Below are 461,373 nucleotides of genomic sequence, written 5' to 3' on the forward strand. Positions count from 1 at the left end.
GGTTGATTCTAGATAATCATTTGCCATGATCCGAAACGTTATATTTGCAGTGCTTGGGTCAAACAGTTCACTTGGTTGCGTGATTTCTTCGGCCATTTTTAGCAGTGCTTCAATTTCAGGCTTGAGACTCAGCGCTTTGGCTGTGGGTGTCATTGTGCCAGCGGCTCGAACGAGCAAGGGATCGTCAAATAAATCACGTAACCGTTTTAATGCATTGCTCATCGCAGGCTGCGTTAAGGCAAGTTTATTGGCTGCTTTTGATACATTTTGCTCATCTATCAGTACATTTAAATACACCAATAGATTTAGGTCGACATGCCTAATATTCATCTGATCAATCTTATTTATTATCTTTATTAATTACCTAAATTAAAGCGTGCTTGCTATTGTGTGTAAACACGGCAACTAAAATAATCAGCATAAGTGATATCAATAATGCCTCAACACGATGCAATTTTTCGTAAAAAAACAGAGTCGGAACAACTAAAGAATATTATTGCCACGAAACTAGCCCGCGCTGTGTATGCAGGGTTTGAGGCCATGTTTGCAGAGTTTTTGAATATCACTTTAGGGGCACAAAGTCGGTTTGAACAACGTCAATGGCATCAAGTGCAAACAGCAATGAAGTTACGGTTACAGGTTTACGAAGGCCAAGTAAAAAAAGTAAGTGAAGCTGTAAAGATCATAGCTTACAGCGAAGTTAACGATCCTGCTCTGTGGTTATTAGCAAAACAAATTTATGCAGAAATGGTGAAAAATCACGAAAACCAGCCCATTGCACATACGTTTTTCAACTCGACATTTGGGGCTATTTGGGACTCACGTAAAATCCGTAATGTTCATTTGTTTGTTTTAAAGGCACGGTATCGCTTAGGGCCTCGTCCGTTTGATTCTCTGGTAAGTCGGATCTCGTTACAAAGTGGTTTTGAAAATGCGATAAAAACCCTTGTGAGTCGTCATGTTTTTCGCTCTGATTATGCACATTTCACTGATGATATTGCCATGTTGCAGCGTACTTTAATCGCAGGAGCAAAAAAACAGTGCCCACAGGTTTATGAGCTGCTAGCACTGAATGATGGGTATATCGAATACGCTAATTCATTATTTTTCAGAAATAAAGCGTGTTACATCATTGGGCGATGCATTGCTAAAAACGGTGATAATATGCCGTTTGCCATAGCCTTACTAAATAGTGAAAAAGGGCTGCACATTGATGCCGTCATGATGGGCGCCGATCAACTTAGTCTGCTATTTGGGTTTGCGCGAACCTACTTTATGGTCGACACCGACCAACCTGCGCGTTACGTTGATTACCTCAGCGTGCTGATGCCCCATAAGCAACGTTTTGAGTTATTTAACGCGATAGGATTTATCAAGCATGCCAAAACCGAGTTTTATCGCTATAAAGTTGATACCACTAAAAATAGTCCTCCTGATGATAAATACATTATTGCCCCAGGTACGCCTGGCATGGTGATGTTGGTATTTACGACACCTGGCTCTGATTATGTGTATAAAGTGATTAAAGATAAATTTAGCGCACCAAAAACCGCCACTAAACAACATGTCATGGCGAAATACGACTTTGTAAAGCAAGCCGATCGCGTGGGGCGCTTGGTTGATACCCATGAATTTCGTTATTTAGCGTTTGATTTAAGTCGATTTAGTGAAGAATTACTCACTACGATGCAGCGCCAAATTGGCGACAGTTTAATTATATCGGGTAATGCGCTTATTTTGCGTCATGTGTATGTTGAACGGAAAATGACACCGCTTAATTTATATATTAATCAGTGTGATGAACGAAAACTTGAACTTGTTATGATTGATTATGGTAAAGCAATCAAAGAGCTGGCAGGTGCAAATATCTTTCCAGGCGATATGTTGATGAAGAACTTTGGTGTGACCCGCTGGGGAAGAGTGGTGTTTTATGATTACGATGAAATTTGCCCGATGACGGCGTGTCAATTTCGAGAGTTACCAAAAAGTGCTGACTCGTTAGAAGAGTTAAGCAGCGAGAGTTACTTTGATATTGCTGAAAACGATGTGTTTCCGAGCCAATTCAAGGTATTTTTCAGTGCAAATAAAACGGCTTTTTCATTTTTTAATGCTGTGCATCACGACATTTTCAGTGTTGCTATGTGGCAGCGACTGCAAGCGGCTATTAATGAGGGACAATTATTGGATGTGTATCCGTATAAACAATCGTGGCGGTTTAGTGAAATGAGAGCAAAACAGGGGTGAAAAAATCTCAACCACGTAGTCCTTCATCGGGATCCGGTATTGGCGTATGCTAATACGAACAATCAAGGGAGTACACTATGCTAAAAATATTCGGCATTTCAAGTTTGTTGCTAGCCTCATTCGCGAATGCGAACCCGCTGGTGGGGAGTTGGCAGTTTGTTGAAGGAAAGTATGCGACAAAGGAAGGGTATGTTACGGCAAAAGCACCCGAATTAACCTCGGTAAAGCTAATTACCGATACTCATTTTAGTTATATTACGCAGAAAAATGGCAATTTTCATTATGCGGGTGGCGGCAAATATGTTTTGCAAGACCAGCAATTTATCGAGACTTTTTCTTATGGTAATGTGCCTTCATTACAAGGTAAAACCATGGCATTTGATTACAAAGTAGACGGTGATTTATGGCATCATACTTTATATGAAAATGGTAAATTGGTGGAAGCTGAAATCTGGCAGCGAATTAAATAGAAGGTGTTATGCGTTATATTAAGCATGAAAATTCACAGTTAACGTTTGCAGAAATTGAAAAGCCGAATATTAAACACGATGAGGTACTGATTAAGGTCGCCGCAATAGGCGTTAATCGTGCTGACTGTTTACAAAGGCAAGATAAATACCCACCTCCTAAAGGCGACAGTGAGATTTTAGGTCTAGAGTGTGCTGGCACAGTCGTCGCACAAGGGGAAAACGTTGAGGTTGATTGGCTTAATAAACCCGTTTTTACTTTGTGTGCCGGAGGCGCATACAGTGAGTATGTTGCGGTAGATGCAGCACAGGTGATGCCGCTTGCTGACTCAATGAGTATGGCTGAAGGGGCTGCGGTGAGTGAAGTTTATCTCACTGCATTTTCGGCGTTATTTCAATTTGGCAAGCTTGAAGCTGGGCAAACTGCACTTATACACGCTGGTGCAAGTGGTGTGGGTGGTGCCGCTATTCAAATGGCAAAAGCTATTGGGGCTCAGGTAGTCATTACTGCGGGGAGCGATGAAAAATGCGCGCATGCAAAAAAGTTGGGTGCCGATCACTGTATAAATTATAAAACCACCGACTTTGTGGAGTATATGAAGACACATCAGTTACAAGCAAATACAATTGTCGACCCCGTTGCAGGGCATTATTTAAATAAAAATGCTGCTGTTGCTGCAATGGATTGCCAAATTGTGATGTTGGCATTTTTAGATGCGCGCTTTGCTGAGGTTGATTTCGCACGTTTGCTGAGTAAACGTATTTCATTTCATGCTTCTACACTTAGAAACCGCTCTATTGCTTTTAAACGTGAACTAAAAGCACAGTTTATAGCTCGCTTTTATGGCGAACTCGCTGCGGGTAAATTTGACTTTAATATATATAAAACCCTGCATTGGCAGGATGCAACTGAGGCTCACCGCATTTTAGATAATAATGAAAATTCGGGTAAAGTGGTGCTACTGGTTGAATAACGAAAAACTGCCCACATTATTGAGCTTATTAGCAGTAAATTAATCAAGGTTAGTATGAACCCAATTATCGCAATGCTGAAAGAGCATAACGTGAGTGACGAAAAAGTACGTGAGCTTTTTCAAGCATTTATGGAAAACCCAATGATGGCTATGGGCTTAGTTCAGCAACTCGGGATCCCGCCCGAAAAACTTCAACAACTGATGGCGTTGGTTATGACACAACCGCATTTAATAAAAGAAGCGGCTGAGTCAGTAGGTATCAGTAATGACGAAGTTGAACAAGCGAAAGCACAGTTTAAAAATCAACAGTCTTAAATAGAATAAAAAAGGTTAGCTGCATGCTAACCTTTTTTATTGCAAGCGTGCTATTGATAAGAAAAAACGTCATCGAGTTTCTTATCAAACAATTGAGCAATCTTAAAAGCCACTTCAAGTGAAGGGGAATATTTGCCTTTTTCAATGGCGACAATTGTTTGCCTTGAAACACCGACGGCTTCGGCCAGAGCTTGCTGCGTCATTTCATTGTGATGAAATCGTAATTCTCGAATAGTATTACTGAGCTGTTTTTTCATTAGCTGTCTCTTCGATAGTAATACACCTTACTGGCTGTCGTGATAATTTCACTGATCAAAAAGCCTATAATGAGGTAGTGCATTATATTATATAAATCTGAAACTTCAGGTAATAACATGCGACCAGATACACGCTCTATCTGAGTGGCTAAAAATACACACATTAAAATAATTGCTGAAGTTAACCAATGGCCAAGCTTAGCGCTTTTAAGTTCAATGAGTTTATCGCGCTCATCATCACCTAAATCTGCTTCTTTGTGCTTAATGCCTGCAAGCACTGATTGCATAATAATTTCGAGTATCACCGCAGTAATTACGACCTTATATAAGTAAGAAACCATTGTATCTTGGCTTAGGTTTCCATTTGTTTGTAATGAGTTAATACCAGTAAGGTAATAAATTAACAAACCAATAGTCACTCCCAACGTGCCCCAAATTGTCAGTTCTTTGTAGCTCATCTTTTATCATCCAGTGTAAAAAATATTTGACTTGGTGTTAAGTAAACTACTCATTGCTGGTTGTGTCAAATATTTTTAACACCATGTATGATATTTTTATCTTTGAAGTATTTCGTTACATTTAGCTAAGAACTAATTTGAACGGCAAAGACTCTTAATGAAACTAACAACACAAGGAACGAATATGAATTGGCTTGCTAACGTATGGAAAAATAACCGTTCATTGATTGTATTTATCTGCTTAATGAGTGTATTTAGGAGTGCTGTTGCCGATTGGTATGAAGTACCCACAGGGTCTATGAAACCGACAATTGTTGAGGGAGACCGTATTTTAACCAATAAAATGGCCTATGATTTACGGTTACCATTTAGTCATATATCACTGGCGCGCCTTGATGAGCCAAAAGCGGGCGATATCATTGTATTTGATTCAACTGCTGCTAATAACCGCTTAGTCAAACGTGTGATTGCAGTGCCGGGTGATACGGTTACTTTAGTTGATAATAAATTGATTATTAATGGTCAAGTACTTGATTACTCGCTAGTGGATGATGAAGCAGGACAGCAAACGTATTTAGAAAATCTTGCGGGTATTAAACATGCAATTCAGGTGTCGAAGACCCCCTCTGTGATGCAGCATTTTGCGCCAGTGGTTATCCCTGCAGATATGTATTTAGCGATGGGAGATAACCGTGATAACAGTGCAGACTCGCGTGTAATCGGTTTAGTGCCGCGTAGTGAGCTGTTAGGAAAAGCAGAAAGGGTGCTGGTGTCGCTTGATTATGATCATCATTACTTACCCCGCAAAGAGCGGTTTCTTAAAGATTTATATTTAGCACCCTGAAGATGAAATAGTTAAGTGTGAGTAAGCGTCAGATAATAATTGGCTATTTATCGTTTTGTGTCTCAATATTGACTACATGAAAAATAATACGTCTAAATAAGGAATAATCAGTGACGGACAGCAAACGATTTAAGCCTTTTATTGTTTACTTTTTATTGATGAGTTTTGTTGGGTTAGTTGCATGTGGTTCGAGTTCAAAGACTGAAAACCCAATCGCAACCGAGCCTGACAGCTCACTTCCTAATAATAGCACCGGCATTGTTGATAATAGCGCAAGTGCTGATTATAACATTATCATTTATGGCAATAGTCATAGCGCAAAACTTGCGACCTTGCTTGAGCAGTTAATTTCGAGTGAGTTAAGTAATAGTCAGGTTGCGACCCTCACGGTGAGTGGCCGTTTTTTGGATGAAATAGTTAACTCCCCCGGGAATATCGAAAAGCTAAAACAAAACAAGTGGAGTCATGCGATTTTTCAAGGGCAAAAGTATTCTCAATCGGGATCTGTAAATTATTCTACGGCAGAAACCGAGCGTCTAATTGCGAATGCAAAAGTGCTGGGAATAACGCCAATTCTATTCCCTGAACACCCACAAAGGGGGGATAGTAAAGAAGGTGAAGCGGTTTATAAGTTACATTTATCCATTAGTGATAAAGAAACGAGCTGTGTTGCGCCCATCGGTTTAGTGTGGGACAAAGCGATAGCAAGATTACCAGAAGTGAATTTATACCATAGTGACGGTAATCATGCCTCGGATGCTGGGCATTTGCTAACTGCGATGACCTTTTATGAAATTATTACCGGAGAACTTGCCGATACGCTTTCTTACAGCGCCTCTTTCCCTATTACTGAGCAACAGCACCAAGTATTTGGCCAAATTATTACCCAAGTATTAACCGAACACCCCGCGTGCCCAACAACATAAATGCCGAATATAAAAAAACCGTTGTGTTTGCACACAACGGTTTTTTTACAATAAGGTTTTACCTTACATGACACGCATGCCTGGCTCTGAACCCTCATCAGGGTTAAGAATATAGATTTCTTTGCCGCCAGGGCCTGCTGCTAACACCATGCCTTCAGACATACCAAAACGCATCTTACGTGGTTTAAGGTTCGCTACCATAACGGTCAGCTTGCCTTCGATGTCTTCAGGCGCATACGCAGATTTAATACCGGCGAATACCTGGCGAGTTTCGCCACCTAAATCTAACGTCAATTTTAATAATTTATCAGCACCTTCAACGTGTTCTGCTTTTGCAATTTTCGCTACACGTAAATCAACTTTAGCAAAATCATCAAATTCGATTTCAGGGCTGATTGGCTCTTTCGCTAATGGGCTATTAGGATCAATCTTGTCTTTTTCAGCGACGAGGCTTTCTTTTGATTCTTCAATCATTTTATTTACTTTATCCATTTCAACGCGTTGCATTAACGGTTTAAATTTATTAATAGCATGACCCACAAGTGCTGTTTGCACACCTTGCCATGTTAATGCGTCATTTAAAAAGGCTTCAACATTGGCAGCCATTCCTGGTAAAACAGGCTTTAAGTAGGTGATAAGCACACGGAACATATTGAGACCAAGTGAGCACACGTCATGCGCTTCTTGTTGTTTTGCTTCGTCTTTAATTAACACCCAAGGAGCTTTAGCATCAATAAATTGGTTGGCTTTGTCTGCAAGCGCCATAATTTCACGAATAGCACGGCTATAGTCACGATTCTCGTAATGATTAGCAATGCTGTCTGATGCCGCTTGGAATTCACTTAGTAACGCTTCATCCATCACTGTGTCGCTTAGTTTTCCGTCAAATTTCTTGGTGATGAAACTAGCACAACGGCTTGCAATATTGACCACTTTACCAACCAAATCTGAATTTACACGCAGGGCAAAATCTTCAAGGTTTAAATCTAAATCAGTAATACCGTTGTTAAGTTTTGCCGCGTAATAGTAGCGTAGATATTCAGGGTCTAAATTATCTAGATAAGTACGTGCCTTTACAAAAGTGCCTTTAGATTTAGACATTTTTGCGCCATTTACGGTGACAAAGCCGTGAGCGAATACATTCGTTGGTTTTCTGAAGTTTGCCCCTTCTAACATGGCAGGCCAGAATAAACTGTGGAAGTAAATGATGTCTTTACCGATAAAGTGGTAAAGTTCGGCTTCTGAGTCTTCACGCCAGAACGCATCAAAGTCGATGCCTTTCTTGTCACATAGGTTCTTAAAGCTGGCCATGTAACCGATGGGTGCATCTAGCCATACGTAGAAGTATTTACCTGGAGCACCTGGGATTTCAAAGCCAAAGTAAGGTGCATCACGACTGATATCCCACTGCTGCAGGCCATCTGCAAACCATTCGTCTAACTTGTTAGCCATTTCTTGTTGGATAGTGCCAGAGTGTAACCACTCTTTTAGCATGTCTTCAAAGGCTGGCAAGTCAAAGAAGTAGTGCTCAGAGTCTTTTAACACAGGCTCCGCACCCGACATGACAGAACGTGGATTGATAAGTTCAGTTGGGCTGTATGTTGCACCGCATGCGTCACAGCTATCACCGTTTTGATCTTCAGACTTACACGTTGGGCAAGTACCTGTTACAAAACGGTCAGGTAAGAAAATGCCTTTTTCTGGATCAAAAAGCTGAGAAATAGTGTGCTTCTTAATGTGGCCCGCATCATTTAAGCGGTTATAAATAAGCTCGCTTAACTGCTTGTTTTCTTCGCTGTGAGTGCTGTGATAGTTATCAAATTCTATGTTGAAATCAGCAAAGTCGCGTTGGCGTTCTACACTGACATTTTTAACCATTTCCTCTGGCGTGATCCCTTGTTTCTGCGCATTAAGCATAATGGGGGTGCCGTGAGCATCATCTGCGCACACGTAATAGGTCTCATGACCTTGTTGCTTTTGAAAACGCGCCCAAATATCAGTTTGGATGTATTCTAATAAATGACCTAAGTGAGTCGGGCCATTGGCATAAGGTAATGCGCTAGTAATCAGGATCTTTCGCTGTGCCATAATCATTCCGAATTGAGGATAGTTCGTTGCAAAAATGCATGAATATCATTATTTAATTCATTGCGAGTTGCCTATATACAAAACAACGCAATGATATTATCTAATTGTCTGGTTTTAATGCCTTGAATGTTACATAATTCCGAAGCACTTTTCATCAAAGAAACGCTATTTTATTGCTATGTTTGGACTGTCAAAATTATTCTCTGGTAAATCGGCTGAAAAAGAACCGCTACTTGATGCGTTAGCTGCTTATAGAAGCAGCGCATTTGCGATTGGGATTGAAGCCCAATGGGTAAAAGAAATAACAATAAATACCGACAAAAGCTTTAAGGTTAAGCTGGAATTACCCTTTGCTGGCAAGGGAGAATTAGCACAAATCGGAGAGTTTGTTAGCAATAAGCTCTCAGTATCGGTGAGCATCGACGCCGAGGTGTCATTACCCAACCAATGCTGCTTTAAGCAGATTAAGCAGATTGTACTTGTTGCATCTGGCAAAGGGGGAGTGGGTAAGTCGACAACGGCTGTGAATCTTGCCTCAGCACTTGAGCAAGAGGGAGCTAAAGTGGGGATTTTAGATGCTGACATTTATGGCCCATCGATCCCTTTACTTTTAGGTCTGCAGGGTGCTGAGCCTAAAACACTGGATAATAAAACCTTATTACCATTTGAAGCACATAATTTGAAAGCGCAATCAATTGGTTTCTTAGTGCCGAGTGATGATGCAACAGTGTGGCGAGGCCCCATGGCATCGGGGGCGCTTAATCAACTTATGAATGAGACCGATTGGGGTGAACTTGATTACCTCATCGTTGATATGCCGCCCGGCACCGGTGATATTCAACTAACCATGAGTCAAAAAGTACCTGCTAGTGGCGCTGTAATTATTACAACACCGCAAGATTTAGCCCTAGCTGATGCACAAAAGGGGATTGCTATGTTTAATAAAGTCAATATTCCAGTATTGGGTCTTATTGAGAACATGAGTTACTTTTTATGTGGTCATTGCGGCGAACCCAATCATGTATTTGGCAAAGATGGCGCTGTAAAATTAGCTCACCGCCATGGTGTGCCTGTATTAGCCAACATCCCTCTTGCGATTGAAATACGTGAAAGCTCGGAGCAAGGGCAGGTAATTTCTCGAGATAATGCAGCATCAATCAGCGCTACCTACAAAAATGCTGCACGTGTCCTAGCCAGCAGCTTGCATTACCAGCAAACACAAAATAGTTCGGTAGAAATACTGATAACAGAAGATTAAACACAGAAAAAATGTTAATTTTTTGTTGTTTATTACTCATTGTGACAATGAGGTATTTGTGTTTTTGTGCTTAATGAGTGCATTTACTGCCCTTTAGAGTGTTTTCTGTCTACTTAAAAGACACATAAAACAACTTGCGATGGCGCTTTCTGTAGCGACATTAGCTGGCTGCGGTGGCTCTGCCACAGAAACAAAAATTGACACTATCGACCCAAGTGAACCCACTTCTGATTGGGGGATGGTATGGGAGGATGACTTTAATGGCGATTCAATTGACAAAAACTAACATCGCGAGAGTACGAACTCGTTAACGTATTTGAAGGTTCATATTTTCTCAGCTTATGTCGCGTCTTGTTATACATTCATTGTATTAAAAAAATCATTTCACCCCATACTAAACGTAAAAGTTATTCTTAACGGTTTAAATGAGTATAAAAAATTAATTCATGAAGAAATGTCTGTAAGACTAACTTGATAAGTGAGTTTTGTGTCACAATAATCCCAGCATACTGTGAGCTTTAACGCTTATTGATTGCATTAAATGCATGAACTAACGTGAAGCAAGATAATTTTTACAGCGCAACATGTTGATAATAACTGTTTGGCTGTTTTAGGTAGAATAATAAATGAGATTATCAGATACCCATATTCAGCAATATATTAACGAGGGTCGTATCGTTATAGAACCTTCACCGAGCAAAGACATGATTTCTGGGGTGACGGTAGACTTACGTTTAGGCAATAAGTTTCGAGTGTTTCAAGATCATACCGCAGCTTACGTTGATTTAAGCGGTCCGAAAGATCAACTTAATAAAGCGATGGAATCAATTATGAGCGACGAAATCGTGTTAGCGGAAGAAGAAGCCTTTTTTCTTCACCCAGGCGAATTAGCCTTGGCGATTACGCATGAAAAAGTTACGTTACCCGCTGATATTGTGGGTTGGTTAGATGGCCGCTCCTCACTCGCTCGCCTTGGTTTAATGGTGCACGTAACGGCACACCGAATTGACCCAGGTTGGTCAGGTAATATTGTGCTTGAGTTTTATAACTCGGGTAAATTGCCTTTGGCATTAAGACCGATGATGAAAATAGGGGCGATGAGTTTTGAGACCATGACCAGCCCAGCCGAAAATCCTTACAACACCCGTAAAGATGCGAAATATAAAGATCAAAACTCGGCGGTAGCGAGTCGTATTAGCGACGATAATAAGTAAGCTTTTCTTATGTGGCCTACGGGCCACAGTACTTTAATTGCAAATCGTTCCCAAAAGTTGGCAATTTACGCTGTTCCCCCCCATACTTTTAGCTGGTGTTTAATGGCACGGAGCTAAAATGCTTTCAATCAGCAGGTGCATCCTTACGTTTTATAAACAGCTGGTAACTGCTACTTGTTGTCTTTTTTTGTATACCTTTACAGCGACTTTAAATGCGGCTGAACTCCCTGTTTGGCTGATAAACACTGATGACCCAGTTTTTATTGTTAGCCAATCACTGCAGCAGAAATTAGACGATAAGCATAAAGTAAATATGCTTGAACCCAAAACACTTCGCTTAAAAGCACACAGTTCGTATTGGCTTGTCATCGACTTAAATAAGTTACCAAGTAATCAAGACTACGTTGTGTATATTGCTGAACCCAACTTAACGTGGAAAAAGTTTTATCTTCTTGATGATTTATTACAAATTCAAAATAAAGATAGATTGGCATCATTAGTCAGCTTATCGAGTGTGAGACCACACTGGTTAGTCGATCACAATCGTCAAAATCGCTGGGCACTTCTTAATTTCCAACATGAGCATGCGATATCAATTGAAGTCGGGGTTGTTTCAGCTAAAACGTTTGAAGTTAATTTACACCAAACAATTTTGGGGTATGGCGCTATCCTGGGTGTCTTGGTTTTATGCATGTTTGTATGTGGGGTGTATTACTTCATATCGAAACGCTTTAAGTATCTGACATTAAATGCTTACTTCGTTTTAGTGACCATTGGATTTATGATAGATAATGGTTTAACGAGCTTTTTTGTTAGCGGGTTAGAGTGGAGCGCTAAGTGGCTTATAAACCAGTATGCATTGTGTTTTGGTGCTTATTTTTTGTATCACTTTGCTGCAATAAACAGACTTAAAAGTCACTATAAATCGGTGTGGATCGCTTTATTAGGTGTGTCAATAATTACTGCAATAATGGCTTCGTTATTGCCGCAACTCAATCTGCAATCGTCGTACATTTTTAGTTGTATTGTCTTTTTAATGCTCGCAGGTATTGCGATTACTATTTTGTACAAAGGAAAAGGTGAGCGTACGCGTTTAAGATTATTAATGGTGCTTACATTGTCTGTTCAAGCGTTTAGTTGGTTGGTGTGGAATGGCTTTGGTGTTGGTAATCACACCATGCAAAATGTCATTCTATTATTCACATCGTTAGCTATTAGTTCATTGTTGTTACTTAAAGATAGACACAGAATTTCATCATTTAATTATTCAATGACACATGATGCGGATACAAAATTACCCAATAAACAATTGCTACTGAGTGAAATAATGAAAAAAGTAGCGCACAAACAACATTTTTCTGTGATGTTGTTCAGGCCCCATGTCTTGGTAAATGCCAGAGCAACATTTGGCTATGAGCATGCTAATAACTGCATTGTGACTACGCTGGATTTACTTACCCAACAGCTTGAATCGATTAATGCTTTAAGGCTGGAAACCCATGTTGATCAAGGTGTCTGGATAGCACGCGTTGATGACAGTATTTTTGCTTGTGTTGTAATGGGGGAGTTGGAACTGAGTCATATAGAGCAATTTGCTTGTTTGATTCATGGAGTGTTTGAAGAGGGCATCACGCATAACAATGTAAAATTAGTTGATAGTGTTGATATTGGTGTTGCCCATTATCCTTTACATGGTAATACCGCCAGACAAATTCTACAGTGCGCGATTCAAGCTATGAGTGAAAAGCGCCTGCAAGGTGAGCGCTGGCGTATGTTTGATTTAGAAAGTGCGAGACTCTCAGAGCAAAGGCTGCTCATTGCCGCATCATTAAAATTAGCGATTGAAGAAGACCAATTAAACTTACATTTTCAGCCACAGATATGTTTAGAAACGGGTGATATTGTGGGTTGCGAAGCGCTACTTCGTTGGCATCACCCTGCACTTGGAGCAATCGGCCCTGATACCTTTATTCCGATTGCTGAGTCCTCAGGGGTCATTAATCAACTTACCGAGTGGGTCGTTGCGAAAGGCATAGAATGGCAAGCAAGGTTTTGTGAGTTAATACCTGAGCATGTCATTTCTATTAATATCTCGGCAAAAGATTTGCTCAATAAAGATTTACCTGTGCTGTTTATTACTAAGTTAAATGAGCTAGGTGTAAGTGCTGATTCTGTGATGCTTGAGTTAACAGAATCAGCGACCCTGGAAGAAAGTAAAAATATAAAAATAACACTGGACGATTATCGCTTAATTGGTGTGAAACTCGCCATTGATGATTTTGGTACAGGTTACTCTTCACTCGCTTATTTAAGTCAACTGGGCTTTGATGAGGTGAAAATTGATAAGCAGTTTGTTCTTAATCTCGCTTTTTCGTTAAATGATCAAAGTATCTGTAAAGCAACCTGTGATATTGCTAAAACGCTCGGTGCCAAAGTGGTGGCCGAGGGCATTGAAGACCCGCAGAGCTTGGCCATTTTACAACGTTATGGCTGCCAAATAGGGCAGGGATATTACTTTTCCAAACCGCTTGAGGCTGACGATTATTTACTGTGGATCAAGAACTTTAAGTCGGTTGATGTTAGCCACGATGTAAAAGCACACCTAGTTGATTAAAATACCGTAATAATGCGTCTGAGCAGCGTGATGTATGCTCTATGCTTGGGTAAATTAAACCACCGTCATTTAAGCCACTCACTAAAAAACTATTTTTAATCGCAGGATGGACAGCAATGCATTGCTCAAAACACCGTGCCGCAAGTTCTTCTGGCATGCTCATATAAATATGCTGTCGTTGTTTATCAAAGGCTATCGATTGTGTGACGAACTCGTTTGGGTTATTACCTTGAGTATCTAAAAAAACCTGATGAAAAAACTGATTGAGGAAATGATTTAACGGGTGTGTTAAATCAGGTGTTTGGGTTAACCACAATGATGAGCAAAACTGCATGGGTTGTCTGTGTGGGAACATATGCTGGCAAATATGGTGATCAAAGGCATGAAACCACTCATGTGCGAGGGCTCCTCCTCCGGCATTTTTTGCCAGAGCAAGTGTTTGGCTTTGCGCATTATAATGTGCTTGCACTCCTTTTTGACCGCCATGACCGAAAGCAAAATTCAGTTTGCCACGAAGGCCCATTGCCACAGGTGGTAATGACAGTATTTGTGCGAGATCTGCCAGCGCGTCATAAATTAAATTTGCAGCTAATAATCGTTCTTGCTTGGTAACCCAATGACCCACAACGAGGGTACGAAATCCGAACGTGTCGCGAATATCGTCAAAATCAACTTGGTCATCAAAACGGTAATCGGGACCTTGGCGGCTAAACCCCGCACTTAAACGTTTAGACACTCGCATTATAAGTAACGTGCCTTGACTGCTTGAGGCATGTGCTGAGTTTGTTTTTCAACAAGCGCCGTGAGTAAGTGATAAAGCGGGTCAACATTACACTGTTCGATTAAATTAAGGCTCTGTGCAACGGCTTCTAATGTCGACAAGCTATCGGCGCGAGGTGCTTTTCTGATCACGTATTTGTTTTTTGGTAAAGTGGCGAAGCTGACAGCCTTGAAGTGCTGCAAACTTGGGGTCAGCATCAGCATTTTGTAGGCTTTTTTCCATGTGCCATCAAGCACCACTAAATGAGTAAGCTGTTGTTTAAAGTCTAATGTTGCATCAGTGCACTTATCAAGCATGATTGCATTATCGGCGGGATACAACAGTGCCGTGCTCTGTGTTGGCAGTGAGGCAAGCTCAGGAAAGTCTTGTTCAGACTCGCCACTCAAAATAATACAGTTCGCTAAACCTAATTTAAGCAGGTGCGCTGTGTTTTTAGTTACTTTTTCTTCGCTAGGATGACGTAATATAATGATTTTTAGTTTATTATTAATTATGCTTATCGCATTACATAAGCAGGTTCTGACTGAAAAGCCACAACCCGAACACAGTTCTCTAGCCATATTAAACTTCTAGCATACAATTAAAGTATGGCTATTATACATGAGCTCTGGTCATAGGGTTGCTTTTTTACAATGAACAGCTAGAGTTGCGATTTAAATGATGACGTTTTTGATCAAGGGATAAACATGACGACGATCACAATAGATGAAGGTGCACTTGAAGGTATGGAATCGCTTTTGGGTGATCAATTTGCCGACACCTTAACCTTTTGCTGCAGTGAGTTTCAACGCTTGAGTGGTGAAGTTTTAGCGAATTTGGATTCAGAAAATGAAGTTGCTGCGCGTCATGCACATAGCTTAAAGTCAAATGCTGCGCAATTCGGTGCATCGAGCTTATCTGATGTTGCTCGCGAAATTGAACAGGCGTTAAACGAGGGGCATGTGGATACAGCAATAGAAAAGTCACAAAACCTTGACGCGCAAGTTGCAGGTTCAGTTGAAAAACTACAGGCCTGGTTTGCTGGTCGCTAATAACTTGAATTTATTTCAGTTATAACCTCAAAAATCCACTAGCGTGGTTAGCCTCTGCTAGGTTAGTCTTAGGGTCTAATAGTAGAGGTAACCATGTCACAAATAAAAAAGAGTCACAAACTTAACGGTGTCTGTTATGACATTCGTGGGCCTGTGCTTGCACAAGCTCGAAAAATGGAAGATGAAGGTCAAAAAGTTCTCAAGCTTAATATTGGCAACCCTGCGGCCTTTGGTTTTGATATGCCTGAAGATATGCACCGCGATATCATCCGTAACTTGTATTCAGCCCAAGGCTACTGTGACTCTAAAGGCCTTTACTCTGCCCGTGTGGCTGTTTATCAACACTATCAGCAACGTGGATTATTCAACCTAGATGTCGACCATATTTATATCGGTAATGGGGTGAGCGAGCTTATTCAAATGACGACTCAAGCATTGCTTGATAACGATGATGAAGTACTGATCCCAGCACCCGATTACCCACTATGGACCGCGTCTGTTAAATTAGCGGGTGGTAACCCTGTTCATTATTTATGTGATGAAGAACAAGATTGGTTTCCAGATATTGCTGATATAAAAAGTAAAATTACCTCAAAGACAAAAGCGCTGGTACTGATTAACCCGAACAATCCAACGGGGGCTGTCTACAGTGATGACTTATTAATGGAGCTTATTAATATTGCGCGAGAGCATAAGCTGCTGTTATTAAGTGATGAGATATACGAGAAAATTTTATATGACGGCGCCACACATACCTCAATAGGGGCGTTGTGTGATGATGTGCCTATTATTACCTTTAACGGCCTTGCAAAAACATACCGAGCAGCGGGCTTGCGTATGGGCTGGATGGTATTAAGTGGCCGTACAAGTGTAATGGAAGACTTAGTGCGTGGTTTAGATATGTTGGCATCTATGCGCCTGTGTGCCAATGTACCTGCACAATATGCGATTCAGCAAGCATTGGGTGGTGTACAGTCAATCGATAATCTAATTAACCCCGGTGGGCGCTTGTGTGTGCAACGTGATATTGCATGGCAAGGACTAAATGCGATAGACGGCATTAGTTGTAAAAAACCAAAAGGCGCACTGTATGCCTTTGCAAAAGTTGACACCGACAAGTTTAAGATTAAAAACGATGAACGCATGATCTTAGATTTGCTAAAAGCCGAAAAAATACTGCTCGTGCACGGCAGGGCATTCAACTGGCCTGAGCCTGACCACTTTAGATTGGTGTTTTTACCGAACAAAGATGATTTAACTGAAGCAATGGGTAAGATGCAACGATTCTTTGCAGATTACAAACAGAGCTAAAATCATCGCTCATAATAGCGAGATAAGGCTCTAATGCCGTTCACTTTAGGTGAGCGGCATTTCTTTTTATGAAGTAACGATTGCTCGCTGTTACTTTTACCAGTTTGTAATAATACTTAATAATACTTAATAATACTTATTCCAATGTGCAATAAGACTTAATCATTTTGAGGAATTGAACCTGTCGCTACCCGCGTTAAAAATCTCTGACTTACGACGGCATAGATGCAGAGCAATTACCGAGAACACCTAAATAACGACATTTTTGTCTTATTATCAACGCGGTTTTATTGCCTCAAAATAGATTACTTAAATAAGCAAATTGGTATTACCATTAAAAAGCCTTATCTACGCGAACGGTGTTATCACTTAAATAAACAAGACGAACTTTGTCACCTTGATTAAATATCATCCGACTATCCTTGTCTTGAACGACCATGTATTGCTCGCCACTTTCTACTTGAATCATTAACTCAACAAGTTGATATTCAATATAACGGCTTGATTGCTGACGGTTGTGTGCAATCGACCCGCCAATCATTGAACCAAGAATAGTTGCCACAGTTCGACCACTTCCGCCGCCAAATTGATTCCCTACAACACCGCCTAATAGTGCGCCGCCAAAGGTTTTCCAGCCATTTGTTTGGTCTTTAACCAGTTCTTGCTCGGTAATATTACGAACTGACTGCACTGAACCAAACAAAACTTGCTGCACGGGAACCGCTTTATTACGCTGATAATCAGCGTAACTGGGCGCACTGAGCAGTAAACATAGGCTAAATAAACTAATAAGGTACTTCATATAACCTCCTGGCTACCAGCCAAAAGTAGATTTTTCGCGTGTTTTACGGATTTCAGTTTCATCAGCCCACTCAATCAGGCCACTTTTTAAATCCATTAAACGCATTGTGAATTTATAATAGACATCGGCTTTATCTGCATTAGATTTTACAATGCTCGACAGGTTACCGTATAACATATATTGCGCTCCCACTTGCTGACCAAATGCGATTGCAGTATTGGGATTGACGAGTGGGTCGACATTTTGGAAATTAAGCTGTTCGCGCACCGCTTCGACACGCGTCATATCAACAAAACGGAATTTACCGCTGCGTAATAATTGTGTCGAAATTGAGTCAGTGATTGATTCTGTATCAATATGCTCGCTGGTTTTATTTTTTATCCGCTCAACAAACACGATAGGACGCGAATTTGCTGTTAATGTCCCCACAACAGGCGATGCCAATAACGAATCTGTCATTTGGCTTGCGACCTTTTGCAAATCAGTTGAACCAAAGTTGATATCGGTTGTTTCAACAGCCTGAGCATCACCATAACTGACAACTGCTTTGTTGGCACAGCCAGATAACAGTAACGACGTTGCAATTGCGATAGCGGTGGCTGATTTCACTGAATATAATTTCATTGTGGCTTCCTTAATCTTCGAATTCTTGTGCTTCTGTTGAGACTTCACGAACAGCAAGCGAAAAGGTGACTGCATCAGATGTTGGGGCTAAGCCCGGTAGTTGTGTTTTTGCAAAACCAAACAAGGTAATTGCTTGCCATGGTGAGTGATTGCCTTTTATGACAAACCCATCGGCGTCATACCAAGTAAATTGATATTGTAAATATTGAGACTTTTTATACTGACTTGCTAATGTCACAACCACATCGGTTAAGCCATTGGTTTGGCGAGTTTTTACATCAGAAATCGCAAGCTTGTTACCAAGTTCAGGGTTATTAACAATAAGTTGTTGATTATATTGTTGTGATGCTTGCTCGACACCGATACCAGAGGTGGTTGGGCGAGAGGAGCAAGCCGCAACGAGTAATAGGGTTAGTAATGGCACTAAATATTTCATTATTGCTCCTAGAGTTGGACTACATGTGAGTCAAAGTAGTTATTAATAAAGGTTAGGTAGACAAAGGTTAACCCCTGCTTACTAACCGCAAAGTCAATTTTTCCGTGCCCTGACACCCACAGAGAGTGATTACCAGGGGTCATTGCTGTTTGTGCGATACTTAACTGATTTGGTAAAGTTAACCAACTGCGAGTATCTGCTTGCTCAGAGGCAAGGTTATATATATTCGCTAAAATATTGCCGACATCACCACCACTTCTGGCAAGTTCTGCACGCATTTTTTCTTTTGCCACTAGCCTCAAAACTTGTCGTGAAACTCTGCCCGCGCTTTGATCTTTCAATGTTTTCGCTGCAAGTGACTCAAGCCGAACTATCGGCGTGAGTGTTAAACTTTCACCCGAGACCGTGATATTTTTTTGTGAGCTCACATAAGGCACGTCGCTGTATACGGGCATGGCGATACTGTAAAAACGCGCATCGCCACGCGAAGTATAAATGGGTAACCGTAAATTATATTCTTGCTTAGCAGGGATCAGGCCTTGCTCGGCAATAATAATAACCTGACCTTGATTGGCGTTGACCTCATTGAGCTTACCAAAACGCTGACTAAAAGTTTCAAAGTCTTGATCAAAACCTTGTTTTTTAGCGAGTCGTAATACATTTTGTTGTAAATATGTATTATCGGTGTTTATCTCTAGGGCTTTTTTATAATCGATATAGGCATCATCAAATTGTTTATTCGCCTCATAAAGCATACCCGATAAATAAAACGTAAAAGCATTTTGAAAACCGTTCTTCACATCACCAATTAGCGTGGTCATGTCGGGGTAGCCAGCGGCGGCTTCTTCAGTGCGTTTATCGAGCTCAGCTTGATTATCTTTCAGTGCATCTTCTTGTACTTTGTTTGCACGCCTTATTTCTACTAAAGCCGATTCTAATTGGTTTTCAAATACATAACTAAGCGCTTTATAGCTATGCAACATAGTCATTTCGTACGCGGGTGGTTCATAACTAATGACTGAGTCATTGGTTAATAATGCGTTACTTTGCTCAATACCTGCGCTTATTTGTAGTTTTGCAGCTTGGCGCTTTTTTTCCATGTTCATATAAACAGCTTCAAATGTGCTGTTAGCCTCAGAGTGCTGATCTGATAAAAACGCTAACCGCGCAGTTTCCAGCTGATTTAACAAATAGTTACTGTGCATTGAACTGTTACTAGGTAATAGTTGGTTGGCTGTGTCGATATCATTTTGGCTGACAGCTTGGCGCACTGGCCTTAGCTGTGTTGCATAATCTTGGAATAGATCAGTAATACCTATGGTACTGCAACCAGATAACAGTAAAACAGCTCCAATAAATAAATGTCGATGCACTGAATACTCCTATAAGACAATGTAATCAGAGTAGCATACGCGACTTAACCGTCTATGATAAATTATGTAAAAAATCGTAAGTGATTTACGTTTAGAACGGTCTTGTATTTTATTATCAAAAGGATATCTGTATTTTGCTAACCACTGTGTTCTATACCTTGATGGCTTTGTGCGCTTTTGCCGCCAATTCTTTATTGTGCAGAATGGCTTTACAAAGTGGTGATATTGACCCTTTGAGCTTCACTGCCATTCGTTTAGTCAGTGGTGCATTAACCTTATTTTTGTTAATGCAATGGCAGGTTAAATCAGTTAAATCGATGACCGTTGTGGACAGAGGTAATAACTTAAGTGCATTGAGTTTGTTTGTATATGCGCTGTGCTTTTCAATTGCTTACGTTAATTTAAACACGGGAACGGGGGCGCTGATATTATTCTCAGCAGTGCAATTGACGATGATAGGGCACAGTATTATCAACAAAGAGCCATTGCGTAAATTACAGTGGGGCGCACTCATCGTTGCTTTTGCCGGCTTTGTGTATCTAATGTTACCCTCTGCAACGGTTCCATCCTTATTACCCGCGGTGTTAATGGCTGTCAGTGGTGTTGCTTGGGGAATATACAGTATTCGAGGAAAAACATGCGAAGCGCCTCTTCAAGCAACCGCGTATAACTTTCTTAGGAGCTTAATGCTCGTACCCATACTCATTTTGTTAGTGACGATGCAATGGCACGCTGTATCACCTACCGGCATTTGGCTTGCTATAGCCTCGGGTTCACTGGCATCAGGGGTTGGGTATAGTATTTGGTACTTAGTGTTACCTAAACTCAAAAGCAGTCAAGCAGGCGTTGTTCAACTTATTGTGCCTGTACTAGCAACGTTTGCTGGTGTGGTATTTTTAAATGAGCTATTAACCATGAGGTTAGTGATAGCCAGCGCCTTAATTCTTGGCGCTGTTATGGTGTTTCTATTAGCAAAAAGGCCAGTGAGAACGTAACTTATTGTGGGCTATTTACATTTAATACGTAGCGTTCATATAAACTGTTTAACTCGGATAAAATGGCTTTTTTGCCACATAAGTCGCTCTCAGTTATGCGCTGTTGTAATGTGTCGATAGAAAGGTACTGCATCATGTTTGCTGACTGCGCTATATGGCTGATATGCCATGGTTCAGGTGCAACGCCACCCATGTACTCTCGGTATGGACGAAAAAAGCCATATTTCTCGAGATTATCATCAAGCCACGCTGTTAATCTAGCAAATGGCCCAGAAGTTGAATACTCTTCGGGGCTTAATTGCAGTTGATAACTATCACTGATGGCTGCAGTGTCGTAAATATCTAAATCGGTACCAAAATGATGTCGACTCGCGCCGGGTAAGGCTGAATAAAGCATAATTGCGTGGCATTTTTCAGCATCGCTCAATGCCGATAGGTCAACGGTTTCTTGTTCAAGGGTATAAACAGGGCGAAGGCCTTTAAATTTAGCATTCCAAATTACACTTTGGCGCGTAAAATCACGAAAACTTGAGGCAATTCTAAGCTCAATTCCAGCCCTTTTAGCGCCTTGTTGTAATGCTAAAAAGTCGGTAACAATATCTGCATGTAAACGGTGGTTCTGCAGCTCAACTAAATGTGAGCTACTTGACCCTGTAACGCATTGCAGTAAATCGGGCTGACTCATGTTAACAATTGCTCGAGAATGGTTTCGTATATTTTTGCAAGTTGAATGAGGTCGTCACAGCTCACGCATTCATTCACTTTATGAATTGTGTCGTTGCGAGGACCAAGTTCAATGACTTTAGCACCTGTCTGTGCGATAAAACGTCCATCAGACGTACCGCCTGTGGTTTCAAGTGCAGTATCGCGACCCGTAACGTGTTTAATGGCGTTTACCGTTGCGTCGACGAGCGGACCGTGGTCGGTTAAGAAAGGTAAGCCATTAACAATCCAGCTTAATTCGTAGTTTAAGCCATGCTTTTCAACAATTTTAACAACGCGTTGTTGTAGTTCCTCATAGGTTACTTCGGTGCTAAATCTAAAATTAAATTGAATGTCTAACTCACCAGGGATGACATTGCCTGCACCGGTGCCACCATTAATGTTTGATACTTGGAAACTGGTCGCTGGAAAAAACGCATTACCTTCATCCCACTGAGTTTGGCTCAGTTCTGCAAGAACTGGGGCAGCTAAATGGATGGGGTTTTCAGCAAGGTGAGGGTAGGCAACGTGTCCTTGCACTCCTTTGACAGTTAAAAACCCTGTGAGAGAGCCTCGGCGGCCATTTTTTACAACATCTGCGAGCACATCACGCGAAGACGGTTCGCCGACCAAGCACATATCAATCTTTTCACCACGTGCTTCGAGTGTATCAATCACTCGGGTTGTACCATTGATAAATGGGCCTTCCTCGTCAGAGGTGATTAAAAATGATATGGAGCCTTTATGGTCAGGGTGTTTAGCAACAAAGCGCTCAGTTGCGATAACCATTGCTGCTAAAGAGCCTTTCATATCTGCAGCACCACGGCCATGAAGCATACCGTCTTTAATAAGGGCTGAAAAAGGTGGGAATTGCCAATTTTTTTCTGGGCCTGTCGGGACAACATCGGTATGTCCGGCAAAACAAAAGTGGGGAGATTCAGTCCCTTTTCTTGCCCACGTATTAAGCGTGTCGGTAAAAAATAGCGACTCAATATTAAACCCTAGCTTTTCTAAGCGTTCGTTCATAAGCGCTTGGCAGCCTGCATCGTCAGGGGTGACCGATTCTCGTTGGATGAGTGCTTGGGCTAATTCAATAACGGGATCAGTCATTAGGCAAAAATCTCGTCGTATTGAGCAGCTTTAAATCCTAAATGATACTGACCGTTATGAATCAGTACTGGACGTTTTATCATTGCTGGTTGCGCGACAAGGAGTGCTAAAGCGCTTTCTTTATCTAAATTTTGTTTTTGCTCATCAGTGAGTTGACGGTAGGTTGTTCCACGCTTATTGACGAGTTCTTGCCAGTCTATATGTTGTGCAAATTCGGTGATAAGGTCGATACTAATGCCGTCTTTTCGATAGTCATGAAAAGTAAAGTCATAATTTTTATCAGATAAATATTTCTTGGCTTTTTTAATTGTATCGCAATTGCTGATACCATACATGATCGTCATAAATTCTACTTTTTAGTTACTGTTAGTAATGTATCTACCCCAGCGGTGACCTGAGATAACGAAAAATAAAGCGGTCCAAGGTTTGCAGCATTCAACACACACAGTGTGCCTATCATTGGGCGCGTTAATTCACGTAAATCGAAATACGCTAAGCGTTCGCCTTGGGAAATTTTATTGCCGTTTAATTTAGCAATGTTGGTGTGATTAATGTGATCATCTTCAGATGAAAAATATAAATTTATTAAAATTTTCAGGCCATTGTTTGCTTGTAATAGGTATTCTTTACCCGCATTTTTAACTTGTAATAAGGTGCCATCGAACGGTGCAATAATGTTATGGCTTGTGAGCTCAACAGAAATCCCCGGACCCAATGTCGAAAACCGAAAAAAGGGCTCAGGGTGTTCTGTTATTGGTTTTACCCGACCGCTAAAAGGGCTTTTAATGGCCATTATTTGGCTTTTTCTTAGCGTACGCTCTGGCAAGTATTTTACGTCGTTACTCATGGGGTTACTTTTGCTCACCGAGTACATGGTAGCCGTCTTTTTTTAGCGCAGTTATGGCTTTTGGCATACTTTGTTTTTTTACCAATACATAATCAGTGTCATACGTTGATAACGCAAAAATTGAAATAGAGGCTTTTGCTAATACCCCAGAAATATTTGCCATTATCCCCGTTAGTGAAAAGCCCAATGGACCAATCACTTCAAGTGCTAGCCAATCAGTCTCTTGATCAAGGCTTTGAAGTTCAAAACTACTCGGACAAACAATCGATAATTCGTCAGCAGTTTTAGCAATAAAAAAAATGGCTTGTTGAAGTAAGGCAGGATCAATTGTGTCATTGACATCAAGGCTATGAATCGTAAGTTCTGTGCTATGAAGCTGTAGCGTTTGTTTTGACATCTGTAATCCTATCTAGGTCGCCTTTAAATTTATAGTATATATAAATACGAGTAAGTTAAAGCGCAATAAATTTAGTTGCCGTGTTTTTAGTCAAAGAGGGGCTGGAAGGTTGTCCACAGAATCTGTGGATAAATATGGGAATAGCTCAGTATAAAGAAGGTAACAGGCTAATTTATAAGTGAATTATAAACTAGCCTAATTTTTGAGGGGTTATTTTAGTAAGCTTTCTGCCTGTTTTGCTTGAATCGCCGTAAGGGCAATTGTGTAGACAATATCGTCAACTAATGCACCGCGACTTAAGTCATTCACAGGTTTACGCATACCTTGCAACATAGGCCCAATACTGATGAGTTCTGCACTTCGTTGTACGGCTTTGTAGGTTGTATTACCGGTATTAAGATCTGGGAACACAAAGACAGTTGCTTTACCCGCAACAGGGCTGTCAGGCGCTTTCTTAATTGCGACATTTTCCATAATTGCGGCATCGTATTGAAGAGGACCGTCAATGATGAGATCAGGGCGTTTTTGCTGCGCTAACTTGGTGGCTTCACGCACTTTTTCAACATCAGCTCCTGAACCTGATGTGCCAGTACTGTAACTGATCATCGCAACACGGGGTTCAATGCCAAATGCAGCGGCAGAGTCAGCTGATTGAATCGCAATATCGGCGAGTTGTTCAGCCGTTGGGTCAGGGTTAATAGCACAGTCACCATAGACTAGCACTTGATCAGGTAACAACATGAAAAACACGGATGATACTAATGACGAGCCTGGTGCTGTTTTAATAAGTTGTAATGGCGGGCGAATCGTATTAGCAGTGGTATTAACGGCCCCTGATACTAATCCATCTACTTTGCCTTGTTCGAGCATCATCGTACCAAGTACAACGTTATCAAGCAGTTGTTCTTGTGCAACGACTTCTGTTAGGCCCTTGCTTTTACGAATTTCTACCATTGGTGCAACATACTCGTTGATCACATCTTTAGGTTCAACAATGGTTACATGGTCGTTAAGCTCAACACCTTGCTGTTGTGCAATACGTAAAATCTCTTCTTTATCACCAAGGAGAATGGTTTTGGCAATCCCGCGTTGGCCACAAATTGCGGCAGCTTTAATTGTACGTGGCTCATTACCTTCGGGTAACACAACCGTTTTGTTCGCTTGGCGTGCTTTGTCTGTTAATAAGAAACGGAACGCTGGCGGTGACATTTTTCGGGTGCGACCGACGCTTTTCGCAAGACTGTCTAGCCAGTCAGAGTCGATGTGGCTGGCGTTATGGTGCTTCACTTTATCGATACGTTGGTCATCATCACACGGCACTTCCATATTAAAGTTGTGCAGCAGCAATGAAGTGCGCCAAGTGTCTTCTTTTGTGGCAATAATAGGCAAACCAGTGTCCATTGCTTGCTCACATAACTGCATAATACGGTCTTCAGGTTTAAAACCACCGGTGAGTAATATAGCGCCAATTTTTGTACCATTCATTGCTGATAAGCACGCAGCAACGAGTACGTCGGAGCGGTCACCGGGCGTAACCAAAAGGACGCCTGGGGTAAAATGGTTTAAAATATTTGAGACCGTGCGAGCACAAAAAGTAACGTGACGTAAACGTCGGTGTGCCATATCACCTTCATTAATGACTTCCGCTTTTAAGTATTCACATAAATCTTTAACGCGAGGTGCAACAAGATCAAAATCCCACGGAATTGAACCAAGTAATTTAAATGGGTGTTTTCTAAAGATAGGCAATGAAGCTAAACGGTTTAATTCGTTTTCAAGTTGCTCAGGTTCATGCGCTTCAACAAGGTCAGCACGTGCGCGGCCTTCTTCATCAAGTGGGGCATTCACTTTATTAAAAATACAGCCTAATACGCGAGGGTGATTGACGCCGCCGTAGTTACCAGAAGCAATTTCTAAGCGGTCTTCAATTTGGTCATTACTGTCGTTGCTTGGGGTTAGCACAAAGACAATATCAGCCCCAAGAGTTTGCGCTATCTCACGGTTTACTCGCCCAGCATAAGGCTGGCGTCGCGTTGGCACCATGCCTTCGATGATGGCAATTTCGTCTTCTTTTATGGTGTTTTCAAAGCGTTCAACAATTTCTTCAAGTAGATCATCTCCCTTACCATCCCCAATCATTTGCTCAGCATAGGCTAAATCAAAAGGCTTAGGTGGAGTGATGGGGGAGCCATGAGTCACAATTTGTGTTGACTTCTCGGGGCCTGTATCACCTGAACGAGGCTGTGCAATCGGTTTAAAAAAGTTTACTTTTAACGCTTTTTGTTCAAGTGCGCGTACTAAACCAACCGAAACGGATGTTAAACCAACCCCTGTTGAAATAGGGATCAACATTATTCTGCGAGCCATAATTAACACTCCTTCGCAATGCGTGCTGCGTCGTTTGCTATTACCCATTCTTCATTGGTTGGAATAACAAAGGCTTTTGTAAAGGCATCACCTTGTGTGATTAAGCCTGCGTGACCAAAGCGTGCGGCTAAATTTGCTTGATCATCACAAACAAGGCCTAAAAAGCCTAATTGTGTGATCACTTTTTTGCGAATGATGTCTGAGTTTTCACCAATACCCCCGGTAAAAATCAGCGCGTCTAGGCGCTGCAAAGGCACCATAAATGCGGCTATTTGTTTTGCTAATCGGTAGCAGAAAATATCAAGCGCAAGATTAGCCTGCTGATGACCAGCAACAGCCGCTTCTTCAATTGTGCGACAATCGTTAGATAACTCACTGATACCTAATAGACCACTTTGTTTGTTTAGTAGATCATCAATTTCTTGTACAGAATAGTTAAGTTGCTGGGTTAAAAACGTAAATAAACCCGGGTCAATGCTACCGCTTCGCGTGCCCATCACAAGGCCTTCAAGGGGGGTTAGGCCCATACTGGTATCAACACTGTTGCCATCTTTAATGGCGCACACAGAACAGCCATTACCCAAATGAGCACTGATCACATTGGTTTGTTCGCGTTCTTTGCCAAGTAATTTTGCCGCTTCACCCGCTACATAGAAATGGCTGGTACCATGAAAGCCGTATCGTCTCACGCCATGCTCTTTGTATAACGAGTAAGGTAGGGCATACAAGTAAGCAATATTTGGCATTGTTTGATGGAAAGCGGTATCAAATACTGCAATTTGTGGCAGCGTTGAAAATGCCTGCTGCGCAGTGCGAATACCAAGTAAATTTGCAGGGTTATGCAAGGGGGCTAAGGCTGCCGTTTTTTCAATCGCAGATAATACATCGTTGTCGATTAGCACTGACTCGGTGAAATGTTCTCCACCGTGAACAACACGATGCCCGACAGCTATTAGGTTGTCTGCTAAACCTAAACTATTCACCAGATTAACTAACTCAGCGATTGCCGCGTCATGTGCTTGACCATTTGCTAGTTCAATAACTTGCTTGTTGCCCTTGTATTTGTACTTAATTGAAGGTGTTTCTGAGCCTAATCGTTCAGCAAGACCAGAAATTATTTCGTCGGAGGTGGTGGCGTCTAAAATGGCGAACTTTAGACTTGAACTACCACAGTTTAATACTAAAACATGGCGTGGTGAGCAAGGTTGCAAAGGCATAGCTGAGTCCTAAAAATACAATATCAGAGTGAGTACGGCTTGATAATTAGTGTTCTGTGCCAGTATAGTAAAAACATATTTTGTTGCTACACTTAACAGAGTTAGGTCGTAATTATACTAAAGTCTTGTTGACTTGTGCCGATAATATTTTATCTCATTTAGTTGTTAAACGTTAGCCTGATTAACAAAAAACTAGGACAGGTTTTGCAGGGATTGTGTCCGGGAGTGTGTTACACTCACATGTGAAACAGTATGAAAACCTAGGAGTGATGATGCAAAAAAGTGTCATGTCACAAGTGCAAACAGGTCGCCAATACGCCAAAAAGTGGCCTATGCGACAAGAGCTTGCTCCCTTGTTTGCTGAATTTAAAGTGATAAAAGCCACTGAGCTTGCCATTACAGTAATGCCTATACTGGCAATGCTGACTGTGTTTATGCAAGTAAACTACTTAGGCAGTGAATTTTTCCCACAAGCAATTACAATTGCATTATTTTTTCTGTCATTACCATTGCAAGGTTTGTTGTGGTTAGGTAAACGCGCAGAAACTCGGTTAGAGCCTGCAATGTTTAACTGGTACACAGAGCTTCATAGTAAAATGAAAGCGCATGGTTACCAGTCGCAATTAACGACTGAAAAACCACGCTATTCTGATTTGGCTCAACTGCTAAAAGATATGTTCGAAAAAATGGACAAAGCCTTCACAAAAGAACACTTTTAGTCACGAATAAACTGGCTCACATAAAATGATAATGTCACTGTTTGCGGGCCTTTTTGTTCTATTTCTTGCCAATGTTCAGGGCGAAATTTCCACGCAAATGGCGTCATCATTATCAAATGCTTAATGTCTTCAACACTTAATACGGTTTGTTGCTCAAGTAGCTCTGTCGATTTTGTGCTAAAACCATTGGGCGCTTCTATCTGGGTATGTGGTTTAACATCTGCGTAAATAAACGACTTTAACTCTTTAAGGTGCCATGGGCCGGGGCTTGCCACAATCAATGTGCTTTGGGGTTTTGCTAGGCGCGCGAGTTCGTCTGCAAAAAGCGGGGCAAAGACACTTACCAGTACATCAGCTTCACTATCTGCAAAGGGCGATTGGCTAATTGATGCGACACTAAAATGGGCATTTTCATAGCGTTTTGCGGCATATTTCACTGCCGGTTTCGAAATATCGACCCCATACACTGTTGCATTCGATGAGTTCGCTATCGCTTGGGTGTAAAACCCTTCGCCACAGCCAAGATCTATTACTGACACAGGTTTTAATTTAGAGACTAAGCGAGCAATAGCGTGCTGTAAAAAGCCATAATGGCCAGCAGATAAAAAGGCGCGGCGCGCTTGTACCATGTCGAGGTTATCACCCGGTTGCTTCGACTTTTTATTTTGTACGGGTAATAAATTTACGTAGCCTTCTTTGGCAATATCAAAGCTGTGATTATTCACGCAGCGATATGTTTTATCAGTTAAAGTCAGTGCGTGTTTGCAAAGCGGGCAGTGGTAGTGAAGACTCATGAGTCTAAGTAGTCCTTATCATAAAAGGTTTTAACCCAATGTGGGCGATAGGTGATCAATAAGGTAATAGCCATGCCATTGAGCATCGCTTCAGGAAACCAAATTATGGCACATAAAATTAGGTAGTTTTGCGAAATTTCAATCAAGCTATATTCACCCATAACGTAATAGAGCATGCCACTGGTGAGTATTTTAATACAGGCGATGAGTGCAGCAGTTAAAAAGGCACAGAAAAAGATATAGATAAAAAAGTGTTTTGGTAAGTAGGTATAGCAAAGCACAAAACACAGGTAGCTGAGCGAAATGGGTATAAAGGCAGTGAAAAGTAAGTGAATCGGCAGAAGGCTTATGGGCAACTGAGCCACTAAAATCAACAAGGCACTTGCCAGTACACTTGCAAAAATTGCCAACCGCCAGCCTAAAATAAGGGTAACGGCACTGACCCCTAGTATATGCAATTCGAGGCCAGGTAAAATACCGGCTTTTATACGCCACAGCACAGCAAGCACAAGTGCACAGGCAAGCACACCTACTTGTCTGATTGGCGTTGCCAATAGCTGTGCAAAGCTGTTTTTATCAAAGCTAAGCCAAAGTATGAAAGCCACACAGCTCCACAAAGGGAGCTGCCATTGCAATTGCTCTATCATGCGTCAAAAGAAGACCAGATTGGGGCGTGATCTGATGGCTTTTCGATTCCACGTAATTCGTAATCGATACCAGATTCGACACAACGCTCAGCAAGAGTTGGAGTTGCTAAAATAACGTCGATACGCAGTCCTCGGTTGTCATCAAACCCTTTCGAGCGGTAATCAAACCACGAATACTGCTCTGTTTTTTCAGGGTAAAGTTCGCGGAACGTGTCTTTAAAACCCCAATTTAATAATGTGGCTAGCCATTCACGCTCTTCAGGTTGAAATGAGCATTTACCGGTTTTTAACCAACGTTTACGATTTGGCTCACCGATACCAATATCGAGGTCAGTCGGTGAAATATTAATATCTCCCATCACGATTACATCTTGATCTGGCGTGTGGTTATCATTTAAATGCGTCATTAAATCTTTATAGAACTGACGTTTATAAGGAAATTTTGTTTCATGAGCAATGTTGTCTCCTTGCGGAAAGTAACCATTCATTACCGTTAAGTCACGGCCATTTTCTTGCGCCACAGTTACGCTGATCATACGGCGCTGTGATTCGTCTGTATCTGTTGCAAAACCTTTAACAATAGACTTTGGCTCTTGCTTACACAGCATAGCTACACCGTAATGCGCTTTTTGACCATGAAAATAAACGTGATAACCCATTTTTTGCACGTCTTCGAGAGGGAAGGCTTCATCGTGAACTTTAATTTCTTGTAAGCCAATGATATCAGGCTGATGTTTATCGATAACGGCTTGCAATTGATGTAGACGAGCACGCAGCCCGTTAATGTTGAATGAAATTACCTTCATCGTGCACCTATAAGTTATTTTTGTTTAGAACGAGTAGGTTAATTCTACCATCAAACTAACGGCTATTCATGAGCAAATTTTGAAAAACACTATGAATAAATGTTGCACAATTGATTGACTTCTTAAAGGTATTGTTAACTCATTATTAATTATTAAATTAAATAAATAATTCAGTTGATCTGCTTATCTTTGTTTATATAATGCGCGAACACACCCGTTCAAATTATGTACTACTTAAAGGTAAACCATGAAAAAACAATTAGTGATGCTTTCAATTGCGTCTATCTCATTTGGCACATTAGCAAGCAACCCGAGCTACTTTTCTGCAGACAACAGTATCGAATCTAAGTTATGTAGTTTAAGTGCAAATGAAGGGTTTACCGCTGCTCGTAAAGAAGCAGCAAAACATGGCATCGCAATGTCACGTTTTTCACCAAGTATTTTATGCAATGGAACTGATATTCGTGAGCTCGCTAAAAAAGCACCCTCACAGCATGTTCCAAAAAAAGCGCAGGTTGAAGTTTTTGCAAAAAACCAGCAAAAAGAAACTCAGCTGTGTATTACAGCACTTAAGCAAGGCTTAACTCCTGTGCGTGAGAAAATAGGTAACTTAAATTCATTAAAATGTAATGGCGAAGCGGTGACAGACTTTGTAAAACGCTACCAAAACGCAGCAATTTAATGAAAATAACTGTTTATAAAACAGGTGAGTGTTGCTGAATGACGCAATAACTTACTCTGAATGATAAAAGCGCTCTTTGTAGCGCTTTTTTAATGACTAAAACTGTCAAAAAAGTCTCTGTTTTATCCACGCTGCAAAAGCATGGCGTAAATTACGCTGGTTTTTAGTAATAAATTTTCCAACCTTCAGTGACTTCTGTCATAATAGAGCGTTAGTGAAATAAAATGACCTTTAGGTGCAATGGCTACAAAACGTATCAGTGATGAACAGCTTGTCGAAATCATAGAAGCCGCGATTTTTGTTGCTGGAAAACCGCTGTCTAAACGTCATTTAAAAGAAACGGTTTTGGCTGAGTTAAGCGTATCAATGCCCAGAATTAATAATGCAATTGAACAGATTCAAACGCATTATCAAACTCGCGGCATAAAACTTGTTGCTGTTGGCAGTGGGTATCGCTTTCAGGCCTGTGCAAGCCTTGCGCCTTGGCTTGCGAATTTATGGCAAGAACGTGCGCCTAAATATTCAAGAGCGCTGTTAGAAACATTATCTCTGATTGCCTATCGACAACCAATCACCCGTGGCGAAATTGAACAAGTACGAGGTGTAACGGTGGGCTCAGGAATTATTAAAACGTTATTAGAAAGAGAGTGGATAAGAGTTGTTGGGCACAAAGAAGTGCCAGGGCGCCCGGCGCTTTATGCAACGACGGCCACTTTCTTAGACTATTTTTCATTAGCTGGTTTAGATGAGTTACCGCCTTTGCCTGACACTCAGGAAAGTAAAATCAACCAGCTATTGAGTGATCCTTCTGTGAGAGAACTATCTGAATGAGTACAGTAGAAACTGAAAAGTTACAAAAAGTGTTGGCGAGAGCGGGTGTGGGTTCGCGCCGCGAAATGGAAAAATACATTGATGCAAATCGCGTGAGTGTAAATGGTAAGGTTGCCCGTTTAGGTGATCGTGTTGAACCAACTGATGTAATTCGTGTCGACGGTCATGTAGTAAAAATTGAAGATAAGGCAGAGCGTATTTGTCGTGTATTAATGTATAACAAGCCAGAAGGTGAGTTATGTACACGTAAAGACCCAGAAGGCCGACGCACAGTATTCGATCGTCTCCCTCGTGTTGATGGTGATCGCTGGATTGCGGTCGGGCGCCTTGATATTAATACGGCTGGCTTAATGTTGTTTACCAATGACGGTGAACTGGCTAATCGCTTGATGCACCCAAGTTATGAAGTAGAGCGTGAGTACTCGGCGCGTGTATTTGGTGAAGTTACTAACGAAACGTTACGAAATTTGACCAAAGGGGTTGAGCTTGAAGATGGCCCTGCGAAATTTTTAAATATAAAGCCGATGGGTGGAGAAGGCATTAACCGTTGGTTTAATGTGACATTAACTGAAGGTCGTAACCGCGAAGTGCGTCGTTTGTGGCAGTCACAAGATGTTGAAGTGTCTCGTTTGATCCGTATTCGCTATGGTAAGTTAGAACTTGATAAACGTTTACCGCAAGGTGGATGGGCAGAGCTTGACCTAGACACAGTGAATTATTTACGTAAAACAGTACAGCTAGGTCGTGAGACACAAACTAAGCTATCTGCAATCCCAGATAAGCGTAAAGAGAAGCGCGCTAAGATTAATCAAATTCGTAAAGCGGTTAAAAAGCATAATCACCGTGTTAAACAAACTAAGCGCCGTTAATGAACAGTAAAGCGCGGGTTTAATACCCGCGTTTTTTATTTTTGCTGTGCATCAAGTGATTGACCATTCACTTCTTTAGAATCATCACTCATCAGATATAAATAGGTTGGCATTAAATCTTCTGCAGTAGCCAATTTATCTCTGTCTTCACCTGGGTAGGCAGACGCGCGCATGGCTGTCCGTGTTGCACCAGGGTTAATACAGTTAATACGGATATTAGTTTTACCTACTTCAGATGCCCATGTTTGCATCATCCCTTCAACTGCAAATTTTGAAATAGCGTATGCTCCCCAAAACTCACGCCCTTTACGGCCAACGCCTGACGATGTGAATATCACAGAAGCACTCGGCGATTTACGAAGTACTGGGAACATATATTTAGTGATCATAGCCTGCGCTGTCACATTAACTTTCATGATATTTTCGAAAGTTGAAACGCAAAAGTGCTCAAGCGGGCCGAGCGACCCTAAAATTCCAGCGTTATTGAGGAGTCCGTCTAATTTACCAAATTGTTGTTCTATAGTAGCAGCTAGATCACGGTAGTTTTGCTTAGTTGCGCCTTTTAAGTCCATTGGCACAATAGCAGGTTGTGGACCACCCGCATTGATAATTTCATCGTAAACAGCTTCAAGTTTACTGGTTGTTTTTCCAAGTAAAATAACAGTGGCACCCTGCTTTGCATAGGTTAATGCGGCAACGCGACCAATACCATCACCGGCACCTGTTATTAGAATTACTTTGTCTTTTAGCGCATTCTCAGCAGCTTTATATGTGTGCATAAAAGTACCATTGATTACATTTTTTTCTATTTTACCATAGCAAAAAGCCAAGTTATCGAATTTATTGCAAATTAAGGTGGCGAAAATTGAAACTTTACGTTAACTTTAACTGGTCTAATGTCTTATTAATAACCTAATTACATTAAATTAACTTAACTAAAGGCAGTCTAGCGACTACTTTTATACTTGAACACACAATAACAATAAGATTTGCGCGGAGCGAAATTATGAAAAAATTGCTACTTTCACTAGCCATTGCATCAGTCATTACCGGCTGTGGTGGAGGAGAAACATTAGAAGATGTAAAAAATGACAGCCCTCCTATCATCCCTAGCGCGACAGTTAAGTTTGACCCTGCCAACGGTGTTATCTCTGTGCCAAATGACTTATTAATGAGTGGCACACTAGACGGTACACTGAATATCCCTGGCGAATTAGATGACAACAATGTCAGTGTTCCTCGTGCCGCGTATGCTAATCCTCAACTTGCATTGGGTGCACTCGATGGTTGGTCAACACAGACTCCGTTTAAAATCGACCTCGCATTCCCTCCAGGTGTTTCGCTTGATGCCGCTTCGGCGGGGGGGCCTGGTGCTGTACGTATTTTTGAAGTTGTGATGGGTGCAAGTCAAACTGATGAGACCTGTTCACAAGTACCTGCAGGTATTGCATGTAAGCTGGTATCAGAACTCACTTTTGGTGTTGATTTTATTACGCAAGGTTCGAGTGATTCTGTCGCTGTTATTCCGCTAAAACCATTTAAAGCGGGTAGTACATATATAAATGTATTAACGACGTCGTTGTTGGACTCTGAAGGTCGTTCAATTGAGCCTTCGTCTACGTATGCGCTTGTTAGTGAAGAAGCACCGCTTATTACTGATTCTCAAAAGTCACTTCAAGCAGTTATTAACAGCTATGAAAATGCTGTCACTTCAGGTGGCCAAATCAGTAAAGATGACATTATTTACTCTGCGGCAATGACAATGCAATCAGCAGGTCAAGTATTAGGCACTGTTAAACAACTGCTAGCTGCCAGCCTAACCCAAGACGCTTTACCGCGTCCTACAGTGCAAATCCCAGAGCGACCTGTTATGACAGTTGAGCAAGTATTTGCATCACGGGGTATTACTGGTTTATCGCCAGCTTTTGCAGGGGTGCAATATCAAAAAGGCAGCGTGATGCTACCCATGTACCTAGGTACACCGACGGGGACTGATGTCAGTGATTTGTCGGCAACCTATTGGCAAGGGTTGTGTGACAGTGGTGTGGCAGTACTTGGTTATGCGTCTTCTGCGGGAGCATCATTTCCAACGGATCCAATTAGCGAGAATGATGGTCTTTGTATGGCGCTAAGTGGTGGTAAATTGCGTGATTTAGGGCTTGACCAAACGAAACATCTAACTAAGTACAATACCATCCCAAAAACACAGAGCATGGCTAATGTACCGGTGCAAATTACGAAGCCAATTTTGCCTGTAATTAATGCTGTCCGAGTGCAATTAGGAGAAGATGAGCTTGTAATGCCAGAGGGTGGTTGGCCAATTGTTATTTTACAACATGGTATTACGTCTAAAAAAGAAGACATGTTAGCCATTACGGCTCAGTTATCAGTTCAAGGTTTTGCGACTGTAGCAATTGATCACCCAAGACATGGTGAGCGCGGTGTTGATGTTAATGGCGATGGCACCGATGATTTTAATGCATCGACTGGGTCGGTGTTAAGCTACATGAACTTGCAGTCATTATTAGTTGCACGTGATAGCTTACGTCAATCGGTAGCTGATTTATTAGGTTTACGTATGGGCTTGAACTTCACAGGCCAAGCTGATCTTAATGCACAAGATGTCTCTTTCCTTGGCCATTCACTGGGCTCTGTAGTGGCGCCTGCATTTATCGCGGTTGCTAATTCACCGTTGGATGAACAAGTTGATCCACTGTTTAATGTAAAAAGCGTTGCACTGGCCAGTGGTGGCGGTGGTCTTGCTAGTTTCTTAATCGAATCAGCTAGGTTTGGCCCATTTGTACAAGGTTCTGTGTTACTTGCTGCTGGTATTGAAGAGTCGGCTGAGTTTAGTGCGTATTCACAAAATGAAGCACTTTCAAATTGTGGTTCTTTAGCCGCTGATCAAACGGCTTTTGTAGCATGTGCATATAAAGAGTATGTAGGTTCATTAACTATGGCTGGTGAAACCGAAAAACTTGCTAATATTCAAGGCGTAGTAACGCAATTTGCGTTTGCAGCACAAACCGCACTAGACAGTGGCGATCCCTCTAACTATGCATCTGCAGTTGCAGCGCTTGGTACACCAGTATACATGAGTGTTGTTGTGGGTGATGGTGCAGATAATAAAGCAGACCAAGTTATTCCACCGATGGTTGCAAGCAACCCAATTGCAGGGAGTCTGCCTCTTGCAAAGCTTATGGGGTTAACGACAGTGGCTGAAACACAAGCGCCTACCGCAGATCCTATGAGTTATGTTGTTAAGTTTACTAAAGGACATCACAGCTCTGTGCTAACACCTGTGCCTACTGAAGACTCAGGTGCAACAGCGCAAGAGAGTGCAGCAGCGACCACTGAAATGCAGCTGCAAATTGGGACTTTCTTAGCAGCTCGCGGTCAATTTCTACAGGTTACGAATACGGATGTTGTCACAGAATAAGTGAAATCCGCCAATTAAGTAAAAAGCCACATAATGTGGCTTTTTTTTGCCTTAAAGCATGATAAATTGTGGCGAATTAACAATTAATGGAGAGAGTGTTTGGAATTTTTATATGAATATGGCTTGTTTTTTGCCAAAACCCTTACTTTTGTGGTTGCTGTTGCTGCCATCGTTGCGATTATTGTGGGTGCTGCTGTTAAGCCAAAGGCTAAGAAAGGCGAGATAAGCATTGATGATTTAAGTGAGCAATTGGCTGATCTTAAGCAAAACTTTATTGAAAATACGCTCTCTAAAAAAGAGCTTAAGGCCTACTTTAAACAACAAAAAGCTGAGGCCAAAGAGCAGCAAGATAAAGACCCTAAGCCAAGATTATATGTGATTGATTTTAATGGAAGTATAGATGCCCATGAAGTTGAAAGTTTACGTGAAGAAATCACTGCAATTCTTACCATTGCTGACAAAGAAAAAGACAAAGTATTGGTACGCTTAGAAAGCGGTGGTGGAGTGGTTCATGGCTATGGGCTTGCTGCATCTCAACTGCAACGCTTACGCAATGCTGGTATTCATTTAACCGTTGCAATTGATAAGGTTGCAGCCAGTGGTGGCTATATGATGGCGTGCGTTGCCAACGAAATTGTTGCTGCGCCATTTGCAATTGTCGGTTCTATAGGGGTTATTGCACAAATACCCAACTTCAATAAAATTTTGAAGAAGAATGATGTGGATTTTGAGCAAATCACTGCTGGTGAATACAAACGCACCTTGACACTCTTTGGTGAAAATACAGAGAAGGGCCGTGAGAAGTTTAAAGAGGAAATAGAACAAACACATGGTTTATTTAAAACCTTCGTGAGTGAACAACGTCCTTCACTTGATATCGATTCGGTTGCCACAGGTGAACATTGGTTTGCAACTCAGGCCTTTGATAGAGGCTTAGTGGACAAAATTGAAACCAGTGATGATATCTTGCTAAACCAAGCGGATGAACGCCAAATCTATAAAGTAAAGTACAAAGTTAAAAAGAACTTAACGGATAAACTCGCGGTGGGTCTGAGTTCAAGTATCAGCCAAGCAGGGGTAAATTTAATGTCACGTTTTAAAGGAATGAATCCTTAAATTTATTCGCTTTCATGCAAATAAAAAACCCGCTTCAGGAGCGGGTTTTTTATTGACCAAATTTATTTAATTGATTTGTGATAATCTTCTAGGTCTTTGGCTGCGTCAGGGTCGTTAAAGACTTTCTCATCGAACTGTCCTTCCGATTTTGCTACCACACATGTCACCATACAGTCACCAGTTACATTGACAGCTGTTCGCGTCATATCAAGTAAACGGTCAACACCGATAATGATAGCGATACCTTCTACAGGCAAGCCTACTTGATTTAACACCATCGCTAGCATAATCAGACCAACACCGGGTACACCTGCAGTACCAACTGAGGCTAAAGTCGCAGTTAAAATAACCATTAAGTAATCTGATATAGTTAAATCAACAGAAAATACTTGCGCAATAAATACGGTCGCAACACCTTGCATGATAGCAGTGCCATCCATATTAATAGTCGCGCCTAATGGGACCGTGAATGAAGCTACTGAGTTCTGAGCTCCTAATTTTTTAGTGGCAGTTTCCAGAGTGATTGGCATCGTTGCACTTGAACTTGATGTACTAAATGCAAACAGACACGCATTTTTCATTTTCTTTAGGAACGTTATTGGGTTTAGTCCTGTTAACACTTTTAAAAGAATACTGTAGTTCACTAAACCGTGGATAAATAATGCTAGCATCACAATACTAAAATACAGTGCCAAGCTTTTAATCAGTTTAAAGTCGATGGTTGTAAATAGTTTCGCCATTAAAAAGAACACGCCATAAGGTGCAATGTTCATTAGCAGTGTTACAAGCTTTAAAATAACAGTGTTAAGGTCTTCAAATACACTAGCAACTCGCTTACCTGCTTTACCACTTAAAGCCATTGCCACACCAAAAAGAAGGGCAAAAACAATAACTTGTAGCATATTGCCATTTGCCATTGCATCAATTGGATTGGTTGGGAACATCCCAATAATAACTTGCGCAAGAGTCGGGGCTTCTTTCGCACTGTAGGTTGCATCTGACGGTAAATTTATACCCTCGCCAGGATTAAATAACAGTGCAAGTGTGATCGCAACAGTAATCGCGATCGCTGTTGTAACCAAGTAAAGTAGAATTGATTTACCCCCTAAACGGCCCAGTGTTTTTGGATCGCTTAAACTACACGTACCGCACACCAAGGAAACGAATACGAGGGGCACGACGAGCATTTTTAAACTGGCAATGAATATTTGACCACCAATGTGGAAAATACCATCAACGAAAAATGCTTTAATTGGCAAAGAGAATAACCCTAGTGGAATAAGGAAATCGTCTTCACCCGCTAAAATTGCTTGGAAGATAAAACCAACGATCACACCCAAGACCATACCAATCATGATACGAGATGTGAGACTCAATGAACGGACTTTTGACATACACCTAATCTATATTTTTATAAATTTTGCCATAGCCTACCAGCATGAAGATTTTTATACAGAAAAATTCGATAAATATTAGAATTAATTCGATGCAATTCAGATAAAATAATTATGATATTCGTCCAGATTTTAGGTTAATATCAGGTAAACAATAATGTAAATATGAAAATAGCTAACTAGGGAGAGGTCAATGCCTTTATTGCGATGGCTAAGTGTTATAGTTTTCAGCTCACTTTTAGTCGCCTGTGGCGGTGGTGGATCACTTGAGAAAGAAGGGGGTTCATTAGACGGTGGGAATACTACTGATAACCCAACTTATACAATAACAGTGCAAGGGTATAGCGCTGATGGTACTGAATCGAATAATGTAACAGCCGATCAGCCCTTAATGATTCGCGCCTCTTTAACGAGTAGCAATTCAGATGTAACAGGTAAAAAAATAACATTTTCATTAGCGGATAACTTGGGGACTTTAGATCAACCCTCAGCGCTGACTAACAGTGAAGGTAATGCTGAAGTTAAATTAAACGCAGGCACCCAAGCTGGCGCAGATGAAATTATTGCCAGTTTTACCTCAAGCTCAGGTACTGTTTTCTCTGGTAGTTTTAGCTTTTCAACAGCGGGCGACAATGCGCAAACTGGCGATCAAACTTTCACGGTTACATTAAATGGTTTTGTTAAAGGAACTCAAACTAGCAATAATGAAGTAACCGCTGGTGCACCATTAGACCTAGTTGCTACTTTAAAACGTGATGATGAAGTTATCTCGGGTCAAAGAGTTACATTCTCACTTGCCGATGATATTGGATCGCTAACCCCTTCATCAGGTACAGCATTAACAAATAACGATGGTAACGCACTCATGACGCTTACAGCGGGTGATGTTGCCGGTGCGGGTATTGTGACAGCCTCTTATACTGTCAGTGGCGAAACCTATTTTGATACATTTGCATTTACATCAGACGGTTCTGAGTCAGATGATTCAAGTGTGAGTGGCACAGTGACATTGGGCGTCTCTATTGTTGATGCCTCAGGCCTCCCATTCAGTGTAGAAAACCCAGTAAGTAAAGATAATAAAGGAACAGTAACAGCCACTCTATTAGACGATGAGACGCCTTTAGCAGGTCAACTGATTTCTTTTTCTACCAACTATACAGGTAAAATTACGCCTGTTTTAGGGACGGCACTTACAGACGCCAACGGCGAAGCATTTGTTACTTTAAGTAGCGGTAATTCAAAAGGGGCGGGTCAAGTTGTAGCTACATACACTGATGAAAGTGGTAACACAATTACTAAAATCGCCGGTTTTATTTCGAGTGGTGATGATGCCCCAATCGAAAATGCAGAAGCCGCACTTGATATTAAGCTTTTAAAAGGTTGTGCGGCAGACTGGGATGCTAATCGCTATACGACTTCATTAGAAACAACGTATTTATCATCGGGCTGTGTTGTTGTTAATCAGTTTTCATCTGATCAACTCATTGACGTTCTGGTTAAAGTTACCGATACCAGCTCAGGTGATGGAATCGAAGGAATTATCGCAGAGTTATCTACTGACCTAGGTCGTTTATTACCTGAGTCTGGCAAAGCATTAACGGATCCTTTTGGTTTCGCGGTTTTAAAACTACAACCAGGTGCAAACAGTGGTGCAGGTGAAGTGTCGGTGACAGCCAAGTCAGTGACTCTTTCAAAAGCATTTGAAATTGCCACCGCAGAGCTTAATGTTGAAATCACCAATGGCCTATACAACAAACTTGATGCGTCAGGTAACCCAATCGACGGTGAATATGTTCCATTGGCTGCTGGTGCAACTACGGTGATCACCGTTTCGATTTTTGATAGCAACGGAAACCCAATTGTTACACCGCTCGATGTTGAGTTTACGTCTGGTTGCGTAGAGTCGGGATTGGCTGTAATGGACTCAAAAGCAACCAGTATTAGCGGGGTTGCAACGGCTACATACAGAACCAATGGATGTAATACTTCGCAAGGTGATACTGTGACAGCCACAGTGCTCACCGGTGGCACGCCCAAAGTAGTTAATGTAAACGTTCCTGTTTCTGCTGCAGAAGTCAGTTCAATAGAATTCATTGAAGCCACTGAAAATGTTTTAGCGTTAAAAGGAACTGGTGGCGTATCTCGTAAGGAAATCAGTCAATTAACATTTAAGCTAACGGATGAAATCGGTAATGCTGCAAAACAAAAACGAATGGATTTTCGTTTAAGCTCAACCAACGGTGGCATTTCACTATCTGAGGTAACAGATGCAGGTGGCTATTCACATGCAAGTGTTTCTACCGATTCTGAAGGGCTTGCTCGCATTCAAGTAAATGCTGGCTTTGTGCCACAAGCGGTACGTGTACAGGCGTGTTATATACCTGAAGAGCTCATACCTGCTGATCAGAATAATAATGTCACGTGTTGGCAGGAGTTGTATTTAGAATGCCAAAAAGCAGAAGCGGAACGTAATGGTAATGTATCGTGTCCTGTAGGTGAATTATCATTAGTGTCACTTGATGAGCAAGTGGTGAGTGTATCAGATTTAGTCTCTATTAGTTCAGGCTTACCCGATGGTAATAGTTTCACAGCCGGCCCTACTATAATTAACATAGAAGCACTTAATTATATTGGTGATACCACGGATATCTCTGTTTATTTAGCTGATCACTTTAATAACCCTGTACCAGATGGTACGGCTGTGTATTTAACAACAGAAGGTGGGGCGGTTGGCACTCTTGATGGTGCTGAATTTAACCCTCAACTTGAGTGTAATACAGTTGATGGTCAATGTGTTGCGCAGTGGCGTTCACAGAATCCAAAGCCATTTACCGAGGATAAGTGGGGCAATAAAATCAACAGTATCAACCCGAAAACAGGTGTTATCAATTGTGACCTTTATTTTGGTTCCGCAGCCCCTTGTATGGCTGGAATTAGAAACGCTGCGTTTTTTGACGATGGTGTACCATTAGGCGCACGTTCGACGGTGTTGGTGACAGCAAAGGGTCAAGAATCATATATTGATATTAATGGGAATGGCCGCTTTGATACTAATGAATATTACAGTGGCTATGACTTACCAGAAGCTTTTATCGACCATAATGAAAATGGTTTCTATGACGGTTTAGCAGCTATTTACGACCCAGTGAGTGGCACTGTGACGAAGTCAACTGAATTTTGCCAAGAAGGTGATGCAACTGATCCCTGTAGCCCAACAAATACCAATGCAGGACAATTTGAGGAAAATTGGGATATTGACTTAAATGGAATGCATACACTTGCTGATGGTAAATACAATGGTTTAGTGTGTACTGAAAGCGCGACTACCCCAACCGTGGGAGCAACGTTTGAAAGTTTATGTACCAAAGAAGTCATTGATATTCGGGATACTTTTGAAATTGTTATGTCAGGCAGTGAAGCATACACTCGTTTTGTCGTTACAAAAGCTGAGTTACGTAATCGATTTGCTTCGGCTCTCAATGAAAAAACTGCAGCAGACCCAACAGTTTTTACTGACAATGCAATGCAATTAGGGGTTGATATAGCGCAGTGTAATACGATTTATCGTCAAGCTGGTGACTCATCAACTGCCGTTATTTTGGACTTAGAACCTACAGATAACACTGATTACTGTGATTTAGGTTCAATAAATATAACCACAGCGATGGTTGGCAACCAATTGGCTGCTTTAAGTTTCGAGCTTTATTTTTCAGATGTTTACAATAACCCATTACCAGCGAGTACGGCGGTTTCAGTGAGCACTGATAATGGTGATTACAGTGGAACATCTGGCTTTGAGCTGCCTAATACTAGTCAAACGTCAGCCATGTCTTTTGGTTTAACAATTAGTAGAGAGGCTGAAGCAAATAAAAAAGCAGAGGGGAACCTAGTTGTTCAATTTACCACAGGTAAAGGCTTAGTTACCTCAGCTCCAATCGCAATCAGTGATGATGGTTAACAAGTATTTAATTGTTTAAATTTAAAAAAATGCCAACCAGAAGGTTGGCATTTTTGTTGCTGTTCTATATATTCCCCATAAAAATACAGCAAATTATCATTTTGGCTAATTTAGCAGCAAAAATTGTTCAATTATTCAGTCAATGGTTAAAAGTTTCGATTAAAAGCTTGTAACAATTGGTGTTTGTAGATATACCTATAAATATTCGTGCTCCGATGTTAATAAATCATACTAATTTGTTTGATGTGATAGATATACATTTATAAGGGCAAAAAACTTTTAAAATTCTTGGTCAGAAATAGGCAGCTATGGGCAAATCACTTGTAATTGTAGAGTCTCCAGCAAAGGCTAAAACAATTAATAAATACTTAGGTAACGATTTTATCGTCAAGTCCAGTGTTGGGCATGTACGTGATCTACCGACTTCAGGTTCAGGCAAAACGAAAACAGCAGCAACGAAAACCCCTGCTGAGGTTCGAAAAATGTCACCAGAAGAAAAAGCTGCGTATAAAAAACAACGAGATTACAAAAATCTTGTTGCACGTATGGGAATTGACCCTGAGAAAGGCTGGGAACCCCATTATGAAGTTTTGCCTGGCAAAGAGAAAGTCGTTCAAGAATTAAAGAAGCTTGCAGAAAATGCCGATAAAATCTATCTCGCAACCGATTTGGATAGAGAAGGGGAAGCGATTGCATGGCACCTCGAACAGATTATCGGTGGTGAGCCAGAGAAATATAAGCGTGTTGTTTTTAACGAGATTACCAAAAATGCGATTCAGCAAGCTTTTGAAACACCCGGTGAATTAAACACCGATATGGTGTATGCGCAGCAAGCACGCCGTTTCCTTGACCGAGTAGTGGGTTTTATGGTCTCGCCGTTGTTGTGGGCCAAAGTTGCACGCGGTCTCTCTGCAGGCCGTGTTCAGTCTGTTGCTGTTCGTTTGCTTGTAGAACGTGAACGTGAAATAAAAGCATTTATTCCTGAAGAGTTTTGGGATGTGCATGCCGATGTTAAAAATAGTGAGTCTGCCTTACGCCTTGAAGTTACAAAACACGCTGATAAGGCATTTAAGCCTGTTAACGAGCAGCAAGCAATGTCTGCGGTTCGTGACCTTGAGAAAGCTCAGTATGAAGTTGTAAGCGTTGAAGAAAAGCCAAGTAAAAGCAAACCGAGTGCTCCTTTCATTACATCGACTATGCAACAGGCCGCGAGCACTCGCTTAGGCTATGGTGTTAAAAAGACCATGATGCTTGCTCAGCGTTTGTATGAAGCAGGTCATATTACCTATATGCGTACTGATTCAACCAACTTGTCAAAAGATGCGGTTGAAATGTGCCGTGACTATGTTGCTGAGCAGTTCGGTGATAAGTACCTACCAAAAGCACCTATTAGCTACAGCTCTAAAGGCAATGCACAAGAAGCGCACGAAGCGATTCGTCCTTCAAGTGTTTCTATATTGTCGGGTCATTTAGACGGTGTTGAAGCCGATGCGAAAAAATTATATGAGTTAATTTGGCGTCAATTCGTCGCGTGTCAAATGGTGCCAGCAGAATATGATTTAACAACCTTAACGGTTGGCGCGGGTGATTACCAATTAAAAGCAAAAGGCCGTGTCCTTCGTTTTGATGGTTGGACAAGAGTACAGCCTGCTGTGCGTAAGAAAAATGAAGAAGATCAGTCACTCCCCGCTGTAAAGCAAGGTGAAATTCTGAGCTTAGTTGAGCTTGACCCGAAACAACATTTTACAAAACCACCTGCTCGTTTTAGTGAAGCAAGCTTGGTTAAAGAGCTTGAGAAACGAGGTATTGGGCGTCCATCAACGTATGCCTCAATTATTTCAACCATTCAGGACCGTGGTTATGTGCGAGTTGAAAACCGTCGTTTCTTTGCTGAGAAAATGGGAGAGATCGTTACTGACCGCTTAGTTGAAAACTTTGAAGATTTAATGAACTTCGATTTCACAGCAAAAATGGAAGGTCGCCTAGATGATATCGCTGAAGGCGAGCGCATCTGGACGCAAGTACTCGATAAGTTTTATGCAGACTTTTCAAAACAGCTTGAAATCGCTTCAGGAGATGAAGAACAAGGTGGTATGCGTCAGAACCAAATGGTTGAAACAGATATAGATTGTCCAACCTGTGGCCGTAAAATGGGGATTCGTACTGCATCGACTGGTGTTTTCTTAGGGTGTACAGGATACAACTTACCGCCCAAAGAGCGCTGTACTACGACAATGAATCTTGTATCTGGTGATGAAGCCATTGCTGCCGATGTTGAAGACGTCGAGACAGAAACGTTGATGCAAATGAAGCGTTGCCCTATCTGTGAAACAGCTATGGATTCATACCTAATTGATGAAACCCGTAAGCTGCATGTCTGCGGTAATAACCCAGCCTGTAAAGGCTATGTGGTTGAGCAAGGCACGTTTAAAATTAAAGGGTATGACGGCCCAATAATCGAATGCGATAAATGCGGTGCTGATATGCAACTAAAATCTGGCCGATTCGGTAAATATTTTGGTTGTAGTAACGATGATTGTAAAAATACCCGTAAACTACTTAAAAATGGTGAAGCTGCGCCACCAAAAGAAGATCCTGTTCATTTACCAGAATTAGAGTGTGAAAAGTCAGAAGCGTATTTTGTGCTGCGTGACGGCGCGTCGGGTATTTTCTTAGCGGCGAATACATTCCCGAAATCACGGGAAACGCGAGCTCCTAAAGTTGAAGAATTAAAACGTTTTAGAGACCGTATTTCTGAGAAGTTTTATTACCTAGCAGATGCTCCTACGCATGATCCAGATGGTAACCCATCAATTGTTCGTTATAGCCGTAAAAATAAAGAACAGTATGTGATGACAGAGGTAGACGGCAAAGCAACAGGCTGGACAGCTCATTATCAAGGTGGAAAATGGGTAGAAGAAAGTAAGAAGAAGGCCCCCGCTAAAAAGAAAGCTGCAACAAAGGCTAAAAAGTAGCCTGTCTGTTAAAGCGATAGAATAGCTGAACATAAAAAACCGGAGCGCACATCATTGTGTCAACTCCGGTTTTTTATTAGCTATCAACGATAAATTAGATTTGTACGTCTTTTACTTTCTTAAAGCCTTCAGCTTCAAGTTCATCGTTAACACATTTTAATACGTATGGTTTTAATTCTTCATTGCTGATATCGTCGTCCTTTGCCCAGTTTAAACACATTTCAGTGAATTCTTTGATCATTTCTGGTGACGCTTCAGGTGCTTCGTTAGCGATTGCGTATGACGCTGACACGCTTAATACAGGTGCCAAAATTAGTGCTAGCAATGCTTTGTTCATTTAATTATTCCTAATCAACATAATTAATAGTTACTGCCATCGAAAAGCGCAGTAATGGAACGCAAACTGTTATCCACTTTGCTTGAGTGAATTTATAAACTAAATATCTAAAAAAGATAACGAAATATTTTTATCGTTAAGATAAGCAAAAAATAATCATTTTTTTGTCTGTAGAAACTAGTCATTGGCATTGTAAACCACGTATTATCCACATAATTTTAAAAATAAAATGAGCGTGTAGTTATGTCAGAGTCAGTGTCGCAAACAAAACCTAAAAAAGTTCCATCAACACTAGAGCGAGTCGTAGAAACTTTTATTTTCCGCTCTCGTTGGTTGCTAGCCCCGTTTTTTATCGGTTTGTTAGTTGCGGTTGTGATTCTACTATTAAAGTTTTTTAAATACTTATACAGCATGGCCTTAAATACATTCACAGCGAGCAATCAGGAACTCTTGGTTGGTATTTTGACACTGGTTGATACCGCTTTATTAGCGGGATTATTATTAATCATTATTTTTAGTGGCTATGAAAATTTTGTTTCTAAACTCAATATAGATAACCATGAAGACAGACCCGTTTGGATGGGTAAAGTGGGCTTCTCTGGCCTAAAAATGAAATTAATAAGCGCTATTGTGGCTATATCGGCAGTAGAGCTTTTAAAGGTGTTTATAAGTTCGGCAAATCATTCAACGGATGAATTACTGTGGAAGGTTTTAATACATGTTACTTTTGTTGTTTCGGGCGTGCTATTCGCGCTGACAGATTATATTAATAGTAAAACAACAAATCATTAAGAAAAAAGGCCCTGCATAATGCAGGGCCTTCTCACAATACAACTGATGATTAACTCAGAGTTGCATAAAAACAACCAAACCCGGGCAGAGTAACTGTATTATCTGTTAATTCAGCAGTGTGATGTGATAGTTCATTGTGCTGCTGCGTTATTACATCAGTAGTTGTAAATTCAGCGCGTTGTGCACTTAGATTGAACACACATAGCATCTTAGTGCTGTTGAGGCTGCGATAAAATGCAAGTACTGGCTCATCAGTATTAATGAACTCGATGCTTCCTTCTAGCAGTACATCTTTCGCTTTACGCCAAGCCATAAACTCACGGTATGCATTTAGAATGGAGTTGTTGTCATCATCTTGTGCGCTTACAGCAACTGCTTTGTGCTGCTCACCCACAGGTAACCACGGCTTTGTTGTAGAAAACCCAGCTTGCTCTATATCACTTGCATCCCATGGCATAGGGGTGCGGCAACCATCTCGACCTTTAAAATTAGGCCAAAAAGTTATCCCGTATGGGTCTTGTAGGTCTTCAAATGCAACGTCTGCTTCGCCTAATCCAAGCTCTTCGCCTTGATACATGCATACACTACCGCGAAGCGATGCAAGAAGTGCTGTTAACATTTTGCATTGGTCAGGGTTGATGTTATCCCCTTTGCTCCAGCGACTCGCAACACGCTCAACATCGTGGTTGCTAAACGCCCAACATGGCCAGCCTTCTGTCATTCGTTCTTCAAGTGTACTTACTGTGTTACGAATATACTCAGCGCTGTAATCGTTTGTTAGTAATTCAAAGCTATATCCCATATGAAGCTTATCGCCACCCGATGTATATTCAGCCATTGTTGCTAGTGAGTCTTCAGATGAAATTTCACCAAGGGCTACTGTGCCAGGGTATTTATTTAATAACGCACGGATATCCTGCATAAAGCTTAAGTTTTCAGGTTGTGTATTATTGTAATAGTGGTACTGGAATGCATATGGATTGTCTTCGCTAAAACCTCGACCTTGACGTTTCTCAGGGGGTTTTGCGGGGTTGTCGCGTAATAATGCATCATGGTAGCAGAAGTTAATGGCATCTAAACGAAAGCCATCTACGCCTTTTTTCAGCCAAAACTCAACGTTATCAAGGACGGCTTTACGCACTTCAGGGTTATGGAAGTTTAGATCAGGCTGTTCAGCAAAAAAGTTATGTAAATAATATTGCCCTCTACGTGGCTCCCATTGCCATGCAGGACCACCAAAAATAGACAGCCAGTTATTTGGTTGAGTGCCGTCAGGTTTTGCGTCAGCCCACACGTACCAATCTGCTTTATCATTATTTTTATCTTCACGGCTATCGAGAAACCACTGGTGTTGATCTGAAGTGTGGCTCAATACCTGATCGATGATGATTTTAATATTGCGCTCATGCGCTTGGGCAATTAATTCGTCAAAATCGTCTAGGTTACCGAAAATAGGATCGATATCGCGGTAATCACTAATGTCGTATCCGAAGTCCTTCATGGGTGATTTAAAAAAAGGTGAAACCCAAATAGCATCCACACCCAAGCTTTTAATGTAATCAATGCGATCAATGATACCTTTGATATCACCAATGCCGTCGCCATTGGTGTCTTGGAAACTGCGCGGATAAACCTGATAAATAACCGCACCTTTATACCACTGCTTTTGAGCCATGTTTTTCTCCATCGTGACACTCAGTGTATGTAAACCCTAGGGCAACGCGTATTAATATGTTGCCAGAATGTCAAAAGCATACGTGAAGGGTGGGATGCTGTAAAAACTCTGCATACGTATGCACGGTAATTTCATCTGCCATCGTTGTAAAACTAAGGGATTGAGTCCACTTTTACAGCGATTATTTTTAAGAGTAAATTATTTACCAATTTTTGCCGTTGAGAGTGATACCAAACAACGCGCCTACGTGGTGCATAATTTAATTGGCTTTCACCATAAAGGTGCAAAATATTTTTGGTAAGACCAATTAACACTTTGCGTTCGTTTACCTTTTTTAAATGACATTCAACTTTTATATAAACTAGGTAGAGGCGTGCTCCATACGTATTTGTGCCAAATACAATACGACGTTGGATAAAAAATGTTTCATTCACATTTGACGTCTCTGTTTTATAAATAAACGATTAATAAACAATGCATTACAACATCCGCGTGTAAATTTGTTGTTAATTTTTGTTTGCATCGTCTAGTCTGAATACGTATGCATAAATTTGTTAAGAAAATAATCTGAGCGTTAATATTCGTGTTGACAACAAAATCAGTCAGCGATTAACAGCTATTGCTATCATGAATAACTGCAAGGCGTTGACATTACAATTTGGGTAATGGGAAAACATCATGTCTATGTTCAAACCAAGTATATTAACTCTGGCTTTAACAGCCGCAGGTTTAAATAGCTTTGTAGCGTATGCTGCAGAAGAAGACCAAAAAACAAAAAACGATAACGTTGAAGTTATCGAAGTAAAAGGTTTTCGTGGCAGTGTTGTAGAATCTATTAACACGAAACGCTTCACTCCTGAAGTTGTTGAGTCAATCTCAGCAGAAGATATCGGTAAATTACCTGATTCATCAATTGCAGAATCAATCGCACGCCTTCCTGGCCTTACAGCACAACGTCTAGATGGTCGTGCTAGTCGCGTAAGTGTGCGTGGTTTCAGTGAAAACGAAAGTGCAACAACATTTAACGGTCGTGAGCAAGTATCAATTGGCGATAACCGCGGTGTTGAGTTTGACCTTTACCCATCAGAAATAATGAGCGGCGTAACGGTATACAAAACACCAAGCGCAGGTATCGAAGCGGAAGGTATTGCTGGTGTAATCGACATGCAAACTGTTAAGCCTTTAAGTAAAGGCGAGCAAGTTATCATGTTTAATGGCCAATATGAGCAAACAGGTTTTGATAAATTAAACCCAGACGGTGACGATAAAGGTTTCCGTGGTACGGTTTCATACATTGATCAGTTTGCTGATGACACCATCGGTGTTGCATTTGCTTACAACACAATGAGCTCACCTAACCAAGAGAAACGCTGGAATTCATGGGGTTATCCAGAATTTACGGGTGAAGATGGTAACACTTATTCTATTTTAGGTGGGGCAAAGCCTTTCGTACGTTCATCAACGCTTGAGCGTGATTCAGCAATGCTCGTTATTGAAGCAGCACCGAATGACCGCCTTAATATGACATTTGATGCTCTTTACGTAGATTTTTCTGACGAGAAAATCCTTCGTGGTATTGAAGTACCATTCGCTTGGGGTCAAGGAACAATCGATCCTAGCTCTGCAGTTGTAGATGCAGATTCTGGTTTTATCACAAGTGCAGTAACAGAAGGCCAGCGTGTTGTTGTTCGTAACGACTATGAAGAGCGTAATGCAGAACTAACCCAGTTTGGTTTCAATACTAAATACGATATTAATGACGAATGGTCAGTTGAGTTTGATGCGAGTCGTTCAGAAGTTGAGCGTCAAATTTGGAGTATCGAGAGTTATTCAGGTACAGGCCGCGGTGATGCAAATGGTGTTGCTGATACGATTGGTTATGTTTTTGACGGTGGCAATACCGGAGCGCAGTTCTCACATAATCTTGATTACAGTGATTATGATCTAATTCAATTAGGTGGTCCTTTATCATGGGGTGCAAGCGCTGCATTGAATGACAAGTATGGTTTGACAGATACGCCATATCAGAATACAGCCCAAGATGGTTTTATCAATGCACCAGAAATCAACGATGAATTAAGCACACTAAAACTTGCTGCAAGCAAGGTGTTAGATAACGCGTATATCAGCCGTGTTTCATTTGGTATGTCTTACCGTGACCGTGAGAAGAGTAAAGTGTCTGAAGGTTACTTCATGACATTAAAAGACTTCTCTTTAGACAATCCAGGTATGTTATCAATTCCTGAACAGTATCGTTTAGGAAGTGCAAGCCTTGATTTTATCGGTATGGGTAACATGGTTGCTTACGATACGAACGGCTTAGTAAATGATGGTTATTATAACCTTTTACAAGAAAGTTTAACGGATCAAAAACACAAAACACAATCGTGGACAGTGCAAGAAGAAGTAACCGCCATTTTTGCGCAAGCTGACATTAATGCTGAACTTGGCTCTATTCCTGTAACAGGTAATATTGGTGCTCGTTATGTAAGAACCGAGCAATCTTCGCAAGGTTTTGCTGCAAACACGGTGGATGGACTCGTTGTTGTTACGCCAACAGACATCAGTCATGACTACAGTCATTTCTTACCAAGCTTAAACTTATCGTTTGCAATTGATGAAGAGCAAACAATACGCTTTGGTGCTGCGAAAACGATTTCTCGTGCGCGTTTAGATGAAATGAATGCATCAGTGAACGCATCTTACAGTCAACAGCCAGATGAAAATGGCAACTTTTGGAATGTGTCAGGTGGTAATCCTAAACTTGAGCCAAAAGAGGCAACAGGTTTTGATTTAAGTTACGAAAACTACTTCCATGAAGAAGGGTACTTTGCAGCAGCATTTTTCTACAAAGATATCACTCAGTGGATTTTTGATGGTACATATGAAATCGACATGAGTGGTGTGGCGGACCCATCTACAGGTGAAATCCCAGCTTCATCTACAGGTACAGGTTCTGGTAAAGTTAATGGTGGGTCAGGTGATCTTTGGGGTTATGAGCTTTCATTAACACTACCGTTCACTATGTTTAGTGATTCACTGGATGGTTTTGGTTTAATCGCAAGCCATACTGGTGTTGAGCAGGATATTACAGACCAAAATGGTAATGATTATGAGTTACCTGGATTATCGGACCAAATCGATAGCTTGACCGTGTACTTTGAACGTAATGGTTTCCAAGCGCGTACTAGCATGCGTAAACGTAGCGACTTTAAGGGCGATGTTTATGGTTTAGGCTTTGCAACAACGCAAGTTGATATCAAAGGCGAAACAATTTGGGATGCGCAAATCGGCTATGATTTTGCAGAAGCTGGTATCCAAGGTCTCGAAAACTTGAGTGTTACTTTCCAAGTGCAAAACATCACAGAAGAGCCGTTCACGTCTCTACAAGGTGATAACGCACTGCAAGTACGTGATTACCAAGACTACGGTCGTACATTCCTGTTAGGTTTCAGCTACAAGCTGTAATTAGCTTAAACAGCGATAGAAAATTGCCCTTGTGATTTGTTTTACAAGGGCTTTTTTATATCAGTGGGCTACACTCAATGAATTGAAATTGGTGTTAGGTGTACTATGGAAGCAAAAAAAATAACAAAAGTTGTGATTGCCGGTGGTGGAACTGCTGGGTGGATCACCGCCGCACTACTCAACAAAGTGCTTGGAAAATCACTTGATATTACTCTCGTTGAATCTGCCGAAATTGGCACTGTTGGCGTTGGTGAGGCAAGTATTCCTCCTATTTTGCATTTAAATGGGGCTCTTGGTATTTCAGAGAAAGAATTTATCAAGGCGACTGGTGCAACCATTAAACTGGGGATAGAGTTTGAAAACTGGCGTAGCCAAGGGCACAGTTATATGCACGCTTTTGGCGAAATAGGTAAGGACTTCCCGTTTTGCGCATTTTATCACTTTTGGTTGAAAGCAAACCAAACACAAAACGCCCCTGATTTTTGGGATTTCTCTCTCAACTACCAAGCTGCAAAAGCGCATAAATTTGCCCATCTCAAAAACATTCCTAATACTCAATTAGCGGGCTTACATTACGCGTATCATTTTGATGCGACACGCTATGGTGAATTTTTAAAAGAATTAGCCCAATCGCGGGGAGTTAATCGCATTGAAGGAAAAATAGAAACGATAAGTCAATGCGATCAAACAGGGTCTATCAATGCGTTAAAGCTAGAAGATGGTAGCCTGATTGAAGGGGACTTATTTATTGATTGCACCGGCCTGCGAGCATTACTTATAGAGCAAACGCTGAATACGGGGTTTGAAGATTGGTCGCACTGGTTACCGTGTGATAGCGCTGTAGCTGTCCAAAGTGAGTCTGCAAGCAACGCCATTCCCTATACCCGCTCTATCGCTAGAGAGTCAGGTTGGCAATGGCAAATTCCACTCCAACATCGTGTTGGTAATGGCTTGGTGTATTCAAGTCGATATCTATCAGATGAAAATGCAAAACAGCAGCTGCTAAACAACTTGCCAGCTAAGCCCTTAACTGAGCCACGAATTATTAAATTTAAAACGGGTCGACGCTTAAAGCAGTGGCATAAAAATGTAGTATCGATTGGCTTATCGAGTGGTTTTTTAGAGCCCTTAGAGTCAACCAGTATTCATTTAATTCAAAGTGCAGCTATCCGGTTGATTAAGTTTTTTCCACATCAAGGTATTACGCAAAACTTAGTGGATGAATTTAACAAACAAAGTAAAACAGAATTTGAGCGAATTCGTGACTTTATTATTCTCCACTACAAACTTACAGAGCGAGACGACAGTCCATTTTGGCGTCTTTGTAAGGGCATGGATATTCCAAGCAGCCTTGCTAAGAAAATAGCGCTATTTAAAACCAGCGGTAAGCTAGTGCGTGAAGACGATGAGTTATTTGCCGAAGTCGCGTGGCAACAAGTGTTGATAGGGCAAGGCCTGATTGCTGAAGATTATCATCCTTTAACAAATGCCTTAACAGATAATCAGCTTAATGAGCTATTTAGCAATTTAAAAACCTTGATTAATAGCACGGTTGAGCAGCTGCCCAGCCACAGTGAATTTTTAGAAAAAATACAAAATTAATTATGAAAAAGACACATACAATTTTTGCAGTAAGCACCGTATTAACGTTTTTAAATTCGACAGCGAGTTATGCAATCACTGCCTCACCAGAAAGCTGGTGGGTGGGCATGCAGAACGAATCGTTACAAGTTATGCTTCACGAGGGCAACATTGCGAAACAAACTTGGCAGATGTTGCCTTACAAAGGCGTTGAGTTTAAAGGGGTTACAACAACGAATAATGCTAACTACGCATTTCTGAATTTAAGCATCAGCGATAATGCAAAAGCAGGTGAACTTAGCTTTAAAGCGTCGGATGGAACGGTCTTTAAATATCGGTTAAATACCCGTAATAAAAACAGTGCAAAGCGCCCAGGATTTACAAATAAAGACACACTGTACTTAATAAATCCTGACCGATTTGTTAACGGTGATCCAACGAACGATAGTATTGCTTCAATGCAAGAGGCAGCAAACCCTGAGTTTAAGGGCGGGCGCCATGGCGGTGATATTCAAGGTGTGATTAATAGTCTTGAATACCTAGAAAATTTAGGCGTCACTCAACTTTGGCTAACACCTGTACTTGAAAATAATATGCCAAGTTACTCTTATCATGGGTATGCAATCACAGATTTTTACAAGGTCGACCCGCGTATGGGCAGTAATGAGCTCTATAAAACGCTATCAGTGAAAGCAAAAGAGCATGGTATCGGTTTAGTGATGGACATGGTTCTTAATCACTTTGGTTCATCGCACCAGTGGATGTCTGATATGCCAACAGCTGATTGGGTTAACTTTGATGGTCAGTTTGAAAAAGGTAAAAATGCCACAACGCATGCCCGTCAAACAATTCAAGACCCACATGCGAGCCAATACGATAAGCGCCAATTTAATGATGGTTGGTTTGTTGAGTCGATGCCTGATTTAAATCAGCGTCAACCGTTATTGTCGACTTACCTTATTCAAAATGCCATTTGGTGGATTGAATACGCTAACTTGAGCGGCATTCGCGTCGACACGTATTCATACTCAGATAAAGCGTTCTTAGCAGATTGGACTAAAGCGATTATGACCGAATACCCCAATTTTAATATTGTGGGTGAAGAGTGGACAAGTAATCCTGCAATTGCATCGTACTGGCAACGCGGAAAAATAAATCAAGATGGTTATACCTCAGACTTACCCAGTGTCATGGATTTTTCATTGCAAGAGGCGCTAATTAAAGCACTGAATGAACAAGAAAGCTGGAACACGGGCTGGGTCAGGGTATACCAATCACTTGCGAATGATTTTTTATATGCAGATACCGATAATATTTTAGTGTTTGCCGACAATCACGATATGAGCCGTGTCTATACAGAGCTGGGTCAAAATCTAGCTAAAACAAAATTGGCAATGACATTACTGTTGACTACACGCGGAATTCCACAAATTTATTACGGCACAGAGGTGCTATTAGATAATACCCCAAGTAACGACCATGGCGATATTCGAATTGATTTCCCAGGTGGTTTTAGAGCACATACAGTCAATGCCTTTACCGGTGAAGGACTCTCTAAAGACCAAAAAGACATGTTAAGCACAATGCAAACATTACTGAAGCTGCGCAAAGAAAAGCCCGCGCTTAGTGAAGGGAGTTTAATGCATTTTTCACCTAAGCAAGGTGTTTACAGCTATGTGCGCGAGCACAATGGTGAAAAAGTTGTGGTGTTATTGAATAAAAACCAACATGACCTTGAGTGGGATGTCAGTTATATGCAAGAAGTACTTAAAAACACTCAAACGGGGGTCGACTTAATGAGCAACGAATCTGTTACTTTAACTGTGCCTATTCGCTTAAAAGCCATGCAAGCACGCTTAATTGAACTTGAATAATTGTGAGTTTTAGGGTGAATACGTATGCATTTACTGTCCGTGAGTAGCCCTTAACATTAGTATTAACTGATATTTACAGAATAATGAAGTAGTGATGACAACATATAAATTAACTGCATTAGTCGTGGCTTCTATTTTAGGTTTAGCAGCCTGTGGTAATGAAGCAACAACACAACAGCACACACAAAAACAGCAAACACATGCAACAGTGTCGAAGCCCGTCGTATATCAGGTGTTTACCCGCTTATTTGGTAATACCAACACCACAAATAAACCATGGGGGACGCTTGAAGAAAATGGAGTGGGTAAATTTGCTGATTTTGATGACGCAGCATTAAAGGGAATAAAAGAGCTTGGTACTACCCACATTTGGTACACTGGCGTACCACGTCATGCGTTAGTGACTGACTATACACACTATGGCTTATCGCAAGATGATCCTGACGTTGTAAAAGGCCGAGCAGGTTCACCTTATGCTGTTAAAGACTATTATGATGTAAACCCTGACTTAGCGATAAACCCTGAACGTCGGCTAGAAGAGTTTGTAGAGCTTATCGAACGTACGCATCAACATGGCATGAAAGTCATCATCGATATTGTGCCTAATCATGTGGCGCGTAATTATGACTCAGTAGCAAAACCAAAAGGAATTAAAGACTTTGGTGCTGAAGACGATACAACACAAGCTTACGTACGTGATAACAACTTTTACTATGTCACAGGTCAATCATTCCAAGTACCTACAAGTGAAGATTACCAAGTTTTAGGTGGGCAGCCACACCCACTTGCTGATAATCACTTTGATGAAACGCCCGCTAAATGGACAGGTAATGGAGCTCGCGAAGCAAAACCAGATATTAATGATTGGTACGAAACAGTAAAAATTAACTACGGTGTTAAGCCTGACGGCAGTTATGATTTTCCAACGTTGCCAGCTGATTATGCGAGTAAAGACTACCGCGCTCACTATGCATTCTGGCAAGACAAAGACTTACCAAACAGCTGGTATAAATTCCGTGATATCGCGCTTTACTGGTTAGATAAAGGCGTGGATGGTTTTCGCTATGATATGGCCGAAATGGTGCCAGTGGAGTTTTGGAGTTTTTTAAATTCATCTATCAAAATGCAAAAAGCGGATGCGTTTATTTTAGCTGAAGTATACAACCCAAGCCTTTATCGTCCTTATATTCAGCAAGGCAAGATGGACTACCTTTACGACAAAGTTGGTTTTTACGATACCGTTAAAGCTGTTATGCAAGGTAAGCAACCTGCCACTAGTATTTTTGATATCCAAAGCGAAGTGGCCGATATTGAAGAGCACATGCTGCACTTTTTAGAAAACCATGATGAGCAACGTATTGCTAGTCCTGATTTTGCGGGTAGCAGCGAAAAAGGGAAGCCAGCTATGGTGGTATCAACACTGATGACTCGCTCGCCGACATTACTGTATTTTGGCCAAGCAGTGGGTGAAGATGGCTCTGAAGACGCTGGATTTGGCGACCCAACCCGTACCAGTATTTTTGATTACGTGGGTGTGCCAGCGCATCAAGCATGGATGAATGATGGAAAGTTTGATGGTGGGGCATTAACGAAAGAACAAGCAGAACTGCGGGCCTATTACACAAAACTAATGTCACTTAATACGTTACCTGCCATTGTGGGCGGTGACATGCAAGCAGTTGAGCTAACTGGTTCAGAGCAAGTAATAGCCTTTACCCGCAAGCTAGGTCAGCAATTGGTGTTGGTAGTGAGTAACTTCTCACAAGCGTCTCAAACTGTGTCATTTACACTTAATGCAACGCAACTCCCCACGCTTAATCACACGTCACTTACCCTTACCGATAACTTAGAAAGTCATGCCGACATTGTTATTTCTGACCTAACAAAACAGGCGCCCATTCAATTAAAACTGAACGGCTTAAGCAGCGCAGTATATACCCTAAAGGCTGATTATGAATAATAACAAACCAACGCTAAGCTTCTGGCAAATATGGAACATGTGTTTTGGGTTCCTCGGTATCCAATTTGGTTTTGCATTACAAAATGGTAATGTGAGCCGCATTTTTCAAACCCTTGGCGCGAATGTTGATGACATCCCTATTTTGTGGGTTGCCGCACCGCTAACAGGCTTAATTGTTCAACCTATTATTGGCTACTGGAGCGACAAAACATGGAATAAACTAGGCCGTCGTCGTCCATTCTTTTTCTACGGTGCAATTTTAACAACGTTATCGTTATTTATTATGCCAAATTCGCCCAGCCTGTGGATTGCTGCGGGGATGCTATGGATTATGGATGCCTCTATTAATGTCACTATGGAGCCTTTCCGTGCGCTGGTAAGCGACAACCTACCTAAGAAGCAACGTGCAACTGGTTATGCCATGCAAAGCTTTTTTATAGGGATTGGTGCGGTTGTTGCCTCTGCTTTACCGTGGATGATGACAAACTGGTTTGATATTGCTAACACTGCACCTGCGGGTCAAATTCCTGATTCGGTAAAGTTTTCATTTTACTTTGGTGCAGTTGTACTTCTTGTTGCCGTTTTTTGGACCATATTTACCACCAAAGAATATTCACCAGAACAGCTTGAAAGCTTTAATGAACATGAACACAGCGACGCACAGAACGCCACTCACAGTAATGTAAACTTTAATAAAGGTGCGGTTATTTTTACTGTGCTTGGTATCGTGGTGCTGGGCATTGTTACGGGGTTATCACTTGAAAAAGAGCTTTATTTATTAGCGGGTGGTTTAATTAGTTTTGGTGTTATTCAATTCATTGCGGGAGCGTTAAAAGCTAAAAATGCAACCTCGGGTGGCTTTTATCAAGTAGTAAATGATGTATTCACAATGCCTGAGGCAATGAAGCAACTGGCTTTAGTGCAATTTTTTAGCTGGTTTTCACTGTTTGCTATGTGGATTTATACAACCTCAGCGGTAACCAGTTTTCATTACGGCAGTAGTGACACAGGCTCACTGGCTTATAACAACGGAGCCGATTGGGTTGGGGTTTTGTTTGCAGCGTACAACGGGTTTGCAGCCATTGCAGCATTATGTATCCCGGTCATCGTTAAGAAGTGTGGTTTAAAACTGGCGCATGCAATCAATCTAGTGCTGGGTGCCTTGGGACTTGCCAGCTTTATCTTTATTAAAGACCCCAGTCTACTTATTTGGCCCATGATAGGAGTAGGCTTTGCATGGGCATCTATTTTATCACTGCCGTATGCCATGTTAAGCACCTCTGTACCCACTAAAAAAATGGGGGTATACATGGGGATTTTCAACTTTTTTATCGTTATCCCACAGTTACTTGCGGCGAGTGTTTTAGGCTTGATTTTACGCCACTTCTTCGATAACCAACCCATTTATGCGTTAGTGCTAGGTGCTGTGTCGCTCGTACTGGCAGCGTTCGCTGTACTTCGCGTTAAGCAACAATAATAAGGACACACAATGAAAAAAATTAATCTTATTACGGCAAGTTTTATTGCTTTAGGTTTAACGGCTTGTAGCTCTGAGCAATCTGTATCAACAACAGCGTTAACGCAGATTTCAGCCCCAGGCGCGCCCGGTGTTGAGCCATTTTGGGCTTATTCAGGTAAAACAGGTATTGGCACATCCTATGAGCAATATAAAGCGGGTCATTATGATGATTCAGCTGCGACTGGTAAAGTGTCAAAAGTGTGGTTTTCAATTGCCAAAGGCATGATCACTGAAACCATGTTTGGTCTTATTCACCAAGCACAAATTAAAGATATGCAATTTGTTGTAGTAGGCAAAGATTTTACTGTGACAGAAAATGACGATCTTGATGTCAGCATTGATTATCTATACAAAGATGAAGCAGGTCGGCCACTTTCACTTGCCTATAAAGTGGTAAGCAAAGATAAGCAAGGTCGTTTCTCTTTAGAAAAGCATATTTTCACTGATCCAAACGGTCAAACTCTGTTTGTACGCAGCGTATTTAATACCGATTTAGAAGGCGTTAAAGCCTATGTGAATGTGAACCCTTATATTGATAATAACGGCCTAGACGATTTTGCTAAAGTAACTGATAAAGGCTTAGTTGCATGGCAAGACGATAATTTCTTATCACTGCAAGCTAGTCAGCCATTCAAGCAGGCAACGGTTGGTTTTACGGGGATAAGCGATGGTTTAAAAGAACTTAAAAAGTCGCAATCACTTGGCACAACGTACCAAAATACCGGTGAGCAATCGGGTAACGTTAGTTTACTTGCTGAACTGGGTGATATTTCAACTAATACAACATTCGATTTAGCACTAAGTTTTGGTCAATCAGAAGCTGCGAGCTTAAAAGAAGGTCAAGCAAGCTTAAGTCAAGGTTATCAAAAGTTACTAGATGCCTATAACGGTAAAGGTGATGCAATTGGTTGGCAAGACTACTTAGCAAGCCTTGAGCCCCTTAGCACATTAACTAGCAGTACCGCTGATAATGGCAAACTACTTTATACCAGTGCCATGGTATTAAAGGCGCAAGAAGATAAAACGCATGCGGGGGCACTAATTGCGTCGTTATCAAACCCATGGGGTGAAACGGTCTCAGCTAAAACAGGTTCTACAGGCTATAAAGCAGTCTGGGTACGTGACTTTTATCAGGTGGCTATGGCATTTATGGCCATGGGCGATACTAAAACAGCTAAGACAGCCTTTGAATATTTAGAAAAAGTACAAGTTACCGCTCGTACTCCTGGTAACGGGGGAGACACTGGTTGGTTTTTACAAAAAACACACGTTGATGGTGAACTTGAATGGGTTGGTGTGCAACTTGACCAAACGGCTATGCCAATTATGCTTGCATGGAAACTTCATCAAGCCGACGTACTTAGCGACCAAGAGTTAACACAGTGGTATGGCAAAATGCTCAAACCAGCGGCTGACTTTTTGGTAGATGGTGGCCTTGCAAAGATTCTGTGGAATGATACACAAATCACCCCACCCGCAACGCAGCAAGAGCGCTGGGAAGAACAAAACGGTTACTCTCCTTCTACGACTGCTGCTGTTGTAGCGGGCCTAGTTACTGCTGCTGATATTGCCAGAAAAGCAGGTGATACTAAAAACGCAGTGCGTTACTTAGAAACCGCTAAGCAATACAATAGTGAAATCGAAAGCACCATGTTTACCACGCAAGGTAACCTAAAATCAGACAATGCCGATGGAGAATATTTCATTCGCATTGGCCAAGATAAAGATCCAAACTCATCGACCACGCTTAATGCGAATAATGGTCGTGATGGCTTCGACAAAAAGCAAATTCTGGACGGAGGATTTTTAGAGCTGGTTCGCTACGGTGTTCGTGATGCGCTTGCACCAAGCATTGTAAAAACGCTTCCAGAATATGATGACGAAAGCTTAATTGATAACCTACAAGTGCGCTATACCTTTAACTTTGCTGATGGCTCAGGGTCATTCCCAGGCTACCGTCGTTATGGTAATGATGGTTACGGCGAAGACGAAGTTACGGGCAATAACTACGCAGAAGGGGGGAATAATACCCCAGGTCAGCGTGGGCGAGTATGGCCGTTTTTCACGGGTGAACGCGGTCACTATGAAATTGCCGCAGCAAATGCCAGCAATAGCTTAAATGCGATGAAACAAAACACGATCAAAAACACGTATGTAAAAGGCATGGAAGCATTTGCTAATGAAGGCATGATGCTACCTGAGCAAGTGTGGGATGGTGTTGGTAACAATAAAGCTGGCTATGTGTTAGGCGAGGGGACGAACTCAGCGACACCACTTGCGTGGACGCATGCAGAGTACATTAAATTACTTCGCTCTTTAAGCGATAAACATGTGTGGGATCATTACCCTGTTGTCGAAGATGCTTTGAAGTAAATTGAGCATTTAAATATTAAAATTAAACCGCTGAGCTTTAACCCTCAGCGGTTTTTTTATTTATCAGTTCAGCAAAATGATTGTGTCTGATTGTGTCTGATTGTGCCTTATAAACCTGCTTTTTTTGCTCGCGCTGCGTGCAACTTTTTGTAGCTGTCGATTAAACGCTGATGTCTGTCTAAGCCTTCAAGTTTCATACTTGTTTCGGTTAAACCATAAAACATAACATCCCCATTAATCGAGCCAACCACGGCGTCCATGGTTTCTTGACCAAACATACGCGTAAAGTTGTGAATGTAATCTTCAATTTCTAGGTCATCGCTAAGCGCAACTTCCAGTGTTGCATGCATCGCTTGATAAAATAGACCTCGTTCAACAAGGGTATTGTCGTTGTATTGTAAAAAGGCTTCAACTAGCTCCATAGCGGCTTCTAAATCACCCAATGCTAGGTAAATTAATAACTTAAGCTCAAGAATTGTTAATTGACCCCATACCGTATTTTCGTCAAATTCGATACCGATTAGCGTAATGATATCGATATAGTTATCTAACTCACTTTCTTCTAATCGCTCAACTAAATCAGCCAGTTGATCTTCAGTTAGACGGTGCAGATTTAAAATATCTTCACGGAAATTTAGGGCTTTATTAGTGTTATCCCAAATCAAATCTTCGACTGGGTAAACTTCAGAATAATCAGGGACTAATATACGACACGCAGTACCAAGATCTGAGAACTCTGCAATGTAGGCTTCTTTACCTAAGCGTTCTAAAATACCGAATAAGCTTGCGGTTTCTTCTTCGTTTGTGCCTGAGAAATCCCACTCCACAAACTCAAAATCATGCTTCGCACTAAAGAAGCGCCATGAAATAACCCCTGTTGAGTCAATAAAGTGCTCAACAAAATTTTCTGGCTCCGACACGGCCATGCTATTAAAGGTCGGTTTAGGAACATCGTTTAAGCCCTCAAAGCTTCTACCTTGTAACAGCTCTGTAAGGCTGCGCTCTAATGCGACTTCAAAACTTGGGTGCGCGCCAAACGAGGCAAATACACCGCCTGTTTTTGGGTTCATTAGCGTGACACACATAACCGGAAATTGACCACCCAGTGATGCGTCTTTAACAACAACAGGAAAGCCTTGTTCTTCAAGGCCTTTAATGCCAGCAACAATGCTTGGGTATTTATTTAAGACTGCGTCAGGTACATCTGGAAGAGCAATTTCTTGCTCAATTATTTGGCGTTTAACGGCCCGTTCAAAAATCTCTGACAAACACTGTACTTTTGCTTCTGCAAAGTTATTACCCGCGCTCATACCATTGCTTAAGAATAAATTTTCAATCAAGTTTGATGGAAAATAAACGGTTTCACCATCTGAATGGCGCACATAAGGAATAGAGCAAATTCCGCGCGCTGTGTTACCTGAATTAGTATCAATTAGGTGAGAGCCACATAATTCGCCATCGGGGTTATAAATGTCGCGCGTGTAGTCGTCTAATATACCTTCAGGCAGGGAGTCATCGTCGGTTAGGCTGAACCATTTTTCATTTGGGTAATGAACAAATGCACTGTTTGCTATTTCTTCACCTAAAAATTGATCATTATAGAAGAAGTTACAATTTAAACGTTCTATAAACTCACCAAGCGCAGAGCACAGTGCGCTTTCTTTGGTTGCGCCTTTACCATTGGTAAAACACATAGGCGATGCGGCGTCACGAATATGCAACGACCATACATTTGGCACAATATTGCGCCAAGATGAAATTTCTATTTTCATCCCTAAGTCTTCGAGTATCGCGGTCATATTCGCGATGGTTTCTTCAAGCGGTAAGTCTTTGCCTAAAATAAAGGTATTATGATCTTCATCAGGTTTTGCCATTAACATTGCTTGCGCATCGGCTTCAATGTTTTCTACGGTATCAATTTTAAATTCAGGGCCTGTCTGAATAACACGTTTTACTGTACAACGCTCTACTGAGCGCAAAATACCCGTGCGATCTTTTTCGGATAGGTGCTCTGGTAATTCGACTTGAATTTGAAATATTTGATTGTAACGATCCTCAGGATCAACAATATTATTTTGTGCAACACGAATACCATCCGTCGAGATATCACGAGAGTTACAATACACTTTAATAAAATAAGCGGCGCACAGTGCAGAAGACGCTAAGAAATAGTCAAAAGGACTTGGTGCTGAACCATCGCCTTTATAGCGTATAGGTTGATCTGCGATGACAGAGAAGTCATCAAACTTGGCTTCAAGTCTGAGGTTGTCGAGAAAATTAACTTTAATTTCCATTAAAAAATTCCACCTTAGTGCGCTTAGCTACTACAAACTTTAAAAGCTTGCTAATAGCGTTTTCATCATAATAGGTGTAATTATCTGCTTTTTCGCGGTAATAGTCTTGGGTAAATCGAAAAAAAAGCCATTTTAATGGTGGTTGAATTGTCAGTGAATGAAAATGGCTAGAGATTGACTCGCTTAAGAGCCCTTATCTAGCGATTTAAATACTTGAACCTCGAATGATTAAACGCGGCGGGAGTAGGGTGTTCTCAACCGGTTCACCTCGAATTAGTTTTAAAAGGTTATCAACTAACATTTGCCCTGCGAGTGTGGTGTCTTGCTGTACTGTTGTTAGCGGTGGATTAACAAAACTCGCAACAGCAATATTATCAAACCCTACAACATGAACATCGTCGGGCACGTTGATTTTTGCTTCTTTTAAAGCCCGAATAGCACCAATAGCAATTAAGTCACTCGCAGCAAACAGCGAGTTAAAGCGAATATTATTAGCAATCAGTGAACGAGTGGCATGGTAACCTGACTCTTCTGTAGAAATTGCATTGGCCATTTTTCGTTCGCTAAGAGTAATCCCTTTTGCCAAAAAGGCATCTTTAAAACCGTGGTAGCGAGCAAAAAATTCAGGGCTATGGTCTGATGCATCACCTATAAAAGCACAATCGGTGCGACCGGTTGCCAGTAAATGCTGCGCCGCCATTTTTCCGCCACCATAATTATCACAGCTAACCGTTAAGTCAGGGCGGTTATCTACACTGGCTCCCCAACAAACAAACTTGGTGTTTTGCTCAATTAAGGTTCTAAACTTGGGTTGATAGTCTAAGTAGTCGCCATAGCCAAGTAATATAAGGCCATCAGCGCGGTGACTATCTTCATAGTCGGCTTGCCAATCAGAGCTACTTGACTGAAAGGAAACCAATAAATCGTAGCCTTCTTTTGCGCAAGCACGCGTAATACTGCCAAGCATGGCCAAAAAGAAAGGATTTATTTGTGACTCATCCGATGTAGGATCTTCAAAGAGTAACAGCGCGAGGGTACTGCTTTGTTGCGTGCGCAAGTTACTGGCATTTTTATCTACTTTATAATTAAGCTGTTTTGCGACCTCGTGAACTCGTCGACGTGTTTCTTCGTTGACCAGCGGACTATTTCTGAGTGCGCGAGACACGGTTGACTGAGACACACCTGCATAGTGTGCAATGTCAAATGATGTAGCCTTACCTTTCATATGGTTACCAAGTTACAGTGTCAGTGAGTGCCATTTTCGGCTATTTATTATTTTTTTCAAGCAATTTGTGATGAGTCACACAGCAAAGCGAAATACGTTAATAAGCAAGCATTTATTTTACTTTTTATCCATACCTACACTGTCATTTTAGTGAATAAATACGTATGCATGGGTAAATAATGAAAATTTTTATTGATTCAAAGCTGACACCGGTGTCATAATGTCACTGTTTTATCATTTTGTTGTCAAAACGTATTTGGCTGCCCATTTATTTGGGCAGCATTTTTTTAATACTAAAGATAGCTGCTTTGAGAGGATAGCTCAAAGTATTATCAAATACAGTGGCTAGGCCATTGAAAAATATAAGAATAAGCGGCAAAAAGCTTAGACAAATAGAGAAAACAACATGAACACACAGCCTAACACAGAATTTGATCCCATTCTCGTTGCCGATATTGGTGGCACTAATGCGCGTTTTGCCTTAATCACAGACTTTAACGAACAAACAAATCAATTCGTTATCGAGCAAAATCTTAAATTTCCAAGCGCAGATTTTGGTTCACTTGAAAGCGCCATATCACATTATTTTAATCATATTTCGTATGCAAAACCGTCGCGAGCATGTTTAGCCGTTGCGGGTCCAATTAAAGCTGGACAAGTACACCTTACTAACTTAGGTTGGCACTTTAGTGTTGCCGACCTTAAAAATGAATTTGCTTTTACGCAATTAGAAGTCATTAATGACTTTGCTGCTTTTGCGTATGCTGCACCTTATTTAGATGATTCAAAAAATGTCGCAGTGAAAGCTGGGCAAGCTGATGACAATGCAAATATTGCTGTCATGGGACCTGGTACGGGTTTTGGTGCTGCTTGTTTAGTGAGAACGTCGCAGGGCAGTGCTGTATTAAGCTGTGAAGCAGGACACATTACGCTTGCGGCAGTGACCGAACTTGACCGTGAGTTAATTAAAGAGCTTAAAAAGCAATTAAACCATGTATCTGTAGAAACTGTTTTCTCAGGTCCAGGCATTGCCCATTTATATCGCGCAATGGCCGCTGTTAAAGGTGTTGAAGCTAAAAACCTTGATGCAGCGCAAATAAGCGAGCTGGCAAGCACAGGCCAGTGCGAAGTATGCGAAGCCACACTTAACCAGTTCTGTGATTGGATTGGCAGTGTTGCGGGTGATCTTTCACTTACATTTGGCGCCTTAGGGGGTGTATTTATTGGTGGTGGGATTTTACCTCGTATGCAACAACGGTTATTATCTAGTCGATTTGTTGAGCGTTTTGCTGATAAAGGTATTATGTCGCAATATACGTCGCAAATCCCTGTTACGCTTGTAACACAAGACAACATTCCACTGGTTGGTGCTGCTGCGTGTTTACATGTAAATAGTAACGCGTAACCAAGGAGTGTCGTTGGATGAGTATCGGATGAAAAAAGTAACCATTAATAGTGTCGCCAGCTACGCCGGTGTTTCTAAAAAAACAGTGTCTCGTGTGCTCAATAATGAGCCAAACGTGAGTGATGCTACACGCGAAAAAGTACTAAAAGTATTTAAAGAGCTTGATTACACACCAAACCCTATCGCACGAGGGTTAGCGCAGAACCGTAGTTTTATTATTGGTTGCTTATACGATAATCCAAGTAAGAGTTATATCACGCGGGTACAAACAGGTGCGTTAGCTGCGTGTCATGAACACAATTATAATTTGTTGATTCACCCGTGTGAATTACGTGGTGAAGAGCTGATCAGTAATATAGAACAGTTACTTCAAACATCACGACTCGACGGGATTGTTCTAACGCCTCCATTTTCAGATTTTGCTGAACTTGTTACATTTTTAAAATCGAAAAAAATTCCGTATGCCCGTGTTGCATCAGCCGTGCTAGAGGATGATTCTATTTCTGTACGCAGTAATGATGAGCAAGGCGCTTTTGAAATAACAGAACATTTAATTAAGCTCGGCCACAAAGAAATTGCGTTTATTAAAGGTCACCCGGATCACAGTGCGACAGAGCAGCGCTTTAAAGGTTATCGTCGCGCACTTGCTACTAATGGCATTGAGTTTAACGAGCGTTTAGTCGAAGAGGGTAACTTTAGTTACCATTCAGGTGTTGATAGTGCGCGCACTATTTTAGATTTAAGCCCACGTCCGACTGCTGTTTTTGCATCAAATGATTACATGGCTGCTGCGGTCCTTAAATTAGCAACACAAATGCAGCTAAAAGTACCCGATGATATCTCGATAGCAGGGTTTGATAATGCCCCCATTGCGCGTCATATTTGGCCTGGTTTAACCACCATTGCTCAACCAGTCGAAGAAATGACACACCAAGCAGTAACACAATTAATTAGCCATATTAGTGAGCCACAGGAGTCACCATATCAAGTGACTTTGGAAGCAAAATTGATTACTCGTGAGTCAACGGCAGCAATTAAATAAATTTCATCTTGTTTTTCACAGTAGCCCGAAATTGAGTGACGCTTTTTCGGGCTTTTTTATTTGATCTATAAACCGTTCATATAAAACATCTAATATATTGTTTATTAATAAGTTAACTCTTATTAGTGTCATCATTCAATAAATCTCTTTCTCATGATTTTGCATGAATTCTATTCATACTAAGCTAAAATAGTACTGTTCATTATTTGGTCATTTTAAAAAATTAAACTAAATTTAACAGATAGGGTTGACACCGGTGTCACAGTCATGAGTTAATACAGTGACACCGGTGTCAGGTTGGTTGTGAGAGACAGCCTGCCAGCGTACCTTTGAACGGGTAAATCAAAGATGCTCAGTGCAATTATTTTCGTGGAGTCTTTAATTGTCACTGAGCCTTTATCCTCTAACTATAGAGATGAGTCGAATTTATATGTTGCATCCTCGTATTCAAGAAGTCACCGAACGCGTTATCGAACGCAGTAAAGAGACCCGCCAAGCTTATTTAGAGCGAATCGCGCACGCAAAAAAACAAACAAGAGTCCGTGCCGGTTTAGGTTGTGGTAATATCGCCCATGTTATGGCTGCCTGTAGCAGTGATGACAAAGCTCGTTTAAAAGCAGATGAGCAACCTAATTTAGCGATTATCAATTCTTATAACGACATGCTTTCAGCGCATGTGCCTTACAAAGATTATCCTGAAATCATCAAAAACCTTGCTACCAAGTATGATGCAACCGCTCAAGTTGCTGGTGGCGTACCAGCCATGTGTGACGGTGTTACGCAAGGTCGTGATGGTATGGAATTGTCATTGTTTTCACGCGATGTGATTGCAATGTCTACTGCGGTTTCTTTATCACATGATGTGTTCGACGGTGTTTTCTGTTTAGGTGTGTGTGACAAGATTGTCCCAGGGCTATTAATTGGTGCGTTATCTTTTGGTCACTTACCTACGTATTTCTTGCCAGCAGGGCCAATGCAGTCTGGCATCCCTAACAAAGAAAAAGCCCGTGTTCGTCAAAAGTTTGCTCAAGGTTTGGTTAGTCGTGAAGAGCTTTTAGAAGCTGAAAGCGCGTCATACCACAGTGCAGGTACTTGCACATTCTACGGCACGGCAAACTCTAACCAAATGTTAATGGAAATTATGGGTCTTCACCTTCCAGGTAGCTCATTCATTAACCCTTACACAGAGCTTCGTGATGGTTTAACAGGCCATGCTGTTGAAACAATGTTGAAACAGTTAATTGAAACGAAAGATGCAAACTGTCTAGCCGACGTCGTCAGTGAAAAAACGATCATTAATGGTCTTGTAGGCTTGCTTTCTACAGGTGGCTCTACAAACCACGCGATTCACTTAGTGGCTATTGCTAAAGCGGCAGGTGTGATCCTGACGTGGAAAGACATGTCTGACTTGTCAGAGGTTGTGCCTCTGCTTACACGTATCTACCCGAACGGTTCAGCCGATGTGAACCATTTCCAAGCCGCTGGCGGCATGGGCTTCTTAATGAAGCAGCTATTAAGCAAAGGCTACTTACATAACGATGTAAAAACCATAGTAGGTGATGGCTTAGAGGCCTATACAACTGAGCCAATGCTAGATAAAGATACTTCAGTGATCATGACGGATAGCTCAGGGCCAAGCAAAGTGAAATGGGTTGCATGTCCAGAAAAATCACACGACGAAGAAGTATTACGCCCAATTGATAATCCATTTAGCAAACAAGGTGGCTTACAACTATTAACGGGTAATCTGGGTAAAGCGGTTATTAAAGTATCAGCGGTTGCAGAGTCGCACCAAGTTGTATCTGCACCAGCTAAAGTATTCAGCTCGCAAGGTGAGCTACAAGAAGCGTACAGCCGTGGTGAACTTAACACCGACTTTATTGCTGTTTTAAAAGAGCAAGGGCCAAAAGCAAAAGGGATGCCTGAGCTTCATAAGCTCACACCTGTGATGGCAACGCTACAAGACCAAGGTTACAAAGTGGCTATCGTAACAGACGGCCGTATGTCGGGTGCGTCAGGTAAAGTGCCTGCAGCCATTCACTTAGCACCAGAAGCGGTTGAAGGTGGTGTGATTGCTAAAATTCACGAAGGTGATTTGATAACGCTTGATGCACCAGCGGGTGTATTAAAGGTGCATGTAAGTGATGAAGAATTAGCAAAACGTGAATTACAACTTAGCCAACCGAGCCAAACATACGGTACAGGCCGAGAGTTATTCGCAGGTTTCAGAAATATAGTAAGTAGTGCAGACCTTGGCGCAAGCGCCTTCGGTTTAGAATAATAATACGCCGTTACTGGGCTATGAGGAACATACAATGAGCATTGAGAAAATTTTATCATCGGCACCTGTGGTACCGGTTGTTGTAATCGAAAAACTTGAAGATGCAGCACCGCTAGCACGCGCGCTTTATAACGGCGGCTTAAAAGCATTAGAAATCACCTTGCGCACACCGATTGCGGCAGAGGCAGTAAAGCTAATGAAAGAAGCCGTACCAGAAGCATACGTAGGCACAGGTACTGTGGTTGATAAAGCGACATTTAATGCATCTGTTGAAGCCGGTGCTGACTTTATGGTGAGCCCAGGTGTAAACGACGAATTATTAGCACTGGCTAAAGAGTCTGACATTCCATTTTTACCCGGTGCCGCAACCCCCAGTGAAGTAATGAAGTTAGTAAGCCATGGCTTTAAGTTCTTAAAGTTTTTCCCTGCAGAAGCAGCGGGCGGCACCGCGATGCTCAAATCAATTGGCGGTCCTTTACCGCAAGTGACTTTTTGCCCTACAGGTGGCATTAGCCTTGAAACCGCACCTAACTACCTTGCATTAAGCAATGTTATTTGTGTGGGTGGTACGTGGATGTTAGATAAACAACTTATTGAAAACAAAGACTGGCAAGCCATTGAAGCGCTTGCTCGCCAAGCAAGTGAAGTAAAATAATTAACGGGAGATATTAGAATGATTAATGTTGCAATTAATGGCTATGGACGTATCGGTCGTAACGTATTACGTGCCCTTTATGAGTCAGCTCAAAACAACGAAATCAAAATCGTTGCCATCAACGATTTAGCACCAGCAAATGTTAACGCGCATTTAACGCAATTTGACTCAGTACATGGTCAATTTTCTCAAAAAGTAACACTTGCTGAAAACACCATGTTAATTGGTAACGACGAAATTACCCTAACACAAGAGCGTGATCCTGCCAACTTACCGTGGAAAGCACTAAATGTAGATATCGTTTTAGAATGTACTGGCTTATTCACATCGCGCGAAGCTGCTGCAAAGCACATTGAAGCGGGCGCTAAAAAAGTGATCGTATCTGCACCCGGTACTGATATGGATGCGACGGTTGTTCATGGTGTGAACAGCGACGTATTAAACGCTGACAGCAACATCATTTCAAACGCATCGTGTACAACAAACTGTCTAGCGCCAATTGCAAAAGCAATCAACGACACAGTGGGTATTGAGCAAGGTAGCATGACAACCATTCATGCTTATACAAATGATCAAAATCTATCTGACGTTTATCACCCAGACTTATACCGTGCGCGTAGTGCGACACAGTCAATGATCCCAACGAAAACAGGGGCTGCTAAAGCCGTTGGTTTAGTACTTCCTGAACTTGCGGGTAAACTTGACGGTATGGCAGTGCGTGTACCGACAATTAACGTGTCTTTAGTAGACTTAACATTTGTTGCTAAGCGTGAAACAACAGCCGCTGAAATCAACGAAGTAGTTAAAGCCGCATCAGAAGGTGCAATGCAAGGTATTCTTGAGTACAACGAATTACCGCTTGTTTCTATCGACTTTAACCACAATCCAGCGTCTTCAATATTCGATTCTACGCAAACTAAAGTAGATGGTAAGCTTGTTAAAGTGATGGCTTGGTACGACAATGAGTGGGGTTTCTCAAACCGCATGCTAGACCAAGTTAAAGCGCTAGGTAAGTTCTTATAATAGAACCGTAAAAGTTTAAGCTTTATCCAACAAAGTCACGTTTATCGTGGCTTTTTTGGTTTTTGCTAGAAAAAACATTTTATTCGCAGTATCGTGTTGTTTACCAATATTTCAGGGAAAAATAATGAATAAAGTATTGCCAATACTATGTTTACTCATAGCATCCTGTGGCTCAACCACAACTAATAACTATCCTGACTTTACTCTCCCCAAAGACGTTTTGTTACAAGCAAAAGACGACTTTAGACGTTCTGATGATAAAATTTTATTTTTGTTGATGGTCAATCAAACGGGTGATTTAGTTAAGGTAAGGGTATTGGATAATAAATTACAAAATAAGCAATTTTTGAATATGTTCAAGAAGAATATGTACAACCTTAAATACCCAAAAGCAGATAAAAGTGATCCTGAATTCAGGGAGTTTGTTTTACCATTCGGTGTAAAAACTGAAGTCGAATTCTATGGTTAAATACATCGAGGGACGAACAATGAAAAATATCCTGCTACCGCTTCTACTTAGTGCACTTGCAATGCTTCCTAGTTATACATTCGCTTCTCAAGAGGCGCAGCAACTCGCTGTTTGCCTAACTGATTCACTCAACGGTAAGGAACGTAAGAACCTTGCCAAGTGGATTTATCTGGGTATGTCGACTCACAGTATTATCAAACCTTTCTCAAACGTGACAGAACAAGATATCGATGATACCAATCGCTATGTTGGCGCATTAGTTACGCGCTTATTAACCGAAGACTGCCCAAAGCAAGCAAAAGCCGCTATTGATGTCGGTGGGCAAGGGGCAATGGAAAATGCATTTCGTCTTGTTGGTGAAGTTGCAATGCAAGAATTAATGACAGAGCCCAGTGTTGGTAATGCTTTGGGCGCATTTGATAAATACCTTGATCAAGAAAAGTTTGATAAAGCATTTCAATAGATTTCTATCGGGAAGTCGATACCTAAATAGGGAAGTTAATGTATCAAAAATTTAAATCGTTATTAGGCAACAGCGTTTATAAATCAATCGCGCTTGTTCTCGTTATACTTCTGGCTGGCCCAGAGTTAATGATAGGTTACGAGTTAATGGCGTTAGTTGAAATTTTAGGCCCAACCACATTTGTGCTTATACATTTAGTTGGTATCAAGCTTTATTTTTATAAATTTAAACAGCTTTTTTTACGCTTTGAGTCGCATAGTGCCTTGTTTTTGCCAACATTTAAGCAGCTTAAAACAATGCCAACTTTGCTGTATCACATACTACCAGAGCGCACTTTCATCGCGAGTTTTTTACTTAGTGTTGCAGTAGGCTGCGCTCAAATAACATATTCCGCTTTCGTGTTTTAATGTCGCGTTGGCTAATTCAATTACCCATTTTTACGCATAATTGTCTGTGCTATGCTGCGACAAATTATTAAATGGATTTTAGATGATGTCTCGTATTTGTAAGCGACTCTTCCGTGCTGAGCAGTTTCACATCGGCGAGGGTAATATTAGTGGCTATATTGCCTGTTTTTTAGCGATGTTATCGTGTTTAGGTGTATTGGCTTTTCACTTCCCTGAATACCTTACAACCCCAGAATTACGACAAAGTTACAGTGTCGAATTTTTACGTCAGTTAATGTTTGTGGCACTGATTATTTCAGGCAGTTTAGGACTGTTGAACTTTGTCCGTAATACCAATAAACGACTGGGGGCAACTGCTTGGGTATTGATAACGGTGGCGATTGCGTTTGGTGGTCCTAACGTTGAAGTGGGCGACTTTAGGGATAACACGCCGTATTTAGGGCTTGATTGGTTTATTCTTGATTTACTCGGCTCTACGCTTATTTTTATCCTTATTGAAAAATTATTACCGCATCGCAAAGAGCAAAAGATTTTACGTTCTGAGTGGCAAGGGGATTTAAATCATTTCTTTATTAATCATTTAATTATTGGCTTTGTACTGCTTGCAACGAACCAGTTTGTTCACCATGCGTTTGGGTGGGCAGTGTCTGAGACTGTACAAGGCTTTATTGTGCAAATGCCGTTTGTTCTACAACTGTTTTTGATTATTTTAGTGGCTGATTTAATGCAGTATTTTGTTCATAAAGCTTATCATGAAGTGCCATTGCTTTGGCGTTTTCATGCTGTGCATCACAGTGCAAAAGAAATGGATTGGTTAGCGGGATCTCGTCAGCATATTTTAGAAATTTTAGTGACTCGCAGCTTAGTGCTTACGCCTATTTTCGTGCTTGGTTTTCCTTCTGATGTCATTAGTCTTTACGTGATCATTGTTGGTTTTCAGGCGGTATTTAACCACGCCAATGTGAGGGTTAAATTTGGGTGGTTGAAATATATCATTGTGACACCACAATTTCACCATTGGCATCATTCATCAGATAAAGCCGCAATTGATAGAAACTATGCCGCGCACTTCTCGTTTTTAGATTACGTACTTGGCACGGCGGTAAAAGGGCAAGCCGAGTGGCCTGATAAATACGGTGTGGTGGGTGATTACATGCCAGAAGGTATGCTCAAACAGCAGTTGTTTCCGTTTAAAAAGCAAAAATAAAGCCTCAACGAGGCCTTATTTTTATAACCGGTTTAATACTTCGCTAAAGCTGGGTCGCTGTATAGCTGCTACGCGTAAGCAATCTGTAGCGATGGCGGCAAGTTGTTCGGTAATGGCGTTCTCGTTGCTGACGACTGTGAGTAAGTCTTCAATAAAATAACCAAGCGCACGTATTTCTATGCCGTGTATGCATTGCTGCTGATACGGCACTAACTGTGACAAGTCGGTTGCTGCGCCAAAGTCGCCAAAAAGTAAGTCAGCGTTGTCGTTTATCATGCTGTTATGCGCATAGATGTCACCATGGCTGACATGGTTTTTGTGCAAATGCGCCAGTGTGCTGCTCATTTGTTTCACAACCTTTAGCACAAACTCAGGGCTATATTGGCAGCCATTTTCAAAGGTATCGCGAGTACAAGTGTCAAACGACGGTGGTAAACCGAGATTCCTGAAACCTTCACCAATCAGCTCCATGACTAAACCTAATTGTGATGGCTCATTTATATAGCCAAGTGCTTTGATTAGGTTCGGGTGCTCGTTTGCTTGTAAGCAACAATTTAACTCATCTAGTGGGTAGCCATCGCTGGTTATATTGCCTTTAAATAACTTAAGGGCAATAGGGCGCTGCTGCCATTGTGCTAAATGAATAAACCCCGAGGCACCTTGGCCAATTTGCTGTTTTACATCTAGTTCATCTAAGCCAATTTCAGAAAATTGCTCAGACTTTAGAGAATCTGAACGATTAAAATCATTGCCCGAAAATGCAAGCCACGCAAGTTTGGGCAGTTCAAGCAACCAGTTATCAATGTTAGAAAGCCTATTGGCACTTAAGCGAACCAATTCAAGCTCGTGGCAAGCACTCATTGACTCTGGTAGGGCCGTTAACTGATTACCGGCTAACGCTAATTTTTTTAGTTTACGGTACTCACCAAATGATTCAGGCAACGCTTTGATTTGGTTATCGGTTAAAATTAGCCATTCGATATTGCGTGGTAAGCTGTGCTCGGCAAACTCGCAAATTTGATTCCCTTTAAACGCCACCATGATTAAATTTGGGCATTGCTTTAGTACTTTCGGAATGTGCTTAAACTGATTAAATGATAAAAACAAACGCTTTAAGTTTTTTAGCGTGTGGAAATCATCAGGTAGGTCGCTTAATTGATTATTCGATAAATCGAGAATTTCTAATGTGTTGGCGAGGGTGTAAATTTCTTTTGGAAAATCAGTCAGTGCTTCTACGAGTTGCAGGCGAGTACAGCCTTGTAAAGCGCCTGATTTTAACTCTTCGAGGGTATTCAAAATTAAGTCCATGTGTTCAGGCCAACATAGTTGGCCTTGTTAATTAAAACTGTGCGTTGTGGTAAACGTTTTGTACGTCGTCGCACTCTTCTAGCATTGATAAAAAACGTTCCATTACTTCAACGTCTTCGCCTTCAATTGGTGCTTCAACTTGTGGTACGAAAGCAATGAGATCTTCATCGAAGTCGCTAATGCCCATTTCTTCAAGTGCAGTGCGCGTATTGTTGTATTCTGTGTGCGGTGCAAATACAGTGATTTTACCGTTTTCAAGTTCAACATCCGTCACATCGACATCGGCCATCATCAATGCTTCTAATACGGCTTCATCATCGTCGCCATCGAATACAAAAATAGCGAGGTGGTCAAACATATGCGATACCGAGTTTTGTGCGCCAATTTTGGCGTTTGCTTTGGTAAAGCACACACGTACGTCGGCAAAAGTACGTTTGTTATTGTCTGTTAAACAGTCAACTATGATCATGCAGTTGCCTGGGCCATACCCTTCATAGCGGGTCGCAACATAATCTTCGCCGCCACCCCCTTTGGCTTTATCGATTGCACGCTCGATTACATGCGTAGGAACTTGGTCTTTCTTTGCGCGCTCGATTAAACGGCGCAGCGCTAAGTTGCCATCAGGGTCTACACCGCCATTCTTAGCGCAGATATAAATTTCTTTACCGTACTTAGAATAAACTTTGGTTTTAGCACCCGCAGTTTTAGCCATTGAATCTTTTTTATTTTGGTAAGCTCTTCCCATCTGCGTGTTGCCTTTTTGTTTTAGTGAAAATTAAAGCGGCTATTCTAATCATTTAGCGCGCTAGTTAACAGTTTTTATTCTTCACTCTGTTGTAATTGCCACATTCGGGCATACTCGCCATTCGCTGCGAGGAGCTGCTGATGTTGACCCTGCTCAACCACTTTACCATTTTGCATTACAATGATTTTATCGGCATCTGTAATGGTTGATAAGCGGTGCGCAATAACAAGACTGGTGTGTTTTTTAGCCACTTCACGCATGGCGCTCAGAATAGCTTGTTCTGAATGTGAATCGAGAGCCGAGGTTGCTTCATCAAACACTAAAATCGGTGAGCCTTTCAAAATTGCGCGAGCAATAGCTATGCGTTGTTTTTCGCCCCCCGATACTTTTAAACCACGATCACCAACGAGTGTTTGATCGCCCTTATCAAGACTTGCAATAAAACTATCAAGGTGCGCAAGTGAGATCGCGTGATCAATCTCAGCCTCGCTTGCTTGGGGGTTACCGTAAGCTATGTTATCGCGAATTGTGGTGTTAAATAACACGGTGTCTTGCGGCACAATAGCAATTGCTTGTCGTAAACTTTCTAGAGTAACCGTATTAATTGCTTGGTCATCAATATAAATGTTTCCTGCATCGACATCATAAAACCGATAAAGCAGGCGGCTTAAGGTACTTTTACCAGCTCCACTGGCACCCACAATGGCGACTTTACTGCCAGCTGCTACCTCAAAGCTTAATTGCTTTAAGATAGGGCGTTGCTTGTCGTAACTAAATGACACATTGTCGAAGCGAATAGCTGCGTTGTGTAATTTCAGCGGTGTGGCATGTGTATCATCGCTTATTGCTGCTTTTCTATTTAAAAGCCCGAGCATGTTTTCGAGGTCGGTGAGTGCACGGCGGATTTCTCGGTACACAAAGCCTAAAAAGTTGAGCGGTAAAAATAACTGAATCATGTAGGCATTAATCATGACCAGCTCACCAATACTCAACTTTTTATTGACAACATCGCTGGCGCCCAGCCACATTAGTGCCGTTATGGCCGCAGCAATAATAAGTGCTTGTCCTGAATTAAGCGCAAGCAACGACATGCGGTTTTTAAGTCGCGCTTGTTCCCATTTAGCGAGAAAACTGTCGTAGGTGTTTGCTTCAAACTGTTCATTATTAAAATATTTTACTGTTTCGTAATTAAGTAAACTGTCGATTGCACGGGTATTCGAATTATTATCAGCAGCATTTGCTTCACGAATAAATCGGTTGCGCCACTGAGTGACAACAACAGTAAAGACAATATAAGTTGCAACGGCCACGAGGGTCACTAAAGCAAACCACGCAGAGAATAGGGTGGCAAAAATAATCGCCACAGTCATAATTTCAAATAAAGTGGGCACAATATTAAACATTAAAAAGCGCATTAAAAAGCTAAGTCCATTGGTGCCTCGCTCAATGTCGCGACTAATACCGCCGGTTTGTCTGTCTAAATGAAAAGCCAATTCGAGGTTATGTAAATGTTTAAACACTTTTAGACCGATATGACGCATTGCGTGTTCTGTTACGCGTCCAAAAAGGGCATCACGTATTTCGCCAAAAAACACACTCGCAAAACGAAGTAAACCATAGGCCACTAATAGGGCAACAGGCACACTTAAAATAGGGTGAATATTGGCATCAACGGCGTCGATAATTTCTTTTAGAGCCCAAGGCATCAATAATGTCGCGCCTTTAGCAGCAATCAGTGCTAATACTGCTAAAGTAACTCTTCCTTTAAACGTCATTAAATAGGGCCACAGTGTTTTAATGCTTTGTGACAAATTCATAGCATCAGGGGATTTTGTAACCTGTTCTCGACGGCTCATTCCACGCATGGGGGTCTCTTAGAATTAATTTAATAAAAATAGGCAAACATATCGGTATTTTAGGAAAGTGAAAATGCAGCTTTACCTCTATACTGGTGACAGTATACATGAGAGCATTAACATGTAGTTAAATACAAACGTAAACACGAAGAAAGTAAAGGAGTAATCATGAAAACCATTGGTTATGCAGCACATGCCTCAGAAAAACCTTTAGAGCCGTATCATTTTGAACGTCGTGCACTTCGTGACGAAGATGTCTCGATTGAAATCCTTTATTGTGGTGTGTGTCATTCAGATTTACACACTGCAGAAAATGATTGGGGATGGACTCAGTACCCCGTTGTGCCAGGTCATGAAATTGTAGGCCGTGTTCTTGAAGTAGGCAGCGGCGTTACTAAGTACAAAGTAGGCGATCATGTTGCGGTAGGTTGCATGGTTGATAGTTGCCTGAGTTGTGACCAATGTCATCAGGGTGAAGAGCAGTTTTGCCGTGAAGGCATGGTTGGCACTTATTCTGGTCAAGACCGAATTAGCGGTGAATTAACCCAAGGCGGCTATTCAAAACACATCGTGGTGCGTGAAGAGTTTGTATTACGTGTACCAAAAGGTTTAGATTTAGCTAAATGCGCACCTATTTTATGTGCAGGTATCACAACCTATTCACCACTTCGTACTTGGAATGTGGGTCCGGGCAGTCGTGTGGCTGTAATCGGCTTAGGTGGTTTAGGCCACATGGCAATTAAAATTGCAGCGGCAATGGGCGCACATGTGACGGCTATTAGCCGTAGCGATAAGAAAAAACAGCAGGTGCTATCGTATGGCGCAAAAGAGTTATTAGTCTCAAGCGACGAAGCGGCGATGCAAGCACATGCTAATCAATTTGATCTCATTATAAATACCATACCTGTAAAGCATGACTTTACACCTTACATGCCATTACTTGATATTGATGGTACGCAAGTCTTGGTTGGTCAAGTGGGTGAGCTTGCTGAGTCAAACTCAGTTCCAATGTTATTGGGGCGCCGTCGTGTTGCCGGTTCATTGATTGGAGGGATAGCGCAAACACAAGAGATCTTAGATTTCTGTGCCTTACATAATATTCTTCCGGAAGTTGAAATGATCAAAATGGACGAAATTAATGATGCCTTCGATAAATTAAAACAAGGTGATATGGCCTCACGTTTTGTCATTGATATGTCATCATTAGACGTGTGATAACAACGCAGTAAGTTGACACTAAAACGCGAGCCTCTTTAGGCTCGCTTTTATGTGTTTAATGACTTGTTTTTTATTTTTTAACCCTCATTATAGAGGGGTTATCCGCTTAATTTATTGGTTTCTCTTTGTTACGGTTTTTTTCAGTCATTATATTGCTATTTACTGTGCTTTTTAGTGCACAGAGCTTAGCTGCGCCTTCGACTGATTCGCCACTGGTTGCCACTAAATTTTATCAGCTTGAGTTAACTAAACCCCCTATCATTGCCCATAAACAGGTTATTGTTCATCCAAAGCCTTTAGAAAAGTCGGGTTTTGATACTTTATTACCCCGACTTACAGCCAGTAATTCATCCTTATTTCTTTACCATAGTCAGGTAGATCCTGATTATGAGTTATTGATTGAGTTTTTCGCTGAAAACTGGGGTAAAGCACATTTCTTAGCACCTCCTAAAAGAGCACAGACTGTTCCTTGGTTTGCTATTACGAGTGCGCGAAAATCACGTATTAGTGGCTGGAAAGACGCTAATCTTATTTATAAAGCCCGCGCTACATACCACAGCTAAACGACTTCCTTCGTCATTTTTTTATTTTAGGAATTAATTTTACCGGCTTAATAGAGTCGGAAGGAAGTCTTGTATGTCAAAGAAACAAAAGCCGACGTTTTGGCGTCGACTAAAAATGAGCTATGCCGCTATGATAGCTGCCTGTATTTTATTAGCTATCAGTGCGTTACCTAATTTATACCCAAATAAATCGTGGTTACACATCGAGCAACCTGAACAGGTTGTATCACTGCAAATGGTGACTAATTCGCTAAATCAACAGGGTTTTAAGGTAGACAAAGCGAATGATTCAGCTAATCAGTTGGCTATTTTATTAAATGAGCCAACACAAAGTGCCAATGCGCTGAGCTTTATTAAAACAGCGTACCCCACCTTAAATAGCAAAATTGTTGAGCATGCCACAAGCCCTCAATGGTTACAGCAGTTAGGCTTATCGCCAATAAAGCTCGGGCTAGATTTAAACGGTGGCGTGCTATTCGTGCTTGATGTTGATTTAGATAAAGCGATGCAAGAGCACCTAAGTAGTGTCTATCAACAAACTAAGTTAGTACTTCGCAAAGAGAAAGTACGCGGCATTCGTGCCAGTGAAGTGAAAGGCGGCATTGAACTGCACGTTTTACCCAGTGCTGAAAATAACCTGGCTGGCTTAGTCGCCACGTTACAAGCGCAATTTAAAGGCCTCGTGCAAACTAAATCAACCAGTAATAATTTAACCACGGCGTTTTTGCATTTTGATGAGCAAAGCCGCAGTGAGTTTGATAAACAAGTGATGGCGCAGAGCTTAACAACATTACGAGGACGTATTGAAGAGCTCGGTATTACTGAAGCGGTAACACAGAGACAAGGCAAGCAGCGTATCCGCATAGAGTTACCCGGTGTGCAAGACCCCGCAGAGGCAAAGCGGATCATTGGTGCGACAGCAACCCTTGATTTTTATCAGGTTGTTGAAGTAGGTGGCAAAGCCTTTAATGTACAAGGTGGCGGAGTTGTTAACCTTAACCCTGTCGCTATTTTTTCGGGGGACCATATTAATAACGCTAATGTGGGCAAAGATGAGTGGGGGAAACCGCTTGTTCAGTTGAGTTTAGATTCGCAAGGTGGCGATGCAATGTCTGCTTTTTCAAAACGCAACATTGGTAAACCCATGGCCACTGTTTACTCAGAGTATTCGCGAAACGCCAACGGCGAAGTGATTAAAAAAAGTGAAGTGATTAATATCGCCAATATTGCTCAACATTTAAGTTCACGTTTTAGTATCACCAATATGAAAAGCCCACAAGCGGCCTACGATTTAGCATTGTTATTGCGTGCAGGTTCGCTCACAGCACCCGTTACAATAGTTCAAGAGCAAACGATAGGGCCAAGCTTAGGTGCTGAGAATATTGAGCATGGCCTTGCTGCATTAATGCTGGGTATAGGCATTACTCTTGCTTTTATGGCGCTGTGGTATCGCCGCTTAGGGCTTATTGCCAATATTGCTTTATTACTTAATTTAACGGCACTAGTGGGGTTAATGTCATTATTACCGGGCGTTGTACTCACGCTACCTGGCATTGCGGGCTTAGTGTTGACCATAGGTATGGCCGTTGATACTAATGTGATTATTTTCGAGCGTATTAAAGAAGAAAAACGCAAAGGTAGACCCACCTATCAAGCCATTGAGCAGGGTTATAATCAAGCATTTTCCACCATTTTTGACGCAAACGTAACAACCATGATTACGGCGATTATTTTGTATGCAGTCGGGTATGGCCCCGTCAAAGGATTTGCCATTACGTTAGCACTTGGCTTACTCACCAGTGTGTTCACCGGTGTGTATATTTCAAAAGCACTTAGCCAAACACTGTATATTAAATTAACGAATTTAGCGGGGGCAAAAGCATGAGCTGGTCTACATTAACAGCAGCAAGTAAAGCGCGCGTTTTAGGATTACTTCTAAGCTGTGCGCTAGTGATAAGTAGCCTTGGGGTGTTATCGGCTAAAGGGTTAAACTTTGGACTTGATTTTACAGGGGGCTATATCACAGATATTAGCACCGAATCGGTTACCTCGATTGCAGACTTAACAGCAAAGTTAAGCCCTGAGGTCGTCGATAAACTAATAATAAGCAAAGCAGGCGATCATCACTTTGTTTTAAGACAAGCCCCAGACCTTAATACAACGGCTAATTGGCAGGCAGAGCTTAGCCAGCAAGGCATTGACTTTAAAGTGCTTTCAACTTCATTTTTAGGGTCTCAAGTGGGTGATGAGTTATTTGAGCAAGGTTGTTTAGCACTTTTTGCCGCACTTATCGCAATTATGGTGTATTTAGCCGTGCGTTTTGAATGGCGACTGGCTGTGGGCTCAGTGGTCGCACTATTACATGACTTAATTTTGGTGCTAGGTTTGTTTTCGTTATTAGGGCTTGAGTTTAATTTAACCGTGCTGGCGAGTTTATTAGCAATTATTGGTTACTCATTAAATGACTCAATCATTGTTGGCGACAGAGTCAGGGAGCTTTTACGTATTCAATCAGGTAGTCAGCGCATTGATACTCATGTGGTGATCAACGATGCAATACGCTCTACACTCACTCGCACATTAATTACCTCAGGTACAACACTTGCGACCATCGCATGTATATGGCTGTTAGCCGGTGCTGCATTAACCGGGTTCGCGATTGCCTTATTTGTCGGCATTGTGGTGGGAACATTTTCATCAATTTGTATTGCTGCCACGTTACCGCAGTTATTGGGTCTGAGTAGCGATAATTACACGCAAACTTTAGATGATAAAACCCAAGCTTACATTGATATGCCTTAACCACACTTGCGCAGGGTTAATCATGATTAACCCTGCGCTTTTTTAAACTTAGCACGCGCAATATAAAGCACCAATCAGATAAGCTAATGAGCTATTGCTAACATATTCAAACCATATCAGTTCAGTTACAAAAATCGTAAAACAGGGTAGAATGCGCATTTTACGTTTTAGCTGCTTTGATATGAATAAAACACACGTTATAGAACACCTTCGTTTCGCCTTAGAATCGCAATTACACCGTGCTAAAGAAGCGGCAAAAGCGGCTCATGATGCTGCCACCCATGAAGAAAGTGTGGCCGAAACTCAATACGACACCCTAGGATTAGAGGCGGCCTATTTAGCTCAAGGTCAAGCTGAACGAGTGAATGAATGTTACCGTGATATTCAAGCGTTTAATACGGTATTCAAAGAAACAGAATTTCCGAAAGTTCGCGAAGGGGCATTGGTCTCTCTTATTGATGATCAAGACCAGCAAAAATGGTTCTTTATTGGTCCAAGTTCTGGTGGCTTATCAGTGACAGTTAAAGAGCACACGATTTATGTTGTGACTCGCGAAGCACCTTTAGGTAAAAAATTGCTTGGTAAAAAAGTGGATGACGAAGTCGAACTTGTCATAGGCGACAAAAAGCAGTTTTATACCATTGATAAGTTAATTTAAACACACTGATTTTTAATTAGTAAATTTCATCTTTAAGTGAAAAATATCTCGTTGGTAACTCCTCGCAAAACACTCTATAAATCACATCAAGCTTAGCGCTTATACCCACACGCTTAATCAATCTAAATGATTTTGCATTATTGCGGGTTGGTATCATAAGCACCCATCTAGTTGAGTGAATTTTAGCCTCATGCATTCACTTAATTGGTTGGGTGTTTTTTCATTATTAAAGACTTATTATAGGAAAAGTCGTGTTTAAAACCTTGATTGTGGTTGATAACAACGAGCAGCGTATTGCTCAAAACTTTGAAAATGTGATCACTTTTGATACTTACCTACGTGATTACCCAAAACATAACGAACCCAAAACACGTATTTTAAATCTGTGCGATACAGGACAGTATTTAAGTAAGGGTTACTATTGTTCTTTACTTGCAGAAGCAAGACAGCACCAAGTATTACCCAGCGTAAAAACCATTAATGCATTACGTTCAGATGAGCACAGCTCTCGCCACATGCAATTACAAGGTCGCACCGTATTTTTTGGGCAAACACATTGCGAAGACGATATTAAAGCAACTAAAGCATTGTTTTCACAATACCCTGCGCCAATACTGGTGTGTGACGAGCAAGGTGTAGTGAAACAAGGTGCTATTGCGGCGCTTGATGACGACGCGTTTGCCGAATTTGTAAAACAGTTAAGCAGCTTCACAGAATCTGTCTGGCGTATTCACGATAAAAAACGCCGTTACCGCTGGGATATGGCGATTTTGGTTGATCACCAAGAAAAAGTACCACCCAGTGATAAAGACGCCATTGCAAAATTTATTAAAGCGGCAGCTAAGCATGGCATTTATGCACAAGCACTGACTTTTGATGAAATTACCAGTATTGCGCAATACGACGCACTATTTATTCGTCAAACAACGGCGATTGACCACCCAACTTATCGATTAGCAAGTAAAGCACAAAGCTTAGGGCTTGTGGTAATTGATGACGCAGAGTCAATTTTACGCTGCTGTAATAAAGTGTACTTACACGATGCCTTTAATTATCAAAAAGTGCCAAGCTTAAAAACACATGTGGTAGCTGATACATCAACAGACACCATTGAAAACTTAGAAACAAACTTTACGTACCCATTAGTACTAAAGATGCCAGAGGGGTCATTCTCTAAAGGGGTGTTTAAAGTTCAGAACCGTGAAGAGCTGATTGCAAAACTCACGGAGCTTTTTGAGTTCAGTGCGCTAGTGCTAGCACAAGAGTATATGTACACAGAGTATGACTGGCGTGTAGGGGTGTTAAATGGTCGCGCGATTTATGCATGTCGTTATTTAATGGCGCGTAATCATTGGCAAATTTACAACCATGATGCAAAACGCTTTTTTTCAGGTGGATTTGAAACTCTCCCGACTTTTGAGTTACCGAAAGTGGTATTAGATGCGGCATTAAAAGCCTGTAAAACAGTGGGTAAAGGTTTGTATGGCGTTGATGTAAAAGAACATCAAGGGCGCGCGTACGTACTTGAAGTAAACGATAACCCGAGCATTGATCACAAAGTAGAAGATGCCTACCTTGGCGATGAGCTTTATATGATCATTATGGACGAATTTAAGCAACGCCTTGAAGCACGAGGCCGAGGTTAAATGAAGACACCACATTGCCAAATCCGGTTTGCGGAAGTATCGGATTTGGCGGCACTTGTTGCCATTGAAGAGCAAAGCTTTAGTCAAGATAGATTAAGCAGTCGCAGCTTAAAACGCTGGCTTTCAGCAAGCCATGGTTTGTTAATGGTTGCTGAAGTTAACAGTGAATTGGTCGGTTATGGCCTTGTGTGGTGTCATAAAGGCACGCGGTTAGCGCGGTTGTACTCATTGGCCGTCCTTGCGAGCCAACAAGGTAAAGGGGTGGCTTCGCAGCTGCTAATTGCTCTTGAAAACGAGACTGTAAAACGGGGTCGTAGTTTTATGCGACTAGAGGTTGCAGTCAATAATCAGGCCGCAATTCGTTTATACGAAAAGCATGGTTATCATGTATTTGGTCATTACAGTGATTATTATGATGATCACAGTGATGCGCTACGAATGCAAAAAACGATTCGTCGTAATACCGCTTTTAATGCTGATAAACACACACCGTGGTATCAACAAACCACTGAATTTACCTGTGGTCCCGCGGCATTACTAATGGCTATGTCGTCGCTTAATAATACGCCAATGAGCCAATTAAAAGAACTTGATATTTGGCGTGAGGCAACCACCATTTTTATGACCTCGGGTCACGGTGGCTGCCATCCGCTGGGTTTAGCACTTGCAGCGATGAAACGTGGATTTAAGGCTGATGTTGTTTTAAATACCCGTGAATCATTGTTTATCGATGGTGTAAGAAGTGAAAAGAAAAAAGCAATTTTACACACAGTGCATAACCAATTTGTTGCTGAAGCTATCGTTGCGAAAATGCCTGTACGCTATCAAGAACTAACCCTTAACGATATTGAAACATGGCTAGCGGCGGGTAAAGCGGTAGTTTTACTCATTAGTACATATCGCTTTGATGGTAAAAAATCACCACATTGGGTGTGCGTAACGCATGTGGATGAGCATTGCTTATATGTTCATGACCCATTTTGTGAAGACAAAAAGCAACTCGCCATTGATTGCCAACATGTGCCAATAGCAAAAGCCGATTTTAGTAAAATGGCCAGCTTTGGATCATTGCGGTTAAGCACCGCGATGGCGTTTTCTTTATAATTATTAATTCAAATATTTGGAAGTACAGTGACACTGAATAGTCTATTTGATATTGCCCCTTACTCTTGGTCTGCAATTGGTAGTGCTGCATTTTGTGGTGCGATCATTGGTATGGAGCGCCAATTGCGCGGAAAGCCAGTGGGTATTCGCACCTCGGCGCTTATTGTTCTAGGGACCTATTTATTCTTAGCCACCGCATTTATGTTACATGGTGATGTAATTGACCACTCTCGTGTAGTTGGGCAAATAATCACAGGTATTGGCTTTTTAGGTGCCGGTGTCATGCTGGCAAAAGATGGCGCAGTGGTGGGTGTTACTTCAGCTGCAACCATTTGGGTATTAGCGTCTATCGGTGTCGTAATTGCCACTGATAACCTTATGGCCGCTATCAAGCTTTCGGTATTGGTTGTGGTTATTTTATACGGTGTTGATGTACTGGAAGCGAAGTTTAAAAGTTTAGGCCGGGGTGTTCACGCACAAGTAAAACGCTATTCAAAATTGTATTATCGGAAAGAAAAATAGTTTTAGAAATTAGAAATCAAACATTAGATATTTGATCTGACCCCGATAAAGTAGGATCCTTTTTGGAGTCAGATCAATTTGAATTTAGATTTTGAGTAGGAAAAATGTAATGACAACTTGTTACTCAATAAAATCAGCTAATTTACAAGATTTATTACTTGTAGATAGCCAAATTCCTGAGTTTGATGGCAGAAATACGCTAAGTAAATTACACGCAAAGTTGGCTGGTCGTGAGCATCTTGTTTTAGTCGCGTATATTGATAATGAGCCTGTCGCGTATAAGCTCGGTTATGGGTTAGATAATAATACCTTTTATAGTTGGCTTGGTGCCGTGTTGCCAAAGTGCCGAGGGATGGGAATTGCTCAAGCTTTATTAGCAGCACAAGAAATGTGGGTGAAAGAGCATAATTACGATGCAATTAATGTGAAATCAATGAATCGTTTTCCTGCGATGCTAAGTCTGTTGATAAAAAATGGCTATACCATAGCGGGTTATGAAGACAGGGGTAACCCGCACAAGAGCAAAATTATATTCAGCAAAGAGCTTGCTTCCAATTAAGTTAGTTTGTCTCAATAATTAAAAATGCGTCGCCTACACTACCTATTCCCATTTTCATTAATATTAAATCCTTTCGAGTGATTAAACTGGTCGTTACCTACGTTAAAAATGTCTGATTTACGACTGCGTGGATGCAGGTGGTAGAGCAATGCAGGAGCAATTGCCGAGAATAACTAAATAACTAAATTTTTGCCTTGTTATCAAACGAAGTTTTATTCGCTCAAAAATTATTCACTTAATTAAGCAAAATGGTATGAGTTGGCTTTTGAAGCGTTGTTTTATGGTATCGAATAGCGTTAACCAAATAGCTTACGTCTTACCACTGTTCTATATTCACTGGGTGTTTGCGACAGTACTTTCTTAAATACACGGGTTAAATGTCCTTGGTCATTATAGCCAACTTCAAGTGCCACCTCTTGGATTGATAAATTAGAAGAGGCGAGTAATTCTTTCGCGCTTTGTACACGTAACTGCTGCCAATATTCAATCGGAGTTTGGCTGGTGGCTTGGCGAAAACGTCGGGTAAACGTTCGATAGCTTAAACTAAATTGGGCTGCAATTTCCTGTAAGGTGAGCTCAGATGTTAGATTGTTTTTAAGCCAAAACTGGATCTGTGCAATTAATTCGTCTGGGTGTTTATCAACAGCACCTTCTAAATAACGCTGATCTTCGTAAGGTTTTCGAATTTCATGGGAGAAGTTACGCTCTACATGTTGTGCGGCTTCTCGGCCATAATACTGGCTAATTATATGCACAATGACATCGGCTAAGGCATTCAAACTGGCAACGGTATACATACGCTCAGACTGGGTAATAAAGAAGTCAGGCTTTAACTGTACATTAGGGTAATCTCGTTTAAATTGTTCAGCATAATGCCAATGCGTTGTGGCTGGGTGACCGTTTAATAAACCTGCTTCTGCTACTAAGCAATTACCTGTGCCTACGCCCACTATATGGCTCCCTTGCAGCCACGAATCAGCGAGCCAATTAACAAGGCGAGGATGTTTACTCACCACAGGTCGAGGGTTACGCCAAATACCTGGAACAATAATTAAATCGCTATATGGCGCTGTGTCGGGGTCGCTGTCGGGCATAATGGCAAGCCCCGTTCTGTTTGCAATCGGTTTTACTGTGCTGGCAACTAAATTGATATTAAGCGGGGTAAATTCATCGTACCGGTGATGACTTTTCGCAAAAGCTTCACCCGCCCTAAGCATTTCTATAGGTAGAGTAAGACTTGTAATGAGTAGGTGAGGGTACACTAAAATACTAATTTCGATGGCGTTTGCATGTTTACCGTGTGTCACTTTTATTGCTCCGACCAGTTGGTTTTGGCCTATTATGCATGTTATTTGGCTATTAAAGCACAAGGCTACCTAGTTAATCCATTTAAACTTAAGTAATTCTCGTAACACGTTTCTCAAGGTTATTTATGACAGCATTACCCGTTATTGTTGGTATGGGTGGTATTAATGCCGCTGGCCGCACTTCTTTTCATCAAGGTTATCGTCGTATCGTGTTAGACAGCTTAGATGCAACAGCCCGTCAGGAGACATTTTTAGGCTTAGCGACGTTAATGAATTTAGTAACACTGACCGACGGCGTTTTAAAAGATGCTGAAGGCAACGTTATTAACGAAGCTGATATTGAAGCACAATTCGGCGAACAAGTATTAGCAGGTACGCTAATCCGTAAAATTGAAAAAAATCACTTTGACGTTGATGCAACTCCGTGGCAACAAAAAATGACGCTGACAGCGTCTGACGAGCAGCAAATTGTGTTTGAAACTCGTCGTCGTGATTTACCAACGCCAGTACCTGCAAGTTGGCAGGTTGAAGATCTCAGCGATAAAAAAGTAAAAGTAACCATTAGTGCCGACCTTGCTATTAAGCACGACAGCACCCGTGACAACCCGATTAAAGCCGCGGGTCAATTACCTACAGGTTTTGATCCAGCGACCATGTATAACAGTCGTTACCAACCACGAGGCCTACAAGCGACCATTTTTGCGGCAACCGATGCCATTCGCTCTACAGGGCTTGCATGGCAGCATGTTATGAATAGTGTTGAGCCTGATCAAATTGGTACATATTCGGCCTCGGTAGCAGGGCAAGTGGATGACGAAGGGTTTGGTGGCTTAATTCGTGCGAGACAACAGGGCGACCGCGTAAGCACCAAACAATTAGCACTTGGCTTAAATACCATGTCGACTGATTTCATTAATGCGTATGTGACCGGTAATGTTGGAACAACGTTCACCACATCGGGCGCATGTGCCACCTTTTTATACAACCTACGCGCTGCTGTTAACGATATTCAAGCTGGTCGCACCCGCGTTGCGATTGTTGCATCTGTTGAATGCGCCATTACGCCTGAAATTGTCGAAGGCTTTGGTAATATGAGCGCACTTGCTAACGAAGAAGGCCTAAAACGTCTTGATAATACCGATGTGGTAGATCATCGACGTACCAGTCGTCCATTTGGTGAAAACTGCGGTTTTACTATTGGTGAAGGCGCACAGGTGGCAATTTTAATGGATGATGCGCTTGCACTCGAACTCGGTGCTGATATTCAAGGCTCTGTTGCCGATGTATTTGTAAATGCCGACGGTATTAAAAAGTCAATTACAGCACCGGGCCCAGGTAACTATATTACAATGGCTAAATCGGTCGCGCTTGCCAGCAGTATTGTTGGTCAAGAAGCCGTACAAAAACGCAGCTTTATTTTAGCGCATGGTTCTAGCACACCTCAAAATCGTGTAACAGAGTCTCTTATTTATCATAAAGTAGCTGAAACATTTGCGATTGATAGTTGGAAAGTGGCTGCGCCAAAAGCGTATGTTGGCCACACAATTGCACCGGCAAGTGGTGATCAACTTGCCATGGCGTTAGGCGTGTTTAGTCATAATATTATGCCGGGTATTACCACTATTGATAAAGTGGCCGATGATGTTTACAGCCAGCATTTAGATATTCGCACAGCGCACTATCAATGTGATGCAATGGATATCGCTTTTATAAACTCAAAAGGGTTTGGTGGTAATAATGCAACCGCCACAGTGCTGTCGCCAAACGTGACAATGCAAATGCTGACAAAGCGTCATGGCGATGCAAAAATGGCTCAGTACCAAGACCGCAATACCCATGTTGCACAAGCACAAAATGAATATAAGCAACAAGCTGATTTAGGCCATTATGAGCTTATTTATCGTTTTGGTGATGGTTTAATTGATGAAAACGACATTGTTATTAATGAAGAATCGATGACTATCCCAGGTTTTGACAAAGCGATAGCGTTCAACAAATCGAATCCTTATAAGGATATGTATTAAGATCAAGACATGTTTAAGCACATTCTTGACAGCAAGGCGCTTTTAAAGCGCCTTTTTTCGTTTTCCCCAAAAAATACACCTTATTTTTAGCTCCTAAATCGTGTAAGAAAATTTAGTTTAAAAGAGCGTATATAACTCTATAACTCTATAACTCTACTTATAAATACATTTTTAAGGGACATGTAGCCGCGTTGTAGTGATTCAGTATTGGTATAATTTACGCGTTAAAGGTAATAATTCACACTTTTGCCTGTTTGTATCAACGCCGTGCTGACAGTATTCTTAATGCGCTCACTCTATAGGCTTAATCTTGAAACACTCTACCTCTTCACTTGAAAAAACGGCACTGGCTATTTGCTTGACTGTTGCACTGATCGCTGTTGTTTTACCTAATTTAATGACAGAACAAGTTCAGCCGATGATTTCTACAGCATTGGCACACATAGGCAGCGGCTTCTTTTTGTTAATTAACTTTTTATTATTTGCAGTAATAATACTTGCGTTTAGTCCATTGGGAACTCGTAAAATAGGAGGTGAGAATGCACGCATTGAATATTCAAACTTTGGTTGGTTTGCCATGCTTTTTGCTGCGGGAATGGGTTCTGGATTGGTTTTTTGGGGAGTCGCTGAGCCTGCGCTGCATTCATTGAACCCACCCTTAAAGCAAAGTTTATACCCCGATAGATTAGCAAGTAGTCTTGCATTAACGCTGGTTAATTGGGGCGCACATGCGTGGGCATTATATGCTGTGTTTGCCATCGTGTTAGGTGGTTTAACTCAATACAGCGGTAAATCCGGTGACATGTGCGCGCCTGTAATGAGTGCAATAGGCAATAAGGTAGATAAACAGGGGCAACTTACTCTCTGTTTTGTGGTTAAGTTGATTGCCGTATTTGCTATTTTTTTTGGTGTGGTTGGTACCATTGCTAATTCTACATTACTGATCAGCAAAGGAGTTGAGCTTGAGTTAAACATAACTTCGCCAGCTTTAATTGGCTCTCTAATAGTGGGGGTGCTCTTCATTATTTATACCGTATCGGCAAAGTTTGGTATTAGGCGCGGTGTGCAATCGTTAAGTATATTTAATGTAATTTTGGCGTTTACTCTATTAATTTGGCTTTTGTGTGTCGTTCCTATAGCGCCAATTATACAGATAGCCTTAGATGGTACAGGTTATTACATACAACTACTTGTAACGGGTACTTGGCAGTTTGATAGCCAGTTAAATAACTCAGATTGGGCGAATCGATGGACTTATAATTACTACTTTTGGTGGTTAGCATGGGGGCCATTCGTGGGTGTTTTTTTAGCGAAAATTAGCCAAGGACGAGCTGTTTGGCAGTTTGTTTTAGCTGTTGTCTGCATTCCCACGGTTGTAACAATTATTTGGTTTTCTGCATTTTCTGGTGCAGCAATTGAATGGGATAAACTGAATCAATCGGGTATTTTATTGGCTATAAAAGATGATTATAGCCAAGGGCTGTTTGTTTTTTTTCATCAATTAGGTTGGCAAGGTACGGTATTTATTTGGGCTAGTTTGCTGCTGTTACTTGTGTTTGTTGCGACATCAGCAGACTCTGCAATTTTAGTCATTAAGCAGCTAGTGGGGCGTGAAAACTCGCAGGGGATTACTTTATATGCTTGGTGCTTAGCTTTGTTTTTATGTAGTTATGTATTGTTGCTTCAACACGATGAGCTACTAAATAGAAGTGTAGCGATTCTTGGGGCACTGCCTTTTTTGATAATTTTTATTTTACAACTTGTTGGGTTTTTAAAAGAATTTGTTCGTGACTTATGTAAGTAAGCTATTCAACATTTTTTACAGTCGTCATTGATTGTTAGTTATTTGTAAGAGGTGGTTAAAGAAGAGTCGCAGTGAGTGCCGGCTTTCTAATAGGCTAACTATCTGCGCTGCAACCGCATTGATTCTTACACTCTGCATCCATGCCCTGTGCTGCGAAGGTAAAGTTACAGCACGCTTGTAATTTAGTTTTAAGTTGTTCGCGACCGCGTTTGATGCGTGATTTAACCGCTGGCAGGCTCAATTTATATTTGTCGGCAATTTGTTGTTGTTTGAGTTGCTGCAACTCGCTGTCGATAAGTATGTTGCTAACATGGGCGGGTAAATCTTGAATTAACGTGTTAATACAGCGGTTGAGTTGCTGCTCACTGTAAGCCGCTGCCCAGTCTACCTCAGGCGCATGCAGTTGCTCTAGTTCGTCGCTACTACTATTGGGACGTTTACTGCGGTAGTAATCAATTATGGCGTGACGGCAGATTTGATAAAGCCAGGGCTGTAGCTTGTCGGCGGCACTAAGGCTGTCGATATTGTTAAGCACTTTAATAAAGACATCTTGCAGTATGTCTTCAGCCATCGCTTGGTCGTTCACTTTGCTGGCGATAAATCCCAGCAGTTGCTGGTGGAATTGCTTCCAGATATTTTCAATCATAATTAGGCTTCGTCCATACTAAGGCATCAGCACCTAAGTGCTGTTGCCTTGATATTTATGACAGCTTAACAGCAGCTGTTTTTTGTATTTGGGTTACAGCTCTTACAATGGCAGGGCTGTAAGGTTTGGCACTCATTGTTAGCACAGTTGCAGTTACAATTACAGCTACTGTCACAGTCATTGTTACAGTTACTTTCATTGTTACAGACACAGGGCTCGTCGCAGTTACTGCTAGTATCGGGGTTACTGGTGTTGTTAGTTGTACTCATTATCTTGCTTCCTTATTTTGTGATTAAACATTCACTTCACTACTAGAGACGCAAGCGAGAGAAAAAGGATGCACGTATTTATCGCAGGGCGCTCACATTAGAGTTTGCTTGCGCTTTAAATTAGGTAATTTCGTGAGGGAATAAGGTGAAAATAGCTTTATTTACAGTGGTTTGTTGTTGAATAAGTCTTAAAAATATAACTGCCATGTTGCAATTAAATCGACTTATAATTTTTGAGGATATACTTTAATAGTTGTGGGTGAGTATTTTCAGCTACTTTATTCTCAGGTAAGTAAGATAGTAACAAAAAGCAAGGCTCCAACCGTTAGCGCCTATCTGTTTGCTTTGTTGAAAGCGTGTGAGGAAGTTATATCCTCACACTAAGTACACTACAGGTGACGGTGATGAAACTCTAAATGTTCATCAATAAAGCTACTAATAAAATAGTAACTGTGATCATAGCCAGCATGCATATTTATTTCAGCGGGGTAATCTTTTTCATTGACGACCAAAAACAAGTTTTCTGTTTTTAGTTGTTCAACTAAAAAGTTGTCAGCTTCGCCTTGATCAATACGCAGCGGTAAATAATCTTCTGGGCTTGCTTGTTTCATGAGCTCGCAGCTATCGTAATTGCGCCACGCCGCTTTGTCAGTCCCTAAGTAATGACTAAATGCTTTTTCACCCCATGGGCAATTAATAGGGTTGACGATAGGGCTAAATGCGCTTGCGCTGACAAACTGTTTTGGATTTTTAAGCGCAATCATCAGGGCGCCGTGCCCTCCCATTGAGTGACCTGCAATCGCTTTTTTATCAGTAACAGGGAAGTGCGCTTCAATTAACGCTGGCAACTCAGTCACAACATAATCATACATATTGTAATGTACATTGTAGGGGGCTTGTGTTGCGTTAACATAAAAGCCTGCACCTTGACCAAAATCGTAGCTTTCGTCGTCAGGTACGGTGTCGCCACGCGGGCTTGTATCAGGTGCGACAATAGCAATGCCCAGTTCGGCGGCTTTTTTAAAGGCACCGGCTTTTTGCATAAAGTTTTCATCAGTACAAGTAAGGCCTGACAACCAATACATCACAGGTACTTTATTGGTTTCACTTGCACCCGGTGGTAAAAATATAGCAAAACGCATTGCGCAGTGTGTACTGCTCGCTTGATGCGTGTATTGCTTATGCCAACCACCGCTGACTTTTGTTGAGCTTATATTTTCGAGCATATCAGCATCCTTGAAAATGAAAGCGCCTTTTTAAATCAAGGCGCTTATTAATGATTAGTAATGAATAACAGAGCGGATACTCTTACCTTCGTGCATTAAGTCAAAGGCTTCATTAATATCTTCAAGTTTCATGGTGTGTGTGATGAAGTCATTAAGTGCAAATTCACCCTTCATATATCGTTCTACTATTTCAGGTAATTCAGAACGGCCTTTTACTCCACCAAATGCGCTTCCACGCCATACGCGGCCTGTTACAAGTTGGAAAGGGCGTGTTGAAATTTCTTGGCCTGCGCCTGCAACACCAATAATAACTGATTCACCCCAGCCTTTATGACAACACTCAAGTGCAGAGCGCATTACGTTTACGTTACCGATACACTCAAATGAGAAATCGACACCGCCGTCGGTCATTTCAACAATCACTTCTTGAATTGGTTTATCGAAATCATTTGGATTGATCAAATCTGTGGCGCCAAGCTTAGTAGCCAGTTCAAATTTGCTGGTATTAATATCAATACCGATAATACGACTAGCGCCTGCCATTTTTGCACCGATAATAGCAGATAAACCAATGCCGCCAAGACCAAATATAGCAACCGTGTCACCTTGTTGTACTTTAGCAGTTTTAGTAACCGCCCCCATACCTGTTGTTACGCCACAGCCAAGTAGGCAAATTTCTTCAAGCGGGGCTTCTTTACTCACTTTTGCGAGTGAAATTTCAGGAAGTACAGTGTATTCAGAAAACGTTGAGCAACCCATATAATGATAAATTGGTTGACCGTCTTTATAAAAACGAGTGGTGCCATCTGGCATTAAACCTTTACCTTGTGTTTCACGAACAGCTGAACACAGGTTTGTTTTACCCGATTTACACATCTTACACTCGCCACATTCAGCGGTGTAAAGAGGAATGACGTGGTCGCCGACTTCAACGTGAGTTACACCTTCACCTACAGCCTCTACAATACCGCCGCCTTCATGGCCGAGAATAGCAGGGAAAATACCTTCAGGATCTTCACCAGATAAAGTGAATGCGTCTGTGTGACAAACACCGGTTGCTACAATTTTTACAAGCACTTCGCCTTTTTTAGGCATCATCACATCGACTTCTTCAATCGATAGAGGTTGGTTTGGTCCCCAAGCAATTGCTGCTTTTGATTTAATAAAATCAGTCATAACGTTCCCTTATTTGTAGGTAGTAGATAATTAACATAGACTATTTTATTTATTTCTCAATGGATGATAATCTTCGATTTATTAAAACACTTTTACAGTATGGTAATAATGAATCGTTGGCATGGAATTGATGAGTTTTTAGCCGTCGCTGAAACAGGCAGCTTTACTAAAGCAAGTCGATTATTAGGGATGTCAGTGGCGCATGTCAGTCGCTATGTGAGCCAATTAGAAGAGCGTTTAAATACGCAATTGCTTACTCGGACAACGCGCAAGGTGGTACTTACCCAAGAAGGTGAAGTGTTTGCTCATCAAACTAAACAATTGCAAAATGCGATGGACGACGCCACGGCACTTTTGGCTGAACAGCAACTGACGCCAAAAGGGACAATTAAATTAACTGCACCAGTGATGTATGGCGAAAGCTACATTATGCCTGCTGTCCATACATTTATGCAGAAACATCCTGATATTGAAGTCATTAGCCATTTGAGCAATGAACAAGTCAATTTATTAGATGAGGGATTTGATCTGGCAATTCGGTTAGGGCATTTAAAGGATTCATCATTAAAAGCCAGACGGATAAGTCAGCGACGTTTAGTGATTTGTTGTAGCCCAGACTATATCAATAACTATGGTCAGCCTCATAGTGTGAGTGAACTTCATCAGCACCACTGTTTAATTGGAAATAACAGTTACTGGCGTGTGAAAGATCAACTTCAAGATAAACATATTAAAGTGGCGGGTCGATTACAGTGTAATAGTGGCTGGGCTTTGGTTGATGCTGCTATTAAAGGTTTAGGCATTGTGCAGCTACCAGATTATTACGTGGATAAATATTTGCAGTCAGGTCAATTAGTCGCGGTGCTTTCCAATGTTGCCCCCGCACCTGAAGGCGTTTGGGGGGTATATCCGCCAAGGCAATTTATTGCAACGAATGTAAAAGCATTATTAGACCACTTAATAGAAACTGTTCAAGTATCAGATTTATAATTATTTTTTACAAATTCGATAATCCCATCATGGCTAAATATATGCTAACATGAGCGCATATTTAGCCCTTGTAAAACCTATAATTACTTATGTTTCAACCTGTTAGCCTTTTTATAGGGCTGAGATATAGCCGCTCCTCAAAGGGCAACGCCTTTATCTCTTTTATTTCGTTTTTTTCTATTGCGGGCATTGCTATCGGTTTAATGGCTCTATTTACCGTAAGCTCTGTGATGAATGGTTTTGAAAATAACCTCAAGACTAATATGTTAGGTTTGATCCCGCATATTGAAGTGGACGCTAAGTCACAGTCTAAAGAAGCCATGTCGCGTATTAAGTCACAGCTGTCGGAGTCTCCTGCTGTAAAACAAGTCAATTTGTATCGTCATGGAGAGGCTATTTTACAAACTAATCAAGACCTTCATGGTGTGCTCTTACAAGGCTTATATGATGATGGGAGCTCGTTATATAACATTAAAGAAAAAATAGTGGCAGGTAATTGGTCACTAGTCATGGATGAAAATTATCACATAGCAATAAGCCGTTATTTAAGTCGTAAACTGGGTATTTCGTTGGGTGACAAAGTACGGGTGATCATGCCAAATGCAAGCACCTATACTCCGCTTGGTCGAGTACCTAGCCAGCGTTTATTTACGGTTGCAGCGCTGTACGAAACACAATCTGAAATCGATATGTCACTTGCATTTACTAGCGGCTATTCATTGCAGCGTGTTTTAAAGCTCTCACAATCAGTTGCCCCTAATTTGAGTGTTTCTTTGCATGAACCATTTGCCGTTGAGCAGGTGCTTAAAAGTCATGCGTCTATATTTAAAGACGTTGAACACACAGACTGGCGCGATAGCCAAGGCACCTTATTCGCAGCAGTGGCCATGGAAAAGCGCATCATGTCTATGTTACTGGGATTAATAGTATTAGTTGCGGTGTTTAATATCGTCTCGGCTTTAACCATGATGGTGAGTGAAAAGCAAAGTGAAGTCGCTATTTTGCAAACCTTAGGGCTAACACCAGCACAAGTACAAAATGTATTTATGATCCAAGGTCTGTATAACGGTTTAATTGGCACCAGCATTGGTGCATTACTGGGTGTGTTGTTTAGTCAGTACATTAATGAATTATTGAATATGTTTGGCATCAATTTACTCGCAGGCATGCGTTTACCTGTTAAATTTGATGTAGTCAGTTTAAGCCTAATTGCCGCCGGTAGTATTGCAATGAGCTTTTTAGCAACGTTGTATCCTGCCCGTAAAGCTGCAAAAGTGAACCCAGCAGAGGTATTACGTTATGAGTGAGTTAGTAATCAAGTGTCAGCAGCTTAATAAAGTGTATCAAGATGGCGAAAACCAAGTTGCAGTATTAAAAGGGGTTAACTTGAGCTTAGAGCAAGGTGAAATGCTCGCTGTTGTTGGCAGCTCGGGTTCAGGAAAAAGCACGTTACTACATATTTTAGGTACGCTTGATGGTGCCACAGACGGTAAAGTTGAAATTAAAGGTAAACAAGTCGGTAAACTAAATCGTAAGCAACAAGCTAATTTCCGTAATGAGAATTTAGGGTTTATTTATCAATTTCATCATTTATTAATGGAGTTTACGGCAGTTGAAAACGTTGCAATGCCGTTACTCATAAAGGGATTAAGTGCCAAGGACGCGACTGAAAAAGCACGGGTTATGCTTGATAAAGTAGGGTTGTCTCATCGTAGTGAACATAAACCATCGGCTTTGTCTGGTGGTGAGCGTCAGCGTGTCGCAATTGCGCGTGCATTGGTGACAGAGCCCGCTTTAGTGCTTGCCGATGAGCCTACCGGCAACTTAGATAAGCAAAATGCGATTAAAATATACGACCTCATTAAAGAGTTAAACAGCAGCTTAAAAACCAGCTTTGTGGTGGTAACACACGATTTAGAACTTGCTGATAAGCTTGGCAAGATTGCTTATCTTGACGATGGAAAATTAGCGATTAAAGAGTCTCAGCATGTTGCTTAGTGCGTTTATTTCGAAGCGTTTTAGAGCGCACTCAGGACACAAAGATGGGCAAAACGGTTTTGTTAGCTTTATAGCTAAAGCATCGACAATTGGTATTTTATTGGGCGTGGCGGTTTTAATCGTTGCCCTTTCGGTTATTAATGGTTTTGAGCAACAGCTTGTTCATCGTTTACTGTCTGTCGTGCCTCAGGTTGAATATGTTGCGCCGAATAAACCGATTAATAATTGGCAGTCAAAAGTAAGCCTACTTAACTCGCAATCTGGTGTAGTGGGAGCGGCGCCTTTTATTAGCGTGAATGGCATGGCGCAATTTAAAAGTGATTTAAAAGCTGTTGAGGTACGTGGAGTTGCTAGCGAATTTGAAAACCAAGTATCAGCGATTAATCAATTTACTCAAGGCCGACTGGTTAGCCAGCTGCAACAAGAAGATATTCTCTTAGGTCAGCAAGTTGTTAATAAACTAGGGCTGAAAATAGGGGATCCTGTTACTTTGTTAATCCCGCAAATTAACCAGCAAAGTAACACCTTGCTTGCGCCAAAACGGGTTAGTTTAAACTTGGCTGGCATTATTAACATGGGTGGACCTATTGATGAAACGGCTGCTTTTATTCGTTTAGATAAAGCACAATCAGTATTGGGTTTTAGTGAAGATCAGGTTACAGGTTTACGTTTAAAAGTGGATGATGTTTTTAATGCTCATCAAATCGCGATGCGTGTTGGCCAAGTTATCCCTGATTATGTGTATGTCTCGAGTTGGTTTAGAACGCAGGGCAGCTTGTATCAAGACATTCAAATGGTGCGCACCATTGTTTATATTGTGGTGTTTTTAATCATTGCTGTGGCGAGCTTTAATATCGTGTCATCTTTGGTGATGGAGGTACGCGAAAAACAAGCAAATATTGCCATTCTAAAAACCATGGGCGCACAAGACAGTACTATTTTAGCAACGTTTGTGATGCAGGGATTTACACAGGCGCTAATAGGGGTTGTACTTGGCACTATTATCGGTGTGATGGTGGCGTTAAATATCAGCGAATTATTTACTTGGCTGAGTAACCTTTTGGGCGACAACCCTTTACAAGGTGTTTATTTTATTGAGTTTTTACCCAGTAAATTAGTCTGGCAAGATATTGTGATCACCGTTATTGTGACCTTTGTGTTAGCGATACTGGCCACTTTATATCCTGCATGGCAAGCCACCCGTGTAGACCCAGCAAAAGTGCTAGGCAATTAAATGTAGGAGACGAGTGCATGGATAAGCAATCAGTTATTGATTTTTGGTTTAATGATTTAGGGCCTTCGGCTTGGTATCAGCAGTCCGATGAATTAGATAGGTTAATTACTGATAAATACGCACCGTTACTTTTGCAGGTAATAGCAGGAGAGTGCGCTAATTGGCGAGTCGATGCGATAGGCTCTTTAGCAGAAATCATTGTTTTAGATCAGTTCTCTCGTAATATTTATCGCAATTCACCGCGTGCTTTTAGCCAAGATGCCCAAGCGCTAACTCTTGCTCAGCGTGCAATCGAATTAGGCTTTGACAAGGCACTACCGACTGAACAAGCAGCCTTTATTTATATGCCTTTTATGCACAGTGAATCAAAAGCGATTCATCAGCAGGCCTTACAATTATTTAGGGGCCTGCCTAATTATGAATTTGAACTAAAACACAAGTTGATCATTGATAGATTTGGTCGTTATCCCCACCGAAATGCCATTTTAGGGCGAGAATCAACGCAAGAAGAGCTGCAATTTTTAACGGAACCGGGCTCTTCCTTTTAACTTGGGTGAATAATATCCAAATGCACTTCGTTTACCCCTAAACACTTGCACAGCTCAATATTAAGCCTTAAAGTGTCTGAAATGTTGTAAAAGAGTAACCATCATGGAACAAAAACAAGCGAGACCATTAACACCTGAAGAACAAGCAGAAGCACAAAAGCAAAGTGTTATTTGGCAAAGAGAATGTTTCCAAAATGCACAAAAGCACTTAGCTGAAAAAGGTGTTATACCGCAAACTGTTGTTGAAAAAGAAAGCCGTTTTATTGCACCGCTAGTCGCAATTTGGAAGTTCAAAGCGCAAAATGGTAAAAGTTATTGGGTGATTACGGGTCGATTGCCTACCGATCATGCTGAAGCGGGCGCGGCTGCAAACCCACGCGAAGTCTTACGTTATTTCTCAATGCAGTGGCAATTAAAAGCAGATCAGTTGATGGAATCTGGTGCAACAGATAAAACGAAAGTTGATTTTGCTAACCTACTGATTAATCGCGCTCATGGTTTGTATGAGTTATTCGAAAAAGATGAAATGTGGCAGAATGAGCCCGCGTAATCGCATTTTAATTATAAAAAAAAGCTGAATAATTTTATTCAGCTTTTTTATGAAAATGACAAAAGTCACTAATGAACCATCGTGAATGGTCGCGTATCAAACTGTTTTATAGGGCAAAGCATTCGCTGTCTAGGAATACCCGCTTCCATAAATACTAAGCCATCAGCAGCAAAACCATTTCGTTTAAATCGTTCAACTTCATTTAAAATACAATTAATACTGACGCAATCACAGCCTTGCTTTTCAGCCATATTAACTAAGTAGGTTAGCAGTGATTTATAGACCGAACGGTTGCGATGCTCTGGTAAGACGGCAATGCGCCCAATCAAGCCATCATTACACAAACGCCCAGTGGCAACTGGGCATTTTCCATCGTCTGTAACGAGCACGTGATGGGCTGTTTTATCTAAATGATCAAATTCAACGTGTTTTGGTATATGAAGCTCATATACAAATACACGTTCTCTGATCCGTTGTAAGAGTTCCTTGTCGATACTCCATTCAACTTCGTCAATATGATACCCCATAAGCACACGCTCCTAACAAAACCAAATACCCTCATTTAAAAGTGTAGTAAATGTTTTTAAAAAGTCGTGGTTATTTTTTGAACTATTTATATCGTCTGCTGTCAGCCAGCTTTGGTCTGTAAGCCTTTTGATATCGGCAAGTGCACTCATTTCATGCAGGTAGTTTATACCGTTAACACTTAAAAGAACTTTATCATCAATAATTTGATAAATAGCGCGTGTACCACCTAAACGTTCAAAAACCAGCGTTTCATCAGTGAGCAGCTCACGTACTTGATCAACCGTGTAGGGCTCTTCTAAAGGCGCTAAGTCCATATCGTGTTTTGGTTGACTTAAACTGTTACCAAGCCAGGTTTTAAACACTGTATTATCATCGATGGCTGCGATCATGAGCTGTTTAATTTGCTCGGCTTCTAGGTTGTTTAGCTCACCTTTAGAATCGCGCAGTGTCAGCTTGCTATCGCCATAGCGTGTATTGCCAAGTTCAGTATCAATTAGGTGATCGGCAAATTGTGAGAGTAAGTCTCGTTGATTAGGTGCTCTAAAACCCACTGAGTAGTTAAGAGCATTTTCAACTGCATAGCCTTCATGTGGGCAACCTGGAGGAATATACAAAATATCGCCAGGCTCTAATACACAATCAATTACAGCAGGGAATTGTTCTACTTGAAGTAGACTTTTATTTTGAGCGAATTGTTTTAAGTTTGCATCAGGTAAACCAACACGCCAATGACGTTTGCCAAGACCTTGAATGATAAATACATCATATTGGTCTAGATGCGGACCCACGCCACCCCCTGGTGTTGAGTAACTTATCATCAGATCATCAATTCGCCAGTTTGGAATAAAACGAAATGGTTCAAGTAATTGAGCTGCATCTGCATGCCAATGATCAACGGCTTGTACTAGCAATGTGGCATTCTTTTCTGTTAGTAAGCTAAAGTCTTCGAATGGGCCGTGGTATGCCTGCCAGTCATCAGCATGATTGGTGATGATACGTGACTCAATGCTGTCTTCCATTGCAAGTCCAGCTAACTCCTCTGGCTCAATTGGATCTTGAAAATCACTAAAACCTTGTTTAATAAGTAGCGGTTTTTTCTGCCAATACTCGCTTAGGAATTGCTGCGGAGTAAGCGAATTAATAGTTAGTTGATACATATAGGTACCTAATACCAAGCTGTTGAGTTATACCAATGTGCAAAAATACTTAATCATCTTGAGTGATTAAACCAGTCGCTACCAGCGTTAAAATTTCTGATTTAGAACAACTAAATAACTAAATTTTTGCCTGTTATCAACGCGGTTTTATTGCCTCAAAATAAACCACTTAAGTAAGCAAGATGGTATTAATTGAGCAAGTTGGCATGATTAAAAGTAATAAAAAAGCGAAAGGAAGGCCTTTCGCTTTTTAAAGTCACATACGCAATTTATGCTAAGTTATCAATGAACTCAACAGCACGGCCAATATAGTTTGCCGGTGTCAATTTTTTCATTTCAACTTTTGCTTCTTCTGGTAAATCAAGACCATCAATGAAATCAGCCATGATTTCTTTGTTAACACGTTTACCACGTGTTAAGTCTTTAAGCTTTTCGTACGGCTTTTCGATACCGTATTTACGCATGACTGTTTGAATAGGCTCAGCAAGTAATTCCCAGTTTTGATCAAGTTCTTCTAAAAGGCGCGGTTCGTTAACTTCAAGTTTGCTAACACCTTTTAACGTTGCTTGATAAGCAATTAGGGTATAGCCCATGCCCACACCCAGGTTACGTAAAACGGTTGAATCAGTTAGGTCACGTTGCCAGCGAGATACAGGCAGTTTTTGCGCAAGGTGAGCAAAGATTGCATTTGCAATACCTAAGTTACCTTCAGAATTTTCAAAATCGATCGGGTTTACTTTATGTGGCATTGTTGATGAACCAATTTCACCCGCAATCGTTTTTTGTTTAAAGTGATTAAGAGCAATGTAACCCCAAACGTCACGGTCAAAATCAAGTAGCACAGTATTGAAACGTGCAATTGCATCAAAAAGCTCTGCAATATAATCGTGTGGCTCGATTTGTGTTGTGAATGGGTTAAATGTTAAACCAAGACTCGTAACGAATTGTTCAGCATGGTTGTGCCAATCGTAATCTGGGTATGCACTTAGGTGGGCATTGTAGTTACCTACTGCACCGTTGATTTTACCTAGCATTTCAACTTGAGCAATTTGGTCACGTTGACGCTTTAAGCGCATGTAGACGTTTGCAAACTCTTTACCCATTGTTGAAGGTGTTGCAGGCTGACCGTGTGTACGAGTCATCATAGCAACAGATTTATATTCAACTGCTTTTTCTTTTAAAGCATTTAGGAGTTGATCACAGTAAGGAAGTAACACTTTGTCACGCGCTTCAGTTAACATTAAGCCGTGAGATAGGTTGTTAATGTCTTCTGATGTACATGCGAAATGAATAAACTCATTCACTGCGTTAAGCTCTGCGTTGTCAGCTACTTTTTCTTTCAGTAGATATTCAACGGCTTTAACGTCGTGGTTAGTTGTGCGCTCGATTTCTTTAACGCGTGCTGCGTCAGCTTCGCTAAAGTTATCAACAATGGCATTAAGTAAAGCATTAGCCTCGTCGCTAAATGCCGGTACTTCTGTGATTGCGCTTGCTGCAGACAAGGCTTGTAACCAACGAACCTCAACAGTTACACGGTATTTGATTAAACCAAATTCGCTGAAAATGCTGCGTAGTTCCGTGGTCTTGCTGCCATAGCGACCATCTACCGGAGAGATAGCGGTTAACGCTGAAAGCTCCATAATGACTCCTAAATTGTCTAGTTTGAACGATAATTAAATATACTGTTTAGCAATAGCGAGAATTTTTCTTTTCGCAAAGAAAAAGTGACGGCGTTTACCGCCCATTTGTCGCCATAACACGGCACTACGAATTCCGGCTAAAAGGAGAGCGCGGATTTTGTTTTGCGTGAGTTGCTGCTTTAATAACTCTGGCTTGCCGTACACTTGAATACGATGCCCAAGGGGGCTTAGCACCGATGAGTAAATATCGGCAAGCGCTGCGACCACGGTATCATCTGTGATTGCAAAATGGTCGAGGCGTCGTTTTACATCATCGATACGTCGACCTAATTCATTTAAACTGTTTTGTTTTGCACTTAATGCACGTTCTAACTGCATTAAGCCACCTACATACTTTACGATTTCAACGTCTTTGTCGGCGCCTGCTGAAAGCTGGGCAGTCAACACGCGATAACCCTCACGTAAATTATGTTTTCCCTGGTATACATCTTCAGGGGTATTCGGTGACGTTTCTACAATACAGTTGAGTAATTTTTCTAATTCGTGATCGCTACCACTGCCATATTGCGCTACTTTTTGAACCTGTTTAGCAACTTGACACATGGCGGCTAATGCCATGACTTGGTGCTCTGTCATTATTTGATCACCGAATCGATAATACCGCCACCGAGGCATACTTCGTCAGCATAAAAAACGGCTGATTGGCCTGGTGTCACTGCTTTTTGTGGCTCATCGAATAATACGCGTGCCATACCATCTTTACCAACCAGCAATGTACAGCTGATGTCTTCTTGGCGATAGCGTGTTTTCACTGTACAACGCGTCGTGCCTTTTGGCCCAACACGGTCAACCCAGTGAAGTTGGTTAGCATTTAAGCCATTACTGTATAAGCGAGGGTGATCTTTACCTTGACCAACCACTAAAACATTGCGTGTAATGTCTTTGTCTACAACATACCAAGGCTCGCCTGAACCTTCTTTCATACCGCCAATTAACAGGCCTTTTCGTTGGCCAAGGGTATGGTACATAAGACCTTCGTGCTCACCGACTTCGTTACCATCAGTGTCTTCAATTTTGCCCGGTTGTGCCGGTAAGAATTTTTGTAAAAAGTCTTTAAATTTACGCTCACCAATAAAGCAAATACCGGTGCTATCTTTTTTATCGTGCGTTATTAAATCTTGTTCTTCGGCAATGCGACGAACGTCTGGCTTGGCAATATCACCAACAGGGAAAAGTGTTTGTGCAATATGCTCATGACTTAGTGTGTATAAAAAGTAGCTTTGATCTTTGTTGTCATCAAGGCCACGGCACATAACATATTTGTCGTCTCGCTTTTCACGGCGCACATAATGACCCGTGGCGATATAATCGGCACCTAGCGCTTCAGCTGCAAATTCTAGAAAGGCTTTGAATTTAATTTCTTTGTTACACATGATGTCTGGATTAGGTGTGCGACCTGCTTTGTACTCTGCTAAAAAGTACTCAAACACGTTATCCCAGTATTCTGCTGCAAAGTTAACAGTATGTAGTTCAATACCTAGTTTATCGCACACGGCTTGTGCGTCTTTAAGATCTTCTGCAGCAGCGCAATATTCATCATTATCGTCTTCTTCCCAGTTTTTCATGAACAGGCCTTCTACTTGATAGCCTTGTTGCTTTAATAAATACGCTGATACAGAAGAATCAACACCGCCGGACATACCAACGATGACTTTAATGTGACTATTTTCGCTCATAATATTCGCTGTCATTTTTTAACTGCTGTGGAAAGGCCGATATTATATACCCAAACCACTTCAAGATGCGAGTTTCAGTTAGGATTAAACGTAATTTAGGAGCGCTATTGATTGCAAATAGTGGTTATTTGCTTGTTACTGTAATAAATCGCTTTTATTTAACAGTGTTAATCAAAACAATCGTCATTATTGGTAAATAACACGCGTCGTTATTGGTAAATCAGGCTCAGTGGATAGGCATGTCCTGCGAGATGATCTTCAATACACTTTAAAACCAGAGGGCTTCTGAGTGGCAGCTCTTTTATGGCGTCTAAGCTGAACCAGTGAGCGCTTATAATATCGCTATCAATAGGTGAAGGGGGGAGCTGCTCAGCGCAACTAAACGCAAAACTAAATCGCATGTAGTGTACACCATTTGTGGCATGCAGATTATAAATACCCACAAGATGTGAAGGGGAGAGCGTTAAACCCGTTTCTTCGTATAGTTCACGACTTGCTGCTTCGCTCACGGTCTCGTGTGCTTCTAAATGCCCTGCAGGTTGATTGTAACAAATTTCGCCTGTGTGTTTATCACGCTCTTTTACCAGTAAAAACTTGTTTTGACAGGTAACGATAGCGGCAACAGTGACATGAGGTTTATGCATCTGGGTTATCCACTACTTTATATTCGCCACTTGCTAATCCTGCAAGGGTATATTTGCCAATGCTGTAACGGATAAGTCTTAAGGTCGGGAAACCAACATGGGCTGTCATGCGCCTTACTTGACGATTTCGTCCTTCAGTTATTGAGATTTCAAGCCAACTAGTCGGAATGTTTTTACGCTCTCTTACCGGTGGTGTTCGAGGCCACAAGGTCGGTTCATCAATGCGTTTAACTTTGGCTGGTTTGGTCATGCCATCTTTAAGCTCTATACCTTTATTGAGCGCATAAATGGCTTCGTCGGTAACATCGCCTTCGACTTGCACCCAGTAAGTTTTAGCGGTCTTTTTATGTGGCTCAGTCAATGTGTGCTGTAATTTTCCACAATTGGTGAGTAGCAATAGGCCCTCGCTGTCTCTGTCGAGGCGACCTGCAGCATAAACGTCTTTGATGTTTATAAAATCAGCCAGAGTTTTACGATTTTGATCATCCGTAAACTGGCACAATACATCAAATGGCTTATTGAACAGCACAACTTTGCGTTGCTCTGGGCTTAAGGGTTCTTTTACTTCACGTTTTACTGTGGGTCTTGAATAACGTCGTCCATTACTGCGACGCGGTTTACTCGTAGGTTTGTGTGCCATTAAATACACCTTGCTGGCTTTGGTAAACCTGCAATTTTTGTAGCTTGCTTCGCAGGGCCTTTTGGAAACAGCTTATATAGATACATGCTGTTGCCTTTTTCTTCGCCGAGTTTTTGTGCCATTGCTTTTACTAGCATACGAATAGCTGGACTGGTGTTGTATTCTAAATAAAAGTCACGAACAAAATGCACGACTTCCCAATGCTGTGCAGTCAGGGTTATGTTTTCTTGCTCAGCAATTATAGGAGCCAGTGCTTCACTCCAATCTGCGCTGTTGAGTAAATAACCTTGTTTATCAGTGTCTATTTGTTTGTTATTAAATTCGAGCATGGTTTACCACGTGATAGTGTTTTGGCTAGTTAAAGTCAGTTCAACAAACTGGTTGTAGTCAATATCGACATCATATTCGCTAAGCGTAATGGCACGCGCAGTGGCATCTTCTTTTAATAAATGCAAAGCAGCAGAAAATTGTCTGTACTGTTTAATGTTGTAGCAAGCATCACCGACAAGCAGCACAGTGTCATCACTGCTGATTAAATTTTCAAGTGCATTGGTGCAGTAGTGCGACAAAGGTTTTGAAAAGATATGCAAGGTACTCATAGAGTCACCACCTGGTGCTGCTGACTTATTAAGAGGCGCTGCTGCTCAAAATTAGCGACTTTTACATCAATAATTAAATTATCTTTGGTTAAATTAAAATCCATCAGTGATTTTTCGCAAACGTAAATGTTTTCAACATCATATAACTCAAGCGTTTTAATGGTTTTAAAATAGTTTTTAATTCCCAATACTTCAGGTTTTTGGTGTTTTTTGAGTGCCAGTACAGCATCGCCACTGAGTAACCAACTAATATTTTGCTCAATGGCAGCAAATATCAGTGTGGTGTCGAGTGATTCACGCATATGCTGATCGTCAAACGGGCCATGTTGGCTAATTACTAAAATGTTCTTCATTTAAATTGCACCCATTTATCAGCATCCGCAGCGAGCATAGCAAACTCGGCCAGACCTGCGACGGTGAATACCCCTGTATTTTCGATGTCTAAACCACGCTTTTCTGCCGCGGTAACACACAGTAAAAGTGGGATACTTTTAGCGTTGAGTTCTTGCCATAAACGACTAACAGGTAACTCGTCACTGGCGAGTTCTAAATGTTGACTGGCGTGATACACACCTGCTTGATACAAAAAAACAGCTGAAATTGTGTGCCCTGCATCAAGGCAAGCCTGTGTAAATTTAATCAGCCGTTGCGTACAGTCATGATCGGTCGGTGCGGTGTGAAGTGAAAGTACAAATTGTGCCAAAACGCATCCAATAAAAAAGCCCCTAGAAAGGGGCTATTTTAACAGAACTATTTAATTAGTCATCACTTGCGCCAAGTAGATGTAGAAGCGAAGTGAATAGGTTATACACGTTTAAGTACAGTGCAACGGTGGCACGAATGTAGTTTGTTTCACCGCCGTTAATAATGCGGCTTGTGTCGAACAAGATTAAACCCGACATAATTAACACAACTGCTGCATTTATCACCATAAACGTGATTGAGCTGCCGATGAATAAATTGACTAAGCTTGCAATGATAACAACGATTAAGCCTACGGTTAAAAAGCCGCCCATAAATGAGAAATCTTTTTTGGTCGTTAGCGCATACGCCGATAAACCAAAGAAAATAAGTGCGGTTGAACCCAGTGCTTGCATAATAAGCATTGGACCATTTGGCATTGCTGCGTAGTAGTTAAGGATCGGACCTAAGCCTGCTCCCATCAACCCTGTAAAAACAAATACCCATGCAACACCCGATGCGCTGTCTGCCTTTTTATGCACCACAAAAAGCACACCAAACGCAACTAAGCTAAATACTATACCCATAAAGTAAGGTAGGTTCATTGCCATTGAAATACCTGCAGTAATGGCACTGAAAGCCAGCGTCATAGCAAGTAAAAAATACGTGTTTTTTAGTACTTTATTTGTTTCAATGGTCGACATAACCGGTCTAGCGGTATTGTACGATTGATTAAACGCCATTGTTAGAGCTCCTTAAATGAACTGATATGTTCGTTAGTTCCAATAGTTAAACTGAACTAAGCCTATCAAGAGTTATATATTTGGGCAAACCTTTGTAGATCAATAGACACGATAAATAATAAAAAAGTTCAGATTGTTCACAATTTGGCTCGCATTGTGTTTTTGCTGAACGATTTAGTTGTTTTTTAATCACTTAAACAGTTTTTTGAAAAAAAAGCTTCACAAACTAAGCTGCCTTATCTATTATGCACGCCGTCGGAGAGATGGCAGAGTGGTCGAATGCACCGGTCTTGAAAACCGGCAGGGGTTTGTAGCCCCTCTAGGGTTCAAATCCCTATCTCTCCACCATTATTTTTACTACTGGCGAAAGCGAGTAGTTTTTCCGCACTCGGAGAGATGGCAGAGTGGTCGAATGCACCGGTCTTGAAAACCGGCAGGGGTTTGTAGCCCCTCTAGGGTTCAAATCCCTATCTCTCCACCATTATAAAAGCCGCTGAATCTAATTCAGCGGCTTTTTTGTTTCTGCTGTTTTTAAATTACGACTATGGTCGATATTTCGTATTCTACCGAGTTAGTCCATGCTTAATACTTCTCGTATTATCTTTGTGAAATTAGGGAATTTATGAAACATCGTTTAGCAAAGAGTGTAGGACTTTCATTATTATCACCCGTCATTATTGGCTGTGTACTCGGTGTGTATTACGCATTGACGCTAGAAGGAAATGGCTGGCGTATCTTTTTCAATTTATTTATGAACGCGATTGCAAATGCACATATTGTTGGCCTTACAATGGCAGCATTTGTTGTGCCTGGTTATCTGCTTATGTACAAGTACGCAAAAGTAAACTATTCAGGCGTTCTTACTTTGGGTTTACTCGGGGGTGCTATTTTTAGTTACTTGCTAAGTGCGACATCAGGTATGGCGTTTATTGTAAATGCAATTATGTCTGCATTGGCCGCAGGATTATTTTTATTTGGCTTGCGACAGGGTCTACCATCTCAAACATCTCATCAATAGCAGAATATTTAATCAAGCTGACTGAAATTAAGGGCAAAATGTTTTTTTTTGCCCTTAAAAGGTTTCATTTATCGCCTACAAAGAGTACCTTTAGCTACTGTATGTTTAATAAGAAGTAGTTTGGTATGCAAAAGCAAGATTTTTACCAGTCATTAGTTAAACAAACTGAATCGCTGATCGCTGGTGAACCCAATGTCATAGCTAATATGGCGAATATTAGTGCGTTGTTATTTACCTCATTAGAGGATATAAATTGGGCGGGCTTTTATTTACTGGATTCGCCAGAAGAATTAGTGCTAGGGCCGTTTCAAGGTAATCCTGCGTGTATCCGTATTCCAGTTGGAAAAGGGGTATGTGGGACTGCGGCACAAACACAAGAAACACAATTAGTTGAAGATGTTCACGCTTTTGCAGGTCATATTGCTTGTGATGCAGCATCAAACTCTGAAATTGTTGTACCAATCTTCAAAGATGGTCACGTGTTTGCCGTGCTTGATATCGATAGTCCGAGCATCGGTCGATTCGATACTGATGATCAAGCTGGTTTAGAAGCATTGGTAAAATGCTTTGAGGCAAATCTGAAATGAAAGATCTGCTAAATGTGCAAGATTACCTTTTTGCCATTCACGATGTTGGTGATTGGGAAGGGGAAGAAGAAGTTGCAGCTGAAAGGCTCAACGACTTGATTCATATGGCTTGGGATCGTCTTCCAGATGACTTAGACTGTGAATCAATTGATGAAATTATAAATGGTATTTGGGAACACCTTCGCGGTGATTTAGCGCTTATTGAAGCGGACTTCGAAGAGTTAACCGACTGGGTAACACACTATGTCGATTCATCGCTCGATGAAAAGATGTAATAAAAGGTTCTAACATGGAAACCACAAACAAGCTAAAAGATATTAATGAAGTATTGGATTTCTTATACCAAGAATTTCCACAATGTTTTAAACAAAAAGACGGCATTCAGCCGCTTAAAGTGGGTATCTTTAAAGATATCGCTGAGCGCATTGAAGGCTCTGAGAAAGTAAGTAAAACTCAGGTTCGTCAAGCGTTAAGAAAGTACACCTCAAACTGGCGCTATTTAGAAGCCGTGACAAAGTCTGAGTTCCGTATTGACCTTGATGGTAATCAAGATGAAAAAGTGGAACAAGAGCACATTGAGCACGCTCAAAAAGCGTTAGAAGAAAGCCGCGCAAAAATGGCTAAACGCAAAAAAGCCCAGCGTCCACCACGTAAAGATGCAGACACAAAATCTTACAAAAAGAATGCGGGTTCGCATGCCAAAACAGGCGATAAAGGCGCTAGAGTTAACACTAAACCAGCTAAAGCTGCTCCTGCAAAACGTTCAGGAAAAGTTGAACCATTACCTGCCTCAGAGGTCAAGGTTAATAGCAAGGTTAAAGTTAAACTTGGCCAAGCACTTGTAAACGCAGTTATTACTGAAGTGAATAAAGATGAAGTTCACGTTGAGTTAGTAACAGGAATGCAAGTTAAGACCAAAGCAGACAGCCTGTATATCATTTAATAGCTGTAAAAAATAAAGGAGTTGTGTATGAGTAAAAAGTTTACGCTCATTCCGTTAGTCGCTGCCCTGTTTTCAGGTTCATTATTGGCTTCTACAGATAATTTAACTGCAGAAGATTTACCAGTACTCAAGCAAGAAAGCCAACATAGTACAGCAAGCAAACGGGTGACAAACTTATTTACTCGTGCACACTACAAACCCATTCGCTTTAACGATGAATTATCTGAACAGATATTTGATCGTTATATCGAATCCCTCGATTTTAATAAAAGTGTGTTTTTAGCGTCTGATATTGCTTCTTTCGAACAATATAAAGACCAGTTCGATAATGCGCTCTCTTCAGGGAAACTTGGGTTTGCCTTTGATATTTTTAATCTGAGCTTAAAGCGTCGTTTTGAGCGTTATGATTATTCTTTATCGTTACTTGAAAATGAAATGAAGTTCGATAAAGCAGATGAATATATGTTTGACCGCGAAGACGCTAAGTGGGCAACGACTCAAGCTGAGCTTGATGAATTGTGGCGTCAGCGCGTTAAATACGATGCGTTGCGTTTAAAAATGACCGGTAAAGATTGGCAAGGCATAAAAGAGGTCTTAACCAAGCGTTACCACAATGCGCAAAAACGCTTAGTGCAGACAAACAGTGAAGATGCATTTCAAATTGTAATGAATTCGTTTGCACGTAGTATTGAAGCACACACATCTTACTTATCACCCCGTCGTGCTGAACAGTTCAAAATGGACATGGACCTTGAACTTGAAGGTATTGGCGCAGTATTAAGTTATGATGAAGATTATACCGTGATCCGAAGCCTAGTTCCGGGTGGTCCCGCTGACAAATCTGAACAAATTAAAGCCGATGACCGCATTATAGGTGTTGCTCAAGAGGGCGAAGACTTTGTTGATGTTATTGGCTGGCGTCTTGATGACGTGGTTGACTTAATCAAAGGCCCTAAAGGTACTAAAGTTCGCTTACAGTATCTAAAAGGGGCGGATGCTCATGGTACTCCGAAAGTTGTTGAGATAACCCGTGATAAAATTCGTTTAGAAGACCGTGCTGCTAAATCAGAAGTATTTGAAGCGAAATACTCAGATTTAACAAGTAAAATCGGTGTGATAGAAATCCCAGGTTTCTACAATAATTTATCGCAAGACGTAAAAGTTGAAATTGCGAAATTAAAAGAAGCGAAAGTAGATGGCATCATAATCGATTTACGCCAAAACGGCGGCGGTTCATTGTATGAAGCGACGCAATTGTCAGGCCTGTTTATTGATCAAGGTCCAGTCGTACAAATTCATACGTTAAACAACCGTATCGAAGAGCAAAAAGACCGCGATGGTGTCACTTTTTATGATGGCCCATTAACCGTTTTAGTTGACCGTTACAGTGCATCAGCCTCTGAAATATTTGCAGCAGCGATGCAAGACTATGGCCGTGCTATTGTGATTGGTGAGCAAACGTTTGGTAAAGGTACAGTACAACAGCACAAACCGCTGGGCCGTGCGTATGATTTATATGATCACCCACTTGGCAGCGTACAATACACAATTGCAAAATTTTATCGTATTAATGGCGGAAGCACGCAGCATAAAGGGGTGATTCCCGATGTGTCATTCCCCTCAGCGATTGACCCAGCAGACTGGGGCGAAAGTCAGCAAGACAATGCATTACCTTGGGACAGCATCATTCGCGCTAAATATAATTCAGTTGACGATTTGAAGCCTGCGATTGCTTATGTCAATAAATTACATGATGCGCGCATTGCCAATGAGCCTGAATTTGGTTATGTGTTCGATGATATTAAACGTTATCAAGAAGAGAAAGATCGAAAAACAATTTCACTTGTTGAAGCAACACGTATCAAAGAGAAAGACGAAGGCGAAGAGCGTGCGCTTGAGCGTGCTAATGAACGATTAGTTCGATTAGGTCACAAACCAGTGGAAAGCCTAGATGATTTACCTGATACGCTTGATGATCTCGACCCTTTCTTAGAAGAAGCCGCGTTAATTACGCAAGACTATATTAAGTATGGTCGGCTCGCGAAAAAATAAATACCTATAATTGGTTAATTAAAAGGCGCTTAGGCGCCTTTTTTACTGCCCAAAACGGGGCATCTTGTTATAATTGATCAATCTGGCTGTCTAAAATGTTCGTGGTCTAATTAATAAACATTAATCCAAGGCGTTCTTTAGACAATCAAACAATAATAATTAAACACGCCACATAAGACGTGTAGGAGACTATCTTTTGAATTCAATTGAAGAGAAGCCGATCAAACAGGCCAGTTTTTTAGATGCCTTGATCCCCATTACTGTTCTCGTGTGCCTATTGGGTGCAGCTGTTTATTTATTCGGTGATAACTCATCATCGGGGCCAAATCAAATAGCCTTACTCTTTGCTACTTTTACTGCTGCCTTAATCGGTCTAAAAAACGGCTATACCTGGAAAAAGCTCGAACAAGCGATGATTGAAGGGATCACCTTATCATTAGGTGCCATTATTATACTGTTAATGGTAGGCGCATTGATTGGCACATGGCTGCTATCTGGAACAGTACCCACCTTAATTTACTATGGTTTACAAATTATCAATCCAAGTTGGTTCTATGCGGCTAGTTGTTTAATTTGTGGCATTGTTGCGATGAGTATTGGTAGCTCATGGACGACAGCTGCTACCATCGGTGTGGCATTATTAGGTGTTGCAACGGGGTTAGGACTTGAGCAGGTAGTGACTGCCGGTGCTGTTATTTCAGGCGCGTACTTTGGTGATAAGTTAAGCCCACTGTCGGAAACAACAAACTTAGCCCCTGCGGTTGCCGGAGCCGATCTGTTTGAGCATATTCATCATATGCTTTGGACCACGGTGCCTAGCTTTATTATTGCCTTAATTATTTTTATTTTTATGGGCTTTAATGCAGGTGGTTCAGCAGAAGCAGGCCGAATTGATGAAATCATTAACCTGTTAGAAAGCAACTTTAATATCGGGCTTGAAATGCTCGTGCCATTAGTCGTGTTGCTTATTCTTGCAATAAGAAAAATGCCGGCATTTCCAGCTATTTCAATTGGTGCAGTACTGGGTGCTATTTGGGCTATGTTGTTTCAATCAGATTTAATTAATAGTCAAATCGATACGTCACAAGGGCAGTTAATTGGCTATTTCAAGCTAGTATGGACAACATTTTTTGATGGCTTTAGCATCGATACGGGCGACGAAAAAATGGATTCATTGCTCAGTGGCGGCGGTATGGCCGGAATGTTAAACACAACTTGGCTAATTATGACCGCATTGATGTTTGGCGCCATTATGGAGAAAACTGGCTTGCTAGATATGTTTGTAAAAAGCATATTGAAAATAGCGAAAAGCACCGGCTCACTTATAACAGCGACAATTGCGACTTGTATCGGTACCAATGCAGTGGCGGCAGATCAATACATTGCTATTGTTGTACCAGGACGTATGTTTAAAGATGAATATGAAAAACGCGGTTTAAAACCGGTGAATTTATCACGTACTTTAGAAGACGGTGGCACCATTACAAGCCCGCTGATCCCATGGAATACGTGTGGTGCATACATGCAAAGCGTTTTATTAATTAACCCATTTGATTATGCACTTTACGCTTTCTTTAATTTAATTAATCCAGTACTCGCTGTTGTTTACGCATATTTAGGTATTAAAATTTTACGTATCGAACCAAAGCACGTTAAACAAACCAGCGCTGAATAATTCATGTTAGGCCCTGTTAAACAGGGCCATTTGGAGTCAATGATGTCTGCAACGAGTAAACCTCAAGCTCAATATTTAAAAGATTACCAAGCCCCTCATTTTTCAATACAACATATCGATTTACGCTTTGAATTAGCGCCCTTAAAAACCGTCGTACACTCAACAATGACGATTAACCGTGTGGACGAAACGGGGGCTGATTTAGTGCTTGATGGTGTTGATTTAACACTTATCTCACTGCATGTAGATGAGCAAGAGTACAGTGACTATACGCTTGAGGATGAGGCACTCATCATCCACAATTTACCTGCTAATTTTATTTTAAAAATTGTCAACCATATCGATCCTCAAACAAACACTTCCCTCGAAGGCCTGTATTTATCAGGGGGCGCGTATTGCACGCAATGTGAAGCTGAAGGTTTTAGAAAAATCACTTATTACTTGGACCGCCCAGATGTATTGGCAAGTTTTGATGTTACGATCATTGCTGAGCAAAAATACACGCATTTATTGTCTAACGGTAATCAGATTGATGCAGGCACACTCGATGATGGTCGCCACTTTGTCAAATGGCAGGATCCATTTAAAAAACCAAGTTACTTGTTTGCATTAGTTGCAGGTGATTTTGATGTGTTACGTGACCAGTACACAACGAAATCAGGCCGTAATGTTGAGTTGGCCTTATTTGTTGATAAAGGTAATTTACCAAAAACCCCGCATGCAATGACATCGTTAAAAAAATCAATGCAGTGGGATGAAGAACGTTTCAATCTTGAATACGACTTAGATATATACATGATTGTTGCCGTCGATTTCTTCAATATGGGGGCGATGGAAAATAAAGGATTAAACATCTTCAACTCTAAATGTGTGTTAGCGAATCAAGAAACCGCCACCGATAAAGATTACCACACGATTGAGTCTATTGTTGGGCATGAATATTTTCATAACTGGACGGGCAATCGCGTTACTTGTCGAGACTGGTTTCAGTTGTCTTTGAAAGAAGGTTTAACCGTATTTAGAGACCAAGAGTTTAGTAGTGATTTGGGATCTCGTGCCCTAAACCGTATTGATGCTGTAAAAGTAATGCGAACTCATCAGTTTAGCGAAGATGCAGGGCCTATGGCGCACCCAATTCGCCCAGAAAAAGTTATTGAAATGAATAACTTTTACACTGTGACAGTGTATGACAAGGGCGCAGAAGTTATTCGTATGATGCACACGATATTAGGCGAAGAAAAGTTTCAGCAAGGTATGGCGCTTTACTTCCAACGGCACGATGGTCAAGCCGTTACCTGTGATGACTTTGTTGCAGCCATGAGTGATGCTTCTGAAATTGACTTGCAGCAGTTTAAGCGTTGGTACAATCAAGCGGGTACTCCAAGATTAAAAGTAGATCAATATTTTGATCATGCTAATCAAACCTTTACACTGACCATTGAGCAATTTGCGCCAGATAATCAACCTAATAATGCGTTGTTACATATTCCGTTTGCGATTGAACTACTTGACCCTGCTGGTCAATCAGTGCCGTTAACGATTAATAATCAGATGCAAGATTCTGTGCTTAATATAACTGAAAAACAACACACCTTTGTGTTTGAAAATGTTATAGAGCCGCCTGTTGCAGTGCTTCTGGAAGATTTTTCTGCTCCTTGTATTGTTGACCAAACTAGCAGCACCGCTGATTTGCTCCATATTATGCGTTTTGCACGAAGTGATTTTTCGCGATGGGATGCACAGCAACGATTATTTACCAACGAAATTAAAGCCGCACTATCATCGGGTAATGCATGTTTATCACCCGACATCATTTCTGCTCTTAACGTATTAATTACAGAACGAGCAGGGGATTTGGCACTGATTGCAGAGCTATTAAAATTACCAAGCTATGACACGATTGCGGCTGAATATGCAGTGATCCCCGTTGATGACATTGTTTCAGTAATGAATGCATTTGAACTACACATTGCGACTGACTTATCGGACTCATTGATTGCGTGTTATAAGGCATTACACGATGATGGCACAACATCTGCCGAGGCTGTTGCCGTTAGGGCACTTAAACAGGTCTGTTTGCACTATTTAGCAAAAACTGAACAGCAAGACGTGAATGACTTTATTGACGAAGCCGTGGCCAGCTCTAACATGACAAATGTGTTAGCTGCGCTAAGTGCGGTTGTAAAAGCGAATCACCCTCGCTGTGATGATTTGCTCAATGAATTTGATGCTAAATGGCGACATGATGTACTTGTAATGGACAAATGGTTTGCATTGCAGGCAATGAAAGAGTCAGCAACCTGCATTGAAGACATTAAGCAGTTGTATGATCACCCAAGTTTTGATTTTGGTAATCCAAACCGTGTCAGAGCATTGGTCGGCAGCTTTAGTCATTTTAATACTACACAATTTCATCGTGCAGACGGCAAAGGGTATCAATTATTGGGTGATTTGCTTATTAAGCTCAATGATATTAACCCGCAAAATGCATCACGTATGTTAACACCATTTATGGCATGGAAACGTTATGATCACGACCGTTCGCAGGCAATCAAAGCACAATTGCAACGTTTGGCATCATTAGAGAGCCTAAGTGATGATTTATTTGAAAAAGTTGAGAAAGCGTTAGTAGGTTAATGACTGAATACTTTTTTTCTTTGTATTTAAGTTATGCAGAATGCCTTGATTACTATCATGGTAAATATACTTCAATACAGGTAACAGAAGATGGTGGCAAAACAATTCGTTTTGCTGCCAAGCATTTACGTCCTTTTATTTCATCATTAGGGATAAGAGGGCGTTTTAGACTCACGCTGGGCGCTGATAATCAGTTTTTAAAGCTTGAAAAAGTGAATTAAAACGCCAAATAGCCTTAAAGCTGTCATACGACAAAGTGTGCTAATTTACCCAAAAATTAGCCACATTTTTCTCCCTCCTATAAAATAATCTTATTATATTTTTGTTAATTCAATTTGTTCTATTGTTAATTTACGTGTATAAATTATCTGGTATGACGTCTTACCAATACGTAAACGTCACATTTTTAAATAAATATTAACCGATTGAACGCGTTCTATATTGTATTTTTACTATTTCGCTTCTATCGTTAGAAAGATTCTAAAAACAACAATTTGATCACAAAACAACCCGTTACAGGGGGATGAACACAATGATAAAAAGATCGCTTTTTGTTAAAAACAAAATAGCTTTGGGATTCGCGGCGGCGACTCTGGGACTCTCAAGCACAGCTTTGCACGCGGCCACTTTTCAATTAGGTGATTTTGACGTACGTTTTGACTCTAGCTTTTCATATGGGCAGAGTATTCGAGTCGAAGACCGTGACTTTGCAATTATAGGTAAAAGTAATAACCCATCATTTGATTGGTCGGGCTATCATCCTGCTTTAAATCCTATTTACTCTTCTTCTGATGTATGGAAGCAGCCAGGCGCTTATTCAAATAATGGCGATGCTGGTAACCTTAACTTCGACAGTGGTGATTCTTTTTCAAAGCTGTTAAAAGGCAACCACGAGTTATCGATTAGTAAAGATAATTACGGTCTTTTTACCCGTTTCATGTACTTTTATGATTTCGCGTTGATGGATGGTGACTTTGCGTATAGTAACCCAACATCAGGTAAGAAAGTTGACCCCTGTGATGATGACGACACCAAAGAGCAAGTATGTGCCGATTTACGCTTACTTGACGCGTACGTCTGGGCGAACTTTGACCTTAACGAAGGTCGAAACCCGCTGTCTATTCGCTTAGGTCAGCAGGTCGTTAACTGGGGTGAAAGTACCTTAATTTCTCACGGTATCAACGTAAACCCGGTTGATATTGACCGTTTGAAAGCGCCAGGTGCGGAGTTAAAAGAAGCATTCATACCCGTTGGTATGCTATGGGCTTCATTAGGTATTACCGATAATATTACCCTTGAAGGTTTTTATCAGTATGAATGGCACGAAACGCGCCTTCCTGCTGCAGGTACTTATTTTTCAACGAATGATTTCGCGTCTGAAAATGGCTACCAACAAAATATCCAGCTTGGTTTTACATCAAACCCTGATATCGATTTAGCTTTCTTAACAGACAGCTTAAATAGTTTAGATGATATTGTGCGCTCGCAAGGTATCGATCCTACATCGCCGCAAGGGCGAGCAATGATGGCACAAATGTACCTGGCATTCCCGACCAAAGTTGCTTTAAAAGGCAAGGGGGATGCGGGTAAAAATGAGCCTGATGATGGTGGACAATACGGTTTACGTTTAGGTATGTACTTACCTGAACTAAACGATACAGAAGTCGCCCTTTACCACATTAACTATCACAGCCGCCGACCTGTTATTTCTGGTCAAGTATCTAACTTTACATCGCCAGCATTGACTGCTGATATTGGTATGTTATTAACTTCTGAAATAACAGAAGATAATGTTACAAGTCTTCAAGCATTCACTAAAGGGCAATTAGAGTACCCTGAAGATATTAAGCTATACGGTTTAAGCTTTAATACAACCGTGGGTGAGACCGCGCTTGCAGGCGAATTTGCCTTCCGTCAAGATGAGCCACTGCAAATAGATGATGTTGAATTATTATACGCTGGTATGCCTGAGCAATTAGCTGTTGCGGGTATTCGTCCTGATTTTGCAGGTATTTCGCAAATGAGCTTAGGCGATGCGACCAGTGTCGTTGGTCCTGGTGAAGTTGCACAAGGCTATATTCTTCGTAATACAGCTCAGCTTCAGTTTACTGCTACCCATTTATTTGGCCCGTCTCTTGGTGCTGATAGTTGGGCTGTTGTGGGTGAAATTGGCGGTGTTCGTATTAATGATATGCCGGAATACGATGAGTTACGCTTGAATGTTGCGGGTACGGGTCGAAGCGGTATCATGCAAGGCCCATTAGGTGATGATTATTCGACACTCCACCTCGGTATTTCAAACGGCCCTGAGACAAACCCATTCCCAACTGCGTCTGCATGGGGTTATCGCTTAATCGCAAAAGGTGATTACTTTAATGTCTTTAACGGGGTGAATTTCTCACCACGTTTCGTGTTTTCACACGACGTGAATGGTATTACACCTGATCCGATGTTCCTGTTTGTTGAAGATCGTAAGTCACTGGGCGTGACGATGAACTTTAACTATCAAAATGCGTGGTCATTCGACTTTAGCTACAACTCATTCTGGGGTGGTGGTGCGACGAATACTTTCTCTGACCGCGATTATGTTTCTTTCAATATTAAATATTCAATTTAAGGGTAAATTATGATTATTAGAAAACCTACCCTCATTGCTGCAGCGTTTTGTAGCGTTTTTGCAAGCAGCAGTGTGCTTGCAAAAATTACCGCTGATGAAGCGGCACGTTTAGGTACAGATTTAACACCCATTGGTGCAGAAAAATCGGCAAACAAAGATGGATCTATCCCTGAATGGACAGGCGGTATTACAACGCCTCCTGCAGATTACAAACCGGGTATGCATCACCCTGATCCGTTTGCAGATGACAAGGTATTATTCACCATCGATAAGTCGAACGTCGATAAATACAAAGATCTCTTGAGTCCTGGTCAAATTGAGTTATTCAATACATACCCTGACACATTTAAAATGAACATTTATCCAACCCGTCGCAGTGCTTCGTATCCTCAGTTTGTATACGATGCTACTAAAAAATACGCGACTACGGCTGAGTTAGTTGAAGGCGGTAATGGTATTAAGAACACGGCAGTAGGCGTGCCATTCCCAATTCCTAAAGACGGCTTAGAAGCAATTTGGAATCACCTATTACGTTTTCGTGGTTTAGCCGTAGAGCGTTATGCTGGACAAGCAGCACCGACGGCATCAGGCTCGTATAATTATGTAGGTTTTGATGAACAGTTGTTAGTTGAATACTCAAATCCAAAATCGACACCTGAACAACTTCAAGAATCAAATATTCTGTTTAAGTTTAAGCAAAAGGTAACAGAACCTGCTCGTCTTGCTGGTACCGCATTGCTTGTTCATGAAACAATGGACCAAATCTTAACGCCACGTCAAGCATGGACCTACAACTCAGGTCAACGTCGTGTTCGTCGTGCGCCAAACGTAGCCTATGATGCACCGGGTACTGCAGCAGATAGCTTACGTACAACCGATGATTTTGATATGTTTAATGGTTCACCAAATCGCTATAACTGGACATTAAAAGGGAAGCAAGAGCTTTATATTCCGTACAATAGTTATAAGCTTCATAGCGACAAGTTAACCTACGATGATATTTTACAAGCGGGTCATATTAACCCTGAGCATGTGCGCTATGAAAAGCACAGAGTATGGGTTGTAGAAGCGAACCTTAAAGAAGGCACGCGTCATATTTATAAAAAGCGTGTGTTTTATATTGACGAGGATAGCTGGCAAGTTCATGTAGCCGATATTTATGATAATCGCGATCAAATGTATCGTGTTGCAATGTCGCATGGCTTGAACTACTACGAAGTACCTACGCATTGGAGTACGCTAGATGTATACCACGACTTAAATTCACGTCGTTATTTAGCGATTGGTTTAGATAACCAAGAAAAAATGTATGACTTCTCAAAAACATTAAACGACAATGAGTTTACCTCTAGCGCATTACGCCGCGAAGGTCGTTAATCTACACACTAGGCACCTGAAAACAGGTGCCTCTTGCAATGTAGGCAAGCCAAAGTATGAAAGGTGTAATCACGATTATGTTGTTGGCTTGCTTTTTTATTCTATCGAAGGCGATTTATCTTTATGAAGTATTTGCTTTATGCTTGTCTTGCTTATAGTGCTTCATGTTTTGCTCAAGACATGCCACAGCCTCAGCAGGCAATTTCTGCTGTTAACGCAGACAAAACCCTTCTCACTGATATTGAGATATCAGGCAATCAACTGATCGCAGTTGGTAAACATGGTGTTGTCATTACCAGCTCAGATGCACAGCAATGGCAACAGGCGAGTGTACCTACACAAGTGTTATTAACGGCAGTTAACTTTTATGACACGGATTTAGGATGGGCCTGTGGCCATGATGCAACCATTATTAATACGACGGATGCTGGTAAAACATGGCAATTGCAACAGGCATTGCCCCATATGGATAAGCCGTGCTTAGACATTTTATTTACCTCAGCGCAGCATGGCTACGCAGTGGGTGCTTATGGGATGTTTTTTGAAACGAATGATGGCGGAAAAAACTGGAATAAACGGTTTTTAGACAGCTTATTATTTGAGGATGACCGTGATTATTTAAACGATCTTAAAAACAATGATCCTGAAGGATACGAAGCTGAAACAGCATCAATCCTGCCACATTTTAACCGTATTGTTAACGTTGCAGACCGTTTAATGCTCGTGGGTGAAATGGGTTTAATGGCGCAAAGCCTAGACAATGGTCAAACATGGCAGCGTTTAGAAGAAATATATATGGGTTCTTTCTTTACGTTTGCGTCAACTGCACACAGCGGTGGCGAAGATCTTGTTGCAGGTCTACGGGGAAATATTTTTACACGCCAAGCGCAATCTCAAGAGTGGCTACAAGTTGACTCTGATAATCACGCTACCGTTAATAGCGCAATTAATTACAAAAATGAATGGCTATTATTCGCAAACAGTGGGGTTATTTTTCATATCAAAGATGGTGAGCTAACAGAAGAGCAGATGGCTGATGGTAAATCATTACTCGATGGCGTTGTATTTCAGAATAAACTGGTTATGGCTTCTGAAGATGGCATTAAAGTGAAGGAGTTGAATCAGTAATGCGTGGCTTTTTAGATTTTTTAGAAAAGGCGGTGTTTCGTCATCGTCTATTTGCGATTATTTCGTTTGCAGTAATCACTTGTTTTTTATTGTTTAAAGCAACACAAATTCAACTCGATGCGTCGTTTAATAAGAATATTCCACTAAACCACGAATACATGAAAGTGTACACCAAACATGAAAAGCAGTTTGGTGGTGCAAACAGCATTTTAATTTCAGTGTGCGATGCTGAGGGCGATATATTTAATGAGGAGTTTTTTACGCAGTTAAAAGCTGTTCATGACCAACTTTACTTTATTCCAGGGGTAAATCGTCCGCTAGTAAACTCAATTTTTGCTCCCAGTGCACGTTTTGTAGAAGTGGTTGAAGACGGCTTTGCCGGCGGCCCAATTATTCCAGCCAACTTTACTGCTGATAAACAAGGTTTAGCAGTTGTAAAAGAGAATATTGAAAAAGCAAAAGTTGTGGGGCGCATGATTGCGAGTGATTATTCATGTGCGATGGTGACAGCACAGCTACTTGAATTTGATCCCCAAACGCAAGAAAAACTCGATACCCTCGCATTTGCTGAAAAATTAGAAACACAAGTACGCGAACCGCTCAGTACAGACAAAGTCAGTATTCATATTATTGGCTTTGCGAAAATGGCGGGTGATGTTGCAGAAGGTGCGAAAGGGGTGGTGCTGTTTTTCGCTATTGCTATCGCATTTACATTTATCATGGTGTGGTTATTCTGCCACAGTTTAAAACTAACAATTTTGCCGATTGCTTGTTCAATTATAGCGGTCATCTGGCAGCTTGGTTTACTGTCAAGTCTTGGCTTTGGACTTGATCCAATGTCAATCTTAGTGCCGTTTTTAGTGTTTGCTATTGGTGTGAGCCATGGCGTGCAAATGATCAACGACATTGGTAAAAAAGTGTGCACCGGCAGCAATACACGCGTGTGTTGTCAGGCAAGTTTTAGAGCCTTGTTAATTCCCGGTGGTATAGCGCTGTTATCTGATACGATTGGTTTCCTAACATTATTAACCATTGATATCGGTATTATCCGAGAGTTAGCGATTACAGCGAGTTTGGGTGTGGCGGTGATTATATTCACTAACTTGATCCTTCTGCCTGTTTGGGCGTCTTACATGAACTTTGAAGGCTCGGTGCGTATCCAATCTGGTAACCACACAGACAAACCAAACATGCTGGATACCTTGCGTGAAATTTTGGTTAAGACAACTGAACGTAAGACCGCAGCAGTCATCATTGTTTTAACGGCACTCCTCTTTGCAGTCGGTTACTGGCAGGCAGATAAAATGCGTATAGGTGACTTGCACGCCGGTGCACCTTCACTGCATCAAGATGCGCGATATAATCAAGACACCTTCTTGATTTCAGATAAGTACACGATTTCATCAGACATTTTAAAAGTGATTGTTGAAGCATATCCTGCAGCGTGTACAGAGCATGATGTAATGGAGCGAATCGGTCGTTTCCAATGGCAAATGGAAAATGTAGCTGGCGTACAATCAGCAGTGAGTTTAAGTAGCGTTGCTCAGTCTGTTAATGCTGGTTTTAATGAAGGTAATTTAAAATGGCAAAGTTTACCGCGTAATACCGCAAGCTTAGTGCAATCGACATCGCGTGTTGAGACCAGCTCTGGTTTGTTAGATGGTAACTGTTCAGTGATGCCTGTAATCATTTTCTTAAATGACCACAAAGCAGAGACAATTGATCATGTTGTCGCAAAGGTAAAAGAGTTTGCAGCTCAAGAGCAAACCGATAAAGTGCAATTTAAGCTAGCTTCAGGCCCTGTTGGGGTAATGGCTGCAACAAATGAATCTGTGTCGGCTGCACAATTACCGATGATGCTCTATGTTTATGGCGCAGTTATTTTACTTTGCTTAGTGAGTTTTAGGAGCGTAAAAGCCACAGTAGCCGTGGTACTGCCGTTGTATATCGTATCAACACTTGCGCAAGCATTAATGGTGCAATTAGAAATAGGCTTAACGGTATCAACCTTACCTGTTATCGCATTAGGGGTGGGGATTGGCGTTGATTACGGAATTTACATTCTGTCATCGATGATGTCACAGTTAAAACGTGGCGTCGCATTAGAAGTCGCTTACCGTAACGCCCTTGTTGAACGAGGCAGTGCAGTACTCTTCACAGGTATCACCTTAGCGATAGGGGTGAGCACGTGGATTTTCTCTGATCTGAAGTTCCAGGTGGATATGGGTATTCTGCTTACCTTTATGTTCTTAGTGAATATGTTAGGTGCAGTGCTGCTTTTACCCGCGATTGGTAGCTTCCTCTGGACTGACCAGAAAAAATAATGTAAATAATTGTGCTCCGATATGGCCAGGAATGGCCATATATATCTATATTTTGTGAATAGATGACCAAATAGCTGAAAAGCTTAAAATGATTTCATCGAAAAGGCTGTTTATTAGCTGTAAAAGAGTTAGAATTTACCTGACTCCACGCTAATAAATGGCTGTACAAATATTCTACTAATCAATAAGTAGTATAGATTAAGGAACATACAATGACACGAAATGAAGGGCAAGCCTCGGTTATCTTAGATAATGTCTGTAAGCTGATCCAGAAAAAAGTTCACGCTGATAATGTGTTACTCGTTGAGAAATTCGCCAAAGCCTTGTACAGCAATATGTCTAAAGAGGATTTGGCACATCGCAACGATAGTGACTTATATGGCGCTGCACTAAGCCTATGGAACTCGCTAGAAAAAAATAATTCTGATGACGCGGTTGTCCGTGTCTTCAATCCTGAAGTAGCAAAAGATGGCTGGCAGTCATCGCACACAATTGTAGAAATTATCGCTAAAGATATGCCTTTCTTAGTTGATTCTGTGCGCATGGCCATGACCCGCGAAAACATCGCTTCTCACTTGCTACTTCACTCTCCGCTTAAAATTCAACGTGATAAAAACGCAAAAATCACGGGTATTTCTAGCTTAAAAGCAGAGCAAGAATCAACGTCTACAAAAACGGTATTCTTTATCGAAATTGATCGTCAAACAGACGCAAAAGTGATTGAATCGTTTAAGAAAGAGCTTGAATCTGTGCTTGTTGATGTTTCTGTTGCTGTAGAAGATTGGCAGCCAATTCGTGAAAAACTAATTGCTGTAACGAAAGACTTACCGAAGCGTCACCATAATAATAAAGAAAGTGAAGTTTCTGAAACGGTTGAGTTTTTAGACTGGTTAGCGAAAGATAATTTCACTCTAATGGGATACCGTGAATACGAGCTTTCGCCAGTTCAAGGCGACTATCAGTTAAAAGGTAAAAAAGGCACTAGCTTAGGTTTGATGAAAAACTCAGACGAAGAGCACAGCCGTCTTTTATCTGAGTTACCTGAAGTGGCGCGTCAAGAAGCGCGTAGCAATAACTTACTCATCTTAACAAAGACGAACTCAGTGTCTCGCGTTCATCGTCCTGCGTACATCGATTATGTAGGCATTAAACGTTTCGATGACAAAGGTAACGTGGTTGGTGAAGACCGTTTTATCGGTTTATTCTCATCAAGTTTTTATAACAACAGCGCCGCTGATGTGCCAGTACTAAAAAGTAAAATCAACCGCATTATGGAAATGTGTGATTTTGCGAAAGGTACGCATGCATACAAAGCCGTGTTAAATATTTTAGAAACGTACCCGCGTGATGAGCTTGTACAAGCACGTGAAACCGAGCTGCTAGAAGTTGCCATGGGCGTGTTACAAGTACAAGAGCGTGATATGTGTCGCATTTTTGTTCGTAAAGACGCATACGGTCGTTTCTTCTCGTGTATGGTTTATGTACCACGCGAGCGTTACAACACCGCACTTCGCCGTGAAACACAAAGTATTTTAGCGAATGCATTTAATTCTGACGAAAAAGTCGAATTTACTACTTTCTTCTCTGAGTCGACATTAGCCCGTACACACTACACGGTGCGTGTGACTGACAATAATATTGAATATAACGTGAAAGACATCGAAAATAACCTAATTGAAGCGGCCCGTACTTGGGAAGATAGATTACAATCTGCATTACTTGAAAGTGCAGGTGAAGCACGCGGTAAAGAATTAAACCGTAAATATGCGCAAGCTTTTGCAAGTGCGTATAAAGATCAAGTTCTTCCAAGCGCTGCAGTTGTTGATATTGAAAAGCTTGAGCTTCTTAGCGACGAAAACAAATTAGAAATGTTGTTCTACCGTCCGCAAGAAGAAGCGAATACCAATGTTGTACGCTTAAGCTTGTTCCATAAGGATGAGCCTATTCATTTATCTGACGTCATGCCAATGTTAGAAAACTTTGGACTTCGCGTTGTAGGTGAAACGCCTTACTCAGTAAAAACAACTGATGGTAACGTTAATTGGATCATGGACTTCACCATGCTAATTGACAACAAGGGTATCGCTGACTTTGATAAAGTGTCAGCTCGATTCCGTGCTGCATTAACAAATGTTTGGAACAATCGTTTAGAAAACGACGGCTTCAACCGTTTAGTATTAATGGGTGGCTTAACAGGCCGTGAAGCATCAATTTTACGTGCTTACGCGAAATATATGCGTCAAATTGGTGTAACGTTCTCGCAAACTTACATTGAAAGTACTTTTGCTAATTACCCGCATATTGCATCGCAAATCGTTAATTTATTTACTAAGAAGTTCTCTGTTAAGAACCCTGGTAGCGAAAAGACGCTAGAGAAACTAATTAGTCAAATTTACCTTGAGCTTGAAAACGTTGCTAACCTAGATGATGACCGTATCATTCGTTTATACGTTGATATGATTAACGCGACACTGAGAACTAACTTCTTCCAAAAAGAAGCTGATGGCCAATTTAAGTCATATGTATCGTTCAAAGTACAGCCTTCTATGATCCCTGAAATGCCACTACCGCTTCCAGCGTTCGAGATTTTCGTTTACTCGCCGCGTGTTGAAGGTGTGCATTTACGCGGTGGCAAAGTTGCGCGTGGTGGTCTGCGCTGGTCAGACCGTCGTGAAGATTTCCGTACTGAAGTATTGGGTCTTGTTAAAGCACAACAAGTTAAGAATACAGTTATTGTGCCAGTAGGCTCGAAAGGTGGTTTCGTTTGTAAGCAACTTCCAACAGACCGTGAAGCATTCTTTAAAGAAGGCCAAGAGTGCTACAAAATCTTTATCCGTGGTTTATTAGACATTACAGATAACATTGAGCGTGGCGAAATTGTTCCGCCTGTTGATGTTGTCCGTCATGATGAAGACGACCCATATCTTGTTGTTGCTGCCGATAAAGGTACTGCTACATTCTCTGATATTGCAAATGGCATTGCTAACGAGTATAACTTCTGGCTAGGTGATGCTTTCGCATCAGGTGGTTCAGTGGGTTATGACCATAAGAAAATGGGTATCACTGCAAAAGGTGCGTGGGAATCTGTTAAACGTCATTTCCGCGAAATGGATATCGACTGTCAAACAACAGATTTCACTGTGGTGGCCATAGGTGACATGGCGGGTGACGTATTTGGTAATGGTATGTTGCTTTCTAAGCACATTCGACTGCAAGTGGCGTTTAACCACATGCACATCTTTGTTGATCCTAACCCTGATGCAGCGGCGTCATATCCAGAACGTGAGCGTTTATTCAATCTACCACGTTCTTCGTGGGAAGATTACAATAAAGATCTTATTTCACAAGGGGGTGGCGTTTTCTCTCGTGCCGCTAAATCAATTAGCTTAAGCCCTGAAATGAAGAAAATGCTTGGCACCAAGAAAGCGAGCATGACACCTAATGAGTTAATCAAAGCTGCCTTAATGATGGAGTTTGATTTACTGTGGAATGGTGGTATCGGTACTTACATTAAGAACTCTAAAGAAACAGATGCAGATGTGGGCGACCGCGCGAATGATGCATTACGTATTAATGGTGCTGAACTTGGTGCGAAAATCTTAGGTGAGGGTGGTAACTTAGGTGCGACGCAACTGGGTCGTATCGAATTTGCTGCCAAAGGTGGCCGTGTAAATACTGACTTTATTGATAACGTGGGCGGTGTTGCCTGTTCGGATAACGAAGTTAACATCAAAATCTTATTAAATGGTTTAGTGGCTGAAGGTGACTTAACACGTAAACAACGTGATGAGTTACTGTATTCAATGACCGATGAAGTGTCACAACTAGTCATTAAAGATTGTTACCGTCAAACGCATACACTGTCTATTACTCAGTCTAAAGGTACGTCAACACTTAAAGAAAAAGTACGCTTTATTCATGCACTTGAAAAAGATGGCAAGTTAAATCGTGCGATTGAGTTCATCCCAACAGATGAAGAATTAGCTGAGCGCGCAGCCGCAGGTAAAGACTTAACTCGTCCTGAACTGTCTGTGCTTGTTTCATACGCGAAAATGGTTCTTAAAGAGTCTCTTGTTGTTGAAGAGATCACAGAAAACCCTTATTACCGTCAGTTGTTAGTTAATTCATTCCCAGTGCCACTTCGCGAGAAGTTTAACGACGCAATGGATAACCACCCACTTCGTAAAGAGATTATTGCAACTAAACTTGCCAATAATATCGTAAACGATATGGGCCTTAACTTCATGGTTCGTATGAATGAAGAAACCGGTGCAAACGAAGCTGAAATAGCACTGTGTTATTCAATCGCTAAAGAAGTGTTCCAGATGACAGATACGTGGTCATCAATTGTGGCGCTTGATAATAAGATACCAGCGGCAGTTCAGACAGAAATGCTGTATCAATTACGCCGTACTGTACGTCGTGCAACACGTTGGTTCTTACGTCACCGTAATAAAGCACAAACGATTGAACAAGCAATTGAGTTCTTCTCACCCACATTCGCCGATTTAAGCGAAAACTTAAACAGCTACATGGTTGAGAAAGAAAGCGAACGCTTAGTTAAAGCAGCAGATAAATTGATTGATAACAATGTGCCAAAAGCACTGGCTACGCGCATTGTCTCACTTTCAAGCTTATTCTCTGTAATGGACTTAGCTGAAATTGCTAATAACTCAAATTGCAGTATCGACATGGTGTCTAACACTTACTTCAAGCTGGGTGCGCGTATGGGATTACATTGGTTCTTAGACCAAATTACGAATCAACCTGTTGCAAACCATTGGCAAGCACTTGCTCGTGCATCATACCGAGAAGAGCTTGACTGGCAACAACGCACATTGTCAGCGGTTGTGTTAAATAGCTTTGTTGGTGACAACAAAGATGTAGACGCACAAATTGACGAGTGGATGGATAATCAAGAGTTGTTATTACAACGTTGGAAACAGATGTTATCTGAGTTTAAGACATCGCAAAGCCATGATTTTGCGAAGTTCTCAGTGGCACTTCGTGAACTAATGTTGCTAAGCCACAACTGTGACACTTCCAAATAAATGAAAAGTCGTTAAAATACATACCCCAGCTCGCTGGGGTATTTTTTTGCCCTTAATTTGCAATGTACCGTTTTAATAAAGCTACACTGTTTATTTTACCTAAGGAACAAACCATGTTTTATGATCTAGCTCGCCGTTTTATGTTTACCCGTGATGCGGAGTGGGCTCATGAATTTGCACTTAATAATTTACGTCGATTTGCGCATACTCCATTGAGTGCAGCATGGTCACAAACAGTCCCTAATAAACCTGTTAATTTTCTTGGCTTAGAATTCAAAAATCCGGTGGGTCTTGCAGCTGGGCTAGATAAAAATGCCGAGTGTATTGATGCTTTTTCACAAATGGGATTTGGTTTTGTTGAAGTCGGTACAGTGACACCTCGTCCACAAGCCGGTAATGACAAACCACGTATTTTCCGCTTACCTCAATCAAATGCGATCATTAATCGTATGGGCTTTAATAATAAAGGAGTCGATAACCTTGTTAATAATGTTAAAGCTGCAAAGTATGATGGCATTCTAGGTATCAATATTGGCAAAAATAAAGACACACCTAACGAGCAGGGTAAAGACGACTATATCCACTGTATGCGCAAAGTATTCGAACATGCATCGTACATTACGGTCAATATCTCTTCGCCAAATACGCCAGGATTGCGTGATTTACAGTACGGTGAAGCGCTAGATGATTTATTACAAAGCCTGAAAAATGAACAGTTGGATTTGGCTGCAAAACATAATAAGCACGTGCCAATGCTTGTCAAAATAGCGCCTGATCTTGATGCAGTACAGATTTCACAAGTCAGTGACTCATTGATCAATAATAAGATCGATGGTGTTATTGCGACAAACACCACACTTGAACGTGCAGCAGTTCAAGGACAACAGTATGCAGATGAAGCTGGGGGCTTATCGGGGCAACCTGTACGTGCTCGCTCAACCCACGTCGTTAGTGAGATAAAGCGTCTAACTGAGGGTAAGTTACCTATTATTGGTGTTGGTGGAATTGATGATGCAGAATCAGCAAAAGAGAAGTTTGCTGCCGGTGCAGACCTCGTTCAAGTTTATACGGGTTTCATTTATAAAGGCCCAGAATTGGTAAAAACGATCCTAAAAGGCTTATAAGGATCAGTTATCTAAGCAATTGATCATTAATAAAATGTTCTAAAAAATCATTTTATTAATGGTCTGCTTTAGTTATACTTATGTGCTAAGTATGCAGGAATTTTTATTTTTAGTAGAGGGAGGAGTCATGTTACAAGCATCAAAGCAATGGAAATGGCTTGCTTGTTCTAAAAATAATCGTCTTTTGGTTGACCTTGACCAAAATATGCAGCTGTGCACGCCTTACAAACTTCGTCAGCTCACTGATGCTGTCTTGTGTGAACCAAATTTTAGCCTCGAAGACGCTGATTTTTACCAACAAGTCTATCAATATCTTGAGACATTCTCGCTCTGGAGCCCTGCGCAACTTTGCCAAATTGCTTTGAACGCGACTGCGGTTAAATTTCATTTAAAACCAGTGCTTGCTAAAAGTTGGTTTTTTCATGAGTACCATGGCAGTGAACCAAGTGTTGAAGCGGTTGTTAAACTTTGCTCACACGCCCAAGAAGGTGAGTTTTTAATTGTTGATCATTGCAGCGATGCGTCTGTGTGTATTAACTTAAGTGAGCACTTTCAGTTAGATGAAAATCTATCGTTGCAGCAATTTGAAGCTATCAAAGTGCTAAACAATCGTATCTTTCCTGTTTATATCCAACAAAAACAGTTTAAATCTGCTTAATATCCCTTTAAATGATGGCGTTTTTGTTCGCTAAGCTATGCTATAATCCTGCGCAATTAGCATTTAAGGGTTTTTACTTTGCAATTTATCGCACTTACTTCTATCGGAATCGAAAATTTACTTGTTGAAGAGTTAACAGAGCTTGGCGCAGAAGTCTCAAAGCAAACTGTTGGTTCTGTCCGTTTTGAAGCTGACAGCTTATTAGCACAAAAAATTTGTTTATCGAGTCGGTTTGCGACGCGAATTCTAATGTTGATAGAAGAGAAAGAAGGCGTTAAAGACAAAGACAGCCTGTATAATTTTGCACGATTGCAGCCATGGCAAGAATGGTTTGGGCCAAAACAGACATTCGCTGTTGATTTTACGGGTACGAATGATTACTTAAAAAACACGCAGTTTTCTGGTTTAGTAATAAAAGATGCAATTGTTGATTACTTTGCTGACTTGTTCGAACAGCGTCCAAATGTTGATAAATACAATGCTAATGTGCGTGTTGTTGCACGATTAAACCGTCATGGTGTGGCGTTGTATATTGATTATTCTGGTCCTCGTTTGTCTGAACGTGGATATCGTCAAGATCAAGGCAAAGCCCCCATAAAAGAACACTTAGCAGCTGCACTTGTAAAACGCAGTGGCTGGCTTGAAAATGTTCAACAACCATTATTCGATCCATGTTGTGGCTCTGGTACTATTTTGATTGAAGCGGCTAGTATGGCACGAAACGAAGCACCTGGTTTATTCCGCGAAGGCTTTGCATTTGAGCGCTTACCTAGTTTTCGAATTCAAAAGTATAAAGAATTAAAAGCAGAGTTAATGGCACAAATTACAGAACCTAAATTGTGGTTAATTGGTCATGATATTGATGCCTCTGTTATTGCAAAAGCACAAGAAAATGCTGAGCGAGCAGACCTTGCAAGCGTGATTAAGTTCAAGCAAAGTGATGCTACAAAATTGACTAGTGTTGCTAAGTTACCCGGTGTTGTGATTTCGAACTTACCTTATGGCGAGCGACTCGGCTCAATGGCTGAGCTGGTTAACTTGCATCGTAGTTTAGGTGTGGGCTTTAAAAAGCACTTTAATCATTGGAAGTTAGCTTTATTAGGCACAGATGAAAGCTTATTTAAATTATTGAAGTTAGTAAAACTCAAACGCTATAAGTTTAAAAATGGCCCATTAGATGTCGTGCTTAATCTCTATCAACTGGACGATAAACAAGTTGAATTAAGTAAAGAAGATAAACCTGCACTGAACTATGAAGGTTCAACAGCATTTGCTAACCGTTTAAAGAAAAACAAGCAGAACCTAAAAAATTGGTTAAAACAAAACGAAGTAAGTTGCTATCGTGTTTACGATGCAGATATTCCTGAATACAACGTCGCTGTTGATGTATATGATAACGCCGCGGTTATTTTCGAATACGCCGCCCCGAAAGAAATTGATGACAGTACAGCGCAAAAACGTTTGCAAGATGTCATAAGTTTAACCGCTGAGCAATTAGATATAGCCGCTGAAAATATTGCAGTAAAAGTTCGCAAAAAACAAAAAGGCGAAGAGCAATACACCAAAGTTTCAAAACAAAATCGCACCCAAGTGGTTGAAGAATTTGGCGCTAAGTTTAAAGTGAATTTGTTTGATTATTTAGATACGGGTTTATTCCTTGACCACCGCTTGGCTCGTCGCTACATTCAGCAAAATGCGAAAGATAAACGCTTTTTAAATTTATTCGCTTATACCGGTAGTGCATCTGTTCATGCTGCATTGGGTGGCGCAAAAGCGATTACCACGATTGATATGTCGAAAACCTATTTAAAATGGGCACAAGAAAACTTTGACCTGAATGGTATTAGTAATACTCGTTATCGTTTTGAACAAGCCGATTGTTTAAAGTGGTTAGAGTATGCGCAGGGCCAATATGATCTTATCTTTTTAGATCCGCCAACGTTTTCAAATTCAAAACGCATGAAAGATGCTTTTGATGTTCAACGCGACCATATTAAATTATTGACTTGGGTAAAGAAAATTCTAAGTCCAAATGGCACATTAATTTTCTCTAATAACAAACGCGGTTTCACAATTGATGAAGTGGGTCTGATGGGCTTAGGATTAAAAGCAGAAAATATTTCAGCGAATACCTTATCTCCAGACTTTAAGCGTAATAAGCAAATTCATAATAGCTGGCTAATTACTCATGGCTAAGTTTACTTTGTATCACACAGATGGTTGTCATTTGTGTGAATTGGCCGATGAATTATTAGTGGCTGCCAAGGTAAATTTTGTAGCGCACGATATTATGGACGATGAACAGTTAATCAGTGCGTATCAAACGAGTATTCCAGTTGTTAAAAAAGAAAATGGTGAAACACTATATTGGCCATTTGATGAATTACAGTTAGCAAAATTTATTGCTGATAATTAAGAATAAGAGTAGTAGTCACGATGGATTTAATCAGAATTGCCAAAGCACAGCTTGCTTACGGTACACATCCTTTACTTGATGATGCTGATGCGGTTATTGAGTCAGGTGAACGAGTGTGTATTGTAGGGCGCAATGGTGCCGGTAAATCAACGTTATTAAAAGTGTTAGATGGGCAAGTTACCCTAGATGATGGTGAGATAAACCAGTTAGGTGGTATCCGCATTTCTCGTTTAGAGCAAGATCCACCAAAAGGTGCTCAAGGTACTGTATTTGACTACGTAGCGCAGGGCATGCCAGATATAGCTCAGCTATTAATTGATTATCATCAGGTCAGTAATCAAATGCAAACGGACTGCAATGACAAGTTGCTGAATAAACTTGAACGTTTATCAAATCAACTTGAAACAGTGGATGGATGGCGGTTTGATACGCGTATTCAACTGGTTTTGTCACGTTTAGAGCTCGAACCTGAAGCTAAATTAGAGTCATTATCTGGCGGGTGGCTTCGTAAAGTTGCCTTAGCACGAGCCTTAGTAAGCGAACCCGATTTGTTATTGCTTGACGAGCCAACCAACCACTTGGATATGAACAGTGTTATTTGGCTTGAGCAATTTTTAAAAGAGTTTAAAGGTGGCATTGTTTTCATTTCTCATGACCGTGCCTTTATACGTGCTGTTGCAACGCGGATTCTTGATTTAGACCGCGGTAAACTTGTCTCTTATCCTGGGGATTATGCCACCTACTTAGAGCAAAAAGCACATGATTTAAAAGTAGAAGAAGCACAGAATGCCCTTTTTGATAAACGTTTAGCAGAAGAAGAAACGTGGATCCGTCAAGGGATCAAAGCCCGAAGAACACGTAATGAAGGACGTGTGCGTGCGTTAAAAGCGCTTCGTAAAGAACGTCAACAACGTGTTGAGCAAGTGGGTAAAACAGACTTCAATATCGAAACGTCAGAGCGCTCTGGTAAGTTAGTCTTTGAAGCGAAGCATATTGCCCACGCTTTTAAAGATAAAGTGATTGCTAAAGACTTCTCTACACTGGTCATGCGTGGTGATCGTATTGGTCTTGTCGGTCCTAACGGTATCGGTAAAACAACATTATTAAAAATTCTTTTTGGTGATTTACAACCGGATGCAGGTACCGTTAAGCAAGGTGTAAACCTTGAATTTGCTTATTTTGACCAATATCGCGAGAAATTGGATGAAGAAGCCACAGTGCAAGATAACGTAGCAGAAGGTAAACAAGAAGTGATGATGGGCGGTCGTTCACGTCATGTGTTGGGTTATTTGCAAGATTTCTTATTTCCGCCAGCTCGTGCACGCACGCCTGTTAAAGCACTGTCAGGTGGGGAGAAAAACCGTTTATTACTCGCGAAATTATTTTTAAAGCCTTCGAATATTTTGGTTCTGGATGAACCGACCAATGATTTAGATATTGAAACACTTGAGCTATTGGAAGATATTATTAACCAATACCAAGGAACTGTTTTGATTGTAAGTCACGACCGTGAGTTCATTGATAATACATGTAACTCCGTGTGGGCCTTCGAGGGTGATGGTAAAATAAGTGATATTGTGGGTGGTTACAGCGATTATGAAGCCTACACCGCATATTTAGCCGAACAGCAAAAACAACAGCAGCAACAAGTGAAACCAGAAAAGTCTGCTGGTGTGAGCAATGATAAAACGCAAAAGAAGAGCAATAAACTCTCTTACAAATTAAAACTTGAATTAGAAGAATTACCCAGTAAAGTGGAACAACTTGAAAAAGCGCTCGATGCTCAGCAACTTGTGGTTAGTGATCCGGACTTTTTTAAGCAAGATGCAGCAATTACAACAGAAGCATTGAACCATTTAGCCCAGTTAGAGTCTGAGCTTGAAGCCGCATTTGAGCGCTGGGAAGAACTCGAAGATTTAAAGAATCAGTAGTAAGGATTAAAATGAAATATAAACTACTCGCTGCCAGTATTTTAGCCACCTTAAGTACCTCAGCGATGAGCGCGACCTATAAGCTAACAGAGCTTGGTGGTTTAGATGGCGCAAAACTGAATTATGTAACAGACGTTAGCGAAAATGGTCATGTTATTGGTTTAAGTAATGGTGTTTACAGATTACCAATTGATATTTCTTATATTGATTTTGATGACAATGCTATTAAGTCTGCTTACGAAAGCGAAAAAGACAGATTTGAACTAATTGATAAAGAAATTACGTTTACACTTGATGACATTGAAAATAACGATGCCGTAAATACCAATGCCGATGCGCATACGTTTATGATTCGTTTCTTATCGAGTGATAGCCGTTCTGTGGATTCCGAGTATCAGAAATTAGCGAGTGCAATTGCCACTATTTATAAAACTGAGGGTGCAACAGAGCAAGTTATTTTTGATGAACAGTCATTGGATTATGATGGCTTAACACGTTCAACATCTAATTTTTTAAGCGCAGTTGCTGAAGACGGTGTTATGACAGGTTGGGGCAGTGCCCCATACGAAAAAACATCTTTTACACAAGCTGATGAGGACGAAGCTGAGACACATTTCTTACGTGATTTTATTAGACGGGGAGTGGTGATTTCAGCTGATGGGGTAAAAGTGCCTCTTACCCCTGAGTTTGATGAATTTGGCGGCTTTAGTGCTGCTTATGATATTGTTAAAACTGAACTTGGTTACGAAGTTGTTGGTACGGTGTCGACAGACATTCCAGAAGATCGCCAAGAAAATATCGACGACAGGTGTGATGGTGAAGATGAGCCTGTTTCAGATTGTATTGAGAATATTGAATTAGGTAGTTCTAGTAACAGATTATTTAATAGCAATAATGGAATATACAATAAACGTGCCGTTAAATGGACATTAGACAATAGTTTCAACATCACGAGTACTGAAATCTTGGGTTTAGGTCTAACCCCCAAAGACGATGAAAAGTTCGCTTTTAAAAGTGGTGCTTATGCGATTAACAAAAATGGGTTAATTGCGGGTATGTCTGATGTGCGATACAAAGACACTGACACACGTATTACTATGCCGGTTGTATTCGAAAATGATGAAGTAAAAGAGTTCATCAATCAGGAAGATGATTGGGAATCGGGCCAAGTGCTGTCGATGAATGACAATGACATTATTGTTGGCTACGCCACAAAACGCATTGATGGTAGAACAACAACTAAGTTTTATTATTATGACAAGCAAAATGACACTGTTGTATTCCCAAGCGACTATTTTGCAAGCTCAAACTCAATCGCTAATGATATAAACAATAATGGTATTGTTGTAGGTGAAGGCGAAACCGATATTTTTAACTCGTCTGCACGTCGCCGTGAAGGTTTTATGTACACCATTGGTGAAGATAAAATTGTTAACTTAAATGACTTATTACCGTGCTATGAAGCGGATGGTGAAACACGTTTTGGTTATAAAATAGCTGAAGCGAAAGCAATCAACAACAATAACGAAATTTTCGGTGTTGCGACTAAAACGGTTGAGAAAACAGATTCGTTTGGTAATGTAGTGCGTGATGTCGATGGCAACATCGAACACGAGAGTGTTACGGTAGCTGTAAAACTAACACCTATTAGTGGCAGCGTAGAGGAATGCCCGGCTGAAGAAGTTGAGCAATATGAACGCCAATCTGCAAGCTTTCCGTGGTTTGCGTTTTTACTGTTGCCATTTGCTGCAGTGCGCCGCGTGTTCAGTAAGAAATAATTAACTACGCGATAATTAACAGAAAAAACCCAGCTTAAAGCTGGGTTTTTTGTCTATACTGAAAGGTGTGTTTTTTAGTATTTTGTTGTTGCTTTATTTATGACGGTGTAGCCACGCTTTTCGCACTGAGCGCTTCCAAAGCATATCAATCGCAAAATAGCCTACAAGTGATGCCGCTGAAGCACAAATTAATGAGCCGACTAAAAAAGCGGGTCCAATCGTAGTGAGGCTATCTATAAACCATTGCCAACTTGGCTCAAAATGGAAATGTTGAGTTGGTTGAGCAAGGGCTATAGTCCCAACGATGTATGAACAATAAAAGATAGGAGGCATTGTCAACGGGTTAGTGATCCACACTGTTGCAACAGAAATAGGCAAGTTAACACGTAATGGAATTGCCAAGGCGGCAGCTAAAACCATTTGAAAAGGAACAGGGATGAAAGCAAAAAACAAACCTACCGCAAAAGCACCCCGAGCGGAGCGTCTATTTAAGTGCCATAAGTTGGCGTCATGTAATAAACGACCAAAAATTCTTAAATATTTATGATCTCTTACCTTGTTATGATCGGGTAAAAACCGTTGGATCGTTTTTTTAGCCATCTAAAGCAACCATTTACATCTATTTGGTTATGCAGTGGCTTTGTGTTGGGGTGTTTTATAACCGTTTACACACTGAACACTGCGGCGTTCTATATAATGAGTTTTGCTGTCATTTTAGCGAGTCTCTATTTTAAGCCTTTTTTGTCGGTATTGTCAGGGTTTATTTGTGGTATTTTTATCGTAATTTTTCATTATCTTATTTTTTACTCAGCCAGTTTATGTCAAATAGTAATAGACAAACCCATTGACGCTCATTTACAGATTATTTCAATTCACTCTGTTGCATCGCCTTATTATGCCAAAGTACGCTTGATTAATGTTCAAGGCTGCTCGCTGCCTCGGTTTATAGCCCCTTTAGCGATGCTAAGTATTACGACTGAAAAGCAACTAGATGTGGGAAGCTTGTTAACAAGCCAAGTTAAATTAAAAGCATTTCGAACTGTTAAAAACTTTGACAGCTTTAATCGTGAGCGCTTTGCGTTCACAGAGCGAATTATTTATAAGGGCAGAACAGTTGGCAAAACACATCACTTAAGCAGTACAAGTAGCGCTGCGATCAGGTCACACTACCAATCTTATATCAGTGATATTACCGCGGGTACGAAACTACAATGGATGTACTATGCCTTATTAACAGGGGACAGAAGTAAAATTTCGTCAGTTGATAAAACTCATTTGCGCGAACTGGGGCTCAGTCATTTACTTGCGATATCGGGACTACATATTGGCCTGATATTTACGCTCGGTTTTTATACCAGCAAATGGGTGTTTATGTGTACTCAGGTTGCTATTAAACAAAGCATGCAACTTAGTAAACTTTTTGTGGTGTTTGGGTTCTGTTGTGCATTTTTGTATGTTTACTTAAGCGATTTTGTTGTATCTGCAACCCGAGCGTTGGTGATGTTGGGTTGTTACTTAATAATTTACCTTTTAGCTAAAAATCCTCTGCAGTGGCGAAGTATCTTATTTGCTTTATCAGTGGTGTTGGTCATGAATCCATTTTCACTACTCAATCCTGGTTTTTATTTTAGTTTTACTGCTGTTGCCATTATTTTTTTAGTGATTAACCAGCCTCTAACTATAAAAAACGGTTTAATAAAGCACAGTGTTCAGCTGTTTATGATCCAAGGAGCGCTTTTTGTGGGGCTTTTACCTTTGTCGTTATATTTTTTCGACGGAGTCAGTGTCATTGGCCTTTTAGTTAATTTGATAGCTGTGCCATTGATTAGTTTAGTGGTTATGCCGCTCTTAGTAATGTATTCGCTGTTGTCTATGATTGTTGATACAAGTTACGTTTTTAAGCTGTTCGATGCTGTATTTTACAGCTCCTTTGAGTTTATTATTTCAACGCCGCATGATTGGCGTTGGGTTGATGTGAGGATTAATGGTTTTAAATCATTGTTGTACTTGTATTGTACCCTGTTAATTGGGCTGTTTAGCCCATTTAAACGCTTTAGTATAATCCCGAGCTTTATTTTTATTATTGACTGGTTGCTGACACCAAAACCTTTATTTCAATTAGATTTATTTGACGTAGGACATGGTCTAATGGCGATGGTAAGCACCAATAATAAAGCCATTGTGTATGATTTAGGTCCGCAATACTTTGCGCGTTATGATTATGTAAATTCAGTACTCGTTGCAAATATTCGACAACAAAACTTAGAAGTTGTGGCGACTATTATAAGTCATCAAGATAATGATCACGCGGGAGGACTGACGAGTTGGAAACAAGCAGGTTACACTGCTACGTTTGAAAAGTTTCATCCCAGTGGAATCAAACTGCCATGTTTGTCTCAGCATTTTAAATTTGAAAACCTCAATATCACTTCGCTTACAGCCGACTCGAATCATGATAATAATAATGATCGCTCCTGTATTTTAAAAATAAGCAATCCCCAGCATAGCGTGTTATTGACTGGCGATATTTCTAAATTCATTGAACAGCAGTTAGTGAGTCAGGAAGTTGATTTAAATGCGACCATTCTTATCAGTCCCCATCATGGTAGCAATACATCTTCAAGTGGCCTATTTATTGATGCTGTAAATCCTGAGATTGTACTTCATTCATCTGCCTACCAAGGGCAATGGTCGTTTCCTCATTCTGATGTCGTTAAGCGATACAATGACCGTGACATACCACAATACACCACAGCTGAGTATGGACACATAAGAATAAAATTTTACCCGCAGTCATACCGTTTAGAATTCGCCCGTGAGCAGGAAAGTTACTGGTTTGAATAAGATTGGCGTTTTGTTTTTACTGTCATAAGGCTACAATAGTCGAAGTCTATGAATAAGAGAGTGTTATGGATCAAACTACAACCCAAATCTATAAGCGATTAGTGAGTTATGTCGGTGATTACAAATTAATCGCGTTTTTTGCAATCGTGGGCATGATTGGTTATTCAGCAATGGACGCCTTGTTTATCAACTTAATGAAACCTTTCATTGATGAAGGGTTAAATGCCCGTAATTCGAAGGTGTTAACATATGCTCCATTTGTCGTTGTTGCACTGGTATTGGGACGTGGGATGTTCAACTACATGTCATCGTATTGTTTGAGTTATGTTGGCTCACAAGTCGTGCGTACACTACGCCAACAGTTATTTGAACATATTTTACATTTACCCGTTTCTTTTCATGATAAAAATTCGAATGGTGATTTAATATCAAAGATCACATTTGATACAGAACAAGTACAGCAAGCGATTACCAAAGCATTATTAATTGTGGTGAGAGAGGGCGCCTTTGTTGTTTTTTTATTGTTTAATATGTTTTATACCAGCTGGAAATTATCACTTATTTTCTTAGTGATTATTCCTCTCGTTGCAGTGATTGTTGCGTTTGTATCTAAACGTTTTCGAATGATTTCAAAAAAAATTCAATCGGCAATGGGTCAAGTTACCCGTACTTCAGAGCAAATGTTGTCAGGCCATAAAGTGATCCATGGTTTTGGTGGACAACAACAAGAAATCGCTCAGTTTTCTGCAATTAACAACCACAACCGCCAGCAACGCATTAAAATGGATGCGACGAAAGCTTTAAGCGTGTCGATTATACAAATATTAGCAGCCAGTGCGATGGCGGTTATTTTATGGGTTGTATCGATGCCGTCGATGATTGACACGATAAGCTCAGGTGATTTTGTGTTATTAATTTCATCTATGATGATGTTGTTAAGACCCTTAAAGCAACTTTCTAATGTGAACAGCGACCTTCAGCGAGGTATTTCGGCTGCACAAAGTATATTTTTAGTACTTGATGAAGAGATCGAAAAAGACACAGGTACATATACAGTAGATAAGGTAACAGGCCGCATTGAAATTAAAAACGTGACATTCTGTTACCCTACTAAAGAAGAGCCTGTTCTTAAAAACTTAACACTCAGTATTGATGCCGGTGAAAGTATTGCATTGGTCGGGCGCTCAGGCTCGGGTAAATCTACAATCTCTAATTTATTACCTCGTTATTATGAATTAGAAGGTGAAAGCGAAATATTACTCGACGGTGTGTCACTTGCCGATTACAAGCTAACGGATCTTCGTAAACAGTTTGCATTGGTCTCTCAGCAAGTCGTGTTGTTTAGCGACACGATAGCGAACAATATTTGTTATGGGTTAGACAGAAGTTTGACTGAAGATGAATTAATTGCTGTTGCCAAGCAGGCCCATGTTTGGGAGTTTGTAAAAGACTTACCTGAGGGTTTAAATACCCTGGTCGGAGAAAATGGTGTGATGTTATCGGGTGGTCAACGTCAGCGTATTGCCATTGCGCGAGCCATCTTAAAAGATGCACCTATTTTGATTCTTGATGAAGCAACTTCAGCGCTTGATACCGAGTCAGAGAAACTGATCCAACAGGCACTTGATACTTTAATGAAAGAGAAGACATCAATCGTGATTGCGCATCGTTTATCAACGATTGAAAACAGTGATTGTATTTATGTTATCGATAATGGCCAAGTAATCGAAAAGGGCACTCATAACGAGCTGCTAGAAAAAAACGGTACTTACTCTGCGCTTTGTAAGATGCAATTTGGTGAACAATAGTGAGTATGATTGAACAAAGCTGGTACAAACAGCCCCGCTTTTTAACGGTGCTGCTTTTACCTTTGAGCTGTATCTTTTGGCTAATTTCAACCTTACGAGTTAGCCTTTATAAGCTCAAAATACTCAAGGCGTTTAAGGCCAATGTTCCTATCATTGTTGTTGGCAATATTAGTGTAGGTGGTAATGGTAAAACCCCCTTTGTTATTTGGCTCGCTGAGTACTTACAACAGCAGGGTTTAAAGGTCGCGGTAATCAGCCGTGGATATGGCGGTAAGTCTTCGAGTTATCCGCTGTTAGTCACACAAAAAACAACCCCAAGTGAAGCGGGTGATGAACCTGTACTTATTCAACGTCGGCTAGGATGCGTGGTGATGGTAGGACCCAATCGCCAAGCGAGTATTGAAAAGCTGCAACAAGAACACGCTATTGATATCATCATTTCAGATGATGGTATGCAGCATTATAAAATGGCGCGTGATATTGAGTGTTGTATTGTCGACAGTGAACGCCAGTTTGGCAATGGATTTTTGATGCCTGCAGGCCCGCTAAGAGAAACTAAAGCGCGTTTAAAGTCAGTTGATGTTGTGGTAGAGAATGGTGGGGCGACAAACTACCGCTATGACTTAGTACCCAGCCAATTTAGATCGGTTGCATCCTTTGAACGCGTATCAGATACGCTAAATACCGGGCACGCTATCAGTGCAATTGGTAATCCTTTACGCTTTGAGTTAAGCCTTAAGCAACAAGGCATAGACCTGCTTTCGACACACCATTTTCGAGACCATTATAACTATCAACCGACTGATTTTTCGGACTTTGAAAATGATGCCGTGTTCATGACTGAAAAAGACGCAGTAAAGTGCTTTAGTTTTGCTAAACCTAATTGGTATTATCTACCTGTTGATGCAAGGCCGACTGCCGCTGTTATTGAAAAATTACATTCATTATTAAAACAAAAAGGGATCCTTCATGGCCTTTGATACAAAATTACTTGAAATAATTGCTTGCCCAGTATGTAAAGGTAAGTTGCGCTTAGATAAAGAAAATCAAGAGCTTATAAGTACTGCTGCAAAATTAGCTTACCCAATAAAAGATGATATCCCTGTGCTTCTTGAAAACGAAGCGCGTGAATTAAGCCAAGAAGAGGTTGATAAGTGGAATTCGTAGTTGTCATTCCTGCACGCTATGCTTCTAGCCGCTTACCGGGTAAACCCTTAGCTGACATATGTGGTAAACCCATGATCCAGCATGTTTACAACAAAGCGGCTGCATCAGGTGCAAGTGCTGTGTATGTTGCCACCGATCATCAAGCGGTGTTTGATGTTGTAAAGGGCTTTACAGATAACGTATTAATGACACGTGAAGACCATCAATCGGGTACAGAACGACTTGCCGAAGTGGTTGAAAAGCTAAACCTTGCCAGTGATACGATTGTCGTCAATGTACAGGGTGATGAGCCATTATTGGCCAGTGAAAACGTCAGTCAGGTGGCAAAGTTACTGGCTGAATCTGATGCACCGATGGCAACGCTCAGTGCTAAAATAACTGATTCTGATGATATATTTAACCCGAATTGTGTCAAAGTTGTCAGTGATACTGAGCAAAACGCACTGTATTTTTCGCGGGCGCCTATTCCTTATCATCGCGATGCAATGATGAACGACGATAACAGCACGCTAAATCTGGCTGATTATGCGCGTCATATTGGTATCTATGCGTATCGTGCTGGCTTCATTCAGCAATATATCGCATTGCCTGAATCGCGTTTAGAACAACTTGAGTCACTTGAACAGTTACGTGTTTTATACCACGGCTATAGCATTAAAATTGCAGGAGCTGTGTGTGAACCTCAAGCCGGTGTTGATACACCCGACGATCTCACACGTGTAATAGCCGCTTTGAGCAACGAGTGCAATGACTGATGTTCACGCTGTTCACCTTCACGCTAGCGAAGATGACTTTTTTGTTTTTTACAAACCTGCGGGCGTTAGCTTTCACAGTGAAGACTGTGCAGGGTTTGTTGTACTTGCAGAGCAACGAGTGAATGAAAAGCTGTTTCCTGTTCATCGGCTAGACAAAGTAACGTCTGGGTTAATTATTTTAGCCAGAAACAAGCAGGCAGCAGCAGAATTTACATCGCTTTTCACTGCGCACCAAGTGAATAAATTTTACCTTGCTGTGAGTGATGAAAAACCTAAAAAAAAGCAAGGCTGGATCAAAGGTGATATGCAAAAAAGTCGCCGAGGTGCGTTTAAGCTGCTAAAAAGCCAAGAAAACCCAGCTATCACGCGCTTTTATTCAAAAAGTATTCGCCCCGGCCTGCGCGCATACTTATTAAAACCTTTTTCTGGCAAGACGCATCAATTAAGAGTGGCAATGAAAAGCATTGGTGCGCCTATATTGGGTGACGTTACTTATGCTGGTACGCCAGATGAACGTACTAATTTGCATGCATATGCCCTGCAATTTATGTATCAAGGTCAACTAAAAGAATATCGCTGTGCGCATACGACAGGCGCATATCTCAATGAAGTTTTTAACGCAGACGAATTCAAAGAGTGGCTGACTCCTTGGACGTTGGATTGGTAAATGAAAGAAACAACACAAGACATTCGCTTCGGTGGTATCAAGCGTTTATATGGCCATCAACAATTTGATTGGTTACAGCAAGCACATTTTTGTGTCATAGGTATTGGTGGCGTCGGAAGCTGGGCTGCTGAAGCATTAGCACGCACCGGGGTAGGTCAATTGACATTGATTGACTTAGATGATATTTGCGCAACGAATGTTAATCGTCAAATACATGCTTTAACTGGCACGATTGGTGACGCTAAAGTAGACGCGATGAAAGCGCGTTGTGAATTAATTAATCCAGATATTAAAGTCAATGTCATTGATGACTTTATTACCCTATATAACATTCGTGAGCACATTCAGGGCTTTGATTATGTAATTGATTGTATTGACGCAGTAAAAGAAAAAGCGGCACTGATAGCCCATTGTAAGCGAGTCAAGTTACCTGTTATTACAACCGGTGGTGCTGGGGGGCAAACGGATCCTAGCCAAATTAGTTTTGGTGATGTTGCTAAAACAACCCATGACCCATTGCTTGCAAAAGTCCGTTATATTCTCAGAAAACAGTACAACTTTAGTAGCAACCCTAAGCGAAAATTTAATGTTGATTGTGTTTATTCGACCGAACAATTAGTGTATCCAACGTCCGACGGTGAAGTGTGCCAAGCTAAACAAGGCGCAGATGGCTCGATGAACATGGATTGTAATAACGGTTTTGGCTCAGCAACCATGGTAACGGGTAGCTTTGGCTTTTTTGTTGCAGCCAAAGCAATTAGAAAATACCTGGATAAAAAACAGCGAAGTTTAAAATAGCGCTTTTTAGCGCTTTTCCTGAGCCATGGTTTGAATTTTATCAACCATGGCTTTTATGCCGTTGCCGCGTGATGGGCTTAAATGGCTAATTAGACCAAGTCGTTCAAATTCGTTATAGGCATTAATTTGAGTTGCTTGCTCGGGTGTTAGACCATTGTATAAGGCCAAAATTAAGGCCAGTAACCCTTTAACAATACGTGTATCAGAATCACCCGCAAGCACTAGGCTGTTTTCGGAGTGGTCAAAATCAATATAAAGCCATACCTTACTTTCACAGCCTTTTACAAGCGCATCATCAACTTTTAAAACATCGGGCATGATCGGTAGCTTTTTACCTAACAGCATAATTTGACGATATTTTTGTTGCCAGCCATTTGCATTCTCGATGTCTTGAGTCACGGTGTGAAAAGGTGAATTCATAATATATCCAACATTAATCTAATAGTTCTATACAGTGCTTGAGTGCTTTAATAAACGCATCAACATCGTCAAGCGAATTATACAGTGCGAAGCTCGCTCTTACAGTGCCAGGAATGCCTAATCTGCTCATAATTGGTTGGGTACAGTGATGGCCACTACGAACAGCTATGCCGTAACCATCCAGTAGCGTTGCTAAATCAAATGGATGCTCATCACGATAATTAAAACTGATATTGCCAATGTTATTTTCTTTATGCGAATAAATAGAAATCCCCGCAATGGTTGATAATTGTTTTATCGCATAATTGAAAATTGTATGCTCATGTTGACGCATTCCATTGAAATCAAGTGCTGTTAAATAAGCGATTGCTTCGGCAAAGGCGATTACGCCTGCAATGTGTGGCGTACCCGCTTCAAATTTGCCTGGCGCATCACGAAATGTACTGTGCGTTAAGCTTACAGTCTCAATCATTTCGCCACCTGTTTGATAGACATCAAGCGTATTTAAGCGTGAGTAACGACCATAAAGCCCCCCCAATCCTGTTGGACCCAGCATTTTATGTGCAGAGAAAACATAAAAATCACAATCGAGTTTATTTAAATCGGGTCTTAAATGCATCGCAGCCTGTGCGCCATCAATAACAGAAGTCGCATTAACTTCTTTGCAAGCAGTGATAATTGGCTCTAAGTCAGTGATATTTCCTAATGTATTCGAAGCATGGGTTACAGCAACAACGCTCGGTTTATGCTCGCGAATAAATGCAGCACATTCATTACTATCCAAGACTAAATCAGCTGTAATGGGCAAAATAATGAGCTCTGCATTTACTTTTTTTGCAAGTTCTTGCCACGGAACGATATTAGCGTGATGCTCAATCGCTGAAATCGCTATTTTATCGCCTGATTTTAGGTGTGAAGTTAGGCCGTTTGCAATTAAGTTTAGTGATTCCGTTGCCCCTTTAGTCCAAACAATTTCGGTGCGTTGTACATTGAAATACGCTGCGATTGCTGTTCGTGTATCTTCATAGCGACGTGTCGCATGCTCACTGAGAAAATGGCGACCGCGATGAACATTGGCATTTTCAGCACTGTAATAGCTTTCTAAGGCTTTGATAACTGATAGAGGCTTTTGCGAGGTAGCTGCTGAGTCTAAATACACTAATGGGTATTCATTTACTGTCTGTGTGAGTAAAGGAAAGTCGGCGCGTATAGTTTCGAAATCAAACATGGATAAGCCTAAACAACAAGAATGCGACGATTTTAATTACTTTGCACAAATAGACAAGTGGTGGGTAATAAAAAAGGCCGCTTAGCGGCCTTTTTTTAAACACGAAATCGTATTAACGCTTGTCTGTTGGTACGTAATCGCGTGATGTTTCACCAGTGTATAACTGACGTGGGCGGCTGATCTTGTGGCCAGGTTGAGATAGCATCTCATCCCAGTGAGAGATCCAACCAACAGTACGAGACATAGCAAAGATTACTGTGAACATGCTAGTCGGGATACCGATTGCTTTTAAGATGATACCAGAGTAGAAATCTACGTTAGGGTATAGTTTCTTCTCAACGAAGTACGGGTCTTCAAGCGCGATTTGTTCAAGTTTCATTGCGATATCAAGCAATGGATCTTGAATGTTTAGCTCTGCTAATACTTCATGACATGTTTGACGCATTACCGTCGCACGTGGGTCGAAGTTTTTGTAAACACGGTGACCAAAGCCCATAAGACGGAATGGGTCTGACTTGTCTTTCGCTTTAGCAACGTATTCGTCGATACGGTCAACAGAACCGATTTCTTCTAACATGTTAAGGCATGCTTCGTTAGCACCGCCGTGTGCAGGGCCCCACAGTGATGCGATACCAGCAGCGATACATGCGTAAGGATTTGCACCAGATGAACCCGCTAAACGAACCGTAGACGTTGACGCATTTTGCTCGTGGTCAGCGTGAAGCATGAAGATTTTGTCCATTGCTTTAGCTAAAACTGGGCTCACTTTGTATTCTTCAGCAGGCACTGAGAACATCATGTGTAAGAAGTTTTCAGCAAAGCTTAAATCGTTGCGTGGGTAAACAAACGGTTGACCAACGTTATATTTGTAAGCCATTGCTGCGATTGTCGGTAACTTAGCTACTAACTTAATCGCGCTAGTTTTACGCTGTGTTGCATCAGTGATGTCTAAATCTTCATGGTAGAAAGAAGAAAGTGCACCTACTACACCACATAGCATTGCCATCGGGTGAGCATCAAAGCGGAAACCTTGGAAGAAGTTTGCAATTTTAGTATCAAGCATTGTGTTGTGCGTGATTTCTTGTGCAAACGCATCGTATTGTTCTTTAGTCGGTAACTCACCATTAAGTAACAAATAGCAAAGCTCGATGTAGTTTGATTCATCAGCTAATTGTTCAATTGGGTAACCACGGTGTAAAAGAACACCTTTACCGCCATCGATGTAAGTGATTGAAGATTCACATGAACCCGTTGACATGAAACCTGGGTCGTAAGTGAAATAACCATGAGAACCTAACGTACGTACGTCGATTACGTCTTGGCCAGCAGTGCCTTGGTAAATTGGAAGTTCGATTGGATCAAGACCATCAATATGGACCGTGGCTTTCTTATCCGCCATCTATTTATCTCCTATTAAGATAACAACTCTGATTGTTATGTTCTGAATCTGTTTAAGCACATTCTTTTCATTTTAACGTGAAAGAGGGGTGTAAAGTCAATTTTTATAAATAGTATGCATAAAAGGATAATAAATATTCTGTCAGGATTAAATATTATACCATTGGCTAATTCGCAAACGTCTCTTACTAAACAAGAATTGTAAAAAGACCATTGGCTATATATACTATCCAAGGTTTTATACCGTATTGTCTGTAGGTAAACTTTATTTTTACATTTGAGTTTTGCACCAGTGTGAACTTTTTGTGTATTAACACGGTTTACTTAGATAGTTCCATCGAAATTCATTTTGATGGGTTTTAGAAAAACAAGTAGATGAGCCCCTAAGTGGGCAAGATGGGCAAGTAACTGTGAAAAAGCAAAGACCTGTAAATCTAGATCTAACAACTATATCTATGCCGGCTACGGCTAAAGCATCAATTCTTCACCGCGTCACCGGTGTTGCATTATTTTTTGCTTTAACGTTTGTCATTTGGGCGTGGTCTGAGTCTCTTTCTTCTCCTGAAGGTTTTGAATTCGTCAAGGGTCTGTTCAGCGGATTCATTGCCAAATTCATAGCGTGGGGTACCATTTCTGTATTGGCGTATCACCTAATTGGTGGTATCCGTCATATCATTATGGATATGGGTCACTGGGAAGAACTTGAATCAGGTAACTTCAGCGCTAAAGTTGCAATGGCTTTAGGCGTTGTTGCTGCAATTCTAGCAGGAGTGTGGATATGGTTTTAAATCAAGCAACTCTTAAACGTGATGGTGTACAAGATTACGTATCACTTCGTACAACCGCTTTAATTATCAGCGCTTACGCGATTTTTATTGTTGGCTATTTTTTATGTACACCCGAAGTCACTTTTGAAGCCTGGCAAGGCCTATTTTCAAACCTAGCAATGAAAGGGTTTACACTAATTACCCTTGTTTGCATCATGGTTCACACCCGTATTGGCCTTTGGCAAGTATTAACTGACTATGTTAAATGCGCTAAATTACGTGCTGTTTTAGGCTTTGTATTAAACCTTATGGCCGTTGCTTACGTAGCAATAGGTCTAATCGTTTTATGGGGTGTTTAAGTGAATTATTCTGTTCGTGAATTTGACGCTGTAGTGATTGGTGCCGGTGGTGCAGGTATGCGCGCAGCACTTGCAATCACTGAGTCAGGCAAAACCTGTGCACTTATCTCAAAAGTTTTCCCTACACGTTCTCACACTGTGTCTGCACAGGGTGGTATTACGGTAGCTCTGGGTAACTCACATGAAGATAACTGGGAATGGCACATGTACGATACGGTTAAAGGTTCCGATTTCATCGGTGACCAAGACGCTATCGAATATATGTGTAAAACAGGCCCAGAAGCTATTACTGAATTAGAAAACATGGGCTTACCATTTTCTCGTTTTGAAAATGGCCGTGTTTATCAACGTCCTTTCGGCGGTCAGTCGAAAAACTTTGGTGGTGAACAAGCTGCACGTACTGCAGCCGCAGCTGACCGTACTGGTCACGCATTATTGCATTGTCTTTACCAACAAAACGTTAAAAACAAAACAAATGTATTCTCTGAGTGGTATGCATTAGACCTTGTTAAAAACAGCGACGGTCACGTTGTTGGTTGTACAGCAATCGACATCGAGTCAGGTGAAGTTGTTTATTTCAAATCTAAAGCGGTTGTTTTAGCAACAGGTGGCGCAGGTCGTATCTTTGCATCAACAACTAACGCGCACATCAATACAGGTGACGGCGTTGGTATGGCAACACGCGCGGGTGTTGCAATGCAAGATATGGAAATGTGGCAGTTCCACCCAACCGGTATTGCTGGTGCGGGTGTACTTGTGACGGAAGGTTGTCGTGGTGAAGGTGGTTACCTTCTAAACAAAGACGGCGAACGTTTCATGGAGCGTTATGCACCTAATGCGAAAGACTTAGCATCGCGTGACGTTGTTGCTCGTTCAATGATGACAGAAATTCGTGAAGGCCGTGGTTGCGATGGTCCTTATGGTCCACATATCAAGCTTAAGCTTGACCACTTAGGTGAAGAAACTCTAAACCTTCGTCTTCCAGGTGTTTGTGACCTTGCGAAAACATTCGCACACGTTGACCCTGCTAAAGAGCCAATTCCAGTTATCCCAACATGTCACTATATGATGGGTGGTGTACCAACTAACGTAAATGGTCAAGCATTACAAATTGATGCAAATGGCCAAGAAAAAGTTGTTGAAGGCTTATTCGCTGTTGGTGAAATTGCGTGTGTATCTGTACACGGCGCTAACCGTCTTGGCGGTAACTCACTACTTGACTTAGTTGTATTCGGCCGAGCTGCTGGTAACTTCTTAGGCAAATACCTAAACGGTGTTGAAGCGGGTAAAGATGCGTCTGATTCAGACCTTGAAGCATCGCTTGCACGCTTTAATCGTTGGGAAAGCTCTAAAGTTGGCCAAGGTGAAGACCCTGTTCAAATCAAGAAAGACCTGCAAATGTGTATGCAACTTAACTTCTCGGTATTCCGTGAAGGTGAAGCAATGGCAACAGGTCTTAAAGAGCTTAAAGAAATCCGTGAACGTCTTCAGTATGCGCGTCTTGATGACAAATCAACTGAATTCAACACAGCACGTATTGAATGTTTAGAGCTTGATAACTTGATGGAAACAGCTTACTCAACTGCAGTAGCTGCAAACTTCCGTACAGAAAGCCGTGGTGCTCACTCTCGTTTCGACTACCCAGATCGTGATGACGAAAACTGGCTATGTCACTCAATTTTCAATCCTGTAACGGATGAAATGAGCAAACGTGAAGTAAACTACGCGCCGAAACTGCGTGAAGCTTTCCCACCTAAAGCACGTACATACTAGGAGCGAGACGATGGCACAAGTACAATTTTCCGTTTATCGTTACAATCCAGATATTGATAACGCACCACGTATGCAAGACTTCTCGCTAGAAACGCAAGAAGGTCAAGATATGATGGTGTTGGATGCGCTTATGAAATTAAAAGAGCAAGATCCAACGTTATCATTCCGTCGTTCATGCCGTGAAGGTGTGTGTGGTTCAGACGGTATCAACATGAATGGTAAAAATGGTTTGGCATGTATCACGCCTTTATCAACGCTACTTAAAGGTGGCAAAGGTAAAATCGTAATTCGTCCATTACCTGGTTTACCTGTGGTACGTGACCTTGTTATTGACATGAGTCAGTTCTACACTCAATACGAAAAAGTAAAACCTTATCTTATCAACGACACGCCAGCGGCGGGTGAGCGTCTTCAGTCAATCGAAGAACGCGATAAGCTTGATGGTTTATATGAGTGTATTTTATGTGCATGTTGTTCAACATCGTGTCCTTCGTTCTGGTGGAATCCAGACAAGTTCATCGGTCCAGCAGGCCTTCTTCACGCATATCGTTTCTTGGCTGATAGCCGCGATACAGCGACAGAAGAGCGTCTTGCTGACCTTGACGATGCGTTCAGCGTGTTCCGTTGTCACAGTATCATGAACTGTGTTAGCGTGTGTCCAAAAGGTCTTAATCCGACCAAAGCAATTGGACAAATCAAGTCAATGCTTTTAAATCGTTCGGTTTAAAATATTGAATATGTAAGGTGGTTAATTTATTAACCACCTTGTTTTTACAACAATTAATTTCTGCGCTAAAGAAAAGGGCTTATAAATGCACGAAGGTGTGATGAAGGCATGGCTAGAATCTTCTCACTTAAACGGCGGTAACGTTGCTTACGTAGAAGAGCTTTATGAAGCGTACTTAGATGATGCGACTTCTGTGCCAGAAGAATGGCGAGAAGTGTTCGAACAATTACCAAAAGTTGATGGTGTGGATGTTGACGTAAAACATTCTGAAGTTCGTGCACAATTTGCGGAGCTTGCTAAAAACAAGCATAGAGAAGTGGTGGTAGCAGAGGGTGGCTCTGGTGATCCTAAACAGGTCAAAGTGCTACAACTTATAAATGCTTTCCGTTTCCGTGGTCACCAAAATGCCAACCTAGATCCATTAGGTATCTGGCAACGCGAACGTGTTCGCGATCTTGAATTAGAGTACCACGATTTATCTGAAGCTGATTTTGACCGTGAATTCAATGTGGGTTCGTTTGCAGTCGGTCGCGAAACCATGCCTTTAGGTGAGTTATATCAAGCACTTAAAACCACGTACTGTGGTTCTGTTGGTGCTGAGTATATGCATATCACATCGACTGAAGAAAAGCGTTGGTTACAACAGCGTTTGGAATCAGTGCAATCACGCCCAACTTTTTCTAAAGAAGAAAAGCTGCGCATCCTTAAAGGGTTAACAGCAGCGGATGGTCTTGAAAAATATTTAGGGGCTAAGTTCCCTGGTGCAAAACGTTTCTCACTTGAAGGTGGTGATGCGTTAGTACCAATGCTTAAAGAACTGATTCATCGTGCAGGTGAAAGCGGACAAAAAGAAGCTGTTATTGGTATGGCTCACCGCGGTCGTCTGAACGTACTAGTGAACGTTTTAGGTAAAAACCCATCAGATTTATTTGATGAGTTCGCTGGTAAACATAAAGATACATTAAGCTCAGGTGACGTTAAATATCACATGGGTTATTCATCTGACTTTGCGACTAAGGGTGGCAATGTGCACATGGCACTTGCATTTAACCCGTCTCACCTAGAAATCGTAAACCCGGTAGTGATGGGTTCGGTTCGTGCGCGTCTTGACCGCTTAGGTGATAAGTCAGGTATTAAAGCACTGCCTATTACAATTCATGGTGACTCTGCGATTGCAGGTCAAGGTGTTGTACAAGAAACATTTAACCTATCACAAACTAATGCATTTAGTTGTGGTGGTAGTATCCGTATTGTTGTTAACAACCAAGTTGGTTTTACAACGTCTAAACAGGCTGATGTGCGTTCTACACCATACTGTACAGATATTGCGAAGATGGTTCAGGCACCTATTTTCCACGTTAACTCTGATGATCCAGAAGCCGTTGCATTCGTAACACAAATTGCGCTTGATTTCAGAAATCAGTTTAAACGTGATGTTGTTATTGATTTGGTCTGTTATCGCCGTCATGGTCATAACGAAGCGGACGAGCCTAATGCGACTCAACCACTTATGTACCAAAAAATCAAAAAACACCCTGTTCCTCGTTTAATCTATGCTGATCAGCTTGTGGCTGAAGGTTCATTCACTGAAGACGAAATTAAAGTACTCGCAGATGATTACCGTAATGGCTTAGACCGTGGCTCGTGCGTTGTTGAAGAAATTCAACCTGAAACATCTCATTCATCTGATTGGGCTAAGTTCGTTGGTCACGATTGGGATGTAGAATACGACGCTAAAGTGTCGGTAGAGAAACTTAAAGAACTTGGCGAGAAAGTCGCAAGTTACCCAGAAGGTCATAAAGCACAGTCTCGTGTTAAGAAAATCTACGACGACCGTAAACTAATGGCATCAGGTGAAAAAGCACTTGATTGGGGTATGGCAGAAACACTGGCTTATGCCACACTTGTTGATGCAGGTACTGATATCCGTTTAACGGGTCAAGACTCAGGCCGTGGTACATTCTTCCATCGTCATGCTGTTGTTCATAATCAACAAGATGCGTCAACTTACTTACCGTTGCAAAATATCAGCGAAAAGCAAGGTGCATTTGAAGTATACGATTCAGTGTTATCTGAAGAAGCGGTGCTTGCGTTTGAATATGGTTATGCGACTGCAGAACCTACATCATTAGTCATGTGGGAAGCCCAATTTGGTGACTTTGCGAACGGCGCTCAAGTTGTATTTGACCAGTTCTTAAGTTCAGGCGAGCAAAAGTGGGGCCGTTTATGTGGTCTAACGTGTTTGTTACCGCATGGCTATGAAGGTCAAGGTCCTGAGCATAGTTCAGCCCGTTTAGAGCGTTTCTTACAACTGTGTGCTGATCACAACATGCAAGTGTGTGTGCCATCAACACCTGCGCAAGTTTACGCAATGCTACGTCGTCAATCAGTTCGTCCACTGCGTCGTCCTTTGATTGTTATGACACCGAAGTCATTATTACGTCACCCATTAGCAACATCAACACTGGAAGAGTTATCTGAAGGTGTGTTCTATAATATGATTGACGAGATTGATGACATCCCAGCAGAGAAAGTTGAACGCGTTGTTTTCTGTAGCGGTAAAGTTTACTACGAACTACTTCAAGAGCGTCGTAAGCAAGAGCTTAATAATGTTGCAATTGTTCGTGTTGAACAACTTTATCCATTCCCACACGATGAGATGGATGCAATCATGCAGCGTTATCAACACGTTAAAGACTTCGTTTGGTGTCAAGAAGAGCCACAAAACCAAGGTGCTTGGTATTGTTCTCAACACCACTTTGTCGATGCAATTCCACAAGGCGCTAAATTAAAATATGCTGGCCGTAAAGCATCAGCATCGCCAGCATGTGGTTACATGTCAGTGCATACTAAAGAACAACAAGCGCTCGTTGCAGATGCGCTTACTATTGAAAATAAAGGATAAGCAATGAGCACAGAAATTAAAGTTCCTGTACTTCCTGAGTCGGTTGCTGATGCTACCGTAGCAACATGGCACGTAAGTGTTGGCGACAAAGTAAGCCGTGACCAAAACTTAGTTGATATTGAAACAGATAAAGTTGTTTTAGAAGTAGTTGCACCAAACGACGGTGTCATTACTGAAATTTCACAAGAAGAAGGTGCAACCGTACTTGGTGAACAAGTAATTGGTTTACTTGGTGATGCAGATGCTGCACCAGCAAGTGACGATTCTGCTAAAGAATCAGCACCAGCAAAATCAGAAGACGCGCCAGCGGCGCAATCAGCACCAGCATCAGAAGGTAAAGAAGTGGACATTAAAGTACCTGTACTTCCAGAATCAGTCGCAGACGCGACAATAGCTACTTGGCATGTTCAACCAGGTGAAGCGGTAACGCGCGACCAAAACCTAGTTGACATCGAAACTGATAAAGTTGTTCTTGAAGTTGTTGCTCAAGAAGACGGTATCATGGGCGAGCACATCCACGCAGAAGGCGAAACAGTGCTTGGCGAACAAGTGATTGGTACTGTTAAAGCGGGTGCAGCACCTGCTAAAGCAGAATCGAAAAAAGAAGAAGCGGCACCAGCAAGCGATTCAAGCGATAGCTCAGACGTATTAACACCGTCAGTGCGTCGTCTAATCGCTGAAAAGGGCCTTGATGCATCAAAAATCAAGGGCACGGGTAAAAATGGTCGCGTAACGAAAGAAGACGTTGATACATTCTTAAAAGCGCCTGCGGCTGCACCTAAAGCAGAAGCGGCAGCACCTGCTGCACCTATGGGTGACCGTACTCAAAAACGTGTTCCAATGACGCGTTTACGTAAGACTATTGCAAATCGCCTTCTTGAAGCGAAAAACTCAACTGCAATGTTAACAACATTCAACGAAGTAAACATGAAACCTATCATGGACCTTCGTAAGCAGTATCAAGAAGTATTCGAAAAACGTCATGGTATTCGTTTAGGTTTCATGTCTTTCTATGTGAAAGCAGTAACAGAAGCGCTTAAACGTTTCCCTGAAGTGAATGCATCAATCGATGGTGATGATATTGTTTATCACAACTACTTCGATATCAGCATCGCGGTATCAACACCACGTGGTCTAGTTACACCAGTACTTAAAGATTGTGACAAGTTATCAGTTGCAGAAATTGAAAAAGGTATCCGTGAATTAGCGCTTAAAGGTCGTGACGGCAAATTAACACTTGATGATATGACAGGTGGTAACTTCACTATCACTAATGGTGGTGTATTCGGTTCGTTACTTTCTACACCGATTATCAACTTACCTCAGTCATCAATCTTAGGTATGCACAAAATCCAAGATCGTCCAATGGCTGTAAATGGTAAAGTTGAAATCTTACCAATGATGTATTTAGCGTTATCGTACGATCACCGTCAAATTGATGGTAAAGAATCTGTTGGTTTCTTAGTGACAATTAAAGAGTTACTTGAAGATCCAACACGTTTATTACTAGATGTTTAATCTAGTTGTATAAAATGTAAGCTGTGGACTGCGTTCACAGCTTTTTTTTTTGCGCCTTTGGTCTAACTGGGGTTTTCATGTTGAGCCTTGGGATTTATACTAGGTGCGCAATTTGGGATAGCTGTTTATTTGCATAAATATTCAGCTCTTTTAGTATAAAAAATTGGATAAAGCATCATGAATTTGCATGAGTATCAGGCAAAACAACTTTTTGCCGAATATGGTTTACCAGTTTCTCACGGTTACGCTTGCGATACACCTGAAGAAGCTGCAGCAGCTGCTGAGAAAATTGGCGGTGATATGTGGGTTGTTAAAACACAGGTTCACGCAGGTGGCCGTGGTAAAGCTGGCGGTGTTAAGCTAGTTAAAACAATCGACGAAGTTAAAGAGTTCGCTGCGAACTGGTTAGGTAAAAACTTAGTTACTTACCAAACAGACGAAAATGGTCAGCCAGTAGCTAAGATCCTTGTTGAGAGCTGCACTGACATCGCTAACGAATTATACCTAGGCGCTGTAGTAGATCGTGCTTCTCGTAAAGTTGTTTTCATGGCATCTACTGAAGGTGGTGTTGAAATCGAGACTGTTGCTGAAGAAACGCCAGAGCTAATCCACAAAGCTGAAATCGATCCACTTGTAGGTCCTCAAGCGTATCAAGCTCGTGAATTAGGCTTCAAACTAGGTTTAAACCCAACGCAAATGAAACAGTTTGTTAAGATCTTCATGGGTCTTGCGAACATGTTCAACGATTTCGATTTCGCATTATTAGAAATCAACCCGCTTGTTATCACAGACGAAGGCAACCTTCACTGTCTAGATGGCAAAATCGGTGTAGATGGTAACGCGCTTTACCGTCAACCTAAAATCCGTGAAATGCACGATCCATCTCAAGAAGATGCACGTGAAGCTCACGCTGCAAGCTTCGAGCTTAACTACGTTGCACTAGACGGTAACGTGGGTTGTATGGTTAACGGTGCAGGCCTAGCAATGGGTACGATGGACATCGTAAACCTACACGGTGGCAAGCCAGCTAACTTCCTAGATGTTGGTGGCGGCGCGACGAAAGAGCGTGTATCTGAAGCATTCAAGATCATCCTTTCAGACGACAACGTAAAAGCTGTTTTAGTTAACATCTTCGGTGGTATCGTTCGTTGTGACATGATCGCAGAAGGTATCATTGGTGCAGTTAAAGAAGTAGGCGTAAACGTACCAGTAGTAGTACGTTTAGAAGGTACTAACGCTGAACTAGGTCGTGAAGTACTTGCTAATTCTGACCTTAACATCATCGCTGCTGAATCACTAACAGACGCAGCTGAAAAAGTTGTTGCTGCTGCGGAGGGCAAATAATGTCTGTATTAATCAATAAAGATACAAAAGTTATCTGTCAAGGTTTCACTGGTGGCCAAGGTACTTTCCACTCTGAGCAAGCGCTTGAGTATGGTACACAAATGGTTGGTGGTGTTAGCCCAGGTAAAGGCGGTCAAACGCACCTTGGTCTTCCAGTATTCAACACAGTACGTGACGCTGTAGAAGCAACTGGCGCAACTGCATCAGTAATCTACGTACCAGCACCTTTCTGTAAAGATGCAATCTTAGAAGCTATCGATGCTGGCATCGAGCTTATCGTTTGTATCACTGAAGGTATCCCAACACTAGACATGGTTGACGTTAAAGTTAAGCTTGAGCAAACTGGTGTTCGCATGATCGGTCCTAACTGCCCAGGTGTTATCACTCCGGGTGAAACTAAGATCGGTATCATGCCTGGTCACATCCACAAGCCTGGTAAAGTAGGTATCGTATCACGTTCTGGTACACTTACTTACGAAGCGGTTAAGCAAACTACTGATGCTGGTTTCGGCCAATCAACATGTGTTGGTATCGGTGGCGACCCAATCCCTGGCACTAATTTCATCGACGTTTTAGAAATGTTCGAAAAAGACGAGCAAACTGAAGCAATCGTTATGATCGGCGAAATCGGTGGTACAGCAGAAGAAGAAGCTGCTGAATACATCAAGCACAACGTAACTAAGCCTGTTGTTTCTTACATTGCGGGTGTAACTGCGCCTCCAGGTAAGCGTATGGGTCACGCGGGTGCAATCATCGCAGGCGGTAAAGGTACTGCTGATGAGAAATTTGCTGCATTAGAAGCTGCTGGCGTTAAAACAGTACGTTCACTAGCTGACATCGGTGCTGCACTTAAAGAGAAAACAGGCTGGTAATCGGTCTTTAATCTCTTAAAAAGAGGCTCGCTTATGCGGGCCTTTTTTATTGCTAAATTCACTGTCAATTTTTATTCATAAATAAAGAATAAAAATTCTTTATTTATGAATAAAAATTCCTTACACTAATTCCTCTGTTTCCGTTTTAATAAAAAACGCTTGAATTTAAAAGGTAATTAGCACGTGCGTACTACAGAATTAGTAGACGGATTTCGTCAGTCGACTCCTTATGTAAATGCCCATAGAGGCAAGACTTTCGTTGTAATGCTGGGTGGTGAGGCGATAGACCAGCCAGGCTGTCGAAGTATTATTAATGATGTTGCTCTATTAACAAGCTTAGGTATTAAGATTGTTTTGGTGTTTGGCGCACGGCCACAATTTAATGCCGCTTTGAATGAGGTTGGCATAACTAGTCATTTTCATAACGAGATCCGTGTTACCGATAACACCACTTTTGAAGTGATTAAAAAAGTGGCCGGAGCAATGCAATTTGACATCACCGCGCGTTTATCCACGTCATTAAGTAGCACCCCCATGTCGGGCTCATTTTTAAATGTAGTCAGTGGTAATTTTGTTATAGCGCAGCCTTTAGGCGTTGATGAAGGGGTTGATTACCACCACTCGGGGCGTGTTAGGCGAATTGATGTTGAGGGAATACGCCACCAACTCAATAACAATAGTATTGTGCTCCTAGGTCCGATTGCTGCCTCAGTGACGGGTGAGAGCTTTAATTTAACCGCAGAAGAAATTGCGACTCAGGTTGCTTTAAAGCTCAGAGCAGATAAAATGCTAGGGTTTAGCCAAGATGCAGGTATTTTAGATGAAAATGGCGAAGCGATAGCAGAATTAATGCCAAACGAAGCCGAGCGAGTGTTAGAGCACTATCGCACTCATACACCTTCATGTTTGAGCGCCCCTGTCTTTTTGCAAGCTGCTATTGATGCATGTCGGGGTGGGGTGCATCGGTGTCACCTTGTTAGCTACAAAGAAGATGGTGCCTTATTGCAAGAGCTCTTCTCTTTGGATGGTATTGGGACCCAGATTGCGCCACAAAGTTCTGAACAACTTCGTAGTGCAACGATCAGTGATATAACCGGTATCTTAAACTTAATTAGACCACTTGAAGAGCAGGGCTATTTAGTGCGTCGCTCAAGAGAGCAATTAGAGATACAAATTGAGCAATTCACAGTGATTGAGCGTGATGGACTTATTATCGCGTGCGCTGCCCTTTACCCATTTGATGAAGAGCAGGTTGGTGAATTTGCAAGTCTTGCTGTTCACCCTCAATATCGTGATGCAGATCGAGGCAGTAATTTATTACGTTTTATAATTAATAAAGCCAAACGGTGTGGTTATCATGGTTTATTTGCGTTAACAACGCGCAGTATTCATTGGTTTATTGAACAAGGTTTTGAATTGGTGACGGTCGATGAACTGCCCGCAAAGAAAAAGTCGTTGTATAACTACCAGCGACGCTCAAAGGTATTACGTTTAGACTTATCTAAATTACCAAAAAATCGTTAAGGTAAAGGTGGGTGACACATCGCTGTCACCCGCGTAAAACCTGTTTAATATTGATAGTTAATATGCTGATAAAAGCGCACGCGTAAGTCTTGGCGTGTTGGATTAAACGCAAGTTCGTCTGTCACCTCATTAATGGCACTTTGTACTTGGTTCATAAATCGGCCGTAACCGATATCGTGCTTATCTTTTTCTGCTGCTGCAATAACAAAGTGCAGCACATCGACCAACGTATCCGCATTCCAAAATTGTTGTATTTGTACTTGCTCGCTGGTGCAGTCGAAAGTCAGTTTTTGTAACTCGCTATTGCTCTGTGCATTGTCAATATTACTATTACGCACAATCGGGCGTGTTCCATTTGCGATAAAGGCAGCTAAGTTAAGTTGACGCTTATCACAGGCACGTTTAAACGCATCAAAAATATACTGATAAAACTGACTATAGTTTTCTTCATTTAGCATATGCTGAAATTGTGTCTTAATTGCGCGTGTGACAGGAATTGAAAAGCCTGCATAGGTCATTTCGCTGTGATCGCTTGGCAAATGGCATTGGCGCGATTGATAACGCGGATATAAACTTCGTAACTTATAGCCATAGCTTTCTTTGTGGCCTTTGGCTTTGGCAAATAAGTCATAGGTTAAGTGTTGATGATCTCGAATCTTAAGCGGGGGTTGGTTGCTTAAAAGCTTGTCTTGTAATGTATTGATTACCCGTTGCACTTTATGGTGGAACTGTGCCGCATTTGCACGAATATCGTCACCGGTTGCTAAGAATAATAAGCGAATTTTTTTGCATCTTTCTTCGCCATTAGCAAATACATTGTGTGCTTCGTGGTATTGCGGATTATAGAAAAATAATATTTGTTTTGTTGTTTCTAAACTGTACGCCTCATCATGGTAGCGTACGACAGGTAGTTTATCATTCGCAATGAGATGTACGTTATGAAGTTCATACTCATCGCACAGCGCAAATAATTCCCTTGCAAGACGCTTGTAACCGCAACTAATGTTCGTAAACTGGGCAAAAAACTCATCATTGGGTTTAAATTCAACTAACACATACTGGTTTGCACGTGCAGAGCTAGGAATATAGACTCGGTGTTGATTGAGTGAAGCCATCTCTTTTCCTTATTAAATAGTGAAACTATCGGCACTATATCGTCAGTCAATGATCATTTTATTGCGTTAGAACAACTTTTTTACCGATTTGACCGTAGGGTTTTAACAATCGCATTATTATCTTCGATAAACACACATCAACTACTGTATGTTAGCGCTTCTTTTTGTAATAATGCAGTAGTTTTGTCACCATGCAATATTCAGAGGATTATGCTCCTATGGCGGAAATTGAGAATCGCCCAAGTAACTTTATAAGAACGCGTATCGACGAAGATCTCGCAAGCGGTAAACACGCGACTACGCATACACGTTTTCCACCAGAACCAAATGGTTTTTTACACATTGGTCATGCAAAGTCTATATGCTTAAATTTTGGTATTGCCCAGGATTACAATGGCCTTTGCAACTTACGTTTTGATGATACAAACCCAGAAAAAGAAGATATCAACTACGTAAACTCTATTAAAGAAGATGTGCAGTGGCTCGGTTTTCAATGGGATGGTGAAATTAAATATTCATCAAACTACTTTGATGCACTTTATGGCTATGCCGTTGAACTTATCGAAAAAGGGCTTGCGTATGTGTGTTTCTTGTCAGCAGACCAAGCACGTGAGTACCGTGGTACGCTAAAAGAGCCAGGAAAAAATAGCCCTTATCGTGATACACCTGTTGAAGAGAACTTGGCCTTATTCGAAAAAATGCGTAACGGTGAGTTTAAAGAAGGCGAGTGTGTACTGCGTGCTAAAATTGATATGGCAAGCTCGTTTATTGTATTACGCGATCCTATTTTGTACCGTGTACGTTTTGCTCACCATCACCAAACAGGTGATAAGTGGTGCATTTACCCAATGTATGACTTTACACATTGTATTTCGGATGCGCTTGAAGGTATTACACATTCTTTATGTACGCTTGAATTCCAAGATAACCGACGTCTCTATGACTGGGTGCTTGATAACATCAGCCTAGAATGCCATCCACAGCAAATCGAATTTTCACGTTTAAATCTTGAATACACCATTATGTCTAAGCGTAAATTAAATGACTTAGTGGTTAATGGCCATGTTGAAGGCTGGGATGACCCACGTATGCCAACGATTGCTGGTTTACGTCGTCGTGGTTATACACCAGCTTCAGTACGTGAGTTCTGTTCACGCATTGGTATTACTAAGCAAGAAAACATGGTTGAAATGGGCATGTTGGAAGCGTGTATTCGTGAAGATTTAAATGAACATGCACCACGTGCTATGGCTGTGCTTGACCCTGTTAAAGTGGTTCTAGAGAACTATGATGCAGATAAAGTAGAAACGTTATCAGTCGCTAATCACCCGAACATAGAAGAAATGGGACGCCGTGATGTGCCATTTACTCGCGAGCTTTATATTGAACGCGAAGATTTCCGTGAAGAAGCAAACAATAAGTTTAAGCGTTTAGTGCTGGGTAAAGAAGTGCGTTTACGCGGTGCTTATGTGATAAAAGCTGAACGCATTGAAAAAGACGCTAATGGTGAAATCACCACGATCTTCTGTTCTTACGATGATGAAACGCTGGGTAAAAACCCAAGTGATGGTCGCAAGGTGAAAGGGGTAATCCATTGGGTATCTGCTAGCGAGTCTATTACTGCAGAAGTACGTTTATACGATCGTCTATTCAACGTACCTAACCCAGCAGCTGCTGAAGACTTTAATGCAACGCTTAATCCAGAGTCGCTTGTGGTGTTATCAAATGCGAAGTTAGAACCTTCACTTGCAAATGCACAAGCAGAGCAGGGCTTCCAGTTTGAACGTACAGGGTATTTCTGTCGCGATAATAAAGCACAGACACTTGTGTTCAACCAAACGGTGGGTCTTCGTGATTCATGGGCTAAAATCGAACAAAAAGGTTAAACAGCGCGTTTAACTTTTTTAAAAGATAATAAAAAACCCTTTCACTTATTAAAGTGAAAGGGTTTTTTTATATTCGTTACTTTTTAGAAGTAACCGCGGATACCTAGGCTGAAGTTTCTGCCCGGTAGTGGCGCTTTTTCTTTAATAAACGAGCTGTGAACAAAGCCAAGTTCGTCTGTTATGTTATCAACGTTGATATAAAGCTGTGTATCTACTGGGCCTAAGTCAAGTTGATAATTCGCTGACGCATCAAACAAAGTGTACCCTTCTGTTTTTGTCTCGTAGGCAGTGATGTCTGACTGCTCAAAGTAATGTGTACCTGTTAGGCTAAACTGCCAATCAGAGACGGTATACTGTAACTCTGAACCCAATTTATTCGCTGGGATTCGTGGTAAGTAGTTATTGTCATCTTTTAATTTAGCTGTCGTCGAATCACCAAACACTTTCACTAAGGTGCTAGGTGAAACTTGATAGTGCACATCAAATTCTAACCCATACAATTTGGCATCTTTACTGGTAAATTGGTAAACCGCCATGGCATCATCGTGTACTTCTTCTGCCATTTCTAAGCCATGTTCTTCATCAAAGAAATAGCCCGTATTTTGTTGGTAATAGAAGTTTTCAATGTCGTTATAGAAAAAGTTGATTGTATAACCAAAGTCACCAATGAAACGACGGAAACTTAAATCAAAGTTTGTTGCAGTCTCTTGTTTGATGTCTTCAGGTTCAAAGTGAATTTCACCTTCTTCAATATGATAACCTAAGCCTAATTCATAAGTACCTGTTGCAATGTGAACACCATTCGAGAGTAGTTCTGCACTTAATGGCGCACGTTCCGAGTGAGACACGCTAAGCGCAACGCTTTGGCCTTCTTGATATTGCCAAATAGCACCCGCAGATAAGCTTAAGTTAGTGAAATCGGCACTGTAGTTAATTGTTTCAGCTTCTTCCTCTTCATCATGCGCTTCTTCTGCATGATCATGATGATGTTCAGCCAATGTGACAGCAGAATCGATTTGGTAATCTTCGATGCGCGCACCTAGTTCAACAGTGACATCACCAAATTGTTTTTCCTCAAGTAAAAATAGCGCGTTTGATTTTGTTACACTAGCCGGTGTGAACGCTTCTTCGCCATCGGCATCATAGTCAGACTCTGTATAGTGGTAACCAGCCATACCGTGCCAAAGACCAAGTTTATGCTCGACTGTCGCACGCGCTTCAGTTGTTTTGTTACTGAACACCGTTCCAACTTCACCGTCTTCAATTTCAGCATGTTTATAATCTGTATAACCTACGCGCAACGAGATGTTTTCAATCCAGTTATTATGAAGAGCGTAACTCATGTAGCCTTGCCAACGGTCTTGCTCTAACTGAGCAAAAACAGATTCTTCATGGATTTCTTCGCCATGTCCTGCTTCTTCATGTTCAGCTTCTTCTTCATGATCGTGGCCATGATGTTCATGGGCAGGAATACCATAATCTGTTTCAATACGGCCATATGACACGCCTAACGTTAAATGTTCACCAACGTAGCTAGTTCCAAAGTTAACGGTTTGGCTGTCTATAAAGGTATTTTCTACGCTGTTAGCAGTCTCGTGCTCAGCGTGTTCTTCACCTTCGTGTTCTTCATGCTCTTCTGGAAGTTCAAACGTGGGAGTTTTGTAGTCGTCACCCGTGCGTTTTGTGCCATCAAAATGGAAGTTGAAACCGTTGTTACCTGTTTCTAACTTAGCTGCATAGGTATTCGTATTTGATACTGTGTCGTGTGTGTATTGAGCCGCACCTGTCAATGTCTCGATGTTATCGGTAGGAATACGGTTATCAACAACGTTTACCACACCCCCAATTGCGCCTGAACCATAAAGTAGGGTAGCTGGGCCACGAAGCACTTCAATTTGCTCTGCTGCTAAACTGTCATTTGAGGTGGCATGATCGGGTCCGATACGAGATGCATCACTACTGTCTAAACCATTTTGTGTAATTTTAACACGCGGGCCATCTAAACCACGAATTATAGGGCTTGATGAAACGGGACCAAAATAACTGGCATTAACACCCGGTAAGCCTTTTAAAGTTTCACCTAGAGTCGGTTTCGCTTTATTCTTTAAATTGTCACCTGATAACACATTAACCGGTGAGATCATCTCTAAGCTGTTTTTGTGTAAGGCTGACGCATACACAACAACGGTTTCTACGGATGTAGGCGTCAAAGTAACAACAACAGATTGATCATCACCATTAATATCAACACGCTTATCAATGAAATTATCTTTGCTTACATGAAGTTGACCTTTGCTGTCGACATCAATTTTAAATTCACCTTGCGCGTCAGTCATTACAGCCTGTGATTTACCATGCACATGGACTTGTGCATTAACAACGGGTTGTTGATTTTTATCTACTACTTGGCCTGTGATAACAGCAGCAATGCTTGATTGAGAAAACAGTGCAGCGGCAACAGCACTAGAAATAATTGAAAATTGCTTCATTGTTACTACTTTTTACGTTGGTTGTTGAGTGTTGTGATATAATATAACACCACCATTTTTCAATGGCAATAACGTTATACTATAACTTATAAACTGTCGCGATTTAAATTTCATACACTATACTTAGATTATTTAATCGGTATGGCCCGTGGTTATGTCTGATAAAAATAGAGTATTTAAGGCGCAGTTCACCATCGCAGATTTACGTGAGCATTGTAATCATCAGGAAACCTTCACCACCGCCTGTGACAGAGGGGAAAGTTATCAGCATTTTGTGCTCAAATTGCTGAGCTATTGTTTGTTTTCGCATAATAAGCAGGCAACTATCAATGCTCGGCTAAAAAATAATCAACCAGATGTGTCAATAAAAGCGCTCGATGAGCATTATGAGACGTGGCTGTCTGTTGATCAGCCCGATATATCCATGTTAACTAAAATCGCTAAGCGAGTTGATGAACTGTGGGTTGTCACCACGCTTGAAAGTGACTGGTTAAATGAGTATCAACGTCAGCTTGCGTTGATCAGCAACAGTCACCTTATCGCTTTCGATAGCCAGTTTATTGAACAACTCGTTACTCATCTAAGTAAAAATTTGCAGTGGGATATTACTATTGATCAGCAAACGATTAGCGTGGCAGATAAACACCATTTTTACCAAACACGTGATCTTGTATGGCATTAAAGTTCAATAGTAATTTTACCGTTAGGTTTACTGCAACACAGTAATACTTCACCTGGACGCACAAAGGCAAGGGGCTCTTGATTATAACGTACGTCGCCTTCTACAAGCTGAGCACGACAAGCACCGCAATATCCTTCGCGGCATTGATAGGGTACATCTATTTTATGTTGTTCAAGGCATTCAAGGAGAGATGAACAGCCAGAGTCAAAATCTATACTCTGGCTGTCTGTTCCTGCAAGGATAACCTGTGCAGTGTGTTTAGTGCTCATTACAGATCGAAATCACCAAAGTCTGATGCATCAACTTGAGAATCGATTTGACCAACAAGGTAAGAACTTATCTCGGCTTCTTGCGGTGCAACTTGCACGTTATCAGAGACTAACCACGAATTGATCCATGGAATCGGGTTGCTCTTACTTTCAAACTGAGCAGGTAAGCCTACCGCAGTCATACGTGCATTTGTAATGTATTCAACGTATTGGCATAAAATATCTTTATTTAAGCCAATCATTGAGCCATCTTTAAACAGGTATTCAGCCCAGTCTTTTTCTTGCTCTGCGGCATCAACAAACATTTTAATTGCTTCATCTTTACATTGCGCTGCAACAATCGCCATTTCAGGATCGTCTTTACCGTCTTGCATAATGTTTAAGATGTGTTGTGTGCCTGATAAATGAAGAGCTTCATCACGCGCAATTAATTTAATGATTTTTGCATTGCCTTCCATTAGCTCGCGTTCAGCAAACGCGAATGAACATGCAAAGCTGACATAAAAACGAATTGCTTCCAGAATATTAACCGACATCATCGCAAGGTAAAGCAACTTTTTAAGGTCGAACAAGCTCACTTTAACTTCTTCACCATTAATCACATGTTTACCTTCACCGTAAAGGTTGTAAATCGAAATCATGTTGATTAATTCATCGTAATACTTAGTCACCGCATCGGCACGTTCACTGATTTTTTCGTTACTCACGATATCATCAAAAATAAGCTCAGGTGACTGCGTTACGTTACGAATAATGTGCGTGTAAGAACGGCTGTGAATTGTTTCACTAAATGCCCATGTTTCAATCCACGTTTCAAGTTCAGGAATTGACACAATTGGCAGTAAGGCAACGTTAGGCGAACGACCTTGCACACTATCAAGTAATGTTTGGTATTTTAAGTTACTTAAAAAAATGTGTTTTTCATGGTCAGGTAAAGCTTGAAAATCAAGACGGTCTTTACTTACGTCAACTTCTTCAGGACGCCAGAAGAAAGATAATTGCTTTTCAATTAGCTTCTCGAAGATAGGGTACTTTTGTTGGTCGTAACGTGACACGTTTACCGTCTGGCCGAAAAACATCGGTTCTAGTAATTGGTTATTATGGTTTCGGCTAAAAGTTGTATATGACATAGTGAATACTCAAAAAACAGTCAGGACAAAGCGGGCTAAGGAGCCCGCTTGTGTATGTTATTAATTTAATTAGATTTTACAAGCACCGCCTGCACAACCATCATCTTCCACCTCAGGTGTAAGCTCATCTTGAGCATCTGAAGCGCCATCACGGGTGTTATGATAATACAACGTTTTAACACCCAGTTTATATGCTGAAAGGAGGTCTTTTAAAAGCACCTTCATAGGTACTTTACCGCCTTCGTACTTAGATGGATCATAATTTGTATTCGCAGAGATCGTTTGGTCAACGAACTTCTGCATAATGCCCACTAATTGCAGATAACCATCGTTTGATGGGATATCCCAAAGTAGCTCATAATTGTCTTTTAGGCGCTCATACTCTGGTACTACTTGTTTCAAGATACCATCTTTACTTGCTTTAACACTGATGTGTCCACGCGGTGGCTCAATACCATTTGTTGCATTAGAGATTTGTGATGAAGTCTCTGATGGCATTAATGCCGACAATGTTGAGTTACGCATACCATGTTCTTTAATGTTTGCGCGCAGTGTATCCCAATCTAAGTGAAGAGGTTCATCACAGATTTGGTCAAGGTCGCGCTTGTACGTATCTGTTGGCATAATACCTTGCGAGTACGTTGTTTCATTAAATTTAGGGCAAGCACCACGTTCTTTAGCAAGCTCATTTGATGCTTTCATTAAATAATATTGAATTGCTTCAAATGTTTGGTGCGTTAATGCATTTGCACTACCGTCAGAATAACGTTTACCGTTTTTAGCAAGGTAGTATGCGTAGTTGATGACACCAATACCTAACGTGCGACGACCCATGGTTGCGTTTTTCGCTGCAGGGACAGGGTAGTCTTGGAAATCAAGTAAGTTATCAAGCGCACGTACTGCAAGTTCAGCAAGCTCTTCTAACTCATCAAGTGACTCAATTGCACCTAAGTTGAATGCAGAAAGTGTACACAGTGCGATTTCGCCTTCTTCGTCCATTACGTTACTAAGTGGCTTAGTCGGTAATGCAATTTCTAAACATAAGTTAGACTGACGGATCGGTGCTACCGTTGAGATAAACGGGCTATGAGTATTACAGTGGTCAACGTTTTGTAAGTAAATACGACCTGTACTAGCACGCTCTTGTGCGAACATTGAGAACAGCTCAATCGCTTTAATACGTTTTTTACGAATCGACTCATCTTGCTCGTATTTTACGTATAGCTCATCAAATTTAGCTTGGTCTTCGAAGAATGCATCGTAAAGACCCGGTACGTCTGATGGGCTGAATAAAGTAATGTAGTCGTCTTTAATTAAACGGCTGTACATTAATTTGTTGAACTGTACACCGTAATCTAGATGACGAACACGGTTGTCATCAACACCACGGTTATTTTTAAGGACTAATAAGTTTTCAACTTCTAAATGCCACAGCGGGTAGAATAGGGTTGCTGCACCACCACGGACACCGCCTTGAGAACAGCTCTTAACCGCCGTTTGGAAGTGTTTATAAAATGGAATACACCCAGTATGGTATGCTTCACCGTTACGGATTGGGCTACCTAAAGCACGAATACGGCCCGCATTAATACCAATACCTGCACGTTGTGATACGTATTTTACAATCGCAGATGATGTCGCATTAATTGAATCAAGGCTATCACCACACTCAATCAGTACACATGAACTAAATTGACGCGTAGGTGTACGCACACCAGCCATAATAGGAGTCGGCAATGAAATTTTGAATGTCGAAACCGCGTCATAAAAGCGCTTGATGTAATCAAGGCGTGTTTCTCGAGGGTAGTCAGAGAATAAGCTCGCTGCCACTAAGATATATAAAAACTGCGCGCTTTCGTAAATTTCACCCGTTACACGGTTCTGTACTAGGTATTTCCCTTCAAGCTGCTTTACAGCGGCATAGCTGAAGTTTAGATCACGGTTATGATCAATATACGCATCTAACTCGTCAATTTCTTGCTCAGTGTAATCAACGAGTAAGTGTTGATCATAACGTTTGTCTTCAACCAGTTTTGTAATGTGGTCGTATAAACGCGGCGGCTCAAATTGACCATACGCTTTCTTACGTAAATGGAATACAGCTAAACGAGCAGCAAGGTATTGATAATCAGGGGTATCTTTAGAGATCTGATCGGCTGCTGCTTTAATGATAGTTTCGTGAATGTCGTCAGTACGAATGCCATCGTAAAATTGAATATGTGATTTCAATTCAACTTGTGACACAGACACATTATTTAGACCTTCGGCGGCCCAAGCGATGACGCGATGGATCTTATCTAGATCAAGTGACTCTTTACGGCCGTCACGTTTGCTTACAGATAGCTGTTGGTTCATAGTTTTGCCTGTATTCCTTGGGAAATTATATTTTTAGTGACAAAGGTATTCTTAATTATAATTATTATTAGCACCAGCATGAGTCAATTGAATAACATTTAGCCACAATATCTGGTGTTCTTTAAAACGCAGATCACAAGATAGTGTGGTCTGCGATCATTTGCAAGGGATAGAAATGCCCCATTTTGTGGATAACTATTGGATAAACGAATTGTGTTAGTAAGCATTAACCTTTGATCATTCATTGATGATGAAATTTGTAAAAATCAACTCAAGATCTACAAAAATTATCGTTTTTAAAAATAATTTCTGACTGTTTTTTTTATCAACAAAGTTTGCTTAAAACTCAACCCAATCACAATATATGGTGTTTTAACTTAAAACTAACACTATATATGGATAAATCCATCAGTTGGAGTTTGCCAGTTAAAATCTGCGCCCCAGCTCAGTGCGGAATCCACACTTGGTATATAACCCCAAAGTGCAGTTGCACTGTACATATTGGCAGCTTTTGCTGCTTGTATGTCGCGTTCGGCATCACCTATGTATAAGCAACGCGTTGGATCAACATCGAGCATGTTTGCAGTATGAATAAGTGGCTCTGGCGATGGTTTAGCAACTGCTAAGGTATCACCACTCACGACAGCCATGGCATTAGCAAGGCTTGGGATAGCTTGCACCAATGGCTCGGTTAAAAAGCCGGGCTTATTGGTCATGATCCCCCATTTAATGCTGTTTTGCTCAAGTGAGGCGAGAAGTTGCTCTATGCCATTAAAGCACTTGCTATGAATCGCAATGTCTTCTGCATAATAGTCGAGCAGTTGCTGCCTTAATGCTAATTGTTCAACGTCGGGCCATTTATCACCAAAGCCGACCTCTAATAATGCATTGGCCCCATTTGACGCTGCTGGGCGATAAATGCTTTTATCAACAGGCGCGATATTCGCATCTGCTAATACGCGATTTAATGCGCCGCCAAGGTCATCCGCAGTATCGAGTAATGTGCCATCTAAATCAAAAATAAAGGCATCAAAAGCGATATCAGGATTACAACCAGCCATTAGGCAAGTTTCTCAAAATGAAGAATGTAATTAACACTCACATCATCATTTAAACTGTATTGCTTAGAAAACGGATTATAGCTGAGGCCTGTGCTTGCTCTTACTTTTAAGCCTGCATCTTCTGCCCATGCAATTAATTGGGCGGGTTTTATAAACTTTTTATGGTCGTGCGTGCCTTCGGGCACCATTTTTAATAACTTTTCAGCACCCACAATGGCGTATAAATACGCTTTAGGTGTTTTATTTAATGTCGAAAAGAACACATCGGCGCCAGGTTTTGCAAGCTCAGCGACCGCACGAATGATAGAAGCAGGGTCTGGCACGTGCTCTAACATTTCCATACAGGTGATTACATCAAAGCGAGCAGGGTGCTCTTTCGCAAACTCTTCAGCCGGTACTTTCATATAATCAACAGGGACACCGGTTTCTAAACTGTGTAACTTAGCAACGGTTAATGGCTCTTGACCCATATCGATGCCTGTTACTTTAGCTCCCATGCGTGCCATGCTTTCACTTAAAATGCCGCCACCACAGCCAACATCTAAGGTTTCTTTATCAAATAAGCCGCCAACTTTGTCGGCAACAAAATCCAAGCGAAGAGGATTTATTTCATGAAGAGGTTTGAACTCTCCGTCGCGGTCCCACCAACGTTCAGCGATGGCTTCAAACTTTGCAATTTCTGCATTATCTACATTTTGATGTTCGGTCATAAAAAACTTCCTCGTCAATCTGAGGCCATTATATAGGGGTAAATTAATAAATCGCAAAGATTTAGCGCCTGTAAATCTAAATTAATTGTGGTAGCATGGTCATGAAATAATAACTAAAGCTCTAAAGGCGGCGCTTTGCCTCTTTATGAGTCAATACTGAAGGAATGTGAAATCAAATGACTGATCTCGCCAATGAAATTCTGCCAGTCAATATTGAAGATGAATTAAAAAACTCCTACCTTGATTACGCAATGAGCGTAATTGTAGGACGTGCATTGCCAGACGTACGTGATGGTCTAAAACCTGTTCACCGTCGTGTTTTATTCGCAATGAACGAACTCAATAATGATTGGAATAAGCCTTACAAAAAATCAGCACGTGTTGTTGGTGATGTAATCGGTAAGTACCACCCACATGGCGACAGCGCGGTATATGACACCATCGTACGTATGGCGCAGCCTTTCTCATTACGCTATATGCTTGTTGATGGCCAAGGTAACTTTGGTTCAGTTGACGGTGACTCTGCGGCAGCAATGCGTTATACGGAAGTCCGTATGGCAAAAATGTCACATGAGCTATTAGCCGACCTCGAAAAAGAAACGGTTGATTACGTACCTAACTATGATGGTACGGAGCAAATTCCTGACGTATTACCGACGAAAGTACCTAACTTATTAGTGAATGGTTCATCGGGTATTGCGGTTGGTATGGCGACGAACATTCCGCCACATAACTTAACTGAAGTTATTAATGGGTGTTTGGCACTGATCCAAAACCCAGATATGACAATTGCTGATCTGATTGAATATATCCCAGGTCCAGATTTCCCTACAGCCGCGATCATTAATGGTAAGAAAGGCATAGAGCAAGCTTACCTAACGGGTCGTGGTAAAGTGTACATCCGCGCACGCGCAGAAATTGAAGTAGACGAAAAAACGGGTCGTGAAACGATCATCGTCCACGAAATTCCGTACCAAGTTAACAAAGCACGCTTGATTGAAAAAATCGCTGAACTTGTTAAAGACAAAAAAATTGAAGGCATTAGCGCACTCCGTGATGAATCAGATAAAGACGGTATGCGTATCGTTATCGAGATTAAACGTGGTGATGTAGGTGAAGTTATTCTGAATAACCTTTATGCACAAACACAGTTACAAACCGTGTTTGGTATGAATATGGTTGCACTTGATAACAACCAGCCTAAGTGTTTCAACTTAAAAGAAATGCTTGAAGCATTTATCATTCACCGCCGCGAAGTAGTCACCCGTCGTACGGTATTTGATTTACGCAAAGCCCGTGACCGTGCCCATACGCTTGAAGGCTTAGCGATTGCCCTTGCGAATATCGACCCAATCATTGAGTTAATTCGTAAATCACCTACGCCTGCTGAAGCAAAAGCAGCTTTAACAGCAAGGTCTTGGGAACTAGGCACTGTTAAAGCCATGCTTGAAAAAGCCGGTGAAGAAAATGTAGCGCGTCCTGATTGGCTAGCACCAGAGCTAGGTATTCGTGATGGTGAGTACTATTTATCTGAGCAACAAGCACAGGCGATCCTTGACCTACGTTTACACAAACTAACGGGTCTTGAGCATGAGAAGATCTTAGACGAGTACCAAACACTACTCGATCTTATTGCTGAACTACTTTATATCCTTTCAACCCCAGATCGCCTTATGGAAGTAATCCGCGACGAACTAGTTGAAATTAAAGAACAATATGGTGACGAGCGTCGTACAGAAATCAGTGCAGCAGCTCACGATATCAGCCTTGAAGACTTAATTAATGAAGAAGACGTTGTCGTAACGCTTTCTCATGAAGGGTATGTGAAGTATCAGCCATTATCAGACTACGAAGCACAACGTCGTGGTGGTAAAGGTAAATCAGCAACGAAGATGAAAGATGAAGATTTCATTGAACGTCTCCTTGTTGCAAATACACACGATACGATTCTGTGTTTCTCGACTGCTGGTCGTTTATACTGGCTGAAAGTATACCAATTACCACTTGCCAGCCGTGCAGCGCGTGGTAAGCCAATTGTGAACTTACTGCCACTTGAAGCTGACGAACGTATCACTGCAATTCTACCTGTACGTGAGTACGAAGAAGATAAATACATCTTCATGGCTACAGCATTTGGTACAGTTAAGAAAACACCATTAACGGCTTATAGCCGTCAACGTGCAAGCGGTATCATTGCGGTCAACCTAAATGAAGGCGATAGCCTAATTGGTGTTGATATCACTGATGGTACAAACGAAATCATGCTATTCACAGACGCAGGCAAGGTAGTACGCTTTAAAGAAGCGGAAGAGTCGACCGTCGTTGATGAAAATGGCAATCCGGTACTTGATGAAGAGGGTAACCCTGAAATCCGCTTCAAAGGTGTACGCCCAATGGGTCGTACTGCAACCGGTGTGCGTGGTATTAAGATGGCAGACGACCAACGCGTTGTGTCGTTAATTGTGCCTAAGACAGACGGTGCAATCCTCACCGTGACTGAAAATGGTTATGGTAAGCGTACAGCACTTGCCGATTACCCATCGAAGAGCCGTGCAACACAAGGTGTTGTATCAATCAAAGTAAGCGAGCGTAATGGCGCAGTGGTTGGTGCAGTACAAGTTGATGAAAACGACGAAATCATGATTATCTCTAATCGTGGTACGCTTGTACGTACTCGTGTTAATGAGGTTTCTACGGTTGGTCGTAATACGCAGGGCGTTATTTTGATACGAACTATTGACGAAGAGCAAGTAGTTGGTTTACAACGTATCGAAGAAATCGAAGTTGATGAGCTTGAAGCCATCGAAGGCGAGGGCGTTGAAGTAGTCGATACACATACTGAAGAAACGGTTGATAACCCACCTTCAGAGTAAAATTGATTTAAAAAGCGGCTTCGGCCGCTTTTTTTATCCGCACTATAATTACTGGAATGAGGCAAAGTAATGACTAAATATAATTTTTGTGCAGGACCGGCAATGTTACCGCCGGCAGTAATGCAAAAAGCACAAAAAGAATTTATAGATTGGCAAGGTTTAGGCGTATCTGTGATGGAAATCAGCCATCGTAGTAGCGACTTTTTAGAGCTTACAGCAAAATGTGAAGCAAGCTTACGTCGTCTAATGAATATCAGTGACGAATTTGAAGTTTTATTTATGCATGGCGGTGGCCGAGGCCAATTTAGTGCTGTACCACTAAATTTGCATTTAGCAGATAAGCCCGCGGTGTATTGTGAAAACGGTGTGTGGTCAAAAGGCGCGACACAAGAAGCCGAAAAGTTCACCGCAGTGACAAGTATTAATGTTCGTAATGACGAGCAGCAAAATGGCCAGTTTTCAATTAAACCAGCGACAAGCTGGGAATTACCAGCTGATGCGTCATACATTCACTATTGCCCAAATGAAACGGTTGATGGTATTGAGATTTTTGACGTGCCTTCACACCCATCTGCGCCAATAGTCGCCGATATGTCATCAACAATTTTGTCACGCGAAATTGACGTAAACCAGTTCGATGTCATTTATGCAGGCGCACAAAAGAACATCGGCCCATCGGGTTTAGCAATTGTTATTATTCGTAAAACGTTGCTTGAGCGCGAAGGTCTCGAAAAACCAGGTATTCTTGATTACGCATTAGAAGCAAAGCAAGGCAGCATGTACAACACGCCACCGACATTTGCATGGTACTTAGCAGCAGAAGTGTTTGAATGGTTAGAAGCAAACGGTGGCGTAAAAGCCATGGAAGAGCAAAATATTGCCAAAGCAGAATTGCTGTATAACTTTATCGACAATTCAGATTTTTATAATAATAAAGTTGCTAAGCATTGCCGATCGCGTATGAACGTACCATTTTGGTTAAACGATGAATCGCTTAATGACCAGTTTATTAAAGAATCGAAAGAAGCGGGTTTACTGGCGCTTGAAGGCCACCGCATTGTAGGTGGTATGCGCGCAAGTATTTATAACGCAATGCCACTTGCTGGTGTACAAGCCTTGGTTGATTTTATGGATAAATTCGCCAAGGAGAATAGCTAATATGGAACAGCTTCGTCTTGAACCTATCTCAAAGGTAAATGGCAGTGTCACGCTGCCGGGCTCAAAGAGCTTATCAAATCGTATTTTACTTTTGGCGGCGCTTGCACAGGGCACCACGGTCGTTGATAATTTGCTAGACAGTGATGATATTCGTCATATGTTAGGCGCACTTAAGCTATTGGGTGTGAATGTTACCTTAAATGACGATAAAACCGTTGCGACCGTTGAAGGTGTAGCAGGTAAATTCTTAACACCTAGCGAGCCGTTATTTCTCGGCAATGCTGGCACAGCTTATCGGCCTTTAACAGCGGTTCTTGCCGCTGTAGAGGGCGAGTATGAGCTTGTCGGTGAGCCACGTATGGAAGAGCGTCCTATTGGGCATTTAGTGGATGCTCTGCATGCGCTGGGTGGTGATGTTGAATATTTAAAACATAAAGATTATCCACCACTGGCCATTAAAGGCGGTAAAATTAATGGCGGCCAAGTTGAAATTGACGGCAGTATATCTAGTCAGTTTTTAACGGCCTTATTAATGGCAGCGCCATTATTTAATGGTGATACAGAAATCCGTATTAAAGGTACGTTAGTATCAAAACCTTATATTGATATTACCTTAGATGTTATGCAGCGTTTTGGTGTGTTAGTTAAACACGACAACTACGAAGTATTTTATGTAAAAGGGTGCCAACAATACCAAGCACTAGAGCGCATTATGGTCGAAGGTGATGCATCGAGCGCATCATACTTTGTTGCAGCTGCCGCAATAGCGGGTGGTGAAATAGAAATTAACGGTGTTGGTGCTGCGTCTGTTCAAGGTGACATTGGCTTTGCTAAAGTGATGGAACAAGTGGGCGCTAAGATTGATTGGTACGATGAAAAGCTGGTTGTGCGTAAAGGTGAACTTAACGCGGTTGATATCGACGCAAACGCTATTCCTGATGCGGCCATGACACTGGCCACTGTTGCGTTATTCGCAAAAGGTACAACTGCAATCCGCAATATCTATAACTGGCGTGTAAAAGAAACAGACCGCTTGTACGCCATGGCGACAGAACTTCGTAAAGTGGGCGCTGAGGTAGTCGAAGGTGAAGATTTCATCGAAATTACACCGCCAAAAACATTTAATGATGTAGCGATAGATACATACAATGATCACCGTATTGCCATGTGCTTTGCGATGGTGGCCGTTGGCGGTAAGCCAATAACCATTAATGATCCTAAGTGTACATATAAAACTTTTCCAACGTTTTTCAAGGTACTAGAGTCTGTCTCAAGTCAATAAAACAGAAGAAAATATAAAAAGTTACATTCAAAGTGCGGATCTATTACGAGAACTGACGTATAATGTTGCGGTTTTATTTTGGTGTGCATTGCAGGAGGTTATAAATGCAGGCGTTATTAATGCCCGTAATCACCATTGATGGCCCAAGTGGTTCAGGTAAAGGAACTGTTTGTCGCTTGTTAGCCGAGAAATTAGGTTGGGATGTATTAGACAGCGGGGCGATTTATCGTGTGCTGTCACTTGCTGCACTTCATCATCAAATTGAATTAGACAATGAAGATGCATTAGTGCCGCTGGCTGCAAACTTAGATGTACAGTTTTTGGTAGATAGCCAAACACACACGTCTAAAATTGTACTAGAAGGCGAAGACGTCACAACAACAATTCGCAACGAAGAAGTCGGTGCTGCAGCCTCAAAAGTCGCTGCTTTACCACGCGTAAGAGAAGCATTATTGCGTCGTCAACGCGCGTTTCGTTCTGAAAGCGGATTAATTGCAGATGGTCGCGATATGGGCACGGTTGTGTTTCCAGACGCGCCATTAAAAATATATTTAACAGCGACTGCTGAGGAGCGTGCGCGTCGTCGCTTTGCTGAGTTGAACGATCGTGGACTAGATGTTACACTAAGTGGTCTACTTGAGGACATAAAAGCACGCGATCACCGTGATATGACACGTGAAGTTGCGCCGCTTGTGCCTGCAAAAGATGCCATTGAAATCGATACTAGCGAGTTCAATGCAATGCAAGTGTTTGATAAAGTTATTACTTTAGTCGACGAAGCCGTACTTGCGGGTAAGCTCCCTAAAGCTAAAAAGTAAATTTTTTAATGTGCCGGCAGGATGCCAGCGCTATTTTAACAACCCCATGCAGCATGGTTGCTAATTGGTTATTTAATTATTTAGAGACGTATAATGTCAGAAAATTTTGCGCAGTTATTTGAAGAAAGCCTAAAGGGTTTTGAAGCAGAGCAAGGCTCTATCGTTAAAGGTACAGTTATCTCAATCGAGAACAACATCGTACTTGTTGATGCTGGTCTTAAATCTGAGAGTGCAATCCCTGCTGAGCAATTCAAAAATGCTGCTGGTGAACTAGAAGTTGCTGTTGGCGACGAAGTAGATGTTGCGTTAGATGCAATCGAAGACGGTTTCGGTGAAACTATCCTTTCTCGTGAGAAAGCGAAGCGTCACGAAGCGTGGATCCGCTTAGAAAAAGCATGTGAAGAGCAAGAAACTGTTACTGGTGTTATCAACGGTAAAGTTAAAGGCGGTTTCACTGTTGAAGTTGATTCAATCCGTGCTTTCCTACCTGGTTCACTTGTTGATGTTCGTCCAGTACGTGACACAACTCACCTTGAAGGTAAAGAGCTTGAGTTCAAAGTAATCAAGCTTGACCAAAAACGTAACAACGTTGTTGTTTCTCGCCGTGCAGTTATCGAATCAGAAAACTCACAAGAGCGTGAAGAACTTCTTGCTAACCTTGTTGAAGGTCAAGAAGTTAAAGGTATCGTTAAGAACCTTACTGACTACGGTGCGTTCGTTGACCTTGGTGGTGTTGACGGTCTACTACACATCACAGACATGGCGTGGAAGCGTGTTAAGCACCCTTCAGAAATCGTTAATGTTGGCGACGAAATCGCAGTTAAAGTTCTTAAATTCGACAAAGATAAAACTCGTGTATCTCTAGGTCTTAAACAACTTGGCGAAGATCCATGGGCAGCTATCGCTGGTCGTTACCCAGAAGGTTCTAAGCTTTCTGGTCGTGTTACTAACCTTACAGATTACGGCTGTTTCGTTGAAATCGAAGAAGGCGTTGAAGGTCTAGTACACGTTTCTGAAATGGATTGGACTAACAAGAACATCCACCCTTCAAAAGTTGTTTCACTAGGTGACACTGTTGAAGTTATGGTTCTTGAAATCGACGAAGAGCGTCGTCGTATTTCTCTTGGTCTTAAGCAATGTATTGCTAACCCATGGCAAGAATTTGCTCGTCTACAAAACAAAGGCGACCAAGTTACTGGTAAGATCAAATCAATCACTGACTTCGGTATCTTCATCGGTCTTGAAGGCGGTATTGACGGTCTTGTTCACCTTTCAGACATTTCTTGGAACACGCCAGGCGAAGAAGCTGTACGTGAATTCAAGAAAGGCGACGAAATCACTGCTATCGTATTGCAAGTTGACCCAGAGCGTGAGCGTATCTCTCTAGGCGTTAAGCAAATCGAAGCTGACCCTTTCAATAACTACCTGGACGCAAACAAAAAAGGTGCTATTGTTAAAGGTAAAGTGACTGAAGTTGATGCGAAAGGCGCAACTGTTGAGCTAATCGAAGGCGTTGAAGGTTACATCCGTGTAGCTGATATCGCTCAAGAGCGCGTTGAAGATGCTACTACTGTAGTTTCTGCAGGCGACGAAATCGAAGCGAAATACGTTGGTGTTGATCGTAAGAACCGCACTTTAAGCTTATCTGTTAAAGCTCTTTTCGAAGCAGAAGAGAAAGAAGTACTAGAGAAGCTTAAGAAAGAAGAGCCAGCGTTTGAAAACGCAATGGCTGCAGCATTCAAAAATGCTCAAAAAGACTAATCTATAGTCTTTAATTGGAAGGGCAGTTTTGCCCTTCCTTTATCTCTTTTTAAGGAAACGTTATGACTAAGTCAGAATTGATAGAACAACTAGCTGAACAACACGCACACATTCCAGTGAAAGATGTTGAAAATGCCGTTAAAGAAATTCTTGAACAAATGGCCGGTTCATTATCTAGCTCAGATCGTATCGAGATCCGTGGCTTTGGAAGTTTCTCATTGCATTATCGTTCTCCGCGCACAGGTCGTAATCCAAAGACTGGCGAAACAGTTGAGCTAGACGGTAAGCACGTACCACATTTTAAACCAGGTAAAGAATTACGTGACCGCGTAAATGCGAGTATTGCCTAGTTTTATACAGGAGTAGTTACTTGTTTAGGGTATTAAAAATTGTATTAATAGCGCTGTGCTTATTTATTGCATTTGTACTTGGTTCACAAAATCCACAACTTGTGCAAATCAATTATTTAATTGCCAGTAATACGTTGCCCTTAGCTGTTGTAATAAGTATCTGCTTTATTTTAGGTGTCGCCATTGGTTGTTTTATAAGCTTTACACTGTTTTCGCAGTTAAAGTGGCAAAATTATCGCTTAAAGAAAAAGTTAGCGCCTGAAAAAAACAATAAAAAGCTTGTTGCTAATAAAGACACCTAATCATGATTGAGCTTCTGTTTTTACTTTTACCCGTTGCAGCCGGTTACGGCTGGATAATGGGTAAAAACAGTGCTAAAAACCAAGCTCATCAGCTTAATCGCCAAATCACCTCTGAATATTCTAAAGGCCTAAAGTTTCTCTTAGACAGAGAAGAAGACCAAGGCTTAGAACACTTAATTAATCTTCTTGAAGTTGCAGCAGACTCCGTTGAACACTATTCAACATTGGCGACCATGTTTCGCCGTCGTGGCGAGTTAGACCGTGCAATTAAAATTCATGAGCTGTTATTAAAACACCCCAGTTTAGATGAACAACAAGCAGCCTCCAGCCGTTTAGAGCTTGCCGAAGATTATATTATGGCAGGGCTGTTAGATGGTGCGGAAGAGCATTTAGTCTGGCTTGTGAAAGCCGGATACAAAGAAGCCTTAGAGCCTATTATTAACCTATATTCGCAAACGCGAGAGTGGGATAAAGGCATTAACATGTACGAGGCGCACAGTGAGCTATTTACAAAACCGCAGCATGTTAAAGCCATTGCTAATTTTTATTGTGAAGCCGCTTTACAAGACAACGATACACAAATTATGCGCAAGGCGATTAGCTTAAACCACAAAGCTATTCGCCCTTTGTATGAGCTCGGCCACAGCGCTTTTACCAAAGAAGATTATGTGAAAGCAATTTACTACTGGCGAGAGCTAATTAGCCAGTTTACCTTTTTTGCCCCTGTGTTTATTGAAGAGCTGGCGATGAGTTATGACAAACTTAACTTAACGCATCAATTTCATGATTTACTGAATGAACTGCTCGAAAAAGGGGGAGTATTAATAAAAATAAAGCATTGCCAAGCACTCCTTGAACAAGGGCATATTGAGCAAGCCATTAAATTTTTAACTGACAGTTTAAAGCGCCATCCCACGATCCGTGGTTTCAGCTTTTTATTACAACTGCTCGCGAAACAAAATAACGATATTAAAGATGTATTAGATCAAATTGATAAATTGGTTACCTCTTATATCGCAACCAAACCTGATTTTCAGTGCCAGCATTGTGGCTTTACCAGTCATACCATCTATTGGGTGTGTCCATCTTGTAAACACTGGGAAACAATTGTTCCAAGCCGTGGCATAGACGGTTTTTAATTCATATTAGTCCATTAGTTTTTTAGGAAAGTTATGTCTGTCGAAGATTCAAAAAAAGTATTAATTGCCCTTGATTATGACGATCAACAAACAGCGCTTACGTTTGTAAAGCAATTATCGCCTGAAACGTGTCGCCTTAAAGTAGGCAAAGAAATGTTCACGTATTTTGGCCCTAGCTTTGTAAAAGAACTAATAGATCTTGGGTTTGATGTTTTCTTAGACCTGAAATTTCATGATATTCCAAACACCGTTGCAAAAGCTGTTACAGCAGCTGCAAAAATGGGTGTATGGATGGTTAACGTGCATGCTTCTGGCGGCGTTGAAATGATGACCAAAGCAAAGCAAGCATTAGAGCAGTTTGGTGATGACGCACCATTATTGATTGCAGTAACAGTATTAACCAGCATGGATGCCGCCGAACTTACTCGCTTAGGTGTAGATAAAACACCTGAAGAGCAGGTTATCTACCTAGCAAAACTAGCTAAAGAATCAGGCCTTGATGGAGTAGTGTGCTCAGCGCAAGAAGCGAAAAAGTTAAAAGCAGAGCTAGGCGCAGACTTTAAACTGGTTACCCCAGGTATTCGCCCTGCAGGTAGCGATGCTGGTGACCAAAAACGCATTATGACACCAAAGCAAGCTGTTGAAGATGGCAGCGATTATTTAGTCGTTGGCCGCCCAATCACCCAATCTGCAGACCCAGTGGCAACACTAAAAGAAATTAATGACTCGCTAAAATAACCTGCGTTATTTAATCTGAATAAAGAGCAAAGTTTTTACTTTGCTCTTTTTGTTTAAGGGCTTAATTATCAGGGGGATATTTGCTTACAGTTTGTGCAAAGTAAATACATGACTAATAAAAACCGTGCATTTATTGATTTTATGAAACAAAAGTTGCTTAATAATTAGCCTAATTCATGAATAGTGATTTTACTCATCTATTGACTCACTTCATTTCAAAATTATTCAGTCTTGCTCTTAAACTCCAAAGTCTCCGATGATATAAGCCTTTAATTACTATTGCGTGCTGTATACACGTTGTGACCATGCAGAATTAACAAGTAGTGTACGTCTACTTTAAACAACACATGAACAACAAAAATGAACAAACACCTCTGCAGAAACAACAAACAAAGAGTAGAAAATTTTCTACTCCTTTATGTTATTCGTAGTCTGAAGCATAAGTATCTTCGTAAGAGTGAGAGTAAAACTCAAATAGGTTGCCAAATGGGTCTTCTAGGTAAACCATTTGCGCTTGCTTTAGTTCATCTTCAGGATGATAACGGTGGATATCCATGCGAACTCTGCCACCATACTCTTCAACACGTTTAATTGCTGTTTCAAACTGCTCCTTTGGTAACTGTAAACAGAAATGGAAGATACCAAGGCGCGAGAAATCAACGTTGTGGCGCTCTTCGCGGTCAACCATTTCAAACAGCTCAACACCGATACCATCAGTAGTTACTAAGTGAGCAATATTAAAACTTTTGAAGCCTTCACCGAATACCGCAATACACATGCGACCGATTGCTGATTTTCGCTCTTCTATAACTCTGATGTTATTCATTACAATTCTAAGGCCTAGCGCTTTAGTGTAGAACTCAACCGCTTTGTCCATATCGCCAACCATAATACCAACATGATTCATTTTCATAATTTTCTCCTAGATATTGCTGAAATATAAAATCTAATTAATGAGTAAATTATATGAACGCTTATTGATAAAATGAAATTATCGATTATTATGAAAATGATAATTTAAAGTTATGAAAGGGTAGTATGCTAAATCCTGTTTGGTTAGAAACGTTTATAACGCTTGTTGATGTTGGGCACTTTACACAAACCGCCGAAAAACTTTATATGACTCAACCGGGAGTTAGCCAGCACATCAACAAACTCGAAGAGGCGTGTGGATGTAAGTTAATTAAAAGAGAGAAGAAGTCATTTTCAATTACTGAGCAAGGTCGGTTGGTTTACAACCATGCGAAAGCGTTAATAAGGAATGAAAAGTTTCTCTTTGAGCAACTAAGCTTTGATGACCCTTTATCAGGAGAATGCACCTTAGCTTGCTCTGGTTCAGTGGCGTTACTACTTTACCCAAGGTTATTACCACTTCAAAATCAACATCCCAACATTCACATTAATATTAAAGCAGCCCCTAATCATCAAATTTTGGCTGATATCAAAAACGGACATATTGACCAAGGAATTGTGACCAATATACCCAATGAAAGTTTCTTTGATTTTGAAGAGCTTGGCAAAGAAGAGCTGTGTTTGATTTTGCCCCAAAAAGCTAATGTTAATAATAGCTGGGAGCGATTATTTTCAGAGTTAGGGCTAATCAATCATCCAGATGCCGAACATTATTTGTCTTTGTATTTTAAGCAATCATTAGAACAAGAATTAACACAACTAGATGTTAGCAAAATTCCTGTTGTCGGTTCAATTAACCAAATTAGCCAAATCTTAGAACCAATCGCTCAAGGCATTGGCTTTACCGTATTACCCAAAAGTGCCGTTGACAGTTTTTATCTCCCTAAACGTTTAAAGGTTTTCAAACCTAAACAACCAGTAATAGAAAGTTTATATTTGGTCTGTAAAAAAAACAGAGTATTACCTGCTCGTTATGATACTTTTAATTCAATTATTCGGCAGACATGGGCTTAGGTTCGCTATTCACTCAAAGCCAACCTATAGAGCATTTACTCAGTGGTTTTTGGACAAAAACGTTTCAGCCAGAATAGTTGAAACGAAGATGGACATTTTCGTGTCAGTGACATCACTAAATTAGTAACGTACGGATTACTAAAAGTATGGAAAATCACTCAATCTAATGTGTAGCTCTGGTGATAAGGAAGAGCTACATGAACTCATTATTATCAATTTTAAGGTTACTTTTGATAAACTCGATAAATGATGAAATTCGCAGAGATGTTGCTGAGTTTTTATAGTAAATGGCATGAATAGGTTGCTCTATTCTGAGAGAAGAATCCTTGAACAGCTCTACCAAACTGCCATTTTTCCTATCTCTATATGTCATAAAATCAGATAAGCATGCGATGCCTGCTCCACTTAACGCTAAATGTCGAATTACCTCACCATTATCTGCTTGCAAGTTACTCGTTGCTTTAAAAACCTTATCGTTTTCATTCATGAGTGGCCAATTTTTCAAAATCTCAGGCTTACTAAATCCCAATAGCCTATGGCTGGATAGTTCATCAATACAACTTGGCGCACCAAATTTCTCTAGATACTCAGGGCTAGCAACAATGCGTATTCTGCTGCTACCAATAAATACAGCTCTCAATGTTGAATCTTTAAGTTGACCAATACGGATAGCAATATCCGTTTGTTTTCCGACTAAATCAATATTCTCTTCACTTGTATTCAGTTCGATTTCAACGTCAGGGTACAGCGTTTGGTAATGGGTAATACAAGGTGCAAGTCCGTGAATTGCGAAGGGCGTTGCTGCATTAATTCGTAAAAGACCTGAAGGCTTATCTTTTTGGACTCTTAATTGATCCTCTGCGAAATCAACTTCTTCGAGTATTTTTCGAACTCTTTTTAGGTAAATTCTTCCTTCTGACGTAACACTTAACCTACGAGTAGTACGACTCAATAACGTAGTTTCTAGTTTTGTTTCCAGTCTTGAGATAGTTCTGCTCACTGCAGCTGGTGTAATAGAAAGAATTTCTGACGCCCCTCGTACCGTTCCTGTATCTACAACAGCGACTAGTGCCTTCATCTCATCCAAAGTCGATTTCATTCGTTACCTTTTGTAAATTAAAAATTGATTAATATTAACTTTAATGAATTAGTCCTGCCAAGTAAAGTTAGTACTCACAGCAACAACATAAAAACTTTGGAGACGTTATGACAGTACCTTCATTTGGTGTAGGCACTTTTCGCTTAGAGGGCGAGGTGGTAAAAAGTTCAGTATTAAACGCATTAGAAGTTGGCTATCGCGCGATTGATACTGCTCAAATCTATGGTAATGAAGCGAGCATTGGAGAAGCATTAGTGGATTCTGGCATACCTAGAGAAGAGTTGTACATCACAACCAAAATCTGGGTAGACAATATGTCTAAGGCTGAACTCATCCCAAGCCTCAAGGAAAGTCTAGAGAAACTGAAAATGGACTATGTGGATCTAACACTAATTCACTGGCCTGGTGAGAGTGAAAATATCGAAGAGTATATGCAGGCTCTGCTAGAGGCAAAATCCCTTGGGCTAACTAAAGAAATTGGGGTGTCAAATTTCAATATTGAGTTGTTACACAAAGCCTTCGATGCAGTAGGCAAAGAAAATATTGCTACAAACCAAATTGAGCTAAGTCCATACTTGCAAAACCAGAAATTAGTCTCATATATGCGAGAAAACGGTATACAAGTAACCTCTTACATGACATTAGCCTATGGTGAAGTTTTAAAGGAATCTTTGATTATTGATATTGCAGGTAAGTACAAAGCAACACCAGCGCAAGTAGTGTTGGCGTGGGCATTAGCCAAGGAATTTGCCGTGATCCCATCGTCAACCAAACGCGAAAATCTCATCAGCAACCTGCAAGCAAAGCAACTCGGATTGACGATTGAAGACATTGATTTGATCGATGGTCTTGAACGCAATGGGCGTCAAGTGAGCCCTGATGGTCTTGCTCCAGAATGGGATGATTAAAATGAGTAATGTATTAATTATCAACGGCGGTAAAAAGTTTGCTCACTCTGAAGGAACACTTAATCGTAGGTTGGTAGAACTAGCACATGGATGTTTAATCGAGTTAAACCATGATGTCAAAGTTACTGAAGTCGATAGTGGCTACGATATAGAAACTGAAATTGAAAAATGGTTATGGGCAGATGTCGTAATCCACCAAAATCCTGCATGGTGGATGGGAGCCCCTTGGATTGTGAAAAAGTATATTGATGACGTGTTTACCCTTGGTCATGGTCGTTTGTATCAAAGCGATGGGAGAACAAGAAGTGATAGCGACAAAAAATATGGTTCTGGTGGGTTGCTTCAAGGCAAAAAGTATATGCTTTCGGTTACATGGAATGCCCCACAAGATTCGTTTACTGATCCTTCTCAGTTTTTTGAAGGGGTAGGTGTTGACGGTGTGTACTTGCCATTTCATAAAGCTCATCAGTTTTTGGGCATGTCTCCTTTGGGCACCTTTATGTGTAATGATGTCATTAAAAACCCTCAGGTAGAAAACGACTTTGATAGGTATAAAGCACACTTGAAAGAAGTGTTTTCAAGTTAATCTAGAACAATACAGTCACCTCTTGGCTGCACCTGATTGTACAGGATTACAATCTATCCATCCTCTTATATACAGAGAGGATGGGGGTTAGGCATGAGATAATTTGTACACATTACTCGATGTATTGGTGATAGTAAAAGTAGGTCAAACTTCAAACCATACTCTGAGGTAAAGCGCAGTCGAAACACATAAAGGGGCATTATAGTGTTAGAAAATTTACCGCGCCTATTTGTTACAGCTATCAAAACCAATAAAAAAAGAGTAAAGCTTTCACTTTACTCTTTTTCATATATATCAATAATCTTGTTAGCTCGTAGCTCGTAGCTCGTAGCTCGTAGCTCGTAGCTCGTAGCTCGTAGCTCGTAGCTCGTAGCTCGTAGCTCGTAGCTCGTAGCTCGTAGCTTATTTCAACCTAATTGACGTGGCTTCAATATCAATCAAACCTTGTTTAAACAAACCGCCGATGGCTTTTTTGTAGTTTGCTTTACTGGTCGAAAAGGTTTTTCTAATTGCTTCTGGGTCAGATTTGTCACCTAGGTGTAAAATACCGCCTTCGGCTTTTAATTTATCTAGAATTTTTTCGCTAAGGTCGTTTACTTTACCCATGCCTGGTTTTTCGAGTAGTACGTCAATCTTTCCATCTTCACGTACTTTTTGAATGTAACCAGTTAAGCGTTGGCCAACGAATAACTTTTTGAATACTGTGTTGTAATACACCACACCAATGTGTGCTTCGTTAACCAGTACTTTGTAACCTAGGTCTGTTTTGCCCGCAACAATTAACTCAACTTCTTCCATTGGTGCATAGTTAGGCTCATCTTTTGATAAAAACTTATTAAAGTTACTTGATGCACAAATACGCTGACTGGCGTTATCTAGGTATAAGCGTACTAAATACGAAAAGCCTTCTTTCATTTTTGGCTTTTGTTCGTTGTATGGTGCAAGCACATCTTTCTCTAAACCCCAGTCCATAAATGCACCGGTGTTGTTAATTGCTTTGACGCGCAATAGGGCGTATTCGCCAACTTGAGCAAGTGGCTTTTTAGTGGTACCAGTCGGGTGGCCAGCATGATCAAGGTAAATGAATACTTGAACACTGTCGCCAGCTTCAATTTCGTATTCAATTTCTTTGCTAGGTAAAAACACTTCACCTAAATCGCGGCCATCTAAATAGGCGCCTTCGTTTGATATTTCGTTAACGAATAATGTTTGGGTAGTTCCAAGAATGCTCATTATTATTCCTGTTCTGGTTTTTTCTTACGACGCATAGGTGAAAAACCATCCACATCAATAGGGGGTTTAACTGGCGCTTTTGGTTTTTTAGGAGCGGCTTTACGTTTAGGTTTCACTGGTTTTGCAGATATTTTTTCTTCTGCTTTTTTCCAAACAGTATCCGCTTTTTTCTCGCGTAGGCCTTTAAATTTACCTACTAAGCCCTCGACGGTGAAAAAGCTAAGTTCATCATTTAAGAATGCTTTAATTGCTTTATAGCTAGGCCAGTCTTTTGGACCGACAAGCGATATTGCAGTGCCTTTAAAACCGGCGCGTCCTGTACGGCCAATACGGTGAACGTATTCTTCGGCATGTTTAGGTAAATCAAAGTTAATGACGTGAGTAACACTTAATAAATCAAGACCACGTGATGCGACGTCGGTGGTAATTAATATTTTAAAATTCTCACGACTGAAAGCGTCCATGATCTCCAAACGTTTTGTTTGCGTTAAATCGCCAGCAAGCGCTTGCGCTTTAAAGCCTTTATCATTTAGCCATTGGCTTAAACGTTGGGTGTCGGCGCGGGTTGCAGTAAAGATAATGCACTGACCAACATCGTCTTGTTTTACAAAGTGCTCAAGTAGGGCTTCTTTGTGATCAAGGTGATCCGCTAAATAAAGCTTTTGCGTTATGTCGCTGTGCTGCTCGTTAGAGGCACTTAATAAAATTTGTTTTGGTGAACGTAATAAGTTACGTGATAGAGCATCTACCTGTGCATGATCTAGCGTCGCCGAAAACAATAAAGTTTGACGTAAACGATGATCGGCAAGTTCGTTGATCATTTTAACTTGCTCGGTAAAGCCTAAATCTAAAATACGGTCTGCTTCATCGAAAATGAGTAATTCAAGGCCCGAAAGCTGCAATGAGCGTTGCCCTAAATGGTCAGCAAGACGACCCGGTGTGCCCACAACAAAATGAGGGTCTTTACGAAGCGCCTTAATTTGGTCGTTAAAGTTTTCACCACCTAAAATTTTCACCGCGCTTATATTTGTGCCAGCAATTAGTAGCCTAAGTTGGCTATACACTTGAGTAGCCAGCTCGCGAGTAGGGGCCACTATTAAAACGCGAGGATCTCGTTTACTGAGTGCTTTTTGTTTCATTACGCGCTGTACAGCGGGTAATAAGAACGCCAGCGTTTTGCCCGACCCTGTTTTTGACTGTGCAAAAATGTCATGGCCCGCGATAGCTGTTGGTACCGCGTGAGCTTGAATATCGGTGGGCTGGGTGATGCCTTGATGCGCAAGTTGTTTTTCGAGGCGTGTATCAATCCCAAGTTCAGTAAAATGCAATGCTTAATCTCCGATGAGCAAAATTAGTAAATCGTGTTTATTATAACGTACTTGCCATAGTTGGAGACAGTAAAAACACAGCTATTTCGTTAGAGTTTTTGCAATTAGTGTTAATTCGCGTAAAATACGCGCCCTCAATGCGCCGGATTTGCGATTCGGTTAACGCCAATTATGGCATTTAAAGCAAAAGGTAACCTATGACTGCTGTACATAAAGACAATGTAACCAGCGAACACTTCGTTGTGTGCGCACTGTACAAATTTGTAGCCCTTCCAGATTTTGAAGCAATTCGCCAACCATTACTCAATGTGATGGAAGAAAATGAAGTACGCGGTACCTTGTTATTAGCGGCTGAAGGTATTAACGGTACGGTGTCTGCAAAGCGAGAAGGTATCGACAATCTACTTGCATGGTTAGATACACAACCAAACCTAGACAACATTGTGACTAAAGAGTCATACGACGATGAATGTCCGTTTTACCGCACTAAGGTTAAACTGAAAAAAGAAATCGTAACCATGGGTGTTGAAGGTATCGACCCGCGTGAAGTAGTGGGTACATACGTAAAACCAGCTGACTGGAATGCATTAATTTCAGACCCTGAAGTGATCTTAATCGATACGCGTAACGATTACGAAATCGAAATTGGTACTTTCCAAAACGCGGTCGATCCACGAACTAAAACGTTCCGTGAATTCCCTGCGTGGGCTAAAGAAAACCTTGACCCTGAAAAGCACAAAAAAGTGGCTATGTTCTGTACGGGTGGTATCCGTTGTGAAAAATCAACGGCGTATATGAAAGAACAAGGTTTCGACGAAGTTTTCCATTTAGAAGGCGGTATTCTTAAGTACTTAGAAGAAGTACCAAAAGAAGAAACCATGTGGGAAGGTGAATGTTTTGTATTTGATAACCGTGTAGCGGTTAATCACGACTTACAAAAAGGTTCATACGACCAATGTCATGCGTGCCGTATGCCTATCACAGAAGACGAAAAGTTAAAGCCAGAATACATGGAAGGTGTATCGTGCCATCACTGTCACGACAGCCTAACAGAAGAGCAGCGTGCTCGTTTTGCTGAGCGTCAAAAGCAAATCGAATTAGCACAAGCTCGTGGCGAAGGCCACATTGGCAACGAAGCTCAAGAAGTACTTCGTAAACGTAAAGAAGCTAAAAAAGCGCAAAAAGAAGCACAGCGCCAACAATAAGTTTCCACTTCTAATGCATAATATACAAGCCTCAGCATAGTCTGGGGCTTTTTTATGACCTAAACATTATCTGCCACTCATACAGCTAATTAATGTCAGTAAGTGGCTAAATGTCACCGTGATAACACACCCCATTTAACGACTAAATAGGTGCACTGTTTTACATCGCTTTCGATAGGATTTATTACCTTGAAGCAGAGCACTTGAATATAAGCACAGGTATTATTAATTTCGCCTCATCATTTTGTTTATTAAACGAAGTCTTGTTTTTATTGATCACAAAGCTGTTACACTTCGTAACAATTAAAACGATTCTTATTTAGGTGAACTTTTGACAATTGGCAAATTATATTCATGGACCTTAATCGCCTGTATTTCCTGCATATCTGTTGCACAGGCGGCCAATGTGGTTGTTGAACCCGTTACAACTGAAAAAGCAAAACAGCAAATTAAAGCCGTTGGAAACGCAGAGGCGATTCATTCAGTTACGTTGTACCCCGCAGTGGGTGACAGAGTGACCGCGGTGTATTTTAAACCGGGCGATAATGTGTCAAAAGGTGATTTATTACTCGAACTAGACTCACGCAGACAACAAGCCGCCCTTAAAGAAGCTGAAATTACCTTAAAAGATGCCGAGCGCACCATGAAAAGGCTTGAAGAGAGTCATGCCCGAGGTGCTGTTCCGCAAAGCGATTTAGATGATGCTAAAACCCTTTATGAACTAGCAAAAGTAAAGTTAATGCACGCTAAAACTGAACGTGAAGATCGTGAGATCCGGGCGCCTTTCAGCGGCGTAATGGGCCTTACCGATGTAGAAGTTGGGGACAGGATCACCGCACAAACTGCAATAGCGACCATCGATGACATTTCTCAGCTGTATATTAATTTTAATGCGCCTGAGGCCGCAATTTCTGTGCTTAAGCAGAAGTCTGAGGTAGAGGTTATTCCATGGTTAGGTGATAAAGTGTATACCGCAACAGTGGCTGAGTTAGACTCACGTATCAATGCACAAACACGCACGATAAGAACCAAAGCAAAACTAGATAACAATGAAAAGCAGTTTATGCCAGGCATGAGCTTTCGCGTGCACATTAATATTCGAGGCGATGAATATGCTGTAGTCCCAGAAGCAGCCATGATGTGGGGTTCCGCAGGTCCGTATGTATGGAAAAGTGTCGATAAAAAAGCAACCCGTGTTGATGTAAAAATTGAGCAGCGTTTAGCAGGGCGATTGCTCGTATCAGGGGGGTTAAATAAAGGCGACTTGTTAGTGACAGAGGGGGTACAACGATTACGCCCTAACCAAGAGCTGACATTTGCTAACGACGTTAAGCTTGCCAAGGAGTAATGATGAAGCAACAACCAATGATGGAAGACTTGCCGTCAATGGCAATTCGCCGACCTGTTTTAATTGTGGTGTTGAACTTATTGATCATTATTGCGGGTATTGCTGCGATTGCTGGCGTAGAAGTACGAGAGCTTCCAGATGTAGACAGGCCACGCATTACGGTGTCAGCGTCGTTTCCGGGTGGTTCACCTGAAACAGTTGATACCGAAGTAACAAGTAAACTTGAAGGTGCAGTCGCACGTGTAAGTGGGGTAAAGTCGATTCGCGCGCAAAGTGAAGAAAACAACGCACGTATCGTGGTCGAATTTCGCCCGGGTGTTAACTTAGATGATGCTGCAAACGAAACGCGTGAATCGGTTGCACGGGTACAACGCGAACTTCCCGAAGAAGTTGAACGGGTATCAATTATTAAGGCCGACAACGACGCTGAAGCGGTTGTGTCACTAACTGTTTCGAGTGATACATTATCTCTTGAAGCACTGACCGAACGCGTTGATGTAGACTTAGCCCCGCAATTTTTAACCATTCCCGGTGTGGCTGATGTACGTTTAAATGGTGACCGTGAACGAGTTTTAAGGGTTAGAATCGATCCCCTTAAATTAAGCAGCTTTAATCTCACTGTGCCCGACATTGCTAATGTATTACGCCAAGCGCCGTTTGATGTTCCGGCAGGGAGTTTAAAGTCGAGCGATCAACAAGTCATCGTCCGTGCTGATGCCACTTCAATTTCAGCAGAACAAGTCGCAGATATTATTGTTCGTGATGACACGCGTATCGGCGATGTCGCCGCTGTGTATTTTGGCCCTGCAGATCCTCGTTCGTTCGTAAGATTAAATGGCACACCTGTTATTGGCATGGAGATTATTCGTCAAGCCCAGTCGAACACCATTGAAATTTCAGATGAAGTATTAACACTGATTGAAAAAATGCGTGTGCGATTCCCCGAAATGGAATTTACGCTCACCTCCGACGACGCACAGTTTATTCGCAGCTCAGTAGACGAAGTAATCAACTCGTTGTTACTCACCGTGTTGCTAGTTGTTATAACGCTGTGGGTGTTTATTGGCTCTTGGCGCGCAACACTGGTGCCTGCTTTTGCGATTCCCGTTGCTTTAATTGGATCGCTCGCGCTGATATGGGCGTTGGGTTTCTCAATCAACATATTAACGTTACTGGCTTTAGTATTAGCGACAGGTTTAATTGTTGATGATGCGATTGTGGTGAGTGAAAATATTCAACGTCAACGCGGCCTAGGACTTGGGCGGCGAGCCGCTGCGGTAATTGGTACTCGCGAAGTATTTTTTGCGGTGGTGGCCACCACGGCTGTATTGGCCGCAGTATTTGTACCTATTGCGTTTTTACCATCAACAGCGGGGCGGTTGTTTCGTGAATTTGGTGGAGTGCTCGCGGGCGCAGTGATTATCTCTAGTTTTGTCGCATTGTCTTTAGTCCCTGCATTAACCTCTAAACTTAAATTAAAGCAAGGGGGATTTCATCCATTTGCAAAACTTGGGCATGGCTTAGCGGCTGTTTATAAACGCACGATTCATGGTGTATTAGACCATGCATGGATTACATTTTTTGTGTGCTTAATTGTCGCTGCGGGCTCAGGTGCACTGTATATGAACCTTGATAACGAATTATTGCCCACAGAAGACAGAGGCAAAATTCGAATTTTTGCGCGTGGCCCCGACGGGGTCGGCCTTAACTTTATGGATAGGCAAGCCGTGCAAATGGAAGATATATTACTGCCTTTTGTAGAAAGTGGCGAAATTGAGTCAATATATACCGTTGTTGGGCAATGGGATCCCAATATTGTATTCATTACCGTGCCTTTAAAGCATTGGGATGAGCGTCACTTTAGTCAGCAAGAAATCATTAATAAAATACGTGGACCGCTGGGTAATATTCCTGGTGCAGCTGGTTACCCTGGTGGTTCAAACAGTCTAAATTTGCGTGGTCAAGGGGGTGGCATTGAGCTGGCGCTGCTTGGCCAAGATTATTTAGAAATATTTAAAGCAGCGCAGGCATTCTCAGCTGAAATAGAAAACGCAATTCCAGAGGTTGCGCCAGTGAGAATTTCGTACCAACCGTCGCAGCCACAGTTACGGGTTAATATAGACAGACGCCGTGCAGAGGAGCTTGGTGTGTCTTTAAGTGATATTTCAATCACGTTAAGAGCGGCGATAAATGGTGATGATATTGCTGATTTAAACATTGGTGATCAATCAATTCCTATTATGTTGCAGGCACAAAATCAAACCATTACTAATCCAAATGATCTGGCCAACTTATACGTTGGGGCGCGAGATGGTCAGCTTGTGCCGCTCAGCAGTGTTGCAACGATTACTGAAGAAGGCGTGGCAGCTGAGCTTGAGCGCCACGCACAGCGTCGTGCAATTGAGCTAAGTATGGAACTACCCGAAAATGTCACTATCGCTGAATTGGTCACCAAAATTCGTGACATCTCCGAGACTAACTTACCGAATGGTATTAGCCTTGCCTTTAAAGGCGAAGCACTTACATTTGAAGAAACCGCTAATGAAGTACTGTTAACCTACGTATTGGCTTTTTTAATTGTTTTACTCGTGCTCGCGGCACAATTTGAAAGCGTAAACAGTGCGATTGTGGTTATGATCACGGTGCCTTTTGGTATCACGTCGGCTATTTTGGCTTTGTATTTAACGGGTACGTCATTAAATATTTACTCGCAGATAGGCTTAGTTATGTTGATTGGCTTAATTGCTAAGAATGCGATACTGCTGGTGGAGTTTGCTGACCAATTACGTGACCAAGGTCGCTCAGTGAGGGTCGCTGTTGAAGAAGCTGCGTTAGTTCGTTTACGCCCGATTGCTATGACGTTGGTATCTACCTTACTGGGTGCGTTGCCGCTTATTTTGTCGACAGGAGCTGGTGCCGAAGCGCGTAATGCCATTGGATGGGTGGTGTTTGGTGGTTTAGCCTTAGCGGTATTATTCACGCTTTATTTAACCCCCGTTATTTACCTTGGTTTAGCACGTTTTACCAAACCTCGTGGTGATGAGTCTAAACACCTTGCCGATGAGTTAGAAAACGCTTAATCGACCTTAATTGGCTATTTTTCTTTGAAAAAATAGCCAATTACCTCCACAATCAATAAAAACACCCAATCTAGGTATGCGTATGCAAGCCGAACACATCGATATTGCACAATTTTTAAGTGATCATGCTCCATTTGATGACTTACCAGAAGAGGCAATAAATAAATTAGCGTCGCAAATTGAAATTGCTTATTTTCGTGCTGGCACCGAGATATTAAATTACGGTGACGACATAGCCGATTTATATGTTATTCGTACCGGTGCCGTGGAAATGTATCGCCGTGATGGTGAATTATATAACCGCTTAACGGTGGGGGGCATATTTGGCCAAATGGGTTTGCTAATGAATCGTAAAGTACGTTTTCCGGCAAAAGCACTCGAAGACACACTTGTTTATTGCATTAATGTGGAGTTGTTTAACCAGTATTGCGACGAATACGAGCCATTTGCAGATTTCTTTGAGGCTGATGGTAATGTACGTTTGCACCAAGCTATCGTCGAGCAAGCCGATAGCAATGATTTAACTACCGCAAAAGTAAAGTCATTACTGCACAGAGATGTGGTCACGGTCGCAAAAGATGCAACAGTTCAGTTTGTTGCGCAGTTGATGACACAAGAGTCGGTGTCGTCAGTATTGGTTACTGATGCTGATAAACCCATTAGCGATGACCCTGATGATGACGATGGCCAAGTTGTTGGCATCATAACTGACCGCGATTTACGTTCCAGTGTTATTGCACAAGGATTAAGTTACGAAGCTCATGCTCAGCAAATAATGCAGACTGATCTTGTATTACTCGATAGCAACGCCTACGTGTTTGAAGCCGTACTAGCGATGCTCAGAGATAATATTCATCACTTACCCGTTGTTATTAAGAAAAAACCCATTGGGGTTATTTCGTTATCAGATATTTTGCGCTATGAATCGCAAAGTAGTTTATTACTGGTGCGTGGCATTCTTGCTCAGCAATCTGTTGAAGACTTAGCTTATTATGCGCGCCAGTTGCCTAATGTATTTGTGCGAATGGTTAATGAAGATGCGAATTCTCATATGATTGGCACTGCCATGGCGGTGATAGGGCGAACATTTAAACAGCGTCTACTCGATTTAGCCGAAGAAAAGTTTGGTCCGCCTCCTGTGCCTTATTGCTTCATTGCACTGGGGTCAATGGCAAGGGATGAGCAATTAATCGTTACAGATCAAGACAACGCCATTATTCTAGACAATAGTTTTGATGAATCTCTACATGATGAATATTTTCAAAAACTTGCTGACTTTGTCTGTGATGGCTTGGCTGAGTGTGGTTATAAGTACTGCGATGGTGAAATTATGGCGTCATTTAAAAAATGGCGTTTAACGCGGGAGCAGTGGCAAGAACAATTTGCTAGTTGGATAGCAGAGCCAAAACCACAAGCATTATTGCACAGTTCAATATTTTTTGATCTTGATGGTGTTTACGGCAAAACCAAATGGGCAGAGGAACTAAAACGGTTTATTGCTAAAGAAGGGCGCAGCAATAAGCGTTTCTTAGCGAATATGGCAGCTAACGCACGTAATAGAACGCCTCCACTGGGCTTTTTTAAAGACTTTGTATTAGAGCATAATGGTCAACATAAACGCTCAATGAACTTAAAACGTCGTGGCACAGCCCCTTTGTCTGATGTAATCCGTGTGCATGCTTTAGCGATAGGCAGCCGTAAGCAAAACTCATTTGAACGACTTGAAGATATAATTGATGCCAAGTTATTACCAGAAGGAAAAGCGCAAGACTTACGAGATGCCCTTGAATATATCGCCATGATCCGTATCCGTCATCAGGCTTGGCAAATAGAAAAGCTAGATGAAGCGCCCGACAACGATTTAGAGCCACATTTGCTATCGCCTTTTGAACAGCGAAATTTAAAAGAAGCGTTTGCGATTTTAGATAAAGCACAGAACTTCTTAAAATTCCGTTATTCAGCTAATTCAGGTGTGAAGTAATGACCACTAATAGCGCAAAACAAAACTGGCCTGCGCGTTATAAAGCGCTATCAGCGACGAGTCGTCATCCTTGTATACAACATTTTTATCAAAGTGCGGTAAACGACCTTAATTTACCGATTAGTGAAGTACCCCTCGTAGCGTTAGATTTTGAGACGACCGGTCTAAATTTTGATAAAGACGATATTGTTAGTGTCGGACTGGTGCCGTTCACATCAAAACGAATTTATTGCAAAGACAGTGCACATTGGCTTGTTCAACCAAGGCAAAAGCTCGATGAAGAGTCAATAGTCATTCATGGCATTACACACTCCGAATTAACTGGCGCGCCTGACTTCTCGTCGATAATTGAGCCGTTATTAGCCGCATTAGCTGGTAAAGTGATTGTTGTGCATTTTGCTCCTATTGAACGCCACTTCCTGTATCAAGCGTTAAACGCACGATTAGGTGAAGGTTTAGAGTTTGCAGTAATAGACACCCTAGAACTTGAAAGAAGAGCGCTCAAAGCGAAACAGGGATTAATAGGGCGTTTATTTAACAGTAAATTAGACTCGGTAAGATTAGCTGACTCACGAACTCGTTATTCGTTACCTGCATATCAAAATCATAACGCCTTAACGGATGCAATCGCAACCGCTGAGCTTTTGCAGGCACAATTAGTGTATCATTATCGACCAGACACGCCATTACGAGAGTTACTAATTTAACTAAAGTAATAATTCCCATAATAAAAAAACGCCGCAATTGCGGCGTTTTTTAATACCATATTATCTAGCGAGTTCTTGGCTCTGTTCTAAGCCCAAGCACTAAACTCACACACATAAGTAACAGCACGAATGTAAAAGGTAGACCGGTTGATACTGCACCAGCTTGTAACGCCTCTATGGCTTGTGTTCCACCAATCCATACTAATGCAGCCGCAATTGCGCCTTCAATGGTCGCCCAAAAGATACGTTGCGGTACAGGTGCATCAACCTTACCGCCTGCGGTAATCGAATCGATAACTAATGAGCCAGAATCAGAAGACGTGATAAAGAACACTAACACCAGCACAATAGCAATGAACGACAGCACTTGAGACATAGGTAATGCTTCAAACATTTGGAACATAGCCAGTGGTACATCGGTTAGGCCTTTTTCACCTAGTACACCGACTTTATCAACCACTTGTTCAATTGCGATACCACCATAAATTGACATCCAGAAGATAGTAACAACAGTAGGAACGAGTAATACGGCAATTAAGAACTCGCGAATTGTACGTCCTTCAGATACGCGCGCAATGAACATACCTACAAACGGTGACCATGAAATCCACCAAGCCCAGTAGAATACAGTCCAGCCGTGCATCCATGTTTCGTCTTCACGGCCATGTGGGTTACTCAGTGGAATAATGTTTTCGACATAACCCATCACCGTATTCGGGATATTACCAAAGGCTGCAGCAAAACCAACAATAGCAACAAATACAAGCAGTACAAAGGCAATCACCATATTGATATTACTTAGCAGTTTAACACCACCATCAATACCACGTATGACCGAAATCACCGCAAGCAAGGTAACACCAGTAATAACGCCAATTTGCAAACCGATGCCCGCGTCAGTCCCAAATACATGATTAATACCCGCAGAGGCCTGCTGAGCGCCTAAACCAAGGGAAGTGGCAAGGCCAAATAAGGTCGCAAGCACAGCCAGAATATCAATAAGGTGGCCAGGCCATCCCCATGCTTTATCGCCTAAGATAGGGTAGAAAATTGAGCGAATAGATAAAGGTAAACCTTTGTTATAACAAAAGAACGCTAGTGATAGTGAAACGACTGCATAAATAGCCCACGGGTGAAGGCCCCAGTGAAACATGGTTGCACCCATAGCCATTTTTGCGGCTTCAGGGGTATTTGCTTCAACACCGAGTGGTGTTTCATACCAACCAGTGTAGTAAGCAACCGGTTCAGCAACGCCCCAAAACATTAACCCAATCCCCATACCGGCCGCAAATAACATGGCAAGCCATGAAATACGCGAGTGAGTAGGGCGAGCTTCATTTCCGCCTAAACGAATATTACCGTAAGGTGAAATGATTAATGCAAAGCAAAACAATACGAATAAGTTTGCTGACCACATAAAAAAACCATCAAAATTATTAATAATGTCGTTTTTGATACCGTTAAGGGTTGCTTTTGCAATTTCGGGGTCTGAAATAAGTGTTGCAATTAAAAAGATTGCAATTAAACCTGCACTAATGCCAAAAACAGGGTTGTGAACATCGAACCCCCATTTTTGTACATTGTCTTGGCCGACAGTGTAATCCGTATTGTCGATGCTGTACTTGTCATGATGTTCGCTCATGAATACCTCTTGTTGTAATTTTATCTAGCAGAAAGCTAAATGGCCGGTTGGAACACGTTTGCCCAAAGAATATTTTTACGCAATAAACGTGAAAATAGTTTGAAGACAAATCAATTTAGTACCAAATAGTAGTCTTTAGTGTAGGAGTTAGAGGGAAAATGTAAATGCTTTAGGCGCTAAATAGCCGAATAAAATCAATTTTCTCAGTTTTTTGATGGGTTTTTAAACAAACTTAAGAAGAAAGTAAAAAAGTTTAATGACAGTATTGTTTCAGAACGAACAGATTAATACTAAAGAAGCTGCAAGCTTATGACTTGCAGCTCTCGCTACTATTTTTTATAAGCGTCGTTGTGAACGCCAGCAGCACGACCCGAAGGATCCGCATTATTTTGGAATGATTCATCCCAAGCAAGTGCTTCAGGTGTTGAACATGCAACAGATTTCCCATGAGGAACACACTTTGCTGATGTATCTCCAGGGAAATGATCTTCAAAAATACTGCGATAAAAATACGCTTCTTTTGAATCAGGTGTATTTATAGGGTATTTATATTTTGCGTTGGCAAGTTCTTGATCGCTAACTTGCACGCTCACATATTCTTTAAGGGTATCTATCCAGTTATAACCTACACCATCAGAAAACTGCTCTTTTTGGCGCCATAATACGTCATCAGGTAAGTAACCATCGAATGCTTCGCGAATGATGTGTTTTTCAATTTTACCGTCTTTGCACATTTTGGCTTCTGGGTTAATGCGCATTGCAATATCGACAAACTCTTTATCTAAGAATGGTACGCGAGCTTCAACACCCCATGCCGCCATTGATTTATTCGCACGCAAGCAATCAAACATATTAAGTTTAGAGACTTTACGATTTAGCTCTTCATGAAACTCTTGTGCGTTAGGGGCTTTGTGGAAATACAAGTAGCCACCAAATAATTCATCAGCTCCCTCGCCAGAAAGCACCATTTTAATGCCCATTGCCTTAATTTGACGTGCCATTAAGTACATGGGGGTTGATGCACGGATGGTTGTTACGTCATACGTTTCAATGTGGTAAATGACTTCACGCAGTGCATCAATACCTTCTTGAATGGTAAAGTGAATAGGGTGGTGAATAGTGCCAATCATATCGGCTACTTTTTGTGCTGCCGCTAAATCTGGCGAGCCCTCAAGCCCAACCGAAAAAGAGTGAAGTTTAGGCCACCACGCGTCTGACTCGTCGTTGTCTTCAATACGTTTTGCTGCAAAGCGTTGCGTAATTGCAGAGATAACAGACGAATCTAACCCACCAGAAAGTAATACACCATAGGGCACATCGCACATTAATTGACGTTTAACGGCTGCTTCTAAACCGTTTTTAACATCACTCACTTTTGCATCATTGTTTTTTACCGCGTCATAGCTTTGCCAATCACGTGAATAATAACGACGTAGCTGACCGTCTTTGCTCCATAAAAAATGCCCCGGTGGAAACTCTTCAATATGTTTACAAATTGGCGATAGTGCTTTTAATTCTGACGCAACATAAAAGTTGCCATGTTCGTCATGACCTGTGTAAAGCGGAATAATACCAATGTGGTCTCTACCGATTAGGTAGGCATCTTGCTCTTCATCGTATAAACAAAAAGCAAAAATACCATTTAAATCATCTAAAAACTCAGGCCCCTTTTGTTTGTACAGGGCTAATATAACCTCACAATCAGATTGAGTTTGAAAGGTAAAATCGGTTTCTAAATTTGCCGCTAGTTCTTTATGGTTATAGATTTCACCATTGACAGCGAGAATATGTGTACGCTCTGGATTATAAAGCGGCTGTGCACCACTTGACACACCAACAATGGCAAGTCGTTCATGAACTAAAATTGCTTTCTCTGATGAATACACGCCAGACCAATCGGGTCCGCGGTGCCTTAATAGTTTTGACATCTCAATTGCTTGGCTTCGCAATTGGGCAGGATCAGATTTAATATCTAATACCCCAAAAATTGAACACATAGTGACTCCTCATTCCAATTATGTGCGCAGTTAACAATAATTTTAAAACTGCGAATCTTTGTTTTAACAGAAATAATTACCTAAGTCACACAGGTTTTTTAATTATTTAAGAATAATCTATGCACCGAAAACACAGGCTTTGCACCAGATTGATCCAAAAGCTTTGTATGAACAATAGTGAACGAATTATTTTTAGTAAAAATGAAGAAATTTGATGAAATAAGCGAGGTAAAAATTATTTTTGCTGCACCAATTTGGCGCAGCAAAAACAATTTATTTCACTGTAAACATTGTCTCGAAAAGTAAATACACTCTTGTATAGACAACTTGGTTTAGGGGTTAGTCATTTATTAAACGCCAAACGAGTTTAAACACAGGGCATTTTAGACTGTTAACTTTTGGCATTTTTATACTTTAAAGCAATTGCAAGTTGATTTAGATGAGCAACGAGCTTTTGCTGGGCTGAATGAGCTTGCTCAAGACTAACAAACTCAAAGTGTAAGAAGTCACCGGGTTTAAGCTGAGCAAAATGACGCAAGTCAGCCTCAATAACAGTACCAATTATTGGATATCCACCCGTTGTTTGCGCGTCATTCAGTAAAACAATGGGTTCACCATTAGGTGGTAATTGAATACTTCCGGGCATAACTGCCATTGAGGGCAGCGACAATGAATGCGCTAATTTACACTCATCGCTTAATAATCGTGCGCCCATTCTGTTACTGCTAGGCGAAATATGCCATGAATGCTCTGTAAACTTATCACATGTATTATCAGGTAATATTGAGGCATGCGGACCGGCAAGAATACGAATATGTGTACTCTTTGGCGGTAACATGGCACCTAATCCGATTTTAGTTGCATACTTAGGCGTTATATCGAAACGATCACCCGCCTTTAAAGCATGACCATGCAAGCCACCAAAGCCTGCTGCAATATCAGTTGAGTAAGAGTCTAAAATAGCCGTTGGTAAATGCCAGTCACCACCAATAGCTAAATAGTTTCGAAACCCATGTCGGGCTGCGTTTAGCTTTAGTATATCGCCTTTTTTTATATAAAAACTCCAGCCCGGTTGAACAGCATTACCATTCACAGTGGCTTTCATGTCGGTGCCATGTAAGGCGATGTAATAGTCGTTATCAAACTGTATTTCGGCAAGCCCAAGCGTGATCTCAATCACGGGATGGTTATCGGGGTTGCCAACAAGACGATTAGTGATGATTTGTGCATAAGGGTCAACACACCCTGATTGACCAATGCCTAAATGGCGAGAACCTACGCGGCCTTGATCTTGTATAGACATTTGCATACCGGGCTTGAGTATGGTGATCATTTTAGCACCTCCTGAATAACAAACTCTAACGTATCGCCCGGTGCAATTGCACACGGTGTCTGTGCATTTATATCAAACAGTTTGAAATCTGTATGACCTATTATTTGCCAACCACCTGGAGAGTCTTCGGGGTAGACGCCAGTTTGCTCACCGCCTATAGCAACCGCGCCTTTAGGGACATGAATGCGTGGTTTTTCGTGGCGCGGCGTGTATAACTGGGGGTTTAAGCCTGCTAGGTATGCAAATCCGGGTTGAAAGCCCAAAAACAAAACATGATACGTTGCACTGCTGTGCATTTGAGCCACGTCGTCTACGGTTAAATTATGGTATTTAGCAACCGCTGAAATATCGGGGCCATAATCGCCACCATACACCGTCGCGAGCTTATGATGTGTAGAGGTAAAATCATTGCTTTTAATCTCATGCCAGTGACTAAGTAATGAAGATTGCCACTTAGCAAGTAAAGATGACTCTTTTAAGTAAAGGGTGAGGTTATTATTAGCAGGCACCACATCAATAAAGTCTCCTGAATTTCGACAAAGTTGCGCGAGTGCCCAAATCTTTTTTTGTGTTTCAAGCACATCTTGCCCTGACTGATAGACATCGAAAAAAATGCAATGCGTAGTCAGTGCTGTGATCTGTGGTCGTTGAGTAGAAGCCATTGTATGTCACACTTTTTATTATTTGTTGATGATAATTAGCATATAGGCCCAGTAGTGAAGATGTAAATGAGTCTTTCGCGTTAATTAAAAACTCAACACTGCCAAGCCGTTATAAAATAATGACAACAGCTTGGCAGAGAGTAAAGGAAAAGGCTACTTATTGTTGTTTAGTAACCAGTTAGATAGTAAGCGTACACCGTAGCCAGTACCGCCTTCAGCGAGTTCATCTTTTGCTTTATTGTTAAGTGCGTTACCCGCGATATCGATGTGTACCCAACGTGTGTCACCCGCAAAGTTTTGTAAAAAACTTGCCGCTGTTGTTGCACCAGGACCGTGAGAACCAATATTTTTTAAGTCTGCAATGTCAGATTTTAACGCATCGTCGTAGCCCAGCGGTAAGCGCCAAAGATTTTCGTTTACTTGCTTACCAGCCAGTGTTAATTGCTCAATTAATTGATCGTCTTTTGAGAATACGGCGGCGTATTCGTTGCCAACAGCCCCAATTTTTGAGCCAGTGAGCGTTGCAACATCAATCATAATAGAGGGTTTGAACTTATCGCGTGCATACCACATAGCGTCACTTAATACTAAGCGTCCTTCTGCGTCTGTGTTTACAATCTCAACGCTTAAACCTTCAGCTGTGCGAACAACATCACCCGGTGCAACAGCAAATTGTGAAACCATGTTTGCTGCCATCCCCATGACCGCAACAACATTGGTGTCGGCTTTAGCTAACGCCATTGCTTTTACAGTGCCTAGTACGGCTGCAGCACCCGCCATATCTGATTTCATACGTGCAATTGAAGCGCCAGTTTTAAGGCTATAACCGCCAGAATCAAAGGTAATACCTTTACCTACTAACGCGATAGGTGTGTTTTTATTACCTTGATAATGGGCAACAACAAGGCGTGAACCTTCTTCACTACCACGGCCAACCGCTTCGAGCGCACCCATACCCAGCTTTTTAATTTGTTTAGGTTCTAGAACCGTGATTTTAACACCTAACTTTTTAAGCTCTTTTGCGGCTTTAGCAAAGTCAGCTGGAGTCATCTCTGTCGCTACTTCACTGGTTAAGTCGCGTGCTAAAAATACACCTTGTTCAATATGTTGTAGTAAAGTGTGGTTTTTGACCGCTTGGTCTATATTTTCGACATCGACAGTGTAATTAACTACATGGGTGTCTTTTTCTTTTTTGTATTCTTCAAAACGGTGGTCACGTAGGTTAGCACCATGAGCAAACTCGGCCGCATATTTGGCGTTTGTGTCTGTTTCTTTCAACACCGAAAAATCAAGACTAACCGGAGCTTGTTTCGCACTGTGAAGCTTAGCGTGAACATTACCTCCTAGCTTTGCCATTTTTGCAGCATTGAGTTCTGCTTGCTCACCAAGCCCAACAAGTAAAATACGTTGATGTTCACTGTTGTTTGGAGCAATGACTTCTAATGTTTTTCCGTACTTGGCTTTAAAGTCTGCAAAGTTAACCACTTTATCTAAGTGGGCTTGCGTTTCAGTGCTTAGGTAATTGAAATCAGAAACACCTGTTTTTGAATCAAAAAACAGCACTAATGTGTTGTCAGTTGGTTTAATAGATTGTGCGAAAGTGAACTCTGCTGCATTCACTTGCGTAGCAAGTGTTATACCCAATGCGAGAGCGGTTAGGCTATGTGCAATTCTCATTATTATATCCCAATGTAAAAAGGTGCTTTTTATCTTAAATATACAAAAGAGTTAAATTGTTAGCGGTGAATCACAGCTTAGACGCGTTTAAGGTGAAATGATTTATTAAACTCGCCGGTCTTTTAAATATACAGGCTTTAATGAGGAAATTAGTATGACAATTAAGTCAATGTTACTGATATTACTGACCAGTAGTGCCATGATGACTGCAAGTAAAGTGTATTCACAAGACACTATGCAAAAAGCTACGCAGCATATTGAAACTATTGTACTTGGCTCTGGCTGCTTTTGGGGGGCTGAAAAACGCTACGAAGCACTGGATGGGGTAATTGATGCTGTATCAGGCTATGCAGATGGTGAGGGATTTAAAGCAACGTATAAAAATATTACCCGTCAGTCACGTCGTTTCGACGACAATAACTATGCTGAAGTGGTAAAAGTCACTTATAACAGCAATGAAATAACCACAGAAAGCCTCCTTAAGCACTATTTTGAGAATCACGATCCTACGCAGCTTAATCGGCAAGGTAATGATGTTGGTACGCAGTATCGTTCTACAATTCTTACCAGCAACGAACAGCAGCAACAAACAGCCATTGAATTAAAACAGGCGTACCAAGTAAAGTTAACGGCCGCAGGTTACGGAACAATTGTCACAAAAATTAAGCCGCTCAAGAAATTTTACGCAGCAGAAAATTATCATCAAGATTATTTAAAGAAAAACCCGAATGGGTATTGTCCAGATCATTCAACAGGCGTGGTATTTGATTCAGCCAACAAACCCAACGTTGATAATAGTGCCTTACTGACAAATAAACAGATTGTGGTTATTGATGCGAAAGGGTATTGCCCATACTGTGAAAAGTTCAAAAAAGAAGTTGCCAATAACTACCAAGGTACTATTCCCATGACCTTTCGTTATGCCGATGAGCTCGATGGGCTGACAATTAAGACCCCAACTTGGGCAACGCCAACTTTATTGTTTATAGAAAATGGTGAAGAAGTGTATGGCCGTCAAGGGTATGTAAGTAAAGATGAATTTTACAAAGCGCTCGGTGCGTTTAAGTTGGGTGACAGTGAGGCGTTTAGGGTTGCATTTCATGCTCGTACCGACAGTCCATATTGTAAGCAATATGATATTTTTAAAAATACGCCAGAGGGGGTTTTTATTGATAAACTCAGTGGTGCCCCATTATTTGATACCCGAGACCGCTTTAATTCGGGTACAGGTTGGTTATCGTTTACCCAAGCCGTTAAAGGCAGCGTCACCATGCACGAAGATAACAGTTATGGAATGCAGCGTATTGAATTAAAATCGAAAAGTTCAGGGATCCACTTAGGCCATTTATTCCCAGGTGAAGGCCCACAAGGTAAAGATAGGTATTGTATTAATGCTACGGTGCTTGAATTTATTCCAGCAGAGTAAAATGTCGATACGCTATTAGTTCAAAGTTATTTTTTAGCCTAAGCTTGTATGTATGCCCAAAAAGTGACGTTTGAAATGTGAAAATAAATCTAATAAGTGGTTTGAGTGCTGTTGTAGTAAGCTTATTTTCGTTGCAGTTATTATGCGCAGAAAGAGCCTCGTATGTAGTAGGCGTAGAGAACATTGAATATCTACCTTATTACGAAGGGAGCGATAACAATAACTCACGGTTCACTGGATACAGCGCACAGTTATTAAAATTATTCGGTCGTAAATACGACTATAATATAGTGTTTTACCCAACGCCTCTAAACCGCCTTTATAAAGATTTTATTACGCAAAGTTACCTTGATTTTAAATACCCAGATAACCCGCAATGGCAAAAAAGTTTTAAAGATATCTACACAAAAACCAAGCAAATAGTCTATTCAAAGCCTGTTGTAACAACTGTAACCGGTATTGCGAGTCTTAATCCTGATACACAATTATCTGATTGCACCCGGTTTGGTAAAGTGCGTGGTTTCACCTCACAACGTTTTAAAGCATATTTTGTAAAAGAGGGAATTGCCGTTATCGAAACTGCGGATACAACGGAGCTTATTTCTTTGCTTTTATTGAACCGAATAAATTGTATTTATATCTCGCGGGATGTTCTTAACTATAAATTACGGAAAAAGTTAAATGTAACGACCGATGTCTACTTCCATGAATTGCTCGGTGTAGATGTACAAGACTTTCATGTATCAACGATTAATCATCCAGAGATTATTACTCAGTTTAACCAATTTTTAGCTACGTATAGTGAAGAAATTCAAGAACTGAAAGAGAAATTTAGTATCGGCCAATAGGGGGTTACAGTTTGCTTATTGGTTTATCATGTAAATCAGGCGCGAAAAAAAGCCCGGTCAGAACACACAAGAACCGGGCTTTCGACAACAATTTGGTGGGGTAACTTTACAACGCTAAGTTTTGCTTTGCGCGAGTTAAGTTATGATTTACAAGTTCGTTTTTAGAAATTTGAACTGCTTCATAAAAATCAGAAAGAGCTGCAGTATCGTTTTCTGACATGATGCGTGCAACACCACGATTACTTAATGCAAACGAAGTTAATTCGCGACGTTTGTATCCTGGTACTTTACTTGTACTAAGAAGTGAAATTGCCTCGGTACACAGGCTTTCAGCTTCTGAAAAATTCTTTTCTTTTACGCTCAATGCACAACGGTTGAAAGCATTTTCGTATGTGCTGTTTACGTCGTTTGAAGAGTGAGCTTGCTCGATAACCATCAGTTTATAATCAGCTTGGTTGGCTACTGCCATCGCTGAGCAAGTTAATAAAGAGCTAAGTGCAATAGTGGTTACAAGTGTTTTAAACATGATAGATTTCCTTTGGTTAAGTTGGTGTTTCTTGCCAACGAGTGAACTTTAAAATATTCCTATAAGTTAAACAAACGATTAAATTAAACCTGATAGATGAAGAAATTTAATCTATAGAGTAATTACTCAAAATTAGTGGTTGGCTGAAAAGTAGGGGACTGTGTCTTTTTAATTATTTTTTTAGTAATACCCAAATACTGTTTTTATATACAGTTGTTGTGTGGGCGCTTACATAATCAATAACACGACCTAATGACTCGCTTTTATTAAGTTTAGGTAATGGTTACTGCCAACTTTTAATATATGTGGCAATCAGTTAATAACTTTGTTACTAATAAACTTTGAGAGAAGTGCGGCTTGTGTGGTAAGAAAACGCGCGGTTTGTTGCACAAAAATGTTATGTGCACTGAAGTCAGGAGTTAAAATTGAACTATGAATTTCCAGAGGAACTAGAGTTTTTTGAGAAAGGCTTTGGTTATTCTAGTGAATATGATCAAGATGAAGGGCAATTTTCATTCCTGATGGATTATGAAACTGGTGAGAAATTAATATTTACTCACTCACCGTTTGGTAATAACTCCGTAAGTGTGAAACTTTTTCTGGGTGCGGAGTTGGTATTTCATATTTCCAAAGAACAAGTCACGAATATTGCATTTCAGGCTTGGAGGGGGGAGCAGGTGTTAAGAATATATTTAGCCGAGGACTTTAATGATTTTTTAGTTTACTTTAATCCAAAACCAAGGCTTAAATATTGCGAGCCTAATATGTAATTTTGCATATAACAAACGTATCAACGCAAGGACTAATAAAGCTTGACTTGGTTCGTGCTTCATCAATTTTAGCCAAACATTATTAGCCCATTATGCTAGGCGTTATATAACACTCTGGAATCATTAAAAATGAGTAAAATCTTACTAATAATCGGTATAGCTTTAGCTGTTACAGGCGCACTAATGTTTATTTCTGATTTTTTGCCAGTTGATTTCCTAAATCAGAGCTCAGAAGAAAGCTATCTAAAAATTGAAGCTAGTAATTCATTTTCTTTAAAAAGTTACAGGTTACACTTTTTAGTTGTTGGTATTCTCTTTTTGCTCGCTTATAAATTTAAAAATGTAATTAATTTTTAATGTGTTATAAAACAGTTAATTAAACAATGGACGCAAAAAAAACAAGCTTGCGCTCATTCTCACTTAGTTTAGGCTGCTATTTTTCGCCGTTTATTAAGGCATTAGCGCAATTGGAAGGCATCGTGGAATTTAAAATCACAAAACAAGCTCCTAATGTAGATGAGTTTATACTTCTCAGAAGTAAGGTTGGCTGGATAAATCCAGAGCGAATAATTGTGCAAGAAAGCTTAGATAACTCAATCTTTCATGTTTGTGTTTATGCAGAATCACAACTTGCTGGCTATGGCCGTATAGTGGGTGATGGCTATATGTACTTTTATCTCCAAGACGTGGTTGTCGATCCTACGTATCATAACCAAGGAATAGGAAAATTAGTCATGCAGGAGATAGAGCTATTTCTGAAGAAAAATGCTCATCCTGGAGCAACAATCGCTTTGTTGGCGGCATGCGGTAAAGAAAAGTTTTATTCAAAATTTGGCTACAGTGGTAGAACTGGAAGCCCGCTTGGTTTGGGTATGTGTAAATTTGTAGAATAATTGCCTAGCAAGGCGTTCAATTGGGATAATGGTCTGCGGGAAGTTGGTTTAGGCTGCATTCTCCCTTAATGCGGCGTTAGGTCAAAAAAATTTTTATGGAAACTTACCCAATATAGCCGACTACCTAAAACGTTTTCTCTGGCTTTGAGTCAGTCGAATCTGAGCTGCCACATCTCTGCTCACAATAAGTTATCGTAATTGCATAACGGTTAAATATTAGGTTTAATGGATACATAATAAACGCTGAGTAACGTAGGGACAGTTTAGATACGATAGACACGCCAATAAAATTGGCAAGATACCTTTAGGCCATAAAAAGTAAATACCCATAGCATCAATAGCACCAACTCTGACTCATCGAGCAGGTAGCGCCTCAGTCCAACAAGCGATTATGCAACACAAACTGCGTGTCGCATAAATACTAAAATGTTAGTTACCTATGACACCATGCATCATGTTTAAGTTTTCACAAATCCTAAAGCCTTATCGATGGCTGGTGCTTTTGTGCGTGTTTTTTTTCGGTACGTCTGCATTTTTGTATTTGCCTAGGGCCGAACTTGGAGAAAACGTTCCAATAACAGAGCTGCCCCACGTACTTATTCTTTTAGGTTTATTTTGGACTACAGCATTACTTTTTATACTGATTTTTTGTCGCGGGTTACCTCAAAAGCCTTTGCCTAATAGTTCTGTTTTCCTGTTACCAATCTACTATTTTAAATTAGTGTTTTCTTGGTTCATCTCTATTTATATGTCATTATTTCTTGGAGGACTTGTTTATGGAACTTTCGGCTATCCAATCAGTAGGTTAATCGGTAACTAACAAGCGTTTTAATAAGGATAAAAAACAGTTGGCTTTTGCTCCTTCGTCTCTAATTTTAGCCAACAATTTTTTGCCCATTAAACGGGCGTTATACGTTTCTAGAGTTTGGTGTTAATTAAATGTCTTATGATGCAATAAAACTTGCTACAAAATTACTAGAGAGTGATGAGGATTATTTAGATAATGTCATAGGGCTCTGGCGAATTGGCAATAATAAATATGAGCAATGTTGGGATACTGAGTTTCACGTATTTGGTGTAATTGAGTCTGATACTGATCATTTACCTTTGAAGCACGTACGAGCCAATTGTTCTTCTGAGTTCCTCGCTAAATCAGATAAAGAGTTAGCTGAAACTATAGAGTTCTACAGAGCAGATGTGATCAGTGCATGTAATACAATTCTAAACCAGTTAAAAAACGTATAACAAGTTAATTAATAAGAACAAAAAACAGTTTGCTGTTTTCGTTCCTAACATTTTAGCCAACAATTTTTTGCACATTAGTAGGGCGTTACCTATGTCTGGCCATAGCATAGAACTGACTGTCGATTCTAACTCACAATTGTCCAACAATAACTTACGTTCGTGTCTGTTTTAATTCTAAAACGGCGAAAAGGTTGATTTCTGCTTTAACGGTTTGCAGCTCGTAACAGATTGTCTTACTTAAGCACTAATAATTTTCCCGGATAGTCTGATGGATTACGTAAAGACTTATTAAAATTTAAGTTTTCAAATTTAAGTGCTTAAATTTAGATACTCCAAAACGACAAAACCCAGCCTAAGCTGGGTTTCATGAAATAATGCGGATGAACTTATAATGCTAAGTTCTGTTTGGCGCGAGTTAAGTTGTGCTCTACCAAATCGTTACTTGAAATCTGCACGGCTTCATAGAAATCAGATAATGCGGCTGTGTCGTTTTCAGACATGATGCGAGCTACACCGCGGTTGCTTAACGCAAATGACGTTAATTCACGACGCTTATAAGCTGGTACTTTGCTTGTGCTAAGTAAACTGATTGCTTTTGAACAAAGCGCTTCAGCTTCTGTAAAATTCTTCGCTTGAACACTTAACGCACATTGGTTAAATGCCACTTCGTATTGACGGTTAGTCTCTACTGATGCTTGTGTAGATTGGTCAATCACCATTAATTTGTAGTCACCCTGATCAGCCACTGCCATCGCTGAGCAAGTTAATAAAGAGCTAAGTGCAACGCGTTTCATAAGTGTACTAAACATAATTTTTTCCTCTGTTAGAGTCGGCATTTATTACCGACAATTCAACTTTAGTTGAGAGAGGAAAATCGAACAAACGATAAAAAAACACCCAATAGGTGAATAAATTTAACCTATAGACTTTAGTCGAATAAAAGGCTTGAAAAGTGAGGCTCTCATGCTAAGAATAGTGTTGCTGCAAGGCTTAAGCTGTATCAGGAGGGGGCAGTATCAAAAAAATTATACTCTTCGTTTTTATGTTTAATAATTAAATACGTTTAAAAAAGTAGCATTTTCCTCATTTCTCTTTTAAAGGTTATTGATACAAAGGTAAATGGATTTAATCACGATAGCACGGGTTGTTATTAGTAAACTGTGTGGCAGAACTGTATTGTTTAAATATATTGTTTAAATATATTGTTTAATCTGCTCTTTAAGCTGGTACTCTGGGCTAAAAAGATGCCAAAAGGGGCATATTTATTTATGGCCATATTCCCACTTCTTTCGCTATTTCCTATTCCTCCCCCTGTATTTGAAAATGTGGCTAAAGCAAAGCACGAACAACGTAAAAAACAAAAACGATATGATAAACCCACTTCATGACAGGATTAGCTATCCATTCATTGTAATGACCTTATGCTTAAGTGCATGGCGCATGCAATAAATAGCCATCATTCTTTTATACTACAAATAATGAAAAATAGTTAAGCATTAAATAGGGCTTTGACTATAATTACTGTTAAAACTTATTGAACTAACAGTTAGTTGCAGAATTAATAACATACTAAAGTGACCTTCTCATGAATAGTATGTTTTCAAAAGTTACAAGGTAAGTTAGTAAGCGATTATGCCTTAAAGAGCTGCTGCAAAGCGAAACTAAACAATAATAAAGATGAAGAATTTATATGCCTTTAACTCTAAAACTATTGTCAGAATGTAAAATACTCGTAGTTGATGATGATGAAATGATCAGACTTACACTTGAAACAATATTAGAAGAGCACTTTACTGTTTTACCATTTAGCGCTGGAAATAGTGTCTTAGAATACTGTAAAGAAAACACTGCTGATTTAATTTTGTTAGATGTGAATTTGCCTGATATCAATGGGTTAAATGTATGTAGGCAAATAAAAGACGATCCTGCCTTTGAAAATGTTCCTATTGTCTTTATTACATCGACCTACGATACCGATTCACAAAATGCATGTTGGGAAGCCGGAGCAACAGATTTCATTGGAAAACCCATCACTGCTTCAACATTAATACACCGCACGAAGAATCATATTGAGAATAAACTTCGCCTCGAAAAGCTGGTTGAATTGACATACAAAGACTCTCTAACAGGTTTGTTTAATCGCCATTACCTAGACTTAGAAGTCTCTAATGTTTTTAAGCAAGCTATACGTGACAAAAGAGCTTTTAGCCTACTGATGTTAGATATCGATCATTTCAAGCGTTATAACGACCATTATGGCCATCCACAAGGCGACGTATGTATGAAAAAGATTGCTGAGGTATTAAATCGTTCAGTTAAACGCCCGCAAGATACGGTTGTACGATATGGAGGAGAAGAGTTCCTTGTGCTCTTGCCTTACACAGATTTTGATGGAGTAAAGCAAGTCTGCGAGCGAATTAATCATGAACTAGCGAGTGAAAATATTCGTCACGAAGAATCTTCTTTAAATAGGGTGTCAGTCAGTATTGGGGGAGTTGTGTATTCTCACCAAGAGATGAAACAGTTTGATGAACTTGTTTCATTAGCTGACGAAGCATTATATGAAGCAAAAAATGCGGGTAGAAATTGCTTTAAATTACATGCAATTGACTAATGAAATAATGAGATTTTAACGTTAAAAATTTCATCTATACTCATAGTTGCTTATTTACTAGGTGAATATGTATGGCTAACTTAAAAGACCGTCGATGTTTTCTAAAAAAAATGGGTGTGGGAGTCGCTGCTTCAACACTGGCATTTAAAGCACCGTATGTTTTTGCAAAAAACACTGTCACTTTGAGAGTGATGGGCACACATGTCACCTTGCAAGAAGAGTTACGTCAACGAGCAATGCGTGAGCTTGGCATTAATATCGAGTTTACTCCAATGGGCAGTGCTGCTGTTTTACAAAAGGCGGCAGCGGATCCAAGTTCTTTTGATTTGTACGAACAGTGGTCTGATTCAATTAATATTTTGTGGCAAGCTGGGGCTATCCAACCATTAGATATTGATAGGCTTATTTATTGGAACGAAATTAACCCACTAACTAAAACTGGGCGTGTAATACCTGAAGCAAAAATAGGGGCGGGGGATTCACCCAATAAGCTTTTGTATGTTCAGCCTGATGGTCGTCTCGGTACGACGCCTAGCAAAAAAATCAGTTATATGCCGTATGTTCACAATGTTGATTCCTTTGGCTATAACACGCAATTTATTGAGCAAGGTATTCCCTATGAAACCGAATCGTGGGCATGGTTGCTCGACGAGAAAAATAAAGGGAAAGTAGGCTTAGTTAATGCGCCCACCATAGGTATTTTTGACGCCGCACTTGCTGTTCAGGCCCAAGGGCTGATGAGTTTCAATGACTTAGGAAATATGAGTATTACAGAAATTGATCAGCTGTTTAAAATTTTGCTCGAGAAAAAAAGGCAGGGTCACTTCGCTGGATTTTGGACATCGGTTCCACAGTCGATAGACTTTATGAAAACTAACCGTGTGACTATTCAAAGTATGTTTTCACCGGGAGTAAGTGCATGCAGAGGACAAGGTATCCCTGTTGTGTATGCTTCACCCAAAGAAGGTTATCGTGCTTGGCATGGGGTTATGTGTTTATCGGCCAATACGCAAGGGCATGTAAAAGATGCAGCGTACGATTACATGAACTGGTGGTTGTCAGGCTATCCCGGTGCATTTATAGCGCGTCAGGGCTATTACATTTCTAACCCAGAACGAAGTCAGCCTCTTATGTCTATACCAGAGTGGAATTACTGGTATCAAGGTAAAGAAGCGGTGACAGACTTAACAGGCACTGATGGAAAAATCTCTGTTCAAGCTGGGCAAGTAAGGGATGGAGGCAGCTACATTAAGCGCTTTTCTAATATCGCGGTTTGGAATACGGTCATGCCAAATTATGATTACAGTTTAGATAAGTGGTTTGAACTGCTTAATTCTTAAGGAACTGCCTTGTCGAATATTTTCTCACGCTCTGTTGCTGCAAAAATGTTATTAGCGTTGATGCTAATTTTACTTGCTATGAGCGCCAGTTACTACGTTATGAATAAACGTCTAAATACAATAGAGGTTGCTTTTAACGATATAAGCCGAATCAGTAATTACGCTGTCAGTATTCTTAGGATCAATAAAGACATAGTCGAAATGCAACGCGATATTTCTGTGTATGGCGGGAGTGGAAGCAGTGCTGTGTTTGAAAAAATCGTCGAAAATTTTCAAAGCATCAAAACACGTCTAAGCGATGTTGAGCTTAAAAATGAAGAGAATGAGAGTCAAATTTACCTCAACGCCATGTCTGAACTAGTAAAGAGGTACGGCGAGAATTTACAGGTCTTGACTAAGCGCTACGAAATAAGAGCAACATTGACAGAAAAAGAATTACCCCGAATTTACGCTGATGCAACGACACACCTTGATAACTTAATGCGAAAAGTAACCACTGTTGAAGAAAAGTTATTTATTTCTGAGTATCTCAATCTGTGGCATTCGTTGCATCGAGATGCGTATTTGTTTTTAACCAAAAAAGATTATGCAAAAAGAGCGTCAGTTAACGATGCTTTACGAATGATTTCGACGAAATTAAATGCCTCTGTGCATATTCAAAAAAGTGAATACCGCTCTGAAATTAACCAACTTTCAAAAATGGCAGATACTTATAGTCAGGCATTTGCGAGGAGTATTCAAGCAAATCGCAATTATTTAAGTTTAGTCAATGTTGTAATGGCCGGTGACGCAATTGAATTTAGTACTTTAGCAAATGAACTAAGAGAGCAATCATTAACAAGGTTAAGCCGTATCAAGGAAGAAGCAGAAAAAACAGTTTCTAAAACAGAACGTATTTTAAAGCTACTCGCGTGGGGAGTGTTAATTTACATTATTGCCTTGTCTGCTTTTTTCCATTTGCAGATCTCTAAGTCTATTAAACGCCTTACGGTGAGCTTTAAACACTTTCTTAATGGCGATTTATCAGCACCAATTTATGACTTACATAGAAAAGATGAAATAGGTGTACTTGCAAAAGCGGCAGATAGCTTCAGAATTTTAAGTAAAGATTTATCAGATGCCAAACAAACCGCCGAACATACCACTAAAGTTAAGTCAGAATTTTTGGCGAATATGAGCCACGAAATACGAACGCCTATGAACGGTATTTTGGGTATGGCACGTCAATTGAGTCGTACACCATTAAATGCAGAACAAGAAAAAATGTTGGCCATCATACACTCTTCAGGTGCGAGCTTATTAGTAATTATCAATGATATTTTAGATTTAAGTAAAATCGAAGCCTCAAAAATTGAACTGGAAGAACAGCCAATAGCATTAAACTTATTACTCGATGAGCTAACACATTTATTTAAAGCGCAAGCTAATAATAAACAAGTCGAACTGTTTATTTCAGTGTTGCCTGAGGACCCCAATTTTATATTTTTGGGAGATGAAACACGCCTTAAACAAGTGCTTATTAATTTAATTGGCAATGCAATTAAATTTACAGAAAGAGGCAGTGTATCGTTAAATGTGAGTATTCATCAGCTATCGAATGATGAATTTAGCATTACATTCCACGTTTCAGATACCGGAATTGGCATAGCGAAGGAACAGCTTAATAGCTTGTTTGAGGCCTTTTCACAAGCAGATGCCTCAATTACACGACGGTTTGGTGGTACAGGACTCGGTTTAGCCATTTCTAGTAAGCTATTAAAATTAATGGGGACTTCATTGCACGTTGAAAGTGAGTATGGTGTTGGCTCAGACTTTCATTTTGATCTCAATGTTATCCGAACGAATGAGTCTGTTTATAGTGAACAACAGCACATGCAAGAACCCCATGAGCAAGCAATTGATTTCTCTTGGCTGAATGTGCTGATTGTCGAAGATAACGAAATCAATCAAATCGTTATTGAAGCGATGTTGAGTGAGTTTAATATCAGCTCTATCAATATTGCCGATAATGGCGAGCAAGCTATTCTTCAGTGTGAAACACGGGCGTTTGATCTCATTCTTATGGATATGCAAATGCCTGTCTTAGATGGGCCGCAAGCGACATTAAGGATCAGAGAGATGCCTTCCTATAAAAACACTCCCATCATTGCTTTAACTGCCAATGTATTAAGTGCCGACAAACAACGCTGTATTGATGCCGGGATGAATGACTTTATTGCAAAACCAATTAATTATGAGTGCGTTAAAGCTATTTTGTTGAAATGGTGCACAAAAGCAGCTGATGAACGGTAAGGGGAGCTGAGTGAATATTTTACTAAAAGAAAATAAAAAAGCAGCCTCATTGAACCCATACTTTGCTTTAGTGTCGATAGTATTTGTTGTTTTTATAGCAATCGCCGTTAGCTTTTTTGAAGGGCAAGTAAAAGAAGATGTTTTAGACTCGATAGACCAAGAGTTCGTCGAAACGAATCAAAGGCTAAAAGAAATTGTAACAACGACACTGTCAGAATATAAATCAGATTTACGGTTTTTGTATTCAACCCCGCCAATTTCAGGCTTACCAAGAGCCCATTTTAACAATGGAATAGACCCATACGATGGCACTAGTTATCAGCAATGGAAAGAGCGATTAGAAACTATTTTTATTGGTTATATGGAAAATAACCTCGCCGTTGAACAGGTGCGTGTTATTGCAGTGACTGCTGAAGGTAACGAACTTATTCGTGTTCAGCGTGTTGGCGCATCTGTAGAAGCCTCTGCGGATTATTCATTACAATCTAAAAGTGGCGAGCCTTATTTCTTGCCTAGTACGTTGCTTGAACCAAAGCAAGTGTATATGTCACCACTGTCTTTAAATCGTGAGTTTGGTGAAATTGAATTTCCTTTTAAACCGATGATTCGGTTTTCGATACCAATATACAGTGAGAACGGTAAGCGTTTTGCTTTTTTAATTATGAATGTTAATGCCAGTACATTACTTAATAACCTTAAAGAAACAGTGTTTGATACCTCACAACTTATTATTAGTGGCTCTGATGGAGATTTTATTATTCATCCACTTGAAAGCTATCAATTTTCTAGAGATTTAAATCCCAGTGTAAATTGGCAGGCTGTTTACACCGAAAACATAAAGTACAACGGTATCTATTTAATAAAGTCAAAAGCGAATACAGAAGAACAGTTCTATGTACGTTCAGAAAAGTTGTATACCAGATCAGGTAATAAATATGGTTTTGTTAATTTTAACCTACTTGCACCTAAAGAATATGTGGATAATTTGATCAATGAAAAACGCTTGATCACCTACAGTCTGTTATTTGCAGTGATTGTTTTCACATCAATTCTTTTAATTACATTTTATCGTAATGCGATTAGAAGCCAATTACTCGCAGAAACCAGACAAGAAGCATCAGCAATTGTCGATGGTTCTATCGATGCAATTATTGCCCTTAACTTAAAAGGGTATCTGACCAGTTTAAACCATACTGCAGAGCGATTATTGCTCATTTCAAGTAAAGCGGCAGTAGGGAAATCAAGTAAGGAAATTGAATTTCTATCTAATTTACCAATCGATGAATATGTAAAAAAAATACAGAGTTCTAGAGCTCAAATAAAGGACGAGTGTTCATTTGTGCAAGGTGAATATATCGCGCATTACGCTATTTCAGTGAGTCCTGTTTTTTCTGAGCACAGTAACCTAAGTGGTTTGGCTTTAATAATTAGAGACATTAGTAAAGAAAAACAGGCTGAAATTAAAGTTAAACGTCTTAACTCTGAGCTTGAAGCCAAAGTGCGTAAACGTACACACGCACTTGCAGAAGCAAAAGACGAAGCAATTAAACACAGCGAGGTTAAAAGTGCATTTATTTCGAATGTGAGCCATGAACTGCGAACATCATTAAATGGTGTCATTGGCACGCTAAATATTTTGAAACGAGAAGCGCTAACAGATAAGTCACGCAAGCTTGTTGATATGATGGAGTTGAGCGCATCAAGCTTAAACTTATTAATTAACGATATTCTTGATTTGTCGAAAATAGAGGCAGGAAAACTCGACTTAAATATTCAGTTGATAAACCCGCTGCTACTGATTGAAAGTGTGGTGAGCTCGTGTGCTGTCAGAGCCTTCGATAAAGGGGTTGATGTGTACTTAGACACCACAGAACTTACATGCGATAAGCTAGAAGTAGACCCCCTTAGACTAACTCAAATTATTAATAACCTGATTAGTAATGCCATTAAGTTTACTGAAAAAGGGTTTATTAAAATTAAAGTGAGTTCGGAGCATGTTGCTAATAATGAATATAAATTAAGGGTTAGTGTACAAGATACAGGAATTGGCATTGATCCTCTTTCGCAAAAACGACTGTTTGGTGCATTCCAACAAGCGAGTAGTGCAATTACCGAGAAATTTGGAGGGACGGGATTAGGAATATCGATCTGTAAGCAGTTATGTCATGCAATGGGTGGAGAAATTTACTTAGATTCAACTTTAAATCAAGGCAGTACATTTAGCTTTTATATTAAGGCACGCGCAAGTGAAAGAAACTTAAAGCAAGAACAGAGATGTTTTTCCTCTAAACATGTTTTATTGTGTAGTCAAAATGCACATATTATAGAAATAATTGAAAAATTGGTTGTTTTATATGGCGGGCACGTAAGCGTTTCATCGCTTAGTGAATTAGACCTACACGATGATGAGAACATTGATTTTGCCATCATAGACGACGAAGAAATCAATAATAATACGAGCTTAGATCACCTGCATGAAACACATAGCAGCACTCACGTTGTCTTATTGCATCAGTCTGATACTTCAATACCAAAAAGCAAAGCGGGCAAAGTGAGTAAAATAAGTAAACCCCTTACACAAACAGCCCTATTACGCGTTGCAGGGGTTGAGCTGCGTGATAACGAAACACACACGTTATTACATGACAACAGTGATGGTGAGTTCGCAATTTCAAATGAACGTTTATCACAAATTAAAGGCAGTAAGGTACTTATTGTCGATGACAATAAAATTAACTTAGAAGTAGCGAAAGGGGCACTTGACGAGCTACCCATTGAAATACTCACGGCCAACAATGGCCAAGAAGCCATTGAACATTTATTGCAGAGCGAAGCAAGCGGAGCGCCTGTAAACTGTGTACTACTCGATTGTCAGATGCCAACTTTAAATGGCTATCAAGTGTCTGAAAAAATACGTTCAGGTGAGGCTGGTGGCGCTTTTATTAATGTGCCTGTGATTGCAATGACTGCGAGTGCGATGATGGGCGAAAAAGAAAAATGTTTATCAGTCGGTATGAATGATTATCTTAGCAAACCAATTAAAGCAGATGATGTGCTATCAAAAGTTGTGAAATGGATTTTATCTGATCATGAACAGCAAACAGAAGAACACGTTAGCACAGTAGATGAAGCGCAGTCATTATGGAATCGTCAAGAAGCGCTTGTACGGTTACTTAATAAAGAGGCTTTACTAAAAAGAATATGCCAAATATTTATGATCAACGCGCCGAAAAAACTCACTGATTTAAAAGATCAGTTTGCAGTGCAAAATCATGCGGAAGTACATCAAACTGCGCATGCTTTAAAAGGGATGTGTGGTGAGCTGAGTGCCGATAAGCTCAGAAAATTATGTGAAGAAATTGAGTTAAAAGCACGCGAGCAAAACCTCGAAATCAAAGACACACTTCAAAAACTAGAGCGCCTGTTGCCACAACTAATGGCTGAGATAAAAGGGTGGTTAGAATCGCTAGAAAGATGAAATTACTCACGACAGAGCCCGTGTGAATGATGCCTGTGTTATGCACAGGCATCCAGATAAGTGATTATTTTAAATGCTTAAACGTATCAATCATCCACTTTATAAATAACTCTAGCTGTGCGTTAGTTTCACTCGGTTCGTGCTGGACTAAATAGTATTTATCTTTGGTTTTTAATGGCATATCAGTAAAATTAAATAGCCATTGCTCTTCAAACCAGGTTTGACTAATAGGCAAAGGAATAAGTGCAATTCCCATCCCTTGTTGTGCAGCTCGCGCAACCCCGAACATACTATCAACCTGAATAATTTGTTTTGGTGCGAAGTCTTCAATACCTGCATGTTCAGCCCATTGGTGCCATGCCCAAGGACGTGCTTTATGCAGTATTAGGGGCACTTCATTAAGGGCTTGAAAAGGGTTTTCGTGCCATGCTTGCCAGTTTTCTTTATTACATGCCGGTGTATACGACAACGAAAATAATTCGTGTACAACCCCTTCGTGTGGCTTAGATGACGATAATACAATTGATAAGTCACTTTGCTTGGTCAGTTCTTTGCGCGTTTTTAAGGTGTTTAGCTGTAAGTTAGTGTTTGGATGATCGGCGGTCCACTCACTCAACTTTGGCATTAATAATTCACTGGCAAAAAACTCAGGCAGAGTAATGCTTATAGTGATATTTTCTTGTAACTGACTAAATTCATTAATGGTTTTTTCGAGAGCTTTAATCAGAGGTGACACTGAATCATAAAAGTTCTTACCCGCAGCGGTTAAACGAATAGAGCGAGTTTGACGTTCGAATAGCTCAATCCCCAATTGCTCTTCTAATTGCTTGATCTGATGGCTTACGGCTGATGGCGTAAGATAAAGTTGGTTTGCTGCATCTTTAAAGCTCAGTGTGCGAGCAGCGAAACAAAATGAGCGTAGGCCACGAATAGGTGTTTGCATAGTTAATTTCAGTAATTCTCAATAGCGCGTTTTATGAAGTTAAGAGCTAAGCAATTATTATCCCAATATTTAAAAACTAACAGACTAAAGGGTGAATATAGCTAACTTTTGCGATAACGCCTAAAAATTAAGCGTTAATTGCTTGTTTAATCTAGTTTTTCGCCTCAAAAAGCAAAAAAGGCGAGTGTAGCAGTTTTTATTTATTGGTAACAAGTAAAGTGCTCCTTACGTGTTACTCACAAGTTTAGGGCATTTTATACTAATTGTGTGACAAATTGGTGCAGTGAGGGGGATATAAAAGATAAAAAAAATCCCTCTTGCGAGGGATTTTGGGTAACTCAGCGCCATTGGCACTGGGAATGAGGTCGGTACATTGGGATGTCAGTGGTTAGAAAACCATTTCAGGGACATCACCTTCAATAAGCAATTTTCCTGCCGTTTTGCTTATGATTTCATCTACTGACACGCCTGGTGCGCGCTCTAGTAGATGAAAAGCGCCGTCTTTGACTTCGAGTACGGCTAAATCAGTTACGATTTTCTTTACACAGTTAACCCCAGTTAACGGTAAAGTGCAACTTTCTAATAACTTAGAGTCGCCATGCTTACTTGCATGCGTCATCGTAACAATAATATTCTTCGCGCCAGCAACAAGGTCCATCGCGCCACCCATGCCTTTAATCAGCTTTTTTGGGATCATCCACGATGCGATGTTTCCGTTCTGGTCAACTTCAAATGCACCTAATACTGTTAAGTCTACATGACCACCCCGTATCATGGCAAAACTATCTGCACTATTAAATATTGCTGCACCTGTTGCTGCTGTCACGGTTTCTTTACCCGCGTTGATCATATCTGCATCAACTTGGTCCTTAGATGGGTACGCACCCATTCCTAACAGACCATTTTCAGATTGCAGCATGACTTCTATGCCATCGGGTACATAGTTAGCGACAAGGGTAGGGATACCAATCCCTAAATTAACGTAATAACCGTCTTGTAGCTCTTGTGCAACGCGCATAGCTACTTGTTCACGTGATAATGCCATTTTAATGCTCCTTAATCGCGAGTCGTTACACGTTCGATGCGTTTTTCAAAGTTACCCTTGATCACACGATTAACGTAAATGCCTGGGGTGTGAATTTGGCTCGGCTCCAGTTCACCCGGCTCTACGATTTCTTCGACCTCAGCAACGGTAATCTTACCTGCGGTTGCAGCCATTGGATTAAAGTTCATGGCTGTGTGACGAAACACGAGGTTGCCATAGCGATCGGCTTTCCATGCTTTAACAATCGCAAACTCACCTGTAATTGATTCTTCTAAAATGTATGGGCGGCCATCAAATTCTTTAACTTCTTTGCCTTGTGCAACAGGGGTGCCGTAACCAGTTGCAGTGTAAAATGCAGGAATACCCGCACCACCAGCACGCATTTTCTCAGCAAGTGTACCTTGTGGCGTAAGTACTACGTCAATTTCGCCATTAAGTAACTGTTGTTCAAATAAGGCATTTTCACCAACATAAGAGGCGATGATTTTTTTAATTTGCTTGTCGTGTAGCAAAATACCTAAACCAAAGTCGTCAACACCACAGTTGTTAGATACAACCGTTAAGTTTTTTGTTTGTTTACGCTTTATTTCGCCGATAAGTCCTTCAGGAATACCACACAAGCCAAAGCCACCAGCGATAATGGTATCGCCATCTTTTAAACCTTCCATCGCAGCTTCGTAACTCGAAACCACTTTATCAAAACCGGCCATGAGCCTACTCCTTAATTATTCTGCGTGTTCTTTAGAGCAAGTGAAACCTTGCTGACAGGTTGTTTATTTAATGCGCTACAAATAGCCCAACCAGCTTTCGCCAGTCTTTCTAAATCAATTCCATGCTCTATGCCAAGCCCTTGCAGTAAGTAAACTACATCTTCAGTGGCAACATTTCCTGACGCTCCTTTGGCATAAGGGCAGCCACCAAGGCCTGCAACGGCACTGTCAACTGTTGAAATACCTCGCATTAGCGCGGTGTAAATATTTGTGAGCGCTTGCCCGTAGGTGTCGTGAAAATGTACAGCGAGTTTTGACTTATCAATATGTTGCAGTAATAAATCTAATAACTCGTCCACTTTTTTTGCTGTTCCTACGCCAATTGTGTCACCAAGGCTAATTTCGTAACAACCCAAGTCTAATAAACGCTGCGACACCTTTAATACATCAGTGTAGTCAACGTCACCTTGGTAAGGGCAACCCATTACACAACTTACATAGCCACGAACACGAATATTATTTTCTTTCGCAAAGTCCATGACCTCTTTAAAGCGGTCAATACTTTCATCAATCGAGCAGTTAATGTTCTTTTGACAAAATGCTTCGCTGGCTGCGGTAAATATAGCAAACTCTTTAATGCCCACTTGATGAGCGGCTTCTGCACCACGTAAGTTAGGGGTTAGCGCACTTAAATTAACATTAGGTAAGTTTAATGCGTTGATCACATCACGTGAGTCAGCCATTTGCGGCACCCATTTAGGTGATACAAATGCTCCCGCTTCAATATCGTTAAGACCCGCGTTGGCTAGGGCGTTAATTAGTTCGATTTTATCTTGGCTGGTGACGGCTGCTTCATTTTGCAGTCCATCACGGGCACCCACTTCAACAATACGTACACACGCAGGGAACTGTGTCATACCGCCTCCTGTTCCTCGACTATGGCGAGCATATCGCCATGGCTCACTAATTCACCTTCACCAAAACAGTAGCTGGTTAATACACCATCATGTGGAGCATTAAGCGTGTATTCCATTTTCATTGCTTCGATAATTACAACCGCATCGCCTTTAACTACTTCGCTACCCACAGCAACAAGGTGTTTAACGACTGTGCCGTTTAATGGGGCCGCAAGAGGAAGTGCATCACTTTCATGTTCACTAATGTAGTGTTTATCGATGAGTTCAATCACTGTTTGCTGAGCGTTATACATTACAGTGATATGCGTGTCTGTTTGGATAACATGCGCGACAACTTTTTCACCATTAATGACTAAGCGAGCAAGGCCATTTTCAACAGTGCCTGAACTTGTATAGGCAACTGAGTTGAGGTTGATTTTAAAACCATCGGCACACTTTTCAGCTTGCACCGCAACATCAGTAAATGGGATTTTTGTTAGCGCAGCGCTGTTTAGCATAAAGCCAGTTAATTGCTGCCATGGACTCGCACTACTGCCTTTTAGTGTGCTCATGTATGCAAATGCAGCAATTACTGTCGCGAGTGTATGTTGTTGCTCGTCTTTAGCGACTAATTGCGCACCTTGATCTTCAATAAAGTGTGTATCAGGCGCACCAGCTTGAAACGTAGGGTGGTTAGCAAGGTTGTGTAAAAAGTTAACGTTACAACTAAACCCAGCTAAATGAAATTGTTGCAGTGCTTTTGATAAACGACCAAGTGCAGCCTCACGGTTGTCATCGTGAACAATGAGCTTAGCAATCATTGGGTCGTAAAACGGGCTAATTTCATCGCCAGCGGCAATGCCAGTGTCTATGCGTACAAACTCTGATTCAGTCGGGGTGAATAGGGCATCAATACGGCCAGAACACGGGATAAAGTCATTGCTTGGGTCTTCTGCATAAATACGTGCTTCAAAGCTATGACCTTGCAGCTGAATATCCGCTTGTGACAGTGGCAGTTTTCCACCTGCAGCCACATTAATTTGCCAGCTTACTAAGTCAACGCCAGTGACCATTTCGGTTACCGGGTGCTCTACTTGTAAACGAGTGTTCATTTCCATGAAGAAGAACTCATCGCCACACAGTAAAAACTCAACAGTACCCGCACCACGATAGTTAATTGCTTGTGCACAGCGTACAGCGGCTTCACCCATTTCTTTTCGTAGCGAATCAGATAAACCCGGTGCCGGTGCTTCTTCAATTACTTTTTGATGGCGACGTTGTAAAGAACAGTCACGATCGCCTAAATAAACACAGTTGCCGTGATTGTCTGCAAATACTTGTACTTCAACATGACGGGGTTTAGTAACGTAACGCTCTAGAAGCACTAAATCATTACCAAAGCCTGCTTTAGCTTCACGCTTTGCCCCTTCAAGCGCACTGATAAAATCTTTTGCATGCTCTACTACACGCATTCCTTTACCGCCACCGCCAAAGGCTGCTTTGATAAGGACAGGGTAGCCAATTTTTTCTGCTTCGGCTTTTAAAAATTCAGTGTCTTGGTTATCGCCATAATAGCCCGGCACTAAAGGGACATTGGCTTCATGCATAATTTCTTTTGCACGCGTTTTAGAACCCATTGCTTCAATACTTGATGCTGGAGGACCAATAAATGCAATGTCGTTTTGCTCACAGGCTAGGGCAAATTCACTGTTTTCAGATAAAAAACCGTAGCCGGGGTGAATGCAATCAACGGAGGTTTGTTTTGCAACGTCGATAATTTTATCTGCGACTAGGTATGAGTCTTTACTTGGTGCAGGACCAATGTGATAAGCCTCATCGGCCAGCTTTACATGTTGCGCGTGTTTATCTGCATCTGAATATACAGCAACCGTAGTTAGGCCCATTTGTTTTGCTGTGCGCATAACACGGCAGGCAATTTCACCACGGTTTGCAACGAGAATTTTTTTCAACGTTTTTGTTGTCATAATGGATCCTATTTCTGCCAATTTGGGCTGCGTTTTTCAAAAAATGCGCTAAGACCTTCTTGTCCTTCGTCTGATACACGAATACGCGCAATACGCTCTGCTGTTAAATCGATTAGTGTTTCATCAATGGCTTTACCCGCAACATCATTGATTAGCTGTTTGGCTGCTTTCACTGCAATAGGCCCATTATTAACAAGGCTTTGCAAGTGCTTGTCTAATGCTGTTTGTAAGTCACCGGTCACTTGATGAATTAAACCTAATTGTTTCGCTGTGTGTGCATCAAAGATTTCTGCGGTTAAAAAGTAACGGCGTGCAGCACGCTCACCAATCGCTTTGATCACATACGGGCTAATCACAGCTGGAATTAAACCTAACTTCACTTCGCTTAAACAAAATTGTGCATCGTCTTGGCAAATAGCAATATCACAACAGGCTATTAAGCCTAACGCACCACCAAATGCAGCCCCTTGTACGGCACATAGCGTTGGATGAGGGCTTGTTGCAAGCACATGCATTAATTTGGCGAGTTGCTTTGAATCTGCAAAGTTTTCTGCAAAGTCATTGCCAGCCATCGACTTCATCCAATTTAAATCAGCGCCTGCAGAAAAATGCTTACCTTGTGTTTTTAATACCAAAGCACGTACATCACAGCTATTGGCGTGCTCAATGCACTGAATGAGTTCGCTAATCACGTCTTCATTAAATGCATTGTGTTTTTCTGGGCGGTTTAAAACGAGGACAGCCACATTTGATTTTGTTATTTGTAGTGTTACTGACATACGGCCTCCATTACATTCTAAATACGCCAAACTGAGAATCACGCTCTGGGGCGTTTTTAGCAGCACTTAAAGCAAGACCTAACACATTACGTGTATCGGCAGGGTCGATAATGCCATCATCCCACAGTCGTGCACTGGCATAATAAGGATGACCTTGTTTTTCGTATTGCTCGATAATTGGCTTTTTAAATTCGCAAATTTGCGCATCAGTCATGCTTTCGCCTTTGCGTGCTAAACCGTCTTGCTTCACTTGAGCAAGTACGCCAGCTGCTTGCTCGCCACCCATAACCGAAATACGGGCATTAGGCCACATCCACATCATTGTTGGTTCAAACGCTCGGCCACACATACCGTAGTTACCCGCACCATAAGAGCCACCAATTAACACGGTGAATTTGGGTACGTCAGCACACGATACCGCGGTAACCATTTTGGCACCGTGTTTTGCGATACCTTCTGCCTCGTACTTTTTACCCACCATAAAGCCGGTGATATTTTGTAAGAAGACTAAAGGGATATTTCGCTGCGCGCACAACTGAATAAAGTGCGCACCTTTTTGAGCTGATTCACTAAATAAAATGCCATTGTTAGCAACGATACCAACAGGGTGGCCAAAAATTTTCGCAAAGCCCGTTACCAAGGTTTCACCAAAGTAGCGTTTAAACTCATCAAACGATGAGTCATCAACCACTCGCGCAATGACTTCACGTACATCAAATGGCTTTTTAAGATCAGTACCAACAATGCCGTAAATCTCGTTAATGTCGTAACGTGGAGGTTTTACGTCTTCAAGTAATGGTGCAGTAGGGCGCTGATAATTAATGCGCTCAATACATTGACGTGCAATAGACAGTGCATGTGCATCGTTTTCAGCATAGTGATCGGCCACACCCGATGTTTTACAGTGCACATCGGCACCGCCAAGCTCTTCAGCGCTAACTTCTTCACCTGTTGCGGCTTTTACAAGCGGTGGACCCGCTAAGAAAATAGTGCCTTGTTCTTTTACGATAATGCTTTCATCTGCCATTGCAGGCACATACGCGCCGCCAGCAGTACATAAGCCCATTACCACCGCAATTTGCGGAATGCCTTTACCCGACATACGTGCTTGATTATAGAAAATGCGACCAAAATGCAGTTTATCTGGGAATACATCGTCTTGTTCAGGCAGGTTTGCACCGCCCGAATCAACTAAATAAATACACGGTAAATGGCAGCGCTCTGCAATGTCTTGTGCGCGCAGATGCTTTTTCACTGTTAGTGGGAAATATGTCCCTCCTTTAACAGTGGCATCGTTGGCGATGATCATACATTCAACGCCTTTAACACGACCAATACCCGCAACAACGCCTGCACATGGAATCGCTTGCTCGTAAACACCAAACGCCGCAAATTGAGAAATCTCTAAGAACGGCGAACCTTCATCTAATAATGTTTCGATACGATCGCGTACAAATAACTTACCACGGCCAACATGGCGTTCGATTAAAGCAGGGCCACCGCCTAAGCGGATATCGGCCACTTTTTCACGTAAGTCGTTTACAAGGGCAGCCATGTTATCGTGATTTTGCAGAAATTGCGGATCGTGTGGATTAACACTCGATTTTAAAATCGTCATAACTTTAATCCTTATCGGCTTTCAGTGAATAATTCGCGACCAATCAGCATACGGCGGATTTCAGAAGTACCCGCACCAATTTCATAAAGTTTAGCGTCACGTAATAAACGGCCTGTCGCGTACTCGTTGATATAACCGTTACCGCCTAAGATCTGAATTGCATCTAATGCCATCTTAGTTGCCAGTTCTGCCGCATATAAAATGGCACCAGCCGCATCTTTACGCGTTGTTTCACCGCGATCGCATGCGCGAGCTACCGTGTAAACATATGAACGCGCTGCATTCATTTGCGTGTACATGTCGGCAATTTTGCCTTGAATTAATTGGAATTGACCAATTGGGCTATCGAATTGTTTACGTTCATGAATGTACGGTACAACAATGTCCATACAGGCTTGCATGATACCAAGTGGACCCGCGGCTAACACAACACGCTCGTAATCAAGGCCACTCATTAAGACTTTTACGCCTTCGTTTAAGTTACCTAAAATGTTTTCTTCTGGTACTTCACAGTTTTCAAATACAAGTTCACAAGTATTCGAACCGCGCATACCCAGTTTGTCTAGTTTTTGTGCGGTAGAAAATCCAGGTGTGTTGCGCTCAACGATGAAAGCAGTGATCCCTTTAGGGCCTGCATTTAAATCGGTTTTGGCATAAATAACGAACGTATCAGCATCGGGACCATTGGTGATCCACATTTTGTTACCGTTAAGAACAAATACGTTGCCTTTTTTCTCGGCCTTTAATTTCATTGATACTACGTCAGAACCTGCATTGGGTTCACTCATAGCAAGCGCACCAATGTGTTCACCGCTGATAAGCTTTGGTAAGTATTTTTCTTTTTGCGCTTGTGTTCCATTACGGTTTATTTGGTTTACACATAAGTTTGAATGAGCACCATAACTTAGGCCAATTGAGGCACTTGCACGGCTAATTTCTTCCATGGCAATAACATGTTCTAAATAGCCTAAACCCGCACCGCCAAATTCTTCAGCTACCGTCATCCCTAATAAACCCATTTCGCCAAGTTGTGGCCAAAGTTGATTTGGGAACGTGTTGTCTAAATCTGTTTGTTCAGCAAGAGGGGCAATCTCTTGGCTTGCGAAGCTATTAACGTGATCACGGATCATGTCTGCGGTTTCGCCAAGTCCGAAGTTCATTTCTTTATAAAGTGAAATAGTGCTCATAATATGTGTTCCTGTGAGAGTCTGTTGACGCGTATAAAAAGGGTGTCAGGTTATTCGTCTAGGTTATTGAGGGTTTCACGACAGCGACGTTCAGCGGTGACTAATTCCATAAGAACAACTTTAATGTCGTCCATTTGTTGGCTTAAGTCCGCTTTCTTTTCTGCAATAAGGTCAAGCATAGTCACTAACTGTTTAGCGCTTGATTTATCTGCGTCGTAAAGTTCAAACAAACGGCCGGTTTCGGCAAGTGTAAAGCCTAAGCGTTTACCTCGTAGGATCAGTTTTAGCCTTACTTTGTCACGTTTCGAGTAAATACGGGTTTGACCGTTTCTCTCAGGTGAGATCAAGCCTTGGTCTTCATAGAAGCGAATAGAGCGCGTTGTAATATCAAATTCTTTTGCTAGTTCGCTGATACTAAACGTTTGCTCATTGCTGGCAGGCTCGACTGCTGCACTTTCAAAGTTTGTTTGATTGTCTTGTTTCATGATTTATTTACCTCATTCGAATAACACCAATATAAGTGAAGTTTACGTAAAGGTAAAGTGTCATTGTGAAGTTATACTTTAGACTTATAAGGTTAGCGCTCAAAATTTATTGCAGCGCCTTATTTATATGGCTTTGTGAGGAAATGTTTGATTTTTAATACAGCAAAATACAGATAAGTTTACAGTTTTACCGGCCGCAAAAAAGTTGATTTTAGATTTACGTTGGCGTAAACGTAAATATTATGTATGCTGAATTAAATCGAAATTAAACTATAACAAATTAACTGTTTGGTTACACATGATGATAACCACTAACATGGAGCCAATTATGACTACTGAAGCCGTTGTTATTGTTGCCGCAAAACGCACACCTATGGGTGGGTTTATGGGCGCACTTAGTGGCGCACACGCAACTGATTTAGGGGCGACTGCCATTAAAAGCAGTTTAGAGCACGCGGGATTATCTGCGGATAAAATCGACGAAGTGATTATGGGCTGTGTATTACCGGCAGGTTTAGGTCAAGCACCAGCGCGTCAAGCAATGTTAAAAGCGGGCCTAAATCAAGGCACCGGTGCAACGACGATCAATAAAGTATGTGGCTCAGGTTTAAAAGCGGCGATGTTCGCGCATGATCTAATTAAGTCTGGCTCTATTAATGTTGCTGTTGCTGGTGGTATGGAAAGCATGAGTAATGCGCCTTACATGCTACCTAATGCACGTGGTGGTATGCGTATGGGTCACGGTGAAGTGAAAGACCACATGATGTGTGATGGCCTCGAAGATGCTTATGACAACAAAGCAATGGGCTGTTTCGCACAAGACACCGCTGATCAATATTCAATTGGCCGTGAACAAATGGATAACTTTGCATTAAGCTCGTTAACCAAAGCCAATGCCGCCATTGAATCAGGTGCGTTTGAGAGCGAAGTTGCTGCACACACTATTTCAACGCGTAAAGGCGATGTAACGGTTTCTATTGATGAGCAACCAGGTAATGCTCGCCCAGATAAGATCCCAGGCTTACGTCCTGCATTCAAAAAAGATGGCACTATTACGGCGGCTAACTCGTCGTCAATTTCTGATGGTGCTGCTGCTCTTGTATTAATGCGTGAGTCTGACGCACACGCACAAGGTTTAACACCGCTTTGTCGCATTGTTGCTCACAGCACACATTCACAAGCCCCTAGCGAGTTTACATTAGCACCTGTTGGTGCAATGAAGTCTTTACTAGATAAAGCAGGTTGGTCTGTAGAAGACGTTGACCTTTGGGAAATTAATGAAGCATTTGCCATGGTAACTATGCTTGCAATCAACGAGCTTAAACTCGACGAAAGCAAAGTGAATGTTAACGGCGGTGCATGTGCATTGGGTCACCCAATTGGTGCCAGCGGCGCACGTATTTTAGTCACCCTAATTCATGCATTAAAGAATCGTGGTCTTAGCAAAGGCGTTGCCTCACTGTGTATTGGTGGTGGTGAAGCGGTTGCGATGGCCGTCGAAGCTATTTAAGCATTTTTTAGTCTCTCACAGCCGCAACGTATTTTAAAAACTATCATGTTGCGGCCTCTTAATACCCACTGGGGAGGAGTGCCTCATGCACCAAGTACCTTTATTTATCAACGGCGAATTTACCCAATCAAGTTCAACGCAGCTTATTGATGTTATTAATCCTGCAAACCAAGAAGTTTTAGCACAAGTGCCTTGTGCAACAGATGCCGAAATGGATGCCGCAATTGCTTCGGCTAAAGAAACGTTTAAAACGTGGAAAGAAGTGCCTATTTCTGAACGTGCGCGCATTATGATGAAATATGCCGCGCTATTAAAAGAAAATCACGATGAGCTAGCAACGATTATTTGTCATGAACTGGGCAAAACATTCGAAGATGCGAAAGGTGATGTATGGCGTGGTATCGAAGTTGTTGAACAAGCCGCAAATGCGCCTTCGTTAATGATGGGCGAAACCATGGAAAACGTGGCGCGTAAAATCGATACATATTCGTATATGCAACCGCTTGGTGTGTGTGCTGGTATTACGCCGTTTAACTTTCCAGCGATGATCCCACTGTGGATGTTTCCACTGGCTATTGTGTGTGGTAACACGTTTATTCTTAAGCCATCAGAGCAAGACCCACTTACACCAATGCGTTTAGCCGAGCTGTTTGTTGAAGCGGGTGCCCCTAAAGGTGTTTTACAAGTTGTTCATGGTACTAAACCACAAGTAGACCGCTTACTAGAAGACCCTGCTGTACGTGCAATTTCATTTGTGGGTTCGTGTGGTGTCGGTGAGTATATTTACTCAAAAGGCACTGCGAATCTTAAACGTGTTCAAGCTTGTGTTGGCGCCAAAAACCACATGGTTATCATGCCTGATGCGAGTAAATCACATGTTGTAAACAACCTAGTAGGTGCTTCGGTTGGTGCTGCGGGTCAGCGTTGTATGGGTATTTCGGTTGCTGTTTTTGTTGGTCAAGCGAAAGACTGGGTTGATGAAATTAAAGCGGGTTTTGAAAACGTGCGCCCAGGTGTGTGGGATGATGCGAATGCAGCATATGGTCCGCAAACATCAAAAGCGGCAAAAGACCGTATTTTATCGCTTATTGCTGGCGGTAAAGCACAAGGTGCAACCTGTTTAATTGATGGCTCAGACTTTACTGTTGAAGGGTATGAGCAAGGTAACTGGGTTGGTCCAACGTTATTCACTGATGTTACAACCGAGATGGACTTATACAAAGAAGAAATCTTTGGTCCAGTACTGGCGTGTATGTTTGTTGATACGCTTGAAGAAGCAATCGCACTAATTAATAACTCACCATACGGTAATGGTACGTCATTATTTACCTCAAGCGGTGCAGCCGCGCGTAAATTCCAACACGAAATCGAAGTAGGCCAAGTAGGCATTAACGTGCCAATTCCGGTGCCACTGCCGTTTTTCTCATTCACTGGTTGGAAAGGCTCTTTCTATGGTGATCAACACACGTATGGCAAACAAGGTATTCGTTTTTACACTGAAACTAAAACCATTACGTCTCGTTGGTTTGAGGACGATATTGCCTCGGGTCCAAACATGAGTATTAACCTTAAATAAGCGGCGGTAAACGCTCTTTATAAGGAATGAGCGAGGCTGTCCTCGCTCTTAAAACACCGATTTATACAAAGAATAAGACAACAATTTAAGAGGTCTACTATGGACTTTAATTTAACCGAAGATCAGCAAGCCTTTGCTGAAACAGCCCGTCAGTTTGCAGAGTCTGAACTGGCACCTTACGCCGCTAAATGGGATCAAGAACACATTTTTCCAAAAGACACCATTAAGGCAGCGGGTCAGCTTGGTTTTTGTGGTTTATACACGCCAGAAGAAGCGGGTGGTTTAGGGTTATCTCGCCTAGATTCAAGCATTATTTTTGAACAGCTTGCGATGGGTTGTACAGCAACCACCGCCATGCTAACGATTCATAATATGGCAACCTGGATGGTAGCAAGCTTCGGTACCGATGCAGTAAAAGAAAAATACTGCGAACAACTTGTCATGGGTGAATTACTTGCCTCGTATTGCTTAACCGAGCCGGGTTCAGGTTCTGATGCTGCATCACTTAAAACAAAAGCCGTTAAAGAAGGCGACGAGTATGTGATTTCAGGCTCTAAGATGTTTATCTCTGGAGCGGGTGAAACTGACTTATTAGTGGTTATGGCACGTACCGGTGGTGAAGGTGCTGCAGGTATCTCGGCATTTGTGGTTCCTGCAGATGCAGCCGGCGTTGAGTATGGTAAAGCCGAAGAAAAAATGGGCTGGAATGCACAACCAACACGCTTAATTAGCTTTGAAGACGTGCGTATTCCTGCTGCAAACTTACTGGGTCAAGAAGGCGAAGGTTTTAAATTTGCGATGCAAGGCCTTGATGGCGGTCGTATTAATATTGCAACGTGTTCGTTAGGTACGGCGCAAGCTGCACTTAATACAGCGCGCGAGTATTTAAAAGAGCGTGAGCAATTTGGCAAGCCTTTAGCCGCTTTCCAAGCGTTGCAATTTAAAATTGCTGACATGAACACGGAGCTTGTAGCTGCGCGTCAAATGGTACGTTTAGCGGCGTTTAAACTGGATACAGGCGACAGCGAAAAAACCACCTACTGTGCAATGGCAAAACGCTTTGCCACTGATGTTGGCTTTAAAGTATGTGATGATGCACTGCAAATTCACGGTGGCTATGGCTATATCAAAGAATACCCGCTAGAGCGTCATTTTAGAGATGTGCGAGTACATCAAATACTTGAAGGTACAAACGAAATTATGCGTGTGATTATTGCGCGCCGTATTTTAGCTGAATCAGCTAACGACATTCTATAAGGAGCGTGCTATGTCTAATCCATCTATCGATCTTGTTATTGAAGGCAACGTAGCGGTGTTAACAATGAATAACCCGCCTGCGAATACCTGGACACACGATACACTTACCGCCTTAAAAGACACGGTGACAGAATTAAATGCCAATAAAAACGTATATGCATTGGTTATCACAGGTCAAGGCGAGAAGTTTTTTAGTGCCGGTGCCGATTTAAATGTATTTGCAAGTGGCGATAAAGGCGTTGCGGCAACCATGTCAAAAGTATTTGGTGATGCATTTGAAGCATTAACAAACTTCCGTGGTGTTTCAATTGCTGCGATAAATGGCTATGCCATGGGCGGCGGTCTTGAAGTTGCCCTTGCGTGCGATATTCGTATTGCAGAGCAACAAGCACAAATGGCGCTACCTGAAGCAAAAGTAGGCTTACTGCCTTGTGCTGGCGGGACGCAAAATTTAGCGTGGTTAGTGGGCGAAGGTTGGGCAAAACGCATGATCTTATGTGGTGAGCGTTTAAAAGCCGACAAAGCACTTGAAATTGGACTTGTTGAAGAAGTTGTTGCACAAGGCGAAAGTTTAAATGCAGCAATGGCGCTGGCTAATCAAGTAGCTGAACAGAGCCCTGTTGCTGTTACTGCGTGTAAAGAACTCATTCAAAAAGGCCGTACTCAGCCTATGGCTCATGCATTACCACTTGAGCGTGAACTGTTTGTTCAACTTTTCGACAGCAAAGACCAACGCGAAGGTGTGAACGCATTCTTAGAAAAGCGTAAAGCAAACTGGGTAAACGGCTAATGAGTAATTTAACACTACTAAATCATCAAGATGCGCCAGTGGTGTTCGAAACTGCAGAGGCCGCCAGCGGCCTCATTGCAATTGCAACACTTAACGCGCCAAAGTCGTTAAATGCATTAAATTACGACATGATCCAGTTACTTGAGCCACAGCTTAGAAAGTGGGCTGACGATGACTCAGTAGCGATGGTTATTTTAAAAGGTGCAGGTGAAAAAGCGTTTTGTGCCGGTGGCGATGTGGTTAGTTTACACAAAGCGATGAGCACAGGTGAGCCTGCCAGCTACATTGAAGATTTCTTCACGTTAGAGTACAAGCTTGATTACCTAATACACTGCTACGAAAAACCCATTATGTTATGGGGTAACGGTATTGTGATGGGCGGGGGCCTTGGCTTAATGGCGGGGGCAAGTCATCGAGTCGTAACTGACACTTCTCGAATCGCGATGCCTGAACTTACTATTGGCTTGTACCCAGATGTTGGCGGCAGTTACTTTTTACATAAAATGCCAGATCAAGTGGGCCTATTTTTAGGTTTAACGGCGGCCTCTATTAATGCCGAAGATGCATTATTTGTAAACTTAGCCGATCATTATGCAACGGCCGATAAATTTGATGCCATTTTTTCTGCTATCACTGCTGAAAAATGGGGTAAAACAGCCTCATTAAACCATGAAAAGCTAACTCAAATTTTAGTCTCTATCGATAACATTTCAGGTCGAGTACCAAAGGGGAATGTGAAAGCTAACCTAGCAGTTATTCAAAAGCTTGCTGAGTTTGAAACTCTAGAAGACAAAATTGACTATATCCAAGCAATCGACACAGAAGATAAATGGCTGTCACGTGCTCAAAAATCGTTGGCACATGGTTGCCCGCTGAGTTGTGCATTGGTAGAGCGTCAACTTGCTGCATCGAAAGGCAAAACACTTGCCGAGTGTTTTAAAATGGAGCTTGGTATGTCGGTACGATGCGGTGAAGTAGGTGAATTTCAAGAGGGTGTACGTGCTTTATTAATTGATAAAGATGGCGCACCTAATTGGCAATTTAAGTCACTATTAGACATTGAACCTGATTTACTAGAAAGCTTTTTTACATCACGCTGGGATGAGCAAACTCACCCACTCAATGTGTTAACCAAGGGGTAATACAGATGGCTAAATTAACAATAGGTTTTATTGGTTTAGGCAATATGGGTGGCCCAATGGCGGCTAACCTAGTTAATGCCGGCCACACAGTACGCGTATTTGATTTAAATAAAGCGGCGGTCAGCGAGCTTGAAGCAAAAGGCGCAATGGCCGCAAGCGATGCAGCTGAATGTGCTATTGGTGCCGATATTTTTATTAGTATGCTACCAGCAAGCAAGCATGTTAAGTCGCTTTATCTTGGTGAAACGGGCTTAATTAATTTACTAGATAGTAAAACACTGGTTATTGATTGCTCAACCATTGATGCTGAATCAGCTCGTCAAGTAGGCAGCGAACTGGCACAAAAAGGCATTGATTTTGTTGATGCACCGGTATCAGGTGGTGTTGCAGGTGCAACCGCGGGTACGCTGACCTTTATTGTCGGTGGTGAGCAACGTCACTTTGAAAAAGCCAAGCTTGCATTGGTTGATATGGGCAAAAATATTTTCCATGCGGGTGATATTGGCGCAGGCCAAGTGGCTAAAATATGTAACAACATGCTGCTTAGTATTTTGATGGCAGGGACAAGTGAAGCTCTGCAAATGGGCATTAATAATGGCTTAGACCCCAAAGTATTGAGTGACATTATGACCGCCAGTTCAGGCCGTAACTGGACCTTAGAGCTTTATAACCCGTGCCCAGGTGTGATGGAAACCGCACCGGCTAGTAATGATTATAAACCGGGCTTTATGGTTGATTTAATGGCAAAAGATTTAGGTCTTGCTATGGAAGCAGCCCAGCAAAGTAATTCATCAACCCCAATGGGGTCAATGGCTAAAAATTTATACACCATGCTGCAACACCAAGGTGCAGGCAGTGATGATTTTAGTGCCATTTTTAAATTATTCTCGAAGTAGGAGTGTGTTGTGGAAATTAAAAACAACAACATCGTTATTACTGGTGGTGCGCAAGGTTTAGGCTTTGCGATGGCCGAAAAGTTTGCATCGCTTGGCGCAAATATTGCGCTGATTGATATGCAACAAGACATCCTCGATACCGCGGTATCTGCCTTGGCTAAATACGGCACAAAAGTACAAGCCTATGTTGCAAATGTGACTGATGAAGATGCAGTCGTTACAACATTCAACACGATTAATAATGACTTTGGTCATATTGGTGTGCTTATCAACAATGCGGGTATTTTACGTGATGGTATGTTTATCAAAGCGAAAGAAGGTAAAGTGGTTGATAAGATGTCGCTTGCCCAATTTCAGTCTGTTATTGATGTAAACCTGACGGGCGTGTTTTTAGCCGGACGTGAAGCAGCAAGCCACATGATTGAGTCTGGTAAAGGTGGCGTTATCGTTAATATGTCGAGCGTTGCACGAGCAGGTAATATTGGCCAAACAAACTATGCTGCTTCTAAAGCGGGTGTTGTTGCCATGACAACGGGCTGGGCAAAAGAGCTAGGCCGCTTTGGAATTCGTGTGGGTGCAATTGCACCGGGTGTTATTCGCACTGCAATGACCGATGCAATGAAGCCAGAGGCAAAACAGCGCATGATGGCTGTAACTCCAGTGGGTCGCTTTGGTGAAGCAGAAGAAATTGCACAAACGGCACAGTACATTGTTGAAAACGATTTCTTTACAGGCCGTGTTGTTGAAATAGACGGCGGTATTCGACTTTAATTTCAATTACCCATTGAATACCAAAACGGTAAGCTTAGCTTGCCGTTTTTTTGTTTTTAGATTAGGGTGAGTTTCTGATTAATAAGGAAATTACAATGACAACAGAGAACGTTAAAGCTTCACTAATGAAGGGAATAACTGCACAATTTACGTTAGGTAAGCATGTTATCGAATATTGGGGGTCAGCCTATACCGGTAAAGAGACCTTAAAAGTCGATGGTGAATTAATAAAAGAAGCCCGTAGTTTTAAAACTTCCTCTTGCCATGAATTTGATATTGATGGTAAAGCCTGCAAGCTAGATGTAATCGTAAAGCCCTTTAGAAAATCCACCGCAGTTATTTCATTAATGTGTGATGGCGTTTTAGAGCAAAGCTATCAGCTTAAGTACGGTACAATACGAAAAGTTGCATGGTATTTTAAAGCGATTCAACTTATGGGGTTTTTTGCTCTAGGCTGGATGTTTATGAGCGACGTAATAAGTGTGATGGAGTTAATTATTCTGGCAGGCATCATTTTAACAGTTTCAGAACTGTTTTTTAAACAACATGGTTGGACCATTGAAAAGCAAAATCCTTGTAATTAACTTACCAACATTCAATAATTAAACGGCTAACAATGCCGTTTTTATTTTGAGAGATGCAGTGAATCCCAAACAAATCCGCAATTTTTACATCAACGAAGAACAGTCTGTATACTTACTGTCTCATCATGATGCAAAAAAGCACCGTCGATGGCTCAACATATGTATTAAGCAATTAACCTTGCTCGGTTACACGCAGGTTGAGCTAATTGGTTCAGGGGCCTTTGGCTTTGTTTTTGCGGGGATTGATGATGAAGGCGTGCCATGGGTATTTAAGTTTTCGCGGATAACACTGGCACAAAGCGTTCGCGACCGCCTAGAAGACGAAGCTTACATGCTTTCTCAAGTAAATAACCCCTTGGTGCCGAAGTTTTACGCCTTTGAAAGAATAAAAAAGCAAGGCATCCTAATGATGGAGCGTGCCCTTGGCGAAGATTTAGAAAAAATATCCATCAAGCAAGGGCGTTTTAGTGCAGCAAAAATTATGTCGCTCGCGCTTAAGCTCAGGAATGTACTGGTTGATTTGCGTGAGCACAAAAATGGCATTAGCCCACAACCCATTGTGCATGGTGATATTAAGCCTTCTAATATCGTGTATGACGAACAAAGTAATAAATTATCTTTGGTTGATTGGGGCAGTTCTGTGTATGCCCAAATCGACAGTGAAGGGAATCCGGTTGCCAGCAATTTTATGGATTTAATGTCGGCAGATATAAGCACCACCAACGCACGTATGGGCGATGTGTATTTTATTGGTGATGAGCAGATGTCGGGCGGTCAATCATCGCCACGGTTTGACGAGCAAGGCGTTGCATCAACCTTGTATGCATTAGCATCTGCGCAATCATGCCGCTTTGGCGCAAAAGTTATTCCTGCCACCAGTCTTAACTTACCCATTGAGCTTGCACGGGTAATTGATGGCATGCTTTCAAAAGATAAAGCAACGCGAGATGGTGCGGGCGATTACTTTATGCGTAATATGCCAACCATGGCTAAAGCATATTTACCAGAGCTGCCCCGTGAGGTGATACGCCCCTATATTCCCTACTGGTTTAGCGACATAGACGAGCACCCTGATACCGTAGTATACAGCTCGCGTAAACAGTTTTTGCGCCAAGCTGATCATAATCAACAACTGCTCGATGTAAATGATGCACAGCTTGATAGATACTATAAAGAGTTCTTATTTGATACCGGCGATACCGAAAAAGCATTTTTGGCGGCAATCAGTCGATTAGCTAAATACCCGGTAGTAGGGGGCTTAAGTTTTCACTGGAAAGAAAACTCCGTGTTTGTTGAGTCATCCTTAATTTTGCATGACGAAAGCTTAGGCACTGCCTTTACAGACGCTATAAATAATACCGTGATGCTTGCTCAAGGTATTGAACAAAAAGGCCTGTTTAAGTGTTGCTTATTCGATGCGCGTAAAACTATTCAATTAGAACGGGACGGCACAGGGGCCTTTAAGTTTGAACATTTACCAGAACTTGATTACGAAGTGATGGATGTACAGGCCTCTGATGTAACGCGACCACACTCGTACTTTGAAGACGGGAAAGACCCCGATGAGCAACTACAACTGCCTAAAAAAGTGATTAAATGCGTATTTGAGCTAAACCAAATACATCACACAGGCTGTATCATTTTTGAAGCTTTGCCAGATAGAATGAAAATTCACCATTACTACCGCTTACTTGACGCCAGTAAAGAACCTGAATTTAAGCGCTTACTAAGTAAGTTGATGCAATATGCTGTTAGCATTACCGATGTAGGCGTTGCTGGTTTTATGAAACTCCCGTATAAAAACACCCGTGAATTTGACTTATGCGCCAAACAACCCGATGAATTCTACCCACGAGATCCAAAAAGAGTCGCTCTGTAATGCGCTGGGCTTAACATAGCCAAACAAAGCCAAAATACAGAACTCACTTTTTTACCTGCCACTTTATAAAGACGTCGCGTAAGTTGTTTTACCGCTCACTTAGCCATTTCTAATACCAATATCAATCCGCAGTAATAGAACATCATTTTGGTATCAACGATGTTTTATTGTCTCAAGAGTACTTAATTGAGCGAATTGGTACAATTTTCTTACGTGCAATGCACTGATTTAAAGGGAGCAAAATTGGCCTAAGACTTAGTTTTAATTGATGGGTTTCAGGTGCAGGCACGGTAATTTACATAATACTGTGTTTTTATACAGTTGCTGGTACTTGTGCCCAATAATATTAAGTACACTGTTTTGAAGTCTAAATATACTTTTTAATTATGTGTTTACAAAGATGTTTATGTGTAGAAAGATGGGTGTATAAAAAATAAGCCATTAAATGCGTTATGAAGCAGTAAAGTGGTTGGGTAACAAAGGGCATGTAAGGAGTAATTATGACATTTGAAGATGCACAAAAAGATATGAATACTTCTTACTGTGGTGGTGGAACCGGCGTTTTAGCATCTGGGATTATCTGGTGTTTAGCGGGGATAGTTGCACTTCAATACTCATATCAATCAAGCATGCTCGCGCTTTTTTTTGGTGGCATGTTTATACATCCTATCGCTATATTTTTATCAAAAGCACTGAAGCGTTCAGGAAAACATAATGCTAAAAATCCGCTCGGAAAACTTGCTTTAGAAAGTACGATAATTTTATTTGTTGGGTTGTTTATTGCCTTTGCTGTAGCAACGTTAAAGCCTGAATGGTTTTATCCAATTATGCTCATGATAATTGGTGTACGTTATTTAATTTTTAATACTTTATATGGCACAAAAGTGTATTGGATTTTAGGGGCTCTGCTTATGATATCTGGCGCGCTGTGCATATATTTGGCGAGTGATTTTGTAATTGGTGCGTTTATTGGGGCTGCATTAGAAATCGTGTTTGCGGTCGTAATTTTAAATCAATCAAAAAAATTGCATCTAAAAACAACATAACACGCCTTGCTAGTGTGAATTTTAACAGGCAGTTATACAGATTGGAGAAACATGGAAGAACTTTACCTAGAAATAGCGTTTACAATAGCGGTCGCTCTGAACCCTTATTAAAACGCTGTTTATAGTTAAATCGGTTGTCGTTCATGCCACAGAGATAAAACTCATTTTACAAGGAAGAGAAAATTATGCGTTATTTAATACTTATCTTATTTATTCCATTTTTTACTTTAGCTGAAAGCAATCCAGAACTAAAAAAGGAATTAATGCAAATGGAAATTCAAGATCAAAGTATCCGCAATAAAATAGGAAAAGTTGGCTGGCAAAATCCCCCCAAAGAACTCATAAACCAGCTAAAGATAATAGATGAAGCTAATACAACTAAGCTAAAAGCTATTATCAAAGAACATTCATGGCTAACAAAAGAATTGGTCGGTGATGAAGGAGTGAGTGCTGCTTTTTTAATAATTCAGCATTCATCAGATATTGAATTTAAAGCAAAAATGCTCCCGTATTTAGAGACGTCATATTTAAATAATGAAGGTATAACGGGACAGCAACTTGCCCTACTAACTGATAGGGTCCTTATTGCTCAGGGCAACAAGCAACTCTATGGCACTCAGGCTGACTTAATTGAGGGTCAAATAGTATTTAGTCCTATTGAAGACAAGGCTAATGTTGATAAACGTCGAGCAAAAATGAAAATGCCACCACTCGATTTTTATAAAAAGTTAATGGAAGAAATGTACGGTATAAAAGATCACCCTGAAATAGATCTTAATTAATACAACGATAAAAGCAAAATTAAGCTCTTTTAAGACAGGTTTTCGGTGGGATCTTAATGGTAGAAATGAAAAAGTTTATTTTACTGGTTTTAGCTGTGCTTACTTTGACTTCTTGTAGCAAGCCTTTGCCAGCGGATAAGTTATCTTACGTAGGTGAGTGGGAAAGCAAAGAAATGTACTTGCTTATCCATCAAGACGGTACGGTGGTATATGAGAGGGTCCAAGATGGTGGGTCAACATCTATAAACGCGCCGTTAAAAGAGTTTATAGGAGACGACTTTGTAGTAGGTGTGGCTTTTTTAACCTCTAATTTCGATGTGACAGAAGCACCACATTTGGTTGGTGACGAATGGGTAATGGTTGTTGATGGCGTGAGATTAACAAAAAACCAAGGTTATTAGATATTGCTGTAAATATTTATAGGAACTTACTTAAATAATTAATATTAGGTTGTTTTTATTATAAGAGATTCTTACTTTAGAAGCGTGTATTTGCGTTATTTAGTGTTTCAAAAGGGATGTTATGAATAAATTATTATTTTTTATTGTTTTTTTCGTTATTAGTAATGCTCAAGCAGCTGACGCGACTTATTTCTCAGAACTAAAAGCCGAGCTTGATCAGGCTGTACCAAAGATTTTAGATAAGCATAAAGCCCCTGGTGTTGCCGTTGCCTTTGTTCAAGGCGAAGAGGTTACCGGATTTCTTTCTTATGGCTTTGCAGATATTGAAAGTCAAAAAGCCATTACAGAAAATACCATGTTTAATGTAGGCTCAATATCAAAAGTAGTGACTTCGTGGGGGGTTATGCAGTTGGTGGATCAAGGTAAAGTTGAACTTGATAAACCAATAAATAATTATTTAAAACGCTGGAAGATACCTAAGTCTGAGTTTGGAACTGAAAATGTAACGTTAAGAAATGTTCTGTCGCATACATCGGGCTTGTCTCTCGGTCCTTATTTTGGCTGGGGCTCACCGACAGATGTTCCTTCGATTGTTGATTCATTAAATGGCAAGAATAATGGTGCAGGCGATGTAAAATTAATACATACACCAAATACAAAATGGTCATACTCAGGTGGTGGGTACTCTATTGTTCAGTTACTCATAGAAGATGTATCGGGTTTAAGTTTTGAAGACTATATGCAGAAAAATGTACTTAAGCCGCTCGGAATGAATAACTCTACATTTAATGTAACACGTGCTGTTATGAGTAAATCAGCAACACCGTATGATGAAAATGCAAAGAAAACATCCATGATCTACTTTGCTGAGCAAGCCGCTGCGGGTTTACAAACAACTGCTATTGATTTAGCACGATTTAATTTAGCCATGCTTAAAAATAAGGAAAATAAATACAATGGCTCTCGTCTTATATCACAAGCTTTAATTAAAGAAATGATTACACCTGTAGCAAATACAGGAGGTCGCTGGAGTATGAGTTATGTTGTCGATTCAGAAAATAAAAGCTTAGGGTTCGCTGGGTTTAACCAAGGGTGGATAGCGTTAACACGGTCGATTACAGACCAAAATAGAGGCTACGTTATACTTACCAATAGCAGCATAGGAAGCGTTAGTAATGATATTGATAGTCTTATTTTATCTAAACTGCGCAAGCCTAAAAGTGAGTAGTTTATAGCAACTAAGCTTACTTAATAGGTATTTTTGATACTTAATAAGGTGGTTATGTTGAAAAGCATAGAGATAATAACAATCTATTTAGTATAGAGCTCAATAATAGGGAGTCGTACTGATGAAACGCTTTCCCATGTCTTTATACAATTTACAACAGTGATGCTTTGGAAAGTGAAGCCGCAGGGTACGTATGCCAAATTTTATTACTAAGCAACTAACACCAAAAAATTCCTTGGCCCTAGTTATTTATCGATAGTTAAGCTACAAATTTATGTTTCAGTTTTAAAAGCGTTTGCGGGCCGATTTTTCGGCGTAATTAATTAAATGAAGGAAAGTACGATGAATGGAAGTGAAATTTTGTCAGGTTGCGGTCAATATGTGATTGGTTTAGGGACCTTAGCATTATTAAATGCAGGCTTAGCTCAAAGTAAAAACAGAAGTGGGCTATTATGGTTTTTTATATCCTTGCCCTTAGGCCCATTAGCAACATTTTTATTAGTTGTTCTGGATAAACAACCAAACAGAAATTACTAAAAATTATTAGCATGGATACAATCAGGCAATTTGAATTCAATCACGCTTGATTACATTAAATTTATGTCGACGAATAAACAACCCCTTATAAGGGGCTTAAAGGTGAAAATGAATCTATTATTTGTTTGCTCAGAAAATCGTTTGCGCAGTCCTACCGCAGAAGAGGTGTTTTCTGAATACGAAGGTATTAATGCGATAGGGTGCGGAACAAACCTCGATTCTGAAACACCTTTATCTGGTGATCTTATCGAATGGGCAGACGTTATTTTTGTGATGGAAAAAACTCACAAAAATAAAGTATCGAACAAATACAAAGAACTACTTAAAGGAAAGAAACTTGCCTGCCTAGAAATTCCTGATAATTATCAACGGATGCAACCAGAACTTATTAAATTGCTAACAAGCAAGGTGCCAAGGTACGTTCGATTGTAAATGATTACATGTTTTACCAATAAAGTTGGGTCTGTAGGTATATATAAATCATGTAATAGTTAGTTAAGTGAACTGCGCAAATACTTTATAAAAAGTATCTGTGCAGTCTAATTTTTAAAATTTAAGAACGATAGAGTGTTAACTTATCCTTGAGCCATTGCTTTGACGTCGTTTGCGGTCAACGTTTGACCACCGATCCCCCAGTCACCTTGTTTGACTTCATTAATTTTTACCCATGTAACACCACGTAAATTTTCACCTTCTATGGACACCATCGTGTCAGTCACCTTCTTAATCATGATTTGTTTTTGTTCAGCACTAAAAACACCTTCAATAATATCGATATTAACGAGTGGCATAGTTTTATCCTTTGTATAAGTGTTGTTTGGAAATGTAAGTCTGAGTGAAGGCGTTTGCTCTAGCTAGTGTAGAAACAGGAGCATATCCAGTACAGTTTTTGTACTAGTAGATAGGTCACCAAGCGTATACACTGGAAAATACTTGATTTTTAGCTCTGGAAGAAATGGTATGTCTCAAAATAGCTATAACCAATTTTGCCCTATCGCCAAAGCCTGTGAGGTGTTAGAACCTCGTTGGACATTACTTATTATGTGTGAAATGTGGTCTGGATCTAGTCGTTTTAATGAAATTAGAAGGGGGGTGCCTGGGATGTCGCCAACATTACTTTCTAAACGCCTAAAAGGTATGGAAGAGCAGGGCCTTATTAATCGAAGTGAAAATTTAAAAACGGGCCATATCGATTATAAAATTACTGAAATTGGACAAGAGCTTTCACCGATTGTATTTGCGTTAGGTAAATGGGCTCATCGTAATATTGATGCTGATGTCACTTTAGAAAAACTCGATGCTAAATTACTCATGTGGAATGTAAGACGCAAAATTGATTTTTCAAAATTTACTTCCCAGAAAAAAGTCATTCAATTTGTCTTTAGTGAGTTACCAAAAGAAAAAAGATCTTTTTGGTTAATATCGCGTCCAGATACAAGTATTGACCTTTGTACAAAGGACCCAGGCTTTGATGTGGACCTTTATATTAATGCAGATCTAAGAGCACTTACCTCAGTATGGTTAGGGCTTTCTAAAATGAATGACGAAATTTTAGAGAAAAAAATTAAATTAGTAGGGGATCAAACACTGGCTTTTTCTATAAATGAGTGGATGGTCAGAAGTGCGTTCGCCGCCTAATAGGTCTCCTTTTATTTTTTTGGCAATCGTGAGGTTCTTGTACTTGAGATTTAATGCTTTTGTTTAATACCTCACTATGGTTATCTCTATTCTTTGCTGCTTATGCTGTATCGGTTAAGTTAATTTGAACGAGAACTTTAATTTGATCGAGAGCTTTAAACTAAAGTGCAGTAATAGATAACCCTATATAAACTGTGTGAAGCAGAACAAAAAACACAGTTGCTATACTATGTTGTAACCTCATCTATTCGTACGATGGTAATTATCTTATTGTGTAAAACATCGTTACACTATGCTTAGGTTAATTAGGAATTAAGCAAAATACCGATAGAGGATGCTCTGTTATGAATCAATTAACTGAAAAAACGATTGCGTGTCCGTATTGTGGTGAACACATTGATGTATTATTAGACCCCGCTGATGTTGATCAGCAATACATAGAAGATTGCCAAGTTTGTTGTAAGCCTATTAATTTTTTGGTTTTTGAAAGCGCTGATGAAACGCTTTCAGTGACAGTGTCCAGTGATGATGCTGGTTATGGGTTTGCGTCTTATTAGATTACGGATTGTTAGCTATTTTTATGCTTAACGCCACATTAAACAAAAACCTGCATATTGCAGGTTTTTGAATGTTAAAGTTTTATGGCTTCTGAGCTTCTATAATCTCAGTGATCCCCTCAGCCGAGAGTATTTCTATCCAATATCCATCTGGGTCTTTAATAAAAGCTAAGCCTTTCATTGAGCCATCATCAGGCTTTTTCACAAACTCAACATCATATTTAGCAAAGCGTTCACAGGCTGCGTATACGTCAGGCACGCTAATACCTATATGACCAAACCCTTTGGGTTCGTTATTACCATTATGGTAACCCTCAAAGCTGTCGTCGTTTTCAGTGCCCCAATTATGTGTAAGCTCTATAAGCGCTGGGCGGCGAAATACCCACTGTGCTTTTTCTTTATCAGTCCCTTTTGGTATAGCTTGCTCATAGCCTAAAAAGTACAGTGTAAATTCCATTGCCGGAAAATCGTACTTGCCTAATAGTTTCATTCCTAAAACGTTTTGGTAAAACTCTAATGAAGGCTTAGGATCTTTTATACGCAACATTGTTTGTTGCATTACGTAATCTTGTGTCGCATTTGCGATTTGTTCTGGCGATTCATTGTAGTCAGACATACATGTCCTTTGAAAAGTTAGAGGTGAAAAAACATTAATGTAGTGTAGTAATCATAATCAACCTCCATTGAAATTTAAACCATGATACGTAAAGGCTATCTAATAAAGTGAACTATTTTCTTTAAAATAGGTGTATCTGTTTATGTCACTTAATACACGGGCCGATGCTATTAAAGACTGAGCAGATATTTATAAACCAAGGAGGAAATAACGATGTGGGTTTTACGAAAAAGTCTAACAAATTGACTTAAATTGATTGGAACTTTGATTAGTACTTTTTTAACAACTACTTTTTAACAACTACTTTTTAACAACTACTTTTGATTAGTCGTAAAAAGCAGAGAAACAACCTAAATAAGCCGCTCTTAAAACGGCTCATTTAAACTTAAAACATGAAGCTAGATTAATTACCCCAAGGGTTGCTCGCGCTTGAACGCTGTTTACGCGCACGGGCTTTTTGTTTCGCTTCTTTTTTCTCATGAATGCGTTTTGCATCAGTAAAACTAAGCTCACACGGCTCACCAGGTTTTTGATCTGCTGGGATCACGCGATCGCGTGGTGGTAGCTCGTAGTTAACGTCATCAGGGCGCGGTAAGTTTTTTAGGCGGTACAGATAAAAGTTCTCGACCTTTTCTTGCGCCCATTGAGTTTTTCGCAAAAACTTAACGGCAGATTTTACATCAGGGTTATTTTTAAAGCAGTTTAAACGCAGGTAGGCATGGAGTAATTCCCAGCCATACTGGTCAACAAGTTCAGTGACAACCTGCTCAATGCCCACACCCTGTAGTGGGTTATTGCTGAAAATTTCTTTATTACTCATTCGACTGTCCGGTATTTCTCAAAACTAGGGTAAGTATAATTGCCTTTACCCTAGTTTTATACCTAACGAAGCAAGAAACTGTATTTTGAGTGGTTATTCTTTACAGTTAACCACAACACGGCCACGTATTTCGCCTTTTAATAACGCATCAGCATGGCTAATGGCGTCTGATAATGGAATTTCTCTCGAAATTGCATCTAGATACTCAGGCTCAACTAACTCGCTCAGACGTTGCCATGCTTCGATACGGTCAGCTTTAGGGCGCATAACACTGTCTATGCCTATTAAGCTGATACCCCTAAGAATGAATGGCGCAACGGTTGCTGGGAAATCCATGCCTTGTGCTAAACCACAGGCCGTAACAACACCCCCATAGTTAATTGATGCACAGACATTTGCCAGTGTATGACTACCTACCGAATCAATGGCTGCCGCAAATTGCTCTTTGGCAAGTGGTTTACCGGCAGTGGAGAACTCATCGCGTGATAAAACACGTTTTGCTCCGAGTTTTTGTAAGTGTTCGGCCTCGTTCATACGACCCGTTGTTGCTACAACGTCAAAACCGAGCTTATTGAGTAAGTAGATGGCAAAACTTCCCACTCCACCATTTGCTCCAGTCACTAATACTTCGCCGCTTTGTGGGCTAATACCGTGCTTTTCAAGCGCAATAATACTCAGCATTGCGGTGTAGCCTGCGGTGCCAATTTGCATTGCTTGTTTAGGGGTTAAATTAGCGGGGAGGGGAATGAGCCAATCGCTCTTCATTGAGGCTTTTTCGCTAAGACCGCCTAAATACTTTTCGCCAACACCAAAGCCATTTAATAATACGGTGTCGCCCGGTTTAAATTCGTCAGAATCGGACTCGCTAACCGTGCCTGCAAGGTCAATACCTGGGATCATAGGAAATTGTCTTACCACTGGTCCTGCACCCGTTATCGCCAGAGCATCTTTATAATTGATGGTGCTGTAGTCAACATCAATATTAACATTATGCTGGTGGATGCTCTCAACAGGAAAATCTGTGTAATTGGCGTGATAGCCTTGATCATCTTTATTTATAACTATCGATTTGGCTGATGTTGTCATGGTTGACTCCTTTTAGACCGATCGTCTTTTAATGGTTAAATTAAAACCGTTAATTGATTTATAACGGCTTTATAAGATTAAACGTAAAAATTGTGCTGTATAAAGGGTAAGGGGTTCGCTTGATTTATCAAGCTTTGAGCGCATAACGGCACCTTCCCAGCCAATCCAAAAAAATTCAGCAAGCATTTTGCAGTCTGTTGATTTTGCGATTTGTTTTTGTTCTTTCGCTTCAATTAAACACTGCTCAACTAAGTGCTGCCAATGCGTATACGCTTGTTTAATGCGGGCTATCATTGTGTCATCAAGATGGCTGAGCTCTTGGTTAAGATTGCCAATAAGGCACCCTCGTTTAAACGCATATTTTGCCATGCCTTGTTTGGCATCGTTAGCAAATAAAACAACGCGTTCAAGTGGACTAATGGCGCTATTAGTGAGATGGCGTTTAAGCTTTGCTTGAAAGTAACTGTCGTAAGCATCGATTAAGGCTAAACCAAAATCATTTTTACTTTTAAAGTAATGATAAAAAGAGCCTTTAGGCACTTGCGCCGACTTTAAAATTAAATCGATACCTGTGGCGCTAAAGCCTTTTTCAGTTAATACAGCTAACCCTGTATTAATTAGCAGTGCGCGGGTATCTGCATTTGTGCGCTCAATTTTGGGGGGCCTGCCACGACGGCTTGGCTGTATTATTTTTGTTTCCATAGCTCAATATTAGACCGATCGGTTTTTAACATGCAAGCAATTTGTTGTTTAAATTGTAATCATAATAAAAATGTCATAATTACAAATTAATGGGGAACTTTGCTGAAATAGCCTGTGTCACAAATAATGGCTATGCAATTTATAGCTCGTTTTTACTGTATTTATAGGTGGTTTGAAATATAGAGGTATGACCACTTAAAGGTTTTAAATGTTAATTCAGTTGATCATCAGCACGTTACTCATTGTCAATTTATTTAATTGCTTTTGTCATTTGAATTTAACAGTTTTATTAACTATTCATTAAATGTAGATGTCAATTTCGCTACATATCTATAAATATAAAAGGTGAGGATATTACCTATGAAGAGACAGAAAAGAGATCGTTTAGAAAGAGCTCATTCTCAAGGTTATAAAGCAGGCTTGGCAGGCCGTTCCAAAGAACAATGCCCTTATCAACAAATTGACCCTAAATCAGAATGGTTAGGTGGATGGCGAGAAGCAATAGAAAACCGAAATATGTTTAAAACTTAAAATAGGCATCTTATTTACGCAAAATAGCCCCAAAAGGGGCTTTTTTGTTTCTGCATTCTGGGGTTATTAGAATGCAGTTGTATCTTGGAAAAGACCTACTTTAAGATCTTTTGCTTCATATATTACACGACCGTCTACTTCTACAGTACCGTCAGCCATACCCATGAACAATTTACGCTTGATAACACGCTTCATATCTAAACGGTAAGTTACTTTTTTAGCCGTTGGTAAGATTTGACCAGTAAATTTAACTTCACCTACACCCAGTGCACGACCAAGACCAGGGCCACCTGACCAGCCAAGGAAAAAGCCAACTAATTGCCACATTGCATCTAAACCAAGACAACCCGGCATTACTGGATCACCTTTAAAATGGCAGTCGAAAAACCAAAGATCAGGGTTGATATCAAGTTCAGCAACGATTTGACCTTTACCGTGTTCACCACCATCGGCAGTGATAGAAACGATACGATCCATCATTAACATGTTATCGCTTGGAAGACGACAATTGCCTTCGCCAAACATTTCACCTTGACCACAAAGGACCAATTCTTCTTTTGTATAGCTGTTTTTAGGTTCCATAACTCTTTTTCATCGCTTAGAAATTGCCCCGTACTTTAGCGTACACTTGTACGCTAAACAACTCGGAGCAGTTAATTTTTTGCTATTTTTCGTTTGTTTTATGACCATTTAATTAAACTGTTGCTGTTAAAGGGAGATAAAACCGCGCATTGTGTATTAAAAATCATTATAATTGCTGTGATTCTTTAACCAGTCTAAAGGAAATTTATGATCCTTTTTGTAAACTCACTGACAGTGATTGATTTTTCTTACTTGTGTAATAAACGCGGCGCAGTTGGCGAGAGCTGGATTGTTGATTTAACCCTGCATGGCCAACTTAATGATGAGTCTATGGTGCTTGATTTTGGTTTAGTTAAAAAACAAATCAAAGGCATTATTGATGAATGTATTGATCACAAACTTGCCGTGCCTGCGAAACTAAACGGTTCACTTACTCAACACGATGAGCATAGCGTATTAGATTGTCATTTTGGTGACAACCATCACTTAGCGATGAGCGCACCAAACCAAGCCTTTTGTTTAATTGATGCTGACGTGATTGATGAGCACTCAGTGACCGCGTTTTTAATTAAAACGATAATGCCGCAATTGCCTAGCAACATCGAAAAAATTGAAATTAATTTATACCCTGAGCGCAGCCAAAGTTTTTACTACCACTACAGCCATGGTCTTAAAAAGCATGATGGCAATTGTCAGCGCATTATTCATGGTCACCGTTCGCAAATTGGTATTAGCCTTGATGGCATGGCTATGCCGCGTTTGCAAAAAGAGTGGGCCGATAAATGGGAAGATATTTATTTAGCGACAGCTGAAGACGAAGTCAGCAAAGCAGATCTAAAACATGTTACAGCAGAAGATAACGATGTGTGCTTTGCGTATACATCGCAGCAAGGCTACTTTGAAATGGCCATTGCTGAATCGCGTTGCGACATTTTACCGTGCGATACCACGGTTGAATGCATAGCTGACTATCTTAGCGCGCAAGTTAAAAACGAATACCCAGAGTCTGAGGTGAAAATCACCGCGTACGAAGGGGTCGGCAAAGGATCAATTAGCTATGCGTAAAGGATTACTGCTAACCGCGTTGGCAAGTTTGTTGTCTATACATGTAAATGCGGTTGAACTAAAAGGACATTTAACCCAAGGCGGTTTAGTCACAGGCCAACTTGAAAATGTTAAAAGTGTGAGTTTTAACGGTGAAAACTTAAAATTGTCGCCTCAAGGTGAATTTGTATTTGGTTTTGGCCGTGACGCAGACACACAGCACACATTAACGTGGGTTGATAATGACGGTGTCGCGCATGAGCAAGCCATTGTTATTACAAAGCGCGAATACAAAATTGACAAAATTACAGGCGTGGCAAAAAAGTATGTTTCGCCGCCCAAAGAGGTATCAGAGCGAATTTCTCGTGAAGCGGTTGCTGTACGAAAAGCGCGAGAAGTTAATTCTGACCTCCGTTATTTTTTAGATCCGGTTTATAAGCCAGCACAAGGCCGTATTTCTGGTGTGTATGGCAGCCAGCGTTACTTTAACGGTGAGCCACGTAGACCACACTTTGGTTTAGACATCGCAAATAAAACTGGCAGCCCTGTGTATGCGCCTGTCAGTGGTACCGTTGTTTTTGCTGAGCCTGATTTATATTACTCTGGTGGCACGTTGATTCTTGACCATGGCCATGGTGTGACTTCGACTTATATTCATTTAAGCAAATTAGATGTAAAAGTAGGGGATACCACTACCCGAGGCGATAAAATCGCTGAGATAGGTGCAACGGGCCGAGTAACAGGACCCCATTTAGACTGGCGTTTTAATTGGAAAAATGAACGCCTTGACCCTGCGCTAATGATGCAAGACACATTAGCTAATGAAAAGTAGAGACTATGACACAACAAATCGATCGTGACGCTATTATTGCCCAGCGTATTGCTGACTCAACAACGTCGGTAACAAAAACAGTATTTCCTGGCCGCACTAACCATCACAACACCTTATTTGGTGGTGATGCGTTAGCATGGATGGATGAAGTTGCTTTTATTGCTGCAACTCGTTTTTGTCGTAAACCTTTAGTAACGATTTCGTCTGACCGTGTTGACTTTAAAGAAGCGATTCCTGCCGGTACGTTTGCAGAACTTATCTCTAAAGTAGTCTATGTTGGTAATACCAGCCTAAAAGTAGACGTAGAGATATTTTTAGAGAGAATGCATAAAGACGATAAGCATCTTGCTATCTCGGGTAGCTTTACGTTTGTAGCGGTTGATGATAACCACAGACCAACACCGGTTGTGTGTGATAAAATGATCTACGGTTTCGACAGCTAACACACTCAAAGATAGCTAAAATAAATAAGTACCTGCGGGTACTTATTTAATTAACCAGAAAGAACACATCATACTATATATTTTAATATGTATTACTCAGCACTTATGAATCCTTTACCTTAAATTAAACAGGGGATAGCTGAAGATGTAATTTAAGAGTAAAGCAAAAAAGTGTTTAAAATTGGCCGTAACAAGGTAATAAAAAGCCCCACATATGCAGGGCTAACGTCTTTTTAACTGGCTGAATAACTTTTGAGGATGCAGTACAGTGTTTTAATTTAAAGTACCATTGCTGCTATCCAACCCGATATCAGTAGCGGAATATTAAAGTGAATAAATGTGGGTACCACTGAATCCCAAATATGATCATGTTGGCCGTCGGCGTTCAATCCAGAGGTTGGTCCTAAGGTAGAATCAGAAGCAGGGGAGCCCGCATCACCTAATGCCCCAGCAGTACCAACAAGTGCAGCCGTTGCCATAACAGAAAAGTTAAGCTCTAAGCACAGTGGTACAAAAAGGGTCGCTATAATTGGCACCGTAGAAAAAGAACTACCAATGCCCATGGTTATCAATAGGCCAACTAATAAAATGAGTGCAGCGGCAAGCGGTTTGTTTCCTTCTATCATACCAGCAGCAGAGCTTACTAATGAGGTAACGTCGCCAGTTGCTTTCATAACGGAAGCAAAGCCTTGTGCCGAAATCATAATAAAGCCAATCATTGCCATCATGGCTACACCTTTACTAAAAACGTCGCTATTCTGCTCCCACTTAACAATACCAAACAGACTAAATATCATAACTCCAACAAGGCCACCTAGAATCATAGAGCCACTCACATTTTGAGCAAGCAACGAGCAAAGTACGGCAGCAATACCAACAGCCAATACCTTTTTTGGTTGTTCGATAACAACGTCTTGCTGTTTTTCTGTTAGGGCGTGAGCCTCATAATGACGTCGCTTTTTGTAGCTAACAAATACCGCGATAATTAACCCAACTAACATGCCAAGCGCAGGAATTATCATAGCGATAGGGACTTGTGTATTCACAAGTTCTAAACCGTTTTCAGTGAGGTTTTTATGTAAAATTGAATATAAATAGATTCCACCAAACCCATACGGAAGAACCATATAAGAGGTTGCAAGACCAAAAGTTAAAATACAGGCAATGGCACGTCTATCTAATCGCAGCGTGTTAAATACAATAAGTAACGGGGGAATTAATATAGGAATAAACGCGATGTGTACCGGGACTAAGTTCTGCGACGAAATTGCACACAATAATATGATGCTTAAAATTAAGTAGCTTAGGGTTGTTTCGCCTTTGTGGCTGTTATCATTCACTTGCTTGAGCAATTTGGCTGCTAAAATGCGTGTTAACCCTGACTTAGAAATAGCCACAGCAAATGCACCTAGCATTGCGTAACTTAGTGCTATTTCAGCGCCGCCCGATAACCCTTCGTTAAATGCATTAAGCGTATCTGACAAGCCAAGCCCAGCCGTTAAACCGGCAACAATGGCACTTAGTGTCATCGCGACAATGACATTAATACGGCAAAGTGTCAGTACCAGCATTAATATAACGCCAACAATTACTGCATTCATATTGTTCTCTATTTTGCTGTTTTGAGAGAGTTTAACAGAACTCGAGCAGTGGTTTTACGTTTTTGAGTAAATGCGAGCTGTTGATAGCGCACTTCGATGATTATCTGTTCAAATTTAGCCAATACGCTGGATAAATGGGGCTTTTGTTTTTTTATATTTGCAATATTTTGCAAAGGAGTAAGAGTGACATCGGTTTTAATACCCCGTTTATTCGCCCAACGGTAAAGCTGTTCTATTTCGTTAATAAGTGGCTCATTAGAGAGAGGCGTGCGCTTTGAATAGAAAAAGTAACCTAGAAAAACAAAGGCCAGCGTAGCCAAAACTACAAGTGGTGTTATCCAGTTCGCTTTATTTCCAAATAATGATTTTAAAAAGTTTTGTTGTGATTGCTGATCAAAAGTCAGCACCCAATTTGTCCATTTATAATCTAATTCTTCAAGGTGATTTCTAAGCCAATTTATTGCTTTAAAGTGACTCCAGCGTTTTAGGCCAAATCCTAAATTTTCATTAAAGCTTTCATTTAATTCGCTTAATTGTGATAACGAGCCATTTAACCGCTCTGGTGCAACAACCGCGGTTGCATCAAACACATGCCACGCATTATTAAAATGTACTTCTACCCAGGCATGGGCATCATATTGATAAACGTTTAATGTTGAACCTTGCTTTTGTTCGCCGCCTAAGTAACCAGAAACTACACGCGCAGGAATTTTGGCAACCCTGAACATAAAGGCTGCTGTACTTGCGTAATGTCCGCAAAAGCCACGTTTATTATCAAATACAAACTGGTCAATTGTATTCTCGCCAGTCATTGCTGTTGGTGTGAGTGTGTAGCTAAATGCTTGTTCATTAAAATAGCGCAATAAAGCATTAAAATAGGCTTCTTCGTTGGTATTTTTTTCAGCGAGAGATAATGACAGTGTGCGCGTTTTAGGGTTTACGTTGCCAGGAAGTCGCGTATACAGTCTTTTTTCAAAGTCAGACAGAACAACATTATTTAATGAGCCGCTTTTAACGGTGTATTTTATGTTCTTATTTAAATTGCCTTTGCGTTTTAGCAAACCATTATAGGTGGAGACTACAGCCGTATTATCACTTGTTGCATACCCCAAACCATATAACCAATTAGCCGATGAAGGCTCTGCAATAACTTGATATTGAACGTAGTTTTGAGGGGCAACTGGCTTGCGAGTAAGGTTAAACTGTTGAGATTTTAAAATGTCCGATATTAACCATTCGTTACCATTAAACTCATCATGAATAAGGCTTCGCCAATAATAGGGGGGGGGCAGAGCTGTATTATTAGGCTCTTCAACTCTAAAAACTAGCTCGTCTGATTCTGCCAATTTGGCAATAGAAAACGGGTTTACCTGTTCAGACAAACCAGTTTTAGCAAGCTTTGGTCCCGGTAATTGCCAAAAAGCAGGAAGTCTTGGTAAAAATAAAATTAGAAATGCAGCAATAGGCAAAGCGAACAAAATGGTCTTAACACTCTGTTTATTAGCTGTTTTAAAGCTATTAGGGCTGTCTAAATAGCCAAGGACTGCAAAATTAACGATATATAAGCTGCTTACCAGCAATGTTTCGAGTAAACCTTGATGAAAGAGATACAGGGTCGATAAGTTAAAAAACACGAGTAAACACACGGTTTGATATTGCTTGGTTGTTCGCGCTTGCAATAGTTTAAATGTACTTGCAAGTAGCATCATTGAAACAAATAACTTAACTGTGTCAGACACACCGACAACAACAAATAAAGCGATTAGACAGGCCGCAGCTAAAATATTAGCCACCTTACCATTGAGTTTTTTATAGAACTTTCCAATTAATAAATTAAAGCAGCTTAAAGAAATTAAAATGGCGAGAAAAAGAGCAGGGACTTCAGTAAACAAAAATCCACTCATAATGATGAATATGAATGAAAGTGCCGAATTTATTAAGCCTGCATTATGCATCTTCAGCATATTTAAAACTCCGCCAGCGCTTGAAGGCACGATTTTTGATGTTTTAAACCGCAACCCGAAGCAACCTCACTATTTGGCAACGTTAAAGAAAATGTAACGTGCTGTTCAGTGAGCTTATTGACTAAATAACATAGTTGACTGAGCCTAGTTTCAGTATTGCCGTTTAAGTTATTAAAGTTAAGTGCCATTTTGGCAGACGAATGACTCGTAAACTCCTTGCTGAGTAACTGCTGAGTTTTTGCGTAGTGTTTCCAAGATACTTTATTAAGTGCTGTACCGGGGATAAAAGGAGACAGTTGGTGAAAATCATCCGATCCCGGCTTTTGTTGGCTTTCATGCTCTTCGCTATCGCCTAATTCCAGTGTGTCAAAAACTAAACTAGGGTCATCGATTGGCTCTGGGTATATATAAATTGCATCACTGGGCTCAATATAACTCCATACCGACACAAGCCCAAAAGGAAAAGAGCTATAAATTTGGACTTTTTCGAAGCAATAACGCCCACGTTTGTCTAAGTTTAACGAAATATGCGTATTTACTACTTCGTTATTACCGACATCAATGAGCTGTGATTTTGTATTTTTATATCCAAGCGCAACACCTTGACACGCGCTCTTAGCTTTTATAGAAAAATGAGCGCTTGGTTGATTGGGTGCATAGCATGGCATTACGTGATTAAACTTTACACTGAGACCACGTAGATTTTTATAACCCGTTAAAATGGCGAACACTAATAAAACAACCATGAGGTACGCCATCGCTAAAATAAGGTTGTTTTGATAATTAATACCCATCACAAAATTTAACAGTGCCACAAATAAAAATTTAGCTCCTAAGCGCGATGGCAAAACGTAAATTGTATTATGACGCAGTGTAATCTCGTTTGTTTTATGCTTATTTTTTAATAACTTATTTATAAAAAAGTGCGTAAAACGAGTTGCAAAAGTAGGGCGCTTAAGCATCTTTTACAAGCTAACAGGAACATGTTTTAGTGCATAAGCACTGTCATCTTTATTCAACCCAAGACGATGATCGGTCACACTTGCAAACACCGCTTGAACGTCTTCAGGTAAAACAAAATTACGTCCTTCAATGTAGGCCCATGCTTTAGCTGCACGAGAAAGCGCAATAGATGCTCTTGGCGATAAAGGATTAACAAAGTGCTTGTCTTGGCGAGTAAATGCAACTAACTCTAAAATATAATCAACAACGGCATTGCTGAGTGTGACCTGAGTAATTTCTGTTTGAATAATAGAGAGTTGCTTAGTTGTTATACGCACGGGTAAATCGTCGTAGTTACGATTATTTAAACCCAAAATTAAGTTTTTTTCAGCCTGTTTATCAGGAAACCCTAAACTAATTCGCATAAAAAAGCGGTCTAACTGTGACTCAGGTAAAGGATATGTACCAGACTGATTTACTGGGTTTTGTGTAGCAATCACAAAAAAAGGCGATGGCAGGGCGTGTTTAACAGAATCGACCGTGACTTGCTTTTCTTCCATTGCTTCTAACAGAGCGCTTTGTGTTTTAGGACCCGCGCGATTTATTTCATCTGCAAGCACAACTTGGCTAAAAACAGGCCCTTGATGAAATGAAAAAGTGTGTTCTTTGGCATCAAATATATTTGTTCCTAATATATCTGACGGAAGTAAGTCACTGGTAAATTGAATGCGTTGATACGATAAACCTAAAACCGCCGCAAGTGCATGCGATAAAGTTGTTTTACCCATACCTGGTAAGTCTTCAATTAACAAATGACCTTGGCTGAATAAACAGGCTAATGCCAACTTAATTTGTTGTTGTTTACCAAATATTACTGTCGATAGGTCATCTATAACGCGTTCAATAGTCGAATTCATAAACTTCTTAATTTGTTATGGTTTACATCAATTCTAGACGTTTCATAACAGTATCGACTTTTTTTGCGTTAAATGGTTTAGCAATAAAACCTTTAGCGCCAAGTTCCCACGTGTTTTGTACATTTTCGAGACTGTTGTGGCCAGAGCACATAACGACATGTGTGTGTGGGTAGTTGTCGTTTAAGTATTCTAAAATCTCTGTGCCGTCTGTGTTGGGGAGCTCTATATCGAGAAAGATGACGTTAGGCGATTTTTCTTCAATAACTGTTTTAGCTGATTCAAAATCTCGGCTTTCTAAAATATCTTCAAAGCCAAGGCCTGTTAATATCTGATTGAGATAGTCTCTGATATCTTGCATATCATCAATTATCAAAATGGGTTCTAACGGTTTCACAAATTCCATATTGTTTACATCTTATCGTTACATCTTAGTTTGATAGTTTTAATATATGCCATGCAATACCTAAGCTCAAGAAACAGTCGATAATTAAATGGATTATATAGCAAAACAACCACCTAATGTCCGATACCGTCTAGTATTGGACTTAGCGTCACTAAAGGCAGCACTCAGATAGATAAAAACCATTACTTCCTATAATTTATATTATGTTAAATCGGCTATTTCCCGTCATATTGTCTGTAAGGGGTTGTTCATTTCTAGAATTATGGAGGTATGGAGATTTTCGCCCTCGTGTTTTGGAAACGCCCGTAAATACTGACCTTTACCAATCCCAAGCCGAAAATTCATGATTTTTGAATTACGCTTGTTTTTAGACTCTAACCGTTCAAACTGACTCATTACCCGATCATTCCTGCTCATTTTACGTTTAGAATTAGATCATTTCTGATCGTTTAACTTTTCTTTAAACGCACTTTAAACGCACTTTAAACGCCATTTAAACGCTCTTTAAATTTTCTCAGCGAGTAATCTTTAAATCTTTTCTGCTGCTACAACTGTATTAAAGTTTGGTCCCAGTTCGATTGTGATCATAAAGCCCTGGTACGTCATTCTAATTTTGTTATCTATATAAGTGTATGCATTTGGTTTTTGTATTGCGCTCATTAACTGGTGTACTTGTTCAACTGACAGTTGGCCGGTTAAGAGCTTTTCAATTAGCGAGTTGCTAATCGTGACAGCGCTACTATATATAGGTGCATTTTTTCGTGACAGCTCGTTTAAGAAAAATGCAGGCAAGTGCCCTAACGTAAATTCTTGGCCATCGGCCACTGGCTTTTTAAGTGCTAACTGAGCTGCTTTTAAGTTTACCTGCTTTTTATAATACTGCTGCGACTTCAAAACAGCTTCATTAAATTGCGGTACCGCTAATTGCTGCAGCTCTTTCGATAACTTTACCACTGACTTACCAGCAGCAATGTCTGCACCTAACCATGCTTTACCAGGATTATAGTCCCAACCTAGATCTATGCCAGGTAACTTATTAAGTTCTTCACCCGTTGATGCATCAACGACTTTAAATGATTCCAAGAACTTATTAACCGACTCTGGTTTTGTGATTGATAAGCCCATACGTGCAATATCACGTTTATTAAGCGATACCACATTACAACGGCAGTTATAACCATTTGGCGGATAATGTGTATCCCAAAACGGATGGTCTACAGGCAGTAAAATATAGTTCCATTTATTGTGATCAGGCCTAACTCGGCTATCACCAGCAGTGAGATAAAGTAAATAAGGTCTACGTTCTTTTAATCGGTTTTGTTGTTCCCAGCGCCCTGCTGCTCGTGCTGTGTTTTTGTTGTTCTGGTAAATTACTTGGGTTCGCCAGCCACGCTTACCTTTATAAGACCAGCCGTGATCATCAACGATTTTATCAAAGCGTTTTCTAAAGTCCGATATGGTCTCGCCATCACTTATTGCTTTATCTACAGCTTTATATAGCTCGTTAAGGATCTCGATTTCTGTTGCACCTGCAACGGTGAAAGCTTTGGCGTGAATTAAGCCCTGTAAGTCTTTATATGACTCACTTGTTAGCTTAATTTTGTCTTGAAAGTGTGAAATGGCTTCCTTGAATTTAACAAGGTCGCCATATTGTGGAGCTGATAGAGCCATTTTAGTGCTCTTTTAATGACTGTTGAATGTCTTGAATCTCATTTCGACGCGAGTTATCACGGCTATTACCAAAGAAAAAATTCAATATTGACGCGATAACAGTGCCTAAAACAAAGCCTAAAATAGTATCTGCAAAGCGTGTAGAGCTCTCAGGAATAGGCATAAATGTAATAAAACCTATATAAAGAGCCGTCGTAATTGACCAAAACCACGCATAATAATAGATGAATCGTTTAGAAAACTTATCATCTTGGTTAAGTGCTTGGATCTGCATATTGCGCGCACTCTGCGTGTTTTTGTAAGCAAGTTCGTCTAGCTCTTTCTCTCGATTGAGCAATGTCGTTCTTAGTTCATGCGCGTATTTTTCAGACTGCTTAATACGGTTTAACGCTTCTTCTGGTGAACCTGACCCCGTTAAGGTTTGGGCCATATCAACGACTTTTGAAGCAACTGCTTCGCCATTGGTACCCCCTATCCAGTTACCTATTTTTTTATCTAGGCCAGTTAGTTTTGCAAGGCCAAGTGCAATTGTAATTGGTTCCATAAGCGCCCCGCTACAGCTTTGCTATATCAAGTGAAATCGCATGCTCCATACCGTTCTCATCCGTATTGTAAAAACGGATAAAGCGGCACGAGTCAATAACACCTACAGATTCAGCAATGATGTTCATCGCCTTTTGCCATTTACCGCTCTCATCGGTAATTTCAAGTTTGCGTAACGCTAGGATACGTTGCGGGTTTAATGATCCTTGCTTATCGGTATTAAACGTTTTACTGACAATGGCCCGTATGTTTTGATTGCCGCCTTCGGTCCATTCATCTAGGCATTCATCAATAAGATCTTTGGCAATTGTTAACTCAGGGCCAAGCTCGATACGCTCTTGAGTTTGTATATTTACACGTAATGAATTATCAAAAGAACGTAACTGCGTATTACCTTTTTTACCACCTAAATTAACACCATGCTCTTGCGCTAAAAGCTCTATAAAATCGTCAGCCTCAGCCATCAATAAGCGTTTGAAAGTGGCTAATTGTTCCTGCATTTCAAGTGCTTTTGCACAGGCTTTTTGTACAAACTCATCTTTGATCAAATCTGTTTGTTTAACGTTAGCAATAGCCACTAAGTTGCCTTTGCCGTCTTTTAAGTAACCGTCTGGAATGTTAGTCATTATCTATCTCCACAGTTTTAGAATTAGCCTCGTTCATACCCGCCATAAACTCATATTGCATCGCTTGCTCAGCAACCTGTGCTAACACAGACTCAGAGATAGTTGGGAATTGAGAGGTTATTTTTTGCTTAAGTTCGTCCAGGTCTTTTGATGCCTGGGCAAATTGCCAAATGGTTTTAATGCTGTCGTTTGTTGCATGATCGAATACATCAAATTCATCGCTAATTTCAGTGCTCGATGTATTTGACTTAGCAAACTCAGTGCTCTTAGCTGCAGAGGCTATGCCTTGGCCGTCGTCTGGCACTTCTAGAATTTCTTCACCTGGTTTAGGTTTTGGAATACCCAATTCTTTGTAAGCCCAGTCAGTGCCAACGGGCACAATGCGGGCAGATTCACGAACACGACTTACTGTGTCTGTATTGATTTCACGCTTATCTTTAAAGATGAATTGTGGTGGCTCGCCACCCTCAAAATTGACGGTGTGAAGGGTATTGATGATCTGATTACGATAAGAAGCAACAAGCGCCCTATCTGCACGTTGATTATCTCCGGCACGCTTTGCGTGTGTCTCACTTGCTGCACGTGCGCCGCCATTCTTTTGCTCTGTGGCTAGTGTTTGGCTGGTAAGCGCTTTGCTCATTTCGCCATTACAAAAATTAATTAAACGCTCAGGTATTGGCTCGCCAGATAACTTACTTTCAAGAACTTCGATACTCGTATCGTCTGGTATTGCAGCAATACCGTCTTGTACTAATTTAGCAAGCCCATTTAATAGGCTATCTATGTCTTTATCTTTTGAGCCAATTGGGTATTTTCCAACAGGAAACGGCACACCAAAGCGCTCACAAAATTGAACAAAGAACTTAAAGCCACCATGCTTAAACATCCACGGCCAAAAGCAGCTGCTTAGCAGCGCAATGCCATACGGGTTAGTGGCACTGGGCATATGCCGAACACACGACCAACGACGCGGGTCTACTTCTTCGCCTTGCGGGTTTTCTCTTGTTTTAACAAGTAGCTCATGATCGCTATTAAACGCAAAGCGGCTATTACGCCATGTTTCAACATATTCAGGCTGCCAAGTACCATCACGTTTAATGAATTTTCCTAAATGCGTCACACTAAAGCCATGTAAAATAGCACTGTAGTTGTGCCAATCCATATCGGCCCATTCTGTATGCATGCAGGGCTTACGTTTGAAAAATTGTTTTGTTAACTCGTAGCTTTTTAGGCTGGCAGCATCATCTCCACCTGGTACTAGCTCAGTATTAAAGCTAAATAAACCACTACGAAGCGAACGTAATTCCCCAATAATGTGCGCGTCTCTGGATATTTCTTCATATATAGCCGTGCTTTTACCCGCTTTGCGTAAAATTGGGTCAGGGTTTGGCAGTTCGGTGATCAACGAGGAAAAGCCAGGGTCCAATTGGTTTTGGTCAAACATACGAACAAGGGCACCGTAAGCCCGTGAATTAATACGTGGCTTAGACTTAAACATGATAGCCCCCTATTTGTTTGGTTACTTTGCGGCTTCGAACTCTAGGCATCCCGCCTGCACCAGTACTGGCTATCATCCATAAAATGGCTAAGGCACAACTCAAATCGTAGTGATGTGTTGTTTGTTTTTCTGGCCAGTTTTCTAGTTCATCTAGCAATAATCGGCAGCGTGAATGAAACGCTATTTGTGCAGGTGTGTTTGTCACATACGTTTCAAGTGATCCTATTCGCTCTTCAGCAGGAATAGTGGCTGTTACGCCACGTAATGGTAGAGCTATTCCCTGCTCTAGTCCTTTGGTAATAAACTGGCTTCGCATAAAGTCGAAAGCATTGTTGTTCTCAAAGCCCCAAACTAGGCAGTTATACTCTTTTTGTGCGCGAATTAAGTCGTTGAGTAACCGGCTGGTACCACGTACTTTGCGGCTTTCATATTCAACATGTAGCTTTTGTAAGTCTTTTGAATAAAAGCCAACGAGTATGGCACTGGGATCTGCTTTTTCTGTCTTACCCATACTTGGATCACATGCGCCGTATGGTATCCAATCGTGTAAGCGGTCAACCCAAAAATCAAACTGATAAAAAATAGCTTCTTCATCGCTTTTAGCAATACCTTGCATTTCACGGTTAAACTCGCGTTTATTCGCGGCCCACATACACATTAAATCGTAGAGTGTACGTACACTTGGCCAACTGGTTTTAGCGCCCTTAAGCATTTGGCGTTTGTTTTTGATCCAAAACTTAAACGAAGGCTTATCTTCAGTGGCAACAGCAATACCTTTAGCCGCTTCGCGTTTTTCAAAACGTTTATCATCGTGAACCATCAGGTCGCGACATTGCTCCCACAGATCCATACGTTCAGGCATTTGTTTAATCGCTTTAAAGCGGTGAACAATATGCCCTGGTGCTTCTTCTGCACGGCTTATTGGGTCATCATTATTAAGAACCGTATTCACACCCAAGAATTTAACGGTACCATCGGGTGGGCCTAAGTACTGCACGGCAGCTTCAAGGAATCGCCAGCGGTTCTCACGCTCTGTGGGTGATTTAGCTTCGGCATCGGTAATGATATCGTCAGAAAGTAACAGCTTAGGACGGCTTGCACCGTGGAACGTACCGCGAACAGACTGCTCTGCACCACGGCTTTCAAAGCGAACACCTTGCGCTGTTACAAACTCGCCTAATTTCCAAACAGGCGATTTTTCGCATACTTCAGGAAAGTCTAAGGCTAAGTTGTTATTGTTTAATAACTCCGTTTTAACGACTTCAAGAGTCTTTGTTGGCATTTTGGTTTCGGCACCAAACAAGATCACAAAGTCGATAAATAGTGGCGGCTTTTCTAGTCCTAGTTCTTGGCGTATTTCTGCATCTTGCAGCAGTGCCAGTACTGATACATAGACAGGCGCTATTTTTACACCAAGGGTACTTTTACCTTCACCACGCGGGGCAACAAACCAGTTTTTCCAGCCGTTTTTAAGCTTTAACGCTTCTGGTAGCCAGTTATTAAAGTACGCCTGAAACTCAGATGGTGTCTGGCCTTCATCAAGCCACATATGATGTGGAAAATAGGTATAAACAAAAAACTCAAAGTCACCGCTTAGTACACGTTTTCTGCGCTCTCTAATTGCTTCAGGGTTTGGATCAATATGGCGCTCTTTTGCTTCGATATCGCGGCGTAACGCACTGGTTACTTGCTCTATTTCAGCTAAAAATTCACGCGTGTTTAAATCGGCCATTAGTCGCTTAACTCCTTATCGAGTTGTGGACCAAATGCAGTAAGGATCTCGACTAATTGCGGTGCATAGTCAGGGTGATGTTTTGAAACAAACTTGGCCAAAATCTTGATGACTTCGGCTGCAACAGTGCGTTTTTCTAAGCGCTTATTGCCCCCTGATACCTTCATTACTTTGCTCATCATATCGGTAAGTGAGCTGAGAATTTTGGTACGTTGGTCTAGCGGTAGCGCTGCCCCTTGCTCTGATTTTAATAGCTCAAAGGTTTCGTTTACTTGAATGGTAAACTCTTCGATAAAGTCGGTTGTAAACTCACCTGCAGCACCTTCGCTTCGACGGCTTGCAGCCCGTGCCAAGTCCCAATCATCGCCTTGGTCTTTGGCTTCCATTTTCCAGCGCCGTGCTGTGCCATCAGCAACACTATGCTTCATGGCTGCAACGCTTAATGCCAAAAGTTCATTTACATAGCTGTGGCGTACAGCATTTTTCTTTTCTGCTGGGTGTGCCATTAGTTAAACATCCCACTTTTAACAGCGTAAGCAATTAAAGAAACAGCTAAACCAGCAGAGCCGCCCATTGCAGCCACTTTTACACGTTGGTTTGTGAGCTTTTCTTCTACTTTTGATAATCGTTCTGCATGGGTCTTAAGCGCATCTGCTTGGCGCTGCTCACTTTTTTCGATATCCAATTTTAAGCTATCAGTGATCTGCTTTTGACGGGCTTCACTCTTTTCTATGCTGTGGTGAATATCCGCCTTAATACTTCTAAGATCATCTAAAATGGCTGCTTGGCTTCCTTGAATTTCACCTATTGCTTGAAATAGCTGATTCTCTTGCTCTGGTGTCATATGGTGTCCTTACGGGTAAAAAACGTTAATGCCCGTCCACGTCGGTGTGCGAACGTCAAAGTGGAACCAATTAACATCGGCCTCAATAGCTGTGATGTAGGGAAATTCTTCAGGGTGAGCTAATACGTAATCACGTACTTGCTGAGCGGTGTAGTTTTCAAAACTACAATCAAAGGCTTTACCTAGTTTGTGTTGGCTACGCTTTGCGCCAATTTTGCAATTGATTGGGCGGTACCCACGAAAATGGTTTTGACCACCCCAGTACCAGTTATTCACTGTACAAGTGCCAAACTTATCACGCAGTTTTTGCAACATGCGTAAGGCTCTTTCATCAAAAAGATTGATAAGAAAAATGGGATCGTCTTTAAATAAATTAAAGGTTTCTTCAGGCACAAGTTCCTGAAAGATAAAGCTGGGAGCTGTTGGGACTTTAACTCTTATTTTGGCCGCCATATTGAGTCCTCTGGTTTGTTAAACGTTGTTTAGTTAGGACGTAACAGGCAGGCAAACGAGTATTCCGCGTTGGCTTATGGTTTGCTGGGTTTAATAGCTCTTTTACGCGTGTGCGTAGTGCTGGCAAATCTTTTAACGGGCAACGGCGTGATATAGCAATCTGCTCGTTTTTAGACTTGGCCGACACAATAAGCTGAGCTAATAACTCAATAAATGGCGCATGCACTGTTTTTGTCATGCGTTAAGTAAATCAATTTAGAGGGGGGCATTCCGCTGTAAAGTAGTTTTCAGGGTTGTGTTTTGCGGGTGTGTTATTAGGTTAAAATGAAAAAGCTTGCCATTACAATAGGGGCAAGCCAATTAATTGATTAAGACTTAAGAATATTAGGATTCGGGATCGCTTTAGCAAGAAAATCAGGCACATTATCAGCTGCATTGATTCCACCATCATGAACAGTTCCAAGTGCTTCAGGTGTAACATCATGAGTCGGCCATATTATGTTATGTCCAATAAATTTATCTAAATCTAGTTTATCAAGCTCTTGATATAAATAATCATCTTCATTATTGATTACTTTACCAGCAGCCCAATACCTGAAAGAACTCGCAATAATATCTGCAACTTGGATCTGAATATGGTCCATTGAATTTTCAAATCTAAATGACTTACCTTTGAGAGGTAGTTTGAATTTGCGACGGTCGTAACCGTATTCCTTTTCATCTTGTGTCCAATCCATAAATTGAGCAAATATTTCTTTTTGTTTCTCTAACGTGTGTGAATCATCATGAACAATGTGGAATCCTTTTGAGTATATCTCTCCCCACTGAGCACAATGAAGAAATACTGCTGGTATCGATGGATCTAAAGACGTTTTATCAATATTTTCAAGAGCATCATATACATATTTTTCAGTGTCTAAAATCAAATTGATATTACGTTGTAACTCAACTTCTTTAGTCGAATCCTTAACATCTTTTGCTGCTGAGTAAAAGTTATTAATTGAAACATCATCTTGAGTTCTAACCATTTCAACAAAAGATTTATACATAGACTGAACTGTTTCGGGATTAGAGAATGAGGGAAGGCAATAATAAAGCATATTTGATAAAGCGATATTTCTACCATTTATGTAAAGATCTTCTCCATTAATGTGCATCATATGTTCAATTAAGATATCTACAATTTTTGAAACAATCATAAAGTCTTTCAAAAAAAGACTAATTTTAACTTTTGATGGTTCAATCAAGTTACTACTCATCAAACTGATAATTGCATCTTTACCTGACTGTCTTCTTTGCAAATTTTTGAAATGTACTTCGTTCGGTGATTTTGATTTTATTAAATCTATTAATTTTTTAGCTTCAAAATCACTGAACACACAACTTGCTAAAGTAAAGACTGGCTGATTATCATCTATTAAGTTTGATCCTGTATTCCCAGACTCATCAAAGTATATAGTTGGGATAAATTCCTTTTTCTTAGAAATAGATGCACGAACTTTACTTTTATCTTTATTTCTTGCTCTAACTTTTGCTTCACGCTTGAGTTTACTATTTTGACCCATTTTTTGCATTTCCCTGTTTTGTAATTAGAGATTACAATTAGCAATTTGGTATTGAGATGTAAACTCTTAATATATATTTTTATAAGCCTCCCTATACTCTTCCATTAAACCCGTTACATCTAAACCCAATACCTTACGTTGGTTGATGTAACGGTTTAATAGCTTTAATCCATACTCGAATTGCCACTTCTTTGGCTTAGCGCCACCGCTAAGTTGTAAAGCTGTGAGCAACACAAAGTTATCGTCTTTCATAACAAGTTGAGCTGTGTCTCGTTCGCACGTTCTTCTTGGTACGTGCTGTAAATACTGCTTACTTGTTGGCGTGTAATTTTAAAACGCTTAACCAATTGCTGAATGCTGCAGGTTTTATTATCAAGCGCATAGCAAATCTCTTGGTTGCGAATTTGCTGCAGTACTTTGTGCAGCATTGGCATTTGGTAATGCTTGTTTTCATACTCATCAACTAAGGCTTGCACTAACTCAATACCAAAAATTTTAACGGCCTCATGGTTAGCTGTAGGCTTACGCGGTATATAAAACATTTGGCCCTGGTGTTCAGTTAGTAGCGCTATTGTTTTATCGACCCCTAAAATTTCAACAAGCTTGCGCAAGCCATAAGGTAATGCGCGTAAATCTAACTTTGGTTTGTTCATGACTGTTCATCCCATAAGTATTCAATGCCAAACTCTCGATCAATTGCGCGCTGCTGTTGATACGCTTCAAGGTCACGACGAATACGGCACTTACGTTTATCAGCTGGCTTCACAGGGCGCTTTTTATCAACTTCGCTATAAGGCTGTTTACGCGGATTAATAGTGAAGTTTTGATAGTCTTCGTGATTGGCCATTTAAGCCCCCTGCTTTGCTTTATGGCGTGCTAACCATTGTTTAAGTACTTCAATAATATGTGGCCATTGCTGGGCACTTTGATAAAGCTTTTTACCTTGCAAGTGGTTTTCACAAAACGACTCACAAGCACCTTTAGAATCAACGTTAACTGCACCGGCTCTGTGTAATTGCCCCCACAGGCTATAAATCATTTTTAGCTGTGGTGGTAATTGCCTTTTGCCTGCGTTTGGATTCATTGCGCGGTAACGGGCAAGCAGCTGCTGTTGCTCAAGCTTTGTTAAGCCAGTGCATGTGTTAGTGCGTTGGTTGCAAATGTAGGCAACATTTAGTTGATGAGTATCTTGATCGATACCCGCTGCCTTTTGCGCAATTTTGATTTGTTGTATTAAACTCATAACACTCTCTCTCACTTAAGGTTTTGTTTTGCAGACTTACCCAAACCACAAAAAGCAGCTAAATCACGCCATAACCCAACGAGATAGCTTAATAAACGCATTTTCTGACGATGACGTATTTCAGCTTTGTGCCATTTTAACCACCCTTCCAGGCGCAACGTTTCACGTTCTTCAAGCTTTTCAAGCTTGGCGATCCAAAAATTATACTCAGCTTGTTGAGCAGTTAAGCCTTCCTGCTCAAAAGACATTTTTAAACAGTAGTCCTGAGGCGCGTCTTCTTGGTCGATTGGCTCTATTGCAGATATACAATGAGTCAATTTCTCTTCTAACTGCCTTAATTGACTCAAATATATTGGAGGTGGAGCTAAGTGCTCCTGAACAAGTCGAGCAATTGTCTCAGGTGTTTCAACGCATACAACGCAAGTACACAGACGAGTGGCCTTTCGATGACTTTCAGTCACCTTTTTTGCAGAAGTAACAGTACTCATGCGCTTTCCTCCATGCTTTCAATTTCAAAGTGAGGTGAAGCCTCTAACGAAATAATCTTTATTCCCCAATCTTTCATGCCCTCGGTAAAGACCAATGGAAAATCACGATAAATGGTATTAAAACGGCGCGCTGTGTGTTCTGGCCCATTAATCTCGTGAACATGATGAATACTAAAAAGCTTGTCAGCAGCGAGCGTTGCAAAGGCTGCTTTGATGTTGCCATTGCAGTTATCGATTAACTCACCTTGTGGGTCTTTTTTAGCGAGCAAACCTAGCATTAGAGAGCTTGTAACTAATGAGCTAAACGCCAACTGTGCAGAGTAACGTGGTGTGTTTAATTTGATTGAAAATGCCATTGTGATATACCTTTTGTAACTAATTTAAAAATAATGAAATTACTGTGTCTTATTCACTTGTTCAGCTTTACCATCTGGTTGAGACCACCCGAAAAGGGCTAATAGACGGCCTACCCTCAAAGCAACGCCAAACGCTATACGAAATGCTACGCGGTATGTCGGAAGATGAATTTGAGTTACTTTCTCACCAACATCGTGAAGCTGCGCAAATACTGTGTAAGCAGAGTTTTGAGCAGATTTATCAGCTTTTGCCGCCTCACTCATTCGTGCCAATCGAGCCTCATGTCGTCGTCGAGCTGCTTGCCCAATTCGTCCCTTGGGAAATGGTTGGCGATGCGTTAATTCATTATCACTTCGCCATAGACCACTTGAGTCGAGCTGCTGCGTATTTGATGCCGTTTGATGATGTTTCTGAGTTGGCTGATCCAACGGCATTTTTGATTGATCGTGTTGCTTGTGCGTCATCCGCTTTCTCCCATATTTATTACGAACCTTATGACGAATGGCCCTACGACGAGCGCAACCCTTTTGAAGCGCCCCCAGAGCCAAATCGCGGCGGCCACTAAACTGCAGGTTTGTTAAGTACAGAGCTAAAAATGCCGTTAATAAGTAACTTATCGATTGCGACACCAGGCTTTTTGTTGGCATGATTTAAAACATGCGGTAATAGGTTTTCGACAAGCTCGCGAGCATTGCCTTCAACGCGTTTATGAAGCCACTGCCACCAACCTGCGTCCTCATTAGCAAGCTTTACAGTGCCCTCGGTTAACTCAACAAACAGTGTTTTGATATCTTCAACGGTTACTTGGCCAATGGGTTTAGGCCAAAAGCACACGCGGCTTGCAATGAGTTCGTAGCGTTCTTGCGTTTGTAGTTTGTCGACCAGTTGAATGTTGCCAACAAGGGTTACACCCACAATGGCTTGGTCGCTTATGGTACGAAGTGGGTCAAGTGCGTTAGGTTTGCACTTATCGGCTTCGTCTAAGATGATTAGGCGGTCTGTGTCACGCAGCGCCATAATAATTTTTTGCATATTCTTATAGGCACTGGGGCAACGAGATAAGCCCAAAGCCAAAATCAATTGATCAAGCACTTGCGCACTACTGGTTTGCTCACTGCCGGCAATTAAAATGGCTTCTTTGTTATTTCGGCAATACTCCGTAATCCCTTTTGTTTTACCTAAACCAGCTTGGCCAGCAAATACACTAAAGCGGCGACGTTGCCTTGCTTGGTCACACGCCATTGCAATAAGCTTTGAAGTGCTTGTAGGAATAAATGGCACATTGCCATACACAATGCTTACATGTTTACGTTCTTGGGCTACTTGTTGCTTTGACTGCTCGATTTCAGCGGGTGAAATAAGCCCCCAAATATCATGTAAATGCTTACTCGGATTTGCACCGTATTTCCCGTTTAGTAACTGGCTTATAGTGGCCGCACTTTTACCCATACTTTTAGCAATGCTTGCACTGGTGATGTTTTGATCGCGCATTTCGGGTGACTGTAAGCGCAAACAAATACGCGTACATAACTCACGGTCAGCCTTTGAATAAACCTTATTAAAACCATTACGCTTTTGAATTTCTTCAATGGTGGCGTTATCAAACAACTCCTGCCAAAGTGCATCAATGATCTTTTGTGGGTTAATGGTGCATGTGAATGCCAGGGCTTCTTTAATCGACTGCAGAGCAAAGCCACAAGTAGACTTTTCAGGTGTTAAACCAATCGTCGTCATTTCTTGGTTAATCAATTCAACGCATCGTGTTTGCTCGTCGGTATAAGTGAATGGTTGGTTATAGCTCATAGCTTTGTTCCTTGCGTGTAATGGGTTGTTCAAGTAGCTCGTCTAGGTCAATTTCGTGCTGTGGTTTTGTGGGTGTTACATCAAACTCAAACACGTTAACCTCAGTTTTATGGGCAATAGCGGGCGTTGCCGGTGCTGCTAACTCTTCAACGGCTTTAATATCGATAATGCGTGTATTCGTTTCTTGTGCTTCTACTTCACGACGCTTCGTGTCCAAGCGCTTTAAACGACCAATACGGCGTTTACTTTCTGCCTGTTCGATACGTGATGTAGGTACGGCATGCGACTTGGTTTTAAGGTTGGCAAACATTAAGAACTCGCCGTTTAACTTATAAAGCTTGGTGTAGCTGTCATCGTGTAAGTCGTATGCGGCTATAAGCTCTTGGCCATTGAACTGGTGCAAGTAATCGGCACTGTAGTCACGTTGGTGTAAACGGAATCGTCCACGACGAATATTGACCTTTTCACGTGGTAGCATGACAAAATCATCTTCAACAGGTGGCACACGTTCTATGCCTTCATCCCACACTTGTTGGCGCGTTTTACCCTTTATTTCGGGGTGCTCACTGTTGTGGTAGTCATTCAAAAACGCTTTAAATTCAGCTATCCATTCGTCTATTGTTGGTAAATTACGTTTACCCTGCTTAGCCTCTTTTAAGATAAGTTGCTTATGACGGTCATCGTGATCACGACCACAGTAAGTGCTAAAACGCTTACCAACGCGGTCCTCCATGTGTAAGAAAAAGCGCTCTATCCACTTAACTCGTGCATTACCAGGTATCGCAAAAATAACGTCGATTTCGAACTGAGCGTAAAAGCCGGTTGTATCGTCGTTCATTAGCTTATTTTTGTAGCCAGAGCCGTTATCTAGATAAAACATGGCGGGTACATTGTTGTGTACTTTGATAGCGCGGCTAATCGCAGAAAGGGTATCTAGCGTACTTTCGGCATAGCCAAGTTCCCAGCCAACAATGCAGCGGCTACCAACATCTTGAAACGCTGTAAGCTCTGCTCTGTATGGTTTGCCTGTTTTTGGGTGTGCTAAGTAAACATCAAGCGTATGGCCATCGCCGTTATATAAAACACCAGGCTTAATATTTTCTGTTGAGCGCAATAAATGATCTTTATGCTTTTCACGATACAATTTAGCGCCCATACGATAAGGGCTTTGTGGGCCAAGTTCGTGTGGTAAGCCATTTATAAAGCGGCGAACTTGATGATGCTCGGCTTTATAACCCTCTTTGTTTAACTGATCTGCCACTTGCGCAAAGCTAGGGCTATTTGGGCTGTGATAAAGCTCTAAGCAACGCGTTAACCAGCTGTATTGTGTTTGTGCTTTACCTTTATGATTTGGCAGCATGCCATTAATGCCATTTTCTTTGTAGGCATTACACCAGTTATAAATTGTTGCGCGACCAGGCAAACGCCCTAATGAATCAATGGCCGATGTAAGCGAGCTTATTGCGGTGTTACCGCGATATTCTGCGACCAGATTTGCAAATGCGTTAGGTAAGCCACCTTCTTGTGTTAATAAGTGGCGCACCAAAACGGCTTTACATTGGGCTTTTTTACGAGCGACTTCACTGGCGTTCTGCCACGTTAAATCGTTACCAATACTTGGTAGCTGGTTAAATTTTTGAACTGCAGGATGCATTAGTCTCTCCTACTCGCGGGTTTTAATACGGTCGTTAAACATGGCTAGCATGTATTCACGGTTAGCTTGTGCGTCTTGCCACTCGTCTTCGGCAAAGTGCGGTATTTGCTCAGCACCTGTTAGGTTTTCTGCGCCAAATTCATCAGTTAGTCGCTTTAGCATGTGGCCAATCCGTTGCTGAATACCGAGCCATAAATGCCACGTAGTTTGAGCGCCACCAATACGGTGATTTGGGTCAAGGTCACGGCTAGTGCATAGCTGTTCAGCCAAGCCAATAAACTCTTCGAGCGATTCGTTGACTATGGCGCTGTGTGAATAAGCGCGTTGGCGAACTTGAGCAACCAGCATTGGCAGTTCGTACATTTGCTTAGGGGCTTTTACTAGTCGCTCTGTTTCAAGCGCGTTAATTAGCGTGGCTGTTTGCTCTTCAAGCTCAGTATGCTTTTCTTTAAGCTTGCGAATTTCTTTGCGAAACTCTCGTACAGATAAGTCATTAAGTGTTTCTAGGTCGTCTTCGTCGAGTGCCTCAACCGTTTCAACAGGTAAACGTGCCATTTCAATAAGCTTGCTTTTGTTCATATTTAAAAGCGCTGACGTCGGCGCTTTTGATTCAGGTAAGGCCAAAAACATTTTTGCTACAGCTATACTGCTTTGTGCTGAACGAGGTGCAACACCATTAGCACGTAGCTTTTGTTCAAATTCGCCATGCCCTAGATGCATTTTTATCGATAGGTAAAGCAAGCCTCTTTTAGCTGTATCCACTAACGCTTGTTCTTCCATTCGAATAACTTGCTGCCATGCTTCATCTACTGAATTAGGCATAACTAATTGAATGTGCCCTGCCATCTTTTCTATTTTGGCTGTGAGCTGTTGTTGCTCTTCGGGGCTAAAAATTTGCTCTGCTAGATCAGTGCTCATATCGCCCTCCACTGTGTGTAATTCGACCGTTTTTACAAAAAACAGACGGTTCTTGGTCTTTGATTGTCATTGCTTTAAGCCTTAAATGAGTTTTATACCGAGTGGCGTAATGGTGCTGTCATTCGTCAGAACTATCGGTAAGTAACGACTCTGCTATGTAACGTTGCATAGCGGTTCGTTCTTCGATTTCCATCTGAAGTTCTGCGTGTTGCTGAAGTAGTTGAGCGCGTTGATCAACGGCTTTATACAAAATGGGTTTAAGTAAAACGTTGGCAGGTTCTGTAGAGCGAACTGCATAGCAGAGGGCTGGCAAGTAATGCATAGGCATAAAGTGAGGTTGGCTTGGGGCTAACCACTTGTTTAGTTTTGCTTGATCTACATCGCACTCTTGTGCGCGTAATGCGTCATTCATTCGGTCTGCAATAACTGGGCGGCTGAAGCCAGAACGCTTCATTGCTGAGCATACGCTATGAATAAACAAGTTATAGATATCGCAGTCTGGTGCTACATCAGCTTCAAGTATGCTTTTAGTGAGCTGATTTTGTTGTGCTTTAGTGAGCTGTTCCATGGTAAAAATCTCTTGCAAAATTACTTTGATTTATTGCTCTTTTTTGCCAATGCTATTGATCGCTGGCTAAGAGTTGTTTGAGCGCTTCTATTTTCTTTGTTCGGCTATCTTTGTTTCGGTGATAGGCCTTAACAGTTGGGAAAATTTCTTCTACTGACTTATCAATAATTTTGGAGATTGCAGATGCAACTTTGTAAGACGAGGTATGCTGATACACCACACTACTCACGTGAGAGAGGTTTAAGCCCAGTGCTGCAGCAAGGATCGAAAGTGAATAACCTTTTTCATCAAGGGCTTGTTTAATTTCTTCAGGTTTCATTGTAAAGTACCTTTTGGTTTTCATTCTCTTTTCTGTTCTTTGGCGAGATTAAAAGAGTATGTGTTTGTGAATGTGTTGTGAGTATAGGTTTAATATATTAAACCTGTCAACACTTTGGGTTTAATTTATTCACCCTTATTTTATAGGTTGAGTGCAATCAAAGGTTTAACAAATTGAACCATCTAAAAGAACAAAGAGAATTACTTGGTTTGAGTCAAAAGGAAGTGTTTGAAGCTATTGAGGTTTCAAAAGGAACTTATATAAGATGGGAAGCTGGTAAGCCTATCCCTTCAGATAAGTTGTCACAACTTTCATCAATAGGATTTGACGTTAATTACATCGTTACTGGCACAAAAAGTTATACCTCTGAAGCGAATAACATTAAGTCTGAATTAATAACTAAGCCTAGTAATCCTGACTTAATAGCAGTTCCTCAATATGATCTTGCTGCAAGTGCTGGTGGTGGTGCCCTTGTGATTGCAGAGCACCCTATCGCTCGATTTGAACTATCAAAACGCTGGTTAGAGCAACATAACTTACATAACAAAAAGCTTTCTGTAGTGCCCGTTCGTGGCGACAGTATGGAACAAACCCTTTATGACGGCGATTTAACGCTTGTATCGTTAGTTGATGATCTAGCAGACGCACGCGAAGGTGTTTGTGTACTTCGTTTTGATGATGAGATTTTCGTAAAACGAATTCAGTACGACTTCAAAAGTAAGGGCTACAAAGTCACCAGCGACAACACAGCCTATTCAAGTTTCTTTGTTGAGGTAGACGATATTGAATCAGGCCGCTTCACAGTTCTTGGCCGTGTAGAAAGAGTTTTACAAAGGACTAAGGTTTAACTTATTAGGTTAAATATTATGAATATTAATCGTAAAGTTCGAACATGGCTAAAACAGAACAAGGTTTACTTTGACACTTTAGCTCCAGTTTCGATTGGTATAGCTGCTTTTTTTGTTGCTTTAGCTTCATATAACCTAACAAACCAACAAGTAAAGCTAGCTGATAAACAATTAGAACTATCTCTTTTAAATATAGAGCCAAACATCTATTTAAAAGAAGTCCATATAATTGATCCTGTAACTAAACTATCAACTGAAACTGAGTTAAGAATTTTTAACTCAGGAGAGGAAGTAAGAAACTTTAAAAAGTCAGTCAAGACTTTTCTAGAAATTGAGCATATCAGTATGAGAGGTAAGGTTTTTATCTATATACCAATAATTGGTTACTATGGTACAGGCTACTATTCATCGGAACCTACAGGTGAATTAGCTCGAGCAAGTGGATACAAGAATAATGAAATGTTTTCAAATTTTTATTTGGATTTTCAAGCATCAAACCTTAAAAATAAGTATGGTTACACTTTTATAAATCTAAAGCACTTAACAAAAATTAATTATACAAACAAACTTGGCCTAGAAGGGGAAGAGTACTTTATTGGTACGCAATCAGTTAGCTCAATTGAATACCAGAAGCTAAATAGTTACTTCAAAATTGATGACTTCGTGGACATAGAAAATTTATCACTAAGTATCATCGAAGAAAAACTTAAAAATCTCTCTTAAAATAGTGTTTACTGAGTATTAAGTCGTCTCAGATGCATTCAGTAACATATTAACTACTTTATCCTTAAGCTACATCATCTTATAAGACACTCATTTACTTGAGATACTTCCCCCTAACTTTTTGTCGGGGGATGTATTGCTTTTGAATCATGTTCTTCAGCTGCTTTTCGCTTGGTTGCAGGAGTTTTTAAATAAAGAGCTTCTAATTCCTTTGGTTCAGTAATCGCATATCTAACAATGTAATTAAGTAAATCGAATAATTTAAGTGAAACTTCATCTATGTCTTCTTCACTCATTTCACCTGGATGAACAGCATTATTCCCAGTAAGCCTGATTGTATCGGCTACATTAATTACTCTATTAGATAAAATTCCTTTACCAGCTAAAGACCTAATATCTTTATTTATATTTTCTCCACTTTCTCCCAAATGCTTACATAATTTTTGTAAAGCTAATCGTAATAGTGCTGCTGCACCTCTTGGTGATTTATGAGCAATTTCGGCTGCTTCCAAATAATCTAAAGTCACATCTTCTGGCATATCGGGGCTTGGATGGGGAAAACCTCCTTTATCTGGATAAATCATAACGCCATCATCAGGAACGTTTATTACATAACGTGTAATTCTCCACAAGGAGTGGTCGCCGCAATGAGAACACGTGAACTGCATATATTTAGACATAGCTCCTTGTTGATAAAGACGCTCGATATCCATATGCGAATAAGTATTGCAATGAGGACAATTGAAGGCTTTTGATTTAAATGATGGTAAATTATCAGTCATTTTTATCCTTAATCTTGAATAGTGTTATATAAGCTACTCTAAAGATTTTTTTAGGTGATTTATACATAATTGGTATAGGTTATTTGGTTTAAACGCTTACAATCAAATTAAACGTGTTTTAAACACAGCATTAGAAACCCAGCAAAAGGGAACATGTTGTTCCCTTTTATAGATTTTTCGATGAAGTGTCTGTGGGCAATTTTAAGCCTTTTTTAATCGCTATTACTACATAGCCTTATCAACCACTCCTTTAAACGCTCTCTGTTAAATTTAAAGACGGTTTAAACATGGTTTGAATCTAATTTAAAGGTGTAAATGTTTAGTTTTGGCTTTTAGATGTTTTTAAACCATCTGCTTTGTGTGTATTATTCAAAAAAACAAATAATAATACATATAGGGAAATACAAGAATGGTTAAAGAATACCTCATTTTACGCTACTCACTAGTGGAAGAAGCGCAAAAAGTTCTTAATGTAAAAGAAATCCCACCTATTAAAGGTCACGCAATTTTACCAGCAATCAAAAATGATAGAGAACTTAAGTCTGCTGGGGTTTTATATAGTGTACTTGGATTTAAGGGGTTAGAACCCTCTTTTGGATATGATTTCCCTAGTGAGCGGTTTTATTATGGAAAATTAGCAAAACGAAAGAAGCAACAGACCGGTGAAAAAGTTCCAGGTGATATTGTAGAAGTACTGCATGATAACTGGATCCCCCTTTCAGTTGTAATTGATATTCAAACCCAGCACATATTTGTTAGGAAAGATTGGCGTTTCGGTGACCCTGAGCATATAGCAAGAGCTTTGCAGGCAGCTTTTACAGATCCAATTCTTGCAACTTACAATCATCGCATTTTTATTGAAGGTAAATCCGAATCAGCTAAGTTTTGGAATATTGTAGACTCAAAAAGTAAAATATATAGACTAGAATTTAAATTAATTTCTCCAAACATATTAGATACAAACCAGAAAGCGAGGGACGCTGTAGAATCATTAAAAGATATATTTGGACAAGATGAAATTGACATTACTTTGAAAAGTGATTCTGGCGATTTAAAAGTTCCTGAAGCGCCTGTTGCAAACTACCTAGAGTATATTGCCGAAGGCGAAGGGAGCTGGAGTGTCGTTACCGAAGGTGAAAGGGGCGGCAAAAAGGCGCATAGTAGTAACGAAAATATAGATACAGTAAGCCTACCATCTATTGATAATGAGAGTGATACTGATGACTCTCAAATGGAGTTAGGTGAAAAAGCTGATTCTGTGCATACCTTAAATTATAAAGAGTCAAATTTAGGTGCTGAAGTTTATGCGACAATTAAACATATGGGTAAAAATTAAAAAGCCATTATTTATTGGCTTATACATTTTAGCCTCTTTAATTCTATGTTTTGCGGTTTTACACATAACTAACGGGGCTTCAAAAAAGTTATTTGATAATGTATTGGATGTTTTTCCTTTTTTTGTAACTGCTGCAAGTGCACTTACATGGGCGTTGTTCAACTACATTGAAGGTGTCTTAAAAGATGTTAGTGAACTAAAAGTTGAACAAAAAAAAATAGTTAAAGCTATAACTGCCTTGACTGATTTAAAAAATGAAGTCATTAGCAATGCTGCTTTTATCATTTTTTTATTGATTTTAGATGCAGTGCTTAATGGTATCTCTAGTTTTTATGGGGAGGATTCAACTCTTGTACAATGGCTCATTTTATCCGTGAGAGGGTGTATCATTTTCTTAGCAATTTATGCAGCATTTGATCAGTTTCAAGGGTTTAAGACAGCACAACAATTTAGATTAGTGATTAATCAAATTAAAAATAAAGCTAAATTGTAATACCTTGAAAGTAATAGATATAACCCGCAGTTAGCGGGTTTTTTTAACTTCTTTTTTATGTGCGCATTTATTTGAACAGTATAATTCGCCGTTTACCTTGATAGGTTTATATAGTGGGTCGTTACATGATTTACAGAGTAAAAATGTCTGAGAATGCATTTCATATTCAGAGCAATAATCATCTAGATATAATTGCTCTTTATTAGTAAGAGCAGTTTGACAACTTGAACAGTGGGCCATAAAAATTCCTTGCGACTTTTTTGATACCCGCTTAGCCTATATTAGTTACCCCATAGCCTTAGCTGTAAAGTCTTTTCCAGCAGTCTCCCCTTTATATGATTCATAAACTAGGTGCCAGTTAATTCATTTTGGCACCTACATCATGGCAAAGAAAGCAAGCTCAAATACACAGTTCGATTGGTTTGAAGTTTTTAAAGCTGGCACCCAAACAGACAGCAAAGGTAAGACCCAAACTTTTAGTAACGCTGATTTAAATAGCGTTGTTGCTAACTTCACACCTAAAACCGCACCGCTTGTAATCGGCCACCCTAAAATGGATTCACCTGCATGGGGTTGGGCCAGTGAATTAAAAGCCGAAGACGGCGTACTTTACGCTAAAGCCGATGAAGTCAGCAGTGAGTTTGCACAAGCTGTTGAAGACAAGCGCTACCCTAACCGCTCAGTTAGATTAGAAAAAGTCGAAAATGGCTACAAACTTGCCCACATAGGTTACTTAGGTGGCAAGCCCCCTGCTGTTGAAGGTTTAGCCTGGCAATTTAACCAGGATGAAAACGTCGACACCCTTACCTTTGAATTTTCTGCGGGTGATATGGACAGTATATCGCTACGCACATCAAACACCCTCACACGTCTTATGGGCAATTTGCGCAACTTTATTACTGACCGTTTTGGTAGTGAAGCGGCAGATAAAGTTGTACCCGAATACGAATCAGAGTGGTTAAAAGAAGAAACCATTATTGCTGAGCATGAGCGCAGCAAAAGTAACGCCGAATTTAGTAAAGGTGGCGCTATTGATACAGAAATTAATAGTGACGCCACGCCCCCGACCCATGAGGACAATGCGATGGATGAAGAAGAAAAGAAGGCACTTCAAGACCAGCTTGATGCGGCCAATGCCAAGAACCAGCAACTTGAATACAACCAGCGTGTAACTGCTGCTAAGACGTTTATTAATGATGAAGTTAACAGTGGTAATGCACCACGTTTAACCAACACCGAAGGCGTTGCTGAGTTTATGGCAAGCCTAGACGATGGCGATACAACGTTTGAGTTCGCAGCAGCTGATGGTGAAAACCAAGCTTTAAAACCAGCGGATTGGTTTAAAGGATTCTTAAAAGGTTTACCCGAGCAAACTGGCCTTACAAGCGAGTTTAATAAAGACGATACAGACGGCGAAGACAGCAACGACACAGCTGAAACGCTCGCTGCTAAAGCGCTTGAGTATCAGCAATCACAGTCTGACAAAGGCGTTACGATTAGTATTTCGTCTGCGTTAGACCACATTAAGAAGGCATAAACCATGGCGCAACCAGGATTTATTAGAAACTTTAGTTCAGAGGGTGAAATCCCCCCTAATCGCCTCTGCATTGTATCTGCAGCAGCTGACTTTCAAGTTGCGCTAGCAACTGGTGCTGATGCCATGTTTGCGGGTGTAACTGAGCAAGGAACCGATGACCACTTACGTATTGATGTTGTTTTGACACAAAGTGCGCCCGTTGAATTTGGTGAAGAGCTTGTAGCTGGTACACCTGTGGTTGCAGATGCTGAAGGCAAAGCAGTTGCATTTGACGTAGCAAACTTTGTCGGTGCAACCGAATTATATGTAGCTGGCTGGGTCATGGAAGACGGAGCTGCAGGCACGATTGGTGATGTGTTTCTGAACCCGCATCTTGTCGCTAATATTCCAAGCGCTTAAGCGCTTGGGTTACTAAAACTAAATAATTAAGGATTTTGCCATGAGTAATGGTATGCCATTTACCCCCGATACTGAGCAAACGGCAATTGCCATTGCTTACCGAAATCGAGCGCTCGTAGCTGATTTATTAGCGCCATATTCACCTGTTAATTTACGTACCTATAAATGGACTGAATATAAAAAAGGTGAAAAGTTTACGCTGACCGATTCTAAAATTGGCCGTAAATCGAGTCCGAACCAAGTTGAATTTAGCGTTGATCAGAAAACAGGTTCAGTTACTGACTATGGTCTGTCTGACATTATTCCAAATGATGATGTAACCAATGCACCAGCAAACTATAACCCACGTACTCACGCGGCTGAGAGCTTAACAGATCTTGTACTTCTTCAGCGTGAAGTGCGTGTTGCTGACATGTATAACAAAGCCGCTAACTTTGGTTATAACCACTCTCTGGCTGGCGCAGGATTTAAGTTTTTAGATGATCCAGAACTTGATATTTTGCCATTCTTCCTTGAGATGCTTGATGAGCCATTGATGCGACCAAACGCGATGACCTTGTCACAAAAGGTTGCTACCAAGTTACGTACACATCCTAAATTGCTGAAAGCATTTAATGGCACTAGTGGCGACCAGGGCTTAGTGCCATGGAGCTATATTAAAGAAACACTCGAACTTGAGCATGTGACAGTAGGCCAAGCACGTTTAAATACCGCCAAAAAAGGGCAAGCAGTAAACCTTCAAAGTGCATGGAAAGATAGCTTGTCGTTTACATATCACGACCCATTAGCATCATTTAATAATAGCCGAATGACATTCGCATTGACTGCTCGCTATGGCGCGCGGACATCAGGCAATCGTGATGTATCTGCTGGTTTAAACGGTGGTGTTGAGATCATGGTTGGGGAAGCTGTTCAGGAGCAAATTATTGCTAAAGACTGCGGCATCTTACTGACGAACGTACTAACACCTGCCGTTTAACTTTAACGCGTTGTTCCGTGATGAAGCCCCCAGTTCCGACTAGCTCGGGGGCTTTTTTTACCAACTGAGGCATGTATGTTTACGACAACTCAAACAGTTATCGACAAGATTGGCATTAATGTGCTCCTGCAATTTGTATCTGCAAAGTTTGCAGAGCCAGGTGAATACCCAACCCGTGATGATGTTGAAACGGCGCTATTGGGAGTGCCTGCAACAGAGTTACAGCAGCAGATTGCTGCGTGGTACAGCGAAGCACAAAAAGACGTTAACGCAACGATTACGGGCTTTGTAGCGAGATTCAAGCTAACACAAGACGATATAGAGAAGTCGGTTTTACCAGGCATTGCAATTGATTTAATGCACTGTGAATTGGCAACCAACATTGCCGACGAACACCTAAAAGCTCTGAACCAAAAGGCCATGGCTTTATTGGATAAGGTTAGTAAGGGTGTGATCCAAATTAAGGAAGACGCGCCTGCAGGCGTAAGAACTGGGATGCGAACAATACCTGCAGGCTCTCAATTTAGCTGGGATAGATACTAATTATGGCGGGTGTGTTTATCGAAATTACGGGTAATGCACTGCCCCGCTTAAGCCAAATTGCAACAACCAGTGAGAGACCTACCGATGTATTGGACGATATCGGTGCATTTTTAGACATGGATGTCACCACGCGCTTTTTGCGTGAAATGACACCTGAAGGCCGCAAGTGGGAACAATCACAAGCAGCCAAAGACCGTGGCGGTTTAACACTGACTGATAAACGTCAATTAGCTGGCTCAGTGACGCATAACGTTAGTTCTGACACGTTAGTGCATGGTTTAGGTGAGAAGTATTCAGCAATCCACCATTTTGGGGGCGAAGCAGGTCGTAATAAAAACGTTAAGCTGCCTGCTCGGCCAATACTCGGTATTGCTGCAATACAAGAAACAGAAATTAACGACATCGTTGAAGACTGGTTAATTTAAAGTGAGTTTAAAGAGGGTTTAAATGTCATTTAACTTTGATTTAAACAAGGTCGAAACCGTCCTTAAACAATCTGCAATTAGAGCAACGCTTGGCTTTTCGAGTGACTTTAACGAAGTGAGAAAACGTGCGGTCCACAGTGCGCAACTATTTGTTTTGCCTCTCGCTGAAGACAATACAAACACTAACAACGTACCTGGGCTTGATGAATACCAAGTAAGTGAAACGTTTGCTGTGATGATTGTTATTCCGTGCATAACAGGGAATGCCACGAGTAATGCACAAATAAAGGAGTTAAAAGGCCAAGTAAAGGAAGTCGTCGCCGGTTGCCAGTTTCAAGGATGGGACCCCATCAAGCTCGATAAAGGACGCACTGTTGAGCTTAGCAAGGAAACAAACAACTTAATTTATCAGTGCCAGTTTAGTGTAACTGGTATTCATACCGTAACAGTGAAGGTGATGCCATGAGCAAACAAACCGAAACGCAATCTACAAAACCAGCACACGAAAAAGGCGTTGTTATTACACAGCCTAAAGTGTCTCGTGCGATGGCCATTGCGAACAATGTAAACAAGGTACTTTCAAGTAATAAGGCCGCTCGAACAGAACTGGCTGGTGCGTTTAACTTGAAAGACGGCGAGTTAATTAAAGTGGAGGTTAAATCATGAGCTGGCGCTTTAAAGATAAATTAATTTTAGCAGATGCCTTGGGCACCACATTAACGGGCATGCATGCTATTTATGCAAGCGAAGTTGAATTAGCTATCGAGAACGAAAGCGAAAAAGACGAGCTTGAAACAAGTTACAGCGGTGCAAGCCTCGAAACGTTTTACGGTGAGCACATTAGTCTTAACTTTAAAACGCCTCTTGCTATGAGCGGCACTGCCGGTAATGAGCCTGCCTTTGCGCCCCTATTACTTGCGTGTGGCATGGTGCAAGTAGCTGATGCTACAAGCGTGACGTTTACCAAAGGTGCCGCTGTTGCAGTTCAATGCTTGGTTCGTTTTGGTAAGAACACGCACTCAATCAGTGAAATGAAAGGTAATGTGAGCTTACAACTTGAAAAAGGTAAGCCAATGCTGAACTGGCAGTTTAAAGGCTTATTCAGTGCCCCGATTGCAAGCACAGCAGCGCCTGCAGTTGATTGGGCCCGCTGGGTGCGTCCAGAAGTACTTGGGGTAAGTAATAGCTCTGACTTTAAGTTAAACGATGTAAAACGTACCTTGCACAAACTGACCGTGGACTTGGGAAATAGCGTGGTATTTGACCGTGCGATTAACCATGAAGAAATTATGATCACCGGCCATGAAAGCAGTGCAAACTTTACCCTTACGGCTGAAGAACTGACGAGCTTTAATCCTTTTGAAACGGTTGGCCAAGTTCAAATGTTTGAATTTACACATGGTACGACTGTTGGCAAAAAAGTCACCATTATTGGCCGTTATCAAATGCCCCACCCTAAATACACAAGCCTTGACTCTGAATTAACGGGCTACGAGTTTGATGGAAAGCTGGTACCCAGTGGTGCTGGCTACGATGAATTAACCCTTGTTTTTGAGTGATCCCAATGAAATTAAAACTCCTGAATGAATTAAAAAATGCCGTTGCTGAAGCGCCTTTAAACTTTAACTTTGGGGGTGTGCAGTTCAAGTTCACCGCAAAAATTAAAGTAGTCGATGAAAAAACATTAGATGACCTAACGAGTAAACAAGGTGCGAATGATAAGGAAATTGTTCGTGACCTGCTCATTGGTTGGGCTGGTTTTGTCGATGACGGTAAGCAAGTCCCCTTTGCAACTGAGACACTTGAAGAAATGCTTGTTTATCCTGGCTTAACCGCGCGGTTAAGTGTTGAGTGTATTAACACCCAATACCGTGTACAGGAAAAAAACTAAACGATGTTGCTAGGTGGTTTTTGGGCGACCTAGCAACACAAAGCCAAACATTAGATGACGACGAAGCCCATTTTGGCGCACCTGTTAAAGCTGCGCCTGAACAAAACGACAAAGACGACACATTATTTGTATTGCCAGCTAATCACGTTGCAGTAACCGCTATAACAACAGCAAGTAGCCAATGGCAGTTGGATAATAACGGGGTTGAGTTTGCCCTTGATTATGCCCGGGCTGATATTGCGTGGCGCTATGCAAACATATCACTCACTCCTACCGACTTTGACAAAGTACAAACCCTTGAACGCACCATAATTGGACTGATAAGGCGACCTGATGAGCAACAACTTGAATTTGGCGTTACGCTTACGTTATGACGGTAAAGCTGTTACTGCTGGTGCGCGTCAGAACGTTAACGATATCAATCGCATTAAAGAAACGGCAAAAGAGCAATCAAAGGTTGCTAAAGACGAGTCTGCAAAGCAAGTTGATAGTTTCAGTAAAACAACTTCTGCTTTAAACAGAGTCCCCATAGCAATACATGAACAAATACCTGCATATCAACGCGTTGGTGTAAGCCAAGCTGCAGCAATGAAGCAACAGAGTAACGCTGTTCGTAATTACACTAATGAGTTAAATGTTCTTCCCAAAGCAATAGATAAACAAGCTGTTGCAAATGAAAAATCAGTAGTATCTCAAAAAACAACTTCGGCAAAAAATAATGCAAGTGTAAGACAGAGCGTAACCGAATTAAATCGTGTTCCTGAGTCAATTCAGAGACAAGTTACAGCTCAAAATAAAGCTGCGTTATCGTATGCTAAAACATCTAGACAACAAAAGGTATTAACACGAAAAACGGTTACTGACTTAAATCGTGTGCCTGCAGCAATTCAACGCCAAGTTGCGGCCAATCAACAATTAGGCGTAAGCCAGGCTACTGTTATGCGCCAACAAGGTGCTATGAATCGCCAGCTTGGTTTAATGAACACTGCGTATGGTCAATTAGGTGCCACGCTTACCACTCTTGTGAGTATTGGTACTGCAACCATGTTTGTTCGTGATACCGGTGCTGCACAAATGCTTGATACGCGATTAAAAGGGTTAACGAGTTCAACCCGTGAATATGAAAGAGTCCAAGCGTATTTATTTGAAACAGCTGACAGATTAAACACCGGTTACACCACCCTAGCCGATTCATACAGTAAAATATTAACGCTTCAAGATGCGGGTGTAGTTACCCAAGAGCAAGGTATAGCGATACTTGAAGGCATGGCCAATGCGGCTGCAAAAACAGGCGCAAGCAATGTACAGCTTGGGCAAAGCCTGTTTGGTATGACACAAGGTATGACGGCTGGTGTGTTACGTGCTGAAGAGTTAAACCAAGTTACTGAGCCTATGCCTGGCTTATTACAAAAACTCGATAAAGCAGCAGGTAAAGCCGCTGGCGGTTTTAGACAAATGGTGAACGATGGCCAAGTAACTAGCCAAATGTTTAAAAACTATTTGATCAAAGCACTTGAAGATTATGCGGGTGCAGCTGAAGCGACCGAAGGCAAGATAAACGCAAGCTTTGCTGAAATGGGTAATGAATATCAGCGCTTAATTCGTAAATATGAAGAACCAGTAAACTTTGCTGTTACCAGTGTTGTAGGCAGTATAACGGATACGATGGCGTATTTACGTGAAAACGAAGAGGTTGTAGATGATTTAGTGTTAGCCACGGGCGCATTGGCATCTGTTCTTGCTGGGCGACTTGTCTCAAGCCTTGCCACTAGCGTGCAAGGTTATATTGCGAATATAGCGGCTAAGAACCAAGCCTTACTTGCCGATGTTGCCCTGGCTAAACAAGCAAAGGTCAATGCACTCGCTGAGCGTGAACGTGCTTTATATGAAAACGCTGCAGCTAAACGCCAGCTTGCCATGGCCTCAACAGCGGGCACTCGCGCTGCTGCAATTACTCGATTGGCAGCAACGAACAATAGAGCTGCGGCCTCTGAAGCAAACCTTGCTGTAGCTACGAATGCGTATACCGTCGCGGCAACCCGAGCGACTGTTGCTACACGTGGATTAAGTATGGCCATGGGCTTTTTAGGTGGGCCTGTTGGTGTCATTGTAACTGCCGGACTTGCCCTCGCCTATTTTGCGAGCCAAAGCGATACATCAAGCGATGCGGCTAAAAAGCTTAAAGTGAATCTTTATGATTTATCTACAGCCTTTGACACACTCGCTAATAAAAAAGCCTCTACACAGCTACGTAATAATCAAAATGAAATCAGTAAATACAGTAAAAACATTGAAGATGCCTATAGCAAAATAGCTGATTTAAAAGCGCAACAAGACCAAGCACCTACTGGCCGAGCAGCTTCAGCGTACAGCCGTCAAATTAGACGTTTAGAATCGTATATTGATAAGCAGACAGACCTTCGCGCAAAGCTAATGGACACGGCCAGCGAGATTGCAAACTTTGAAAAGAACCTAAACGACATAAAGTGGACTGAGCCAAAATTAGATCAAACAGGCACAAAAACGGCTCTTCCTGAAAACATTAAACGATTACAAGAAAGCTTATTAGGTGAAGAAGCCAGACTCAAAGTGAGCTACGACAAACGACGTCAAATGGTGCTTACTGCGCGTGAAAACGATGTCGCTAATAAAGCAAAGTACGATGCGATTTTGACTCAGCTAGATACCAAGTATTCTGAGGATGTAAAAACGCTCATAGAAAAGCGTGAAGCTGAAAAAATTCGTATTCAGAACCAAGCAGAAGAAAAGCGTAAGAATGACTTACAAAGAGATCTAGATAATCGCATTGCCATTATTAAGGGGTTTGCTGATAGAGAGCAACTAGCTGCCTACAACAACGAACTACGTGTTGAGCAAGCAAGGCAGCAAGCGCGTGTTGATGCAAAACGTCGCGCTACACTAGGCTTAGCGGCTAATGATGACAGCGGCGAGCTACAATACAACGCGGATAATCAAATTCGTGATCTTGAACGCCAAACTGAATTAAATGCAGCAGCCGGCTATTTCAGCCAACGTGAAGCCGATGAAGCTTCGCACCAGGAGCGTTTATTTCAGATTAAGAACCGCTATGCCGGTGCCCTACAAAGTAACATTGTTGCCTTTGCTAACTTTGAAAAACAAACCGAAGCAGACAAGGCACAAGCCATTGTTGGATTAGGCGCTGCTACTTTCAAAAGCATGGCAGGCCAAAGCAAAAAGGCATTTAAAGCTTACAAAGCCTTTGCTATTGCGCAAGCTGTGATAAATACCTATCAAAGTGCCACGGGTGCATTTACATCACTTGCATCCATTCCGATTGTTGGCCCTGTACTAGGTGGTATTGCCGCAGCAGCTGCAATTATGCAAGGTATGCAGCAAGTCAGACAAATTAAAGCACAACAACCAGCAGGTATTGCACACGGTGGTTTAGATTACGTACCTAATGAATCGACCTATGTATTACAACGTGGTGAGCGTGTATTAAGCCCGAAACAAAACACTGAAATTAGCCAAATGGCACGCCGCTATAACGCAGGAACTGCTGCAGCAAATGATTCAAGCTCTCGTGGTATTTCGTTAAGCATTACAAACCAAATTAACGTACAAGGCTCAGCAAATGAGCAAAGCGCTCAACTTATTGGACAAGACATTGCGCGTGAAGTGGTGGGTGTTGTTGTAGCGAACATTCAAAGTAACGGCGCAATTATCCGCTCTATACGTGGGGCTGCTTAGTTGTTAAGTAATTGAGATTCGTGTAAAAAGGAATTTTTAAGCGAGGGAATGTTGATGTCAAATAAAACAAAAAAGTTAGATCAGATTATCAAAGTCTTACCTTTTATTTTAATAATACCTACCGCATTATTGTCAATTTTTGTTGTTACTTTTGCTATAGACTTTCCAACATACTTAGGAACAGAAAAGTCTTGGTTAAATACCGCACAAATTTTGAATGGTATTTTAACCCCAATATTAACTTTTGCGTCCATAGTTTTAATAGCTTTAACTTGGCTGACCACCAAGAAAGAGATGGAAAGTACAAGAGCTCAACTTGAAGAACAGATTTTATATCAACAAAGAAAAGATGATTTAGACATATTAAGTAGACAGTCACTTTATTTAAATGAAAAGATGATTAAAAAGCAAAAAGTTTTCGATCTTTATAACAATGCAGCAAATGATGAGCTCTTTAATTTTTTGGAAGGACTATACCAAAACTCTAATGTGAGACTGCTAGAGTTTTACAAATCAATTGGTTTTAACTACGAAGAGGCGCAATCATCAATAAATGACTTTGCTGAACAACTTTATTTCAAGCTTTATCCAATTGAACTGTCTCAAAAAGAACTTGTAATTACAGGTACACACATAAGTGCGTGCTATGGACTCAATTTTAATAAATGCGATTACTTAAACGACATCATTAGACATCAATCTTACAAAGTTAAAAATATCTTTTTTGATGTGTTTTCTGCTATATATATGAAAAACCTTTTCAGTAATCAATACGTTAATTCAACCATGCTACTTTTAAAAAAAATTCATCATACTGAATCTGACTATAAAAAAGAGCTAATTGAAGAGTTTAAGGTTATTTACGATTTAGAGCTCGCAAAAAGGCTTATCCAATTTAGCGACGATATCCCGGATAACTTCTTTGACTAAAATAATCAAAAAGAGATAAATATGTTAAAGAAAATTTCTAATATTAGATACAACGGTTTACAAAGATCTTTATGAACGACAAAACTAAACTTTCAGAAGAGAAACACATGCCTAAGCGTACATCATTGGGGTTAATAACCGTTATTTGTGCTGCTGTTGCATGTTCACTTATAGGAATAGAGTTTTTTAGGCATTTTTCATTTAATAACAATGCCCCAATCGAAAACTGGGTTACAACGGCGACATACCTTAATAATGCTTTCTCACCTGTTTTGTTGTTTGCTTCAATATTTTTGTTATATAGAACATGGAGTGATTCAAAAGAAGCGTTGGAGCTTCAAAAACGAGAACTTGAAGCAACAAAAGAAGTTCTTAAAGAGCAATCTGACACTCAAAATTTTACTGTTATTAAAGATGCTGTCTTTGATATCGCGGATAAAGTTAAAAGTTCTTTACAAAAAAAATACGCATATGGCCGGATTGGTGATGAATGGATCTTAGTTTCAGAATCAACTTCAGGGTTTAAAACAGCTTTTCCAATAAACTCTTCAGGTGAAGAAATTAAAAATATAATTAAGTTAGAAGACTTCTTACATCAATACTTTATTTTTTCAAGTAAAAAACCAATTGAGTCGACAAGATACAATAACTCACTTAAAGGATTAATACTATCAGCCCCTACACTTCAATACATAGACAAAGTTAAGTCCATAGCTCTATTTATGAAAGCACTGAAAAGCGATGAATTCAAAGAAGTATTAGAAATTACATTATTTGCAAAGCTTACAATTTTTACATGGTTGATGTTTGTGGAAATCGCCTATCATCTTCTTAAGACAGCTAAAGAAGGCGAACAAGATATTGCTGAGCTTGTATTTATTGAGATAGCTGGTTTAACATGTAGACAGTTGAAAGCAGTAGCTTGGCTCAACGCTCTTTCAGATGAAGTACTTGCAAAACTAAAAGAGCGTAAACTACTATAACTATGTAAACTCCTTTCCAGCCGAAAGCTAATCTCCTAAATTTTATACTCGTTACCAGTGTTTTACTTAAAGCCTGGTAACAATGACAGTTCCACTTCCCTTACCCAAACGCCCTAAACGCTCTAACTTTAAGTTAGTGCCGAATAGCCAAGTGCATTTAAACAAAGCCAATAACGCCACTGAGGTGTATGACCTAGAAGGTGCTTATTGGGAATTTGAAATTGAATTGGCCAATGTACCTGAGCGTGAAGCATTGGCGCTTGATGCGTTTATTGCAAGCCTGCGTGGCCAAGTGGGTACCTTTACCCTGCTCGATTACCGTCGAGAGCAACTTGATAAAGACTTTACTGGGTATGTGCGTGGTGAAAACCAAGACGGCAATACGCTGGTTATTGATGGTTTACCGCTAAACCAAACCTTGTTGGTTGCCGGCGAACGTATGCAAGTGGGCGTTGGCCAAAATACAGAACTAAAGATTTTAACCAGTGATTTGGTCAGTGATTCACTTGGCCGTGCCACTGTCGTGTTTGAATCGCCCCTGCGTAAAATCCCTGCTGATAACACTTTAATCACCTTTAAACAGCCGCGTGGTTTGTTTCGCCTTGCGGATAACAACCAGGGCATAGACAGCGCTGAATACAAAAAAGGCATTGTCACCAGTTGGAAGATTAAAGGACGGGAGGCGTTTTAATGGAGTCGTTAAACGCTGGGTTACTCGCTGATTTAGCCACTAGTGGTCGCGCCCGTTACTTTGTTCGTCTGGCATTTAAAAGTGGTGATGTTTTACTGCATACGGGTGTGGGTGAACGTCGCTTTAAAAACTTAACCTGGCATGGCTTAGGCATGCTCGGTACTGTGAGTGAAATCCCTGCTAATGACAAGAACGACAGCGCCCGTATTCGCTTAACCCTGCATACGCAAGACACTGCCGTACTGGCTGAAGTCGCTGAAAACGACCCCATTGGCCATACCTGCGAAATCTACCTTGTTACCGTGGATGAACACTACCGCGTAAGCCAAAGCCAGCTGCTTGAAAGTGGTTACATTGTGGCATGCGATGTAGAGCGCGGTGCTGTATCACAAGTGCAATTAAGTGTGGCGGGTGAAAGTGAACGCTGGAAAGAATCACGCTTACATCAACGCTGGAATGATGCCACACAACGCGCCCTTTATCCTGATGATGCTTTTTTCAGTGAGCAAGCGTCTGCCAATAAACAAAACCTACCTGACACACAACCTGGTAACTACATAGGAAATAAACGCCGTGAACGCCACCGTTAAACTAGCCGCCTTTATAAACCAACGTAATTGCATGCCGTTTCAGTGGGGCAAAAATGATTGCTGCCTACTCGTGGCAGATTGGGTTCGCTTTGCGACAGGCCAAGACGTTGCTGCAGATTTTCGGGGTAAATACCGCTCTGAGAATGGTGCATTTAAACAACTCTTTAAACGCGGTTTAAACGATGTTCAAAGCGTCTTTAAAGACCGTTTAAACCCTGAAATTCCCATTGCGTATGCACGGCGTGGTGATTGTGCGCTCGTTGAATTTAACGGTGAACTTGTTGGCGGGATTGTCACGGTTAATGCGGTGGTCTGTGTGGGTGAATATGGCCTAGTCACCAAACCTATGAGCTATGTGAAAGCGGTTTACCCATTGGAGCCGCGTAATGTCTAAAGTTGTCGATACCGTTGTAGACACAGGCGGCGACTTATTCGGTATTGGTCGCAGTCTCTTTGATAAAACGGTGGGTGCGCTATGGGACTCACTTACTCCTGATGTGCCTGAAGAAGACTTAGCCACACTTGCTAAGGGCTTACAAAAAGGCATAGACCAACCGCGCCGTATCACTTTTGGCCGTGACCGTGTTGGTGGTGTTATTGCACACCAGGCGGAAATTGAACGCGATAAAAAGAAATTTGTTCAAATGGTGGTGCTGATTAATGGTGCCCCAATTGATGCCCTCGAAGAAATCTACATTGCTGATAAGCCGCTTACTGAGTACCCAAGTGAAAGCTGGGACTATGAATTAAGTGATGGCCGCCATACAACTGCGAACAGTAAAGCCGTTGCTAAAATGGCAGGTTGGACAGCAGCACACATTGGGTATGGCCAAGCGCATATCTTTGTTGAGTTTGAAAATAACCGTGAAGTCTTTCCAGATGGTATTAGCGATACTGAGTTTTTAATTCGCGGTGCCCGGGTGTGGGACCCTCGCGACACAAATCAAAACCCAGATGATGAAACCACCTGGCTTTGGTCACAAAACGCGGTGTTATGTGCCCTGCACTATGTACGTTTCTATGGCGCGCATGAAGTCCCTTTTGAGCGCTTACCCCTTGAATGGTGGATTGCGGCCATTAACGTATGTGATGAAGAGGCCGAGTTTACTGATAAAGACGGCAATATCACCACTGAGCCACGTTATACAACAAACGGCAGTTTTACCTTTACCACGAAACCCCTTGATGTATTGAACCAACTTGAATCCTGTTTTGCGGGTAAGATTTTTAGGCAAATGGGCCAATGGTATGTGCGTGTTGGTGCTTGGTATGGCAACCCGACATACACCATTAATGCAGATGATGTTCACGGCAACATTAAGATTAAATGGCATGCCGATTTACGCGACCGCGCCAATGTGGTTCGCGCTACATTTACCGACCCCGAGCAAAACTACGAGCGCACAGATGCGCCACCGGTGATATCTTCGGCATACCAGACGCGTGATAACCAGATATTAGAAAAGTCGATAACTTTACCGTTTGTTAGAAGCAGTACCACAGCACAGCGATTGGCTACCATACACCTAGAGCAAACACGCTTAGGTGAAATTGAATTACCCCTTAAACACAAAGGCTTGGCCGCTGCAGTTGGTAGAACTGTTTACTTAAACTTACCTGGTGAATCGATTACCAATAAAATCTACCGTGTGACAGAGCGCCGCTTTCGTTTAGATGGCGGCGTAACGCTAATGTGTATCGAAGATGGCCCAGGCTTATGGGGTGATAACTTAATACCAGGCGCACAAGATTTAACCCCAAACAGTGATTATTTAGTGGGCCGTCCGAAGCCTATTTTTGATGTACGGGTGACGATTGATGGCGATGGAAACGGCATTGTAAAGTGGAACCACCCTACACCACTGGCTGTGCATGAATACGATGTTGAGTTTATTCACGCCTCATCCAGTGAGCCCGTCTTCAAAACAACAGTAACGTACACACAAGTCACCATCCCTAAGCTTGCCCTTGGTGAATACACCGCACGTATTAGCGCTAGAAATATTTTTGGCCAACGCTCTGATACGGTCGGTGTGCAGTTTAGTGTGCTTACCCCATCGATACCGGTTGTGCATGTACTTGCTGATTACAATCAAATTACCCTGACAGCCGAGCTTGCTGCTGCAGGCATTGGTACACAGTTTGAATGGGAGTTCTTAGGGACAACCGCACAGCCGCAATCGGGTGAACGTGTTTTAGCACAGATTTATAACCGCATTGGTTTGAAGAGCGAAACGGAATACAACTTTAGAGTACGCAGTGTGAACCACTTAGGTTCATCCGCGTGGGTGGATGTATCGGCCACCACGACGACAGTCGACTTAACCGAGTTTATTAATGAGCTTCCCCTTACGCGTTTAAGCCAGGAAGCACAAAATTTAATTAACGATATTAATCAGCAAGTCGACCGTTTACGCCCTGAGACTGAGAATAACTTACCTTCGCTCATTGCTAAGAATATTGATGCGATTACGGGCCTTGCTGAAAAAGTAGAGGTCATTGATGCAGAGAACCCGAACAACTTACAAAGCCAGCTTGCACAATCAAACAGTAAAATAAATGAGTTAGAACGTGTTACCGAAGTACTGGATGCATCAAAGAACAACAGCCTCCCTGCACTGATTAAAATCAATCAAATTGCTATTGAAAGCCAGCGCCTACAGCAACAGGATTTAGGCTTAAGTGTTTTAAATGTGACAGCAGCCTATACCAATTGGCGCAATGAGTATGAGCGCAGAGCCTTTAACAATGAGCGATTAATCGATGCAGCTGTGTATGTTGATCCAGATACCGGCACCATCGTTAACCGTGCATTTGCCTACACAGATGAAAGCTTTAACAGTGCGCAGCTACTTATTGAAGGCGCTGAAAGTAAAATCACGCTGAACGCGAAGCAACTAGCGCAATCACAAAACCGTATTACACAAGCTGAAGCAACGTTAAAGCTTCAAGCAGGTCAAATTACACAGCGTGCTACGTATGCCGAAGTCGAAGGGCAAATTGCCGGTGCCCTTGCGGCATTACAACCTGCGTACAGTTGGCAATTTAACACGGGGGTTGAAGGGTTTACGGGTGCAGATAGCCACCATGCCCAAGGTTATATTGTGGCCACCAACCCTGTCTCTACACCGGTAATTAGCTACGATGCCACTGAAAACCCGATGTTTAGGTTACGTGTGCGAAAGCATACTGGCTCAATATGGAAAGGCAATATCACGTTTAATGGCAGCGCTACCCCACTTCATTTACCAGAGCCAACAACGGATGAATGGGAAACGTTGACCCTTGATGCAACCGGCACAAATGGGTATGTAGGTATAATTACCAGCCTTGCGTTTGATTTAGGCTCCTGTGACATTGATTTTATTGAAGTAGGAAAACGTGGCGCGAATGACTTAGCCCTTGCTGATATTACCGCGCGCACGACAACACTTGAAAATGATATCAATGCCCGCACCGGTATCATGGCGCAGTACGCAACAACAGCCTGGGTTAATGCGCTTGGGTTTCAAACACAAAGTAATGTGCAAACCTTAATTGACTCGTTTAATACCCAATACAATATTAGTGCGGTATTACAGGCATTTTCAGACAACAACACCATTTTAAAAGCGAACGCTGCACAATCATGGATTGATGGCGCAAACGCCACTATACGCGACCAAGTTACCAGTATTCTAAACAATGAAGATGGCGTAAATCAGCGCATAGCGAGTGCCGAGCAAAGTTTAGATGCGATTAAAGGCGAAATCAGCCAAAGCGTAACGCAAATAAGCGGCCTTGAACTGGATGTAAAAGAGCAAGGTTTAGCAGATATCCTTCAAGCGTATAACCAGTTACAGCAAGACAAGGATTTAGCCGAGCAAGGATATAGCTTAGCTGTTGCTAATGAAAAGCTAACGGCTGTTACGAATGACGTTAGCTCATTAGCGACGCAGCAATTAGAGTTAGCCGGTGCTTTTGCACAAAACCAAGCCTATTTAACAAGCTTAAATCAAGCCTTTGCTAATGAACGTTCAGCACGAAGCAGCACCGAACGTGAGTTAAGAGCTGAAATTACCCGAGAAGGCGAACGCTCAGTTGCCCAAGCAAACGAACGGCTTGAGGCGACTGTGGGATATTGTATCGATGCAGATGGAAACCGCGTTGATGAAGTTGATGCCCTAGCCTGTATTGCCGCTGGCCATGAATGGGTAGCAGGTCCATTAGTTGAGCTAATTAACAACTACACAGCAGTATTTGTTGGTGCGCAAGGCTTCCAAACCGCGTCTAACGTACAGCAATTCATTAGTACATTTGACGGTGAGCATGGCATTACAGCAACAATCCAGCAAATTAACGATGACGGTGTTATTGAAGCTGCTAAAGAAGCCCAGCAATGGATCAACGCAGCGGATGGGACAATTACTAATTTAATTACTCAGTTCGTAAATAGACCGAACGGTATAAATGATTCAATCGCGTTGGCTGAAGAACAAATTCGCGCTAATGCGGATGACCTATCGACTGAAGTAACAGCACGTGAGCAATTAAGTGCGCGTATGGGCGAAGCTGAAGCTGACTTAATATCGTTAGATGAAGCCATTATCACTGAACAGCAAGCCCGTGCCAGTATGGGATCGCAACTTCGCATCGAGTTTCAAAACCAAGACTTAGCAATGCTCGCTACGGCAAACGAGTTTACCCGGGCAGTCACTGGCTATTGTGTAGATGCACAAGGCAACCGTGTTGATGAGGATGATGCCATTGCATGTGAAACAGCTGGCCATACGTGGGTTGATGGTCCAGCCGTGCAACGTGCCGTTGAAATTAGTGCGGCGTGGGTTACTCTGAAAGGTTTCCAAACTCAAAGTAACGTACAGCAATCACTTAATACGTTTGATGCTACGTATAAAGTCAGCGCGACCCTGCAGCAGTTTGCTGATAATGACACACTTCAAAAAGCCAACAATGCCCAACAGTTTATTAATGGTGCAGAGGCTTACATTGCGCAGCGCATTACGGCATATAACGCACAAGAAGACGGTGTAGACGCCAAGTTTTCAGACGTACAAGAGCGCTTAGATGCCGCTGAAGGCACAATATCAACGAGTATTGTACAGATCCAAGGTTTGAGCTTGGCGCAACAAGCAACCGACTTAAACGCAGTGATAGCTGCGTATAATGCCTTAATTCGTGATAACGAACTTGCAGAGCTCGACATTAAAGCGGCCTTTGCGAACGAAAAGCTTCAAGCGCAAACAACTGAGTTTGAAAGCCTGGCACAACAGCAGCTTGAGCTTGCAGCACTATTCAATGACAGCCAAGCAATTATTACGAGCTTAAATCAAGCGGTATCTAACCAATATCAATCGAGCGTAATACGCGACCAACGTTATCAAGCAACGTTTGATAGTGTTAGCGCCCGTTTTAGTGGTGTTACAACGGCCATAGCGACGATTGATGAAGCTAACACAGTTCGTGATGAAGAGTTTGAATCGTTTGTTGCTGACACAATCGCGCAATTTGATGAAGTAACCGAAACCTTTGCCAGTCAAGACCAAGCCTTTAGCACCCTGCAGCAAACGCTGACAGCAAAAATAAATGAAGACACCGCAGCGGCAAAAAACGAAGCAGTATCAATCGCACAAGAGTACACCCGTACTGCCGTTGGACATTGTATAAATGCCGAGGGCCAAATAACCAGCGAAAATGATGCTGTTCAATGTGTGGCCAATGGTGGTTCATGGGTTAATGGTCCGCTTGCTGAGTTCATTGCCAATATGCAAATTAGTGATGGTGAAAACAGCGCGAGCATTAAACAACTACGCCAATTGTTTACGACGGTAGACGGTAAACTAGTTGCGCGTGGTGGTTGGACGCTTGATAACAACGGTCGCGTGGTGGGGATTGCGGGTTATAACGATGGAGAAGTAGGCAACCTCGACTTGATTGGTGATGTGATCCGCCAAGGTGTGATGGTAGGTGAGACCTTTGTACCAACCTCATACGTTGACAACTCAGACCCAGCTAATCCTGTGCATATATTCAAAGGCCGTTTAGTACTGGGTGACGGCCACGCTGTTAGCAACCTTGACGATATCAAAGCGCAAGACGGTAAAGACGGGTCGGATGGTCAAGATGGCCTAAACGGCAAAGACGGTATTACCCCTTCATTCTCAACGAATCCTGATGGCTCTTACACAATTAGTAATGGTACCGAGCACATAACAATACGCGATGGTGAAGATGCTCCCATACCGACTGTCACTAATAACGGGGATGGCACCTACACAGTGACAGATGGTGAAGGTAATAGTGTCATTGTTAAAGATGGTCAAGACGGTTACACCCCCGTTAAAGGCACCGATTACTTTGATGGGAATGACGGCAGCTTTGTTAGCTACATATTTAGATCATCATTAACTAAACCCACTACCCCAACAGGCGGTACATTTAATGGCACATCTGAAACCTTCCCAACTTATTGGGCTGATACGCCTGTCTATATCGATGGACAAATTACCTGGGTGTCTAAAACACGTTGGCACTTACTAAATAATACCTGGACTAATACAAGTTGGTCTTCGCCTGTTGAATACATCATTAAAGGTGATAAAGGTGCTGATGGGCAAAATGGCGCTGATGGCCAAGATGGTTTAAATGGGCAGAATGGACAAGACGGCGCTGATGGTAGTCGAGGCTCTATTGCTGTTGATGTTGCAACGTCTTCAGGTACTTGGTCTGATTCAGTCGCAAATGCAAATGTACCTGGCTCCCCTGTTATTCACGATCGTGTCACGATTTACAAATCATCCGACCCCAGTATTCAAACAACAAAACGCTTTAATGGCTCGTCTTGGGTAAGTTATGCCCTGCAAGTGCATGGCGATGCACTCATTGATGGCACAGTTGATGGGCGTGTTTTCAGAGCGAATACCCGCATTGAATCACCGCGTATTGACCTAATAGGTGGCGCGTTCATGAAAATTGAACTTGCCAGTGGCTTTGGGCCTGATAATTTGTGGTATTGGTACGGCCCTAAAATTATGAGTAATGGCTTGCCTAATCTCAATGCCCTATCAAAAGCAAATGGTATTGAATGGAAAGATACCGCTGGTAACGCCTATTTTGGTGGAGCCATTACAGCTGGTGTACTAAGTACAGCGCTATCTACAACGAATTTATCAGCCACAGCGAGCGTTACAATTGGTCCCTTCGGCTCAAATGGCGGCACTATCGACATTGTGTGCTCTTTATTGGCTACATCAAATGCAAGTGGCCACAGCGATACATCGCCATCCGCCCCGCCTGCCCCGACATACACTATCAACTTATATGAATACATCAATGGCGGTTGGCTATCTCGTAAGTCACAAACATTCACGGGAAATAGCAGTGTATCCAGTGAATATGACTTTGAATCTAGAAAGTATATTTGGTCAACGAGTCAAAGTTGCTCAGGTTCTTTCACGTACACAGACAACAAACTAAACACATCCAACCGGACCTACAAACTTTCAATTACAGCTCGTACAGGGTTTCAAACATCCGGTAGTTACGATCCATCACAAAAATTAACCTTAATATCGCAAGAGGACTAACCATGCCAGCATTTACAGCCGAACAGGCCAGTATAAATAACGGCTCTAAAGTCGTACAAATCAACAGTGGCGAGAGTGTCGCCAATATACGAAGCGGTGACTTTTTAGTCCTTGCAGGCTTTATAGTTGAAATAAACCGCGCATTTGTGGGCGCAGCAAACGAGCAGCTTATAGAGCTTGTACAAGCCTGGTCACATAGCACTCAGAGTAACCAATCATGTATTGTTATTCCAACAACAGCCGAGTTTAAAACCGTTGTTGCGGCATTAAATGAAGCCAACATGCTTGTAAATAACAATTATAAAGCGATGCAAGATTGGCAAACTAAAACAGGCACCGTAACGTTTAGCAACAAAGACGGTACAACGACTACAGTTAAAACTCTCAAGCAGATTGAAGCCGATAACGCCGCACAACTGGAAGCCTATCACCCCTACCCGTGGGCCATGCGTAAAGTCGAGTTTGAAGCTCGCCGTGCAGCTAATAATGAAAATTTTGCAGCCAGTGGTTTTGTGCATTTTGGCAAGCATTATGATAACGGAAGTTCAGAATTAAAGGTTGCGGAAGGACTTTATACACGTATAGATACAGCAAATAATTTACGGTTAGGGCGTGTTTCATCAACTTCCCAAGGATTAAGCAAGACCAACCACCCTTTTATTAATGTAAGTGGAGTTGTTACAAAAATTGAATATCTGAGTAGAGAGGACTCGATTTTTAACCAAGTAAAACTACCTCCAGCAGAAGATGGTACGCGAACTTACGACAACGCAACGGGTCTATCAGTCACACACGCCACCTCAGCAATCGCGTTTGCTAGTGAAACAGCCACTAATAAGGTGGTGACTGACCGAGTTGATATGTTTGGCTTTGAACCGTTCTTACGTGAAATTAATGATGCTGACCCGTTTGTTTATAAGTATGGCCTCCCCCAATCATTGGCTACAAGTATAAAGGGTGTACCAACTGAAAGTGACACTGTTCGACCAATTACTTACTTTGCATGGTATGAAGGAGACACAACTAGCCGTGGTAAAGGTGTAAACTGGCAAACTGCCACCGAAGCGCAACGCATAGCTATAGCAAGTGACCTTGAAAACAATATTTACTTTGATGATGCAACAGGTAAGTTTTACCAGTGGTGTGTCCGTGGTCGTAGCTTTGCAGGATTAGGTAATGGTGATTGGTACAGTATAGATGCTAACGTTCCTAATTCACTTTCGTCAGGAATACTCGGATTTGGAAACAATTTAACAAATGCGAGGGTAGATCCAATTGGGCATAAGGATAATCCTGTTGGATCTTTAGGTTCATATTTCTTCTCCCAGACAGTAGGATCTTGGGCAGAAGATAAGGGAGAGACAGGACTGTTCACTGTAAGGCAGTACTCAGCCCCTAACTCGGCAGTGGCTGTCAATGGTGAGTGTTACTTCTTGGTCTGCGGAACAATTAACCGATTAAATAAAGGAGGGTTTCACCCAAGCTTCAATCCTCTAGGCGCCTCATCATACGTTGCAGATACTAGTCAGAACCCTAGACCATGGAATCATCAGAATGTTAAAGGTGCAGGTCTTTTAACATCAAAAGCGGCTTGCTTTGATTTCGGAACAACTGTTGGTCAAGTTTCAGAAACTACTGGATTTATAGGTAACACTCAAGGGGTTTACGGTTCAGGAAGAGAAGATGGTCGTTACTATGATGCAATATATGCCAACGGCCAAGGCGGAGTTTGTAGGGATATGAGATACAAAGCTTCAGAGATTACAGATTTTGATTTCTTTAAAGCTGATAAAGATATTAAGGCAGGAAAATATAGGGGTTTGGAATTAATACCTTTAACTAGAGTTTATGATTTTGCAATTATCTCCCCAGATAGCACCTCTGGAACATATCCTAACCTCAGCTACACCATTGAGAAACTTTATAACAATATCAAAGAGCTAGAAGATGGTGAATATTACTATGTGTATAATAAATCAACGGGTGAGTTGTTTGATAGCCGAACTGTAGATCTTCTTCTGACATCAAGCACAAGAAGGCATTTATATTACCCAACCTCTTGGGGTTCTAGTGTAGATGTTGCTGTGATTTATTATGAATTGACACAAACAACCGTGTCATATTCTTATACAGCGTCAGATATTATTGGTAATCCTGTAAATATCTTACAATGCACAGATCTAAGTAAGGGGTGGATTGGTAGGTGGGTACCATTAATTCCGGATGGCACAAGCAAAGAATTTAAACTTAGAGCTCCTGTACTCTCAAAGGTCTCAGTCAACTACACCACTGATGGGGGGGCAACATGGATTACCTATCCTAGTTGGACATCTCTAGCAATATTTGATGATATTACTAACTCTTGGACAGGTTCTTTTCTGGGAAATGCAGTATATATTTCTAATTATAAGGCCATAGCAAAAATCACCAAAAATGTAGAAAATGATTTAATCTACGGGGGTGTTCAAGGTTTAGGTAGTATGATTTTCGCAAGCTCTAGAGCAAGAGATGAGACTGCCAGGGGCCTTGGATATTCATTAATTAATGAAGTAGTTACTAGTAATAATATCTCATCTGTAGGTGTTGACCAGTCTTACCTAAGTTTGAAGGCGGTACAGTTTGGTGATGCATTGGAGAAGTTAATAGGTTTTAGCCAACTATTAGGAAGCCATGAAGACCTAAGCCTAGCCCCACCAACTAACAACAGTCCGGCCTTCAAAACTCTTAATTATAATGTAGTGAGAAATCAGCAAGGTTTTATTAATTATGCATACACAGGTTTGACTTATGATTCTATAGCAGGGGATTGGGGGGATGACTCTAAAATACATATTGCATCAAATCAAACCACAATTCCCGATCAGAATGGAAATGAAAACCTTATAGGCACAGCGTGTTGTGTAGAATCATTAGGGTGGATTAAAAAATGACAAATAAATTAGACGCTATTTTAGATTTTATCGTTCTCGATGACGAGCAAAACCCTGTTCTTAACGAGCAGGGTTTGCCAACTTTGCTACAAGGGCCAGTAGGCGCGAAGAATATCCCTGAACTTATCGCTAAAGGTAAAATTAGAAATTTAGCACTATTCGCTGAGCTTGAGAGTAAAACTGAACAATGGGGATGGGCTAGCGCCTATTACAATTACTTAGTCGAACTAAACGAAGTTGAACAGTACAACGCTAACTTACCTGCGCCGGTTGCAAATGAGGATGGCAGCATAACGGAAGCAGAAACAAAGCCTTTACCAACGCCCCCAGAGCGGCCAGCGATAAGAACGGTCGATGAAGTACTTGAACCGTACAAGATCACTATTTTTAAACTTGAGCGCCAAAGCCAAATTGATAATGCGATTGTTGAAATATCAACAGGCAAAAAGTTTGATGCAGACGAGCTGAGTATTACGCGACTAGCTAATGCACTAATCAAACATTGGCAGTTAGATGATTCAGATATTATTCCTTGGTCAACTGCTGATGTTGGAACTGGAATAATGATTGATTGTACGAAAGCCGAAATTATAGAAGCACATCAACTAGCGACTGATAACTTTGCTCAAACATGGGCTTTAAACAGCTAAACCCTTCTTTAAGTTTAAAGGTAGTTTAAATCAATTTTAAACTGCCTTTAAATCACTAACCTTACTCTGAATTAATTAAAACTAGCCTTATTTAACATAATTAAGCAATTCTAAAATCTTACGTCTTTTTTTCTAAAAACAATCGGCGGCTTACATTGTCGCCAATTCCCCGTTCAATGTTAAAATCCGTTTTACCCGTGATTTCTATAAGTTTTCCACTTTTGGCTATCAATCTAATAATTTGATTGAAAACCCTTTTAGCAATCTAAAAAAATCATCGTTATTTTTTCCGCGCAGGCTCAGCCTACATACGTTCTTCAAGGATTAAGGATAATGACTAATTTTAAGCAGTTACTTTTTAGAGCTGGGTTTATGAGTTTTGGGCGATTAGATCGCCGCGCAGCAATGGAATTTCTAACTATAAATACGGAGCGCACTCTCGAACGCTGGATAGCAAAAGATAACCCCTGTCCAAGGGCTGTAAAATTATTGGAACAACGTATTAATGGCTCGGTGTCCAGACATACATCATGGAATGGTTTTTATATTTGTCGCGATGGTTACTTATGGACACCAACCGGCAAACGATATGACTCTAATTTCATCAACAAAATTGAGTTCTTACAACGCTCTGTTCGCTATAACGAAAGCCATGTAGATGCTTTGCAAGCTCAAATTGCACACCTGTATGACTTAGTTGAAGCCAGCGAAACACTTAAAATCATTGGTAATGACTTAATCAAAATGAGTGATCAGCTTGCTTTAAAAGATATTGTGTTAAAGTATGGAGATAAGAAAACAGCATAAAAATATGGTTGTACGGTTTCGTGCAACCTTCTACCCAATAAAAACTAGTGTGATATGAAAAAAAATCCAGAATTCAATCCGTATGAAGATCAGATGAAACAAACCCGAGTTATTAAAGACTTGGAAGAAGATCAGGCGAATGAAGATTTCAATACAAAACATAAAAAGAGCATGCAAATTTTAACAATTTCATGCCTTGTATATAATTTTGTAGGTATAGATATAAGTCGTGCAAATATTGGGTTGATAAGTGGAAGTACAATTCAAAACCCTCAAGTCATATCATTTTTTCTGTTTGTTGCTCTGCTTTACGCTACTTCTTTATATTTATTAGCTTTATGGAAGAAAATTGAATACTTTTCAATAATTAATACAACTAATTCAACTAGGCATCATTTTATTTCGGAATTAGAGCAATTAATCATTACAGATAGACTTCCTGATTTTTTACGCAGAAAAAATATATGGATTAAAGATGTAACCATTTTGGGATTTCGTGGAAACAGTTCACATAGAGAGTTCATTATTGAAGGTGTCCCAAGTTCATATTCACCATTAGATATTTTAAATATTATAGACGACTCACGATTTGAGTTAATAGAACCTAAATCAGGTCAGAATTTAGTTGACGGAAATTATCATTATCTATTCAAATTAGAACCTTCAGAGAAACACTATAAGTTCCTTGATAGATATGCGAGATTGCTAAAAATAAATAATGCAAAAAACTTTATTGAATACAGACTCCCATACATCTTAGCTATATTTGCACTATTCTCTTTTCTTTATAGGTAAAAAAAGCCGCATGTTTGCGGCTTTTTTCTTACTTTAAAGCGTCTGTTAATGCACTAACTAATTCATCATCAAGTTTGTTTTCAGTCTTACTAGCTAAGTGCTTAGCTGTAGCTAAACACACTCGTTTTATAAATGCTTCGGTTAGCAATTTAACTACTAAATATTTACCTAATGTCGCTATCATAATTTATCCTGTAATTTCGTTATATCTTCACCATGTTTTTTGATGACTTGCTTTATCCAAGTAATATCTGTTTTCACTGCGGCAACGGTCGCGAATGCGCCGGCAATTTGAACAATGATTACGAATAGCAAATTGATTGAGTTTGCATCGATGGCCATACCCTACCCCTTGGCCGCTATCGTTATGGTTTCAGCGTTTATAATGCAAGGTTATCCATCTGTTTTATAATGCAATTTTCTTATGACAACCAATTCCCTCTATAAAGTACTGGTCATGGCTGACTATGATAAACCCGCCATTAAATGCGTATAATGCATCGGCTAAAAGCTGTTTTGATTCAAGGTCTAGGTGATTATCGGGCTCGTCGAGTAACAAAAAAACATGCTTTTCAATATGGCTTACGATACACATTGCGAGTTTCATTTTTTCGCCACCACTTAACTGTGCGGCTTGTTTATAAACGTCGTCTTTTCTGAAGTTTAAACAAGCAAGCAGTGTTCGGGCTGTATTGTGGGTTAATTCGCGGCAATAGAACATTAGGTTATCAAGCAGTGTTAAGTCATTATTTATTAATGAAAAATGTTGATCTAAATAATAGAGTGGTTGATTAACATGTATCTGCCCTACTCTAACTGGCAATTTAGCCATCATCGTTTTTAAAAGTGTCGATTTGCCGGTGCCATTGGCGCCAGATAAATGTATTTTTTCATCATTATAAAGCGATAAATTTAAGGGGGTGTGCGAACCATTCTGCAATACAACGTTCTCGAGTGTTACTGCTTTTTGGCGTTTGAATTCTGTTTGATTTAAATAGAACTGTTGTGGTTTTACTTGCTCAAGTTGAGATATAAGCACTTGCTTATTTTTAGTGATTTGCGCCTCTCTTTTTGCTGCGTTTTTACTCTGCGATGATTGATTTGCTGAGGCTCTGTCTTTTTTAGCATCTTGAAGCACTTTGGGCTGGCTGCCTGATTTTTGAAGCTTTGTGCCTTTATTCGCGCGTTTTTCTGCTTTTTGTTTATTAACTTGCTGTTGAGCTTCAAGCTTACTTTGTTGTTTTGTCGCTGCATTAAGCTTGTTTTCTAATGCTGTAACATGTTGCTGTTTTTGGCGGGTGTAATCTGTAAAGTTGCCACCATAAACAACTAACCCCAGTGACGATAGTTCCCATATTTCATCAACAATTTCTAGTAACTCTCGATCATGGCTGATCAGTAGTATTTGCCCTGGATATGATTCAATTTGATTTTTTAACCATGATTTACCCTGATTATCTAAATGATTTGAAGGCTCATCGAGAATCAAAATATCGTGGTTTAAGGTAAACAAAGCCCATAATTTTAATTGACTGAGTTGCCCGCCACTTAAGGAATTCGCATGCGCAGTGGCAGTGATGTTTTTAAGGCCTAATTTATTTAATACTGAAGTAAAGCGTTGTTCTAAATCCCAATAACCATCCACTAATGCTAAGTCGTGTTCTGTGAATTGGCCTTCATTAATGGCCTGTAAGGCGTTGAAGTAATGATCAAGCCCTATAGATTCAGCAACTGTGAGGGTATTTAACTGTTTAATGTCGTCGACTTGTTTATATATACCCATTACGCCGCTGCTGTTTACTGTTCCTGACGTTGGTGAGCGCTCTTTACAAAGTAACGATGCTAAAATTGATTTACCACTGCCATTGCGACCAACAAGTGCGGTTGTTTTTGCTGTTAATGACAGTGTTATATTGTTAAACAGACGTTTACCATTGGCATGCTGAAAGCAAAGGTTAAAAGCGTGAAGTTGTGGCATAGTGCCTCCTGTAATACAGGGGCAGAAAGCGTTGGTAACGCAAAGATAATTTACGCGTGTAAAGTGATAGTGAGCAACGCCTACTAACCCTGTTGGTCCAAAGAAAAAATGAAATTGGATAACAGGTTTAGTTGTTCATGTTGGCGCGTGCTCCTAAATAATGAGACTAGATAATATCCAGCCCTTGCCAAAAAGGCAACGAGTTATGTTAGGCTAATACTCATAGATCGTGAAAGGAATGCATTTTGAATTTAGTTAATTGCCAAGCCATTCTCAATAATACTGTGCAAGTAAAACTGACACTTGATGCTAAAAAACGTGTTTTTGTTATTGGTGATTTAGATGCCGACCTACCCAAGTTTGAACGTGCGTTAGCATCGGTAAATTTTAATGCAGCAAACGATATATTATTTGCACTTGGCGATGTTATTGATAGAGGTGCACACAGTGTTGCTCTATTACAGAGGTTTAAAGAGCTAGGTGTTTATATGACTCTGGGTAATCATGAACATATGATGCTCGAATCAGTTCTTGCCCAAGATAGTGGTTATCACGCGTTATGGGTTGAAAATGGCGGGCGTTGGCATTACGAATTAAGCGAGGCTGAACGTGTGGATGTTTGCCTGCAACTCCTAAATTGCCCTCTTTCTTACCTTATTGAATATGCAGGCATGACGATTGGTTTGTCGCACACGGTGCCACAAAATTGGCATTGGCAAAATATCCCTCGCAATCATTCTCAAGCCGTTACCGGCTTACTTTGGGATAGAGCTATTACAAAACAAGGTAAGGTTTTGCACAACCAAGGCGTCGACTTTTCTATTCATGGCCATAACTCGACCCCTCGGCCCTATTGGATTGGGAACACCTATCACATCGATACAAATTATTTAGGCGGTGAGCCAACACTTGTCGAGCTGAGCTCTTTAATAAGCGACTTTAAACAAGCCCAGTCAATGGATTGAAGCAAGTTCAGAGGGGATGTTTTCTTCGAGATACTGCTTGTACTTATACCTTGCGTGCCAAAGCTGTTCATCAGATTCTTGCAGGTAAATAAGTGGACCGGTATTTTTCTTTGCTAAACTGGTTAGTTTAGAATATTCACGGGTATCGATTTTGCCATCGCTAAAGTAACTATTTGAAATTGTTAGAAACTCATCGTCTTTGTACACTTCACTGTGCCAAATAAGAGAACGATACATACTGGCGGTTATTTCGGTTGGCTTATCGTTGCTTTGAAAGATTTTCACTTCAGAGTAAATTGAGTTACCCGTAATTACGATACCAATTAACGATAGCGTTGTGAGAGTCATCATCCATTTCATGCTTTTATCCTCACTATTGATTACTTTAACTATAGGAGGAAAGCGAGATGTTTGATGTTTATTTAATCAATCACAGTTCGAAAAAGTATTTTCAAAATGCTTAATTACTGTTTTGTAAGTACCTATTTTGTGCATAGGACTCACTGAGCCCTATGCGCGTGATACCTTTTAGTGAAGTGCGGCTGTAAACGGAATGCTTTTACAGATTTTGGCTTCAGCTATAAGAATTTCTTCTAGTCGTGTATCTACTTCTTGCTTGTCGAAATACTCGTAGGCAAGTTCGACAAATAAGTTTTTATGCTTTTCTTCAGATTTCGCGATGGCCACATAAAACTCTTTTTCTTTGCCAGCAGGTAGCGCTTCGGCAACTAATGAAAAGCGTTCATGCCCTCTTGCTTCAATAACACCCGCAACGAGAAGACGGTCCATTAAAAACTCGTCGCGGCCATTTCTAAATAAGCCACGAATTTGCTTAATGTAAGGGTCTTTTTGATCGTTACCCAATGAAATATCGCGTTCCATTAATAGCTTGAGTACTTGTTTAAAATGAATCATTTCTTCAAGCGCTAAGTCGGTCATAGCTTTAACAAGTTTACGACGATCTGGGTAATGCGACAGCATTGACATAGCCATACCCGATGCTTTTTTTTCAGCGGCAGCATGGTCTTGTAAAAAGGTGTTGAAGTCCGCTAAGACACCTTCTGTCCATTCAAAGGGAGTGTGATATTTTAATTCAAACATGATAAGGAACAACTTAACTTATAATGGCGGCGATTTTAACGCATTTTGGTTATAAAATCTTGTGATTGTAACCAAGGGATTTATCTATTTTTCCATTGCGGGTTGAGGCTATTTTGTCGGGGTGTTTTATGTCATTCCAAGCCGTTACTTTACCGGCCATATTCAGTTGTTTAAAAACAATTGGTTGCTCGGTTTGTAAAAATGCTTTGAGTGCGTCAGGGCTATGCTCGTCTGAAACATCAAGTGTTAATAGTTGCTGTTTTTTATCACTAAAATAGTTTTGCACTTGCTGTTGATGCCGCTTGTAACATGCAATAAGGTACTCATCTGATTCTATATCTGCCAGTGTGTAGTGGCCAAACACCTCTAAATAACAGCGTTTTAAATGGCTATTAAAGCCGCCATCTTCGCGCATTAAATTAGTATGCATGCGCGCAAGCAGTTGTCTTATTGAGGGGATCCATTTTGATAAATCACGCTGCAAATTAATAAAAATACTGTTTGGGTAATGCTTATCAAGTAACGGAAACTCACTAAAGACGGGAGTGTCAGCTATAACCTCTGCACTTTCAATTGCCGCTTGTGTATACGCTGTGTGGGCCGTTTTATAGCCTAATTGTAAAAAGCTATGGCAAATACTGGTAGTGCCTGTGCGCGGCAGACCTATTATAAAAATTTTATTCTTCATCTTAATTCGTATTAATTATGTTGGCATGAGAACTGGGGTTGCTTAATGAGTGGCGTTTTAACCGAGACATTTTAGTGTCATTGCTAACGTTAGCAATGACACCCGCTTTTACCTACATAACTTGTGTAACTAATAACATGAAAGCACTGATAACCAGTGTTAAAAAGGTAAGTATCATACCAAAAGCACGTAATTTCATTACGTTATCAGCAAGCCCGTAGCTGTGACAAAATCGACCTAGTAGCAACATGCTTCCTAAAATATAACAATAATGACTTGATAGACCTTGGTACTCAACCAAGAACAATAAGATCAAAGTAAATGGCACATACTCTATAAAGTTTCCATGCGCACGAATTGCTGCTTGCAAAGATGCATCACCGCCATCGCCAAGTGAAATTTGCTTGGCTTTACGAATTTTAATAACACGAAAACTTAACTGAATGTATAAAATCGCCAATATGGCGGCAAAGGTTGAAACGATCACTGTATTTCCAATTCTTATTTAAAGTTAGACGCTTAGCACTATTTGTTGCTAGGCTATAAAATAGGTATTTAAGTTAGCACACTATTATGACTCGATAATGATTAATGTCTAACTGTTCTTAAAGGATATGCATGTTTACGCCAAGAAAAATTGCAGACAATTACCGCGAGATGATCAGCAGTATTGGGTTTTACCCATCGATGCTATCCGTTTTATTTCTTTTGTTTGCTTTAATCACAACTGCAATTGAATACGCAGCTATCACAATGGAAGTTAAGCAATTTTTTGCTGTGCTATTAGTCGATAGTGAAGAAAACGCACGAACCATATTGAGTACCCTTGCCGGCAGTATCATTTCGCTAACCGTGTTTAGCTTTTCAATGGTAATGGTGGTACTTAATAGTGCCAGTGCGAGCCTGTCACCGCGAGTTTTACCTGGTTTGATCACTCGTAAATCGCATCAGCTTGTTTTAGGTTTTTACTTAGGCAGTATCATTTACACCATCATTATGTTGATAAACATACGCGCGATGGAAAACGGTGAAATGGGGATCCCCTCTTTGGGTATTTTCTTTTCTTTGCTGTTTGGCTTAGTGTCGTTGGGGTTTTTTGTTTACTTTATTCATTCAATCTCAAAGGCTATCCAAGTTGATAATGTACTTAACGATTTATTTAAAAATACCAAAAATGAACTCACCTGCATTGTCGCAATGCAAAAAGATACCGATGTTAATGAGTTTCCTAACTTTGATGAATGGCACAACATTAAGAGTGAAACAGAAGGTTATTTTAAAGGGGCTCACAGTGATAAATTATGTGCGCTGTGTAAAGAGCACGATATAAAAATTTATATTGCGGTTAAACAAGGTTTTTTCACTGTTAAAGGCTACCCATTCTTAAAGTGTGATAAAGATTTATCAGACATGCCTGAACTTGTTGATGCCCTGCTCAACTGTTTTATTTTTTATATTGAAGAATACATAAGTGACCATTATCGCTATGGTATGACGCAAATTTCTGAAATTGCCGTAAAAGCAATGAGCCCAGGTATTAATGATCCGGGCACTGCGGTTAAGGCCATTGATATGTTAAGCATTTTACTGATAGAACGCCTTAAAATAAGCGATGTGAATTATTCGCTAAAGCATTCAACGAATAATCAACCTTATTTATACTTGCACGAGACATCGTTTGATGAATTACTGCATGATAACTTCACACCGATTAGAAATTATGCAAAAGGCGATGCTTATGTGATGGTCAATGTACTTGAAGCATTTAAAAATATTTTGTTTAGATCGGCTGATAGCAGTAAAGCGACAGAAAGCTTATTTGTTTATTTAGAGGCCATTGTTGAAGACATTAATAAGCATATAACGAATGAATACGACCGTCAGCAAGTAACCAATATGCTCAAGGCTATTGCGCGTATTTCAGAACACAAAGGAAAGGCGTTGGTGGCAAAGTTTACCACCAACTAACTGTTTAATTTTCGATATAATAGACCGCATAGCTACTTGCGATGATGGTTATTTCACCCCCATTGTATGCATCGGGTACATAGTTACTCGGTGCTGCATCAGCCATAACCATTTTTTCAGCTCTCATGTAGGGTTGCACTCCCGTGTCGAGTGGGCTGTTTGAAGCCGTATAAAGGCCTTTTAACTCAACACCATAATCATTGGCAAACTCTTTTGCTGCGGCACGGGCATCTTTAATTGCCAGTTTTTGTGCCTGCTTTTGTAGCTCTTCATATCGGCTCGATACAAACTGTGTTTGATTTATTTCATTAATACCTGAGTTTACGAGTTGTTGAAGTAAAACAGGGTACTGTTTTGTATCAGTGAGCGTGAGTGATAAATTACGAGTTACACGGTATCCAACGAAGTTTTGTTTGCCTGTTTCACGGTTATATTCCGTTTCGCGTTGAATAGAAATATTAGACGCATAAATGCCCTTTTCTTCTACCCCTTTTGACTTTGCAAGCTTTATAGCTTTTGCCATTGTATTGTCGGCTTTATTTTTAGCGGCGATTAAGTCTTTATCAATTTCTACAATTGCGACCGTTAGTTTTACGTTGTCGGGGATTGTGGTGATAGACGCATTACCTTGAATATAAATATGCGGAGCGTCTGGCGTTGCCAAGGCAAAAACATTAAAACTCATAAATGCGGCAATAGATGAAAAAACAAATTTATTCATAACCTTGTTCCTTTTGTATAAACGTGAACTATTAAATACCTTATAAGGTTAATTAGCAATGAACAAGCTTAAACTAGAAGCTTAACGCTCGAAACAACACGGCTTTGAACAGCATTATTTTATGCGCTTTTTATTTACACATCAGGATTAAAACATTGTATTACTGTTTTTAGATTCCTTTGGAACAGACTGCCCAACCCCCCAATGCTCAACAATTTTACCTTCTTCCATCCGAAATATTTGGATTGCTGCACCGCCAAGCGATTCAGGTGTATGTTTTACATGAAGGTGAAGCCAAACAAGATCACCGTCAGAAGCGGTGCGCTTAATGGACATTGAAAGTTTAGGGTACTTTTTATAACGGCTCTCAAACAAACTCAACAGCGCATCACGGCCATCAGGTATGTTTGGTGAATGCTCAATAAAATGTTCGCTGTAACATTCATTACGCAAAATATCTATTCGATGCTTAGGCTCAAGATCTGGTCTATTTTCGAGGATTTCCATGCAATACAGCGCCTTCTTTAAGTTAGATTCCTCTAAAGCAGTTTCTGCGCTACTTTTTGCATTTAATTCACACCCTACAAGGGTTATGGAAATTGCAAACAACACAACTCTAATCGCTATTTTCCCTGTACTCATATATTACTCCTATACACGCTGTTGTCAGAATGTTCATGTATTTCTTGCCCTTAATATGGGCAAAAATGTGGCCAAAATGGAGCTGAGAGAAACAGAGCACTCTGTTAGCCGCAGCACTTTAAATTCGTGCAAGCTTTAGAGTTTATATTCACGTCGCACTTTGTTGGAAAAAATGCCGGACAAGGTCCCCACTTAAGATCTTTGTCTTTCGGCGAAGCCGAAATTGGTTTATCTACTGCACCTGCACTGAATGCTAATATCGTCATCAGTCCAATGACTGCAGTTTGGATCATTTCCTTCTTCATTTTACTCTCCTGAGTTAAAAAATCGGTTAGTTGCTTAATGCATGGCTCTGCGGCAAAAAAAGCGCCCTGAGTTTTGGGCTGGCAGCAGCCACTTAATAGGATTCTTGCTAGGTATCATTTAAAAATAAATTACAGTCTGGCTAATTTATAATTCAGTAAATTGACTATAAAATTAAAGACTTAAAAATACTCTATGTATTACTGTTATCCGTAAAATAACTATGTATGTCACCTAATCGTGATGTAGCAAACTAGAAACCATGCACACGTTGTTATTTGGCTAGGGATGCATGTTGTAGATAAGTAAGATGAAAGTTCGAATTAAACATGGGGTTACCCAAACGACGTTACTTTAATAAGAACGAGTAATAATTAACCACCTTACAGCGATACCTGACGAAAAGACATTAATTCCAATCAATCTTTTTGTAATAAACAAAACAGGCCAGATCTTTACTCGATAAATTTAAAAAACTAATAATATAGTAAATAGAATATGGGTCATTCTAATAAAAATATTAGGTTTTGTGAGGCTGGTTGTTCAGTTGGTATGGCTTACTAACTTATACATTTCACAATGGAGGAATTGTTCTACAGGCACGCATTTTATCCCTTTGAATCCTTGATTACTCTCTTAACGAAGCTGTTTAGCAGAAAATAAAAGCCGATGAAATTGCGTTACTTAATAGCAATTAGTCCAGTATCGACTCATCTTAGCTCGACAATTGTGTTACTGGTATTGGTGTTACTGATGTTGAGTGCATGTATTTTTATACAAAAAAGGGGACCTACTATTTTAGGTCCCCTTTGTCATTTAGCCAAAGCGCGAAGGCTTTGGTTTCTATTAATATTTTAAGTTTAAATGCTTTAGCTTAAATACTACGTCGCTTGTAGTTGCGGTATTCAGGTAACCAATAATTCTTTTCGATAGCAGCCCACAGCGCGTCGTCTGTTAGTTCCAGTGCCACACCTTCTTCCATCGCTTTTTTAGCAACAGCAAACGCAATACGTTTACTCAATGCTTGTATTTCAGTTAGTGCTGGCAATAAGCTACCTTGACCAGTGTTTGCACGTGGTGAAGACTCTGCTAACGTTTCACTTGATACAATAAGCATTGCATCAGTGATACGGGTTGCTTTTGCAGCAATTACACCTAAACCAATACCAGGGAAAATGTAACTGTTATTACATTGTGGAATTGGGAATAACTGGCCGTTGTATTCAACTGGTTCAAATGGGCTTCCTGAGGCGACAATGGCTTGTCCGTCGGTCCATTCTATAACATCTGCTGGCAGCGCTTCTACCTGCTTAGACGGGTTGCTAAGTGGGAAAATAATTGGCTGCGCACACGAGGCATGCATTGCACGAATAACTTGCTCAGTGAATAAGCCAGGTTGACCCGATACACCAATAAGGATATCTGGTTGAGCGCAGTGCATTACATCAAGAAGCGAGGCGTATTCGCCACTGTAAGTCCAGTCTTTTAAGTTTTCTTTTGATTGCGATAAAGCATCTTGGAAATCACGAAGACCTTCCATTCCTTCTGTTAGTAGACCAAAGCGATCGACCATGTATATCTGTGAACGCGCTTGCTCGTCAGAAATGCCTTCAGCAACCATCGTACTGATGATTTGCTCTGCAATACCGCACCCTGCTGAACCTGCGCCAACAAATACAACTTTTTGTTCTGATAACTTAGCACCTTTAACACGACACGCCGCAAGTAATGAACCAACTGTAACAGCTGCAGTACCTTGAATGTCGTCGTTAAAACTACAAATTTCGTCACGGTAACGTTTAAGTAGTGGCATTGCATTCGGTTGTGCGAAATCTTCAAATTGAAGTAGCACACTTGGCCAGCGACGTTTTACTGCTTTAATGAATAGCTCAAGGAACTCGTCGTATTCTTCTTGCGAAATACGTTTATGGCGAGCACCCATGTACATAGGATCGTTAAGTAGTTTTTCGTTGTTGGTACCCACATCAAGCATAACAGGTAAAGTGTATGCTGGGCTTATACCACCACATGCGGTGTAAAGCGACAGCTTACCAATTGGAATACCCATGCCCCCAATACCTTGGTCACCAAGGCCTAGAATACGCTCACCATCAGTTACAACGATAACCTTTACTTTGCCTTTCGTCGCATTGCGCAAGATATCGTCGATTTGGAAACGATCTTCATACGAAATGAATAAGCCACGTGCACTGCGATAAATATCAGAGAACTTTTCGCAAGCGTCTCCCACTGTCGGGGTATAAATAATCGGCATCATTTCTTCAAGATGGTCACGCACTAAACGGTAGTAAAGTGTTTCGTTGTTATCTTGAATAGCACGTAAGTAAATATGTTTGTTTAAGTTGTCGCTAAAACTTGAATATTGTTGGTAACAACGCTCAACTTGCTCTTCAATTGTTTCATAACGCGGTGGCAGTAAACCGGCTAGGTTGAAACTTTCCCTTTCTTTTTGTGAAAATGCACTGCCTTTATTTAATAGTGGCGTTTCGATCAGACCTGGGCCTGAATAAGGAATATAAAGATAATTCGGATCGGTATTTGTAGTCATATTTCCAAGCTTTGATGGCGTCATAATTATGATCTGACATTATTACTGTTGAAGGTTAAATTGCAATGACAATCCACCTTGTCAGACCATTGAAGAAAATGAATTTTATGCTCTAAAAAGCATAAGGCTAAGTATACATGAAAACTCAGCAGCTTTAAGGCTGCTGAGCCTATTTTTAGTGGCTTTTATCACTTAAAGCGATGCCTTCACGGCGTGGATCTGCAGCACCATAAAGTTTACCGTCTTTTAGTTCAACAGCATGTAAACCAGAGTTTAAATCTAAGATGCGAACTTGGTGGCCTCGGTTAACAAAATCGGCTTCGTGGTTGGCAAGTTCGGTGTCTTTTTCAAGACTGGTGTAATTATTACGATTTGTGATACGTGGCAAATTAATTGCTTCTTGTGCATCTAAATCCCAATCAAGAACAGCCACAACAACCTGCGCTACATAATCAATAATTCGGCTTCCACCCGGTGAACCCACGACTAATCGTAAGCTACCGTCTTTGTTAAATACCATTACTGGCGACATAGAACTACGCGGACGTTTACCTGCCTCAACACGGTTAGCGATTGGTTTACCATCTTTCGTTGGCGATAAAGCAAAGTCAGTAAGCTGGTTGTTTAAAATATACCCGTTCACCATAACTGTTGAACCAAAAGCCATTTCAATTGAACTGGTCATTGACACGGCATTGCCTTCGCTGTCTACAATTGATACATGCGACGTTGACGGTAATTCATAAGCGTCATCCTGCGCGTAGGCCAATGAGTTAGGAGGCGTTCCAGCTTCTGCGTGGGCATCTTTTTCGGTAATCAACTTAGCACGGCTTGCTAGGTAATTTTTATCTAATAAACCGTCCGTTGGAATAGCCATAAAATCAGGATCGCCCATGTATACATTACGGTCTGCAAACGCTAAACGTGATGCCTGGGTAAAGTAATGCAATGCTTGTACTGAGTTAGGTGCAAGCTTGGCCATGTCTTTGTGTTCTAGCAACGCTAAAATTTGTAATACCGCAACACCCCCACTACTCGGAGGGGCCATTGAGCATACTTCGTATTGACGGTAATCAACACACACAGGGGCACGCTCTTTACTCTGGTAGTTAGCAAGGTCTGCTTCTGTTAACGTGCCTGGTGCAACCACTGAGTTTTGTACTGCATGCACTAATTGTTTGGCATTATCACCTTTATAAAAGGCATCAATGCCCTGTGTTGCTATGTCTTTATAAAGAGCCGCTAATTCAGGGTTCTTTTTTACAGACCCGACAGCCAGTGGCTTACCATCAGGGAAAAAGTAATCACGAATGACGGGTAACGTTGTAACGCCAGGGTTTAGCTCTTTTGCCAGCAACTTATGCAAACGAGGGGATACAACAAACCCCTGCTCTGCCAGCTCAATTGCCGGTTGAAACAGCGTATGCCATGGCAATTTACCATAACGTTTATGCGCGCTTGCAAAGGCATGTAAAATCCCTGGTACACCTACTGAGCGACCACCCACAACTGCTTCAATCCATTTTACTGCTTTACCATGTTTGTCTAAAAAAAGAGTTTCATCAGCATGGCTTGGCGCTGTTTCACGACCATCGAAAGTGGTTAGGCTTTTGTTTTTGTTGTCGAAATACATCAAAAACGACCCACCACCTATGCCCGATGATTGCGGCTCAACCAGTGTAAGTATCAGTTGAGTTGCAATGGCAGCGTCTACCGCTGAGCCGCCCAGTTCTAACATTTTTTGACCGGCTTTTACTGCATACGGATTTGCAGCAGCAACCATGTATTTAGTGCCTTCAACGACCTGCTTATGCGCAAAGCCTGTTGCGGCTTCAGGCTCACGCGTTTCAACCTTAGTTGGGGCTGCAAAAATTGACGTTGTATAAATTAATGACGAAGAGAGCACAATAAGTGCTTTTGTTTTGAATAACATAAATAAACTTAATCCCGGTGTTTAATTGGCATCTTAAAATTAAACGTGCACAATATGCAAAATTTAAGATACAACAAAAATAACATGATCAACCTTCCTCTGAAACCACAATATGTACTGCCGCCACTGTGTTTAATGCTGATTAGTACCCTTTTTGCTGCGTTTAACTTAAATGATTATTTAGAATTTAACCGTAATTTAGTTGCAGATGGTGAATTTTGGCGTATTTTCACGAGTCAATTTGTACATGCAAACTGGCCGCATTTAGCCTTAAATTGCGCCGGAATTTTATTAATATGGGCATTGCATGCAGAACATACCTCCCCTGCTCGGTATGCTTTTAATACCGCTGTTTTGGCTTTATGGTGTGGTTTAGGCGTATGGTTATTTTGCCCTGATATAAAAATATACACTGGACTGAGTGCACTCTTGCACGGTGTTATTATTTGGGGCGCTGTCAAAGATGTGCAAGCAGGTATGCTAAGTGGCTGGTTGTTATTTATAGGCACCTGGGCAAAAGTAGTGTGGGAGCAAGTTGCAGGCCCTAGTGAATCAGTAAGCCAATTGATTGCGTCAAATGTTGCCATTGATGCTCACTTTATCGGTGCGGTTGGCGGCACTGTGCTGGCTTTGCCTGTACTGATTAAAGTTATTAAACATCGCGAGTAACTTCATAACTTTGCTCGCTTTTTTTAGCTGTGTTCTTTTTTAACACGAAAAATTGTTAATACGAAAAAGGAATTTTAAATGATAAAGAATAATGGCTATTTTTATCTTGGTCTCATCGCACTTTGCCTTTACGGCCCTTTACTGCTTAGCTTTTTAAGCTCATTTATTAATTTACAGTTTATATCGCCAAGGTATATGAGGGATGTCTCTCAGGTAAAAAATATTATTGTATTTGCCTCAGCTATTTTGGGCTTCACCTTATTACTCATGAAATACCAGGAAGTAAGTGCGCTTTTTAAAAATAGAATAATCGCAAACATCACACTTATATTGAGTTTTTTGTATGCTTGCTTGATGATTACTGGGGCAGGCTTAGTTATGTTTCTGGATGCGACCTTCGGCTCACATAAAGACTACATTTATCAAGAACACACACTTAATGACCGTACTTTCTATGTCTATACAGCGGACCCCGGTGCTTTTGGCAAAGCGCATCATTATGTGTATTTAAAGTGCCCTGCATCCTTTAATCGCTATGAATTAGAGTTTATAGCCAAGCTATCGTGGATAAAGAACTTTAAGATGAGCTTAGTGAGCGATGATTTAATTTTTAAAGGCGAATCAGAACAGTATACAAAAGTGCTCAATGTAAGCACATTTCACTGCAAATAGACCCATTGAAATAATCATAATGTAAATAAAAACAGCCACTTAAAGTGGCTGTTTTTAAATTACTTAATAGTATTAAAGCGTTTCTTTAAATAGCTTATAAATACGACGGTATTCATCTAACCAGCTTGATGGCTGTACAAAACCATGTGGTTCAACTGGAAAGATGGCTGTTTCAAAGTTTTCTTTTTCAAGCTCAATTAAACGTTGAACTAAACGCACTGAATCTTGGAAGAATACGTTATCATCAACCATAGGCGCATTAATTAATAAATGACTTTTCAGGCCTTCAGCAAAGTAAATTGGTGAACTTTTTTCGTAGGCGATCGGGTCAACATCTGGATGATTTAAGATGTTAGACGTATAAGGTCCGTTGTAATGAGCCCAATCGGTCACTGGACGAAGTGCAGCACCCGCTTTAAATAAATCAGGTTGGGTAAATAGCGCCATAAACGTCATGAAGCCACCGTAAGAACCGCCATACGTGCCAACAGCTTGTGTATCAACATTCGCGTTTTCAGCCATCCAGCTTACGCCATCGGCTAAATCTTGAATCTCTGGTGTGCCCATTTGACGATAAATTGCAGTACGCCAATCACGGCCATACCCTTTCGACGCACGATAATCCATATCCATGACTACATAGCCTTCAGATGCTAATAGTGAATGGAACATAAACTCGCGGAAGTAACCAGACCAACCCATGTGCGAGTTTTGTAAGTAACCTGCACCGTGGTTGAAGATAACTGCTTTACGATTTTTACCTGTTTCGCCTTCTTTATAGTCAGCGGGGTAATACACTTTTGCGTAAATAGGTTGATCAGTGTGGCTTGAAGGCACAGCGACAATTTTAGGGGCAATTAACTTCTTAGCTAAAAACTCGTCAGACACCGTATGCGTTAACTGAGTTACCTGTGTATTTGCTTTTGCATCAGCAACATATAGCTCTGGTGGCGACATAATTTTTGAGTGAGTTAGCAGTAATTTGCTTTCATCTGGACTTAACTGGTAATCAGTCATACCGTCTAGGTTAGTCACTTGCTCAGACTCACCGTTAGCAGGATTTACACGGTAAATTTCGTATAGACCTGGGTGCTCAACATTTGCTTTGTAGTAAATCGCTGAGTTATCCGCGGTTAATGTTAGGTTTGAAACAACAAACTGACCTTTAGTAAGTTGTGTTGCATTACCATTTAGCGGCTTTTTATAGATATGGCTGTAACCAGACTCTTCTGATAAGTAGTAAAGCGTATCTGAGTTATTTAACCAACCAAAGTCATTGTATGCATAGTTAACCCACGCATCATCGTGTAAGCGGTGTTGAGAAACAAGTGTGTTGTTCTTTGTATCAACAGTTGCTAACCAACGGTCTTTGTTGTCCCATGCTTCAAGCATAAGTGCAACCTTTGAGCCATCGGTGTTCCATTGGATTGCACTTTGATCCCAACCCCAGTCCATCATTAGATTAATTGCACGTGGTGCTTTTTCAGACTTGTAAGTTTTGCCATCACGGGCGTAGTTTTCTTTTTTAACCGCGGCAAGCACATCTTCATCAAAGCCTGGTAATGTGTCGTACGCCAGTGTTGTTTGCTCACCCGATTTAAGGTCAATGTAAATAACATCTGAGCTGATTGGTTTTTCATCTGCAACACGGCGACGTACTTTTTCTGCTTTAACTCGCGCATCATCAGCGATGTAATTAGGCATAATATCGCCTTCATCGCGCCATGGACGGCTTTCGGTGGTTACTGCAACTAATGCTTGGCCATTTGGTGAAAGCTGCACATCGGCTAAACGCTTACCTTTACCTAAGTAAAACTGTGAATTTGCAATGCTGTCGTTTTGCTCTTTGATTTGTTCTTCACGCGCTTCACGATCTTTTTTATTTTTGTGCGTAAGTGCAATGTAATCAATTAATTTATGCTGTTCTTTTGCAATATACGTGTCAGGCTCTTGAACACCTTTAGGTGCATCGTCTAAATGCAGATTTACAAGCTCTACTTGACGACCTGTCGCTAAATCAACTTTATAAAATGCATTACCTTGGCGGTAAGCAAGGTTGCCGTCGGTTAAAAACTGCGGTTTTGATTGCTGTGCACTGTCGTGTGTGATCTGCGTTATTTGACCTGAGCTCAAGTTTTTAACAAAAATATTGCCTTCAAATGCATAGGCCTGTTGCTTTTTATCTGTTGAATAAACAGCATTTTTTGCACCAACAGTGTGTAGTTTATTTAACGCAACTTGAGATGCAGACTGGCTATTAACCGCTTGAACATATAAGTCACGTAATTCGTTACCTTGTTGCTTTTGCGCATAAACGATGCTTTTAGAGTCACCATTCCAAAAAGCGCGCTCAGGCTGACGACCAAGCCAATCAGGGTGAGCCATAGCTTGCTCTAATGTAATTTCAGATGAACCAGTGTCTACGGGTGTAGCAACCATTGGAGCAACTTGAGTAGGACTTACTTCTGTTGCAGTTGAGGCGGTTGTTTGACAACCAGCTAGCATGAAGCTAGATGCGACTGCGAGAGCCACTAACGTTTTGTTAGCAGTGGTTTTGAATTTCATAGTGCTTCTTACAGGTAATTATAATTCGCCTTATTTAAGCAGAAGCACTGATGAAATAGCAATTTTAATAGGATAAACAGCCAAACTTTTCCGTTTAATAACAGCTTATTTTAACGAAATATCGAGCCACACCATGCGATGATCAGAAGACGCATTACGATCTTTAATTAAACGGTACAATTCGCTGTCTTTGGTTGGCCAAAATACCCCACCATTTTTAATTTCAATACCGTAATTTGATGGCAGTACATAATCAGCACGTGCTTGCCAATACGCGGTGTAATTTTTAGCGTAACTGTCTTTATAAGACTCTTTTGCACCTTTACTCGATGGTGTAAACGACGCATTAACATGTGGATTTTTTAATATTTGATCCGTTGTCGTTGGGCGTGCTTTATCCCCTTCTGGTGCAGCATTTAAATCACCAACAATTACAAACCGACTATTCGGTTTTAAGCCACCTTGTTGGCCTTTATCATCATAGAGGTAGTTTTCGTTGTTAATGTAATCAGCAATCAGTCTAACTTCATCATGGTTGCGCTTGCCGTTACGGTCTTCATCACCATCAAATACAGGTGGCGTAGGATGCGAAGCTAATAAATGGAATGTCTTCCCTTTTACATTTATGGGTAAATCCCAAAACGATTTTGAGCTTAAATGAATAGCTTGCCACGCTTCTTTTGAATACCAGTCTTTACCTGTTTTGGGGTCGATAGGCATTTGTGCGTTTGGCATATCTTTGTATTTGAATGTTTGCAGTGTACGGGCTTTTTCTAAATCAATAGGATAACGCGAAAGTACTGCCATCGCATAATGCCCCTCAAAGAAGCCAAAACCGTGCGCATCACCTTTGTAATGCCCCTTTACACCATCTTTATCTAGGTCAAAATTAGTGGGTAAACCTGTATTAACAGGCGCAATGAAAGCATACGGGTAATCTATAGCAACCTGCTTATTTTGTGAGACTTGTAGATAATTTTTACGAAAAACATTAATGCCTTTATCTGCATCGATGTAATCAAATTCATTGAGTAAAATAACATCAGGTCTGACGCGTTGAATAATTTCTGCGATATTACGAATTTGCTGGTGGTTACTTGCAAGCGCTTTACTGAGCGCGTCTTTATCGATTGCTTCGCCTTTGCTTGCATAGTTTGTTGCGTCCATACTGACGTTAAAAGTCGCAACGCGTAAGTCGGCAGCAACAAGGTTAGTTGCAAATAAACCAGTTGCAAGTGCAATCGAAGACGTTAATAAGGCGTTTTTCATGAAATAAATCCATCTACTATTAAAAGTAAAATAATACTACTGACGATGATCCATAAGATCATTGCCATGATAAAAGGTTTAATACCAGCTTGCTTAAGCACTGTAACAGATAAGCCACTGCCAATTAAAAATAGCGTCATAACTAATATTTGTTTCGCGCCAATATTCAATGCATGCCAAAGAGGTTGATACTCTGGTAAGCTTGAATTTATCAGTGCTGCTGCTAAAAATCCAATTATAAACAAAGGGATACTTGCTTTTTCATCGGATTTCCAAAAAACTCCCGCAATACTTGTATAAGGAATAATCCACATTGCTCGGGTTAACTTTATGGTGGTTGCAATCGCTAATGCTGATGCGCCATAAGCAGCTGATGCACCAACAACGCTACTGGTATCGTGTATTGCAAGTGCGGCCCATACACCAAATTGCTGTTCTGTTAGACCAAGATAGTGACCAATCATTGGAAATAGCACCAGACCTAGCGCGTTTAATAAAAAAACAACCGCGAGTGAAATGGCGACTTCATGATCTTTTGCTTTTATTACGGGGGCCATAGCTGCTATCGCACTCCCACCACAAATTGCCGTACCAAACGATATCAATACCCCAGTATTTTTATTCAGTTTAAATAACTGAGATAAAATTTCACCAAGTCCAATTATGGCTGTAATGCTAACAATGGTGAGTACGATAGAGCTGCGCCCTACTTCAATAACTTGATTAAAATCAACAGCAAACCCTAAACCTATGACAGCAATTTTGAGCATTATCTTACTCAATTTTTGAGAGAGAGCTGCAAAGGGGTTACCCAAAATAATAGCAAATAAAGCCCCTACAATGAGCGATGTAGCAGAACCTACAAAAGGAATAGCCGAGATTAAGAATAACGCAATAAAAAGAAGTTGTTTGGGACGTTCAGCAATCACAACGGGGCTCTTATCAGTCTGTTTGTTAATTTATGCACCAAAGGCGCGATTAAAATCACAGTAGGAAATGCAACACAAAAAGCAAAAGCCCATGCTTTTAACCAAAGAATCACAATATTATCGACAAAACCAACGTTAAAAATGCTGATCACCAATGACATAAAACCAGACATAAATAACGCCATAAAAAACGCAAATACGACTGTTTGTAATCGTGGATGGAACATAGCACGCTAATATTAGTATAAAAATAGGAGTCTATCGGAAGAATTTATAGACGCAAGCTCTTTGAGACAAGAGACGTAAATACATGTAATGGCATTAAAAAGCCGAGAAGACCTCGGCTTTTAGCAATTTAAACTGATTAGTTTAAAATCAACTGTGTACTGGTGTTTGCGACACCTGGGTAATCTTCTTCTGGTAGAATTTCGGCAAGGGCCGCTAAACGCTCACCCAGTTGATGAAGATTATCGGCAGAGACATTAATGTGCCCCATTTTGCGACCCGGCTTTGCTGTTTTGCCATACCAGTGACTCGTAACGTCGTGTGTAGCCAGCACTGATTGAGGGATAGATGGTTGGCCTAACACGTTAATCATCGCTGTTGGGCGAAGTAACTCCGTGCTACCCAGAGGTAAACCCGCCACTGCGCGCATATGGTTTTCAAATTGCGAACAGTGAGTGCCCTGCTGCGTCCAGTGACCCGAGTTATGCACACGTGGCGCAATTTCATTAACGAGCAATGTACCTTGCACATCAAAGAATTCAATCGCTAACACACCTACATAATCAAGCTCTTGCGCTAATTTATTAAACGCGCGCTCAGCTTGCTCTTGAATGGCCGCTTTTTCTTTGCCAGCAACAGATAGCGTTAATACACCGTTGGTATGCTGATTTTCGGTTAATGGGTAAATAACCGTGTTCCCTGCTTTGTCGCGTGCACCAATGATTGATACTTCACGGTCAAATGGGATCATCTTTTCAGCAATGATTGAATGTGGCGCAGAGTCAGTACCTGAAGCAATGAAGTCTGCCATTTCAGACCAGATTTGTTCAATTTCGTCATCTGATTTTAAACGCCACTGGCCTTTTCCGTCGTAACCAGCTTGGCAAGTTTTAATTACCAGCGGTTTACCTAAACGTTCAACTGCGGCAATTAAATGTGCTTTTTCGGTGATTAATTGATAAGGCGCACACTCTACGTGTGTTTTATCGAGTAACGCTTTTTCTAATGCACGGTCGCCGCCAGTTTTTATGGCTGCTTTGCCCGGGTAAAACTTATTGCTTTGACAACACAGTGTTAAGACATCATCGGGAATGTGCTCAAACTCTGCGGTAATAGCATCTGCATTATCGATTGCTTGTTGTAATGTGCTGCTGTGAACTTCACCTGTTAAAGGGTGAATAATTTTTTCACTGCCTACATCGTAAGCAACCACGTTTAAATCAAGCGGTGCGCCTGCTAAACTCATCATACGAGCTAGCTGACCTGCACCTAAAATCAAAATATTCATATTACTCTGCAGGATTTGGGTTAGCTAAAATAGTCTCTGTTTGTTCTTTGCGGAATGCTTCTACTTTTGCGAAGATTTCAGGCTGTTGGCAACCTAAAATTTGTGCAGCGAGTAGACCCGCGTTTGCCGCACCAGCTTCACCAATAGCAAGCGTACCGACAGCAACACCTTTAGGCATTTGGCAGATAGATAATAATGAATCAACACCGTTTAGCGTTTTAGATTTAACAGGCACACCTAATACAGGTAGCGAGGTAAACGCCGCAGCCATACCAGGTAAGTGCGCAGCACCACCGGCACCCGCTATAATAATTTTTATACCACGCTCAGCAGCTGAGCTTGCATAATCGGCAAGTAATTGAGGAGTACGGTGTGCAGAAACAACTTTGGTTTCGTATTCAATGCCGAATTTTTCAAGCATTAACGCCGCATGTTCCATCGTTGGCCAATCTGATTTGGAACCCATAATAATGCCAACAGTCATATTTACACCTCAATCAATTTATTTTATAAAAAAGCGATTAATACCAACTGATAATTTAATCATGCAAATTGGTATAAAAGCGGACTTTTGTCCTTATTTTGTGGCGTGTATTATATACCTAAGTCACATAAAGATGCGACTCTAGAAGCACAAAAAAGCCATGACTTGCATGGCTTTTAAGCAGTAACTTAACGATTACGCTTCTTTACTTGCTAGGTACTCAGTATATGTTCCCTTAAAGTCGATAATTTTACCGTCTTTAATCTCCCAAATACGATTTGCAAGTGATGATACAAACTGTCTATCGTGTGAAACGAACAATAATGTACCTTCGTACGCTTCAAGGGCTAAGTTTAGCGCTTCGATAGATTCCATATCCATGTGGTTGGTTGGCTCATCCATTAACAAAATGTTTGGTTTATGCATCATAATCTTACCAAACAACATACGGCCTTGCTCACCACCTGAAATGACTTTTACCGATTTTTTGATGTCGTTTTGTGAAAACAGCATACGACCAAGGAAACTACGAACAACTTGCTCATCATCTCCTGCTTGTTGCCATTGTTCCATCCATTCAAACAAGTTCATGTCTTTTTCGAACTCATCTGCATGGTCTTGTGCATAATAACCAATGTTCGCGTTATCAGACCATTTATACTCACCTTGCTTTGGTGCTAAACGCCCAGCAAGAGTATTTAAAAGTGTTGTTTTACCAACACCGTTTTCACCGATAATCGCAATGCGCTCGCCCACTTCCACTAAGCCCTCAAGGCCGCTGAAAAGCATCTCGTCAAAGCCTTGTGCAAGGTTAGTTAACTCAAGTGCATTACGGAATAATTGCTTTTCTTGTTCAAAGCGAATAAACGGGCTCTGACGTGATGACGCTTTTACTTCTTCAAGCTGAATTTTATCAATTTGTTTAGCGCGTGATGTAGCTTGCTTTGCTTTAGAAGCATTTGCAGAGAAACGCGATACAAATTGTTGAAGTTCAGCAATTTGGCTTTTCTTCTTGGCGTTTTCGCTTAGTAAACGTTCGCGAGCCTGTGTTGCAGCAAACATATATTCATCGTAATTACCTGGATAAATACGTAATTCACCGTAATCGATATCAGCCATGTGTGTACACACTGAGTTTAAGAAATGACGGTCATGCGAAATGATAATCATGGTGCAGTCGCGCTGGTTTAACACGTCTTCTAACCATTTGATGGTGTAAATATCCAAGTTATTGGTGGGCTCATCCAGTAACATGATATCTGGGTCAGAGAACAGTACTTGAGCAAGTAACACACGCAGTTTAAAGCCAGGGGCAATTTCAGACATTGGACCGTAATGCTGTTCAGTGCCAATACCTACGCCAATAAGTAACTCACCTGCTTTAGCTTCAGCAGAGTAACCGTCCATTTCAGCAAATTCGGTCTCAAGATCGGCTACTTTCATACCGTCTTCTTCGCTCATTTCGGGTAAGCTATAAATACGATCACGCTCCTTTTTTACTTCCCACAGCTCTTTATGACCCATGATAACCGTGTCGATAACAGAAAACTCTTCGTAAGCAAACTGGTCTTGGTTTAGTTTTGCGATACGTTCGTTTGGATCTGTGCTGACATTTCCTGCTGATGGCTCAAGCTCACCACTGAGGATTTTCATGAACGTTGATTTACCACAGCCATTTGCACCGATTAGACCATAGCGGTTGCCATCGCCAAATTTAGCTGAGATATTTTCGAATAAAGGTTTAGCACCAAATTGCATGGTGATATTAGCTGTACTAATGATAGCGGTACCCTCCAGCGGGTAAAAGTAAAAATAAAACTGCGTGCAATTTTAAACTAAAGCCGCTTTGCACGCCATGAAAGTTTCTTTAAATACGCGCAGTGATTTTACAATTTCAAATGGGCAGTCTACCTTTAATGAGCATGCTCACTTTTATTTATGAGCGCGCTCATTTAAAAATTTAGCAATATAAATCAATGGGCTAAACATGAAAAAGCACGATCAAACGCACTCACGGATACTGAACGAAGCGTGGAGTCTCTTTACTGAAAGTGGCTTTAACGACACGTCAACCAGGCAAATATCTACAGCAAGCGGTATTGCTGTAGGCACTTTGTTTAATCATTTTTCTGATAAGGTGGCAATTTTAGAGGCGTGTTTAGACATGCGTTTTAAAGATGTGTTAGAGCGTGCAAAAGAGACCGATATACATCGCCCGCCCCGACTTAAGCTTAATCACTATGCACAATATTTTTATCAATTTTATTGTTTGCACCATTGTTTTTATAAAGTGCTTTTTAGCCAACGATTGTTTTCGCAAACATTTCAACAGCAGCATATGGATCTAATGCATTCATTAGTTTTTGCTGACCAACCACAATTTAACAAAGTAAAAGCTGCAATCTTGCTTGATTGTTATTTTATGACTTTATTGTATGGATTAGGTGCAGACACACCCAATACTAAATTAATGCTAAGAACACTTAGTCAAAAAGTGTCTATTTTTTAGTCTGACTAACACGTTGATTATTCAATGAAGTGAACTGAAAATGAATAAATATTCCACAAAGGCTGTACCTTTCATGATATTTTTTCACTTTTTACCTTATTTTAGCTTTGATAGTCTTCATCTTTTAGTTAATTTATACCTCTTAGGGACAATAATAAAACAAGGTACTCTATGAAAAGAACACTCGCTGCCACACTGATTGCTGGTTTATTCACAAGTTACACTGTAGATGCAATCGAAATATACAAAGATGAAACGAACAGTGTCACAGTAGGCGGCTTTATCGATGCGCGTATTATAAACACGCAAGGTCAGACAGAAGTTGTTAATGGTGCGTCACGCATTAATTTTGATTTTAAGCGCCAATTACAAAATGGATGGCATGCATTTGCATTACTAGAATGGGGCGTAAACCCGGTAGGCAGTAGTGACATTATTTATAATAATCGCTTTGAATCAATTCAGGATGAGTTTTTATATAATCGATTAGGTTATGTCGGTATTAAGCACGATGACTATGGTCAAATTACGCTGGGTAAACAATGGGGTGCTTGGTATGACGTTGTTTATAACACTAATTTTAGTTTAGTGTGGGATGGTAACGCAGCTGGCGTGTATACGTATAATAAAGACGATGGTGCAGTAAACGGCACCGGTCGAGGTGATAAAGTACTGCAATACCGTAATAAATGGGGTAAGTTTCATGTTGCACTGCAAGCCCAGTTAAAATCTGATGATTTTTATACATGTGATATTGCCGATATATCACGAAGTTCATGTGAAGTGCTTTGGAACCAAGGCAATAACGCTGCGCAAAAAGTAGAGTTTAATTCAACCTATGGTGCTGCCCTCACCTATTTTGCTACTGATAATTTAAAATTAACAGCGGGTGTAAACCGTGGACAATTTGATGTTTTATACGCGGGTGGGCGGAATCAATCGGTCACTGATCTAATTTATGGTGCGGGCATTACCTATGGTGACTTTTATAAACCGGGCTGGTATGCATCGGCCAACATAAACAAAAACGAAAACCACGACACCGATAACATTGGCCGCTTAATAAAAGACGCTGTCGGGTTAGAATCAATTTTAAGTTATCGATTCGACAATAATTTACGTACTTTTGTTGCCTATAACGTGTTTGATGCCGGTGACGATTACGTGATCCAGCCAAACTTTAATGCAGATCCTGAGGATGTGTTCAAACGTCAGTTTGCAGTTTTAGGCGCACACTATTTCATGGGCAAAGACACGATTTTGTATATCGAAGCGCGTAAAGACTTTAGTGACTTTTCAAGCAATGATGCAGAGCAAGAAGCTCAAATGTCGCAAACCGAAGATGATGGTATTGCCATCGGCTTCAATTACACATTGTAATTAAGTTTTAATTTAGAGCCCACAATCGTGGGCTTTATTTTTTAGATAAATAACTCTATGCCAACGTACCCTGTACGACACTGCAATAACGATAATTACATTCAAATCATTAAAAGCTAATTGAATATAAATACATACACATAAAAGATGTTATCGATAACACCATTGTGAAAACTCTTATTTTTCCCTACTCCTCTATTTTGCGAGCTTTTACATACCTAGCGTATTTTCGATGTCATGGGGAGAAATTAAGTCACTGTTCTGATATTACGTATGCGGCTTGCTGGTAACTGAGTGCAAAATGCAACTGGGGTTTATGCACGAAATTAAGACATGTTATTGGTAATAAAGAAGCGACAAAAATGCAAAAGATAAACAAAATTAACTCAGCTCTGCAAAGTTAATTCGACTAAATTAGATGTTACTTAGGGCTTGAACCATCGTTCTTGCGATTAATTATTATACTTCCCCACTCAATTGCTGAGAGTGTAATTAATAAAGATAGAGTATGATGTGTTCTTATTGTTACTGCTATTCTACAGCGAGTATTCACGTTCTACTTTTGCGATACGTGTTGTAAATGCGTTATACCATTTATCGCGACCAAGTTGTTGAGCGTTGAGGTGCTCAACATGTTGTTTCCACGACTTAATAGCATCTAGGCTTTGCCAGTAAGAAACGGTAATCCCTACACCATCACGCACTGATTCCATGCCTAAAAAACCAGGTTGTTGCTCGGCAAGCTCAACCATACGGTTAGCCATTTCTTCATAGCCTGCGGTGTTCTCAGATAAGGTGTTCGTAAATATAACTGCGTAATACGGGGGTTTGGGCGTCGTGGCTATCATAATGGTTACTTACGTCTGCTTGGTTCAAAACCATCATAACATGGAATATCACTGTCGAAGGTATCCCAATTGGCTTTCGAACTGACAAAGTTATGGCTAATCGGACGCTCTGTAATATCGCTGTCCAATAGACCTAAGCGTATACGCAAACGACTCATATCCTCTTTATTTTCACTGTAAATAGGCGAGCCACAACAGCGACAAAAATAACGTATTCTACCGGCTTTAAATTCAAACGCACTCAGATACTGCTTACCTTGTGTAATTGCAAACCCATCACGGCGAATAAACCCATTCGTCGCATAAGCGGTACCCGAATTTTTACGGCATAGTGAGCAATGGCAATGAATAATTGAATCTATGCCACCAGCAATTGTTACCGTTACTTTGCGACACAAACAGCTTCCTTGGTACATATTCCCTCTTGTGGTTTTTAATAGCCGCGATGCTTCCAAAAATCGTTGGCTGAGCCTTCGCTTGGTTTCAGTAAGTTAAACGATTTATCTGCAATTATATGGCCATTTAGCTCAATAGTCATGCGCCAAATACCCACTTTATTATCAACAGGCGCCCAGATAGTATCGCCTAAGTAAAACTGCCAGTCGTTTGTTTTTACATACTCTTCACCTTCAAATGGCGGCATTATTTCACCGTCATCATCGGGAATATTTGGATGATACACACAGAACTTAATTTTTTGGCCTTTTGCTTTTTTAATATTAACAATAAAGCCAAATTCGATATCTAACTCGGCTGGCACATCCGTGGTAAATTCAGTGATTTGTGGTAGGTCTTTTTCTTTTGCATCCCAATGACTGTAGATGCCATAACTTTCAATAGTCGAAACAGGTTTAGCTTTGGCCATACCGACTTAAGGTCCTCTCATTAAACAGGCGCTCATTTTATAGTAGCCATTTTGCCATAACAAGCTTGTACTATAATAACATCTTTAAGTGATGTGTTTTGTCCACAGCTCATTGTTAAGTTCAAAACCACATTTTGCAAGCAGCTTTATGCAAGCTGTATTCTCGGGTTGAACAATTGCATGCACTTTATCGACAGGGGTTGTTATAAACACATTTAGTTTTTGAAAAAACTCTAACAGCACTTTTTGCATTATCCCCTTACCAAAGTAGTGAGATGCGAGTTCAAAGCCTAACACACCCTGCCCATCTATTATGTTAAATAGCCCAATACTGCCAATTACTAAGCCATTGCTTCGTAAAACAATCACTAAACGTATACCTTGCTGGTTATAAAAACCTTCGATATCACCTTGAATAAAATCGTATACGTCACCTTTTGTTAAATCACTTTTATAGTCATTAAATGACTGCACTTGAGGATCTTTTAAAATCTCCCATATTGCTTGGCAATCTTTATGGCGTATGGGCCTTAAATCGTAGGCATAGTTGTCATCACAAGACACGTCTATTTCTTCTTTTTACTTTATGAGCAGGCATTATTGTCTTACTATAAGCGCAATTACAAGCAATTAGGTTTAGTACGATGAGTGAAGAATTTAAAGTAATTCAACCAACCACCACTGTTTATTGCAAAGAACGAGGCGAAGGCTGGACCTTAACAGGCATCACGAGTATTGATGAGCACACATCGGTCATGTTTGACGGTGTGAGATACACACTGCCAGCCAGAGAAATCGTTGAAGTATTACTACCACAGCAACTCGAAAGAGAAAAAAGTCAAAGTGAATAAAAACAAAAAGCCAGCAACAAGCTGGCTTTTTAATGTGTTAATTAGCAACTCACGTTATAAGTTTATTTAACGTAAGGCGTTAATACGCTCATCAAGTGGCGGGTGAGATGAGAATAACTCAGCGACACCTTTACCGCTTGCAATACCAAATGCCATCATTGAACCTTCTAGTTGCGATGGGTGGTTTTGCTTTAAACGCTCAAGTGCGCTGCGCATTTTATCTGCGCCAACAAGTTTTGCAGCGCCTGCATCCGCCGAAAACTCACGTTTACGGCTATAGTAGGCCACAATTACACTCGCTAATACACCAAATAACATTTGGAAAATCATATCAAACAAGAAGTAAGTCCAGCTACTGCCACCTTCTTCTTCATCGCTATTGATAAAGTTATCAACAATACCTGCCAATACTTTTGCCATAAAGATAACAAAGGTATTCACCACGCCTTGAATAAGCGTAAGCGTGACCATGTCACCATTAGCAATATGCGATACTTCATGCGCCAAAACAGCTTCCGCTTGGTCTTGATTCATGTTGTGTAATAAACCTGTACTCACAGCAACTAACGAGTTGTTTTTACTAGGCCCAGTTGCAAATGCGTTCATTTCAGGGCTGTCGTAAATGGCCACTTCAGGCATTGCAATGCCTGCTTTTTTAGCCTGTGCAGCCACAGTTGAAACAAGCCATTGTTCAGTTTCTGAACGAGGCTGTTCAATAACATGAGCGCCCGTTGACTTTTTAGCCATCCATTTCGACATAAATAACGAAATAAATGAGCCGCCAAAACCAAATACGGTCGAAATGACTAGAATGCCGCCTAAACTGCGATGACTAATACCCAGTACACTCATCACAATAGACAACACAATGCCTAACACTAGCATGACCGCTAAGTTAGTCAGTAGAAACAAGAATACACGCTTCATAAAAACCTCAGAATAAACATACCAATTGTATTAACTAACGGCATGATTAAAAACCGTTAGTTAATAAAATTAACTGAGCTTGTTACTACCTTTAGTTTAGTTTTAAAGCAATTGGTTACAAGGAACTAATTGCAACCAATTGTGACAGAGTATGTCAAAAGTAACAACTCAATTATTATGGGTGAATGGATAAAATTTCAAGTAAGGTTTTATAAATATTTAATTTAGGAGTTTTTTCTGTGTAGGGGGTAATACCTAATAGCGGAAACGGTAAAGTATTTTTAAGGGTCTGTAAATTAGCCTCTTGTTCTTGCATGGTGGGGTCAACATGATTTGCTATCCATCCTACACAGTTTACGCCCGACGCTTTAAAATGAGCGGCAGTCAATAAAGCATGATTTAAACAACCCAGTTTCATGCCTACAACCAAAATAACATTGAGGTTTTGCTGTTTAACCCAATCAGATAACAAGTCAGTTTCGTTAATGGGTAAGCACCAACCACCGGCCCCTTCTGTCAGAATATAATCAGTATTGAGTGCTTTCACATTCTCATACGCGCTATCTAGTTTCTCAAAGGTGAGTCTATCGCCAACTTTCGCTGCGGCAATGTGCGGAGCAATTGGTGGCTCATAAGTAAACGGATTCACAATTGTGTACTTAGCACCAACAGACGAGCTTTCAATTAAGGTTAGCGCATCTTCATTTACCAATTCACCAAAAGCCATCTCAGCCCCTGCTGCAATGGGTTTGTAACCAACCGCTCGTCGTTTATGTTGTGCTAGCAGCTTTAATAATAAACTGGTGACATGGGTTTTACCGGCATCGGTGTCCGTGCCAGTGATAAAAAATTCTTTCATTGTTTTTCTAATTCTAAAAGTACGACGTGATAACTCACTCTAGCATGCCCATCAACCAGAGGATATGCCTTGCACACGTTATTCAATGCTTGCTTTGTTAAAAGACCCTGACGCTTTTTATTACTGTGTAATGACGTAGCGCCAATGGCCTTAATTGAACGTATTGCCTCAAGTGGGCTTTTATAAGCGTCGGTATAACAGGTATCTACTGCAAAATTCACCTTAAATCCAGCAGCCTTCGCATACTGTGTGACATTGTCGGATGAGTGAAATTGATTAATACGAGACTGGTCATCTAAACAGGAAAAAGCCTGTTTAATTTCGTGTAATGAGCCTGCAATAACACAACTTAAATACACCCGACCATTGTCTTTAAGCACGGCAAACAGCTGTTTAAAAAGCAAGGGTAAATCTGCCGACCATTGCACGGCAAAATTACTGAATACGCAATCAACACTGTTTTTTTGCAGTGGCAAATTATCCATATCGGCACACAGCTTTAAATATTCACGACTTTTATCGGTGTTTAACATGGCGTGGCTTAAGTCCATCGCCACTACCGTTGCAAAATATTGTTGCAATAGGGCTGTATTAACCAGCGGTCCTGCACCTAAATCGAGGCAAACGCCCTGTTGATTTTTATTCGCAAGCAGTTTGATTAAATGCGCTGCTGCTTGCTTTTGAACGTTAGCATGGCTGTTGTAATGCGCTGCCGCTTTCGAAAACTGACTCGCTGTGGACAGCTTGTGATCTTTTGCGACGTGAGCAGTACTGTGTGCTAATTGGCTCATAAGCACTCCACTAACGTATCTACCAACGTGTTTATATCATCGAGCTGATGGGCACTGCTAAGTGTGACTCTTAACCGCGATGTATTAAAAGGTACGGTTGGTGGACGAATGGCTGTTAACCAAATTCCACACTGTTTTAGCTTATTCGCCACATCAACCGTTTGTGCGGCATCACCGAGTACCAATGGTTGTATTGCTGTATCTGAATCCATAAGCGCTAAGTTTTTCGCTTTTGCTAATGTTTTAAAATACGCAATATTTTTAAAAAGCTGCATACGTTTATTATCAGCGGCCAGTATTTTTTCTAGTTGTACACGCGTACTACTTGCCATCACAGGCGACATGGCTGTTGAATAGATATAATCACGGTTAAATTGCAGCATGTAATCAATAACCGATTTACTCGCCAGCAAGCATGCACCACTGCTAGCGAGGGCTTTACCAAATGTAATGATCAATAAATCGGGTTTGTGCACTTCACAGCTACCAAGCCCGTGCTTACCTAACACACCAAACCCGTGGGCGTCATCAATCATTAGCCAGGCATTATAGTTATGCGCAAGTTCGCACAGCTGTGCAACAGGTGCTTTATCACCATCCATCGAAAACACGCCTTCACTCACAATGAGTTTATGTTTAGCTTTCGATTTTTGTATGCGTGACTCTAAGTGCTTTAAATCATTATGATTAAACCGCACCATCGCCGCTTGAGAATGGAGACCGCCATCAATCAAACTAGCATGATTGAGTTTATCTTGAAAAATTGCGGCAGATTGCGCCACAGCTTTATCGTTAAACAAGGCTTTTAACACACTGCTATTTGCACTAAAGCCACTGTTGAAAAGCATGGCACTTTCATAACCGAGTAACTCACATAGGCGCTGCTCAAGAGCCTGTTGCGGTTTATTATAGCCATTTACTAATGCTGAACTGTGACTGCCTAGTGGCAGCTCACTCACTGTAACGAGTTCATCAGCGAAGCCTAAATAATCATTGCTGGCAAAATTTAAGTACTGTTTTCCTGCAATACGAATAAAGCGTCCGTTTGACTCTTCGACCAGTTGGCGCTGCCTAAGTAAAGCATCTTCTTTACGCGCTTGAAGATGCTGTGCAATAAATTCAAAAGGCATAACGTGTTTAAGCTTCGTAAAATAGTTCTGATGTTGCTTTGTCGGCCACTTTTGAAGAAAGTGACGCCGCGACAGCTTCATCTGAATAATCTTCACGTTTTTCAGGGTTCATACCCAGCTTTTTAATCAGCATCATATCGGCATCCGCTTCTGGGTTTTCTGTTGTGAGTAGCTTATCACCATAGAAAATAGAATTAGCGCCTGCAAAGAAACACATCGATTGCATTTGCTCGTTCATCGCAGTACGCCCTGCCGATAAACGTACATAACTTTTTGGCATCATAATTCGTGCCACAGCGATGGTGCGAATAAATTCAAAATGATCAAGGTCATCGACATCTTCCAGTGGCGTGCCTTTTACTTTTACCAGCATATTGATAGGCACACTCTCTGGTTGCTGATCTAAGTTTGCAAGTTGCATCAATAAACCATAACGGTCTGCGGCTTGTTCACCCATGCCAACAATACCGCCAGAACATACTTTCATGCCTGCATCGCGTACGTTGTCTATTGTATTTAAACGGTCTTGATAAGTACGGGTGGTAATAATCTGTTGGTAATATTCTGGTGAGGTGTCTAGGTTATGATTGTAATAATCAAGTCCTGCTTCTTTTAAGGCGTGCGCTTTTTGATTATCGAGCATGCCTAAAGTCATACATGTTTCAAGGCCTAATTCTTTAACTTCTTGCACCATTTTTTCGATGTAAGGCATGTCACGATCTTTAGGATCTGACCACGCAGCACCCATACAAAAACGCGTAGCTCCTTTTTCTTTTGCAGCACGCGCTTGCTCAACAACTTTTTCTACTTCCATAAGGCGCTCACGCTCAAGATCTGTTTTATAATGTCCTGATTGTGGGCAGTATTTACAGTCTTCTGGGCATGCACCCGTTTTAATAGAAAGTAGCGTTGAAATTTGAACTTCATTAGGATTGAAATTTTCGCGGTGAACACTGGCCGCTTTAAACAGTAAATCGTTAAATGGCATATCAAATAATGCTTTTACTTGTTGGTGGGTCCAATCGTGACGGACAATTGCGTGCTCCATAATCTTCTCTTTTTAAATTTATTAGGACGGTCTGATTGGCTTAGTCTACGTCTTGACGTAACATTGTCAACGAAACCAAGCAGAGCAAAGTTTACATATGCACAATAAACAAACAATTGATTTAGATTTTGATCGTGAACATATTTGGCACCCTTATACGTCCATGACCACCCCGCTTCCCGTTTACCCTGTAAGCCATGCAAAAGCGAACCGCATTTTTTTAGAAACAGGCGAAGCACTTATTGACGGTATGGCATCGTGGTGGAGTGCGATTCACGGTTATTGTCATCCTGTACTAAACGAAGCCATTACCAAACAGTTAGGTAAAATGAGCCATGTTATGTTTGGTGGTTTAACCCATAAACCTGCGGTTGAACTTGCCAAAAAGCTCGTTGAGATCACACCATCAACATTAAATAAAGTGTTTTTAGCAGACAGCGGCTCTGTAAGTGTCGAAGTGGCTATCAAAATGGCATTGCAGTATTGGTTAAGCCAAGGTATTAAAACCAAACAAAAATTAATGACCCCGCTTAAGGGGTATCATGGTGATACCTTCGCGGCAATGAGCGTATGCGATCCGGTTAACTCTATGCACAGTATGTACTCTGGGTTTCTCCCTGAGCATGTGTTTGTACCCGCCCCCGTCTCCCGCTTTAATGAAACCTTTGATATACATGAAGCAGAAACACTCGAGGTTTACTTTAAAGAGCATCATCAAGACGTCGCCGCTTTTATTATTGAACCTATAGTACAAAACGCAGGGGGGATGAACTTTTACCACCCTGAGTATCTTCGCCATATAAGAGCACTTTGCGATAAGTACAATGTACTGCTTATATGTGATGAAATTGCCACTGGGTTTGGCCGTACTGGCAAACTTTTTGCCGTTGAACATGCCGACATTGAGCCCGATATCATGTGTATTGGTAAAGCACTCACCGGAGGGATGATGACGTTATCAGCCACATTAACGACATCAAAGGTGGCCGTTGGCATAAGTGAAGGCGAAGCCGGTGTACTTATGCATGGCCCCACATTTATGGGGAATCCTCTGGCCTGTGAAACTGCCTGTGCAAGTATTGATTTATTACTAGAGCAGCCTTGGCAAGAGCAAATTGTGCATATTAATGAGGTGCTTACTGAGCAGCTAAGCAAATGTAAGCAACATGCCAATGTGGTGGATGTACGAACACTTGGTGCAATTGGTGTGGTAGAGCTAAACCGCCGTGTTGATGTGGCTAAAATACAACAGTTTTTTGTAGAAAAAGGGGTTTGGATCCGCCCATTTGGAAAACTTATTTACTTAATGCCACCGTACATTAGCAGCGAAACTTGCTTAGAAAAATTGTGTGGCGCAATTGATGACGCCATTAGCCAAAATATGTTCTAGACACAAAAAAGGAAGCGTATGCTTCCTTTTACCATTCAAACATGTAAGCCATTTTGCTTATCATTCTTAGCGGCACTTTGTGCTCACAGCGTTTAGCATATAAATGCTGAAGTGACTTGTCTTTGATTTCACCTACAATCACTTCTTTAACCTGATAACCTAACGCCGTAGCAGCTTGTGCATAGGCAATAAATTCCCATTTTTTTATATTGGTGTTATCTACAATCACCAAGGGGATTTCTTCAGCTAAGGCATTAATAAATCGCGCTAAGTTTAAATTATGATATTCAGGGAGCTTAAATTTATCGAATTGATAGACACCTTCGCTGTTATAAAAATAATCATCGGTTGCGCACACAACATAATCACTTTCATTACCAGCCACCAATTCATCGGCAAGGCTTTGCGCATAATATGATTTACCTGAGCCGGGTAAGCCGCGAAGAATAAAAACTTGTTTCATAGCACCTGTAATACAAATAAGTTAAAAACAATAAGAAACGATTTCTTGTTTAGGATTGATAATAATGCCACAAAATAACCAATTAGCGCAGCGAGAATTTAAATAATCGTCATTTTAACGCAAAATATTGATGCTATTTTATCCAATTGAAGAAAAACTTCTAAAGAGTGTGCCGGAATAGTTTTTTTATTTGATTTACGAAGGTAAGATAGTCGATTCAAGTGCAATGCACAGCATTATAATATTAGGCAACTTATATCATTGGAGTGAAGATGAGCCATTTAGCGATTTCAGAGCTATTAAAAGGCAAGGTTGCGGTAGACAGCCAAGTAACAGTAAAAGGCTGGATCCGTACACGCCGCGATTCAAAAGCAGGAATTTCATTTTTAGCCGTTCATGACGGTTCGTGTTTTGATCCTATTCAAGCGGTAGTACCTAATTCACTTAATAATTATGATGAAGTTACACGTTTAACGGCGGGTTGTTCTGTTTCTGTAACAGGTGTGCTTGTGCAATCTGCTGGCCAAGGTCAGTCGTTTGAAATTCAAGCAAACACGGTTGAAGTATTAGGCTGGGTAGAAAACCCAGACACCTACCCTATGTCAGCTAAACGTCATAGTATTGAATACCTTCGCGAGCATGCGCACCTACGCCCACGCACTAACATTATGGGTGCAGTAACACGTGTTCGTAACTGTTTAGCACAAGCTATTCACCGTTTTTATCATGAGCAAGGTTTTTACTGGATCAGTACGCCTATCATTACAGCAAGTGACTGTGAAGGTGCCGGTGAAATGTTCCGTGTATCAACACTTGATATGCAAAATCTACCACGCACAGATAAAGGCGATATCGATTACAGTGAAGACTTCTTTGGTAAAGAAGCATTCTTAACTGTATCTGGTCAGTTGAACGGTGAGACGTATGCGTCTGCTATGTCTAAAATCTATACCTTTGGCCCGACTTTCCGTGCTGAGAACTCAAACACATCGCGTCACTTAGCCGAATTTTGGATGGTAGAACCTGAAGTTGCGTTTGCTGATTTAGAAGACATCGCAAAGCTTGCTGAAAATATGCTTAAGTATGTCTTTAATGCCGTATTAACTGAGCGCCGTGACGACATGGAGTTTTTCGCACAACGTATTGAGAAAACGGCCATTTCACGTTTAGAAGAGTTTGTAACCAAAGACTTTGCACAAGTTGACTACACTGACGCTATCGAAATTTTAAAAGCCTGTGGTAAACAGTTTGAATTCCCTGTTGAATGGGGTGTAGATTTACAATCAGAGCACGAGCGTTACTTAGCAGAAGAACATTTTAATGCGCCTGTTGTTATTAAAAACTACCCACGCGATATTAAAGCCTTCTACATGCGTCAAAACGAAGATGGCAAAACAGTAGCAGCAATGGATGTTGTTGCGCCTGGTATCGGCGAAATCATTGGTGGTTCACAGCGTGAAGAACGTTTAGACGTACTTGACCAACGCTTAGAAGAAATGGGCTTAGATAAAGAAGACTACAGCTGGTATCGTGACCTACGTAAATACGGCACAGTACCACATTCTGGTTTTGGCCTAGGCTTTGAGCGTTTAGTCGCTTATGTAACGGGTATGGGTAACGTACGTGACGTTATTGCATTCCCACGTACTAAAGGCAGCGCGACTTACTAAGCAAGCTTAAATGTTAGTGTTAAAAACCAGCCAATTGGCTGGTTTTTTTATACCTGTAAATACGCAGCCTTCTCAATTAAATCACCAGCATAATAATTACAAAAGCCAATCTATACTCTATAGTCAACGTTAGTGATTTATAAAGGAGCTATTATCAGACATGCTCATACACTCTCTTAAGATATTAACCCTCACCGCTATTTTTACCTTATCGCCCCGCTTGGTTGCCCTTGAAGAACCCATTAATGCGAAACCGATTTTAATCGCAGGATCAACGACCGTTACAGAGCTGCTTGTAGAAATTAAGGACGAGTTACACAATGGCTTTGGCAACTCAATACAAATTAGACCCATGGGCAGTGATAAAGGCATAAAAGCCATTGCCGACAATGTGATTGATATTGGCAGCAGTTCACGATACCTGACAAAGATTGAACAAGAGAAGTGGCCTTATTTAAAGCAAATTGTGATTGCACAAGATGCGCTTGCTTTTTTCATCAATAGTTCATTGAATATCGACAACCTGACCAGTAATGAGCTTAGAAGCATCTACCAAGGTAAAATAAACACGTGGTCTAGCCTGTCATCAAAAACACCAAAATTAAGTAACAAAAATGATGAGATCCTACTTTTTAGTAAAGGGACTCATCACGGCAGTTTTGATGTGTTTTTAGAGTTTCTCGAACTTGATTACATTAAAGACCCCGATACAAACTACATAAGACTAAAAAATGCAGGCAACAGAGGCTTGTTTTCTAACCAGCGAGTGAGCCTATATGACCATTTCAACCAAGCGCTGGGCATTGTTCAACGGATTCCAAACGCGATTGCCTACGACTCTTACGGTGCGATAAGTAAACTCGAAGACGATAGACGCATTAATAAAGTAACACTGTTATCAATTAATAACGTTAAACCTTCCAAAGAAACGATAGAAAATGGTGATTATGAATTTGTAAGACCGTTAATTCTGATAGTTAATACCCAATCGCCCCGCTCTAAGCTGATTGGCGAAAAGCTAGTAATGCTCTTAAAGTCTCCACAAGTCCAAGCCAAAATGAGCAACCAAGGGTATTTAGCAGTGAATTAATAGAGGTGTAACCAATAGAAGACCTCTTATGTCTAAAAAACAACTTGAAGGCGCATAAACTTGTAGGCGAATAAAACAGTCTATTGAGCTCAGTAAAAGTTCGTCTAAACCGTACTAAGGAACAGTTAAAGCCGGTAAAGCTAATCAGAGCAAATAAAGTCCCAAAGCAAGTTTATGTAACATGCCGATTTTCGATAAAGAAAAGTCGCGCGTTAGTTACATTTATAACGCCCTTACTCGTATTCAGACAGAAACGAGTATAAAAAAAGCTGCGCACCTAGAAGGTGAACAGCTTTTAACAACCAGAATCGTTATGTATTACAGTGCGTTTTCAAGCTCGGGTAATACATCAAATAAGTCAGCAACTAAACCATAATCAGCCACTTGGAAAATAGGTGCGTCAGGGTCTTTATTTATTGCAACAATGACTTTTGAGTCTTTCATACCCGCCAAATGCTGAATGGCCCCACTGATACCTACTGCAATGTATAAATCAGGGGCAACAATTTTACCCGTTTGACCTACTTGCATATCATTTGGCACAAAGCCCGCGTCAACTGCAGCACGAGACGCGCCAATTGCCGCACCTAGTTTGTCAGCGATACCGTTTAATAACGCGAAATTTTCACCATTTTGCATACCTCGGCCACCCGAAATAACCACCGGTGCTGCCGTGAGCTCAGGACGCTCTGATTCAGTTTGTTCTTGTGATACAAACTCACTTAAGCCCGCAGACCCTTTACTATCAATCGCTGAGACAGAAACAGGGGCTTGTTCAGCGGCGACATCAAAGCTGCTTGCACGTACAGTGATTACTTTTTTAGTATCGAGTGATTTAACGGTTGCAATTGCATTACCCGCATAAATTGGACGCTTGAACGTGTCAGCATCAATCACATCGATAATTTCTGAGATTTGCGCAACATCTAGTAAGGCCGCAACACGTGGCATAAAGTTTTTGCCCGTTGTCGTAGCACTTGCCACAATGTGTGAATAATTGTCACTAAGAGATAAAACAAGATCAGCCACATTCTCAGCTAATTGGTGAGCGTAAGCGGTATCGTCAGCAACGAGTACATTGCTAACACCGGCGATCGACGCTGCCTTTTCGCTCATAGCCGCTAGATTTTCACCAGCTAATAATAAATCAACGTCAAAACCTAATTTAACAGCAGCGGTCATTGTTTTATGTGTTTCAGGCTTTAGAACACCGTTGTCGTGTTCAGCTATCACTAATGTTTTCATTTAGATCACCTTCGCTTCTGTTTTTAACTTTTCAACCAACGTCGCCACATCTTCAACGATAATACCGGCTGAACGTTTTTCAGGTTCATTAACTTCAACAAGCTGAATGCGCGGAGCAAGGTCAACACCTAAGCTATCTGCAGCAATGACCTCTAACGGCTTACGCTTTGCTTTCATAATATTTGGCAACGATGCATAACGCGGCTCGTTTAGGCGTAAATCTGTCGTTACAATGGCAGGTAATTTAAGCGCGACAGTTTGTAAACCACCATCTACTTCACGCGTAACATTCACAGTACCTGATTGCACATCAACTTTAGAGGCAAAAGTACCTTGGCCACGTCCTGTTAAAGCAGCGAGCATTTGACCTGTTTGATTATTGTCTGAATCAATCGATTGTTTGCCTAAAATAACCAGCTCGGGTGACTCTTGCTCAACAATCTTACTTAATAGCTTCGCTACGTGTAGCGACTCTAGTTTTTCTTCAGTTTCGATATGAATCGCTTTATCTGCACCCAGTGCTAATGCTGTACGTAATTGCTCTTGAGATGATTTATTACCAATAGTTACAGCCACAACTTCTGTTGCCGTGCCTGCTTCTTTCAAACGAATAGCTTCTTCAATTGCAATTTCACAAAACGGGTTCATCGCCATTTTTACATTAGCTAAATCAACATCCGATTTATCTGCTTTAACGCGTGCTTTGACGTTATAGTCAATTACTCTTTTAATTGGAACGAGGATTTTCATCGTGACTCCATCAATTGTGTGTTCTTAAAGCTGACGTCTACGTCAACTTATTTATTTTATGATTTCAGACTACTTCCTGTTGACGTAAACGTCAACCTAAAATAACCTTAAAGTATTCACAGCCTGTAACGTTTCATTTGCAAGTATGAAATACGGTTCTTTTAATGCAGGTCCGTCACTGATAAGAGGTTTATATGGTCGAACGCGAAACCATGGAATTTGATGTTGTTATCGTAGGCGCAGGCCCAGCGGGTTTATCAACAGCTATTCGATTGGCACAACAAGCACAAGAAAAACAACAAGAATTAATGATCTGTGTGGTAGAGAAAGGCTCTGAGGTGGGCGCGCATATTTTATCGGGTGCAGTATTCGAGACACGCGCACTTGATGAGCTACTCCCAGATTGGCAATCATTAGGAGCGCCAGTTTCAACAAAAGTGACTCAGGATGACATTTACTGGTTTAATAACAGTGAAAAAGCCACCAGCATTCCCCACTTTGCGAGCCCCAAAACGTTCCACAATGATGGCAACTATATTGTTTCGATGGGCAATGTATGTCGATTTTTAGCTGAACAAGCAGAAAATCTAGGGGTAGAAATTTTCCCCGGATTTAGTGCGCACTCGTTAATTATCGAAGATGACACCGTGAAAGGGATTATTACCGGCGATATGGGTCTTGATAAAGACGGTAATGAAAAAGACGGCTATATGCCGGGCATGGAATTAAGAGCAAAATACACAGTATTTGCTGAAGGTTGCCGTGGTCATTTAGGCAAAGAGCTTATTAATCATTTTGCCCTTGATAAAGATGCATCACCCCAGCACTACGGCTTAGGCTTTAAAGAAATTTGGCACGTTGACGAAAGCAAACATAAACAAGGTACTGTGGTTCATGGTACTGGTTGGCCACTAACGGGTGATACAAGCGGTGGTGCATTTATGTATCACAGCGAGAACAACCAAGTTGTGGTTGGTTTAATTGTCGACCTTAATTACTCAAACCCGCACCTGAGTCCGTTTGATGAATTTCAACGCATGAAACATCACCCAATCTTTAAAGACGTATTAGAAGGCGGTGAACGTATTGCGTATGGCGCTCGTGCGATAGCAAAAGGCGGCCTGCACTCTTTACCTAAAATGCATTTTCCTGGTGGCTTAATTGTCGGGTGTGATGCCGGCACACTGAATTTTGCTAAAATTAAAGGTAATCACACGGCAATGAAATCAGGCATGGTCGCTGCCGATGTGATTGTTGAGGCGCTTGCTCAAGGCAAAGAAAATAGCGATTTAGCTGAATATGCAACCGCATTTGAGCAAAGCTGGGCCTATAAAGAGCTGTATCAATCACGCAACTTTGGCCCTGTTATGCACAAGTTAGGTAAATTTTTGGGTGGCGCATACAACACACTTGACCAAAATATCTTTGCAGGGAAACTTCCCTTCAAGTTTGAAGACAATACACCTGACTATGCAACACTTGTTGATGCAAGTAGAGCCGAAAAGATTAGCTACCCCAAACCCGATGGCAAACTGAGCTTTGATAAATTATCGTCGGTGTTTTTATCAAATACGAACCATGAAGAATCTCAGCCTTGTCACTTAAAGCTCAAAGACAACAGCATCCCAATTAACGTAAATTTAGTGAAGTTTGACGAACCAGCACAACGTTATTGTCCTGCAGGGGTTTATGAAGTTCAAGAAATCGAAGGCCAAAAAGAGTTTGTGATCAATTCACAAAACTGCGTGCATTGTAAAACCTGCGATATTAAGGATCCAAGTCAAAACATTTGCTGGGTCACGCCTGAAGGTGCGGGTGGACCAAACTACCCTAATATGTAACGCACGTTACTCATTTAATTACTATTTATCCTAAATTGCAGGGGCTTCGGCCCCTTTTTTAGTCTATGCTTAAGATCTGTTTACCTTTGCAGATTAAGATTTGTTCAAACTTGGGACGCTTAAATCACGGCGCGTGGTTTGTAAGCTAGTGAGCTAAGTAAAAACCGAGCAACAAAGAGTAAAGCGCCCCTAAGCATTACTCAAAGGGGAGCGCCTGTTTGGTTTTGATGCTGCGTTATAGGCTATTCATGGGGATAACCACACGCCATAGCCGCTGCCTTGACTGAATCGCACACAGACTGCTGCAAATTTAACCTTGAAAGGTAAGCAAACCCTTAGTCGTGTTTAAATTTATAGTGAGTGATATATGCCGTCATCAAGTGTAACTTTTCGTTTTTTAGCTGAGCCTACTGATGTGAACTTTGGAGGTAAAGTACACGGAGGTGTTGTAATGAAATGGATAGACCAAGCAGGCTATGCCTGTGCAGCGGGTTGGAGCGGTCACTACTGTGTCACCGTGTCTGTTGCTGGCGTTAAATTCCAGCGCCCTATTCTTGTCGGACAAATTGTTGAAGTTAAAGCCAGTATTGCGCATACCGGTAAAACAAGTATGCAAATTTTTATTCAAGTGCGTTGCGGCGACCCTAAAACACAAAACTTAGTCGAAACAAATCACTGTGTTATTAGTTTCATAGCAATGGATGAAGCGGGTTACCCTATCGCGGTACCGACCTACACAGCTGAAACTGATGAAGAAAAGAAAATCGAAAACTACGCAATTAAAATGAAAGAGATTGCCATTGAAACAGAAACATTACTGCAAAAAGCGTAGTTAAGTAACTTCTACATAGCTGATTGAAATTGTTGCGCGTATGAAACTGAACAGCTGATCACTGATTAATCATACTGCGCAAAAAAAGCCTAAAACAGTGTTAAAACCAATACTTTAAGCGTATAAAATATATTGGCATATTCAGTGCAATAGTTTCTACGAGCGATATTAATACATCGTTTATTTATTTTTTAAAGGAGCTATTAAATGATTAAAGTAATTTCAATTTCTGCACTTTCTTTAGCACTACTTGGTTTTAATAACGCTGCCCATGCAGATACTTCCGAAATGGATTCTCCTCGTATTTATACTGGTATTGGTTATGGTCAATACTCTTTCCAATTTGAAGACAGTGAAAACGACACCGATTTCGATGATGATTCACAAATGCTTAAAGGCTACATAGGGACACAGTTCAATAAATACTTAAGCCTAGAGCTTGCCTATCAAAACTTTGATGAAGCAAGTGACATTGATTCAAAAGTAGAGCTTGATGGTATTTCACTCGCAGCGAGGCTTGCTGCCCCCATTACTGAGAGCTTTTCAGTGTATGCGAAAGGCGGCTGGCTTGAATGGGATGCCGAAGTGGAACAAGATTTAGGTGATCTTGGCAGCATTAGTGCAGATACAGATGGCGGCGATGTATTTTATGGCGCAGGTATTGAGTATGCTTTTACTACCAATATGCAAGTACGTTTTGAGTATGAGCGTTATGAGCTTGAAGATGATATTGACCCTGATATGGATGTCGCATCGGTCTCTTTTCAGTACATGTTTTAATTTAGACCACTTAGTTTAAATGTTTAAAGGCAGCCCAGACTGCCTTTTTTTGTGTTTGCATGTAAAATGATGGCAGTTTTTCCTAATTACAACGCATTATGAGCGAATATCAATTAACGGCTGTCGGGCATATCCATTCTCCTTATAAACAAAAGTTTGCCATACCACGGCAACCACGTTTAGTACCCGAAGCAAAAGCAAAACTCGTTTTTACAGCTGATTTCAATCGTGAAGAATTTGTGCGTGGCCTCGATGAGTTTAGTCATATTTGGCTGCTATTTAGATTTCATGAAACAGCAGACAAAGGCTATTCAGCTATGGTACGCCCTCCTCGCTTAGGGGGTAACGAGCGTAAAGGTGTATTTGCAACGCGTGCCACGTTTAGACCCAACGCAATCGGTATGAGTGCCGTAAAACTTGAAGGCATTGAATACAAAAATGGTCAGTTGAGCTTATTGTTATCGGGTATTGATTTACTTGATGGCACGCCTATTTTAGACATCAAACCCTATTTACCTTATTCAGATGCAATGCATGAGGCCAGTGCTGGCTTTGCCGACACCCGCCCAGAAACAGATATGAGTGTAGAATTTAGCGAAGAATCGCTTGCTTTTATCGCTAAACAAACCGATTATCCCGAATTAAAAGCCTTTATCAGCAATGTGTTAAAGCAAGACCCACGCCCTGCTTACAAAAAGCAACGTGAATCAACACAAAGCTACGGCATGACATTATATGATTTTAATATTCGTTGGTTTGTTACTGGCGACCATAATACTGTAACCAGCATCGAAAAATGCTAGTTTTTAACACTTAGCGCTTTAGTGTCACCGCTTCCGCTGGTAAACTGAGCGCCTTGTTACTACTCAAATGATTTGAGTAAACGATAATAATTTTAACACTACTTGGAATAGAGATGCGTACCAGTCAATATATACTCGCAACACTTAAAGAAACTCCGTCTGATGCTGAGATTGTTTCTCATCAATTAATGCTACGAGCTGGCATGATCCGCCGCGTTGCGTCGGGTTTATACACGTGGTTGCCCTCTGGTTTACGCGTACTGAAAAAAGTAGAAAACATTGTACGTGAAGAAATGGATAAAGCCGGCGCAATCGAAATGCTAATGCCGATTATCCAGCCAGCTGACTTATGGGAAGAATCGGGCCGTTGGGAGCAATTTGGTCCTGAATTACTGCGTATTAATGACCGCCACAATCGCCCATTCGCACTTGGTCCGACGCACGAAGAAGTTATCACTGATTTCGTTCGTAAAGAAGTAAGCTCATATAAACAACTTCCACTGACTCTTTATCAAGTACAAACAAAAGTACGTGATGAAGTGCGTCCTCGTTTTGGTGTGATGCGTGCACGCGAATTCACCATGAAAGATGCGTATTCTTTCCATTTAAGTGACGAGTGTTTAGAAAAAACATACCAAGTAATGCACACAGCATACTGCAATATCTTTGAGCGTCTGGGTCTTGATTACCGTCCAGTTATTGCTGATACCGGCTCTATTGGTGGCAGCGTATCGCATGAGTTTCATGTACTGGCTGAATCTGGTGAAGATGCCATTGCATTCAGTGATGCAAGTGATTACGCAGCAAATATCGAAAAAGCTGAAGCGCTTGCACCAACAGATGCACGTCCAGCAGCGACAAAAGAGCTTAAGGCATTCCCTACGCCAGATGCAAAAACAATTGCTGAGCTAAAAGAGCATTACGGGGTAAAACCTCATCGCGGCGTTAAAACACTGATTGTGTATGGCGCACCTGATGAAAACGAACAACGTGGTTTAGTGGCTCTTATTGTGCGTGGTGATCATGAATTAAATGAACTAAAAGCAGAGAAACACCCGCTTGTTGATTCACCTCTTGAAATGGCTAAAGAAGAAGACATCGTTGCGGCGATTGGCGCGAAACCAGGCTCACTAGGCCCTGTTGGTCTAAACATGCCTATTATTGTAGACCGCACTGCCAATGTAATGGCTGACTTTGTTGCCGGTGCAAACAAAGATGGCGAGCACTTTAGCGGCATTAATTGGGACCGCGATGTTGAAAACTATGAAGTTGCCGATATTCGTAATATTGTTGAAGGCGATCCTAGCCCATGTGGCCAAGGTACGTTACAAATTAAACGCGGTATTGAGGTTGGTCATATCTTCCAACTGGGTACTAAATACTCTGAAGCAATGAAAGCAGGTGTATTAAGCGAGTCAGGTAAAAATCAGATCATGACAATGGGTTGTTATGGTATTGGTGTATCGCGTATCGTTGCCGCAGCCATTGAACAAAATAATGATGAATACGGTATTAAATGGCCACAACCTATTGCACCATTTGATTTAGCCATCGTTCCTATGAACATGCATAAATCTCATCGTATTCCTGATATTGCAAACAACATATATGACGGTCTAAAAGCGCAAGGTATCGATGTGTTATTTGATGACCGTAAAGAGCGCCCAGGTGTTATGTTCAACGACATGGAATTACTCGGTGTGCCTTACACACTGGTCATTGGTGAACGAAACCTAGATGAGAATAAAGTTGAGCTTAAAAACCGTCGTACGGGTGAAAAGCTCATGCTTGATTTAGACACTGCAATCGCTGAAATTGCGGCATTAGTAAAAGGCTAAACCTTTTACGCTATCTCAGTTAAAAAAACCGCTTCGGCGGTTTTTTTGATCATGAGCACTTTGTCATAGATGTTTCGCTAAACCGTCTTTTTAATGTCACCTTCTATCCCTAGCATTTAGCTTATTACACCATGAGTAAATGCCATGAATAACACAACTAGCAGTAATAAAACTCACTATCCTGCCGTTTGGATTTCCGACGTTCACTTAGGTTACAAAGACTGCCAAGCTCAGTATCTATTAAACTTTTTAAATTCTATCGAATGTGATGTACTTTACCTTGTTGGCGATATAGTTGATTTATGGTCAATGAAACGGCAGTTTTTCTGGCACCCAAGTCACTATGATGTACTTGCGCTTATTCAAAAAAAAGCCAAAGACGGCACGCGTGTTATTTACATACCAGGAAACCATGATGAAACTTTTCGTCATTACGCCAACGAGTCATTATTTGGTATAGAAGTTCATAAAAAATATATACACACCACGAAGGCGAATAAACGTTTTTTACTTTTGCACGGTGATGACTTTGATTCAGCAACCCGTTACAACAAGCTAATTAGCATAGCGGGTGATGCTGGATACGATTTTTTACTCTTTTTAAACCGCTGGACAAACCGAATTAGACGTTTGTTTGGAGGGAATTACTGGTCACTTGCTTCGTGGATCAAAGCACGCGTACACAAAGCGCGTGCAGCAATTGAAGCCTTTGAAAATGCAGCAATTCATGAAGCAAAAAAACAAGGCGTTGATGGCATAATATGTGGCCATATTCATCACCCTGCGGTGAAAATTGTCGATGATATTGTGTATTGCAATGACGGAGATTGGATAGAAAACTGCACAGCGCTTGTTGAAAACAGTTGCGGGAAAATCGAGTTGCTACATTGGAGCGAAACACAAAAAGTCATTCACTCTGCAGATATCAGCAAACTAAACCCAACCCCCGCCTTCGACAAAAGCCAAGATGCGGCATAAGCTGTTTAACCTTTGAGCCACATCGACAATTTATTGCGTAATGTGGCTTGCTTAATAGGTTTTGTAATGTAATCGTTCATGCCAACACTTAAACACTTTTCTCTGTCGCCAGCCATGGCACTGGCTGTCATCGCAATGATGATCACATCTTGATAAGCATCGCCTGCTTTACCTTGTCTGATTTCCTTTGTGCAGTCATAACCATTTAAGTTGGGCATTTGACAGTCCATTAAAATTAAATCGAATATTGTCTTACTATTTTTCAAAAGTTCTAATGCTTCAAAGCCATCATTGGCTGATTCAATAGTCACATTGCTGTCGCGAAGGATGGCTTTACTCACTTCAATATTAATTAAATTATCATCAACGATAAGAATATGTTTATCGCTCAAATCAATTCTAACTTGCTCTTTATCTGTGCTTTTAACATGCTCAACAAACTGCTGACTATTATTCAATAATAGCGCTAATCGATAGCTTAATTCATCAGGCGTAATGGGCTTTGCAATCACCATTACATTAGCTGGTAAGTCATATTTTTTGGCAAGTGACGACATAACCCCTAAGATGAGTGCATGTTTTTGCAGATGATTTCTCGCCCAATTCAACACTCGCTCGAATAAGGGATGTTTGTGCTCAACAATCACTAAATCAAGTAACTTAAGTTCAGCCTCTGTCACGTTATTTAATCTAAGTAGCTGTTTGGGTGCAGGCTCTGATAGCACAGTAAGTTGTTTTTCAAGGTTGGTTGCCAATTTATCGTACTGCACCGCGATACCCATCCGTTTTTCAGATAATGCTGCAATAACACTGTGTTGTATGGATATGTCTGAAGGTGCGACACAAACACTTGCGATAAAACAGCTGCCCTTACCTTTTTCGCTTTCTACTATGATATCACCGCCCATAAGTTGCGATAACTTGCGACTGATTGACAAACCAAGGCCGCTTCCACCGTAATGACGCGTTGTACTCGAGTCTTCTTGGGTAAACACCTCAAAAAGCTTATCTTGATTCTCTTTTGAAATTCCAATCCCAGTATCACACACCGAAAAATTCAACATTAGCTTATTTTTCTCAACAGACAGCTGTGTAACTGTCAGGCTAACATGCCCTTGGTGGGTAAATTTAAAGGCGTTACTTAACAGGTTATTTAAGATTTGTTTTAGTCGATGACTGTCACCCATAACCGTTCTTCGTGTAATGCCACTGCAATCAAAAAGTACTTCAATGCCTTTTTTCTGTCCTTGCACTGCCATCGATGTCACTAAATCACTGCACACAGATACCAGATCAAATTCGTGACAGTCTAAATCGAGTTTGCCTGCCTCGATTTTCGAAAAATCAAGAATATCGTTTATCAGCGTCATTAAAGAATTAGCGCTACTATTCGCGTAATGTAAATATTTTTTTTGCTGTGGGGTAAGCAGTTCTTCTTCAAGCATTTCTAGCATACCGAGTACACCATTCATCGGGGTCCGAATTTCATGGGAAATATTGGCAACAAACTGACTTTTAGCTTTACTTGCCGCTAATGCTTTTTCGGTCGCTTCTTCAAGCTCGGCTGTGCGCATCTTTACTTTTTCTTCCAGTGAACCATTGAGCTTTTCAAGCTGATGTTGAGCACATTTCAGCGAATCAATATTGCGTAATATTGCCGCTATTTGAAATTCTTGATTAGCCGCATCAAAAATAGGAGCCATGGTAATCGAAAAGTAGTGGGTATTTTCATCGGCAATATGTACCGCTTCGAATGAGCACCGTTTTCCTTCTTTAAGTGCCTGAGCAATGCCCTGAAAATCTTCGTCATTGTAGTTAAATAATTCATCAAATTGTGTGTGTTGCTCTTCAATTCCAAAAAACTCTTTCGCTGTTTTATTCGCATTATCGATAACACCGTTTGCTTTTATCATAATAATGGCATCGGATGAGCTTTCGATTATTTTGCTATTCTTCTCCTTAAGAAAGCTTAGCTCGAGTTTACGATTAATATCTCGCTGGTAAATAATGAACAAGATAACGACTACTACAATGATCAAACAGAGCATGGCTATAAATCTATAGCGCTTTTGCTTTATTTCATACAGTAAGTTTTCAGTATCAATTGCCACTGCTATCGTTAACGGCTCCATTTGAATACCATTTTGAAACGCTATCTCCTCTTTCAAAAAAAGCCTGTCAGGTAAGTTCACCACGTCAAAGAGATCAACGTGCGCCATATCATGATTACTATTAAATTCTTCGTACCAAAAATGCGCATCGCCTTTTTCAAAACTAAAACGGTATGCTTCATTTGGATGATAGATAAATTGTTGTTTTGCATTTAAAAGAAAAACATTAAATTTTCGCGGGGTTCCTTCTATTAAGCCTTGAATTAAATCGTCTGCATAATAGTTAATGATTAACACCGCGAAAGGGTCACCATTGGCATCTTTAATCAGCTTAGAGACTCGGTACGTGCTTACATAAGGAACTTGAAGTGCACCGTTTTCACGATTGTAATTAATAGGTGACACATAAATATGGCCATTAGTTAATTGACGGGTGATTTGCATGTAATCACGCTGACCTTTGTGCTGTAAATTTTGCTCAGCAATACGGCTGACTTTGCCGTTTATGTTGTCTACACGTACAACCTCTTTGCCGTTATCAGCGACATATATGTAGCGTGCTTGCGCTAAATCTTTGTCGGTTGCCATAAACCCGCTAAATATTTTAGCTAAGCGGTCTTTCCAGGCTGAAATGGGCGTGCCTAACACAGGGTCGATATTATTTTCATTTGTGGCCCGCATAATCGCCATGATCGGCGGGGTTGCATCAAGGAAGTTTAAAGCTGAAATATTCTCTCTTAACGTCGTAGTAAAGGTCGACTTTTTTGCTGAAAGCTCTCGCTGCATTTGCTCATAAGTTCGTTTGTAGACATCTTCACGCGTATCAATTTCATATTTTACGGTTGCTAAGCACGCCATTATGACAAGGACAATAAATGCAAATATAGGTAACTTGTGTAGCACTATTAAACGCGATAATTTTTCAGAATCCATTGAACAAAAAGCCTTATTTACCACCTTGTAAATAGTATAGGAGAATTTCATGATAAAGATGGGGGAAAGATAAAAAATTATAATTAATTATGACTACCTACAGCAGCGTTCGCTAGAAACGAAAAAAGCACCAAAACGGTGCTTTTAATCGTATAAATAACTGACTTATTGACTATCTAAATAGCACGTCTTCTTTATTAAACCACTTAACGCAGAAAGCCAATAACGCCCCCGCTACAATAACGGTGGCTAAGAAAATGAGCCCAACGAGGGTGTAATCAACAGTGCCTTTAATAATCTCTTTAATCGCTAAAGCAACATTCGTTACCGGAATAAACGCCGTTTTGCTGGTGAGCTCTACGTTAGGCATTAGCGCAATCATAATCGGGAAAATAACCCCAATACTCAGCGGTGCCATGTAGTTTTGTGCTTCTTTAAAGGTACGTGCGTAAATAGAAATCGCGAGCGCAAGCGATGAAAAAATGGCCGCAATTGGAACGAGTAATATAAAAATCAATCCCAAATCAAACACAGTTAATGAGCTAAATGCTGTTTTAACAACGGCTAAATCAACAAATGCGATAGCAACAGACACCCAAATTCCCATACTGAGTACCGTAATCGTCGTTGTTGCGATAGATGAAGCGAGTAATGTAATAAATTTACCAAGAACCAGCTGCGTACGCGTGATTGGCGTAAGTAAAAGAGTTTCCAGCGTACCGCGCTCTTTTTCTCCCGCACCTAAATCAATCGCTGGGTAGGTTGCGCCCATTAAAACCAGTGGGATCAATAAATAAGGAATAAACCCGCCAATTTTTTCACCCAGATTTTCACGTTTATCAGCCGTATCCACTTTCACGACTTTTATAGGCTCGATAATCGCAGCCTGTTGCTGCTCTGATACACCAAAACTTAACAGCTTGGTAGTACGCAGTTTATCGCCATACTCTTTGGCAAGTTCTTTTACACGGTCAAACAAAAAGTTAATCGCTTTTGCATCGTTATACACGACTTGCCATTCACTCTGTTTGGCATTATCTAACGTTTGTTTGGCATCTGAGGGTAAGTATATCCCCATGTCAATCGTGCCAGCTTTAACTGCATTTGTTAAATCTTCAACTGAATTGAACGTTTCTTCGCCTTTATACTGTGAAAAGCTTTTATGATAAAAAACTTTGTCTGTAAACTCTTGTGCGTATTGACCATTAATAATGGCGTAGGTATGCACTTCTTGCTCAGCCTCTAACGCAGCCTGCGAGCTAATAAAGGCCATAATTGCAAATAACAATGGAAAAATAGCAACAGGTAGCGCAACCACAAATATGAGTGTTTTACGGTCGCGTAATAGCTCTTTTAATTCCTTTTTAAATACTTCAAACATCACGACTCTCCGTTAAAATATTCATAAACGCTTGGTTCAGCACGTCACTTTGTCCTGTTTGTTTAAATTCATCTAACGTGCCATCAAAGCAGCTAAGCCCTTGATTAATAACTGCGACACGGTCACATAACAAGGCGACTTCATCTAAATGATGCGTTGAAAATATAACCGGCGTACCCTGCTCTTTCAGGCCTTTAATAAAGTTAATAACGGTTTGTGTGGTCATAATATCTAGGCCAGTGGTTGGCTCGTCAAGTATGACGACGTCTGGCTGGTGGATCACTGCACGCGCTATATTGGCTTTTTGTTTCATACCTGTAGAAAGGTTTTCGGCGCGTTTATCTATAAAACTGTGCATATCGAGTAAAGTAAACAATTCGTCACAACGTGATGCAATCAGTTTCTTATTCATACCATGCAGGCGTGCAAAGTATTCTACATTTTCTTTGACGGTTAATCGCCCATACAACCCAGTGCTGCCTGATAAAAAGCCAATTGATTTTCGTCCAATCAATGGCTTTTTAACAATATCGTGACCAGAGATAGTAATGCTGCCCTCATCTGGTTTCAATGCGGTAGAAATCATTCTAAGTGTCGTTGTTTTACCCGCACCATTTGGACCAAGCAAACCCAATACTTCACCTTTATCGCAGTGAAAACTGACATCTCTTACAGAGTGAAAAAATTGCTTATCTTCACGGGGATCGATTTTATCCGTGTTGTTTTTTTTATGATCTTTCGTCAGCTTAAATTTCTTTTTAAGCCCTGCTACTTCAATCATGTTCGTTTCCTTCGTTTCGGTCTAAAGTAATCTGTATTACTGTAAAATTCTGGATTTTCATTGTCGGTCCACCACCCTGGCACACCTAACAAAGGGAGTGGCGATAAGTTTTTATTATCGCGCAAACAATCATCAAACTTAATCATCTCATAAAGGCGTTGATCTAGATATGCATATTGACTGCTTAAATCTTTACAAAATATGTCATCAGGAACAACGATAAACAACGCCTTGCCTGTCAAACCTATATAAGGTTGAGTGAGCATTTCATAATTTGCATGACCAAACATATAAGGACGAATAGTGCGCCCCCATTCTTCGCGCTTATCAACAAATGCATGTTCCCATTGATGATCACGCAATTGTTGCTGCCATTGCGTGTGTGTAATTGCAAGCACAACACCACATTCATCAAACAATGTTAGGGCGTTTCGGTGTTTACTTCGCTCTTTTAGACCATGTAGTTTAATTTCTTCAATATGTTGATGGTTTATCAGTGACTTTGTTTTTGGAAACAAACACCAAATAAACCCACCAAAGAGATCGTGCCAATTCTGTTGACGCGTCGGCACGTGGCCCGTTTCGAATATAATTTGTTCATAGTAACGGCTTTCATCAGCAAACTGCTCGTCTTCAACAAAGCGAATAGCTTGGCCTTGTGACGTTGTAGCATTTAAAAATTGTGAAAACCATTGGCAACTCGGCCAATCAGTCAATTCATGAATTTTGAATAAATCGGCTAAGTCGGCAAATGCGCCGGTGGTTAAATACTGTGTTGACCACTGCTCTGGCGGTGTAAATCGTTTCATGGGCTATTACATTTAACTTCTTGAAGCTTTACGCTAGTTTACCGTAAAAACTGGTTCTCATTAATAGAACCTCATATACTATTGCCATCTTAAAACAAAAAAAGAGCTATTATGAAACGCTATTTTCCAATGACAGTACTCGCAAGCGCTATTCTTGCAGGCTGTGCTTCAACAAGTATTACTTCTGATGATGTAGAAAAAGCCTATCAAAGCATTAATTCAGCACAATTAGCTGAGCATATTAAAGTGCTTGCTTCAGATGAGTTTGGTGGTCGAGCACCTTCATCAAAAGGTGAAGAATTAACCCTTGCTTACCTAACAGAGCAATTCAAAGCGCTTGGTTACCAACCAGGTAATGGTGATAGCTTCTTACAAGAAGTGCCTCTGGTATCCCTTGAAGCCGACCCTAACATGGTCCTTACTATCGGTGGTAAAGATTATGAGTATAAAAAAGACATGGTCATGGGCAGTAGCCGTATCAGCGCACAACAAAGCATCAAAGATTCTGAACTCGTGTTTGTTGGTTACGGTGTTAACGCCCCTGAATATAACTGGAACGACTACGAAGGCTTAGACGTTGAAGGTAAAACAGTGGTTATGCTGGTCAACGACCCTGGTTTTGCTACAAAAGATCCGGCGCTATTTACCGGCGATGCGATGACCTATTATGGTCGTTGGACGTATAAATATGAAGAAGCGAGCCGCCAAGGTGCCGCAGGTGCAATTATTATTCACGAAACCGCTCCGGCCTCTTATCCTTGGTCTGTGGTTGAAAACTCATGGAGTGGCGAACAGTTTGGTTTTCAAAAAGAAAACAACAATATGGACCGTGTTGCTGTTGAAGGTTGGGTAACGACAGATGTCGCTAAAGAGCTTTTCACAAAAGCAGGCTTAGACTTCGATACCATGAAAGCCAACGCAGCAAAAGGTGCATACCATGTTGATATGGGCGATTTAACCGCAAGCGTAACTGTAAATAATACAATTAAAAAGTCGATTTCATATAACTTTATTGCGACTCTGCCTGGCAGCGAAAAACCAGACGAGCATGTTATATATTCAGCTCACTGGGATCACTTAGGCACTGATAAAACCCGTAAAGGTGATCAGATTTATAACGGTGCGCACGATAATGCGACAGGTACTGCGGGTTTAATTGAGGTTGCTGAAGCATTTACAAGTTTACCGAAGCACCCTAGCCGCTCAATGACCTTTTTAGCTGTTACCGCTGAAGAGCAAGGCTTACTTGGCTCTAAGTATTACGCTGCTAACCCCGTTATTCCTGCTAAAAATACTGTTGCCAACATTAATATGGATAGCTTGAACTTGCTCGGTAAAGTAAAAGATATCAGTGTTGTTGGTATTGGTAAGTCAGAAATGGACACGTTATTAGAAACGGCAGCTAAGGCACAAGATAGAACTGTTTCGGGCGATCCTAAACCTTCATCAGGTGGCTACTACCGCTCAGATCATTTTGCATTTGCAAACATGGGCGTGCCTGCAATGTATGCAGGCGGTGGAAGTGTTGCTTTTGATGAAGAAACGGCCACTTACCGCAAGCGCATGAGTTTAGTGCTTCGTGGTTGTTATCATCAACCTTGCGATCGTTACCGTGATGAATGGGATCTTTCAGGCGCAGTTCAAGACCTTCAGTTATTCTATCAAGTTGGTTTTGATATCTCTGAGCGTGAAGAATGGCCTAAATGGAATGAAAGCTCAGAATTCCAACGCAAATAGATGCAAATGATATTGATTTTCATTTAAAGTAATAATACAGTGTAATCTGATTAATTTTTAGGTTGCACTGTATGATTTTATTAACACAATCGAGATTCTTTTCTCAAAAAGCGAGGTGTTATATTACGGACAATAAGCGCTTATTCTTGCCCCTTTTAATTCTTATTGCCCTTGTTGTACCAGCAACTCGCGGGTTTACCTTACAAGCATTAAGCGATGCTTTTTTTCAGGTTTCTGTTTTCGTAGCCGCAACCCTATTAATCTATTACTATTTAATTGATCGCCTTCCCCAACTGCAATTAAGCTATTTACGCGCAAGATCTGGTTTTTTAGAGGTGAGCTTTGCCTCTATATTGGGCGCATTACCCGGTTGTGGCGGAGCAATCATTGTTGTCACTCAATTTACTAAACGACAAGCAAGCTTTGGTTCTGTGGTTGCGGTATTAACAGCCACAATGGGTGATGCTGCATTTTTACTACTCGCAACCCGCCCACTTGATGGCCTTATTATGATGCTTTTAGGCGTGTGTGTGGGCATCATCAGCGGACAAATCGTTAACCTTTTTCATAGTCGGCACCGCTTTCAGCCTTCACAGCCAAGCGACTATATTGAAGAGCCACAATGTCAGCCAAAAGCAATCCAATTTAGCCGACCTATTTGGAAGTTTTCATTGTTCCCAAGTGTGATCATCGCTTTTTTAATTGCTATGAATGTTGAAAAAACTCTTTTTAGCCAACCTATTATCGATATCATCAGTGTGTTTGGATCGATAATGGCCTTGTTTGTGGTTGTTATCTGGGCGTTGTCGTCAAAAGGTCAAAATTACAAACAAATTACCAGCGAAGAAGCGCCCTGCACCCCGCCTTCAAAGTTAACGAAAGTCTTGATGGATACACACTTCGTTACTGCCTGGGTTGTCGCTTCGTTTATGGTATTTGAGATTTTTGTTAATGTGGTGGGTGTTGACCTGACTGGTTGGTTTTCTGACTATGCCTATTTAGCCCCCTTGATAGCTGTTGCCATAGGACTGCTTCCGGGTTGCGGACCACAAATTGTCGTTATGACTCTTTATATTCAAGGCATTATTCCGTTTAGCGCGATGGCTGCAAATGCAATCTCTAATGATGGTGATGCCCTGTTCCCTGCAATAGCGCTGGCTCCACGAGCCGCAGTGGTCGCCACTGTTTATTCGTCTATCCCAGCCTTGATTGTTGGTTACGGTTTATATTTTTACGGTCTTTAGTGTAGAGATTAAACGCACAATGCCCTATGAAAACAGGGCATTGTGTGACGAGTGCTATTTAGGACATGGGCCGTACTGATTGTGTTCTTTTTCTGAGTCTAAAACACAGAACACAATAACGATAAGCACACCAACAACAGGTAATAAATACAAAAGCTGCCACCAACCTGACCGGCCAGTATCATGAAGACGTCTGGTGGTTGCACTTAATGATGGTATAAAAAGCGCTAATGCATAAATACTGCTAATAATCTCTTCGCCCAGTAAGCTATCAATTAAGCCGCAAAGCATCGCAAATAGCAGGTAAAAGAGGATAAACATCCAATATGACTGACGACGTATGCGCCCGGTAAAGTCGGCATATCTATTCAACGCTTCTTTAAAGTGCTCCATTTAATTCCTTATAAGATATCGTTATTTATACACATTCACTTAAACATCATACATAAAAAAACCAGCCGAAGCTGGTTTTTTAATAACGAATAAATTAGCTCATTGCCATCATCATTTTTGCGGGATCTTCTAAGTAAGATTTCCACAAATTATTGAATCGAGCAATAGTACCGCCATCGATAACACGGTGGTCGCCAGACCAACTCACTTGCATAATAGCTGCCGATACCACATGACCATTTTCATCAAAGCGCGGTAAATGCTGTAATTTACCTAATGCGACAATTGCCACCTCAGGCTTATTGATGATCGGGGTTGCAATTGTGCCACCAATCGCACCAATATTAGAAATACTGATTGTTCCACCCTTTAAGTCATCAGGTGATACACGACCATCACGAGCGGCTTCTGTTAAACGAGTAACTTCGTTTGCAACATCAACAATGCTCTTCGACTGGCATGATTTAATATTAGGCACTAATAAACCAATCTTCGAATCTACTGCCATACCAATATTATGATCATCAAAATACGTCAACTCCGTACACTCATCGTTTACTTGCGAGTTAAGCACTGGGAACTGCTTAATTGCAAGCGACAACGCTTTGATAAAAAATGGCATCATAGTGAGCTTAACGCCCTGCTGCTTATACTGCTCTTTTAAATCAGTACGCAGTGCAATAAGTTTTGTTAAATCGATTTCGTCACAGAATGTAAAATGAGGAATTGTCGATACTGACGCAACCATTTGCTTAGCCATCGCTGCTTTAATGCCTTTAATTGGCTCAACACGGCTTCCGCCTGTCGCTACCACAGGTGTTGATTGTGATGTTGCTGACGAAACAGTTTCAGTGCGTGCTTGGCTTTGACCCTCATTTAAGAAGTCTTCAATATCCTGCTTATAAATACGGCCATTTTTACCCGAACCTGGCACTTGCGTTAAATCAACATCTAGCTCACGGGCTTTACGACGCACTGCCGGTGATGCAACTGCTTTTTTGTTAAGCTGTTTATTTGCAGCAGGCGTTGCTGGTTTTTCTGAAGGTTTATTGGCCGCGTTAGTTTGTGCTTTAACAACCGCTGAGCTGACATCAGGCTCGGCAGTATGGCCTTCGATACTCATTTGGAATAACGGGCTGTGTACCGCAGCAATATCGCCTTTTTGATAGTAAAGCTTTTCGACTTTACCCGTGTATTTAGCCGGAATTTGAACCAAAGCTTTGTCTGTCATCACATCACAAACAGCTTGATCTTCTACTATTTCATCGCCTTCGCTGACTAACCACTCAACGATTTCGCATTCAACAATACCTTCACCAATGTCTGGCAAGATAAAGTCTTCTAAATGCGAGCCTGAGGTTGCAGTTTGCGGTGTTGGCTGTGCAGCGGTATCGTCTGCTGCTTCAACTGTTTGGCTTGGCGTTTCACCATCAACATCCATTGCAAATAAAGGAGCATGCACTTTTGCAATATCACCTTTTGCGTAATATAACTTGCTGATCACACCATCGTGCACTGCAGGAATTTGTACAAGTGCTTTGTCGGTCATTACGTCACAAATAGGCTGATCTTCTTTTACCGTATCACCCTCTGCAACTAACCACTCAACGATTTCACACTCTACGATGCCTTCGCCGATATCTGGTAAGATAAAATCTTTAGACATACTGACTCCTAAAACTCAACTGATTGCTTAATCGCAGCAAGCACTTTGTGCGCATCTGGCACATATTCTTTTTCAAGGGCGAGTGGGTACGGCGTATCTAAACCACACACACGTGCAATTGGCGACTCTAAGTGTAAGAAACACTCTTGTTGAATAGTCGCAACAATCTCGGCCCCAAAACCATTGGTAATTGGCGCTTCGTGGCTAACAATTAGGCGCCCTGTTTTAGTAACAGATTTAGCAATTGTTTCAACGTCCCAAGGTAAAATTGTACGTAAGTCAATAACTTCACAACTAATACCCTGTTCAGCTGCTTTTTTGGCTGCGTCTTCAATGATTTCCATCTGCGCACCCCAAGCAAGTAAGGTAACGTCAGTACCTTCTTGAACAACTTCGGCTTTACCAAGCTCAATGCTGTAATCTTCTTCAGGCACTTCACCGGTTGATGCACGGTATAAACGCTTAGGCTCAAAGAAAAGAACCGGGTTGTTGTCCTTGATTGATGCACGTAATAAACCTTTAGCTTGATAAGGGTTACGTGGCACAACCAATTTTAAACCTGGGGTATGTGCAAAATAAGCTTCAGGCGATTGTGAATGATATAAACCACCTGCAATCCCGCCACCATACGGCGTGCGAATTGTTAAATTACCCACGTTAAATTCATTACCACTGCGGTAACGGAATTTAGCTGATTCATTCACAATTTGGTCAAATGCAGGGAAAATATAATCAGCAAATTGAATTTCTGCTAATGCAGGCGCACCGAATGCAGCAAGGCCATTGGCAAAACCTAAAATACCTTGCTCAGTCAAAGGTGTATTAAATACACGATGCTTACCGTATTTCTCTTGTAAGCCTGAGGTTGCACGGAATACACCACCAAAATAGCCAACATCTTCACCAAAAATACAGGCATTTGGGTGCTCTGCCATGGTGATATCAAGGGCAGAATTAATTGCATGAAGCATGTTCATTTTAGCCATTACTTTAATCTCCCTGCAGTCGTTGGATAAGCATCAGGATGCTGCAAAATGTGTTGTTTTAATTCTTCGTATTGTTTTTGCAGTGATGGAATTGGCGTATCGTATACATCAGAGATAAGTTCTTCTAACGCTGGTTTCGCCACTTTTTCTGCACGTTTAAGTGCCGCTAAAATTTCTTCACGAATAGTTTCTTTATCTTTCGCATCTTGGGCTTCATCTAACCACCCCTGCTTAAGTAACCACTTGCGAAAACGCTCAATTGGGCAACCTTGATGTTTGGCTTCTTCGTCTTTACTGCGGTAACCGCTTGGATCATCACTCGTAGAGTGTGCACCTAGTCGATAAGCAATCGACTCAATCAGTACCGGCTCACCATGGGTTGTAACGATTTCACGTGCTTTCTTAGTCGCAGCATAGACAGCAAGTGCATCTGCACCGTCAACTCGAATAGTTTTAATGCCATAACCAACGCCGCGTGATGCAATACCGTCACCTTTAAATTGCTCATCTGCAGGCGTTGAAATCGCATAGCCATTGTTACGTGCAAAAAAGATAACAGGCGCTTTATGAACCGCAGCCATATTCAAACCGGCATGGAAATCACCTTCTGAGGCAGCACCTTCACCAAAATAACAAATAGTGATGTTATCAATCGTGCTGTTTAAATCACCCGTTTCTGCATCAATGTGACGTACTTTTTGACCGTATGCGTAACCCGTAGCCTGTGGGATTTGTGTCCCTAGCGGCGACGATATAGTCATATAGTTAAGTTCGCGAGAGCCATAATGGATTGGCATTTGGCGACCTTTACCTAAGTCTTTCTCATTCGAGAACATCTGATTCATAAATTGGTCTAGGCTAAAACCACGATAACGTAATGCTGCTTGTTCGCGGTACTGCGCCATAATCATGTCATTTTGATCAAGGGCTGCAGCCGAGGCAGTCACCGCCGCTTCTTCGCCTAAACATTGCATATAAAAACTAACACGACCTTGACGCTGTGCCGCTTGCATACGCTCATCAAGCGCACGAATGAATCGCATTGTCTCATAAAGACGAATTGCGGTGTCTTTGTCGATATCAGGTGCTGTTGCACCTTCATAGATGTCGCCTTCCTCATTAAGAATGCTTAATGTAGGGATTTTTAATGCGTGACCATCAATAAATGACAGTTCATGATTAATATTCAGCGATACGTTATTTGGATTACTCATAACCTACCTTCTTTCGTTGTCAGATACATACGCAACTGCCCTTATTTGAATTTTTATCAGCAAAAGCTGTAAGGATAAAGTTTGCGTAATTTTCAATCTATTTAAATTAAACTGCCGACACTTTACGTTAACGTAAGTTGTTATTCAACTAATCATAGACGAATAGTCGATAAATCGCTAAACATGCATGGAAAGTTAACTATACAACAATAAATTTTATTTAATATCATACAGTTAACTGTATTTTGGTGGGTGTAAATGCAACTATTTTAAATAAAGTTGCTATCAACTTGCATTGGAATAACCGTCAATAATGCACGCTGACCTAAGGCTACATCAGCATTTGGGAAGATTATAGCTTCACCCTCAACCTCAGCCACATACCTGGTCTGACCATCAGTTGCTAATAATTCACCTTTCGCGAAGCCCGTAAAATTTTCTACGTCATCTGCGAATGGAAAACTAAAGTCTTCGCACGTTCGGTTTATTGTTCTATAAACTGAAAAAAGCTCAAAATCAGATGCATTAAACTCACCATATTCAACACTTTCTTGACTAATTAATGCAATTAAAGTTTCTTTGGTTTTCGCAAAGCGTGACATATCATTCTCACCAAACGCTTTAACTTGACCGAGCTCAACGGTAAATGAGTCAGCGCCATGGACAAATGACGAGTAGTAGCTAAAGGTTGTCGCTGCCGACTTCATCATTAATACGGTGTTTACGCCACAGCTTAATAAAAACTGCAATTGTGATTTTTTCCACGGTTTGCCATGTAAGTACGGATACACAGCAAATTTTTCATTTTTTGAACCACGAATAGCAGTATGCAGATCATAATGACAACGTGCGCTACCTTCGCTGCCACGACTGAAAAAGTCACTGACAACATCTTCTAATTGTTTTGCGCGCACACGCTCAGGGTTTGAAGCAATGCCCTCTTGGGTATGATGACCATTGAATAAACGATTTAAGTTTTCTTCAACAAATCGCTTACCGATATTTATTGATTTTGGGTTACCAAAAATAAACAGCACGCGTTGTTTTAAGGTCATCTCTTCTTTAATTATCGCACTAATTAACTGATCGCAAATTTCAATTGGCGCTGTTTCATTACCGTGTATCGCACTTGATAACACAATATCTTTATTGCTTACTGTTGCAGGCTGAAACTCGATAATCCCCGTGTCATGGACAGTCACATTTGTCCCATTCGTTAACGTGAATGATGAATAAGGTAATGAAAATTCGTTTTCACGAGTTAAGCTTAGAAAATCACCCGACGCTTTAAGCGCATCCAGGTAAGTAGCTGATGAGTAGCTCATGGTCTGATCCTAATATTACGTGAGAGTAGAATACAAAAACGGCTGATTAAATCAGCCGTTATAATAAAAAAGAAAGATAAATTAGCGGATAACAGAATCAACTAATTTTTTGGCTTCTTTTTCTAGTAATGCGAGGTGTTCTTCACCTTTGAATGATTCAAGGTAAATTTTATAAATATCTTCCGTACCTGAAGGTCGCGCAGCAAACCAACCATTTTCAGTTACGACTTTTAAACCACCTATCGCCGCGTTGTTACCCGGTGCATGGGTCAGCTTTTGAATGATTTCATCACCTGCAAGTGTATTGGCTTTCACATCGTCAGCTGATAACGCTTTTAGGCGCGATTTTTGTTCAGCATTCGCAGGCGCATCGATACGCTTATAAATCGGCGCACCAAACTCTTGTTCAAGCTCTTTGTAAAGCGCTGAAGGTGTTTTGCCTGTTACCGCTAAGATCTCAGCAGCTAGTAAGCCAAGAATGAAACCGTCTTTGTCTGTATTCCACACGGTACCATCAAAGCGCAAGAATGAGGCACCTGCACTTTCTTCGCCACCAAAGGCTAAAGCGCCACTACTTAACCCTTCAACAAACCATTTAAAGCCAACCGGCACTTCTTTTACTTTACGGTTGTTGCGCGCAACGACCTTATCAATCATGCCGCTTGAAACAAGCGTTTTGCCAATTGCCACATCTGCAGACCAATCGCGGTGATTTAATAAATAATCAATCGCAACAGCAAGGAAATGGTTTGGATTCATTAAACCATCCGGTGTCACAATACCGTGACGGTCGTAATCTGGGTCATTACCAATACTGATATCGTAATCGTCTTTCAGGGCAATTAAATTCGCCATGGCGTAAGGTGACGAGCAATCCATACGAATTTTACCGTCTTTATCAAGCGGCATAAATGCAAAACGTGGATCGATTGACTTATTTACGACCGTTAGGTCTAAATTGTATTTTTCGGCAATCACTGGCCAAAAGTTAATACCTGAACCCCCTAGTGGGTCGATACCAATTTTAATTTTAGCGTCACTGATGGCTTTCAAGTTAATGATATTCTCTAAATCATTAACGTACGGCGTGATCAAGTCTTGATATTTAATAAAGCCTGAGCGAGACGCTTTTGCAAAAGGAAATAACTCCACCTCAACAAGGTCTTCTAATAAGAGTTGATTTGCTCTGTCTTCAATCCATTTGGTAACGTCTGTGTCTGCTGGGCCACCATTTGGCGGGTTATACTTAAAACCACCATCTTCGGGTGGATTATGAGAAGGTGTAACAACAATCCCATCTGCTAACTCATTTTGGTTCACTTTATTATGTGACACTACCGCGTGGCTAATTACCGGCGTTGGTGTGTATTCATCATTCTCTTGCGTAATCACTTGTACTTCATTAGCAACAAGGACTTCGATTGCAGAGTTAAATGCCGCTTCACTTAATGCGTGTGTATCTTTACCTAAGAAAAGTGGTCCAAAAATATCGTTTTCTTTACGAAAATCACAAATAGCCTGGGTGATCGCTAAAATATGCGACTCATTAAACTTTACATCGTACGAGCAACCACGATGGCCAGACGTACCAAAGGCAACGCAATGCTCTGGATTTTGTTCTAGATCTGGTTCATTTAAATAGTAGGCTGAAACCAGCTTTGGTACATTGACTAAGCTTTCTTGAGGTGCAGTTTTACCTGCATCTGGATGAATCGCCATAATATTTCCTTATTGATTATAAGTAATCACGAATCTTTTCTGCTTCATCAGCCGTGTAACCAAGGCACAAGGCGACTTCATGAAGCATCATTTTTTTACGCGTAGTATTAGAGTTTGTCATCACCCAGTATTCTGTATCAGTGATGTTTTTCGGGTTCATACTGCTGCCACTTTCAAGTAACGCTTCTTTACTTGTGGCAAAATAAACGCGGTCACGTCCTTTGATTTCAAGCACGTTAACAAAATCGTCTTTATGTGTTCTGTACAAAGCAGCCAAAATAAATAAGAAACGGCCGACAACGCCTTTTTGCATCGCTAGCTCTTCTTTATTAAGCACATTGAATACATTACCTTTAGCGTATGTCGTTGCTGTGACAGCTGGTTGGCTTTTTGATTCAGGCGCTGCTGATTCTGTGTGTTGTTCCGTGTCTTCTTCTGATTCAACAACGCTGATTTCTTGTTCAGTGTTTGTCGTCGTTGAATGACTGGTCGTTAAAGTGCCATCAGAAAGGTTTAATAAACGACGCAAAATGGTTGATGCACTTTCACCAATACTTTGCGTATTACTCGCGATGTATTGATATAACTCGTCGTCTATGTCGATTTTTTTCATGTTATTCCTGTCTTTACGGGTCACATTTTAAAAGTTCGCAATGATTATACCTAAGCTCGCAGCAATTCTCTATGTTTTGCAATTTGTTATTTCACTAGGCAAAATAGCGCCACTTAAAATAGGAGCTAAAAATGCTATTAAATTACCAGCAAAGCGGCCAAGGTTCGCATGTTGTTTTGATCCACGGATTATTTGGTTCGCTAGAAAACTTAAATGTCATCGCGAAAGCACTGTCAGAAAATTACACAGTGACCAATATCGATTTACGTAATCATGGTAAATCATTCCACAGTGATAGCATGAACTACACGGTAATGGCTGCCGATGTTTTAGAGTTACTGAACCATTTAAATATCAATAAAGCACATATTGTTGGCCATTCAATGGGCGGTAAAGTGGCTATGCAATTAGCACTTAGCTACCCAGAACGCGTTGAAAAACTAGTGGTTATGGATATTTCGCCAGTGGCTAACAAACCTCGCCATAGCGCTATTTTCAAAGGTTTGAACGACGTTGCTAATTCTGCCGTTACAGATAGAAAAGCAGCCGACGAAATACTTGCCAAACAGATTCCCGAGCTTGGCGTACGCCAATTCTTATTAAAAAGTTTTGCCAAAAATGAACAAGGCCAGTATCAGTGGCGGTTTAACTTAGCTGTTTTAGACCAACAATATGAAAATATTTTAGCACAACTTGATGAAAATGATTCTTGTTTATGTGATACTTTATTCATTAAAGGGAATGATTCAGACTATATTTTAGCTGAACATCGCCCTGTTATTATGGCGTTATTTCCAAATTCAAAGGCAAAAATAATTCATGGTGCGGGTCATTGGCTTCATGCTCAAAAACCGCTTGCTGTAAATAAAGCAATCAGTGATTTTTTAGCCTCGAATTAACGTCGATAAAATTCACTGTTTTTGATCGTACGCACTAAATTAATACGATTTTGTGTGGTATAGTACGCGCCGTTTAATTTGAAGGTTTATACGTTGATGGTCAGTCAGTTAATTAACGAATTTGATACCTTAGGGTTGTATTTTGGCTTAGCCGGCATTTTCTTTTTTATTGGTATGGCAATTCAAGACGTACTAAAGAAAGGTGACGTGCCCCGATTTGGCCGATACATCGTTTGGTTAGTGCTATTTTTAGGCTGCTCTGGTTTTATAGCAAAAGGACTTATTCAAGTCTTCTGGCAAGGCGCAGGTGTAGGCTAGGCATGGCAAAGTCAGAAACAGATAGAACAACACCCGATTTATTTGAATACGAAAAGCGTCCTGGTAGACCAAAAACAAATCCCCTACCACGTGACATGCAGTTGAAAGTCAACAAACGTAATCAAATAAAACGAGACAAAGCACGTGGTTTAAAGCGTGTAGAATTTAAGGTTTCATCACAGTTATATCAAGCACTAAGCGATATGGCCGATGCGCAGAATATTAGCCGTAGCGCGTTGATTGAAACAATTTTACAAGAAAGATTGGCTATTGATAGATAGAAGGTTTTAAATCCATGTCAAGCGTAGGTATTTTTTTCGGAAGCGATACAGGCAATACTGAACACGTAGCAAAAATGATTCAGAAAGAATTAGGTAAAAAGCTCGTTGCTGTTCACGATATTGCAAAAAGTTCTAAAGAAGAGATTGCTGAATTCGATTTATTGTTATTCGGTATCCCCACTTGGTACTATGGCGAAGCGCAATGTGACTGGGATGATTTTTTCCCTGAGTTAGAAGAAGTAGACTTCGATGGTAAACTTGTTGCTATTTTTGGTTGCGGTGACCAAGAAGACTATGCTGAGTATTTCTTAGATGCGATGGGCATGATCAACGATATCGTTACTGAACGTGGTGCTATAGTTGTGGGTCACTGGCCTACTGAAGGTTACGACTTCGAAGCCTCAAAAGCGGTCATTGATGATAATCACTTTGTAGGCCTAGGCATTGATGAAGACCGTCAGCCAGAACTTACTGAAAAGCGTGTTAAAGAGTGGTGTGCTCAAGTTTATGAAGAAATGTGTTTAGCAGAACTTGCTGATTAATAACAAGTACTACTCGCATTTACTAGCTGATGTAAAGATGCACAACCAGTTCATTTTTGTCTAAAAAATCGGCAATTAAACGAATTGTTCTTTGCACTTAGTAACTAGGCACGTTATTCTAATATTTGCTAATGTGTCGTGTGCATCTTTATGATGCCTAGTATAAATAAATAAAATTGAGACAGATTTAATGACTGATCACAACTTGGAATTAAAAAAAGCAGGGTTAAAAGTAACACTGCCGCGTATTAAAATTTTAGAGATTCTACAATCTCCAGACAACCAACACATCAGCGCTGAAGATGTCTATAAAATTCTGTTAGACATTGGCGAAGAGATTGGTCTTGCAACTGTCTATCGTGTTTTAAACCAATTCGACGATGCAGGTATTGTATCTCGTCATCATTTTGAAGGTGGCAAGTCAGTTTTTGAATTATCGGGTAGTACTCACCACGACCACTTAGTGTGTTTAAAATGTGGTAAAGTTGTTGAGTTCGAAGATGATACGATTGAACGTCGCCAAGAAGAAATCGCAAAAGAGAACGGTATTAAACTAACAAACCACTCTCTTTACCTTTATGGTGAATGCGAAGACACTGCTAAGTGCAAAGAGTTCGCTGAATCAAATAGTTAAAATTTGATTTAGACATAAAAAAACCTGCATTAAGCAGGTTTTTTTATGTCTGTAGAAATTAATTAGATAATTTCTAGTAACTCAACATCAAAGATTAATGTTGAGAAAGGTGCGATTGCAGCACCTGCGCCACGCTCACCATAGGCAAGTTCGTGTGGTACGTATAAACGCCATTTTGAACCAGTACCCATCATTTGTACCGCTTCAGTCCAGCCTTTGATAACACCGCTTACTGGGAATTCAGCAGGTTGACCACGCTCATAAGAGCTGTCAAAAACAGTACCGTTAATTAATGTACCGTGGTAATGAGCACGAATTGTAGACTCAGCAGTTGGCTTTTCACCCTCACCCGCTGTTAATACTTCGTACTGTAAGCCTGATTCAGTTACCGTAATTTCTGGACGTTTTGCATTTTCTTCTAAGAACGCAACACCTTCAGCAGCAAGTACTTTAGCTTCTTCTTCACGACGAGCTTGGATTTCTGCATTGATTTTTTCGAAAGCAGCTTGAATTGCAGGGATCTCAACTTGGAAATCACTTCCTGCGTATGCGTCTTTCATACCTTCAAAAACTGAGTTTAGGTTTAAACCTTCAAAAGGGTTAGCTTTAAGTTGCTCACCCATTTGTAAACCAATACCGTAGCTTGCTTTTTCAGCGTCTGTTGTAAAAATATCTGACATGTTTAAATTCACGTTTATTAGTTAAAAGATGCATTTATACTAACATAAAAAAACAACGAATAATGCTTAGTTTACTGCGTTTGCTCAGTGTTTAAACTAATTCGCTGCTTTATTTTTTCAATGACAAAGGTTGACGTTGGTAAACTTAAGATCATTGCGACAATAAAATACACATCCATCAATCCTGCTTTACCGAGTATAACAAGTGGCACAATTAACAAGCCAACTGATGCGATATACAGTGCAGCTATAACAGGCCAATGCTTATCATATTTTCCAATTAAGTGACCAACCAGCACATTAAAACCGATGCCATAAGCAATCGATGTGAGTAAACCATGCTCTGGCTTTGCATCATGTGCCATAGCAACTAGAACATTCACGCCGCTATGATAAAAATAAGAAAAAACACTCCAAAGCAGAATATGTTTTATAAGGTGTTTAAAAGTAGACGAAGACTCGCTTGTTGACATGACTTATCTCCAGATAGCAAAAAACCGCCCTGTAGGCGGTTTTTTAAAAATAATGGTGGAGAGATAGGGATTTGAACCCTAGAGGGGCTACAAACCCCTGCCGGTTTTCAAGACCGGTGCATTCGACCACTCTGCCATCTCTCCGTACGGCGCGCATAATAGTGCTTACAGCTTTCATTGTAAAGACTTAACTGTAAAAAAGCCTAAAAAATTTAAATCAATAATATTGCTTTGGTCTGCGGGCAATCCATGAACAAATTAAACAGACGAATAAACTGATTAGTGCAAAGCCGAGTGTTTGAACAATAATGTCTATTTTATTCATATTGTGATTTGGCACAATCACCAGTAAAAAGGCCGGTAGACTGCTAAACGTTAAAACATAACAACAGACTTTAAACGCACGCCCAAAATCAAAACGTTTTGTACTGTGCATCCACCAGGTAAGTAGAAACAAAACACCGACCGCTGATAAACCTAAAAACTGAGGTGCTTTTGTCGAGAGTGCAACAAACAAAGTGATCACTGCACCAACAATGCCCCAAAGAGACCAAGCGAACCAATTTTCTTTTTCACGTAAAAATAAGTTTCCCATTTTTCTCGTCTTCTTTATCGTTATTTTTCTAAGACTATCCATACGTTAACAAAAAACAACCGATTAAAAAACATACTGAAGAAGAATAATTTAGTTTTTGCATCCAAGCGCTTCTTACAGCAAAGCCACAACTTGAAAAAAAGTAACATAAGCAAGCTTAATCAGGTATGACTCTTGTGATGCTAAAAAGTTCCCTTAACTTACAGTTTCTCAAAAAAAGTGTCTGGTTTATGACGAATGGGCTTTTTAATATCTACCTCAGGTGTGCCTATATACAAGTAGCCAACAATTTCATCCTCTGCTTTGCAACCAAGCGCGTGTTTAACAGCTGGACTTTGCGCAAAGTAGCCTGTGCGCCAAATGCCACCTAATCCCTGAGCGAATGCAGCTTGTTGCATTGCTAACACAGCGCACCCAGCACTTTGCACCTGCTCTATGCGCGGTACTTTTGGGTTTTCTTTTACATCGGCAATTGCGATTATCACCATAGGTGCTCTGAGGGGGAGCTCTTTTGCCCGCTCAATTACGCGGTCATCTTGCTGCTCTTCGATAGCGGCTTGGTGATAGATCTTACCTAATTTATGGCGTGCTTCGCCTTCCACCACGATAAAACGCCACGACGCAATGCAACCATGATCGGGAACTTTAATCGCAGCGCGCTGAATAATTGAAAGCTGTTTTTCTGTTGGACCCGGTGAAATTAAACGTGGATCTGACTGTCGTGTTTGTAAAAGCGTTAAAGCGTCCATTATTATTCCGTAAATTCTTAAATACGATGCCCGTTAATATAGGCAATAAAATGTAAGCTTATCATTTAACTTCATTATCAATAAAGCGATTACGGTACTTTCTGCTAAACCAGTAATCGAGACTGACATAGCGTCCCCCGCCTGTAAAGAATAGGCTTAACAGCATCGCAAAATAAATAACAGAAAACTCCATTCCGTTATTTAAAATCACAGGGCGCCCTGTTTCATATAAATAATCAGTAAAACCGTGGGTTTCTAATAAGTCGCGCATTTTTGTTAAGCGCTCAGCTGCCGCTGAGGAGTTGTCTAGGCTTGCTTGTGCACCTGGTATTTGTAGCCAGCTTAATACTCTTGCAGGACTGGTACTGGCATCTGTAGGCGTGACAGCAAACCAGCCATTATCACCGTGTACGCTAGTCGCAGCCACACACATCGTAATCATTAATGGAATAGCTGTAAGACGTGTAAACAGCCCCAAAAATAGCAGTATACCGCCAAGAAACTCTGCCCATGCGGCCAAAAATGCCAGTAGTGCAGGCATCGGTAAACCTAAGCCCCATTCTTTGTTACCAAACCATGTAACGATGTCATCAGATGCGAGAAAATATTGGTAAAAATGCGAAACATCTCCGCTCAACGCTAACTTGTTAAATCCAGCGATTATCATCACCGGCGCTAAGATTAAGCGAAAAAGTAAAGCGGGTATCCCCTCTAAACACTGCAGACGTTTGAAGATTGTTTGATAGGTATGTGTAATGTGCATAGCGGTCTCATGACTAAAATAGATTAATCAATAAGACCGCTAACAATGTGGTTATCTTTCAGTTAGATTTTGCGTGCGACTTGCAATGCTTCAAAAATAGCACGTTTTGCATCAATGGCCGCGGCCAGTTTTGCACCACCTATCACATGCACTTTTGCGTTTTCAGCCTCCGCTGCAAATGGTTCACTGTTAGACACCTGACCAATACAGGCAATCACTGTATCAACATCAAGTATCTGTTCCTCACCCTTTACGGTAATCTTTAACCCTTGGTTATCAAAACTGATGTACTGGCAGTCAGCAATTTGTTTAACACCATGCTGTTTTGCTACTTGGCGGTGGATCCAACCCGTCGTTTTACCCAGCTCACTGCCAAAGCGACCTGAGCTTCGTTTTAGCATATAAATTTGGCGATTATCTTTGTGAGGTTGTGGCTCACACTCTATTCCCCATTGAGTTTTAAACTCTTCAATGGTTTGATCTTTATGCTCACTTAAAAAGGCCACCATATCGAAACCGATACCTCCAGCGCCTAATATCGCAATTTTTTCACCCAGTTCAACGTCACCTCTAATCACTTCATCGTAGGCAAAAACACGCTTACCATCAGCACATTCAATTTTAGCTTCACGAGGTCTAACACCGGTCGCAAAAACAACATCATCGTATTGATTTAGCATGTTATCTGAAAACTCAGTGCCCAATTTTAATTCAACATTTAAACGCTTAAGTTCATTAGTGAAATAATTTAGCGTGTGATTAAAATCTTCTTTTCCGGGTATTTGCATGGCTAAATTAAACTGGCCGCCCATTTGCTCTTTACGCTCAATGAGCGTTACTTTGTGCCCTTTTTGCGCTAAATAGCAACTCGCAGCAAGGCCAGCTGGTCCTGCACCTACCACTAACACTAAACGTGATGACGCGGCTTTTTCTAGGCTATATTCAAGCTCAAATGCAGCTTGAGGGTTCACTAAACAGGTCGCACGTTTATTTTTAAATACGTGGTCTAAACAACCCTGATTACAACCAATACAAATATTTATCTGCTCAGTTTTATTATTTACGTATTTATTAAAAAACTCAGGATCAGCTAAAAGTGGTCTTGCCATCGAAATAAGGTCTGACTCTCCTGCCGCTAAAATACTATTAGCAATCTGTGGGGTGTTAATACGGTTTACCGCAACCACAGGAACTGAGACTGTGTCTTTTAAACGTTTTGACGCCTCTTTAAATGCGCCAGGAGGAACCATACTGGCAATCGTTGGGACGCGAGCCTCATGCCAACCTATACCAGTATTAAAGATATCAACGCCGGCTTCTTCTAGCGCCAAAGCTTGTTGCTTTACTTCATCAGGAGTAGAACCGTCAGGAACTAAATCCATCACTGATAAACGAAAAATAATAATAAATTTTTCACTGACTTTTGCGCGTACTGCTTTCACTATTTCAACAGCTAGGCGCATTCGGTTTTCTAAGCTACCACCATAAGCATCATTACGTTTATTAGTATGATTCGCCATAAACTCATTAATTAAGTAACCTTCTGAGCCCATGATCTCAACACCATCGTAGCCCGCCTTTTCGGCTAAGCGCGCTGAGCTTGCAAAATCTTTTATGGTTTTTTTAATGGCACCAAGCGACATCGCCTTTGGTTTGTATGGATTTATTGGCGCTTTAATCGCACTAGGAGCATGATTAAATGGATGGTAGGCATAACGCCCTGCATGCAAAAGCTGTAAACAAATTTTCCCACCATGTTGGTGTACTGCTTCAGTGTAAGCACGGTGTTTAACAACGTCATAATATGAGCTAAACGTTGATGCAAATGGAGTAAGTTTACCGCGTAAATTCGGACTATACCCGCCGGTAATAATTAAGCCTGTGCCTCCTTTAGCACGTGCTTCATAAAATGCGCGTAACCGTTTACGATTATGCCAGCCCTCTTCAAGACCGGTGTGCATTGAGCCCATAACCAAACGATTACGAAGTTCGGTATGCGGTAATTGTAATTTTTGTTCTAACATTGTCTGCCCCGTTAACTGGTCGAACCTCTATGATGTTTAGATTCTGCGGTAATAACCCAGAATAATCAACTTTTAGCGAGTAATTAACTGTCGCAATTTCTCGTTTTAAACACTCTGTTACTATTTAACAGTTAAATTTCAGATTATTCTAAGCTAAGATGGGATTACTACTAAGCTGTACTGAATTAAGGAATTATTTTGCTAGCAAAGATATTTAAAGGCATATGGACTGGGATAAACTTTTCCCGCCGTTTGGTTCTAAACCTATTATTTTTAATACTAGTAATACTCTTTATTGTCGCTATTACTAGCGAAGAAGACAAAGTTAAAGTCGCGGATGGAACCGTACTGCGCCTAAACTTAAATGGCCCTATCGTTGAAGAGAAAACCTATGTTGACCCTGTAGAAGCAGCCATTAATGATGCGACTATGGGCAAAGAAGCACCTTCAGAGATTTTGCTTGATGATATTATTGAAGTTATCAACCAAGCTGCAAAAGATGACCGTATCTCTGTTATGTTGCTTGATCTTCAAAAAATGCCAAGCGCGCATATCAATAAGCTTAAACAAATAACAAAAGCGATTGATGAGTTCAAAGATGCTGGTAAACAAGTTATTGCTACAGGCTATTACTACACTCAAGCACAGTACTATATTGCAGCACATGCCAATGAAGTGTCTATGCACCCTTATGGTGGTGTAAGCATTGAAGGTTACGGCATGTTCCCGCTTTACTTTAAAGACGCCCTTGAAAAGCTAAAAGTAACACAGCACATTTTCCGTGTAGGTACGTACAAGTCAGCAGTTGAACCATTTATTCGTAATGATATGTCAGATGCAGCAAAAGAAGCTAACCAAGTATGGTTAACTGCACTTTGGAACGAATATAAGTCAGATGTTGCCGCTTCTCGTCCATTTGATGAAAGTAACTTTGACGAAGATATGGATGTTTACCTTGCAAAAATGCAAGCAGTGGATGGAAATTCAGGTGACTATGCCTTAAACAATCAATGGGTTGATTCACTAAAAACATCTCAACAAATTCGCCAGCAACTTATTGACCTAGTCGGTACAGAAGAAACCGGTAAAACATTTAAGCAAGTGAGCTTCCGTGAATATTTATCGCTGGTTAAACCTCCTATCGAATTTGATAACCCTATTACTGAAAAAGTAGCGGTAGTCGTTGCGAAAGGCACGATTGTTGATGGTGAACGTAAAGCCGGTGAAATTGGCGGTGATTCTACCGCAGCCCTACTTCGTAAAGCGCGCTTAGATGATAAAGTAAAAGCTGTGGTTCTGCGTATTGACTCTGGCGGTGGTAGTATGTTTGCCTCTGAGGTTATTCGTGCTGAAGTTCTGGCACTTAAAGCCGCAGGAAAACCGGTTATTGCGTCAATGAGTTCTGTTGCGGCCTCGGGGGGGTACTGGATTGCCTCTGCTGCGAATGAGATTTGGGCAGCGCCAAGTACGATTACAGGTTCAATCGGTGTTTTTGGTACTTTTATGACATTTGAAAACACCATGGCTGAGTTAGGTATCTATTCAGATGGTGTTGCAACCACTGATTTAGCAGGCTTCTCTATTGCTCGCCCACTGGATGAAAAAATGGCCGACATCATTCAACTCAGTGTAGAAAATGCCTACAAACGCTTCTTAAACGTTGTAGCCGAAGCGCGAAATATGACTCCTGAGCAAGTTGATAAAATTGCCCAAGGGCGTGTGTGGATAGCAACTCAGGCGAAAGAGCTTGGCTTAGTTGATAAACTAGGTGACAAACAAGATGCGATTAAAGCGGCAGCAGAACTTGCAAAATTAAAGCATTATGATGTTAAAACCATCAAACAATCTTTAACACCCCAAGAGCAAATGCTACAGGATATTTTTGGTACCGCTGCTGTACAAGCATTCTTAGCTAAGTCGCAGTCTTCTGACTCTGTGCTTGCAACACAAGCTAACTTACAAAGCCTTGTTAAGCAGTTGAGTAGTGAAATTGATAATTTAAAAGATTACAATGACCCACAAGGTGTCTATGCACGCTGTTTAGTGTGTAATGTAATTCAATAAGTTACTAACTAACGCGATTTTAGGTATACTAAGCCCAGTTAATTTACTGGGCTTTTTTATGAAACGTAAACGTATATATATCGCCTATACAGGCGGCACAATCGGGATGAAAAAATCGAGCCGAGGCTATGTTCCTGCTGAAGGCTTTTTAACCGAAACAGTGGTCAACAATGCTGAGTTTAATCGTGATGAAATGCCTTTATTTGATATTCACGAATACTGCCCTTTGATTGATTCATCCGATATGTCACCGGCACATTGGCAACTTATTGCTGACGATATTAAAAGTAAATACCAAGACTATGATGGCTTTGTCGTATTACATGGCACTGACACAATGGCCTACACGGCATCGGCTTTATCGTTTATGTTTGAAAATTTGACCAAACCCGTGATTGTCACAGGCTCACAAATTCCTTTGTCACAGCTTCGCTCTGATGGTCAAGTTAATTTACTAAACGCTATGTACTTAGCAGCGAATTACCCTATTGCTGAGGTCAGCCTGTTTTTCAATAACCAACTGTTCCGTGGTAATAGAGCAACAAAAGCACACGCAGATGGTTTTGACGCGTTTGCTTCACCTAACCTTGAACCGTTAGCGTTATCAGGTATCAATATACAATTAATCAAGGGGCAATTGAGCCCGTATGTCGATAACGAACTGCAAGTATCTAACATTACTCCACAACCAATTGGCGTGTTGTATTTATATCCGGGGATCAGTCCTGAGGTTGTAAAAAGCTTGGTTAACGATAACATTAATGCACTTGTATTATTAAGCTTTGGCGTTGGCAATGCACCACAAGACCCTGCCTTTCTAGACATCCTCAATGAGGCTAGTAAGCGTGGCATGGTGATTGTGAATCTTACCCAGTGTTTAAAAGGACATGTCAACATGGGCGGGTATGCCACCGGTAATGCCTTACTCAACTGTGGTGTTATCAGTGGCTATGACATGACTTTAGAAGCCTGTTTAACAAAGTTACATTACTTATTTAGCCAAAAGCTTGAGGTTGAAACAGTGCGCCATCTTATGCAAGACAACCTACGTGGCGAGTTGAGTCGATAAAATTAAAGTTTTAGATATTAAAAAGGCACCGTACGGTGCCTTTTTTCATGATGGTGAGTAATTCAACTCATTAACGGACTTTTTCGTCAATATCGACTAAATCAGTTAAATGGCAAACTTCACCACTGTGTGTTTTGATACCGTGCTCACCGAAGTAATCACGCTGTGCCTGAACCAAATGTCCATTGCTTGGTGTTGTAAGTGTTGCAATATACGTTTGTGTTGCAGTTAACACAGGGAATGCAAGACCAGAAGCAACTGCCGCCCCTGTCACTTTACGAAGTGCAGCTGATTCACGCTGCATAGAATCAATAAACTCTACGCCTTCAGCAACATTATCTAAGTAATCGGCACGAATAATACAACCCGCTCGCCACGTTTGTAACGTTTTAGCAAGATCAACTTTCCATTGGTGCGCACGTGATGCACCTTTGATAAGCGCAAGACCTTGACGGTAAGCCAGTAAACTTGCCAACGTAAACGCGTCTTTTAATTCTTCTAGGTCTAACTCAACAGTGTTAGTTGCTTTGGCTGCATAGGTCATTTCTTTTGCAGCATGCGTATCACATGTATTTGTTAAATGGCGAGCTTGTACCGCAGCAACCAGTGAAGGCACTGCAATGCCTAACTCAAGCGCATTTTGTGCTGTCCATAATCCAGTGCCTTTGGCCCCTACTTTATTGTCAATTAAGTCAACTAAAGGCTCACCTTCAGTTGTTTCAAGGCTAAGAATATGACTAGAGATTGATAGTAGGTAGCTATTTAATGTTCCTTCAGACCAATCATTAAAAATGTCGGCAACTTCTTTTGGCGTGCGATTAGTGCCCAAACGAAGCAGTTGATACATTTCTGCAATAAGCTGCATCAACGCATATTCGATACCGTTGTGCACCATTTTTACAAAGTGACCGCTTGCAGATTGCCCTACACGCGCAAAACACGACTCACCCTTGTAACTTGCTGCAACTTTTTCAAACCACGGCTCAACACGCTCCCAGCCGCCTTCTGAGCCACTGGCCATCATTGCAGGACCATGGCGTGCGCCTTCGGCACCCCCTGAGATCCCCATTGTGGCGAATTCAAATTTATTTTGGAACTTAAGTTTACGGCTAATACCGTCTTTATAGTTACTATTGCCGCAATCGACGATGATGTCATCACACTCGACGCCTGCTTCCGCAAGCTCAGTACATACTTTATCAACCAATTCACCAGCAGGAACTAAAAGTAAAATTGAACGAGGCGGCTCTAAACGTCTAACCATATCATTTAAATCAGACACAATATGTAAACGGTCTGCCAATCCGAGTGCTTTCGCACAGCTTAGTAACTCAGCACCCGCATCAGGGTTCTTATCGTACGCTACTAATGTCAGCCCTTTTTCAATCAGGTTGAGGGCAAGATTTTTACCCATAACGCCTAACCCTACTAATGCAACTTGCATTTAGTGTCCTCCTCGGTAACAACTATTGGTTAGTTAATCAAAATAAATACGCGCGCATTATACCCAAGCAGCCCAAAAATGCGAGCATCCAAGCCAACTTGGTAAAAATCAGTGTGTTTAAAAGCGACGTTGTTCAAATTATATCAAAATAACGCAGGCATCGGACCAGATTTTTATAATACCCATTTAAAAGTTAAGTGTATTGACGCTACCTGACACCGGTGTCATAATATCGTCATTCAATTTTTGTATTATGATTCAATAATACATGGATTCAGATACTCATAGTTAAAAAACACATTTTTTACCTATGAGTTCTACACCGTGCCGTTGTATAAGCCCATTAGCAAGGCTTTTAGCACGACTTTTTAATAGTAAACCATCAATTCGCTTAACATCGATTAAGCGCACAGGAGAATTTGATGCTAAGACGCACAAAAATTGTTGCGACACTTGGACCGGCAACCGATCGCGATAACAACCTAGAAAAAATTATTCGTGCAGGTGCAAATGTTGTTCGTTTGAACTTCTCACATGGCGTTGCTCAAGATCACAAAGACCGTGCTCAAGCTGTACGCGATATAGCAAAGCGTTTAGGCAAGCACGTTGCAATACTTGCTGATTTACAAGGTCCTAAGATTCGCGTTTCTACATTTAAAGATGGCAAAGTAAACTTAGAAGTAGGTGCTAAATTTACGCTAGACGCAAAAATGGAAAAAGGCCAAGGCGACGTAAACGCTGTGGGTATTGACTACAAAGAATTACCAAACGATGTAAAATCAGGTGATTTGCTACTGTTAAATGATGGCTTAATTCAACTTACTGTCGACTCTGTTGAAGGTGAATTAGTGCATACCACAGTCACTGTGGGTGGCGTGCTTTCGAACAATAAAGGCATCAACCGTTTAGGCGGTGGTCTAACGGCCCCGGCTTTCACCGAGAAAGACAAAGAAGATTTAATCACAGCAACCGAAATTGGTGTTGACTATATTGCAGTTTCTTTCCCACGCAGTGGTGATGACATGCGCTATGTACGTTCACTAGCCGAAGCGGCAGGTTCGAACGCGCAGTTACTCGCTAAAATTGAGCGTGCAGAAGCGGTTGAAACCGTTGAAGCAATTGATGATATCGTCCTAGCTTCTGATGCTGTAATGGTGGCGCGTGGTGATTTAGGTGTTGAAATTGGTGATGCTGCCCTTGTGGGTAAGCAAAAGCTTATTATTAGACGCGCTCGCTCATTAAACCGTACAGTAGTAACGGCAACGCAAATGATGGAATCAATGATCGATAACCCAATGCCAACACGTGCAGAAGTTATGGACGTTGCCAACGCAGTGCTTGATGGGACTGACGCTGTTATGTTATCAGCAGAAACAGCGGCAGGTGACTACCCAGAAGAGACTGTCGCAACCATGGCGCGTGTATGTTTAGGTGCCGAGTCACAAAAAGAAACGCACGTCTCTAAACACCGTTTAGATAGCCGTTTTTCTTCTAACGCTGAATCTATTGCACTTTCAGCCATGTATGCTGCTAACCACCTTGACTCAGTGAAAGCGATTATCACACTGACTGAATCTGGTAGCACGGCTAAACTTATGTCGCGTATCAGCTCTGGTTTACCTATTTATTCGCTGTCTCGTCATGCAAGTACATTAGGCCAAACAGCACTTTATCGTGGCGTTTACCCTGTATACTTTGACTCAACTAAATGTGAAAAAGACAACATGGTTCGTGATGCGTTAAACACGCTTGTTGAGCAAGGCTCTTTAGCCACAGGTGACACTGTAATATTAACTCACGGTGACGCTATGGAAACCATTGGTGCAACTAACACGATGAAAATTGTGACGGTTTAAAAACCAATATAACGAAAAAAGGCGCAAAATTAATTTTGCGCCTTTTTTGTTTAAAATAGCGTATCAGCTTGCCAGTGCTGCTTTTACTTTATCGCGATAACTGCGGCTTACTTTTAACTCTTGGCCATTATCGAGCACTAATAAGTACTCACCGCTGACTTGAGTAACAAGTTTGCTGATTTGTTTTGTATTAACAATCGCACTGCGATGTACTCGCACAAATAACTGGGGATCAAGCTCTTGCTCAAGCTCTTTCATTGTTTTGCGTAAAATATGTGTTTGCCCATCTTGGCAATGTAAACACATGTAATCACCAGCAGCGTCAACCCATTGAATAGTAACAACAGGCACACGGACTATTTCACCCTGCTCTTTTACAGCCAGTGACTCCGGATAACGACGGTCGGCTAAGCTATCACCTGTGGCCAGCTTTTTTAAAATCTCTTCGCAATTATTGCCTGTTATACCCGCGACAAAACTCGCTAGTTTTTTCTTATGGGCGTTATCTTGTTGCGTCTTTAAATAGGTATGCACTTTCTCTACCGCCTGTTTTAGTCTGTTGTCATCGACTGGTTTAAGAATATAATCCAATGCATGAATCTCGAATGCTTTTACAGCAAACTGATCAAACGCCGTTACAAATACAATTGCAGGTAAAGGGTTCACACTTTCGCTTAACGCACGTGCTACTTCAAAACCATTCATATTTGGCATTTGAATATCTAAAAAAACTAATTGGATGTTACCACTAAGGCATTCATCTATTGCCTCTTGACCATTGCTACATAAACGAATGACTTCTATGTCGTCAAACTCAGAGAGTCGAACCGCTAAGCCTTTCCTAGCTAATGGTTCATCATCAACGATCAAAGTTCTAATTTTGCTCATTTCTTAACAGCCTTTTCAAACGGAACACGCAGATTAACTTTTAATCCACTTGGCGAATTGTCAGAGAGTACAAACGAATAGTTGTTCTCATAAAGTGTTTTTAATCGGTCCTTTGTATTTGCTATGCCAACGCCTTGAGAATTAACCAGTTGACCATCTATTAACTCAGTACCAGGACCATTATCGCCTACTTCCAATAATAGTTCATTTGCAAAAACTTGTGCTTTAATATCAATCACTCCCCCCTCATTAAGCTGCGCTATCGCATACTTGATTGAGTTTTCAATAATGGGCTGGAGGATCAAACTCGGTACTAATGCCTCTTTCGCTTGCTCGCTAACATCAACATTGACCTGAAGACGCTCATCAAAACGTACTTTTTCAATCTCTAAATACAGCATGAGTGCGTGTATTTCTTGCTCTAGAGGCACCTTTTTAATGGGATCAGTATTGAGTGTGTAGCGTAAGAAGTCACTTAATTTAGAGACCATTAAATTCGCATCTTTATTCTCTTTCACCAAAATTAAGGTTGATATTGCATTCAGTGTATTAAATAAAAAGTGCGGATTAAGTTGGTAGCGCAGCATTTTTAACTGTGCTTCGTGCGCCATTGTTGTTGCTTTTAAGGCTTTTTGACGCTCACTTTGCAGTAGTTGGTAATACTTTATACCAAAATACAAACCACTCCAGCACAGAATAATATAGACAGAGTCTAATCCCTGCTGAAAATAATAAAACCATTCATTCGGCCGGTAACCGTGTCGATAAATTTCCCATAAGTTGAATTTTTGAACGACCGCCCATAACGTACCCGTGATATAGGATGCCCCAAACACAACAAGCATAAGAACCCATGGCGATGCATTCCAAACTTTGCGATACATATAACGCAGTGGTACTGTCATTAAACACCCTGCATAGGCGTTTAATACAATAACAAATACGTAAATATCACGCATTTCAAATACTTTTGAGCCGATATAATTCACCAACGCGTAGCCTATCCAGCCTGCTATTTGCAAAACCCAGAAGAAGCGTTGTCGATTATCAACTAATGATTGCCAATTCAAAATATCAAGTTACCTTTCGTCGTTATTTTTATTATACCGATAGTCACTCATGCAAAGCACTGCCACCTATCTTAATTTTTAATAGCCTTACCGCATTCTACAGGCATTAAAAAAGCGAAGACTTTGACGGCCTTCGCTTTTTAATCGGCAATTTATTACGCCAATTTATCAGAGGCTACTTTGTATTTAGGATCCTCAATCACGTTAACCTCGACAAGATCGCGTGCTTTATGAAGCAACTGAATACAATCTGGGCTTAAATGACGTAAATGTAATTTTTTACCCGCTTTAGCATACTTATCGGCTAAACTATCAATGGCTTCAATCGCACTGTGATCTGCCACTCGGCTATGTTTAAACTCAATAATGACGTCTTGGGGATCACTTTTTACATCGAATAATTCGGCAAAGTTTTTCACCGAGCCAAAAAACAGTGGGCCATGCAATTCATAGACTTTTGAGCCCTCTTGGTCGATATAGTTGCTTGTATAAATGTGTTTAGCATGCTGCCAAGCAAATACCAGTGCAGACACAATCACACCTACGCACACAGCAATTGCAAGGTCAGTGGCAACAGTCACACCAGACACTAATACAATCACAAATGCATCAGACTTTGGCACGCGCTTCATCATTTTAAAGCTTGCCCATTCAAATGTGCCTAGTACCACCATGAACATTACACCAACCAGTGCCGCCAGCGGGATCATTTCGATTAAGCCTGCTGCAAAAATAATGAAAGCCAATAGGAGTAAGGCTGCGCTAATACCTGATAAACGCGAGCGACCACCCGAGTTAATGTTAATCATTGATTGGCCAATCATTGCACACCCGCCCATTGCACCAAAGAAACCACAGGTTACATTAGCAGCACCTTGACCAATACACTCTTTATTACTGTGGCCACGCGTTTCTGTAATTTCATCTATAAGCGTGAGTGTTAACAATGATTCAATTAAACCAATTGCCGCTAGAATTAATGCATACGGAAAAATTATTTTTAACGTTTCAAGGGTAAATGGCACCATTGGAATATGGAATTGCGGCAGACCGCCTGCGATAGTTGCTTGCTCGTTACCCGTCATCCCTTTTAAGAAATCAAGCACAGTGCGTGCTTCAAGGTCAAACCCAATCACAATACCCGTCACTGTCACAATAGCAACTAATGATGAAGGTACCGCGGTAGTTAGCTTAGGTAAAAAGTGAATAATCGCCATGGTTAACGCGACTAAACCAAGCATTATGTAAAGCGCTTGACCTTCCATCCACTGTTGGCCGCCCATACCATCTGGTACTTTAAATTGACCTAGTTGGGCTAAGAAAATAACGATAGCAAGACCATTCACAAAGCCTAACATGACGGGGTGAGGTACCATGCGAATAAACTTACCAAGCTTAAATATACCTGCGAGGATCTGTAATATCCCCATCAATAATACCGTCGCAAATAGATATTCAACGCCATGGTCTAATACTAAACTTACCATTACGACGGCTAATGCGCCGGTTGCACCTGATATCATTCCAGGGCGACCACCAAAAATAGCCGTAATCAAACCAACAATAAATGCGGCATATAGGCCTACTAAAGGCTCTACATTAGCAACGAAAGCAAAAGCAACGGCTTCTGGCACCAATGCCAGTGCGACTGTCAGGCCCGATAATATATCGTTTTTAGCAGAGCTTGGCGCTTTGCTGAGTAAGTTAAACATTAAGATCCTCTTTCAAGTGTATGCATTTTGGCAAGGCGCAGAATTCTAGCAAAAACTGCCTACGTTAACAATCAGCAACAACCGTAAACACACAGACAACAAAACGGTTAGCACGCAAAAGCACTAACCGTTTGTCAATAAAAAGCTAAATGAAGAAGGTATAGTTAAAGAGGTAAAGATGTACTTCGCTTCACACAAGTCATCGTCACATTTGAGTGTACTTCTTGCACAAACTCAAGATTTAGAAGGTTATCGCGAACAAACTGCTCATACCCTTCAATTCCTTTAGAAATAATGCGCAGCATAAAGTCCATAGTACCCGCCATGCTATAGCACTCGGTCACTTCGTCGTAGCTCATGATTAAACGTTCAAATTCAGCTAAGTTTGTTCTGCCATGATTTGATAAGCGAACATGTGCATAAACCAACATATCAAAGCCAAGCTTTTTCTCATCAAGCAAAGCAACTTTACCTTTGATATAACCATCTTGTTCAAGTTTAGCGATACGACGCCAACAAGGAGATTGAGATAAACCAACTTTATCGGCAATTTCTGCCGTTGATAAGCTAGCATCCTGCTGTAATAATGCCAAAATTTGGCGATCTACTTGGTTTAGAGACATTTTATTTCTTTTTCTTTAAAAATACTGAGTAAATTATATAACTGATTTGAATGTCAGTCTGCCTATTTTCTATTATTTATGCGAAAAAAATGCAATTTTAGCCAAAGCGTCCACTAATAAATGGATTCGTTTTTCGCTCATGCCCTACGGTAGTGTTTGGACCATGACCAGGTAAAATGGCAACTTCATCTGCAAACGATAAAATTTCTGATTTAATTGATGCAAGCAGCTGCGCACTATCGCCTTTTGGAAAGTCTGTGCGCCCTACTGAACCTTGAAAAATAACATCTCCGACGATGACCTGCTGTGTCTCGTCATCATAAAAGACCACGTGCCCTGGCGTATGGCCTGGACAATGGCGCACCGATAACTGGCTATTACCCACGCTAATCACATCGCCATGGTTTAACCACTGTGTTGGATAAAAAGGTGAAATGGGTGCAAATCCGAACATTTGAGCTTGCATTGGCAGTGAATCAAACCAAAACTTGTCGTCAATGTGTGGACCAATAATGTCAACATTAAACTTATCGGCAAGCTGTTTAGCCGCACCAACATGATCTAAATGACCATGGGTTAGATAAATTGCAATTAATTCACAACCAAGTGAGGCAAGCTGAGCGCATAATTTTTCAGCATCACCGCCAGGGTCAACTAATGCTGCTTTATTCGTCTGCTGGCAAATAATTATGCGGCAGTTTTGTGCAAACCCCGTCACAGGGACTGTAATGACTTTCATCGTTTTTATCCTTGTTCAGGTGTCTCAAACGTCATTAAAATTGGGTATTTTAAATACGCTTGATCATAAAATGGGGTACGCTCATAAAGCCAATTCAGACGCGCTTCTGGATCATTCGCAAATTGTTTATCTTCACGAATTTTCTGATCAAACTCTAATGCAAGGGCCGGTTTTTCTTTTAGCATCTGACGAGCATATGGCATAAGCGCGTAATTTTCCATGTACTCAGTACGTTGAAAAATGGTGTTAAACTCACCCCATGAAAAAAATGAATCAGGGGCTTCAGGGTGCAGCAAATGTGTTGCCAATTCTGAGTAGGGTTGCGCCGTTGAGACTTTATACCAGCCCTGTACATCTACTTGCACAGGGGCATAGTCAAATTTGGCATCTACACGAAAACGCCCTTCAAAGGGAGCTTTAGCAAATGTATAGTCGACTACGCTTGCCTGTGTCATCACTGCCGTTGGCGTGTTATCAACCTGAGTAACGTCGATACCGTGTAACTTAAGTTTTTTGATTATATTGCTATACGCAGGTGGAATGTAAAACGCACGAGGAACATGAACCGTTTTCTTAACGTCTTTTTGCCAAAAAATCGGCAATGACTCATAGTTTTTAGCTTCACCGAGGTATTTAACTTCAGCTTGCCCTGTAAGCGCGCTTTCACTGCGTGAATAGGCAATGCCTTTAAATGCGATTGTGTCGGGTTGCTTTGCGTAACTACGCTCAACAACGAGTTGTCTCGGTTTAAAATCGAGCTCTTTTTTTACAGCGGCATTTAATGCTTTATCGTTAGCTGCAAGCGCATCAATAGCGCCGTCGATAAACACATAAGTGCCTAACACACGCTGCTTGTAAGGTTTTAAAGAGTGATTTTCAACTAAAATACTAGGCAATGAACGTAAGTCACCCCACCCATTCGAATAACGAGGTGTCGCAACCCATCCTGCTAAGCCTTTTTTGAAATCGCGCTTGTCCATAACAAACACCAATGGCCCAGGTATGTGCCCTGCTTTTTCTAATTTGGCATCAATGACAGGTTTAAACAGGGTGTCTAGCGCTTCTGACACACTTGGTGACTCACTTGAGAACACAGGATTGTACCCATACGTGACATCGTATTGGTAATCAGCGCCATCTGTTACATGTACATCAATATAAAGGTCGGGTTTGAATTGATTTATAACCTGCATAACCCCTTGTATTTCGGGGGTATCAAGCTTGGTATAATCACGATTTAAGTTTAAATTTAGACCGTTAGTTCTAAATCCCATTTCTGCTGGGCCGCGTTGATTTATACGGTTAAATTGGCTGCTACGTTCGTGACCATCTACATTCAGAATTGGAATGAACAGTATGTTTACTTTACTTAAAATATCACGACGCTTTCCGGTCGCAATATCACGTAATAGCATAAACATGGCATCTTTACCGTCAATTTCCCCGCTGTGAATACCCGCTTGAACAAAGATAGTTGGTTTGGTATCTGCAACAAGTTGTGTTGGCTCAAACAACCCTTGCTCATTAGCAACAAGCATTTTTATTGCGCGGCCACTGCTACTTGTGGCAATCGTTTTTACTTTAAATTGAGTAGGATTAGCCGCAACGAGTCGATCTACAAAAGCCATTGTGTCTGCATAATTTGGCGATAAGGTGCCATCACTTAATTCAAAATCAGTCGTTAATGGCCCTTTTTCTTGCATTAATGACACACTGTTACCTTGCCACGGTAACAAAGGAGGTAGGTGGCTGTCTAAAGTCACTACAGTAGATAAAAACACTAAACTGGCAAACATATCACTCTCAAGTGCGGTACTTATTCTATTAACGGGAATTATAACAACTAATTAGAATAGATTGCGTAAACTGCGGTGATTCAACAAAAAAATGGAGCAAATGACAGGACGTGATTATTTAAAGATTCACGGTTCAAGGAGTTCTAAGATCAAAAAAAGGAGCACTAGGCTCCTTTTTAAACTGTATCAAAAGCGAAAATTAAGCCGCTAGGCCTTCTTTAGCTTTTGCAACAAGCGCTGCGAATGCAACTTGGTCGTAAACAGCGATATCTGCAAGGATCTTACGATCGATTTCTACAGATGTCTTTTTAAGACCATTGATAAAACGGCTGTATGAAAGACCGTTTTGACGAGCTGCTGCATTGATACGTGCAATCCAAAGTTGACGGAAAGTACGTTTCTTAGCACGACGGTCACGGTAAGCGTATTGACCCGCTTTAGTAACTGCCTGGAAAGCTACGCGGTAAACACGTGAACGTGCTCCGTAGTAACCTTTAGCTTGTTTTAAAACTTTTTTGTGACGTGCACGTGCGATAACACCGCGTTTAACTCTTGCCATTTCTGAAGACTCCTATTAAGCGAATGGTAACATACGTGAAACTAGACCATGGTCATTCTTATGAACCATCATCTTAGGACGTAAGTGTAATTTACGCTTAGAAGTTTTCTTAGTCAGAATGTGACGAAGATGCGCTTGTTTACGCTTGAAACCGCCAGAAGCAGTTTTCTTGAAACGCTTAGCTGCGCCTCTGTGTGATTTTAGCTTGTAAGCCATTGCAATAACTCCAAATGTATTGCTCAACAATATGGCAAGCAGGCGAGAGATATAAATAGCTCTTCTTTCAAGGCCTAACTTACCGCCATTATCCGGTGAAAGCCCAGTACTAATGCACTGCAACTTTACTTAAACCGGTTATTTCAGGTGAACAGCAAGCTGTTACTTGATGACCTGAGATAAATTCGGTGCGTATTATCGCTTGTTTATTGCTTTTTAGCAATAGGTGCCATCATCATAACCATTTGGCGACCTTCAACACGATTTGGGAAAGATTCAACTTGTGAAACATCTTCCAAATCAGCTTTAACACGATTTAATAATTCAATACCAATTTCTTGGTGAGCCATTTCACGACCACGGAAACGAATAGTAATTTTAGCTTTATCACCCGCTTCTAAGAACTTACGCAAATTGCGAAGCTTAACCTGGTAATCACCTTCATCCGTGCCTGGACGGAATTTGATTTCTTTCACCTGGATTTGCTTTTGCTTTTTCTTTTGTTCTTTTAGTTCTTTGCTTTTCTCAAAGATGAACTTACCGTAGTCCATAACCTTACAAACAGGTGGCTCAGCATTAGGACTGATTTCTACAAGATCTACACCCGCATCATCAGCCATAGCTTGCGCCTCTTTTAATGACACGATGCCAGCTTGCTCGCCGTCAATGTCAATTAAACGAACTTCTTTAGCTGTAATATCTTCGTTGATACGATTTTTTTGAGCTGTTTGTTGCCCTTTCTTGCCGCCTCTAATGGTACGATCCTCCAAGAATATAAAATAAAAAGCGTGTAGTTGGCTGTTTGTTATGCCCTACACGCTCATGATTTATTGTCGATTTTTTATTTCGTCGCTAATTTTTGCAATGAAATCATCAACATTAAATTTGCCTAGGTCTTCACCTGTGCGAGTGCGTACTGCCACTTCTTGTTGTTCAACTTCTTTGTCGCCTACAACAAGTAAGTAAGGAATACGTTTTAACGTATGTTCACGGATTTTAAAGCCAATCTTCTCATTTCTCAAGTCAGCAGCGGCTCTAATTCCAAGTTTATTTAATTTTTGTACAATTTCTTGCACATAGTCAGCTTGTTTATCCGTGATATTCATGATCACCACTTGCTTAGGTGCAAGCCATGTCGGGAACAATCCGGCGTATTCTTCGGTTAAAATACCAATGAAACGCTCAATCGAACCTAATATAGCACGGTGTATCATAACAGGTGTACGACGTTCGTTATTTTCTGCAACGTATGTCGCACCTAAACGACCTGGTAATGCAAAATCTAATTGCACTGTACCACATTGCCATGCACGGTCTAAACAATCATATAATGTAAATTCAATTTTCGGACCGTAAAACGCCCCTTCACCCGGTAAGTAATCAAACTCAATGTCGTTTACTTTTAGAGCTTCTGCTAATGCAAGCTCTGCTTTGTCCCACATTTCGTCTTCACCGATACGTTTTTCTGGGCGAGTAGACAGTTTTACAACGATCTTTTCAAAACCGAACGTTTCATACGTGTCGTAAACCATTTTGATACACGCTGATACTTCATCCATAATTTGGTCTTCAGTACAGAATATATGTGCATCATCTTGTGTAAAACCACGAACACGCATTAAGCCATGTAATGCACCTGATGGCTCATTACGATGACAACAACCAAACTCAGCCATACGCAATGGTAAGTCACGGTATGATTTTAGACCTTGGTTGAAAATTTGCACATGACCAGGACAGTTCATTGGTTTAATAGCATATTCACGCTTTTCAGATTCTGTGGTGAACATGGCATCTGCGTATTTATCCCAGTGCCCTGATTTTTCCCACAAAACTCGGTCCATCATTAATGGGCCTTTCACTTCTTCGTAATCGTACTCACGTAGTTTTTCACGAACGAAGTCTTCAAGCTCACGGTAAATGCTCCAGCCGTCATTATGCCAAAACACCATACCCGGCGCTTCTTCTTGCCAATGCCATAAATCAAGTGCTTTACCAATGCGACGGTGGTCACGTTTTTCAGCTTCTTCTAAACGTTTTAGATACGCTTTAAGTTGCTTTTTATCTGCCCATGCTGTGCCGTAAATACGTTGCAGCATTTTGTTTTCAGAATCACCGCGCCAATAAGCACCCGCCACTTTCATTATTTTAAAATGTTGGCAGAATTTCATATTTGGTACGTGTGGGCCACGACACATGTCAATGTATTCTTCGTGGTGGTATAAACCTGGGCGGTCATCTTTTGCGATATTCTCGTCTAAGATTTCCATTTTGTATGTTTCACCACGTGCTTCGAATGTATCACGCGCTTCTTGCCAGCTTACGGTCTTTTTAACCACATCGTAGTTTGTTTTTGCAAGTTCAAGCATACGCTTTTCGATGGCGTCTAAATCGTCTTGACTTAATGAGTGATCCATATCGATATCGTAGTAAAAACCATTGTCGATCGTTGGACCAATTGCCATTTTCGCGTCAGGGAAAAGTTGCTTAACTGCATGACCAATTAGGTGCGCACAAGAGTGACGGATGATTTCTAAACCGTCGTCATCCTTGGCAGTAATAATTTCTAAGCGCGCATCGTCGGTAATTAAGTCACATGCATCAACACGATTACCATTTACACGACCGGCTATGGTTGCTTTCGCTAAACCTGGGCCAATATCGCTGGCAACATCATATGTACTTACTGGGTTTTCAAAACTACGCTGACTGCCGTCAGGAAGGGTAATAACTGGCATTATAAATCCTTATACAGTGGTGATGCCTACAATGCATCACATGTAATTTTTTAAATAAATTTTGAGTAACTCTGCAACGCTTTTACGAATAAGCATTGCCATTTGGTGCCTAAAAGACGTGTATTTACTGAGTCTTCGCAAATACAAGCGCCCATTGTCGCCGCTAGAGTCCTCAAATACAAGTATTTAGGTGAGTAAATTGACAATTACTTAAGTCATTTCATACTTAACAGGTCAGTACTTTAACGGTGATCACGATGCCACACACGCATACGCTCAAGTTTGCTAGTTTGAATTTACTTAACTACACTGCTCCCCCTTATTCGTTTTACCAACAGCATGAACGCTATAACAACACGCAGTGGCAGCAAAAGCAGCAGTTTGTGCGTGATTTTCTGTTTGATTCGAAAGCCGATGTGGTCGCGTTTCAAGAGGTTTTTAGTGCTCACGCATTAGAAATACAGTGTAAAGAAGCCGGTTATGATTATTTTGAAACCGTTGACTCCCCTTCGCACGATGCGCTGTACCCTCAAGTGCTGTTTAATCCTATTGTTGCTATCGCCAGTAAATACCCTTTCACTTGTGTCGAACCTTTGACTCCCTGCCCAGAATTGCTTGAATACCTCAACAACCAAAGTGATTTTAAGTTTAATCGCACGCCTATAAAGTGTTTCTTGGACTTTCCTGAATTTGGTGAGGTGTGCTGTTATGTTGTGCATTTTAAATCACAACGTGTGCAATCTATGGCGCACATACTCAACATACATAACCTTGAAGATCCCTTATTGCAGTTGCTGCACCAAACAGTTGGCGCAATGCAATCGCAAATATCACGCTCATTAGAGGCGTCTATTGTTTATTACGATGCGTTAAAAACACAGCGTGAAAAACAATGTGCCACCTTGGTGATGGGCGATTTTAACGACGTGCTGACAAGCCCAACATTATCATTTATGACACAAGGCTTTCACCCGACTCGTTGCGAGCCCTGTATAGCAAATAATGAACCCGTCGTCGGCTTAACAGACGCCTACCTATTTTGCGCTGCTAGTGAGAACAACACAAAGCCGTTTAGCCACTATTATCACGGCAAGGGAAACGTGCTCGATTATATTTTGGTCTCTGCGCATTTTAATCCACAATGCGCACTATCAAAGGTCTCAAAGCTGGAATACGAAAGCTATGATGCGCATTTAAACCCCCACCAAGCAGTAGAAGATATTACAGTAAGTGACCATAGTTCGATTGCAATTAAAATTCATTTTTAAAGCAACTGTTTTTCAGGACGTTACTTGCTATAATTGCGCAAATTAAGTTATTTAGAGATTAACTATGAGAACATGCGGTGTAGAAATTACAGGTAGCGATGTACTACTGTGTATTTTAACGAAAGATAACGACGTGTTTGATATCCGTGATGTAAGACAAACTCGCTTTACGTTAGGCGATGGTAATGACACAGAAGTTATGCGCAAATTTCAGTTTGATTTTAGAAAACTGATGCAAGATTACCAAATTGATTCTGTTGCAATTAAAGAGCGTCAACCTAAAGGTAAATTTGCAGGCAGTGCTAAAGGTTTCAAAATGGAAACAGCCATTCAACTTATTGAAGAGTTAGATGTGCAAATTTTCAGCGCAACAACAATTAAAGAGCAGCTTAAACGCAATCCACTGCCTATCGAATTTGAAGACACTGGACTGAAAAAGTTTCAAGAAAACGCGTTTATCAGTGCCTATGTGTACTTAATGCGAAAAACCTATAAACAAGATCAAGCGTAATTTATCTTGTTTAAAAAGAACGTGCTACGGCACGTTTTTTTATGCCTGCCAAAAACCATTCTTTTCTCTTAATTTAGCTGCAATCACTGTACATTAGTCTTATAAGACTTTTATTTGTCGACAATCTATGCTTAGTTAAAACTGTAAGCTGACACTAAATGAACACGCAGTGTATTCATTTTTGTTATTTTCGCATCAAGTCCATGACAACATTTTAATAGGACACGGAGAAAACAATGCAAGCAAAGAACATACATAATAACAGTCTCCCATTAACACAAAGCTATTTTAAAGGTCGCACTGACATTCCTCTCATAGAGCAAACCATTGGTCAGTACCTAGATAACATTGTCGACAATTACCCAGAACACCCCGCGATTGTTGTTAATCATCAAAATATCCGCCTTACGTATAAAGAATACCAGCAACAGATTAACCAACTTGCGATGGGCTTGCTGTCAATTGGCGTTAAACCCGGCGATCGTGTGGGTATTTGGTCACCCAATAACATTGAATGGTGTTTAACACAATTTGCCACGGCGAAAATAGGTGCCATTATGGTGTGTATTAACCCTGCCTACCGCCCAAGCGAGCTAAAATACGCATTAAACAGTGTCGAATGCTCAACACTCATCACCGCTGATGAGTTTAAATCGAGTAATTATATCGACATGCTAAATGAACTTGCACCTGAACTAAAAAATGCAAATGCAGGCAATTTAGATCTTAAAGCACTTCCCCATTTGAAAAATATCATTCGCATTGGCGAACGTCCTACAGCGGGAATGTATTGTTTTAGCGACATAATGCAACGTGCGACTGATGCACATAAACTTGAGCTTGATGCGATTAGTGCAACATTAAAAGCAGATCAAGATATCAATATTCAATTTACCTCGGGTACGACAGGAAACCCTAAAGGCGCAACGTTATCGCATAAAAACATTCTCAATAATGGTTTCTTAATGGCACAAGCCATGAAACTAACCCATCTTGATAAATTATGTATTCCAGTTCCGTTATATCATTGTTTTGGCATGGTACTGGGCAATTTAGTGTGTATTAGTAAAGGGGCTACTGCCGTTTTTCCGGGTGATTCCTTTGATCCGAAAACAACGTTAGATATTGTTGAAAAAGAACGCTGTACAGCACTTCATGGCGTACCCACTATGTTTATTGCCGAACTTGAACTAAAAAACTTTGCTGATTATGACTTATCAAGCCTGCGTACAGGTGTTATGGCTGGCTCCACATGCCCAGAGGAAGTCATGCGCAAAGTACAAACATTAATGCACATGAAAGAGGTGGTTATTGGTTATGGACAAACTGAATGCAGCCCGATTAACAATGTAACCGAAACCGATTCACCACTGGAAAAACAAGTGACAACAGTAGGACGAGCACTTGCCCATACCGAGGTGAAAATTATTGATGAACTTGGCGATATCCAAAAAATTGGTGTGCCCGGTGAAGTATGTAGCCGAGGTGCGGGTATTATGCGTTGTTACTGGAACGATGAAGAAAAAACCAATGCCACTATCGATGAACACGGCTGGTTACATTCTGGCGATTTAGGTGTGATGGACGAACACGGTTTTGTAGCGATTGTTGGTCGTATTAAAGATATGATCATTCGCGGCGGCGAAAACATTTACCCTCGTGAAATAGAGGAAGTACTATACACCTACCCAGGTATTCAGGATGCAGCGATTTTTGGCATCAGTGATGAAAAATATGGTGAAGAAGTATGTGCGTGGATCCAACCAAAAGAAGATGCCGTACTTGACGAAGATACCATTCGTGAGTTTTTAAAAGACAAGCTGGCTTATTTTAAAGTGCCAAAGCACATTCGCTTTGTCGACGAATACCCGATGACAGTTACAGGCAAATTGCAAAAATTCAAAATGCGTGAACAGATGCAAGAACTACTCAACGAAAAGGCATTTTCGTAGTGTAGAAACAGTAAAGCTCAGCAAGGCTGAGCTTTACATAAATAGGCAATCAGACAGAAAAACTCAATGGGCTTAAACACGCCCACATACACGCTTCTTATTTGTCTAATACAATATCGAAACCACCATAAATCATACGTTTACCATCAAATGGCATGGGGTTGTTTTCAGGGCTCATACGTGAATCCTCCATTAGTTTCTGCCAGCCGCTATCGCGAACAGCTTTTGAAGGCCAGATGACCCATGAAAACACCACCGTTTCATTCTCATCCGCTTTTACAGCCATGGGAAATGAAGTGACTTCACCATCGGGTACATCACTCCCCCAGGTTTCGACCACCTTTAACGCACCGTATTCTTTGAATATTTCGGCTGCAAATTCAGCATGTGCAAGGTATTTTTCTTTGTTTACTGTGGGTACAGCAGCTACAAAACCGTCGGCATAAGACATAAGTTAACTCCTTTAATAAGCATGTTAAACATAGTCTAGTAGCAAAAAAGTGGCTAGCTATTTTCATTAGCAGCGCATTCTTAACATTAATTAGCTGTTCTGCGAGTTAAACAACGCCTTGCTTAAGCATCGCCTGAGCAACCCGTTCAAACCCCGCAATGTTTGCACCGAGCGACAGGTCGTCTTCACTTGAATAACGCTTTGCCGTTGCTGATACTCTATCAAAAATGTTTTTCATTACTTGTTGCAGTTTTTCGTCAACCTGCTGTGGCCGCCATGTTTGCAAGCTTGCATTTTGCGCCATTTCAAATTGACTCGTTGCAACCCCACCAGCATTAGCAGCCTTGCTTGGACCTAAATATACATCGTGTTCTTGAAATATAGCGTGTGCCTCAGCGGTCGTTGGCATGTTTGCACCTTCACAGACAATTTTACAGCCATTATCGACAAGCGCTTGGGCATCTTTTTTAGTTATTTCATTTTGTGTGGCGCACGGTAATGCGATATCGCCGTTAAAGTGCCAAACTTGGTGACCATCTTTTGGATACTGACTCACAGGGATATACTCTGCTTGTGGGTGCTCGTTCAAGTAATCACGCAGCGCAGCGCCCTGCTCTTTTTTTAAGTGTTTTATTAATTCAACATCAAGGCCATCTTCACAATATAAGGTGCCTTTTGAGTCACTGCAGGTCAAAATAGTCGCATCGAATTGTGACAGTTTTTCCATTAAATACAGGGCAACATTTCCAGCCCCTGACACCAAGCAACGTTTACCTTTTAGTGAATCATTTTTAGCATCAAGCATGGCACTAAGAAAATAGGCGATACCATAACCCGTTGCTTCGACTCTTAATGAAGAGCCCCCTAACAGAGTGGGCTTACCTGTAAGTACCCCATTATATTGGTTTGTAATCCGCTTGTACTGACCAAATAGATAGCCAATTTCTCGCTCCCCAACACCAATATCACCTGCAGGCACATCGGTTTGTGCACCAATATGTCGGTACAACTCTGTCATAAAAGAGTGACAAAAACGCATAATTTCATGATCACTCTTTCCTTTTGGATCAAAGTCAGCCCCTCCTTTTGCACCGCCTAAAGGAAGCCCTGTTAACGCATTTTTTAAAACTTGCTCAAAGCCTAAAAATTTGACCACGCTTAAATTAACACTCGGGTGAAACCGTAATCCCCCTTTGTAAGGACCAAGAGAAGAGCTAAATTCGATTCTAAATCCCCGATTAACTTGCACGTTTCCTTTATCGTCTAACCAAGGCACGCGAAACATTATCTGTCTTTCAGGCTCAACTAAACGTTCAACAATCGCATTGTGTTGATACACGTCATTTTCTTTAAGAATTGGGGTTAATGAGGTAAGCACTTCTTCAACGGCTTGATGGAATTCCTGTTCGTGTGGGTTAGAATCCTTTACAGTTTGCAGTATATTTTCTAGATATTGCATGTCAGCTCCTTTTTCAAGCTATTGAAATGTCTCACTAGTTTTAAACTCACTGATGAGACAAATCGATCACTTTATAATAAAGACGTGTTATTAGGTTTTAGGGCTCATTATTCGCCCATTCGAATGCACCCACATCTCCCGGAAAAACAACGGGTGATTCAATACCGTCTTTATTTACTGCTGCAACACCAAAATAGTAGTTATCAATCACCACATTTTTTAACGTCGCTGTTGTAACTTTGCCAACATCACGACTAAATTGCCACTGAGGTTCACTGGTATAACGCCAGTAAATTTTATAGCCTGTAATTGTAGGATCATCACTGTGGTGCCACGATAAGGTGGTGCTTGGTTTAACGGCCCCTGAAATACTGACTCCCGTTGGTGGTGCTGGCGCCCATGCCATTGACGCAAGACTCACTGCATTTAATGACGTTAACTTTGCAGCATATGCAAAATCAACATGATCAATTGTATCACCATATGTAATGCCATCTTCGGTGCGCAAGTCTTGATGTTGTTGATTATAATTTTCGTTGGTTTCCATTATACGAACAGCAGCAAAGCCAACATCGTTGAATGGGCGGTGATGCCCTCCACGCCCAAACCTGTCTAATCGATACACCAACATGGTATCAAGATTTTCTATGTATTTGTCGGCGATTGTATCGATGTAACGTGCGAGGTTGCGGCTCGCAGAATCGACTTCTCCCCCGGTAAACCGACGCTTATGGGCTTGTTCTTTGGTTTCAATAACCCGTGTGCCTTCAGAGAAAATACGTGCGGTGGTGTTATCTGTTACACCATTAATACCGGTAGAATTACCGATCATATCGTTATTTAAGACAGCATGTACTCGCCAGTTATTATCTTGCGCGTATTTCGCTAATATTTTACCACCAAACAATCCTTGCTCTTCACCTGATAGTGCGGCATAAACAATCGAGCCATTAAATGTGTATTGTGACAACACTCGCGCAGACTCAATCACACCCGCTACACCTGAGGCATTATCGTTCGCACCCGGTGCATCTGAGGTGTAGTCCATCACATCACTGACACGAGAATCGATATCACCCGACATCATAACCATCCGATTAGGGTCAACCTGCCCTCGCTGAATGGCAATTATATTTACCACTTCAACAGGGGTTGGAATACGTTTTTCGCCAGCAATAGTGTCTTTGACCTCAATGATTTCAAGGCACTGGCCACACGCTTTTGAAATTGCTTCAAACTCCGCTTTTATCCAGCGTCTTGCAGCCCCAATACCACGAGTATTTGATTTAGTCTCTGATAAAGTATGTCGCGTGCCAAAATCAACCAAGGTTTGAATATCTTGCTCTATACGGGTCTTTGAAACCGCACTCGCTATTTCATGCAATGCTCGTTGATTGTTAACTTCAGGCGTTGTGGCGTGTGCAGCCGTTGCTAATAGTAATGATGAGCCAAACAAAACACTGCTCGTTGTTATTGTTTTTCGCTTTAACATAGTGTCACTCCTTCAATGAATCATTCAAGGCTAACTAATATTTCGCTTCAAGCAATAGTAATGAGTTAGAAGACAGATTATTAGGTTAAAACTTTTAACACAGCAGATAGGTATTAAGCGCCTCTATTAAATAAAGGCGATTGCTTTTTGTAATGTGTGTCTACTTAAAGACCTATCTTGATAGTCTGAGTCGCAGTTGAACTTTTACTTATGGTTTAATACTTTGAGCGCCGGGTAACTTTATATCATCGTTATAAAACACAACTTGATTCCCCCCCGAATGCTTGGCACGGTACATGGCTTTATCAGCACATTGAATCAAATACTCTGCATCACCATAATATTCAGGAAACATTACGGCCCCCATACTAGGGGAGTAAGCAAGCTCGGCATCGTTAAATTCAAGTGGCTTTACTATCTCTTTCTTTAACGTGTCGACCAACATGAGAATGTCTTGCTTGTTCTTTATACTGTTTAAAATGACAACGAACTCATCACCCCCTAAGCGACCTACACTGTCATTTTTTTTAAGCACATGACGAATTCGCATCGCGATGGTTTTTAATAATTTATCACCTGCTGCATGACCATGAATATCATTAACTTGCTTAAATCCATCTATATCAATAAACAACACCCCAAGCACCGACGAAAGCGTATTAGCGATTGACAGTGATTCTTCAAGTTGGTTTATTAAAAAGCTTCGATTTGGTAAGTCAGTGAGCGGGTCATGCCCTGCTAAATAGATAAGCTTTTGTTCGAGTTTTTTTTGCTCTGTTATGTCAAACGCAATGGCGACTCTTACTTGCTTCTCTTGTGACCAATACACAGACCACAAAACATGCACGATCCGGCCATCTTTTCTTACCCAGCGATTTTCAAACCGTGGGTGCTGATTGTTGTTCATTATTTGGTTAATTGCATGTATGGTTTTTGCTCTGTCTTCGGGGTAAACAAAATCGAGCATTTGTCTATTAATTGCTTCGCCAGGTGAATAACCAAAAATAGTTTCGAAGGCAGGATTTGTAAAAAGTAAGCAACCTTTAACATCTACAACACACACAGCGTCTAGTAAAAGCTCAACAATATCAGGTAAATATTCAGATGTTTTTGTATTCATAAGCGACTTCTAAGCAACCCATATTCTGAGTATAGCCGAAACAAAGCGAGTCACTAAACCACTAAAAATTAATTTTTGATCGGGTATAAGCGCTTAGATAACCAAACAGAAATACCACTAAAAAAAGCAATGCCCATGAAATCAGCGACTAAATCAATAAAATCTAACGTCCGAGTTTCAACAAAGTATTGACTCAACTCCTCTAACACCACGAACGTTGCCACGATTGCTGCGGCATAATAGATAGTATACCCGGCCACAACAAACGTTTTAAATTTAAAGGCAAGATTAATAAACAAAGTAAGTAACCCGAACAGACAAAAATGGCCTACTTTATCACCGTAAGGAATGGCAGCAACGAGATCAAAAAACACCGCTTTTTGACCCGTATTAGCGAGGTAAATTACCCAGCCGATAAAAATAAAAAAAGCAGCAGCTAAAACGACCAGTGCGCGTTGTAACATGTTATTACTCCATATGAGATGTTAAGAATAAAAACTGATAAGGGATCACTCGACGCCAATAATGCCAGTCATGTTTCCCAGCACGCTCAATATAGTCATGGCGGATTCGCATTGTGAGCATAGCGTGGTGTAATGCACGATTCTGTTCAATAAAAAAGTCATCAACCCCTATATCGAGCATAATCGCTAAACTGTCATCGCCTTTTTTCCAAGCCGTATTGCCCCCAGCTATTTTATGAAGGTTGTTTATAATGGCAATATCATCCCAGCGGGCTTTATTTTGTGCATAACTGCCCAGCACATTTGCTAAGTCAAATTCTGCCGAAAACGGCCTTACATCAACCCCAGCTGAGATACCCGATACCGCAGCAAACCGTTCAGGGTTATTAATTGCAATATGTAATGCACCAAAGCCTCCCATCGACAAGCCTGTTATTGCTCTGCCTGATTTACTGGCATTCGTTGCATATGTATTATCAATAAAATTAACGACATCATCTGCAATGTATGTTTCGTATTGAGATGCGTTATCAACTTCAGAATCAACATACCACGAACCATAGTTACCATCCGGATTGACGATAATGACGTTATAGTGATCTGCTAATCTTTCTATCTCTGTCAGGTTTGACCAATCGGTATGGTTTCCGCTAAAGCCGTGCAATACGTACACCACGTTATAACGTACAGACAAATTGTAACCCTGCGGTAGAATGACAGTCAGCGGCTTTTCAATCGCTGTTTTTTGACCTTTAAACGTAACGGTTTCGAGCTGATACGCACTGACAGGCAAACACACTAATAGCGACAATGCACAGAGTAATTTTTTCATGATGGCGTCTTTTTTCCTGCTATGTTTTCATTAATTTAAATACATGTAAATACATGAATAAATGTTGTATTTTAAACGTTATTTTTATCGTAAATGCTCTGCTAAAAAGCCAGCTCAATGATATAGTACCACTACTTAATTTTATAAAAGCGTCGCTTATGTATCGTATATTTGAACGGATGACCAATCCATTTCCTAAAGAAAAGCCTTCTCAGCCGCCCAATAGTTTGTTTGCTTTTTGCCGCCATTATACGCGAGGCATGGAGCTGTCATTATTCTTTATGTCATTAAGTGCAGCTGCATTAGCTATTTTAGAGGTTTCTCTTTTTAGTTATATGGGCCAGTTAGTTGACTGGCTAGGCCAATACACACCAGCGACTTTATTTGTTGAGCAAAAATCTGAGTTGATCAGAATGGCTGTGATACTGCTTGTTGTGTTGCCTATCGTGGTGTTTTTTCACTCTGCGGTTTTACACCAAGCACTCCTAGGTAACTACCCAATGTCTATACGTTGGTTAGCTCACCGCTACTTACTTCGGCAAAGTATCAGTTTTTATCAAAATGAGTTTGCGGGCCGCATTGCGACTAAAGTAATGCTAACCTCTCTTGCAGTTCGCGAGGCCGTGATGAAGCTGCTCGATGTTTTGATGTACATTGTGGTGTATTTTGGCGCGATGGTATTTTTAGTCGCAGAATCTGACTGGCGTTTAATGATCCCACTATTAGTTTGGTTACTATTATATGCCGCCATTCAACTTTACTTTGTTCCTAAGCTAAAGCGTGTTGCCAGCTCCCAAGCTGATGCACGCTCAGAAATGACAGGCCGCGTAGTCGATAGTTACACCAACATTTCAACAATCAAATTGTTCTCTTATACTCAGCGAGAAGAGCAATACGCCAAAGACAGCATGGATGTGTTTTTACAACCTGTTTATAAGCAAATGCGTTTAGTGACGAGCCTTAACTTTTCGATCAATACCTTAAATTATTTACTGGTCTTTAGTATTGCTGCCTTATCTTTATACCTGTGGTCGATTAGCGCTATTTCTGTTGGTGCAATCGCTATTGCCGTCAGTCTTTCATTGCGATTAAATGGGATGGCACAGTGGATCATGTGGGAAATTAGCAGCCTATTTGAAAACATTGGCACGGTTGCCGATGGAATGAAGACTTTATCGACGCCTATCGAGGTTGACGATCAACCCAACGCGTCAACGCTTGCAGTATCGAAAGGTGCAATCAGCTTTGAAAACGTGCAGTTTAATTATGGTAAAGCAGCAAATGAAACGCACCGTGGCCCCGTTATTAATGGTTTAAATTTAAACATTAAAGCAGGTGAGAAAATTGGCCTAGTTGGCCGCTCAGGTGCCGGTAAATCAACGTTGGTTAATTTGCTTCTTCGCTTTTACGATGTTGATTCCGGAAATATCACCATTGATAACCAAAATATTGCTACGGTAAGCCAAGAGAGCTTACGTAAACACATCGCAATGGTGACGCAAGACACATCACTACTGCATCGCTCTGTAAAAGATAACATCTTATATGGTAGACCTGATGCAACAGAAGATGAAATGTTAGCCGCAGCAAAACAAGCAAAAGCGCTTGAGTTTATCGAAGATTTAGAAGACAGCAAAGGCAATAAAGGGTTTGCTGCTCAAGTGGGTGAACGAGGTGTCAAACTATCTGGGGGACAGCGCCAGCGAATCGCGATTGCACGCGTACTACTCAAAGATGCACCTATTCTCATTTTAGACGAAGCAACCAGTGCGCTTGACTCCGAGGTCGAAGCCGCTATACAAACCAGCCTTGATGATTTAATGACGGGTAAAACGGTCATCGCAATTGCCCATCGCTTATCAACCATTGCGCAAATGGACAGACTCATCGTGCTGGATGAAGGCGGTGTTGTTGAACAAGGCAGTCATGAACAATTGATAGCGCAAGGCGGTATTTATGCTGCCTTATGGTCTCATCAAACCGGTGGCTTTATAGGTGTTGAGTAGTAAATCGCGTATTTAAACGCTTAATCGCAGAGGCATTGATAATTCATTCAATGCCTCTTTTTTTTCGCTAATGTGGTTTAAAAACAAAGCACGTTAGGCTTAAAAAATGATGACCACTACACTAAACGTAACCCTATTAATACCACGAGGGCTATATTGGCAATCGCTGCAATCAAAAAGAAATAGCTGCGCGGGCTTGGGTTCTTTTCTGTTGCAATAGCGTAATACAGCAGCATATGAATAATCCTTGCTATCACATACACCCAGATACACAGAGCGAATACATTACTATTCACATTTAGAAAAAAACCTAAAAATACCGCACCTAAAAACAACGGGCTATTTTCTAAACTATTCATAAACGTGCGATGCGCACGAAATACAAAGCTTTCATGACCCAAAGATGCGCTAAACTTACCAGGTACGGCACCGGGTTGTTTTGCCTTAACAACCGCAGCCACTCCCCATTGAAGAATAAGCATGATTAAGTAAACATAGACAGCAAAATAAGCAGACAAGGTTAATTCAGGCATTGTTAATTCCTTTTGTTAAAATAAGACGAATTCTTTTAACCTTGCAAAAAGCCAACCAAATTAACCCACTGATTTTTAATGAGATTAATTTTTTAAATCTTAAAGCTGCATAATTAGTACGGACTGTGTATAAATTTTACAATGTGTGTGCCACATGCAATATACGCTTATTTCCCGCGACCACTTCATTAAGTGCCCTACCTTATTAAGTGCCCTACCTTATTAAGTGCCCTAAAATATAAAGTGCCCTAGCATTGCCATAAAAACACTGATAACCCGCTGTTTCATTTATTCAAGGCGCGAACATTTCTTATCAAGACTGTTTAAAGAGTATTTTGCTTTCTCGAAGAGCTAAATAAAGTAAAATCAGACATATCATTTGTTGTCGATAAAATGCCCCAGCTCCTGCGTGTACCAGCGCGGGCCGAGCGCGCTTTGCTGCAGTAATGAATGACCAACAGGCTGGCTACTTGCTGCCTAAGTCACCAAGCGATGCGCTGTATACTATTGTACGCTTGTCAGTAGTCACTGAATTGAAAAGTCCGATATTAGTAGTACACCGTAAGCTTTGCTTGTGCTGCAACTCGGGCAATCCCTGTTGCTTTGCCGTCTTTAGAGATTGAACCCAGTTTACAATGCGTTGTTGGTGACATTAAAGTTCTGTTCTTTAGTTGCAAAACCAAATGACTGTGCGTAATTAACATGACCATGGAATGCGCTGAACACGCTTTGATAAAGTTAACTCACTCAACGTTCACTGCCATTTATCTCACTGCGCTAAATAAATGTGTATGACGCAATACCGCAAACAGCGTCGCAAATAAACAAGAATATTTTTTATTGTGCTCATTTTTACTATATTGATTTAAGAACGTTAAAACACTAAAAAGAGTAAATAAATTCAATCAAATAATTGTAATTAAGTATGTTAACTATCAATTTACTTGCACTTTTGAAGTAGTTTTCGTTTTGCCCCCTCAAATCTCACCGTTTTTACTTTACCCTCAGAACCACACATTATATCGTGAGCATTTACAGACAGCACTTCTCACACGGTGGCTTTGCTGCCTAGCGATGAGTTGATTAGCTAAAATTCACTATTCTAATAATAAAAAGGTTTTACATGCGTTTAGGACCCGGACTTCTTGTCACTGCTGCCTTTATAGGCCCAGGCACCATTACCACCGCAAGCGTTGCAGGGGCAAACTTTGGTTTTGCTTTAATTTGGACACTCTTATTTTCGGTTATCGCCACTATTTTGCTGCAATCTATGGCTGCTAGACTCGGTGTTACAACGGGACAAGACTTAGCAACGGCACTGAGAACAACCATCAAAACGCCTGTGTTTAAGTTATTAGCCGCGTTTTTAGTGATCAGCGCAATAGGAATTGGCAGTGCAGCCTATGAAGCAGGCAACCTCTCTGGAGCAAGCCTGGGTTTACAAGAAATATTGCCCTCGTTTAATCCTTTGATTTGGACACCTTTGATTGCAATTTTAAGTGCCGTGCTGTTGTATACCGGAAAGCATAAAGTAATTGAAGGTGCATTGATCGTTTTAGTTGTGCTGATGAGCTTGGTCTTTATTTCGACATTAATAATGGCTGCGCCGCCCTTAACTCTCGTTTTAAAGGGCTTTATACCAAGTTTACCTGATAACTCCATTACCACGGTATTAGCCTTAATCGGCACCACCATTGTTCCTTATAATCTGTTTTTACATTCAGGCGTTCTTGCCCAAAAACATGACAAAAATAAAGATATTGAAAAGGTTATTAAAGAAACTAATGTAGATACCAGTATCTCAATAACCCTTGGCGGTATTATTACCTTAGCAATTTTATCAACAGCTTCCGTGGCATTTTATGGCACCGATGCGGGTAAAATTTCTGCAGCCAATATGGCCGTACAACTAGAGCCTTTGTTGGGTGGAATGGCTCACTACTTTTTTGCTATTGGCTTATGTGCTGCGGGCCTCACCAGTGCAATAACGGCTCCTCTAGCGGGTGCATATGCCGTGTGTGGTATGTTGGGTTGGTCAACAAAAATGAGTAATACACGCTTTAAAGGTGTGGCAATTATTATCTTAGCGTTTGGTGCGGTTGTGGCGTCTCTCGGACTTGACCCTGTTGCGGTGATCATCTTTGCGCAAGCAGCCAATGGCTTACTCCTGCCGATTGTGACTTGCTACCTTGTTTGGTTGGTGAATCAAAAATCAATTATGGGAGAATACACTAACTCTGTTTTTGTTAATGTTGTTATTTTCCCTGTCTTGTTACTCATTTTTAGTTTAAGTATTTATAAATTATTCAGTTTGATTTTCTAAAGTGATTGTGCGAAATGGTAAAATCAAAGCCATTTATAACAGATTAGTCGTCCATACCAGCGCAATATTACTTAATCAAAAGCCGCATGGTTTCCCTATGCGGCTTAAATTTTATGCGCTCAAGTCTATGCGCTTTGTCTTATTGCTTACCTGACATTAACTGCTCCATAAGCTGGCTAAAGTCAAAGCTTGCTGCTTTTTGAAGCGGTGGGTATTCAGTAAGCGACTTAATATGCTCACCTAATAAGTGTTGTACAGGTTCGTTAAGCCATTGTTTAGCCTGAACTATATCAGAGCGGTCAGTCAAACCATCAAAGCTTTCAAACGGATCCATGCGAAGGTTGTAGAAAATGGGGAACTTTTGTTTTTCATACTGTGCATAGTAGTTTTCGCTTGTTTCAAAATGCAGCTTCCATTGTTTATAGCGAATCGCTTTAATGCTTGATTCGTAATAATAGAAAAAGTGGTCACGTGCACTGTCATCTGTTTTTCCTAACCAGTAATCTAAGTTATTTACACCATCAAGTGGCTGTTTATGCTCTTTAAGTGCTTTTTTGGCTACATTAGGCTCACCCGCAGCAGCTGCCAAAGTGGTGTAAATATCCATGTGTGTTTGAATACCGTTTAAAATTCTATCTGCGGGTACTTTACCTGGCCAACGAACAATCATTGGTACACGTACACCGCCTTCGTAGGTTGTCATTTTTTCTCCACGGAATGGCGTTGTACCACCATGAAGACGCGCACTGTGTTCTGGACCATTATCTGTCGAGTAAACAACGATCGTATTATCTAGCACACCCATGTCTTGAAGTGCAGCCATCAATTCACCCACTTGTTGATCATGCTCAATTAAGCCACTACCATACAAATCGTGCTCTGTAGTGTGCTTGGCAGCTAAATAACGACTTTCATCACTTAAACGGGTATACATGTGCATACGGCTTGGATTAAACCACACAAAGAACGGCTTATTCTCTTTTTGTGCTCGCTTGATAAAGTCTAAACTTGCATCCATGAATTCTTTATCAACCGTTTTCATTCGCTCGCGAGAAAGCTGGCCTGTGTCTTTAATTTTTTGCTTACCAACTTTACCAAATCGTGGATCAACTGTTTTGTCATCTACATTAGTTGCATAAGTGTGTAAAACCCCGCGTGTACCGTATTTTTTGAAGAATTCAGGATCTTTAGGGTAATCAACTTGCTCAAACTCTTCTTGGGTATTTAAGTGATATAAGTTTCCAAAGAATTCATCAAAACCATGAACGGTTGGTAAGTGCTCGTTGCGATCACCTAAATGGTTTTTACCGAATTGACCCGTAGCGTAACCTTGCTCTTTAAGAACTTCAGCAAGAGTATAGGAGCCCGCTTTTAAACCAAGCTCTGCGCCGGGTCTGCCAACAGTTGTCATGCCACTACGGATTGGGTACTGTCCGGTAATAAGGGCCGCGCGACCAGCAGTACATGACGGTTGAGCATAATGATCAGTGAACATCGTGCCTTCATGGGCGAGTTTATCAATATTTGGGGTTTTATAGCCCATTGTACCCAAACCATAGGCACTTATATTCTGCCACCCTACATCATCAGGGAATATTATAAGAATATTGGGTTTATCTTTAGCGAACGCCACTGAGCTTACTAAATACAAAGCAGCAGATGCGACGGCGAGAAATCTTTTCATAACAGCAATCCTTCGTGTTTTGGAGTATCACAATCCACTTAACTAAATGATTAAGTATTAATGTAGATTGGTATTGAGTACTAAAGGTACCTTTTTAGTCTACTAAATGTTTACACTTCCGCAAATTAATTAGTTAAAAAACAAACAAAAATGCCGCATGGTTTCCCTATGCGGCATTTTTAACTTATTAGGCTAATAAAACTTATTTAATAACCTCTAAGCCTCCCATGTATGGGCGCAATACCTCTGGCACAACAATTGAGCCGTCAGCTTGTTGATAGTTTTCTAAAATGGCAACCAATGTACGACCTACAGCCAAACCTGAACCATTAAGTGTATGCAATAGTTCTGGTTTTTTCTCACCTTGACGACGGAAACGCGCTTGCATGCGACGTGCTTGGAAATCAACCATGTTTGAACACGATGAAATTTCACGGTAGGTATTTTGTGCAGGTAACCATACTTCTAAATCGTAAGTTTTCGCAGCACCAAAGCCCATATCGCCGGTACAAAGAATCACTTTACGGTAAGGAAGCTCTAATGCTTGTAAGATTTGCTCTGCGTGACCTGTTAGCTCTTCTAGCGCTTGCATTGAGTCTTCTGGTTTTACTAGCTGTACTAATTCAACTTTGTCGAATTGGTGCTGACGAATAAGACCACGTGTATCACGACCATAGCTGCCGGCTTCACTGCGGAAACATGGCGTATGCGCGGTTAAACGAATTGGCAAGTCACTTTCGTCATAAATTTCATCGCGGGCACAGTTCGTAAGGGGTACTTCAGCTGTTGGAATTAAGCTAAAACCAGGTTGTTGTTGACCTTCGTCATCCACTAAACCTAACGTGTGGAATAAATCACCTGCGAACTTAGGCAGTTGGCTTGTACCGTACAAACTTGCGCTATTAACAAGGTAAGGTACGTACATTTCTGTGTAACCGTTTTTATCGGTGTGCGTATCAAGCATAAATTGAGTTAATGCACGGTGCATACGCGCAACTTGGCCACGCATCACAGTAAAACGTGCACCACTGATCTTCACGCCCATTTCAAAATCAAGACCCTTTACGTCTTGACCTACATCAACGTGATCTTTTACTTCAAAGTCAAATGATTTTGGTGTACCCCACGTTGATATTTCAACGTTTTGCTCTTCATCTTCACCAACAGGAACTGACTCATCTGGTAAGTTTGGAATGGCAAGGGCAATTTGCTTAAGCTCTTCAAGCACTGCGTCTTGCTCTGCTTTTACGCTGTCTAGTTCATCCCCAAGGGTACTGACCGAATCAAGCAAAGCTTGTGCTTTATCGTGCTCGCCTTTGGCTTTAGCTTGGCCGATAGCTTTGGAACTTGCGTTACGTTCGCTTTGAAGTTCTTGCGTTTTTACTTGTAATGTTTTGCGTTTTTCTTCAAGTGCAGTCACTGCATCGATATCAAGTTCAAAGCCACGTGTTGCTAAACGCGCAGCCGCTTGTTCAATATCTTGACGTAAATATTTAGAATCTAACATGTTAGTTTTTAACCTTTTTGCATTACCAGCTGAAGGCCCAGCCAAGCCATAAATATACACACCACCACGTTTAAGGTGATATTGAGGGCCATTTTAAAAAAGTGACCTTGTTGCAACAGCAACAACGAATCCATTGAGAATGTTGAAAAGGTGGTCAATGCACCTAAAAAGCCAATACCAATTAAGGTCTTAGCAGGGCTAACAGCGATTATTTCTTTTTCAATCAAGCCGTATAAAATGCCCATTAACAATGAACCAAGAATATTAACTGTCAACGTGCCAAAAGGGAATCCCCTACCCAGCAGTTTTAGCATTGTTTCGCTAAGAAAATAGCGTAAGCAAGCGCCTGATGCGCCACCCAATGCAATCATCATGTAAAGTTTTAAACTATTCATAACGTTTAAAATCACTTTGCTCATTTCGCTGCGTTAAATAATCCAGCTTTTGTTTTATTTTTTGCTCAAGCCCGCGATCCGTAGGAAAGTAATACTGCCTATCGCTAATAGCTTCAGGAAAATATTTTTCGCCTGCGGCAAATGCGCCTTCTTCGTTATGCGCATAACGATACTCAGCACCATAGCCCAAATCTTTCATTAGGCTGGTAGGTGCATTACGCAGGTGCTCTGGTACAGGGTAACTAGGTTCATTTTGCGCATCGTGCTTGGCCTGATTAAAAGCCATATACACAGCATTGCTCTTAGGCGCACTGGCTAAATAGAGCGTGGCTTGCGCTATGGCACGTTCACCTTCACTTGGCCCCACTCGCTGATAAATATCCCATGCATTGAGTGCAACTTCCATAGCGCGAGGGTCTGCATTGCCGATATCTTCTGTCGCGATGGCTAATAAACGTCTTGCAACATATAACGGGTCGCCCCCCCCCGCTAAAATACGGCAATACCAATATAAAGCACCATCGGGTGAGCTGCCTCGTACAGACTTATGAAACGCAGAGATTAGATCGTAAAACTCATCGCCCCCTTTGTCATATTTCGCTAAATGCGTTGGCAGCACTTGACTTAAAACATGCTGATCAATTAGGTAATTACCTTGTTTTTCAGTGGTTAAATCAACGGCTTGTTCAAGTAAATTGAGTACTTTACGGGCATCACCGTCGCTGGCTTGGCAAAGTGCCTGCTTTGCGTTATCGGCAATGACGATGTTTTTTTCACTTAGCTCTACATCATCACGTAATGCGCGCTCAATCACATTGTGTAAATCGGTTTGCTCTAACGCTTTAAGTACATAAACACGCGCACGTGAAAGTATGGCGTTATTGAGTGCAAACGAAGGATTTTCTGTGGTGGCGCCAACAAAAATAAACGTGCCGTCTTCTATGTGAGGCAAGAAGGCATCTTGTTGTGATTTATTAAAACGGTGTACTTCGTCGACAAATAATAGCGTACGCTGACCTCGCCCAGCAAGGTTAGCTTTGGCTTCATTGACCGCTTCACGGATGTCTTTTACGCCAGCGGTGACAGCAGACATTTGAATAAGACTTGCATCTGCATGATTAGCAATAATTTGCGCAAGAGTGGTTTTGCCAACCCCCGGCGGGCCCCACAAAATCAGGCTGTGGCAGCGCCCAGCTAAAATTGCTTGGTATAGCGGTTTATCAGGGCTTAAAAGATGTTGCTGACCAATGTAGTCATTCAATGTTTCAGGTCGCATGCGCGCCGCAAGTGGGCGCACATCAGGACCAAAATTAAATCCTAGATTACTCAAGCCCTATTCACCTTGGCTTTGATCATCAACTTCAACACCTTCAGGAATGATAAATTCAAAGGTCGTCGTAGCCAATGGTTGATTAACCTGAGCATCTTTAAAGGTAAATAACGATTGCTGACCCGAGGTATCCATCACGGTCAATGAAGATAAAGCCTGTTTATCATCACTGAATGCAATATCAAGTTGCTCAACTTGGCTTTCTATGCCTTTATTTGGTGTAACACTAAAGCCTGTATCGGTGGCCAATACTTGGTATTTAGCCCACTGCTCAGGGTCTTTTGATGTAAGTAGCACAAACGGGGTTGAATCTATCAGACTATGGGTATTCATTATGGTAACTTGCTCAGCGAAGCTATCAAAATAATAGGTTTTTTCGCCGTTAGAAACAAATAACGTTTCATCTGGACTTTGCTGTTGCCAGCGAATCATCATAGGTTGCTGGAGCGCAATATTGCCCTCACCTTGCATAATGGCTTCGCCCTGTGCATCGGTTACTTTTTGTATAAATTGCGCTTTAAAACTGTTAATTGCGCCAAGTTGCTGTTGCAATGCTTGGCTGTCGTCAGCACGACTCTGACCGCTTAATAAACACCCTACTATTAGGGTTAACACTGTAATTTTTTTCATTAATTTGCTCCACCATTGGGCACTAATACTTCTCGGGCACCATTATGACCTGGCGCACTGACAATGCCTGACGTTTCCATTTGTTCCACTAAACGTGCTGCGCGGTTATAACCAACGCGAAGCTTACGTTGTACACTCGATACCGACACTTTGCCGGTTTCTATCACAAATGATACTGCTTCATCGTAAAGCGGATCTGACTCTTCATCACCGTCTTCACTGGTTTCTCCTGGTAGTAAAATTTCTTCTGTGGCATCACCATTTAAAATTTCATCAATGTAATTTGGCTTGCCCCGTTTCTTCCAATCGTCGACCACGGCATGAACTTCATGATCATCAACAAATGCACCGTGAACACGCACAGGCACGCTGGTGCCAGGCGGTAAGTAAAGCATATCACCCATACCCAGTAAGTTTTCAGCACCTTGTTGGTCTAAAATGGTGCGCGAGTCAATCTTACTTGATACTTGGAACGCCATACGCGTTGGAATATTCGCTTTAATTAAACCCGTTATAACATCAACCGACGGGCGCTGTGTTGCAAGCACTAAGTGAATACCTGCTGCACGGGCTTTTTGTGCAATACGTGCAATTAGCTCTTCTACTTTTTTACCGACAATCATCATCATGTCAGCAAATTCATCAATCACCACGACAATACTAGGCAGTTTACCCAGCTCTTCAGGGCCATCAGCCATGCCGTCAGTGTCTTTAAAAAGTGGATCAAGGATCGGTTGACCGGCCTCTTTCGCATCCAATACTTTTTGGTTGTAACCTTTTAAGTTACGCACACCCAGTGCCGACATAAGCTTATAACGACGCTCCATTTCCCCCACACACCAACGCAGTGCATTAGCCGCTTCTTTCATGTCTGTGACCACTTCACACAATAAATGCGGAATACCTTCGTACACAGAAAGTTCAAGCATTTTAGGGTCTATCATAATCATACGTACATCATCAGGCCCTGATTTGTACAGTAAGCTTAATATCATTACATTAACGCCCACTGACTTACCTGAACCGGTTGTACCAGCGACAAGTAAATGAGGCATTTTACCCAAGTCAGCACACACAGGCTCACCGGCAATATCTTTTCCTAATACCATGGTTAATGGTGATGGGTTTGACTCAAACTTAGGGGCATTGATTACTTCGCTTAAACGCACGATTTCGCGGTGTTTATTCGGCAACTCAATACCTACATAGGTTTTACCCGGAATAACCTCAACAACACGCACACTGACAGCAGACAGCGATCGCGCTAAATCTTTTGCAAGACCGGTGATTTTCGCCACTTTAATACCCGGTGCTAAATCGAGTTCAAAACGCGTAACAACAGGGCCTGGGTATACGCCGACAACCGTTGCTTGAATATTAAAATCAAGCAATTTGGTTTCAACTAAACGTGAAATGCCATCAAGCTCTTCTTGCGATAATGGGTTCTTCGCTTTATCTGGGCGGTCTAACAGCTCCAGCGACGGTAACGGGGTTGCTGGCGGTTGCTCTTCTAATAAGGCCTCAAATTTTTCTTTTGCAGTAGGAGGTGGCTGATACGCAGGCTTTGCCTTTGGCATTGGGCGTGCAGGAGAGACAACCGTTGTCGTTGGCTTTTCAGGTTCAACAACGGGGCTTTGATCAAGCGCATTGAGAGCTGATACAGTGTCAAACGATTCATCATCAAGCGCACTAAAACCGATTTCTTGATCTAAAATATCGTCAAGTTCATCAAAACCATTAAATTCAGACTCTGTTTTTTTAGCTGGTTTTGCAGCCGCTTTTTCTTGAGCAGGTTGGTTTACATCGGGTTCGGTAAAACCAATTGAAGGCTCACTATCAGGCTCGACAAAATTCGCATCGGGTTCTGATGAAAGAACAGCTTTATTTGCGTCTTTTTCGCGTTGAAGCCAGGCCGACAAGTGCTTGCGTGTAAAATAAAAGGCACGCATTACCCAATCACCTAAGAAGTCAACAAATTGCACCCATGACACACCCGTTAAAAGCGTTAAGCCTGCGAAAAAGAAACACAGTAATAAAATAGATGTGCCAGTAAAATTAAAGGTCGGCATCATCGCCGAGGCAATAACGTCCCCTACTACCCCGCCCGATGAAAAATTATAAATATCGTCAAAATTGATGCTGCTAATCGCGGTTGCAGAGGTAATAAATAAAGCAAAACCAATGATTCTTAAAGCCAGCGTGGTGTAATCAAGTTGGAATATGCGATGGGGCTGCTTAAATAATAAGTAACCAAATAACTGAATAGCCGCCGGCACCAAATAGGCAAGCCAGCCAAATGTAAGCAATAAGATATCTGCTATCCACGCACCTGCTGTGCCGGTAATATTCTTTACATTAACAAATTCACCGGTTTGCGACCATGATGGGTCGGCAGGATCAAAACTGATTAATGCACATAAAATAAATACTGCAGCAAAGGTGCTGATAATTAGCCCAGTTTCTAACAGTCTTTGAACACCATTTAGGCGCATAGCTCCCTATTCCTTATTATTCTTTACTCATCGATTAGCAGTGAAATACCTTAGCAGGAAATGCCGTTTGTTGCACTTTATCTTAACCATGATGGACTGATAATGAACAAGTTTTTGTTACTCTTTGTTTATTTTAACAGTTTATGCAATATAAGGACGAATAATCACCCCTTGTTCACCTTTTACTTCTTCCATCACGACGTAGGTACGGCTCTCACTTACATTAGGTAACTTAAGTAAGATATCACCCAGTACGTTACGGTATTCTGACATGTCATTAACGCGGGTCTTTAATAAAAAGTCGAAATTTCCCGAAACGAGGTGACACTCAATTATTTCATCGTGCTTTTTTACCGCCGCATTAAATTCTTCAAATACATCAGGTGAGGTTTTCGTAATCGTGACCTCAACGTACACCGACAACCCCTGACCCAATTTTGCAGGATCAACAACTGCTTTGTACCCGAGTATGTAGCCTTCTCTTTCTAGCTTCTTTACACGCTCTAAACACGGGGTCGCACTTAAGCCTACACGCCTTGCTAACTCTACGTTAGAGAGCCTTCCATCAAGCTGTAATTCCATTAAAATTTTTCGGTCTATTCTGTCAAGTAATTGATGCATACGCCAAACCAGAGTTTTACACTGTTAAAATATATTTTTTAGATTATATCACTACAAATGAACTTAAAAAAGGTGAGACACACTGCCATGTCATGAATATAATAGTCGAAAATTTTATCCCGTTCTATTAAGGCGAAAAACTATGATTATTGGTGTACCAAAAGAAATTAAAAACCATGAATACCGTGTAGGTATGGTTCCTGCGAGTGTTCGTGAACTAGTAAACCATGGCCACCAAGTGTTCGTTGAAACTGATGCAGGTATGGGCATTGGCTTCACTAACGAAGATTATATTGCAGCAGGCGCTGAAATTTTACCTACCCCAGCTGACGTTTTTGCTAAAGCTGAAATGATCGTAAAAGTAAAAGAGCCACAAGCGGTTGAGCGTGCAATGTTACGCGAAGACCAAATTCTATTTACTTACCTTCACCTAGCACCCGATCTTCCACAAACTGAAGACCTTGTTAAAAGTGGCGCAATCTGTATCGCTTACGAAACAGTAACAGACGCTCGTGGCGGTTTACCACTTCTAGCACCGATGAGTGAAGTTGCTGGTCGTATGTCAATCCAAGCTGGTGCACAAGCGCTAGAAAAGTCGAACCACGGCCGTGGTATGTTACTTGGTGGTGTACCAGGTGTTGAGCCAGCTAAAGTTGTTGTTATCGGCGGCGGCATGGTTGGTCGTAGTGCAGCACAAATGGCAGTTGGCCTAGGTGCAGATGTGGTTGTTTTAGACCGTAACATCGATGTATTACGTGCACTAGACGCTCAGTTTGGTAACAAAGTGAAAGCGATTTACTCAACCGCTGATGCGCTAGAGAAACACGTACTAGAAGCTGACCTTGTGATCGGTGGCGTACTAATCCCAGGTGCTGCAGCGCCTAAATTAGTGACAGCTGAACACATTAAAGCAATGAAGCCTGGTTCTGCAATCGTTGACGTTGCAATCGACCAAGGTGGTTGTATCGCGACTTCAAAAGCGACGACACACGCTGATCCTACTTACATTGTTGATGACGTTGTTCACTACTGTGTTGCAAACATGCCAGGTGCTGTTCCACGTACTTCTACGTTCGCACTTAATAACGCAACATTACCGTTTATCATCAACCTTGCTAACAAAGGCTATAAGAAAGCGCTTCTTGACGATGCACACTTCTTAAAAGGCTTAAACGTGATTAAAGGCCAAGTTACTTACAAAGAAGTAGCTGAAGCATTCAACATGGAATATGTTGACCCACGTACAGCAGTTGAAAATGCTTAATTAGCATTGTGAAACAAAAAAGCAGCGATATCGCTGCTTTTTTTTCGTCTCAAAAAACACAAGGCTCTGTTTATCTGGTTGATAGTTAGATAAATCGTTTGATTATAAAATCAACTTTCACACGTTTGGCCTGACCCAGTAATTTTTTTACAGGCGCTGGGTAGTCATCCATCGTTTCTAAATCTTGCGGGCCTGATAAGCGTCGGCAATGAGTTAATATCGCCTGCTTTTCTTGCTCTATTTGCTTTAGTATATGCTGCTGCGGATCGTCAATTAAAATACCATTTTCAATATCAAGCCCCCATGCACGCGGATTTAAATTATGCCCGCTTAACAGATGCAAACGCTTGTCAGAGCAAATCCCTTTTAAATGGAATGAGTTGCTCTCGTGTTTCCACAGATAAACGTTAAGGTTACCATTGGCGATATGACGCTTTTGCGATTTTAAAAATTTATACAAAATGGTTTCGTATAAATATGGCAGCGCACCAATTTTACTAAACGGCTCAGATGGCGGTAAGTAAAAGTCGTTTGCTGTTTTATCTCCCACCACAATGGTCACGTTTTTACCTTGTTTTAAAAGGCGACGTAACGAGCGCATCAACGGTGCAGGGAAATTAAAATACGGCGTGTAAAGAATGAGTTCGTGCTCTGTTGTATCAAATAATGATTTGATTAAGCGGTTTAGCTTATTGCTACGCCGACCTAAACCCAAAAACAAACGCACCCCTAACTCACCTGCACTTGCCTCAGCCGCACTGTCATAACTTGCTGATTTTAGATCTCTCATTAATTGCTTTTGAGCAACTTTGATATCATTGAATTGAGTTAACGGGCGCGTATCAATGCGTGGAACAGCTGCAGAGCTCAATAAATGTGTGTTAATAAATTCGATGACCGAATTACACAAGCCTGCTTGGTGAACTAAAAAATAACGGTCAAGACGATAACGATCATCCTGTTGTAAATAAACATTATTTAAGCTCGCACCGCTGTAAAGTAAGGTGTCGTCAATTACGAAGCCTTTTAAATGTAATACCCCAAAAAGCTCTTTCGCTTTTACGGGTACACCATACACTTTAACGTTTGACTGATACTTTTCTTGGAAATCACAATACATGCTGGCATTGCCATCAGACTTGGCAGCACCAATTAAGCCCCGTTGAGCACGATGAAAGTCTACTAACACGTTTACTTCCAACTCAGGATTCGCTAAAGACGCCTCATGTAAGGCTGTTAAAACCTCTTGACCCGCTTCATCGTCTTGTAAATATAAAGCAGTAATATAAATTCTTTTCGTCGCCGAACGAATTAGACGCAATAGTTCAGTGCGATACTCTCTCGCATTGGTTAAGACTTGGACGTCTTCTGTAGTCAGCCCAAATGCGGGCTTTTCCTGCCAAAATACCATAATTGCCTGTTCGTTTATCTAGCCTAAAGTCTAAGCTAATATCAAAATTAGCTAAAACATACCAAAAAAATATTGCTTGGTCATGAATTAACGCACTTTGCTACGCTAATACTTCACTATTAGCTCGTTTTATAAGCAAAAAGAGGCATTTAAATTTTATTAAGTAAGGATTATTTGACAGCTTCGCGATTTACTTAAAAAAATAATCCGCCCTTTTGTTTACTTCCGCCTTGTTTTTCTTAGAATCGGGCGCATAGACATCGTATCAAAACGTTTTTAGGAAAAACCATGAGTGACGCAAAACACTGTAAATTACTAATTTTAGGTTCTGGCCCTGCTGGCTACACTGCTGCTGTATATGCTGCACGTGCAAACCTTAACCCTGTTCTTATCACGGGTATTCAACAAGGTGGTCAATTAACAACGACAACTGAAGTTGAAAACTGGCCGGGTGATGCTCACGGCCTAACAGGCCCAGCATTAATGGAACGTATGAAAGAACACGCTGAACGTTTTGAAACTGAAATTGTGTTCGACCACATTAACAAAGTAGATGTATCTAAGCGTCCTTTCACTCTAACAGGTGATTCTGGTACGTATACGTGTGATGCACTTATTATCGCAACAGGCGCATCAGCTAAATACTTAGGCTTAGAGTCTGAAACAAACTTCCAAGGTCGTGGTGTTTCAGCCTGTGCAACGTGCGATGGTTTCTTTTATCGTGGCCAAAAGGTTGCTGTTGTAGGCGGTGGTAATACGGCTGTTGAAGAAGCGTTATATTTATCAAATATTGCAGCAGAAGTTCACGTGGTTCATCGCCGTGATAGCTTCCGCAGTGAAAAAATCTTAGCAGACCGCCTTAAAGAAAAAGCTGAAAATGGTAATGTTGTCTTACACTATAACCGTACCCTAGACGAAGTATTAGGTGATGAAATGGGTGTAACCGGTATTCGCATTAAAGCCACGGATTCTGATGAGACTGAGAATTTAGATCTTGCCGGTGTATTCATTGCAATTGGTCATAAGCCAAACACGGATATGTTTGCAGGTCAGCTTGAAATGAAAGACGGCTACTTAGTGGTTGAATCTGGCTTAAACGGTAACGCAACACAAACAAGCGTACCGGGTGTTTTTGCTGCGGGTGATGTATGTGACCATATTTATCGCCAAGCCATCACATCAGCCGGTACAGGCTGTATGGCAGCACTTGATGCAGAGCGCTTCCTAGACAATCTGTAACCAGCGATTTAAAACACCTTTTTAAAATACCAAGGGGCTATACAGCCCCTTTTTTTAGGAAAAAATTTTGCTAAAATTATCAAAAATAATAATGAATCCGCTGCAATGACAAAGCAAATTTATCAACTTCCTGAATCAGGTGTTGATTTCCCCAACCCTGAGCATGCCCTTGACGAGCCTGATGGCCTTTTAGCAATTGGCGGTGGGTTATCTGTTGCGCGCTTAAAAAACGCCTATCAATCCGGTATTTTCCCTTGGTTTAGTGATTATGAGCCGATTATGTGGTGGTCACCTAGCCTGCGAGGCATCATTGAACTTGACGAGTTTCATGTTAGTCGTAGCTTAAAAAAATATTTAAAGCGCTCTGCGTTTCGCGTCACGATTAATCATGCTTTTTCTCACGTGATTTTAGCTTGCCGTGAACAACGCTTAGACGCAGAAGGTACATGGATCACTGAGCAAATGATGGATGCTTACATTCAAGCCCATCAACAAGGTCTTGCACACAGTGTCGAGATTTGGCATGACAATGAGTTAGTCGCCGGTCTCTATGGCATCATGCAACATGGCGTATTTTGTGGAGAGTCGATGTTTCACCAAGTATCAAACGGCTCAAAACTAGCGATGTGGGCACTCGTTAACTGGCTAAAGAAACACAATGCTCATTTTATTGATTGTCAGCTAGAGAACCCTTATTTGCTAACTTTAGGTGCAAAAGTTATCCCACGTAGTGAATTTTTAACTAGACTTAAGTTAGCAAAAAACTATGTTCCCACAGCAGACATGTGGCAACCACAAGAGTTGATAAATATTTATGACTGAGCATTTACCCGCTAGGCTTGGTTTGAGCCAGCAATTTGATTGCAGTTATTTACCGGATCGCCAAGAGCAGCTCCTCGTTATATTGGACCCAAGTTGCTATTGCCCTGATAAATTTGAACAATTGTTAGCATTGGGGTTTAGGCGCAGTGGTGACCAAATATATCGTCCTCACTGCCCTGTTTGTAACGCCTGTAATTCAGTGCGTGTCTTAGCGCAACAATTTACGCCTTCTAAATCACAAAAACGTAAACTAAACAAAGCAGACAAACTTTTTACGGTTAGTTACAGTGAATATGAACGCGCAGAATATTACCCTCTTTATTGCAAGTACATTACGCAACGACATCAAGATGGCTCTATGTTTCCGCCTGATCAGAACCAATATGAAAGCTTTTTATTTTGCCAATGGTTGCCTGTGACATTTATTGAACTGCGAGAAGGTGACAAGCTCGTTGCTGTAGCAGTCACCGACTGCATGCACAATGCAGTTTCCGCAATTTACACATTTTTTGATCCCGATTATGAGAAGTACAGCATTGGTAGTATCATGATCATGCAGCAAATTAAGTTTGCTAAACAACAAGCAAAACAATTTGTCTATTTGGGCTATCAAATCGACGAATGTGACAAAATGAAATACAAAACCCAATTTTTGCCCGCAGAAAAGCATCTTGGCGATCACTGGTTGGCGATTTAATTTACAAATTTGAGCCCTGTAGCTTTACTTATTGCTGTATTTTCGGCAAAATCTGCAGCGTTTAACTATTAAAGAGGTGTTACGCTAAACATGGCGAAAGAAGACGTAATCGAAATGCAAGGTACGGTCCTTGATACTTTACCAAATACAATGTTCCGAGTTGAGCTAGAAAATGGTCACGTAGTTGTGGCTCATATCTCTGGAAAAATGCGCAAAAACTATATCCGCATCTTAACTGGCGACAAAGTAACCGTAGAAATGACTCCTTACGATTTATCGAAAGGTCGCATCGTATTCCGTGCTCGCTAAGTTAGTGCGATAACGAGAGATTTAGCTTTTTGCTGCTTTGAATGGGCAGGTGTGTTTATTACAAAGAGCTAAAAGCGTTTATTAAATGGTGTTCAAACTACCCTAGTTTCAATTCCATTTAATAAACAAAAAGCCCAGCATTAGCTGGGCTTTTTGTTTTCTGCCTTTTAAACCTTACGCTGTTTCGAGGTTTGTTTCATATTCAAAGTGAATTTTCTTGTCCTTAACCGACACTTTCACTGAACCACCCGCGGCCAGCTCACCAAATAGAATTTCATTGGCCAACGGCTTTTTGAGCTCGTCTTGAATCACACGCGCCATTGGCCGTGCGCCCATTGCTTTGTCGTAACCTTTATCAGCCAACCATTCACGTGCTTTAGATGTCAGTTCAAGATTAACAGACTTCTTATCTAGCTGAGCTTGAAGCTCAACAATGAATTTATCAACAACCTGCAAAATAACGTCTTTTTCAAGGTGATTAAACCAAATAATGTTATCTAAGCGGTTTCTAAATTCAGGTGAAAAGACCTTGTTAATCTCAGTCATGGCATCGTGAGAATGATCTTGCTCTGTAAAGCCTATCGATTTACGCACAGTCTCTTGTACACCGGCGTTGGTTGTCATTACCACTACCACATTTCTAAAGTCGGCTTTACGGCCGTTATTATCCGTTAAGGTGCCGTGATCCATCACTTGTAATAAAATGTTGTAGATATCTGGATGCGCTTTTTCAATTTCATCAAGCAACACCACCGCGTGCGGGTTTTTGATAACGGCTTCGGTTAATAATCCACCTTGCTCAAAGCCAACATAGCCTGGAGGCGCACCAATCAAACGGCTTACTGCGTGACGTTCAACGTATTCAGACATATCAAAGCGAATAAACTCAACCCCCATGCACTTAGCTAACTGCTTAGTGACCTCTGTTTTACCAACCCCCGTTGGGCCTGCAAATAAGAACGACCCCACAGGTTTATCTTCATTTGCGAGTCCAGAGCGAGATAAACGAATAGCCGATGTTAATGCATCAATTGATTGATCTTGACCAAATACAAGCATCTTCAAGTTACGATCAAGGTTCTTCAATGTTTCTTTATCACTTGAAGAAACGCTTTGCTGCGGTATACGCGCCATTTTTGACACAATCAACTCGATATCAGCTACACCAATGGTTTTTTTGCGTTTTGATATCGGTTGTAGGCGCTGATTTGCACCGGCTTCGTCAATCACATCAATCGCTTTGTCAGGTAAATGACGCTCATTAATGTATTTTGCGCTCAGCTCAGCAGCTGCCTTTAGGGCTTTTTGCGTGTAACGAATACCATGATGCTCTTCGTAACGCTCTTTTAAGCCATTGAGGATTTTCGTTGTATCAGCCACACTTGGTTCAAGTACATCAATTTTTTGGAAACGACGTACCAGAGCACGGTCTTTCTCAAAAATATTTTTATACTCGTTATAAGTGGTCGAGCCCATACAACGTAATTTACCACTTGAAAGTAACGGCTTAATTAAGTTAGACGCATCCATTACACCTCCAGACGCAGCGCCCGCACCAATAATGGTATGTATCTCATCGATAAATAAAATTGAATGCGGTTTAGCTTGCAGCTCTTTTAGTAACGATTTAAAACGTTTTTCAAAGTCGCCGCGGTATTTTGTACCGGCTAATAATGCCCCCATATCAAGTGAATAAACAACCGCATCGGCTATTACATCAGGCACTTCGTTTTTCACAATACGATAAGCAAGGCCTTCAGCAATGGCTGTTTTACCTACCCCGGCTTCACCAACCAACAATGGGTTATTTTTCTTACGACGGCATAATACTTGTACCGTACGCTCGACTTCATTATCACGGCCAACAAGCGGATCGATATTTCCTTCAATCGCTTGCTGATTGAGGTTTGTTGTAAAGTTTTCAAGTTTAGTCGGCTCTTCGCCTTGCACCTCTTGTACTTCTTCATGAATATCATCATGGTCATCGCCACCGATATCATCATCGGCTTTCGAAATACCATGCGAAATGAAGTTAACGATGTCTAAACGATTTACATCCGCTTTTTTAAGTAAATAAACAGCTTGGCTTTCTTGTTCAGAGAAAATAGCCACAAGTACATTTACGCCTGTTACTTCGTTCTTACCTGACGATTGCACATGAAACACCGCGCGTTGAAGCACACGTTGAAAACCCAATGTAGGCTGTGTTTCTCTGTCTTCTTCTAAGTCAGGAATAACCGGCGTTGTTTCGTCGATAAAATCTGATAACTCAACTTTTAACGCGCTCATATCTACACCACAGGCGTTAAGCGCTTCTCCAGCAGAAGGGTTATCGAGCAGCGCGAGTAAAAGATGCTCGACGGTCATAAATTCATGTCGGCGCGTTCTTGCTTCGCGAAACGCCGCATTCAAGGTTAGTTCTAAGTCTTTGTTTAGCATTGGCAACCCCTTACTGAGATAATATTTATATACCGTTGTGATGGGCTAAATGTTCACCCTACCTTGGTATTTATTCCTGCTCACAACTACATAGCAGTGGATGCTCGTTGTCTCGTGCGTAACGATTAACTTGCTCAACTTTAGTGTAAGCAACATCGGCGCTATAAATGCCGCATATTGCTTTACCATTATGATGAACTTGAAGCATCACATCTGTTGCTCTATCGCTATCCATATTAAAAAACGTCATTAGTACTTCTATCACAAAGTCCATTGGCGTGTAATCATCATTATTTAAAATGACCTTATATTTTCGCGGTGGTTGCAGTTTTTGCTTTTCACTATCGCGAACCGTTTCAATAACACCAGAATCTTTCATACCACTCATAATTAAATATAGTCTTGTCTTTAGAACTCAAGCAAACTTGAATAAAAAAATAAATAAATTGTTAAAAAATAGTTCAAAACACTTGACTGACTGCCTAAATAAACTACAGTCAATTATAGATTGATTAAACCTTAGTCAGTCTAGCAAATTACACGGTTTAGAATAACTAAATTAGTCAACTTATAGAAGGATGTAGAAGTATGGCTTGTGGTAAAGTCAAATGGTTCAACAATGCCAAAGGTTTTGGTTTCATCGTAGAAGACGGTAGCGAGACTGATATATTCGCTCATTACTCAACGATTGTAATGGACGGTTATAAAACACTTAAAGCTGGTCAAGATGTAACATTCGAATTGCAACAAGGTCCAAAAGGGTTACACGCAACGAATATTGCGCCTAACGATGAAATTTCTTAGGTATTACCTATTCGAGTATCAAGCGAGCGACCTTGTTAAGTTCCTCGCTTACTCTCTTCCCACTAATATATCTCATATTTATCCTTGAAATTCCTTTTCTTCATCCCAATTGTTTAATTGTTATTAGCCCTTTAGAGCCAAGCTTGTTACACTCTTGTTGCTTAAATTTAGCTTTTTCGTCATTTTGACCTAAGGCTTATGGCTAATTTCATTTTATGCCTATTTAGGCTATAAGAATTTTACAGTCTGTCAGCTGTGGTTATTTTGATACCCCGTATTAAGTTGCAACAGCTAACAGACTGATTGCTATGATACCAATTCAGTTAATTAAATGAGCGATATTGAGGAAAATCTTGCCGATAACTCAGCAAAAGTCGTTATTTAGTGATTCTAAATAAGCGCTGCAATGCTGTTAGGTGCGGTTTATTCTCGAATAAAGCAAATGTTATGGCGAGTTGGTATTATTTGATAGCAATATAATTGCATTGTTGAATATGGCTAATTAAGGGTGGCTGCTTGCAGTAACTGCCAAACATTACGCCAACTATCTAGGAATGATGATGACATCAAAAATTATCTACACTAAAACAGATGAAGCGCCAGCACTGGCAACGTATTCATTGTTACCAATCATCCAGGCGTATACTAACGCGGCAGGTGTTGAAGTTGAAACTCGCGACATTTCATTAGCAGGTCGTGTAATTGCTAACTTCCCTGAGTACCTAACAGAAGAGCAACGTATTGATGATGCACTTGCTGAACTAGGCCAAATGGCTAAAACGCCTGAAGCAAATATTATCAAGCTTCCTAATATCAGTGCGTCGGTTCCACAGCTACGCGCTGTAATCAAAGAGCTACAAGAAAAAGGTTACGCACTACCTGACTACCCATCAGAGCCAAAAACTGATGAAGAGCAAAAAATTAAAGCGACTTACGACAAAATCAAAGGCAGTGCTGTAAACCCTGTACTTCGTGAGGGTAACTCTGACCGTCGTGCACCTAGCTCTGTAAAAGAGTATGCTCGTAATAACCCACATTCAATGGGTGCATGGAGCAAAGATTCTGAGTCGTATGTTGCAAGTATGGAAGAAGGTGATTTCTTTGGTTCTGAGCAATCAGTGACTGTTGCAGAAGCGACTGATGTGCGTATTGAACACGTTGCAGAAAATGGCGACGTTACAGTACTTAAAGCAAGCACACCGCTTCTAGCAGGCGAAGTGATTGACGCATCTCGTCTAAGCGTTGCAAAATTACAAGATTTTTTAGCGAAAGAAATTCAGACTGCTAAAGAAAAAGGTGTATTGTTCTCACTACACATGAAAGCAACGATGATGAAGGTATCTGACCCAATCATCTTTGGTCATGCAGTAAAAGTATTCTTTAAAGATGTATTTACCAAACACGCTGACCTTTTCAAAGAGTTAGATGTTGATGTGAATAACGGTTTTGGTGACGTATTTGCTAAAATCGAAAAACTAGATGCTGCTAAAAAAGCTGAAATCGAAGCCGATATCCAAGCTGTTTATGACAACAACCCTGCTATCGCGATGGTTGACTCAGACCGTGGTATTACTAATCTTCACGTACCAAGCGATGTGATCATTGATGCATCAATGCCTGCTGCAATCCGTTCAAGCGGTCAAATGTGGAACAGCGAAGGTAAATTACAAGACACAAGTTTTGTCATTCCAGATCGTTGTTATTCTGGTGTTTACCAAGCAACTATTGATTTCTGTAAAGAAAATGGTGCATTCGATCCTACAACCATGGGTAGCGTACCTAACGTAGGCCTTATGGCACAAAAAGCGGAAGAATACGGCTCACACGATAAAACGTTTGAAGTATCAGCAGCAGGTACTGTTCGCGTGGTAGATACAAACGGCACAACATTACTTGAGCACGCTGTTGAGCAAGGTGATATCTGGCGTATGTGTCAGGTTAAAGATGCACCAATTCAAGATTGGGTTAAACTTGCTGTTAATCGTGCTCGCGCAACAAATACACCCGCTGTATTCTGGTTAGATGAAAATCGTGCGCACGATGCCGAGCTAATCAAAAAAGTAAATGCGTATTTACCACATCACGATACTGATGGTTTAGATATCCGTATTTTAGCACCTCTTGAAGCGACTAAGTTCTCACTTGAGCGTATTAAAGAAGGTAAAGATACGATTTCTGTAACAGGTAACGTACTGCGTGATTACCTAACTGACTTATTCCCTATTCTTGAGCTAGGTACAAGCGCTAAAATGCTGTCAATCGTACCACTTATGAACGGTGGTGGTTTATTCGAAACGGGTGCGGGTGGTTCTGCTCCTAAGCATGTACAGCAATTCGAAAAAGAAAACCACTTACGTTGGGATTCTCTGGGTGAGTTTTTAGCACTTGCGGCTTCTTTAGAGCACTTAAGCGTTAATACTGGTAATAAGAAAGCACAAGTACTTGCTGATACGCTAGATAAAGCGACAGGTACTTTCCTTGCTGAAAACAAATCACCTTCACGTAAAGTGAAAGAGATTGATAACCGTGGTTCTCACTTCTTCTTAGCATTATTCTGGGCACAAGAACTTGCTGCTCAAAACGATGACGCTGAGTTAAAAGCACAGTTCACGCAAATCGCTTCTGACCTTGAATCACAAAAAGAGCAAATCGTTACTGAGTTGAACGATGCACAAGGTACAGCAATGAATGTAGGTGGTTATTACCAACCAAATGACGATGCGGCATTTAAAGCAATGCGTCCAAGCACAACATTCAATGACATTTTAGCTAAATTAGTTTAATTGTTATTGAAATCTGTTAAAAAAGCGCTCATTGAGCGCTTTTTTTATGAATGCGATAATACCAATCCGCAATACGACTTAATTATTTTGAGTGATTAAACCTGCCGCTACCTGCGTTAAAAATGTCTAATTTACGACAGCATGGATGCAGGAGATAGAGCAATGCAGGAGCAATTGCCGAGAACAACTAGCTAACGACATTTTTGCCTTGGTATAAACGGGGTTTTATTGCGTGAAAAAAAGACCAGTTAATTAAGCTAATTGGTATAAAAGGCCGCATAGGCGGCCTTTCTTATTAAAATTACTTTGTGTACGCTCTTGGCATCGCTGATTCGGTTGTGTAACGTTCGCGCAATTTATCTTGACGCGCTTCAGTTGAAACCTCTTCACCATTGATCCACATTTTACTTACGTGTGATTTCAATTCAAATGGATCATTAGACCACATTACTAAGTTCGCACGTTTGCCTGTTGCTATTGCTCCTGAGTTCAAGCCAAAAACATCCGCAATATTACTGGTCACCGCATTCAATGCACCTTGTTGTGTCATACCATACGACACAGCGTTACCCGCATCAAAACGTAACTGGTAAACATTGTGACTCGAGTCCCCTGCAACACCAATAATCACTTTAACACCGGCTTTTTCGAGTTTGCCTGCATTGGCTAAGTTAGCATGCATTGAATCAAAGCTACCCGGTAAATTTGCCATAGAACTGATAATCACCGGCACATTAGCTTTTGCTAAAGTATCCGCAACAACAACGGCATCATCACCACCATGAATTACTAAATTAATTCCAAACGTGTCTTTTAATTTCACTAATTCATAGATATCTGACGCGCGTTGTACACTGGCAATCAGTGGCATTTCACCTGAGAGTACTTTATCAAGGATCTTTTGCTCTGTGGTGGGGTCTTTTTTATCATCTTTTTTAGCTGACTTGTGCCCTTCAAGCTTGTCGATCAGTGTTTTCATCGACATTGCACGTGAGCCTTTACGCTTTTCACCTAAATGAACCACAAGGGCAACTTGTTTTTGATTTACACTATCGAATGAACCCGATAAATCAACAACAGAGGCAAGACCTGCAAAAATACTTTCACCACCATTTGGCACGATTACGTCTTGAGTAATCCCGCCTTTTCGAGCATAAGGAATTAAGCTACTGCGTGGGTTAAAAGCAAGACTAGGATCGAAATCAATACTCGCTTTATCATCACCGCCGTCACGAGAACCCGCAACAGCCCCTACTTCAACTAAGCCAAGTTGGTTCATCGTACCGATAAACCCTGCGGTCACGATTTGACCTTGAGCATCAACAGTGGTGTCTGCATTTATTGATTCTGGATTAATTGCAACAATTTTTCCCTCGTCAATAACGACACTAGCACCTTCTAATACACCTTGTTCTGTTGATGTGTGAATGGTTGCATTAATAATTGCAATCGATTGTGCGCTCGCTACCGACGAAAATAAACCAGCAGCAACTAAAGAGAGCGAAAATGTTTTAGTTAATTTTGTCATCAATGTTACTCCTACTGTTGACCAAGCATGAAATCGCTTTGTGCTTGATATTTTTCATCATGACGATCGTATACCTTGGCACCATCAATAAATACTTGCTCAGCTTTTGCGTACACACTAAAAGGGTTTTGATTCCAGATAACAACATCGGCTTGTTTACCCGATTCAAGTGAGCCTGTTTTATCATCGATACCCAGTGATTTAGCAGCGTTTGCTGTGATCCACTTAATAGCGTGTTGTTCTGAAATATTAAAACCAACATCGTTTGCACGGTACATCACTTTACCTGCTTCTTGGTTTAAGCGTTGAATAGTTGTATCAGAATCTGAGTGGACAATCGCGCATGAGTTTTTAACCGCATCGACAATAGCCACGTTTTCTTGAACCATGTCATAGGCTTCCATTTTAAAGCCCCACCAATCTGGCCACAGTGCTGCACAGTTGCCGTTTTCAGCGAGTAAATCGGCAATCTTGTACGCTTCAATACCGTGGTGGAAAGTGCCTGAGTGATAACCAAATTCTTTGCCTAGGTCGATCATCATCGCCATTTCTTCTGCTTTATAACAGTGGTTATGAATAAGAATATCGCCATCAAGGACACCCGCTAGCGTGTCTAGCTTAATATCACGGTGAGGAATTTCAGGATTTTTACCTGCCGCGTAATCGCTGTCATATTTTTCCCACTGACGCTTATATTCCGTTGCATCAATCCATGCTGTTCTGTAGCCCGCCATATTACCCATACGTGTTGAAGGTAATACCCCTTTGCTTCCATAAACACGTTTTGGGTTTTCACCACAAGCCATTTTTAAGCCATAGGGTGCATCAGGGAATTTCATACCTTGCATTGTATGTGAAGGAACATTTTTTAAAGTAACACCACGGCCACCAATTAAATTTGCTGAGCCTGGTAAAATTTGTAATGACGTAATGCCGCCTTCACGAGCACGGTTAAAACCAGGGTCTTGCGGCCAAATAGAGTGTTCAACCCATACTTCAGCAGTCACTGGGCTTGTCATTTCGTTACCATCTTGATGCGATGCCACAGACGGTGTTGGGTATGCGCCTAAATGCGAATGCACATCGATGATACCGGGCGTGACCCACTTGCCTTGTGCATCAATGGTGTTATCTGCTTGTACAGATAAGTCCTTGCCTACTTGTTGTACTTTACCATCAACAAAATAAACATCAGCCTCATCTAAACGCTCACCGGTGCCTGTTAGTACCGTTGCATTGGTAATAAGAGTACTTGTTGATGCCAGTGGCTTATAAGTACTTGGGTATGGGTTTTTATCAATCGTTACTTTTGGATCTTGTGGGCCATTATCTTGGCAACCCGCAAGCGCGATACCAAGTGAAATAACCATCAAGGATGGTGCAAATTTATGCATTTTGTTGTTTCTCCTTTTTTTATTATATAACTTTAATCAAATGTTAATAGCAATGCTAACAAACGAGGTAAGTGACGTTTAAGTAAGACGAATTACGTTATTTCTTCCGTTACTTATTTTTTAATGTAATTCGTATAGAGCTTCTCTAATGCACCTTCGGTCGTGAGGCTAGGATCTTTATTAATAAAATGCGTCACGGTACGGGTTACGAAATCAGAGTTTTGTTTATGTTGTTTAGCAAAGCTTTTGATTAAAGTATTGGCATCAGTGGCTGCCGTTACTTTTTCATGACGGTGGCGATATTGACTCAAGGCACGATTAAAATCGCCGTTATAATCTTCAACGACTAATTTATAAAAGTCACTTTTATCGACGCTAAGCTCGTTGATACAGTAATTTAGCGCCTCTTTAAAGTCGTAAAAGACTATTCCTTGCACATCAAATTCAGTGCGTTTTTCGCGAATAGTAACGCGGGCATCTTCAGTCGAATAACTGTAGCCCTGAAAATCAAGCCGCTGTGCAGCTTCTTCGCCCAATTTCATTCCCGCTTTAATGCTATGAACAAATTCATCACTCATATCATCAAGCTCATTTTCGTGCCACATGTGAAATACTCGCAGCGCTTTGGCATATTTATTGGCTATTTTCTTTTTTACTTTGGTGAATCGGCCATCAATCGTTAACACTCGCTCATTATGAAGTAGCGCAAAACATTCATAACACGCTGGTATTGAAATAAATTCAGCGTCTTCACCTAAATCAATAATACTTTGCATCATATGAAGAGGGGGGCAATAGTCGCGCTCAGTTGCCTCACAACCACAATAAAAGCATTGATTAAAATGCTTAGAATGTGAGGCATAGGCTTGTTGATAATAGCCTGATAATTTTGTGGTCACTTAAACTCCTTACACTTTATTCAGTGTCTAATAGTGAACATTTAAATTAGAGTTAAAACGTAAATGTAGCAATACCGTAAAACAAATAGAAAATACGCTCTCTAAACCTGCTCAGTTTGCTCTAAAATGAAATTATTTTCTCGTTATTTGTGTCAAAATTCATACTTTAAAATATGTCTAATCAAACGGTTATATATTGGGGTACACATCTACATACTTGCTTACATCTTGTCCGTTTTCATTAACAGCAATCAATCAAATTTAGGGTAATACTTTAATGGTGCCTAGCAAATAGGAATTGTGAAGTATCCCACGCGAGGTTGCACGACTTTCATGTCACATGGACAAACAACTGGAGAGAAAGATGAATACATTAACATTAGCATTTGGTACAGCACTTATTGTCGGTTCTTCAATGGCAGCAACAGATGCAAACGCCGCACAGTTTGTAGCTGCAGATAATTCTGCTGGGACACAAGCATGTATGGCTATTGTGTCAAATAAACCCATAAACCTTGCTCAAACAATGCGTGATTTACGCTTAAACAAACGCGTCATCTCAGACAAGTTACAGTGCAATGATATGTCTACGGCACAGTTTGCCAGCACCTATGGCTTTAATAAATCAGCAAGCTACTTAAATTTAGAGCAACAAACAAAAACAAGTATTCAAGATATCGCTAAAGTCAGTGATAACACCGTCTACGTCATTTCGGGTTCTAAATAATGACAGATTTGATGTAGCAGACCTTGTATAGGTCTGCTACACACTTTTTATAAAAGCGCAGCAATTAAGCCAAATACACCACCAAACACGCCACCCCAAATAACCAGCCAGCCTAAATGTTCTTTAATCATTGTTTGAATGATATCTTTTACCATGACGGGAGTTAGTTCGTTTAAACGCTCATCCACTAACCTTTCTACCGTGTTATGTAACGAGCCACCAATGTGCGAGTTTGCAAACAGCTTTTCATCGAGTATTGTTTTAAATTCGTCACTGTGAGAAATATCAATGACGGCCTGTTTCATTTTATTTATGAACGGCTCACGCATTGGCTCTAAGGCATCACGTCCACCAAACATTCCTAACATACTGCCAAATTGCGATTGCTCAATAACTTCGATTAATGAGTCATAGGCTGGGCTTAGGTTTACTTCAGCAATAACAGGCTCTAATTCTATTTGAGGTTTCGCAAGAGCCATCACTTGATCTATTTTCTCTGCCGCGAAAAATTCCGTCATGACTAACTGCCTGATGGATGCTTTAAACGACTCAAACTTTAGCGTAATGACACCTGAGCCATACAAGAAAGGTACTTTTTCAAACAGCATATGTATCGCTAACCAGTTTGTTACAGCGCCAGACAAAGCAAATAATCCCACAGATAATACAATCGCCTGATCAAACAAAAATCCAACTAACACGAAGGCCAAAGCCACTAAATTAGTAACAAGACTTTTATTCATTTAAATCCTCACGCACACAGCAAAATATTTAATAATATTAACGCTATGAGATTGTTAATTCACCGACTTTTTGCCATAGTTTAACTACATGGTTAAAAGGTGAGCGATATTATGTGGAATTCAGTGAATGAACAGATAAGCCAAGCTATGCACTTTGATTTTAAGCATACCTTTAAACGCCAACTGCAATCGCCCAACAGCGATAAATACTTTGAACTGCGCGATGAAAATCACCGATTTTTTGTCAAGGTGGCTCACTTAAGTGATTTAGAAAGATTAGAGTGCGAATCCTTTAATTTAAAGCTTTTAACGCAAGAAAGCTTATTTATGATCCCCGACTGCATTGCCACAGGGTGCAATATTGAATTTTCATTCATCATTTTAGAGTGGTTAGAACTGGACAAACTTCCTCACTCAAATTGGCATACGATGGGCGAACATTTAGCCACACTTCATCAAAAGCATACGCAAGCCATGTTTGGTTTTGATCATGACAACTTTTTAGGCCCCACAGTCCAGCCAAACCGATGGCACAAAAAATGGGATGTTTTTTTTGCAGAAGAACGGATTGGTTGGCAACTTCAACTCTTGCAAGAAAAAGGCATTGAACTCGTTGATCAAGATATGTTTATCGCTTTTATTAAAGACACCTTGCACGGCCATAATGTCGAACCTTCATTACTGCATGGCGACTTTTGGCGACGAAATATGGGCTTTATACAAGCGGTTCCTAGTCTGTATGACCCTGCTTGCTATTATGGTGACCGGGAATGCGATATCGCTATGAGCGAACTTTTCGCACCGCTTCCTGATGCTTTTTATACTGCATACAATCAACAATACCCCCTGCAAAATGGCTATGAACAGCGTAAATTGATCTATCAGCTATACCCTATTTTAAATCACGCTAATATTTTTGCCGGACACTATCTGACTGAAGCTAAACAACAAATTGATTTGCTGCTTAAATAAACTTTAAATTGCTGTAAAACGAATGTCATAAACGCAAGAACAGGACTATAGTGTAAATAGAACACGTTTATATACAGGTGCTAGCCGCTTGTTTAGCGGTTAGTGTGTAAGTTATATCAATCTTATTAAATTTGCGTTCATCACCATTAGATTACGATTTTATAAGATTGCAATTTAACGAATTCAGGCATGCCTGATTAAGGTAAAAGCTGATGAAAGATAACTTTTCTCAACGTATATCCTGCCCTCATTGTGGACATCATATATTCGTGGCATTAGATGCCAGCGAAGGCGACCAAGATTATTACGAAGAATGTAGCGCATGCTGTAACCCTATTCATTTAAACATGCACATTGACTACGCACACAACAAATTAGAATTACATGTTGACAGTGACGACGAGCAAATTTTTTAATTTGCTTGTCGTGCCAAATAGTTTTCAACCGTGTTTATAATTGTGTAAGTTTGTTGGTCAACCTCAATATTGAGTAGATTGCCTTCGCGTTGTTTATCTAAATTAGTAATCGCGAGAGTTTCAGGTATGAGGTGTAACCAAAAACCACGCTCATCAACCTCACCCACAGTTAAACTTGCACCATTTACGCTGACAAACCCTTTGTACAATAAATATTTTTGCCACTTTGGATCGATTGTAAGATGCATTTTGCAGTTATTTTGTTCATGTATAATAGACGTTATGTTTGCCATACAGTGAATATGGCCCGATACAATATGCCCCCCAAGCTCAGTGCCTACCGTTACGGAGCGCTCAAAGTTGGCCCACTGTCCGTTTTGCAATTGACCAAGGTTAGTCAACTTTAATGTCTCATCAATCACATCAAAATAAATAAGTGTAAAATCACTGTCCTGAAGTGCTTTAAATTCGACAACAGTCAAACAACAGCCATTAATTGCAATGCTGGCACCCATAGTCAGTTTTTGCGCATACTCATTAGCGACTTTTAAGGTTAACCTTAGTACCCCACCCTCGTGCTTTGTGTGTTCGACAATGGCTTGAGTTTGTATAATTCCAGTAAACATCTTGGCGTCTTCTTTTATTCGCAAAATACATATCTGCGATTTTTATTGATCTTTGAATAGATTACAATGACAACCTGTTTTTTTAGTTGTGTATTTTATGTCTTTTTGTAGTTGGGAAGCCAAACGGTTAATTTCTTTAGCCATCCCTGTATTTTTGGCGCAAGTGACCCTGATATTAATGACGGTTGTTGATACCGTAATGGCAGGACAAGTGAGTGCAACGGATCTGGCTGCTTTATCAATTGCAACAGGTATTTGGAACCCCTTAATGTTAGCGCTTCAAGGTATCCTGCTTGCACTGACGGGAATTATTGCGCAGTTTTCGGGCTCAAATGACAAACACGGCATAAGCCATTATTTTCAACAAGGCCTATATTTAGCGCTGGTGCTTAGTGTCATTGGCTTAGGGCTTGCTACTTTAGCAGACAGTATTCTCTCTCATTTAAATACAACAGCGGCGATTACAACGCTCGCTGAACAGTATATACATTTTGTAAAATGGGGCATTTTTGGCTTTTTACTCTTTAGTGTTTATCGCAATATCACTGAGGGTATGGGCATGACCAAACCTGCTTTTTACATAAGCTTAATCGGCTTAGCCGTTAATATTCCTGCTAACTACGTGTTTATACACGGTCATTTAGGTTTTAATGCGTATGGCGGTGCAGGCTGTGGTATTGCAACGGCGTTAGTTTTTACGGCGATGGCTATCACACAAATGATATACTGCCATTTTGATAAAAAAATTAATGCAAAGGCGTTATTAGCGAATTTCTCGTTACCACAGCCTGCCACTATGTGGACAATCACTAAAGTCGGCATTCCTATTTCACTGGCCACATTTTTCGAAGTGACACTGTTTGCCTGTATTCCACTGTTTATTGCACATTTAGGTGCTGTTGCTGTCGCAGGCCATCAAATAGCGGCAAGTGTAACCACTTTACTTTTCATGATGCCGTTGAGTTTATCTATAGCTATTAGTATTCGTATTGGTAATTTGTTTGGACAACAGCATTTCAAACAATTAAGAAGTGCGGTGAGTACAAGCTATATTTTAGCCGCTATTATTGCCTTTTTATTGGCGAGTGTGACTTTCTTTGCGCGAGATATTATTAGCCAACTGTACTCAGATAATCCTGAGGTTTTAGCGCTTGCCTCATCAATCATGGTACTTGCCTGTATTTACCAATTACCTGATGCATTACAAGTTTCTGCCAATGGAATTTTACGTGGTTTAAAGTATACCGCCCCAATTGGTTATATTACCTTCGTGTCGTATTGGTTGATCGGTTTTGCACTTGGGTTCGTACTTGCTCGTACAGATTTAATTGTGCCAGCGATGGGGCCTCATGGGTTTTGGATAGGTATTATCGTTGGCCTCAGTGCTGCGGCCATCATGTTGATGTACACAGTTCATAGGCGATTTAACTATGCACCTTTTCAGCAAAACTAAGTCTTTATTTAAGCTCACAGTGTGTGCTGTGAGCCTTGTACTATTTGGTTGCTCACCCTCAGCCAGTGATATAAACAAAACATATGCCGAAAGGCTCAATAATGTTCTTGCATTTAAAGAATTTGAACTCACTAAACCCGCGCGCATTGAGCCCGTTCATTTTGATATCGTTTCAGGCAGCGCTCACACCATTGGCATGTTAGAACTTGCGCAGTTACGTCAATGTGAACTCGCAACGTTAATTGCAGAGCATAATAATCAATTAGGTAAAACAGCCACTGCTGCGGGTGTGCTTAGCTATCAAATTGATTTTATTCAAGCCGCTGAAAAGTGCTTAGATACCCTATCGCCTGACAATCCGCTGTATACAAAAATTGCCCAAGCTTCTGAGCAAAAACAACAAACGCTCCCGCAGTATTTTGAAGCAATGATAACGAACGAAAGAGAATTTAAAGTTATTTGGCAACTTACGTCATCTAACTTAGATGAACACACGGCAGGCTTCACAGAAACCGAGCACGCTATGAGCATGTTCGCGATGTTAAACGAACAAATTAAAACCGGTGACATTAGTGAAATTGATACAGCGTCGCTTATAAACGCGTTAGAAGTATTAAATAAGTTTAAATACAACACCTTATTAGTGTCTGCCGTAAGAACACAAATTCATTATAATGAGCAACTCACAACGTTATTGCAGCAATATGAAATAGACGCACTCTGCCCTGCTAACAAAAATAAACAGAAAGCACAAAAGCTCAGTAATATTTTTAAAAAGTTTTATTTAGAGCAGTTACAACCTTATCAATCATTCTTAACAGGTAAACTCGAGTCACTGCTACCTTTGTACGAAAAAATATGGCAAGACCCAACGTTAGGTCATTATGTTGATAGCAGCCATGAAGGCAACATTCTTACAGAGCTTAAATTTTCAGCAAAACAACACGTTACTTGGTGGCAAAACTTTTATAAGCAGTGTGAAATTAGTCCATTATGAATAAAAAAACAGCACTTAACACAAAAATAGCTAAAGCAGCTTGATTCAAGAAACCAGTCGCTATATATTAGCCACCGTTGTTTAGCCAATTAAACAACCGCTTAAATCAAAATACAACCGTAGCTCAGTTGGTTAGAGCACTACCTTGACATGGTAGGGGTCGGTGGTTCGAATCCACTCGGTTGTACCACGATTTATTTGATATTTCTTTATTGTACGACCGTAGCTCAGTTGGTTAGAGCACTACCTTGACATGGTAGGGGTCGGTGGTTCGAATCCACTCGGTCGTACCAATTCTCTCCAAAATTTTTACATAAAAATAATTAGCCCAGTTACTTAAAGCACACCCATTCTTAATGACCCGGTCCAGTGGTCTGTGGTGCGTATCCACTCGGTCGTACCAATTAATTCTCTCCAAAATTTTTACATAAAAATAATTAGCCCAATTGCTTAAAGCACACCCACTCTTAATTATATCTTCCCTAGCACTGTTGGTTATATCACGCTCACTGCTCCTAGCCCACGCCAGATACTGCAAGCTTTAAGCGAGTCGTAGAATAATTAAAAATCGCAATGACTCTGTTAGTTACCGCACTTATTTATCATTTAATTACTACATGAAGTAAACGGTAATAATGAAAACGAATTAATAAATAACGGTAAATGGCTTGTGTTATTTTTTAATCAATTTTTTAAATCAACTGTTGACGTAAACGAAAATTAGCACTACCCTTTTCTGGAAGCGCTTTCAGAAGCGTTTTCTTTTTCGTTATTTATGGTAGCGCTTCCATATTTATGAAAAGGCATATTTAGACAACAATAGCATGCACTTGCTGCGTGAATAACAATGATAAAGAACGAGGGAAACCTAATGTCAAGCCATAACTTTAAAAGAACAAAGTTAGCAACTAGCTTATCTTTGCTCTTAGGTGCAAGTACCTGTTTACCGGCCTTCGCAGAACAAACTGAACACAACAGCGACATTGAAGTTATTCAAGTTACTGGTTTTAAAGGTAGTATAAAAGAATCAACGCAACTAAAACGCTACTCTTCCGGTGTTGTGGATGCAATATCGTCTGAAGATATTGGTAAATTCCCAGACACGAATCTAGCTGAATCATTACAACGCATTACGGGTGTATCAATTGATAGAAGTAATGGTGAAGGCTCGAAGGTTACTGTGCGTGGTTTTGGTCCTGATTATAATATGGTTACCCTCAATGGCCGTACTATGCCAGCAGCTTCCTTACCAGCGGGAGGAGGAACACCTAACTCAAGAGCTTATGACTTTGCAAACTTAGCCTCTGAAAGTGTTAAATCAGTCGAAGTTTATAAAACAGGTAAAGCAAGCATTGCTTCAGGTGGAATTGGTGCAGCAATCAACATTAATACAACTCGCCCATTAGATAACCCTGGTTTAATTGCAAACGTGGGTGTAAAAGCAATGCACGATACAACAAATCGTGTTGCTGATGATATCACTCCAGAGATATCAGGTATTTTTAGTTGGACTGATGCCGATGCCAAATTTGGCGTATCACTCACCGCGAGTATGCAAAAACGTGATAGCTCTGCAACGGGTGCATTTGTCAACGAATGGCGCACAACAGCATACGATGGAACAATTCCACAAGCAGCTGATGACATTATTGTTGAGAACGCCCCTGCTATGGGCCAGTATTATTCAATGCCATCTGATCTTCGCTATACAATTGCGGACCGCGAAAGAACACGTACGAACGCTCAATTAACTTTACAATATAGTCCCGTCGAATCATTAACAGCAACACTTGATTATACCTATTCGCAACAAGACTTATATGAAGCACGCGCAGAGCAGTCAATATGGATGGATAACTATAAAACCCACCTAATATTTGACGATAATGCCGTAAAAACGCCTATTTATTACCAAGAAGAGCGTCGTGATTTATCAACTCGAGATATAGGTTTGGCTCTACAAGAGTTAAATCAAGTAAATAAAAATGACTCTATCGGCCTAAACCTTGAGTACTTTTTTAATGATCAACTCAGCTTTGTTTTTGACGCACATAGCTCAAAAGCAACAAGTGAACCCGATGCCCCCTACGGCAGCTGGGTAAATGCGGGATTAGGTGCCAATATAGTTGCAGGCCAGCAAGTTGACTTTAGCCGAGATCTTCCTTCGATGGTTATCAATTTTGATGATTGCTCGCGCACTAACCTAAACTGCAGTGGTGCTTTGGAACAAAGCGATGTAGGTACTTCTATTCTTGATAGTAACTTTGCTCGTCAAGAATCAACAGTCGATGAATTCCGATTACTCGGTAAATATGAAATAGAAACCGGCGTGATTGACTTCGGCATTGAGTCTCGTTCAATGGAAAGTCATTCATTACAATCTCTTACTCGAAATACAATGGGTAACTGGGGTATCGAAAACCCAGGGGAACTTCCTGATGGTTATTTAAACCCGACTAATTTTTTAAATGAATTTGATGACTACGATACCTCAGGATCATTTGATCAAGGGTTTACTGGCAGTGCATCTGAAATTGGTTATTGGGCTGCACAGCAGTACGGTTTTAACTTTGCTGCTGACGGTGCATTCGCAACCAACCGAACAATAAAAGAAGAAATTAAAGCAGCCTTTGTACAATATAAACATCAAGGTGAAATAGGTGATATGCCATTCAACCTATTAGTGGGTGCGCGTTACGAAACCACAGATGTCACATCAACTGCTAATATTGATTTACCTAATGCTGTTGCATGGGAAGGCAATAATGACTTCAATGTGCGTTATGGTACAGATAAACAAGATTACTCTCTCAGTTCTGACTACAACCATTTTTTACCGAGTATCGATTTCGATATAAACGTGGTTGATGATGTAAAAGTGAGAGCATCATACAGCACCACGATCGCCCGCCCTACTTATGATAATTTAAGTTCTGCAGCGACTGTCGGCGTACCTACAGGTCCAAAACTTATTCCGGGAACAACGAATGCACCAGCATCAACAGGTAACCCGGGGTTAGTCCCGCTTGAGTCTGACAATTTTGATGTGTCTGTTGAATGGTATTACAGTGATGTCAGTTATGTATCTGTTGGTTATTACAATAAAAAAGTCGACAACTTTATTGGTTTAACACCCATGACACAAAACTACTATGACTTACGTGATGTCTCAGCTGGCCCTCGTGCACAAGCGGCCATTGCTGAATTACAAGCCAGAGGACTTGCAATAACAGATTCAAACCTATTCCAAATGGTGGCTGCAATGGAAAATGGGGTTGAATTTGACTCAATGAGCTACGAAGAATTCGAAGCCGCATATGATATATTGCCTAATGGTGACGATCCGTTAATGGAATTTACAGCTCAAGTGCCAACCAACAATAAAGACGCCAAAATAGACGGGTATGAATTAGCGATTCAGCACTTCTTCGGTGACTCTGGGTTTGGTGTTCAAGCCAACTACACCATTGTAAATGGCGATATTGATTTTAACGTTGCAGCAGATCCCACAACAACACAATTTGCATTAGTCGGTTTAAGTGATACAGCAAATATCATAGCCATGTATGAAAATGATAAATTCCAAGCGCGTATTGCCTATAACTGGCGAGATAAGTTCTTAAACAGTGCTGCACGATATGTTAACGAACCAGCATTCACAGAAGAATATTATCAAGTCGATTTTAATGTGGCATATAACTACAGTGAAAAAATGTCTTTCTTTATAGAAGGGATTAACATCACAGAACAAAATAGCCGCCAGCATGGTCGCTACAAAGCACAGTTATGGAATTTAGAACAAAATGGCGCGCGTTATAATGTCGGTATGCGCTATAACTTCTAGATACTATCTCTTATCGTGATGCATTTTTAGCCAGTCTCTTGATGCACAAACACCGTACGTGTTTCAGTGTGGACCGTTGGTTAATTATTGCTCATGGTAATGAGACTTAGCTTTGTTGTCAGAGGCATATTTAGCTGAACCCTTTTTATGCCCGCAAGCCGTTCCTTGTTTGGAGCGGCTTTTATTATTTAAAGTAATGCTATGAATACACACATAAATAACATAGTCATCGTGGGTGGTGGCGCCGCAGGTTGGTTAACAGCGGGATTACTGGCAAGCGAACACCCTGATAAAAACATAACGTTAATCGAGTCAGTTAATATTGGGATCTCTGGGGTTGGAGAAGGCACATGGCCGTCGATGCGAAACACACTGCAACGCATCGGTATTAAAGAAACTGACTTTTTACGTCATTGCGACGCCTCATTTAAACAAGGTTCTAAATTTATTAACTGGCAAACAGAATTAGAAGGCGATAATTACTATCACCCTTTTATGGTGCCTCAAGGCTATACCGAATGTGATATTCATGCGGCATGGCAATACCTATCCCCAGAGCATAAATACGCTGACACTGTAAACATGCAAAGCTTTGTTTGTCAGGCCGCTCTCGCCCCAAAGCAAGCCCAAACACCTGATTATGCAGCTGTTACAAATTATGGATACCACCTTGATGCACATAAGTTTGCTCACTTTTTAGCGCATCATTGTGTTAACAAGCTTAATGTAAAACACATTGTTGATGATGTACTGAATGCAAATAATGATAGTCATGGCTATATTCAAAGCGTAAATACGCTCAGTAACGCAGCTATTTCTGGGGATTTATTTATTGATTGCTCAGGTAGTGCAGGCTTATTAATTGCAAAGCACTACCAAATAGAGTACTTAAATCAGAATCACATTTTATTCAATAATTGCGCCGTCACGACCCACCTTCCCTATCAGGATCCACACGATAATATCGCGTCAGCAACGTTATCCACTGCGCAACAAGCAGGCTGGATATGGGATATTGGATTACCTACTCGACGGGGCATAGGATACACATTCAGTGATAAATATTGTGACGAAGCAACGGCAATAAAGACCTTAAAACACTATGCAGAGCAATCTATTGGCTCCAAACTAGCGGAGCAACTTGATACTCGAACGCTGCGCTTTACACCAGGATACAGAAAAGAGTTTTGGCATAAAAACTGTGTCGCTGTTGGTATGTCACAAGGCTTTATTGAGCCCTTGGAAGCGTCAGCTTTAGCGATGGTGGAGCTAAGTATTAGTATGCTAAGCGAGCAAATGCCGTCAAACCGCCAACATATGACTTTATTAAGCGCACGTTTTAATGAGCGCTTTAACTACCGCTGGCAAAAAGTCATCGAGTTCTTAAAACTCCATTATGTGCTTAGCAAACGCAATGATAGCCCATACTGGCTCGATAACCGCCAAACGAATACAATTCCAACCGCGTTACAGAAATTACTCGAATTATGGTGTTATCAACCGCCAAGTCGGTTTGACTTAATTGAAAATGAAGAAGTATTCCCTTCGGCTAGTTATCAATATGTGCTTTATGGCATGGGTTTTCACACCCGTTTACCCGCTCATATGAGCATAAAACAGCAAGAATTTGCGCAGCAACTGTGTAAGCTAAATCGAGAGCGGATTGGGCACTACTTAAAAAATTTACCTAGCAACCGCTTATTACTCCAACAACTATTAGCTAAGTAAGGGTTAAGAATGACAAATCACTTTACCAAACATGTCGTTATTGCTGGGGGCGGTACCGCCGGTTGGATGGCCGCAGCTGCGTTAGCTAAATTATTAGGCAATGAAATAACCATCACTTTAATTGAATCTGATGAAATTGGGACTGTCGGTGTCGGCGAGGCAACAATCCCCCCTATTCGCACCTTTCATAAGTTACTGGGTATAGATGAACAGCGCTTCATGACCCAAACACAGGCGACTTTTAAACTCGGGATCAGTTTTGAAAATTGGCACAAACCAAACAGTGACTATATTCACTCGTTTGGCATGACAGGCAAAGAGTGCTGGGCTGGCGAATTCCATCACTTTTGGTTACATGCTAAAAATCAAGGTGTTAAAGATGATTTTGGCGACTATTGTTACGAATTGCAGGCTGCAAAACACGGAAAATTTGGCTTCAACAAGCAAAACCCAATCAACTATGCCTTTCATTTGGATGCCAATCGCTATGCTTTATTTTTACGAGATTTTGCTGAACAACACAGCGTAAAACGCATAGAAGGAAAGATAGAGCACATCAACAAATCTGCAACGAATGGCTTCATTGAAAGTGTCACTTTAAAAAATGGCACCACCGTTTCGGGGGATTTTTTTATTGATTGCACTGGCTTTAAAGGCTTACTTATAGAGCAAGCCTTGCATACAGGCTTTGAAGACTGGTCACACTTATTACCGTGTGATAGCGCTGTCGCTGTACAAACAACAGGCTCAGATGAAATTCTCCCTTATACACGCTCAATCGCACACCAATCGGGCTGGCAGTGGCAAATACCATTACAAAACCGTACAGGTAATGGCTTAGTGTATTGCAGTCGCTATTTGACTGACGCGGATGCCACACACCTATTACTCAACAATATTAGTGGCGAGATTTTAACAGAACCAAAAGTCATAAAATTTAAAACGGGGCGTCGTCTAAAAGGCTGGAATAAAAACTGCCTCGCTCTGGGTCTCGCAAGTGGCTTTTTAGAGCCTCTCGAGTCAACCAGTATTCACCTTATTATGACCGGTATAATCCGCTTTATACGATTATTCCCGTTCACCCATATCAGCCAACATGCAATTGATGAATACAACAAACAATTAAAATCTGAACTCGAGAGCATTCGTGATTTTATCGTGCTGCACTACAGTGTAACCGACCGAGACGATAGTGAATTTTGGCGTCATTGCAAAACAATGGAGATCACTCAAACACTCAGCCATAAAATTGCATTATTTAAACAAACAGGGCGCGTTTTTTTAGATGACGGTGACATATTTCGCGTTGATTCATGGGTGCAGGTAATGCTTGGTCAAGGAATAAAGCCACAGCAATATCATCATGTAGCCAGCTTAATGAGTGAACAAGAATTAATGCAGTTTTTACACGGTATTAAACAGCAAATAGCACATCGCCTTGCGCAATTGCCTAACCATAAAGAGTTTGTAAGTAAGTATTGCTCACAGAACAATTAGTGTATTGACTGATTGCCATGCACTTTTTAGGCTCATATCGCATAGAGTCTGTATGCTGTGTCAGTACTCATACCTCGTTAAATATGTTTGGTAAGTATACGCGTTTTATAAGGTCATACTATTACAGCGAGTGTCAACAGAGATGTGTAATTATTAATCGTTTTTTCTTTTATAAAGCAAGCAGTAACACTTGCTTTATTGTTTTTTAAAATGCAAAAAACACCGTATTAAACCCGTTATTAAAATAAACTATTGACCATAACCAAATTAGTCTCTAACCTAAATATGGAAGCGCTACCATATACACCCAATATTTTGCGTGTTTTTTTTGAAAAAACATGGAAGCGCTTTCAGTAGAAAAGAATTAGTCACCATTTAACTTGCAATTGTTCACCAAAGGTTTCTTTAAATGACTCAGCTCACGTTACCAAAAAACTCACCTATGCTTAGCAAAGACTTTATCTATGGCGTCGCTACGGCTTCGTTTCAAATTGAAGGTTCTGCGGATAAGCGCCTCCCCTGCATCTGGGACACTTTTTGCGCAACCCCGGGGAAAATCGCCGATAATTCGAATGGTGAACGTGCGTGTGAACATGTCATAAAATGGCGTGAAGATATTGCTCTCATTGACTCTTTAGGAGTGGATGCTTATCGCCTCTCAATTTCTTGGCCACGAGTCATAACCTTAGACGGCACTTTAAATCATGATGGTGTAAAGTTTTATACCGATATACTAGATGAGTTAGCACGTCGTAATATAAAAGCCTTTGTGACGCTTTACCATTGGGATTTACCGCAACACTTGGAAGACAAAGGGGGATGGTTAAATCGAGAAACCGCCTTTGAATTTGAACGCTATGTTGATTTAATAAGTAAAGCATTTGGTAATAAGGTTTATTCATATGCGACATTGAATGAACCTTTCTGTAGTTCATACTTAGGCTATGAAATTGGTGTTCATGCTCCTGGAATAAAAGGCCGTGAATTTGGCCGAAAAGCAGCGCATCACCTATTACTTGCCCATGGATTAGCCATGAAGGTTCTGAATAAAAATAGCCCACACGCGCTCAATGGAATTGTACTTAACTTCACCCCTTGTTACCCGGTTACTCAAAGTGATGCCGATTTAGCTGCCACAGCATTTGCTGATGACTATATAAATCAATGGTACATGAAACCGGTAATGACCGGAGCGTACCCTGACATTATAGAGCAGTTACCTGAGGCTCATAAACCTGACATATTACCAGGGGATATGGAAACAATTGCTCAACCACTTGATTTTTTGGGTGTCAATTTTTACACGCGATTACACTATCAAGCGAGCGAAACTGATTATTATGAAGAAATGCCTCACCAAGCACCAATGACCGATATTGGCTGGGAGATATACCCAAAAGCGCTCACTGAATTATTAGTATCGCTGCATGAAAAATACCAGCTACCTCCTGTTTTTATTACTGAAAATGGGGCAGCTATGGATGACAAGATGATTAATTCAGAGGTTCATGATCAAGATAGAATTGATTATTATAATAGCCATCTAAACGCTGTGAACGACGCAATGGAGCAAGGTGTTACTGTTTCGGGGTATTTTGCATGGAGCTTAATGGATAATTTTGAATGGGCAGAAGGATACTCAAAACGTTTCGGTATTGTTTATGTCGACTATGTAACCCAGCAACGTGTTATTAAAGACAGTGGCAACGCATACAGTCACTTAATTAAAAACCGCTAATAATAAAGATACCAATAATGATAAAAAACACTCTGCCCTTACATGAAAAAATAGGCTACGCAATGGGTGATGCGGGCGCCAACTTAGTGTGGCGTGGCGCATTAGCCTACTTAGCCGTTTTTTATACTGACACATTTGGTATTTCAGCGTCTGCCGCTGCCCTCCTTTTTCTAGTCGTACGTTTATCCGATGGTGTCACTGATATCATTATGGGAATGATAGCTGACCGCACGCAAACGCGACTAGGAAAATTTCGTCCTTGGATTTTGTGGTCGACGCCTTTTTTAGCGTTATTCATGGTACTGTGCTTTACCACCCCCAACATTAGCCCAGTCGCAAAACTAATATACGCCTACTTTACTTATATCGGACTCACATTAGCTTACACAGTAAGTAATGTCCCTTATTCAGCTTTAATGGGAGTCATGACAGGGGATGACCTAGAGCGGGCAAAACTCTCTGGATTCCGTTTTGCTGGAGCATTCACTGGTGGACTATTAGTGATGGGTTTTTTACCGGATTTAGTTGCTTACTTTGGCCAAGGAAACAGTGCGCAAGGTTATCAATACACTATGTATTTATTCGCTGCTTTACTCACAATACTCATGCTGATCACCTTTGCCAGTACGAAAGAGCGCGTTCAACCCGCTTTAAAAAAACAGACCTCATTAAAATATGAGTTATTAGATTTAAGTAAGAGCTTACCTTTTATAGTGCTTCCATTATTAGCAACTACGTTGTTTTTTTATTATCGTGAACTTTATTCAGGCCTTTTCTTTGCAGTAACAATGGGCTTAATGACAATTGTCATTCGTAAATTGCTGTCTCAAGATCACAGTAAACTCAGTGGCTCTCAGCAGGATATGGTGGACTTATTAACCAATAAACCGTGGCTTATATTATTAGGCATGGGCTTTTTAACCATGATGTTTAATGGCATAAAGTACGGTGTGATTGCCTATTACTTTAAATATTATGTGGGTAATGAGCTGATGGCCGGACAATATTTTATTGCCTTGTTAGTTGTCTCTATCTTTGGGGCTTTACTAACGGGGAAGCTGGCTGAAATATTTGGAAAACGCACTTTATTTATTCTTTCATTAATTCTAAGCGCCCTGTTTACAATTGCCTTTTTCTGGCTACCAAGTGACAACATCCCGCTGATCTTTGCTCTTGGTTGTAGTGCCGAGTTCTTTGCAGCCATGATGCCTACCCTGTTTTTCTCTATGCTCGGTGATAGTGCTGATTATTCTGAGTGGAAAAATAACCGCCGTGCTACTGGCCTTATTTATTCTGCAGGTACATTTGTGCAAAAAACAGGCGGTGGATTCGCCGGTGCGCTTGTTTTAGTCGTACTCGCGGGCTACGGCTATAACGGTATGGATGAAACAACAATCGCTCAATCTTTAGAAGGTATGAAATTGCTTATGAGCTGGTTACCCGCAGCGTTTGCACTTTTAGCGGCCGCACTCATGCTCTTATATCCATTAACCACTGAGATGACAGAAAAAATTACAGAAGACTTGGCAATTAGACGTGCAAGTCTGTAAATTAATCTACAAAGGTATTTATTAAATTATCATTATGGCAACTATTTATCAGGTCTCTGAGCTTGCAGGTGTTTCTCTTTCAACCGTCTCTCGCGTGTTGAATGAAAACGACTATGTAAGTAAAAAAACAAAACAAAAAGTGCTTGATGCAATGAAACAGCTAGGCTATCAGCCTAACTCTATTGCTCGTTCTCTTGCTTCAAACTGTTCAAATAGTGTTGGCGTGTTAGTCTCAGAGCTCGACGGTCCGTTCTTTGGAGAAATGATGTCTGCCATTGAAGCCCAACTAAGAGCGGCAGGTAAGCATGTCATAATCACGCCGGGGCACAGTGAAGAAGACAAAGAAAAAAATGGTTTAGAATTTTTGATCTCTCGAAACTGTGACGCCATTATTGCCCATGTTGAGGCTGTTACTGATGATTATTTAGTTGAGCTAAATAAAGGAAAAACCCCTATTTTCTTAATCAGTCGATATGTTGAGCAAATGAAAGAAAACTGCATAAGCCTTGATAATGTCATGGGAGGCTATTTAGCAACCAAGCACCTACTAGACTTAGGGCACCGCGATATAACTTACATAGCAGGGCCCTTGTTTAAGCCAGATGCAGCGGACCGTCTGACAGGGCATAAAAAGGCTCTCAACGAATACAATATCCATTTTGATGAGCAATCTCTGTACGTTGGCGATTTTAAGGAAACGGGCGGATACAATGGTTTAAAGCATTTTTTTGAAAACAAAAAGCAATTTACTGCCATCGTGTGTGCTAATGACGAAATGGCGTCGGGCGTGATGAAATGTGCGCGAGAACATAATTTTGAACTTCCTAAAGATCTCGCAATTATTGGCTTCGATAATGTTCATTTTACAAGTTATTTGTACCCTACTCTCACGACGATTGACAATCCCGTTGAACAAATGGGGAAAATGGCCGCTAATTTAGTTTTAAGAGATATTTATAAACAAAATCGTGCCGATATAGAACATATCTTTTCGCCCAATCTTATGATGCGAGACTCAACGCCAAGGTCAAATTAACGGTAACCCCTTGAGAGTATTATCTAATATAAATAAGTAGAGCGTTGACAACGTCTTCGTTTCTACTTGTTACATTCAACTAATATCTAAATATGATAAAGGAGATGTTGGTGTTTATTGGTGAAGTATCAAAGAAGACACAATTAACTGTCAAAACAATCCGATTTTATGAAGAAAAAGGTCTAATACCAGTACCTCTAAGACAAGGAAAGTACCGTGTCTACACAGACGATCACGTTGAAATATTAAAGCTAATTTCTGAAGCTAAAACCCTAGGCGTCACATTGTCTGAACTTAAGGGATTAATTAAATTTAAAGATTCAAAGGCTAACTGGTCAGAAATTAGTGAGTTTTTAGTGATACTAAAAGAACGTCTAACAGAGCAAATAAACGCAACCGCAGCAAAAATTGCCAAAATAGATTCATGTATCAGTATAATCAATCAGCAAACACCTCTTAACTCTCCCCTTAACGAGAGAGTGTATGATGGACAAAAGGTCGCGATAACGAAATAAATCAAACCATTTTAAACAAACTGCTTATCCGTTTACTAATCGGTTAGTTTTTGAATTGGTATGTTTTTGAATAGATAAATTCGCTTTGTAGCCTACTCTTTCAGGCCCTTGCCTGCGTTGTTTATAAGTGATTTCTAACTATAAGGAATGACATGGAAAATTTAGCAAAAAACCTTTGGATCTTTAATGGCAAAAGTGTCACGTTTTTAGGCTTACCCTTTTCTACGCGTATGACCATAATCAAGCTTTCAAATAATGAGTTGTGGGTACACAGTCCTATCGAATTAACAGAGGCTTTGCAGCAGCAAGTAGATAACTTAGGAAAAGTAACGTTTTTAATTGCACCTAACCACCTTCATCATTTGTTTTTACCACAATGGATAGATGCATACAGCGACGCTAAAGTTTATGGCACGCAAGAGCTTATAAAGAAACGCAATGACATTTCATTCAACGCATCATTAAATAATGAAACGTCATACCCTTGGTCACACGACATTGCACAGATATTATTCACCGGTTCAGCATTAATGGAGGAATGTGTCTTCTTTCATAAGCAATCTAACACCCTAATAGTCACCGATTTGGTTGAAAACTTTTCGGGTAACGATTTTAACTTTTGGCAAAAATGGCTGGCTAAAGGCGCAGGTATTTTAGCGCCAAAGGGAAAAACGCCGATAGACTGGCGCTTAAGCTTTATGTTTAATAAAACACAAGCGAGTAAACATATTAGAAAGATATTTGCCTGGGAGGCAGATATGCTAATTATGGCGCATGGTGAAATAATAAAGAAAGACGCAACAGACTTTTTGCGACAATCTTTTAACTGGTTGGTAAAAAATAAATAACCGCAGCTACCCGTAATGCAATTTTGCCAAGACCCCATACAAGTACATTAATATTTCACATTATAAATATTTGCTAATAAACACTCTTTATAATGAAAGCCTATTGACTCTCCACCACAGGGGAGACTTTAAAATAACAATTATTTTCTACCCATGAGAGGTAATTGTGAAAAATATTATATTAGTAAATGGCAATCCTAAAAAGAACAGCTTTTCATCGAGTATTACTGATAAATATGCACAGGCAACACGCAAGTCCGCGAACATTCGTATTTTTAATCTACCCGAAATGGATTTTGATCCAAATTTAATGTGTGGTTATGATGATGACCAACTGCTTGCGCCATGTTTAAAGGAATTTAGCAAATCTCTTCATTGGGCTTATTTGATCGCGCATTTTTACCGGGCTCAACTTTTAAATTTTAAAACAGCAACTTACTCACGACTCAACTCCTCAAAGGGAAAACTGCAAGAGTCATTCTTACAATGGACACACCCGCAGAGCTAGCTGCAGAATACGCTCAGTCATATTATCTGACGATACCCAAAAACAACACTGGCTTAATGATATTATAAAACGGGGTTCACACTGTGACTAAAGGCTTATATTAAAAAATACAGGCTATTATACTCTATGTTTAGCGTTGCTCTTATGATGGAGCCCTGCTAAATATTCGCATATATTTAAACGGAATAATGATGGATTATATTAAAATTAATAAAGAGGCGTGGAACAACAAGACCTCATTGCACATTGCATCAAAATTTTACAATCTCCCCGCATTTATAGAAGGCCAAACGTCACTAAATCCCATAGAACTTTCACTTTTGGGTGATGTTAAAGGGAAGTCACTTCTGCATTTACAATGTCACTTTGGCCAAGATACTTTGTCTTGGGCAAGGTTGGGGGCTAATGTAACTGGCGTTGACTTATCATCAACGGCTATCGAACAGGCAAATAAACTCAAAGACTCTCTTGCTTTAAATGCGCATTTCATTGAAAGTGATATTTACCAGTTCGGTCAGTTCAATGATACACAATACGATATTGTATTCACGTCTTATGGGGTAATTAGCTGGCTGCCAAATTTAGATAACTGGGCACAGGTTATTGCCGATGCTTTGAAGGCTGGTGGTGAATTCTACTTAATTGAATTTCATCCTTTTCAAGGACTTTTTGATGGCTACAGTTACTTTCCTAAATCAACACCTGATATTGAAGAGGAAGGAACATACACCGAAAACTGCGATGGCACGAAATCCAAAACAGTCAGTTGGAGTCATTCAATAAGTGAAGTAATCAGCTCATTACTAAAAGCGGGATTAAGTATAGAAGCATGCGATGAATACCCTTTCAGCCCTTATGATTGCTTTGATGGCCTAGAATATATTCCCCACGCTGGTTATCAACTATTACATAACGGGCAACAGGTTCCATTGGTTTTTTCAATCAAAGCCCGTAAGCGCTAATTAAATCTAGATAATTTTTAACAGAGGTATATATGGATATAAGTTTACTGAGTATTTTTATTTCTGTGGCACTAGCCCATTTCCTTGCTTTACTCAGCCCAGGGCCAGATTTCGTGCTGGTAGTGAAAAGTGCACTAAAAGGAAACCAAAAGAACGCTATTGGCGTCGCCCTCGGAATTGCGATAGCAAATGCAGTTTATATAGGGTTATGTTTGATTGGTGTTGGGGCAATTTTATCAACGTCTGTTGGCTTAATGATCGCACTTAAAGTGATTGGTGGGCTGTTTTTAATGTATATCGCTTTTCACGCGTTGAAAGCACCTAAGAGCGCTTACAATAATGTTGTTATCGCAGCTCACAGCTCGGTTGCGTTTTCGTTCACCTGCTTTTGTAAAGAGTTTGCGACTGGATTCCTCTCAGGCATTCTTAATCCAAAAAACCTCTTATTTTATCTGAGCTTGTTTACGGTCGCGCTCACTCCTGAGGTTAGCATTACCTTTAAGGTGATTTTAGGTGTGTGGATGACCCTGATTGTTTTTATATGGGATGTTGCCATTATTTACATGCTATCCAAACAAAGAGTCAGGGAAAAATTTGTTAAAGCATCTTATTTTATAGATAAAGTTACAGGTGCTGTTCTCGGTGTGATTGGTTTTAATATTGTAAAATCAGTATGGTCAAAACAGTAATGTGATAAGTATTAATCATCGTTGCTGCCACTCGCAATATACGCAGTGTCAGCAACTATTATCACGTCATTATTTAAATAAGCCCTTTAAATGTTTACTATAAGTACGGCTTACTTTTAGTGTTTTTCCGTTGTGTAGTGTTGCCATGTACTCAGAGTTACGCAAGGGATCAAGCTGTTTTACATACTCTAGATTGATGATCGTCGATTTATGAATTCTCAAAAATGTCTCTGGCAAGGTATTGCTTTCAAGCTCTTTTAGTCTGGCTCGCATTACATAGGTTTCCGTTTCTGTGTGGACACACATGTAGTCACCCGCCGCATCAATCCATAGAATATCTGCAAAAGGTATTATTTGAATTGGGCTTTTTGCATCTCTAATAACCAAGTTTTCATCGTCAAACTTATAATCTGACTGCGCTGATTTTTCAAATGTTGATTCTTCTGCTTTGTCTATTTCTTGTTGTACTTCTATTAATTCACTTTTTTGGTATAGCTTTACATTATTAACCACTCTTTCTATGGCCTCTGCTAGCCTAGTGAGTTTGACTGGTTTTAATAAGTAATCAATTGCCCTGACTTCAAAAGCCCGCACTGCATGTTGATGAAATGCAGTGACAAAAATAACAGCAGGACAGGTTTCAGGTTGAAAATGTTTTATTAATTCAAAGCCAGACTTTGATGGCATTTCAATATCTAAGAAAATTAAATCTACTTCATGTTCATTCAGAAACTGAATTGCGTCATCCACACTGCTTGCACTGCCTATGACGTTAATCTCAGCAAATTCTTCTAACCTAATACGTAGGCCTTCAATTGCACTATACTCGTCGTCAACTAATAACGTTTTTAACTGAATCATTTATTAAGACCATTAATTGGCAATGTCATACATACCCAAGCTCCACCAGATGAATTATTGCCTTTTTCTATCCGCTGAGCTTTACCATAAATTAATTTCAAACGTTGCTCGCAGTTAGCCAAGCCTATTCCTCGTTTAGTACTCTCATTATGTGTAAAGCCTTTGCCGGTGTCTGAAACCTTTATTATTAGGGTGTTTTTACTCTTTTCAATTACGATTGTTATAGCCATTGTTTTATCAGCAGCCATACCGTGCTTGAGTGCATTTTCAACTAATGGCTGAATTAGCATAGAGGGAATAAGTAGCTCACTACACCCTTCTTCAACTGAGATATTGACAGATAGTTTATCTGCAAAACGACACTTCTCAATGTCTAAATATGTACGAAGAATAGCGATTTCTTCTTTAATTGTGACTTTTTCAAGCGGGTCGGTATACAAACTGTGTCGCAATAAATCACATAACTTTTCAAGCATTTTAACGGCTTCTAAGCTTTCCTTTTTTAGGATTAATGTACAAATCGCATTGATACTATTAAACATAAAATGAGGATTAAGCTGGTAACGAAGCATTTTTAGCTGGGACTCTTTTGCTAAATGTGTTGCCTCAGCCGCTTTTTGTGTTTGTTCTAAGTTATCTAAATAAATCTTAATACCATAATAAAAGGCAGTCCATGTCGACAACATTGTCAATGAGGCGGATGTCCAAGTACCAAAATCAAACCAGCTCATTGGCAGCCAAAAATTACCATAGAACCATTGTAAAGTGACCCACTTTATTTGGGTCCAAATTAAGGTTGCAGAGATAACGACCACGATATGCAATGCTACTTTTAACTTAAATTCGAGTAAACTGAGATAGGTGAAAACCTTTCTTAGAAAAAGAGTAATTAAAAAGCCAAAGCACGTATCAATTATCAGGTGAGGGATGTGAATAGCCCATGGTTCATTACTGGGAACTTTGATCATGAGTTCGGTCAGAATCGCGTAAACTAGCCAACCGCAAATTTGAAATAACCAAAATAACTGGCTACGAGGGTTCGATGTATTCAAATCATTTATCCAAAAAGCAAAGCAGTCGGGCTATCAACCCCACTGCTTTGCTCCAAATTTAATTACTGCATTTTACCACAACAGCATCACTGTTAGGTTTAATCGTTAAACCAATGTCTGCGAAGGCGATACTCGCTTCGTTTGCTTCAACTTTCAAAACCTCAGTTATCGCTTTCGACTCAGTACCCTTATCGTTACAGCTTAACGGTATTGCTAAGGTATGCCATTTTTTATCACTCAGTATCGCATCAAATGAAGAAAAACTAACCTTCCGTAAACACTGTTTCTGAGAACACATAACTTGTAAATCAGTATGTTCACCGGGTGACTTATTAATTCGCACCTTCAGTGTTAAATAACCTGACTGATACATCTCACTCATTTTTTCTGGTTTTTGATACGCTAAAGCAAATGTCGCTTTATCTGTTCCAGAACGCCAAATAAATTGTCGCGCATCTTCTTGATAAGATAAATTCACCGATTGCATCAACAAACTCATACCATCAGTACTTGTAGCCGATGAATTTTTGGTAATGACTTTATCAGTTTGGCCAGCTTGAAGAGTCCACACTAAGTTGTCAGATAAACTTCTTACAAACAACGCTTTCGAATCTGTACTTGCCACTTTCCTCGGTGTCGTTTTTTCGGTTAACACAGGTAAGTTAACCGTATCATCGTATGTTAAACCATAACCATACTCAAATAATGGTTGGTAATTTTCGTCGCCAATATTTAACGAATATTGGTCATCATATTTTGGCCAAGAAAAACTCAATTTCCCTGTGAAATCATACTGAATAGCGCCTTTTTCATTGGTTAATAAAATATCAGCAATACCTTCACCTTCTGACCCCGGTAACCACGCAGCCACAAAAGCATCTGATGCATTCAGCTCTTTATTTACCCAAAGTGGACGACCCGTTAAAAATACAGTAACAACTGGAATACCTTTTGCCTTAAGCGTCTTCAATAATGCTAAATCTTTTTTGGTTTCATATTGATACTCTAGGTACTCAATGTCACCAAACCATTCGGCATAAGGTTCTTCACCGATTACGACAATCGCGACATCAGGCTTAACAGAATAATCACCAAATTCAGCAAACTCAACGTCACCACCCGCCTTTTCAATTTGTGATTTTAGACCCGCAAAGATAGAGGTTGCATTGGGGAAGTCATCATTGGTGTTGTCCGTTCCCTGCCATGAGACACTCCATCCACCAGCTTGCTTAGCAATATTGTCAGCACCGTTTCCGGCAACGAGAACGCGACTTTTAGCATTAATTGGCAGTACATTATTGTTATTTTTAAGTAGTACAAGAGATTTTCGCACTGCCTCTCTAGCTAACTCTCGATGTGGTTGAGCACCTAACCATTCAGGATGTTGCGACTCAGGTCGTAATGAAGGTTTACCCTTTGCAAACACTCCCCATCTAATTTTAGCTCTCAGAAAACGTCTAACCGCATCATTTATTCTAGCCTCTGGTATCACACCTTCTTTCGCTTGCTTAACCGTATTATGATAAAAAGCTTCAAAGTGTTCAGGCACCATTATGACATCAACACCCGCATTTATGGCAGCAGCACATTGCTCAAGATCGCACCCTTCAACAAATTTATGCGCATTCCAGTCGCTAACAACGAAACCATCAAAGCCCATTTGGTTTTTCAGTACCTCTGTTAATAAATACTTATCACCGTGGACGCGTTGACCATTCCAACTATTAAAAGAGGCCATGACCGATTGCACACCCTCATTAATGGCTGAAAAATAGCCCGGACTATGAATCACTTTTAATCCTTGCTCGTCGATAATGGTGTTGCCACGGTCTATACCGCGCTCTGTACCACCGTCACCAACAAAGTGTTTGGCTGTTGCAATTCGCTTGGTCTTTTTCAAAAAGTCGTTGCCGATTTCTCCTTGGATACCAATCACCATCTCTGCAGCATATTCTTTTACTAAATCTGGATTTTCTGAATAACTTTCATACGTTCTCCCCCAACGGTCATCCCTTACTACAGCAACGGTTGGTGCAAAGCTCCATTCAATTCCTGTTGCTGCAACTTCTTTAGCTGTCGCTTGACCGATTCGCTTAATCAAATCAGTATCTCTAGCTGCGCCAAGTCCAATATTATGTGGAAACAACGTTGCGCCATAAACATTACTGTGGCCATGCATGGCATCGGTACCCCAAATAGTCGGAATAGCAATACCATCGACAGATGCGTCCATTGAAGCGAGATACATCTCATCAGCGTACTTTAACCACATGTCCATTGATGCACGTTTATTGCCATAAGGGGCCGTGTTCCCACCATTTAAATATGAACCGAAGCCATATTTACGCATTTGCTCAACCGTTAAATAGCCAATCTCTGGCTGAACCATTTGTGCTACTTTTTGCTCAATTGTCATCGTGGCTAGCAGTTTATCTATATGCTTTTCAACTGCAGGGTCGCGTTTTAGTTTCGTATTAACATTTGGCCATTTTACACTGCCCGTTTCTACACCATACGACAATGGGCTATGAACAACGCCGGTTAAAAAGAGTGGGCAAAACAGTAACTTTAAAAATTTAAATTTAGACATCAAAAACCTATAAGAACAATTAATTACAGAGAAAATCAACGCGGTATGTATTCAATAAAATCGTAATATACCCAAGATGAAGCGCCATAATATTGACCTGGGAAATAATTTGCTTCGACAGAATTATCACCATGCCAATGATTAATCATAATTTTGCTATTATCGATGGGCCACGCGTAAGCTGGAATTTCATTCTCTGCTAAATGACCATCTCCGTTTTCTTTATACACCGTTCGGATCGTTTGCTCATGGCCATTGGCATCGAATAAATACCAGCGAATGGCATTGCTTGACCAATCAAAGCCAATAGTCAGCAAGTTTTCTCGGTAATCTAGCCCATACTGACTTAAGTCAATATCCTTTTCCCAACTTTGGTATTGACCACCTTGCGGTTGGTAAATCACATTTGTATGAACAACATTACCTAACGAAGGAAGCAATTCAATATCAATTTCTTGCCACGCTCTCCCAGGGCTATCCCACCACGATGTATAGGTAAAAATTGATGAAACAGTGCCCGCCACGTTGCCAGATTTTAATCTTCCCTGAACTTTACCGTACCCATAAAAATGGTTGCTTTGTAGTTCTGAACATGAGCCTTGTGCTAATGACAACGTTAAACCATGCTCACTGGGATTTAGTAAATCAGTTTTAAATGCGCAACCAAAGGGTGCGCCATTACTGCCAGTACGTGCAGTCCAAACAGAGCTATCATATCCCCATGAAAAATTATCTTTAAAATAATTAGCATTCGCGTGGGTAGCGACTAAAGTTGTGCAGCCCAATAATGCACTAAGAAACAGTTTTTTCATTGTTATGCCTTAAATAATTTGGCTCCCATATTAAAAATATGGGAGCGTAAAATAGAGGGGTTAGAATGAAAATCCAGCTCTTACACCATAATACCTAGGCATGCCAAAGCTGCCCTTAGGAATACCTTTGCTGGTATTGTTCCAGTATTGAATCGTCTCATCAGATGCATTATTGATGAACATTTCTGCATACCAGTTTTTCTCTTTTGGCTCATATTTTAAAGAGGCATTGTATACAGCAAAGGCATCGCGGCTATCGTCTATGTATTTAGTCGCTTCGTCTGAAACTGCAAAGTCCATATCATCCAAATGCTTATCGAGATTCCACACGGTGGTATACGCTTTATCTTTCCAGCTGGCATTAAACCAACCATGAATAAATCCATATTCGCCCAGATCAAAGGTATGTGTATAACTAATGTTAGCCGTGTATTTTGGCGTCATTGCTAAGTTATTACCTCTAAGGTTAGTCGTTAGCAATGTATTTTCAGGGTCTTTAGATTCTTCATAAGAAATATTAAACAAATACTCAGAATCATAATCCCATTTAGTGTGCCAATCTTCCGTAATTTTTGCCTCAGTCCAGGTCACATAACCAGTAATTCGCCCATTTGGATACGGTTTCCAGTCAAATTCAAACTCAAGACCTTTAATCGTAGAGCCCGGAACGTTTTGAGTATAATAAGCAATTACAGGCTGATTCTGATAATCAAGAATTGGCTGACCATCTTCACCGATTACAGGTGCCCCATCCTCATCTTCAACAACAGACAAGCGCTCAACATTACCAATTGATCCCACTGACGCATATTGCATATCTGTATAATCTGTATAGAAAAATGCAGCTTTTAGGTTCAATGAATTATCAAAAAAGCTAGACTTTGCACCGAATTCCCAGGTCAGCACTTCTTCGGGATCAAATTTTGTTTCAAACCGAGTTACTTCACCCGTTCTATCATTAACCACTTCGTAAACATCACCAATACCACCCGCTTTAAATCCGCTTGCAAGGTAGGCATAGAGCATTGTTTCTTCGGAGATGTCATAATCTAAGCCAACACGAAAATCATGATGCTGCCAACTTCCTTTATTGTCGTTTTCAAAGTACGAGGCATAAATAGACGGATCTTCATAATAATCGACGGGTTGATTGTTAAGCTCTGTTCTATTTAACCAACCAACAGCACAGCCATCAGCATTTGAACAACGATAGGTACGACCGCCTTTATCCTGCTTCGTTTCATCACTAAAGCGATAACCAAATGTCGCATGCAACTTTTCAGTTAATTTATAAGTGCCTTGGCCAAACAAAGCATACGCATCTGTTGAACGGTCTGGCTGGTCCCAAAATGCTTTATCATCCATTGGATTATCGTAATAACCAACTGTGGTTGTTTTTTCATGAAAATAATTGGCACCCACAATCCAAATAAAGTCGCCGTATTCATCTGATTGCAGTTGTAATTCTGTAGAAAATGATTCTGCTCCGGTGCCATCTAGGAAATAAGTAGCGCCATCCCAAGGGTCTAAACCAACTTCGCTATCTTGTGCTGAAGACCTTTCCATATCTTCATATCCCACTAACCACACCAGATCATATTGATCATTTATGGTGTAGTTAAAGGTATTACGAAGGTATGTTATGTCTAGATTCAACTTTCCAGGCACATTAACTACGGCTTGATACGTGTTATCACTCGGTAGGAAATTCGTACAATCACCTCCCATTTCAGCGGGTCTTCCACGTAACTTATCGCAGTTAACTAAATCAAGGTTATTATTACTATCGTTTACATATTTTTGGAAAACGGTGTGGTTTGAAAAATTGCCATCCAACGGCTCCCAAAGTGTACTTATACGGAAGGAATATTCATCTGCATTATTATAAAAATCACTTTTATCTGCAGCTGTTAACTGACGAACTTTTTGAGCCTCAGGATCGGTTCCTGCGCCATCAATCCACCAGTTTTCTCTTTGTGTCACTGTTTGTCCAACACCTTGGTATGAATCTTCAGAGATTACAGGGGCATTTAAAACCTCATCAGAAAGTCGGCGCGTGTCATATTGGTTAGGGTCATAGTAACCCTCTAGGTAAGAGTCACGCTTTAGGCCTTTCGCTGAAAAACGAACTGCAAACTCTTCAGTTACTGGAATATTGATAAGGCCATCAATACTGCGGCTATTAAACTTGCCCGCTTCAATATTCAACTGCCCATATTGGTTTTCAAATTCAGGCTTGGCGGAAATCACATTGATACTTCCCACCGTCGAGTTTCGGCCAAATAAAGTACCTTGTGGTCCACGAAGCGCCTCAACACGGTCAATATCATACATCAGCGCAAGCGCACCTTGCATTCTTGGTGAATAAATACCATCTAAATGAACACCAACAGCAGGGTCCCCTAACTCAGTTAAGTTAGTTGAACGCACGCCTCGCATTGAAATAACAGGAGCAGATTGATCCGTTGCTGTAGAAATATCTAAGCTAGGCACCAAGTTCGCTATATCCTTTATGTTATTTACACCATTTTTTTTAAGCTCAGCCTCTGTAAGTGCAGTGATGGCCACCGGTGTTTCCATCAATTTGGTTTTACGTTTTGTTGCCGTTACTGAGATAATTTCTAACCCACTATTCTGCTGTTCAACGTCTTTAGATTTTGAATCTTGCTGATCATTATTCTGTGCATATACCGGTAATGAGCATGCTAATGCGACAGCGATAGCAACAGCTTTTTTATTTATTGTGTGCATATTCGACCTTTTTAATGTGTGTTCTAGTGTTAAAGTCTTTACGTTTAATTAACAGTATCTAAAGGAGCATTTTTCATTACTAGTCAAATTCGGCAAAGCGAGTTTCAAACAATACAAAGCGAGACTGGATTCAGATAAA

The 461,373-nt window shown here is 40.9% G+C and carries 413 protein-coding genes and 5 tRNA genes (1 of these 418 cut by a window edge); 223 read left to right on the plus strand and 195 right to left on the minus strand.

Annotated elements, in window-relative coordinates:
• On the minus strand, positions 1-330 hold the 5' end (the start) of the coding sequence (locus D0907_RS07010; protein ID WP_118844210.1) for a LysR family transcriptional regulator. 618 nt of this gene lie to the left of the window's left edge; only the first 330 of its 948 coding nucleotides appear in the window; it begins with the start codon at positions 328-330; its stop codon lies off the left edge, out of view.
• 105 nt (positions 331-435) lie between these two features.
• Here D0907_RS07010 and aceK point away from each other — a divergent pair, with 105 nt between their 5' ends.
• The 4 genes from aceK (at position 436) to D0907_RS07030 (ending at position 4,000) form a co-directional block, all read left to right on the plus strand.
• Positions 436-2,244, plus strand: a complete 1,809-nt coding sequence (aceK, locus tag D0907_RS07015; protein WP_074988324.1) for a bifunctional isocitrate dehydrogenase kinase/phosphatase — start codon at positions 436-438, stop codon at positions 2,242-2,244.
• A 77-nt stretch (positions 2,245-2,321) separates the two neighbouring features.
• Positions 2,322-2,714, plus strand: a complete 393-nt coding sequence (locus D0907_RS07020; RefSeq protein WP_036968957.1) for a hypothetical protein — start codon at positions 2,322-2,324, stop codon at positions 2,712-2,714.
• Between the two features lie 8 nt (positions 2,715-2,722).
• Positions 2,723-3,685 (plus strand): zinc-binding dehydrogenase, encoded by a 963-nt coding sequence (locus tag D0907_RS07025; protein ID WP_036968955.1) that lies wholly within the window; start codon positions 2,723-2,725, stop codon positions 3,683-3,685.
• A gap of 54 nt (positions 3,686-3,739) precedes the next feature.
• Positions 3,740-4,000, plus strand: coding sequence for a DUF2999 family protein (locus D0907_RS07030; protein ID WP_036968953.1), 261 nt, complete (start codon positions 3,740-3,742; stop codon positions 3,998-4,000).
• Positions 4,001-4,050: 50 nt separating this feature from the next.
• Here the strand turns inward: D0907_RS07030 and D0907_RS07035 are convergent, their stop codons facing one another.
• Together D0907_RS07035 and D0907_RS07040 are read right to left on the minus strand one after the other, a co-directional pair.
• Positions 4,051-4,257, minus strand: a complete 207-nt coding sequence (locus D0907_RS07035; protein WP_036968951.1) for a helix-turn-helix transcriptional regulator — start codon at positions 4,255-4,257, stop codon at positions 4,051-4,053.
• On the minus strand, positions 4,257-4,715 hold the full coding sequence (locus D0907_RS07040) for a hypothetical protein (RefSeq protein ID WP_118844211.1): 459 nt from the start codon (positions 4,713-4,715) through the stop codon (positions 4,257-4,259). The genes D0907_RS07035 and D0907_RS07040 overlap by 1 nt, the downstream gene beginning before the upstream one ends.
• A 184-nt stretch (positions 4,716-4,899) precedes the next feature.
• On the opposite strand from D0907_RS07040, the gene lepB reads away from it, so the two are divergent.
• Both lepB and D0907_RS07050 read left to right on the plus strand, forming a co-directional pair.
• Positions 4,900-5,559, plus strand: a complete 660-nt coding sequence (gene lepB, locus D0907_RS07045; RefSeq protein ID WP_118844212.1) for a signal peptidase I — start codon at positions 4,900-4,902, stop codon at positions 5,557-5,559.
• 110 nt (positions 5,560-5,669) lie between these two features.
• Positions 5,670-6,485 carry a hypothetical protein gene (locus D0907_RS07050; RefSeq protein WP_230237481.1) on the plus strand — a complete coding sequence of 272 codons (816 nt, stop codon included), beginning with the start codon at positions 5,670-5,672 and terminating at the stop codon, positions 6,483-6,485.
• 63 nt (positions 6,486-6,548) lie between these two features.
• On the opposite strand, the gene metG is transcribed toward D0907_RS07050, so the two are convergent.
• Positions 6,549-8,573 carry a methionine--tRNA ligase gene (gene metG / locus D0907_RS07055; RefSeq protein WP_036968946.1) on the minus strand — a complete coding sequence of 675 codons (2,025 nt, stop codon included), beginning with the start codon at positions 8,571-8,573 and terminating at the stop codon, positions 6,549-6,551.
• A gap of 178 nt (positions 8,574-8,751) precedes the next feature.
• Here metG and apbC point away from each other — a divergent pair, with 178 nt between their 5' ends.
• The 4 genes from apbC to D0907_RS07070 all read left to right on the plus strand — a co-directional run bounded on the left by apbC (position 8,752) and on the right by D0907_RS07070 (position 13,659).
• A complete protein-coding gene (gene apbC, locus D0907_RS07060; protein WP_074988318.1) occupies positions 8,752-9,831 on the plus strand; it encodes an iron-sulfur cluster carrier protein ApbC in 1,080 nt (359 codons plus the stop codon).
• 139 nt (positions 9,832-9,970) lie between these two features.
• Positions 9,971-10,117, plus strand: coding sequence for a hypothetical protein (locus D0907_RS21025; RefSeq protein WP_162898032.1), 147 nt, complete (start codon positions 9,971-9,973; stop codon positions 10,115-10,117).
• A gap of 340 nt (positions 10,118-10,457) precedes the next feature.
• Positions 10,458-11,045 (plus strand): dCTP deaminase, encoded by a 588-nt coding sequence (gene dcd / locus D0907_RS07065; protein ID WP_036968938.1) that lies wholly within the window; start codon positions 10,458-10,460, stop codon positions 11,043-11,045.
• 187 nt (positions 11,046-11,232) lie between these two features.
• Positions 11,233-13,659: an EAL domain-containing protein gene (locus tag D0907_RS07070; protein WP_162898033.1), complete on the plus strand. Its 2,427-nt coding sequence runs from the start codon at positions 11,233-11,235 to the stop codon at positions 13,657-13,659.
• Here D0907_RS07070 and D0907_RS07075 read toward each other — a convergent pair.
• Complete coding sequence (locus D0907_RS07075) at positions 13,625-14,404, minus strand: CLCA_X family protein (protein WP_371915637.1); 780 nt, start codon at positions 14,402-14,404, stop codon at positions 13,625-13,627. The two genes, D0907_RS07070 and D0907_RS07075, sit on opposite strands and share 35 nt — an antisense overlap.
• Complete coding sequence (locus tag D0907_RS07080) at positions 14,401-15,000, minus strand: tRNA-uridine aminocarboxypropyltransferase (protein ID WP_065979822.1); 600 nt, start codon at positions 14,998-15,000, stop codon at positions 14,401-14,403. Before D0907_RS07080 ends, D0907_RS07075 begins: the two co-directional genes overlap by 4 nt.
• A gap of 126 nt (positions 15,001-15,126) precedes the next feature.
• Between D0907_RS07080 and D0907_RS07085 the strand changes: the two genes are divergently transcribed.
• On the plus strand, positions 15,127-15,471 hold the full coding sequence (locus D0907_RS07085; protein WP_065979823.1) for an Hpt domain-containing protein: 345 nt from the start codon (positions 15,127-15,129) through the stop codon (positions 15,469-15,471).
• A gap of 93 nt (positions 15,472-15,564) precedes the next feature.
• Positions 15,565-16,782: a pyridoxal phosphate-dependent aminotransferase gene (locus D0907_RS07090; protein WP_036968919.1), complete on the plus strand. Its 1,218-nt coding sequence runs from the start codon at positions 15,565-15,567 to the stop codon at positions 16,780-16,782.
• A 334-nt stretch (positions 16,783-17,116) separates the two neighbouring features.
• Here D0907_RS07090 and D0907_RS07095 read toward each other — a convergent pair whose 3' ends face one another.
• From D0907_RS07095 to D0907_RS07110, 4 genes are read right to left on the minus strand one after another with little or no spacing between them, the layout of a single operon-like run.
• Entirely contained in the window at positions 17,117-17,584 is a 468-nt protein-coding gene (locus D0907_RS07095) for an outer membrane lipoprotein (RefSeq protein WP_036968917.1), read from the minus strand.
• Positions 17,585-17,596: 12 nt separating this feature from the next.
• Positions 17,597-18,208, minus strand: coding sequence for a penicillin-binding protein activator LpoB (gene lpoB / locus D0907_RS07100; RefSeq protein ID WP_036968915.1), 612 nt, complete (start codon positions 18,206-18,208; stop codon positions 17,597-17,599).
• Positions 18,209-18,218: 10 nt separating this feature from the next.
• The gene (locus D0907_RS07105; RefSeq protein WP_036968913.1) at positions 18,219-18,644 is read right to left on the minus strand and encodes a YcfL family putative periplasmic lipoprotein; all 426 of its coding nucleotides are present in this window, start codon (positions 18,642-18,644) and stop codon (positions 18,219-18,221) included.
• Positions 18,645-18,652: 8 nt separating this feature from the next.
• Complete coding sequence (locus D0907_RS07110; RefSeq protein ID WP_036968911.1) at positions 18,653-20,017, minus strand: COG3014 family protein; 1,365 nt, start codon at positions 20,015-20,017, stop codon at positions 18,653-18,655.
• 161 nt (positions 20,018-20,178) lie between these two features.
• Between D0907_RS07110 and D0907_RS07115 the strand changes: the two genes are divergently transcribed.
• Positions 20,179-21,012: a DMT family transporter gene (locus D0907_RS07115; protein WP_074988381.1), complete on the plus strand. Its 834-nt coding sequence runs from the start codon at positions 20,179-20,181 to the stop codon at positions 21,010-21,012.
• Position 21,013: 1 nt separating this feature from the next.
• On the opposite strand, the gene D0907_RS07120 is transcribed toward D0907_RS07115, so the two are convergent.
• The 7 genes from D0907_RS07120 to D0907_RS07150 form a co-directional block, all read right to left on the minus strand.
• Positions 21,014-21,697: a M15 family metallopeptidase gene (locus D0907_RS07120; RefSeq protein ID WP_036968909.1), complete on the minus strand. Its 684-nt coding sequence runs from the start codon at positions 21,695-21,697 to the stop codon at positions 21,014-21,016.
• A complete protein-coding gene (dapE, locus tag D0907_RS07125) occupies positions 21,694-22,824 on the minus strand; it encodes a succinyl-diaminopimelate desuccinylase (RefSeq protein ID WP_036968908.1) in 1,131 nt (376 codons plus the stop codon). Before dapE ends, D0907_RS07120 begins: the two co-directional genes overlap by 4 nt.
• A complete protein-coding gene (locus tag D0907_RS07130; protein ID WP_036968906.1) occupies positions 22,824-23,168 on the minus strand; it encodes an ArsC family reductase in 345 nt (114 codons plus the stop codon). The genes dapE and D0907_RS07130 overlap by 1 nt, the downstream gene beginning before the upstream one ends.
• 5 nt (positions 23,169-23,173) lie before the next feature.
• Positions 23,174-23,671: a PTS glucose transporter subunit IIA gene (locus D0907_RS07135; protein WP_075593652.1), complete on the minus strand. Its 498-nt coding sequence runs from the start codon at positions 23,669-23,671 to the stop codon at positions 23,174-23,176.
• A 4-nt stretch (positions 23,672-23,675) separates the two neighbouring features.
• Positions 23,676-24,068 carry an ACT domain-containing protein gene (locus tag D0907_RS07140; protein ID WP_036968903.1) on the minus strand — a complete coding sequence of 131 codons (393 nt, stop codon included), beginning with the start codon at positions 24,066-24,068 and terminating at the stop codon, positions 23,676-23,678.
• A gap of 210 nt (positions 24,069-24,278) precedes the next feature.
• Entirely contained in the window at positions 24,279-26,435 is a 2,157-nt protein-coding gene (pta, locus tag D0907_RS07145; protein WP_036968900.1) for a phosphate acetyltransferase, read from the minus strand.
• A 2-nt stretch (positions 26,436-26,437) separates the two neighbouring features.
• Positions 26,438-27,652, minus strand: a complete 1,215-nt coding sequence (locus D0907_RS07150; RefSeq protein ID WP_118844213.1) for an acetate kinase — start codon at positions 27,650-27,652, stop codon at positions 26,438-26,440.
• Positions 27,653-27,924: 272 nt separating this feature from the next.
• Between D0907_RS07150 and yfbV the strand changes: the two genes are divergently transcribed.
• On the plus strand, positions 27,925-28,371 hold the full coding sequence (yfbV, locus tag D0907_RS07155; RefSeq protein ID WP_036968894.1) for a terminus macrodomain insulation protein YfbV: 447 nt from the start codon (positions 27,925-27,927) through the stop codon (positions 28,369-28,371).
• On the opposite strand, the gene D0907_RS07160 is transcribed toward yfbV, so the two are convergent.
• Genes D0907_RS07160 through xthA form a run of 3 tightly spaced genes read right to left on the minus strand, consistent with a single transcriptional unit; the run spans position 28,368 to position 30,618 of the window.
• On the minus strand, positions 28,368-29,165 hold the full coding sequence (locus D0907_RS07160; RefSeq protein ID WP_118844214.1) for a putative RNA methyltransferase: 798 nt from the start codon (positions 29,163-29,165) through the stop codon (positions 28,368-28,370). The genes yfbV and D0907_RS07160 overlap by 4 nt on opposite strands.
• Positions 29,162-29,812, minus strand: a complete 651-nt coding sequence (locus D0907_RS07165) for an energy-coupling factor ABC transporter permease (RefSeq protein ID WP_118844215.1) — start codon at positions 29,810-29,812, stop codon at positions 29,162-29,164. The genes D0907_RS07160 and D0907_RS07165 overlap by 4 nt, the downstream gene beginning before the upstream one ends.
• Entirely contained in the window at positions 29,809-30,618 is an 810-nt protein-coding gene (xthA, locus tag D0907_RS07170) for an exodeoxyribonuclease III (RefSeq protein ID WP_065979830.1), read from the minus strand. The genes D0907_RS07165 and xthA overlap by 4 nt, the downstream gene beginning before the upstream one ends.
• Positions 30,619-30,865: 247 nt before the next feature.
• Between xthA and D0907_RS07175 the strand changes: the two genes are divergently transcribed.
• The 3 genes from D0907_RS07175 (at position 30,866) to rluB (ending at position 33,000) form a co-directional block, all read left to right on the plus strand.
• On the plus strand, positions 30,866-31,300 hold the full coding sequence (locus D0907_RS07175) for a hypothetical protein (protein ID WP_036968882.1): 435 nt from the start codon (positions 30,866-30,868) through the stop codon (positions 31,298-31,300).
• Positions 31,301-31,540: 240 nt separating this feature from the next.
• Complete coding sequence (gene scpB / locus D0907_RS07180) at positions 31,541-32,131, plus strand: SMC-Scp complex subunit ScpB (RefSeq protein ID WP_036968879.1); 591 nt, start codon at positions 31,541-31,543, stop codon at positions 32,129-32,131.
• Positions 32,128-33,000 (plus strand): 23S rRNA pseudouridine(2605) synthase RluB, encoded by an 873-nt coding sequence (rluB, locus tag D0907_RS07185; RefSeq protein WP_036968876.1) that lies wholly within the window; start codon positions 32,128-32,130, stop codon positions 32,998-33,000. Before scpB ends, rluB begins: the two co-directional genes overlap by 4 nt.
• Before the next feature lie 35 nt (positions 33,001-33,035).
• Here the strand turns inward: rluB and D0907_RS07190 are convergent, their stop codons facing one another.
• Positions 33,036-33,779, minus strand: a complete 744-nt coding sequence (locus tag D0907_RS07190) for a YciK family oxidoreductase (RefSeq protein ID WP_036968874.1) — start codon at positions 33,777-33,779, stop codon at positions 33,036-33,038.
• 227 nt (positions 33,780-34,006) lie between these two features.
• Between D0907_RS07190 and D0907_RS07195 the strand changes: the two genes are divergently transcribed.
• Both D0907_RS07195 and sohB read left to right on the plus strand, forming a co-directional pair.
• Positions 34,007-36,439 (plus strand): VolA/Pla-1 family phospholipase, encoded by a 2,433-nt coding sequence (locus tag D0907_RS07195; protein WP_065979831.1) that lies wholly within the window; start codon positions 34,007-34,009, stop codon positions 36,437-36,439.
• Positions 36,440-36,538: 99 nt separating this feature from the next.
• Complete coding sequence (gene sohB / locus D0907_RS07200) at positions 36,539-37,555, plus strand: protease SohB (RefSeq protein ID WP_065979832.1); 1,017 nt, start codon at positions 36,539-36,541, stop codon at positions 37,553-37,555.
• Between the two features lie 62 nt (positions 37,556-37,617).
• Here sohB and D0907_RS07205 read toward each other — a convergent pair whose 3' ends face one another.
• The gene (locus D0907_RS07205; RefSeq protein WP_036968865.1) at positions 37,618-38,949 is read right to left on the minus strand and encodes a dicarboxylate/amino acid:cation symporter; all 1,332 of its coding nucleotides are present in this window, start codon (positions 38,947-38,949) and stop codon (positions 37,618-37,620) included.
• A 193-nt stretch (positions 38,950-39,142) separates the two neighbouring features.
• Here D0907_RS07205 and D0907_RS07210 point away from each other — a divergent pair, with 193 nt between their 5' ends.
• Both D0907_RS07210 and topA read left to right on the plus strand, forming a co-directional pair.
• Positions 39,143-42,907, plus strand: coding sequence for an Ig-like domain-containing protein (locus D0907_RS07210; protein WP_075593647.1), 3,765 nt, complete (start codon positions 39,143-39,145; stop codon positions 42,905-42,907).
• Between the two features lie 308 nt (positions 42,908-43,215).
• Positions 43,216-45,882, plus strand: coding sequence for a type I DNA topoisomerase (gene topA / locus D0907_RS07215; protein ID WP_075593646.1), 2,667 nt, complete (start codon positions 43,216-43,218; stop codon positions 45,880-45,882).
• A 94-nt stretch (positions 45,883-45,976) separates the two neighbouring features.
• Here topA and D0907_RS07220 read toward each other — a convergent pair whose 3' ends face one another.
• Positions 45,977-46,219: a hypothetical protein gene (locus D0907_RS07220; RefSeq protein ID WP_036968859.1), complete on the minus strand. Its 243-nt coding sequence runs from the start codon at positions 46,217-46,219 to the stop codon at positions 45,977-45,979.
• A gap of 243 nt (positions 46,220-46,462) precedes the next feature.
• On the opposite strand from D0907_RS07220, the gene D0907_RS07225 reads away from it, so the two are divergent.
• Positions 46,463-47,011 (plus strand): TIGR00645 family protein, encoded by a 549-nt coding sequence (locus tag D0907_RS07225; protein ID WP_036968856.1) that lies wholly within the window; start codon positions 46,463-46,465, stop codon positions 47,009-47,011.
• 49 nt (positions 47,012-47,060) lie between these two features.
• On the opposite strand, the gene D0907_RS07230 is transcribed toward D0907_RS07225, so the two are convergent.
• Together D0907_RS07230 and D0907_RS07235 are read right to left on the minus strand one after the other, a co-directional pair.
• Positions 47,061-48,686 (minus strand): alpha-glucosidase family protein, encoded by a 1,626-nt coding sequence (locus D0907_RS07230; RefSeq protein ID WP_075593645.1) that lies wholly within the window; start codon positions 48,684-48,686, stop codon positions 47,061-47,063.
• 152 nt (positions 48,687-48,838) lie between these two features.
• On the minus strand, positions 48,839-49,120 hold the full coding sequence (locus tag D0907_RS07235; RefSeq protein WP_075593644.1) for a hypothetical protein: 282 nt from the start codon (positions 49,118-49,120) through the stop codon (positions 48,839-48,841).
• Between the two features lie 244 nt (positions 49,121-49,364).
• On the opposite strand from D0907_RS07235, the gene D0907_RS07240 reads away from it, so the two are divergent.
• From D0907_RS07240 to D0907_RS07265, 6 genes are all read left to right on the plus strand, one after another.
• On the plus strand, positions 49,365-52,154 hold the full coding sequence (locus D0907_RS07240; protein ID WP_075593643.1) for a TonB-dependent receptor: 2,790 nt from the start codon (positions 49,365-49,367) through the stop codon (positions 52,152-52,154).
• A 105-nt stretch (positions 52,155-52,259) separates the two neighbouring features.
• Positions 52,260-53,756, plus strand: a complete 1,497-nt coding sequence (locus D0907_RS07245; protein ID WP_075593642.1) for a tryptophan halogenase family protein — start codon at positions 52,260-52,262, stop codon at positions 53,754-53,756.
• A 2-nt stretch (positions 53,757-53,758) separates the two neighbouring features.
• Positions 53,759-55,609 carry an alpha-amylase family glycosyl hydrolase gene (locus D0907_RS07250; RefSeq protein WP_118844216.1) on the plus strand — a complete coding sequence of 617 codons (1,851 nt, stop codon included), beginning with the start codon at positions 53,759-53,761 and terminating at the stop codon, positions 55,607-55,609.
• A gap of 94 nt (positions 55,610-55,703) precedes the next feature.
• A complete protein-coding gene (locus D0907_RS07255; protein WP_075593640.1) occupies positions 55,704-57,569 on the plus strand; it encodes an alpha-amylase family glycosyl hydrolase in 1,866 nt (621 codons plus the stop codon).
• Entirely contained in the window at positions 57,562-59,046 is a 1,485-nt protein-coding gene (locus D0907_RS07260; protein ID WP_074988286.1) for an MFS transporter, read from the plus strand. The genes D0907_RS07255 and D0907_RS07260 overlap by 8 nt, the downstream gene beginning before the upstream one ends.
• A gap of 12 nt (positions 59,047-59,058) precedes the next feature.
• Entirely contained in the window at positions 59,059-61,461 is a 2,403-nt protein-coding gene (locus tag D0907_RS07265; protein WP_075593639.1) for a glucan 1,4-alpha-glucosidase, read from the plus strand.
• 107 nt (positions 61,462-61,568) lie between these two features.
• Here D0907_RS07265 and D0907_RS07270 read toward each other — a convergent pair whose 3' ends face one another.
• Positions 61,569-63,755 carry an OsmC domain/YcaO domain-containing protein gene (locus D0907_RS07270; RefSeq protein WP_065979839.1) on the minus strand — a complete coding sequence of 729 codons (2,187 nt, stop codon included), beginning with the start codon at positions 63,753-63,755 and terminating at the stop codon, positions 61,569-61,571.
• A gap of 205 nt (positions 63,756-63,960) precedes the next feature.
• The gene (locus D0907_RS07275; RefSeq protein ID WP_036968830.1) at positions 63,961-64,980 is read right to left on the minus strand and encodes a LacI family DNA-binding transcriptional regulator; all 1,020 of its coding nucleotides are present in this window, start codon (positions 64,978-64,980) and stop codon (positions 63,961-63,963) included.
• 406 nt (positions 64,981-65,386) lie between these two features.
• Between D0907_RS07275 and glk the strand changes: the two genes are divergently transcribed.
• The 9 genes from glk to D0907_RS07320 all read left to right on the plus strand — a co-directional run bounded on the left by glk (position 65,387) and on the right by D0907_RS07320 (position 73,932).
• Positions 65,387-66,385: a glucokinase gene (gene glk / locus D0907_RS07280; RefSeq protein WP_065979840.1), complete on the plus strand. Its 999-nt coding sequence runs from the start codon at positions 65,387-65,389 to the stop codon at positions 66,383-66,385.
• A gap of 28 nt (positions 66,386-66,413) precedes the next feature.
• A complete protein-coding gene (locus D0907_RS07285; protein WP_036968823.1) occupies positions 66,414-67,427 on the plus strand; it encodes a LacI family DNA-binding transcriptional regulator in 1,014 nt (337 codons plus the stop codon).
• A 430-nt stretch (positions 67,428-67,857) separates the two neighbouring features.
• Complete coding sequence (edd, locus tag D0907_RS07290; protein WP_065979841.1) at positions 67,858-69,708, plus strand: phosphogluconate dehydratase; 1,851 nt, start codon at positions 67,858-67,860, stop codon at positions 69,706-69,708.
• Between the two features lie 34 nt (positions 69,709-69,742).
• Positions 69,743-70,363, plus strand: coding sequence for a bifunctional 4-hydroxy-2-oxoglutarate aldolase/2-dehydro-3-deoxy-phosphogluconate aldolase (locus tag D0907_RS07295; protein ID WP_036968816.1), 621 nt, complete (start codon positions 69,743-69,745; stop codon positions 70,361-70,363).
• Between the two features lie 18 nt (positions 70,364-70,381).
• Entirely contained in the window at positions 70,382-71,386 is a 1,005-nt protein-coding gene (gene gap / locus D0907_RS07300) for a type I glyceraldehyde-3-phosphate dehydrogenase (protein ID WP_036968813.1), read from the plus strand.
• Positions 71,387-71,510: 124 nt separating this feature from the next.
• Complete coding sequence (locus D0907_RS07305) at positions 71,511-71,855, plus strand: hypothetical protein (protein WP_075593638.1); 345 nt, start codon at positions 71,511-71,513, stop codon at positions 71,853-71,855.
• Positions 71,856-71,874: 19 nt separating this feature from the next.
• Positions 71,875-72,318, plus strand: a complete 444-nt coding sequence (locus D0907_RS07310; RefSeq protein WP_118844217.1) for a hypothetical protein — start codon at positions 71,875-71,877, stop codon at positions 72,316-72,318.
• 38 nt (positions 72,319-72,356) lie between these two features.
• The gene (locus tag D0907_RS07315) at positions 72,357-72,725 is read left to right on the plus strand and encodes a hypothetical protein (protein ID WP_075593637.1); all 369 of its coding nucleotides are present in this window, start codon (positions 72,357-72,359) and stop codon (positions 72,723-72,725) included.
• Between the two features lie 82 nt (positions 72,726-72,807).
• Entirely contained in the window at positions 72,808-73,932 is a 1,125-nt protein-coding gene (locus D0907_RS07320; protein WP_075593636.1) for a sterol desaturase family protein, read from the plus strand.
• A gap of 21 nt (positions 73,933-73,953) precedes the next feature.
• On the opposite strand, the gene D0907_RS07325 is transcribed toward D0907_RS07320, so the two are convergent.
• The 3 genes from D0907_RS07325 to D0907_RS07335 form a co-directional block, all read right to left on the minus strand.
• Positions 73,954-75,240 carry a leucine-rich repeat-containing protein kinase family protein gene (locus D0907_RS07325; protein WP_231387322.1) on the minus strand — a complete coding sequence of 429 codons (1,287 nt, stop codon included), beginning with the start codon at positions 75,238-75,240 and terminating at the stop codon, positions 73,954-73,956.
• A 31-nt stretch (positions 75,241-75,271) separates the two neighbouring features.
• Positions 75,272-75,985, minus strand: a complete 714-nt coding sequence (locus D0907_RS07330; protein WP_036968801.1) for a YebC/PmpR family DNA-binding transcriptional regulator — start codon at positions 75,983-75,985, stop codon at positions 75,272-75,274.
• Between the two features lie 74 nt (positions 75,986-76,059).
• Positions 76,060-77,802, minus strand: a complete 1,743-nt coding sequence (locus D0907_RS07335; protein WP_118844794.1) for an ABCB family ABC transporter ATP-binding protein/permease — start codon at positions 77,800-77,802, stop codon at positions 76,060-76,062.
• A 207-nt stretch (positions 77,803-78,009) separates the two neighbouring features.
• Between D0907_RS07335 and D0907_RS07340 the strand changes: the two genes are divergently transcribed.
• The 9 genes from D0907_RS07340 (at position 78,010) to D0907_RS07380 (ending at position 86,913) form a co-directional block, all read left to right on the plus strand.
• Positions 78,010-79,056 carry an NAD(P)-dependent alcohol dehydrogenase gene (locus D0907_RS07340; RefSeq protein WP_036968798.1) on the plus strand — a complete coding sequence of 349 codons (1,047 nt, stop codon included), beginning with the start codon at positions 78,010-78,012 and terminating at the stop codon, positions 79,054-79,056.
• Between the two features lie 128 nt (positions 79,057-79,184).
• The gene (locus D0907_RS07345) at positions 79,185-79,622 is read left to right on the plus strand and encodes a hypothetical protein (protein ID WP_036968795.1); all 438 of its coding nucleotides are present in this window, start codon (positions 79,185-79,187) and stop codon (positions 79,620-79,622) included.
• 73 nt (positions 79,623-79,695) lie between these two features.
• Positions 79,696-81,507 carry a protein translocase subunit SecD gene (gene secD / locus D0907_RS07350; RefSeq protein WP_065979847.1) on the plus strand — a complete coding sequence of 604 codons (1,812 nt, stop codon included), beginning with the start codon at positions 79,696-79,698 and terminating at the stop codon, positions 81,505-81,507.
• Positions 81,504-82,424 (plus strand): protein translocase subunit SecF, encoded by a 921-nt coding sequence (gene secF, locus D0907_RS07355; RefSeq protein ID WP_075593635.1) that lies wholly within the window; start codon positions 81,504-81,506, stop codon positions 82,422-82,424. The genes secD and secF overlap by 4 nt, the downstream gene beginning before the upstream one ends.
• 181 nt (positions 82,425-82,605) lie before the next feature.
• A complete protein-coding gene (locus D0907_RS07360; protein WP_036969237.1) occupies positions 82,606-83,082 on the plus strand; it encodes a GreA/GreB family elongation factor in 477 nt (158 codons plus the stop codon).
• A 251-nt stretch (positions 83,083-83,333) separates the two neighbouring features.
• Positions 83,334-84,728, plus strand: a complete 1,395-nt coding sequence (locus tag D0907_RS07365) for a RimK family protein (protein ID WP_036968785.1) — start codon at positions 83,334-83,336, stop codon at positions 84,726-84,728.
• Positions 84,729-85,832, plus strand: a complete 1,104-nt coding sequence (locus D0907_RS07370; RefSeq protein WP_036968782.1) for a GNAT family N-acetyltransferase/peptidase C39 family protein — start codon at positions 84,729-84,731, stop codon at positions 85,830-85,832.
• A 27-nt stretch (positions 85,833-85,859) separates the two neighbouring features.
• Entirely contained in the window at positions 85,860-86,354 is a 495-nt protein-coding gene (locus D0907_RS07375; RefSeq protein ID WP_036968779.1) for an MgtC/SapB family protein, read from the plus strand.
• Positions 86,355-86,463: 109 nt separating this feature from the next.
• On the plus strand, positions 86,464-86,913 hold the full coding sequence (locus D0907_RS07380) for a GNAT family N-acetyltransferase (protein ID WP_118844218.1): 450 nt from the start codon (positions 86,464-86,466) through the stop codon (positions 86,911-86,913).
• A gap of 296 nt (positions 86,914-87,209) precedes the next feature.
• Here D0907_RS07380 and D0907_RS07385 read toward each other — a convergent pair whose 3' ends face one another.
• Positions 87,210-88,220, minus strand: coding sequence for a GlxA family transcriptional regulator (locus D0907_RS07385; RefSeq protein ID WP_036968773.1), 1,011 nt, complete (start codon positions 88,218-88,220; stop codon positions 87,210-87,212).
• A gap of 125 nt (positions 88,221-88,345) precedes the next feature.
• Between D0907_RS07385 and D0907_RS07390 the strand changes: the two genes are divergently transcribed.
• Together D0907_RS07390 and D0907_RS07395 are read left to right on the plus strand one after the other, a co-directional pair.
• Positions 88,346-90,244 carry a beta-ketoacyl synthase gene (locus D0907_RS07390; protein ID WP_036968770.1) on the plus strand — a complete coding sequence of 633 codons (1,899 nt, stop codon included), beginning with the start codon at positions 88,346-88,348 and terminating at the stop codon, positions 90,242-90,244.
• 310 nt (positions 90,245-90,554) lie between these two features.
• Positions 90,555-92,048 carry a BCCT family transporter gene (locus D0907_RS07395; RefSeq protein ID WP_231387323.1) on the plus strand — a complete coding sequence of 498 codons (1,494 nt, stop codon included), beginning with the start codon at positions 90,555-90,557 and terminating at the stop codon, positions 92,046-92,048.
• Between the two features lie 94 nt (positions 92,049-92,142).
• Here D0907_RS07395 and D0907_RS07400 read toward each other — a convergent pair whose 3' ends face one another.
• The 3 genes from D0907_RS07400 to D0907_RS07410 all read right to left on the minus strand — a co-directional run bounded on the left by D0907_RS07400 (position 92,143) and on the right by D0907_RS07410 (position 95,365).
• Positions 92,143-92,694: a sigma-70 family RNA polymerase sigma factor gene (locus D0907_RS07400; protein WP_051501774.1), complete on the minus strand. Its 552-nt coding sequence runs from the start codon at positions 92,692-92,694 to the stop codon at positions 92,143-92,145.
• A 658-nt stretch (positions 92,695-93,352) separates the two neighbouring features.
• Positions 93,353-94,189, minus strand: a complete 837-nt coding sequence (fghA, locus tag D0907_RS07405; RefSeq protein WP_118844219.1) for an S-formylglutathione hydrolase — start codon at positions 94,187-94,189, stop codon at positions 93,353-93,355.
• Positions 94,190-94,243: 54 nt separating this feature from the next.
• Positions 94,244-95,365, minus strand: a complete 1,122-nt coding sequence (locus D0907_RS07410; protein ID WP_036968764.1) for an S-(hydroxymethyl)glutathione dehydrogenase/class III alcohol dehydrogenase — start codon at positions 95,363-95,365, stop codon at positions 94,244-94,246.
• A 108-nt stretch (positions 95,366-95,473) separates the two neighbouring features.
• Between D0907_RS07410 and D0907_RS07415 the strand changes: the two genes are divergently transcribed.
• From D0907_RS07415 to D0907_RS07440, 6 genes are all read left to right on the plus strand, one after another.
• Entirely contained in the window at positions 95,474-96,355 is an 882-nt protein-coding gene (locus tag D0907_RS07415; protein ID WP_036968761.1) for a LysR family transcriptional regulator, read from the plus strand.
• A gap of 89 nt (positions 96,356-96,444) precedes the next feature.
• The gene (locus D0907_RS07420; RefSeq protein ID WP_036968758.1) at positions 96,445-97,662 is read left to right on the plus strand and encodes a lipoprotein-releasing ABC transporter permease subunit; all 1,218 of its coding nucleotides are present in this window, start codon (positions 96,445-96,447) and stop codon (positions 97,660-97,662) included.
• Complete coding sequence (gene lolD, locus D0907_RS07425; protein ID WP_036968755.1) at positions 97,655-98,353, plus strand: lipoprotein-releasing ABC transporter ATP-binding protein LolD; 699 nt, start codon at positions 97,655-97,657, stop codon at positions 98,351-98,353. The genes D0907_RS07420 and lolD overlap by 8 nt, the downstream gene beginning before the upstream one ends.
• Positions 98,343-99,587 carry a lipoprotein-releasing ABC transporter permease subunit gene (locus tag D0907_RS07430; RefSeq protein WP_074988268.1) on the plus strand — a complete coding sequence of 415 codons (1,245 nt, stop codon included), beginning with the start codon at positions 98,343-98,345 and terminating at the stop codon, positions 99,585-99,587. The genes lolD and D0907_RS07430 overlap by 11 nt, the downstream gene beginning before the upstream one ends.
• 17 nt (positions 99,588-99,604) lie before the next feature.
• Positions 99,605-100,135, plus strand: a complete 531-nt coding sequence (locus D0907_RS07435; protein WP_074988267.1) for a DUF924 family protein — start codon at positions 99,605-99,607, stop codon at positions 100,133-100,135.
• Between the two features lie 103 nt (positions 100,136-100,238).
• Positions 100,239-100,685, plus strand: a complete 447-nt coding sequence (locus D0907_RS07440; RefSeq protein WP_065979860.1) for a DUF4826 family protein — start codon at positions 100,239-100,241, stop codon at positions 100,683-100,685.
• Between the two features lie 68 nt (positions 100,686-100,753).
• Here the strand turns inward: D0907_RS07440 and D0907_RS07445 are convergent, their stop codons facing one another.
• The 12 genes from D0907_RS07445 to D0907_RS07500 form a co-directional block, all read right to left on the minus strand.
• On the minus strand, positions 100,754-101,212 hold the full coding sequence (locus tag D0907_RS07445) for a GNAT family N-acetyltransferase (protein ID WP_036968745.1): 459 nt from the start codon (positions 101,210-101,212) through the stop codon (positions 100,754-100,756).
• 12 nt (positions 101,213-101,224) lie between these two features.
• Complete coding sequence (locus D0907_RS07450; RefSeq protein ID WP_074988266.1) at positions 101,225-102,370, minus strand: cupin domain-containing protein; 1,146 nt, start codon at positions 102,368-102,370, stop codon at positions 101,225-101,227.
• 269 nt (positions 102,371-102,639) lie between these two features.
• Positions 102,640-104,010, minus strand: a complete 1,371-nt coding sequence (gene purB / locus D0907_RS07455) for an adenylosuccinate lyase (protein ID WP_036968740.1) — start codon at positions 104,008-104,010, stop codon at positions 102,640-102,642.
• Between the two features lie 33 nt (positions 104,011-104,043).
• Positions 104,044-104,646 carry a high frequency lysogenization protein HflD gene (gene hflD, locus D0907_RS07460; RefSeq protein WP_036968737.1) on the minus strand — a complete coding sequence of 201 codons (603 nt, stop codon included), beginning with the start codon at positions 104,644-104,646 and terminating at the stop codon, positions 104,044-104,046.
• Positions 104,646-105,746: a tRNA 2-thiouridine(34) synthase MnmA gene (gene mnmA / locus D0907_RS07465; protein WP_036969226.1), complete on the minus strand. Its 1,101-nt coding sequence runs from the start codon at positions 105,744-105,746 to the stop codon at positions 104,646-104,648. The genes hflD and mnmA overlap by 1 nt, the downstream gene beginning before the upstream one ends.
• A 209-nt stretch (positions 105,747-105,955) precedes the next feature.
• Positions 105,956-106,390: an NUDIX hydrolase gene (locus tag D0907_RS07470; RefSeq protein WP_036968734.1), complete on the minus strand. Its 435-nt coding sequence runs from the start codon at positions 106,388-106,390 to the stop codon at positions 105,956-105,958.
• On the minus strand, positions 106,383-107,030 hold the full coding sequence (locus tag D0907_RS07475; protein WP_074988265.1) for an rRNA large subunit pseudouridine synthase E: 648 nt from the start codon (positions 107,028-107,030) through the stop codon (positions 106,383-106,385). The genes D0907_RS07470 and D0907_RS07475 overlap by 8 nt, the downstream gene beginning before the upstream one ends.
• Positions 107,030-107,359 carry a sulfurtransferase TusE gene (gene tusE / locus D0907_RS07480; protein ID WP_036968729.1) on the minus strand — a complete coding sequence of 110 codons (330 nt, stop codon included), beginning with the start codon at positions 107,357-107,359 and terminating at the stop codon, positions 107,030-107,032. Before tusE ends, D0907_RS07475 begins: the two co-directional genes overlap by 1 nt.
• A gap of 3 nt (positions 107,360-107,362) precedes the next feature.
• Positions 107,363-107,629 carry a sulfurtransferase complex subunit TusB gene (gene tusB, locus D0907_RS07485; RefSeq protein ID WP_065979864.1) on the minus strand — a complete coding sequence of 89 codons (267 nt, stop codon included), beginning with the start codon at positions 107,627-107,629 and terminating at the stop codon, positions 107,363-107,365.
• The gene (gene tusC, locus D0907_RS07490) at positions 107,626-107,982 is read right to left on the minus strand and encodes a sulfurtransferase complex subunit TusC (RefSeq protein WP_074988264.1); all 357 of its coding nucleotides are present in this window, start codon (positions 107,980-107,982) and stop codon (positions 107,626-107,628) included. Before tusC ends, tusB begins: the two co-directional genes overlap by 4 nt.
• The gene (gene tusD / locus D0907_RS07495; RefSeq protein ID WP_036968721.1) at positions 107,979-108,332 is read right to left on the minus strand and encodes a sulfurtransferase complex subunit TusD; all 354 of its coding nucleotides are present in this window, start codon (positions 108,330-108,332) and stop codon (positions 107,979-107,981) included. Before tusD ends, tusC begins: the two co-directional genes overlap by 4 nt.
• Before the next feature lie 55 nt (positions 108,333-108,387).
• Positions 108,388-109,053, minus strand: coding sequence for a Bax inhibitor-1/YccA family protein (locus tag D0907_RS07500; protein WP_036968718.1), 666 nt, complete (start codon positions 109,051-109,053; stop codon positions 108,388-108,390).
• A 257-nt stretch (positions 109,054-109,310) separates the two neighbouring features.
• Between D0907_RS07500 and D0907_RS07505 the strand changes: the two genes are divergently transcribed.
• From D0907_RS07505 to D0907_RS07605, 21 genes are all read left to right on the plus strand, one after another.
• Positions 109,311-109,401 (plus strand) — tRNA-Ser (locus tag D0907_RS07505).
• Positions 109,402-109,443: 42 nt separating this feature from the next.
• A tRNA-Ser gene (locus D0907_RS07510) sits at positions 109,444-109,534 on the plus strand.
• A 141-nt stretch (positions 109,535-109,675) separates the two neighbouring features.
• The gene (locus tag D0907_RS07515; protein ID WP_036968716.1) at positions 109,676-110,071 is read left to right on the plus strand and encodes a hypothetical protein; all 396 of its coding nucleotides are present in this window, start codon (positions 109,676-109,678) and stop codon (positions 110,069-110,071) included.
• A gap of 125 nt (positions 110,072-110,196) precedes the next feature.
• Entirely contained in the window at positions 110,197-110,658 is a 462-nt protein-coding gene (locus D0907_RS07520) for a GAF domain-containing protein (protein ID WP_036968713.1), read from the plus strand.
• Entirely contained in the window at positions 110,655-110,933 is a 279-nt protein-coding gene (locus D0907_RS07525) for a hypothetical protein (protein WP_036968711.1), read from the plus strand. Before D0907_RS07520 ends, D0907_RS07525 begins: the two co-directional genes overlap by 4 nt.
• Positions 110,934-110,947: 14 nt before the next feature.
• Positions 110,948-111,601, plus strand: a complete 654-nt coding sequence (proQ, locus tag D0907_RS07530; RefSeq protein ID WP_036968708.1) for an RNA chaperone ProQ — start codon at positions 110,948-110,950, stop codon at positions 111,599-111,601.
• A 27-nt stretch (positions 111,602-111,628) separates the two neighbouring features.
• Positions 111,629-113,653 carry a carboxy terminal-processing peptidase gene (gene prc, locus D0907_RS07535; RefSeq protein ID WP_036968705.1) on the plus strand — a complete coding sequence of 675 codons (2,025 nt, stop codon included), beginning with the start codon at positions 111,629-111,631 and terminating at the stop codon, positions 113,651-113,653.
• A gap of 196 nt (positions 113,654-113,849) precedes the next feature.
• Positions 113,850-115,328: a Na+/H+ antiporter NhaC gene (gene nhaC / locus D0907_RS07540; protein ID WP_065979868.1), complete on the plus strand. Its 1,479-nt coding sequence runs from the start codon at positions 113,850-113,852 to the stop codon at positions 115,326-115,328.
• Between the two features lie 42 nt (positions 115,329-115,370).
• On the plus strand, positions 115,371-117,965 hold the full coding sequence (gene pepN / locus D0907_RS07545) for an aminopeptidase N (protein ID WP_118844220.1): 2,595 nt from the start codon (positions 115,371-115,373) through the stop codon (positions 117,963-117,965).
• Entirely contained in the window at positions 117,965-118,186 is a 222-nt protein-coding gene (locus D0907_RS07550) for a DUF2835 family protein (protein ID WP_118844221.1), read from the plus strand. Before pepN ends, D0907_RS07550 begins: the two co-directional genes overlap by 1 nt.
• A gap of 311 nt (positions 118,187-118,497) precedes the next feature.
• Positions 118,498-120,582, plus strand: coding sequence for a DUF1302 domain-containing protein (locus D0907_RS07555; RefSeq protein WP_118844222.1), 2,085 nt, complete (start codon positions 118,498-118,500; stop codon positions 120,580-120,582).
• Positions 120,583-120,594: 12 nt separating this feature from the next.
• On the plus strand, positions 120,595-121,959 hold the full coding sequence (locus tag D0907_RS07560; RefSeq protein ID WP_065979990.1) for a DUF1329 domain-containing protein: 1,365 nt from the start codon (positions 120,595-120,597) through the stop codon (positions 121,957-121,959).
• A gap of 123 nt (positions 121,960-122,082) precedes the next feature.
• Positions 122,083-123,087 carry a YCF48-related protein gene (locus tag D0907_RS07565; RefSeq protein ID WP_118844223.1) on the plus strand — a complete coding sequence of 335 codons (1,005 nt, stop codon included), beginning with the start codon at positions 122,083-122,085 and terminating at the stop codon, positions 123,085-123,087.
• Complete coding sequence (locus D0907_RS07570; protein ID WP_036968689.1) at positions 123,087-125,411, plus strand: efflux RND transporter permease subunit; 2,325 nt, start codon at positions 123,087-123,089, stop codon at positions 125,409-125,411. Before D0907_RS07565 ends, D0907_RS07570 begins: the two co-directional genes overlap by 1 nt.
• Before the next feature lie 212 nt (positions 125,412-125,623).
• Entirely contained in the window at positions 125,624-130,462 is a 4,839-nt protein-coding gene (locus D0907_RS07575) for an NAD-glutamate dehydrogenase (protein ID WP_118844224.1), read from the plus strand.
• A gap of 113 nt (positions 130,463-130,575) precedes the next feature.
• Positions 130,576-131,586 carry a quinone-dependent dihydroorotate dehydrogenase gene (gene pyrD, locus D0907_RS07580; protein WP_036968683.1) on the plus strand — a complete coding sequence of 337 codons (1,011 nt, stop codon included), beginning with the start codon at positions 130,576-130,578 and terminating at the stop codon, positions 131,584-131,586.
• 127 nt (positions 131,587-131,713) lie between these two features.
• On the plus strand, positions 131,714-132,244 hold the full coding sequence (locus tag D0907_RS07585; protein WP_036968679.1) for a cell division protein ZapC domain-containing protein: 531 nt from the start codon (positions 131,714-131,716) through the stop codon (positions 132,242-132,244).
• A gap of 78 nt (positions 132,245-132,322) precedes the next feature.
• Complete coding sequence (gene rlmKL, locus D0907_RS07590; RefSeq protein WP_036968677.1) at positions 132,323-134,440, plus strand: bifunctional 23S rRNA (guanine(2069)-N(7))-methyltransferase RlmK/23S rRNA (guanine(2445)-N(2))-methyltransferase RlmL; 2,118 nt, start codon at positions 132,323-132,325, stop codon at positions 134,438-134,440.
• Positions 134,433-134,660 carry a glutaredoxin family protein gene (locus D0907_RS07595; protein WP_036968675.1) on the plus strand — a complete coding sequence of 76 codons (228 nt, stop codon included), beginning with the start codon at positions 134,433-134,435 and terminating at the stop codon, positions 134,658-134,660. The genes rlmKL and D0907_RS07595 overlap by 8 nt, the downstream gene beginning before the upstream one ends.
• A gap of 20 nt (positions 134,661-134,680) precedes the next feature.
• The gene (gene uup / locus D0907_RS07600) at positions 134,681-136,591 is read left to right on the plus strand and encodes an ATP-binding cassette ATPase Uup (protein WP_065979874.1); all 1,911 of its coding nucleotides are present in this window, start codon (positions 134,681-134,683) and stop codon (positions 136,589-136,591) included.
• A gap of 11 nt (positions 136,592-136,602) precedes the next feature.
• Positions 136,603-138,369: a DUF3466 family protein gene (locus tag D0907_RS07605; protein WP_118844225.1), complete on the plus strand. Its 1,767-nt coding sequence runs from the start codon at positions 136,603-136,605 to the stop codon at positions 138,367-138,369.
• 93 nt (positions 138,370-138,462) lie between these two features.
• Here the strand turns inward: D0907_RS07605 and D0907_RS07610 are convergent, their stop codons facing one another.
• On the minus strand, positions 138,463-138,969 hold the full coding sequence (locus D0907_RS07610) for a DUF2062 domain-containing protein (protein ID WP_065979876.1): 507 nt from the start codon (positions 138,967-138,969) through the stop codon (positions 138,463-138,465).
• Positions 138,970-139,065: 96 nt separating this feature from the next.
• On the opposite strand from D0907_RS07610, the gene D0907_RS07615 reads away from it, so the two are divergent.
• The 7 genes from D0907_RS07615 to tcdA all read left to right on the plus strand — a co-directional run bounded on the left by D0907_RS07615 (position 139,066) and on the right by tcdA (position 146,408).
• Positions 139,066-141,213, plus strand: a complete 2,148-nt coding sequence (locus D0907_RS07615) for a DNA internalization-related competence protein ComEC/Rec2 (RefSeq protein ID WP_162898034.1) — start codon at positions 139,066-139,068, stop codon at positions 141,211-141,213.
• Positions 141,214-141,278: 65 nt separating this feature from the next.
• Positions 141,279-143,021 carry a lipid A export permease/ATP-binding protein MsbA gene (gene msbA / locus D0907_RS07620; RefSeq protein ID WP_065979878.1) on the plus strand — a complete coding sequence of 581 codons (1,743 nt, stop codon included), beginning with the start codon at positions 141,279-141,281 and terminating at the stop codon, positions 143,019-143,021.
• On the plus strand, positions 143,021-144,001 hold the full coding sequence (gene lpxK / locus D0907_RS07625) for a tetraacyldisaccharide 4'-kinase (RefSeq protein WP_074988257.1): 981 nt from the start codon (positions 143,021-143,023) through the stop codon (positions 143,999-144,001). The genes msbA and lpxK overlap by 1 nt, the downstream gene beginning before the upstream one ends.
• Positions 143,991-144,188 (plus strand): Trm112 family protein, encoded by a 198-nt coding sequence (locus tag D0907_RS07630; protein ID WP_036968654.1) that lies wholly within the window; start codon positions 143,991-143,993, stop codon positions 144,186-144,188. The genes lpxK and D0907_RS07630 overlap by 11 nt, the downstream gene beginning before the upstream one ends.
• Positions 144,176-144,943: a 3-deoxy-manno-octulosonate cytidylyltransferase gene (gene kdsB, locus D0907_RS07635; RefSeq protein WP_036968651.1), complete on the plus strand. Its 768-nt coding sequence runs from the start codon at positions 144,176-144,178 to the stop codon at positions 144,941-144,943. Before D0907_RS07630 ends, kdsB begins: the two co-directional genes overlap by 13 nt.
• Positions 144,936-145,610, plus strand: a complete 675-nt coding sequence (locus D0907_RS07640) for a TIGR01621 family pseudouridine synthase (protein ID WP_065979880.1) — start codon at positions 144,936-144,938, stop codon at positions 145,608-145,610. The genes kdsB and D0907_RS07640 overlap by 8 nt, the downstream gene beginning before the upstream one ends.
• Complete coding sequence (tcdA, locus tag D0907_RS07645; protein WP_118844227.1) at positions 145,611-146,408, plus strand: tRNA cyclic N6-threonylcarbamoyladenosine(37) synthase TcdA; 798 nt, start codon at positions 145,611-145,613, stop codon at positions 146,406-146,408. It begins immediately after the preceding gene.
• A 6-nt stretch (positions 146,409-146,414) separates the two neighbouring features.
• Here tcdA and D0907_RS07650 read toward each other — a convergent pair whose 3' ends face one another.
• The 3 genes from D0907_RS07650 to D0907_RS07660 all read right to left on the minus strand — a co-directional run bounded on the left by D0907_RS07650 (position 146,415) and on the right by D0907_RS07660 (position 149,455).
• Complete coding sequence (locus D0907_RS07650; protein ID WP_065979881.1) at positions 146,415-146,828, minus strand: SufE family protein; 414 nt, start codon at positions 146,826-146,828, stop codon at positions 146,415-146,417.
• A gap of 13 nt (positions 146,829-146,841) precedes the next feature.
• Positions 146,842-148,056 carry an aminotransferase class V-fold PLP-dependent enzyme gene (locus tag D0907_RS07655; RefSeq protein ID WP_118844228.1) on the minus strand — a complete coding sequence of 405 codons (1,215 nt, stop codon included), beginning with the start codon at positions 148,054-148,056 and terminating at the stop codon, positions 146,842-146,844.
• A 112-nt stretch (positions 148,057-148,168) separates the two neighbouring features.
• On the minus strand, positions 148,169-149,455 hold the full coding sequence (locus D0907_RS07660) for a citrate synthase (RefSeq protein ID WP_036968634.1): 1,287 nt from the start codon (positions 149,453-149,455) through the stop codon (positions 148,169-148,171).
• A gap of 409 nt (positions 149,456-149,864) precedes the next feature.
• On the opposite strand from D0907_RS07660, the gene sdhC reads away from it, so the two are divergent.
• From sdhC to argA, 9 genes are all read left to right on the plus strand, one after another.
• Complete coding sequence (sdhC, locus tag D0907_RS07665) at positions 149,865-150,242, plus strand: succinate dehydrogenase, cytochrome b556 subunit (RefSeq protein ID WP_065979883.1); 378 nt, start codon at positions 149,865-149,867, stop codon at positions 150,240-150,242.
• Entirely contained in the window at positions 150,233-150,580 is a 348-nt protein-coding gene (sdhD, locus tag D0907_RS07670; protein WP_036968629.1) for a succinate dehydrogenase, hydrophobic membrane anchor protein, read from the plus strand. Before sdhC ends, sdhD begins: the two co-directional genes overlap by 10 nt.
• A complete protein-coding gene (gene sdhA / locus D0907_RS07675) occupies positions 150,581-152,353 on the plus strand; it encodes a succinate dehydrogenase flavoprotein subunit (RefSeq protein ID WP_065979884.1) in 1,773 nt (590 codons plus the stop codon).
• A gap of 10 nt (positions 152,354-152,363) precedes the next feature.
• Positions 152,364-153,080: a succinate dehydrogenase iron-sulfur subunit gene (locus D0907_RS07680; protein ID WP_065979885.1), complete on the plus strand. Its 717-nt coding sequence runs from the start codon at positions 152,364-152,366 to the stop codon at positions 153,078-153,080.
• Between the two features lie 85 nt (positions 153,081-153,165).
• Entirely contained in the window at positions 153,166-155,985 is a 2,820-nt protein-coding gene (locus D0907_RS07685; protein ID WP_065979886.1) for a 2-oxoglutarate dehydrogenase E1 component, read from the plus strand.
• A 3-nt stretch (positions 155,986-155,988) separates the two neighbouring features.
• The gene (odhB, locus tag D0907_RS07690) at positions 155,989-157,503 is read left to right on the plus strand and encodes a 2-oxoglutarate dehydrogenase complex dihydrolipoyllysine-residue succinyltransferase (RefSeq protein WP_036968619.1); all 1,515 of its coding nucleotides are present in this window, start codon (positions 155,989-155,991) and stop codon (positions 157,501-157,503) included.
• Positions 157,504-157,680: 177 nt separating this feature from the next.
• Positions 157,681-158,847, plus strand: coding sequence for an ADP-forming succinate--CoA ligase subunit beta (gene sucC / locus D0907_RS07695; RefSeq protein ID WP_036968617.1), 1,167 nt, complete (start codon positions 157,681-157,683; stop codon positions 158,845-158,847).
• Complete coding sequence (sucD, locus tag D0907_RS07700; protein WP_036968616.1) at positions 158,847-159,719, plus strand: succinate--CoA ligase subunit alpha; 873 nt, start codon at positions 158,847-158,849, stop codon at positions 159,717-159,719. Before sucC ends, sucD begins: the two co-directional genes overlap by 1 nt.
• Positions 159,720-159,902: 183 nt before the next feature.
• Positions 159,903-161,243, plus strand: coding sequence for an amino-acid N-acetyltransferase (argA, locus tag D0907_RS07705; protein WP_118844229.1), 1,341 nt, complete (start codon positions 159,903-159,905; stop codon positions 161,241-161,243).
• A gap of 44 nt (positions 161,244-161,287) precedes the next feature.
• Here the strand turns inward: argA and D0907_RS07710 are convergent, their stop codons facing one another.
• The gene (locus D0907_RS07710; protein WP_118844230.1) at positions 161,288-162,358 is read right to left on the minus strand and encodes a DUF3083 family protein; all 1,071 of its coding nucleotides are present in this window, start codon (positions 162,356-162,358) and stop codon (positions 161,288-161,290) included.
• A gap of 218 nt (positions 162,359-162,576) precedes the next feature.
• On the opposite strand from D0907_RS07710, the gene glnS reads away from it, so the two are divergent.
• Entirely contained in the window at positions 162,577-164,244 is a 1,668-nt protein-coding gene (glnS, locus tag D0907_RS07715) for a glutamine--tRNA ligase (protein WP_036968612.1), read from the plus strand.
• Between the two features lie 83 nt (positions 164,245-164,327).
• On the opposite strand, the gene D0907_RS07720 is transcribed toward glnS, so the two are convergent.
• Positions 164,328-166,733, minus strand: coding sequence for a TonB-dependent receptor (locus D0907_RS07720; protein ID WP_118844231.1), 2,406 nt, complete (start codon positions 166,731-166,733; stop codon positions 164,328-164,330).
• Positions 166,734-166,887: 154 nt separating this feature from the next.
• Between D0907_RS07720 and D0907_RS07725 the strand changes: the two genes are divergently transcribed.
• Complete coding sequence (locus D0907_RS07725) at positions 166,888-167,415, plus strand: YaeQ family protein (RefSeq protein WP_065979888.1); 528 nt, start codon at positions 166,888-166,890, stop codon at positions 167,413-167,415.
• Here D0907_RS07725 and yfaE read toward each other — a convergent pair.
• From yfaE to ubiG, 5 genes are all read right to left on the minus strand, one after another.
• On the minus strand, positions 167,412-167,684 hold the full coding sequence (gene yfaE, locus D0907_RS07730; protein WP_036968605.1) for a class I ribonucleotide reductase maintenance protein YfaE: 273 nt from the start codon (positions 167,682-167,684) through the stop codon (positions 167,412-167,414). The two genes, D0907_RS07725 and yfaE, sit on opposite strands and share 4 nt — an antisense overlap.
• Positions 167,684-168,814, minus strand: a complete 1,131-nt coding sequence (nrdB, locus tag D0907_RS07735; RefSeq protein WP_036968602.1) for a class Ia ribonucleoside-diphosphate reductase subunit beta — start codon at positions 168,812-168,814, stop codon at positions 167,684-167,686. Before nrdB ends, yfaE begins: the two co-directional genes overlap by 1 nt.
• Before the next feature lie 69 nt (positions 168,815-168,883).
• The gene (nrdA, locus tag D0907_RS07740; protein WP_036968599.1) at positions 168,884-171,169 is read right to left on the minus strand and encodes a class 1a ribonucleoside-diphosphate reductase subunit alpha; all 2,286 of its coding nucleotides are present in this window, start codon (positions 171,167-171,169) and stop codon (positions 168,884-168,886) included.
• Between the two features lie 389 nt (positions 171,170-171,558).
• On the minus strand, positions 171,559-172,230 hold the full coding sequence (locus D0907_RS07745) for an HAD family hydrolase (RefSeq protein WP_118844232.1): 672 nt from the start codon (positions 172,228-172,230) through the stop codon (positions 171,559-171,561).
• Complete coding sequence (ubiG, locus tag D0907_RS07750; RefSeq protein WP_075593609.1) at positions 172,230-172,940, minus strand: bifunctional 2-polyprenyl-6-hydroxyphenol methylase/3-demethylubiquinol 3-O-methyltransferase UbiG; 711 nt, start codon at positions 172,938-172,940, stop codon at positions 172,230-172,232. The genes D0907_RS07745 and ubiG overlap by 1 nt, the downstream gene beginning before the upstream one ends.
• A gap of 176 nt (positions 172,941-173,116) precedes the next feature.
• Between ubiG and gyrA the strand changes: the two genes are divergently transcribed.
• The 9 genes from gyrA to pyrF all read left to right on the plus strand — a co-directional run bounded on the left by gyrA (position 173,117) and on the right by pyrF (position 183,361).
• Positions 173,117-175,813: a DNA topoisomerase (ATP-hydrolyzing) subunit A gene (gyrA, locus tag D0907_RS07755; protein ID WP_036968590.1), complete on the plus strand. Its 2,697-nt coding sequence runs from the start codon at positions 173,117-173,119 to the stop codon at positions 175,811-175,813.
• A gap of 69 nt (positions 175,814-175,882) precedes the next feature.
• Positions 175,883-176,971 (plus strand): 3-phosphoserine/phosphohydroxythreonine transaminase, encoded by a 1,089-nt coding sequence (gene serC / locus D0907_RS07760; protein ID WP_036968587.1) that lies wholly within the window; start codon positions 175,883-175,885, stop codon positions 176,969-176,971.
• Position 176,972: 1 nt separating this feature from the next.
• Positions 176,973-178,253, plus strand: a complete 1,281-nt coding sequence (gene aroA, locus D0907_RS07765; protein WP_118844233.1) for a 3-phosphoshikimate 1-carboxyvinyltransferase — start codon at positions 176,973-176,975, stop codon at positions 178,251-178,253.
• Between the two features lie 104 nt (positions 178,254-178,357).
• On the plus strand, positions 178,358-179,071 hold the full coding sequence (gene cmk, locus D0907_RS07770) for a (d)CMP kinase (RefSeq protein WP_118844234.1): 714 nt from the start codon (positions 178,358-178,360) through the stop codon (positions 179,069-179,071).
• Positions 179,072-179,164: 93 nt separating this feature from the next.
• Positions 179,165-180,832 carry a 30S ribosomal protein S1 gene (gene rpsA / locus D0907_RS07775; protein ID WP_036968578.1) on the plus strand — a complete coding sequence of 556 codons (1,668 nt, stop codon included), beginning with the start codon at positions 179,165-179,167 and terminating at the stop codon, positions 180,830-180,832.
• Positions 180,833-180,894: 62 nt separating this feature from the next.
• Positions 180,895-181,182, plus strand: a complete 288-nt coding sequence (gene ihfB / locus D0907_RS07780; protein WP_036968575.1) for an integration host factor subunit beta — start codon at positions 180,895-180,897, stop codon at positions 181,180-181,182.
• 20 nt (positions 181,183-181,202) lie between these two features.
• A complete protein-coding gene (locus D0907_RS07785) occupies positions 181,203-181,484 on the plus strand; it encodes a lipopolysaccharide assembly protein LapA domain-containing protein (protein WP_054551349.1) in 282 nt (93 codons plus the stop codon).
• 2 nt (positions 181,485-181,486) lie between these two features.
• Positions 181,487-182,623 carry a lipopolysaccharide assembly protein LapB gene (gene lapB, locus D0907_RS07790; RefSeq protein ID WP_065979890.1) on the plus strand — a complete coding sequence of 379 codons (1,137 nt, stop codon included), beginning with the start codon at positions 181,487-181,489 and terminating at the stop codon, positions 182,621-182,623.
• Positions 182,624-182,656: 33 nt separating this feature from the next.
• Positions 182,657-183,361: an orotidine-5'-phosphate decarboxylase gene (pyrF, locus tag D0907_RS07795; protein ID WP_036968566.1), complete on the plus strand. Its 705-nt coding sequence runs from the start codon at positions 182,657-182,659 to the stop codon at positions 183,359-183,361.
• 421 nt (positions 183,362-183,782) lie between these two features.
• Here the strand turns inward: pyrF and D0907_RS07805 are convergent, their stop codons facing one another.
• Positions 183,783-184,274, minus strand: coding sequence for a VOC family protein (locus tag D0907_RS07805; protein WP_118844235.1), 492 nt, complete (start codon positions 184,272-184,274; stop codon positions 183,783-183,785).
• A gap of 125 nt (positions 184,275-184,399) precedes the next feature.
• Between D0907_RS07805 and D0907_RS07810 the strand changes: the two genes are divergently transcribed.
• Positions 184,400-185,287 (plus strand): LysR family transcriptional regulator, encoded by an 888-nt coding sequence (locus D0907_RS07810; protein ID WP_118844236.1) that lies wholly within the window; start codon positions 184,400-184,402, stop codon positions 185,285-185,287.
• A 193-nt stretch (positions 185,288-185,480) separates the two neighbouring features.
• Here D0907_RS07810 and D0907_RS07815 read toward each other — a convergent pair whose 3' ends face one another.
• Positions 185,481-186,386 (minus strand): LysR family transcriptional regulator, encoded by a 906-nt coding sequence (locus tag D0907_RS07815; RefSeq protein ID WP_065979893.1) that lies wholly within the window; start codon positions 186,384-186,386, stop codon positions 185,481-185,483.
• A 107-nt stretch (positions 186,387-186,493) separates the two neighbouring features.
• Here D0907_RS07815 and dkgB point away from each other — a divergent pair, with 107 nt between their 5' ends.
• Positions 186,494-187,294: a 2,5-didehydrogluconate reductase DkgB gene (dkgB, locus tag D0907_RS07820; protein ID WP_118844237.1), complete on the plus strand. Its 801-nt coding sequence runs from the start codon at positions 186,494-186,496 to the stop codon at positions 187,292-187,294.
• A gap of 1 nt (position 187,295) precedes the next feature.
• A complete protein-coding gene (locus D0907_RS07825; RefSeq protein ID WP_065979895.1) occupies positions 187,296-187,880 on the plus strand; it encodes an NAD(P)H-dependent oxidoreductase in 585 nt (194 codons plus the stop codon).
• 402 nt (positions 187,881-188,282) lie between these two features.
• Here the strand turns inward: D0907_RS07825 and D0907_RS07830 are convergent, their stop codons facing one another.
• Together D0907_RS07830 and D0907_RS07835 are read right to left on the minus strand one after the other, a co-directional pair.
• A complete protein-coding gene (locus D0907_RS07830; RefSeq protein WP_036968547.1) occupies positions 188,283-189,113 on the minus strand; it encodes a CvfB family protein in 831 nt (276 codons plus the stop codon).
• Positions 189,114-189,115: 2 nt separating this feature from the next.
• Positions 189,116-190,441, minus strand: a complete 1,326-nt coding sequence (locus tag D0907_RS07835) for a DEAD/DEAH box helicase (RefSeq protein ID WP_065979896.1) — start codon at positions 190,439-190,441, stop codon at positions 189,116-189,118.
• A gap of 197 nt (positions 190,442-190,638) precedes the next feature.
• Here D0907_RS07835 and trhO point away from each other — a divergent pair, with 197 nt between their 5' ends.
• The 5 genes from trhO (at position 190,639) to D0907_RS07860 (ending at position 198,762) form a co-directional block, all read left to right on the plus strand.
• Positions 190,639-191,646 (plus strand): oxygen-dependent tRNA uridine(34) hydroxylase TrhO, encoded by a 1,008-nt coding sequence (gene trhO, locus D0907_RS07840; protein WP_118844238.1) that lies wholly within the window; start codon positions 190,639-190,641, stop codon positions 191,644-191,646.
• A gap of 331 nt (positions 191,647-191,977) precedes the next feature.
• Positions 191,978-192,994 carry an efflux RND transporter periplasmic adaptor subunit gene (locus tag D0907_RS07845; RefSeq protein ID WP_118844239.1) on the plus strand — a complete coding sequence of 339 codons (1,017 nt, stop codon included), beginning with the start codon at positions 191,978-191,980 and terminating at the stop codon, positions 192,992-192,994.
• Between the two features lie 2 nt (positions 192,995-192,996).
• Complete coding sequence (locus tag D0907_RS07850) at positions 192,997-196,074, plus strand: efflux RND transporter permease subunit (protein WP_081759716.1); 3,078 nt, start codon at positions 192,997-192,999, stop codon at positions 196,072-196,074.
• Positions 196,075-196,156: 82 nt separating this feature from the next.
• Positions 196,157-198,055 (plus strand): DUF294 nucleotidyltransferase-like domain-containing protein, encoded by a 1,899-nt coding sequence (locus tag D0907_RS07855; RefSeq protein ID WP_118844240.1) that lies wholly within the window; start codon positions 196,157-196,159, stop codon positions 198,053-198,055.
• Positions 198,055-198,762, plus strand: a complete 708-nt coding sequence (locus D0907_RS07860) for a 3'-5' exonuclease (protein WP_118844241.1) — start codon at positions 198,055-198,057, stop codon at positions 198,760-198,762. Before D0907_RS07855 ends, D0907_RS07860 begins: the two co-directional genes overlap by 1 nt.
• A gap of 64 nt (positions 198,763-198,826) precedes the next feature.
• Here the strand turns inward: D0907_RS07860 and D0907_RS07865 are convergent, their stop codons facing one another.
• The 5 genes from D0907_RS07865 to D0907_RS07885 form a co-directional block, all read right to left on the minus strand.
• Complete coding sequence (locus tag D0907_RS07865) at positions 198,827-200,404, minus strand: BCCT family transporter (protein ID WP_065979899.1); 1,578 nt, start codon at positions 200,402-200,404, stop codon at positions 198,827-198,829.
• Between the two features lie 329 nt (positions 200,405-200,733).
• The gene (gene asnB / locus D0907_RS07870) at positions 200,734-202,401 is read right to left on the minus strand and encodes an asparagine synthase B (RefSeq protein WP_036968523.1); all 1,668 of its coding nucleotides are present in this window, start codon (positions 202,399-202,401) and stop codon (positions 200,734-200,736) included.
• A gap of 391 nt (positions 202,402-202,792) precedes the next feature.
• Complete coding sequence (locus tag D0907_RS07875; protein WP_118844242.1) at positions 202,793-203,734, minus strand: 5-oxoprolinase subunit C family protein; 942 nt, start codon at positions 203,732-203,734, stop codon at positions 202,793-202,795.
• Complete coding sequence (gene pxpB / locus D0907_RS07880; RefSeq protein WP_118844243.1) at positions 203,731-204,396, minus strand: 5-oxoprolinase subunit PxpB; 666 nt, start codon at positions 204,394-204,396, stop codon at positions 203,731-203,733. The genes D0907_RS07875 and pxpB overlap by 4 nt, the downstream gene beginning before the upstream one ends.
• A 153-nt stretch (positions 204,397-204,549) precedes the next feature.
• Complete coding sequence (locus D0907_RS07885) at positions 204,550-206,073, minus strand: leucyl aminopeptidase (RefSeq protein ID WP_118844244.1); 1,524 nt, start codon at positions 206,071-206,073, stop codon at positions 204,550-204,552.
• A 199-nt stretch (positions 206,074-206,272) separates the two neighbouring features.
• On the opposite strand from D0907_RS07885, the gene msrA reads away from it, so the two are divergent.
• Entirely contained in the window at positions 206,273-207,499 is a 1,227-nt protein-coding gene (msrA, locus tag D0907_RS07890; RefSeq protein ID WP_244223151.1) for a peptide-methionine (S)-S-oxide reductase MsrA, read from the plus strand.
• Positions 207,500-207,576: 77 nt separating this feature from the next.
• A complete protein-coding gene (locus tag D0907_RS07895; RefSeq protein ID WP_118844246.1) occupies positions 207,577-208,347 on the plus strand; it encodes a type 2 periplasmic-binding domain-containing protein in 771 nt (256 codons plus the stop codon).
• A gap of 106 nt (positions 208,348-208,453) precedes the next feature.
• Here D0907_RS07895 and D0907_RS07900 read toward each other — a convergent pair whose 3' ends face one another.
• Entirely contained in the window at positions 208,454-208,873 is a 420-nt protein-coding gene (locus D0907_RS07900) for a hypothetical protein (RefSeq protein WP_036968511.1), read from the minus strand.
• Positions 208,874-209,298: 425 nt separating this feature from the next.
• Here D0907_RS07900 and D0907_RS07905 point away from each other — a divergent pair, with 425 nt between their 5' ends.
• The 4 genes from D0907_RS07905 to D0907_RS07920 all read left to right on the plus strand — a co-directional run bounded on the left by D0907_RS07905 (position 209,299) and on the right by D0907_RS07920 (position 211,781).
• A complete protein-coding gene (locus D0907_RS07905) occupies positions 209,299-209,643 on the plus strand; it encodes a hypothetical protein (RefSeq protein WP_118844247.1) in 345 nt (114 codons plus the stop codon).
• 129 nt (positions 209,644-209,772) lie between these two features.
• Positions 209,773-210,000 carry a hypothetical protein gene (locus D0907_RS07910; protein ID WP_118844248.1) on the plus strand — a complete coding sequence of 76 codons (228 nt, stop codon included), beginning with the start codon at positions 209,773-209,775 and terminating at the stop codon, positions 209,998-210,000.
• 26 nt (positions 210,001-210,026) lie between these two features.
• Positions 210,027-210,536, plus strand: a complete 510-nt coding sequence (locus D0907_RS07915) for a GNAT family N-acetyltransferase (RefSeq protein WP_208706592.1) — start codon at positions 210,027-210,029, stop codon at positions 210,534-210,536.
• Positions 210,537-211,475: 939 nt separating this feature from the next.
• Positions 211,476-211,781, plus strand: coding sequence for a hypothetical protein (locus tag D0907_RS07920; RefSeq protein ID WP_118844249.1), 306 nt, complete (start codon positions 211,476-211,478; stop codon positions 211,779-211,781).
• Between the two features lie 386 nt (positions 211,782-212,167).
• Here the strand turns inward: D0907_RS07920 and D0907_RS07925 are convergent, their stop codons facing one another.
• Positions 212,168-212,590, minus strand: coding sequence for a tetratricopeptide repeat protein (locus tag D0907_RS07925; protein ID WP_118844250.1), 423 nt, complete (start codon positions 212,588-212,590; stop codon positions 212,168-212,170).
• A gap of 941 nt (positions 212,591-213,531) precedes the next feature.
• Here D0907_RS07925 and D0907_RS07935 point away from each other — a divergent pair.
• The 4 genes from D0907_RS07935 to D0907_RS07950 all read left to right on the plus strand — a co-directional run bounded on the left by D0907_RS07935 (position 213,532) and on the right by D0907_RS07950 (position 221,505).
• The gene (locus tag D0907_RS07935; RefSeq protein ID WP_162898035.1) at positions 213,532-214,395 is read left to right on the plus strand and encodes a GGDEF domain-containing response regulator; all 864 of its coding nucleotides are present in this window, start codon (positions 213,532-213,534) and stop codon (positions 214,393-214,395) included.
• Positions 214,396-214,466: 71 nt separating this feature from the next.
• A complete protein-coding gene (locus tag D0907_RS07940) occupies positions 214,467-215,735 on the plus strand; it encodes an ABC transporter substrate-binding protein (RefSeq protein ID WP_036968490.1) in 1,269 nt (422 codons plus the stop codon).
• A gap of 9 nt (positions 215,736-215,744) precedes the next feature.
• Entirely contained in the window at positions 215,745-218,027 is a 2,283-nt protein-coding gene (locus tag D0907_RS07945) for an ATP-binding protein (RefSeq protein ID WP_083422845.1), read from the plus strand.
• A 10-nt stretch (positions 218,028-218,037) separates the two neighbouring features.
• Positions 218,038-221,505 carry an ATP-binding protein gene (locus tag D0907_RS07950; protein ID WP_118844253.1) on the plus strand — a complete coding sequence of 1,156 codons (3,468 nt, stop codon included), beginning with the start codon at positions 218,038-218,040 and terminating at the stop codon, positions 221,503-221,505.
• Positions 221,506-221,569: 64 nt separating this feature from the next.
• Here D0907_RS07950 and D0907_RS07955 read toward each other — a convergent pair whose 3' ends face one another.
• The 9 genes from D0907_RS07955 to D0907_RS07995 form a co-directional block, all read right to left on the minus strand.
• A complete protein-coding gene (locus D0907_RS07955) occupies positions 221,570-222,448 on the minus strand; it encodes a LysR family transcriptional regulator (RefSeq protein ID WP_036968484.1) in 879 nt (292 codons plus the stop codon).
• 388 nt (positions 222,449-222,836) lie between these two features.
• A complete protein-coding gene (locus tag D0907_RS07960; protein ID WP_065979908.1) occupies positions 222,837-223,493 on the minus strand; it encodes a 3-oxoacid CoA-transferase subunit B in 657 nt (218 codons plus the stop codon).
• Positions 223,494-223,504: 11 nt separating this feature from the next.
• Positions 223,505-224,203, minus strand: a complete 699-nt coding sequence (locus tag D0907_RS07965) for a CoA transferase subunit A (protein WP_036968475.1) — start codon at positions 224,201-224,203, stop codon at positions 223,505-223,507.
• Positions 224,204-224,214: 11 nt separating this feature from the next.
• Positions 224,215-225,120 (minus strand): hydroxymethylglutaryl-CoA lyase, encoded by a 906-nt coding sequence (locus tag D0907_RS07970; RefSeq protein ID WP_118844254.1) that lies wholly within the window; start codon positions 225,118-225,120, stop codon positions 224,215-224,217.
• On the minus strand, positions 225,117-227,084 hold the full coding sequence (locus tag D0907_RS07975) for an acetyl/propionyl/methylcrotonyl-CoA carboxylase subunit alpha (protein WP_118844255.1): 1,968 nt from the start codon (positions 227,082-227,084) through the stop codon (positions 225,117-225,119). The genes D0907_RS07970 and D0907_RS07975 overlap by 4 nt, the downstream gene beginning before the upstream one ends.
• Positions 227,085-227,092: 8 nt before the next feature.
• A complete protein-coding gene (locus D0907_RS07980; protein ID WP_036968466.1) occupies positions 227,093-227,863 on the minus strand; it encodes an enoyl-CoA hydratase/isomerase family protein in 771 nt (256 codons plus the stop codon).
• Between the two features lie 10 nt (positions 227,864-227,873).
• The gene (locus D0907_RS07985; RefSeq protein ID WP_118844256.1) at positions 227,874-229,481 is read right to left on the minus strand and encodes a carboxyl transferase domain-containing protein; all 1,608 of its coding nucleotides are present in this window, start codon (positions 229,479-229,481) and stop codon (positions 227,874-227,876) included.
• An 11-nt stretch (positions 229,482-229,492) separates the two neighbouring features.
• Positions 229,493-230,668, minus strand: coding sequence for an isovaleryl-CoA dehydrogenase (locus D0907_RS07990; RefSeq protein WP_036968459.1), 1,176 nt, complete (start codon positions 230,666-230,668; stop codon positions 229,493-229,495).
• Between the two features lie 50 nt (positions 230,669-230,718).
• Positions 230,719-231,153, minus strand: a complete 435-nt coding sequence (locus tag D0907_RS07995; protein ID WP_036968456.1) for a MerR family transcriptional regulator — start codon at positions 231,151-231,153, stop codon at positions 230,719-230,721.
• A gap of 328 nt (positions 231,154-231,481) precedes the next feature.
• On the opposite strand from D0907_RS07995, the gene D0907_RS08000 reads away from it, so the two are divergent.
• The 15 genes from D0907_RS08000 to D0907_RS08070 all read left to right on the plus strand — a co-directional run bounded on the left by D0907_RS08000 (position 231,482) and on the right by D0907_RS08070 (position 245,984).
• Positions 231,482-232,663: a thiolase family protein gene (locus tag D0907_RS08000; RefSeq protein WP_036968453.1), complete on the plus strand. Its 1,182-nt coding sequence runs from the start codon at positions 231,482-231,484 to the stop codon at positions 232,661-232,663.
• A gap of 85 nt (positions 232,664-232,748) precedes the next feature.
• Positions 232,749-234,239, plus strand: coding sequence for a CoA-acylating methylmalonate-semialdehyde dehydrogenase (locus D0907_RS08005; protein WP_065979912.1), 1,491 nt, complete (start codon positions 232,749-232,751; stop codon positions 234,237-234,239).
• 99 nt (positions 234,240-234,338) lie between these two features.
• On the plus strand, positions 234,339-235,496 hold the full coding sequence (locus D0907_RS08010) for an acyl-CoA dehydrogenase family protein (RefSeq protein ID WP_036968447.1): 1,158 nt from the start codon (positions 234,339-234,341) through the stop codon (positions 235,494-235,496).
• Positions 235,497-235,506: 10 nt separating this feature from the next.
• The gene (locus tag D0907_RS08015) at positions 235,507-236,286 is read left to right on the plus strand and encodes an enoyl-CoA hydratase (RefSeq protein WP_065979914.1); all 780 of its coding nucleotides are present in this window, start codon (positions 235,507-235,509) and stop codon (positions 236,284-236,286) included.
• Positions 236,286-237,428: an enoyl-CoA hydratase/isomerase family protein gene (locus tag D0907_RS08020; RefSeq protein ID WP_118844257.1), complete on the plus strand. Its 1,143-nt coding sequence runs from the start codon at positions 236,286-236,288 to the stop codon at positions 237,426-237,428. Before D0907_RS08015 ends, D0907_RS08020 begins: the two co-directional genes overlap by 1 nt.
• A gap of 5 nt (positions 237,429-237,433) precedes the next feature.
• Positions 237,434-238,324, plus strand: a complete 891-nt coding sequence (mmsB, locus tag D0907_RS08025) for a 3-hydroxyisobutyrate dehydrogenase (protein WP_075593580.1) — start codon at positions 237,434-237,436, stop codon at positions 238,322-238,324.
• Between the two features lie 9 nt (positions 238,325-238,333).
• Complete coding sequence (locus D0907_RS08030) at positions 238,334-239,095, plus strand: SDR family oxidoreductase (protein ID WP_065979917.1); 762 nt, start codon at positions 238,334-238,336, stop codon at positions 239,093-239,095.
• Positions 239,096-239,190: 95 nt separating this feature from the next.
• The gene (locus tag D0907_RS08035; RefSeq protein WP_118844258.1) at positions 239,191-239,679 is read left to right on the plus strand and encodes a hypothetical protein; all 489 of its coding nucleotides are present in this window, start codon (positions 239,191-239,193) and stop codon (positions 239,677-239,679) included.
• A gap of 58 nt (positions 239,680-239,737) precedes the next feature.
• A complete protein-coding gene (locus D0907_RS08040) occupies positions 239,738-241,558 on the plus strand; it encodes a protein kinase domain-containing protein (protein ID WP_036968435.1) in 1,821 nt (606 codons plus the stop codon).
• Between the two features lie 500 nt (positions 241,559-242,058).
• Entirely contained in the window at positions 242,059-242,604 is a 546-nt protein-coding gene (locus tag D0907_RS08045) for a DUF7010 family protein (RefSeq protein WP_118844259.1), read from the plus strand.
• A 185-nt stretch (positions 242,605-242,789) separates the two neighbouring features.
• Positions 242,790-243,386 carry a DUF6624 domain-containing protein gene (locus D0907_RS08050; protein ID WP_118844260.1) on the plus strand — a complete coding sequence of 199 codons (597 nt, stop codon included), beginning with the start codon at positions 242,790-242,792 and terminating at the stop codon, positions 243,384-243,386.
• 56 nt (positions 243,387-243,442) lie between these two features.
• Positions 243,443-243,787 (plus strand): lipoprotein, encoded by a 345-nt coding sequence (locus D0907_RS08055; protein WP_227006818.1) that lies wholly within the window; start codon positions 243,443-243,445, stop codon positions 243,785-243,787.
• A 121-nt stretch (positions 243,788-243,908) separates the two neighbouring features.
• Positions 243,909-245,015, plus strand: a complete 1,107-nt coding sequence (locus D0907_RS08060; RefSeq protein ID WP_118844261.1) for a serine hydrolase domain-containing protein — start codon at positions 243,909-243,911, stop codon at positions 245,013-245,015.
• 342 nt (positions 245,016-245,357) lie between these two features.
• Positions 245,358-245,552, plus strand: a complete 195-nt coding sequence (locus tag D0907_RS08065; RefSeq protein WP_118844262.1) for a hypothetical protein — start codon at positions 245,358-245,360, stop codon at positions 245,550-245,552.
• Between the two features lie 108 nt (positions 245,553-245,660).
• Entirely contained in the window at positions 245,661-245,984 is a 324-nt protein-coding gene (locus D0907_RS08070) for a low molecular weight protein tyrosine phosphatase family protein (protein ID WP_075593572.1), read from the plus strand.
• 143 nt (positions 245,985-246,127) lie between these two features.
• Here the strand turns inward: D0907_RS08070 and D0907_RS08075 are convergent, their stop codons facing one another.
• Positions 246,128-246,343, minus strand: coding sequence for a tautomerase family protein (locus tag D0907_RS08075; RefSeq protein WP_074988219.1), 216 nt, complete (start codon positions 246,341-246,343; stop codon positions 246,128-246,130).
• A 169-nt stretch (positions 246,344-246,512) separates the two neighbouring features.
• Between D0907_RS08075 and D0907_RS08080 the strand changes: the two genes are divergently transcribed.
• Positions 246,513-247,190, plus strand: a complete 678-nt coding sequence (locus tag D0907_RS08080) for a winged helix-turn-helix transcriptional regulator (protein ID WP_118844263.1) — start codon at positions 246,513-246,515, stop codon at positions 247,188-247,190.
• 344 nt (positions 247,191-247,534) lie between these two features.
• Positions 247,535-247,747, plus strand: a complete 213-nt coding sequence (locus D0907_RS08085; protein ID WP_074988217.1) for a CPXCG motif-containing cysteine-rich protein — start codon at positions 247,535-247,537, stop codon at positions 247,745-247,747.
• Positions 247,748-247,829: 82 nt separating this feature from the next.
• Here the strand turns inward: D0907_RS08085 and gloA are convergent, their stop codons facing one another.
• The 4 genes from gloA to acuR all read right to left on the minus strand — a co-directional run bounded on the left by gloA (position 247,830) and on the right by acuR (position 250,971).
• Positions 247,830-248,363 (minus strand): lactoylglutathione lyase, encoded by a 534-nt coding sequence (gene gloA / locus D0907_RS08090; protein ID WP_036968417.1) that lies wholly within the window; start codon positions 248,361-248,363, stop codon positions 247,830-247,832.
• Between the two features lie 403 nt (positions 248,364-248,766).
• Entirely contained in the window at positions 248,767-249,183 is a 417-nt protein-coding gene (locus tag D0907_RS08095) for a VF530 family protein (RefSeq protein WP_036968414.1), read from the minus strand.
• 93 nt (positions 249,184-249,276) lie between these two features.
• The gene (gene acuI / locus D0907_RS08100) at positions 249,277-250,269 is read right to left on the minus strand and encodes an acrylyl-CoA reductase (NADPH) (protein WP_118844264.1); all 993 of its coding nucleotides are present in this window, start codon (positions 250,267-250,269) and stop codon (positions 249,277-249,279) included.
• Between the two features lie 69 nt (positions 250,270-250,338).
• Positions 250,339-250,971 carry an acrylate utilization transcriptional regulator AcuR gene (acuR, locus tag D0907_RS08105; protein WP_118844265.1) on the minus strand — a complete coding sequence of 211 codons (633 nt, stop codon included), beginning with the start codon at positions 250,969-250,971 and terminating at the stop codon, positions 250,339-250,341.
• Between the two features lie 360 nt (positions 250,972-251,331).
• Between acuR and rmf the strand changes: the two genes are divergently transcribed.
• On the plus strand, positions 251,332-251,502 hold the full coding sequence (rmf, locus tag D0907_RS08110) for a ribosome modulation factor (RefSeq protein ID WP_036968408.1): 171 nt from the start codon (positions 251,332-251,334) through the stop codon (positions 251,500-251,502).
• A gap of 66 nt (positions 251,503-251,568) precedes the next feature.
• On the opposite strand, the gene fabA is transcribed toward rmf, so the two are convergent.
• On the minus strand, positions 251,569-252,084 hold the full coding sequence (gene fabA / locus D0907_RS08115; RefSeq protein ID WP_036968405.1) for a bifunctional 3-hydroxydecanoyl-ACP dehydratase/trans-2-decenoyl-ACP isomerase: 516 nt from the start codon (positions 252,082-252,084) through the stop codon (positions 251,569-251,571).
• Positions 252,085-252,291: 207 nt separating this feature from the next.
• Here fabA and D0907_RS08120 point away from each other — a divergent pair, with 207 nt between their 5' ends.
• Genes D0907_RS08120 through D0907_RS08130 form a run of 3 tightly spaced genes read left to right on the plus strand, consistent with a single transcriptional unit; the run spans position 252,292 to position 254,403 of the window.
• Entirely contained in the window at positions 252,292-253,149 is an 858-nt protein-coding gene (locus D0907_RS08120) for a 6-carboxytetrahydropterin synthase (protein ID WP_118844266.1), read from the plus strand.
• On the plus strand, positions 253,142-253,960 hold the full coding sequence (locus tag D0907_RS08125; RefSeq protein ID WP_118844267.1) for a M23 family metallopeptidase: 819 nt from the start codon (positions 253,142-253,144) through the stop codon (positions 253,958-253,960). The genes D0907_RS08120 and D0907_RS08125 overlap by 8 nt, the downstream gene beginning before the upstream one ends.
• A 5-nt stretch (positions 253,961-253,965) precedes the next feature.
• Positions 253,966-254,403: an acyl-CoA thioesterase gene (locus tag D0907_RS08130; RefSeq protein WP_036968399.1), complete on the plus strand. Its 438-nt coding sequence runs from the start codon at positions 253,966-253,968 to the stop codon at positions 254,401-254,403.
• Between the two features lie 278 nt (positions 254,404-254,681).
• Here D0907_RS08130 and D0907_RS08135 read toward each other — a convergent pair whose 3' ends face one another.
• The 20 genes from D0907_RS08135 to D0907_RS08235 form a co-directional block, all read right to left on the minus strand.
• On the minus strand, positions 254,682-256,004 hold the full coding sequence (locus D0907_RS08135) for a Na+/H+ antiporter family protein (protein WP_074988212.1): 1,323 nt from the start codon (positions 256,002-256,004) through the stop codon (positions 254,682-254,684).
• An 8-nt stretch (positions 256,005-256,012) separates the two neighbouring features.
• A complete protein-coding gene (locus D0907_RS08140) occupies positions 256,013-257,968 on the minus strand; it encodes a transglutaminase TgpA family protein (RefSeq protein WP_118844268.1) in 1,956 nt (651 codons plus the stop codon).
• Between the two features lie 2 nt (positions 257,969-257,970).
• Positions 257,971-258,783: a DUF58 domain-containing protein gene (locus D0907_RS08145; protein ID WP_162898036.1), complete on the minus strand. Its 813-nt coding sequence runs from the start codon at positions 258,781-258,783 to the stop codon at positions 257,971-257,973.
• A gap of 150 nt (positions 258,784-258,933) precedes the next feature.
• Entirely contained in the window at positions 258,934-259,827 is an 894-nt protein-coding gene (locus D0907_RS08150; RefSeq protein ID WP_065979925.1) for an AAA family ATPase, read from the minus strand.
• A 22-nt stretch (positions 259,828-259,849) separates the two neighbouring features.
• Positions 259,850-260,230, minus strand: coding sequence for a response regulator (locus D0907_RS08155; protein ID WP_036968390.1), 381 nt, complete (start codon positions 260,228-260,230; stop codon positions 259,850-259,852).
• A 528-nt stretch (positions 260,231-260,758) separates the two neighbouring features.
• Complete coding sequence (locus D0907_RS08160) at positions 260,759-261,901, minus strand: phage head morphogenesis protein (protein WP_118844270.1); 1,143 nt, start codon at positions 261,899-261,901, stop codon at positions 260,759-260,761.
• 1 nt (position 261,902) lies between these two features.
• Complete coding sequence (locus D0907_RS08165; protein ID WP_118844271.1) at positions 261,903-262,445, minus strand: hypothetical protein; 543 nt, start codon at positions 262,443-262,445, stop codon at positions 261,903-261,905.
• Positions 262,446-262,455: 10 nt separating this feature from the next.
• The gene (locus D0907_RS08170) at positions 262,456-263,070 is read right to left on the minus strand and encodes a DUF3164 family protein (RefSeq protein ID WP_118844272.1); all 615 of its coding nucleotides are present in this window, start codon (positions 263,068-263,070) and stop codon (positions 262,456-262,458) included.
• Positions 263,063-264,568 carry a phage portal protein family protein gene (locus tag D0907_RS08175; protein WP_118844273.1) on the minus strand — a complete coding sequence of 502 codons (1,506 nt, stop codon included), beginning with the start codon at positions 264,566-264,568 and terminating at the stop codon, positions 263,063-263,065. Before D0907_RS08175 ends, D0907_RS08170 begins: the two co-directional genes overlap by 8 nt.
• Entirely contained in the window at positions 264,561-266,300 is a 1,740-nt protein-coding gene (locus D0907_RS08180; RefSeq protein WP_118844274.1) for a hypothetical protein, read from the minus strand. Before D0907_RS08180 ends, D0907_RS08175 begins: the two co-directional genes overlap by 8 nt.
• A complete protein-coding gene (locus tag D0907_RS08185) occupies positions 266,300-266,806 on the minus strand; it encodes a DUF1804 family protein (RefSeq protein WP_118844275.1) in 507 nt (168 codons plus the stop codon). Before D0907_RS08185 ends, D0907_RS08180 begins: the two co-directional genes overlap by 1 nt.
• Positions 266,806-267,144: a hypothetical protein gene (locus D0907_RS08190; protein WP_118844276.1), complete on the minus strand. Its 339-nt coding sequence runs from the start codon at positions 267,142-267,144 to the stop codon at positions 266,806-266,808. The genes D0907_RS08185 and D0907_RS08190 overlap by 1 nt, the downstream gene beginning before the upstream one ends.
• A 9-nt stretch (positions 267,145-267,153) precedes the next feature.
• Entirely contained in the window at positions 267,154-267,597 is a 444-nt protein-coding gene (locus D0907_RS08195) for a hypothetical protein (RefSeq protein WP_118844277.1), read from the minus strand.
• A gap of 368 nt (positions 267,598-267,965) precedes the next feature.
• A complete protein-coding gene (locus D0907_RS08205) occupies positions 267,966-269,162 on the minus strand; it encodes a DUF3800 domain-containing protein (protein WP_118844279.1) in 1,197 nt (398 codons plus the stop codon).
• Between the two features lie 66 nt (positions 269,163-269,228).
• The gene (locus D0907_RS08210; protein ID WP_118844280.1) at positions 269,229-269,414 is read right to left on the minus strand and encodes a hypothetical protein; all 186 of its coding nucleotides are present in this window, start codon (positions 269,412-269,414) and stop codon (positions 269,229-269,231) included.
• On the minus strand, positions 269,411-269,815 hold the full coding sequence (locus tag D0907_RS08215) for a Mor transcription activator family protein (RefSeq protein ID WP_118844281.1): 405 nt from the start codon (positions 269,813-269,815) through the stop codon (positions 269,411-269,413). Before D0907_RS08215 ends, D0907_RS08210 begins: the two co-directional genes overlap by 4 nt.
• The gene (locus tag D0907_RS08220; RefSeq protein WP_118844282.1) at positions 269,812-270,009 is read right to left on the minus strand and encodes a hypothetical protein; all 198 of its coding nucleotides are present in this window, start codon (positions 270,007-270,009) and stop codon (positions 269,812-269,814) included. The genes D0907_RS08215 and D0907_RS08220 overlap by 4 nt, the downstream gene beginning before the upstream one ends.
• The gene (locus D0907_RS08225) at positions 270,010-270,405 is read right to left on the minus strand and encodes a phage protein GemA/Gp16 family protein (protein WP_118844283.1); all 396 of its coding nucleotides are present in this window, start codon (positions 270,403-270,405) and stop codon (positions 270,010-270,012) included.
• 11 nt (positions 270,406-270,416) lie between these two features.
• Positions 270,417-270,893: a hypothetical protein gene (locus D0907_RS08230; protein WP_118844284.1), complete on the minus strand. Its 477-nt coding sequence runs from the start codon at positions 270,891-270,893 to the stop codon at positions 270,417-270,419.
• Positions 270,890-271,249, minus strand: coding sequence for a hypothetical protein (locus tag D0907_RS08235; protein WP_118844285.1), 360 nt, complete (start codon positions 271,247-271,249; stop codon positions 270,890-270,892). Before D0907_RS08235 ends, D0907_RS08230 begins: the two co-directional genes overlap by 4 nt.
• A 44-nt stretch (positions 271,250-271,293) precedes the next feature.
• On the opposite strand from D0907_RS08235, the gene D0907_RS08240 reads away from it, so the two are divergent.
• Positions 271,294-271,815, plus strand: coding sequence for a hypothetical protein (locus D0907_RS08240; RefSeq protein ID WP_118844286.1), 522 nt, complete (start codon positions 271,294-271,296; stop codon positions 271,813-271,815).
• Here D0907_RS08240 and D0907_RS08245 read toward each other — a convergent pair.
• The 5 genes from D0907_RS08245 to D0907_RS08265 form a co-directional block, all read right to left on the minus strand.
• Positions 271,812-273,053 carry an AAA family ATPase gene (locus D0907_RS08245; RefSeq protein WP_118844287.1) on the minus strand — a complete coding sequence of 414 codons (1,242 nt, stop codon included), beginning with the start codon at positions 273,051-273,053 and terminating at the stop codon, positions 271,812-271,814. The two genes, D0907_RS08240 and D0907_RS08245, sit on opposite strands and share 4 nt — an antisense overlap.
• Positions 273,043-274,707: a Mu transposase C-terminal domain-containing protein gene (locus D0907_RS08250; protein WP_118844288.1), complete on the minus strand. Its 1,665-nt coding sequence runs from the start codon at positions 274,705-274,707 to the stop codon at positions 273,043-273,045. The genes D0907_RS08245 and D0907_RS08250 overlap by 11 nt, the downstream gene beginning before the upstream one ends.
• A gap of 9 nt (positions 274,708-274,716) precedes the next feature.
• On the minus strand, positions 274,717-275,625 hold the full coding sequence (locus tag D0907_RS08255; protein ID WP_118844289.1) for a hypothetical protein: 909 nt from the start codon (positions 275,623-275,625) through the stop codon (positions 274,717-274,719).
• A gap of 118 nt (positions 275,626-275,743) precedes the next feature.
• Complete coding sequence (locus D0907_RS08260) at positions 275,744-276,193, minus strand: hypothetical protein (protein WP_063529867.1); 450 nt, start codon at positions 276,191-276,193, stop codon at positions 275,744-275,746.
• A gap of 52 nt (positions 276,194-276,245) precedes the next feature.
• Complete coding sequence (locus tag D0907_RS08265; RefSeq protein WP_118844290.1) at positions 276,246-276,512, minus strand: helix-turn-helix domain-containing protein; 267 nt, start codon at positions 276,510-276,512, stop codon at positions 276,246-276,248.
• A 173-nt stretch (positions 276,513-276,685) separates the two neighbouring features.
• On the opposite strand from D0907_RS08265, the gene D0907_RS08270 reads away from it, so the two are divergent.
• Positions 276,686-277,360 carry a S24 family peptidase gene (locus tag D0907_RS08270; RefSeq protein WP_118844291.1) on the plus strand — a complete coding sequence of 225 codons (675 nt, stop codon included), beginning with the start codon at positions 276,686-276,688 and terminating at the stop codon, positions 277,358-277,360.
• Positions 277,361-277,378: 18 nt separating this feature from the next.
• Positions 277,379-278,083 (plus strand): hypothetical protein, encoded by a 705-nt coding sequence (locus D0907_RS08275; RefSeq protein ID WP_118844292.1) that lies wholly within the window; start codon positions 277,379-277,381, stop codon positions 278,081-278,083.
• Between the two features lie 113 nt (positions 278,084-278,196).
• Here D0907_RS08275 and D0907_RS08280 read toward each other — a convergent pair whose 3' ends face one another.
• Complete coding sequence (locus tag D0907_RS08280) at positions 278,197-278,865, minus strand: DUF4145 domain-containing protein (protein WP_118844293.1); 669 nt, start codon at positions 278,863-278,865, stop codon at positions 278,197-278,199.
• Between the two features lie 409 nt (positions 278,866-279,274).
• Between D0907_RS08280 and D0907_RS08285 the strand changes: the two genes are divergently transcribed.
• From D0907_RS08285 to D0907_RS08400, 23 genes are all read left to right on the plus strand, one after another.
• On the plus strand, positions 279,275-280,201 hold the full coding sequence (locus D0907_RS08285; RefSeq protein ID WP_118844294.1) for a DUF4747 family protein: 927 nt from the start codon (positions 279,275-279,277) through the stop codon (positions 280,199-280,201).
• A complete protein-coding gene (locus D0907_RS08290) occupies positions 280,170-280,694 on the plus strand; it encodes a hypothetical protein (protein ID WP_118844295.1) in 525 nt (174 codons plus the stop codon). Before D0907_RS08285 ends, D0907_RS08290 begins: the two co-directional genes overlap by 32 nt.
• A gap of 382 nt (positions 280,695-281,076) precedes the next feature.
• A complete protein-coding gene (locus tag D0907_RS08300) occupies positions 281,077-282,231 on the plus strand; it encodes a hypothetical protein (RefSeq protein WP_118844297.1) in 1,155 nt (384 codons plus the stop codon).
• A 3-nt stretch (positions 282,232-282,234) separates the two neighbouring features.
• A complete protein-coding gene (locus D0907_RS08305; protein ID WP_118844298.1) occupies positions 282,235-282,630 on the plus strand; it encodes a hypothetical protein in 396 nt (131 codons plus the stop codon).
• 40 nt (positions 282,631-282,670) lie between these two features.
• Complete coding sequence (locus D0907_RS08310; RefSeq protein WP_118844299.1) at positions 282,671-283,609, plus strand: capsid protein; 939 nt, start codon at positions 282,671-282,673, stop codon at positions 283,607-283,609.
• A 75-nt stretch (positions 283,610-283,684) separates the two neighbouring features.
• A complete protein-coding gene (locus D0907_RS08315; RefSeq protein ID WP_118844300.1) occupies positions 283,685-284,152 on the plus strand; it encodes a DUF1320 family protein in 468 nt (155 codons plus the stop codon).
• 2 nt (positions 284,153-284,154) lie between these two features.
• Positions 284,155-284,577: a phage virion morphogenesis protein gene (locus tag D0907_RS08320; protein ID WP_118844301.1), complete on the plus strand. Its 423-nt coding sequence runs from the start codon at positions 284,155-284,157 to the stop codon at positions 284,575-284,577.
• A 22-nt stretch (positions 284,578-284,599) separates the two neighbouring features.
• On the plus strand, positions 284,600-285,043 hold the full coding sequence (locus D0907_RS08325; RefSeq protein WP_118844302.1) for a phage tail terminator protein: 444 nt from the start codon (positions 284,600-284,602) through the stop codon (positions 285,041-285,043).
• A complete protein-coding gene (locus tag D0907_RS08330; protein WP_118844303.1) occupies positions 285,040-285,243 on the plus strand; it encodes a hypothetical protein in 204 nt (67 codons plus the stop codon). The genes D0907_RS08325 and D0907_RS08330 overlap by 4 nt, the downstream gene beginning before the upstream one ends.
• Positions 285,240-286,136 carry a hypothetical protein gene (locus D0907_RS08335; protein WP_118844304.1) on the plus strand — a complete coding sequence of 299 codons (897 nt, stop codon included), beginning with the start codon at positions 285,240-285,242 and terminating at the stop codon, positions 286,134-286,136. Before D0907_RS08330 ends, D0907_RS08335 begins: the two co-directional genes overlap by 4 nt.
• Positions 286,137-286,141: 5 nt before the next feature.
• A complete protein-coding gene (locus D0907_RS08340) occupies positions 286,142-286,468 on the plus strand; it encodes a hypothetical protein (protein WP_118844305.1) in 327 nt (108 codons plus the stop codon).
• A gap of 20 nt (positions 286,469-286,488) precedes the next feature.
• The gene (locus tag D0907_RS08345) at positions 286,489-286,842 is read left to right on the plus strand and encodes a hypothetical protein (protein ID WP_118844306.1); all 354 of its coding nucleotides are present in this window, start codon (positions 286,489-286,491) and stop codon (positions 286,840-286,842) included.
• Positions 286,802-290,200: a tape measure protein gene (locus tag D0907_RS08350; protein WP_244223147.1), complete on the plus strand. Its 3,399-nt coding sequence runs from the start codon at positions 286,802-286,804 to the stop codon at positions 290,198-290,200. Before D0907_RS08345 ends, D0907_RS08350 begins: the two co-directional genes overlap by 41 nt.
• Positions 290,201-290,254: 54 nt before the next feature.
• Positions 290,255-291,130, plus strand: a complete 876-nt coding sequence (locus D0907_RS08355; protein WP_118844307.1) for a hypothetical protein — start codon at positions 290,255-290,257, stop codon at positions 291,128-291,130.
• Positions 291,131-291,201: 71 nt separating this feature from the next.
• Positions 291,202-292,113: a hypothetical protein gene (locus D0907_RS08360; protein ID WP_118844308.1), complete on the plus strand. Its 912-nt coding sequence runs from the start codon at positions 291,202-291,204 to the stop codon at positions 292,111-292,113.
• Between the two features lie 82 nt (positions 292,114-292,195).
• A complete protein-coding gene (locus D0907_RS08365) occupies positions 292,196-292,804 on the plus strand; it encodes a hypothetical protein (protein ID WP_244223120.1) in 609 nt (202 codons plus the stop codon).
• The gene (locus tag D0907_RS08370) at positions 292,804-293,394 is read left to right on the plus strand and encodes a hypothetical protein (RefSeq protein ID WP_118844309.1); all 591 of its coding nucleotides are present in this window, start codon (positions 292,804-292,806) and stop codon (positions 293,392-293,394) included. Before D0907_RS08365 ends, D0907_RS08370 begins: the two co-directional genes overlap by 1 nt.
• Entirely contained in the window at positions 293,378-293,788 is a 411-nt protein-coding gene (locus D0907_RS08375) for a DUF6950 family protein (protein ID WP_118844310.1), read from the plus strand. Before D0907_RS08370 ends, D0907_RS08375 begins: the two co-directional genes overlap by 17 nt.
• On the plus strand, positions 293,781-300,977 hold the full coding sequence (locus D0907_RS08380; RefSeq protein WP_118844311.1) for a hypothetical protein: 7,197 nt from the start codon (positions 293,781-293,783) through the stop codon (positions 300,975-300,977). The genes D0907_RS08375 and D0907_RS08380 overlap by 8 nt, the downstream gene beginning before the upstream one ends.
• A 2-nt stretch (positions 300,978-300,979) precedes the next feature.
• Positions 300,980-303,907, plus strand: coding sequence for a hypothetical protein (locus tag D0907_RS08385; protein ID WP_118844312.1), 2,928 nt, complete (start codon positions 300,980-300,982; stop codon positions 303,905-303,907).
• Positions 303,904-304,557 (plus strand): hypothetical protein, encoded by a 654-nt coding sequence (locus tag D0907_RS08390; RefSeq protein ID WP_118844313.1) that lies wholly within the window; start codon positions 303,904-303,906, stop codon positions 304,555-304,557. Before D0907_RS08385 ends, D0907_RS08390 begins: the two co-directional genes overlap by 4 nt.
• Before the next feature lie 333 nt (positions 304,558-304,890).
• Positions 304,891-305,364, plus strand: coding sequence for a DUF3653 domain-containing protein (locus tag D0907_RS08395; RefSeq protein WP_118844314.1), 474 nt, complete (start codon positions 304,891-304,893; stop codon positions 305,362-305,364).
• A 54-nt stretch (positions 305,365-305,418) separates the two neighbouring features.
• A complete protein-coding gene (locus D0907_RS08400; protein WP_118844315.1) occupies positions 305,419-306,159 on the plus strand; it encodes a hypothetical protein in 741 nt (246 codons plus the stop codon).
• Between the two features lie 28 nt (positions 306,160-306,187).
• Here the strand turns inward: D0907_RS08400 and D0907_RS21030 are convergent, their stop codons facing one another.
• The 3 genes from D0907_RS21030 to D0907_RS08405 form a co-directional block, all read right to left on the minus strand.
• Positions 306,188-306,343 (minus strand): hypothetical protein, encoded by a 156-nt coding sequence (locus tag D0907_RS21030; RefSeq protein WP_162898037.1) that lies wholly within the window; start codon positions 306,341-306,343, stop codon positions 306,188-306,190.
• Positions 306,340-306,501: a hypothetical protein gene (locus D0907_RS21035; protein ID WP_162898012.1), complete on the minus strand. Its 162-nt coding sequence runs from the start codon at positions 306,499-306,501 to the stop codon at positions 306,340-306,342. The genes D0907_RS21030 and D0907_RS21035 overlap by 4 nt, the downstream gene beginning before the upstream one ends.
• 64 nt (positions 306,502-306,565) lie before the next feature.
• Positions 306,566-308,137 (minus strand): ABC-F family ATP-binding cassette domain-containing protein, encoded by a 1,572-nt coding sequence (locus D0907_RS08405; protein WP_118844316.1) that lies wholly within the window; start codon positions 308,135-308,137, stop codon positions 306,566-306,568.
• A 245-nt stretch (positions 308,138-308,382) separates the two neighbouring features.
• On the opposite strand from D0907_RS08405, the gene D0907_RS08410 reads away from it, so the two are divergent.
• On the plus strand, positions 308,383-309,102 hold the full coding sequence (locus tag D0907_RS08410; protein ID WP_244223121.1) for a metallophosphoesterase: 720 nt from the start codon (positions 308,383-308,385) through the stop codon (positions 309,100-309,102).
• Here D0907_RS08410 and D0907_RS08415 read toward each other — a convergent pair.
• The 4 genes from D0907_RS08415 to D0907_RS08430 all read right to left on the minus strand — a co-directional run bounded on the left by D0907_RS08415 (position 309,091) and on the right by D0907_RS08430 (position 311,378).
• The gene (locus D0907_RS08415) at positions 309,091-309,462 is read right to left on the minus strand and encodes a hypothetical protein (protein ID WP_036968379.1); all 372 of its coding nucleotides are present in this window, start codon (positions 309,460-309,462) and stop codon (positions 309,091-309,093) included. The genes D0907_RS08410 and D0907_RS08415 overlap by 12 nt on opposite strands.
• Before the next feature lie 168 nt (positions 309,463-309,630).
• On the minus strand, positions 309,631-310,203 hold the full coding sequence (locus D0907_RS08420) for a MiaE family protein (RefSeq protein ID WP_036968378.1): 573 nt from the start codon (positions 310,201-310,203) through the stop codon (positions 309,631-309,633).
• 49 nt (positions 310,204-310,252) lie between these two features.
• On the minus strand, positions 310,253-310,891 hold the full coding sequence (locus D0907_RS08425; protein ID WP_036968376.1) for a sulfotransferase: 639 nt from the start codon (positions 310,889-310,891) through the stop codon (positions 310,253-310,255).
• A 112-nt stretch (positions 310,892-311,003) separates the two neighbouring features.
• Positions 311,004-311,378, minus strand: coding sequence for an MAPEG family protein (locus D0907_RS08430; RefSeq protein WP_036968374.1), 375 nt, complete (start codon positions 311,376-311,378; stop codon positions 311,004-311,006).
• A gap of 131 nt (positions 311,379-311,509) precedes the next feature.
• Here D0907_RS08430 and D0907_RS08435 point away from each other — a divergent pair, with 131 nt between their 5' ends.
• A complete protein-coding gene (locus D0907_RS08435) occupies positions 311,510-312,859 on the plus strand; it encodes a DUF2254 domain-containing protein (RefSeq protein WP_065979934.1) in 1,350 nt (449 codons plus the stop codon).
• Positions 312,860-312,863: 4 nt separating this feature from the next.
• On the opposite strand, the gene D0907_RS08440 is transcribed toward D0907_RS08435, so the two are convergent.
• From D0907_RS08440 to ggt, 4 genes are all read right to left on the minus strand, one after another.
• On the minus strand, positions 312,864-313,580 hold the full coding sequence (locus tag D0907_RS08440; RefSeq protein ID WP_118844317.1) for an SIMPL domain-containing protein: 717 nt from the start codon (positions 313,578-313,580) through the stop codon (positions 312,864-312,866).
• Positions 313,581-313,727: 147 nt separating this feature from the next.
• A complete protein-coding gene (locus D0907_RS08445) occupies positions 313,728-314,222 on the minus strand; it encodes a nuclear transport factor 2 family protein (RefSeq protein WP_118844318.1) in 495 nt (164 codons plus the stop codon).
• Between the two features lie 1,177 nt (positions 314,223-315,399).
• On the minus strand, positions 315,400-317,094 hold the full coding sequence (locus D0907_RS08455; protein WP_075593559.1) for an NAD-dependent malic enzyme: 1,695 nt from the start codon (positions 317,092-317,094) through the stop codon (positions 315,400-315,402).
• 175 nt (positions 317,095-317,269) lie between these two features.
• On the minus strand, positions 317,270-319,027 hold the full coding sequence (ggt, locus tag D0907_RS08460; RefSeq protein WP_118844320.1) for a gamma-glutamyltransferase: 1,758 nt from the start codon (positions 319,025-319,027) through the stop codon (positions 317,270-317,272).
• Between the two features lie 54 nt (positions 319,028-319,081).
• Here ggt and rrtA point away from each other — a divergent pair, with 54 nt between their 5' ends.
• Positions 319,082-319,696: a rhombosortase gene (gene rrtA, locus D0907_RS08465; RefSeq protein WP_374027194.1), complete on the plus strand. Its 615-nt coding sequence runs from the start codon at positions 319,082-319,084 to the stop codon at positions 319,694-319,696.
• Between the two features lie 78 nt (positions 319,697-319,774).
• Entirely contained in the window at positions 319,775-320,368 is a 594-nt protein-coding gene (locus D0907_RS08470; RefSeq protein ID WP_118844321.1) for a hypothetical protein, read from the plus strand.
• A gap of 72 nt (positions 320,369-320,440) precedes the next feature.
• Here D0907_RS08470 and D0907_RS08475 read toward each other — a convergent pair whose 3' ends face one another.
• From D0907_RS08475 to D0907_RS08505, 7 genes are all read right to left on the minus strand, one after another.
• Positions 320,441-322,933, minus strand: coding sequence for a prolyl oligopeptidase family serine peptidase (locus tag D0907_RS08475; protein ID WP_118844322.1), 2,493 nt, complete (start codon positions 322,931-322,933; stop codon positions 320,441-320,443).
• Between the two features lie 105 nt (positions 322,934-323,038).
• Positions 323,039-324,202, minus strand: coding sequence for an endonuclease/exonuclease/phosphatase family protein (locus D0907_RS08480; RefSeq protein ID WP_036968360.1), 1,164 nt, complete (start codon positions 324,200-324,202; stop codon positions 323,039-323,041).
• A complete protein-coding gene (locus tag D0907_RS08485; protein ID WP_036968358.1) occupies positions 324,199-325,131 on the minus strand; it encodes a YeiH family protein in 933 nt (310 codons plus the stop codon). Before D0907_RS08485 ends, D0907_RS08480 begins: the two co-directional genes overlap by 4 nt.
• On the minus strand, positions 325,128-325,358 hold the full coding sequence (locus D0907_RS08490) for a DUF2798 domain-containing protein (RefSeq protein WP_036968356.1): 231 nt from the start codon (positions 325,356-325,358) through the stop codon (positions 325,128-325,130). Before D0907_RS08490 ends, D0907_RS08485 begins: the two co-directional genes overlap by 4 nt.
• Before the next feature lie 137 nt (positions 325,359-325,495).
• Complete coding sequence (locus D0907_RS08495) at positions 325,496-326,644, minus strand: 5-(carboxyamino)imidazole ribonucleotide synthase (RefSeq protein ID WP_036968354.1); 1,149 nt, start codon at positions 326,642-326,644, stop codon at positions 325,496-325,498.
• 1 nt (position 326,645) lies between these two features.
• Positions 326,646-327,128: a 5-(carboxyamino)imidazole ribonucleotide mutase gene (purE, locus tag D0907_RS08500; protein WP_065979940.1), complete on the minus strand. Its 483-nt coding sequence runs from the start codon at positions 327,126-327,128 to the stop codon at positions 326,646-326,648.
• A 195-nt stretch (positions 327,129-327,323) separates the two neighbouring features.
• Entirely contained in the window at positions 327,324-328,910 is a 1,587-nt protein-coding gene (locus tag D0907_RS08505) for an ABC-F family ATPase (protein ID WP_074988205.1), read from the minus strand.
• A gap of 205 nt (positions 328,911-329,115) precedes the next feature.
• Between D0907_RS08505 and D0907_RS08510 the strand changes: the two genes are divergently transcribed.
• Together D0907_RS08510 and D0907_RS08515 are read left to right on the plus strand one after the other, a co-directional pair.
• Entirely contained in the window at positions 329,116-329,637 is a 522-nt protein-coding gene (locus D0907_RS08510) for a TetR/AcrR family transcriptional regulator (protein WP_036968346.1), read from the plus strand.
• Between the two features lie 171 nt (positions 329,638-329,808).
• Positions 329,809-331,017, plus strand: coding sequence for a porin (locus D0907_RS08515; protein WP_036968343.1), 1,209 nt, complete (start codon positions 329,809-329,811; stop codon positions 331,015-331,017).
• Positions 331,018-331,553: 536 nt separating this feature from the next.
• On the opposite strand, the gene D0907_RS08520 is transcribed toward D0907_RS08515, so the two are convergent.
• The 4 genes from D0907_RS08520 to D0907_RS08535 form a co-directional block, all read right to left on the minus strand.
• Positions 331,554-331,865 (minus strand): antibiotic biosynthesis monooxygenase family protein, encoded by a 312-nt coding sequence (locus D0907_RS08520; protein ID WP_065979943.1) that lies wholly within the window; start codon positions 331,863-331,865, stop codon positions 331,554-331,556.
• Positions 331,866-331,870: 5 nt separating this feature from the next.
• Positions 331,871-332,281, minus strand: coding sequence for a GFA family protein (locus tag D0907_RS08525; protein WP_074989599.1), 411 nt, complete (start codon positions 332,279-332,281; stop codon positions 331,871-331,873).
• Positions 332,282-332,298: 17 nt separating this feature from the next.
• The gene (locus D0907_RS08530) at positions 332,299-332,730 is read right to left on the minus strand and encodes a DUF3859 domain-containing protein (RefSeq protein ID WP_036968338.1); all 432 of its coding nucleotides are present in this window, start codon (positions 332,728-332,730) and stop codon (positions 332,299-332,301) included.
• Positions 332,731-332,814: 84 nt separating this feature from the next.
• Positions 332,815-333,294, minus strand: a complete 480-nt coding sequence (locus D0907_RS08535) for a GNAT family N-acetyltransferase (RefSeq protein ID WP_051501763.1) — start codon at positions 333,292-333,294, stop codon at positions 332,815-332,817.
• An 80-nt stretch (positions 333,295-333,374) separates the two neighbouring features.
• Between D0907_RS08535 and D0907_RS08540 the strand changes: the two genes are divergently transcribed.
• Positions 333,375-333,581 (plus strand): hypothetical protein, encoded by a 207-nt coding sequence (locus tag D0907_RS08540; RefSeq protein ID WP_036968335.1) that lies wholly within the window; start codon positions 333,375-333,377, stop codon positions 333,579-333,581.
• A 66-nt stretch (positions 333,582-333,647) separates the two neighbouring features.
• Here D0907_RS08540 and htpX read toward each other — a convergent pair whose 3' ends face one another.
• The 5 genes from htpX to bioB form a co-directional block, all read right to left on the minus strand.
• Positions 333,648-334,508 (minus strand): protease HtpX, encoded by an 861-nt coding sequence (htpX, locus tag D0907_RS08545; RefSeq protein WP_036968332.1) that lies wholly within the window; start codon positions 334,506-334,508, stop codon positions 333,648-333,650.
• Between the two features lie 175 nt (positions 334,509-334,683).
• Entirely contained in the window at positions 334,684-335,367 is a 684-nt protein-coding gene (bioD, locus tag D0907_RS08550; protein ID WP_118844324.1) for a dethiobiotin synthase, read from the minus strand.
• A complete protein-coding gene (locus D0907_RS08555) occupies positions 335,364-336,158 on the minus strand; it encodes a methyltransferase domain-containing protein (RefSeq protein WP_036968326.1) in 795 nt (264 codons plus the stop codon). The genes bioD and D0907_RS08555 overlap by 4 nt, the downstream gene beginning before the upstream one ends.
• The gene (locus D0907_RS08560; RefSeq protein ID WP_036968322.1) at positions 336,155-337,288 is read right to left on the minus strand and encodes an aminotransferase class I/II-fold pyridoxal phosphate-dependent enzyme; all 1,134 of its coding nucleotides are present in this window, start codon (positions 337,286-337,288) and stop codon (positions 336,155-336,157) included. The genes D0907_RS08555 and D0907_RS08560 overlap by 4 nt, the downstream gene beginning before the upstream one ends.
• Before the next feature lie 7 nt (positions 337,289-337,295).
• Positions 337,296-338,336 (minus strand): biotin synthase BioB, encoded by a 1,041-nt coding sequence (bioB, locus tag D0907_RS08565; RefSeq protein WP_036968319.1) that lies wholly within the window; start codon positions 338,334-338,336, stop codon positions 337,296-337,298.
• A 97-nt stretch (positions 338,337-338,433) separates the two neighbouring features.
• Between bioB and bioA the strand changes: the two genes are divergently transcribed.
• A complete protein-coding gene (gene bioA, locus D0907_RS08570) occupies positions 338,434-339,726 on the plus strand; it encodes an adenosylmethionine--8-amino-7-oxononanoate transaminase (protein ID WP_036968315.1) in 1,293 nt (430 codons plus the stop codon).
• Positions 339,727-339,754: 28 nt separating this feature from the next.
• Here bioA and D0907_RS08575 read toward each other — a convergent pair whose 3' ends face one another.
• Entirely contained in the window at positions 339,755-340,189 is a 435-nt protein-coding gene (locus tag D0907_RS08575; RefSeq protein WP_036968312.1) for an ATP-binding protein, read from the minus strand.
• Positions 340,190-340,461: 272 nt separating this feature from the next.
• On the opposite strand from D0907_RS08575, the gene asnS reads away from it, so the two are divergent.
• The gene (gene asnS, locus D0907_RS08580) at positions 340,462-341,859 is read left to right on the plus strand and encodes an asparagine--tRNA ligase (RefSeq protein ID WP_065979949.1); all 1,398 of its coding nucleotides are present in this window, start codon (positions 340,462-340,464) and stop codon (positions 341,857-341,859) included.
• A gap of 160 nt (positions 341,860-342,019) precedes the next feature.
• Positions 342,020-342,949 (plus strand): PstS family phosphate ABC transporter substrate-binding protein, encoded by a 930-nt coding sequence (locus D0907_RS08585; RefSeq protein ID WP_065979950.1) that lies wholly within the window; start codon positions 342,020-342,022, stop codon positions 342,947-342,949.
• A 318-nt stretch (positions 342,950-343,267) separates the two neighbouring features.
• On the opposite strand, the gene D0907_RS08590 is transcribed toward D0907_RS08585, so the two are convergent.
• Complete coding sequence (locus tag D0907_RS08590) at positions 343,268-344,194, minus strand: electron transfer flavoprotein subunit alpha/FixB family protein (protein ID WP_118844325.1); 927 nt, start codon at positions 344,192-344,194, stop codon at positions 343,268-343,270.
• Positions 344,195-344,944: an electron transfer flavoprotein subunit beta/FixA family protein gene (locus tag D0907_RS08595; RefSeq protein ID WP_036968304.1), complete on the minus strand. Its 750-nt coding sequence runs from the start codon at positions 344,942-344,944 to the stop codon at positions 344,195-344,197.
• 194 nt (positions 344,945-345,138) lie between these two features.
• On the opposite strand from D0907_RS08595, the gene D0907_RS08600 reads away from it, so the two are divergent.
• The 6 genes from D0907_RS08600 (at position 345,139) to D0907_RS08625 (ending at position 352,016) form a co-directional block, all read left to right on the plus strand.
• The gene (locus D0907_RS08600) at positions 345,139-346,785 is read left to right on the plus strand and encodes an electron transfer flavoprotein-ubiquinone oxidoreductase (RefSeq protein WP_036968302.1); all 1,647 of its coding nucleotides are present in this window, start codon (positions 345,139-345,141) and stop codon (positions 346,783-346,785) included.
• A gap of 367 nt (positions 346,786-347,152) precedes the next feature.
• Positions 347,153-347,617, plus strand: coding sequence for an acyl-CoA thioesterase (locus D0907_RS08605; RefSeq protein WP_036968300.1), 465 nt, complete (start codon positions 347,153-347,155; stop codon positions 347,615-347,617).
• Positions 347,618-347,824: 207 nt separating this feature from the next.
• Complete coding sequence (locus tag D0907_RS08610; RefSeq protein ID WP_036968298.1) at positions 347,825-348,397, plus strand: outer membrane beta-barrel protein; 573 nt, start codon at positions 347,825-347,827, stop codon at positions 348,395-348,397.
• 98 nt (positions 348,398-348,495) lie between these two features.
• Complete coding sequence (gene tsaA, locus D0907_RS08615) at positions 348,496-349,200, plus strand: tRNA (N6-threonylcarbamoyladenosine(37)-N6)-methyltransferase TrmO (RefSeq protein WP_036968295.1); 705 nt, start codon at positions 348,496-348,498, stop codon at positions 349,198-349,200.
• A gap of 113 nt (positions 349,201-349,313) precedes the next feature.
• Complete coding sequence (locus D0907_RS08620) at positions 349,314-351,038, plus strand: proline--tRNA ligase (RefSeq protein WP_118844326.1); 1,725 nt, start codon at positions 349,314-349,316, stop codon at positions 351,036-351,038.
• A gap of 144 nt (positions 351,039-351,182) precedes the next feature.
• Entirely contained in the window at positions 351,183-352,016 is an 834-nt protein-coding gene (locus D0907_RS08625; protein WP_036968287.1) for a UDP-2,3-diacylglucosamine diphosphatase, read from the plus strand.
• A gap of 5 nt (positions 352,017-352,021) precedes the next feature.
• Here the strand turns inward: D0907_RS08625 and D0907_RS08630 are convergent, their stop codons facing one another.
• The 4 genes from D0907_RS08630 to D0907_RS08645 all read right to left on the minus strand — a co-directional run bounded on the left by D0907_RS08630 (position 352,022) and on the right by D0907_RS08645 (position 358,031).
• Positions 352,022-355,060, minus strand: a complete 3,039-nt coding sequence (locus D0907_RS08630; RefSeq protein ID WP_118844327.1) for an ATP-binding protein — start codon at positions 355,058-355,060, stop codon at positions 352,022-352,024.
• 172 nt (positions 355,061-355,232) lie between these two features.
• On the minus strand, positions 355,233-356,441 hold the full coding sequence (locus tag D0907_RS08635) for an ABC transporter permease (protein WP_065979954.1): 1,209 nt from the start codon (positions 356,439-356,441) through the stop codon (positions 355,233-355,235).
• Positions 356,434-357,222 carry an ABC transporter ATP-binding protein gene (locus D0907_RS08640; RefSeq protein ID WP_036968282.1) on the minus strand — a complete coding sequence of 263 codons (789 nt, stop codon included), beginning with the start codon at positions 357,220-357,222 and terminating at the stop codon, positions 356,434-356,436. Before D0907_RS08640 ends, D0907_RS08635 begins: the two co-directional genes overlap by 8 nt.
• Positions 357,219-358,031: a DUF3025 domain-containing protein gene (locus tag D0907_RS08645; RefSeq protein ID WP_036968279.1), complete on the minus strand. Its 813-nt coding sequence runs from the start codon at positions 358,029-358,031 to the stop codon at positions 357,219-357,221. Before D0907_RS08645 ends, D0907_RS08640 begins: the two co-directional genes overlap by 4 nt.
• 111 nt (positions 358,032-358,142) lie before the next feature.
• On the opposite strand from D0907_RS08645, the gene D0907_RS08650 reads away from it, so the two are divergent.
• Together D0907_RS08650 and D0907_RS08655 are read left to right on the plus strand one after the other, a co-directional pair.
• Positions 358,143-359,768: a M28 family metallopeptidase gene (locus D0907_RS08650; protein ID WP_036968276.1), complete on the plus strand. Its 1,626-nt coding sequence runs from the start codon at positions 358,143-358,145 to the stop codon at positions 359,766-359,768.
• Positions 359,769-359,839: 71 nt separating this feature from the next.
• Entirely contained in the window at positions 359,840-361,012 is a 1,173-nt protein-coding gene (locus D0907_RS08655; RefSeq protein WP_118844328.1) for a putative manganese transporter, read from the plus strand.
• A 54-nt stretch (positions 361,013-361,066) separates the two neighbouring features.
• Here D0907_RS08655 and D0907_RS08660 read toward each other — a convergent pair whose 3' ends face one another.
• The 7 genes from D0907_RS08660 to seqA all read right to left on the minus strand — a co-directional run bounded on the left by D0907_RS08660 (position 361,067) and on the right by seqA (position 368,928).
• On the minus strand, positions 361,067-361,405 hold the full coding sequence (locus D0907_RS08660) for a DUF805 domain-containing protein (protein WP_065979958.1): 339 nt from the start codon (positions 361,403-361,405) through the stop codon (positions 361,067-361,069).
• A 94-nt stretch (positions 361,406-361,499) separates the two neighbouring features.
• The gene (locus tag D0907_RS08665; RefSeq protein ID WP_118844329.1) at positions 361,500-363,071 is read right to left on the minus strand and encodes a dihydrolipoyllysine-residue acetyltransferase; all 1,572 of its coding nucleotides are present in this window, start codon (positions 363,069-363,071) and stop codon (positions 361,500-361,502) included.
• A gap of 8 nt (positions 363,072-363,079) precedes the next feature.
• On the minus strand, positions 363,080-364,057 hold the full coding sequence (locus D0907_RS08670; RefSeq protein ID WP_036968262.1) for an alpha-ketoacid dehydrogenase subunit beta: 978 nt from the start codon (positions 364,055-364,057) through the stop codon (positions 363,080-363,082).
• Positions 364,057-365,271: a thiamine pyrophosphate-dependent dehydrogenase E1 component subunit alpha gene (locus D0907_RS08675; RefSeq protein ID WP_036968259.1), complete on the minus strand. Its 1,215-nt coding sequence runs from the start codon at positions 365,269-365,271 to the stop codon at positions 364,057-364,059. Before D0907_RS08675 ends, D0907_RS08670 begins: the two co-directional genes overlap by 1 nt.
• Before the next feature lie 269 nt (positions 365,272-365,540).
• Positions 365,541-366,596: a succinylglutamate desuccinylase gene (gene astE / locus D0907_RS08680; RefSeq protein ID WP_036968256.1), complete on the minus strand. Its 1,056-nt coding sequence runs from the start codon at positions 366,594-366,596 to the stop codon at positions 365,541-365,543.
• Between the two features lie 81 nt (positions 366,597-366,677).
• Positions 366,678-368,315 (minus strand): phosphoglucomutase (alpha-D-glucose-1,6-bisphosphate-dependent), encoded by a 1,638-nt coding sequence (gene pgm, locus D0907_RS08685; RefSeq protein ID WP_075593545.1) that lies wholly within the window; start codon positions 368,313-368,315, stop codon positions 366,678-366,680.
• A gap of 16 nt (positions 368,316-368,331) precedes the next feature.
• Positions 368,332-368,928, minus strand: a complete 597-nt coding sequence (gene seqA, locus D0907_RS08690) for a replication initiation negative regulator SeqA (protein WP_036968250.1) — start codon at positions 368,926-368,928, stop codon at positions 368,332-368,334.
• A 131-nt stretch (positions 368,929-369,059) separates the two neighbouring features.
• Here seqA and D0907_RS08695 point away from each other — a divergent pair, with 131 nt between their 5' ends.
• The 5 genes from D0907_RS08695 (at position 369,060) to fur (ending at position 371,602) form a co-directional block, all read left to right on the plus strand.
• Positions 369,060-369,827: an alpha/beta fold hydrolase gene (locus D0907_RS08695; protein ID WP_036968246.1), complete on the plus strand. Its 768-nt coding sequence runs from the start codon at positions 369,060-369,062 to the stop codon at positions 369,825-369,827.
• 96 nt (positions 369,828-369,923) lie between these two features.
• Positions 369,924-370,145, plus strand: a complete 222-nt coding sequence (locus D0907_RS08700; protein ID WP_036968243.1) for a DUF2788 domain-containing protein — start codon at positions 369,924-369,926, stop codon at positions 370,143-370,145.
• A gap of 2 nt (positions 370,146-370,147) precedes the next feature.
• Positions 370,148-370,426 (plus strand): LexA regulated protein, encoded by a 279-nt coding sequence (ybfE, locus tag D0907_RS08705; protein WP_004586673.1) that lies wholly within the window; start codon positions 370,148-370,150, stop codon positions 370,424-370,426.
• 14 nt (positions 370,427-370,440) lie between these two features.
• Complete coding sequence (gene fldA, locus D0907_RS08710; protein WP_036968238.1) at positions 370,441-370,968, plus strand: flavodoxin FldA; 528 nt, start codon at positions 370,441-370,443, stop codon at positions 370,966-370,968.
• Positions 370,969-371,158: 190 nt separating this feature from the next.
• On the plus strand, positions 371,159-371,602 hold the full coding sequence (gene fur, locus D0907_RS08715; protein WP_036968236.1) for a ferric iron uptake transcriptional regulator: 444 nt from the start codon (positions 371,159-371,161) through the stop codon (positions 371,600-371,602).
• A 62-nt stretch (positions 371,603-371,664) separates the two neighbouring features.
• Here fur and bamJ read toward each other — a convergent pair whose 3' ends face one another.
• From bamJ to D0907_RS08750, 7 genes are all read right to left on the minus strand, one after another.
• Positions 371,665-372,282 carry a BamJ family beta-barrel-assembly machinery protein gene (gene bamJ, locus D0907_RS08720; protein WP_036968233.1) on the minus strand — a complete coding sequence of 206 codons (618 nt, stop codon included), beginning with the start codon at positions 372,280-372,282 and terminating at the stop codon, positions 371,665-371,667.
• A 71-nt stretch (positions 372,283-372,353) separates the two neighbouring features.
• Positions 372,354-372,755 carry a hypothetical protein gene (locus tag D0907_RS08725; RefSeq protein ID WP_051501762.1) on the minus strand — a complete coding sequence of 134 codons (402 nt, stop codon included), beginning with the start codon at positions 372,753-372,755 and terminating at the stop codon, positions 372,354-372,356.
• A gap of 53 nt (positions 372,756-372,808) precedes the next feature.
• Positions 372,809-372,899: transfer RNA gene (locus D0907_RS08730), tRNA-Ser, on the minus strand.
• 73 nt (positions 372,900-372,972) lie between these two features.
• Positions 372,973-373,350, minus strand: a complete 378-nt coding sequence (locus tag D0907_RS08735) for a hypothetical protein (protein ID WP_036968230.1) — start codon at positions 373,348-373,350, stop codon at positions 372,973-372,975.
• A 200-nt stretch (positions 373,351-373,550) separates the two neighbouring features.
• Positions 373,551-374,099 carry an NAD(P)H nitroreductase gene (locus D0907_RS08740; RefSeq protein WP_118844330.1) on the minus strand — a complete coding sequence of 183 codons (549 nt, stop codon included), beginning with the start codon at positions 374,097-374,099 and terminating at the stop codon, positions 373,551-373,553.
• Between the two features lie 61 nt (positions 374,100-374,160).
• Positions 374,161-374,862: an HvfX family Cu-binding RiPP maturation protein gene (locus D0907_RS08745; protein WP_118844331.1), complete on the minus strand. Its 702-nt coding sequence runs from the start codon at positions 374,860-374,862 to the stop codon at positions 374,161-374,163.
• Between the two features lie 62 nt (positions 374,863-374,924).
• Positions 374,925-376,886 (minus strand): oxidoreductase, encoded by a 1,962-nt coding sequence (locus D0907_RS08750; protein ID WP_065979965.1) that lies wholly within the window; start codon positions 376,884-376,886, stop codon positions 374,925-374,927.
• Between the two features lie 198 nt (positions 376,887-377,084).
• Here D0907_RS08750 and sppA point away from each other — a divergent pair, with 198 nt between their 5' ends.
• Positions 377,085-378,950: a signal peptide peptidase SppA gene (gene sppA, locus D0907_RS08755; protein ID WP_118844332.1), complete on the plus strand. Its 1,866-nt coding sequence runs from the start codon at positions 377,085-377,087 to the stop codon at positions 378,948-378,950.
• Positions 378,951-379,008: 58 nt separating this feature from the next.
• A complete protein-coding gene (gene ansA / locus D0907_RS08760; RefSeq protein WP_118844333.1) occupies positions 379,009-380,019 on the plus strand; it encodes an asparaginase in 1,011 nt (336 codons plus the stop codon).
• Positions 380,020-380,089: 70 nt separating this feature from the next.
• On the opposite strand, the gene gndA is transcribed toward ansA, so the two are convergent.
• Positions 380,090-381,463, minus strand: a complete 1,374-nt coding sequence (gene gndA, locus D0907_RS08765) for an NADP-dependent phosphogluconate dehydrogenase (protein ID WP_075593539.1) — start codon at positions 381,461-381,463, stop codon at positions 380,090-380,092.
• Between the two features lie 422 nt (positions 381,464-381,885).
• Here gndA and pyk point away from each other — a divergent pair, with 422 nt between their 5' ends.
• Positions 381,886-383,319 carry a pyruvate kinase gene (gene pyk, locus D0907_RS08770; protein WP_036968210.1) on the plus strand — a complete coding sequence of 478 codons (1,434 nt, stop codon included), beginning with the start codon at positions 381,886-381,888 and terminating at the stop codon, positions 383,317-383,319.
• Between the two features lie 63 nt (positions 383,320-383,382).
• Here the strand turns inward: pyk and D0907_RS08775 are convergent, their stop codons facing one another.
• The 10 genes from D0907_RS08775 to thrS all read right to left on the minus strand — a co-directional run bounded on the left by D0907_RS08775 (position 383,383) and on the right by thrS (position 393,660).
• Positions 383,383-384,207, minus strand: a complete 825-nt coding sequence (locus D0907_RS08775) for a LytR/AlgR family response regulator transcription factor (protein ID WP_036968204.1) — start codon at positions 384,205-384,207, stop codon at positions 383,383-383,385.
• Positions 384,204-385,277: a sensor histidine kinase gene (locus tag D0907_RS08780; protein WP_036968201.1), complete on the minus strand. Its 1,074-nt coding sequence runs from the start codon at positions 385,275-385,277 to the stop codon at positions 384,204-384,206. Before D0907_RS08780 ends, D0907_RS08775 begins: the two co-directional genes overlap by 4 nt.
• A 155-nt stretch (positions 385,278-385,432) precedes the next feature.
• A complete protein-coding gene (locus D0907_RS08785; RefSeq protein WP_036968200.1) occupies positions 385,433-386,989 on the minus strand; it encodes a SulP family inorganic anion transporter in 1,557 nt (518 codons plus the stop codon).
• Between the two features lie 164 nt (positions 386,990-387,153).
• Positions 387,154-387,612 carry an Lrp/AsnC family transcriptional regulator gene (locus D0907_RS08790; protein WP_036968198.1) on the minus strand — a complete coding sequence of 153 codons (459 nt, stop codon included), beginning with the start codon at positions 387,610-387,612 and terminating at the stop codon, positions 387,154-387,156.
• A gap of 97 nt (positions 387,613-387,709) precedes the next feature.
• On the minus strand, positions 387,710-388,351 hold the full coding sequence (locus tag D0907_RS08795; protein WP_036968195.1) for an MBL fold metallo-hydrolase: 642 nt from the start codon (positions 388,349-388,351) through the stop codon (positions 387,710-387,712).
• Between the two features lie 5 nt (positions 388,352-388,356).
• On the minus strand, positions 388,357-390,147 hold the full coding sequence (locus D0907_RS08800; RefSeq protein ID WP_118844334.1) for a M14 family metallopeptidase: 1,791 nt from the start codon (positions 390,145-390,147) through the stop codon (positions 388,357-388,359).
• Between the two features lie 199 nt (positions 390,148-390,346).
• Positions 390,347-390,706 (minus strand): 50S ribosomal protein L20, encoded by a 360-nt coding sequence (rplT, locus tag D0907_RS08805; protein WP_036968189.1) that lies wholly within the window; start codon positions 390,704-390,706, stop codon positions 390,347-390,349.
• Between the two features lie 15 nt (positions 390,707-390,721).
• Positions 390,722-390,922 (minus strand): 50S ribosomal protein L35, encoded by a 201-nt coding sequence (gene rpmI, locus D0907_RS08810; RefSeq protein WP_004587840.1) that lies wholly within the window; start codon positions 390,920-390,922, stop codon positions 390,722-390,724.
• Positions 390,923-391,128: 206 nt separating this feature from the next.
• Positions 391,129-391,692 carry a translation initiation factor IF-3 gene (infC, locus tag D0907_RS08815; protein ID WP_074989585.1) on the minus strand — a complete coding sequence of 188 codons (564 nt, stop codon included), beginning with the start codon at positions 391,690-391,692 and terminating at the stop codon, positions 391,129-391,131.
• A gap of 57 nt (positions 391,693-391,749) precedes the next feature.
• Positions 391,750-393,660, minus strand: coding sequence for a threonine--tRNA ligase (gene thrS, locus D0907_RS08820; protein WP_036968184.1), 1,911 nt, complete (start codon positions 393,658-393,660; stop codon positions 391,750-391,752).
• A gap of 257 nt (positions 393,661-393,917) precedes the next feature.
• Here thrS and D0907_RS08825 point away from each other — a divergent pair, with 257 nt between their 5' ends.
• From D0907_RS08825 to D0907_RS08835, 3 genes are all read left to right on the plus strand, one after another.
• A complete protein-coding gene (locus D0907_RS08825) occupies positions 393,918-394,928 on the plus strand; it encodes an endonuclease/exonuclease/phosphatase family protein (protein ID WP_118844335.1) in 1,011 nt (336 codons plus the stop codon).
• Between the two features lie 64 nt (positions 394,929-394,992).
• Positions 394,993-395,439 carry a DUF3010 family protein gene (locus D0907_RS08830; protein ID WP_036968178.1) on the plus strand — a complete coding sequence of 149 codons (447 nt, stop codon included), beginning with the start codon at positions 394,993-394,995 and terminating at the stop codon, positions 395,437-395,439.
• 236 nt (positions 395,440-395,675) lie between these two features.
• Positions 395,676-397,391 carry an AMP-binding protein gene (locus tag D0907_RS08835; RefSeq protein ID WP_118844336.1) on the plus strand — a complete coding sequence of 572 codons (1,716 nt, stop codon included), beginning with the start codon at positions 395,676-395,678 and terminating at the stop codon, positions 397,389-397,391.
• Between the two features lie 97 nt (positions 397,392-397,488).
• On the opposite strand, the gene D0907_RS08840 is transcribed toward D0907_RS08835, so the two are convergent.
• The 6 genes from D0907_RS08840 to D0907_RS08865 all read right to left on the minus strand — a co-directional run bounded on the left by D0907_RS08840 (position 397,489) and on the right by D0907_RS08865 (position 403,209).
• Positions 397,489-397,842: a DUF1428 domain-containing protein gene (locus D0907_RS08840; RefSeq protein WP_118844337.1), complete on the minus strand. Its 354-nt coding sequence runs from the start codon at positions 397,840-397,842 to the stop codon at positions 397,489-397,491.
• Positions 397,843-397,948: 106 nt separating this feature from the next.
• Positions 397,949-399,301, minus strand: a complete 1,353-nt coding sequence (gene gdhA / locus D0907_RS08845) for an NADP-specific glutamate dehydrogenase (protein ID WP_065979971.1) — start codon at positions 399,299-399,301, stop codon at positions 397,949-397,951.
• Between the two features lie 97 nt (positions 399,302-399,398).
• Positions 399,399-400,793: a M28 family metallopeptidase gene (locus D0907_RS08850; protein ID WP_065979972.1), complete on the minus strand. Its 1,395-nt coding sequence runs from the start codon at positions 400,791-400,793 to the stop codon at positions 399,399-399,401.
• A 208-nt stretch (positions 400,794-401,001) separates the two neighbouring features.
• Positions 401,002-401,913, minus strand: coding sequence for a sensor domain-containing diguanylate cyclase (locus D0907_RS08855; protein ID WP_118844338.1), 912 nt, complete (start codon positions 401,911-401,913; stop codon positions 401,002-401,004).
• A 68-nt stretch (positions 401,914-401,981) separates the two neighbouring features.
• Complete coding sequence (locus tag D0907_RS08860; protein WP_036968155.1) at positions 401,982-402,377, minus strand: VanZ family protein; 396 nt, start codon at positions 402,375-402,377, stop codon at positions 401,982-401,984.
• Between the two features lie 4 nt (positions 402,378-402,381).
• Positions 402,382-403,209: an alpha/beta hydrolase gene (locus tag D0907_RS08865; RefSeq protein WP_036968151.1), complete on the minus strand. Its 828-nt coding sequence runs from the start codon at positions 403,207-403,209 to the stop codon at positions 402,382-402,384.
• A 158-nt stretch (positions 403,210-403,367) separates the two neighbouring features.
• Between D0907_RS08865 and D0907_RS08870 the strand changes: the two genes are divergently transcribed.
• A complete protein-coding gene (locus tag D0907_RS08870) occupies positions 403,368-405,215 on the plus strand; it encodes an ABC transporter ATP-binding protein (RefSeq protein WP_118844799.1) in 1,848 nt (615 codons plus the stop codon).
• Between the two features lie 116 nt (positions 405,216-405,331).
• On the opposite strand, the gene D0907_RS08875 is transcribed toward D0907_RS08870, so the two are convergent.
• The gene (locus tag D0907_RS08875) at positions 405,332-405,748 is read right to left on the minus strand and encodes an MAPEG family protein (protein ID WP_118844339.1); all 417 of its coding nucleotides are present in this window, start codon (positions 405,746-405,748) and stop codon (positions 405,332-405,334) included.
• Between the two features lie 1,123 nt (positions 405,749-406,871).
• Here D0907_RS08875 and D0907_RS08880 point away from each other — a divergent pair.
• A complete protein-coding gene (locus tag D0907_RS08880) occupies positions 406,872-408,071 on the plus strand; it encodes an Nramp family divalent metal transporter (RefSeq protein ID WP_118844340.1) in 1,200 nt (399 codons plus the stop codon).
• A 139-nt stretch (positions 408,072-408,210) separates the two neighbouring features.
• Here the strand turns inward: D0907_RS08880 and D0907_RS08885 are convergent, their stop codons facing one another.
• The 7 genes from D0907_RS08885 to lrp form a co-directional block, all read right to left on the minus strand.
• The gene (locus tag D0907_RS08885; RefSeq protein WP_065979977.1) at positions 408,211-409,755 is read right to left on the minus strand and encodes an arylsulfatase; all 1,545 of its coding nucleotides are present in this window, start codon (positions 409,753-409,755) and stop codon (positions 408,211-408,213) included.
• A gap of 202 nt (positions 409,756-409,957) precedes the next feature.
• Positions 409,958-411,262 (minus strand): serine--tRNA ligase, encoded by a 1,305-nt coding sequence (serS, locus tag D0907_RS08890; protein WP_036968138.1) that lies wholly within the window; start codon positions 411,260-411,262, stop codon positions 409,958-409,960.
• A gap of 8 nt (positions 411,263-411,270) precedes the next feature.
• Positions 411,271-411,657 carry a fluoride efflux transporter CrcB gene (crcB, locus tag D0907_RS08895; protein WP_074989576.1) on the minus strand — a complete coding sequence of 129 codons (387 nt, stop codon included), beginning with the start codon at positions 411,655-411,657 and terminating at the stop codon, positions 411,271-411,273.
• Positions 411,650-412,987, minus strand: coding sequence for a replication-associated recombination protein A (locus D0907_RS08900; RefSeq protein WP_065979978.1), 1,338 nt, complete (start codon positions 412,985-412,987; stop codon positions 411,650-411,652). The genes crcB and D0907_RS08900 overlap by 8 nt, the downstream gene beginning before the upstream one ends.
• Positions 412,988-412,990: 3 nt before the next feature.
• Positions 412,991-413,617 carry an outer membrane lipoprotein periplasmic chaperone LolA gene (lolA, locus tag D0907_RS08905; protein WP_118844341.1) on the minus strand — a complete coding sequence of 209 codons (627 nt, stop codon included), beginning with the start codon at positions 413,615-413,617 and terminating at the stop codon, positions 412,991-412,993.
• On the minus strand, positions 413,617-416,109 hold the full coding sequence (locus tag D0907_RS08910) for a DNA translocase FtsK (RefSeq protein WP_036968127.1): 2,493 nt from the start codon (positions 416,107-416,109) through the stop codon (positions 413,617-413,619). Before D0907_RS08910 ends, lolA begins: the two co-directional genes overlap by 1 nt.
• Positions 416,110-416,250: 141 nt before the next feature.
• Entirely contained in the window at positions 416,251-416,730 is a 480-nt protein-coding gene (gene lrp / locus D0907_RS08915) for a leucine-responsive transcriptional regulator Lrp (protein ID WP_036968123.1), read from the minus strand.
• A gap of 142 nt (positions 416,731-416,872) precedes the next feature.
• Between lrp and ald the strand changes: the two genes are divergently transcribed.
• Positions 416,873-417,994, plus strand: a complete 1,122-nt coding sequence (gene ald, locus D0907_RS08920; RefSeq protein WP_036968120.1) for an alanine dehydrogenase — start codon at positions 416,873-416,875, stop codon at positions 417,992-417,994.
• 85 nt (positions 417,995-418,079) lie between these two features.
• On the opposite strand, the gene pssA is transcribed toward ald, so the two are convergent.
• A complete protein-coding gene (gene pssA / locus D0907_RS08925) occupies positions 418,080-419,405 on the minus strand; it encodes a CDP-diacylglycerol--serine O-phosphatidyltransferase (protein WP_036968117.1) in 1,326 nt (441 codons plus the stop codon).
• A 288-nt stretch (positions 419,406-419,693) separates the two neighbouring features.
• Here pssA and trxB point away from each other — a divergent pair, with 288 nt between their 5' ends.
• The 4 genes from trxB to infA all read left to right on the plus strand — a co-directional run bounded on the left by trxB (position 419,694) and on the right by infA (position 422,472).
• Positions 419,694-420,644, plus strand: coding sequence for a thioredoxin-disulfide reductase (gene trxB / locus D0907_RS08930; protein WP_036968114.1), 951 nt, complete (start codon positions 419,694-419,696; stop codon positions 420,642-420,644).
• Between the two features lie 105 nt (positions 420,645-420,749).
• On the plus strand, positions 420,750-421,466 hold the full coding sequence (aat, locus tag D0907_RS08935) for a leucyl/phenylalanyl-tRNA--protein transferase (RefSeq protein WP_118844342.1): 717 nt from the start codon (positions 420,750-420,752) through the stop codon (positions 421,464-421,466).
• On the plus strand, positions 421,459-422,163 hold the full coding sequence (locus tag D0907_RS08940; protein WP_036968108.1) for an arginyltransferase: 705 nt from the start codon (positions 421,459-421,461) through the stop codon (positions 422,161-422,163). The genes aat and D0907_RS08940 overlap by 8 nt, the downstream gene beginning before the upstream one ends.
• A gap of 90 nt (positions 422,164-422,253) precedes the next feature.
• Positions 422,254-422,472 (plus strand): translation initiation factor IF-1, encoded by a 219-nt coding sequence (gene infA / locus D0907_RS08945; protein WP_002962494.1) that lies wholly within the window; start codon positions 422,254-422,256, stop codon positions 422,470-422,472.
• Between the two features lie 174 nt (positions 422,473-422,646).
• On the opposite strand, the gene clpA is transcribed toward infA, so the two are convergent.
• Together clpA and clpS are read right to left on the minus strand one after the other, a co-directional pair.
• Entirely contained in the window at positions 422,647-424,911 is a 2,265-nt protein-coding gene (gene clpA / locus D0907_RS08950) for an ATP-dependent Clp protease ATP-binding subunit ClpA (RefSeq protein WP_036968105.1), read from the minus strand.
• 70 nt (positions 424,912-424,981) lie between these two features.
• Positions 424,982-425,290, minus strand: a complete 309-nt coding sequence (gene clpS / locus D0907_RS08955) for an ATP-dependent Clp protease adapter ClpS (protein ID WP_174403847.1) — start codon at positions 425,288-425,290, stop codon at positions 424,982-424,984.
• A gap of 209 nt (positions 425,291-425,499) precedes the next feature.
• Here clpS and cspD point away from each other — a divergent pair, with 209 nt between their 5' ends.
• The gene (cspD, locus tag D0907_RS08960) at positions 425,500-425,715 is read left to right on the plus strand and encodes a cold shock domain-containing protein CspD (protein WP_036968098.1); all 216 of its coding nucleotides are present in this window, start codon (positions 425,500-425,502) and stop codon (positions 425,713-425,715) included.
• Positions 425,716-426,275: 560 nt separating this feature from the next.
• Positions 426,276-428,498, plus strand: a complete 2,223-nt coding sequence (locus D0907_RS08965; RefSeq protein ID WP_036968093.1) for an NADP-dependent isocitrate dehydrogenase — start codon at positions 426,276-426,278, stop codon at positions 428,496-428,498.
• A gap of 301 nt (positions 428,499-428,799) precedes the next feature.
• Here D0907_RS08965 and D0907_RS08970 read toward each other — a convergent pair whose 3' ends face one another.
• The 3 genes from D0907_RS08970 to D0907_RS08980 all read right to left on the minus strand — a co-directional run bounded on the left by D0907_RS08970 (position 428,800) and on the right by D0907_RS08980 (position 432,319).
• On the minus strand, positions 428,800-430,026 hold the full coding sequence (locus D0907_RS08970; protein ID WP_036968090.1) for an amidohydrolase family protein: 1,227 nt from the start codon (positions 430,024-430,026) through the stop codon (positions 428,800-428,802).
• An 11-nt stretch (positions 430,027-430,037) separates the two neighbouring features.
• On the minus strand, positions 430,038-431,420 hold the full coding sequence (locus D0907_RS08975; protein ID WP_036968087.1) for an amidohydrolase: 1,383 nt from the start codon (positions 431,418-431,420) through the stop codon (positions 430,038-430,040).
• 113 nt (positions 431,421-431,533) lie between these two features.
• Positions 431,534-432,319 carry a hypothetical protein gene (locus D0907_RS08980; protein ID WP_036968084.1) on the minus strand — a complete coding sequence of 262 codons (786 nt, stop codon included), beginning with the start codon at positions 432,317-432,319 and terminating at the stop codon, positions 431,534-431,536.
• A gap of 364 nt (positions 432,320-432,683) precedes the next feature.
• Between D0907_RS08980 and D0907_RS08985 the strand changes: the two genes are divergently transcribed.
• Positions 432,684-433,046 (plus strand): DUF3718 domain-containing protein, encoded by a 363-nt coding sequence (locus tag D0907_RS08985; RefSeq protein ID WP_036968081.1) that lies wholly within the window; start codon positions 432,684-432,686, stop codon positions 433,044-433,046.
• Between the two features lie 47 nt (positions 433,047-433,093).
• Here D0907_RS08985 and D0907_RS08990 read toward each other — a convergent pair whose 3' ends face one another.
• Positions 433,094-433,789 (minus strand): hypothetical protein, encoded by a 696-nt coding sequence (locus tag D0907_RS08990; protein WP_036968078.1) that lies wholly within the window; start codon positions 433,787-433,789, stop codon positions 433,094-433,096.
• Positions 433,790-433,900: 111 nt separating this feature from the next.
• Between D0907_RS08990 and D0907_RS08995 the strand changes: the two genes are divergently transcribed.
• Both D0907_RS08995 and D0907_RS09000 read left to right on the plus strand, forming a co-directional pair.
• Entirely contained in the window at positions 433,901-434,761 is an 861-nt protein-coding gene (locus D0907_RS08995) for a fructosamine kinase family protein (RefSeq protein WP_118844343.1), read from the plus strand.
• A gap of 212 nt (positions 434,762-434,973) precedes the next feature.
• Positions 434,974-435,177 carry a CPXCG motif-containing cysteine-rich protein gene (locus D0907_RS09000; RefSeq protein ID WP_036968072.1) on the plus strand — a complete coding sequence of 68 codons (204 nt, stop codon included), beginning with the start codon at positions 434,974-434,976 and terminating at the stop codon, positions 435,175-435,177.
• On the opposite strand, the gene D0907_RS09005 is transcribed toward D0907_RS09000, so the two are convergent.
• Positions 435,174-435,803 (minus strand): riboflavin synthase subunit alpha, encoded by a 630-nt coding sequence (locus D0907_RS09005; protein WP_118844344.1) that lies wholly within the window; start codon positions 435,801-435,803, stop codon positions 435,174-435,176. The genes D0907_RS09000 and D0907_RS09005 overlap by 4 nt on opposite strands.
• Before the next feature lie 97 nt (positions 435,804-435,900).
• Here D0907_RS09005 and D0907_RS09010 point away from each other — a divergent pair, with 97 nt between their 5' ends.
• The 15 genes from D0907_RS09010 to D0907_RS09080 all read left to right on the plus strand — a co-directional run bounded on the left by D0907_RS09010 (position 435,901) and on the right by D0907_RS09080 (position 453,168).
• A complete protein-coding gene (locus D0907_RS09010) occupies positions 435,901-437,256 on the plus strand; it encodes an MATE family efflux transporter (protein ID WP_036968066.1) in 1,356 nt (451 codons plus the stop codon).
• Positions 437,257-437,284: 28 nt separating this feature from the next.
• Positions 437,285-438,253: a DUF3080 family protein gene (locus D0907_RS09015; protein WP_162898038.1), complete on the plus strand. Its 969-nt coding sequence runs from the start codon at positions 437,285-437,287 to the stop codon at positions 438,251-438,253.
• A 113-nt stretch (positions 438,254-438,366) separates the two neighbouring features.
• A tRNA-Val gene (locus tag D0907_RS09020) sits at positions 438,367-438,443 on the plus strand.
• 26 nt (positions 438,444-438,469) lie between these two features.
• Positions 438,470-438,546 (plus strand) — tRNA-Val (locus D0907_RS09025).
• A gap of 578 nt (positions 438,547-439,124) precedes the next feature.
• Complete coding sequence (locus D0907_RS09030; protein WP_036968060.1) at positions 439,125-442,097, plus strand: TonB-dependent receptor; 2,973 nt, start codon at positions 439,125-439,127, stop codon at positions 442,095-442,097.
• A 201-nt stretch (positions 442,098-442,298) separates the two neighbouring features.
• Positions 442,299-443,825 carry a tryptophan halogenase family protein gene (locus D0907_RS09035; RefSeq protein WP_118844346.1) on the plus strand — a complete coding sequence of 509 codons (1,527 nt, stop codon included), beginning with the start codon at positions 442,299-442,301 and terminating at the stop codon, positions 443,823-443,825.
• 9 nt (positions 443,826-443,834) lie between these two features.
• Positions 443,835-445,322, plus strand: a complete 1,488-nt coding sequence (locus D0907_RS09040) for a tryptophan halogenase family protein (protein WP_075593517.1) — start codon at positions 443,835-443,837, stop codon at positions 445,320-445,322.
• Between the two features lie 409 nt (positions 445,323-445,731).
• The gene (locus D0907_RS09045; RefSeq protein WP_074989377.1) at positions 445,732-447,060 is read left to right on the plus strand and encodes a GH1 family beta-glucosidase; all 1,329 of its coding nucleotides are present in this window, start codon (positions 445,732-445,734) and stop codon (positions 447,058-447,060) included.
• A gap of 17 nt (positions 447,061-447,077) precedes the next feature.
• Positions 447,078-448,610: an MFS transporter gene (locus D0907_RS09050; protein ID WP_036968049.1), complete on the plus strand. Its 1,533-nt coding sequence runs from the start codon at positions 447,078-447,080 to the stop codon at positions 448,608-448,610.
• A 34-nt stretch (positions 448,611-448,644) separates the two neighbouring features.
• Entirely contained in the window at positions 448,645-449,646 is a 1,002-nt protein-coding gene (locus tag D0907_RS09055) for a LacI family DNA-binding transcriptional regulator (RefSeq protein WP_036968046.1), read from the plus strand.
• Between the two features lie 110 nt (positions 449,647-449,756).
• Positions 449,757-450,161, plus strand: coding sequence for a MerR family transcriptional regulator (locus D0907_RS09060; protein ID WP_118844347.1), 405 nt, complete (start codon positions 449,757-449,759; stop codon positions 450,159-450,161).
• A 152-nt stretch (positions 450,162-450,313) separates the two neighbouring features.
• Complete coding sequence (locus D0907_RS09065; RefSeq protein ID WP_118844348.1) at positions 450,314-451,009, plus strand: DUF4336 domain-containing protein; 696 nt, start codon at positions 450,314-450,316, stop codon at positions 451,007-451,009.
• A 166-nt stretch (positions 451,010-451,175) separates the two neighbouring features.
• On the plus strand, positions 451,176-451,517 hold the full coding sequence (locus D0907_RS09070; RefSeq protein WP_208706587.1) for an NADPH-dependent FMN reductase family protein: 342 nt from the start codon (positions 451,176-451,178) through the stop codon (positions 451,515-451,517).
• A 191-nt stretch (positions 451,518-451,708) separates the two neighbouring features.
• Entirely contained in the window at positions 451,709-452,479 is a 771-nt protein-coding gene (locus D0907_RS09075; RefSeq protein ID WP_118844349.1) for a class I SAM-dependent methyltransferase, read from the plus strand.
• A gap of 32 nt (positions 452,480-452,511) precedes the next feature.
• Entirely contained in the window at positions 452,512-453,168 is a 657-nt protein-coding gene (locus D0907_RS09080; RefSeq protein WP_074989381.1) for a LysE family translocator, read from the plus strand.
• Between the two features lie 69 nt (positions 453,169-453,237).
• Here the strand turns inward: D0907_RS09080 and D0907_RS09085 are convergent, their stop codons facing one another.
• Genes D0907_RS09085 through D0907_RS09105 form a run of 5 tightly spaced genes read right to left on the minus strand, consistent with a single transcriptional unit; the run spans position 453,238 to position 461,234 of the window.
• Complete coding sequence (locus tag D0907_RS09085; RefSeq protein ID WP_118844350.1) at positions 453,238-454,029, minus strand: LytR/AlgR family response regulator transcription factor; 792 nt, start codon at positions 454,027-454,029, stop codon at positions 453,238-453,240.
• Positions 454,026-455,081, minus strand: a complete 1,056-nt coding sequence (locus D0907_RS09090) for a sensor histidine kinase (RefSeq protein ID WP_244223122.1) — start codon at positions 455,079-455,081, stop codon at positions 454,026-454,028. The genes D0907_RS09085 and D0907_RS09090 overlap by 4 nt, the downstream gene beginning before the upstream one ends.
• 58 nt (positions 455,082-455,139) lie before the next feature.
• A complete protein-coding gene (locus tag D0907_RS09095) occupies positions 455,140-457,671 on the minus strand; it encodes a glycoside hydrolase family 3 protein (RefSeq protein ID WP_118844351.1) in 2,532 nt (843 codons plus the stop codon).
• A gap of 35 nt (positions 457,672-457,706) precedes the next feature.
• Positions 457,707-458,483 (minus strand): family 16 glycosylhydrolase, encoded by a 777-nt coding sequence (locus tag D0907_RS09100; RefSeq protein ID WP_118844352.1) that lies wholly within the window; start codon positions 458,481-458,483, stop codon positions 457,707-457,709.
• 60 nt (positions 458,484-458,543) lie between these two features.
• A complete protein-coding gene (locus D0907_RS09105) occupies positions 458,544-461,234 on the minus strand; it encodes a TonB-dependent receptor (RefSeq protein ID WP_036968029.1) in 2,691 nt (896 codons plus the stop codon).
• Positions 461,235-461,373 lie beyond the last annotated feature (139 nt).

The sequence above is a fragment of the Pseudoalteromonas lipolytica genome, from assembly GCF_003515105.1.
Taxonomy (GTDB): Bacteria; Pseudomonadota; Gammaproteobacteria; order Enterobacterales; family Alteromonadaceae; genus Pseudoalteromonas; species Pseudoalteromonas lipolytica.

Excerpts from the sequence above, each read along its gene's own strand:
- D0907_RS07515 (WP_036968716.1), top strand. The coding sequence starts at position 109,676 with ATGAAACATCGTTTAGCAAAGAGTGTAGGACTTTCATTATTATCACCC.
- D0907_RS07230 (WP_075593645.1), bottom strand. The coding sequence starts at position 48,686 with ATGGCTCAAAAGCAGTGGTATAAAGGTGCGGTTATTTATCAGGTTTAT.
- D0907_RS08490 (WP_036968356.1), bottom strand. The coding sequence starts at position 325,358 with ATGTTCCATCCACGATTACAAACAGTCGTATTTGCGTTTTTTATGGCG.
- D0907_RS07995 (WP_036968456.1), bottom strand. The coding sequence starts at position 231,153 with ATGAAACAAGACAATCAAACAAACTTTGAAAGTGCAGCAGTCGAGCCT.
- D0907_RS07660 (WP_036968634.1), bottom strand. The coding sequence starts at position 149,455 with ATGGCGGATAAGAAAGCCACGGTCCATATTGATGGTCTTGATCCAATC.
- apbC (WP_074988318.1), top strand. The coding sequence starts at position 8,752 with ATGTTTGGACTGTCAAAATTATTCTCTGGTAAATCGGCTGAAAAAGAA.
- purB (WP_036968740.1), bottom strand. The coding sequence starts at position 104,010 with ATGGAGCTTTCAGCGTTAACCGCTATCTCTCCGGTAGATGGTCGCTAT.
- D0907_RS08245 (WP_118844287.1), bottom strand. The coding sequence starts at position 273,053 with ATGAGCTATAACCAACCATTCACTTATACCGACGAGCAAACACGATGC.
- D0907_RS07030 (WP_036968953.1), top strand. The coding sequence starts at position 3,740 with ATGAACCCAATTATCGCAATGCTGAAAGAGCATAACGTGAGTGACGAA.
- pxpB (WP_118844243.1), bottom strand. The coding sequence starts at position 204,396 with ATGGCTTCTACTCAACGACCACAGATCACAGCACTGACTACGCATTGC.
- D0907_RS07925 (WP_118844250.1), bottom strand. The coding sequence starts at position 212,590 with ATGTTTAGTACACTTATGAAACGCGTTGCACTTAGCTCTTTATTAACT.
- D0907_RS07570 (WP_036968689.1), top strand. The coding sequence starts at position 123,087 with ATGCGTGGCTTTTTAGATTTTTTAGAAAAGGCGGTGTTTCGTCATCGT.
- D0907_RS08595 (WP_036968304.1), bottom strand. The coding sequence starts at position 344,944 with ATGAAAATCCTCGTTCCAATTAAAAGAGTAATTGACTATAACGTCAAA.
- D0907_RS08695 (WP_036968246.1), top strand. The coding sequence starts at position 369,060 with ATGCTATTAAATTACCAGCAAAGCGGCCAAGGTTCGCATGTTGTTTTG.
- D0907_RS09005 (WP_118844344.1), bottom strand. The coding sequence starts at position 435,803 with ATGTTTACTGGAATTATACAAACTCAAGCCATTGTCGAACACACAAAG.
- D0907_RS07265 (WP_075593639.1), top strand. The coding sequence starts at position 59,059 with ATGAAAAAAATTAATCTTATTACGGCAAGTTTTATTGCTTTAGGTTTA.
- D0907_RS07975 (WP_118844255.1), bottom strand. The coding sequence starts at position 227,084 with ATGACAACAAAAACGTTGAAAAAAATTCTCGTTGCAAACCGTGGTGAA.
- D0907_RS08350 (WP_244223147.1), top strand. The coding sequence starts at position 286,802 with ATGAGCAACAACTTGAATTTGGCGTTACGCTTACGTTATGACGGTAAA.
- D0907_RS07130 (WP_036968906.1), bottom strand. The coding sequence starts at position 23,168 with ATGACGATCATGTATGGTATCAGCAATTGCGATACAATTAAAAAAGCC.
- D0907_RS08155 (WP_036968390.1), bottom strand. The coding sequence starts at position 260,230 with ATGGAATTTGTGAAACCGTTAGAACCCATTTTGATAATTGATGATATG.
- D0907_RS08975 (WP_036968087.1), bottom strand. The coding sequence starts at position 431,420 with ATGCATAAATTTGCACCATCCTTGATGGTTATTTCACTTGGTATCGCG.
- D0907_RS07855 (WP_118844240.1), top strand. The coding sequence starts at position 196,157 with ATGCAAGCCGAACACATCGATATTGCACAATTTTTAAGTGATCATGCT.
- D0907_RS07565 (WP_118844223.1), top strand. The coding sequence starts at position 122,083 with ATGAAGTATTTGCTTTATGCTTGTCTTGCTTATAGTGCTTCATGTTTT.
- D0907_RS08970 (WP_036968090.1), bottom strand. The coding sequence starts at position 430,026 with ATGACAAAATTAACTAAAACATTTTCGCTCTCTTTAGTTGCTGCTGGT.
- thrS (WP_036968184.1), bottom strand. The coding sequence starts at position 393,660 with ATGCCAGTTATTACCCTTCCTGACGGCAGTCAGCGTAGTTTTGAAAAC.
- D0907_RS08630 (WP_118844327.1), bottom strand. The coding sequence starts at position 355,060 with ATGGATTCTGAAAAATTATCGCGTTTAATAGTGCTACACAAGTTACCT.
- dkgB (WP_118844237.1), top strand. The coding sequence starts at position 186,494 with ATGACAGTACCTTCATTTGGTGTAGGCACTTTTCGCTTAGAGGGCGAG.
- D0907_RS08220 (WP_118844282.1), bottom strand. The coding sequence starts at position 270,009 with ATGGCCAATCACGAAGACTATCAAAACTTCACTATTAATCCGCGTAAA.
- fabA (WP_036968405.1), bottom strand. The coding sequence starts at position 252,084 with ATGGAACCTAAAAACAGCTATACAAAAGAAGAATTGGTCCTTTGTGGT.
- D0907_RS08275 (WP_118844292.1), top strand. The coding sequence starts at position 277,379 with ATGAATATTAATCGTAAAGTTCGAACATGGCTAAAACAGAACAAGGTT.
- D0907_RS08995 (WP_118844343.1), top strand. The coding sequence starts at position 433,901 with ATGTGGAATTCAGTGAATGAACAGATAAGCCAAGCTATGCACTTTGAT.
- prc (WP_036968705.1), top strand. The coding sequence starts at position 111,629 with ATGAGTAAAAAGTTTACGCTCATTCCGTTAGTCGCTGCCCTGTTTTCA.
- D0907_RS08645 (WP_036968279.1), bottom strand. The coding sequence starts at position 358,031 with ATGAAACGATTTACACCGCCAGAGCAGTGGTCAACACAGTATTTAACC.
- D0907_RS08965 (WP_036968093.1), top strand. The coding sequence starts at position 426,276 with ATGACATCAAAAATTATCTACACTAAAACAGATGAAGCGCCAGCACTG.
- D0907_RS08620 (WP_118844326.1), top strand. The coding sequence starts at position 349,314 with ATGCGTACCAGTCAATATATACTCGCAACACTTAAAGAAACTCCGTCT.
- D0907_RS07135 (WP_075593652.1), bottom strand. The coding sequence starts at position 23,671 with ATGAGTAACGACGTAAAATACTTGCCAGAGCGTACGCTAAGAAAAAGC.
- D0907_RS07990 (WP_036968459.1), bottom strand. The coding sequence starts at position 230,668 with ATGAGCACTATTTCACTTTATAAAGAAATGAACTTCGGACTTGGCGAA.
- D0907_RS08315 (WP_118844300.1), top strand. The coding sequence starts at position 283,685 with ATGTTTACGACAACTCAAACAGTTATCGACAAGATTGGCATTAATGTG.
- D0907_RS07275 (WP_036968830.1), bottom strand. The coding sequence starts at position 64,980 with ATGAAAGGTAAGGCTACATCATTTGACATTGCACACTATGCAGGTGTG.
- D0907_RS08735 (WP_036968230.1), bottom strand. The coding sequence starts at position 373,350 with ATGGGAAACTTATTTTTACGTGAAAAAGAAAATTGGTTCGCTTGGTCT.
- D0907_RS08670 (WP_036968262.1), bottom strand. The coding sequence starts at position 364,057 with ATGGCTAAAATGAACATGCTTCATGCAATTAATTCTGCCCTTGATATC.
- D0907_RS09035 (WP_118844346.1), top strand. The coding sequence starts at position 442,299 with ATGAATACACACATAAATAACATAGTCATCGTGGGTGGTGGCGCCGCA.
- D0907_RS07255 (WP_075593640.1), top strand. The coding sequence starts at position 55,704 with ATGACAACATATAAATTAACTGCATTAGTCGTGGCTTCTATTTTAGGT.
- D0907_RS08840 (WP_118844337.1), bottom strand. The coding sequence starts at position 397,842 with ATGTCTTATGCCGACGGTTTTGTAGCTGCTGTACCCACAGTAAACAAA.
- D0907_RS08880 (WP_118844340.1), top strand. The coding sequence starts at position 406,872 with ATGCGTTTAGGACCCGGACTTCTTGTCACTGCTGCCTTTATAGGCCCA.
- D0907_RS08750 (WP_065979965.1), bottom strand. The coding sequence starts at position 376,886 with ATGTTAGAACAAAAATTACAATTACCGCATACCGAACTTCGTAATCGT.
- D0907_RS07815 (WP_065979893.1), bottom strand. The coding sequence starts at position 186,386 with ATGAAATCGACTTTGGATGAGATGAAGGCACTAGTCGCTGTTGTAGAT.
- D0907_RS07020 (WP_036968957.1), top strand. The coding sequence starts at position 2,322 with ATGCTAAAAATATTCGGCATTTCAAGTTTGTTGCTAGCCTCATTCGCG.
- D0907_RS08520 (WP_065979943.1), bottom strand. The coding sequence starts at position 331,865 with ATGATAGCCACGACGCCCAAACCCCCGTATTACGCAGTTATATTTACG.
- D0907_RS07360 (WP_036969237.1), top strand. The coding sequence starts at position 82,606 with ATGAATAAAACACACGTTATAGAACACCTTCGTTTCGCCTTAGAATCG.
- D0907_RS07685 (WP_065979886.1), top strand. The coding sequence starts at position 153,166 with ATGCACGAAGGTGTGATGAAGGCATGGCTAGAATCTTCTCACTTAAAC.
- D0907_RS08800 (WP_118844334.1), bottom strand. The coding sequence starts at position 390,147 with ATGTTTGCCAGTTTAGTGTTTTTATCTACTGTAGTGACTTTAGACAGC.
- D0907_RS08790 (WP_036968198.1), bottom strand. The coding sequence starts at position 387,612 with ATGTCTCTAAACCAAGTAGATCGCCAAATTTTGGCATTATTACAGCAG.
- msbA (WP_065979878.1), top strand. The coding sequence starts at position 141,279 with ATGGATCAAACTACAACCCAAATCTATAAGCGATTAGTGAGTTATGTC.
- D0907_RS08865 (WP_036968151.1), bottom strand. The coding sequence starts at position 403,209 with ATGAAAAAATTACTCTGTGCATTGTCGCTATTAGTGTGTTTGCCTGTC.
- D0907_RS08355 (WP_118844307.1), top strand. The coding sequence starts at position 290,255 with ATGTCAAATAAAACAAAAAAGTTAGATCAGATTATCAAAGTCTTACCT.
- D0907_RS08335 (WP_118844304.1), top strand. The coding sequence starts at position 285,240 with ATGAGCTGGCGCTTTAAAGATAAATTAATTTTAGCAGATGCCTTGGGC.
- D0907_RS08785 (WP_036968200.1), bottom strand. The coding sequence starts at position 386,989 with ATGTTTAACTTACTCAGCAAAGCGCCAAGCTCTGCTAAAAACGATATA.
- D0907_RS21035 (WP_162898012.1), bottom strand. The coding sequence starts at position 306,501 with ATGGCCATCGATGCAAACTCAATCAATTTGCTATTCGTAATCATTGTT.
- D0907_RS07250 (WP_118844216.1), top strand. The coding sequence starts at position 53,759 with ATGAAAAAGACACATACAATTTTTGCAGTAAGCACCGTATTAACGTTT.
- aat (WP_118844342.1), top strand. The coding sequence starts at position 420,750 with ATGACAAAGCAAATTTATCAACTTCCTGAATCAGGTGTTGATTTCCCC.
- D0907_RS07830 (WP_036968547.1), bottom strand. The coding sequence starts at position 189,113 with ATGAGCATTCTTGGAACTACCCAAACATTATTCGTTAACGAAATATCA.
- D0907_RS07410 (WP_036968764.1), bottom strand. The coding sequence starts at position 95,365 with ATGACTGATTTTATTAAATCAAAAGCAGCAATTGCTTGGGGACCAAAC.
- D0907_RS09055 (WP_036968046.1), top strand. The coding sequence starts at position 448,645 with ATGGCAACTATTTATCAGGTCTCTGAGCTTGCAGGTGTTTCTCTTTCA.
- D0907_RS08000 (WP_036968453.1), top strand. The coding sequence starts at position 231,482 with ATGACTACTGAAGCCGTTGTTATTGTTGCCGCAAAACGCACACCTATG.
- D0907_RS07080 (WP_065979822.1), bottom strand. The coding sequence starts at position 15,000 with ATGGCTAGAGAACTGTGTTCGGGTTGTGGCTTTTCAGTCAGAACCTGC.
- D0907_RS08560 (WP_036968322.1), bottom strand. The coding sequence starts at position 337,288 with ATGCCTTTTGAATTTATTGCACAGCATCTTCAAGCGCGTAAAGAAGAT.
- D0907_RS08585 (WP_065979950.1), top strand. The coding sequence starts at position 342,020 with ATGCTCATACACTCTCTTAAGATATTAACCCTCACCGCTATTTTTACC.
- D0907_RS07595 (WP_036968675.1), top strand. The coding sequence starts at position 134,433 with ATGGCTAAGTTTACTTTGTATCACACAGATGGTTGTCATTTGTGTGAA.
- D0907_RS08725 (WP_051501762.1), bottom strand. The coding sequence starts at position 372,755 with ATGTCAACAAGCGAGTCTTCGTCTACTTTTAAACACCTTATAAAACAT.
- D0907_RS07450 (WP_074988266.1), bottom strand. The coding sequence starts at position 102,370 with ATGTATCAACTAACTATTAATTCGCTTACTCCGCAGCAATTCCTAAGC.
- gdhA (WP_065979971.1), bottom strand. The coding sequence starts at position 399,301 with ATGCAATATCTAGAAAATATACTGCAAACTGTAAAGGATTCTAACCCA.
- nrdB (WP_036968602.1), bottom strand. The coding sequence starts at position 168,814 with ATGTCATATACAACTTTTAGCCGAAACCATAATAACCAATTACTAGAA.
- xthA (WP_065979830.1), bottom strand. The coding sequence starts at position 30,618 with ATGAAGGTAATTTCATTCAACATTAACGGGCTGCGTGCTCGTCTACAT.
- D0907_RS08455 (WP_075593559.1), bottom strand. The coding sequence starts at position 317,094 with ATGACTACAAATACCGATCCGAATTATCTTTATATTCCTTATTCAGGC.
- tusB (WP_065979864.1), bottom strand. The coding sequence starts at position 107,629 with ATGAGTACCTTGCATATCTTTTCAAAACCTTTGTCGCACTACTGCACC.
- fur (WP_036968236.1), top strand. The coding sequence starts at position 371,159 with ATGACTGATCACAACTTGGAATTAAAAAAAGCAGGGTTAAAAGTAACA.
- D0907_RS07245 (WP_075593642.1), top strand. The coding sequence starts at position 52,260 with ATGGAAGCAAAAAAAATAACAAAAGTTGTGATTGCCGGTGGTGGAACT.
- D0907_RS08885 (WP_065979977.1), bottom strand. The coding sequence starts at position 409,755 with ATGAAAAGATTTCTCGCCGTCGCATCTGCTGCTTTGTATTTAGTAAGC.
- D0907_RS08210 (WP_118844280.1), bottom strand. The coding sequence starts at position 269,414 with ATGAAAGACGATAACTTTGTGTTGCTCACAGCTTTACAACTTAGCGGT.
- D0907_RS08140 (WP_118844268.1), bottom strand. The coding sequence starts at position 257,968 with ATGCTGAAGATGCATAATGCAGGCTTAATAAATTCGGCACTTTCATTC.
- D0907_RS07285 (WP_036968823.1), top strand. The coding sequence starts at position 66,414 with ATGAAAAAAGTAACCATTAATAGTGTCGCCAGCTACGCCGGTGTTTCT.
- D0907_RS08480 (WP_036968360.1), bottom strand. The coding sequence starts at position 324,202 with ATGAAAAACGCCTTATTAACGTCTTCGATTGCACTTGCAACTGGTTTA.
- D0907_RS08160 (WP_118844270.1), bottom strand. The coding sequence starts at position 261,901 with ATGGCTCTATCAGCTCCACAATATGGCGACCTTGTTAAATTCAAGGAA.
- D0907_RS07610 (WP_065979876.1), bottom strand. The coding sequence starts at position 138,969 with ATGGCTAAAAAAACGATCCAACGGTTTTTACCCGATCATAACAAGGTA.
- D0907_RS07605 (WP_118844225.1), top strand. The coding sequence starts at position 136,603 with ATGAAATATAAACTACTCGCTGCCAGTATTTTAGCCACCTTAAGTACC.
- D0907_RS07655 (WP_118844228.1), bottom strand. The coding sequence starts at position 148,056 with ATGTTTGATTTCGAAACTATACGCGCCGACTTTCCTTTACTCACACAG.
- D0907_RS07980 (WP_036968466.1), bottom strand. The coding sequence starts at position 227,863 with ATGTCAGTAACACTACAAATAACAAAATCAAATGTGGCTGTCCTCGTT.
- D0907_RS08400 (WP_118844315.1), top strand. The coding sequence starts at position 305,419 with ATGAAAAAAAATCCAGAATTCAATCCGTATGAAGATCAGATGAAACAA.
- D0907_RS07370 (WP_036968782.1), top strand. The coding sequence starts at position 84,729 with ATGAAGACACCACATTGCCAAATCCGGTTTGCGGAAGTATCGGATTTG.
- D0907_RS08470 (WP_118844321.1), top strand. The coding sequence starts at position 319,775 with ATGATAAAGAATAATGGCTATTTTTATCTTGGTCTCATCGCACTTTGC.
- D0907_RS07955 (WP_036968484.1), bottom strand. The coding sequence starts at position 222,448 with ATGCAAACACCTATTCGTGGCCTACGCTCATTTTGTTTCGCTGCTCGC.
- secF (WP_075593635.1), top strand. The coding sequence starts at position 81,504 with ATGAGCTGGTCTACATTAACAGCAGCAAGTAAAGCGCGCGTTTTAGGA.
- D0907_RS07430 (WP_074988268.1), top strand. The coding sequence starts at position 98,343 with ATGTTGCTTAGTGCGTTTATTTCGAAGCGTTTTAGAGCGCACTCAGGA.
- D0907_RS08600 (WP_036968302.1), top strand. The coding sequence starts at position 345,139 with ATGGTCGAACGCGAAACCATGGAATTTGATGTTGTTATCGTAGGCGCA.
- D0907_RS07805 (WP_118844235.1), bottom strand. The coding sequence starts at position 184,274 with ATGAAAATGAATCATGTTGGTATTATGGTTGGCGATATGGACAAAGCG.
- D0907_RS08035 (WP_118844258.1), top strand. The coding sequence starts at position 239,191 with ATGACAACAGAGAACGTTAAAGCTTCACTAATGAAGGGAATAACTGCA.
- D0907_RS08605 (WP_036968300.1), top strand. The coding sequence starts at position 347,153 with ATGCCGTCATCAAGTGTAACTTTTCGTTTTTTAGCTGAGCCTACTGAT.
- D0907_RS08285 (WP_118844294.1), top strand. The coding sequence starts at position 279,275 with ATGGTTAAAGAATACCTCATTTTACGCTACTCACTAGTGGAAGAAGCG.
- D0907_RS08250 (WP_118844288.1), bottom strand. The coding sequence starts at position 274,707 with ATGCATCCTGCAGTTCAAAAATTTAACCAGCTACCAAGTATTGGTAAC.
- D0907_RS09105 (WP_036968029.1), bottom strand. The coding sequence starts at position 461,234 with ATGCACACAATAAATAAAAAAGCTGTTGCTATCGCTGTCGCATTAGCA.
- cspD (WP_036968098.1), top strand. The coding sequence starts at position 425,500 with ATGGCTTGTGGTAAAGTCAAATGGTTCAACAATGCCAAAGGTTTTGGT.
- serS (WP_036968138.1), bottom strand. The coding sequence starts at position 411,262 with ATGTTAGATTCTAAATATTTACGTCAAGATATTGAACAAGCGGCTGCG.
- D0907_RS07420 (WP_036968758.1), top strand. The coding sequence starts at position 96,445 with ATGTTTCAACCTGTTAGCCTTTTTATAGGGCTGAGATATAGCCGCTCC.
- D0907_RS07165 (WP_118844215.1), bottom strand. The coding sequence starts at position 29,812 with ATGATAGAGCAATTGCAATGGCAGCTCCCTTTGTGGAGCTGTGTGGCT.
- D0907_RS07210 (WP_075593647.1), top strand. The coding sequence starts at position 39,143 with ATGCCTTTATTGCGATGGCTAAGTGTTATAGTTTTCAGCTCACTTTTA.
- scpB (WP_036968879.1), top strand. The coding sequence starts at position 31,541 with ATGGCTACAAAACGTATCAGTGATGAACAGCTTGTCGAAATCATAGAA.
- D0907_RS08175 (WP_118844273.1), bottom strand. The coding sequence starts at position 264,568 with ATGTTTAAGTCTAAGCCACGTATTAATTCACGGGCTTACGGTGCCCTT.
- D0907_RS09095 (WP_118844351.1), bottom strand. The coding sequence starts at position 457,671 with ATGTCTAAATTTAAATTTTTAAAGTTACTGTTTTGCCCACTCTTTTTA.
- D0907_RS08940 (WP_036968108.1), top strand. The coding sequence starts at position 421,459 with ATGACTGAGCATTTACCCGCTAGGCTTGGTTTGAGCCAGCAATTTGAT.
- D0907_RS08235 (WP_118844285.1), bottom strand. The coding sequence starts at position 271,249 with ATGGCATTTTCAATCAAATTAAACACACCACGTTACTCTGCACAGTTG.
- pta (WP_036968900.1), bottom strand. The coding sequence starts at position 26,435 with ATGGCTCGCAGAATAATGTTGATCCCTATTTCAACAGGGGTTGGTTTA.
- mnmA (WP_036969226.1), bottom strand. The coding sequence starts at position 105,746 with ATGAGCGAAAATAGTCACATTAAAGTCATCGTTGGTATGTCCGGCGGT.
- gap (WP_036968813.1), top strand. The coding sequence starts at position 70,382 with ATGATTAATGTTGCAATTAATGGCTATGGACGTATCGGTCGTAACGTA.
- D0907_RS08385 (WP_118844312.1), top strand. The coding sequence starts at position 300,980 with ATGCCAGCATTTACAGCCGAACAGGCCAGTATAAATAACGGCTCTAAA.
- D0907_RS07105 (WP_036968913.1), bottom strand. The coding sequence starts at position 18,644 with ATGAAATATTTAGTGCCATTACTAACCCTATTACTCGTTGCGGCTTGC.
- D0907_RS09050 (WP_036968049.1), top strand. The coding sequence starts at position 447,078 with ATGATAAAAAACACTCTGCCCTTACATGAAAAAATAGGCTACGCAATG.
- D0907_RS08230 (WP_118844284.1), bottom strand. The coding sequence starts at position 270,893 with ATGAGTACTGTTACTTCTGCAAAAAAGGTGACTGAAAGTCATCGAAAG.
- D0907_RS07025 (WP_036968955.1), top strand. The coding sequence starts at position 2,723 with ATGCGTTATATTAAGCATGAAAATTCACAGTTAACGTTTGCAGAAATT.
- pyrD (WP_036968683.1), top strand. The coding sequence starts at position 130,576 with ATGTTTTATGATCTAGCTCGCCGTTTTATGTTTACCCGTGATGCGGAG.
- D0907_RS08540 (WP_036968335.1), top strand. The coding sequence starts at position 333,375 with ATGAGTGAAGAATTTAAAGTAATTCAACCAACCACCACTGTTTATTGC.
- D0907_RS07650 (WP_065979881.1), bottom strand. The coding sequence starts at position 146,828 with ATGAATTCACCTTTTCACACCGTGACTCAAGACATCGAGAATGCAAAT.
- D0907_RS08860 (WP_036968155.1), bottom strand. The coding sequence starts at position 402,377 with ATGTTACAACGCGCACTGGTCGTTTTAGCTGCTGCTTTTTTTATTTTT.
- lapB (WP_065979890.1), top strand. The coding sequence starts at position 181,487 with ATGATTGAGCTTCTGTTTTTACTTTTACCCGTTGCAGCCGGTTACGGC.
- D0907_RS08365 (WP_244223120.1), top strand. The coding sequence starts at position 292,196 with ATGACAGTTCCACTTCCCTTACCCAAACGCCCTAAACGCTCTAACTTT.
- D0907_RS07825 (WP_065979895.1), top strand. The coding sequence starts at position 187,296 with ATGAGTAATGTATTAATTATCAACGGCGGTAAAAAGTTTGCTCACTCT.
- D0907_RS07910 (WP_118844248.1), top strand. The coding sequence starts at position 209,773 with ATGAGTAAAATCTTACTAATAATCGGTATAGCTTTAGCTGTTACAGGC.
- D0907_RS07415 (WP_036968761.1), top strand. The coding sequence starts at position 95,474 with ATGAATCGTTGGCATGGAATTGATGAGTTTTTAGCCGTCGCTGAAACA.
- D0907_RS08330 (WP_118844303.1), top strand. The coding sequence starts at position 285,040 with ATGAGCAAACAAACCGAAACGCAATCTACAAAACCAGCACACGAAAAA.
- D0907_RS08420 (WP_036968378.1), bottom strand. The coding sequence starts at position 310,203 with ATGTTTGAATTAAAATATCACACTCCCTTTGAATGGACAGAAGGTGTC.
- D0907_RS07320 (WP_075593636.1), top strand. The coding sequence starts at position 72,808 with ATGATGTCTCGTATTTGTAAGCGACTCTTCCGTGCTGAGCAGTTTCAC.
- ggt (WP_118844320.1), bottom strand. The coding sequence starts at position 319,027 with ATGTTATTCAAAACAAAAGCACTTATTGTGCTCTCTTCGTCATTAATT.
- D0907_RS08070 (WP_075593572.1), top strand. The coding sequence starts at position 245,661 with ATGAATCTATTATTTGTTTGCTCAGAAAATCGTTTGCGCAGTCCTACC.
- D0907_RS08055 (WP_227006818.1), top strand. The coding sequence starts at position 243,443 with ATGGTAGAAATGAAAAAGTTTATTTTACTGGTTTTAGCTGTGCTTACT.
- edd (WP_065979841.1), top strand. The coding sequence starts at position 67,858 with ATGTTGCATCCTCGTATTCAAGAAGTCACCGAACGCGTTATCGAACGC.
- D0907_RS07550 (WP_118844221.1), top strand. The coding sequence starts at position 117,965 with ATGACTGAATACTTTTTTTCTTTGTATTTAAGTTATGCAGAATGCCTT.
- metG (WP_036968946.1), bottom strand. The coding sequence starts at position 8,573 with ATGGCACAGCGAAAGATCCTGATTACTAGCGCATTACCTTATGCCAAT.
- tsaA (WP_036968295.1), top strand. The coding sequence starts at position 348,496 with ATGAGCGAATATCAATTAACGGCTGTCGGGCATATCCATTCTCCTTAT.
- D0907_RS07960 (WP_065979908.1), bottom strand. The coding sequence starts at position 223,493 with ATGGCATTATCACGTGAACAAGTAGCTATGCGCGTTGCACAAGAGCTA.
- D0907_RS07380 (WP_118844218.1), top strand. The coding sequence starts at position 86,464 with ATGACAACTTGTTACTCAATAAAATCAGCTAATTTACAAGATTTATTA.
- pepN (WP_118844220.1), top strand. The coding sequence starts at position 115,371 with ATGTCTGCAACGAGTAAACCTCAAGCTCAATATTTAAAAGATTACCAA.
- D0907_RS07435 (WP_074988267.1), top strand. The coding sequence starts at position 99,605 with ATGGATAAGCAATCAGTTATTGATTTTTGGTTTAATGATTTAGGGCCT.
- D0907_RS09045 (WP_074989377.1), top strand. The coding sequence starts at position 445,732 with ATGACTCAGCTCACGTTACCAAAAAACTCACCTATGCTTAGCAAAGAC.
- rpsA (WP_036968578.1), top strand. The coding sequence starts at position 179,165 with ATGTCAGAAAATTTTGCGCAGTTATTTGAAGAAAGCCTAAAGGGTTTT.
- D0907_RS07445 (WP_036968745.1), bottom strand. The coding sequence starts at position 101,212 with ATGGGGTATCATATTGACGAAGTTGAATGGAGTATCGACAAGGAACTC.
- D0907_RS08495 (WP_036968354.1), bottom strand. The coding sequence starts at position 326,644 with ATGAATATTTTGATTTTAGGTGCAGGTCAGCTAGCTCGTATGATGAGT.
- D0907_RS08205 (WP_118844279.1), bottom strand. The coding sequence starts at position 269,162 with ATGGGTCAAAATAGTAAACTCAAGCGTGAAGCAAAAGTTAGAGCAAGA.
- D0907_RS07525 (WP_036968711.1), top strand. The coding sequence starts at position 110,655 with ATGAAAGATCTGCTAAATGTGCAAGATTACCTTTTTGCCATTCACGAT.
- D0907_RS08195 (WP_118844277.1), bottom strand. The coding sequence starts at position 267,597 with ATGGCGGCCAAAATAAGAGTTAAAGTCCCAACAGCTCCCAGCTTTATC.
- tusE (WP_036968729.1), bottom strand. The coding sequence starts at position 107,359 with ATGCTCGAATTTAATAACAAACAAATAGACACTGATAAACAAGGTTAT.
- D0907_RS07225 (WP_036968856.1), top strand. The coding sequence starts at position 46,463 with ATGTCAGAGTCAGTGTCGCAAACAAAACCTAAAAAAGTTCCATCAACA.
- D0907_RS09085 (WP_118844350.1), bottom strand. The coding sequence starts at position 454,029 with ATGATTCAGTTAAAAACGTTATTAGTTGACGACGAGTATAGTGCAATT.
- D0907_RS08425 (WP_036968376.1), bottom strand. The coding sequence starts at position 310,891 with ATGAAGAATAAAATTTTTATAATAGGTCTGCCGCGCACAGGCACTACC.
- D0907_RS08590 (WP_118844325.1), bottom strand. The coding sequence starts at position 344,194 with ATGAAAACATTAGTGATAGCTGAACACGACAACGGTGTTCTAAAGCCT.
- D0907_RS07475 (WP_074988265.1), bottom strand. The coding sequence starts at position 107,030 with ATGGCACACAAACCTACGAGTAAACCGCGTCGCAGTAATGGACGACGT.
- gndA (WP_075593539.1), bottom strand. The coding sequence starts at position 381,463 with ATGCAAGTTGCATTAGTAGGGTTAGGCGTTATGGGTAAAAATCTTGCC.
- D0907_RS08165 (WP_118844271.1), bottom strand. The coding sequence starts at position 262,445 with ATGGAACCAATTACAATTGCACTTGGCCTTGCAAAACTAACTGGCCTA.
- D0907_RS08415 (WP_036968379.1), bottom strand. The coding sequence starts at position 309,462 with ATGAAATGGATGATGACTCTCACAACGCTATCGTTAATTGGTATCGTA.
- sucD (WP_036968616.1), top strand. The coding sequence starts at position 158,847 with ATGTCTGTATTAATCAATAAAGATACAAAAGTTATCTGTCAAGGTTTC.
- ihfB (WP_036968575.1), top strand. The coding sequence starts at position 180,895 with ATGACTAAGTCAGAATTGATAGAACAACTAGCTGAACAACACGCACAC.
- D0907_RS08320 (WP_118844301.1), top strand. The coding sequence starts at position 284,155 with ATGGCGGGTGTGTTTATCGAAATTACGGGTAATGCACTGCCCCGCTTA.
- D0907_RS08610 (WP_036968298.1), top strand. The coding sequence starts at position 347,825 with ATGATTAAAGTAATTTCAATTTCTGCACTTTCTTTAGCACTACTTGGT.
- D0907_RS08525 (WP_074989599.1), bottom strand. The coding sequence starts at position 332,281 with ATGTACCAAGGAAGCTGTTTGTGTCGCAAAGTAACGGTAACAATTGCT.
- D0907_RS07085 (WP_065979823.1), top strand. The coding sequence starts at position 15,127 with ATGACGACGATCACAATAGATGAAGGTGCACTTGAAGGTATGGAATCG.
- D0907_RS21025 (WP_162898032.1), top strand. The coding sequence starts at position 9,971 with ATGGCGCTTTCTGTAGCGACATTAGCTGGCTGCGGTGGCTCTGCCACA.
- rplT (WP_036968189.1), bottom strand. The coding sequence starts at position 390,706 with ATGGCAAGAGTTAAACGCGGTGTTATCGCACGTGCACGTCACAAAAAA.
- D0907_RS09100 (WP_118844352.1), bottom strand. The coding sequence starts at position 458,483 with ATGAAAAAACTGTTTCTTAGTGCATTATTGGGCTGCACAACTTTAGTC.
- D0907_RS08665 (WP_118844329.1), bottom strand. The coding sequence starts at position 363,071 with ATGTCTAAAGATTTTATCTTACCAGATATCGGCGAAGGCATCGTAGAG.
- gloA (WP_036968417.1), bottom strand. The coding sequence starts at position 248,363 with ATGTCTGACTACAATGAATCGCCAGAACAAATCGCAAATGCGACACAA.
- ansA (WP_118844333.1), top strand. The coding sequence starts at position 379,009 with ATGAAACGTAAACGTATATATATCGCCTATACAGGCGGCACAATCGGG.
- D0907_RS07240 (WP_075593643.1), top strand. The coding sequence starts at position 49,365 with ATGTCTATGTTCAAACCAAGTATATTAACTCTGGCTTTAACAGCCGCA.
- D0907_RS08830 (WP_036968178.1), top strand. The coding sequence starts at position 394,993 with ATGAGAACATGCGGTGTAGAAATTACAGGTAGCGATGTACTACTGTGT.
- D0907_RS07400 (WP_051501774.1), bottom strand. The coding sequence starts at position 92,694 with ATGATTGAAAATATCTGGAAGCAATTCCACCAGCAACTGCTGGGATTT.
- D0907_RS07305 (WP_075593638.1), top strand. The coding sequence starts at position 71,511 with ATGAATAAAGTATTGCCAATACTATGTTTACTCATAGCATCCTGTGGC.
- msrA (WP_244223151.1), top strand. The coding sequence starts at position 206,273 with ATGATGACTGCAAGTAAAGTGTATTCACAAGACACTATGCAAAAAGCT.
- D0907_RS08370 (WP_118844309.1), top strand. The coding sequence starts at position 292,804 with ATGGAGTCGTTAAACGCTGGGTTACTCGCTGATTTAGCCACTAGTGGT.
- glnS (WP_036968612.1), top strand. The coding sequence starts at position 162,577 with ATGGCGGAAATTGAGAATCGCCCAAGTAACTTTATAAGAACGCGTATC.
- D0907_RS08280 (WP_118844293.1), bottom strand. The coding sequence starts at position 278,865 with ATGACTGATAATTTACCATCATTTAAATCAAAAGCCTTCAATTGTCCT.
- D0907_RS07520 (WP_036968713.1), top strand. The coding sequence starts at position 110,197 with ATGCAAAAGCAAGATTTTTACCAGTCATTAGTTAAACAAACTGAATCG.
- D0907_RS08775 (WP_036968204.1), bottom strand. The coding sequence starts at position 384,207 with ATGAGCAAAATTAGAACTTTGATCGTTGATGATGAACCATTAGCTAGG.
- D0907_RS09040 (WP_075593517.1), top strand. The coding sequence starts at position 443,835 with ATGACAAATCACTTTACCAAACATGTCGTTATTGCTGGGGGCGGTACC.
- clpA (WP_036968105.1), bottom strand. The coding sequence starts at position 424,911 with ATGCTAAACAAAGACTTAGAACTAACCTTGAATGCGGCGTTTCGCGAA.
- D0907_RS08435 (WP_065979934.1), top strand. The coding sequence starts at position 311,510 with ATGTTTACGCCAAGAAAAATTGCAGACAATTACCGCGAGATGATCAGC.
- D0907_RS08675 (WP_036968259.1), bottom strand. The coding sequence starts at position 365,271 with ATGAGTAATCCAAATAACGTATCGCTGAATATTAATCATGAACTGTCA.
- D0907_RS07970 (WP_118844254.1), bottom strand. The coding sequence starts at position 225,120 with ATGACACAGTTCCCTGCGTGTGTACGTATTGTTGAAGTGGGTGCCCGT.
- D0907_RS08325 (WP_118844302.1), top strand. The coding sequence starts at position 284,600 with ATGTCATTTAACTTTGATTTAAACAAGGTCGAAACCGTCCTTAAACAA.
- D0907_RS07865 (WP_065979899.1), bottom strand. The coding sequence starts at position 200,404 with ATGAGCGAACATCATGACAAGTACAGCATCGACAATACGGATTACACT.
- D0907_RS08255 (WP_118844289.1), bottom strand. The coding sequence starts at position 275,625 with ATGAGCACTGATCTAGCAGAGCAAATTTTTAGCCCCGAAGAGCAACAA.
- D0907_RS07615 (WP_162898034.1), top strand. The coding sequence starts at position 139,066 with ATGAGTTTTGCTGTCATTTTAGCGAGTCTCTATTTTAAGCCTTTTTTG.
- D0907_RS08135 (WP_074988212.1), bottom strand. The coding sequence starts at position 256,004 with ATGAATGCAGTAATTGTTGGCGTTATATTAATGCTGGTACTGACACTT.
- lepB (WP_118844212.1), top strand. The coding sequence starts at position 4,900 with ATGAATTGGCTTGCTAACGTATGGAAAAATAACCGTTCATTGATTGTA.
- D0907_RS09075 (WP_118844349.1), top strand. The coding sequence starts at position 451,709 with ATGGATTATATTAAAATTAATAAAGAGGCGTGGAACAACAAGACCTCA.
- rluB (WP_036968876.1), top strand. The coding sequence starts at position 32,128 with ATGAGTACAGTAGAAACTGAAAAGTTACAAAAAGTGTTGGCGAGAGCG.
- D0907_RS08185 (WP_118844275.1), bottom strand. The coding sequence starts at position 266,806 with ATGGCACACCCAGCAGAAAAGAAAAATGCTGTACGCCACAGCTATGTA.
- odhB (WP_036968619.1), top strand. The coding sequence starts at position 155,989 with ATGAGCACAGAAATTAAAGTTCCTGTACTTCCTGAGTCGGTTGCTGAT.
- yfbV (WP_036968894.1), top strand. The coding sequence starts at position 27,925 with ATGCAAAAAAGTGTCATGTCACAAGTGCAAACAGGTCGCCAATACGCC.
- D0907_RS07935 (WP_162898035.1), top strand. The coding sequence starts at position 213,532 with ATGATCAGACTTACACTTGAAACAATATTAGAAGAGCACTTTACTGTT.
- serC (WP_036968587.1), top strand. The coding sequence starts at position 175,883 with ATGACTAAATATAATTTTTGTGCAGGACCGGCAATGTTACCGCCGGCA.
- D0907_RS07710 (WP_118844230.1), bottom strand. The coding sequence starts at position 162,358 with ATGGCTTCACTCAATCAACACCGAGTCTATATTCCTAGCTCTGCACGT.
- dapE (WP_036968908.1), bottom strand. The coding sequence starts at position 22,824 with ATGACTGATCCCGTTATTGAATTAGCCCAAGCACTCATCCAACGAGAA.
- D0907_RS07390 (WP_036968770.1), top strand. The coding sequence starts at position 88,346 with ATGACAGCATTACCCGTTATTGTTGGTATGGGTGGTATTAATGCCGCT.
- D0907_RS08640 (WP_036968282.1), bottom strand. The coding sequence starts at position 357,222 with ATGATTGAAGTAGCAGGGCTTAAAAAGAAATTTAAGCTGACGAAAGAT.
- D0907_RS08835 (WP_118844336.1), top strand. The coding sequence starts at position 395,676 with ATGCAAGCAAAGAACATACATAATAACAGTCTCCCATTAACACAAAGC.
- lolD (WP_036968755.1), top strand. The coding sequence starts at position 97,655 with ATGAGTGAGTTAGTAATCAAGTGTCAGCAGCTTAATAAAGTGTATCAA.
- sdhD (WP_036968629.1), top strand. The coding sequence starts at position 150,233 with ATGGTTTTAAATCAAGCAACTCTTAAACGTGATGGTGTACAAGATTAC.
- D0907_RS08215 (WP_118844281.1), bottom strand. The coding sequence starts at position 269,815 with ATGAACAAACCAAAGTTAGATTTACGCGCATTACCTTATGGCTTGCGC.
- D0907_RS07810 (WP_118844236.1), top strand. The coding sequence starts at position 184,400 with ATGCTAAATCCTGTTTGGTTAGAAACGTTTATAACGCTTGTTGATGTT.
- aroA (WP_118844233.1), top strand. The coding sequence starts at position 176,973 with ATGGAACAGCTTCGTCTTGAACCTATCTCAAAGGTAAATGGCAGTGTC.
- D0907_RS08260 (WP_063529867.1), bottom strand. The coding sequence starts at position 276,193 with ATGGAACAGCTCACTAAAGCACAACAAAATCAGCTCACTAAAAGCATA.
- D0907_RS08065 (WP_118844262.1), top strand. The coding sequence starts at position 245,358 with ATGAATGGAAGTGAAATTTTGTCAGGTTGCGGTCAATATGTGATTGGT.
- ald (WP_036968120.1), top strand. The coding sequence starts at position 416,873 with ATGATTATTGGTGTACCAAAAGAAATTAAAAACCATGAATACCGTGTA.
- D0907_RS07850 (WP_081759716.1), top strand. The coding sequence starts at position 192,997 with ATGAAGCAACAACCAATGATGGAAGACTTGCCGTCAATGGCAATTCGC.
- D0907_RS07035 (WP_036968951.1), bottom strand. The coding sequence starts at position 4,257 with ATGAAAAAACAGCTCAGTAATACTATTCGAGAATTACGATTTCATCAC.
- pgm (WP_075593545.1), bottom strand. The coding sequence starts at position 368,315 with ATGGCGATTCATCCAGATGCAGGTAAAACTGCACCTCAAGAAAGCTTA.
- crcB (WP_074989576.1), bottom strand. The coding sequence starts at position 411,657 with ATGAATAGTTTAAAACTTTACATGATGATTGCATTGGGTGGCGCATCA.
- pyk (WP_036968210.1), top strand. The coding sequence starts at position 381,886 with ATGCTAAGACGCACAAAAATTGTTGCGACACTTGGACCGGCAACCGAT.
- D0907_RS08060 (WP_118844261.1), top strand. The coding sequence starts at position 243,909 with ATGAATAAATTATTATTTTTTATTGTTTTTTTCGTTATTAGTAATGCT.
- clpS (WP_174403847.1), bottom strand. The coding sequence starts at position 425,290 with ATGAAAGATTCTGGTGTTATTGAAACGGTTCGCGATAGTGAAAAGCAA.
- D0907_RS08650 (WP_036968276.1), top strand. The coding sequence starts at position 358,143 with ATGAAACGCTATTTTCCAATGACAGTACTCGCAAGCGCTATTCTTGCA.
- D0907_RS07270 (WP_065979839.1), bottom strand. The coding sequence starts at position 63,755 with ATGGAAATTAAAGTTAATTTTCTCGACAACCTCAGACTTGAAGCCAAG.
- D0907_RS08380 (WP_118844311.1), top strand. The coding sequence starts at position 293,781 with ATGTCTAAAGTTGTCGATACCGTTGTAGACACAGGCGGCGACTTATTC.
- fldA (WP_036968238.1), top strand. The coding sequence starts at position 370,441 with ATGTCAAGCGTAGGTATTTTTTTCGGAAGCGATACAGGCAATACTGAA.
- D0907_RS08225 (WP_118844283.1), bottom strand. The coding sequence starts at position 270,405 with ATGAGTTTAATACAACAAATCAAAATTGCGCAAAAGGCAGCGGGTATC.
- rmf (WP_036968408.1), top strand. The coding sequence starts at position 251,332 with ATGAAGAGACAGAAAAGAGATCGTTTAGAAAGAGCTCATTCTCAAGGT.
- D0907_RS08575 (WP_036968312.1), bottom strand. The coding sequence starts at position 340,189 with ATGAAACAAGTTTTTATTCTTCGCGGCTTACCCGGCTCAGGTAAATCA.
- infA (WP_002962494.1), top strand. The coding sequence starts at position 422,254 with ATGGCGAAAGAAGACGTAATCGAAATGCAAGGTACGGTCCTTGATACT.
- secD (WP_065979847.1), top strand. The coding sequence starts at position 79,696 with ATGTCAAAGAAACAAAAGCCGACGTTTTGGCGTCGACTAAAAATGAGC.
- D0907_RS08510 (WP_036968346.1), top strand. The coding sequence starts at position 329,116 with ATGAAAAAGCACGATCAAACGCACTCACGGATACTGAACGAAGCGTGG.
- D0907_RS08555 (WP_036968326.1), bottom strand. The coding sequence starts at position 336,158 with ATGAGCCAATTAGCACACAGTACTGCTCACGTCGCAAAAGATCACAAG.
- D0907_RS08190 (WP_118844276.1), bottom strand. The coding sequence starts at position 267,144 with ATGACACCAGAGCAAGAGAATCAGCTATTTCAAGCAATAGGTGAAATT.
- D0907_RS07680 (WP_065979885.1), top strand. The coding sequence starts at position 152,364 with ATGGCACAAGTACAATTTTCCGTTTATCGTTACAATCCAGATATTGAT.
- D0907_RS08475 (WP_118844322.1), bottom strand. The coding sequence starts at position 322,933 with ATGAAATTCAAAACCACTGCTAACAAAACGTTAGTGGCTCTCGCAGTC.
- D0907_RS08850 (WP_065979972.1), bottom strand. The coding sequence starts at position 400,793 with ATGTTAAAGCGAAAAACAATAACAACGAGCAGTGTTTTGTTTGGCTCA.
- D0907_RS08290 (WP_118844295.1), top strand. The coding sequence starts at position 280,170 with ATGCGACAATTAAACATATGGGTAAAAATTAAAAAGCCATTATTTATT.
- D0907_RS08515 (WP_036968343.1), top strand. The coding sequence starts at position 329,809 with ATGAAAAGAACACTCGCTGCCACACTGATTGCTGGTTTATTCACAAGT.
- D0907_RS09000 (WP_036968072.1), top strand. The coding sequence starts at position 434,974 with ATGAAAGATAACTTTTCTCAACGTATATCCTGCCCTCATTGTGGACAT.
- D0907_RS07340 (WP_036968798.1), top strand. The coding sequence starts at position 78,010 with ATGAAAACCATTGGTTATGCAGCACATGCCTCAGAAAAACCTTTAGAG.
- D0907_RS08910 (WP_036968127.1), bottom strand. The coding sequence starts at position 416,109 with ATGCGCCTAAATGGTGTTCAAAGACTGTTAGAAACTGGGCTAATTATC.
- D0907_RS08005 (WP_065979912.1), top strand. The coding sequence starts at position 232,749 with ATGCACCAAGTACCTTTATTTATCAACGGCGAATTTACCCAATCAAGT.
- D0907_RS08360 (WP_118844308.1), top strand. The coding sequence starts at position 291,202 with ATGAACGACAAAACTAAACTTTCAGAAGAGAAACACATGCCTAAGCGT.
- D0907_RS08625 (WP_036968287.1), top strand. The coding sequence starts at position 351,183 with ATGAATAACACAACTAGCAGTAATAAAACTCACTATCCTGCCGTTTGG.
- D0907_RS07295 (WP_036968816.1), top strand. The coding sequence starts at position 69,743 with ATGAGCATTGAGAAAATTTTATCATCGGCACCTGTGGTACCGGTTGTT.
- D0907_RS07720 (WP_118844231.1), bottom strand. The coding sequence starts at position 166,733 with ATGAAGCAATTTTCAATTATTTCTAGTGCTGTTGCCGCTGCACTGTTT.
- D0907_RS08045 (WP_118844259.1), top strand. The coding sequence starts at position 242,059 with ATGACATTTGAAGATGCACAAAAAGATATGAATACTTCTTACTGTGGT.
- D0907_RS08700 (WP_036968243.1), top strand. The coding sequence starts at position 369,924 with ATGGTCAGTCAGTTAATTAACGAATTTGATACCTTAGGGTTGTATTTT.
- D0907_RS07150 (WP_118844213.1), bottom strand. The coding sequence starts at position 27,652 with ATGCCTTTGCAACCTTGCTCACCACGCCATGTTTTAGTATTAAACTGT.
- D0907_RS07175 (WP_036968882.1), top strand. The coding sequence starts at position 30,866 with ATGAAAAAACAATTAGTGATGCTTTCAATTGCGTCTATCTCATTTGGC.
- D0907_RS07940 (WP_036968490.1), top strand. The coding sequence starts at position 214,467 with ATGGCTAACTTAAAAGACCGTCGATGTTTTCTAAAAAAAATGGGTGTG.
- D0907_RS07160 (WP_118844214.1), bottom strand. The coding sequence starts at position 29,165 with ATGAGTCTTCACTACCACTGCCCGCTTTGCAAACACGCACTGACTTTA.
- D0907_RS08170 (WP_118844272.1), bottom strand. The coding sequence starts at position 263,070 with ATGACTAACATTCCAGACGGTTACTTAAAAGACGGCAAAGGCAACTTA.
- D0907_RS08655 (WP_118844328.1), top strand. The coding sequence starts at position 359,840 with ATGATTTTATTAACACAATCGAGATTCTTTTCTCAAAAAGCGAGGTGT.
- D0907_RS08635 (WP_065979954.1), bottom strand. The coding sequence starts at position 356,441 with ATGTTTGAAGTATTTAAAAAGGAATTAAAAGAGCTATTACGCGACCGT.
- D0907_RS07575 (WP_118844224.1), top strand. The coding sequence starts at position 125,624 with ATGACACGAAATGAAGGGCAAGCCTCGGTTATCTTAGATAATGTCTGT.
- D0907_RS08265 (WP_118844290.1), bottom strand. The coding sequence starts at position 276,512 with ATGAAACCTGAAGAAATTAAACAAGCCCTTGATGAAAAAGGTTATTCA.
- D0907_RS07140 (WP_036968903.1), bottom strand. The coding sequence starts at position 24,068 with ATGTCAAAACAAACGCTACAGCTTCATAGCACAGAACTTACGATTCAT.
- glk (WP_065979840.1), top strand. The coding sequence starts at position 65,387 with ATGAACACACAGCCTAACACAGAATTTGATCCCATTCTCGTTGCCGAT.
- trxB (WP_036968114.1), top strand. The coding sequence starts at position 419,694 with ATGAGTGACGCAAAACACTGTAAATTACTAATTTTAGGTTCTGGCCCT.
- purE (WP_065979940.1), bottom strand. The coding sequence starts at position 327,128 with ATGACTGTTGGCATTATTATGGGTTCCAAATCAGATTGGCCAACGATG.
- D0907_RS08050 (WP_118844260.1), top strand. The coding sequence starts at position 242,790 with ATGCGTTATTTAATACTTATCTTATTTATTCCATTTTTTACTTTAGCT.
- D0907_RS07875 (WP_118844242.1), bottom strand. The coding sequence starts at position 203,734 with ATGATCACCATACTCAAGCCCGGTATGCAAATGTCTATACAAGATCAA.
- D0907_RS08020 (WP_118844257.1), top strand. The coding sequence starts at position 236,286 with ATGAGTAATTTAACACTACTAAATCATCAAGATGCGCCAGTGGTGTTC.
- D0907_RS08080 (WP_118844263.1), top strand. The coding sequence starts at position 246,513 with ATGTCTCAAAATAGCTATAACCAATTTTGCCCTATCGCCAAAGCCTGT.
- ubiG (WP_075593609.1), bottom strand. The coding sequence starts at position 172,940 with ATGACCGAACATCAAAATGTAGATAATGCAGAAATTGCAAAGTTTGAA.
- tusC (WP_074988264.1), bottom strand. The coding sequence starts at position 107,982 with ATGAAGAACATTTTAGTAATTAGCCAACATGGCCCGTTTGACGATCAG.
- D0907_RS07310 (WP_118844217.1), top strand. The coding sequence starts at position 71,875 with ATGAAAAATATCCTGCTACCGCTTCTACTTAGTGCACTTGCAATGCTT.
- htpX (WP_036968332.1), bottom strand. The coding sequence starts at position 334,508 with ATGAAGCGTGTATTCTTGTTTCTACTGACTAACTTAGCGGTCATGCTA.
- sucC (WP_036968617.1), top strand. The coding sequence starts at position 157,681 with ATGAATTTGCATGAGTATCAGGCAAAACAACTTTTTGCCGAATATGGT.
- D0907_RS08740 (WP_118844330.1), bottom strand. The coding sequence starts at position 374,099 with ATGGACGCTTTAACGCTTTTACAAACACGACAGTCAGATCCACGTTTA.
- D0907_RS08130 (WP_036968399.1), top strand. The coding sequence starts at position 253,966 with ATGACACAACAAATCGATCGTGACGCTATTATTGCCCAGCGTATTGCT.
- D0907_RS08990 (WP_036968078.1), bottom strand. The coding sequence starts at position 433,789 with ATGAATAAAAGTCTTGTTACTAATTTAGTGGCTTTGGCCTTCGTGTTA.
- pssA (WP_036968117.1), bottom strand. The coding sequence starts at position 419,405 with ATGGTATTTTGGCAGGAAAAGCCCGCATTTGGGCTGACTACAGAAGAC.
- dcd (WP_036968938.1), top strand. The coding sequence starts at position 10,458 with ATGAGATTATCAGATACCCATATTCAGCAATATATTAACGAGGGTCGT.
- nrdA (WP_036968599.1), bottom strand. The coding sequence starts at position 171,169 with ATGAACCAACAGCTATCTGTAAGCAAACGTGACGGCCGTAAAGAGTCA.
- bioD (WP_118844324.1), bottom strand. The coding sequence starts at position 335,367 with ATGAAAGAATTTTTTATCACTGGCACGGACACCGATGCCGGTAAAACC.
- asnS (WP_065979949.1), top strand. The coding sequence starts at position 340,462 with ATGAGCCATTTAGCGATTTCAGAGCTATTAAAAGGCAAGGTTGCGGTA.
- trhO (WP_118844238.1), top strand. The coding sequence starts at position 190,639 with ATGACTGCTGTACATAAAGACAATGTAACCAGCGAACACTTCGTTGTG.
- D0907_RS07630 (WP_036968654.1), top strand. The coding sequence starts at position 143,991 with ATGGCCTTTGATACAAAATTACTTGAAATAATTGCTTGCCCAGTATGT.
- D0907_RS07965 (WP_036968475.1), bottom strand. The coding sequence starts at position 224,203 with ATGGCCGGTTTTGATAAAGTGGTTTCGAGTTACGAAGCTGCGATGGAA.
- lrp (WP_036968123.1), bottom strand. The coding sequence starts at position 416,730 with ATGCATCAATTACTTGACAGAATAGACCGAAAAATTTTAATGGAATTA.
- topA (WP_075593646.1), top strand. The coding sequence starts at position 43,216 with ATGGGCAAATCACTTGTAATTGTAGAGTCTCCAGCAAAGGCTAAAACA.
- uup (WP_065979874.1), top strand. The coding sequence starts at position 134,681 with ATGGATTTAATCAGAATTGCCAAAGCACAGCTTGCTTACGGTACACAT.
- D0907_RS07220 (WP_036968859.1), bottom strand. The coding sequence starts at position 46,219 with ATGAACAAAGCATTGCTAGCACTAATTTTGGCACCTGTATTAAGCGTG.
- D0907_RS07500 (WP_036968718.1), bottom strand. The coding sequence starts at position 109,053 with ATGGCGTTTAATCAATCGTACAATACCGCTAGACCGGTTATGTCGACC.
- bioA (WP_036968315.1), top strand. The coding sequence starts at position 338,434 with ATGCACAATAAACAAACAATTGATTTAGATTTTGATCGTGAACATATT.
- acuR (WP_118844265.1), bottom strand. The coding sequence starts at position 250,971 with ATGGAAACAAAAATAATACAGCCAAGCCGTCGTGGCAGGCCCCCCAAA.
- D0907_RS08825 (WP_118844335.1), top strand. The coding sequence starts at position 393,918 with ATGCCACACACGCATACGCTCAAGTTTGCTAGTTTGAATTTACTTAAC.
- D0907_RS07640 (WP_065979880.1), top strand. The coding sequence starts at position 144,936 with ATGACTGATGTTCACGCTGTTCACCTTCACGCTAGCGAAGATGACTTT.
- mmsB (WP_075593580.1), top strand. The coding sequence starts at position 237,434 with ATGGCTAAATTAACAATAGGTTTTATTGGTTTAGGCAATATGGGTGGC.
- seqA (WP_036968250.1), bottom strand. The coding sequence starts at position 368,928 with ATGAAAAAAATCGACATAGACGACGAGTTATATCAATACATCGCGAGT.
- D0907_RS09080 (WP_074989381.1), top strand. The coding sequence starts at position 452,512 with ATGGATATAAGTTTACTGAGTATTTTTATTTCTGTGGCACTAGCCCAT.
- yfaE (WP_036968605.1), bottom strand. The coding sequence starts at position 167,684 with ATGAGCACTAAACACACTGCACAGGTTATCCTTGCAGGAACAGACAGC.
- D0907_RS08015 (WP_065979914.1), top strand. The coding sequence starts at position 235,507 with ATGTCTAATCCATCTATCGATCTTGTTATTGAAGGCAACGTAGCGGTG.
- rrtA (WP_374027194.1), top strand. The coding sequence starts at position 319,082 with ATGCAAAATTTAAGATACAACAAAAATAACATGATCAACCTTCCTCTG.
- asnB (WP_036968523.1), bottom strand. The coding sequence starts at position 202,401 with ATGTGTTCAATTTTTGGGGTATTAGATATTAAATCTGATCCTGCCCAA.
- D0907_RS07120 (WP_036968909.1), bottom strand. The coding sequence starts at position 21,697 with ATGAGTCAGCCCGATTTACTGCAATGCGTTACAGGGTCAAGTAGCTCA.
- D0907_RS08985 (WP_036968081.1), top strand. The coding sequence starts at position 432,684 with ATGAATACATTAACATTAGCATTTGGTACAGCACTTATTGTCGGTTCT.
- D0907_RS08395 (WP_118844314.1), top strand. The coding sequence starts at position 304,891 with ATGACTAATTTTAAGCAGTTACTTTTTAGAGCTGGGTTTATGAGTTTT.
- D0907_RS07190 (WP_036968874.1), bottom strand. The coding sequence starts at position 33,779 with ATGCACACATATAAAGCTGCTGAGAATGCGCTAAAAGACAAAGTAATT.
- rpmI (WP_004587840.1), bottom strand. The coding sequence starts at position 390,922 with ATGGCTTACAAGCTAAAATCACACAGAGGCGCAGCTAAGCGTTTCAAG.
- lpoB (WP_036968915.1), bottom strand. The coding sequence starts at position 18,208 with ATGAAATTATATTCAGTGAAATCAGCCACCGCTATCGCAATTGCAACG.
- D0907_RS07440 (WP_065979860.1), top strand. The coding sequence starts at position 100,239 with ATGGAACAAAAACAAGCGAGACCATTAACACCTGAAGAACAAGCAGAA.
- D0907_RS08120 (WP_118844266.1), top strand. The coding sequence starts at position 252,292 with ATGATCCTTTTTGTAAACTCACTGACAGTGATTGATTTTTCTTACTTG.
- D0907_RS07195 (WP_065979831.1), top strand. The coding sequence starts at position 34,007 with ATGAAAAAATTGCTACTTTCACTAGCCATTGCATCAGTCATTACCGGC.
- D0907_RS08390 (WP_118844313.1), top strand. The coding sequence starts at position 303,904 with ATGACAAATAAATTAGACGCTATTTTAGATTTTATCGTTCTCGATGAC.
- proQ (WP_036968708.1), top strand. The coding sequence starts at position 110,948 with ATGGAAACCACAAACAAGCTAAAAGATATTAATGAAGTATTGGATTTC.
- D0907_RS07090 (WP_036968919.1), top strand. The coding sequence starts at position 15,565 with ATGTCACAAATAAAAAAGAGTCACAAACTTAACGGTGTCTGTTATGAC.
- D0907_RS07745 (WP_118844232.1), bottom strand. The coding sequence starts at position 172,230 with ATGGCTGGTTGTAATCCTGATATCGCTTTTGATGCCTTTATTTTTGAT.
- D0907_RS07860 (WP_118844241.1), top strand. The coding sequence starts at position 198,055 with ATGACCACTAATAGCGCAAAACAAAACTGGCCTGCGCGTTATAAAGCG.
- D0907_RS08095 (WP_036968414.1), bottom strand. The coding sequence starts at position 249,183 with ATGAGTAATAAAGAAATTTTCAGCAATAACCCACTACAGGGTGTGGGC.
- astE (WP_036968256.1), bottom strand. The coding sequence starts at position 366,596 with ATGAGCTACTCATCAGCTACTTACCTGGATGCGCTTAAAGCGTCGGGT.
- D0907_RS08305 (WP_118844298.1), top strand. The coding sequence starts at position 282,235 with ATGGCGCAACCAGGATTTATTAGAAACTTTAGTTCAGAGGGTGAAATC.
- lolA (WP_118844341.1), bottom strand. The coding sequence starts at position 413,617 with ATGAAAAAAATTACAGTGTTAACCCTAATAGTAGGGTGTTTATTAAGC.
- D0907_RS08530 (WP_036968338.1), bottom strand. The coding sequence starts at position 332,730 with ATGGCCAAAGCTAAACCTGTTTCGACTATTGAAAGTTATGGCATCTAC.
- D0907_RS08085 (WP_074988217.1), top strand. The coding sequence starts at position 247,535 with ATGAATCAATTAACTGAAAAAACGATTGCGTGTCCGTATTGTGGTGAA.
- D0907_RS07920 (WP_118844249.1), top strand. The coding sequence starts at position 211,476 with ATGTCTTATGATGCAATAAAACTTGCTACAAAATTACTAGAGAGTGAT.
- D0907_RS07885 (WP_118844244.1), bottom strand. The coding sequence starts at position 206,073 with ATGAGAATTGCACATAGCCTAACCGCTCTCGCATTGGGTATAACACTT.
- D0907_RS07900 (WP_036968511.1), bottom strand. The coding sequence starts at position 208,873 with ATGTTTAAAACACTTGTAACCACTATTGCACTTAGCTCTTTATTAACT.
- D0907_RS08150 (WP_065979925.1), bottom strand. The coding sequence starts at position 259,827 with ATGAATTCGACTATTGAACGCGTTATAGATGACCTATCGACAGTAATA.
- acuI (WP_118844264.1), bottom strand. The coding sequence starts at position 250,269 with ATGACAACATCAGCCAAATCGATAGTTATAAATAAAGATGATCAAGGC.
- D0907_RS07095 (WP_036968917.1), bottom strand. The coding sequence starts at position 17,584 with ATGAAGTACCTTATTAGTTTATTTAGCCTATGTTTACTGCTCAGTGCG.
- D0907_RS07335 (WP_118844794.1), bottom strand. The coding sequence starts at position 77,802 with ATGAATTTGTCACAAAGCATTAAAACACTGTGGCCCTATTTAATGACG.
- D0907_RS08180 (WP_118844274.1), bottom strand. The coding sequence starts at position 266,300 with ATGGCCGATTTAAACACGCGTGAATTTTTAGCTGAAATAGAGCAAGTA.
- D0907_RS07585 (WP_036968679.1), top strand. The coding sequence starts at position 131,714 with ATGTTACAAGCATCAAAGCAATGGAAATGGCTTGCTTGTTCTAAAAAT.
- D0907_RS08795 (WP_036968195.1), bottom strand. The coding sequence starts at position 388,351 with ATGAAAGTCATTACAGTCCCTGTGACGGGGTTTGCACAAAACTGCCGC.
- D0907_RS07725 (WP_065979888.1), top strand. The coding sequence starts at position 166,888 with ATGTCTGATAAAAATAGAGTATTTAAGGCGCAGTTCACCATCGCAGAT.
- D0907_RS07915 (WP_208706592.1), top strand. The coding sequence starts at position 210,027 with ATGGACGCAAAAAAAACAAGCTTGCGCTCATTCTCACTTAGTTTAGGC.
- D0907_RS08340 (WP_118844305.1), top strand. The coding sequence starts at position 286,142 with ATGAAATTAAAACTCCTGAATGAATTAAAAAATGCCGTTGCTGAAGCG.
- D0907_RS07325 (WP_231387322.1), bottom strand. The coding sequence starts at position 75,240 with ATGGACTTAATTTTGAATACCCTCGAAGAGTTAAAATCAGGCGCTTTA.
- cmk (WP_118844234.1), top strand. The coding sequence starts at position 178,358 with ATGCAGGCGTTATTAATGCCCGTAATCACCATTGATGGCCCAAGTGGT.
- D0907_RS08745 (WP_118844331.1), bottom strand. The coding sequence starts at position 374,862 with ATGCACATTACACATACCTATCAAACAATCTTCAAACGTCTGCAGTGT.
- fghA (WP_118844219.1), bottom strand. The coding sequence starts at position 94,189 with ATGCTCGAAAATATAAGCTCAACAAAAGTCAGCGGTGGTTGGCATAAG.
- aceK (WP_074988324.1), top strand. The coding sequence starts at position 436 with ATGCCTCAACACGATGCAATTTTTCGTAAAAAAACAGAGTCGGAACAA.
- ybfE (WP_004586673.1), top strand. The coding sequence starts at position 370,148 with ATGGCAAAGTCAGAAACAGATAGAACAACACCCGATTTATTTGAATAC.
- D0907_RS07985 (WP_118844256.1), bottom strand. The coding sequence starts at position 229,481 with ATGACGATTTTAAAATCGAGTGTTAATCCACACGATCCGCAATTTCTG.
- D0907_RS08310 (WP_118844299.1), top strand. The coding sequence starts at position 282,671 with ATGAGTAATGGTATGCCATTTACCCCCGATACTGAGCAAACGGCAATT.
- bioB (WP_036968319.1), bottom strand. The coding sequence starts at position 338,336 with ATGGAGCACGCAATTGTCCGTCACGATTGGACCCACCAACAAGTAAAA.
- gyrA (WP_036968590.1), top strand. The coding sequence starts at position 173,117 with ATGACTGATCTCGCCAATGAAATTCTGCCAGTCAATATTGAAGATGAA.
- hflD (WP_036968737.1), bottom strand. The coding sequence starts at position 104,646 with ATGACAGAGCACCAAGTCATGGCATTAGCCGCCATGTGTCAAGTTGCT.
- D0907_RS08870 (WP_118844799.1), top strand. The coding sequence starts at position 403,368 with ATGTATCGTATATTTGAACGGATGACCAATCCATTTCCTAAAGAAAAG.
- D0907_RS08405 (WP_118844316.1), bottom strand. The coding sequence starts at position 308,137 with ATGCCACAACTTCACGCTTTTAACCTTTGCTTTCAGCATGCCAATGGT.
- bamJ (WP_036968233.1), bottom strand. The coding sequence starts at position 372,282 with ATGTCAGATATTTTTACAACAGACGCTGAAAAAGCAAGCTACGGTATT.
- D0907_RS07260 (WP_074988286.1), top strand. The coding sequence starts at position 57,562 with ATGAATAATAACAAACCAACGCTAAGCTTCTGGCAAATATGGAACATG.
- D0907_RS07555 (WP_118844222.1), top strand. The coding sequence starts at position 118,498 with ATGATAAAAAGATCGCTTTTTGTTAAAAACAAAATAGCTTTGGGATTC.
- pyrF (WP_036968566.1), top strand. The coding sequence starts at position 182,657 with ATGTCTGTCGAAGATTCAAAAAAAGTATTAATTGCCCTTGATTATGAC.
- D0907_RS09010 (WP_036968066.1), top strand. The coding sequence starts at position 435,901 with ATGTCTTTTTGTAGTTGGGAAGCCAAACGGTTAATTTCTTTAGCCATC.
- D0907_RS07330 (WP_036968801.1), bottom strand. The coding sequence starts at position 75,985 with ATGGGAAGAGCTTACCAAAATAAAAAAGATTCAATGGCTAAAACTGCG.
- D0907_RS07115 (WP_074988381.1), top strand. The coding sequence starts at position 20,179 with ATGGCTTTGTGCGCTTTTGCCGCCAATTCTTTATTGTGCAGAATGGCT.
- D0907_RS07205 (WP_036968865.1), bottom strand. The coding sequence starts at position 38,949 with ATGTCAAAAGTCCGTTCATTGAGTCTCACATCTCGTATCATGATTGGT.
- D0907_RS08445 (WP_118844318.1), bottom strand. The coding sequence starts at position 314,222 with ATGAGTACAGGGAAAATAGCGATTAGAGTTGTGTTGTTTGCAATTTCC.
- D0907_RS08075 (WP_074988219.1), bottom strand. The coding sequence starts at position 246,343 with ATGCCACTCGTTAATATCGATATTATTGAAGGTGTTTTTAGTGCTGAA.
- D0907_RS08125 (WP_118844267.1), top strand. The coding sequence starts at position 253,142 with ATGCGTAAAGGATTACTGCTAACCGCGTTGGCAAGTTTGTTGTCTATA.
- D0907_RS08855 (WP_118844338.1), bottom strand. The coding sequence starts at position 401,913 with ATGAATACAAAAACATCTGAATATTTACCTGATATTGTTGAGCTTTTA.
- D0907_RS09065 (WP_118844348.1), top strand. The coding sequence starts at position 450,314 with ATGGAAAATTTAGCAAAAAACCTTTGGATCTTTAATGGCAAAAGTGTC.
- D0907_RS08300 (WP_118844297.1), top strand. The coding sequence starts at position 281,077 with ATGGCAAAGAAAGCAAGCTCAAATACACAGTTCGATTGGTTTGAAGTT.
- D0907_RS08010 (WP_036968447.1), top strand. The coding sequence starts at position 234,339 with ATGGACTTTAATTTAACCGAAGATCAGCAAGCCTTTGCTGAAACAGCC.
- D0907_RS08875 (WP_118844339.1), bottom strand. The coding sequence starts at position 405,748 with ATGCCTGAATTAACCTTGTCTGCTTATTTTGCTGTCTATGTTTACTTA.
- D0907_RS08440 (WP_118844317.1), bottom strand. The coding sequence starts at position 313,580 with ATGAATAAATTTGTTTTTTCATCTATTGCCGCATTTATGAGTTTTAAT.
- D0907_RS07040 (WP_118844211.1), bottom strand. The coding sequence starts at position 4,715 with ATGAGCTACAAAGAACTGACAATTTGGGGCACGTTGGGAGTGACTATT.
- tcdA (WP_118844227.1), top strand. The coding sequence starts at position 145,611 with ATGAAAGAAACAACACAAGACATTCGCTTCGGTGGTATCAAGCGTTTA.
- D0907_RS09030 (WP_036968060.1), top strand. The coding sequence starts at position 439,125 with ATGTCAAGCCATAACTTTAAAAGAACAAAGTTAGCAACTAGCTTATCT.
- D0907_RS07315 (WP_075593637.1), top strand. The coding sequence starts at position 72,357 with ATGTATCAAAAATTTAAATCGTTATTAGGCAACAGCGTTTATAAATCA.
- D0907_RS07470 (WP_036968734.1), bottom strand. The coding sequence starts at position 106,390 with ATGCATAAACCTCATGTCACTGTTGCCGCTATCGTTACCTGTCAAAAC.
- D0907_RS08660 (WP_065979958.1), bottom strand. The coding sequence starts at position 361,405 with ATGGAGCACTTTAAAGAAGCGTTGAATAGATATGCCGACTTTACCGGG.
- D0907_RS21030 (WP_162898037.1), bottom strand. The coding sequence starts at position 306,343 with ATGATAGCGACATTAGGTAAATATTTAGTAGTTAAATTGCTAACCGAA.